The organism is Nocardia sp. CA-084685 (assembly GCF_050955785.1).
Lineage (GTDB): Bacteria > Actinomycetota > Actinomycetes > Mycobacteriales > Mycobacteriaceae > Nocardia.
The window spans coordinates 9017001-9478373 of record NZ_CP192094.1 but is presented as its reverse complement, the minus strand read 5'-3'; the positions used below and the strand labels follow the sequence as shown (position 1 = coordinate 9478373).

The window sequence follows — 461373 nt, the reverse complement described above, 5'->3', positions numbered from 1 at the left end:
GTGACCGTCACCATGAACAGCGCCCAGTGCGGGTCCTGGTAGAAATCCGGGACCTTGTCGACGCCGATCCGGTGCAGCACATCCTGGATCAGCCCGAAGCTCGGATCGAAGATGAACTGGAAGGCCACGCCGATGGCCGCGCCCGAAATGACGAACGGCGCGAAGATGGCCGAGCGAACCACATTGCGCCCGAATAGCTCGCGGTCCAGCAGCAGGGCTAGCACCAGGCCGAGCACCATGCTGCCGACCACCGCGGCCACGGTGAAAACCACTGTATTGGTGACGATCTGCCAGGAGTCGTCGCGGCCCCACCACTCCCGGTAGTTCGCGAACCCGATGTAGGTCACGAAGTTGTCGGAGATATTGAAGTCGGTGAACGAGAGCCGGATATTGTCGGCCAGCGGACGGTAGACGAACAGGGTCAGCAGTACCAGATTCGGGCCCAGCAACACCAGGAACAGCGCATAGTCCTGCCATGGCCGATTGCGCAGGCCACGCCCGCGCGGATGGGGCAGCACTCGTTCCGGCCTGGCTCGCACGGCCGAAACTTTACGGCGCGTAGCAAACAATCGGTTAACGTAGAACGCCGAAACGCTGAACTTCTTGCTGGGCGCACCCGACGAGTTACCCATGTGCTGGTCCGCCTCCCCGAGCCTTTTGCCGGTCGCGGGTGCCGTGGGAGTTTCGTCGCGGGCCGCCGGCAGTCGTGGTGGCTGGATTCTGGGCGTGCCCGGCGAATTACCCATGTGCTCCCGAAATCAGCTGTTGCGTTGCGCTATTCGGGAGGTTAGCTGGCAACTGGTCCGTCGTCCGGGAAATCCGGAAGACTCGGAATGAACAACGAACTCAGCCCAGGCTGATCGGGCCTGGGCTGAGTTGAGCTCGGGAGACTTCGACCGGATGTCTAGTCGTTCCAGTCGCCGTAGCCGTCGCGGGCGTTGAGGGTGCCGCCCTGGGTGTTCTGGACGATCACCGGGTCACCCTTCTTGGCGTTCTCGAAGAACCACTTCGCGTTCTCGGTACTGACGTTGAGGCAGCCGTGGCTGGCGTTCGAAACACCTTGCTGCGCAACCGACCACGGGGCCGCGTGCACGAAGATGCCGCTGTTGGAGATGCGGGTGGCGTACTCGACCTCGACCTTGTAGCCCTCGGGATCGGTGGTCGGCACACCGTAGGTGGACGAATCCATGGTCATCTTGCGCAGCTGCTCGCCGACGAAGTAGGTGCCGTTGGGGGTCTCGTGCTTGGTCTTACCCATCGAGGTCGGCATCGTCATGATCTCCTCGCCGTTGCGAGTGATCGTGATGGTGTGCGTGTCGTCGTCGGCGGTGGTGATAAAGGCGTCACCGATCCGGTATGCGGTGCGGGTGCCGCCCGCCTCCACGGTCACATCGGTGTTGGCCGGCCAGAACTCGTTCGGCCGCCAGCGCACCTGCTTGTCGCTGAACCAGTAGAAATGACCCGGCGCGGGATTCGAGGAGGTGATCTTGATGGCCTTCTCGGCGGTGGCGTGATCGGTCACCGGATCCTTGAAGTTGATGATGATCGGCTGCGCGACGCCGACGGTCTCGCCGTCGCCGGGGCTGATACTCGGCGGTGCGAAGTTCGCCGTGACGCCCGGATCGGTGGCGGGCGAGGCAGAGGAGCCGGTGCCGACACCCGGCAGTACCGGATCGGCCTGAGCCGGCGCGACGGCGGTGATGCCGACCGCGGCGATGGCCGCCGACAAGAGGACGCCCTGCCGGAGTCGGCGGGCTAGCGCTCCCCGACGAGGAGCAGTCGACGTCCTGGTGTGCAAAGCGGCATGCATAGGTTTCTCGTCCAATCCATCTCTCACTACGCCGGTGGCGCGGCGAGATCTCTCATCGGTGTGGAGCTGCAGGGCGGTTCCACGAAGACCCTTCGTGGATTCCGTGCGAACGCCCACGGAAAAACGGCGCGGGGAACACACAGCACCCCACGGGTATATGACGCACCCGACCCTGGCGTCCTTCCTACCGTCCAGGGCCATCCGTGGCCAGCGGCGTTTCGGATTGATTCGTGTTGACCACATGGTGTGTTGAGCAACACATATGCCGTTGGGGGTCATGATCTTTCGTGAAATCGGCCGGTCAGATCGGTGCGACTCGATTAATCCGGACGGTCGTCAAGCCCGACGATCCCGGCAATAGCCAAACTCCTTCGTGAGATAAATCACGAAATGACATCGAATGGGATCGACCGACGCGGCCCCGTCGCGATGTTGTGCGGCACCGACAGCGGCGTGCGCCCGCGCGCATAACGTGGCGGCAATCGCAGCTCCCGACGACCGAGGATCGTGGCGAGTACGACCCGCAATTCGTAATCGGCAAGTGAAGCTCCGACACAGCGTCGATGCCCGCCGCCGAAGGATGCGAATTCGTACGGTCGGTACTTACGCTCGAGGAACCGCTGCGGCTCGAATAGTTCGGGATCGGTCCATACCGCGGGATCGGAATGCAGCAGCGGTAGCGCGATGCCCATGGTGTCGCCCGCCGCGAGTTCGACACCGCGCAGCGTGAACGGGGCGGTCAACCTGCGCAGCACGATCGGCACCGCGGGATGCAGCCGCAGTGTTTCCTGGCAGACCGCATCCAGAAACGGCAGCCCGGCGAGATCTAGCGGGGAGGCATCGGGCCCGGCCGCGTGCAGTTCGGCGCGCAGGCGCGCCAGCACCTCGGGTTCCCGATGCAGATGGAACAGCGCCCACACCAGACTGGTGGCGGTGGTCTCGTGTCCGGCCACGAGCAGTGTGCGCAATTGTTCGCACAGATCGTCATCGGTGATCGAGGTGCCGTCGTCATAGCTGGTCGCGAGCAGTAGAGCGAGAATGTCGGCGCCGACCGAACCGGCGGCCCGACGCCGCGCGATATCGGTCAGGATCAGCTCGTCGAGCCGCTCGCGCGCGGCCACGAACCGGTCCCATGGCGCCCGACCGAACAGCCCATGGCGCAGTGCGGGCACCAGCATCAGCGGTCCGGAGTAGGCGGTGAGGAATTCCGCGACCGCGGCGGTGTATTCGGCGCGGCGCTGGTGGCTGTCCACCCCGAATACCGCCTGCAGGATCACCCGCAGCGTGATCGCCCTGGCCGCGGCGCGTGCGTCGATGCGCGTACCCGGTGTCCAGGCAGGCCGAGATTCACCTGTACTGCCAGACATTTCGGCAAGAGTGGACTCGCGGATGAGTTCGCCGTACGCGCGGATCCGCGCGCCATGGAATGCGGGCGCGAGCAATGCCCGATCGCGCCGGTGGCGTTCACCCGCGGCCAGGATGAGCGAGGCGGAGCCGACCAGTGGTTCGATCGGATTCGGTCGCGGCGGCTCGAGTAGATCGGCCGGCGCGCGGAAGAGTTCGCGGGCACCATCGGCCGAGCCGGTGAACAGCACCGCGCCGAAACCGGGAAACCGCACGTAGAAGGGGTCGCCCTCGCGTTCGCGGCGCCACCGGAAATACCGTTCGAAATCGATGCCCGCGGCTACCGCATGCGCAACAACCATTCGCGGTACGCGCGGCGTCGAGGACGCGGCGTCCACCGCCGTTTCGTCGGGTGCGCCCGCCTGCTCCATATCTATAGCTACGAACTCACGGTGGTCCCGGTTCGACCGGCCTCGCCGGTCGAACCCTGCGCACCGTAGTGCTGGCGAGGGCGGCCAAGCGGGCGAGGCGGGCGTCCCCGAGCGCGGTCACCGCGTTGCCGAGTCGATTGGTGACGAAGGCGATCGACATGCCGAGTTCGGGATCGGCATAGGCACCCGAACCGCCGAGTCCGTAGTGGCCGAAGGCGTTTCGCGGCTGCTGCTTGGACATCACCACCGGCCGGTGATAGCCGAGGGTGAATTTCAGCGGCACCCCGAGCACATAGTCGCGGCTGTCGGCGCGCTGGGTCTGATTGATGATCGCGATCGTCTCCGGCCGCAGGAACTGCGTCGCCTCGATGCGGTGACCGCCGCGTTCGGGATCCAGCGCCTCGACCCGACCCGCGTTCGCCAGGGCCCCATACATTCTGGCCAGTCCGCGCGCCGAAAAGACACCATTCCAGCCGGGCATCACCGCATCGTGCACGCGCGGATCGCGGACCAGTTCGTCGAAACTCTCCGGCATGCCCGCCTCGGCGAGGCCGCGGATGGGGCGCACCCACGAAAGCACCGATGACGCGGTATTCCAACGGATTCCGGGTGGATTCAGATGCGGAAAGATCTTGGCGATCCGGCGGCGCTCGGATTCCGGTACCCGGAACCAGAATTCGTCATAGCCGATTGGTTCCGCGATCTCGCGCCGCACCACATCGGTGAACGGTTCACCGGTGGCGCGCTGCACGATCTCGGCCACCAGCCAGCCGAAGGTGATCGCGTGATAGCCCGAGGTACGGATGCGCCGTGGATCGGCCGGACTCTCGGCCAGCGCCGCCACCACCGCGTCGTAGTCGAGGATGCCCTCCCGTCCCGGGACCAGGCCGCGCACCCGATGCAGTCCGGCGCGGTGCGAGAGCACATCGCGCACCGTGATGTCGTCCTTGCCGTGTGCGCCGAATTCCGGCCAGTAGGTCGCGACCGGGGCTTCGTATTCGATCAGCCCACGCTCGGCCAACCGGTGCACCACGGTCGCGGCGACACCCTTGCCGGTGGAGAAGGTGAGTGCCACGCTGTCGCCGTTCCAGCGCCGATCCTTGGCCGCCCAGCCCGCCCAGATATCGACGACGGGTCGACCGTCGAGATAGATCGCGAGCGCGCCGCCCCCGCGCGTCGGCTGGGCGAACATGCCGAAGAAATGGTCGGCCAGGCGGACGAACCTCGGATCGACGAGCATCTCGCGTGGCGCCGCTGGCCACCGATCCGGTGCGGGGAAGGCTGAAACCACGGGTCACACCTCCTGCTGGTTTGGGCCGAATTCTCAGCCTAGCTCGGATCGTGGCGTTTGCCAGCGACCGAAAGGCGTGGTCAGACAGGTCGCGCCGGTTGCCGAACTCCACGCGAAGGCCGCCGTGCCCAGGCACACCACCGTGCTGTCGGCGGTCGTGACCTGTGCGCGCGAGCCGTCCAGGGCGATCGATACCGCGAACAGCGTGGCGGACGGGTTCGGTTGGTCGGTCTCGGAATTCGCTGTCGGAGCGGCGATCGAGGTCAGCGCGACGGCATCGGCGCCGTAGCCGAGCGCGATCGGAACTCCGCCGACCCCGTCGCTGGCACCCACCCCGCCCGCGGCGCCGATACCGAGCGCGGCGGCATCGGAACCGGCATGGGCGTAGCCGACGCCGTCGTATCCGGCAGCCCGTGCCCGGCCCTGGGTTTCGGCGGTAGCTCGGCATGCGGTGCTTCCATCGATCACGGTGACATCCGTCCCGCCGTCGGAGGCGCAGTGCACATCGGTTGCCGAGGCCCCCGCTGGCAGCATCAGCGCGGCGCCGAATGCGGCGGTAGTGCAGGTGATTGCGCTGATCAGCTTCACGGACGAGCCCCTTTCACACCGGAAACCCCACCATACCCAGATGGGTTGCTGGTAAGCCGATTCCACTGGCGGGCCGCACTGCGGCAGTGATCGAATCAACACTTCGGCGGGCACTGTGCTGTCGCGATGGGGATGCTGTCGACTCGACGCGCGCGCGCCCGGTGGTGTATGCATGGCGTGGTATTTCACGTATTTGCTAGATCACTTCGGATTCCGACGGGGGTATGAGTTCGGAGCGTTACAGCCGGGAGGACTGTAAGTGTCTCGTCAACCGATCTCGGGTCGCCTCGCGACCGCGGCCATCGCCGCGGTCGCCGTTGTCGCCGCGCTCTCGCTAGCGGGCTGCGGCAATAAAATCAGCGGCAACGCCCAGCCCGCCATTGGTAACGGGACCATCGATGCGGTCTCGTCCACCAACACGCCGAAAACCTCAGGGGCCCGGCCCACCACCAGCGCCCGCCCGACCTCGGGTAAGCCGACGACGACCACCTCGGCGACCAAGGGTGGCAGCACCGACTTCCAGGCCAATGTCGGTGACTGCGTGACGCTCGGTGGCACCACCGATAACGCCACCATCGCCAAGGCCTCCTGCGGCAGCCGGGCCTCGAACTACAAGGTCATCGGCAAGGCGCCGACCAGTTCGCAGTGCGTCGCGGACCGCGACTCCGCCTACTTCGAAACCCTCAACGGCGCGCAGCAGGGCGCGATCTGCCTGGATATCGACTGGGTCGTCGGTGGCTGCATGGATATCGGCGGCGAGGATCCCAAGCGCATCGATTGCACCGAACGCGTCAGCCAGGGCGTGAAGGTAACCAATATCCAGCAGGGCGCCGACGATGCCAGCGTCTGCGGCAGCAGCAGTGGCTTCGAATACCCGACGCGGCACTTCGTGGTCTGCGTCCAGAATCTCTGACCGCCACGAAAACCCCGCTCTGAAGGCTACGTTGGGTCGGTGAGTTCTGAGCTACCCCGCCTGGGTTCGGCAACCGGCCGCTGGATCCTGCTTGCCACCATCCTCGGTTCGTCGGTGGCCTCGTTGGATGCCACCGTTGTCAATATCGCGCTGCCGCGCATCGGCGAATCCCTCGACACCGATGTCGCGGGTCTGCAGTGGACGCTCAACGGCTACACGCTGACCCTGGCCTCGTTCATCCTGCTCGGCGGCTCGCTCGGCGATCATCTCGGCCGCCGCAAGGTGTTCGTCTGGGGTGTCATCGGTTTCGCGCTGGCCTCGATACTCTGCGGCGCCGCGGTGAATATCGAGATGCTTGTCTTCGCCCGGATCCTGCAGGGTGTGGCGGGCGCGATGCTCACCCCCGGCAGCCTGGCCCTGATCTCCTCATCCATCGATCAACGCGATCAAGGTGCGGCGATCGGCCTGTGGTCCGGGTTCGGTGGTGTCGCGGGCGCACTCGGTCCGTTCCTCGGCGGCTGGCTGATCGAATTGGCCGGATGGCAGTCCATCTTCTTTATCAATGTGCCGCTCGCGGTGGTCGTCGTACTCGTCACGCTGCGACATGTGCCGGAAAGCCACGATCCGAATGCCTCGGCGCGACTGGATATTCCGGGTGCGATTGTGGTCGCGCTGGCGCTCGGCGCGCTGACCTTCGGTCTGATCGATGCGATGCCGCTGCTGGTGGTCGTCGGTCTGCTGCTGCTCACGGTCTTCGTGGTGATAGAAATGCGCAGCGATCATCCGCTGGTGCCGCCGTCGCTGTTCGCCGGGACATTTTCGCGGGGCGCGGGGCACTCCATGGTTACCCGAGCTGCCTCCTCCTCCGGGCCCGTCGCTTCCGGTGGTCGGGTCTTCACCGCCGCGAACCTCGTCACCCTCGCGGTCTACGCCGCGCTCGGCGGTGTCTTCTTCCTTCTGGTGATGCAGTTGCAACTCGTGGCGAAATACACGCCGTTGATGTCGGGGGTCGCCACCGTACCGGTCACATTGATCATGCTGGTGCTTTCCGCGCCCGCCGGTCGTTGGGCGCAGGCACACGGCGCGCGTATTCCGATGACGCTCGGTCCTTTGCTCGCCGCGCTCGGCCTGGTGTTGCTGCTGCGCATCGGACCCGACACCACCTATCTGACCGATGTATTGCCGGGCGTGCTGGTCTTCGGTCTCGGTCTTTCGGTATTGGTCGCCCCGCTCACCGGCGCGGTACTCGGCGCGGTGCCGCCCAGTGAGGCAGGTATCGCCTCCGGGGTGAACAATGCGGTCGCCCGTACCGCCCAGCTGCTGGCCGTCGCCGCGCTGCCCGGTCTCGCCGGACTCTCCGGATCGCTGGGCGACCCAGTCGAATTCGACCGTGGTTTCGGCGTCGCGATGTGGATCTGCGTCGGCCTGCTGGTCGCCGGTGCACTGATCGCGGCGGTACTACTGCGCACGCCGCGACGCGCGGCGACCCTGGACAACGTCGACTGCATGCCGCAGTGCGGGGTGGCTGGTCCGGCGCTGGCCCCGCTCCACAAAACAGAATGAGCGGGTCGATTCGACCCGCTCATTCGGTATTCGGATCGCGCCGGGCTAGATCGGGTTGAAGCCCGCTCCGATGCCGCCACGTGCGTTGATATCGCCCACGATGGAGCTCATATTGGTGCCGACCTCGGGTCCGAAGCAGGCGATGGCGAGATAGGCGTTCACCATCCCGACCAGCGTGGTGCCGACGACCACCGGTGCCCCGGAATCGCCTTCGACCACACACATCTGCGACCAGGTTTCCATATTGGTGCCGAAGATATCGCCATAGGCGAGGCCGCAGGTGTTACCGGTGGTGCGGCCTTCCTTGCAGACGATCATCGGGAACTGGGCCGGGCCACCGATCCCAGTGATGGTGACATTGCCGACCCGGTTGACCGGGATCATCTTGCTCGGATCGAATTGGATGATGGCGTAGTCGAGATCGTGGTTGGAGTAGACGAACCGGCCGATCACGCCTGCGCCGCGGTCGAGTTCGGCGTACACCTGAGCGCCCGGGTCGCCGCAGTGGCCCGCGGTCAGACCTACCAACCTGCCCGCGCCGTCGTAACCGACGGTGGTAACAGTGCATTCGAACTGGTTATCGATAATGATTCCCGACCCACCGCCGATGACGGGTGGCCCCGGCGCGGCGTCCGCGGTCCCGGCCCCCGTCGCGACCAGTGCCGCACCAAGAGCTACGGCGAAGGCGGCGTTGACCACCTTGGCGAGTTTGCTGAACATGTCCCTCCAGACGTCGGAAGTCCGCACGATATCAATCTGTCGCACCCATCGTGTCAGTATTCGGCTCCGGGCGCGTCCTGTGTCCGTAGCGAGCGCTTGCGGGGCGCTCGAGACGGTCGGCCCTTGGATGTCGAACGTGTCGGCAGGGCCACTCACTTTTCGACGTTTCAGATGCAGAGTCTCATTTTCTCAGCGATAGCTGAACTCTATTACTGTTATCGCCCCAATGTGCCCGATTGCCTTTCAGTTGTATGTTGATCGGTGTCGCAGAAGCTATTCGAATCGCGCCAAGATTTTGCAGGAATATTATCCGCGAAAATAGGGAACCGGCTATATGCGGGGCTGATGACCGTCGATACAACTGTAACTTGTCCTAGAAGTATCACCGTTAACTTTGGGACCGATACCAAGTCTCCGGCCACTGCTCATAGGCCTTTTCCCGACAGTGACTCCAATCTATGACTGCAATCACACGGTGATGGTGTGTTCCGCACTACTCCGTAGTAAGGTGCGTCAAGCAAACAAGTCGTCGGGGTTGGTTACCGGCGTCGAGAGGGGTTAGCCAGTGCAGTCGACCAAGAGTCCACCAGCGCAATCACGGATGAGTGATGCGGTCGATTGGACGAAGGCCTACTGGGAAGACCATCCGAAGCGTTCCCTGGAGACCTTCGGTAGACAGATCACGATGGGGTTCGCTGCGGTCGCGGAGTTGTTCATCGCGATATTCCGACGCCGCTTTCCCTATCGTGAGTTCATCCGGCAGTGCGCGTTCATGTCCAGTGTCGCCGCGGCGCCGACACTGCTGGTCGCCATCCCGATCGGCGTGATCGTTTCCATCCAGGTCGGCGCGGTCGCCAGCCAGGTCGGTGCGACCTCGTTCATCGGCGCGGCGAACGGTCTCGGCATCATTCAGCAGGGCGCGCCGCTGGTTACCTCGCTGATGATCGCGGGCGCGGTCGGTTCGGCGATCACCGCCGATCTCGGTTCGCGCACCATCCGCGAAGAGATCGATGCGATGCGGGTGATGGGTGTGGATCCGCTGCGTCGTCTGGTCGCGCCTCGGCTCGGTGCGGCCATGCTGGTCAGCGTATTGCTTTGCGGGTTTGTCGTATTCGTCGGATTTTTGACTGGCTACATTTTCAATATTTTCGCGCAGAACGGAACCCCGGGTTCCTATATCGGCACCTTCTCCTCGTTCGCGGTCACCATCGATCTGCTTGTCGCACTGGTGAAATCGTTGATCTTCGGGTTGCTCGCGGCGATCATCGCCTGTGATACCGGGCTCAATACCAGGGGTGGTCCGGGCGGCGTCGCCAACTCGGTGAACTCCGCGGTGGTCAGTTCCGCCATCATGTTGTTCGGCGTGAACTTGATCATCACCCAGATCTACAACGTTCTCCTCCCCCCACAGGTGGTCTGAGCCGGTGTCAACAACTTATGTACCGCCGCTGCTGCGGCCACTTCGGCATATAAAGAAGTCCGCGCAGGTCCCGGTGGATATGGTTGCGCGCCTGGGTCACCAGGTGTTCTTCTTCCTGCGGTCGGTGGGCTCGATCCCGTTGGCGCTGCGGCACTATCCGAAGGAAGTCTGGCGGCTGCTTTCGGATGTGACCTGGGGCAACGGCAGCCTGGTCGTCGGTGGCGGCACCATCGGCGTCATCCTCATCCTCAGTGCGTTCGGCGGGATGACGGTCGGCATTCAGGGCTATACCTCCCTGAACCTGCTCGGTCTGAGCCCGATCACCGGCGCCATCTCCGCCTTCGCGACCACCAGGGAGTTGGGGCCGCTGCTCGCGGCACTCGCCTTCGCCGCCCAGGCCGGCTGTCGATTCACCGCGCAACTCGGCGCGATGCGGATCTCCGAGGAGATCGACGCACTCGAGTCGATCGCGATCCGGCCGTTGCCGTATCTGGTGAGCACCAGGATGTTCGCGGCGATGATCGCCATCGTTCCGCTCTACTGCCTCGGCCTTGCCATGGCCTACCTTTCGTGCTCGCTCACGGTGCAGTTGATCGGCAACACCTCCAGCGGTACCTACGCGCACTACTTCTATCAGTTCCTGATACCAACAGACGTGTTCTACTCGCTGCTCAAGGCGATGGTGTTCGTCGCGATCACCACGTTCATCCAGTGCTACTACGGATTTTTCGCCTCGGGCGGTCCGGAGGGTGTGGGTGTCGCGGCCGGTCGAGCCATCAAGATGTGCATCATCATCGTGGTTTTCGCGGACCTGTTCATGACATTGGCGATCTGGGGAGTCAATCCCGGCATCCGGATCTCGGGATAGGACGAGATGATCATCGATCCCAGTGGGCGTGGCCCCACCATGCGACAACTGTTGGTCGCCGGCGTATGCGGGCTCCTCGTCTTCGCGCTGCTCCTCGGCTTCCTGATGGCGAGATACCGAGGCTATTTCGTGCCCAAGGTGCATGTGGTCGCCGATGTGAAGAGCACCGGTGACGGACTGCCCAGCGAGGCCGACGTGAAGTTCCGCGGCGTGCTGGTCGGCGCGGTCAAGGATGTCGAGGTCGTTGCCAAGGGTGAGCGGCAGAAGGTGCAGATCGACCTGAAACCGGAATTCGCCGGCGATATCCCGTCGAACGTGACCGCCCGGGTGGTGCCGAGCAACCTGTTCGCCGTCACCTCGGTGGAATTGGTCTTCAACGGTCCGGCGGATAAGTACCTGCACGAGGGTTCGGTCATCGAAGAGGACCAGAGCCAGGGCACCATCGCGCTGCAGGACACCCTCACCAAGGTCCGCACGGTCCTCACCAAACTCGACCCGGTGCAGTTCGGCCGGGTGCTCGGCACGCTGTCCCAGGCGCTGGACGGCAGCGGCCGGATGCCAGGATCCACCATCGAGCGGCTGGACAGGTGGCTGACCTCCGTGGACGAGTCCATCCCGAATCTCGGTGTGCTGCTCGATGATTTCTCGGCCTCGGCGCATGCGCTCAATGAGTCCGCACCCGAATTGCTCGACGTGTTCGGTAAGTCGGTGAAGACCGCGCAGACCATCGCCGATCACCGGTCCCAGCTGATCGCCCTGATCAGCGGTACGGCAGGCACGGTCGATTCGGTCAACTCGCTGTTCGCCCGCAACGGCGATATCGGCAAGCAGGTAACCGCGGGTACCAGCGATATGTTCGGCGCGCTCGCCGCGGATGCGAATTCGATCCCGGACACCATTGCCTCGCTGAACAATTCGCTGCGCAAGTTGAGCACGACCTTCCACTGGGGCCCGCAGCGGCAGATGGTCTGGAATGCCGGTGCGACGCTCACCCCGTACCGGCCCTACGAACAGGCGGACTGCCCGCGCTACGGCAATCTGGCCGGACCCAGCTGTGCCACCGCACCCGTGGTTTCCGATCCCGGCTACCTGCCCGAGTCGATGAAGCCGCGTTCGCTGGAGACGGCGCAGGGTTTGGCGAAACTGCCACTGCCCGCGGGTTTCCCGGAGATACCTGGTCTGACCTCGCCGGGTGATCCGCTCGCGGCGGCCTCGGCCGAGCCGAAGCCGGCCAGCCCGTTCGCGGGTACGCCGCTGGAGGGGTTGTTCCCGAATCCGACGCCGCCGGCGCCGAATGCACAGCCCTCCGCCGACCAGCCCGCGGCTCCGGCCGTACCCGTCCAGCCGGCGAGTGCGCCCGTAACCGCCGGTCCGATTTCGTACCAAGGAGATGCCGCCATTGTGGCCCTGCTCGGTCGTCGTCCGACGGCGGCAGAATATCTGCTGCTCAGTTCGGCAATGCGCGGGGGCACCCTGCAGGTCGGCGAAAGCGGTACCGCTAAATGAGCATTCGTAAACCACTCATCGGCTTCAGCCTCTTCGCGATCGTCTCGATCCTGGTCACCGTCGTCGTCTGGAATACGCTGGCGCGGGTTGTGGAGGGTACTACCAACACCTACACCGCGACCTTCAGCGATGTGCTCGGTCTGCGCGAGGGCGATGACGTCCGAATGGCGGGCGTGCGGGTCGGCAAGGTGGAAAAGATCGAAGTCACCCGCGATCCCAAGACCAAGAAGGCCCTCGCCGATGTGACGTTCATCGTGCAGCGCAACCAGACGGTGTACGACGACACCAAGGCGCTGGTGCGCTACCAGAACCTGATCGGCCAGCGCTATATCGCGCTGGCGCCCGGTAAGGCGGCGAGTCCGGCGGCGCTGAAGAATAAGGCCACTATTCCGCTCGAGCGCACCGAACCGTCCTTCGACGTCTCGGGTCTGCTCAACGGATTCCAGCCACTGTTCCAGGTGTTGCAGCCCGAACAGGTGAACCGGCTCTCGGAAACCTTCATCCAGGCATTGCAGGGTGACGGTGTTTCGTTGAGCTCGTTCATCACCCAGGCCGCGACCCTGGCCACGGATTTCCAGCGCAGGGACGCGATTCTCAGCGATGTGATCACCAACCTCAGCGGCGTGATGTCCGGGTTGGCCAAGCGAGGTGATGAATTGGAGACCCTGGTTACCCAGACCCGGGCACTGATCGGCGGCCTGTACGACCAGGGTCAGTCGCTACAAGCGTCCACGGTGCAGATCGCGGACGCGACCAGCGGTCTTGTCGACATGATGGGCAGGATCCAGCCGAAGCTGGTGACCGCACAGGATTCGACGAGTGCGGCGCTGACGATGCTGATCGCCAATGGCGCGAAGCTGGATCAGGCCGCGATCGACCTGCCCGCGGCGCTGTCCGCCCTCGGCAAGTTCACCCAGGACGGCGCCTACGCCAACGCGTACTTCTGCAAGCTGGACGTCTCGCTGTACGGCATCCTGCTCCCCCGCGGTCTGCTCCCACAGATCGGTGGCAACGGACAGTCGGCGGTGTGCCGCCCATGATGACCAAGATCAAGGACAGGTTCAACGGCAACCGCTACTTCTGGCTGGGTGTCATCGGTGGTGTCCTCATCATCGTGCTGCTGATCGGCTCGAGCGCGTACAAACTGATCGGCGTCGGTGAGAAGACGGTCAAGGCCGAATTCGTGCAGACGGCCGGGGTCAAGGTCGGCGACAAGGTCAATGTGGCCGGTGTCCCGAGCGGCCATGTGGCCGGTGCGAAGCTGGAGAACGGGCACATCCTGCTCACCCTGAGCGTGAACGACGATGTGAAGCTCGGACCGGATGCCAGGGCATCGATCAAGATGGCGACGCTACTCGGCGCGCGCTACGTCGATCTCGATCCGGGTGACGGGTCCGGGTTGAAGGGCGGCCGAATTCCGTTGTCCAACACTTCGGTTCCGTACAACCTGGCCGATGTGGTCGAGTACGGCACTCCGAAGTTCGAGGCGCTCGACACCAAGCAGTTGGCCACCTCGCTCGATCTGATCAATAAGCAGTTGGGCGATTCGCCCGCGCTGACCGCGCAGGCGCTGGACAGCATCGGCGCGCTCGCGAAGGTGATGGATTCGCGCAAGGCGGAGGTCGACAGCCTGCTCAAGGATCTCGACCGGGTCACCAGGATTCTCGGCGACAACCGCAACAGTGTGCTGCTGGTGATCACCCAGGGCGAGGCGATCGCCAACCGGGTGATGGAACGGCAGAGCCTGCTGCGCCAGCTGCTCGACAACGTGTCGACGCTGAGCCGTCAGCTGCAGGAGATCGGCGCGGCCAATAATAACCAGCTCGGCCCGACCATCGACCAGCTGAACATCATGGCGGAGGGCCTGCAGAAGAACAAGGACAACCTCGACCGGATGCTGCAGATCATGCCGGTGTCGGTGCGCACCTTCAACAACGCGTTCGGCAACGGTCCGTACGGTGAGGTCGGCCTGCCCTGGCTCTTCCCCGACAACTGGCTGTGCTTCGCCCACCTGATCGAGGGGTGCCAGGGATGAGACTGATGCGAATCAACCTGCGGACTTTGGCCAAACCACTGATGATCAGCGCGGCCGCCCTGGCTGTCGGCAGTTGCTCGCTGGTGCCGAGTTCGGTGGACCGCGCACTGGGCAACACGATGACGATCACCGCGGACTTCGAGAACATCGCGGGTGTCTTCGAGGGCAATCCGGTCACGGTGCTCGGGCTGGAAGTGGGCAAGATCGACAAGATCATTCCCAAGGGCACCATGGTCGAGGTGCACATGACGATCGACAAGGACGTCAAGATCCCGAAAGACGCGATGGCAGCGATCGTTTCGCCGTCCATCGTGACCGACCGGCATGTCGAACTCACCCCGGTTTACACCCAGGGCGAGACCATGTCCAATGGCGCGCATCTGCCGAAGGCGAAGACCAAGACACCGGTCGAGCTGGACACGATGCTCGAGACCATCGATCAGTTCGCCGCGGCGCTCAAGCCGGAGCCGGGTACCGAAGGCATCGGTCCGCTGTCGGGTCGGGTGCTCTATCCGATGCTGAACGGCAACGGCGAGAAGATGCGCGACACCCTCAACGCCCTCTCCGGTGCGTTGAAGGTCGGCGTCGACAACAAGGACGCGGTCTCCAGCATCATCGTCAAGTTGAACGAATTGACCACCATGCTGGCCGAAAACGACCAGTCGGTACGCGATTTCAGTAATCGGATGACACAGATGACTGGTCTGCTCAGCGATCAGGCACCCGGTTTGGAGGCCACGCTGCAGCAGCTCAACGACTTCCTGGCCAATACCAGTTCGACCTTGGTGCAGTACCAGGATCAGCTGGGCGGATCGCTCGAGGGACTGACCAAGGTGACCGATCAGCTGCGGGCCAACGCCCGCGGCCTCACCGAGGTCGTCGACCTCGCGCCGCTGCTCATGCAGAACCTGGACCGGTCGATGAACCGGCAGCTCGGGTACGTCCGGTTGCACGGCAACCTGCCGACCTTCCTCAACGGCGAACTGCTGAGTGTGTTCTGTGAACGGATTCAGATGCGCTCGGATGGTTGCCGTACCGGCAAACTGGAGGACCTCGGTCCGGACCTTGGTGTTACGGCGGCACTGCTGGGGATGACCAAATGAGCGACCGGTTCACAGTGAAAGCTCGCCGCGCGGTGATCGCGCTGGCCACGATATCCGGGGTGGCCATCACCTCCGGCTGTGGTCTCACGGTGGAGAGCCTGCCGCTGCCCAAACCGGGCATGGCCGGTGAGACCTACATCCTGCACGCGAAATTCGAGAACGCGCTGAACCTGCCGGATCAGGCCAAGGTGAAGATCGGTGGCTCCGATGTCGGCGTGGTCTCGAATATCCAGACCAAAAACTTCGAGGCCATTGTCGATCTGAAGATCAGCAAGGACATCGAGCTTCCGGTCGGCAGCACGGCCGAACTACGGCAAGCCACCCCGCTCGGCGATGTGTTCATCGCGGTGTCGAAGGTCAAGGCGGATCCGGGCACACCGATGCTGCACGACGGCGACACACTCGGCCGGGATAAGACCTCGGCGGGCGCCACCGTCGAGGAGTTGCTGATCTCGGTATCCATGTTGTTCAACGGCGGTGGCGTCGCGGCGCTCACCAAACTGACCTCGGAGCTGGACTCCATCGTCGGCGGCCGCGGTGACCAGATAGCGCATCTGATCACCGAAATGACCGGCGTCGTTGGCAGTTTGAACGACAACAGTGCTCGCATCGACAGTGTGCTCGCCGAGTTCGGCTCGCTGGCCACCACCATCGAGACGAGGCATTCGGAGTTGGGACAGGTCGCGAACACCCTGCCGCAGATGATCGGCGCTATCGCGGAGAACAACCGGGCCATCGGCGATCTGCTGCAGAAGATTTCGGTGACCAGCGCGGCGCTCGGCGACTATGCGAATACCTCCAGCGACCAGCTGAGCGATCTACTCGACAATGTGCACAAGCTGATGAACGCCCTGTCACAGACCGAGCAGAACTTCGGTCCCGCACTGGATGCGCTGCACGAGATCCGCGGTCCGATCGACGCGTCCTTCCGCGGTAACAGCCTCGCGGTCTACGCCACCGTCACCAATATCCACAACTTCAGCTTGTTGTCGGATCCGGCGCAGGGCAAGTTCTTCGACGGACGCGATCTCAGCGACTTCGCGGGCAGCCTGATCACCGTCCTGCAGGCCATTCAGGGACGACTGCAGGGGGGACACCGATGAGTGAGCGAAGCGAGCGAATCATGTGCGAGCGCGCGCAACGCATGCCGGAACCGAGCGCCAGCGAGGTGCAGGCATGAGCTGGCTCGGCAAACTGATGCGGCGCAAGATGCTGCTGTCCACCATCGGCCTGGTCCTGGTGTTTATTGTCGGCGCCAGCTACCTGCTGGTGAGCGTCATGCGGGTGAATCCGCTGAAGTCGACCTACGCCGTCACGGTGGACCTGGACCGCTCCGGCGGTCTGCAGCCGGGCAACGATGTGACCTTGCGCGGCTATCGCATCGGCAAGGTGACCTCCATCGAGTTGGTCGATCGCGGACAGTCCATCGCCGCGAAGGCCGAAATCGACTCGAAGTACAAGATTCCGGTCGATACCAAGGTCTCGGTGGGCGCGCTTTCCGGCGCCGGTGAGCAGTACATCGACTTCCGGCCGAATACCGAGCAGGCGCCGTTCCTGAAGGACGGCTCGGTCATCGAATTCGATGCGGAGAAGATCAAGACTCCGACCCCGATCTGGTCGGTGCTCGACAACGCCAGCGCGCTGATCGCCCAGGTCGATCCGGATAAGTTCAGTGTCATCCTGGCCAACCTGGATACCGCACTGAGCGGTGGCCCGGATCAGTTGCGCGGCATGGTCAATGGCATCAGCCTGGCCATGGCCGGATTCGACAATCTGCTGCCGCAGACCCAGAACCTGATTACCAACCTGCGCACCATCGCGAATACCACCTCGAATGCGCAGCCGGATCTGGGGACGCTGACCCGCAATTCGGGTCAGTTGTTCGATCAGTTCAACAATGCCAACGCCGAATTGCAGGCCGTGCTGGAGAAGGCACCTGGACAGCTGACCAGTCTCGGTGCGGTACTGGACAAGACGGCCGATCCGATCACCAGTCTCGCGGCCAACTTCGCGGCGATGACCAGGGCCGCGCAGCTGCGGATTCCGGCGCTGCAGGCGCTGTTCCCGTCGCTGAACATCGGGTTGTCCGCCGCTGGTGTGCCCGCGCACGACAATGAGTTCCACGCTGTCGCCGATATCTGGGTCAGGCCGATCTGCCAGTACAAGCATGTGCCGATCCGCAATGAGGTCGTCCAGGACGGCTCGCTGCCCAAGTGGAACTACTGCGAGAATCCGCCGCCCGGACTGCAGGTTCGCGGTTCGGCGAATGCGCCGCGGCCGAATATTCCGGACAATGGCGCACAAATGCCGCCGGGTGCGGATCCCAATGAAATGACCCCACCGCCGCTGCGGTGATCCGAACACTGCGGTGAGTTGACGCAGCGAGCGGTACGTATTCGATGGTGAGTTACCCCGGCCATGGCCTGCGATCCCGGGCCGGGAATACTCCCCCGCAGAGTGCGAACGGTTCGTCCGAAGCGGACCGAGAAGGCAATATCGGTGCGCTCACGTGCGCCGGGAAAGTGCAGGATTGTATCGATGGCCACTGATGATGTCGGCGCCGAGAACGAGAACCCGGATGCCCCGAAAGAGGACGCCAAGCCGGATGCGCCCGCCGAGGACAAGACGGTCGAAATCGGGAAGGCGGGCGATGCGGTAGCCGCGGAGCCGACCCCGAAGTCCGCACCGAAGCCAGCACAGGACAAGCTGGCCGAGGGCGCGGCGCAATCCCCGGCCCAGACCGTTGCCAAGGACCGGGGCGCACTGGTCCCGATCATCGCGGCGTTCGTCGCCGGTGTGCTGCTTGTCGCGGCGGTCACCGCCGTCGTGGTCTTCTACCGGCAGGCCAGCAATCGCGGCGACGAGCTGGACGCGCACGAAGCCGCCACCGCGGCCGCGTGCAATTACGGCAAGCTGATCTCCACTTACGATCCGCAGACTATCGACGAGTACCTGAAGAAGGTGGATGCCGCCTCGACCGGTGACTGGAAGGATCAGTTCACCAAGCTCGGCCAGGACCTCAAGGGTGTCGTGGTCGACGCAAAGGCCACCTCGTCCACCTACGACATGCAGTGCGGCTTCCAGTCCGGCGATACCGAGAACGCGAATGTGCTGGTGGTGATCGGTCAGACCACCACAAATGTGAATATCGCCGCCGCGAACAAGCCGCCGAGCAAGGTGGAACTCGTGGTGGTGGCCGGGCTGAAAAAGGTCGACGACAAGTGGCTGGTCAACAAGTTCGACCTGCCCATCCTGAAGCAGATGGGCAACTGATCGGATTATCTACTCCGAAAAGCGCCTCCGGGCGGGTGGGAATGGCACCACCCGCCCGGAGGTCTTTCCGGCGGTCTCGCACCCGGTCGCGCCCAGCGGACTCAGAACAGGGTCAATGCCTGAGGTGCTGGCGCGACCGGCTTCCCCGCTGACCGCGGCCGGGCGGATTTTTTGGTCTTATCGGAGGAGTCCTCGAGCACCGGCTGCAGCTCGGGGAGCTCGGCGGTCGAGACCTCACCGGCGGCTGCGGACGCCGCGGCCTGTCTGGCCGCCTCACCCGCGAGGGTGTCGGCCATTTCGTTGTAGTAGTTGCCGACATGTCCACGCACCCAACGGAACCGAACCGGTCCCGGCCGGGAGGCGATGGCCCGGTCGATCTGTTTGATGAGTTCGACGTTCTTCACCGCGCCGCCGCTGGCGGTGCGCCAGCCATTGGTGCGCCAGCCGAAGATCCACTCCGAGGCGCATTTGATCGCGTAGAGCGAATCGCTCTCGATGAACAGCGGTTCCTCGCCGGGATGTGCGAGTACCGCCTCCAATAGCGCGCGCAACTCTGCGACCTGATTGGTTCCGGTGGCGGCTCCCCCGCTGCGTGAACCGCCCTGGTGATTGACCCAAGCCCAGCCGATAGCGCCGCCGGGATTGCGGAGGCAGGATCCGTCGGTGCTCACGATGATCATGGGTGGCACCCTACGCAATCCGACCGACAAGATCGGTACCGTGGAATTGCTCTATCTCCCTTCGCAACTGGGATTCGGTGTGGCGCAATGCCGAGCGCACGGCGAAATCCACCGGACGCAGGCACGGCCGACCGAACAGCCCACCCGGTGGAGCGTACTCCGCTTCCGAGGTCAGCACCGAGCGCCCGTAGCCGAGCGGGTCGAAGCGCAGCGTCAAAGTCCCGGATAACCGGCCGCGCAATGTGTAGCCGATCACCACGTTGCGCCGGTATTCGGTAATCTCGCATTCGACGGTCGGCCGCCACAGTCCCAGCCTGATCCGAGTCGTGAAGACCGCGCCGAGACCCTGGTCGAGCTCGCCTTTCGGCTCGAACGCGGCGACGGCGAACATCCAATCCGGTACTAACAGATGGTTGTCGGTATAGGTGAAGGCCACCTCGACCGGGGCTCCGACGTCGCTCGCGTATTTGATGTGGCCCATCGGGCCCCTCCCTGTTGGCTGCCGCTAAAAGTACTACAGCTCTCCTCTTTATTCGAGGGTTTGCCGGAAATTTGGTTGGCGGGCTTACCACATTGATGACCGGGTGGTTGGTTGGTTTGCTGGAACGCGCAACCCAGCTAACTCGGCGCGGTCACAGTTGGTCGACGATGTATTCGGCGATCGGCATAGCGGAGGTCGCCGCGGGTGACGGAGCGTTCAGCACATGAATCGAGCGGGCAGTGCGCTCGATCAGGAAGTCGTGCACCAGGGTGCCGTCGCGCAGCACCGCCTGCGCGCGGATGCCCGCCTCCCGCGGTCGCAGGTCAGCGAGCGTCAGCTCCGGACAGTACCGTCGGCATTCGGCCAGGTAGCCGCGTTTGAACAGGGAGTTGCGCAATTCGCGCAGTCCGGTGCGCACATGCGCGCGGGCGACTCGGTGGAAGCCGGGAAACCCGAGCATCGCGCGGGCGTCACGGGCGTCGAAGCTGCCCTTGCGGTAGCCCTCCCTGGCCAGTCCGAGCACCGCATTGGGGCCGACGGTCAAGGTGCCGTCGATCATCGGGCTCAGATGCACCCCGAGGAAAGGCAGATTCGGATCGGGAATCGGATAGATCAGCGTGCGCACCAGTCCGGATCGGCTCGGCGGTAGCTGGTAATACTCACCGCGGAACGGCACGACGCGGAAGTCATTTCGCAGACCGGCGAGAGCGGCCATGCGGTCGGCCTGCAGACCCGCGCAGACAACCAGCGTGCGCGCGGTCCAGGAACCTGCGGGGCCCGCCGCGGTGACCGCCTCGGCGGTTTCGGTGAGTGCGGTGACCTCGGCATTCAACACGATTTCAGCGCCCGCGGCTCGAACCTCATCGGCGAGTGCGGTGGTGACGCGAGTGAAGTCGATGATGCCGGTGGCGGGTACGAATAGTGCGCCGACACCGGTCACATGCGGTTCGCGGCGCGTTAATTCGGCGGTGTCGATGAGTTCGACATCGACGCCGTTGGCGACCGAGCGTTCGTGCAGCGCGATCATCCGCCGGTACTCGGCGGCATCGGTGGCCACCAGCAGTTTTCCGCAGACCTCGAACGGAATATCGTGTGCGGCGGCGAATTCCTTCGTCCAGGCGGCGCCCTTGCGGCACAGGCGGGCCTTCAAACTGTCCGGCGGATAGTAGATGCCGGAATGAATAACGCCGCTGTTGTGCCCGGTCTGATGCGTCGCGAGTGCGTCGGCCTTGTCGACGAGCACCAGGCTCGCACCGGGATGACGGCGCAGAATCCGATGCGCCGTCGCGACTCCGACGATCCCGCCCCCGATGACACAGAAGTCGTACATGGGACGCAGCGTAGGCGGCTAGATCGCGATGGTGTCGTTCGCCGTCGTGACGGTCGGATTCGGGGTGGCGTCGACCGATGCCTCAGTGGCCGAACCTTCAACGCTCGCAGCGTGTTCGGTGCTGGGCGCTGGATTGCGGTTCAGTCGCACACCGTGTTCGCCGAGGGTCGGATCGGAGAAGGTGAGTATCACTTCGCCGCTGTGCGTATCGAGCTCGGTGCGCACCTGGGTGACGGCGGCCGGGTCGGCATGGATGCCGAGACGGTCCCGAACCGGTTCGGTGAGCAGGAAATCTGTCAGTACCGTCAGCGCATTGGTATCCACGGTGAAGGCGACGGAATTCGCACGCCCGGGTACCAGCTGTGCGCCGACATAGGCGCTGCCGAGGCGCAGTTTGCCACTGATTCCGGTGGCGGCAGGCGAATCGGTATGGGCTCGAGAGATTTTCATGGTGCCGTCACTGGGTTCGGCAGGAAAGCGGCCGAATAGTGCGGGCAGATCGCGACCTCCGCCGGTCAGCACGGCATCGGAGAGGACGGGTCCGCGGCCGGTGTCGACATCCGGAATCCGGACCACGGGTGGTGCGGCGATATCGTCGGTGGCGTGCTGGGCGTCGGCCATCTGATGGACGATGTAGGCACCGGAGGCGACAGTGAGAGTGAGGCTGGCGGTGCCGGCGAGCACGATGGCGGTATGCCGAGCGATCTGGGCAGGCTTACGTGATGCCACGATGCGTTCCTTTCCGTCCGCCCCTGAACCCCTCACCGCGCGGCCCGCATCGTTGAAAGCCGTACGCTTGTCCAGGTTACCGGGGCAGCCGCAGATAGCACCGCATGGAAGAGATCAGCATCACAAAGCCGGGTGACGCCCGCGATACCGAACTCGAGCGGATGGCGTCGTCGATGTTTCCACCAGCTGACAAGCGGGTAAATATACTTGGCTGGCGAGCGCCATTCTCGACTGCCACATCGAGACACCCGGCCAACGGCGTCCGGCCGACACGAACGGCGCACCCAAGTGTGGCGCTCGCCCGCACCTGCGTTCCGGTCGGACCCGATTCGGCGGGTCAGGCGAACTGGCCCGCCGACCGCCCGTCCCCCGTCGGTCCCGCGAAAGCCTGTGCGATGGTGAGCCATTCGGCGGCGTCCGCACCCACCGCGTCCAACGCCAGATCGTCACGGTGACGGCGCTGCGTCACCAGCAGGCAGAAGTCCAGTGCCGGACCGGTCACATACTGTGCGGCGTCCTCGGGACCCCAGGACCACACGCCGCCATCCGGTGCCGTGAGTTCGACCCGGAATTCCTCGGTGGGCACGGTCTTGCCGCGCACGGTGTAGGCGAAATCCCTGGTCCGCACGCCGATATGGGCGACCGTGCGCAGCCGGGTGGTCGGTGTCCTGCTCAGCCCGAGTGCGTCGGCGATGTCCTGGCCGTGTGCGAAGGTCTCCATCATCCGCGCGCTGACCATGGACGCCGGGCTCATCGGCGGTCCGAACCACGGCAGTTTGGTGCCGGAGGGCACCGTTCGCAGGGCCTCGATCAGAGCGGCACGGCCGCGACGCCATCGGGCGAGCAGTTCGGCGGCCGGTGCGGTGGACGCCTCGTCGGCGGCCTCGTCGACGAAGGTGAATGCCTTCGGGCCCACCTCCGCCACCAGCTCCGCGAAACCGTCCGGATCGGTGGCGGCCAGCGCGGCAACCTCATCGGTCCAGGCCAGATGGCCGATCTGATGGGCGATACTCCAGCCGGGGGCGGGTGTCGGCGTGGACCAATCCGCCAGCGGCGCGACGATCCGTTCCAGTTCCGTGCAGTCGTCGGCGAAATCGCGCAGGAGCGCGTTCAGGTCGGCCATCTGATCCCTGTCCCGTCCAGGTGTACTGCTTCGTACGCCGTCGCGGTTCAGCATCGCAGCGGTCCAGAAAAAATGCAAGCATGCGTGCTTGTATTTGGTGCAGCCTCGGTGTCGACCGGATTCCGGCCGGTTACCAGCCGAAAATCGTCAGGTGCGCGGCGCCGACCACCAAGCCGAGCAGTGCGCCGTGCAGGTACAGCAGCCACGCATCCTGTTCGACCGAGGCATAGAACATCTCCATGAACTCCCCCGGAGTGAGGTCCTGGAGCTTGCGCGCTGCGAACTCGTCGATCTTCTTGGCCTGTTCGAGGGTGAACTCCTCGTCCTCGACCAGGCTCGGGGCCAACCCGACTGCCGCGCCCGCGGCGCCGACCTTGAGATTGTCGAATTGGCGGCGGCCGAAGGCGACGCGCACGATCGACGTCGTAGGGCCGAGTTGGCGATGGATCTCATCGGAGACCAACCGCTCGATCAGCTGTCTGGTCTTATCGCCGTTCGGGCCGTCGAGCAACTCCTTGGACAGGTTCGGCAGCGTCAGCACCTGGTAGGCGAGGATATGCGCGAGATCGGTTGCCGCCTGCGGCTGCCGCTTGGCCAGCAGCGCCTGCTTCCACAAATACTTGTAACGCGGCTGCGGGTCACCCGGTTCGAAGACCATTTTGACCGCGATGACATTCACGATCACACCGATCGCCGCCGAGACAAGCAGCACGATCACCCAACCCGGCACCCAACCGAACACCGGAATGGTGTGGTGCACATGCATATACAGTGCCAGCAGCAGCCCGAACGGCGCACCGAGCAGACCGATGCGCACCATGAAACGCAATTCTGGGGCGGCGATGGTGGTCGTCAGATCCTTGAGGATGTACGGGTTTTCCTGCAGATACCGAATGACGAAGGATTTGATATCGATGAGCTGATCGACATTCTCGCCGAGCGATTCGAAGGCCCGCCTGGTCAATGCGGGCAATTCGCGGTCCACCCGCTGATAGATGACCTGCTTCATCGCCCTCGGCACGCCCCGCCACAGGTCCGGATTCTCGCGATACATCACCTGGTCGACGATCGGTTTGACCTGCTTGCTCGCCAGTAGCGCGAGATAGTCGGCAATACTTTCCAGATCCAGCTCGTGGATGAAATCCCGCGGACTGCCGATGCGCATCAGCGCCTTGTCGACACAAATACTGGCCATCTTCTCCGCGCGCGCCGGAATAAATCCCTGGAATCCCAACCGGCGGCCGTCGCCGGAGAACGTCGGCAGCACCTGGACCCGGCGCGGAAAGTATGGATACAACACCTGGAGGCCGGGAATCCGAATTCCGCGAAAGACGACCGGCCAGAACAGCATCAGCACACCGGTCCAGTTGGTGAGCCACCCGGCGAGCGCACTGAAGACCGGAAAGGTGATCAGATCGACGGAGAACTTCGACAGGCCGGTCAGCTCTTCCCAATCGATGAACACTCCGGATGTGAGTGTTGTCATCGTGGGATCCCCCTAAAAGCCGCCCAGGTGCTGAGATATCTAGCTGCCAACATTCTCATTGGCTCCGACGGGTGTCAATGAGACCGATCGCTGTGAGCGAACGTGGGCGGCGGTGTGGAACAAACGTGGAACGCCCGGGGTTGACTGGGCATCGCTCAACTTTTGGAAGGGTCGAACACGTGACTACACCACAGAACCTGCCGGTCCTGTTCCTGACCGATCCGATCGTGCTGCCGGGCATGGTCGTGCCCATCGAACTGGACGAATCGGCGCAGGCCGCCATCGACGCCGCGCGCGCCGCGGATACCGACGCGGTGCTGCTCGCGCCCCGGTTAACCGAGGGCTACGCCTCCTACGGCGTCGTCGCCACCATCGAACAGGTGGGCCGGATGCGCGGTGGCGCGCCCGCCGCGGTACTGAAGGCCGAACGGCGGGCCAAGATCGGTCACGGGGTCACCGGGCCGGGTGCCGCGCTGTGGGTCGAGGCCGAACCGGTGGAAACTCCCGCCGCCGACGGTCGCACCAAAGAGCTTGCCGCCGAGTACAAGAAGCTGGTCGTTTCGGTGCTGCAGCGTCGAGAGGCCTGGCAGATCATCGACGCGGTCAATCAGCTGACCGATCCGTCGGCGATCGCCGATACCGCGGGCTACGCGCCGTACCTGAGCGCCGACGAGAAGCGTGAACTGCTCGAAACCCCCGATACCGCACAGCGTTTGACCAAGCTGATCGAGTGGACCAAGGCACATATCGCCGAGGCCGAGGTCACCGAGAAGATCAGCGAAGATGTCCGCGCGGGCATGGAGAAGAGTCAACGCGAATTCCTGCTGCGCCAGCAGCTCAATGCCATTCGCAAGGAACTCGGCGAGGACGAACCCGACGGCGCCGACGACTACCGCACCCGGGTCGAGCAGGCCGACCTGCCCGATGACGTGCGCGCCGAGGCGCTGCGCGAGGTCGGTCGACTGGAGCGGGCCAGCGATCAGAGCCCGGAATCCGGCTGGATCCGGACCTGGCTCGATACCGTCCTAGACCTGCCGTGGACCGTGAAAACCACGGATAGCACCGATGTTTCGGCCGCCCGCGCGGTGCTGGACGCCGACCACCACGGCCTGGACGAGGTCAAGGATCGCATGGTCGAGTACCTGGCCGTGCGCTCCCGCCGCGCCGCGCGCGGACTCGAGGTCGTCGGCGGACGTGGTTCGGGCGCCGTGCTCGCGTTGGTCGGCCCGCCCGGTGTCGGCAAGACCTCGCTCGGTGAGTCGGTGGCGCGGGCCATGGGCCGCAAGTTCGTTCGCGTCGCCCTCGGTGGTGTGCGCGACGAGGCGGAGATCCGTGGTCACCGGCGCACCTACGTCGGCGCGCTGCCGGGCCGGATCGTGCGTGCCATCAAGGAGGCGGGATCGATGAATCCCGTTGTCCTGCTGGACGAAATCGATAAGGTCGGCTCGGACTTCCGCGGTGATCCGGCCGCGGCGCTGCTCGAGGTGCTGGATCCGGCGCAGAACCACACGTTCCGCGATCACTACCTGGATCTGGATCTGGACCTGTCCGATGTGCTGTTCATCGCGACCGCGAATGTCATGGAGACAATTCCCGGTCCGCTGCTGGACCGCATGGAAATGATCACCGTCGACGGTTACACCGAGGACGACAAGGTGGCCATCGCCCGCGACTTCCTGGTGCCACGGCAGCTGGAGCGCAATGCGCTTACCGCCGAGGAGGTTTCGATCACCGAGGCGGCACTGCGTGAGGTCGCGGCCAACTACACCCGGGAAGCCGGTGTGCGGCAGATGGAGCGATTGATCGCGAAGGCCTTGCGCAAGGCCGCGACTCGGCTTTCCGAGGACGGCGAAGCTTCGGCCGACAATGTGGTGTCGCTGGGTTACGACACCGAGCTGGGCTACGACTCGCTGATCATCGATCTGGACAACCTGAAGGACTACCTTGGCCGCCCGCGTTTCACCCCGGATTCGGTGGAACGCACCGCGGTCCCCGGTGTGGCAACGGGTCTGGCGGTCACCGGTCTCGGCGGCGATGTGCTCTACATCGAGGCCAATGGTGCCGAGGGCGAGCGTGCGCTCACCCTGACCGGTCAGCTGGGTGATGTTATGAAGGAGTCGGCGCAGATCGCCCTCACCTACGTGCGCTCGCACCTGGCGGAGATCGGCATCGAACCGTCGGTGCTGGATCGCAATATCCACATCCACTTCCCGGCGGGTGCGGTGCCGAAGGACGGGCCCTCGGCGGGTGTCACCATGGTCACCGCCCTGGTGTCGCTGGCACTCGGTCGGCAGGTGCGCGCGGATGTCGGCATGACCGGTGAGGTCACGCTGAACGGCCGGGTGCTGCCGATCGGCGGGGTGAAGCAGAAGTTGATGGCAGCGCAGCGCGCGGGTCTGAAGACGGTGTTCATCCCAGCCCGCAACGAGCCGGATCTGGATGACGTGCCCGCGGATGTGTTGGCCGCGTTGGATGTGCGCCCGGTCGCCGATGTGGCCGACATCCTGGCCTACGCCATCGAGCCGGTCGTCGAACCGGCGGCGGCGACTCCCGCCTTCGCGGCGAGCGCCTGATATTCGCCTCGGACGGGCCGTACCTGCGGGTACGGCCCGTTCCGTATGCATGGTCGCCGTGACCGCGACGCAAGGGCGATGCAAGCCCGCGCGCACATGATCCTGACATGACTTCTACGCAGCGGATTCCCGTTCTCGTTGTCGGCGGCGGCCTGGTCGGACTATCGGCCGCGCTGTTCCTCGAATATCACGATGTCCCCTATGTTCTCGTCGAGAAACGGACCAAGGTATCGGCCTTGCCCAAGGCCCGCGGCCTGCACACCAGGACCTCCGAGCTGTTCCGCCAGGTCGGCGTCGAGGGGCGGGTCGAGCAGGCCGCCGCGACCGCACTGCGGGCGGGCAGCTCCGGTGGCGCGAGCCGAGGCACCAGCCTGATCACCGCCGAGCCGCTCGACCTCGGTCACTTGCGGGCGGCAATGGCGGCGGCCGACCCCAGCTCGTCGCAGTTCTGCTTCCTGCCCCAGGTACTGCTCGAGCCGGTGCTCGCGGAGCAGGCCCGCGAACGCGGTGGTGACCTCCGATTCGGGGTCGAGCTCATCGACTTCGAAACCGATGACGCGGGTGTCACCACAACCCTGCGTGACGAGTCGGGCCACCGCTCGGTAATCCGGGCCGACTACCTCATCGCGGCCGACGGTGCGGCCAGCCCGATCCGTCGGGCACTGGGTATCGATGGCTGGGAGCTGCCGCCGACGCGCTACTACATCAATGCCTTTGTGCGGACGGATCTTACCGGGGTGCTGGGCGGTCGCACCTTCAGCCAGTGCGAGATCAGCAACGACACCATGCGCGGACTCGTCTTATCCAAGAACAACACCGACGAATGGTCCTTCCAGCTCGAATACGATCCGACCCGTGAGACGGCCGCGGACTATCCGGACGAACGCTGCGTCGAGCTGATCCGCGCCGCGATCGGCGTGCCTGATATCGAGGTCGAGGTGTTGGCGCGAAGTGCTTGGGACACCGGCAGTTTCGTGGCCGACGAGTATCGGCGCGGCCGGGTCTTCCTCGCCGGTGACGCCGCCCACCGGCACGCGCCGTGGGGTGGTTTCGGCGGCAATACCGGTGTCGCCGACGCACATAATCTGGCCTGGAAACTGGCCGCCGTGCTTTCGGGTACCGGCGGACCCGCACTGCTCGATTCCTATCAGGCCGAACGCTGGTCACGTGCGATCATCGCCGCCGAACAGGCCAATCTCGGAGACGACTTCGAAACCCGCTACGGCATCGAAACCCCTGACAACGCAGGGCTTTTGGCGCGGCGGTTGGATTTCGGGGCGGTTATGTCGCGCTTCCGGTACGCGTCGAGCGCGGTATCGCGTAAGCCAGCCGATTGCGTCGAATGGGTCGAACCGCACGTCGATCGGCTGACCGGACAGGTCGGAACGCGACTGCCGCACCTGTGGCTCGACGCCGAGCACACCACCTCGACCTTGGATCTCTGTGGACCCGGTTACGCGATACTGATCGCCGGGAACTCGGCTGCCTGGCGCGATGCCGCGGCCGATGCGCAGCGCGAGACCGGTATCGAGATCGCGGTGCACGGCTTGGGCACCGAATGGGGTGCCTGCACCGATCTGCCGGAGGGTGGGGCGCTGCTGGTGCGTCCGGACGGGCATGTGGCGGCACGTTCCGATCAGGGCCTGTACCCCAGGTCGCTGGTCGCGATGTTGCGGTCGCTCATGGGCTGGTCGGCGTCGGTGCTGGACACCAAGGCGACGGCTTGATCCTGAGAGGCGTTTCCGTTGTGCCGCGCAGTGATCCGCAATGGACCTCAGCTGCCGTCGGCCCCTAGTTCACGCTCGACGGAGCGTGCATTGCCCTGGGCGACCGCGCACAGCACTGGTTCGGCGTCCGCAGTCTCGGCATAGATTTCGCACGCGACGACGGCCTGCCGCCGCGTAGACCCGGTGACGGTGGCTTCGGCGCGCAGCCGGGTACCGGCGGCAGGCCGCAGGTAGGTGATAGTGAAGCCGCCGGTCAGCACATTGGCGCCGAGCACCGTGCCCGCGGCGAAGGTGAGGGCGTTGTCGGCCGCGTAGGACACCACACCGCCGTGTACGAAGCCGAATTGCTGGCCCAGCTCGGGACGGACGGGAATGATGAGGGTCGCCGCGCCGTCGCCGAATGCGGTGATCTCGGTGCCGACCAACTGCGCGAACGGCTGCGCGGCGAGCACCTGCTTCGCGAGATCCAGGTCGAGGGTGATCGTGGGCATGGATGACTCCGTTCAGTCGTTGGTTGTGCCCAGCGCCCGCCAGGCGGCATCGGCTAGGTCGCGCGCGATATCGGTTGGGGCGGTGCGGATTTCACCGCCGAGCCAGTGTCGCGAGTACTCCTGCGCCGGGCCGAGCCACAGTGCGTAGACAAGGTCGAACTCGAGATCGCGCACCGCGCCGTAGCGGGCGTGGGTACGCCACCAGCGCAATACATTGCGCAAGAATTCGCGGTTGCTGTCGCTATCGCGGACGCCGGGCGGCCGAGCCGAGGTGAGAACCTTTGCTCGGTACTGATTTTCGGTAACCCACCGCAGATGTTCGGTAACGCCCGCGGTGACCCCCGCGCGTGCATCGGTGCTTTCGCCGACAACCACCCAGAAGTGCTCCTGATAGTCGGCGAGCGCATGCGTCCACACCTCGCGATATAGCTCCGCCTTATCCGGAAAGTGGTGGTAGAGCGCACCGACACTGGCCCCCGCCGCATCGCGGATCTGGGTCAGCGTGGTCTCGAGCGTCCCCCGTTCCGCGAACTGTCGCTCGGCCGCCAACAGCAACCGATCTCGAATCTTCATGACCAGAATTTAGTTCTGTTTTGCAGGCGGCGCAATGCCCGGCCGGTCAGCGCGGAACGGTCAGACGGTCGGACGGGGCCGGCGCAGCAGCCAGGCCAGGAACGATCGCCGCGGCGGGCGCGGATACTTCGCCACCACGGCCCCAGAGCCGATCGCCCCGTCGACTCGGAGCAGCGGCGATCCGGGCAGACTGCCCTCGGTCGCCTTGTTCTTGACGGTGCCGCTGCTGGCCTGCACCCGATCGAGGTCGACCCGCCAGCCGCGCGGCACGATCAATTGGACCCTGCCGGAACCCACGGCGACATGCACCACGACCTCGCGATGCGGGCACAGTGCCTGTGTGAAGTCGATTTTGATGCTGCCGGAGCTGCATTCAGCTGTGATCTCGGTCGGGACGATCCACGCGCCGACCTTCGCCCGCGCCCCACTGCTGGTGCGCAGTTCGATGGGTTCGCGTGCGGCGGCGATCACCGGCAGATCGGCGGTGATGGCGACGAGTTCCTGTGCCGTCTGCGCCGAATAGACCGCTACCAGCCGTTTATCCAGTTCGAGCAGATCGAGTTGCCCCTCGTCGACAGCGAGTTGCAGCTGCTTCGCCGCGACCTCGCGATCGATATCGCCGACCCGAACCGCGGGCAGGTTGTCCGGTGCGTCGGTCATGCGGCATCTCCCCTTGCTCGTCCTGACGGAAATCGTACGGACGGCTCGTTTCGGAGTCGACCATGGACGTTCGTGGCCAATTTCCGCTGCTTGTCATGGTCATGCGGTAAGACCTATATATGCCCAGGTGGCTGCTGCACGTCGATCTCGACCAGTTCCAGGCGGCGGTGGAATTCCGCCGCCATCCGGAGCTGCGCGGCCTGCCGGTCATCGTCGGCGGCAATGGTGATCCCGACGAACCGCGCAAGGTGGTGACCTGCGCGTCGTATCCGGCCCGGGCATTCGGCGTGCGCGCCGGGATGGCTTTGCGCTCGGCCAAACGCAAATGTCGCGACGGGATCTTCCTGCCGCTGGATATGGCCACCTATGAGGAGGCCTCCGAAGAGGTCATGGCGCTGCTGCGGACCTTTCCCGGCCGCGTCGAGGTGTGGGGTTGGGACGAGGCCTTCCTCGCCGCCGATACCGACGATCCGGAGCAGCTCGCGCGCGATATCCGCAGCGCCATTGCGCAATTGGAGCTGACATGTGCGATCGGCATCGGTGACAACAAGCTCACCGCCAAGCTGGCGACCGGCTTCGCCAAATCCGCTGGCAAATCCTCGGCCGCACCCGCGGATACCGATGGTGCGGCGGCCGGCATCTTCCGGCTCACCGCCGCGAACTGGGTCGAGGTAATGGCGCATCGTCCGACGAACGCACTGTGGGGCATCGGAAACCGGATCGCCGCGCGAATGTCCGAACTCGGCATCGAAACCGTCGCCGACCTGATGGCCGCCGACCGCCAGCGCCTCGCCGCCGAATTCGGTCCGAATACCGGCCCGTACTTCTGGGTGCTCGGCCACGGTAAGGGCGATACCGATGTCACCACCGAACCTCGAGTTCCGGTGGGCCGCAGCAAATCCGAGACCTTCCCACACGACCTGACCGACCCCGAGGAGATCCGCACACAGGTGGCGAGACTGGCCACCGAGGTGGGCGAGGAGATGGCCGCCGCGGGCCGCATCCCGCTGCGCGTCTCGGTGACCGTCCGCAGCAATACCTTCTACACCCGCAGCAAACAGGAGAAACTCCCCGAGCCGACCACCGATATCGCGGCCATTGTGGAAACCGCTTTGCGCATCATCGACCGATTCGACATCGATCGGCCGGTCCGGCTGCTCGGCGTCCGCCTCGAACTCCTACCGCAATAGCCGAGGCCGAGGCGAAGATCCACCCCGGCGGCCGCCGACGCTCGTATGCTCGTCGGCATGGAGTTCTGGGCGATGGTGGCACAAGAATCGGACAGTGGGATCGTGCTCACGCGACGGCAGGTCAACGAGGACTTCCTCGGGCCGGGTGAGGTCACGATCAAGGTGCACTACTCGAGCGCGAACTACAAGGACGGGCTGGCGATCACCGCGGGCGGTGGCGTGGTCCGGAACTATCCGATCATCCCGGGCATAGATATCACCGGTGAGGTCGTCACGTCCGAGGTCGACGATTTCGCGCCCGGTGACCAGGTGGTGGCACACGGCTACGACATCGGCGTTTCGCATCACGGCGGCTTCGCCGAATACGCGAGGGTGCCCGCCGACTGGGTGGTCAAGCTCGACGGTCTGAGCACCCGTGACGCTGCCGCACTCGGCACCGCCGGTTTCACCGCCGCGCTCAGCGTGCAGGGTCTGCTCGATCACGAACTCACTCCGGAGACCGGCGCGGTGCTGGTCACCGGGGCGACGGGCGGTGTCGGCAGCGTGGCCATCGATATCCTGTCCGGCCTCGGCTTCGAGGTGATCGCCTCGACCGGGAAGACCGACGCGGGTGATCGACTGGCCGAACTCGGCGCGAACGAGGTGATCGGCCGGCTGCCCGAGGATCCGGATGCGAAACTGCGGCCACTGTCGAAAGCCACCTGGGCCGGTGCGGTGGACAGCGTCGGCGGCAAATCCCTCGCCTATATCCTCAGCGCGATCGGCTACGGCGGTGCGGTCGCGGTCAGCGGGCTTACCGGCGGCTCGGATCTGCCGACCACCGTCCTGCCGTTCATCCTCCGTGGCGTATCGCTGCTCGGCATCGACTCCGCGTACGTCCCGATCGACAAGCGGCGTGCGCTGTGGGCTCGACTCGCCGATGAGCTGCGACCCCAACACCTTTCGACCATCGAGAACTTCGCTCCGATCACCGAGGCCGAGAAGGTCTTGCACGCCATTCAGCATGGCGGTCACTCAGGTCGCACCGTATTCGGCGTCGCCGGGGAATTCTGACAGTACGCATCGAAGCCCGGCTCTAGCCGGGCTTCGATGCGTTCAGGCCGCGACTTCGACCGGTTCGTCCGCGAACTGCGTGCGGTACAGCTCGGCATAGCGTCCGTCGGCGGCGAGCAGTTGGGTGTGCGTGCCGCGTTCCACGATTCGGCCGTCCTCGAGCACCAGGATCTGGTCGGCGGCGCGGATGGTGGAGAGGCGATGTGCGATGACGAGGGCGGTTCGGCCATCCAGCGCCTCGGAAAGCGCCTCTTGGACAGCGGCTTCCGAGGTCGAGTCCAGTGAGGCGGTCGCTTCGTCGAGGATCACCACGCGTGGCTGCTTGAGCAGCAGCCTGGCAATAGTCAGTCGCTGGCGTTCACCGCCGGAGAGGCGGTAGCCGCGTTCGCCGACGACGGTATCCAGGCCGTCTTGCAGTGACGTCACCAGCTCACGTAACCGGGCCCGCTGCAACGCATCCCACAGCTCGGCCTCGGTCGCATCCGGTCGGGCCAGCAGCAGATTGGCGCGGATGGTGTCGTGGAACAGGTGGCCGTCCTGGGTGACCAGGCCGACGGTGTCTCGGATCGAGGTGGTGGTCAGGTCGCGCACGTCGGTACCGTTCAGCCGCACCGCTCCCCCATCTACGTCGTAGAGGCGGGAGACGAGTTGGGCCACAGTGGATTTCCCGGCACCCGAGGAACCCACCAGCGCGACGAGCTGACCGGGCTCGGCCCGTAGCGACACATTGTGCAGCACCTCGACCCCGCCGCGGGTATCCAGTGTCGCGACATCCTCCAGCGAGGCGAGCGACACTTTATCGGCCGACGGGTAGCCGAAGGTGACGTTATCCAGTTCCACGGCGACCGGGCCTTCGGGCACCGTGACGGCATCCGGTGCGTCCTCGATCAGTGGCTTCAGATCCAGTACCTCGAAGACCCGCTCGAAGCTCACCAGCGCGGACATGATTTCCATCCGAGCGCTGGCCAATGCGGTAAGCGGTGTGTAGAGGCGGGTCAGCAGCAGCGAAAGCGACACCACCGCACCGGCATCCAGCTGGTCCCGTAGTGCGTACCATCCGCCGAGGCCGTAGACCAGCGCCAGCGCCAGCGCCGAGACCAGGGTCAGCGAGGTGACGAAAACCGTCTGCAGCATCGCCGTGCGCACTCCGATATCGCGCACTCGACGCGCCCGCAGCGCGAATTCGTCCGACTCCTGCTGCGGTCGTCCGAACAGCTTCACCAGCGTCGCGCCGGGTGCGGAGAAGCGTTCGGTCATCTGGGTACTCATGGCCGCATTGAGGCCAGCGGCTTCCCGCTGCAATGCGGCCAGGCGATTGCCCATCCGTCGCACCGGGACCACGAAAACCGGCAGCAGCACCAGCGCGAGCAGTGTGATCTGCCAGGAGATGCGGACCATCACGGCAAGGGTGAGCGCGAGGGTGACCAGATTCGTGACGACACCGGAGAGCGTGTCGCTGAACGCGCGCTGCGCCCCGATCACATCGCTGTTCAGGCGGCTGACCAGTGCGCCGGTGCGGGTCCGGGTGAAGAACGCGACGGGCATTTTCTGCACATGATCGAACACGGCCGTGCGCAGATCCAGAATCAGCCCCTCACCGATCCGCGAGGACAGCCAGCGGATGATCACCCCGAGCGCGGCATCGATCACCGCGAGCCCGGCGATCAGAATAGCGAGGGTCACCACGACGCGTGGCGCCGCGCCGCCGACGATGTCGTTGACCACCCGACCGGCCAGCACCGGGGTCGCCACCGCGAGCAGTGCGGACACCACGCTGAACAGCAAGAACGCGCCGATTCGGCGACGGTGCGGCCGCGCGAACCGCAGAACGCGCCGCGCTGTCGCGAGCCGGAACGGCCGCTGCTCCTGCGGCGCGTTCGCCCGCCGATACATCTGGCTCCAGGCCACCGATTCGATACTCACCGTGCTGCTCCCTCTCGCTCCCCACCCATCGAACACCTGGCCACCGACACTAAGACCTCAACCATGGTTGAGTGCAAGCTGTTTCCGTCCGAATTCCGCGTACAGCGAAACCACCGCACCCGGTCCCCGGCACCCGCCACAGGGTGCGGATCCGGCAAGGGTGTCCGGATCCGGACATGAGTACCGATTCGGAGCAGAGTACGGCTCAGGACAAAGGGGCCGGATGCGGCGCGTGGTCGCCGATGTGCGTGCATAGGCTGGTGGGGTGAGTGAGGACCAGATGCCCGATGCGTTGCGTCGCAAGATCGCGGGTGAGGTCGACGCGTCATTGCGTCGGCGTGCCGAGTACTCCTCCGATGCGTCGAACTATCGGGTGCTCCCGGTCGCGGTCGTCTTTCCGCGGGGTGGCGAGGATGTGGCGCGCACGCTCGAATTCGCTCGCGGTAATGGTCTGACGGTTACCGCGCGGGGTGCGGGGACTTCGGTCGCGGGTAATGCTGTCGGGCCGGGGATCGTGGTGGATTTCAGTCGGTATATGAATGGCATCGGTGAGCTGGATCCGCAACAGCGCATCGCGCGCGTCCAGCCCGGTGTCGTCCTTGCCGAATTGCAGCGCAAGGCGGGGGTGCACGGGCTTCGGTTCGGGCCCGATCCGTCGACGCAGAATCGCTGCACGCTGGGCGGGATGATCGGCAACAATGCGTGCGGACCGCATGCGGTGGCGTGGGGGCGCACCTCGGATAATGTGCGTGAGCTGCGCATTCTCGATGGGACGGGAGCCGAGCGGACGCTTGCGGGCGACCTGTCCGAAATTCCGGGCCTACCCGAATTCACCAGGTCGAGTCTCGCGGTGATCCGCACCGAACTCGGCCGATTCGATCGGCAGGCCTCCGGCTATGGGCTGGAACATCTACTGCCGGAACGTGGTTCGGCGGTCGCGAAGTCATTCGTCGGCACCGAGGGGACCTGCGGTTTGCTGCTCGAAGCGACGGTAGATCTGGTCCCGCTACCGCGGGCAACCGTCCTCACCGTGCTCGGCTATCCCGATATCGCCACGGCCGCAGACGATGTCGCGGCGGTAATGGCCTGCGACCCGATTGCCGTGGAGGGCATCGATGCGCGACTCGTCGATATCGTGCGCGTACATCGCGGGGCCACCAGCGCTGTGCCGCAACTGCCGCGCGGTAGCGGTTGGCTGTTCATCGAGTCCGCCGGTGATACGCCCGCCGAGGCGTATGCCGCGGCCGAGAAGCTTTGCCGGACCGTCGATGCACTGGACTCCAAGATCGTCACCGATCCCGGTGTCGCCGCGGCACTGTGGCGAATCAGGGCGGAGGGCGCCGGACTGGCGGGTCGCACTCCGGCGGGTCATCCGGCCTGGCCGGGCTGGGAGGATGCGGCCGTCCCGCCGGAGCATCTCGGTGCGTATCTGCGTGACTTCGCCGCGCTGACAAAAGACCACGGCGTGGACGGACTGCTCTACGGTCACGTCGGCGACGGCTGTATCCACGTCCGCCTCGATCTGCCGATCGCGAATGCGCCGCAACGCTTTCGGAACTTCATTCACGATGCGGCCGAGCTCGTGGTCCGCTACGGCGGTTCGCTGTCCGGCGAGCACGGCGACGGCCGGGCCCGCTCGGAGTTGCTCTCGCTTATGTACTCCCAGGACGCACTCGACGTATTCGCGGGATACAAGGCGATTTTCGATCCGGACGATGCGCTGAACCCCGGCGTCCTGGTCGCTGCGCGGCCCATCGATTCCGATCTGCGGCTCGTCGGAGTGCGGCCGGTCGGTGGGCGTGGTTTCGCATTTCCGCACGACAACGCCGATATCGCCACCGCCGTGCATCGCTGCGTCGGTATCGGCAAATGCCGCGCCGACACCCGCGCGTCCGGTGGTTTCATGTGCCCGTCGTATCTGGCCACCGCCGACGAGAAGGACAGCACCCGCGGCCGCGCGCGCGTGCTGCAGGAGGTGGTGCGCGGCGCCCTCCCGTGGTCGTCGGATGCGGTCGCCGAATCGCTCGATCTGTGCCTGTCCTGCAAGGCATGTCGCTCCGACTGCCCGGCCGGGGTCGATATGGCGACCTATAAATCCGAGGTACTCCACCGCCGCTACCGGCACCGGCCGCGGCCCATCGATCACTACGCTCTGGGATGGCTGCCGCGCTGGCTCGGTGTCGCGGGTCGCATGCCGCGAGCCGCGAACGCGCTGGCCGAAATCGGATGGTTGCGTCGAATCGGCTTGCGCGTGGGCGGAATTGATCCGAGACGTGACCTACCGCGACTCGCCGACCGCAGTTTCCGCAGGATCTGGCAGGCCCGGGGCGAGTCGGGCGGGGCCCCCGACGTGCTGCTGTGGATCGACACCTTCACCGATGCCTTCGACCCCGAGGTCGCCCAGGCCGCAGTACAACTGATGGAATCCCTCGGCTACCGAGTCCGCATACCACGGCGACGCGTGTGCTGCGGCCTCACCTGGATCAGTACCGGACAACTCGATGGCGCTCGGGCCCGGCTGCGCGCGGCATTGGCCGAACTGGACGAGCATGTGCGCGGCGGCGGCATTATCGTCGGCCTCGAGCCGTCCTGCACCGCGGTGCTGCGCGTGGATCTGCCGGAACTGCTACCGGAGGACCCACGCGCTGCCGCGACCGCCGCCGCCGTGCGCACCCTCGCCGAATTCCTTGCCGAACAGCCGAACTGGCGGCCGCCAGCGCGACCGGGACAGTCGGTAGTCGTCCAACCGCATTGCCATCACCATGCCGTACTCGGCTTCGACGAAGATCGCCGACTATTAGCCAGCATGCGGATAAATGTGACAGAGGTCACCGGATGCTGCGGTCTGGCCGGAAACTTCGGAATGCAATCCGGCCATTACGACATTTCGGTCGCGGTTGCCGAGAATGGCTTGCTCCCGGCATTGCGGAATGCCGACGGCGATTCGATCTTGATAGCCGATGGGTTCTCGTGCCGAACCCAGGCCATGCAGCTGAGCGGCCGCCTAGGGCTACACCTCGCGCAATTCCTGCTCGGCGAATGAGACTCAGCTGCCGAACGGCAGCGTGCCGGGCGGAATCTGGTAGCCCGAGCTGCCCGCGGAAACCCCGCCCCAGGCATTGAGCAACCAGTTGAGCACGTTGGTGATCATTTCATACCTCCGTTATGGCGACTGCCATCTGTTTGCCGAACGCAACAATATCGCCGCACTTATTCGTCGTGTTACAAAATGGCGGGTATCTGCGGTTATGCCGAATCCGTATGGAAAATCGCACATTCGGGCCGAAACAATTGCGAGCCGGGCAACATTGCAGGCCGGCGTGCTCGCCGCACACCTTCCGGGGCACAATGAGGCGGTGCGCAATCAGACGGCCGCGCCGGACCTGAGCCCGACCAGCCTGACCAGGACGATCACGGCCGAACGGCCCATCGACCTCGCGTCCACTCTAGCGCCCCTTTCCCGCGGCCACGGCGACCCATGTCACCAGGTCACCCACGATGGCGCGCACTGGCATGCCTCCCGGATGCCCGCTGGCCCGGTCACCTACCGCCTGACCCAGGGCGATCGCCACACCGTCGACGCCCGCGCCTGGGGTCCGGGTGCGGCCGAATTCCTCGACGGTCTGGACCACATGCTGTGCCTGGACGAGGATGTCTCCGACTTCGCCCCCGAACATCCGAAGCTCGTCGACGCGCACCGCCGTTTCCCCGGACTGCGCATGCTGCGCACCGGCCTGGTATTCGAAGCCTTGGTACCTGCCGTGCTGGAACAGAAGGTGCACACCGTCTCCGCTCGCGCGTCCTGGCGAAAGCTGGTGCGACAGTTCGGATCTCCCGCGCCCGGCCCAGCACCCGCCGGACTGCTGTTGCCACCCGATGCCGACACCTGGCGCAGGATCCCGTCCTGGACCTGGCATCGCGCCAATGTCGGACCACAGCGCGCGCAGACGATCGTGCGCGCGGCCAGGGTGGCGGACGCGCTGGAACGTGCGGCGGCCGAAAGTCCGGCCGAAGCCGCCCGTCGCCTGCGCACGGTGCCCGGTATCGGGGTGTGGACCGCCGCCGAGATCGGGCAGCGCGCCTTCGGCGACGCGGATGCCCTCTCGGTCGGCGACTACCACTTGGCTGCCATCGTCGGCTGGACGCTGCTCGGCGAGCCCATCGACGACGACGCCATGATCGAATATCTGGAACCGCTACGGCCACATCGCTATCGGGCCGTCCGCCTGCTGGAGATCAGCGGTTACGCGCACAAGCCGAAGTTCGGCCCGCGCACCCCGTTCACCGATCACACCTGGCACTGAACGGATCCGCCGGACCACTCGTTTCGGCAGGGCGTATTTCGTCCGCGCGACAGTGTTACGTCGATGTGCCAGGGATTCGGCGGTCACCCAGCGCAGCACGCGAATGCAATCGGCAAGCACCTCGGGGACGCCCGGTGGCTCGGCAACGGGCCTCATAACGGCAGCGCGCGCTCGTCCAGCACACATCTGCCTGCCTCGACCAGCGTGGTCCGCGCCGCACGGCGGACCAGGCATCGGTCGACGGTGCAGTCGATATGTAACTGCATTGCGGCGTGGGCTTGTTGGTTGGTCAGCACGCCGGGGTCGTTTCCGCAGGCCAATAGAGATGCGACGGGCAGGTGCAGGTTGGTGAGTTGCATCAGGCGACCTCCGCCCGGCGGCGCACCGCCCGGACTTGTCGGGTGTACCGGGAGATCGGTCCCTGATCCCAGGGTGCCTGTCGAATCGCCATCCCCAACGCCTCGAGTACGGTCAGGCCGACCTCGTCCGCGAGATCGCCGACCGCGGCGAACAGCGATGGCACCACCTCAGCAACCTTCAGTGCGGCGACCGCCTGGTCGCAGGTCAGCGTGCGTCCGGGCAAATAGGAAACCACCCAGCTCTCGTGCCCGACGCTGCGGGCGCGATGTGGGGTCAAATCGCTGGTCATCAAGGACGACGCTATGACACTTACAGCCATGACTCCTCGTTCCTACGTGCGATTCCTTATGCGTGCCCGGAGGTTTCACAGGAGGAGGGAAAGGCGCCTGTTCCGCTCCGGGCACACTCCCAGCACACCATCGCGGCGGGTCGCGAACAGCGTCCTTCGTGGATATCCAAAGATTTGAGGCGAATTCCCAGCACAAAACCCAGCACGGCAGGGAGGATTCTCCATAGTGGACGAAAGAGCCCTCTGCCCAAGCGAAGTGACGGGGAACCGAGCTTGTGGGGTCACCCCGGAGCAACCGCTGGGTTTGCATCCGCGCCCGCGACGTGAGCGGCGGGCCAGGAGGCGGGAGCCTGCGTTACCACGCCAGGGACCCGAGTACGTCGCAGTTGTATACAGAACGGAGCGTGCTGTGTCAGCGAATTCGGCAAGAGCGTCGGAAACCCCGGATCGGCCAACCTCAGAGAACGCCGCCTCCACTCTACCCAGGCGCCAGCTCGGCAGGTACCTCCGAGACTGGCGCACCCAGTCGGGTCTCACCATCGCGGAGGCGTCCAGGCTGATGGAGTGGGGCGCAAGCACGTTGCAGCGCTTGGAAAAAGGCCAGGCCGACCGCATCCGAACCATCGATATCCAAGAACTGTGTCGCATCTACGGCATACCGGACGAATTGTCCGACGGTCTGAAGGGCCTGGCCCAGCAAGCCGCCGTCAAGAGCTGGTGGCATGCCTACGGCGATCTCATCCCCGAAAACTTCGACGTCTATGTCGGTTTGGAGGCGTCGGCGCAGAAACTCACCTCCTACCAGTCCGAACTCGTACTCGGCCTGCTGCAGATCGCCGACTACGCCAGAGCCCTCAATCGTCTTGGTTATCCCGATGACTCGGAAATCGAGATCGAGCGCCGGGTCCAATTGCGGATGCAGCGCCAGGCGTTGATCACCCGCAAGGTCGCACCGGCGACGGTGAATGTGATCCTGCACGAGTCGGTTTTGCATCGCGTGGTCGGTGGCGCCAAAGTGATGGCGGCGCAGCTACGTCATCTTGCCGATATCAGCACCCAACCCAATATCTCCCTGCGTATCCTGCCGTTCGCGGCCGGTGTTCCGCTCGGAGTGTCCACCGGACCGTTCACGATTCTCGAATTCGGTATCGATGGCAAGGGCCAGCCGATCGAGCCGCCGGTGGTGTACGCGGAGGGTTTTACGGGGGATCTCTACCTCGAAAGACATGCTGATGTTCGGCGGTACGATCGTGCGCACGAGTGCCTCCAGCGCTATGCGCTGGATATTCAACCCAGTAGACATCTGCTCCGGCAGATAGCGAAGGAGTATGTGGCATGAGTTCGGATTTGGTTGGCGCGCAGTGGTTCAAGAGCACCCGCAGCGGTGCCGGCAAGGACTGCGTCGAGGTCGCCTTTCTAGCGGGCGGCGGGGTCGGCGTGCGTGACAGCAAAAATCCCGGCGGACCTGCCCTGGTCTTCGACAGGGGCGCATGGGACGCTTTCACCGCAGGTGTTGCGGGCGGCGAGTTCTGAGGAGTTGCGGGCGTGAGCATCAATGAGGGCGCGAAAGTAGATTTGACCGGCGCGGTCTGGCGTAAGGCCGGGGAGGGCGCGGGTAAGGACAGCGTCGAGGTGGCGCTATTGGATGCCGGGCACGTCGCGCTGCGCGACGGTAAGGATCCGGACGGGCCGGTTCTGGTCTTCACTCCCGGTGAGTGGGCCGCCTTCACGGCGGGTGTGCACGATGGTGAGTTCGACCGGCCCAAGTCGTAGGGCGATCGACCCGGCGGTGCCCTGCCCGCCGGGTCCGGTCGTGTGACGGCGGACCGGGCCCCGCTGTATTTGAACGGATGTGCTCGCCGAAGATCACGAAATAGCGCAGATTCGACAACGAAATCGCGTTTGCCGAAGGCTATTACGGGTAGCCCAGTTCTTGTGGACCGTGGGCTCAAGAGTTCTCATCCGCGGTACAAGAAACTGCGGCCGGGCTATTGGATTGAATGGCTGATCGTGGCACTGCTTTTCGCGGTGTCCGCGGTCGGGGTATTCGTCCTGACCGGGTCGTTCCTGTCGGCACTTTTCGTCGGGGCGCTTGTGTGGGTCGTCGCCGTGGGTGTTGTCGCGTTGATATAAGGGTGCGCCGACCGGCCGGGTATTCCCACCCCGGCCGGTGGTCCGATATCGGTTGATCAGCGCCGGAAGAGCTTGTTGCCCAACCAGACCAGCGGATCGTACTTCTTGTCCGCCACCCGTTCCTTCATCGGAATCAGGGCATTATCGGTGATCTTGATATGTTCCGGGCAGACCTCGGTACAGCATTTGGTGATATTGCAGAGTCCGAGCCCCTGCTCTTCCTGCGCCAGCTCGCGACGGTCGGCCACATCGAGCGGATGCATTTCCAATTCGGCGATCCGCATCAGGAACCGCGGTCCGGCGAACGCCTCCTTGTTCTCCTCGTGGTCGCGGACCACGTGACAGGTGTTCTGGCACAGGAAACATTCGATGCACTTGCGGAACTCCTGAGAGCGCTCCACATCGACCTGCTGCATCCGGTAGTCGCCCGGCTTCAGATCCACCGGCGGCGTGAAAGACGGTATCTCCCTGGCCTTCTGGTAGTTGAATGACACATCGGTCACCAAATCCCGGATCACCGGGAAGGTGCGCATCGGCGTGACGGTGATCAACTCGTCCGGCTGGAAGGTCGACATCCGGGTCATGCACAGCAGCCGTGGCCGACCGTTCACCTCGGCCGAACACGAACCGCATTTACCCGCTTTACAATTCCAGCGCACCGCGAGATCCGGGGCCTGGGTGGCCTGCAGGCGGTGGATGATGTCGAGCACCACCTCACCCTCGTTCACCTGCACGGTGAAGTCTTGCAATTCCCCGCCGTCGATATCACCGCGCCACACGCGGAATTTGGCGTCGTAACCCATTCTTACGCCTCGCCTTCCGTGGCTGAAACCGAACCTGCCGGATGGGAGGCGAGTTCGGCTGGGTTGTAATACTTTTCGAGCTCACCCAGATCGAAGAGCGCGAGCAGATCGGCCCGCATCGGGATTTGGTCCTCCGGGGTGACCCGCACGCCGGGCACCGGTCCGTCCGCATCGGCGGGATCGATCGCGCACACCAGCAACCTGTTGCGCCACTCCGGATCCATTGCGGGGAAATCATCGCGGGTGTGTCCGCCGCGACTTTCGGTTCGCAAAAGTGCCGCCTGCGCGACACATTCGCTGATCAGCAGCATATTGCGCAGGTCGAGGGCGAGATGCCAGCCCGGATTGAACTGCCGATGGCCCTCCACCGTCACGCTGTTGAAGCGGGTCCGCAGTTCGGCGAGGCGCTCGATGGCCTCCTGCAACTCGTGTTCTTTGCGGATGATGCCGACCAGATCGTTCATGGCTTGCTGCAGATCGGTGTGCAGGGTGTAGGGGTTCTCCCCCGTCCCCTCGGCCGGCGGATCGAACGGCGCCACCGCGGCTTTCGCGGCCGCGTCGATATCGGCATCGGCCACCGCGGGGCGCGCGGACAGTTGTTCGACGTAGGTCGCGGCGCCGAGTCCGGCCCGCCGACCGAATACCAGCAGATCGGACAGCGAATTGCCGCCGAGTCGGTTCGAGCCGTGCATACCGCCGGAACACTCACCCGCCGCGAACAAGCCGGGCACGGTAGCCGCGCCGGTATCCGGATCGACCTCGATTCCACCCATCACGTAGTGGCACGTCGGGCCGACCTCCATCGGCTCCTTCGTAATGTCCACGTCCGCGAGTTCTTTGAACTGATGGTGCATCGAGGGCAGCCGCCGCCGGATCTCCTCGGCGGGCAGGCGCGAGGCGATATCCAGGTACACGCCACCGTGTTCGGTGCCGCGTCCCGCCTTGACCTCCGAGTTGATGGCCCGGGCCACTTCATCGCGTGGCAGCAGATCCGGTGTGCGGCGCGCGGAGTCGTTATCGCGCAACCACTGATCGGCCTCTTCCTCGGTCTCGGCGTACTGCCCCTTGAAGACCGGCGGAATGTACTCGAACATGAACCGCTTGCCTTCAGTGTTCTCGAGCACCCCGCCGTCACCGCGCACGCCCTCGGTGACCAGGATGCCCTTCACACTGGGCGGCCAGACCATTCCGGTCGGATGGAACTGCAGGAATTCCATATTGATCAGCGTCGCACCGGCCCGCAGTGCCAGCGCGTGGCCGTCACCGGTGTACTCCCACGAGTTCGAGGTGACCTTGTAGGACTTGCCGATGCCACCGGTCGCGACGACCACCGCCGGCGCCTCGAACAGCACGAACCGGCCGGACTCGCGCCAGTATCCGAACGCACCGGCGATCCGGTCGCCGTCTTTGAGCAATTCGGTGATGGTGCATTCGGCGAAAACCTTGATGCGCGACTCGTAGTCGCCGGTCTCCGCGAAATCCTCCTGCTGCAGCGAAACGATCTTCTGCTGCATGGTGCGGATGATCTCGAGTCCGGTGCGGTCGCCGACGTGGGCCAACCGCGGGTAGGTGTGGCCACCGAAGTTGCGCTGGCTGATCCGGCCGTCGGCGGTCCGATCGAACAGCGCCCCATAGGTTTCCAGTTCCCACACCCGGTCGGGCGCCTCCTGGGCATGCAATTCGGCCATGCGCCAGTTGTTGAGGAACTTGCCACCGCGCATGGTGTCCTTGAAATGGGTTTGCCAACTGTCTTTTTCATTGGCATTACCCATCGAGGCGGCGCATCCCCCCTCGGCCATCACGGTGTGTGCCTTACCGAACAACGACTTGCACACCACCGCGACGGAAAGACCGTGTTCGCGTGCTTCGATCACCGCGCGCAGTCCGGCGCCCCCGGCACCGATGACGACGACGTCGTACTTGTGCCGTTCCACTTCTGGCATGGCCGCGAAACTCCTGGTTTGTGAGGGCGGTTAGTTGATGAACCGCAGATCCGAAATCGTGTCGCTGGCAACCAACATGACGTAGAAGTCGGTCAGCACCAGCGTGCCGAGGGTGGTCCAGGCCAGCGCCATATGCCGAGTATTGAGCTTGGAGACCTGGGTCCAGAACCAGTACCGCACCGGGTGGGCGGAGAAGTGCTTGAGCTTGCCGCCCATGATGTGCCGGCAGGAATGGCACGACACCGTGTAGGCCCACAGCAGCACTACATTGCCGACCAGCACGATGTTGCCGAGACCGAAGCCGAAGCCGCCGGTCTTGCCATGGAACGCGGTGATCGCGTCATAGGTGTTGATCAGCGAAACCAGCACGGCCACATAGAAGAAGTAGCGGTGCACGTTCTGGATGATCAGTGGCAGTTTGGTCTCGCCGGTGTACTTGGCGTGCGGTTCGGCGACCGCGCACGCGGGCGGGGAGAACCACACCGCGCGGTAGTAGGCCTTGCGGTAGTAGTAGCAGGTGAGCCGGAAGCCGAGCAGGAACGGCAGCACCAGGAAGCCCAGCGGCAGGATGGCCGGGATGTGGCCGAACCATGCGCCGAAATGGCTGGAACCCTCGACGCAGTCGCTGCTCACACAAGGTGAGTAGAACGGGGTCAGGTAGTGGTACTCCGGGACCCAATATGCCGTTCGCACATACGATCTGATCGTCGCGTAGATGACGAACGCGGCTAGTCCGACGGCCGTCACCAGTGGTGGGACCCACCACCGGTCGGTACGCAGTGTGCGCGCGGAGATGGCGGCCCTGGTCTTGCTGAAGACGCCGGTGCCCGTTTCCGGGGCGGCGGTCGGTGCGGCACTCACAGGTGGATGCCTCGCTGATCTGCTGTGCGGATGGTCCCGCGACCTCCGCAGTCGAATGTGATGCTGAGCACCATACGACACCCCCGCTATCGCTCAACGGGGTCCTGACAAAGCCGGCCCGCCTAGCGGGCCGTGATTTGTGCCACATTCGATGCAGGTTTGGTCGCAACACCGAGTCGTCAACTCGACCTTTGCGCAGGTCAGGTCGGAACCGCGCTCGATGCAACAACTGATTTCACGAGGACATGGGTAATTCGGCGGGCACGCCCGAGGGGCACCGCGTACTCGACCGCCGGCCCCGGCGGCGAACTCCCACGCGCTTACGACCGACAAAGGCGCGGGAGCGTCGGGACCGCGAACCGAATTACTTTGTGCGCGGGCGGGAGTGGAAGCCGAGGCCCTCGTCCTGTGCGCCCATCCATGCCGCTTCGTCGGATTTGCTGTCCGGTACGTAGATGGTCTCCTGCGGGCGGCGCACGATCTCCTGCGGCGGCGACTGCTCGAGTTCATCGGCATCGATGACGAGTCGCTCGAGATCGTTTTCCAGTCGTCGCACCGAATTGGCGTCGCCGTAGTGGGAGCGCAGTGCGCCGATGGATTGCCGGAGCTGGCCGACCGCGTAACGCAGTTCCGCTATGTCGCTGCGTGTCATCGATACCTCCTGTATTCCTTGGCGGACAGACGAACTCGATGGCTGGTTGGTTCCGTGGTCTGCCCGGGAACGCGCTCTACCGAGTCGTGTGACTCACCACACAACGTGATCTTTCACACAGTACGTGAGAAATCACGTTTTGGCTCGTGGAGCCCACAATTTCGGTGGTTCGCCCGAATATCGCCCAGCGTTGGCTACCCGGCTGTTGTGAGTTTCGACGAACGCCGGTCAGCTGGCGGTGGCATACCCGGGGCCGTGACCGTCTATGGCGGCGATGACCCGATCGACCAGGGCGACGATGGACGACGCCACCTCCTCGGCCCGCTCCAGATGCACACTGTGCCCCGCGCCCTCGAGCCGGACCAACTGCGAGCCCGCCAGTTGCGAGGCGAGTACCACCGAATGCGCGAAGGGCACCACGATGTCGGCCGAACCGGCCAGCACCAGTGCCGGAATGCTGCCGAGTTGGTGCAGCGACGCGCTCTCGTCGAAGGCGATCATCGAGGTCAGAAAGCTCGACATGGTGAGCAGCGGGGTGTCGTTCATCATCGCCGCGGCCACCGCGACCATGCGCGGATTGGTCCGCCTGGTACCCATATTCGCCTCGCGGGTGATCGGCTCCAAGATCCGGCGCGACAGGCGCTTGGAGGCCTGCATGAGCCGGGGCGCCCGCAGCACCGCGAACTGCAACGAGTTCACCGCGCGCCGATTCAGGAAACGGCCGAGCCCGACCTCGGTGATGCCATTGGCAGCCCCGGCGATCAGGCAGAGTCCGACCACCCGGGTGCCGATGGTCGCCGGGAACAGGCGGGAGTAGGCGAGAGTGACCATCGCACCCATGGAATGTCCGATGAGCACGATCGGGCCGGTCGGCACGACCGAGCGAAGTACGGCATCGAGGTCGTGGCCGAGTTGATCGATGGTGTAAGTCGACGGGTGGGCGACGCCCGATTCACCATGCCCGCGGTGGTCGTAGAAGACCATCCGTACATCCGAACCGTGGTACTCACCCGCCCCGCCGATTGCCGTCCCCCAGTGTCGCTGCAGTTGATCGCGCAGGAAAGACCAGGACTCGGTGCGCAGGCAGTGACCGTGCGCGAAGACGACCGTCAGTTGCGCATCGTCGGCGCCGAAGGTGCGGACGGCGATCGGGGTGCCGTCGTCGGCCGATACCGTGATCCGGTGGCCGTCGTGGTCGGCGGCTCGGCGGGCAGTCGTCGTGGACATGACGATTCTCCTGTGTCTGGTAGGACACCCGGTTCGGAGCGTTCTTGCCCGGTTGTCGAGCGGAATTCCCGCCTCGTTAGCGCGCCATACCGTCCGTTATGTACGCGTTGTCCAAATGACGCCGCTGATCGACCTGATCCGGCACGTGGGCCCTTGGATCGGTGAATCTATGAAGGGATAGTTCAGGCGCTAGATTCCGGTAGACGTCCGTGATCGAACCCGCGGCATTGCCGTCTATCGGGCAATCGATCGGATCTCCTAGAGTCCGCTAGAAATTGTTATGTGACCGTAACCATACGTGGAGTATCGAGAGTATGTCTATATCTAGAAAATTTCGGAGATAGATAAATACTCGTCACGAAACGAGCCGCCACCCACTGATGGGTGACGGCTCGTCGCGGCTTCGCGCCTACGTACCCGCGTGGCTACCACGGGTCGATGGCAGGAACGGCCGTAGCAGGTTGGTCTCGGTCGACGGACCCACCTGCCATTCCGCGATCCACGGTCCGGTGCCCTCGCTCGGATCGAAGATGCCCTCCTCCAGCCAGTCGTAGCGGCCGTCGAGGACGTTGCGGGTGAGGGTGCGATCGTCGTCGTCGGTGTTGTCCCACAGCGCGTCGAACAACTGCTTCACCCGAATCCGCGACTGCCTGCTGAAGGCGTCGGCCAATTCCTCGGCGGCCTTGGCCTCCGGCGCGCCCGCGGAACCCAGCGCCTGCGCGCGCACGCAGGCGGCCGAGATCGCGAACAGTTCGGCGCCGATATCGACGATGCGGCCGAGGAAGTTCTGCCGGTACTCCAGGCCCGCCTGCCAGCGCGCCATCGCGTACATCAGCGATCTGGCCTGCTTGCGGGCACTGCGCTCAACGAAACGCAAATGCCTTGCCAGCGGCCCGAATTCGGCATAGGTCGCGGGCACCGTACCCGCGCCGACCGCAAGCTGCGGGAACCACTTGGCATAGAAACCACCCGCGCCGACCGCTGCTTTGGCCTTGTCCTTGAGCTCCGCATTCCGATCGACCAACGCACCGGCGGCGGCCATATGGGCATCGGCCATCTCCCTGGCGATCAGCAGCCGCATGATTTCGCTCGAACCTTCGAAGATCCGGTTGATCCGCAGATCACGGACCAGCTGTTCGGCACCGACCGCGCGTTCACCGCGGGCGCGCAGCGAGGCCGCCGTCTCGTAACCGCGCCCGCCGCGGATCTGCACGAGTTCGTCGGCGATCTGGCAGCTCATTTCGCTGGCCCAGAGCTTGGCCAGAGCCGCCTCGATGCGGATATCGTTGCGGGCCTCGTCGCACATGGTGGCCGAAAGGTCTAGTGCGGCCTCGAGTGCGTAGGTGGTGGCCGCGATGAAGGAGATCTTCTCCCCCACCGCGGCGTGCTCGCCGACCGGCCGACCCCACTGCACCCGCTGGGTGCACCACTGCCTGGCGATCTTCAGCGACCACTTCGAGGCGGCCGTACACAGCGCCGGGATGGCGAGGCGGCCAGCATTAAGCGTGGTCAGCGCGATTTTCAGGCCGTCGCCCTCGCGACCGACCAGATTGCGCTTCGGCACACGAACGTTGTGCAGTCGTGTGACCCCGTTCTCGATGCCGCGCAATCCCATGAACGAATTGCGCCGCTCGACCGTGATGCCGGGCGAGTCGGCCTCGACGATGAAGGCCGAGATGCCGCCCCGGTGCCCCTCGCTCTTGGGAATCCGTGCCATGACCACCAGCAATTCGGCGACCACGCCGTTGGTGGTCCACAGCTTCACGCCGTTGATCTCGTAGGCCTCGCCGTCCGCGGTGGGGGTGGCGGTGCTGGCCATGCGGGCCGGATCGGAGCCGACGTCGGGTTCGGTGAGCAGGAATGCGCTGACCGCGCCCGCCGCGCAGCGCGGCAGGAATTCGGCCTTCTGTTCCGGGGTGCCCGCCAGCTTGAGCGGTTCGGGCACGCCGATCGACTGGTGCGCCGAAAGCAGGACGCCGAGACTGGGGTGCGCGGAGCCGACCAGCATCAGGGCCCGGTTGTAACCGACCTGGGACAGGCCCTGGCCGCCGTACTCTTGTGGGATTTTCAGGCCGAAGCAGCCGAGTTCGGCCAGCCCCTTGACGTACTCGTCCGGAATCTTGGATTCCGCCTCGATGACGCTGCCGTCGAGCGATTCGCAGAACGGCCGCAGCCGGGCCAGATAAGCCTCGGTGCGCGCGGCGTCCTCGTCGCTGGGCTGGGGATAGGGGTGGATCAGATCGAGCCGGAATCGTCCTAGAAACATCTCCTTGGCGAACGATGGTTTCGCCCAACTGGTTTCGCGTGATTCCTCGACCAGTGCGCGGGCCTGTTCTTCGGTGGCGTCGACTTTCGCGGTAGTCGCCATGATGTCCTCCTCGGACGTGATCAGGATCACATAAGAGTGTAGGAGGGTTTGTTACCGACCGGTAGATGTTCAGGTAGAGCGTTATCTATCTAGCTCTAATGATCTTGATAGATAGGCAAATGCGCTGTGACGGTTGCCGGCAGATCGCTCGAAAGGTCAGCTGAGGCCTGCCGTGCGCCCGGGACGGGAGTTGTCTTGACACCGAGCTTCGGATGTGGGGTAGTGGGCTCGAACGCGCCAGAGAACGTGGTCCGAGTTCCCTTGGAGGGTGGGGATGTCATTGCGGCCCGGGCAGGTATTCGCAGGGTATTCGATTGTGCGGCCCCTCGGTTCCGGCGGGATGGGGGCGGTCTATCTGGCCGATGATCCGGCGCTGCCGAGGCAGGTTGCACTCAAGGTACTAGCCAAGAATCTCGGCGCCAATCATCGTTATCGCAGCATCTTCCGGCGTGAGGCCGATCTGGTCTGCCGCCTGGACCATCCGAATGTCGTTTCGGTCTACAACCGGGGCGAGGAGGGTGCGGCCCTGTGGATGGCGATGCAGTATGTGGATGGCACCGATGCGGGTGAGCTCATGCACTCGGAGCCCGGCGGATTGGAGCCGAAGCGGGCGGCGCGCATCGTGTGCGAGGCCGCGAAGGGGCTGCATCATGCGCATGAGCAGAATCTGCTGCACCGCGATGTCAAACCGTCGAACATCCTGGTCGCCGACGGTGTCGACAGTGAGCGTGTGCTGGTCGCCGATTTCGGACTGGCCCGCACCATCGAGGATGCCGCGACAGTCACCGAAACAGGTTGGCGCGCTTGCACTCCCGCTTTCGCCGCGCCGGAGGTGTTGCGCGGTCTAGCGGTCGATCGACGCGCGGATATCTATTCCCTCGGGGCGACCCTGTTGGCACTGCTCACCGGGGCGAATCCGAATGGGGGAACACCGTCGCCCGGCGGCACCGAGACGGTGCGCGACACCCTCGCGCCGACTCGGGTACGCCCGGATGTTCCGCCGCCGCTGGAGGAGGTCATCGCACGGGCCATGGCGGCGGCGCCGGAACTGCGGTATCGGACCTGTCTGGAATTCGCGCGGGCCGTCGAGTCGGCGGTCAGCGATACCGCGCGCTGGCCGCACCGGTGGGGGTTGGCGCGAGTGGTACGAGCGGCCCCGCGCGGTCGTCTTGCCGCTTCGACCGCGGTGGCGGCCTTGGCTATTGCGGCACTCGCGGTCGTATTCTGGCTCGTTCCGCAACGGTCGGATGGAGCGGTATCAGCGCATGTGCCGCAGACGACCAGTACTACCGCGACGCCACCGACACGGCGTTGCTATTGGCGTGCTCGGGTACCGCTCGGCACCGGAAGCTTCCTCGAATTACCCAGCGGCGCAGCCGATCACGACGATTCCCGCTGCATACTCAATGAAGGTGATCAGGGTGATTCGGTGACCGCGCTGCGCCAGGCGCTGACGCTGTGCCACGGCATCGAACTCGCACCGTCGGCCGCCTACGACCTGGCGATGAAGCGTGCGATCCGGCATCTGCAGGCCGATCACGATGCACTGGTCGACGGCATCTTCGGACCGGAGACCCGGGCAAAAGCCATGTTGTGGCCGGTATACCGGGTCGAGGACGGCAGCTACGACGGCCGATGCGCCCCGGCGCCGTGAATTCACGATGACGGCGTGGTCGGTCCCGCCACTTGGCCGTCGCTGCGGAATTCGCGCACGTCGCAGGGAAATTGCGACTACCGCTATCCTTTGCCGTTCTGAGCCTTGGGCTACACGCTGCGCAAATAGCGACCGAAGTGCGGCACCGTGAATCCGATGGTGCCGCGCTCGGCCGAATAGATCAGGCCCTTCTTGATCAAACCGTCGCGCGCCGGGGAGAGTGAAGCGGGTTTGCGGCCGAGTTCATTGGCCACCGCCGCGGTCGGCACCGGACCGTCATCGCCCGCCAAATCGGCCATGGCGCGCATATATTCGCGTTCGGCGGGGGTGGCGCGCTCATACCGGGAACCGAAGAATCCGACGGCAAGTTCCTCTTCGGCGCTCGGTGCCGCCACCTCGACATCCTCGGCGGTAATCGGGCTCTCCGGCGCCTGATCCCAGGCGGCCTTGCCGTAGGCCTGCACGAAGTAGGGATAGCCATCCGCCCGCTCGTACAGGGCATCCAGCGCTTCCTCGGTGAACTTCACCTCTTCGCGCTCGGCCGGTGCGATGAGGGCTTGATCGGCCGATTCGCGGTCCAGCCGGTCGATGCGGTGGTAGCTGAACAGTCGCTCGGAGTAGCTTTTCGAGGCGGACAGCACCGCGGGCAGGTGCGGCAGTCCGGCGCCGACCACGATCAAAGGCGCGGTGTCCTGGCTCAATTCGTGGCAGGCACCGCAGATCGCGGAGATATCGGCGGGACCGAGATCCTGCATCTCGTCGATGAAGACCGCGATGCCGACGCCGATATCGCTGGCGAGTGCGGCCGCCTCCTTGAACAGTTCGATCAGATCGATCTCGATATCGCCGGAATCGGCGCGACCGGTGACCGCTGGCACGTCGATACCGGGCTGCCAACGCTCGCGCATGCCCTTGTCCGCGGTGGAGCGCAGTGCGAAAGCCTTGAGTATGCCGAGGAAGTCGTCGACACGCTCCTGGTTGCGGTGCGCCATCGCGATGGCGCGCACGGCCATATGCAGTGCGGACGACAGCGGGCGGCGCAGTTCCTGATCCGGGCGGGCCTCGATTTTGCCGGTGCCCCAACCGCGTGAGCCAGCGGCGGAGCGAAGTTGATTGAGCAGAACGGTCTTTCCGACACCGCGCAATCCGGTGAGCATGACGCTGCGTTCCGGCCGACCACGCGCGATCCGCTCCAGCACAATGTCGAATGCCGTGAGTTGCTTATCGCGCCCGGCCAATTCGGGTGGGCGCTGTCCGGCTCCGGGAGCATACGGATTCCGCACGGGGTCCATGCCCACAAACCGTAGCGCGTTTCGTCAGCCGAATCTGGCTATATATACGGCGAGTCCTAGATATTGCTAGCAAACTGTCGCATGCTGAGGGCATGCCCACGGAACCACTTCCCACCCTCGCCGAGTTGGTCGAATCCTGGAAAGTTCCCGCCGAAGCCCCTGTGGCCGGCCACATTCGGTCCAACATCCTGGAGGCGATCGAGAGCGGTCTCGACGATCCGCAACTCGTCGCGGATATCGCGGTAGGGCCGCTGGTGGTGGCGCTCGGTCGGCTGGAGGTCGGCCTGGCAGATGCGCGGCGGCGGATCGACGAACTGGAGCGGGCACTCGGTCAGCGCGGTGCCGGATCCGACGGGTAGCGAATCCGGTGGACACAATGTCACTTTCCGGACCGGACCTCGGTTCGATAACGCGCGGCGTGCCATCGATACCGTGTCGTGACCAACCAGGCGTGTCGCAATTGCGCCGCTCGGCCTCGGATTTTTCGATCATCCACGAAGCGCCTGGTCTGTGCGCTGGACAACACCGCGTCCTGGCCGTAATCTCTTCGTGACCCAGTGGAGTCTGTCGGTTCGGAAGAGAAGCGGCGCCACTGAGTTACCGCCAAAACGGCTGTCGGGACCACCAATTCCGGCTGCCGTGCCGGGACCCAGAGATTCAACTGGGAGTTGGGGCCGTTCTGCCGGTCCGAACCGACAGCTGACCCGGTCGGCGGGAGAGCAGAAAGATCGGAGACTCGGCTCGGTGGGTAAACACAGCTTGCAGCGGGAATCGCGGCTACCGAATTCCGTCAAGGGTGCGCTCGTCATGGGCGCGGTCGCCGCAACTACGGGTGCGATGCCCGCGATCCCCGCGATGGCGGCCACTATCAACGTCCCGGGAATCGGCGATTTCGACGTCCCGGTTCCCCCGGAATTCGATCAGCAGGCCCAGGATCTGGGTAAGCAGCTCACCCAGGCACTCGCCTCGATGCCAGCCGCGCCTGCCCCGGAGGCCGCTGCCCCGCAGGCCGCGCCGTCGCTCCCCGGCTTGTTCGCCCCTGCCATGCCGCAGATGTTCCACCAGAACACCGCCAATGACATCGCACTGGACGCCGCTAAGAGCAAGATCGGCGCGCAGTACTCCTGGGGTGCCTCCGGACCGTTCAGCTTCGACTGCTCGGGTCTGGTCCAGTGGGCCTACAAACAGGCCGGAATCGAACTGCCGCGCACCAGCTTCGAGCAGTCGCACGTCGGCGCGCCGGTCGCGTTCGAGGACCTGCAGCCCGGCGATATCGTGGTGACCAACGGCGGCGGCCACGTCGGCCTGTACGCGGGCGACGGCAAGCTGCTCAATGCGGTCCAGTCCGGTCAGCCGGTCTCCTACACCACCCTGCGCCCCGACATGGTTGTGACGGCACGCCGTATGGTTTAAGGGTGGCACCCGCCCAACCGACGACCAAAGACACCGCCCCGACCCAGGCCCGCGTGGACTCCTGGACGTGGGCGGTGCGTCTTTTCAAGACCAGGTCCGCGGCTGCGGAAGCCTGCCGCGGCGGGCACGTCCGCGTGAATGGAGTTGCGGCCAAACCCGCCCAGCACGTTCGCCCCGGTGACGAGGTACGGGTCCGAGCCGGTGGCGTCGAACGCATCGTCATCGTGGAGCGCGTCATCACCAAGCGCGTCGGCCCTCCGATCGCGGCACAGTGCTTGATCGACCGCAGCCCGCCACCGCCGCCGCGCGAGCTTGTCCTATCCATGCCGCGGCGCGATCGCGGTTCCGGTCGACCCACCAAACGGGAACGTCGCGAGACCGATCGCCTACGCTCCCCAACTTCCCCGAATATTTTGCCGGTCGTCGGTGCCGAGCAGCCGCCGTCGCGGGCTGACCGTTGGGGTCCTGGCTGAATTCGGGCGTGCCCGCCGAGTCACCCCATGCACTTGCGAAGTCAATTGTCGCCCCGGCTAGTGCCGCGTCCAGCTAGCTCGCTGCGCCACCTGCTCCGGCTGCTCGCCGAGCATAGTGAAACGGCGGTCGATACAGACCTGCGCGACCACCATTCGACTGCGTTCGACGGAACCGTCCGAACCAATGCTCGATACGGCTGATCTGGCTGGGTGCTTATCGGGTGCGTGCGCTGACGGTTGCGATTCGACTGGCCGCGAGTGCGGCGGCGGCGATGGTGCACAGGGCGCCGAGCATCATCGCGGATGCTTCGCCGGGTACCAGGACGTGGAGTTGTGCGCCGACGGTGACGGCCGCGACCGGCACCCCGACTTGGGCCGCCGCGAGGGTGCCGAAGGCGATCGGCTGTCCCGTGACACGGGCGCTCAGGTGTACCAGCACCGCGCCGATCCCGAGTGCGAGACCGAGCCCGATCAGCCGCGGGTGGTCGCCGAATTCGCGCAGGTCTAGCCGGGCGCCCAGCCAGACGAAGAACAGTGGGCCGAGGAAGCCGTCATTGATGGCGAAGAGTTGGCGGGCCACTCGCCGCGGCTCCCCGATTCCGGCGACCGCGAGTCCGGCGGCGAATCCGGCGAGCATGATCGACACCGCGGAGCGCACGGCCGGATCACGCACCGGCACATGGGTGCCCGCGACGAACATGACGACCGCGAAACCCATATCGGCGAGAAAGGTGAAAATCGGGTCGGCGCTGTGCAGTATGTCGAATCCGCTGGTGCCGAAGACAATGCCCGCGAGTAGTTCACCCAGGATCACTGGTATGTGCAAGTTCTCGCGCAGAGCGAGCAGCGGTCCGCACAGTCCGAGCGCGATGACCAGGGCGAGGGTTGCGAAGCTCACTGCGGGATGCTCGCGGTCGCCATTGGCACATCATCGCGCCCGGTGCGGACGAGCAGGGGAGGTAGGCGGGCGTTTCCGCTATGGCTGGGTCAGGTGGCCCGCGCGGTAGAGCGCTCGGCATTCGCCGCGGCGCAGTTTGCCGCTGGAGGTCTTGGGGATCCGGCCCGGCTCGACCAGGACGACGGCTCCCGGTGTCACCTCGTGGGCGGCTGCGATGGCATTGCGGATGCGGCGGGCCAATTCCGCTGATCCGGTGGCCGCCGCGTCGGCGAGTTCGGCGACGACAACCAGATCCTCGCGGTGGCCGTCATCGTGGCCGAATGCGGTTACGTGGCCGACGCGTACTTCGGGCGCGCAGTCCGAGACCGTGGATTCGATATCGGCCGGGTAGTGGTTGCGGCCGTCGATGACGATGAGATCTTTGAGTCTGCCCGCGATGTAGAGCTGATCGTCGTGCCAGAAGCCGAGATCACCGGTGCGCAGCCAGGATTCTTCACTTCCGTCCAGGGTGGCCCGGAATGTCGCCGCGGTGGCGATTGGATTGTTGTAGTAGCCGGCGCAGACATTGGGACCGCATACCCAGATCTCGCCGACGGTGCCCGCTGCGACTTCGGTGTGCTCATCGGGCTCCACCACCGCAACCTGTTGACCTACGGGTATGCCGCAGCCGACGAGTGGAACACCTTGCGGTGCGGGCTGTGCGCGTCCCTGGGCCAAGGCCATACGGTCGAAGCGATGTGTGGCTGGCTCGTCTCGTACACCACAGACGGTGACCGAGAGTGTGGCCTCGGCCAGACCGAAGCCAGGTGTGTGGGCGCGGTGTCGGAATCGGTAGGGGGCGAAAGTTTCGGTGAAGGCGGTCAGGGCCTCGGCGCGGATCGGTTCGGCACCGTTGAGGAGTGCGTCGAGGGGGGATAGGTCCAGGCCGGCGCGTTCTTCGGGAGTGGTTGCCGAGACAGCCAGGGCCAGGCCGAAATTTGGGCTGCCGGTGGTCCCCGCGCGGTAGTCGCTGAGGGCGCGCAGCCAGCGAATGGGACGTTTTACGAATTCAGCTGGCGCCATGGTGATTCCGTGTACACCGGAGTAGAGCGGCAATGAAAGGGTCAGGATCAGGCCCATATCGTGGAAGAACGGGAGCCAGGAAACGATGGGTTCGGTGCGCACCGCTGGCACAGCAGTCCACAGTTGATCCAGTGCCGCAGCGAGGTTGGCGTGGGTTACTTCGACTCCTGCCGGGGTCTTGGTCGATCCGGAGGTGTACTGGAGATAGGCCGTCTCGGTTCGTTCGATGATCGGATCGGTTGCCGGGGTGGTGGTGTGCGATGCGAGTTTCAGCACTCGGCCCAGTTCCGGGCCGAGGATCTTGCCGGTAGTGGTGTCGGTCGGAGAGATCAGGCTCAACGCGGGTCGGGCGTCGGCGAGTACACCATCGAGCCGGGGACGATTTCTATTGCCCGTCGGGGGAAATAACGGGACTGCGATGCGATTGCTGTAGAGACAGGCGAGAAAGGCTATGACGTAGTCGATTCCGTGCGCGCATAGAATCGCCACACGGTCGCCCGGATCGGTTGTTGCCCTGAGTCTTTGGGCCTGTGCGCCTGCTGCGTGATGTAGTCGTTCATAGGTCAGCGTGACAGGAACGCAATCCCGTCCGTGATAACGCAACTCGGTGTACGCGCTGTCGTTGGGTTTGGTCTGCGCCCATTCGGCAACCCGCGCGGCCAGAACGTTGGTCCGCGGTGTCGTATTCGGCGAAGTCACAGCACTGCGTCGGGTCTGACGGCAGCGACTCGCTCGGCCAAGGCGGCGCCGAGTGCGGTGATGGTCGGGTGCTGGAACAGTTCGGTGGTCGAGATGCGGATATTGAGACGAGTTTCGAGGTAGCGCCGCATTTCTATACCGAGCAGTGAGCTCAGGCCCAATTCGTTGAAATCGGCTTCCGGATCGAGATGGTCGGAACTCAGGTCGAGGGTGGCGGCGAGGGCGGTGCGGATGGTCGTGGTGAGCGGCTCGGTCGGACCGTGCTGCTGGGGTGCCGGATTCGGCGGTGCGGGGTCTGCTGTCGCCCGTTGGTCGGTGAGCAGACTTCGCAGGCGGGTGGCGATCGGATCGGGATCAGTGGTCGGCGTGTAGTCCAAGACGAGCAGGTAGGGCTCGTGGTAATACATGGTCTGGGCCAGTAACTCGGTGCCGCGTGGGATATCGAATGCGGAGATTCCGGCGCGTCGTAGATGTTTCGGGCCGCCCGCGCCCTCGGCGAGGCCCGCATCCCAGACGCCCCAACCGATACTCGACACACGCCGCCCCGGGTGGGCGTGGGCAAGTGCGTCCATCGCGGCATTCGCGCTGGCGTAGGCGGCCTGTCCTGGTGCGCCGAGCGTGCCGGTGGCGGAGGAGAACAGCAGCACGAAGTCGGTTGGATCGGTGGCGGTGAGATCGATGAGATTGCCCGCGGCGATGACTTTCGGTGCGAACATGCGGGCGAGTTGGCGGGTGGTGACGGCTTCGAAGGCGGCGTCTTCGAGTGCGCCCGCGGCGTGCACGACACCGCGGATGGTGGAACCGCATTCGCGAACATCATCGAGCGCGTTGGCGAGATCGTCGCGGTCTGCGGCATCGCAACGCACTACGACTATGCGGTCTTCCAGTCCGTCCAGGAGTGCGGGAACTGGCCTCGGCGCACGGGTGAGCACAACGACGTCGTGTGCACCTGCATCGAGCAGCCAGCGCACCGCGACCGAGCCGAGCGCCCCCAGACCGCCGGTGACCACATAGGTGCCGTTGGGGTCGATCCGCGTCGGGGTGGTTGATCGGGGGTGACAGCGCACGAAACGGCGGGTGGTAGTGGTATCGGCGGAGATTCGCAACTCATCGGGGAGTGGGGTAGTGATGAGTTCTTGCAGTCGCGACACCACGGTCGGTGATGTATCGGTCCACACGAGTCGCACTTCGCGGCCCGATTCGAGCTGCATCGATCGCACCAGACCAGCGATTGCCATCGGTATTTCCTGTCGGCTCCTAGCGGACCGTTGGCGGTCGGTCGCGCTGGGGGATGGCAGGACGATCGTCAAGGAGGCTGTGGCTGCTTCGGATTGGACGCGTTGCAGCAGATCGAGCACACGTCCGGTGGTGGCGATGACACTATTCGCGGGCTCGGTCTCGTGGTGCGTCGCGCCGGATTCGGCGGGCCAGATCACGACGACTGCCGTATTCGCGGTGCCGGTGCGTCCGGCGAGTACGGCGGAGACGATCGGACCGGCGGCATCCGGTTCGCGGGCGACGCGTTCGGTAGGCAGCGTGCGGTCGAGTTCGCTGGCCAGCCGGACGGCGAGTTGGGATTCGCCGATAACCAACGCGCGCCGCAGGTGCGTGCTTCCGTTGCGCTGGGGACTGTGCCGGAACGGTATCCACGTTTCATGGCGGAAGGGGTCGAACTGCGTTGTGGATTCGACCGTGACGAAACGGATGCGGACACCCGACAGCGCCAGCACCGGGACGCCGTGCTGATCGGTGCCGATGATGTCACCGGTCAGTTCGGTCGTCGATCGATCACGCACCAGCGCATGGGCTTCCAGCAGCACCAGGTCCGGTTCCGTGGACAGCCAGGCCGATTCGATGCCGATCGGCAGGGGAATGGCATCGGCGGGCAGATGGTCCCAGCTCGCGGCGGCAAGCAGATGCAGACAGCCATCGAGGGTCGCCGAGCGCTGTAGCGGGGCCGAATCGAACAATCCGACCGCACAATCGGACCCGGCCTCGATATCGCGCAGCACGCGGAAACCGGGACCGTAGTCGAGTTGCCGTGCGCGCAACGAGTCGTAGAAAACACCTGGCGTGAGCACTCGCATCCGCCGACGCGCGGCCCGATTTGCATCGACCACCCGCATCCATGCGACGATATCCCCGGGTGTGGGGTCACCGGCCAACCGTGCCGAAGCCAGCGTCCCGGCGCCTGTGACCTCCGCCTGCAACCTTCCAGCACCATCGGTGTGATAGGTAACAGCGGACAGCGCGCCGAGCCCGGTCCGCTCGTGCACCACGAAATCCGCGATAGCCCGCCCGTTTTCAGCCAGACCGAGCAGCCTGAGCAGCCAGAAGACCGCGGGGACGGTCGGCACGCCCTGCACGACGTGATCATGGAGATCGTCGGCGGGGAACTCGGATTCGAAGACTCCAGATGCGCTCGTATCGGCGGCATCCCGTCCGCGGCTGATGCTGGGCCCGGTGGCTGTGTTCGTGTCCTGGGCGTTTCGGCCGCGACGGGTATCGAGCTGGGCGGTCTTATTCGGGTCGCGCGTATCTCGACCGTGAATGGCGTCGTGTCCGGTCGTGTCCGGGCCGTGGGCATTTCGACTGCGGACGCCATCAACTCCGATGCCCGCGCCGAAGTCGGAGACCGAGGAGTCGTCGATAGCGCGGCCGTTGATGGCGGGTTCGGTGGCACTGCGATGGCTGGTTCCGGGCGTTGTGACGTGGATTGTGGTGTCGGGGGTGGTGTCGGATTCGGTGACAGTGCTGCGGGTGGTGTCGGGGCCGAGGGTGGTGATCAGTGGGAACCGCCGGTGGAGCCATTGGCGGGGTGGGGGAGGGGTGGTGAAGCGGCCGTTGGCGGCCCAATTCAGTGGGCGCCCTTCGAGGTAGAGGTTGCCGAGGCAGGTCAGGAAGGTTTCGGCCTCGTTGTCGCGGGTGGTGACCGGGTGGGTGGCGTCGGCGAATTCGGGGAACTCGCGGATCGCGGGTGTCAGTACCGGATGGGGTGCGAGTTCCAGGACCGTCGTGAATCCATCGTCGGCGGCGTGTTGCAATGCGGCGGCCAGTTCGACGGGTTTCGAGGCATTTTCGGCCCAGTAGTCGGCGTCCATCGCGGCCGTGGTTATCGTTTCGCGGCGACGTGCCGTGGAGTACACCGGAACGCGCGGCACCTGGGGGGTGAGTCCGTCGAGCGTGTCGACGAATTCGGGGAGCAGTGCGCCGACCTGTGGGCTGTGTGCGGCGAAGTCGACGGCGATTCGCTGCGCGAATATCTGCCTGCGCTTGGCCCGGCGGACAAGCGCGTCGATGTAACGTGGCGCGCCGGAGATCACCACCGAACGCGGTCCATTGACAGCGGCGATCGCTACTGTCGCGTGCAGTGGCTCGACCAGCCGCGCGACCTCATCCGCTGTCGCCTCCAGCAGCGCCATCGCACCGTGCCCGTCGAGCCGCGCCAGAATGCGGCTGCGCTGCACCACGACTCGGCCCGCGTCCGAAAGTGATAACGCACCGCTCACCGCGGCCGCGGCCACTTCGCCGAGACTGTGGCCTACCACCGCATCCGGTTCGATGCCCCACGACGCGAGCAGTTCGGCAATGGCGACCTGGAATGCGAAGATCGAGGGTTGCACGAGCTCAGTTGCGCTGTTGCTCGCCGAACTGCTGAGTGCGAATCCATTGCGCGGCGTCCACACTCGTCCGCCACCGGCCGCCGCAATCGCATCCGCGGCAGCGGTCACCGCATTCGCGAAGACCGGATAGCGAGCCGCCAGACCCCGCCCCATCTTGGAATACTGCCCGCCCTGGCCAGAGAACAGGAACAGCACACCTCCCCGCCGCCGCACCGAACCAGCGCTGATCACCCCGCCCCCGGATTCCCCACGCGCTAACGCCCGCAACCGATCCACCGCATCATCCAGATCCCGCGCAACCACCGCCGCCCGGGCATTCTCGGGTATCAACCGCGCCGCGGCCGCCGCGAATTGCCGAAGGATTTCACGACTGCCACTCCCTGCGCCCAAGTAGCTCGCCACAATCGCCTCGGTCGTGCCCATGCCTTCGCGCGAGGGGCTGGTTGCGCGCTCGTGTGAGCCGCTGGTTGTGCGCTCGCTAGAGCCCTCACGTGACTGGCTGCTAGAGCCCTCGCGGGAACCACGGCTTGTGCCGTCGCGCGAGTCGCTCATGCGATTGTACAAAGTGCGACAAGTGCCTTCACCCCGGCGGTTACGGGCTTTGTCATGTGCGGAGCTGCTTGCGCTGATACCCAAAACGGTGTTCATGCGATCGTGCCCGGCGCTGCTGGGCCTGCTGCGTGAATCGTCGCTCGTGTCCTCACCCGCTTCGCTGATGCCCTCGCGCGAAATGCGGCTGATGCCCTCGCGCCCAGGGTTACTGGTGTCGTCGCCCGAGGGGCTGCTTGTGCCGTTGTGTGAAGTGCTGCCGAGGGTGTCGCGCGATGTCCAGCTGGTGTCGTTACCCGAAGCGGTGATCTTGCTGGCGGCGGAGGGGCCGTTGTAATTGTTGCGCGCGGCGCTACTCATGTCTTTGCATGCGGCGCTGTTGGGCGGCGCGGTGCTCATGCCTTGGTGTGCGTCGCTGTTGAGCTTGGTGTGCGGCGCGGTGCTCATGCCTTCGCGTGCGGCGCTGCTCGGCCTGTTGCTCGGGACGGTGCTCATGCTGTTTCGCGAATCGCCGCTCGACGACGTGCCGACGTTCTCGAGCAGCTCGGCCCACCGCAACGCGTGCGAACGCAGCTCCGCGATGTTGCGACCGGTGACCGGAAGCAGGACGGGCGGTTCATAACTCCGGTGACGTGCAGCTTCCAGACCGCGCAGCACCACGTGCGCATTCGTCCCGCCGAATCCGAATGAGCTGACACCGGCAAACCGCGCATCCACCGATGTGTCGGTCCAGTCGACAGATTCGGTCGGCACGCGCAGTCCATGTTCGGCGAGCTTCAGCAGCGGGTTCTCGGTGTGGAAATTGATGGTCGGCGGGATTACGCCGTGTCGGATGGACAGCGCGGCCTTGACCATTCCGGTGATTCCGGCGGCCGCCTCCAGATGTCCGATATTGGATTTGACCGAGCCGATCCAGGTCGGTTCGGTCTCGCTGCCGAGTACCGCGGCGAGCGCGCCCACCTCGACCGCGTCACCCAATGGTGTTCCGGTGCCGTGACATTCGACGTACCCGACCGCACGTGGATCGAGACCTGCCCAGGCGGTACGAATGACCACCTGCTGGGCCCGACCGTTCGGCGCGTGCAGGCCATTGGACCGCCCGTCCGAACCGACTGCGGTGCCGAGGATTTCGGCATACACCCGATGTCCGTCTCGCAGCGCATCGTCGGTGCGCCGCAGTACCACCACCGTGCACCCATCACTGCGGGTATATCCGTCGGCCGCGGCATCGAACGGTTTGCACTGTCCATCGGGCGCGAGGAACCCGGCCGCGGCCAGGTACTCCGAAGTATGCGGCAGCAGTGTCAGATTCACCCCGCCGACGATTGCGAACGGCACGGCGTCATCGGCCAGCAGGCGCACGGCGAAATCCACGGCAGCCAGCGAGGACGAGCACGCGCTGTCCACCACCAGACTCGGTCCGTGCAGGTCGAGGACATAGGACAGCCGGTTGGCGATGATGCTGAGCGCCGATCCGGTGACCGCGTACGGCGCATCGTGTCCCGCGCGGCCGAGCACCGCGATGCCGTGATCGTAGGCACACGCGCCGAATACCACCGCACCCCCGCAACCTCTGGTGCGATAGCCGATTCCGGCATCGTCGAGCGCCTCGATCGCGACCTCGAGTGCCAGCCGCTGCTGCGGATCCATCAGCGCGGCCTCGCGAGCGGAGATGGCGAACCAGTCGTTGTCGAATGCGTCGGCATCGGCGAGATATCCGGCGTGCCGTGTGCCGGGTCGACCGAGCGGCGGTGCTCCGGTGGCATCACGGCCATCGCACAGCATCCGCCAGAACTCGGGCACGCTCGACGCGCCCGGTACCCGGCAGCCGATGCCCACGATGGATACCGGCGGATACGGCCGGACGGAGGCAGGCTGGCCTTTCCGATTTGTGGGCGAGGTGCTCATCGCATCGCGAGATACTCGACAAGCTGCTCGATGTCCGGATTGTCATATAGCGCGGTGAGCGAAACCTCGACTCCCGTGGCATCTTCCAGATGCGCCGTCAGCCGCGCCAATTGCAGCGAGCTGAGGCCGAGGTCGCTGAACGGCGCATCGGTCGAGACCGTTGCGGCATCGACATTCAGCAGGTCGGCTATGGCGGCGGTGGCAGCGCTCAGTAGCGCGGCACGTCGTGAACCGAACCTGTACGAAACACCGTCGGCGACTGTTCGCAGGTCGCTCGAGACAAAACCCTGCCCGTCCGGAAGATCAGGCCCCATCCGTCCTCCTCCCGTCGCCGGAGGGCCCCTGCCCCCACGCCGGTACCCCTGCGATTATGCCGTAGATATCGGCGCGATCAAGGCGTCCTTCAGGCGGGTCGATTGTCCGGAATTGTCCTGTCTACCCGGCTCTTTCGCCGTCTACTGTGATCGCATACGGTGGCACTGTGCCCGAATCCGGAACCGAGCGGACGCCCACCCTGCTGACCGTGCTGCGCTGTTGTACCGCACTGGCGGCCACACCTGGTCGACTGCTGCGCCCGCGTCGCCCCGACACTGCACTGCTGGCCGGTCTGGAGCCGGTCCCGCTGCCGCAGACCAAGGCGAGCGTCGGGCTCACCGTCCTGATGCAGGCCCGTATGGCCGCCCCCACCATGATTGTCGCGGAGGGCGTGCGCAGCCTGCGCGAACTGCCGATGACCATGTCGGCCTATCTGATCGAACATCCGAAGGCGCGATTCCTGGTCGATCCGGCCCTGTGCGCGGGGGTGCACGATCGGGTGCTGCCCGAGCTGCCATTCCCGATTCCACTGCTGGTCGCACCCGATAAACCGGTGCTCGGCCTCGCGGACGCACTGGCCGCCCGCGATATCGCCGCCGATGCGATCGATTTCGTCCTGCCGACCCACCTGCACTGGGATCACATCTCCGGCCTGCTGGAACTACCCGATTCCGTGACCCTGCGACTACCCGCCGTCGAACGCGCCTGGGCACTCGACGGCCCGCATGCTCCCATCGGCGTTGCTCGAGGCCCCCTGCGTGGGCGCACCTTCGACACCTTCGAACTCGACGGCCCGCCGGTGCTCACCTTCCCGCGCAGTCTGGACCTATTCGGCGACGGCTCGGTGCTGCTCGTCGACCTTGCCGGACACACCCCAGGCAGTATCGGCGTCCTGCTGGCGGTCGACGACGGCACCCGGGTACTGCTTGCGGGCGACGCGGTGTGGAACAAACTCCAGGTCGAGCTGATCCGCGAAAAGGCACCGATGCCCGGCCAACTCTTCGATGCCGATCGCGACGCCACCTTCGCCACCATCCACCGCCTACACGCCCTACCCGACGGCATCGAAGTCGTCGCCGCTCATGACTACGCCGCGGTCGAGGCGCTGGCAGCACGGAAGAGGTAACCCGCCTTATCGGGATTCAGTCGATGCCCTCGTCGAGCTGCTGCCAAGTGGTGTGCACCTCGAACGGCACCAGCGAATCGATCGCACTCGCAGAGCGGTCCGATCGGGTGTGATGCCCCGCCGAGACGTACTCCCCGGCGGAGTTGAGCGTCAGCATCTCGATCGAAACAGCGGGGCCATCCTCATTGGCCATCCGGACGATCCAGTAGTGCTGGATCCCGAACCGGGCATACTCGGCACGCTTATCGACCAGGTCAGCGGTGATCGTGGTCGGCGAGACAACCTCGACCACCAGCACGGCGTCCGCGGCTGTCGGCTTCATTCGCCACTTCGGCCGAGGCTCATCGATGCACCGGTAGACGATGACATCCGGCCGCTTGTAGTGGAATGGGACTTCCGAGACCAACATGTCCACATCCCGGTTGACTCGCAAGCACGGTTCGGCCGAACCGCGTTTGGCGTGGCCGTCCAGCAGTGCCCGTTCGATATTTCGGGCTATCGCATTGTGATTCGGCCAGGCGGATTCGCAGTGGATGATCATCCCGTCTCTGATCTCGACATTGCGCGCCATGTCCTCGGGCATGGACAGGTAACCGTCTATGTCCACCGGCAGGATGTAGGTCTTCGGCAGAGACCAGTTGAACGCTTCCGACACGGATGACCGTCCTTTGATTGGTAGTCGACGTCATCGTAGGTCAGCGTCTCGACTGACCGGGCCGCGGTCACCCCTCGATGGACTGCGATCGACCTGGCTCGACTGCACCCTGGGCGCTCGCCCGGGGCGCGCAACGAGTCCTTAGGCGACGACCTTTTCCGCGAGTCGTGCGGTGATCAGTTCCTCCGCTTCGGCGACCATCCGGCTGATCAGTTCGGCGCAGGACGGGATGTCGTGGATCAGGCCCTGGGCCAGGCCTGCCGACCAGATGCCCGCATCGAGATCGCCCTCGTCGAAGACGCGGCGTCCGCGTGCACCCGCGACCAGATCGCGGACATCGTCGAAAGTGCCACCGGCCTTTTCGATTTCGACGACCTTGCGGCTGATTTCGTTATCAGCGACGCGCGCCGTATTGCGCATGGTGCGGAAGATCAGCTGGGTGTCGAGTTCGGAGTTGGCGACGATCTGTTCTTTGACCTTCTGGTCGATCGCCGACTCCTGGGTGCACAGGAAGCGCGTGCCCATGTTGACGCCGTCGGCACCGAGCGCGAGTGCGGCAACCAGACCGCGGGCATCGGCGATACCGCCGGAGGCGATCATCGGAATGTCGAGCACCCGTGCGGCGGCCGGGATCAGAATCAGCCCAGGAATATCGTCCTCGCCCGGATGTCCTGCACATTCGAAACCATCGATGCTGACGCCGTCGACGCCGATCTTCTGTGCCTTCAACGCATGCCGCACGCTGGTGCACTTGTGCAGCACCTTGATACCGGCCTCGCGGTAGTACGGCAGGAAGGGTTCCGGGTTGCTGCCCGCGGTCTCGACGATCTTGATTCCGCTTTCGATGACCGCCTGCACGTATTCCGCGTACGGCGGCGGGTTGATCGACGGCAGGATCGTGACGTTCACACCGAACGGCTTATCGGTCAACTCCCTGGTCCGCGCGATCTCCTCGCGCAGGTCGTCGGGGGTGGGCTGGGTCAGGGCGGTGATGAACCCGAGCCCACCCGCGTTGGCGACGGCCGCGACGAGGCCCGCGCGGCCGACATGCATCATGCCGCCCTGCACGATCGGGTGTTCGACGCCGAATGTCTCGGTGAACCTGGTACGCAGCATTGCGCTTCTCCTCTGCGTTGCGGGGCGTGCCAGTGGCGCCCTTACGCAGTGATGGTGACACGGCAATCGTCCGGTGTACAACTCGTAAGTGAGCCAGGATTCGCATTGTTTTGCCCTCTGAACGCGCGCGGAGGTGGGCAGCGTCTAGTGAGATAGGCGGTAAATATGCAGCTAGGAGCGATATTGCCACACCAAGCCCCTGCTCGAGACGATTAACAGCGGTTCGGGACCAAGCACCTTGCCGCTCGAATAAGTTAGTTGTTATTCTGCTCTCAGTTCAGCCCGTCGACGCCATCGGACACACCGACGCCCGTCGGCGGTCCGAGAGGAGTGGCATGACCACCGGTGCACAGGCGCTCGACGAGCCGATCAGGTCGCGGCGCAACCACTGGAACAACCAGATCGCATCGCATGCGCAGATGCGCCCGGACGCGGTCGCCGTGCGGTTCCGTGGTGTGGACACCACCTGGCGGCAGTTGCACGAGCGTTCGCTGAAGTTCGCCGACGCGCTCGCCCGTCGCGGCATCGGCTTCGGTGACCGGGTGCTGATCCTGGCGCTGAACTATCCCGAATACCTCGAGGCCGTCTTCGGCATCAACGCGCTCGGCGCCATCGCGGTCCCGGTGAACTTCCGGCTCACCCCGCCCGAGGTCGCCTATATCGTCAGCGATTCCGGCGCGAAGGCAATTGTCACCGACACCATGCTGCAGCCGTTGGCCACCGCGGTGCAGGGCCAGGCGTCCGAGCTCGCGACCTGCTTCGTGATCGGCGGCCAGAGCGCCGACGGGGTGCTCGGCTACGACGATGTGCTGGCCGAGGGCGGCCGAGCCCATACGCCTCTCGACATTCCCGAGGACACCCCCTCGCTGATCATGTACACCTCGGGCACCACCGGCAGCCCGAAGGGCGCGGTGCTCTCGCACGCGAATATGAATGGCCAAGCGCTCACCAGCATTCGGGCCACCGATATCGGACCCGATTCGATCGGCTTCTGCACCTCACCGCTGTTCCATATCGCCGGACTCGGCAGTCTCGCACCGTATTTCCTGCTCGGCGCCAAAGTCGTGCTGCACCCGCTCGGTGCCTTCGATCCCACCGAATTCCTCGACGCCGTCGAGCGCGAGCAGGCCACCACCGCATTCTGCGTGCCCGCGCAGTGGCAGATGATCTGCGAGGAGCCGACTGTCAAACAACGCAAGCTCGCACTGAAGGTGCTCAGCTGGGGTGCGGCTCCGGCCTCCGATACCGTGCTGCGGGCCATGGCCGACTGCTTCCCGGACGCGGTCAATGTCGCGGTCTTCGGTCAGACCGAGATGTCGCCGATCACCTGCGTGCTCGAGGGTAAGGACGCGATCCGCAAGCTCGGTTCGGTCGGCAAGCCCATTCCGACCATCCAGGCCCGCGTCGTCGACGACGAGATGAACGATGTCGCGCCCGGTGAGATCGGCGAAATCGTCTATCGCGGACCGACTCTCATGCAGGGCTACTGGAATAAGCCGGAGGCGACCGCGGACGCCTTCGCCGGTGGCTGGTTCCACTCCGGTGATCTGGTCCGCGCGGACGAGGAGGGCTTCCTCTGGGTGGTCGACCGTAAAAAGGACATGATCATCTCCGGCGGCGAGAACATCTACTGCGCCGAGGTGGAGAATGTGCTCTTCGCGCATCCGAAGATCCGCGAGGCCGCGGTGATCGGGCGGGCGCACGAGAAATGGGGTGAGGTGCCGGTTGCCGTTGTCGCCCTGGTAGATCCGGATGCCGAGCTCACCCTCGAAGAACTGGCACCGTTCCTCAACGAGAATCTGGCCCGTTACAAGCATCCCAAGGATCTGGTGCTCGTGGCCGAACTGCCGCGCAATGCCAGCGGCAAAGTGGTGAAAGTGCGACTGCGCAAGGACTATTCGGACTGAGCATTCGATCGCGGATCGCGTCACCGCCGTCGACCCGCAAGCGCGCCACATCGCTGGCGAATCTCGAATTGACCACCGCAGGGGCGGGCGCTCGAGCTGATCGGTGTGACAGGGATCTGTCTCGAGCGGTACCCGATCAGTGGCCTGCGCGGCTGACCTGCCTGGTGTGCGATACCCGGCTCGTCAGGCCGGGGCCTACCAGAACTTCGAGGCGACGGTAGGTTTCGGCCGCGGGCAGCGGCGGCTCCGCGTCCGCGATCGAACCGAGTAGGCCGACCACACCCCAGGACAGGAATGTCATCGTCACCGCGAATTCGTCGTCGTCCATGTCGAGTCGGCCCGAGAGTTGTTCGGTGAGAATCTCTTCCACCATGCGCCGCGTAGAGCGCAACAGCACTCCGGTCGCCCTGCGACCCAGTAGCGCTCGATAGACCTCGGGATTCGCCGACGCCAGCCGGAACAGCGTGTACAGCGGTGCGAGTGGTTCCGAGTGTTGCGGTACGTCAGGGTCATGCACGGCCGATTCGACATCGGCCACCGCCGCGCGCAGGTACTCGGTGCTGCTGACCAGCAGCAGGTCGTCTTTGTCCCGGAAGTGCGCATAGAAGGTGGAGCGTCCGACATCGGCGCGATTCAGGATGTCCTGCAATGTGATCCGGTCATAGCCGCATTCGATCATGAGCTCGATCAGCGCCCGATGCAGCAGGCTTTTGGTGCGCCGCACCCGGCGATCGGTCCTGGTCATCGGCATCCTCCGAACGCGAATACGGCGTTTCCGTACAAATAGTGCGAATCCGTTCGCAACGGCACGATATCCGCACTTTTGCTTCTGGTCGATCCGGTCACTTGGTCCGATTATGAACTCATGACCGGAAACGCACAACAGTCCACTAACGCACATGCTGACCGGAACTCCGAGATCGGCATTCTCATCACCAAACCGCGCGGCTACCTGGCCATGAAATCGGCCTTCTTGCTCGGTCGAGTCGGCAGCTTGAACGCTCGACTCGTCGAGCTGACCGGTGCCGCCGCGGGCGACCACGCTGTCGATATCGGTTGCGGTCCGGGCCAACTCGTTCGAGCCATGGCCGATCGAGTCGGATCCGCCGGTCGAGTGATCGGTATCGACCCGTCCCAGGAGATGATCGACTACGCGAGCGGCCGCGCCGCCCCCAACTGTCGTTTCGAAGTCGGCGCCGCCCAGTCGCTGACCCTGCCCGATGCGTCGGTCGATGTGGTCACCTCGACCTTCGTCATGCATCACATTCCGCAGGCACAGCGCACAGCGGCGCTGGGACAAATGTTCCGCGTGCTGCGCCCCGGCGGCCGATTGCTGCTCGCCGATACCCACCCGACCGGGAAAGTGCTGCCCGCGGCGGTTCGCATCATGTCGCGTTTCGCCGCGCGCCGCACCGACGATCCGCACGCGCCAGGACACCAGGCGGACCCGCTGACGGCCATCGATATTCGCCGCTACCGAGAAGCGTTGCGGGAAGTCGGATTCGGGACTGTGGACTTCACCGCGATCCCACCGACGACCGGCGTACTGGTGGCAACCAAGGACGTCTGATCAGATCAGGTCCTTCGATGTCATCCAGCGCATGCAGAACCAGCCGCAGAACACTGGCAGCCAGCACGTGAGCACGCGGTAGAGCAGCACCGACGGCACGGCGATGGTCGCGGGCAGGCCGAAGGCGGCAAGACCACCGATCAGTGCGGCCTCGACCGCGCCGACGCCACCGGGTGTTGGCGCGGCCGCGGCCAGGGTGCCGCCGACCATGGTGACGATGGTGAGGGTGATGAACGACGCGCCGCCACCGAACGCCTCGACGCTGGCCCACAGCGCGAGCGCAAGGCCGAGTGTGATCGCACCACAGCCGAGCACGATCACCGAGAACCGCTTCGGATCCCGGGCCAGATCACCGAGTTCACCGAGCACCTCCTGCAACTGCGGGCGCACCGAATTGCTCAGCCAGCGACGCAGTTTCGGCACGAACATGAAGGCGCCGATAATGCCGACGCCCACACCGGCCGCCAGATAGAGCACAGTCGCGTCGGGCACGAAATGCGACAGATTCGCCGAGGTGCCCGCCGCCACGCTGAACAGGATCAACAGACCGATGTGGGTGATCACCTGGACGGCCTGCTGCAATGCGACGGCGGCGGTAGCCCGCACCGCGCCGAGTCCGGCATGCTGCAGGAAGCGCACGCTCAAGGCCAGTCCACCGACACCCGCCGGGGTTGTCGTAGCGGCAAAGGTATTTGCGACCTGCATGATCACCAGATTGCGAAAGCTGACCAGGCGCGTTGCGCAGGCCCACAATGCCGCCGCCGCACCGATATACGTCAGCCCCGAGACCGCCAGCCCGAGCAGCGCCCACCACCAGTTGGCGGTCCACAACTGCGAGAAGAAGGTCGGCACCGCACTGATGAACGGATAGGCGACATAGACCAATCCGATCAGCAATACCAACTGGATGATCTGATTGCGGCTGAACCGGGTGATCTGCTCGGCCTCGATTTTGTCCTGGCCGGTCTGCTTGCGCACCTCGTCGCGGGCCGAGGAGACCACCTCGCCCCAGTCTGGAATCGACTTCTTGATTCCGGCGGGCATGGCGGACTTGGTGAGTCGGCTCGCCGCGGTCAGCACCGTCTGCTCGCCGAGCGTTTCGATGGCGGTGCGCACCGCGGCTTCCTTGCTGAAGACCGCTGTGGTCGAGACCAGCAACTGCGCGACATCGGACTGCCGCTGCTTATCGGACGCGCCGAACTCCGCATTGATGAATCCGCTGAACAGCGTGGCGCCGTTATCGATTCGGATCTCGGCGGGCCGCAGGTCGCCGTGCGAAATCTGGCCGCAGTGCAGTGCGTCGAGCGATCGCCATACCCCAGCGAGCTCGTCATCGGAGGTTTCGTCGAGCGGCTTACCTCGCGGCATGGTGTGCGCGTACAGCATCCAGCCGCGCTCGAGTGCCGCGACGGCAACCTGCTGCACGGCGGCCAGACCCATTTCACCGGCGGCGATGGCCACCAGCGCACGGTGCTCGACAGCGCGGTGCATCGAGCCGTGCAGCGCGGCGGTTTCGCTGCTGCGGAAGGTGAGCCAGCGCCACAATTGGCGCAGCGCACCGAAGCTGCGCTGATTCTTGCCGAACAGCTCGACGGTCAACTCGCGCTCGGGACCATCGATGGCCGCGGCGAGCACCAGCGGACCACGCCCGGCGGGATGCAGCACGGTGAACGCGGTGACGGTATGTCCGCGCCTGGCCAGCACCCGCACCGCCGCATCCAGCGGCACCTCCAGCGCCGGTGTGCCGACCACCAGCACGATCACCGCGCCGACCAACCAGCCGACCGCGAGTCCGAACATGGCTCGCGCGGGTACCACCGTGCTGACCACCAGATGGATCGGTGCGAATGCCAGCAGCAGGATCCACAACCAGCGCCGCGGCCGGGTCGGCAGCCATGGACTGGATACGGTCAGCACCGCGGCGAGCATGGCGATCCAGCGCGGATCGTCCAGGAACTGCGACAGGAAGGTGTCGAGCCGATCGGGCACCTGCAGATGCCATTGCGGCGCGGACAAGCCCGTTCCGGTGATCGAGAGGAGCAGGCCAGCGACCAATCCCGCGGCCGCGTAGCCCGCGAGCAGCTTCCACTGCCTGCCGATGATCAATTCGATGAGGATCGCGAACGGCAGCGCGATAATCGCCACGCCGTAGACCAGGTACACCAGATTGGACTGGTCCGGATTGAGGAATCCGACGATATTCGAGACCGAACGCTCCAGCGCCAGCCACTCCGGTCGGGTGATCAGTGAGGCGGCGACGACCATACCGACCCACAGTGCCGCGAGTACGACACGGATGATGTCACTGGTGCGCCGGATCAGCGGTTGCAGCAGGCTCCCCGTGACCGGGATATCCCGCCCGTCAACTCGCATCTCGTGGCCCTCCTCCGCCTCTCCGGGCCTTTTGCCGATCGTGGGTGGGCCCTAACCTACCGTTGTGGGCAGGCGGTTCCGGAGATGGCTGAGTTCTGGGCTGGGTTCGGCGAGTTACCCATGTTCGTACTAGATCAACTATTGCGTTCGCACGATACACAGCAGCCGACCGGCCGGTCAGTAGACGGTCTTGCCGAATCCGTCTGAGCCGATGAGGATCAGGACTGATCAGCCGAAGGAAGGCAGGACATGGCAGCACAGGATCTATCCGGGAAGACGGTGGTGGTTACCGGCGCCAGCTCCGGCATCGGCGCCGAGGCGGCGGCAAAGCTGGTCGCATGCGGCGCGACCGTCGCGGTGGTCGGGCGCTCGCCGGAGCGCACCGCCGAGGTGGCGGCGCGGATCGGCGCCGAGTCCTTCATCGCCGATTTCGCCCGCTTCGACGAGGTGCGCAAACTCGCCGATCAGCTGCTCGATCGCTATCCGCGCATCGATGTGCTCGCCAATAACGCCGGCGGCGCGTGGGCCGAACGCACTGTCACCGATGACGGCAATGAGCTGACCTTCCAGGTCAATCACCTGTCGCCGTTCCTGCTGACCGCCCTGCTGCTGGATCGGCTGGTGCAGTCGCAGGCCAGGGTCGTCAATACCGCGAGCATGACCTACCGGATGGCGAAGTTGGACCTCGACACCGTCAACGCATCGACCGGCTCGTTCAGTCAGCTCGGCGTCTACGGCACCTCCAAGCTCGCCAACATCATCTTCACCAGGGAGTTGGCCCGCCGCACCGAGGGCACCGGGCTGGTCACCGCCGCATTCCATCCGGGCGCGGTCGCCACCCACGTCTACGACAATGCCCCGCTCGGGCTCGGCGCGTTCATCCGCTCACCACTGTCACGGCCCTTCTTCATCCGGGCCGAGAAGGGCGCGGATCCGCTGGTGCACTTGGCGACTACGTCGGAGGAGATCAACGGCAAGTACTTCCACCGGCTCGAGGAGGAGCAGCCGAGGAACAGGCAGGCGGTGGATGCGGAACTCGCGCAACGGCTTTGGACCATGTCCGAGGAGATCACCGGAACGGCATAGGTCAATGGGCGTCCGCACCGACCGCGTGACGCCTACCCTCGGCTGCCACACCGACGGTGAATACTTCGCCGCTCATCTCGCCTCGATCGAGTTCGACAATGGCGCGCACCACCTGCTCGGTCGATACCATCGCGGGAAAATCATTGGGCGCGATGGCATTCGCCCGCACCCCGAACTCCTCGAATTCGGCCGCGATATGCCGGGTCAGGTGGTTGAGCGCCGCCTTGGACGAGGCGTAGAGGGCCTGCCCGCCGGGGTACACCCGCGAACCCGCAATGCTGGAGACATTCACGATATTGCGATTGCGGGTCCGGTTCTCGTCTCCGGCGTGTATCCAGCTCCGCTGCGCCAAACGCGCCGACAAACGCAGCGGCACACCGACATTGACCGCGAAATGCGGTTCGAATTCGTCGAGTGCGGCGTCGCCGTCGACGATGCCGCGTGGCTGGAATCGGCTGTGCGCGGCATTGTTGACCAGCAGGTCGATATGCCCGAAGCGGGCGAGTGCGATATCGACGACGCGCTCGACTTCCCCCGCGTCGGCCAGCTCGGCCTTGATCACGAAGATCCGCGAATCATTCTCCGGCACCGGCATTTCCGGCTCGAAGGGATCGACGAACCATTCGAGCTGTGACGGTGCCGCCGGAGTGCGATTCCGGCAGACCGCGATGATGTCGTAGTCGGTGTACAGACCGCGGCAGAAGGTGTCCCCCAGAACGCCACCCGCACCGGTCAGCAGACATACCCGGCGTTCATTACCACTGCGCAATGCTGTCCCCTCCCCAGCGCCGCAGCACATCTTCCTTCGGCCGGTGCAGCCACATCACCACGCTATCGCGCGCGGCGGCGTTATTGCCGAGGAACGTATGCCAGGAGCGCGGTGTGCACTCGAACAGCAGCAGCGAGTTGTCCAGTGGCGGAACCGTCAGCGCGGGAACGGGATTCGCGCCGACATGGGCATACAGGGCGGTCTCGCCGCCATCGCCGGGCTGCCAATCCGGATTTCCGAAATAGAACAGCACCGCGACGGCGCGCACCGTCTCCCGCGCGAAGCTCGCCTGGCTCCGCGGGCCGGTCTTCAGATCCACCTGCGGATCCACGGTCCTGATCTCGCTCGCTCCGGGCGCCGCCCCCTCGAACCAGGCCGGATTCAGATCATTGTGCGGTGACCCCGACGGACTCCCCGGCCGATGATGATGCACCGCTCCTTCGACATCACCGGTGGTAGTCACCCCCATGACGCGCGCGATCAGGTCATGCCATTCCCGTGAGAGAAACAGCGCCAACGGCCCATCCCGCAGCTCGGCCAGCGAGGCACCGACCGCACCGTAATCCGACGCCACCGCCCCGAACGCCTCCGGCCGCTCGCGGCGCACCCGCGCCAACTCATCGGCCAACCGCCCATAGAACTCGGGCACGAACACATCCTTGGCATAGATATGCGGAAACGGCTCGACCCGGCGAATCCAGCGCCGATGCGCGAACAAATCCGTGAACCACGGCGGTGCCGCGGTTACTGTGGATTCGGCTACCCCTGTCAACTTCAATCCCTCCCGAATGACCACAGCGATCCTAACGGGCACCACCGAAATCCGTGCCTCACCGGTAGCCGGGCCCCGGGTACGCGGCGACCAGTTGCGAAGATCGCCGGGTGTGGAACGACCTTCGCGTGTGCTTCATCGGTGATTCCTTCGTTGCGGGTGTCGGCGACCCGCGGTGCCTCGGGTGGGTCGGTCGGCTGGCCGCCCAGACCTACGCGAGCGGCCAGCCGCTCACCACGTACAACTTGGGTGTGCGGATGCAGACCTCGACCGAGATCCTCGGCCGCTGGCAATCCGAATGCGCACCTCGATTTCCCGACGGCTCCGATGCCCGACTCGTCGTCTCGTGCGGCGTCAACGACACCACGTTGATCGACGGACGACCCCGGGTGGCACCGGAGCAATCGGCGGTCAACCTGTCCGAGCTGCTCACACAGGCCGCCGAGCTTCCGGTCCTGGTCGTCGCGCCGCCGCCCATTGATGACGCTGAGCAGAATGCCAGGACCGCCACACTGGACGAACATTTCGCCGAGGTCTGCGCTGCCGCGGCCGTCCCCTACGTGCGCGTCCATCAACCGCTGTGCGACAGCGCGGTCTGGATGCGCGAGGTGCGCGCGGGTGACGGCGCGCATCCCGGCGCGGCCGGATACGATGAATTGGCCGCGCTCGTTCGGCCGCACTGGCGAGAGTGGTTGGCGCGCTGACCGATCCGGGGGCGTGTCGCTCAGTCTGGCGACGATGAGCCGATCGAGGTCCGCGATGGTCGGCATCCATCGCCGAAAAGTCGGAATCGGCGGTGGCGCACAGTCGGGCGGCGATAACTGGAAGTGCTTCGACGCTAGAATCGCCCAGCCTGCGCGGTTTCACTGTCTGAGACAAGCTATCGCATGTATCGTCCGGGCAGCTCAGCGCGGTTGTGCTCAGCCGAAAGACATGCGGCGCGCATCCGCTTCGGCCCGTTTGCGTTGGACCGTCGCCAGATCGACCGGCACCGCGCCTTCCTCGGGTCGAGTCACCAACTCGTGCAACGTCGGATGCCAGCGTCCGACTTCATCGCGGAACGGGCCCTCGGTCTCCAACTGACCGATCGCACCAACCAGCGTCAGCATCGATCGCGCGAACGGCGTGAAGCGCGCGGGCATGGTGCCCTGCCGCAGGGCATTCGTCAGCCGCGGATTCGTCACCCGCAGTACCTGTTTGCGCAGCCATCGCATGGTGAACCGGTAATTCGCGTGCCGGAAGGGTTCGACGCACGGCGCGACCACATGGAACAGATCCTCGGCATCGAGCACCCGGCCCGGTGCACAGAAGCCGTGCCGCCGTGCCGCCGCCTCCAATTCGGCGGGCCCGCCGTTGAACAGCGCATCGCAATAGTCGAAGGCGAATTCCTCGAAACCCTCGGTCGGCCATGGTGTGCAAGCCCCGAAGTCGACGACGCCGAGTCGCCCATCCGGCAGCACCCGGAAATTGCCCGGATGCGGATCGCCGTAGAGCAGACCACTGCGGATCCAACTCGATGCCATGAACCGAACCAACTGCATGCCGACCCGATCCCGCTCGGCGCGCGTACCGGCCGCGATGACGCGCGGCAGCGAGATGCCGTCCAGCCATTCGGTGATGAGCACGTCGCCGCGCTGTTCGATCACCCGCGGAATATAGAAATCCGGATCGTCGGCATAGGCCGCCGCGAATACACGTTGAGATTGCGCCTCGGCCGCATAGTCGAGTTCGTCGAGGACACAGGCACAGACCGCCTCGGTCACGCTCTTGACATCGGCACCGGGCAGGAAAACCGTTGCCAGTATGGAGATCCGGCGTAGCTGATCCAGATCGTTCGCGACCGCCTGCTTACCGCCGGGATACATGATCTTCACCGCGACGGGCGTACCGTCACGCCATACCGCGCGGTGCACCTGGCCGAGTGAGGCCGCGGCCGCGCGCCGATCGTCGAATTCCCGGAAATACCAACGCCAGTTCTCCCCCATACTGGCGGCCATCGCCGCGTGCACCGAATGCGGCAGCATCGTCGGCGCGGAATCCTGCAACCGGCTCAACGCGATTTTGTACGGCTCGGCGAGTTCCGGCGGCAGTGCGAGTTCGTAAATGGCAAGCAGCTGACCGAGTTTGGCGACACAGCCCTTCAGTTCGCCGAGCACCTCGAAGATGTGCTGTGCGGTGCGCATCTGGATTTCGCGATCGACCTCGGCGGCCGGTCGGCCCAGCGCGCGCTTACCCACACCCGCGGCATGACGGCCCGCGTACGCGATCGGCAGCGCAGCCAATTTCGCATTGCGAACCGCCGTGCGAACTGGAGGTTTACCCTTCGACGTCATCGCGAAAATGCGTGCAGGTCCAGTGGTGGAACTCTCGGTCGATCGACCCTGGCCACGCTCAATTGTCATGACTCACCTCACACTGCACGCTGACCACTGGTACACAGGTGCAGTCTCGCACAGCAGGGCATAGACTGTCTGGGACGTATTCGAACCGAGTCGAAAGGTGGCATCTCGATGGGATCCCAAACGGTAGTCGCCGACGTTGCCGATGAGCTGGCACGCCGGGTTGCCGCAGGGGAATATCAGCCGGGGGATTTGATGCCGTCGGTCCGTCAGGTCGCGGAGGAGTTCAATATGAACCGCGCGACCGCGCAGTTGACTCTCGGTCGGCTGGAATCGTACGGATTCGTCGAGGCGCGACGCGGCAAGGGGTTCACGATCCGCGATGTCCGCGAGGCGGGCGGCATCGATGTGTATCGGCACCTGTTCCGGTTCTCGGTTCCGATGCCGGATGTCGCCGTCGAGATGTTCCACGACATCGTCGAGGTGGAGCGCGGCATCGTCATGGAGGCGCTGCTCGCCTACACCAGCAGCGAACAGGAAATCGATCCGGCCGAACTCAAGGCGGAGATCGACGAACTGGAAAGGCTTGCCCGACAGGAGGTTCCCGACTTCCAGCAGATCCTCGCCATCGAGGTCGGCCTGGTCCGCCGACTGCTCACCGCACTCGGGCTGAGCATGCAGCGCGCGATCATCAACTCCATCGGCGAGATGGTGCTCGAGGTGCCCGAGGCCGTGGAGGCCTTCTTCGCGGGCGCTGCCGATCTGCATGTATTGGTATGGCGTGCACTGGTCGCGGTCTGGGATTCCGGATCCGGCCCGTCCGACGCGCAGCTCGCATTGTTCGAGGATCTGTTCGGGCTGTATCACGACAAGGTGATCGCCCGGTTCGAGGAATTGCTCGATGTCGGGGACGACGAGGATGTGGAGCACGCGGCGACCGCCTGATCACTTTCGATCCTGCCGGGTCAACTGTCTGGGTCGCACTGGCTTAGTGCTAGTCGGCGCCGTCCGGGCGATGCACGTTTGCTGCAATCGGGCGACTCCGCAACTGGTGATTAGCTGTCTGGGACTCAGCAGGTAACCGGTATGAGCTCGAGGACTGGCGTGGCTCGGTGTACGGGGGAACATACATGCGGCACTGATGTCGGATCTGCAGTGTCGCAGATGTTTTCGGGCGGCACTGGTTCCGCAGATGCGTGAGGAAGTCCGCATCTCGACAAACTCCCAGAATTGGTCATGCTCGGCCGGTTCTTCGATGGCATTCTCGAGGTCCGCGCGGCTCGAGGCGGAAGGTATCGAGTCGGTCGGCTTCGCGCGCGACGACGAAGCGGTTTGGATCAACCAGGAGTTCTCTGTGAAATCGGCCCCAATTCTGCCGCGCCGCTGGACCATTGCGGATATCGCGGACCAGTCCGGCAAGACCGCCGTGGTCACCGGCGCCAATAGCGGTCTCGGCCTGCGCACGGCCGAGGCATTGGCGAGTAAGGGTGCGCATGTGCTGCTGGCCTGCCGTAATCCGCAGAAGGCCACGACGGCACTCGATGCGGTCACCGCGGTGGCCACCGGTCCGAAACCCGAAGTGTTACAGCTGGATCTGGCCGAGCTAGCGTCGGTCCGACGGGCCGCCGCGCAGATCAACGACACCATCGGGCGGATCGATCTGCTGATCAATAATGCGGGTGTGATGGCGGTGCCGCGCTCACATACGGCCGACGGGTTCGATACCCAATTCGGTACGAATCACCTGGGGCACTTCGCATTCACCGGCGGTCTCCTGCCCGCTCTCCTGCGCGCCGACCAGCCTCGAGTGGTGACCGTATCTTCGGTGGCCGCATGGGTCGGGGTGATCAACTGGTTCGATCCGAATTGGCAGCGGATGTATCTGCGGTGGCCCGCCTACGGTCAGTCCAAATTGGCGAATTTACTGTTCACCGCCGAACTCGAACGCCGGGCCCGCGTGGCCGGATCCGAACTGCGCGCGGTGGCCGCCCATCCCGGAGTGTCGGCGACCCATCTCTACGACCGCAACGGTGAGCAGGGTGTGAATGCCATTCTGGCGGCGATCCCGCAAGCGATCCTGTTCGCGCTGGCCCAGTCCGACCGGATGGGCGCATTGCCGCAGTTGTATGCCGCCACGGTGCCGGAGCTACGCGGAAACTCCTATGTGGGACCGGGTTTCGAGCTGGCCGGATATCCGCGGCGGACACTGCGCAATCCGCTTGCCTACCGTCGCTCGACCGCGCGCAAACTGTGGGAGCTGAGCGAGCGGCTGACCGGCGTTCGCTACGACTTCTCGGGGATCTAGATCGACATCAATGCGGCGCCGCGGCGAAGGCGGCGAGCACGAGCGAGCTGACGATCGTGACGGCAAGTACGGCCAGCACCACCAGATTTCGCCGTTGCGGCAGATCGGCATGCATCAGATTCGGACACTCCGGGTCATTATGTCCGCGACTTCCGCACCGAGGGTTGGTGCAGGGATACATGCCTACCTCCCGAAACTGACGCGAGCGCTCGCACTGTAAGCAGTGCGAATCACTTGTATACCGCCTACGCCGACGGACGGCTACCCAGTCACGGGAGTACGACGCCGCCCCGAGCGGTCGGTCGAGGCGGCGTCGAAGAGTTTGCTACAGAGCGCTATTCAGTTTGTTCAGGCGATCGCACGCCTCCACGTATTCATTGATCAGCCGGGCGATCACATCGGCGGAGCGCTCCACCTTGTTCATCATGCCGACGACCTGACCGACCGGATTGAAGTTCACATCCTTGGCCGCCTCCGGATACCGATGTCCGCGCTTGACGCCGTCCAGGGCCACCATCATCTGCAGCGGCATGGGCAGCGGATCCGGATTCTCCGGCGCCTCCCATGCCTCGGTCCAGTCGTTCTTCAACATGCGGCACGGCTTACCGGTCCAGGACCGCGAGCGCACGGTGTCCTGGCTGGAGGCTTCGATATAGGTCTGCATCTGCGCGGGCGGCACATTCGCCTCCTCGACGGTCAGCCACAGCGAGCCGGTCCACGCACCGGCCGCACCCATCGCCATGGCCGCGGCGACCTGGCGACCATTGCCGATACCGCCGGCGGCCAGCAGCGGCATATCGCCGATGGCGTCGACCACCTGCGGCCACAGCACCATCGAGGAGATCTCACCGCAGTGCCCGCCGCCCTCGGTGCCCTGGCAGACCACGAAATCCAGGCCCGCGCGCTTGTGGTTGAGCGCATGCTTCACCGAACCGCACAGCGCACCGATGAGCCGTCCCGAGCTCTGAATCTGCTCGACCACATCCGGCGGCGGCGTGCCGAGGGCATTGGCGACCAGCTTGGCCTTGGGATGGCGCAGGATCACCTGGATCTGCGGCGCGACCGTGGTCGCGGTCCAGCCGAGCAACTGGTTGTGGCGCTCGCCGTCGGGCAGATGCGGGACATTGTGGTCGTTGAGCAGCTTCTCCGCGAAGTCTCGGTGGCCCTGTGGAACCAGTTCCGCCAGTTTGGCTTCCAGCTGTTCGGGGGTCAGGTCATCGATCCCCTTGCCCTCGTACTTCGACGGGATGACGAGGTCGACGCCGTACACACCGTGCACATGGTCGTCGAGCCAGGCCAGCTCGACCTCCAATTCCTCGGCGGTGAAGCCTACCGCACCGAGCACGCCGAGTCCGCCGGCATTGCTGACCGCGGCCGCCACATCGCGGCAATGGGTGAAGGCGAAGATGGGGAATTCGATCCCCAGCCGGTCACAGATTTCGGTACGCATGGCGTGCTGGTCTCCCTACTTGCTCAGCAGCCGGATCACAGCGGCTGACGAGTGCTGGAACGGGTTGCATATTTGGTCACCGGCCCGCGCTGCCGATTCGGCCGACTGCCGCAGATATCGCCATGACGCGGCGGTAGCTTCGTCGACAGGCGCGGACGCCTGACCTCGAATGTAACACGTTCTAGTTTTTCCGCGGTAGCCGTTCCTGTCGACTGAAATCACACTTCCGCGGTGAGGGGCCGGTAGCCCAGGTCGAGGTCGGATTTATCGAGTAGCTCCGCATGCCGTGCAGCCCACGTATCGGTGGCGAGATCGTCGCGGAGTCGGTTCAGTCCGTCCTCCAGTAGCGCGGCCGGGGTCATCGCCAGCATCGACATGCCCGCGCGCACGGTTTCGTCCAGGTACGCCTCGGGTCGCCGCCAGTACGCGCCGCAGAACCCGTCTACGCAATCGTGCGGGACCGGGATCGGGATGATTGATACGTCGCCGAGGAGAGCGGTGAGGCGCGGGAGTGCGATGGCCAGGCGCGCATCGGTTTCGGCCGCGGCGGGCAGATAGTCACGGACCAGCCAGAAATCCCGGAAGACGGTGTGGTCCCAGGTGCGGATGATGATCCGGCGGCGGGCGATCCGTTTTCAGTTCGGCGATGCCGCGATCGAGGTCGGTCCAGTGGTGCACGGTCAGGACGGCCAAGGCGGCATCGACCGCGTCTGTGCGGATCGGCAGCTGCTCGGCGACCGCCTTGACCGCCGGTGCGGCAGTCGGTGGGCGTTGGGCGATCATCACCTGGCTCGGCTCGACCGCGCGATCACGGTGCCCGTCGGTTCGTAGGATCCGCTGCCCGCGCCGACATCGGCGATCGATTCCATGCCGCGCACCGCGTCATCGACAACTGCGGCGAAACGCGGATCCGGTTGCCGGGTCCGCGTATACGTCCGCCCGGTGTGGTCGTAAAGAGTCATGGTCGCCAGCTTCAGCCTTAGCTACTGGCGACGTAGACGATTCGCCGGTTCAGGAGGCTGCTTGCTCCAGTTCGGCCAGCGAATTCTCCAGGTGGTCGAGCAGGCGGTGCAGTCGCGGCACACTGCGGCGGCAGCCGACTAGCCCGAAGTCCAGACTGTCCACATTGGTGGTGAGGGTGATGTTGACGGCTTGGCCGTCGAACGGAATCGACATCGGGTACGAGGCGTCCAGACGGGCCCCGTTCCAATACTGCGGTTCCTTCGGGCCCGGGACATTCGAGATGACGATATTGAACGGCGGGTTCGTGAACGACAGCAGGCCGGGCAGCAGAGTCAGGGCGAGCGGGCTGAGCATCAACCCGGATAGCGCCATGGTCTGGATGGGGGAGAGCGAGTTGTAGACCTCTTTGCTGCGGCGCATCGATTCGCTCACCACACGCAACCGTTCGATCGGATCGGCGATATCGGTGCCGAGATTGCACAGGATCGCGCCGACCTTTACGCCATCGACCTCGTCCTCATCGCCCCGCAGCGACACCGGAACCATGGCGATCAACGGCTTGTCGGGCAGGGCATGCTGTTCGATCAGATATGCGCGCAACGCACCGGCCGACATCGCCAGCACCACATCGTTGACGGTCGTGCCGGTGGCCTTCTTGACCTGTTTGACGCGCTCCAGCGGCCAGGACCGGACCGCGCACCTCCGAGCGCCGCCGATCGGCACATTGAACATCGAGCGCGGTGCCTCGAACGGCATCGTCAACTGCTGCTGCACCAGTGCCGCCCGTGCCACCCGCAGCGCGGCGGGCCCGGAATTGACCGCCGACCGGAGATTTCGCGCGAGCCCGCCGAGCAGCGAGCCAGACGGTTCGCTCTTGCGAGGCGAACGGGGCAGGTTCCACGGCACGCGCGTTTCGGTCGCGGTTGGATCGTTGGTGAGCGTTCGCTGCAGCACTCGCTGGGCGGTGACGCCATCGATCAGCGCGTGATGCATCTTCGAGTACAACGCGAAGCGGCCGTCGTTCAGCCCCTCCACCACGTGGATCTCCCACAGTGGGCGGTGCCGATCGAGTAGAGCGCCGTGCAGGTGGGAGGCCAGTGCTAGCAGTTGATCGAAGCTACCCGGACTCGGCAGCGCCGATCGGCGCAGGTGATAGGCGAGTTCTACCTCCTCGGCCTGGGTCCACGCCAGCTGCGGCGCGCCGAGCCAGGTCGCCGGGCGCTTGCGGAAGGTGGGGTGGAATGCGTTGTCGGCCAACAACTTCTCATGAGTCAGCCGAGCGAAATCAGGCCCGGCATCCTCAGGTGCCTCGAACAGTTGTAGTGAACCGACATGCATCGGATGCTCGCGCGATTCGGCGAGCAGGAATACGGCATCGATCGGAGAAATGAGCTCCATGGTCTGTCGCCCCCTGACGACGGTGTGGTGCTGAGTTCTTGGTGAAAGGAAACGACCACGATGTCGATAAGGGTTCGCACAGCCATGTCCCCTGTGCTGTCCCCAACCTTACTGAAAAGTACGGATTCGCGTTCGCCGAATCAGCGATCCTTGACCAGGAGCAGATAGGCCTGGCGGCCTCGCTCGCCGGGATCCGGTTCGCGGATCAACCGGGCGGTCGGCGTGAATCCGGCCTCTTCGGCCAGTGCGGCGAGCCGATCCGCTGACCATCGATAGGCGGTTATCACCTTGTGGTCGAATGGTTCCACATCCTGGACATCGGGTGCCTGGAAGAACGCGAGCAGTGCGCGCCCTCCTGACTCGAGTACCCGATGAAACTCCGCCAACACAGCGGGCATTCGTTCGGGCGGCAGATGGATGAACGAGTACCACACGACAATTCCCGCGAGAGTGGCGTCATCGATATCGAGGTGTTCGAGGGAGCCCTCGTCGAATTCGAGTGTCGGATACTGCGCTCGGGCCAATCCGAGCAGTTGGGGTGACAGGTCGATCCCGAAGGTGTCGAGTCCGAGCCCGGCCAGGTGTGCGGTCAGTCGGCCCTCACCGCAACCGAGATCGGCCACCCGACCGCCGGCCCGCACCAGTTCCGCGAATGTGGCGAGCATGGCGCGATCGTATGGCTGGGTCGCGAGGTGATCCTTGACTAATTCGGCATAGCGGAGGGCGACATCGTCATAGGCGGCACGAGTGTGCGCCACATCCGCTGGATCGGTTCGACTGTTCGCTGTCACCCGGACATCATGCCCTCCCGCGCCCCTCATCTAGTGGCGCCGCGACGTCGAGTTTGCTGGCCGAGCCCGGCGACAGGGATGTGGCGCAACAGTTTGTCGAGGTGCAGGGCGGTATCGCGGGTGCTGAGAATCGCAGCACCGCTTGCCACGACAAGGACACCGTACGAACACATTTCATCGAATCCCACCGAGGTCCACATGGCCGCCGCGAAGACGATCAACACCGCGGTGGCGGCGCGTGCGGTGAGTTTCGCGGCGACGCCGAAGATCAAGCCGATGGCCAGCAGGGTTTCCGTTCCGGTCGCGATGGCGGCGAGCGCAGGCACCGACCAATCCAAGATCTGTGGTGTGAGCGTGCGGGTGTATTCGGTGAACGCGGAGTAGTCACCCCAGGAGACACCGTCCGCACCCGGCGCGCCGAGCAGTCCGAACCGGTCCGCGACCGAACCGGCGAACAATGCGCCCAACAGGATTCGAACAGTCGTATCGACGACCACGAATCGGCCAGCGGTCACCGCGAGCACTCCGATGCTCGCGAGCACCACTGCGGTGATCGACCCGACCGATCCGTCGGCGAAGGCCAGCCAGCCGAGTTCGATCAGCAGGGCCAGCAGTGCGAGGCCTACGGCAATCATGTGCACCATCCAAAAGTAGTAAGGTTCCTGACTAAAGTTACGAAGGAGTTCCGAAATGGTCAAGAGCCTGACTAACCCGTTGGCCGATCGGCCGCCGCCGCTCGGGAATTTGCTCGGCGCCGCGGCGCGAACGCTTGCGGCCGAACTGGATGCGGGTCTGGCGACGGCCGGATTCACCGATCTGCGGGCCGCGCATGCGCCGGTATTCCAAGTGATCGATCCAGAAGGCACGCGGCTGATCGATCTCGCCGCGCGCGCGGGCATGACCAAACAAGCGATGGGTGAGCTCGTGCGACATCTGGATGCGCGCGGCTATGTCGAGGTGACGCCCGATCCGAGCGATCGACGGGCGCGGCTGGTTCGCCTCACACCGCAAGGCTGGTCCGTGGTCGAGGCGGGGCTCGAAGTGGTCGAGCGATTCGATGCACATCTCGACGCGATCATCGGTGCGGCCGAGGTGGATCGGCTGCGTGCGGTGTTGCTGAAGATCATCAGCGGCGCCGGTCTGACCTTCAGTGCGGCCGACTGAGGGCGCTCAGGACTGGGTGACGGGTGTCGCCGCGGGTTCCTCGGCGGCGCGGGCACGGGCGGTGCCGAGGATCGAACCGAGAATGACCAGCGGGAAGCCGATGCCCATCCCGATAGTCAGCGGCTCGTCCAGCATGGTGACGCCGAGCAGGATGGCCACCGCTGGATTGATGTAGGTGATGACCGTGGCGCGGGCCGGGCCGACCTCGCTGATCAGCGCGAAGAACACCAGGAATGCCGCGGCCGTGCAGATTACCGCCAGTCCGAGCACCGACCACGACGCGTCGGCGGTGAAATGGGTCGGCCGACGGAATGCGGCGAACGGTATGTAGATCACCGCCGCGAGAATCAGCGATCCGGTGACCACGCCGAGCGGTGGCAGATCGGCGAGTGCGCGATTGATGATGATCGGGCCGACGGCGTAACCGATTGTGGTCAGCCCGATGGCGCCGATCGCGGCGGGCTCGGTCAGATCGATATCGAAGCCGACCAGTGCCGCCACCCCCGCGAATCCGATGATCAGGCCGATGGTGCGGCGGGCGTCGAAGCGATCGTGGCCGAGTTTGGTCACGATGACCACGGCGATCAGCGGAACGGCGGCGATCAGCAGCCCGACCGTCGAACTGTTCAGCGTGGTCTCCGCGTAGCCGATCAGAAACCATGGCCCGGTGATCTCGACCAAGGTGTACAGCAGCAGCGGACGCCAACGCCGGAACACCGGTGCGAGGGTTTTGGTGTAGAGCGCGATCGGCAGCAGGATCAGTGCGCCGAGGAAGGTTCGGCCGAATGCCACCACGATCGGGTCGAAATCCTCGACCGCTATCCGGATCATCGCGTAGGGCACACCCCAGATGACACCCATCGCCAAGAACAGCACCCACCCGCGCTGCGTCATCGCTTCACCATCTCGCCCTGCTCGCTTCCGATCGAATCGGAGCCTATACGAATACATCCCATCACGGGATGGATGGCCGCAGGCCCGCGACGGCGCCAGCCGTACGGGCCTGCGTGCGCTAGCCGCGATGGCGCCGGGTCAGGGCTGAGTCGACTTGGTGGTGGTCGGTGTCGCGGATTGCGTTGTCGTGGGTTGCGTTGTCGTGGTGGTTGGTTCGGTGGTGGTCGGCTTCGGTGGCTGAGTGGTCGTGGTGGTCGAAGCCGGTGGTGTCGTGACCGCCGGTGTGCTCATCGGCGGCGCGGTGGTCGTGGGCGCCGCAGTGGTCGTCGGCTGGCCGCTGACTTCCGTCTTCGCCGGGGCGGCCGTGGTGGTCGTCGGTGCCGAGGTCGTGGTCTTGGTCGATTCGGGCGCCTTGGTCGTCGACGTCGCCGCCTGGTAGGCGGCAGCGAGATCGGCCGACTCCGGCTTGGCGGTCGTATCGACCGGCTGACCCGCCTGTGCCTGCTTCGCCAGATGGGTGAGCCAGGCGGCCGCGTACTCGGCCGATGTCAGCGGCTTGCCGTTGTTCGGGTCGGCATCGCGCCAGTAGTCGAAGTGATGACCACTCGCATTGGGGCCGAGCGTCTGCTGGTAGGGGTCGCTCAGAATCACCGGGATGGTGTTCTGATTGGTCACGATGAGGCCGATGATCTCGTTGAACACCTTCTGCGGCAGGTAGGCCAATGGTGACATCTCATTGGCCGAGATCGACTCGGCCTTGGTCGCAGTCTTCGGCGTCTGCCCCGGCTTGTATTCCGGGTCCGAAACCCTCAGCAGTACTTGGAGAAAGGTCTCATCGCTCTGCATCCAGTTCGGCTGCGACTGGATATCCGCGAATGCCGCCAATGCGATCCGGCCGAGGACAACGGCGACGTCCTGTCCGGTCGCGGGGGTCAGCCCGTCGCGTTCGAGCGCGTCGACATTCAACTGCCGCCCCACATTCACCGCCAGTTGCAGCAGCGAAATGTTCTGCGGCGCCGAGCACGTGAGGTCGCCATCGGAGCAGAACGACGCGATCTTGCCGTTCAGCGCACCGAAGTCACCGCTGGTACCGGGTAGTGCGCCCTGGCCGGACGCGGTTTTCGTGCCGTTCTGATACTTCTGGTCGAAGCCGTCCGGATTGCTGTACGGATCCTTCGCACCGGGGAACGGGCCGTCGCCTGCCGAACGTCCGGCATCGGCGAGGATCACGACTCCGACGACTTCGGCGGGATCGACGATGCCGTAGCCGCCATCTTGATCGGCGCTCTGATGTCCGATGGTCATGGCGACGCGGCGCACCACATCGGCGCCTTCGCTGTAGCCCACGATCGAGAACTTGGTGTCGGGGCAGGCCTGTGCGATTTCTCGCATCACCTGTTCGGTATTGGCGACACCCGCGTTGACGGCGTCCTCGTAGCTGTCCATATTCGCCGGGTAGGCGATGTAGACCGCGGCATACGAGCCGGGATCGACATCGTCGGCCGGTGCGTTGACCACCGGATCCACCCATTGGCTGTTGTAATCACCGGACAGCGCGGCGGGCAACTCTTCGCCATTGGCCCCGACCAGCAACTTCGTGGTGGCGGTATCCGGTGTGTCCCGACGCCCGGCGACCGAAATCGTCACCATGTCGTGGCACTCCGTAACCGATGCCCGCAGGCGGGTATCGACGGTTTCGTGCGTCGATGTCAGCGCCACCGAGGCGGCGACGATCGCCGCCACCCCCAGCGACGCGGGCGCCACGATTGCCGAAGCCATTCGATGGCGCGCGAAGAACTCCCGAAGAGCCATGTCCCGTTCCCCAATTTCATAACCGACAAGTGGACGGACAGGCCCCCCGACAGGCCGTGTGTCTTGAAGGACGTCGGGTTCGACGGCTGAATCGTTACCGCGGGCCGAGAAATGGTTACGCTCGAGTGGAGCTATCGTTGTGCAACGGCACGCTGGATATAGCTGCGCTAGCTAACGGCATGATCGATGTGGTGGCCCCCCAGGTGTCAGCGCCGATCGGTTCACTCATCGGGAATCTGCAGGTGAGCGATGCGTGTAGGCCTGAGGTGCCCGAGAACTGTCCGCCGGAATGGACGCCGCTGACGGCTGCAAGCCCGAAGCCCGGCCCATGTGGGGCGCCTATTCTTTGCCCGCTACGACATCGGCGCTGTACTGCGCGGTGAAATCCCGGCGTTCGAGCCGCGGCCGGTTCCGCTTTCCGCATTCGAACCCGAGACGTTGTACCCGGCCTGCTCTTCGTACTGACCGGCTACACCTGCGTGTCCGCCGGGCCGGGCGCCGCCGCCCGGCCGTCTCGGCCCGGCGGCGTGCAGGCCCTGCACGGCTGGGCTGGACAGCAGGGCATCCGGTCGGTGTGGTTCCGCTATTCGCGCGCTGGACCTCGACTGCCCTTTGGTTCGACGAGCTGACTCCGGCCATGGGCCCGCGCTTTTTCGGGAACCGCGGTGGCGCACTAGTGCTCCTTGCTCATGGCGTGACCATTCCGGCAATTGCACGCGCCAATTCGTCGGGATGTGTCAGTTGCGGATGATGAGCAGCTCCGCTGATTGTGCTGAATTCTATTCGGGGCGACAGTGATTCGAGCAGCGTGGGGCTGAGCGGGTCTTCGCTTCCGGTGATCACGTGGACCGGGCCGGGATATTGCACGAGCTTGGCAGTGAGTTCACGGCGCCAACTTGCCTTCGTCGTCGCCGCGAACAGCGTGGCGATATTGCCCGCGACATTCGCGCGACGCAGATCCTGCACGCTCGATTCCAGCACCGATGCGTGCTCGGGGGAGCCGGTTAGCTTGTGGGACAAGGCATTCGGGGTCAGTCGACGCAGATACCGCCGCGTCAGGGGTATGGCACGTGCCGAAAGCCCGGCGCTCGGCTGGAGAAAGAACGGCGCGACCAGAGTGATCGATCCGATCTTGTCCGGCCGCGCGGCCGCGGCCTCGACCACTGCGGCGGCGCCGATGGAGTGACCCACCAAGTGCGCGCCTGGTGTTCGTTCGAGCAGCGCCTCGAGCCAGGCCTGCCAGTCACCTCGACCGCCTGGGGACATCCCGAGGCCGGGCAGGTCCACAATCTGGGCGTGACCGATGGCTACCGCGACCGGAGCCCAGGTGTCGGCATTGACGGGCAGGCCGGGCAATATCACAGTGGACGCATCGGGCTCGCCGATCCGGAATGTTCGGACACCGGCGTGGTCGTCGAAAGCCCTTGCGACACTGTTCGTTTGCGCATTTCCGAAGCGCTGCGCGGCGAGGTAATCGGCCCATCGCAGGATTGTGCGTGTGGTGTCGGGCAGGTCGAGGCCATGTTTGCGGGCGAATTCGTGTGCGGACTCGGTGGGATAGCGGTCGGTGGACAGGAAGGTCAGGGTTTCCGGATCGGCCTTCGTCAACCACTGCGGTAGCCGCTCAACCAGCGCCACCGGGATGCGTGTGCGTGGCACCGGCACTCGATAATGCCGACCGACCTGCGAAAGCAGAGTCGGCAGTGCGGGCGTTGCGTCGTCGAGCACCCAGTACGCCGCACCAGCTGTGCTGGGATCCATCGGAAGCAGAGTCATGAAGCGGGTCAGATAGTCGACCGCGATCACTGGCACGAAGGTGCGGGAGTCGCCCGGCAACGCCGCCACCGTACCTTGCCAGATCTCTTTCAAGCTCGCCGCGAGGCCCAGTTGCTGATCGGATTCACCGGTACTGCTGAGCCCGATGACGGTGGGCGGGTTGACGATCGACCACGGCACGCCGAGTTCATCGGCGACGGCCTGGAATACCGCATCGCTCTCCACCTTGGACGCCTCATAAGCGCCCAGACGGCGATGAGTTCGTTCCACCCGTTCCTGGCTCCACGGAACTGTGCTCGGGTCCTGACCGCCGACCCGGTAGCCGGAGACGTAGACAAGCCGGGACAGCTGAGGCAGCTGCGCGGCAAAGGAAACCACCGAGCGGACGCTGTCGACATTGCCGTGCCGTGCCTGGTCCTTCGTCATACCGAATCGGTACGCCCCGGCGCAGTTGTACACCTCGGTGACATCGGTCCACGCCGCATCTTCGCCATGGACAATGGGATCGGCGTCGAAATCGACAATCAACTCCGCCGGAGCCGTCCGGCACCCGTGATCCGCCAACCATGCGGCCAGCCGCGCGAATGCTTCGCGGCTGCGGACCGCGGCGGTGACGCGGATTCCGGCTTGGTCCAAGGTGAGGATCAGATTGCGGCCGATAAAGCCGGTCGCTCCGAAGACGAGCGCATGCCGCGAGGTCATCAGACCACCGTCCCGGGCTGGTCGAGCAGACCCGCCAGCATCTGTGCCGTACTGCGCAACGGTTCCACATCACGTTTGGCGCGCGCCACGATCACCGCTCCTTCGACGGCACTGACCGTCGCCGTCGCCAGTGTGCGCGCCGCCGACTCCGAATGTCGTGCCGCGACCAGATATTCACGCACCGGCTCGATCCACGACTCGAACGCCGCCGCACACGCGACACGCAGGCGTTCGCTGTGCGCACCCATCTCCAACGTGACCACCGAAACCGGGCACCCGAGCTGAAAATCGCTGTCCGCGACCAACCCGGCCAGTACCTCCACAATCTGCCGAATCACCTCCCCGGGTGACGCCCCGGACCTCGCCATCTCACCGAGCAACGTCCGAAATCGCTCGGCCGCCAACTCGATCGCCTTCTCCCCGAGCTGTTCCTTCCCTTCCGGAAAGTGAAAGTACAGCGACCCTTTCGGCGCACCCGCGTGCTCAACGACCGTGTTCAACCCGGTACCGGCGTACCCCCGCGCCTGGATCAACTCCAGCATCGACTCCACCAACTGCCCACTCGTTTGAGCGCCCTTGGATGTAACCATGGCCTCAGAATAGACCGGTCTATAGATTTTGCAACCGTGCCCAAGTCTCGCCAGCCGCGGTGGCCGAACTAGCTACCTCGGGCGTAGACGACGTCGGGTCACGCTCGCGCGCTGTCGTTGGAGAGAACCGGCTCTTCATCCGACCGGACCGGCTCCCGCTCGGCTTGTCGCGGCAGCAGCAATGGCGTGGCGAGCAGGAGAACCCCGGCCAACGCGATAGCCACCCGCGGGCTGGTGAGTTGTGCCAGCAACCCCCATGTGACGGTAATCGCGGCGATGCTGATGCTGCTGGAGATCGACCACGCCGCGAGGACCCGGGCGTGGCGATCGGCATCGGTGTTGTTCAACCGATAAGCGGCGAAGACGGCGTTGAAGATACTTATGCAGATGATCAGCCCGAACTCGGTGACCATCACGATCGCAAGCCCGGCCAGGCCCGGGCGAATGAATGCCAGTCCGAGGGGCCAGCACGCACGCACTGTGCCGAACACCCGCAACACCGTCTGTTCGCCGAAACGGGAAACGACGCGGCGGGCAAGTCGTGACCCGATCAGACCGCCGATACACGGAACAGCGAATGCCAGTCCGTACTCCCAGACCGGGAACCGCAAATGGGCGAGCAGCAGCACCGACAACAGCGGCTCCGCGGCCATGATCAGCCCGTTGACCAGCATGGTGTTGACGAAGAACCAACGCAGCGTGGGGTGGGTGAGGATATAGCGCCACCCCTCGACGATGTCGCTCCAACGGCGGGCTCGGGCCTTCCGCAGGGGCGCGGGCTGTTCGGGTTCCCTGATCGCGAGGATGCCGAGCGCAGAGAGCAGGTAGCTCACCGCATCGACGACAACGGTGGTCACCGGCCCCAATAGCCCGATCGCGGCGCCACCGAGGGGCGGTCCGATGACCGTGGCCGACCAGGTGGTGGACTCGAAACGACTGGTGGCCATCAACAATCCGTTGGCGGGGACGATGGTCTTCAAGTAGGCGCCACTGGCAGCGGTGAACGCGATTTTCGCCGCGGCGGTGACGATGCAGACCGCCAAGAGTTGCGCGAAGGACAACCCCCCGAGGCAGTAGGCGAGCGGTATCGATGCCAGCGCCACGAAGCGGATCAGGTCCGTGGCGATCATGACCGGCCGCTTGGCGCGAAACTCCATCCACGGCCCGAGCGGAATCGCAAGCAGTGCCCCGATCGCCAGCCCGGATGCCGATAAGGTCGCCACTTGCGCCGAACTGGCGTTCAGAACGGTGATCGCGACAACCGAAAAGGCCCCGAACCCGAGCCCGGTCCCATAGGCGCTGACCGCGTAGGCGGCCCACAACCACCCGAACGCTCGACCCAGTTTCGCTCTCCGCCACATATTCGGCACTCCCTCTGTTGTCAGGGAGATTGAAGCCGGTCGACGGATGCTGACACCAACAACGAATCGAGCGGAGTGTCACAACTTTTCGTTGTGAGAGTAGCTTTTGCTCGTGGATCTGGATGCGGTTCGTACCTTCGTCGCGGTTGCCGAGACCGGCCAATTCCTAGCCGCTGCCGACGATCTGCGCATCACCCAGCAGGCCGCGTCGAAACGAGTAGCCACGCTCGAGCGAGAACTCGGAGTTCAGCTGTTCGCGCGAATCGCCAGAGGGGTTCGGCTGACCGTCGACGGGCAAGCGCTCCTACCGCATGCACGTGAACTCATCCGTGCCGCCGAACGCGCCACCGCGGCCGTGACACCGGGGCGTCGGGCCCTTCGGATCGATGTGGTGGCCCGCAGGATTGCGCCCTCCACCATCCTTCATGCCTTCTACCAGCAAAATCCAGAGATCGAGCTCGATGTCGTCACCCTGACCAACTTCGACGCGGAGTCGGCGCTGGCCGAGATCAGCGCGGGCACCATCGACGCCACCTTCAGATCCCTACGACACCGCGAGGTCCCGAGCGGACTGCGGGCATCGCGCGTCATCGATGACCGACACGAACTGCTCATCGGCCCGCGGCATCCACTGGCGAACGCCAAGTCGGTGACGCCAGCCGAACTCACCGATCACCCCATCTGGATGCCGGGCATGTCCGACGCCGAACCGATCGGCTACTACAACGATCTGGCGACGGCATTCGGACTCATCATCGACACGATCGGCCCGAGCTTCGGCATCGAAGCGCTCCTCGCCGAACTCGCCGATTCCACCCGACTCGCCACCTTCGTCGGTGAAGGCTCGCGATACCTCTGGCCGGAAAGCTACGACCTGCGCCGAATCCCCGTCGTCGACCCGACCCCGGTCTACCCGCTCTCCGTGATCTGGCGAGCAGACAATTCCCATCCTGTCCTCGCGAACTTCCTCGAGTACCTGCACGCCAGATATAACGCGATATCCAGCGACGACATGTGGACCCCGGACTGGGCGCCCTATCCGAAGAAGTCGCGCAGGCGAGTCGCGACGAGCTCGGGCTGTTCCTCGGCGAGATAGTGGCCGCTGTCGGGGATCTCGATGGCGAGCACGTCGGTTGCGCGCTCGGCGAGGCTGTCGGTGCGGCCCGAAAAATATAGTGCGGCCTCGGGTATCGTCAGTTCGGCACACTTTCGGCCGTCCTCGATGCCTGGGCGAAGCTTAGCGAGGGATCGGCCGGTCACCGTTGCGCCATATCAGCCCCGAATCAACGGTGGTCGGACCGAGAAAGCTGTCCCACCTAGCCGCGGGCCATATCCACGAACCGACTCAAATGCAGTTGGTGCGCAACGGTAATCGTGGCAGTCGGACCATTACGATGCTTACCGACAATCAAATCGGCCTCACCACCGCGCGGATCATCGCGCTCGAATGCGTCGGGGCGGTGCAAAAGAATCACCATGTCCGCATCTTGTTCTAGCGAATTGTGCGCCGAAATACCTTGTGCCAGAAAATTATGTGTCCCAGGAACCGTGCCATCGTAAACATCTTGCTCACCGAGGCTGGTGATTTCGACGACCTTATCCCAGAAGACGTCGTTCGTCGCGAGCATTTCGATGTCGGCATCGTCGAGGACGACGGCGACTCGGGCCAGGCGGGAGCGGCTGGGTGAGCGCTTCCACATGGCGGAACCGCAGAAGCGTGAGCCCATCGCGGCAGAGAATTCGCGGTGGGTCATATTCTTTGCCGACAGCAGATCGCGGACCTTGGTCCAGACCTCCTTGGGGACCGTGTCGACATTCGTGTTGCGTGCCATCGGTTCGAGTTCGGTCAGCGCCGATTCCGCGGCGTGTCCCCGGGCACCGTGGACGCCGATATCACGCAAGAAGATGGTTTGGTTGTCCGCGCCGTCTATGGACAAGTGCCAGCAGTCACGGTAACCCGCCTTGGGCACCCTCTTGATGCGTCCGTGCACACCCAGACGAAGCAGGAGTTGGGTCAGATCATCGACGAGGCGGCGGCTGGTTGATGCGTAGTACACGCGGGCCTGGCGCCCCTTGACGTCCCAGCGGACCGAGCCGTCGGTGGCCCACAGGTGGCGCACGAAAAGCGCGATCTGGTCGTTGGGGAGGGCGAAAACCTGCTGGGGAACGAACTTCTCGTAGCTGCGCAAGCCGAACAGTCCCAGTTCGTCCAGCCAGGCGGCGATGGGATTGCGCTTGCCGCGTGCCAGCCGCCCCGGAGCGCGCAGCCGCAATGTTGTCACGCGGGCTGCGGCATAGTCGTCACGGACCGCGGTCACCCCGAAATGCGTTGCCGCTTCGGTGACCACAGCGAGGTTCTCCTCATCGATACTGGCATAGCGGATCGGCTGCCGTTCGACGCAGGAGCCATCGCCGATCATGTGTGCCAACAGGATTACTTCGGCGTCCGCCATTCGGGTCGTGTGCACCGGCTCCGGGACCCGGCGCGGAGTCGCGATGCGATCGCCGATGGCCAACTTCTCCAGCGCGATCCAGCCGTCGACGGTCAGGAACGGGTGGTTGCTGGTTGCCTCGACTTCACGCCCGGAGGCGAGTCGCAGCCGGAACACTTCCTTGCGACCACTCGAGAACACCTTCACCATCGGACGCGCCACCATCCGCATTCGCTCGTCCAGTGACCAGACGAGCGGCTGCTCACCGCTGGCCAGCAACTCCCCGAGCGTGGTCTCACCGCCGGTGTCGGCGCGCAGAATTCGAGTCGAGGCAGGCATGCAACCAGATTCACGCAGGTCGGACACCATGGGGCGCTTATCGGTTCGCTGTTCGGGACCACGGTTGAGCTGACTGATCGCGATTACCGGGACCTCGAGTTCCTTGGCGAGGAGTTTCAGGTTTCGCGAGAAATCCGAGACTTCCTGCTGTCGTGATTCGACTTTTTTACCCGAGGTCATCAGCTGGAGGTAGTCCACCACAACGAGTTTCAGATCATGGCGTTGCTTCAACCGCCGCGCCTTGGCGCGAATCTCCATCATGGTGAGGTTCGGTGAGTCGTCGACGAACAGTGGCGCTTCGCTGATCTCACTCATTCGCCGCGCCAGCTTTGTCCAGTCGTCATCACTCATCCGACCGGATCGCATATCGCCGAGCTTGATCTTCGCCTCGGCGGAGAGCAGGCGCATCACGATCTCCGTGCGGCTCATCTCCAGCGAGAAGATAACGCTCGCGAGGCCGTGCTTGATCGAGCAGCTGCGCATGAAGTCCATGCCCAGCGTCGAATTGTGTGTCGGCAGCATCGTCGGGCCAGCCAAGTACAGGTGTTCCGCGTTGTCGACCTCGACGCAGCGCACCGCCACGCTATCGATCTTGCGCGCGTCCACGATGTGTCGGGGGCCCGATCGGGCGGTGCCCGGCACCGCATGGTTCAGGCTGCCGTCGAGACCGTACAGGGTATGGACGATCTCGCCGGTCGTGCGGACGGCCACGCGATTGCCCTCGTGCAGGTCGGATTCGGTGAGCCATTGGTGTTGTTCGTCCGCGACGATCACGGTGCCGTCGGAGAATTCGACCTCGTAGCAGGGCCGGTCGGTCATGACTTCGGTGGCGGCCAGGACGCGAGTGGGGCGGCCTTGGGCGTCGAGGAGGTGGTCGCCTGCGCGGATCTCGCCCATGGTGGTCCACCCGGATGGCGTGGGCAGGGGGGTGTCTAGGGCCAGAGCCTTGCCGACGCCGGGGCGGGCGGCGACGATGATCATTTGGCCGGGGTGCAGGCCGTTGGTGAGTTCGTCCAGTTCGGTGAAGCCGGTGGGGACGCCGAGGGAGATGCCGCCGCGCGATGCGATGGAGTCGATTTCGTCCATCGTCGGTTGCAGGAGTTCCTCGAGCGGAAGGAAGTCTTCGGTGGTGCGGCGTTCGGTCACCTCGTAGACCTCGGCCTGGGCGCGGTCGACGACCTCGGCGATGTCCTGGCCGTCGGCACCCGCGTAGCCGTACTGGACGATGCGGGTTCCCGCTTCGACGAGGCGGCGCAGAATCGCCTTCTCGGCAACGATTTCGGCGTAGTAGCCCGCATTGGCGGCGGTGGGGACGGTCTGGGTGAGGGTGACCAGATAGGGCGGGCCGCCGATGCGCTTGAGTTCGCCGCGTCGGTCCAGACCCGCGGCGACGGTGACCGGGTCGGCGGGTTCGCCGCGGCCGTAGAGATCGAGGATGGTGTCGTAGACCGCTTGGTGGGCCGGGCGGTAGAAATCGCCGGGGCGCAGTACTTCGACGACGTCGGCGATCGCATCCTTGCTCAGGAGCATGCCGCCGAGCACGGACTGTTCGGCCGCCATATCGTGCGGGGGCTGTCTGCCGAAGTCCTCACCGGGCGGTTCGGGCGGATAGTCCGTATGCCCGCGGTCATCGGTGGTGGTCACCAGACTCGACCGTCCTCTCTCGCCACTCGCAGGCCGCTCGAAAACGCCTACCCGCCGACCCTATTGATCATTCGTTGTACTCCCGGGCTACGACACATTCGGCAGCGCACCGCGGTTTAGCGACCGCACTACAGGTGCCTCACCTGGGGTTCCAGCAAACCGCCGCGGCAGGTGCCGAATCATGCCGTTCCGGGTGGTGCGCGCATGATGTTGCGACGAACCTAGGCGACGCGATGGTCAGTCACCAAACCGCAATGTGCACACACCTGTGGATAAGTTGGGGACTGTTTACCTGGTGTTGTGCACCCCCTGTGTACAACTTGGGGAAAACCCAGGTCACGTCGTTCAAACACGCTGATAGATATCGATTTCTTAAGCTATCCACGTGTGGATGAATGAAGTGTCGGCGTGTCGGTCTAGATGAACAGCCGGGCGTGTTGGGGGTAAACAGCACGTGCGATGGATATGGCGTAGATCACATCGAGCCCGGTTGGTTTTCTCGGCGATCCACAAGTCGAATAACCGGTGGTAGAGCCGATAGCAGTGGGTTGCCGAGAATGGTCCAGATCACCGCTCGGGTATCTCGCAAATATTTGGCTATTTCCCGAACGGCACTGCTCAACCAGCACATCGGATCGATGCCGCACAGCCGAAGGCCACCCTTGTGCCGAAACACAAGAGTGGCCTTCGAATGAACTCAGTTCGCGGCGACCTGCAGGTCGAACTTCGCGACCACATCGGGGTGCAGGTGCACCACGACGTTGTGCTTGCCGACCGTCTTGATGTGCGACTTCGGCAGCTCGATGCTGCGCTTGTCGACGATCGGGCCACCGGCCGACTTGATCGCGGTGGCGACGTCGGACTGGGTGACCGAACCGAAGAGCTTGCCGGTGCCAGCGGTCTTGACCGACAGCGAAACCGCCGCCAAGCCCTCGATGGCCTGCTTCAGCTCGTTGGCGTGATCCAGGTCGCGCACCTTGCGCGCGTCCTGGGCTCGACGGATGCCCTCGACCTGCTTCTGTGCGCCCCGGGTGGCAACGATCGCCAGACCGCGCGGCAGCAGGTAGTTGCGGCCGTAGCCGTCCTTGACCTCCACGGTGTCACCGGGGGCACCGAGGTTGTCCACATCAGCAGTAAGAATCAACTTCATTGCGATGTCTCCCTTCTCAGCGAGCCGTCGACACGTAGGGCAGCAGGGCCACCTCACGCGAGTTCTTCACGGCAACGGCGACGTCGCGCTGGTGCTGCACGCAGTTGCCGGTGACCCGGCGAGCGCGGATCTTGCCGCGATCACTGACGTACTTCCGCAGCAGGGCGGTGTCCTTGTAATCGATATTGACGGTGCCGGACTTGGCTTCCTTGCAGAAGGTGCAAGCCTTCTTCTTCAGCACCTTTTCGCGCGCGGGCGCTTTAGGCATGGTTACTCCGTAATCAATGATGGGCTGATCGTTTCGAGCGACCTGCAAGCAGTCGCTACGACAACATTCAGGCCGATGTGAGCCGTTCTCAGAACGGCGGTTCGTCGTCTACGCGGCCGCCCCCGAAGGAGCCTGCCGCGGGTGCGCTGCCCCACGGGTCGTCGTCGGCGCCGGAACGGCTGCCGCCACCACCACCGGCCGGAGCGAAGTTGCCCCCGCCGCCACTGGAACCGGAACCGAAGCCGCCGCCGCCCCCGCCGCCGCGGCTGGCCTTGGCGACTTTCGCGGTGGCGTAGCGCAGCGAGGGACCGACCTCGTCGACCTCGAGCTCAACGACTGTGCGCTTCTCACCCTCGCGGGTTTCGTAGGAGCGCTGCTTCAGTCGTCCGCTCACGATCACACGGGCGCCTCGGGTCAGGCTTTCGGCGACATTCTCCGCAGCTTCACGCCAGATGTTGCAGCGCAGGAAAAGCGCTTCGCCGTCTTTCCATTCGTTCGAATTACGGTCGAACACGCGGGGAGTCGATGCGACGGTGAAATTCGCCACCGCAGCGCCCGCGGGCGTGAATCGAAGTTCGGGATCGGCCGTCAAGTTTCCGATGACGGTGATGACCGTGTCGCCTGCCATGTGGTTCCTCCTGCTCGGTATGCAGTCCGCAGTGCACTCGCTTTTGCGCTAGAGCCTAGAGACAGGCACCGACGCAATCGAGAGTCACTTGCCGTGGCGCAGAACCTTGGTGCGCAGCACCGACTCATTGAGACCCAGCTGGCGGTCGAGCTCGCTCACCGTGGCGGGCTCGGCGGTCAGATCGACCACGGCGTAAATGCCTTCGGCCTGCTTGGCGATCTCGTAGGCGAGCCGGCGGCGGCCCCAGATGTCGACCTTGTCGACCTTGCCGCCATCGGTCTTGACGACGCTCAGCATGTTGTCCAGCGACGGACCAACGGTGCGCTCGTCCAGGCTCGGATCGAGGATAACCATCACTTCGTAATGACGCACGGACCAATCACCTCCTGTGGACTAGGAAACGGCCACGGACGGTCCGTGGCAGGAGGGTCGTTGCGTCAGCAACCCGACAAGGCTACATGAACGCCTGCTGAGCAGCGAAATCTCCCCCTCGATTACCGGAGGCGGGGGAGCGCGGGCGTTGTCTGCGTCGGCCACCTAGGCTGGTCGTCATGTCGACCGGACTGGCCGCCAGCGACTCGCTCGCGGGCCGCGTGCAGCGCAGCACAGCGCTGGCCGCGGTGGTGGTGTTGCTGTGCGGGCTCATGCTGGCGCTCGCCTATGCGAACAAGGCGCGGTGCGCGGGTGCGCCGTTCGCCGAGAACGGTCGCAGTGCGATCTTCGATGTGATCAAGGATTCGGATGTCTGTTATTCCGATATCCAATTCCTCTGGCTCGGCCGTGATATCGATCAGCACGTATTTCCGTATCTCGATGGCGGCATTACCAATGACGGCACGCTGACCGGTGGCGCGGTCGAATATCCGGTGCTCAGCGGTGTGCTGATGTGGCTCGGCGCGGTCGGCGCCGATAACGACGCGGAATTCCTGCTGCATTCGGCATTGCTGTTGGCGCCGTTCGCTTTGTTGACCGCCTGGCTGCTGGTCCGGCTGGCGGGGCGGGCGGCGCTGCTGTGGGCGGCCGGGCCGCCGCTGGTGCTCTACGCATTCCACAACTGGGAGCTACCGGTGGTCTGCATGGCGGTCGCCGCGGTGTACGTGGTGACCGCCCTGACCCGATATTCATTGCGTACCAGAGGAATTCTGGCCGCTGTGCTGCTCGGTCTCGGATTCTGCCTCAAGCTGTACCCGGGCATTTTCGTGCTGCCGCTGCTCGCTTATGTACTCACCGGTGGTCAACGCGAGATGGATGATCCGACGCCGACCCGGTTCGATGTGCGCGGTGCGCTGCTGACCGCGGCCGCGGCCGTCGGCACAGTGGTCGTGGTGAATCTGCCGTTCGCGCTCGCCGGTTACGACGGCTGGCGCGCATCGATCACTTTTCAGCAATTGCGCCAGGCCGATATCACCACCAATTCCATTTGGTACTGGGGGCTTCGGCAGCTGTTCGGTCAGGACGCCAATGGCGAGAGCGCATTTCAGCACGCGGTGTCCATCGCGTCGCCGACGTTGGTGCTGACCTCCTTCGTACTGGCGATGTGGTTGGGCTGGAAGCGATTCACGATGACCGGCACCTTTCCGTGGATCGGGGTCAGCGGCGCGATGCTGTGCGGATTCCTGCTGTTCCACAAGGTGCATTCGCCGCAATACACGCTGTGGTTGGTGCCGTTCATGGTCTTGCTCGAGGTGCCGTGGGCGGCGATCGGTGCCTATCTGATCGCTGATGCGGCGATCGGGATCGGCGTATTCCGGTATTTCTATTCGATCGGATCCGGCAACTCGGTGGATTCGATGGAGAACGTCGTGCAATTCGGTGTATGGGGACGAGCCGCGCTGTTGCTGGTGTTCTTCTTCCTGTTCGTGCGTGCGAGACCACGCGGAACCCGACTCGTGCCTCCGCCGATACCGCGGTTCGCCCCCGGCAGCCTCGTCCCGGTCGCCTAGTACATCACCGCTGTGCTGGTGCTGACCACCTGTGCGGATGCAGAGTCGATGGTCGATCTCCGAGGCGGCCGAGGCGACGATCAGCCGGATCAATCGGTATGTCTGGCACGGAATGCCGCGCTCTTGGCGCGGTTGCCGCAGATGGTCATATCGCACCAGCGTCGCGACTTCCCACGTGAGGTATCGAGATACAGCCGAGTGCACTCGTCGCGCCCGCATTCCTTGATCAACCCCCGCTCCGGCCCGCCGAGCATTTCGATCGCGGACCGGGCGATCGCGGCCAGTGCCGCATCCGGACCGCCGTGGCGCGTGATCGTAGCGTCGGATCGTAATGTCAGCCGGGGCAAGTCTCGGCTCGCCAGCTCGTTGACGATCTCGCGGTTCACATCCGCGAACGGTTCGCCGTGGACCGCCGCCGAGGCCAGTCGGTAGGCGGCCTCGCGCAGGCGCACGGCAAGGTCGAGTGTCGCGGCATCGCAGTGCGGGGTGGTGTCGAGTAGGTCGGCGGCGAGCAGCCACTCGTCCAGATCCGCCGCGGTGGTGAGCAAGTCGTCGAATGTCGTGGCACGGGCCTTGACCGTGCCTGCGAAGTCCAGGGCGAGGTTGCCGCTCACGAAGGTGAACACCCTTTCATAGTAACCGCCTTGACAGGTTACTTACTTCAATGCGACGGTAGTAACCGCCTTGGATGGTTATCCGGTGATCGAGGAGAGCACGTGAACTTGGACCCGCTGTTTCGAGCGACCGGCAAACCATCCCTGGCGGCGGGCATGCAACCACTGTTCGTCGTACTGTGGAGCAGCGCCTTCATCGCCGGAGTCATCGGCGTCGGCGCGGCACCGCCGATGATGGTGCTGTTCGCGCGCTTCGGCATCGCCGCGGTACTGCTCGCGGTGTACGCCAGCGTGATTCGCGCGAGTTGGCCGAGCGCCGCCCAACTCAAACATGTCGTCATCGCGGGTCTGCTGATGCAGATCGTGCAGTTCGGTGCGTTCTACACCGCGATGAGCCTGCACGTCTCGGCCGCCATCATCGCACTGGTGCAGGGACTCAATCCGGTCGTCATCGCCTTGCTGGCCGGGTTCATCGGCGAAACCGTCACCGCGCGACAGTGGTTCGGTTTCGGCATCGGTGGTGTCGGCGTCGGCTTGGCCGTACTCGACCAGTCGAGCATGTCACTGGTCGGTCTGCTGCTGTGCGTGGTCGGCTTGCTCGGCCTCAGTGTCGGCACAATTTATCAAAAACGTTTTGTGCCGCAGGTCGATTCGCGCGCCACCACGGCCATTCACATGGCCGTGAGCGCACCCGTCGCTGGCATATTGGCTTGGGGCACCGGCCAATTGCATATCTGGGATGCGGCGCGGTTCGCGCAATCGCTCACCTGGATGGTGCTGGTCAATTCGATGGTCGCATTCCTATTGTTGAATGCGATGCTGAAGCGTTGGGCGGCAACCCGAGTCGGGCGTTTATTCTTCGCGACGCCCGCGGTCACGGCCGTGCTGGCCTGGCTGTTCATCGATCAGCCGCTGCGGCCGCTGGCCGCCGCCGGACTCGGTGTCGGACTGATCGGTATGGTGTTCGCCTCGCGTCGCTCGACGCTTATCGAACAGCGACAGCCCGTGCTCGTGCGTTGAGTTGCCCAGTTGTCAAACCAGAAGCGGCAGCGGCCGGATGCCGCTGCCGCTCGAGTTCTCCGCCGGAATTCAGGCCACCGGGGTGGCCTCTCGCGCACTTTCCACTTCGTCGGTGTCCTCGCGCCGATTCCGGATGATGCTGGTAATGAACGCCGCGCCGATGAACGCCACGCCGACGAGGCCGGTGACGATGTCATTGATGTGCACGCCGATCGAGAAGAACAGGATGACCGCCAGCGCGCCGATCGCCCAGTGCGCGCCGTGCTCCAGGTACACGTACTCCGACAGCGTGCCCTTGCGCACCAGGTACACGGTGATCGAACGGACGAACATGGCGCCGATCAGACCGAGGCCGAGCGCGATGATGATCGGGTCGGAGGTGATGGCGAAGGCGCCGATGACACCGTCGAAGGAGAACGACGCGTCGAGCACCTCGAGGTACAGGAAGAGGAAGAACGCCGCCTTGCCCGCGGCCTTGACCAGCTGCGACGGTCCGCCGTCCGCGGATTCCTCGAACTCCTCGGTGTGGAACAGCGAACCGAGACCGTCGACCACGATGTAGGTGATCATGCCGAGCAAACCTGCGACCAGGACGGTGGCGCGCTCTTCGTCACCAGCGATCAATTCCGCGGTGAGAACCAGGCCGACGCTCGCGACGACGACCGAGAGCATGTCCAGCTTGCCGAGCTGGGCCAGCGGCTTCTCCAGCCAGGACAGCCAGGTGGTCTCGCGTTCCTCGAAGATGAAGTTCAGGAACAGCAGCAGCAGGAACATGCCGCCGAATGCGGCGATCTGCGGATGTGCGTCGGTGAGCAGCTTCTCGTAGCTGGGGCTGCCGTCCGGGAAGACCAGCGCGTCATCGGCGGGCGGGTTCAGTGCCAGGTCGAACGCCTTCACCGGGTTCAGGCCCGCGGTGATCCAGACGATCGCCAACGGGAAGACCAGCCGCATGCCGAATACGGCGATGATCACGCCGACGGTGAGGAAGATCCGTTGCCAGAACTCGTTCATCCGCTCGAGCACGGTGGCGTTGATAACCGCATTGTCGAACGACAGCGAGACCTCGAGGACGCCGAGGATGGCGGCCAAGGCCAGCGCGGTCGGCCCCCCATAGAGGAATGCCACGAGCAGTGATATCACCGTGACAACGATGGACATGCCGAATATGCGCAGGACCACGCGGAGACCCTTTCCGTGCGGCGGTCGAATGTCTGTCCGAGCGCGCCTTTGCCGATGTAACCCGAGGGCCGAACCAACCCGCGGTCGCGATGATGGTTCCAGCGTGGCCGCGGAACCGTCGATTGTCCAACGGAGCGGCGAGGCGAATCGTTCCGCGGACATGCGTACAGGGGGCCCGTCGCCGAGCCCCCTGTACAGATAAGTACGTCTTAGACGTTCACGCCGTAGTCACGGGCGATACCCGCCAGGCCCGAGGCGTAGCCCTGGCCGATGGCGCGGAACTTCCACTCGGCGCCGTTGCGGTACAGCTCGCCGAAGACCATGGCCGTCTCGGTCGAGGCGTCCTCGGACAGGTCGTAGCGGGCCAGCTCGGTGCCGTTGGCCTGGTCGACAACGCGGATGTAGGCGTTGCGCACCTGGCCGAAGGACTGCTGACGGGTGTCCGCGTCGTAGATCGAGACCGGGAAGAAGATGCTCTCGATGTTCGGCGGAGTGTTGGCCAGGTCGACCTTGATCACCTCGTCATCGCCTTCGCCCTCACCGGTCAGGTTGTCGCCGAGGTGCTCGATGGAGCCCTCGGGCGACTTGAGGTTGTTGAAGAAGATGAAGTGCTTGTCGGACACGACCTTCTTGTCCCCACCGGTCGCGATCGCACTGGCATCCAGATCGAAGTCGGTGCCGGTGGTCGTACGAATATCCCACCCGAGCCCGACGGAGACAGCGGTAAGGTTCGGCGCCGCCTTCGTCAACGAGACATTGCCGCCCTTGGACAAACTGACACCCATGCGGGGTTCCCTTTCAATAGACGTCTGTGGTTCCCAGCATTGTCCGAATCGCCGGGTACGCCTTACGACAGTAGTAGGTTTCGGCAATCTTGCGTAGGAACTGCTGCATCCCCGGCGGACCGGTCCACCGCCTAACATCGGGGCGTGGCAGGCCGTAGGCGCGGATGGTTCCGTTCGTCCGGGAACAATGAATGGATTGCACAGGCGCGGTCCGCACTGGCGGCCGCGTTCCTGGATATGGATCAGCGCCAGAGTGCGGCCGAGACTGCGGTGCACGCCTGCGAACAGGTCTTCCCGGAGCGACGGATGAGCGCGAAATGGGAACCCGTGCGCAGCAGATGCTATGACGCCGCGGGCGCATATCTGACGTTCACCGAGGAACTGGATAACGCAGAGCGCGACGACACGCCGGTGGCGCAGGGCCAGCCGCGGGTGGACATCCTGGTGCGGCAGCTGATCGACGCGGCCCGGGCGGTGGACGAGTTCTATCGCGGTAATCAGCCTCAGCTCGAAAATGCCGTCGCGGTGCTCGGCACGGTGCCGCAATTCGCGCGGCAGGTGAAGATCGCGGCGGCGGGTGTGCGCAGGCAGGCCGCCGAATCCGAATACGCTGGCTACCCCTCGCTGCGCCAGCATGCGGCGGCGGTCGATGAGGCGCTGCTCACACTAGAGGCGCTCGGTTCCGAGGTGCCCGCCGTGCGTATCCGGGAAGCCGCCAGCCGCCTGGAATCGGAGACGAAAGTGCTGGCAGAAGCATTGGCGCAGGCGCCATCTCGGGCCGCGGCGGCGGCCAATGCGATTACCTCGGTGGCCACCAGATTGTCCGCGGTGCGCACCCGCGGCGAGCGGGTGGCTCCGGCCTACTCGGAGATGCTGCGCGAATTCAATGCTGCGAGTTCGGCGGATCTGGCTAACAATGGGCCGGAAAGCAAGAAGGCCATCAATGCCGCGGATGCCGCCCTGGTACGGGCGCGTGCGGCGGCGGCCGAAAACAATCCGGAGTCTGCACTTGATCTGACCACATCCGCACGGGGATACCTCACCGAGGCCGAACATCTGATCGACGCCGTCATCAAACGGCTGACATTGCTGCGCGAGGTCCGTGAGAATCCGCAAGAGAAGGCCAAGGCCGTACGATTTCGGCTGCGGGACGCACAAATGCTCGCGGTGAGCCGCGGGCTCGTCGGCGAATGGGGATCTGTGCTCGACGCACAGGTGGACCGGATCGATCGAATCACCGAAAACCTGTCGGGGCGCCATCCCGACTACTGGGCCTATGTGGCCGAATTGGATACCGTCGCGGAGTTCGTAGCCGGGGTAGTGGATCGAATGAGAAAGCAAGCAGGACCACGACGAGAATGAGGCCAGAGTTTATGCGGCCACCGCCATCAGGGATGAGGACAGCGAAGCGATGACCGCGAGCATCGTCGTCCAGCAACGGGTTTCCCTGCGAAAGCAATTGCCGCTGCGCCATTTTCGCCAGCTGCACGGCCCGGAGGCGCGGCGCCTGTTCCATAGACAACCGGAACCGTTCGGCGAAGATGCCGATCGGGAAATTCTGGCGTTCGCGCTCGGCGCCACGCTGTATGCGCCGGCGACCCGCGCCGACCTCGCGCCGACGATAAGCAAGCGAGCCGCCCGCGGTGTGTGCTCGATGGTCATCGACCTAGAGGACGCCGTCGCCGACCACGAGGTGGAATTCGCCAAACGACAGACCGTCGAGACGCTGAATCTACTTGCCGACAGCCAGGATCCGAATCCGCTGCTGTTCGTCCGGGTCCGCGATGCCGACACCGTGACCGAAATCGTCGAACAGCTCGGTACCGGTGCGATGGCACTGACCGGCTTCGTCTTTCCGAAATTCGACAGTGCGAGCGGCCCGAAATATCTCGCCGCGCTCGAGGCGGCCGCCGAACGGTTGAACAGGCCGGTATACGGCATGCCCGTGCTCGAATCGCCCGCGCTGGTGCATCGCCAGACCCGGGATCAGGAGCTGACCCAGATCGCGTCGCTGTTGGGAGAGTATCGGGAGCGGATACTCGCGGTACGCATCGGTGCGACGGATATGTGCTCGACCTTCGGCATTCGGCGTGACCGGGATCTGACCATCTACGACGTGCGGGTGGTCGCGGATGTCATCGCCGATATCGTGAATTACCTGGGGCGTTCCGACGGTACGGGTTTCGTGATCACCGGGCCGGTCTGGGAATACTTCGCCGACCACGAGCGGATGTTCCGGCCGCTGCTGCGTACCGCGCCGTTCGAGGAGTCCGATGCGGTGCCGTTCCGGCGCTATCTGGTCAGTCGCGATCTGGACGGGCTACTACGGGAGATCACGCTCGACCGGGCCAATGGGATGCAGGGCAAGACGGTCATTCATCCGTCGCATGTCGCGGCCGTGCACGCGCTATCGGTGGTGACCCATGAGGAGTATTCGGATGCGCTCGACATTCTGCAGGTCGATGTCGGCGGGGTGGCGGCGTCCGGATATCGGAACAAGATGAACGAGATGCGGCCGCATCGCAGTTGGGCACGTCAGACGCTGCTGCGGGCGCGGGTTTTCGGTGTCGCGAATAAGGGTGTTTCGTTCGTGGATCTATTGACAGCGTTGGTAACTGAATGAGTATCGACCCCTGGGCGACAACGAATTTGGGTATCGAGTTGCGGCACGAGCGCTCGCATGGGGGCGGGTCGGTTGACGTGCTGCCCGCCGAATTGCCCATCGCCACCTTGATTCAGCCGGGGTTGCGGCGTAATCCACGGCGCGCGCACCTGCTGGTTTCGACGGTTCTGGGGAAACATCTGCCGACGGATCCGCGGGTTGTGCTCGGTGCGGGCAATCGACTGGGCGATCTGGTGCGTGACGTGCTGGCCGATCGCGAGGCGGTGGTGCTCGGATTCGCCGAGACCGCAACGGGTTTGGGGCATTGTGTGGCCGCGCGGATCGGCGCCGGATGCTATTTGCATTCGACCCGTCGCGAGGTGCCCGATGCGACTACTCTGACTGGCTTCGAGGAGGGCCATTCGCACGCCACCTCACATCTGCTGCAGCCCGCACCCGCGGATATCTTCGTCAACGATCTGCCACTGGTACTCGTCGACGACGAGATCTCCACCGGTGATACGGCGATCGATGCGGTTCGGGCATTGCACGCGTTTTCCCCGCGCGCGCACTATGTGCTTGCGTCGCTGGTGGATATGCGGACCGAGGGCGACCGGGCGCGGTTCGAGGCGGCGGCCGAGGAGTTGGGTGCGCGGATCGACACGGTGTGTCTGGCTTCCGGACGTACGTTGCTGCCGCAGGATCTGGTCGAGACGGTGTCATCCATGCCGGATCCGGCGTTGAATCCCACTGCAGCGCAACGCGGTTCATTCGATCGTATCGAGTTACCTTGGCCTGCTTCGGTTCCTGAGGGGGGTCGGCACGGCATTTTGCGTTCCGATAGTGATGCGTTCGAGGCGGCGCTGCTGCGCGCCGCCGAGGCGTTGCGGATTCGGCTCGCCGACGATTTCGCCGGTCGGCCCGCGATTGTGCTCGGACACGAAGAGCTGATGTATCTGCCGCTGCGGTTGGCGGCCGAACTTGCCGATGCCGGCATTCCGACGCGGTTTCAGACGACGACCCGCTCGCCCGCGTATGTGCTGGATGAGCCCGGGTATCCGCTGCGGCGCGGGTTTCGGTTCACCGCGCCCGAAGCCGGTGAGGCGGAACCGCGTTATCTGTACAACGCGCACTGGATCGAGGATGCGCTTTCCGAACTTGCGGCGCTGGGCGAGACCGTGGCGCTGGCTGGGGCCGTTGGTGTGCGGTCGGTCCGCGTCGATCCGGTGCTGGTTGTCGTCATAGATGCACCTGCCGACACCGATGAACTGCGCGCCGAAGGCGGGCTGATCGATGTGCTGACGGCATCCGGTGACGATGTCGTACTCGCGGTGCTTCCAGGTGCGGATCCGCGGATTTTGCGCGCGGAACGAACCGATCCCGAACAGAGGGTGTTATGAGGTCGAACGCTGTGCCGGAATCGAATATCTCACCGCAATCCGCCTTGGACCTGCCCGTTCCATTGCACGGACCGGCATTCGGATCGTATGCGGCCGAGGAGGTTTCCTGGCTGCTGAAGGATCTGTCCGAGGTCGACCTCGAGGCCGATGTGGCCGAGCGGGAACGTCGGATCCAGTCCGGTGCCGCGCATTATGCGGAATCGCTGCCGATCGAATATCAGCCCGATGCCACATATCGTTCGCTGTTCGACGAGGTATTGGCCGAAAGTGCCGAGCGGCTCGCGCTCGCCGTTGCGACGGTATCTGAACTCGTTGTCGCCGAACGCGGTACCGATATCGTGCTGGTTTCTCTGGCGCGAGCGGGTACGCCGATCGGAATTCTCATGCGCCGCTGGCTGCGGTCTCGAAGTCTCGAGGTGCCGCACTATGCGGTATCCATCGTGCGCGATCGCGGTATCGACGCGGTCGCATTGGACTATCTTGCCCGCCACCATGATCCGGCCTCGGTGGTGTTCATCGACGGCTGGACCGGTAAAGGTGCCATTACTCGGGAACTCACCGAAGCGCTCGACGCGTACCACGCCATGGGCGGCGCCCGCTTCAATGACGAGCTCGCCGTGCTCGCCGACCCGGGACATTGCGTGCGCACCTACGGCACTAGAGACGATTTTCTGATTGCCTCCGCCTGCCTGAATTCGACAGTGTCGGGGCTGATTTCGCGCACGGTGCTCAATGACACGCTGATCGGTCCCGGCGATTTCCACGGTGCGAAGTTCTACCGCGAACTGGCGGCCGACGATGTTTCCGGTCGCCTGCTCGACACCGTGAGCGCCGCCTTCGACGCGATCCGGGATCGCGTGCCCGCCGAACTGGCCGCCGTGCTCGCCGAGGACCGGACACCGACCTGGGCTGGCTGGGCCTCGGTCGACAAGGTCCGGGAGGAATACGGCGTAGCCAGCGTGAATTTCGTGAAACCCGGTGTCGGCGAGACGACTCGGGTGTTGCTGCGGCGGCTGCCGTGGCGGGTGCTGGTGCGTGCGGCGGACGCACCGGAGCACGCGCATATCCGTCTGCTCGCCGCGGCCCGCGGTGTTCCGGTCGAGGTCGTAGCGGACCTGGCCTATTCGTGCATGGGATTGATCAAGGACGTACAGCAATAATGCATTTGCGAAAACTACGAAGACGCGCTCTGATCGCCACCGATCTGGACCGAACGATGATCTACTCGCGCAACGCTTTCCACGCCACGGCCGACGTGCCGATGGTGTGTGTGGAACACCTCGAGGGCGCGCCGCTGTCGTTCATGACCACCACTGCCGCCCTGCGTATGCAGACCTTGACCGAACCCGCCGCCGTCATACCCACCACCACTCGGACCATCAAGCAGTTCGAACGTATCCAATTGCCCGGCGCACCCTGGCGATATGCGATCACGAGCAATGGCGGGAACATCCTGGTCGACGGTGTGCCGGATATGCGCTGGCGCATCGATATCGACGCGCAGGTGCGGGCAAGTGGCGCGACATTGTCGGAGGTGAATACCGAACTGCGTGCGCGGATCGACGATTCCTGGGTCACCAAATTCCGGGTCGCCGATCATCTGTTCACCTACCTGGTGGTGAAGCCCAAGGAAGTACCCGATGGCTTCCTCGCCGAATGGGATGCGTGGTGCCGCCCGCGCGGCTGGTCCGTTTCCCAGCAGGGCCGCAAGATCTACACGATGCCCCTGGCCGTCTGTAAGAGTCATGCGGTGCGGGAAGTCCGCCGTCGCCTGGTCGAAAACGGTGAACTCACCGATGCGTCCATGACTCTCGCCGCAGGTGACGGCGCCCTGGACGCCGAAATGCTGCGCACCGCGGATTCGGCCATCCGTCCGCGCCACGGCGAACTCGAACAACTCAACTGGACCCACCCCAACCTCACCGTCACCCGCGCCTCCGGAATTCTCGCGGGCGAGGAAATCATCAACTGGTTCATCAAGGCCGCACCGGAAGCCGCGTAGCCGACCCTTGCCTTGACACCGGCGACAAGGTTTAGCGTTGTCCCGACGGGTTGTGAAGGAGGTCGAATGCTGATCGGTGAGCTGGCCGAGCGGGTGGGGACGAGTACCAGGACGCTGCGCTACTACGAGGAGCACGGCTTGGTGCGGGCGCGGCGCTGCACCAATGGGTATCGCGTCTATGACGAGTCGGAACTGCAGGTCGTCCACAAGATCCGGAGGCTGCTCGACGTGGGCTTCGATCTCGACGATATCCGCCCGTTCGTCGCGTGCATCCGTGCCGGAAATACCTCAGGGGATGTCTGCCCGGATTCGGTGGCGACATTGCGGCGCAAACTCGACGAAGTCGAGGCCGCCATCGATCGGTTGCATGCGGTGCGAGCGCAACTGCGCGACCAGCTCGACGCGGCGGCGGTGTCCCGATGAAATTCGGAATCAATTACAGTACACCGTATTACGGTAGCGATCCGGATCGGCTGACGGCGTTCGCGCAACACGCCGAGGCATGCGGGTTCGAGTCGATCTACCTGCCGGATCATATCGCGCTCTATCCGGGTGCGGTGGTCGGCGAGTACGAAATGCCACCGACACTGCCGTTTCCCGATCCGCTCGATTGTCTGAGTTTCGTCGCCGCGGCAACGGACCGGATCCTGTTGGGCACCGGAGTGCTGCTGCTGCCGTATCGCCATCCGGTGGTACTCGCCAAGCGGCTGGCGACCATCGATGTGCTGTCCAAGGGACGAATGCGTTTGCTGACAGTCGGACTCGGCACCTTGCCGGGTGAGGCCGCTGCGGTGGGGGTGGACTTCGCATCCCGTGGTCGTCGAACCGAAGAGGCGATCGATGTACTGCGCCTGCTGTGGGGCGGCGGTGCGGATGGTGTCGACTTCCACGGCGAATTCTTTTCGTTCGACAAGCTGTGCGTATACCCGAAACCCCATGGTGGAGACCAATTGCCGATCCATATCGGCGGATCGAGTCGGGCGGCGGCGCGGCGGGTGGGACGACGCGGCGATGGATACTTCCCGGGCGGGATGCTGATGCCCGCCGAACGTGCGCACCAGTGGGATCTGGCGAAGTCCACCGCCGTTGCGGCGGGCCGAGATCCGGCCATACTGGAATACACCCGATGGGGATCGATCGATATGCCGCAGGATCGGGTCGACGGATTTGCCGCACAAGGCGTGACCCGAATCATTGTCGGCGCTACCGCCACTGACCAGGCCGTGCAGTTCGACGAAATGTCGGCGTTCGCAGAGCGTTTCGGGCTCACAGCGAAGGGCTGACGGGCAAGCCCGCCAGCGCCTTCCGGTCACGTGATGAGAACGAGGTCAGCGGTTTCGGGTGCGGTTGAGCCAATCGAGGGCTTCGCGGAGGGTCGGGGAGTGATCGAGGCGGGGCGGTTGGTAGGGGTGGTTTGAAGCGGACGGGTTGGCCGCGGCGTCGGGTTCGGGGTGAGACGGGTTGGGATACAGATGTTTCGGTGCCGGGGGATGGCCCTCCGTCGCGGGGCGGTCCGGGCGGCGGTAAGAGGGGTTCGTCGGGAAGGGGAGTTCCGGCGCGGATTTCGGCGTTGCCGGTGGCGCGAAGCGGCCGAGTAGGGAGCCGGACGAGGTCTTGTCGGGGGCGAACGGGACTCCGGTGGAGAAGGCGCGCACACCGAGGGTGAGCATTTCACCGACCATACTGATGCCGATGGACAGGGTGGTGGGGCGGGCGTCGTGGTGCATGCCCATGGTGGTGCCTAGGGCGCTGATGGCGAAGCCCGCGGTCATCGATACGGCCCAGACGATCACGGTGCGTACCGTGTAGCGCTGCCACAGGTGGCCGTCGCGGGTGAAGATGCCGATGGTGGTGCCGCGCAGGGCGCCGAAGGCGAGACCGACGGCGCCGCCGATAATCAGCCAGGTGATATCGGTACCGTTGAGGTCGGCGATCTTGGTGAGGCTGTATATGCCGATCGCCAAGAGGATGACCGGTGGTCCGAAAGTATCGCGGGCATTCATCGGTTCGCCGTAGAACCGCTTCACCACCAGCGCGATGACCGCGACGATCGCGATCACGAGTCCGATACCCATGAGTGCCTCCCAACACTATGCCTACTGTTGGGAAGCTATTCGCCGGTCCGGGCTTGCCGAGTCCGCCGAAGGAAGGACCCCGGGAATGATCCTCAGGTCATCCGGATCAGTAATTTTGCTGTTGAGCCCCCAACTGCTGGGCGATGATGCCCTGCAATCGCTGTAGGCCGCCGACGGTCACACCGCTCTGCAATTGCCCCTCGATGGTGCGGACCAGCGCGGAATCGCTGAGGATCTTCTCACTGGACTGGATGAGAACCGTTCCGGCACCAGTGAAGTCGAACTGGCGCTCCTCACCGGAGTTCACCCCGAACCGCGCCGCACCGGCGGCCAGGAAGCTGGAGACCCAGCGCTGGTCGTAGTGGTGGCTGGGGGACGGGCAATCCGCCCAGCCGACAAGGGCTTCCGGATCGACGCGCAGCGGCGGTTCGGCGAACATGACCGGGCCATTGGAGGAGGCAAGGAATTTGCCGGTGCCGATGAGGGTCAGAAATCCCGGGACGATGGACTGATTAAGGGACAGTCCGGGCTCGAAGGCGAGCAGATTCGCGGCGCGGATGGTCAGGTTGCCGTTGTCTTCGAGGTCATAGGAATTGATGTCGTAACCGCGGTCGCCGATGATCAGCTTGCCGTGGCCCTCCGCGATCACATAGTCGCCGGTGAACAGCGGGGCGGAGAACTGCTGCGAGACCATCTGCAGCAGCCCACCCTGCAATCCGTGGGTGAGCATCTGGAACCGCATATCGCCGTAGTAGGCGATCATCGCGCCCTTGCGCATGAACCACGGCTTGTTCAGGTCGATGCAGTAGGCGTAGCTGTTGCCCGGAAGATTGTCGCTCTCACCGAGATTCAGCGGATTCAAGATATCGGTCATGATTCACAACTTCTCTTCCGAGGCCTGCACGTAAACGACACCCTGTCCGACACAATGCAATTGCATCGCCTCACCGGAACCGCGACCCACCGCATCGCGCCAGCTCAATGCCGTCTTCAACTCGGTCTGTACATTGCCGTAGGCGGCTACGAAGGCCTGCGGGTCCACCACGATCGGATTCGGCCCGCCCACCGGCAACTCCAGGAATCCGCCGTGTGCCAGCAGCACCGCCGCGCCCTGTCCGGACAGCTGCGTGGTGAACATGCCCTGACCGGTCAGCGCACCACTGGCCGCGCCGCGCAACGCACCCATCAGCCCGCCGCCGCCACCGCCGCCCGAACTCATCACCGACACAATCGAACTCTGCAGCGCGGCGGTATTGGCCAGCAGCCGCGAGGCCTCGACGCGCAGCACCGCGCCCGGCTGCATCTGCACCACATGTACTTCCAGCCCGGCGAACCCGTAGTGCACCTCCCCATGACCGGTGGCCAACATGGTGCGCTCGTGCTCACCGGCCATCATCCGACCCGCCATCCGCATAATGCCGCCGCCGCCCATGCCGGGTGCGGCTCCTGGAATCTGATGCGGCGCAAAGGAAATATCGCCGGTGTAGAACAGCATCGCGCCGTTGCGCGCGACCACACCGCCCGCCATCCCGACATTGACCTTGACGACCTTGCCGTTCACCTTCTCGAACATCGCTGGCCCCTTACCGTTCCGCCGGTTGGATCAACACCAGGCCCTGACCGTCGAAGCGCAGCGAGAACGCCTCCCCGGCATCCTGGCCGACGAAGGTGCGCCACGAAACATCGGTCACGAACGACTGATTGAGATTGCCGCGGCAGGCCACGAAGGCATCCGGATCCACGATCAGCGGATACTGCGGCGAAACCTCCAGATGGATCAGCGGACCGCCCGCCGAGAGCAGTGCCACCTGTCCCTGTCCGGTCACCGTGGTGGTGAACAGACCAGCACCCGAGGACGCACCGCGCAGACCGGCGAAACGCACGTCGGTGCGCAGGTTTCCGGCGAAGCACAGCAACTGCTGCGATTCGACCTGCAGGGTCTCGTTATTCAGATTCACCACGGTCACGTGCTGACCGTTGACCGCGAAGAAGACCCGGCCGTTGCCGCTACATTCCATCAGTGACAGTTTCTCGCCGGTGGCGCGGCGCTTGAGCCCGGCGAGTACGCCGTCGCCGCCGCCGAAACCGGCCGATTTGAACTGCACATTTCCTTCGTAGGCGACCATCGAGCCGGAAATCGCCCGGATACTCGATCCGGCGAGGTGTGCCTCGATCACCTTTTTCGATTGCTCGAACAGTTGCGCCATAGGGAGTTTGCCTGCTGTCTGGTAGGGGAACACGGGTATATCGCCCGCCATTCCGACCGCGTTTCGCCACCCTAACCGATCTTGGAGTACCCGTACGGGCCACGGCGAGGAGTTACTTCGAATCGTGTGCGGCACGTTTCTCGTAGAGTGGCACCGTACGCACCGACAAGCGAAGGGTCGAACTTGTCCGCAACACTCGCCAAGGGTCAGAATGGCCCGCTGGCCGTCAATGACGTGGTGATCTCCGTCCAGCTGACCGCACCCGCGGATCTTTCCGCGCTATTGGTCACCGAGTCGGGGAAGGTCCGCTCCGATGCGGACTTCGTCTTCTTCAATCAGCCCAATGGCCCCGGGGTGAACCTACAGCCCGCGCCGGCCGGGCAGCCTGCGTCACTGGCGGTCTCGCTGAATGCGGTGCCCGCGGATATCGCGCAGATCCGCGCGGTGATCACCCTGGACGATGCAACCAGCAATTTCGGCCGGTTTCCCGCGCCGACCGCGATCGTGTCGGATTCGGCGGGTAATCAGCTGTACGAGTACCGCATCGACGGTTTGAACACCGAGTCGATCGTGATCGCGCTCGAGCTGTACCGGCGGCAGAGTGAGTGGAAAGTCCGCGCGGTCGGCCAGGGCTACGCGGGTGGTTTCGCGGCGCTGGTCACAGATCACGGTGTCACCGTCGACGAGTCTCCGGCCGCGACGCAGGTTCCGCCGCCTCCGTCCTACCAGCCCGCTCAGCCAGGACCGGGCTACCCGCCGCCGCCCCAGCCCGCGTATCCGACGCAGCAGCAGCCGCAGTCCCCGCCGACACAGCAGGGCTACCCGCAGGGCGGGCCCGGTTATCCGCCGCCCGGTCAGGGTTATCCGCCGCCGCCCGGACCCGGTGGTTACCCGCCGCCAGCTCAGCCCGGACCGGGCCAGGGCTATCCGCCGCCTGCCCAGCCCGCCGCGCAGCAGCAGCCGCCCAGCGAGGTCAGCCTGAGCAAGGATCGTCCGGTCAGCCTGGTCAAGGGGCAGCGGGTCACCCTGCGTAAGGAGGGCGGCGCCGCACTGACCTTCGTGAAGATGGGTCTGGGCTGGGATCCAGTGCGCAGCCGCGGCATGTTCGGCAACCGGACCGTCGATATCGACCTCGACGCGTCGGTGGTGATGTTCGCCGATATGAACGTGGTGGATGTCGCCTACTACGGCCAGCTGACCTCCAAGGACGGCTCGGTTCGGCACCAGGGTGACAACCTCACCGGTGAGGGCGAGGGTGACGACGAGGTGATCCTGGTCGACCTGACCCGCATCCCGGCGCATGTCAGCACCCTGGTGTTCATCGTGACCTCCTATAAGGGCCACACCTTCGAACAAGTCCAGAATGCGTTCTGCCGCTTGGTCGATGGCGCAAACAACGGCGAGCTGGCCAGGTACACCATGGCAGGCGGTATGCCGTTCACCGCGATGGCGATGGCCAAACTGTTCCGGGTCGGCAACGATTGGAAGTTGCAGGCACTCGGCGAGGGCTTCCAGGCCAAACATCCCGGTGAGGCGGTGCCACAGCTGGGCCGATTCCTGGGTAATTGAGCGATAACTGCACGAAATAACGGGGCGGACAACGTGATTCAGCTGAAGGCCGGTCAGAATATGCTGCTGACCGGCGATGTCGTTCGATTCAGCGCGAAGGCCAGGGCTGCCCTGGATGTTTCGGCGCTGGTGGTGGCGGAGAATTTAAGGGTCTTCGAGACCGGCGATTTCGTGTTCTACAACCAGACCGAGACCGCGGGGGTGACCCTGGCCGAGGACGGCGTGACCATCCGGCTCGCCGAGGTGCGATCCGATGCCAAAGCGGTACTGCTGGTGGTCAGCGCGGATCCGGCCGCGCCCGGGCAACCGGGTGGACTCGGCGAGGTCACCGCGGAACTAGCGGTAAACGATATCGCCACAGCGGAATTCGCGATCAATCCGTCCGCGGGCGAGACCGCGCTGATCTGCCTCGAGGTGTATCGGCGCGGCTCGGAGTGGAAGTTGCGTGCGGTTGGACAGGGCTATGCCGGTGGGCTCGCCGTACTGCTCACCGCGCACGGCGTCGAGATCGACGAACCGGCGACACCGCAGTCCGGGCAACACAGCCCCGCCGATCTGCGGGGCGCCGAACCGGTCGGAAATCCGGGCCGGGCCAGCGGCCAGGACACCATCAGCGGTCCCGGCGAGTCCCGGGCCGCCGACCCGGCGCCGCTCGAGGTCGCGCACGGACTCGAACGCCTGTGGATGATCTTCGAGGATGCCGCGCGCTCGGCCGCCGCGCTCATCTCCGCGCGCGACTACGCCATGCAGCGGCTGGATCAGGAACTGTCCGCGGCGGTTTCGGATCCGGCGACCAGGAACACCCCGGCCGCCGAGGAGGCCAGGCAGGCCGCACAGCGTCGCTGCGACGATCTGATCGCCACCGCGGAGGGGAACCACCTTCGCGATAGCGAGGCACTCATGCGCGAACTCGCCGACGCCGATCGGCAACTGCCGCCGTCACTCGCGTCCTGGGATTCGCCGGCCTGGGACGCAGCGCCGACGCCGAGCGACGGCATCCGACTCGGTGAGCTCTACGCGGATGAGCGTGGGTCGCTGCGCATTCCATACTGCGTGCCGGTGCCGCTGACCCGCCCGCTGTGGATCGATACCGAATCTTCGGCCGCGGCGACCCCGGTCGTCGGTGCGGTGCTCGCGCGGCTGCTCGCGGCCGATCCCGGTCGGCGCACCCTGGTCGACATGATCGATCTGACCGGCGCGTTCAGCCAACTCGTCGGTCCGCTGACCCCGGTGCTCAACGGTCCGCCGATCACCGATTTCGCCGATATCTCGGCGCGGCTGCAGACCCTGGTCGAGGCTGCTGATCTGGCCGAATTGGCTTATTCCAGTGGGAATTTCACGCCACCGACCGAGCACAGGGTATTGCTCGCCGCGGACTTCCCGCACGGATACCAGAGCGCGGATGCCCGCCGCATCGCGACGCTATTGGTGCGCGGCGATCTGATCGGACTGTCCACGGTGATCGTCGGCACCGACGAATCCGAGTCCAGCGACGGCACGGTCGCGATGCTGTCCCAGTCCTGCCGTCATCTGCCGACGGTGGACGGCACTCCGCTGTTCGATCCGTGGACCGGCAGCGCATGGCAGCTGGATCTGGATCTGCTGCCGCGGGAACCGGCAAGGCAGGCGCGCTTTCTGCGCACCAGCTGACCCTTTCGAGAGCGTCGCTAGCGGCCGAGCGCAGCCCTCGGCCGCAGCGCCTCCGGCAGCCACGGCAGTAGCGGGTCCGGTGCGCGGTCGAGGACGCCGCCGGCCGGATCGTCGACGAAATCGCGCCGAACCAGATCCTCCTCCGGTCGATAGATCTGCCGAATGATCAAGGCGCACAGCGCGAGCACCGCGATATCGCGCAGCGCCACCGTGCCGGTGAACCACTGCTCGGGCAGACCCTTGCGGTCCAGGCCGAGGTAGTAGAACATCCGCGGCACCCAGACCAGCGCATCGATGGTCATCCAGGCCAATAGAATTCGGCGATGCGGCAGCGCGAGCACGGCCAGCGGCACCAGCCACAGCGAATATTGCGGACTCCACACCTTATTGGTGATCAGGAAGGCGGCGACGACCAGGAAGCACAGCTGGGCCAGGCGCGGCCGGCGCGGGGCGGTGAGCGCGATATAGGCGATCGTCGCACAGGCGGCGACGAATACCAGCAGCGACACCAAATTCAGGATGGTCGGCTGTTCGGCATGCCCGATCTCACCGTCGAATCCGGCCCAGCCGGTGAATGACGTGATGACGTTGTAGATGGAATCCGGATCGGCGTGCCGAGTGGTGTTGAGCCGGAAGAACTCCCGCCAGCCATTGGGATAGAGCAGTGCGATCGGCAGATTCACCACCAGCCAGGTGCCCGCCGCGGCCGCGACGGTCAACGCGGCCGCACCGAGCGGTCGGGCGCTGAGAAACTGGGTGCGATACGGGGTTTCGCGCAGCCAGGTCAGTGCGGTGCGCCCGCTGTCGATATCGCTCAACCGGAGTCCGAGCCGTGCGCTCGGCACCCGCTGTAATGGGTCGGCGCGCAGGCACAACACCACGATCGGCCCCAGCAGCAGCAGCGGATAGAGCTTGGCCGCACCGCCGAGTCCGAGCAGCAGACCCGCGAGCAACGGTCGTCGACGAGCCCAGGCGAGCAGGCCGGTGGCGGCGAAAGCCGTTGCGAGCGCGTCGAAATTGGTGAACGCGTGCACGATCACCAGTGGTGAACAGGCGACCAGCGCGACATCCCAGACCCGCCGCCCCGCCAGTTGCGCCGAGGCCCACACGGTGACCAGCCAGGCGAGGGCCAGACCCACCGCGACCACATTGAAGTAAATGACCACCTGCAGCGCACCGGGCAGCGGTGCGGCATCCCAGGTCTTGGCGACCTGCATCGCCGCGTACTGATAGAGCCCGGACAACACCGGGTACTCCATATACCTGGTCTCCCGGCCGCCGTCCGGGGTCTGCTCGGTCCATTCCTTCTTGTATGGGAAGGCGCCCTCGTTCAGACGTTCCGCGCCGTAGAGCGGCACGGTGTCCGAGTAGCACATGGCGATGTACTGGCGGCCGTTGTTCCAGTCGAGGGTGAGCGAACCGTCGGACGCCTTCGTCTGCTGGATGCAGGGTGCCTTACTGGTCCAGCCGAGCGCGAGGAACACCAACGCGAAGGCGAGCAGCACCCGCATCGGTGTCCAGAACCGCACCCGGCCGATGAGCGCGTGGTCACCGACCGGGCCGCCGACGACCGTGCTCAGCTGCGCGGTCAGCGAATCATTGCGGCTGGGCCGATCCCGGCCGTCGGCCGAGCGCAGATCCGGTGCCAGCGGCGCGGGCGCGACATAGTGCGTCGCGCCGCCGGACGGCGTTGCACCGGACGGCATCCCGTCGGCCTGCGGCGCGCTTGCGTTCGTCCGCTTGTCCACGAGTTGCGGTTCGGTCACGGCACCCGAGGCTACCGGGTGCGTGTCGGCTGGCTGCCGTTGCCGTTCGCGGTACCACCGGATTGCGGTGATCCAGTGGCCGATGGCATCGATCCGTCGGGGTTGGCTGTCGGCTGCCCCGGTAGCGGTGTCGATTCCGGCTGTTGCTGTTGTTGTTGCGGCTGGCGCTGCTGGGTCTGCGGTTGCACGCCGGGGATCTGGATCGGTCCGAAGGGGGTGTCGATGGTATTCGGGACGATCTGGATCGGCGGAATCAGCGGCGACTCTGTGGTCGAGGGCGGGGTGAACGGCGCGGACCACGCGGGCACACCGGCCTGGCCCTTGATCGGGACCGGCTTCGGGAAGGTCTCTTTGGGGGTGCCGGCCAGGGCGCCGTCCATGGTGGCCTTCCAGATATCAGCGGACAGACCGGAACCGTAGATCATGCCGCCGCTGTAGTTGCGCAGTGGCGAGTTATCGATGGAGCCGACCCACACCGCGGTGGACAGCGACGGGGTGTAGCCGACCATCCAGGCGTCCTTGTTCTCGCCGGTGTCTCCGAGCTGGGCGGTACCGGTCTTGGTCGCCGACTCGCGGCCGTTGGCGAGGTTGTGATTGCGCGACCATGCGGCGATCGGCTTCATCGCGTCGGTGACATTGTCGGCGACCGCCGCCGAGACCCGCTGCTCACCGGCCACATCACCGCGGTCCAGCAGTACTTGCCCTTCGGCTGTCACCACCTTGGTGACGAAGTGCGGTGCGTGGTAGACGCCGGAGGCGGCCAGCGTCGCGTAGGCCGAGGCCATATCCAGCACCCGGGACTGGTACTGACCGAGCACGATGCCGTTGTTCGGCGGTGAACCGTCCGGCTCGACCAGGCTCTTGCCGACACCCGGAATGGTCTCCGGAATGCCGAGCTTGTGCGCCATATCGGCGATCTTCTGTGGACCATTCTGCATATCCAGCTCCATGCGGTAGAAGCTGGTGTTCAGCGAACGCTTGAGCGCCTCGGCGATGGTGCAGGTGCCGCACCCCTCACCTTCGACGTTCGTGATCTTGATGCCGTTCACGGTGATCGGCGAACTGTCGTACATCTCCGACAGCGGTTTGCCCAATTCCAAGTTCTCCGCGAGACCGAAGACCTTGAACGAGGATCCCGGTTGCAGACCGGCATTGGCGAAGTCGTAGCCCTGACCGTCGTCACCGCCGTAGTAGGCGCGCACCGCACCGGTCTTGGGATCCACCGAAACAACTGCGGACCGCAGCTTTTCCGGCTCGCCCTGCATGGTCTTCTGCGCGGCGTCGACGGCGGCCTGCTGGGTCTTCGGGTCGATCGTGGTGGTGATCGACAGACCGTCGGTATTGAGCTGCTGCTCGCTGATGCCCGCGGCCGCCAACTCCTTGAGCACCTGGTTCTTGATCAGGCCCTCGGGTCCGCTGTCCAGACCCTTGTCCTTGGCGGTCGCCACCGGGACGACCTGCGGGTACTGCTGGGCCTTGCGCTCGTCCGGCTTCAGATTGCCGCCGTCGACCATGCCGTCGAGCACGTAGTTCCAGCGGAACTTCGCACCCTCGGGGTTCTTCTCCGGGTCCAGGCCGGAAGGCTGCTGAATGGTGGCGGCGAGCACCGCACCCTCGGCCACGGTGAGCTCCGAGACCGGCTTGGCGAAGTAGGCCTTGGCGGCGGCGTCGATACCGTACGCACCGCGACCGAAGTAGATGGTGTTGAGATAGGCGGCGAGGATTTCCTCCTTGCTCCACTGGCGTGCCATCTTCGCCGAGATGACCAGCTCGTGCAGCTTGCGCGACAGCGAGTGTTCATCACCGACGAGCGCGTTCTTCACGTACTGCTGGGTAATGGTCGAGCCACCGCCCGCGCTCTCCTTGTTGAGGGCTTGATCCCGGGCGGCGCGCATGAAGCCGGAAACCGAGAAGCCCGGGTTGGTGTAGAAGTCCCGGTCCTCGGCGGCGATCACGGCATTGCGCACATGCGGCGGAATCTGGTCGATGGTGACGTCGGTGCGGTTGCCTTCCGGCGGCACGACCTTGCTGATCACCGTGGTGCCGTCGCTGGCGAGAATATTCGCGACCTGGTTGGTTTTGAGGTCGCCCGGCTGGGGTACCGAAACCGTGGTGTAGGCGACCAGGAAGATCACGCTCGGCAACACGATGGAAAGGGCTAGCAGGACGTAGATAACCCGGCGCACGATCCGCCACGGCGACTTCTTCTTCGCACTGGGACGACGACCGCCCGTCCCGCCCGAACCGCCATTACTACCGTTGCGGCGCGGCGGCGGTCCCGAGGGCGGCGCGCCCGCGGTCGCCCGGCGCTCTCCGGTGGTGGGGCCGGTGCCATTGGGGCGACGGGCCCCGGGCCGATCTTGGCCGGGACGATCCTGCCCTGGCCGCGGACTGGCCGGACGGGGACCGGTGGGCGGGGCAGTGCGGCGGTTGCGTTCGGCGTCGGTCGGCGAGCCGGGCTGCCGATTCGGACGCTCGATCTTCTGCGTGGACTGCGCGCCGGGCGGGGCGTTATCGGGTAGCGGCCTGCCTTGCGGCGGACGTCCCTGCGGCGGCGGAACCGGTCGACGCGGTGGCGGCTGCGGACCGCGCGGCTCACCGGGATACCCCCCTTGCGGCGGCCGCGGACCACCGGGACCGGGCCGACCGGGTGGGGGACCAGCCGGTCGCTGCCCGGGATACGGGTTCGGAGGCTGTGGTGAACTTCGCTGAGTCCGGCCGCCGTGCGGTTCATCGCCGTAGGGGGAAGTCTCGTAGGGCGAATTCACTGACAAGATCTCCATAACTCGTAACGGTCTGCGGGGTGCGGTGCGGCGATTATCGCCGCGGCGGACGCGTCGAGGCTCCGCATGTCACCCGACGGGCAGATGACCTGGCACATCATTCGGCTGCGGTGCGCCGGTTGGCCCTGGCGCCCGTGCGCCGCCGCGTCGGCGACGGAGCGGTACCGAGCACATAGGACTGCACCAGATGATTCCAGCTGCAGCTCCGGCATACCTCGACGACATGGACCGAGAACTCCTCGCGAGTCTCGGCGAGGCGTACCAATTCCTCTGGTGTGCGAGCCGATCCCGCCATCGGGCCGAGGCCGTCGCCGTAGACCCAGGATACGAGCGTCAACTGCTCTTTCCGGCAGATAGGGCATGTGACCTCGCTCCCCCGACCGTGGAACTTCGCCGCACGTAAAAGGTAGGGATTGGCATCACAAACCTCGGCGACATCGACACGGCCCGCATAGACGTCAGCGAGCAGCGACCGACGCTTGAGAGCGTAGTCGACCACCTGTCGCTGAATTCGCACGAGAACCAGAGTAGCGGGGCCGGGCGCGGGCCGCGCTGGGCTGTGCGGGATCGACCGACCGGTATTCATTGTTGAACTGGGGTGTTATCGAAGTCGACGGATTACGATTCTCCCGTGTCCCCCGCTACATCCGGGCGGTCGACGGCAGTATCCGGGCGTATGCGCGCGCGTGACCTCGACCGTGCCAATGCGTCCAGTGTGCTGGATGCGGCCTATGCGGAAGGGCAGCTCGGCGCCGATGAGTATCGCGACCGTACGGCCCAGGCCGAGACCGCGAGGACGGTCGGTGAGCTCGAACGCCTCGTCGATGATCTGCAAGTACCGTCCGCCGTAGCTGATCTGGTGTCGAGCGAATCGACGCCGCCCCGAAACCCGTTGCGTCGAGCCGGAACCGGTGGACGTTATCCCGATCACACCCGGGCACGCGATGTCGATCGCGACACCACCCGCCAACTGATCGACAATGCGCGCGGCGACGGTCAGCTGAGCGAGGACGAGCATCAGACCCTCACCGAACTGGCCGGCGAGGCGAAAACCCTTGGCGAACTGGCGCAATTGGTCGACGATCTGCAACGGCCGAGCGGTGCCGCGCCACCACCGCAGCCGCCGCGCTCGAATCGTCGGCGCTGGTATCGGATTGCGGTCGGGGCCGGCGCTGTCTGCGCCGCGGTCGCCGCCTTCGTACTGACCAGCGGTGTATCGGATACCGAACCCGCCCCAGCAACCGCACTGGTTGTCGTGGATCTGGGATCGGTGCAACCGCTCGTGATCGCGACGCCGAATCTGCTTACCCGAGAAGGGCTCACGCTGTTCCTGGGGAAATACCGCGACAAATTCGGCGATCTGCAGATCGATGACCTGACGTTGTATCCGGAATACGCCATCGTGTCGCGTGCGGTGCCGGGCGAGCCGAATCGGTTGATCGGCTACGACTACCGCGGCGGCTTCCAGCAGTCGAGCAGCGTGACCAGCCGCAAGGCCGATAAAGCCGCCGTTGATCTCGCACAGCTGAATGTCGCCGCGATCAGTGATGCGCTCGCGAGCGCGCCGAGTACCCTGCGAGTGGCCAACGGCGTTGTCACGCATATGGATGTCGAGATCAACGATGCCGGTGCGTACAGCACTTTCGGCATACCGAAGAACGGCCCGTACGTAACCATTTACGCGGGCAACAAGTTCAACGAGTCCGGATACCTACTGCTGACTCCAGCGGGCGCGGTCGCGCGCGCGGTGCCTTTCGAGAAGTGAGGCGTTGATGGCGACGACGCGCTATGGCGGTATCCGGCCCGCGACACCGACCGTGCCGACGTGTGCGGCCTGCTCGACGCGGCGCTGACCGATGGTCAGCTCACCGAGGACGAACACGCCGCGCGCACCGCAAAGGCCATGTCCGCCAAATCCTTCGGCGAACTCGATGCCGTCGTCGGCGATTTGCAGATCCCGGACAATCTGGTAGACGCGCCGGTGGTCCGCGTGGATCGCAGGCGGCCACGGCGTTGGCTCGCACCGGTGGCGGTCATCGGCGCGGCTGCCGTGCTCGGGGCCGGCCGTCGAGATCTACGCGAAAAACCCAGTGGGAGCCTCAGGCAACATGACGGCAACCTTCACCGGCGAACCCCTGAGAGTCTCCCCACCCAGCCCGTGATCCGATCTCGCATACTTTCGTGTTCGGCGCAGGGTGTTTCGCGCGGTGGGTCGGTGTGCGAGGTGGGACAAAGGTGTGCGGCCCTGGTAGTGGCGGTCCTTTTTCATAGGCGCGGTGGCCCGCGGTCGTCGTGCTCGGTGGGCCAGCCGTCGGTATCGATTTCGCAGACCGCACCATCGGCGCGCTCGCGCACTGGCGGCTATTCACCGGAGCCGCAGCGATTTGCGCGCGGTGTCTCGGTGGAAGGCGCGGACGGAATGGGGCGATTTCGGTTCTCTGACGTGCTTCAGTCATCTGGATTGCGCCCCAATAGGGTCGGGTGGTTCGTGGCCGACAGCAGGGCGGCTCATAAGTCATCGCGCAGTCCGTCCCAGCGATCCTCGTGCGCGCGAGGACGGGGCATGGTCAGCGTTCGCGACTCCAAGAATCCGACTGTTCCAGCGCCGGTCTCCACACCGAACGAGTGGTCAGCGTTCACCGCTGGCGTGCACACCGGTGAGTTCGATCCGTCCTGACGCCTCATCCGGACAGCTCGCCTTGCTAACGAGCAAGTGCTCCCCGCGCATCGTTTGTTACGCCGCGCACGAAATCGCCGGGCGAAACCATGCGTGGCGCGCAAATCGGTGCGCGGGACCATCCCGAGGCGAGCGCCGTTGGTGTGTACAGAGGTGACGGGGCTTCTGTTATGGCTGACGGTGGGGGAACCGATCTCTAGCTGCGTAGATAGCTCTATGTATCGCTGATGACTATGCACGTTTATATCGCTCCGATATAGTGGGAAGTCGCATCCATCGGTTAGGTCTGAACACACAGTCAGGGGGTGAAGCCCGATGCTCGAGCTGGCAATCCTCGGGCTGCTCCTCGAAGCGCCCATGCACGGATACGAGCTGCGCAAGCGGCTGACCGGATTGCTCGGGCCGTTTCGGGCCTTCTCCTACGGATCGCTCTATCCGACGCTGCGTCGCATGCAGACCGATGGGCTGATCGCCGAGGAGAACTTCGCGGGCGTCACCCGTCGTGCGCGACGGGTCTATCAACTGACTTCGGCCGGGCGGGAGCGGTTCACCGAACTGCTCGCCGATACCGGACCGCAGAACTACACCGACGACGGCTTCGGCGTCCACCTGGCGTTTTTCAGCCGCACCCCTGCGGAAGCGCGGATGCGGATTCTGGAGGGCAGGCGACGGCAGGTCGAGGAGCGCCGAGAGGGTCTGCGGGAGGCGATCAAGAAAGCCAGTGGCTCGCTGGATCGCTACACCCGCCAGCTCCACCAGCTCGGTCTGGAATCAAGCGAGCGCGAAGTGCGCTGGCTCAACGAGTTGATTGCGGCGGAGCAATCGACGAAGGCGGCACCACAGAAAGAGGGAAATATCGGCCATGAGTGAAGTCAACAAGGCGGAAAACGCCACCGAAGTCCGCGTCGCCATCGTAGGCGTCGGTAACTGCGCTTCCTCGCTGGTCCAGGGCGTGCAGTACTACAAGGACGCGGACGAGACGGCCACCGTTCCCGGCCTTATGCACGTCAAGTTCGGCCGGTACCACGTGCGCGATGTCAAATTCGTCGCCGCGTTCGACGTCGACGCCAAGAAGGTCGGCTTCGACCTGGCAGAGGCGATCTTCGCCAGCGAGAACAACACCATCAAGATCTCCGATGTGCCGCCGAGCGACGTTGTCGTGCAGCGCGGTCCGACGCTGGACGGCATCGGCAAGTACTACGCCGAGACCATCGAGCTGTCCGAGGCCGAGCCGGTCGACGTGGTGAAGGTGCTGAAGGACAACAAGGTCGACGTCCTGGTCTCCTACCTGCCCGTCGGCTCGGAAGAGGCGGACAAGTTCTACGCCCAGTGCGCCATCGATGCCGATGTCGCCTTCGTCAACGCGCTGCCGGTGTTCATCGCCTCCGATCCGGTGTGGGCCGAAAAGTTCACCAAGGCAGGCGTTCCCATCGTCGGTGACGACATCAAGAGCCAGGTCGGCGCGACCATCACCCACCGCGTGATGGCCAAGCTGTTCGAGGACCGCGGCGTGCAGCTCGACCGCACCATGCAGCTGAACGTCGGCGGCAATATGGACTTCAAGAACATGCTCGAGCGCGAGCGCCTGGAGTCGAAGAAGATCTCCAAGACCCAGGCCGTTACCAGCAACCTGAAGAAGGAGTTGGGCGCCAACGATGTGCACATCGGCCCGTCCGATCACGTCGGCTGGCTCGACGACCGCAAGTGGGCCTACGTGCGCCTCGAGGGTCGCGCCTTCGGTGATGTGCCTTTGAACCTGGAGTACAAGCTCGAGGTGTGGGATTCGCCGAACTCGGCGGGCATCATCATCGACGCGGTGCGCGCGGCGAAAATCGCCAAGGACCGCGGCATCGGCGGCCCCGTCCTCCCCGCCTCGGCCTACCTGATGAAGTCCCCGCCGAAGCAGCTGGCCGACGACATCGCACGTCAGCAGCTGGAAGCGTTCATCATAGGCGCTGAGTAGTCACCCGCCTCATCCGAGGTAAGCCGGGCCGGAGAACTCTTCGGCCCGGCTTTGCGGTATCCGGGCGCGGTTGAGTATCGAGGTCGCCAGGAAGATCGCGAAGGTTGCGTCGGAGTCCGCTGAGCCCGGCGAAGGCGGCGCGGGCGTTACGTCGGGCGCTGATCGGTTCGCCATCGCGGGTCTCGATCCGTACGTCGCCTCGATCGAACACCGCTTGCTGGTCCTGCTGTGGAAAGTCGTGAAAGACGGCGTGCTGTTGCGCCAACTGCATCCGCACGGTCACGTTGGCCATCCGGTTTCCGGGAAAGCGCGAGGGCAGGAGGCCGCCGAATCTCCCGTGGGCGGTCAGCGCGGTCGCGGCTCGCCATCGCGCGAGGCCGCCATGGGCGGTGAGGACCTCATCGATCAGCTCATTCATTTCGGCGCCCCGGTCAGCACCGCGCGGACGACGCGCGGATCGCCGTGGACGTTCGCCTGGCCTAGTGCTTCGTCGATGCCGATCGCATCAGCGGCGAGTCCCAGGATCACCTCCGGCTCTGCTTCCAGGATCGTGTCGGGGCGCCGGTCGGGTTGGATGGTCACGTGGGGACCGTGTTCGTCGATTCGCAAGGTCATGAATAAGTCGGCAACGTCGATGCCGAGCTCGGTCGGAGGCGCTGCCGTCCTGTCGCGGAGCAGCGCTGGGAGTGCTACCGCCAGCCAGCGAGGCTGAAAGGCGTCGTCGCCGCGGCCGCTCACCATCAAAGGGAAGCTCCAGCGGATGAGGGGCTCGATCGTTTCGCGGAGATTGCTACCCCAGGACGTCAGGGCATATACGACGCCGCTGGTCTGGCCCGGTCGCCGCTCGATCACTCCGCAGGTTTCCAAGCTCCGCAGACGGTCCGCGAGCAGATTGGTGGCTATTCCGCCCAGCGCGGCCACGAGCTCGCCGTAGCGCATCGGGCCGAGTAGGAGCTCGCGGACGATCAGCAGACTCCAGCGATCACCCACCACATCGAGCGTGCGCGCCAGACCGCAGTACTGCCCGTAGGAACGAGATGGCCTCGGCTTGACTTTCTCCATAACACTTGATTTTATCAAGTCGTTGCCCCGAATTGTCTCCCAGAGAGGGGTTCCAATGGCTGCCTCCGGTCCGCCGGCCCCTGCTACCTCGCCGGTTTCAGCGGCCCTCGCCGCCCTGCGCGCCGCCGGGGAAACCGGCGACGGCGATGCGGTCGCCGAACTGTTGGCACCCGACGTCGTCTTTCACCCCCCCGCTCACATCCCGCCTGCGGTTCGAGGGCAAGCAGGAGGTCACGGCACTGCATCGGGATATCTTCGCCGTCCTCGATGGCCTCACTACTACCGAACCGCTCGCGCTCGGCGATACGGGATCGTTCTCGTTTCGCGCTCGCGTTCGCGGGGTGGAACTCGAAGCCATGAATCTGGTGCGGTGCAACAAGCATGGACAGATCGTTGATTACACGGTCTTCGTCCGTCCGCTGCCAGCGCTGGCGACGCTATTCGCGGCGCTCCCACCGCGGGTGTCGGTGAGGCGCCGCGGACGCCTGAAGGGCACGCTCGCGGCGACCCTCGCCCGGCCTCTCGCCTTCGCGATACGCACCGCCGACCGTTTTGTACCCGCATTCCTCTAACCGATACCGCTGCCTCGATCGAGCAGGATCCGGGGCGGTCCGGATGTGACGACCCAGCAGCGCGAAAGGTCTACGCCCATCTTGGGTGGACGATAGCTTGTTTGCTTTCGAGAGCCGCTTCGTGGAACTGGACCGTCACGTCGTCCACTACACCTTGAAACTCAGTCCAGCGAGACGTAGACCTCGACCGAGGTTGGTCCTGTGTAGCGCTCGATTTCCGCGGTGTGCGAGCGGGTGATGGTGCCTGCGCTTTCGGCCTTGCGGACCTGCGCCCATGCGGTGCGCAACAGGTCGTAGGGCTTGTCGGAGACGACGAATTTCGCGTAGCGCCCGAACGGGACGCGGGTCAGCACATCACCGGCATCCATATCGTCCATGTCGGCGATCTCGTAGCCCAGAATCGCGACGGCGTGATCGTTCTGGCCGATGTAGGCCGCGACCCGGGGCACATTCTTCTCCCGCGCCAAATACCGGTCCCAGGTGAAGTTCACCAGGTCCAGGTCCCGGGCGGTCACCTCGCGTCCGGCCAGCGGGACGGTGAGTCCGGCGACCAGGCTTGCGTCCAATGTGACAATTTCGAAGTCCACAGCTGTTCCTAACCGTCGACCGGTTCGTCTGCCAGCGCCACGAATACCTCGGCCGTGCGCGCGTCCGGATAATGTTCCACGTCACCGGTATAGGCGCGCAGCAATCGTCCGGCGGCCTCGGCATCCCATACCGCGCGCCAGATGGTCACGATGGTGTCGCCGAGATTGTCGCCGCTGAGCGTGAATCGGGCGAACCGTCCCGCGGGTACTCGCGCCAAAACATCGCCCGGCAGCAGATCCCCGATGGTGTGGCAGCGGTATCCGACGATATGGGTGAGGTAGGAGTTGATCTCCGGCGCGTGGTCCACATACGCGGTCGTCGGTGGGCCGGGCAGCTTGCGGGCCAGATTGCGTTTCCACGCCTCCTCGACCTTGGCGCGGCGCGGTCCCTCGACCGCGAGCGCCGGGCTGCGCAGCACTGTGCCCGCCACGAGCGTCTCGGGACGGTCAACGACATTGAAATCCACCGGCGTGCCCCTATATGTCTAGTCTGTCTCCAATTGGCGGCGCTCCCGGGCCCCCGTGGACCGCGGAAGCTACTTCCGGGCCTGACGCTCGCGCCGCGTGTCGTCGCTCGAGCGCATATCCTTCCTCATCGATCTCACGACGTCGGCGTCGGCCTGGTTTGGTTCCGGCGCGCCGTGCTCACTTCACTCTGGCAAACGATGCTGCCACGTCATCCGTTCCCATGGCCCCGGTCGGCACACATTCGTAGCGAACCGAGCACAGCATGTTGTCAGCTCGACCCAGCCCCGACGGAGCGAGTTTTACGAGCGAGGAGTTCGTGGCGCGTCTGGCGTTTGAGTCGTTGACGGGGTGTGCTGCGGGCGTGGGGCTCGCCGTTGCCGCATGCGTGCATCAGGTGCTGAACGTCCCGCCATCACCAGCCACAACGGAGCGAGTTTTACGAGCGACCCGTTCGCGGCCCGTCTCGTGTCCGAGTCGTCGAAGCGCATGCGCCGCAGGCGCGAGTCTCGACGGCTCGGACGCGAGACCAAGGGGGCCGCGAACACGCAGCGCCGAAGGCGCTGCCAAAAATGCGGCCAAAGACTCAGGGCACCGGAATGCTGAATCCTGGGAAGATTTCGACTTCCTTTGTGGGCTCTGGAGCGGGCGGGATGATGATCACCGGTGCCGTGGAGGTGCTGGACGGCGGGTTCAGGATGTCGTAGCCGCCACCGGAGGGTTTGCTCGTACTCGGCTGGCTGCCTTGTGCCGCTTCTGCCGGAAACTGCTCGATCGGCGTGCCGTCGAGTGCGCCGTCCATCACCTGCTTCCAGATATCGGCGGGCAGGCCGGAGCCGTAGATGTCGCTGCCGCGGGCGGTCTCGATCGGCTGCGACTGTTCGGTACCGATCCACACCGCCGTGGACAGCGACGGGGTGAAGCCGATCATCCATGCGTCTTTATTCTCTTCGGACTCACCGAGTTGGGTGGTTCCGGTCTTGGCGGCCGAGGGCCGACCGCCGGACAGGCTGTGCCCGTTGGAATATGCGGCGATCGGGATCATCGCCGCAGCGGTGCTGTCGGCGATGCCGCGCGGGATGCGCTGCTGTCCGCGCGGGGGTTGCTTACCGACCTGGTGGCCGGGTTCGGCGCGATCCAGCAGGACGCGGCCATCGCCGGCGACCACTCGCTGCACGAAGTACGGCTGGTGGTAGACACCGGAATTGGCGATCGTCGCATAGGCCGATGCCATGTCGATGGGGCGAACCAGATACTGGCCCAACACGATTCCGTTGAGCGGCCGCCCACCGTCCTCGGTGAGCGTTTTACCGGCCACACCCGGAATCTCTTCGGGGATTCCAGCCTGATGGGCGGCTTCGGCGATTGCCTCGGGGCCGTCGGACATCGACATCGTCAGTCGATAGAAGCTGGTGTTCAGTGAGCGCTTCAGCGCCTCGGCCATAGTGCATTTACCGCACGATTCGCCCTCCACATTGGTGATCTTGGTGCCGTGATCGGTCACCGGTGAACTGTCGAGCATGCGGTTGAGCGGAATGCTCTGCTGCAGTGCCGCGATCACCGCGAAGACCTTGAAAGCCGAGCCGGTCTGCAATGGCGCCTGCGCGAAATCGAAGCCGATACCGTCGGCGCCGCCGTAGTAGGCGCGCACCGCGCCGGAACGCGGATCGATCGAAACGACCGCACCACGCAGTTCCGGCGGCTGGGGGTCGAGTCGATCGTGGATCGCATCGAGAGCGGCCTGCTGGGCCTTGGCGTCGATGGTGGTGGTGATCCGCAATGCCCCGGTATTGAGTTCGTGCTCGCTGATACCGGAATCGCGTAGTTCGCGCAGCACCAGGCTGCGGATCAGGCCCTCCGGACCACGTGCCGCATTGACGTCCGGGATTTCGGTGATCGGGACGATCTGCGGGAATACCGTCGCATCACGCGTGCCGGGCGCGAGCGCACCCATCTCGACCATGCCGTTGAGCACGTATTTCCAGCGCGTCGTCAGCTCGGGGAGATGGGTCTCCGGATCCAGGATCGACGGCGTGCGGATGACCGAGGCCAGCACCGCGCCTTCGGCTAGCGTCAGTTCCGGCACCGGTTTGTTGAAATAGGCTTTCGCGGCCGCTGAGATCCCGTACGCGCCGCGCCCGTAATAGATGGTGTTGAGATAGGCGGCAAGGATGTCTTCCTTACTCCACTGCCGCGCCATTTTGGACGCGATGATCAGCTCGCGCATCTTCCTCGTCAGAGTGCGTTCGGAGCCGAGGAAGGCATTCTTGACATACTGCTGAGTGATGGTGGAGCCGCCGCCCGCATCCTCTTTGCCGAGGACATTGTTGCGCGCGGCGCGCAGGAATCCGCTGATCGAGTAGCCGGGATTGGTATAGAAATTGCGGTCCTCGGCCGAAAGCACCGCATCGCGCACCGGCTTCGGCACATCCGACAGCGGTACCGGAATCCGATTGCCATCCGGCGGAACGACCTTCGCGATCACCGAAGTTCCGTCGGAGGCGAGGATGGTGGCGATTTGATTGGTCTGCACCGAATCGGGATCCGGGATTTCGGCGCTCCAGTAGACCAGTACGAACAGCAGCGACGGCACCGCGACGAAGATGATGAACAGGGCGAGCAGTAACCGGCGGAAGCGTTCGCCTCGCGTGCGTTGCGGTCGACTGGAGGGTGTCGGTTGCGGCCGAGGCGATTTCGTAGTGCCGGGCGGCCTCGGCTTGTCCTTGCGTCGTGACGCCCCGTTGTGCTCGCTGAACCCTGCCACGGAGGCATAGGGTGCCGGGATCGGTTTGCCCCGACGAACGCCCCCGCGTCGCCGCTTGCCGAACGAGCTCACGATCATCTCCTCCCGGAGCGTCGGTAAAACTCACCTGCACGGACACGATCGGAAATGACCCGAGATCGTACACCGAGTATTACCGCCGCAACGGGATTCGAGCCATGCGACAGGCGTATTAGCTCTTCACACCACCCGCGGTGAGACCGGAGATGATGCGGCGCTGGAACAGCAGCACCATGATGACCAGCGGAATCGTCACCATCGTGCCCGCGGCCATGATCGCGGCGTAGGGCTGCACGAGCGGATTGTTGCCGGAGAAGCGCGCGATCGCGACGGTCACCGGTTCGGTCTTATCGCTGGAGAGCAGCCGGGCCAGCAGATATTCGTTGACCGATGCGATGAACGCCAGGATCGCGGTGGTGAATACCGCTGGGGCGGCCAGCGGCAGCATGACCAGCCGGAAGGCCTGTGTCTTGGTCGCGCCGTCGATGCGGGCGGCTTCTTCGAGTTCCCATGGCAGTTCGGCGAAGAACGAGGCGAGGATGTAGACGGTCATCGGCAGCACGAACGAGATGTTCGGAATGATCATCGCCTGGTATTCGCCGATCCAGCCGAGGTTGGTGAACAGCTGGAACAGTGGGGTGACCAGCACGACCACCGGGAACATCGATGCGGACAGGATCAGCCCGGAGACCAGATACTTGCCTTTGAAGGTCAGCCGTGCCAGCGCGTAGGCGGCGAGCACGCCGAGCACCAGCGCGACCGCCGTGGTCACCGCGCCGATGATGACGCTGTTGAGCAGCGCCTTGCCGAAGTCGTTGCCGCGGCTGGTGTCGAAGGCGTTGCGGAAGTTCTCCAGGGTGACGTGGGTGGGCCACGGCGTGTTGTCGAAGGTGTAGACCGGATCGCGGAATGCGGTGACGGCCATCCAGTAGAACGGAGCCAGACCCCACACCAGCACGATCAGCGCACCCAGATACAGCCGAACCGAACCCAGCCGCTTGGTCCAAGGAGCCTGTGCCGCAGACTTTTTGGTGGTCACGGTGGTCATCAGTGCGCCTCCCGCTGTTCTTCCTGGGTCCGAACGGCATTGGCGCCAAGAACCTTTACCAGCAGGAACGCCACCGCGAAGATCAGCAGGAAGGTGATCGTCGACAGTGCCGCCGCGCTATTGGGACCTTGGCGGACCTGTTCGACCACCAGTGCCGAAATCGGGCGGGTGGACGGGTTGCCGAGCGTCATGATCGCGGGCAGGTCGTAGAGGCGCAGCCCGTCCATGGTGCGGAACAGCACCGCGACCAGCAGCGCGGGCTTGAGCAGCGGCAACGTGATCTGGGTGAAGCGTTGCCAGGCCGAGGCGCCGTCGACCTTCGCGGCCTCGTACACATCGGCCGGAATCACCTGCAGACCGGCCAGCAGCAGCAATGCCATGAACGGCGTGGTCTTCCAGACATCGGCGGCGATGACCGCGAACCGCGCGGGCCAAGCTTCCGAGGTCCACAGGATGTGCGTGCCGAAGATCCGATTCACCACGCCGTCGTACTGGAACATGAACTCCCACAGCCGGGCGGTCACGGCGGTCGGAATCGCCCACGGCACCAGCACCGCCGCGCGCAGCAGGGCCCGGCCCTTGAAGGTCTTACCCATGACCATGGCCATGCCGAGCCCGAGGCTGGCCTCCAGGGTCACCGTGATCACCGTGAAGAACAGCGTCACGCCGACGGCCAGCCAGAACTGCGAACCGAGGTTTCCGGTCGGGCAGGACACCGTCTCGCCCGCCGCCTGACACTGCTGCAGCAGCCAGTGCGTGTAGTTCGAGAAGCCCGCGCTACCGCCCTCGACGAACATGCCGGTCGACGGGTCGAGTCCAGGATCCTTCTGGAACGACATGTACAACGCGCGGAAGACCGGATAGCCAACGACCACCGCCAGGGTGATCAGCACCGGCGTGACGAATAACCACGCCCTACCGGAACGCCGCAACTCCAACGCCAAGGTGCCACCGAATCCGCGCTTGGTCGGCAGATCGCCGTCGCTCGACACGCGAGTGGCCGTTCCCGAAGGATCCGACACCGTTTCTCTCTCCTACGGGGTGGTCGGGTCCGCTCTTGTACTCGCTACGATCCGGCTGTCTCGATGCCCTTTTGCATACCGTTGATCGCGTCGTCGACGGACTTGGTTCCGTTCAACGCAGCATAAGCGTTGTCCTGGATGGCCTTCGACACCGCCGGGTAGAACGGGGTAACCGGACGCGGTACCGCGTTGGCGATCGAATCCTTCAGCGCGGGCAGGTACGGCATCTTCGCGATCAGCGCCGGATCGTCGTACATCGACGCGCGCACCGAGGGCAGCGCACCGGCCGCGACGATGTGCTGGGCATCCTCGCTGATCAGGTAGCGCAGGAAGTCCAGCGCGGTGGCCTTGTTCTTGGAGAACGCGCTGATAGCCGCGTTGTAGCCACCGAGGGTGGAGGCGCCGACGCCGTTCTCACCGGGCAGCGGCGCGACGGCGAACTTGTCCTTGACCGCGGAGGATTCCGCACCCGCGTCACCGAAGGTGGACGGCCAGTTGCGCATGAACAGCAGCTTGCCGGTGTTGAAGGCGTTGGCGCTCTCCGGCTCCTTGAAGGTGATGGCTTCCTTCGGGATATCGCCGTTGCGGTAGGCGTCGACGAGTTCCTTGAGTCCGGCGCGCGCCTGCGGCGTGTTCACGGTCGGGGTCTTGCCGTCGGCGCCGACGAAGGTGCCGCCGTAGGCGTTGATGGCCTCGGCCGCGTTCACCGTCAGGCCCTCGTACGGTGCCAGCTGGCCCGCGTAGCAACCCATATTGTTCTGCTTGGCGATCGGGCACTGCGCCAACATCTCGCTCCAGGTTTTGGGCGGATTCGGCACCAGATCCTTGCGGTAGAACAGCAAGCCGCCGTTGGTGTTTCGCGGTGCGGCGTAGAGGGTGTTGTTGTAGGTGGCGCTGGCGACCGTCGGGGACAGCAGTGCCGAGGTGTCGATGGAGAAGGTGTCCTTCAGCGGCTGGATCCAGCCCTTCGCGGCGAATTCCGCGGTCCACGGCACGTCCAGGGCGACCACGTCGTAGCTGGACTGCTTGGAGCGCATGTGCTCGACCAGATCGTCGTACTGCTGCGAGGCGTCGTTCGATTGCTCTTTGAAGGTGACCTGCTCATCCGGGTGCGAGGCGTTCCAGCGCTCGATCAGCTGCTTGACCGCGCCGGTCTCGGTGGTGTCCTTGCCCTCGACATAGGTGATCGGGCCGCGACCGGTGAGGTTCTGGCTGGATGGAGTGCCGCCGTTATCGCCGGAGCAGGCACTGGTGAACGTCGCCGTCAGCAGCGCAACGGAGGCGGCCGCCAACGCCGCTCGCGGTACGAGCGACGAACGTAGGGACGTCACCTTTTTCAAAGCCATCGCGAACACTCCAAGGTCGAGACGTGAGCAGCAGCACACCCTGCAGGTGCACAAGGCAAGATACATGGTTGTTATATGTGACGCAGCAGTTGCATGGCAGCGCCCGCGGCGGTGCGTGTTCGCGGCCCCCTTCTGTCTCGCGGCTGACCCTTTCGAGCGACCTGCAAGCAGTCGCTAGCGGCACCGTCGAGACTCGCGACTGCGTCGTCTGTGCTTCGACGACTCGGCCGCGAGACGGGCCGCGAACTCCTCGCTGGTAAGGCTCGCTCCGTGTGGGCTGGGTCAGGTGTCACAGTTCCGCGAATGCTGTCGCTCGTTAGGCTGTTTTCGATGACTTCGCCGAATGCGGTTCCGGACCGGATGCTCACCCGGATCGGTGGGTTGCTGCGCCAAGCCGAATCGACCGATAACGAGCACGAGGCCGAGGCGTTTCTGGCCGCGGCTCAACGGTTGGCGACCAGGTCCTCGATCGACCTGGCGATCGCCCGCGCGCATATCGCCGGACGTGAGCGCAGGCCGACGCCGGTGCAGCGAATGATTCCGATCGGCGAACCGGGCAAGAAGGGGCTGCGCACCTACGTGCAGTTGTTCGTGGCGATCGCCGCGGCCAATGATGTGCGCTGCGATGTTGCGCGCACGTCCACGCAGGTCTATGCGTATGGCTTCGACTCCGATATCGACACCTGTGAAGCCCTTTACGCCAGTCTGCTGGTGCAGATGGTGCGTGCGTCGGATCAGTACATCAAATCGGGGCAGTATCGCTCGGCCACCGTCGAGAAGATCGTCACGGAGCAACGCTGGGGGCGAAAGGTGCGGCGGCGTGTGCAAGCGCCGGTGGCAGCGGTTACCGCTCGGCTGAACTTTCAGATGGCGTTCGCCGCGCGAATCGGCCGCCGCCTGGCCGAGGTGAAGGCGGAGGTCGAGGCCGAGGTGGTGCCCGAAACCGTCGCGACAAGTACGGCATTGGCCCTGCGCAATAAGGAAATCGAGCTCACCGACTTCTATAAGAAGACCTCCGATGCTCGCGGTACCTGGCGCGGTCCACAGGCGTCTGCCGGACATTCCGCAGCCGCCCGGCGCGCGGGTGATCGGGCAGGGCGAGCCGCGCGGTTGGGTGCCACGCCCGAACTCGGCGCCGCGCGTGCGCAATTGCCCGGAGGCGGAGTGACGTGAGCGAGTCGGGTGAGTCGGCGGGGGTTTCGTCGCGCGTGTATTCGCGAGCTGAGCCGATGAAACTTTCGGCGCTCTCGGGTGGTATCGGGTCATCCGAGTCCGCGGGTACGGGCGAATGAGCTCGGTCCGGTGAGTGCGCGAGATGGCCAGCGCGCCAAGGTATATGACGCCGAGCAACTGGTGCGGAGGGTATTCGATCGAGCTGACGAAAACGGTAATCGCACAGTAGAGATCTACGGTTCGCACCTCACCCTGCCGATCGAGCGCCGCTTCGCCTCGGTCGAATCGGTGCAGACCTACACCGATAAGGTGCTGAGCCTCAATTGGGTTCGGGCGCAATGGGACCGCGCCGCGACACCCGTCCGGGTCCGCTCCCGCGCCGGAACCGCCGCCGCCCACTACGAGGCCGCGGACGCGGTGCTGGCCGTCCCCTTGCACACCGGCGCGACCGCATGGGCCCTGCGCGAATTGGTGATCCTGCACGAACTGGCACACCACCTCGAGCCCGCCGCCGCATCCGTGGCTCCACACGGCCCCGAATTCTGCAGTCGCTACTTGGAACTCGTCGACGGCATTGTCGGGCCGGAAGCCGGGCTGGTCCTGCGGTCGAGCATGCTCGGCTGTGGTGTCCGCTTGAACTGAGGCCGCTGCTTCGCCCGTCGTGTTTACGATTGCGCCCGCGGCTAATTGATCGTTGGGCAGCGAGCTCGCGGTATCTGTCTGACGGCACGCCTCGTCCTGTGGTCGCGCGTGTTCGGCTGTGGTGTCCGCTCGAGCTGAGGCCGCTGCTTCGCTCGTCGTGTTTACGATTGCGCCCGCGGCTAGTTGATCGTTGGGCAGCGAGCTCGCGGTATCTGTCTGACGGCACGCCTCGTCCTGTGGTCGCGCGTGTTCGGCTGTGGTGTCCGCTCGAGCTGAGGCCGCTGCGTCGCTCGACCGCGTCGTGTTTGCGGGTAGTTGACCGTTGGGCAGCCCGCCGTGTCCGGCTGATGTCTGATGTCTGGCCGAGTTCGTGCGTCGTGGCCGCGGCTGCGCTACGCCGACCCGTCGGGCCGATATGCCGAGTTCCTACTGGTTGCGTACTACTTTCGCGACTCGGTCACCGGGGCGGGAGCAGTGCGCGGACCCGGGTCAGGCGGCCTTCCCACCATCGGGTTCGTGCTGGGTCGGGGTGGCTGTACTGCTTCAGTAGTGCAGGGTCGGGTGTGGGCGGGGTCTTCGGGACCGGCATGAAGCCGTCGACCGGGCGCAGTGATTCGGATACCAGGTCGCCGTCGAGGAGTGACAAAGTGCCCAGGCCGCAGGCGAATTCGAGGTCAGGGAGGGCACTCGCGAGGGCGAGTTGGGCGGCCAGGCCGACGCTGGTTTCCAGGGCGGAGGAGACCACGCACGGCAGGCCGGCGGCCTCGGCGACCTGTAGTGCGCGGCGGACACCACCCAATGGGGTGCATTTGAGTACCGCGATATCCGCGGCTCCCGCTACCGCGACGCGCAGGGGATCCTCGGCGCGGCGAATGGATTCGTCGGCGGCGATTCGGACATCGACACGGCGGCGCACCGCGGCCAGTTCCTCGATGGTGCGGCACGGTTGCTCGACGTATTCCAAACCGCCTGCGGCACGGTCGATCTGCTTGATGTGTGTGACGGCGGTCTCGACATCCCAGACCGCATTGGCATCGACGCGCACCGATCCGTTCGGCCCCAGCGCATCCCGGACCGCCTCGACCCGTGCCAGATCCTCGTCCAGCGAATCGGGATGATCGGCGATCTTCACCTTCGCGGTACGGCATCCGGATCCGGCCACGATCGCATGCGCCCGCTCCGGACCCACCGCGGGCACCGTGCAATTGATCGGAATCCTGTCCCGCACCGGCTCCGGCCAGCCCACCGTCACCTGCTCCACCGCGGTCGCCAACCATCCGGCGGCTTCCCGATCGTCGTACTCGGGAAACGGGCAGAACTCCCCCCAGCCGAGCGGTCCGCTGATCAACATCCCCTCGCGCACCGTTATGCCACGGAACCGGGTCCGCATCGGAATGGCGTAGACGAAGGTTTCGGTCATCACATGCAGCCTAGCGAGGCCGGTGCCCACGCCCATGCTGTGCGCCGCCACAAGGGCCGAGGTGATCGGCTGCCGCGCCGCCACCGCTGGTCAGGCGCCCGCGGCACCTGGCAGGGCAACAAAACCCCCTCGGCGGCGAAACGGCCCACTCCCGCATACTCATTCACCATTGCGCAAAGGCTGTGCCCTCTGCGCGGCACTCACTAGGTGTGCGTCAGCCGGATCGTCGGCGCACGGAGTTGGGCCGCCCCCGCGGCCAACTTCGCGTCAGCCGCTCTCGGCTCCCGTCGGCCCGAGGTCGACCGTGTGGCCAGCCGTCTCCCGGGCACGGTGCCTCGAGGTTGGACAGACGATCGCCATGTACAGGCGCGGGTGAACATCGAGAAGGTCCGCCAGATCTGGCTGGCTGGTACGTGCGGCGCGGAGTCAGGAGATACCCGTCATGCTGGGGGGTATGGGGTCGGGTCGATGGGAGCCGCGGCTGGCGAGTGCGGTTCGGGCGGTGCTCGGATCTGTGCTCGCGGTCGGATTCGGCTCGGTGGCGGTCGCTGCAGTGCCGCTGTATGAATTTCTCGGGCGCGATGCCGATCCCGATGGTGGTGTGCGCTATTTGCCGGTCGCGTATTGCGTTGCGTGGGCGGGGATTGCGCTTTCCGTGGTTGCGGTGGGTATCAGGGTGGTGGAGAAGATTCGCCATCGACGGCGTATCGCTTGGACACCATTGGTGGCGGTGCCACTTATCGCCGAGTCGTGGTTGGTCGGCTTTTTGATTGCGGTAGTGCTGGTTTCGATCTGAGCCCGCCGGAGCCCGCCCGATCGAATGATCCGTGTCGACCTGCGACATCGCGGCACCGATCCGGGATCGGTGCCGCGACATCGCTGACTCAGAGTCGTTCGATAATGGTCGCGTTGGCCAAACCGCCCGCCTCACACATGGTCTGCAAACCGTAGCGCGCGCCGCGCTCCTGCATGGCATGCACCAGTGTGGTCATCAGACGTGCGCCGGAAGCGCCGAGCGGATGACCGATGGCGATGGCGCCGCCGTTGACATTCACCTTCGACATATCCGCATCGGTGTCGTGTGCCCAGGCCAGCACCACCGGCGAAAATGCCTCGTTGATCTCGACCAGATCGATATCGGACAGCTGAAGTCCGGCGCGCTGCAGCACCTTTCGCGTCGCCGGGATGACGGCGGTCAGCATGAGCAGCGGATCATCACCGGCCACCGCGAAGCTGTGCAACCGGGCCAGCGGCTTCAGTCCGAGTTGCTCGGCGCGTTCGCTGGTCATGATCAGCACCGCGGCACTGCCGTCGCTGACCTGGCTCGCGGTCGCGGCGGTGATCTGCCAGCCGATTTCCGGGAAGCGCGCGGCCATGGCCTCGTCGTAGTAGGCGGGACGCAGTTTGCCGAGGGTTTCCAGGGAGCTGCCGACCCGGATGCCCTCATCGGTTTCCAGTCCGGCTATGGATGCGAGCTGACCGGCGAACGAGCCGTTCTTCGTTGCCAGCGCGGCCTTTTCGTGGCTGCCGAGGGCGAATTCGTCGAGCTGGCTGCGGGTGAGTCCCCAGCGGGCGGCGATCAGTTCGGCGCTGATGCCCTGGGACACCAGACCCTCCGGATAACGCTCGGTGAAGCCGACACCGGAGAAGTCTTCGGATCCGATCATGTTCGCGCCCATGGGAATTCGTCCCATCGACTCGACACCCGCCGCGACCACGATGTCGTACGCACCGGCGATTACACCCTGTGCGGCGAAATGAATGGCCTGCTGGCTGCTGCCACACTGGCGATCGACCGTGGTCGCCGGTACCGATTCCGGATAGCCCGCGGCCAGCGCGGCACGCCGGGTCATATTGGCGCCTTGCTCGCCGATCTGGGTGACGATGCCGCCGATCACATCGTCGATGAGCGCCGGGTCGATGCCGCTGCGGTCGACTACCGCGCGCAGGCTGTGGGCCAGCAGGTCCACCGCGTTGACGTTGTGCAGTGCCCCGTTCGGCTTTCCCTTGCCGATCGGCGTGCGTACCGCTTCGACAATGACCGCGTCTCTCATGGTGGTCCCTTTCGAACCGTGAGCCGAGCTCCTGTGCCTGGCTCTATTGACTTATAGCCAGATTAACGCCTGGGTATAGCTAGCTCAAGCCAGATATCGCTATGATGTTCGTCATGGCAGCCGTAATGGAAGGACCGTTGGCAGATCTGAGCGCGTGGAAACCCACGGAATGCTCGATTGCGAAGGCGATGGATCTCATCGGTACCCGCTCGGCGGTCCTGATCCTGCGTGAGGCCTACTACGGCACCACACGCTTCGACGGTTTCGCCGCCCGGGTCGGCATCACCGACGCCGCGGCATCCGGCCAGCTCCGCAAGCTCACCGCGGCGGGGCTGCTCGTCAAACGGCCGTATCAGGATGAGGGCAAGCGGACCCGCCACGAGTACGTACTGACGGAAATGGGCCGTGGTCTACTGCCCGCGGTGCTCGCGCTCATGCAGTGGGGCGATACCTACCTGCAGTCGGGGCCCGCGCCGCTGCTGCTGGTCGAGGAGTCGAGTGGTGCACCGGTTCGAGTTCAGGTCCGCAGTGAAAAGGGGCGCGAGATCGACTTGGAAGAACTCGGGGTCAGGCTCAACCCCGACTATGTACGTGCCCGATCAGCGAAGTGATTGTGCGGAGGTCACCCGAGCGTTGGGGCCGGTCGATCGGCCCGTAGCGTCGCCACATGCTGGTGCTGTCGCGCTGACTTACGTTGTGCGCAGCGCTGAGCTGCGTTGGTGCTGAGACGCTGACTTGCGCTGGTGCCGCACAAACGATCCGGTTGGTGCCGCACCGCTGACGCCGACCTGGCTGGTGCCGCAGCGCTGACTTGCGCTGGTGCCGTACCGATGATCCGGTTAGTGCCGACCGCTGACGCCGCCTGCCTGGTGCCGCCGCGCTGACTTGCGCTGGTGCCGCGCTGACGACGACCTGGCTGGTGCCGCAGCGCTGACTTGCGTTGGTGCTGAGTGTTGATCTGCGTCGTGCCGTATCACGCGATCCGCGGTGGTGCGTGCCCGATAACTGTGCCGCTCTGGTGCCGCAGCGCTGACTTGCGCTGGTGCCGTACCGATGATCCGGTTAGTGCCGACGCCTGACGCCGACCTGGCTGGTGCCGCAGCGCTGACTTGCGCTGGTGCCGTACCGATGATCCGGTTAGTGCCGACCGCTGACGCCGCCTGCCTGGTGCCGCAGCGCTGACCTGCACTGATGCCGTACCGATGATCCGTTTAGTGCCGCACCGCTGACGCCGACTTGCCTGGTGCCGCAGCGCTTGCCCGCGCGGGCAGCTCAGCCGGTGACAACCGCGTAGTTGATGTCCTCGGTGCCGAACTTGTTGTAGAGGTGAACCCACAGCAGGACAAGGGGTTCGGTGCTGCGGGCGGTTACGACGCCGCCGAGATCGATGATTTGTTCATCGGTCCAGCCGAAAGATTTCAGCAGGTCGGCGACCTCGGATTTGGCCGATTCGTCATCGCCGCTGAGAAAGACGTTGTGCCGACCCGGAATTCGGGACGGGTCGACCATGAGCTGATTGTTCATGGTGTTGAGGGTCTTCACCACGCGCGCGTCCGGGAAGGACTGTTGGATCTGCTCGGCGACGCTGCCCGCCTGCGGCGTGGCCAACTTCGGTGGGAATCCGGCGGAGAAATCCAGTGCGTTCGACACGTCAACAATGACTTTCCCGCTCAGATTCGCCGCACCCGCGGCGGTGAGCGCGGCCAGCGAAACGGTGCCGGACGTCGCATTGATCACCAATTCGGCATCGGCGGCGGCGTCGGCGAAAGTGCCATGGGCACCACCGGTTTTGCGCGCCCAATCGGTCGCCGCAGCATTATCGGCGGTGCGCGAGCCGAGCGTCACCGCATGCCCGAGTTCGACCAACTTGCTCGCCAGCCTGAGTCCGACCTGCCCGGTCCCCAGCACCGCTACCTTCATCGTCCGCTCCTCGCACCGATCCCAGTTCGAGTGCCGAGTTTACGAACGCGCTGTGGCCTTCGGGTGGCCTTCCGCCGTGGGCGAACGCCATTGGCGTTGTCTAGGTGAGCGCGGCGACGCACGCGCAGCACCTAGACTCGTTCGAAAATCCGAGGGGGAGATATGTCGTCTGCATCGTCGCGCAAGTGGGGGTGCCTATTGCCATTGGCTGCTGTGGTTCTCATATTCGCGGGCTTGGGTCTCTATATGAAACTTCTGTCCACGTACGAGGAGTCGCATCCAGCCGCGGCCGCTCCGCCCGACTTGTGCGCGGCGATCGGTACCGGCCTTTTCGAGCATTTGGTGCCGGATGGCGTGCCCGAGCCCGAGGGGACCTACTCGTCGGATTCGGATGCGGCTTGCCAGTATCGCACCGCAAAAGACCGTCCCATCGACTCCGATACATATGGTTTCTCGCGAGTGCGGCTGCTGCGTCATGGCCAGGTCGGCTGGGACTCTGGTGCTGACCGCGCCGCTGACGCACTCGCCTCATCCTGTGCGAACACCAGCCTCGCCGGGCAGCTCCACACTACGAGCAGTCTCGGCGACGGGGCATGTACCGCCTACAACGATGAGGGCAAGGACGGTACCGCGACCGGTTCGGCCGTGATTCGACGTGGTGCCGATCTGCTCTGGGTGGACTATTACACGCACCCTGGCACCGCCGGACAGGCTCAGCAGGCGGTCACCGAAGTAACGCTCGCGACCCTGGCAGCAGTTCACTGATCGGACCACAGTGGTCGATCAATGCTTGAAATCTGTTCTGCGCGCGCACTTTTCGGATTCGGCGGAAAGTGCACGCGCAGCGTAGTTCAGGACAGGCGGTGGCCGTCTACAGCGGAGAAGAAGTAGGTGTGTTCCGGTGTGGCCGTCAACTGTACGCGAGTGCCCTTCTCCGGCGGATTACGCCAATCTGCGCGGGCCACAATGGTTTCGCCCGCGCCGTTCGTCGCGCCCTCGGCGATGGTGCGGCCATAGATGTACGCGTCGGAACCGAGCTCCTCCACCACGTCGACCTCCATCTGAATTCCCGACTTATCCTGCGCCGCACCGAATTCCAGGTGCTCGGGGCGGACGCCGACCACCACCGAACCTTCGGCGGCATCGGCGACCGATCGCGGCACCGACAGGGTGGCGCTGCCCAGCTGGACCGCGCCGTCGGCGACCGGCAGCGTGAACAGGTTCATCGCAGGCGAACCCATGAATCCGGCGACGAAGACATTCGCCGGATCCCGGTACAGATCGCGCGGTGTCGCGCACTGCTGCAGCAGTCCGTCCTTGAGCACCGCGACGCGGTCGCCCATGGTCATCGCCTCGACTTGGTCGTGCGTGACGTACACGGTGGTGGTGCCGAGGCGACGCTGCAGCTGGGCGATCTGGGTGCGGGTCTGCACCCGCAGCTTGGCGTCCAGGTTCGACAGCGGCTCGTCCATCAGGAATACCTGCGGCTGGCGCACGATCGCCCGGCCCATCGCGACGCGCTGACGCTGACCGCCGGACAGTGCCTTGGGCTTGCGATCCAGATACGGCTCGAGGTCGAGCAGTTTGGCCGCCTCCAGCACCCGGCGCTGCTTATCCGCCTTGGCGACCTTGGCGAGTTTGAGCGCGAAGCCCATATTCTCCGCGACGGTCATATGCGGGTAGAGCGCGTAGTTCTGGAACACCATGGCGATATCGCGTTCCTTGGGTTCGGCGTGGGTGACGTCGTTGGCGCCGATCAGAATGCGCCCGTCGTCGACATCCTCGAGTCCGGCGAGCATCCGCAGCGAGGTCGACTTACCACAGCCGGATGGACCGACCAGTACGAGGAATTCCCCGTCGGCGATCTCCAGATCCAGCTTGTCGACGGCGGGTTTGGACGAGCCGGGGTAGAGCCGGGTCGCACTATCGAAGGTCACGGTGGCCATGACAAATCACATCCCATCACCGGCAGGAACGTGCCGGACGATCCGAGTAAGGGTTGACCGGCGATATTACTGGATGTGCTCGCTTCGCAGGCGACAGCGCCACTCCCGGGCACAACAGTCTCTGCGAAGCGGAACCCGACGGCGATCTTGTGAATAGGGTTGCATTGGTTGAGGAGAACGGAACCAGACCGAGCGACGAGGAGCAGACGCATGACCCGACCGGTTCGCATCGGCGTACAGCTACAGCCCCAGCACGCCGCAGACTATGGACTCCTGCGCGATGCCGTACTGCGCGCGGAGGACGCGGGCGTCGATATCGCCTTCAACTGGGATCACTTCTATCCGCTCAGCGGCGACCACAACGGCGCGCATTTCGAATGCTGGACCATGCTCGGCGCCTGGGCCGAGCAGACCGAACGGATCGAGATCGGTGCGCTGGTCACCGGCGGCGGCTACCGCAATCCCGATCTGCTCGCCGATATGGCGCGCACGGTGGACCACATCAGCGATGGCCGACTTATTCTCGGCATCGGGGCTGGCTGGTTCCAGAAGGACTATGACGAATACGGCTACGAATTCGGCACGCCGGGAACCCGGCTCGCACTGCTGAAGGCGAATATGGCCCGGCTCACCGCACGGCTGAAGAAGCTGAATCCGCGGCCGACTCGCGATATCCCGATCCTGATCGGCGGCGGTGGCGAGAAGAAGACGCTGCGGCTGGTCGCGCAGTACGCCGATATCTGGCACACCTTCGCCGACCTCGACGCGCTCGCGCACAAGAACAAGGTGCTCACCGACCACTGCGCCGAAGTCGGCACCGATCAGGGGAAGATCGAGCGTTCGGTGCAATGGCCGGGTGCGGAGCGGGCGTCGACATTCGTCGGGGCCGGGGTCAGTCTGTTCACCATCGGGGTGAGTGGGCCGAAGTTCGATCTGAGTGAGGTCGAACAGGCGATTCGTTGGCGTGATGAAGTGAATCCGGAGCCGGTGAGAGGGCTGGCTTGATCCTGGTCCGATCTCCAGAATCGTGCTGCGTTGGATGCGTAACGCCGGTCGGCGATCGGGTTCGAATCATCGTGATCCGAATTCCGGGTGCGGGTCTTGGTGCCGCGTCCGCGCACGCCCGGCGGCTGTAGGGCGGGAATGCGCGGTTCCCCAGGGAGCGTGCGCTGCGGGGTAGCTGCCTATTAGCGTCGAATCGGACGCTATGGTCCTCACCATGGCTGGTCTGCTCGCTGTGCGGTCTCGTGCGTTGATCGCCGTGCTATTGCTTGCCGTCGGACTCGCAGCCACGGCCTGCGGTTCCGGCGATGGTTCCTCCGCTCGAGACCAATGCGCGCCGCCCGGACTGAACGCGGCCTCGGCCGCGCCGACGAACCTCGGCTCCGCGGCCGCGGCGGGCGCGGACAAGTACACCACCGCGAGTACACAGCCGGTATCGGCGATCGATACGAGCAAGCTGCGGCTGATCACGCCGGGCAAGCTCACCGTCGGTACGCTCTCGGATGCACCGCCGAGCATCTGCCTGAACTCGGCGGGCTCGTTCACCGGCTTCGACAATGAGCTGTTGCGGGCGATCGGTGCGAAACTCGGTCTCCAGGTGGAGTTCTCGGGCACCGAATTCGCGCCGCTGCTCTCGCAGGTCTCCGGCGGGCGCTTCGATGTCGGGTCGTCGAATATCACCACGACCGCGGAGCGTCGCGAACGCGTCGGATTCACCAACGGTTACGACTTCGGCTACTTTTCCCTCGTCGTCCCGAATGGCACTGCCATCAAGGGCTTTTCGGATCTGGGGCGTGGCAACCGGATAGCCGTGGTGCAGGGCACGGTGCAGGACGATTACGTGGTCAACCAACTGCATTTGGATCCGGTGAAGTTCCCGGATTACGCCACCGCGTACGCGAATCTGAAGTCGGGTCAGGTCGATGCCTGGGTCGCGCCGTCGGCGCAGGCCGAGGGGCAGGTGAAGTCGGGTGATGGCACCACGATCATCCAGAACACCTTCAGCCTGGACAATTTCGTCGGCTACGCGGTCGCCAAGAACAACCAGCCGCTGATCGACGCACTCAACAGCGGCCTCGACGCCGTGATCGCCGACGGCACGTACGCCGAGCTCTACGCCGACTGGGTGCCGAGGCAGTTGCCGCCCGGATGGAAGCCAGGATCGAAAGCCGCACCGGCGCCGCAACTTCCGGACTTCGCCGCCATCGCCGCGGAGAAGAAAACCACCGACAGCGGACCGGACGCGCCGAAATCGACGGCGCGACAGTTGAAGGAGACGTTCTTCGACTGGTCGCTGTACCGCACGGCATTTCCCGATCTGTTCAAGACCGGTCTGCCGAATACCCTGATCCTGGCGGTGGTTTCGGGTGTGCTCGGCACCATCATCGGCATGCTGCTGGCGGTCGCGGGTATTTCCCGGACGCGATGGTTGCGTTGGCCCGCAAGGGTTTATACCGACATCTTCCGTGGCCTGCCCGCGGTGGTGATCATCCTGATAATCGGACTCGGCATCGGTCCCGTCGTTCGTAATATCACCGGTAACAACCCGTATTGGCTCGGGGCGATCGCACTGGCGTTGCTGGCCTCGGCCTACATCGGTGAGATCTTCCGCTCCGGTATCCAATCGGTGGAGACGGGCCAGCTCGAGGCCGCGCGCGCCATCGGCTTCGGCTACCGCCAGGCCATGACGCTGGTGGTGATCCCGCAGGGCGTGCGCCGGGTACTGCCCGCGCTGATGAACCAGTTCATCGCGCTGATCAAGGATTCCTCGCTGATCTACTTCCTCGGACTGCTCGCGACCCAGCGCGAACTGTTCGCGGTCGGCCGAGATCTCAATGCGCAGACCGGGAATCTCTCCCCGCTGGTCGCCGCGGGTCTGGTCTACCTGCTGCTGACCATCCCGCTGACGCACCTGGTGAACTACATCGACCACCGGATGCGCACCGGTCGACCCGACCAGCCCATCGACCAGGTCGAGGCGGCCACGATCACCGAAGGGCGCGGATAGACCATGAGCGAGCGAATCGACAACGTGAGTGCCTCTCTCACCGGAACCGGTCTGCATCTGACGCTGGGCAACAACCATGTGCTGCGCGGCGTCGATATCCATGTCGACGCGGGTAAGACAACCACCGTCATCGGGCCGTCCGGGTCCGGCAAGTCGACGCTGTTGCGCGTGCTGAACCGGCTGCACGAACCCGATCAGGGTGATGTGCTTTTGGACGGCAAGTCGGTGCTCGCCGAAGATCCGGACAAGCTGCGCCAACGCATCGGCATGGTGTTCCAGCACTTCAACCTGTTCCCGCACAAGACGGTCGCGGAGAATGTGGCGCTCGGGCCGCGCAAGCTGCGCGGGCTGTCCAAGGATGCCGCCCGGGCGCTGGCCGTCGAACAGCTCGAGGTCGTCGGACTGGCCGAAAAGGCTGATTCGCGCCCGTCGAATCTGTCGGGTGGGCAGCAGCAGCGGGTGGCCATAGCCCGTGCGCTGGCCATGCGGCCGGAAATCATGTTCTTCGACGAGGCCACTTCGGCGCTGGATCCGGAGCTGGTGAAGGGCATTCTCGCGCTGATGGCCGAGCTGGCTACCCAGGGGATGTCGATGATCGTGGTGACTCATGAAATGGGTTTCGCGCGCAGCGTCTCCGACAGTGTGCTGTTCATGGACGCTGGTCAGGTGGTCGAAACGGGCACGCCCGACGCCCTGTTCGACAACCCGGGGACCCCGCGGCTGCAGCGCTTCCTCTCCGAGGTTCTGTGACCATCAGCACACCTCTAGTAAACTCGACAGATGCGCACCTGTTAATGTGTCGCCGCGCTTGGCGCCACATATCGAGCAATGGGAACGAGGAGTTCCGATGACCACAGCGCATGTCGAGCACACCGAACACCAGCACGTCCATGGCCCCGGCTGCGGCCACACCGAAGTCCCGCACGGTGACCACACCGACTACGCCCACGAGGGCCACCTGCACCGGGAGCACAACGGCCACTGGGACGAATGCGAACCCGCCGCCCACACCGAACACGCAGGCCACGACCACACCCACGGCCCCAATTGCGGCCACGAAGCCGTCCAGCACGGCGACCACGTCGACTACCTCCACGACGGTCACCGCCACGCCGCGCACAACGGCCACTACGACGACCACTGAGTCTTCCGCCCCGCCTCCGTGCAGGTGCAGTGGAAATCGACTCGCCGCTCCTCGGATTCGAGTAGAGATGGCGGGATGGGGATTGGTGATCCGCGGGTTCATGTGCGGCTGCTGAGGTGCGAGGACTGGGCAACATTTCGGAGCATCCGCCTGCGTGCCCTGGTGGATGCGCCACAGGCCTTCGGCGCGACGTTGGAGGAGGCGCGCAGTAGGTCCGACCAGGTCTGGTCGGACCTACTGACGCAACGTGTGCAGTTCGTGGCGAGTGTCGACGGCATCGATGTCGGGACCGTCGGCGCGCACGCTGATCCCGAACGACCTGGGGCGCACCTCATTTCGATGTGGGTCGCCGAGAAGTCGCGGGGCACTGGCATTTCGGATCGTTTAGTGCGATCGGTAGTCGACTGGGCCGTCGGTGCCGGGCATCGCAAGGTGTGGTTGGAGGTCGCCGAGGGCAATACGGCGGCCGAGCGGTTATATCTGCGGCACGGCTTTGTGCGGACGGGTGTGGGCGGGGCGGTCGCTCCCGACGATCCGCGGCCGGAATTCGAGATGCTCTCGAGCCTGTGCGGCGCAGCCCGCTGACCGCATACGTATAGGTCGGCGAAAAGTACTTATAGATGACTGATTCGGCACCCATGGCTCTGCCCATAACGTAGTTCCTGTCAGCGAGAACGACAGAGAAACCACAGATCAGAAGCCTAGGAGGCCATCATGAACGAGCTCGTCGCGCAGTACCTGGAAGTCTGGAACACCACCGACGCCGCCGCCCGCAAGGCCGGAATCGAAGCCGTGTTCACCCCGGAGGCAAGCTACATCGATCCGCTGGCGGCAGTCGCCGGACACGATCAACTGGATGCGGCCATCGCCGGTGTGCAGGCCCAGTTCCCGGGTTGGGTTTTCACCCTCGCCGGACCGGTCGACGCCCACCACAACCAGGTGCGCTTCACCTGGGAACTCGGTCCCGCCGATGCCCCTGCCCTGATCGTCGGCTTCGACGTCGCGGTCATCGAGGACGGACGTATCGCCAACGTCTACGGCTTCCTCGACAAGGTTCCGGCCGCCGCCTGACCCCGCCCCCGCCGCAGGTACCGCGCTTCCGGTGGCGGCCCCCAGTCATCCGAACTCGTTACCCCAGAAGGAAATACCAGTCATGACCACCACTGCGCCCAGCTACATGTCGACCCTGCTCGCCCCCGGCCAGAACCTGCTGCGCACCTCGCTGCGCCTGGATTCGGTCGTCACCACCGTCAACGGCCTTGCCTACCTGGCACTTTCGGGCCCACTGGAATCTCTGCTCGGCCTGGACAGCAAGATCGGCATCCCGATCGGAATCTTCCTGACGCTCTATGGCATCGGTGTCGCCCTGGTCGGCATGTCCAAGACCATCAATACCAAGGCCGCCGCCGTGGTCGCCGCGGGCAATGCCGTCTGGGTCGTGGTCAGCCTGGCCGCTCTCGTCGAGGGCGCACTCGAACTGAACCTGGTCGGCTCGATCTGGACCGTCATGCAGGCAGCCACCGTCGGCGGTTTCGCGGCCCTGCAATACCTCGGCATCCGCAAGGCCCGCTGAATTCGGATCCAATCGACCAACTCCGCAAAACGCGGCATCCGCAGCGCTTACCCACCCCGCTGCCCGATGCCGCGTTCGGCGTCTGTGGTCGGTGCCTGCCTCTAAAGTCGAGGCCGTGCTCGAGGCAACCAAGATCCCGACAGAATTCGGCACCTTCGACGCCCTGACCAGCGGCGAACCAGGTGGACGCGAAGTGATGCTGTTGCACGGCTTTCCGGAATCGGCCCTCGCATGGGAGTTCCAGCTGATCGCCCTCGGTGGCGGCGGCTGCCATGTCATCGCGCCCGATCAGCGCGGTTATTCGTCGGGCGTGCGTCCGGACAAGGTCACCGATTATCGCGTCGAGGAGTTGATCGCCGATGTCATCGCCATCGCCGACCAAGTGGGTTGGCAGCGTTTCGATCTCGTCGGGCACGATTTGGGCGCGCATGTCGCCTGGGCGGTAGCGGCCGAGCATCCGGCACGAATCCGAACCCTTGCCGCCGTATCACAGCCGCACCCGACCGCGTTGTTGCAGGCCATGACCGAGGACGAAGACCAGGCCCAACGAGCCCAACACTTCACCTACTTCCGCCAGCCCCGCACCCCCGAACGCGCCCTCTTAGCCGATGACGCCGCCGCTCTCCGCAAGATCTTCGACTGGAAGATTCCCGAGGAACGCATCGACGACTACGTCCACCGCCTCACCCGCCCCGATGCCCTCACCGCGGCCCTCAACTGGTACCGAGCCTTCTCGCTCGCCGGGCCGACCGCCCCGATCACCGTCCCCACCCTCTATGTCTGGGGCACCGAAGACCCCACCATCGCCTCCACCGCTGCCCTGGCCACCGCCGAGCACGTCAACGCCCCCTACCGCTTCGAAATGCTCGAAGACGCCTCCCACTGGCTCCCCGAAGAAGCTCCCGAATCCCTCACCCGCCTCCTGATGCAACACCTCCTGGCGCATCGGTCCTGAGCCCGAAAACCGCTGCCGATTCCCCCAGCCGGAGCGGATCGGAAGTCTCCGGTTGCATCCCGTACAGGCCTATTGCGGAGTCATGATGATCTCGCCATCACGGGGGAAGCGTCTGACGGCGAGGAGTCAGCTGAACAAGAGCACTCGTCTCCCTCGGCGGATGACCGGACTCAGCCGACGGCGCGGATCCGTGGCCCGACTATTCGGGCGGGCGCGGACTGCTGCCGGCGGCGCAACTCACGACCCGATGGGGAGTCGAATACCGCGATGGCGGCAAAATCCTGGGCCCGAACTCGCCCCCCGGCCGCATAGTGACCGATCCGGCACGCCACCTGGCCGAACGTGGCAAGGACTGGTCAGTCCTGCTGGGTGAGTTTGGCGTTGAGTTCGAGTGCTTCGCTGAGTTGGTCTTCGAGGATGATGATGCGGCACGCTGCTTCCAAGGGGGTGCCCTGGTCGATCAGTTCGCGGGCGCGTGCGGCGATACGCAGTTGGTAGCGGGAGTAGCGGCGGTGCCCGCCGGCGGAGCGTTGGGGGGTGATCAGTTTCGCTTCATCCAGGCTGCGCAGGAATGCTTGAGTGGTGCCGAGCAAATCCGCGGCCCTGCCCATGCTGTAAGCGGGGTAGTCGTCATCGTCGAACTTCTCGTTCGCGGTCGTTGGTTCAGAAATCGTGCGGCCTCCATACGCCGAAGTGCCCCGGCGCCTGCGGCGCCGGGGCACTGAAAGGGGGAATTACTTCGTCTTCCGACATGTAACCGAGACGTCGGCGATCACCCCAACTGCATATCTTCGCGGGTGACCCGACGGGCAATGCCTCCTCTCTCCTCACGGGGTTACTTCATCTTTCCGTGCAACTTCATCTTCCTGCCCGGCGGGCGACGGGACCGTCATACCTGCTGGTCCCATGGCCGCATCCGCCGTCTTACCATCACGGGCAGTTCATCATCTCCCGTGCCGTTTGGATACTTCCTTCTCTTCCGACGTCACAGAAATTACCGCACTCTGTGTCATATGTCTACAGTTGTCGCTATAGATTTTTTTGCGTGTCGGGGCCAGCTCATCGCCGATGAACTCCGGCTTCAAGTCCCTCGACGAGGGCCAGCAATGTCGAGTTCGGCGAAAGCCAGAAGGGCGTCTGCGTCGTGGCGAAGCGATCCGGTGCCTACCGCTGCCGAACGGTCAGGTGCGGACGGTGGCGAAGGCGGACCAGAGGAGGGGGGAGTGTTCGATGGCGTGAGTGGTGCGCCAGGCGGTAAGGCGAGATCGCTGCCAGGCGGCGAGGGCTGTTACCGGATCGGGGTGCTCGTGGGCGGTGTCGATGGCGCAGATGGCGTCTTGGAGCGGGCGGGCTTCGGGGGGTGCACCGGCCAGGCGTTGGAAGGCCAGGTCGGTAGGGAGGGGCCAGCGGCTGGCCGTGACCAGTTCGGCGCCGCCGTTGATCATGGCGGCGACCAGACCGAGTGCCTCACTGAAGCGCATATCGCCGCCGCTTTCGCAGGCGATCAGGGCGACTCGACTCGGAATGGGCCAGAGTTGGGGTCCGGCAACGGGTTCCGTGGTGAGGGTGTGGGTGCCCAGCAGTAGGTCCTTGGCCGAAAGGGGACGGTGGGCTCGGGTGGGGGTGGCGAAGCCGATGGAGTCGGAATCACAGGCGAGATGTAGTTCGGATGCTTCGCTTTGGCCGGATTCGGGGGCGGCCGCGGTTACATGCCCAACATAGGTCAGGCGGCTGGCGCCCCCGCGCAGCGCTTCGCTCAACCAGCTTCGATCGATATCCGTGCGGCGGAATGCGTCGATCGGATCATCGACGGCGGGCAGTAGTCTGCCTCGGCTGGAATACGAGGCAACCCGCTGAGCCAGTGGGGCTTTCGGGTCCATCCGGCCGAGAACGGACCCGAGTGCGGAATCCGCACGGAAGCCGGGCACGCGTGGGTCCAGTACCGCCACCACTGGCAGAGAACTCGTCTCGGACCAAGCGCGTGCCGAGCGGTCCGGACCGTGCACAATGCTGGCCGGAGCGAGCAGGCTGACATCGGCGATATCCACCAGGCGCAGCTCGGGATCGGGAGCGATGATCTCCCAGGGGACCTGAGCTACCCGGGGCGAGGGCTGCAGCCGAATATGTGGGCGCACACCGCGTACGTGCAGGTCGTACAACTGTGTGGCGAGGCCATAAGGCAGAAGTGCGCGCGAAAGTAACTGCGCGACAAGATATTCCTCGTCATACGAGGCGAATGCGCCGGTGGTCATGGCATGTTCGAGTCCGCCGGGCACCGACGGATTCGGCAGCGCCTGCGCGAACTGCTCGACCGCCTCGGTGATCGCATCCCCGGGCAGCATGCTCGCGCCCTGGGCGTATTCATTGCGTACCCAGCGCCACGACATGTACAGATCCTTAGCATCCGCCATCCGCACAATGACGGTCGGTTGTTCCGAGGCGGTCATGCGGGCAGCACCCGGCTATCGCGCACCGGATGTCCATACCGCCGCTCGGCGGCCTCGATAAACGCCGCTAATGCGATATGTCCGTCCGGCGCGACGGCCACCCGAGGCGGCGGTACCACCGGCAGTCCGACGCTCGCGGCGACCGAGGCCAGCGCCGTACCCAGCTGTGGTGCCGACCCACTCTGCGGCCCGGTCCCGACCTGCACCGCCGGTTGCGCCACCTCCACTGATGGATCGAATAGTTCGAGCGGTAGTCGCGGCGGCGCAGCGACCGCGGTTCGGGCGATATCCAATGTCGTACCCGCGCATTGTGTTTCGATGAGATCCACGATCAGCGGACCATTGCCCGACAGATAGGCGAACCGAAAGGCCATCCGCATTGCCGGATCGGCGATCTGGCGATTCCATTTCTCGCGTTGATGGCCATTGGGCAGGGTGTATCGCACGGCATCGATGGCCAGCGCCGACGCCACCGCGAGTTCGACCGCGCGCCCCAATAGCTCGGCATCCGGCGCTTCGGCCGCCTCGATGACCGGCTCCAACAGCGCCGCATGCCAGAAATCGATGTGGGCACAGTGCAATCCGAGACCGCGCTCGGCATAGGCGCCGAACGCTTCGCCGATGAGGGCTTCACCCTGGTCGTATTGCCCGTTCGAGTACGCCAGGGTCGCCAGGCGCACTCGTACATCGGCGGCATCGAGCACCGCACCGGTATCCTGGAAATAGTCGAGGCTGCGGCGATAGAGTTGATGCGCCGCAGCGATATCGCCACTGCCCTCGGCGAGAAATCCCATGGTCTTCAGCCCGACGCCCGCCCGATACCCGAGTTCAGCGCGCTCGAAGTACTCTTGGCTGGACCGTAGCGGCTGCTCCGCCTCATCGAACCGATCCAACCTGACGTACATGACGGCCAGATTCTGTTGCGTCTCGGCGACGGCATTGCGATCACCGGCGGCATCGAAGGCCGCCAGGGCTTGGCCCATGAAGTCGACGGCGAGTTCGCGCCGTCCGGTCTCGAAGTAGATACCGCCGAGCGTCGAGAGCGGATGTCCGGCCAGGTGCGGCGCGAAACGCACTGCCGCATCCAATGATTCGGTGGCGAGTTCGATGGCGTAGGCCCAGCTCTGGCGATGAAACGCCACCGCTGTCAGCGATAGCAGGCAGGCCACGCGCTGCATGCTCTCGTCATTGTGTTCGGTGAGTAGCGCCCGCGCCTGTTCCAGCGCCTGCTGTGCACCATCGAGATCGCCGATATGCTGCAACGCCTGCGAGAGGTTGATCAGTGCGGCGGCCCGCTTTTCGATCGCGTCCGCGGGCATTTGTGCGAGCGCCTCGCCGAACATGACGATCGCCCCGGCATGATCGCCGAGTTCATCGCTCATGCTGGCGGCATTGACCAGCGCACTGACCCGCAGTCCGTTGGCGCTCGTCCGGGCGATTTCCTCGAACAGCCGTCTCGCCTCGACGACATCGCCGCGCTGATAGGCGGCCGCTCCTTCGGCTAGTCGCTCGCGACCGTCATCGGCGGACATCAGAAGTCCGAATCCGAGGCGGCGGCGGCGATTTCGGCGAGCAGGGGCGCATCGACGGCATCGTCGGCGGCAGTGGCCCGGCGCAGTCGTGCGGTCGCGAGCTCACGTATCTGTTGCCGGATCTCGGGACCACCCAACTCGGGTGCGCCGGGCGCACCGACACCCGGCACATAGACATCCACCGCCGAAACGGAATCCGACGTGGTGATGGTCGCGCCGGTCCACAGATCGCCGACCAGATCCAACTCGGCCTCGGCAGTGCCGACCGGTGTGGTGATCAGTGCCCGCGGGTGCAGGTGTGCCGGTGCGGCCGAAGACAATTGGGGCGCGGCCACGGCGGTCACGCGGACCGTCGTGGTGCCCGAATCCCGTGTCGATTCCCAGGACACCGCACGCTCGGACGCATCGATGAGACCGGGCGGGCACCGTCGCCAATCCCATCCGACGGTGCCGCGTCCCAGCGAAAGCGCCCCGGCAGGACGGTGCGGGGCGCCACCGGCCGCTAGCGCGTAATCTTCGGCGCGGGCGGATATTTCGTCATCGGCGGCGATATCGGTCGAAATCGGCTCATCGTCCGGTGCCGGCTCGTCATCGCCGATGAGCGGTTCGCACTCCGCGCGCAGTGTCGTGATCTCCTGGTCCAGCAGCCGATCGTCGAGCGCGGTGATGCCATCTATCGTCGATGCGGGCCACCATCGCGCGGCCCAATACGCGAACCCGAGCCGCCACGCCGCGGCCACCAGATCCGGCACGGCGGGTTCGGCCACGTCGGTGAATTCGGTTTCGCCGCTCTCGGAGTCGGCAATGGCAACGGCAATCCGCTCGCCGTACACCGCCCACAACCAATCCTGGGCGAGTCCGACATCATCGATCACCGCGGCCGGAATCGTCTGCCCGGCAAGCAGACTCCAGGACAGGTGACCGCCGACCACCTCCAGCACCATCACATCTATCGCTGCGGCGTCGTCCAACACCGTCGGCGCCCCGTCGGGCGCGACGATCCAGATCCCACCTCCGGCCGGTCCGATCCGCACGGTCGCGCTCATCAGCTCGCCCTCGATTCCGCCGGGTCCGGCTCGGTGACCAGGGAACTCACACTCAACGCCTGTTTGACCCGCATGCGATGGTCCAGCATGACCGAGCGCGCCACACCATCGAGCAGATCCCACAGCTCATCCGGCTCGTAGACGCCGAACTCCCTGACATCGCGTCCGTGCAGGCGAACCCACAGTCGTCGCAGATAGGGCCGCCACGGTGTGCGCAGCTCGTTCGCGATCGCCGCCAATGGGCCAGTCGGCATTTCGATATCGGCGCGCACCGCGAGCCGCCGCGCCTGCAGGACGTAAGCCTCGCGCTGCCAGCGATTATTGATCACCCGATGCGCCGCCGTTTCGGTCGCCGCCGACTGCGCGCCGTGCAACGCGATCGGCCGCAACCCGAGCGCGAGCGCGGCCCCCGCCGTCGCGGCGACCCGCAGTGATTCATCCAAAAGTGCCCAGGGCGAACAACTTCGGGCGATCTCGGTAGTCACCAATTCCGGAATGGGCGGCAGTTCGGCCCGTTCACTCGACGCCTGGAGCACGGTGAATACGCGCTCGTAGATGGTGCGATCGAACGGTAGGCCGAGACTTGCCTTCGAGGCCGACCTGCCGAGCGCCGGTGGCTGCGGAACAGGGACCGCGGTGAGCCCGAGCTGATGTGCGGTCGGCTCGAAACTGGTGTTCCATAGTCGGATTCCCCCGTGCGTCCCGGCGTGGCCGGCGATCAGCTGATCGAATGTCTGCTGCCCCTCGGCGCTGCGACCGTCGCGAGCCGCGGCCGCATCGAGCAGCGCCGCGAACAGTTCGGCGTGCTCGCCGGTCGGCGCGCCCACCGGATGCCGGCTCCATGCGATATCGATCAACGACCCGAGTTCGGCGGTCCGCGCGCCCGCGGTGATGTACTCCTTGAGCGCTTGCGTCGTCCGTCCGGCCGCGAATTCGTGGACATCGCGCAGTGTCGCCTCGGCGCTGGCTCGGTCCCGGTCCGGATCCGGCATACCCGATGTGGTGGCGAGTTCGAAGGCACGCTGGAAATACAGATCCTGCGGATTGCCCTCGGTGATCCGCAGCGCCCGCCGGACCTGTTTCAGCAGCGAAAACCACGCCGCTGTCGCGCGGAGCACATCGGCGGCGGCATGGATGCGGGTGGCGAGCAGAACCGCACCGTCGGCGGTGAGGATCGGGCCCGCACACAGTGGATTCTGCACAGGGCGGATGACCAGCGGATCCAGGATGAGCTTCACGGTCCGTCGCAGCGGACCACCATGGGGTCCACTGAGCGGTTCGACGCCATCGAGCCGGCGCCAAACCTCGTCCAGCACCATCGCGCGCGGCCGTCGCATTCGACCAGGTTAACGGAACTTCGCGTGTTTCAGACTGCGAAAAACCTGGGATCGGTAGGGCGCGTTCGATTCCTACCTTTCTCGTATCGGCCCAACACTGGAGCCGAACGAAGCAAAAGGAACAGATCATGAACAGCAAGCCGGTCCGCATCTCCGCCGCCGCTCTCACCGCCTCGGCCGCCGTTCTGGCCCTCTTCGTCACCGGATGCAGCGACGACTCGGGCAGCTCGCCGACCACCTCGGCCAAGCCGGGCACCTCGGCCGCCACGGCGCCGGCATCGGGCAAGTCCAGCGCCTCGGTCGACGGCAGGGCGCTCGACGGCAAGTTCGAGACCACCTGCGCCAAGCAGGGTGACACCCTCGCTCTCGCGCTCAGCGACACCGGTAACGCCACCTACGGCACCCTGAGCGTGAGCGCCTCGATCACCGGCACCGACAACGTCCAAGCCGTCGCGGTCGCGGGCAGCAAGGGCGGCGCGAACGGCCTGCCCTACGCCCTCGGCTTCGGCAACGGTATGCCCGGCGGTTCGGCCAAGGTCGTCAAAGACGGCAACACCTACAAGGTCACCGGTGAAGGAGTCGGCGCACCCGACCTCACCAATCCGACCGCGAGCCCGAAGAGCTCGAAATTCGACATCACCTTCGCCTGCTCGACCGTGGTCGGCGGCTGACCCGCACCAGCATGACCCTTCCCGCTCACGCCCCTTCGATGTGGGGCGTGAGCGGGCCGAACTTCCGCACACACAAGGAAAACCATGAAAAACATCGCCCGCTCGCTCGCCGCCGCCTTCCTCGTCCTCTCCATCGGTTACTACCTCTGGCACGGTCTCACCTACACCAGCTACGGCCCCTTCGACGACGGCACGCTCGCCTGGGTCGGACCGCAGATGGCGCTCCCGATCATCGCCCTGACCATCGTCCCGATCGTCTTCGCCTTCACCGGCGAGGGCATCCTGGCCGCCTTCACCGGCAATAACAGCTCGGCCTTCCGCGATGGTCTGGTCGGCATCGGCACCATCAAGTCCTTCCGGCAGACCGGTCTGACCGTCAATGACCAGCCGCAGATCCGCATCGACTTCAGCGTCGAGGGCGTCGACGGCAAGATCTTCGACTCGCACGCCAAAATGATCGTTCCGCTCACCGAACTCGCCCTGCTGCAGCCCGGTGTCGTGCTGCCCGTGCGTTATCTGCCGGATCGCACCGACAAGGTCGAGGTCGATCGGTCCGGCGATATGTCGGCAGCTCAGCGCGCCATGAACGAATCCATGATCCGAAAGGGCTTCACCACCGAGGCCAAACTCGATATCGCCGCGCGCGGCATTACCGCGCAGGCCGTCGTGCGATCGCTGTCGGTGCCAGGCGAAATTCGCAACGGGTATTCCAAGATCGAGCTCGGCCTGGTGGTGACCCGGCCCGATGGAACGACTTTCACCACAAGTGTGGACAAATTCCTGCCACCCGCCAGCGTGGCTCAGGTGCAGGTCGGTCGCATCATCCAGGTCCACTATCTGCCGGAAAACGAACAAGAGGTCGTGATCGCACTGCAAGTCAATGCGTAGCCCCGGTGCCCAATGTTGCTCTCGTTCACAAGGAACGGGAGCGACATTTGTTTGTGCGTCAGAAGACGCGGTGGCTGAAGAAGCTGTGCTGGCAGGTGGGGCGCTTGCAGAGCCCGCCGCCGCCTGGGATGAAGCCGACACAGGTGGGATGGGTACACCTGTTGCAGCCACCGTCGCCCGGTTCACCCGTGCCGTCGTGGTCGACGAGTACGGCGCGGGCCTCGTCCACCGCGCCCGCGAGAATCGAATCGAGATAGTCCAGCGCCTGCGGGGTGAGCTGGGATCTTCCTCTGGATAAGGACATCGCACTACTCCTGAATCGGCACTCATGTCGCTAGTACCGATACTCCTCCTGGAAGGAGAGTTGCGCATGAGTAGCGCGATATGCGACTAGGGCGAAATGACGACTATTTAACCAGGTAAAAGCGGGTGATGCCCGGTCAGTACGCGGATAGCGGAGGCACGCTTTCCGGTCGTTTCGCATATGAGGGTGGCCTAATTGGTCGGACGTTCATCTGACTGTCTCCTGCGGATTGCCTGAGAGGCTTAGCGTGCGCCCGTCAGCAAAAGTCAGGAGTTCGTCGTGACATCGAAGCCCCTCGCCCTGTTCGTGAAGCGGGACGGCCAGCCGAAGCGCTCAGCCATCACCTGTCAGTACAAATGCGGTAACGCCTGCTTCCACGAGGTGCCGAACACCTCCGCGAACGAATACTTCGGCGATATGGTGCGTGCCGCGGTGACGCGGCGTGGCATGTTGAAGGGCGGTGCGGGGGTCGTGGTCGCGGTCGGCGCGGCCGGTGTGCTCGCAGCCTGCGGTGATGACGACAAGGTCGAATTGGCGGCGGGCGGCTCGCTGGTCGACGGTGTGCCGGTGGGCACCAACTTCGAACCGGTCGCGGCGAACTCCGATGACGCACTGGTCATTCCGGTGGGTTACGAACACAATGTCGTGATTCGCTGGGGTGATCCGCTATTCGCCGACGCGCCGAAGTTCGACGCGAACGCCCAGTCCGCGGCCGCACAGGCCAAGCAGTTCGGCTTCAACAACGACTTCGCCGCGATCCTGCCCATCGAAGGCCAGGCGAATACCTACCTGCTGGTGGTGAATCACGAGTACACCACCGAACCGCAGATGTTCAAGGGCTACAACAAGGAAGAGCCCGCACTCGAGCATTACCAGACCGCCATTGCCGCACACGGTCTTTCGGTGGTCCAGGTCAAGGGCGAATCCGGAACCGGCAAGCTGACACCGGAATTCGGCAAGTACAACCGTCGCATTACCGGCACCACCGAGTTCACGGTCACCGGCCCCGCCGCGGGCAGCGCCTTCCTGAAGACGAGCGCCGACCCGTCCGGTGCCAAGGTGCTCGGCACCCTGAACAACTGCTCGGGTGGCCTCACCCCGTGGGGCACAGTGCTTTCCGGTGAAGAAAACATCAACCAGTACTTCGCCAACGGCGATAAGGTCACCGACGAGGCCGCCAAGGTGAGATTCAAGCGTTACGGCTTTCCGAACGGTGCTTCCGAGCGCAAATGGGAGCGGCACGAGGCGCGCTTCGATCTGGCGAAGGAACCCAATGAGGCCAACCGATTCGGCTGGGTCATCGAGGTGAATCCGTGGGATGCCTCGGCCGCGCCGATCAAGCACACCGCGCTCGGCCGGTTCAAGCACGAGGCGGCGACCATTCATGTCGCCGAGGACGGCACCGTCGTCGCCTATATGGGTGATGACGAGCGCTTCGACTACATGTACAAGTTCGTCTCGTCGCGAAAGGTGCAGTCCGGCAACGGCCAGGCGAGCATGCGGCACAACCTGACGATTCTGGACGCGGGCACGCTCTACGTCGCGAAATTCACCGGCGATCACCCCGACAAGATCGACGGCAATGGCACAGTGCCCTCGGATAAGGGCTTCACCGGTACCGGCCATTGGATTCCGCTGCTGGTCACCGGTGAAGACGGCAAGGCCACCTCGAAGGTGGACGGCTTCACCGCCGAAGAGGTTTCGGTATTCACCCGGTTGGCCGCCGATAAGGTCGGCGCTACCAAGATGGACCGCCCCGAGGATTTCGAGGCGAATCCCAAGTCCGGCAAGGTCTATGTCGCGCTGACCTACAACGAGCAGCGCGGCGCGCCGGGCAAGCCCGCCATCGACGAGGCGAATCCCCGCAATATCAATAAATTCGGGCAGGTGCTCGAACTCGACGACGATCATGCGGGCACCACATTCACCTGGAATATCCTCATGCTGTGCGGTGATCCGAAGACCACCGACACCTACTTCGCCGGTTTCGACAAGGCCAAGGTCAGCCCGATCGCGGCACCGGATAATCTTGCCTTCGACGATTACGGCAATCTGTGGATCTCCACCGATGCCTCACGCGCCAACGGCGCCAATGACGGACTGTTCTCAGTGGTGCTCGACGGGCCGAATCGCGGTGCGACCAAACAGTTCCTCACCGTCCCGTTCGGTGCGGAGACCTGTGGTCCGACCGTATCGGAGCAGCGGGTCACCGTATGCGTCCAGCATCCGGGCGAGCGCGATGACGCGACCGCGGAAAAGCCCGCCTCGCATTGGCCCGATGGTGGCGATAGTCTGCCCAGACCCGCCGTTGTCTCGGTGTGGAAGAAGGGCGGCGGGCGAATCGGCACCTAGTCGATTCCTCCGCGCAACACACGAAACCGCTACTCGAACCTGCAGGGAGTAGCGGTTTCGTGCTGTTCAGCCCATATTGGCGTAACGCGCGAAATCACCTTGGGCGCCGCTGTACAGGTTGACATCGGTGCCGCCCGCGATACCGGGAATGCGGCCGCTGTCGGTGGTCTGCCAGAACGTCCAGGCCGGCCAGCCGCCGGGTACTTCGGGTTGCTCGTTGCCGCGATAGTCGGCGATCCACAGCGGATATCTGGTGAATTCATTCGTATTCGCCATGGCCGTCTTCCAGAAATTCGGATAGGTGTAGATGATCGGCACCCGTCCGGTCAGTGCCCGCACGGTATTCAGATACCGATGCGTCCAGTCGATCAGCCTGGCCGGATCGAGTCCGCCCGCATTCTCCAGATCCAGCACCGGCGGCAGATCCAGCGGCCCGTTCTGTCCGAGCACGACCGTCGCGTACAGCGCCGCCTGCGGCTCGGGCGGCAGGTTCGGTCGCGCGTAGTGATACGTCCCACGCGCGACCCCCGCCGCCCGCATCAGCAGGCTGTCCGGCACGAAATAGGGGTTGATGTAATTCACGCCCTCCGTCGCCTTCACCATGGCGAAAGCGTGACCTGCCGCACGTACCGCGAACCAGTCGATGAACCGGCCGTCGACATGCTGCCACGATGACACGTCGGGCCCGCTCGGCTCGGCCACCGAAGTGCCCGCCGAGGTAGCCGTCAGGATGCTGCCCACCGTGATCGCGGACAACGCCACAGCGCGAGTGGATCTCCAACGAGTGCTATCCATGCTTTTCGACGATAGCGACAACTATGCAATGTGACCAGAGTTACATCTGTGACAGTTGCGCAGTATTCACTCGTTGTCCGGCTTGGGTGCCCATATCAGCGGGATGTGTCAGCCGAGCCAGTCCAGGACCGAGGCCGCGGTCCAGGACTGCTGCATGCTGCCCAGGGGTTCGCCGGTGAAGGGTTCGTAGTATTCGGCGAAGCTGCCGTCGCTGGCTTGGCGCAGACCTTCGGCGCGCAGCATGAAGGAGCGTTCGGCCCAGCCACGGCGGGCGAAGACCCAGGAGAACAGCCAGCTCATCACCGGCCAGACCGGGCCCCGCCAGTATTCGCGGGAGCGGAAGTCCTTGGAGACCGGCGAGGTGGACGGCGGCAGGGCATAGCGCAGATCCGGGTGGCCACAGAAGCGCGGGCCCTCGAACAGGCGCAACAGGCTGCGTTCGGTATCGCGGGGCAGACCGCCGCACAGCAGTGGAGCGAACATCGAGAGGGTTTCGGTATTGATCCAGCGCTCGAGCCGCACGTCGAAATCCCTGGCCGCACCAGTGCGGGCATCGGTGGTCGCGACCACTCCCGCGCGGAAGCGCTCCGCCCATGAATACAGTTCACGGACGTCGGCATGGGGCTGCTTGTACTCCTCGCCGATATTGGCGAGAACCTCACACGCCAGCGCGAAGATGGCCGTGACGAAGACATCCTCCACCGCGAAGCTCATGGTCGATGCGAGCTGGTAGTCGTCGTATCCGGCGCGGCGCATCTGCTCGACCAGCCACAGATAGCGGTCGTATTCGCGATCGCTCGGCCGCTGCGAGGGATCGGAGACGACCAGCAGATCCTCACGCTCATACGGCGGCAGGTCGCCGGGCACCACATTCGCATAGGCCCGATCCCAGCGCGGCGAATTGTCCATCCCGGATTCCCAGCCGTGATACAGCGTGATCCGTCCGCTCTCCTTGGGATCGCGGGCATGGGCCAGCCAGCGATGCCAGCGCACCAGATCCGGCCAGCGCCGATTCAGGAACTCCTCGGCCACCGCCCTGGTGCTGCGACCGTGGCGGCGGGAATGGTCGAGGATGCGCTGCACCGCGATAGCGTGCACCGGCGGCTGGGTGATTCCGGAGGTGTCCGGACCGTCGGGGGCATTGGCGGCCAGCTTCTTGCACTCCCAGCGGGCCGGGCCGGGGAAGTAACCGTCCACACCATTGGCGAAGACGATGTGCGGGATCATCCCGTTCTTCCACTGCGCCGATAGCAAGGTATCCAGTTCGATGACCGCGCGCTCGACGCTCAACGGGGCGAGACCCACCGCGACGAAGGCGGCGTCCCAACTCCACATATGCGGATATAGCCGGGGCGCGGCACTGGTCATGGTGCCCAGATCATTACCCCGTAGCAGGTAGGCGGCGCGGGCCGCGAGCTGTGTTGGGGTGAAACCTGGGTGTGCCATCCCCCTATTTTGCGATGACACCCGCAAGTATGCCCGCTCAGTGACTCGTGTCTCGTCCTGGTGCGCCCCGGTGGCCAGCTGTTGTGCGCCGGATCTCACTCTGCATGCCCCGTCCGTGAATTCCATTTATTCGCTTTATGCATCCATCGCCGCGCGCGGGTGTCGCTACGGCCCGTTTCGGCGGCCGATACGGTGACTGCCATGACCTCCGCCGTGACCAGCACACCGAAGCCGACCGCGCTGATCACCGGCGCCAGCCGAGGGCTCGGCGCCGCGATCGCACGCGAACTGGCATCGACCCACGATCTGTTGCTCGGCGCCCGCTCGGCCGAGGCGCTGCGCGCGATATTAGGCGAACTGCCCGGCGCCACCGGATGGCCGGTCGAGTTGACCGACTATTCCGCAGTGGCGGAAGCGGTTTCATCAATTCAGCGCCTCGATGTATTGGTACACAACGCCGGTATCGCCGACCTTGGTTCGATCGCCGATTCCTCGGTGCAGCAGTGGCGAAATACTTTGGAAGCCAACGTAATTGCCGTCGCAGAGCTGACCAGACTGCTGCTGCCCGCGCTGCGTGCGGTCAATGGGCATGTGGTGCTGATCAATTCGGGTGCCGGATTGCGGGCGAATGCGGGTTGGGCCTCCTACGCGGCGAGCAAGTTCGGTTTGCGCGCATTCGGTGACGCGCTGCGGTTGGAGGAGCCGACACTGCGGGTCACCTCGATCCATCCCGGCCGCATCGATACCGATATGCAGCGCGAGATCATCGCGAGTGAGGGTCGCGAGTATCGCGCGCAGGAATTCCTCAGCCCGGAGACGGTCGCGGGAACCGTGCGCTCGGCCATCGACACACCGCGCGACGGCCATCCGACCGAGATCGTGCTGCGGCCGTTCTGACCCTGCATATCGCGGTATGTTGGGTCGTGTCGTCGACCCGGAGGATCACCGTGACCCTGCCAGCTGAGCAGGTGGCGGAGTCGCGTCAGCGGACCGACAACGTCTCCGGCTATATCGCGGCGGCGGTAGCGCGCCAACTCCGACACGAGCTACTCGCGGATGATCTGCGCGGGTATCAGGAGGAGCACGGTGCCTTCACCGACGAAGAGCTCGCCAAAGCTCGCGAGGAAATCTTCGGCGGCGACGCGGGGACCAGCGCTGCGTGATCGAACGCTTCGAGACCGTCGTATTCGACAGTCGAGGAATTGCCCTTTAGGTTCGGGGGGATCGCGGGATGCGGGCGAAGATGCAGGTTCTGCATCAGATGGGCGCGGATCTAGTGGTCGGAGCCAACACGATTGTCGAGGTCAGCCACGCGAAGGTGAACATGCCTCGATTGCGATGGACATTATCCCGAGTGCGAGTCGAGCCGGTAGACCAGGCCGCCGCCGCGGCGGCCGCCGCACTCCTGAAACAGGCGGGACTGCACGGCCACAAGCACGCCATAGATGCGACTGTCGCCGAAATGGCGCTGCGCCAACCCGGTCCGGTCGCCATGGTGACATCCGATATAGACGACATGCGGCGCCTGTGTGGTAACCGCGTCCGAATGATCGCGGTATAGCCACTACCCGCAGCCAATCATCATCGGCCCCGCCCCACGCCCCACGCCCCACGCCCGTGCCGCCGCGCACGACTTCGCCCGCCACGCACGAAATAACCCGGCGAATCGGTGCGTGGCGCGCGATGGGGTGCGTGGCGCGCGATGGGTGCGCGGCGTGCGAATCCGTGCGCGGGAGGTGCGTTAGGCGACGATGTTGACGAGTCGTCCTGGCACTACGATCAGTTTGCGCGGCGGATTTCCGGCGAGTGCGGCGGCGATCTTTTCATCGGCCAGCGCGGTTGCCTCGATGGTCGCGTTATCGGCGTCGGCGGGCACCTGAATTCGGCTGCGCACCTTGCCGTTCACCTGAATCGGGTACTCCACCGACTCATCGACCAGCAGTGCCGGATCCGCCACCGGGAACGGGCCGTGCGCCAGGGATTCCTTGTGCCCCAACCGTTCCCACAGTTCCTCGGCGATATGCGGTGCCATCGGCGCCAGCATCAGCACCAGCGGCTCCACCACCTCGCGCGGCGCACCGGCGGGATAGCTCTTGGTCAAATGGTTGGTCAGTTCGATCAGCTTGGCGCCCGCGGTGTTATCGCGCAGTGCGGCGTAATCGTCGTCCACACCCGCGATCGTCTTGTGCAGCAGACGCAGCGTCTCCTGCGACGGCGCCGCATCGGTGACCCGGATCGTGCCGGATTCCTCATCGACGACCAGTCGCCACACTCGCTGCAGGAACCGGTGCGCGCCGACGACATCCTTGGTCGCCCACGGCCGCGAGGTATCCAGCGGACCCATCGACATTTCGTAGAAGCGGAAAGTGTCGGCGCCGTACATATCGCACATCTCGTCCGGCGAGATGGCGTTCTTCAGCGACTTGCCGATCTTGCCGTACTCCTGGAACGCCTCGATCTCGATGCCGGTCGTGGGATCGGGGAAGTAGTGCTTGCCGTCGCGCTCGATGATCTCGGCGGCGGGCAGGTACGCACCGCGCGCGTCGGTGTAGGCATGCGCCTGGATGTAGCCCTGGTTGAACAGGCGACGGTACGGCTCGGAACTGCTCACATCACCGAGATCGAACAGCACCTTCTGCCAGAACCGCGAGTACAGCAGGTGCAGCACCGCATGTTCGACACCGCCGACGTACAGATCGACGCCGCCTGGATCGTGCACGCCGTGCTCCGCGGTGCGCGGTCCCAGCCAGTACTGCTCGTTCTCCTTGGCGCAGAACGCGTCGGCATTCGTCGGGTCCGCATACCGCAGCTGGTACCAGGAGCTGCCCGCCCAGTTCGGCATGACGTTGGTATCGCGACGGTACTGCTTGGGGCCATCGCCCAGATCCAGTTCGACATTCACCCAGTCGGTGGCCTTGGCCAGCGGGGGTGACGGTTCGGAGTCGGCGTCGTTCGGATCGAAGGTGACCGGTGCGAAATCGTCCAGCTCCGGAAGTTCGACCGGCAGCATGGATTCCGGCAGTGCGTGCGGTGCGCCGTCCTCGTCGTAGACGATCGGGAACGGTTCACCCCAGTAGCGCTGGCGGGCGAACAGCCAGTCGCGCAGCTTGTACTGGACCGTGCCCTTGCCGTGGCCGTCGGCCTCCAGCCGGGCGATCACCGTGGCCTTGGCCTCCTCGACGGACAGCCCGTTCAGATAATCGGAGTTCACCAGCGCGCCGTCACCGGTGTAGGCCGCAACCGAAATATCCCCGCCGGAAATGACTTCCACGATCGGCAGGCCGAAGACCGAGGCGAATTCCCAGTCGCGTTGATCGTGTCCGGGCACTGCCATGATCGCGCCGGTGCCGTAACCGGCCAACACGTAGTCGGCGATGAAGATCGGCACCTGCGCACCGTTCACCGGGTTCGTCGCATAGGAGCCCAAGAAGACGCCGGACTTCTCCTTGTTCTCCTGACGTTCCAGATCCGATTTGGCCGCGATCGCCTTGCGGTATCCGGCAACGGCTTCCCGAGGGTCACCGGCGTCCTCGAAGGTCCAGCGTGGATCGACGCCCGTGGGCCAGGCATCCGCGGTCAGCCGGTCTACCAGCTCGTGCTCGGGAGCCAGCACCACATACGTGGAGCCGAACAGGGTGTCCGGCCGGGTCGTGAAGACCTCGATCCGCTGACCGTCGGCGTCGAATTTCACCTGTGCGCCACGGGATCGTCCGATCCAGTTGCGCTGCATGGCCTTGACGTTTTCCGGCCAGTCCAGACGGTCCAGATCGTCGACCAGTCGGTCGGAATAGGCGGTGATACGCATCATCCACTGCCACAGCCGCTTCCGGAAGACCGGGAAGTTGCCGCGCTCACTGCGACCGTCGGCGGTAACCTCTTCATTGGACAGCACCGTGCCCAGACCCGGACACCAGTTGACCACTGAATCGGTTTGGTACACAAGGCGATACGAGTCCAGCACCTCGGCGCGTTCGGCCGCGGTCAGATCCTGCCAATCGCGGCCGTCGGGCGTCGGGCGCTCACCCGAATCGAACTGTGCCCGCAGTTGCGCGATCGGGCGGGCGCGTTCGCAATCCTGGTCGTACCAAGCGTTGTAAATGCGCAAGAAGATCCACTGCGTCCACTTGTAGTACTCCGGATCGGTGGTCGCGAACGAGCGCCGACGGTCGTGGCCGAGGCCCAACCGGTCCAGCTGACGCTGCATGGTGGCGATATTCGATTCAGTGGTCTGGCGCGGATGCGCGCCGGTCTGCACCGCGTATTGTTCGGCGGGCAGACCGAATGCGTCATAACCGAGCGCGTGCAGCACATTGCGGCCGTGCATCCGGTGATAGCGCGCGAAGACGTCGGTGGCGATGTAGCCCAGCGGATGCCCGACGTGCAGACCCGCGCCGGACGGGTACGGGAACATGTCCTGGACGAACAACTTGTCCACCGGGGTCGCACCCGCGAGCGGGCCAGCCGGGTTCGGCGCGTGGAAGGTCCCGCGCTCATCCCAGGCCCGCTGCCACCGGCGCTCGATGCGGCCGGCGAGACCAGCGCTGTACCTGTGCTCCGGTACATCGCTTTCGGTTGCACGAGTGTCCGCCACGGTCCTGCCTTCTTTTTCTCGCCGATCCCCGTCAAGATGTGCCTATCAGGGTAGAACGTCCGGGCTCATGCACCGAAAATCGGGCCGGGCTGGATTCGGCGTCGCGGCGGTGCGCTAGCCTCGTTGCGTGTTCGTCGTCGCTCTCGCCCTGTTCGTGCTGGCCATGGTCGCCATCGCAACCGGCGTGCTCGGACTGACCGGGCGGCTGCCACGCAACCGATTCGTCGGGGTGCACACCGAGGCGGCACTGCACGACGAGGAAACCTTCCGCATCGCCAACCGAGTCGCCGCCCCCACCTCCGTGGCCGCGGGCGCACTGCTCTTCGCGGGCGGTCTCGTCGCCCTCGCCGCAGGCGGCTTCCCAGCTTTGATCGTGGCGGTGGTGACAGCCACCGTGGCGCTGTTCACTCTCGGCGCGGGCGCGAATGCCGCAGCTCGCGCGGTCGAGCCGTTGGTTCCCGCCCAAGAGATCGGCGGCTGCGGTTCTTCCTGCGGTGCGTGCTCGTTGCGTGACGCCTGCGCTCCAACCAACTGACACGCGGTCTCGCGACCAGACCCCGTCGTGCGCGTCGCTATTCGGCCCATTTCCGGAGGTGCTCGGCGATCTCCGGCACGTCCATGTCCCCGACTGCGACGGCGATCATGATCGGCTCCTGTTCGTCCGGGAGGGCAGCCAGCATGACTCCGTTACGTTCGAGCATGAGGGCCGCCGCCAGGAACGCGGTGCGTTTGTCGCCATCGTTCAGGGCACGATTGCGAGCAAGCGAATGCAGCAATGCCGCGGCCTTTTCGAACAATTCCGGATACGGATCGACGCCGAACACCGTGGTGGACGGACGTGCGGCGGCAGAGGCGAGCAATCCGTAATCCCGGATCGCGTCGGTACCGCGGTTCACGGCCCGCGCGATCAGTAGGAGTTCGTGGACCGTCAGATATCGGATCACGCGAGCCGTTCCAGCAATTCGGCGTGCCGGTTCATGGTGCGGGCCAGCATCGCCTCGAACACTTCCCGATTCGCGGTGCGATGCCGATGTATCGCTTCCTTCGCGATCTCTTGCTTGGAGCGGCCGGTGCGCGCGGCTTCCTCGGTCAGCATGCGGTCGTCGTCATCATCGAGTCGCACGGTCATCGCCATAACCTGCATGATGCCTGTCAGATACCACGGCTTGGGCGTCGGCGCGGCCGAAACATATCGGTCCTGGGAACGCCGCTGCTACGTCGGGAAGCGGCTATCGGTCGGCGCACGCGGGCGGGTCTATGTGATGTGACAGCGGGCTGCCGACCGGGTTCAGGTACAGCGCGAACAGGGTCACCGGTGTCGTCCCGAGATTGCGTGCCACATGGGGATAGGAGGGGCCGCTGGGCTCCCGGAAGATTCGACCGCGCCGGTAGGTGACCGGAACGCAGTCGCCACCGGGGTGGTCGAGGGTGCCCTGGGCGACCAGAACGAACAGCGTGCCGTCATGGTAGTGCCAGCCACTGGTCCCACCGGGCTCGATGACAGTCTGGCGAACAACGACCTCGCGCCGCCCCCGCGTGAATCGGAACAGCACGCGACTCGCGGTGCCGCGCGCTGGTGCCGCATTCACTTGAAACTCCCGCCACCGCATCACCACCTCATCGAACCACCGCGCGATCACGGGAAGTTCGTGGACCGGCAGGTATCGGATCACTCGAGCCGCGCCAGCAATTCGGCGTGTTGTTCGGTGGTGCGGGCCAGTATTGCCTCGAACACTTCCTCGCTCGGCATTCGGTCGTCTTCGTCATCGAATCGTGAGGTCACCGCCATAACCTGGATGATGCTCAGGCACCTTGGGTGGGGCGACGACGCATCGGAACAGGTTCCGCGAACGCCGCCGCTCCAACCCCACCTAGCGCAGTGATTCCAGTGCCTTCAGGACCGCGTTGTCTGCGTCGGCATCTCCGACGGCGATGCGGGCGCTGCCGTCGGGGTAAGCCTTGGCCGCGATGCCGTCTCGGCGCAGCGCCGTTGCTACGCCGGGGCCCGGCAGGTACAGGAAGTTGGCGTAGCTGCGGGGCACGGCGATGTGTCGGCGTAGCAACGCACTGCGCAGGGTCTCTCGCGCGGTGGTGATGCGCAAAATGCGCGCGGCCAATTCGGGTTCGGCGGCGTAGGACGCGGCGACCGCGGCGACCGCCGCCGAACTCACTCCGAATGGCAGTTGCAGTCTGCGGACGCGGCTGACCAACTCGCTGCGCCCGAAGGTGTAGCCGATGCGCAGTCCGGCCAGTCCGTAGGCCTTCGAAAAAGTGCGCAGGACCAGCAGGTTCGGGTGCCGATTCAGCAGCGCGATGGTGTCGACCTGATCGGTGGGGCCGAGGAATTCGGCATACGCCTCGTCCAGGATGACCGGCACCCGGCGCGGCACCGAGCACAGGAACGCCTTCAGCTCGCTGGCCGCGATCACGGTGCCGGTCGGATTGTGCGGACGGCAGACCACCACCAAACCGGTCCGCCGGTCGATGGCCTTCGTCATCGCCCAGAGATCCTGATTGCCCGCGGCATCCAGCGGCACCGGGACGACCTCGAGATCGGCCATCTCCGCCATGATCGGATAACCGTCGAAAGTCGGTGCCCCGTAGACGATTCCATCGCCAGGCTTGGTCAGTGCCCGGATGATCTGCATGGCCACCCCGGTCGCACCGGAACCGACGACCACCTGATCCGAATGCACCCCGACGCGCCCCGCGATCAACCTCGGCAGCCGACGCGGCAGGAATTCCGGATAGCGATTGGCCTGCGCCAGTACGCTGTTCACCGCCACGAGTACCGAAGGCAATGGCGGAAACGGATTTTCGCTCAGGCTGAGATCGAACCGCGCCTGCGTCCGCTGACTTCGGTGCTGTTGCGAGGGCCGAGATTCATCGGCCACCCGCATGCTCATCCGGCCGCACCCCAGCGCACGGCCGCGGCACCGGCGAAATCACCGGCGTGCGCGAATGCCGACAACAGCACCACCGAGCCGTTGTGCAGCCGACCCGCCCGATTCTCGGTATCGAGTGTGACCGGAATGCCCGCGGCGAACAGATTTCCGCACTGGTCGAAGGTGTCCGGGTGCCGCTCCGGCGGCAATTCCAGTGCGTCGTGCCAGTTGCGCAGGAACAGCCGGTTCGGCTGATTGGTGACGAAGGTGTCGATATCGCGGCCCTTCACCCCGATCCGATCGCACACCGCCAATGCCACCTCCGGCACCAGCCGATTGCCGCGTGCGAACACCTTGGTGATCTTCGATTCGGTGAAGCTGACGCAGCCCTCGCCCTCGCCCGGCTCCCAATACTTGCGCTCGCCATTGGTCGAGAACTCCATATCCCCGGCGAATTCGGGATAGGTGCGGCATTCGATATCCAGGATCGGCGCGGAATCATCCTTGACGAGCAGTCCGACACCGCAGGCGTCACCGGGTACCGGGGCCTGGGCGAGCTTGCGGATTTCGGTCTGGGTGAACACCGGGCCCGCGCAGTTCTGGGTGGCCGCGATGAGCGCGGTGCGGGCGTCGGTGGTCTGCAGGATCATCCTGGCCATGGCCATCATGTGCACGAAGGCCGCACAGCCGCCATTGTGCACGTCGTAGACGAAGCCGGGTTTCATCCCGAGGCGACGGGCCACCTCGGGTCCGCAGCCCATCACCGGATTGTCCGGCAGCTGGGTGTGTGTGATCAGCACATCGATATCGGTGATCGTCTGTGCGCCATGGCGCTCGATCAGCGGCGCGACGGCGCGCTCGACCATATCCACCGCGGTCTCGTCCCTGGCCACATGGTGGCGCGCCTTGGGCGAGCGGAACATGACGTTCTTGGCCATCCGGTCGGATCGGCTGTACTGGGTGAAGTACTCGGTGCCGACCGGTTCACCCGGCAGATAGCTCGCCACATCGACAAGGCTGACTGTCGGCAGTCCAGGGGCTTCCGGATTGAAGAAGTTCATGGTGCGGCCTCACTTCATCCAGTCGGGTTTGATCGGAAGACCGTTTGCCGCACGGTATTCGCAGATCGCCTTGAGGTTGTCCATTTCCAGCTGATGCCCGGCGGAGAACATCTCCCAGAAGTCGCCCACCCACACCGGCCGCTTCTCGGGAGCCGTTTCGGGATAGGGGTTTTCGTCGTAGAACGGGTGATGGCAGTTCACCCACAGCACCACCGAACCCGGCTTGTTGAACACCACCTGGGCATCGATCACCCGCAGCAGGTAGATCATCCACAGGTGCTGACTCTGATCCCAGGCGCAGTGGTAGTCGACGGTCATACTCTCGCGGTGCGCGACGGTGCGGGTGAAGATCTTGGTCTCCGGGCCGAGCCGGTCCCAGGCCAGCCATAGACCCGGTTCCTCGGTCTCGACGAACCCGCGCAGACTGTAGGTCCACTCCTCCAGGCTGCGGGCATCGGCCAGGTATTCCCACACCTCATCCGGCGGCGCGGCGATATACGCCTGTACCGGACAGAATTCGCCGAAGATCTGGTCGTGCGGATACACCGATCGCAGCATGTCCATGATGATCGGTGTGGTTGCGTCCTTATCGGAGTTCTCGATCCGCAGCACACCGGGGACTACGTCTTCCGGAATGTCGCTGAGGGCAGGGAGGGCGCTTGTGGTCACGGCTTGTTCTCCAATGTCGCGAGAAACGGGATGAAGGGTGGAACTTCGTCGGGGTCGACGTCGATCGAGATGAACGCCGGCCCGTCGGATTCGACGCATCGCCCCAGTGCGATGGCCAGCTCTGCGGTAGTACGGACGGAGTAGGCGGACAGTTCAGGGAACATGGCATCGATGCCCGCGCCCAGGTTGCTGGGCCGAAACCGGTTGAAGCTGTAGCGGTCTCGGTAATAGAGCTGTTCGCGCGTGACGCACATGGCGTGTGCGTTGTTGTTGAGCACGATGAAGACGACCGGCAGCTGATGTTCGATCGCGGTGTGCAATTCCATGCCGTGCATGTAGAAAGCGCCGTCACCCGCGACGACGATGGTGTGTCTGATTCCGGATGGTCCGCGATGCCGTGCGAACGCCGAACCTATTGCGGCGCCGAACGCATAGCCCATCCCACCCATGCCGAGCGCGACCACGAATCGCCCGCCGCGCGGCACTCGCAAATGGTGCACCACCGCGGCCCCGGTATTGCCCGCGTCGGCGAAAACATCCGTGCCCTCGGGCAATAACGCCTCGATCGTCTCGACCAATTCGCGATAACGCAGGCCGGGACCGGTCGACTCGGGTACCCGCAAAGGTGTCAGTTCGTGCGGAGGATACGGATGACTCGAGTCTTCGACGCCGTCGGCGAGATCATCCGCGAGTTCGGCGAGATCCCGTGCGAGATCCGTACTGGTGGTGTGGACCGCGGACAGATGCGGCGCGGCGACACCGATATGCGCGACGGTGCGGTCGGCCAACAGTTCGTCCAACCCGGTGCGCGCGGTAATCGGCATCGGTGTGCCGACGATCAGGCACAGCGTGGCCGAGCGCAGTGCCGCCGACAGCTCGGGATGTCCCATGCTCCCGGCCACACCGCAGAAGGCCGGATCGGCATTGTCGTAGGTGTCCTTGGCATCCGGGGCGACACCTACCGACGCATCCAATGTGCGTGCCAGCCGAGCGAGTTCGGCGCGGGCATCGTCGCGCGCGACCTGGTCGCCCGCGATGATCACGATCTTGCCGACGGTGCGGGCCGCGGTCAGCGCCGCGCGTAGCCGGGCCAGGCCGCTTTCATCGCGTCGATGCGTCTGTGGTGCCGATCGGAATGGTGGGATATCACCGATATCGCTCTGTTGCACGTCCTTCGGCAGTAGCAGGACCGCGGGTCCGCCGCGTCGGGCGGCGTCGACCGCCCTGGACAACTTGTCGGGTAGATCGGCGGCGCTGTCCACCCGTGCGCAGTACTGGGTGATCTCGCCGAACATCCGTGCCGCATCGATGGTGCCCGCGAGTCCACTGGAGTCCTGGAATGCGCCTTTGCCCTCCTGCGCGGTCGGCGGCTGCCCGACCAGCGCCAAGACCGGCACTCGGGATGCGAACGATTCGGCGAGTCCGGCAACGAGATTCATCGCGCCCCCGCCAGAGGTGGCGGCGACGACACCGAGTCCGCCGGTCGAGCGGGCATAGCCGTCGGCCATGGTCGCGGCCGAAAACTCGTGCTTGGCAATGATGCCCGCGACGTCGTCGGGCGCATCGAAGAGCGCGTCGTATAGATCCTCGATATTCGCGCCGTCGACACCGAAGATGTGCCGCACTCCCAGGGTTGAAACCGCTCGAACCAGATAATCTACGACCCTGCTCGGCATCGGTTCTCCTCTCGCAGTGATCGGCTGTGCGCCCGAGGCGAAGCACGGGCGCGGTCACACATCGCGTACACATGAACTACGAGTTGGATTGCTCAGCGGTTCAATACCTCGCGCACGATGTACTCCGCGCACAATGCGCTCGGGAGATTCTTGTGAGCCGACACAGCTTGCGTGTACGTATACATCTACGTATAGTGAGTTCATGCCCAACAAGACGATCTACGTTGCCGATGACGATCTGCCTCTGTTCCAGCGGGCGCAGGAGCTGGTCGGCGGCAATCTTTCGGGGGCGGTGACCACCGCGCTGCGGCGGTTCATCGAGCTGGAAGAGGGCAGGCTGGAGGGCTACGACGAGGTGGTGCTACGGGTCGGCCACAACGGGGTACGCCAGGTTCGCTTCTCCGGCGCGCTGCTCGGCGAGCACCGCGACGTGAACGAAGAGCGCATGGAACACGTCCGGGTGTATCGCAGTCGGAAGGGCAAATTCGTCATGCACGCCCAGTACTCGAACTGGGACGAATACCCGCAGAGCACCAACTGGGTCAAGGATCTGACGAACTGGCGGCGCATGCTCGGCGTCGGTGACCAGGACTGGGGCGACTTCATTTTCGAGATCGTCGATTCGCTCGGTGAACTGAAGGGAAAGATTCCGGACAAGCTCTACGAGCGGGTGGCTCAGATCGCCGACCGCCCGCCGGTCGAGGAACTCGACATCTAGCCGAACCAGCCGAATACCACCTCCGACAAGCCGCACCGGTCTATGGGCGCGGTGCGGATAACTCATGCGGTCATTCGCATTCTTTTATGAAAATTCTGGAAAGGAAGACCATGACCAATGGTCATCGCACCCCCGCCATTTCGGCGCGGGGGGTGCGTAAATCGTTCGGTGAGCACACGGTGCTCGACGGCATCGACATCACGGTCCAGGAGGGCACGATCTACTCCCTGCTCGGCCCGAACGGTGCCGGCAAGACCACCACCGTGCAGATCCTCACCACGCTGCTGCGCCCCGATGCGGGTGAGGTCCGCGTGGACGGCCATGATCTGGTCACCGAACCCGATGCCGTGCGCACCGCGATCGGCGTCACCGGCCAGTTCTCCGCGGTCGACGAATTGCTGACCGGTCGCGAAAACCTGGTCCTGATGGGCGATCTGCATCATCTGCCGCGTCGCGAGAGCAAGCGCCTCGCGGCCGAACTGCTGGAGCGTTTCGACCTGGTCGAGGCCGGTGACAAGACCGCCGCCACCTATTCCGGCGGCATGGTGCGGCGGCTGGATCTGGCCATGACGCTGGTCGGCGATCCGCGCATCATCTTCCTGGACGAGCCGACCACCGGACTGGATCCGCGCAGTAGGCGGGCGATCTGGGAAATGATCCGCACGCTGGTCGACGACTACAGCGTGACCGTCTTCCTCACCACCCAGTACCTCGAGGAGGCCGATCAACTGGCCGACCGGATCGCGGTGCTCGACCACGGCCGGATCGTCGCCGAGGGCACGGCCGCCGAATTGAAGCGGCGGGTACCTGGCGGACATATCCGACTGGAATTCGCCGATCAGCTCGGACTCGCTGCCGCCGCGACGGCATTGGGGGCCGAGGCGCGGGTTGTCGATGACGCGGCCGAGGAGGAATTCACCCTCGCGGTCCCCAGCGATGGCGGCGTCAAATCGCTGCGCGCGGTGCTCGACCGGCTCGACTACGAGCAGATCGAGGTCGCCGGACTTTCGGTGCACACCCCCACCCTCGACGACGTATTCCTCACCCTCACCGGACATCCCACCGCCGAAAAGGAGACCGTGCGATGAGCTCGATGACATATGCGCTCAGCGACTCGAAGACGATGTTGCGGCGCAGCATGCTGCACGCGAAGCGGTACCCGAGCATGACGTTCAGCATCATCCTGATGCCGATCATCCTGCTGCTCACCTTCAACTTCGTTTTCGGTGGCGCACTGGAGAAGTCGTCCGGCGGTAACTATATCGACTACCTGACCCCTGGCATGCTGCTGATGATCCCGGCGTATATGACCGCGGGTGTGGCGGTCTCGGTCTGCACCGACACCACCAAGGGCATTGTGAATCGCTTCCGCACCATGGCGATTTCGCAGTCATCGATACTCGCCGGACATGTGATCGGCGCATTGATCCAGGCGCTGCTCGGCATCGCGGCCATGGTCGGTGTCGCGGTGCTCGTCGGGTTCCGGCCGTCGGCGAATGTCGTCGAGTGGATCGCCGCATTCGGACTGCTCGCCATGCTCGTCTTCGCACTCACCTGGCTCGCGGTCGGAATGGGACTGGTCGCGTCGAGCCCGGAGAGCGCGAGCAATATGCCCTTCCCGCTGATCATGCTGCCGTTCCTCGGCAGCGGCCTGGTCAGCACCGACACCATGCCGGTCGGCATGCGTCAGTTCGCCGAGTACCAGCCGTTCACCCCGCTCACCGAAACCATCCGCGGCCTGCTCATGGGCACCGAGATCGGCAATAACGGCATCATCTCGATTGCCTGGTGCGTCGGACTCGGGCTGGTCGGCTACTTCTGGTCGATGTCGGTCTTCCGCAAGCAAGCCAAGGGCTGAACCACCGACGACGATCCCCCGCCGAGTTCGGCGGGGGATCGAGGCAGGTCAGATCGTGCCGGACAGCAGCGTCTCGCCCGTCGACGCCTTCCGGATCTGCACCGCCTGGATCTGATCCGGCGTCTTGGCGATGGTCCGGTCGATCGTCAGCTCGGTGCCGGGTCCGGCGGGCCACCGGTCGAGTTTGGCCTGGCTGCCGTCGGTGCCGATGACGTACAGGTCGAGGTCCCAGTCGTACTTCTGGTCGCTCGGCCCATAGCTGCAGGTCATCACGATCCGGGTCTTGCCATCGGCCTGGAGGACCTTGAAGCTCGCGGTCACCGGATTCGGTGTGATCGGTTCCATACTGCGTTCGGCCACAACCTGTTCGGGGCTCGGCCTATCCACCGCGGTGACCGCGGTGACCACCGGAACCGCGATGGCCACCGCCGCGGCGGCCCCCGCGATCGCGGCACCTACGGTCGCCCACCGACTACGCCGCCTGCGCCGCTCGGCCGCGTCGGCGAGTCGGGGCAGCAGCTGAGCGGGGGGATCCGCCTCGCCCGCAGTCTTTTCCGGCGGCTCGATCATGGCGAACGCGGTGTCGGGATCGACCATGGAGAGCAGACCCGGGAGTCCGGCGAGATCGGCTATCGCCGCCCGGCAAACCGGGCAGCTCGCCAGATGCTCTTCGTACTCCCGCCGTTCGGCGCGGGACAGGGAGCCGAGAATGTACGGTGCATCCCACGTCGAGTAGTCGTCGGCGATGTCCGTCATTGATTCGTCACCCCCATCTCCTGTAATGCCAGCCGTAGCGCCCGCATGCCATAGTGCATGCGAGATTTCACCGTGCCCGCCGGGATATCGAGTTCCTCGGCGATCTGGTGGGTGGAAAGGCCTCGATAGTAGGCACGCACGATCACCTCGCGATGATCGCCGCTGAGTCTGCTCAACGCGTCCGCGACCAGCCAGCCGTCCAGGGCTCGATCGGACTGATCCGGTGCGGCCTGTTCCGGCGGATTGTCGGTGCGGAATTCGCGCCGATTGCGGGCGCTCCGGTGCTCATCCACGGCGAGATTGCGCGCGACCGTGAACAGCCACGCCCGTGCCGATGTCGTCGATTGATCGAGCACGTTCGGGCGCTGCCACGCCCGCAACAACGTCTCTTGCACGATGTCCTCGGCCCGACCTGGATCGCGGACCAAACCGAGCGTGTACCGCCATAGCACCGAAGCATGTTCCTGATACAGAACCCGCATGAGTTCGGCTTGTTCGTCGGGCATTAGTCACCTCCCGCTCATCCCACGAGTCAGGAGGGGTAAAAGGTTCAATGCGCGCCGACATGTCAATTGCGTTCTAGTTCGATCGGATGCGTGGCGAGCAGGGATAGCGGCAGTGGCTGGCGGCGGAGTACGTGGGCCCACAGGTCGGGGCGGCCGGTGCTGATCGGATCCGAGGGCAACGCCGACAGTACGATCCAATCGTTGTTCTGCAGTTCGCCTTCGAGTTGGCCGAAAGTCCAGCCCGCATAGCCCGCGAAGATCCGCAGTCCCTCGATCCGCGGGGTGATCTGGTCCGGGTCCGCGTCGAGATCGACGAGCACCACGCGGCCATCGATGCGACGCAGTCCACGCACGCCCGTGATCGACGCGCCGACCCTGATGGTGCCGAGACACAGCGCCGCGTCCCGCTTGACCGGTCCGCCGATGAAGAGCGTGCGCGGCGGGGCGGCCGCCTCGGACCAGCGCGGAAGCACGTCGTGCACCGCGGTATCGCTCGGGCGGTTGAGTACGACGCCGAGGCTGCCCGCCTCGTTGTGTTCGATGATGTATACGACGGTGCGCCGGAAGGTCGGCTCGACCAGTTCAGTCGCCGACACCAACAGGGTGCCTGCGCGAACCACCTGCTCGCCCTGCCGGAAGTCGCGTCGCCTGCGGTCACCGTGTCCGCCGCGAGTTTTCCGATCGTCCGGGTCATCTCCGCGTGCCACTCCGACATCATCGCACTGGCGCGGGCGGTTCGTCGGTCAAGCGGCGTGGCGGATTCCCGAGCCGAGCGCGGATGTGACCCCGACACGCCGAAAACAGACCGGTTAGGGTGTGGCAATGGAACGGCCCGAGGTCCTGCTCGACAACGCTGAAACTGTGTACGACTTCTATCGAGACCACCGGCAGAACAGGCTCGGGGCTTGGGGTGCCTACGCCCTTCTCGGGCGTCGATACCATCCGCGCGTCACCTACGCCGACGGTGCACGAAAGCTGCTGCACCAGGTGATTCGCCAGGGCAGGCCATTGCTTGTCGCGCTCAATCACCTCTCCGAATCCGACCCGTACACCGTTGCCGCCGCGGCCTGGCGCAGCGAATTGCGTTCAGTGATCGGGCGAGTCCGGGTGCTGGCCAAAGACGAGCTGTTCCTCGAGCCCGATCAGCGCCGCAAGATCGACATGATGGGCGGGATCCCGGTATTCCGCGGTAAGGACCACGGCCTGCGGGCAGTGAATGCGGCGGGGCAGCGGATGATGGATATCTGCGCGCAGCGGCTGGCCGACGGTGACGGCATCGCGGTTTTCCCGGAGGGCACCTGCAACGAGGTCGACCACACCGAGGTGCAGCCGGTGGGCAGCGGGATCGGGCACATCGCGTTCCGCGCGATGAAGCTGGGGGCGAAGCCGGTTCTGGTCAGCATGGGTTTGAGCTATGGGCCGCGACCCGATGCGAGCGTGCCGGTCACCAAGGAGGAGGCCAAGGCGGCCAGCTTCTATTTCGGGGCGCCGATCACCGAGTTGCCGACCAAACCCGCGGAAATCGCCCGACTGGTGCGCACCGACCTACAGCAGGCGCTCGACGGAGCCGTCGCCGCGTACTGACCTACAGCGGCAGGCCGAGCTTCTCGCGCGCCCACTGCGGAACCATCGCGATGTACTCCGGTCGCGACTCGACGACGTGACGCACCATCGGGCACATCGGCAGAATGCCGAAACCCTCCTGACGTGAGTCGTTCAATGCCGCGTGCACCAGCACCCGGCCGCATCCCCGGCCTTCGTGCCTCTGGTCGATTTCGGTATTGACGAAGGCGCGTTCGGCGCCGGTGTCCTGATATTCGGCGTAGCCAGCGATGGCACCGTCGACGTAGATCTCGAAGCGTTCCAGCGCGAAGTTATTGCGGACCTCAGTCGACATGGCTCGACGCTACTCCGGTGGGCGCGGATCGTTGTGCACCGCAATACCAATCGCGCCTCGACTTGTCCGCGCGTCCGCGGCTGACCAGAATGCTCATGGTCGCGTCGAATACCGCGATGGGCCCGGCGGAGGTACGAAAAATGACGAGGACGCCAGGTTTTCCGCGAGCAGTGGTCACGCTCGCGGCCGCGAGCCTGATCAGCGGCTCGATCGTGACGGGTTGGGCCGAGGCCGCACCCGTGGCATCCTTCGGCGCCTGCCCGGACGCGTCGGTGACCGAGGGGCGTGGTGTGCAGTGCGCGGTGGTCTCCGTCCCGATGAATTACGCGGACCCCCGAGGTGCGCGCATCGAACTCACCGTCAGCCGGATCGTCGCGGCAGGGCAGCGTCGCGGCGTCATCCTCGCGAACCCGGGCGGACCCGGCGCGGATGCCCTCGACTACTGGGCCCGTCGGATCGATTCGATGCCCGCCGAACTCAATGAGCATTACGACCGGGTCGCGGTGCAGCCGCGCGGACTGCGCTGGGCCACGCCGCTGCAATGCGATTCTCGAACGACGAGTGCGGCATCGAAATCCGCTGAGGGCGAGAAAGTGTCGCTGGGCGGCGGTAACCGCGACCTTCTCGAGAAGGCCTGCGATGCGGCGCGGCCCGGCTACCTCGACACCATCACCACCGAGAGCACCGCGCGCGATCTGGATGAGGTGCGCGCCGCGCTCGGTGTGGATCGGATCAGTTATCTCGGGACCTCCTACGGCACCTATCTCGGCGCGGTGTACGCGTCGTTGTTCCCGAGCGGGGTGGATCGAATGGTGTTGGACTCCAACGTCAATCCCGATTGGGTGTGGACCGAGGAATTCGCGCAACAGCAGGTCGCGGGCAAGCAGCGCCTCGACGATCTGTTCGCCTGGATCGCCGAACACAACGGCGACTACGGACTCGGTAATACCGCGCTGCAGGTTTACCAGAACTGGGTGCGGCTGGTCGCCGACCAAGGCGGCGGCTGGTACGCCAACCTGACTCCGCCACCCGCGAGTGTCGCCGACCTGCCCGGCGCGCTGCCCGAACCGCTCGCCGAAATCGCCCGCGATGGTTTCAACGACAGTGTGGAACAGGCGGGCAAGGTGCAGAATCTGGTGCGCCTGCTGGTCACTGGCGGCGGGTCGGCACAGGTGCCGCTGGTCGGCGCGACCGCGGTCGCCACCTACACCCGAACCTTCTGGCCGAGCTTCGCCAGGGCGATGGCCGAGGCCAATATCGATCCGAAGAATGTCCGCCAGCTGCTCGCCATCGAGGGCGCGACCAGCACCGATCCCACCGGCCGCTTCGTCTTCTCCGCCATCACCTGCAATGAGAACAATGTGCCCGGCCGTTCCGAACTGATCGGCTCGGCCATCGCCACCATCGCCACCGGCGGCAATGCCATGGACGCCCGCGCCGATCTGGTTCGCTCCGGAACCGCATGCGGCAGTTGGAAACCGGTGACCAAGCCGGTCCCGATCACCGGAATGGGTCTGCACACCCGGCCCCTGCTGCTGCAGAGCCGCTGGGATGCGCTGACCGCCTATGCGGGCGGGCCGGCCATGGCATCGGCGCTCGGCGGATCACTGATCACGGTCGAGGGCGGCGACCACGGCGCATTCGGGCGCGGCAACACCGCCGTCGACGACGCCGTGATGACCTATTTGCGCACCGGTCAGGTCACCATCGACCACGCCGAGCAGGCACCGTTGCGGTAGACATGGAGATGAGCTCCGCAGGTCCCTCATGTAGGTGCGCCTCAGGCGACCATCAGGCTGAGTCCCCGGCGGTGTTCGAGCAGTTCAGCGATCCGGCTAGAGCTACGCCAGCGGTGACGGCAGGGCTTCGCCGGTCTCCAGCAAGGTCTTGAGGCTCGACAAGATGCTCGGCCAACCGCCGCTGATTCCGGCCAGGACGGCACTGCCGGGTTCGAAGCCGTCGTGGATGACGGTCAGTTTCACGGTTTCGCCCTCGGGTTCGAGTTCGAAGGTCACCTTCGAACGGGGCTCGCGGGCCCAGGCCGCCACGTCTTCCGGGTTCATGTCGAAGGTGGTGGCGAAGGCGGGGTCGAAGGTGTGCCAACTGTAGGAGAGCCGGGTGTACGGATCCGACTCCAGGACAACCTGTTCCGGGTCCTTACTGGTCCAATCGCGTTGGTGCCACACCATTTCCGAGCCGGGCCGCCAATCGGTGTCGAAGCTGGCGCCCCAGTAGCGGTTGGTGAAGGCTGGGTCGGTCAGGGCCTGCCAGAGCCGCTCCGGCGTCGTCTTGATGTAGGTGGTGTAGACGAATGCGTTCTCGCTCATGGATTTTGCCTCCAATGCATGTTTGAGGTCGGCCAGCGTGTGGACGCGGGCGCGGTGGTAGCGGGTGATCCAGCGCTCGGCGATGGCGTTGATGGGCTCGGCATTGAGGTAGTGCAGTTTTTCGCGGCCGCTACGGCGCGTGGTGATCAAATTGGCGGCCTCCAGGATCGCGAGGTGCTTGCTCACCGATTGACGGGCCATATCCAGTTCGGCGCACAGTTCGCGCAGGGTCTGGCCGTTGCGCGCGTTGAGGCTGTCGAGCAGTCTTCTGCGGCTCGGATCGGCCAGCGCTCGGAATACCTCGTCCATATCACCTTCTTCGAGATATGCAGCCGCGCAGCTGCATATCTCCACTTTAGGCAGCCATTTGGATGCATGTCAACTAGGCTGCAGGCAAGAAATAGCATTGTCGTAGCGAGATATAGTAGATATGCTACGAGACATCCCGATCTCACAACGGGAGGATGAGATGACCTTGGGTGACGGCGTCGCGCTCGACGTCGAGAAATTGCGGATGCGCTACGGCACGACCGACGTCCTGCACGACGTAACGTTTCAAGCTCGGCCGGGCGAAGTGCTGGTGCTCCTCGGCCCGAATGGTGCGGGCAAAACGACCACCATCGAAATTCTGGAAGGTTTCCGCATGCGTTCCGCAGGGCGCGTCGAGGTACTCGGCGTGGATCCGGCGCACGGCAACGAAGCCTGGCGGGCGCGACTGGGCGTCGTCCTGCAATCATGGCGCGACCACGCCAAATGGCGTGTGTACGAGCTACTTTCACACCTAGGCTCCTATTACGCGCCGTACGGCACGGATAAGATCCATAGGCCCTGGGACACAGACGAACTCATTGCCGCCGTCGGACTCACCGAGCAGGCGAACAGCAAGATCGGATCGCTTTCGGGCGGGCAACGTCGCCGCATGGATGTCGCGATCGGCATCGTCGGCCGCCCCGAACTGCTGTTCCTCGACGAACCGACCGCGGGCTTCGACCCACAGGCCCGCCGCGAATTCCATGATCTGGTCCATCACCTCGCCGACGACCGGACCACCATCCTGCTCACCACCCACGATCTCGACGAGGCCGAGAAGCTCGCCGACCGGATCATGATCCTGGCGGGTGGCCGAATCATCGCCGACGGCTCGGCCGACGAACTGTCGCGCCGTATCGCGGGCGAGGCCGAAATCCGTTGGACTCACGATGGACAACGGTTCGTGCACACCACCGCCGAGTCGACCGAGTTCGTCTACGAGCTGTTCAAGCAGCACGGCGACGAGATCGGCGAACTCGAAGTGCGCCGCGCTTCACTGGAGGACACGTATATGGCGCTGGTGCGGCAATACGAGTCCGGTCGCCTCGAAACCGAGGTCCATTCACTGGAGGAGGTCGCGCGATGAATCCGATCGATGCCGCCGTGCGGGCCGGAGCCCGGCGCGGTCTGATCGAAATACGGCAATCGCTCACCAATGTGCAGGATCTGTGGGGGATGCTCTTCTGGCCGGTCGTCATGGTCGTCGTGCTGTTCTTCATGCGCGATGCGACCTTCGAGACGAGTGGCTTCGCCCTCGGTTCGCTGGCTCTGCCGAGTATTCTCGGCATGCTCGTCGCCTTCAACGGCATGTTCGGCATTGCCCAGATGCTGACCATGGAACGCGAAGACGGAACCCTGTTGCGCGCCAAGGCGACTCCGAACGGCATGGTCGGCTATCTGATCGGCAAGATCGTCACGACCGCGGGCTGGGTGATCATCCCGTTCGTGATCGTGCTGATTCCGGGGCTGTTCCTGGTCGACGGCACGGCAATGGGCGGCGTCGGTTCCTGGCTGGGCCTGATCGGCGTCGTCGCACTCGGCATGCTCGCGACGATGCCGGCCGGTGCGGTGCTCGGATCACTGTTCAGCAACCCGCGCAATATTGGCTTCCTCTCGCTGCCGATCATGGGCATCGTCGCGATCTCCGGCATCTTCTACCCGATCACCTCGATGCCGGGCTGGCTGCAGGGCATCGCGCAGGTATTTCCGGTCTACTGGGTCGGGCTCGGCATGCGTTCGGCGATGCTGCCCGGCGATGCGGTCGCCATCGAACTCGGCCATGCCTGGCGACATTGGGAAACCGTTGCCGTGCTCGGTGTCTGGGCGGTGGCCGGGCTGCTGCTCGCGCCGATCGTGCTGCGTAGGATGGCACGTCGCGAATCCGGGTCGAACGTGGCGGCGCGCCGCGAGAAGGCGATACAGCGTGCCTACTGAGGTCATTTACAACCGCATCGCCATGTTGCGGGCCGAGCGCGGTATCTCCCGGCGGGAGCTTGCCGAAGCGCTCGGCGTGCATTATCAGACGATCGGTTACCTCGAACGCGGCGAATACAGCCCGAGCCTGCATCTCGCATTGCGGATCGCGGCGTATTTCGAGGTCGCGGTGGAGGTGATCTTCTCGACCACCCCATTCCCGCGCCTCGGCTCCGTCGATTCGGCGCGTGCCGCAGGGGACTGAGACTTACCGCTTGGCGAACAACTGGTACACCGGAACCGGCTGGCCCGCCTCCGCACTGGCCGCGATCGCGCGCCGCCACAGCCCCTGTACCGCGTGCGACAGGGTCGCGTCGACGCCGACCTCCTCACTGGCATCGATGATGTGCTGCGCCCCGGCATCCATCATCTTCAGACTGGCCAGCGTGCCCCAGCCGCCCACCTTCGCGGCAGCTGCGAAATCCTCGATGAAATACGGGTACGCGCCGGCCGCACGCAGCGCGAAGGGCACGAACTGATCGATGCTGTGACCGGACTTCTCGATCACCGCGAGCGCCTGATCGAAGGCGAGCATCCAGGGATGGAAAATGATCAAACCGGCCTGGTAGAAGATCTGGGCGAGACCGTCATCCACACCGAGGTATTCCTGTGGACTCAGCGGACGCAGAAGTTCGGCGTGCGCGTCGAAGACCTCTTTCGGACCGCTGTAGAAGATGAACGAGGCCGGATGGGCGATATTGTCGCCCGCGGACATGACGCCGCCGGAAATAAATTCCGCACCGTGCGAGCGCACCCACTCGGCACCCTTGCGCGCCTTCTCCGGTGAATCCGAGGACAGATTCACGATCACCTTGTCCGGCAAATGGTCGGTGGCCTGGCCCAATACGTCGTACATGGCGGCGTAGTGGGTGAGGCTGAGCACGGTGACCGCATTGGCGTCCAGCGCCTCGGCGACCGTGGTGGCTCGCTTCGCGCCGAGTTCGACCATCGCGTCGACCTTTTCGGTGCTGCGATTCCAGACCGTCACCTCGATGCCGGCATCCAGGAAGGCCCGGACCATGGCCCGGCCCATCGGACCCAGGCCGACGATGGAAACGGAGCCAGCGGTGGTCTGCTCGGACATGTTGTGTCCCTTCGATTCTCGTTGCGATTGCTGGTCGACTGACCCTTTCGAGCGACCTGCGAGCAGTCGCTGCGGTCAGATACCCATGGTCGTTGTCGCAGGTAGCGTGGGGAAGACCGAACGTTCAGGTGTGGTTGCTTACCTCGAGGTTCGAATTCAGGTCAGAAGGAGTGCGGTGGGCATGAGTAGTGACGCGGATCACGATGTGTGCGGCATGTCGGTGGCGATCGACGTCGTCGGCGGCAAATGGAAGCTGCACCTGATGTGGGTGCTCGCTGCGGGTCCGCAGCGTTTCGGTCGGATCCGCAAGCTGCTCACCGGCGTCAGCGAGAAGGTGCTCGCGGAGAATCTGCGTCATCTGGAGGCCAGCGGCGTGGTGCACCGCGAGGTCTTCCCCGAAGTCCCTCCGCGCGTCGAATACTCGCTCACGCCGCTCGGCGAAGAACTCGAAATCGCCCTGCGCCCGCTCGAAGCCTGGGGCGATAAGCACCGCGACGAGTTACTCGGCAATCTGCTCGCCGCGGCGGGCTGATGCCCGGACAGCGGCGCGAACCATTGCCCGCGCCGCGCGCGAATTCCTTGGGCGAGCACCTGCGTGGCCGAAACCCGAGGTAGTTGCGCGCGACGCCGGGTGCTCGCGCAGGTCAATTTCGCAGGTTGTCGGTAGCTATTCGCTCCCCGATATGAATGAGCAAACGTGCCGCATCGGCGATGGAGCGGGCGGGGTCGGGCTCCAGATCGGCCAGCGCGTAGCAGGCGGTGAAACCCGCCGTCCGTATCTCCTCGAGCGTCAACTGCGTTCGGCCGACAGCCGCCACCACCGGGACGCCCGCCTTGCGCGCGATCTCGCAGACGCCGACCGGGGCCTTGCCGTGCAGGCTCTGGGCATCGAGGGCCCCCTCACCGGTGACGACCAGGGCGGCTCCGTCGAGAAGTGTCGGGAAATCAAGGAGATCGAGCACGACCTCGATGCCGCTGCGAACCTGCGCGCCGAGCACCGCTAGCGCGCCGAATCCGGTGCCGCCCGCCGCGCCCGCGCCGGGGGTCTCCGTGAATTCCGGTGCGACTACGGCGGCCCAATTCGTCAGTGCGGCTTCGAGAACTGATAGGTCCGACGGCGTCGCACCCTTCTGCGGCGCATACACCGCGACCGCGCCGGTCGTGCCGAGCAGCGGGTTGTCGACATCGCAGGCCAGGGTGAAGTTCGCCGTCGCGATCCGCGGATGCAATCCGGTGCGGTCCAATCGCGCCGCACGCGCCAAAGTTGCTCCGCCTGTCGGTAATTCAGTGCCATCGGCATCGAGGATTCGCGCGCCGAGCGCCTGCAGCATGCCCGCCCCACCGTCGGTGGAGGCGCTGCCGCCCAAGCCCAGGACGATATCGGTTACCCCTCGATCCAGCGCATGGGCGATGACGACGCCGAGCCCATAGGTGTGTGCTCCGAGCGGATCGAGTTCTCCCCTTGGGAGTTTCGTCAGTCCGACCGCTGCCGCCAATTCGATCACGGCCGTGTTTCCGTCCACCGCATAGGAGGCGGTGTCCGCTACGCCGGTCGGCCCGGGCGCATCGACCTCGATCCGTTCCCAGCCCGCGGCCACGAATGCGTCGACGGTTCCGTCACCGCCGTCGGCGACCGGCACCTGCCGGATCTCGGCATCCGGACGGGCGCGCGTGATGCCCGCGGCCAAGGCGGCCGCGACCTCGGGTGCGGTCAGCGAGCCCTTGAATTTGTCTGGGGCGAGCACTACCCGGGGCGCGGATGTCATTTCCACATTCTCGGTGGTGGTTCCGAAGGGCGCACGTTGCGCGGTGATTTCCGCCGTCCTGGCCGGACAAGGCCCGGCGGTGCGGCGCCGAAGATTTTGCGGTCGCCCAGCACGGTGTAGACGTTCGGCATTCGGCGCGGGGCGAGATCGGGTCGCGTGACGGCCGCGTCCATTGATCGCGACATCACTGGCTGTGAGCAGGCGCTAGTGGGCGTCCAAAAGGATAGAGAGCAGTGCTCTTGACGTGAAGCGAGTCAGTGTGGAACACTGATCGCAACAGAGAGCAGTGCTCACTAAGGAGTAGGAAATGAACGCCAGCACCCGCTACGTCGGCCCCACCGGCATGGACCCGATCATGAACAAGATTGCCAACTGGCTGCCTCGCCTCGGTATCAGCGTTATGGGGTCGCGGCTGTTGGCTGTGCGCGGACGTAAGAGTGGCGAGTGGCGCACCACCATGGTCAATGTGATGACCGATGCCGATGGCACGCGCTACCTGGTCGCGCCGCGCGGCCATACCCAGTGGGTGCGGAACCTGCGTGTCGCGGGCAATGGTGAACTGCGGCTGGGGCGCAAGGTCGAGGCATTCACGGCGACCGAAGTGGCCGATGCGGACAAGGTGCCGCTGCTTCGCCTCTACCTGCAGAAGTGGGGCTGGGAGGTCGGCAAATTCTTCGAGGGTGTCACCAAGGACGCCACCGACGCCGAGCTGGCCGAGATTGCCCCGGGCTTCCCGGTCTTCCGGCTCGCCTGATGCGACAAGCCGATCCGATCCTTTCGAGCGACCCGCGAGCAGTCGTTAGCGGTGGATCAGGAATTCGATGGCCGCGGCATAGCCGTGAATCCCCATCCCGGCCACCACCGCGGTGGCGATGGGGGAGATGTAGGAGTGATGCCGGAACTCCTCGCGCTCATGCACATTGCTGATGTGCACCTCCACGATTGGGAGTTCCGGAATCACCAGCGCATCACGCAGCGCGACCGAAGTGTGCGTGAGCCCACCGGGATTGATGACAATGCCCGATTCGACGCCGCGCGCCCGGTGGATCCGATCGATCAGCGCTCCTTCGGAATTCGACTGGAACGCGTCGATCTCGCGGCCGTACCGGGCGGCGGTCTGTCGGCACAATGCGACGACATCGTCGAGCGTGGCCGACCCGTAGACCTCCGGCTGGCGGGTGCCGAGCATATTGAGGTTCGGGCCGTTGAGAACCAGGATCGGACCAGGTGTCGACATGGCTTAGACCCTAGCTCGCGTGTTCAGAGCCCCTGCGGACCTTCCGATCGCAGGTCGTCCACCTTCCGCATGGCGGTGCGCAACTCCTCGAGCCAGGCCTCGGCATGCTTGCCCGCCAACTTGACCGTCCACGCCAGCGCATCCGCGCGCGAGCGCGCCACACCGGAATCGACGAGCGTGTCGAGCACCTTGCGCTCCGGCTGCCGCAGCCGTGTCATTACCGGAACCGCCAAGTGGGTGAACATTATCCGTTCACCGTCCACCGAGACGCCCCAGGCGACACTGCGTCCGTAGCGGCGCTGGGCCTCGTTCGCGATCTGCATACGGGCCGGCCTGGTGGTCTCGCGGAAGCGGGCGACGGCGCCCTCTTTCGTCGCGGCGGGGACCTCCTCGGCGGGGGCGTCTTTTTCCGATTTTTCCGATACCGGGGCCGGGAGCTCACCGATAACCACGATCTCGTCCCGGTCGATTTCGATGATGGGCGGCCCGGCGAACCAGTCGCTCGGCAATCGTCCAGCGAACCAGTCCCGGGCGTCCGCGGGATCCGGTAGATCGGCTTGCTGCCAGCCGCCGGGTCGCCCGAAGCCCCGTCCCCGATGCTCATGTCTCATTGGGATTCACCTACTTACTGTGGTGCCTGTATTTCATTGATTACAAGATTACGTCGCAAAGCGCAGTCGTGGTTCCGCTCTGTGCGAACGGTTTCGGTCAACGGGCGTGCGGGTACGCCAGATAAAGGTGTGTGCTGGTCAACGAGGCCCTGCGCGATCGAAACACGAATGCGGTACGCCGAAACGCCGACGAGGGCCGTTTTCTGACAAGTTCGTGTTCCGGCCGGTACGGTTGCGGCGCCGGATGTCGCAACGGGACCGGAGAACGTCCATGATCGACCTACCGAAGCGCGGGTTTCGGGCACGATCGGAGATACTGAGCATGGGTAACCTCCGTCCGGCGCGGCACGGTGGGCAGCTAATTTCAGGTACGGTGGTCTTGTTACTGGAGTGACAAGAGTAAAGAGTGGGCGACATGGATGTGTGGGGATCCCGCCGCCGTCGCGTCCGGGGCGCAATCGCACTCTCGGGGGTGGTGGCGCTGGCTATCGCAATCGGTGCGTGTGGTTCGGATGCGAAGCGCAATGAAGCCGAGTATGTCGTCGATCGCTTCACTCAACTGCTCGATGAGCAGAACTACGCCAAGGCCTCGGAGCTCACCTCTTATCCCACGGCCGCGTCCGCAACGCTGAAACAAATGTTCGCCGGATTGCAGCCGGGCAAGGTCGACTACCAGAAAACCCAATTCATCGATCTGGACCGCGAGGCGGGCCTGTTCAGCATGGATGTCGCCTGGAACTTCGGCGAGAACAAGACCTGGAAATACAGCCTGCAGGGCAATGTGCGGAAGTTGGCGATCGGCTGGCGCATCTCCTGGGATCCCGCCGTCGTCATGCCACAACTCGACCACAACCGCACGGTCCGGCTCGTGCGCACCACGCCGACCCCGCCGCCGCGGGTCAAGGACATCGTCGGCGACGCGCTGATGACCGAGCAGGTCATCAACGTGATCAAACTCGATCCCGCCAAAACGACCGATCCTGTGGCCTCGACCAATGCGCTGGCCAAGGCCATCGAACCGGTCGCGCCGCTGATCACCGGACCGTCGCTGATGCAGCAGCTGTCCACCGCGCAGGGCAAGCCGATCACCGCGGTCACTCTGCGCGAACCCGATTTCGCGATTCTGGAATCGGCGTTGGCTCGGGTGCCCGGCGTGGTCATGGAGAAGCAGCCGCGGCTGATCTCCGCCGACCGCCGGACCTGGTCGCCGATGTTGGACGCGCTGCAGAAGGTATGGCAGGACAGCCAGGACCAGCACTCCGGTTGGGGTGTCCAGATTTTCGAACAGGACGGACGTTTCGTCGGCCAGATCGCCGGTTACCAGGGACCGCCCGGCCCGGATATCGCGGCCACCATGGATCAGCGCCTGCAGCGCGCCGCCGAGGACGCGGTGGTGAGCGTCGCGACGCCCGCCTCGATCGTGGCGATCCAGCCCTCCAGCGGCTCGGTCGTGGCGGTCGCGCAGAATACCCAGGCCAGCGAGCACGGTTCGGTAGCGTTCACCGGGCTCTATCCGGTCGGCACCAATATCGATCTATTTCGCAATGTCGCCGCGGTATCGAAGAACAAGGCACCGCAGGACGTTTCGGTGTTGGATGCGGCCGAAGCCGCGCCGAATCTGGGCGTCGGCGTCGATTACAAGGTGCCGGGATTGGACGAGGTGACCGGCCGGGTCGCGGTCGCGGGCCGCAGTGCCGAGCAGGTACGCCAGGGCGGTGGTACGGATGCGGTGCTGGCCAGCCCATTCGGCATGGCGATCGCCGCGGCCGCCATCGCGCGCGGGCAGGTGCCGCCGCCGATGATCGAGGCCGGACACCCGAGCACCACGGACGCGCAGGTCCCCGAGATGTCTCCCCAACTCACCGAGCGGCTGCGTGCGATGTTGCGCGACGGCGCGGCCCGACCGGAATTCGCGCCACTGCGCCCGTACCGCGATGTCATCGGATTCATGGCCACCGCGGGCAATGACGCATGGCTCATCGTGAATGCGGGGGATCTGGCGCTGGCGATCCACATCAACGACGCCGACAGCGGCGATGCGACCGCGCGGATGGCAGCCAGGTTGTTCCAATCGCTGGCCCATCCGGAACCGTGATCAATTGATGGCCCGCAAGGCCGCGCGCCAGCCGAGCAGGAACAGGGCGAGCACACATGCCGCGACGATGATGAAACTGAATGCCGTGCCCTGACCGCTGATCACGCGCAGCACCATGCCGCCGCAGAGTGTGCAGAGCCAGACCAGAACTCCGGTCGACCACACGGTGGTTCCGTCGAATTGCGCAGCCTGCTCCTTTACCCGGCTGGCCACGACCGCCGCGACCACCCAACCGATCGCGAGTCCGATCGCGAACGGCCACACCGTCTTCAGCAGTCCGGTGAGTACCGCCTCCTCATGGCTGCGCCGCCCGATCGCGCAGAACAGGATCACCAGCAGTGCGTCCACCACCAACGGCACCAGTTTTCTCACGCGGCCAGCGTAGTACTGTCCGCATCTGTCGCTGGGATACGACGGCACTTACTCGATCGACCACGACGGAGCGAGCCGAACGAGTGACCGTTGGAGGTCTGTCTCGCGTTCGAGTTGTCGAAGCGCATGCGACGAAGACGCGGGTCTCGACGGCTCGGACGCCAGACACCAAGGGGCCGCGAACACGCAGTGCCGAAGGCGCTGCCGATGTCACAACCGGCGCTGTTCGAATTCCTTCTCGAATTCGGCATCGTCGGCCTGCGGGGTGCGGAAGAGGAAGGCCATGACGATCCAGCCGATGATCGCGACCAGGACGAAGCTCACCAGGCGGTAGACGAAGGCGGCGGCAACGGCCTGGGAGGCGGGCAGGGCCGCACCGGCGGTGAGGCCGTAGATGAGCGTCGCGTCGACGTAGACGATGCCGCCGGGCGCGAACGGGATCGAGCCGACGGCCTTACCCGCGGTGAAGGCGATCAGCAGCCCGGCCAGATTCGGATCGGCACCGACCGCGTAGCAAGCGGCTCCCAGACTGGCCACATCGGCGAAGCGGTGCACCAGCGCCCACCCCGCGACCATGGCTCCGTCGCGCTTGCCGAGATCCACCGACTCCAGCTGCGAGAGCATATCGGCGATCTTGCTCATGCCCTGCTTGACGGGGCGTTTGCGGATCCGGTTGAGCAGTGCGAGGCCGCGGCGCAGCACGGCCTCCAGCGCGCCGCGATTCTTCGATAGATGGTTGCCCGCCCACACCAGCGCGACCACACCGGCCAGCGACAATATGAGTTTGAACGGCCCGACCCGGTCGCCGACCAGCAGCGCACCACCGACACCGAGCAGTGCGAGTCCGGCGGTCGCGATCACCCCGGACATCACCAACTGCCAGGAGGCGACGATCGGATTCGCACCCCATCGGCGGGTTTGGCGGTAGGTGAAGGCGGTGGAGAACACCTGTCCGGCGGGCAGCGTCACCGACATGGCGGTGGCGCCGTAGACCACGGCGACGGATTTGTGCTGACGCACCTCGACGCCGCCGGCATGCAGCAATTGTTTCTGAACCCGGCTGAATCCGCTCATCGACAGTGCCTGCATCCAGATACAGGCCGCGACCCAGCCCCAGTGAATTTCGGTGAGCTTATTCCAGGAATCGTGCAACCGTGGCCAGAGGTAGTAGCCCTCGCCGATCAGCAATGCCAGCAGGGCGATGCCTGCGACCCATTTGAGCCACCAGAATTTGCTCCGGCGACCACGTTTCGCCGATCTATCGGGGTCGTCGGACGGCTGCGGCGCAGGATCGCCGGCTAGTTCCCCGTTGCCCGTCACCCGGTCAGCCTAACGACCCAGCTGTGCCGCGGTATGCATCGACCTGCGGAGCCAGTATTAATTGGCGCGGCCCTCGGTGGTTACGCACGCTGCCTCCTTCGGCCCCGACCGCTAGTGACTGCTCGCGGGTCGCTCGAAAAATCCGGGTCGCACCGTGGCCCCATCCTTCGGCCAGGCCAACCTGGTCTTTCGGCGTCGCCCGCGCAGCTGGACTTCCTCGCCCGTCAGCCAAAAGTCCTGCTCACTTTCGTCGGCGAAATACAGCGCGCTGCCCGAGGCGAGCACGCGGCCGGGTTGATCCTTGGCGAGTTCGGTCAGGCGCGACGCCTCGTTCACCGGATCGCCGATCACGGTGTATTCGAAACGGTTTGCGGCGCCGATATTTCCGGCGACAGCCAGGCCCGCCGAGACTCCGATACCGATATCGAGTCCGGGCACCTCGCGCAGGGCTTCGCGCAGTTCGCGGGCGGCGGCCAGGGCCGCGGTCGGCGCGTCCGGGCGGTCCAGCGGTGCGCCGAAAATCGCCAGCGCGGCATCGCCGACGAACTTATTGACGAAGCCGTGGTGTCGATCGATGACGTCGACCACGATCCGGAAGAACTCGTTGAGCAGGCTGACCACCTCGGTCGGTGGTCGCTCCGCGGCGGTCGCGGTGGAACCGACCATATCGACGAACAGCACGGCCACGAATCGGGTCTCGCCGCCGAGTTCGGTCCCGTAGTCGAGTGCCCGCTGCGCGACCTCCTCGCCGACATGCTGGCCGAAGAGTTCCTGCAGCTGGCGGCGCTTGGCGGCCTCTTCCATCATGCGGTTGAAGCCGACCTGCAGCAGTCCGATCTCGCTGCCGTCGAACACCTCCACCTGCACGTCGCGGGCGCCCTCCTGCACCCGGTCGATGGCCTGGCTGAGCTGGCGGATCGGGTCGGAGATGCTGGACCCGGTCAGCATCGACAGCGCCAGCGCCTGCATGATCACCACGCCGCACAGCAGCAGAATCGAAATGGCCAGCGACTGCGCGGAGAACTTCACATCCGAGGAGATCTGGGTGACGCAGAGCAGCACGATGGCGATGGTGGGCGCGAAGGTGCCCATACCCCAGGTCATCCCCATCCTGGTGCCGACGCCTGGGGTCAGCGTGTGGTCGAACGAGCCCTCGGTGAGTGCCTGCGCGGCGACCGGACGCAGAATCCGCTCGCCGAGCATGTAGGTGAAACCGAAGACGATCGTCGCGGCCATACATTCGGTGACGATGACCGCCCCCGCCAGCTCCGGCGCGTCCACGATGATGGTGGCCGCAAGAATGGCGCCGCCGACCAGCCACAGCACCAGATGCAGGAAAGCCTGGCGCAGCGGTGCGTGCAGTGCGGCCATCTGTTCTTGGTGGCTCGGCGGCCCACCACGCATCTGCCATCGCATCACCGGACGCAGCATGAGCGCCGAAGCGGCCAGGCTCAGCAAACCACCGGTGGTGAAAACCAGACCGGGAATCAGCAAGCCGGTGCGTCGCGAACCGGCCGCCTCACCCTCGGGAACCGGGAGCCCATATTGGATGAACGCCCACACCAGGACCGCGCCGAAGGCATTGGCCAACAGCATCGATGTCAGGTACAGCGGCCAGCGCGTTCGCATGGTCTGTTTGACCGCTTCCAGGGGCGCTGACACGATGACCAATCTAGCGTTCAGCTCAATCGAGCATGTTCGCGGCGCTCTGCGGCCATTAGGCTCGCGGAGGTGACCGACCAGAAGGTAAGTGCTCTCGGGAAAGCCACTGCTGCGCGGTCGGCTGCTGATTCTGTACACCCGTTCGTCCGGGTTTCCGCCGAGTGGGCGTGGCGGCTGCTGGTGATGTTCGCCGCGCTGATCGCGTTCTCGATGTTGGTGCAGAAATTGGCGACGGTGGTGATTCCGCTCGCCATCGGCCTGCTGGCCGCCGCATTGCTGGCGCCGCTGGTGGATTGGCTGCAGCGGCTGGGGTTACCGAGGTCGGTGGGGGTTTTCGTCGCGCTGGTCGGATCACTCGGGGTGGTCGCGGGGATCATGACCTTCGTCGTCGAGCAGTTCATCGAGGGCGTGCCGCAGCTGTCCGACGAAATCACCCACAGCATTCACCAAATCCAGGACTGGCTGATCAACGGTCCGCCGCATTTGAGCGATGAGCAGATCCGCAGTGCGGGCGATACGATCGTCAAGACGATCAGGGAGAATCAGGACAGTCTCACCAGCGGGGCACTGACCACCGCGACGGTGATCGGGCACGTTCTCACCGGCGCGTTCCTGACCCTGTTCATTCTCATTTTCTTCCTGTACGGCGGCGACCAGATCTGGCACTTCGTGACCAGGATCGTGCCGACCCCGCATCGGGAAAAAGTGCGCACCGCAGGGCAACTCGGCTTCGGCACACTGGTCGGATTCGTGCGCGCGACCGTGGTGGTGGCGCTCGTCGACGCCATTGGTATCGGTGCCGGGCTGGCCATTCTCGGGGTGCCGTTGGCATTGCCGTTGGCATCGCTGGTGTTCATCAGCGCGTTCATCCCGATTGTCGGTGCGTTCCTCGCGGGGACCATCGCGGTATTCATCGCATTGGTGACCAAGGGCTGGGTGACCGCGGTGATCGTGCTCGGCATCATCATCGCGGTGATGCAGCTGGAAAGCCATGTGCTGCAACCATTGCTGCTCGGGCGGGCGGTGAGCATCCATCCGCTCGCGGTGGTGCTGGCCATAGCCGCGGGCATTGTGCTCGGCGGCATCGCGGGCGGTCTGTTGGCGGTGCCGTTCGTCGCGGTAATGAATACCGCGATTCGGTCGTTGCTCTCGGAAGGTCCGGAGGAGGCTTTCGAGGAACTGCATACCGGCGACGGGGGTCGATTCGCGGTGGAGCCGGATAAACCTGAGCCCGGCCGGTTCGATGTCGATGCGACCCTGACCAGAGAGATGATCCGAAAGGACCGGTCGGATGACTCGGCCGGGGCCGACTGAGCTCAAAGCAGCCGAGCTGAGCGCGGCCGATGCGGCGACCGCGCCACTGTGGCGTGCGGTGCAGGCATTGCGGCTGGTCACGCTGCTCTATGCGGTCGGTCAGCAGATCGCCGCGGTGCGGCACTACCAGAATCAACAGCTGAGCTGGGTACTGATCGCGGTGATGGCGGTGTGGTCGGGTGCTTCGGCATTCATGTTGTCGCAGTGGCATTTTCCCGACGTGGCGCGGCTGCGGTCCTGGGTGGTGATCGGGGATCACGTGGTGGTGATCGCGCTGATCGCCGCGACGCGGTTGGTCGCCGATTACGGCTGGTATCACGAGCATCAGACGCTGCCGACCACGCTGTGGGTCGCCAATGCCGTTGTGTCCGCCGCGATTCTGCGTGGGCCGCTCGCCGGTGTGCTCTCCGGACTGCTGATAGCGGCGGTGATCGTGACGGTGCGCGAGCAGTGGGGTCAAGATGTGTGGGCCGATGCGACCGCACCGGTGCTCGTCTCCATCGGGCTGGCCCTCGGACTCGCGGCCGATACCGCGCGTCGGGCGCAGGGGCAGCTGGAACGGGCCGTTCGATTGACCGCGGCGGCCCAGGAGCGGGAGCGCCTGGCTCGTGAGGTGCATGACGGTGTGCTGCAGGTGCTCAGCTATATCAAGCGGCGCGGCAACGAGATCGGCGGCGCCACCGAGGAATTGGCGCAGCGGGCGGCGGAACAGGAAGTGGCGCTGCGGGTTTTGCTCTCCGAACAGGGCCGGCACGGTGACACCGGTGGTGCGGATGTCGACCTGCGGCCGCTGCTTACCGTGCATGCGACGCCGTCGGTCTTCGTTTCGACGCCGGGTGAGCCGGTGCGGGTCGGGCGGTGGATGGCGAGGGAGATTGCGGCGGCGGTGGCGAATGCGCTGTCCAACGTCGCGCTGCATGCCGGGCCGGATGCCAAAGCTTATGTGCTGCTGGAGGACACCGGCGATGAGCTGATCGTCAGTGTGCGCGATGACGGCGTCGGAATCGCGCCGGGACGATTGGAAGAGGCGGAAGCCGAAGGGCGCATGGGGGTTTCGCGATCCATCGTCGGTCGCATCGAGACGTTGGGGGGAACGGCGGTGTTGCTGACGGAGGAGGCCGGGGGAGTTGGCTTCGGTACGGAGTGGGAGTTTCGGGTGCCCTCGGCCGCCCAGCAGCGCGAGCGCGGAGGAGGGCCCTGTGACCAGTGATGATGCAGCCGAGGCGATTTCGGTGATGGTGGTGGACGACCATCCGATGTGGCGCGATGGAGTGTCTCGCGATCTGGCCGAGGCCGGGTTCGTGGTTGTCGCGACGGCGGACGGGGTGGGTTCGGCTACACGGCGGGCGGCGGCGGTACGGCCTGCGGTGGTGTTGATGGATATGCAGTTGCCCGACGGAAATGGAGCGCAGGCGACTGCGGAGGTGCTGCGGGTCTCGCCGGAGAGTCGGGTGCTGGTGTTATCGGCATCGGCCGAGCGCGGTGATGTGCTCGATGCGATCAAGGCGGGGGCCTCGGGTTATTTGGTGAAGAGTGCGTCGGCTAGCGAGTTGATCGAGGCTGTGCGCGCGACCGCCGCTGGGCAACCGGTATTTACGCCGGGGCTGGCAGGGCTGGTGCTCGGTGAGTATCGACGGATGGCGAGCGCACCAGTCGAGCCGGATGAACCGCATCGGCCCGCACTCACCGACCGGGAGACCGAGGTGCTGCGCATGGTGGCGAAAGGATTATCCGCCAAACAGATTGCGTCGCGTCTCGGGCTGAGCCATCGAACAGTGGAGAACCACGTGCAGGCGACTTTGCGGAAGTTGCAGTTGGCCAACCGGGTTGAACTGACCCGCTATGCGATTGAGCAGGGTCTCGAGTAGGTGAGCAACAGTTCTCGAGTAGATGCCTGACGATTTCGGCGTCTCGAGGCGCCGACTGCCGCCCGATCATTCTGTATGAGGACCCGAACATGTCTCGGGTGGCGCGTGGGAGTCATTGGCCGTGCCCGGTGTGGCACGGGATGGCCGATGCTGGAACGAGGCGGCTTGTGGTGGACCGGGATGCCCGGCGGCTCCAGTGATGTGTCACCTCGCTCGCCGATACACCAGGTGGTGCGAGGGGAAACGGTCTGGGATCCGCCCCGAAATCGGCGGGATCGGGGCGCAGCGGAGCGGGGAATCGGGGATTGCCCTGATGTGTCGGGTGGGTTGGGCTCGGTAATCTCGGATTCATGGGTGGCCCCGAATCGGTATCCAACGGTGTCGGCTCCGGTGACACGGTCGGCGATCGTGAGTTGCGCGTTTCCGATGCCGAGCGCGAACATGTCGGTCAACTGCTGCAGCGCGCTGTCGGGCTCGGCATGCTCTCCCTCGGGGAGTTCACCGAGCGAATGGACACGGCGCTGGCCGCCAAGACGCGTGGCGAACTCAATGCCGTACTTGTCGACCTGCCCGGCGTGCGGCTCATCGGTCAGCCCGCGGCACCGCCCTCGACCTTCGTGAACGCGTCGCCCGCCTTCACGAAGCGGATCTCACCGCCGCCGTCGGTGCCGACACAGGTCACACCGGGGAATGTGATCCGCAGCCGCCTTTCCGGCGTCAATCGCCGTGGTCCATGGCAGGTGGCGCCGGCCCTGCATCTGAACAACTGGCTCTCCGGCGTCACTCTCGATTTCACCGAGGCGATCATGTCCACCCAAGTTGTCGAGGTGCACGTCGACGACTATCTCAGCTCACTCACCCTGATCGTCCCCGCCGAGGCCACCGTCGACCTCAACGCCGTCGACCTCATCGGCTCCAGCGTCAACAACAAGGTCCGCACCGGCCCACCCCTCGGCCCCCTACACGTGGTGGTGCAAGGTCGAATCCGCTTCGGCTCGATCACCGCCAAACACTCTTTGCGCGCCCAGTGGCGCAAGTTGATGGGAAGCTAGCGTGCCCGTGGTGTGCGTCCCGAATGCCCACCAGACGGTAGCCTTCTAATATGACTGCCGCACAGCCCATCGACGAGCCCATCGAGGGCCATTTGGTGCTCGTGCCGACACCCCCTCGGGGTGGATTCACCGCCCGTGATCTGCCCCGTTTGATGAAGGTTGTCGATGTTCGGTTCGAGCTGCTGGACGGTGAAGTCGTCATGATGGCGCCGTCCACAGTGTGGCACAACGAAGTCATCGATATTCTCAAGTTCGCGCTTCGCCGCGTGGCTCCCGCGTGGGTCTCGATCGCCACCGAACAGCGGATTGATCTGGGGTGTACGGTTCCCGAGCCAGATCTACTCGCGGTCTCGCGGGATGCGGTCGCAGCTGATTCGCTGTCCTTCGCGCCGGGGGACGTCCATCTCGTGGTCGAAGTGGTATCGCCCGGAACAAAGACAAAGGATCGAGTCCTCCGACCTGCTCAGTATGCCGAGGCCGGGATCAAATGCTTCTGGCGAGTGGAGAATGAAGACAACGCGATCGTGATCTATACTTTCGAGCTACTGCCCGAAGGCGGATACGCGCCGACCGGGGTGCATCGGAGCCGGGTGCAGGTAGACCGCCCCTTTCCAATCGACATCGAATTGCCTGAAGTCACCTGGTAGACGGCGCATCTCGCGCCGAAACGGATCAGATGTTGACGCCGATGCGGCGGGCGAAGGTTCGCAAGGGAACTCGGCGGTCGTGGTCCAGTAGTTCGGAGACGATGTGCCGTGGCAGGGACTGGTATTTGAGCCAATCGGCGCCGCCGACGCGTTCGGCGTCGAGCAGGGCGGCGAGGGCGCGCTTGTGCTGGCCGGTGCGCGTCAGGGCGACGGCCGTATCGGTGAGGTGGCGAGCCCGCGAGGCCTGGGGCAGACCGCAATTCGCCGGCATGTCCCGTGCGGCGGTCAGCGCCTCCGGATAGCGTTCGGAGCTGATATTCACATCGACCGTCTGCATAACGACTTGTGAAGGGCCGAAATAGGTTTCGTAGTCGTGCCGATCGGCGCCGATGCGCAACGCGACCTCGCCCGCCGCTTGGACAAGCGACAATGCCTCGGGAACGTCCTGCGATCGACCGGCCGCGGTAGCGCCCTGCAAAATCAGCGATCCGTACGCGGACAGATGCGCCGGGGTCGGCTCACCCTCGGGCTCCAGATTCGCCGCCGCACGCAGCGCCACCTTGCGCGACTCCTCATAACGGCCCTGCACCAGCAACTGCCAGGCGACCGAGCCGCGAATGGTGGCCAACAGCAGCGGATCGTTGCCGAGCTCGGCGGCGGCAAGCGCCTGCCGGATCGCGAAGAACGCCGGATCGGTCTGCCCGAGATGAACCAGGGTACAGCCGGTGACCCAATACATCCGTGCGAGTAGTTCATTCGCGGATGCGACCACGCCGTTGCGGGCGGCGTGCACCGTTGCCCGCAGCTGGATGAGCCCGGTCGGCAGGATCGAGGTGAGCAATTCGTAGTGGCCGGTCCAGTAGGCGCCCCACGCGTAATCGACTGCGCGACTGCCCTCGTCGAGGCCGATCGCATCCTCATCCGGTATCTCACCGAGCAGATCGTCGACCGGGGTCAGTGCGCGCCGGATCGCGACGATACCGGCATCGGGATTGCCGGAGGGGATGCCGTGTCGCTTGCCCACCAGGTCGGAGATGTCGACATCCAATGCGCGCGCGAGTTTTTGCAGACTGGCGATCGAGGCGGTCTGGCGGCCACCCTGTTCCAGTTTGCGCACCAGGTCAACGCTGACACCGGCTTGGTCGGCGAGTTGGCGCTGGGTGAGCGCCTTGCCGCGGAACAGTCGTATCCGCACGCCGATCGACGAATCGTCCATTTAGCCAAGTCCTTTGTTACATCCTTGTTTCAGCGTACGACGTTAGGTGATCGCGCTCACTAGAAGTGGGACATTACGTACGACTCGTTCCCGCTTGGTTGGAATACCTTTGTCTTTCTGCAACTTTGAGAATGCAAAGGGCGGCGGCAATGAATATCATGCCGAATACCACCGTGCGAGCTCTCCGCGTCGACCGCGCGCGCGAGCCGGGTGTCCAGGCCAGTCGATTCGCGCGCCACACCCAGCGCGCACGCGAACAGCACGGTCCGCTACGCAGAGGGGACTGCCCGGTCTGTGGACGAGGGGAGGCGTAGGCCATGTTCGAGCGCTGTCACTCGCCTCACGAAATCGCGCATACACTGCGACATCGGTACGGACTGCCGGTCCAGCTGCTGGCCGGTCGCCCGATGATCACCACCGGCTCCATCCTCGGCGCCCTGGTGATGCCACCGGATCTAGGCCGCAAAGTCCTGGCCGCCCTGGACCGGACCTACGCGGCCCCGGTGGTCGCCGAACCCGGTGAACGCACCTGGACCTTCCTCGTCGCACCGCCGAGCCCGGCCGTCCCGGTCGAGATCAGCGTGCGCCGCTGCCTGGCCGGACACTACGTGACCGTCATCCCACCTGGCCGTCACGTCCTGCTCCCCACCACCGACTCCCCACTCGGCTGGCACTGGGCAGGCGAGCCAACCCCCGGCGTCCTGCGCATGCCACCGCGCTCCGCGGTGATCAATGCGGTCTACCAGGTCACCAACATGCGCTCCCACACCCTGTAGTCAGCGCCGACCCCCGCCCCGCCACGTCCGGGCGGGGGTTGATGGCCGGGTGACCCAGCGATCAGTTGTGTGTCATGACTACGTCTGCTCCGAGCAACGGCTGAGAGTGGTTCCGGGCGCAGTGGCCGCCGGTTTAGCGCTGCGAAGGCAGCTTCGTACCGGGTGGGCCGCGCGGCTGGAATTCGAGTAGATCCCGGATGAGTACCAGTGGTTTCTACTCATGTTCCGGCGCGCTCGGGAAATCAGCATTGGGGATATGACTACGTCTATCGATCCCGCGCTGATTTCGCGGTTGTCCGGGGAGTTCACTGCGTTGGGAACGCAGATGGGCATCCTCGGTCGGGATTTGGATCTGTTGCGGGCGCAGGTTGTCGCGGATCTGGTTGCGGCACAGTGGGTTTCGAAGGATTCGACCGGATTCTCGGTTCGCGGGGAGTATCCGCTGGGGCCGGTGCCACCCGGCGGCAGCGGTGAGACCGGGGCCGGAGCGCGGGGAGTGGTCGATGGCCAGACCGTATGGCCACAAGCTCCCTCAGTCGAGACGACCGGTGGCGCTGGGCATACCTCGGACGCGGCGGCCGCATCGACGGCCACGGGGGAGTCGGCGGCTGGTCGGACGTCACAGTCGGGAGCCGCGAATACACCGATGGCTCCGAAAACCGCAGTGATCTCTGGTGCTTCCACTGTGCCCGGGGCGGGTGCGGTGCCGTCGGCACCAGTTCCTGGTTGGGTGGGGCGGATTCCGATGCCACCGGTTGCGCCTTCGGGGTGGGCGCGGCCGGTGCCTGGGTATGGGCAGTCGGGCGGTGTCGGCATGTCCGGATGGGCTGCGGTGCCCGCTGGGGTAGTCGGGCCTCCCGGCGTGGGCGGTGGGTTTGTGCCGCCGCGGGCGGCTGGTGGAGCGGTTGCACCAGGTATGCCGCCGCGCCCGCCGGGGCGGGGTGCGGCGAAGACGCCATGGTGGCAGCAGGAGGGGATGATCAGTCGGGTGCTGGCGGTCGCCGGGGTGGGGGTGACTCTGATCGGGGTGGTGATGCTTTTGGTGCTTGCGGCGCAGGCTGGCTTCTTCGGGCCGGTGCCGAGAGTGGTGGCTGGAGCGGTCTTCTCGGCAGCACTGGTCGGGGCGGGAGCGAGGGTGTTCGGGCGGGCCGGTGGTCGCATCGGCGGAATTTCCTTGGCCGCCACCGGTATTGCCGGGGCTTATCTGGACGTGGTCGCGGTTACTGCGATCTACGATTGGCTGCATCCGGTCGTCGGGCTCGCGGTGGCATCAGGTGTTGCGGCGGGTGGGGTCGGGCTCGCGATGCGGTGGCAGTCGCAGCCGCTCGCGGTGCTCGTTGTCGCGGGGGCGGCGTTGTTGTCGCCGTTCGTCACTTCGGAATTGGTGTTGCTCGCATTCCTGATCGTGTTGCAGTTGATATGCGTGCCGGTGCAATTGATTCGCGATTGGCCGTTCTTGCATGTGGTGCGCACTGTGCCCGCGATATTGGCGACATTGCTCGCGATTGCCATTGCCGTCGTTGATGATGCGGCGCAAGGCCGGGTGTATTGGCTGCTCACGGCCGCGGTGACGATTGCCGCGATCGGGATGGTCGGTGGTTTTCTGGTGGTGCGCAGGCGATCCGACGATATCGTCGCCGCCTTGACTTCCGCACTGTCCATGGTTGCGCTCTTGGCCGCACCCGTGATGTTCGAGCGGCACGCGGCGACCTTGGTCGCGGCGGTCTGTGCGGCGGTGCCGCTGGCTGTGGCATCGCTGCACACCTTGCCGAAACTGCGTGAACTGGTGGGTATTCCGGGTTCGATCGCCTTTGTCGCCATGATCGCAGGCTCATTCGCGCTGCTCGAAGCATGCGTCGGTGTGACGCGAGTGCAGACCTTGCCGATCGCCCTGTTCCTGGTTGCGCTCTGCTATCTGGGTCTGGCCGGACAGCAGCGCTCCCGCATCACCGCCGCCATCGGCGCGGCGTTCACGCTGGCCGGCTCGGTAGCGTACTTCACCACCGTGACTCCGGAAGTACTTGCGACACAACGGCTTGCGCACCCGCGCTCGAGTATCGCGACCGCACTGGGCGCCGTCCTCGCGCTCGCGGTCATCGCCGTGGGCATCTGGTGCGCCAGGAGACTCCCCGGTATGACCAAGGGCGGAACCGACGAATCGACGCTGTTCGTCGTCGCGAGCATTGCGGGCCTGTATGCCGTAACCGCCGCCGCGGTCTCGATCGGCGTCGCGACCGGCAGCGCCGACGGGTTCATCGTCGGCCACAGCGCCGCCACGATTCTGTGGATGGCCGCTGCCACCGCCGCACTGTTCTACGGCCTGCGTAATCTGTCGCGCTCGGCCGCCGTCGCCAAACTGGCCCTCGGCTCCGGACTCCTCGTCACCGCAGCCGCTCTGGCCAAACTGTTCCTCTTCGACCTCGCCACCCTCGACGGCCTGGTGCGGGTAACAGCCTTCCTGGTAGTGGGCATCCTCCTGCTGGTGACAGGCACCCGCTACGCCCGTACTTTCGCCGAAGTCCGAGCCGGAGGAGTTCCTATCGCGAACCCTGTGGACCGGACCTGACGGGCACCAGCTGGCGACGCCACGAACGCTGGCTCACCGAACACCGTTTTCCCGCGCACCTCTTGTGCCGTCGCGTCCAGGATTCCGTGAGCAGGACTGGCGTGGTCGAGCCCACGCCACGGCCCAGCGGGCCACGCACGTCGCGGGTCTCTTCGCCGCACAAGGCCTAGTTGTTCCACAGAATGAATGCGCCACGACCTACGATATCCGCGACGAGAAATGCGACGCCAACCTGCTCTCGGAAAGTGCTGAAACGAAAGCCGCAGCCGCATAAGGCGTTACTCGCGATCCCGCCGCCGCAGCAACTCGTTCACACTGACCGTCCGCCCGTCCGCGCTGTGGTGGCGACCTTCGTCGGGCTGGCCGATGCGGCGACGGTTGGACCTCAGCTCGGCCATCCAGTTTTCGATGCTGCTGCGGTTCTCGTCCGGCGCATCATCATTCGACGTGCCGGGACGTGGAGGTGCCGCGTGGTGGGTCGGATGGTCCGCAGCCGGGATCGGCGTCGGCTGAACCGGCGGCGGGGGAGGCGTGGGCGTGCCTGTGGGCGGAATCGGACGAGTCGGCTCGGACGCCCCCGAAATCGTCGGAACCGGCCGCGGCCGAATGGGCTCGGGTGCGGGCGGCACCGATGGGCCGAGCGGCGCGGGCGGTGTCGACGGGCTGAGTGGTGCCGATAGGCCGAGTGGCGCGGGCGGTGCCGACTGGCCGAGCGGTGCCGGCGGTGTCGACGGGCCCAGCGGTGCGGGCGGTGTCGACGGGCCGAGCGGTCTCGACGGGGCGAATGGCGCGCCTTGCGCGGACGGCAAACCTGGCGCCGGTGGTCCGGACGCTCCCCGCCCGGGCGAAGCAGGCCCGGATGGCGCGGCAGGCGGTCCGGGCGGCGGCGTATGCAACGGCGGATTCGCGCGCGGTCGAGTCGGATCATGCGGCGCGACCGGCCGCGGCGGCACCGGCGGATCGGCCGGAATCTTCGCGAAATGCTGGGTCGGCGCCCCCGCCTCGATCTCCTCGACCGTGCGCTGCCGCCGCGGTGACCGCGTTCGAGTGGTGGCGTTATCGGTGAGCGCGGGCATCTGCATCGTCACCGGGTCGGTAATCGGCGTGGTCTTGACCAGGTCGACGACCTCGCCCCCGCCGGGACGCTCATCGTCCAGAATCGGTTCGCCCAGCCCGACCTTCTGCTGCACCTTCTTCATCCACGCCGGCGCCCACCAGCAGTCGTCGCCGAGCAGCTTCATGGTGGCCGGGACGAGCAGCATGCGCAGAATCGTGGCGTCGATGAACAGCGCCGCGATCATGCCGTAGGCCAGATACTGCATCATGACCAGATCGGAGAACGCGAATGCGCCGGTCACCACGAGCAGGATGAGCGCGGCGGCGGTGATGATGCGCCCGGTCTGCGCGGTGCCGATGCGCACCGCCTCGGTCGTGGAAGCACCCATCGTGCGCGCTTCGACCATGCGCGACAACAGGAATACCTCGTAGTCGGTCGAAAGACCGTAGATAACCGCGATGATCAGCACCAATACCGGCGACATGATCGGCTGCGGCGTGAAATTCAACAGGCTCGCGCCGTGTCCGTCGATGAAGATCCACGTCAAAATACCGAGCGTGGAACCCAATCCGAGCGCGCTCATCAACGCGGCCTTGATCGGCAGCACCAGTGAGCCGAAGGTGAGGAACATCAGCAGCGTGGTGACGAACAGCACCAGCGCGATCATCAGCGGCATCCGGTGCAGCAGCGCGTCGATGCTGTCCTTCTGGATCGCGGGCTGTCCGCCGACGTACATCTGCACGTCGTCCGGAATTTCCAGGGAGCGCAGGTAGTCGATGGTCGGATCCGCATTCTCCGAATCCGCGAGCGTCGCGCTGGTGCGGAAGACTTCCTTGTTTGTATTGGACTGGGCAGGTACGTCGAAGGTGCCGTTCAAGCCGGGTGCCTGCTTGGCCGCGGCCCACAGCTTGCCGACGTCACTACTGTTGGCGGAGACGAATACGAGCTGGATCGGATCGGACTTGCGTAGCGGGAAGATCGAGTCGAACTTCGCCTGGGCGAGCCGGGTCGCGTTATCCGGCGGCAGGTACCGCTCGTTGATGCCACCGAAGGCCAGATTCTTGACCGGAATGATCAACAGCAGCAACAGGATGCAGATCGGGATCGCGATCTTGAGCGGATGCTGCATCACCCAGCGGGTCGACTTGCCCCAGAAGCCGTTCTCGACTTCCTCGGCGGTCTTGGTCTTGCGGAATCGCTTGAACCCGAGCATATCCACCCGCGCCCCGAGGATGCTGAGCATCGCGGGCAGGATGGTGATGGCGGTCAGCGCGGCCAGCGAAACGGTCGCGATGGAGCCGTAGGCGATCGATTTCAGGAAGCCCTGCGGGAACAACAGCATGCCGCCGAGGCTGGCGATGATCATGGTCGCGGAGAACACCACGGTGCGCCCCGCGGTCATCACCGAACGGCGCACCGCCGCGCGCTTGTCGTAGCCCTCGGCCAGTTCCTCGCGGAACCGACTCACGATGAACAGGCCGTAGTCGATGGCCAGACCGAGGCCGATCATCGAAACGACCGGCGAGACAAACGAGTTGACCTCGGTGAACTCGGTCGCGAACCGCACGATGCCCCACGCGCCGATCACCGTGAGACCACCGACGATCAGCGGCAGCGCCGCCGCGACCACACCGCCGAAGATGAAGAACAGCAGCACCGCGACCGCAGGGATGGCCAGGATCTCCATCCGCTTCTGATCGGCGGCCATCGTGTCGTTCAGCGTGCCCGCCACCGCTTGCAGACCCGCGACCTGCACATCGATACCCGGAATTGCGAAGACATCCTTCACCTTCCGGAAGTTGCGCACCATATCGGTGTCGTTATTGCCCTGGATGGCGATGGAGGCGAAGGTGTACTTCTTATCCTTCGAACCGAACGTCAACGGTGACGCCGGACCGGTTTCGGTCTGCCAGTAGGCGCCGTTGATCTTGGCGATCTCATCCGGATGTTCGCGCGGCAGCCCGTTGAGGTTGTCGACGATCTTCTGCCGGAATTCGGGATCATCGATCGTCTTACCGTCCGGCGCGGTGTAGAGCACGATCACATCGCTGTTGTGATCACGTCCGAACGCATCGTCGGACAGCTTGGCCGCCTTGGCCGATTGCGATGTCGGGTCATCCCACCCGCTGGAGCTGAGATGGTCTTCCAAGCCGAGGCCGTAGCCGCCGAGTGCCAAGAGTGCGGCCGCGACAATGCCGATGACGGCGAAACGCAGCCGATAGACCAGATCGCCCCAGCGTGTGAACACTAAGCGACTCCTTGGGCAGGGCGAGAGGTGAGCAGCGCCGACAGCGGCCGGAACGGCTGCAGCCAGGCACCCTCGTCGGGCAGTGAGTCGAGGCTGACCCTGGGCAGTGGTTCACGGAACACGCCCGGGATGTCCTCGAGATCTACGAACTCGAGGGTATCGGATGTTACGGCCCAACTCGCATGCTCACGGAAGCCGAGTATCTGAACGGGGATTCCGTTGGCGGCCAATCGTTCGAGCGGTTCGCGGAATGCCTGGCCATCGGCGGAGGCGACCATGATGCCAGCCAGCCCAGCGCCGTGACTGCGTAGCTCGATGTGCGCGAGCATATCCGCGTCGACATCGGAGTCCTCATCGATCTTGGGCTTGGCGAACACCGCGTAGCCGACATTGCGCAGCGCCTCCACCCAGGGCCGCACCACATCGGCGGTGCCGGGCGCGATATTGGTGAAGACCGTCGCTTCCGGTTCGACCCGGGTCACGCTGCCGACCGATAATTCGGCGGTGCGCGCGAGCAGCCAGCGGCCGAGTGCGTCGAAGCGCGGTCGATAGGCGGCGGTCGGGCGACCGCCGAGGATCGCGCCGAGCCCCATATCGAGATTCGGGGCGTCCCAGACCAATAGCACTCGACGCACATCCGGCGTAACCGCGCCGATCACCTCGGATCCAGTGCCGTGCACCTCCCCGGCAACATCCACGACCTCATGGGCCATCTCACCGACACTCATCATCCGATCTTCCCCCATATGAACTCGTTGATGGCGCTTCCGGCGCGATGTGCCTTGCCTTCGAATTTGGTGACAGGCCTTTCGAACCCGATCGGCGCGCTGTCGCGATGTTCGGCGCTGACCCCGCCCGTGGTCTCGTTCAGGCCGATGAGCTGCGGTTCTGCCGCGCCGACTTCGGCGATGAATTCCGCGTAGTCGGCGTGGTCGGTCGCGACATGCAATACACCACCGGGGTGCAGGCGATCGGCGATCAATGCGAATGTCGCGGGCTGCAATAGTCGCCGCTTGTGGTGTCGCGCCTTCGGCCAAGGGTCAGGAAAGAAGACCCGCACGCCCGTGAGCGACTGTTCAGCAATCATGTTTTCCAGCACATCGACGGCATCCCCGCGCAGCAGGCGAATGTTGTCGATCTGCTCGCGCTCTATGCGTTGCACCAGTTGTGCGAGACCGGGCTGATAGACCTCGATGCCGATGAGATTCAGATGCGGTTCCGCCTGTGCCATCGCGGCGGTGGCGGTTCCTGTCCCACAACCGATCTCGATGACGAGCGGGGCGTCGCGGCCGAACCAGGCGGCGGCGTCGAGTGGTTCGTCGGCCACGTCGCGGCCGATCTTCGGCCAGGTGCGATCCCAGGATTGCTGCTGGGTCGCGGTGAGTGCGCCCCGGCGCGAGCGGAAGCTCGTCACTCGGGGGTACAGGCGTGAGCCCGAGCCCTTTCGGGATCCCCGGTCCGCCGGAGCCGCAGCTGTGGACGGCGGTCCGGGAACTGACTCGGCAGTGTGGTTCGCGGCGTCGTTCACGCGCTCCATTGTCCAGCATCGCAGGATGCGGGCAGCAAGCGGTCGTAGCGGATCGCTTGCGGGCATCCGAGACGAACGGTTATGCGGCGCGTACGCGGGGGATTCGAGTCTCGGGCTCGGTCTCTTGACGCAGCGGCTTGCCCAGCGCCACCTTGACCGCGGTGCCGAGCATCTCCCACAGCCCGCGCACGCCGGTCGGCGAGGCGGCGACCGACCACACCGTGCTGTCGCCGACATCGTGCACCGGTTTTCCGGCGAGCCGATCGCTGAGCCAGTCCAGGCTGATGGGGGTGGCCAGCGGAAGCAGCGAGAAATGCTCGCTGAGCCGGTCGCGCACATAGGTGACCTGGGCGCCGCCGCGGCGATACCGCTCGACCTGGCCGTCGACGCCGTCCATATGGATGATCTGGTCGTGTACCGGCTGCACCACCAGCAGCGGGCAGGTCGGCGTGGAGTGACCGAGGCGCAGCTCATCGAGCATGACCTGCATTTCGGGTGCGGCGAGCACCTCGGCCAGCGGTCGGCTCAGATGGTGGCCGACATCTCTATTGATGAGCCCGAGCACCGCCGCGACCGGTGTGGACCGTTCGGCGCGTGCGATGAGCCGGTGTCCCTCGGCATCGCATTCGCTGTCGAAGACCGCCGCCAGTGCCGGATAGAGCCTGCGCAGCGCGGCGACCACGATCGCGGGCAATCCGGCGTAGTGCCCGCCGTTGAGTCGGGTGAAGACCTGCCCGGGATCGCCGACCGGTGCGCCGAGCACAGCGCCGACGATATCGAGCTCCGGTGCGTAGGTCGGGGCCATCTCGACCAACCACGAACTGGCCATGCCGCCACCGGAATAACCCCAGACCGCGATCCGGGTATCGGGATGCAGACCCAGCGGTGCGAAGCGCAGCGCCGCGCGGATTCCGTCGAGTCCGCGGTAACCGGGCTCGCGTGGCGCGCCGAAATTACCGTGCGGGCCCTCGTGGTCGGCGATACTCACCGCCCAACCCCGGCGCAGTGCGTTGGCCACCAGCATCCATTCGAGTTGGGTGACCGAGCCGAGTGCGTGCGAACCGCGACGCAGTGCATAAGAGGGGGAACATCGCTCGGCGACCGCGTCCATGGCGGTCTGGAAGGCCAGCAGCGGACGGTCCTCGTCCGGGTCGGCGTCGAGCGGCAGGAGCACCGTGGTGACCGCCGCCTCCGGCATACCGTGCATATCGCAGCTGCGGTAGAGCAGCTGCCAGGCCGAGACCTGCTGCGGCACAACACCGAACAGTGCGAGCTCGACGCGACGGCTGCGCAGGATGGTCCCGGCCGGACGAGCCGCGAAGCCTTTGGGTGGTCGGAGGAAGGGATCGCTACTGGGTAGCAGTGGCTTCCTAGCGCCGGACGCGTCCGGCTCAGCACCGATGACATCGACGGTCACGGCAACCTCCTCATCGAGACCAGCGGAACGGATTCCGCCTGGTCGGCTTGCCGCCTTCGAAAAGCGAAGTTGCGCACCGACTATGGTGCCGACCATCCCGCCAGATTAAGTGACCATCGCATCTGTGGGAACCCCGAGGTAGAGGGCGTGCCCCCGCACTAGACTGCGCCCATGAGTAGACCGACTGTGTTCATCACCGGTGCGGCGGCGGGTATCGGCCGGGCCACGGCCCTACTTTTCGCTGCCCAGGGGTATCACGTCGGTGCATACGATATTGATGAGGTGGGGCTGACCAGGCTCGCGGCCGACATCCACGCCACCGGCGGCAGTGTACGCACCGGTGTGTTGGATGTGACGAACGACACTCACTGGACCGAGCGTCTGGCGGAGTTCAACGGTGACGAGAACCGGCTCGACATCCTCATCAACAATGCTGGCATCCTGCGCGCTGGTCCGTTCGAATCGATCGAGCTGGCCACGCACCAGACGATCATCGATGTCAATCTCGGCGGGGTGATAGCGGGTACGCATGCGGCGTTCAGCTATCTGCGCGATACGCCCGGCGCTCAGGTGGTGAATCTGTGCTCGGCATCGGCGATCTACGGTCAGCCGGAACTCGCCAGCTACGGCGCGACCAAGTCCGCGGTCAAAAGCCTCACCGAGGCGCTGGATCTCGAGTGGGGGCGCCACGATATCCGGGTGATCGCGGTGTGGCCGCTGTTCGTGTCCACCGCCATGGTGGACGGGATGGCGACCGGCACGATCAAATCGCTCGGCGTGCGTCTGAGTGCCGAGGATGTCGCACAAGGGATTTGGGATGCGACCCACAAGCGCGGACGGCTGCCGCGCGTGCACTATGAAATCGGCGCGCAGGCAAAAGTACTGGCGGCCGCCGCGAAATACGCGCCGAACTGGGCGGTGCGGACCGCGAACAAATACTTCAGCGGCAGCTGACCCTTTCCAGCGACCGGCAAGCCGTCGCCAGCGGCCCGTCGGCGCGGTAGGTCTGCAAGAATGGCGCACCGAAAAGGGGGTGTGCAGCTTTGCCGACAGCCACCGAATCCGACGGGCCCCGGATCCGACCGGGCGGACCCGCACGGGAACTGGACCAACTCGACCATCTGCTCGCGGCGCTGCGCTCGGGTGCGGATCCGCGGATTGTGGGCCAGGTGGGGACCGCTATCGCACGGTGGCGTCGGCCGCCGCGCATTCAGGTGACCGGGCGCGCGCATACCGGACGAACCACGGTGCTGCATGCGCTGGCGTTGATGTCGGCGGTGGAGACGGCGCCGATCGACGAACCGGGCGTGGCCGATCCTGAACTCGACGCCGACATCATCGTCTACGTCCTCTCCGGCGCGCCGCAGCCCGCGGACCGGCGGATTCTGTCGGAATTGCCGCCGGAGCGAACGGTCGCGGTCTTGAACAAGGCCGATGCGATCGGGTCGAGATGGGGTGATGCGGTCGTCGCCGCCGAGCAGTACAGCGGTCGCTTGGGCACCGTCACGCTGCCGGTGGTCGCCTCGCTTGCGGTGCGGACCAGGGCGGGTGCGGTGAGCGAAACCGATATGGTCACGCTGCGCCGCCTGGCCGAGACCGCGGATCCGGCGCTCACGCTCTCGCCCGACCTGTTCGTCGCGGCATCGGCGGGACCCGATGTCGCCGAGCGCGAAGAACTGCTGCAGCGCTGGGATCTGTACGGCGTGACCTGCGCGCTGTCCGCGCTGCGCCGGGACCCGGAACTCGGTCCGCACGCACTGCTGCAGATCATGCACGCGGCGAGCGGTATCGATCCACTGCACCGCCTACTGCACCGCCGCTACGAACAGGTCTGCGCCCTGCGCGGCGGCGAACTCCTCGACGAACTGACCCGCCTCGCGGCCCGCGCCGTGCCCGCCGACGGCGCGAAGACCCGGGACATGCTGGAGGACTACCTCTTCGGCGATGACGCCCGCTGGCTCGGCCTCTGCGCGGGCCTCGCCTATCCGGAGGTCGCCCATTTGGCCGCTGGATACCGCGCACCCGCCCCGTCCGATGCCGACGACGCCCTCGCCCGCGCCGACCGCTGGCGCGCCGTTGTCTCCAGCGATATGTCCCCCGCCGCTCGCCGCGCCGCCCTCCGCGTCCACAACGGGTACATCCGGCTATGGGAACGGATGAGCAGTGCCGGACTCTGAACAACCGGATTCCGTACGCACGGAGCCATCAGCCTCCGGTGCACCTGGGCGCGAAGGATCCGGTACTGCGCCACGCGAATCCTCGCGTGCTCCGACCGCTCCGACATCGCCACCGAACGGACCGCCGACAAGTGGCGGGGAATCCCATGGACCAGTGGTTGCCCCGCGCGGATCAACGGCTTCCTCCGACGGCTCGCCCGCTCCGCACGGCGCCACCACATCGCAAGGTATTGCCGATCCGGGGGGCGCCGCGGCGTCGCAGGGTGCTGCCGCGGGTACTCCCGCATCGGACGGTGCTCCTGCTGCGGACGCCACTGGTGCATCGCAGGGTGTCGCTGCCGCAAGTACCTCCACGGTCCCTCCGCGTGCTGCGGCCGCTCCGCACGGCACCTCCGCATCGCCGTTCGGACAAGATCCGGCGCCGACTGCCGAGCAGCGGTCGCTGACTCCGGAGGTCGAGGCGGTAATCGCGCGGTGGAACCCGCAGGGGATGGCGCTCCTGCGGGCGGTGCAGGGGACGGGAGTGGCGTCGGCGGTCACTTTGATCGGGCCCGATGACGCCAATACGAGCCTGTTGCGCACCGAGTTGGCTCGGTTCGAGCCGCGCATCCCGCTTTCGGATCCGGTGCCCGATGCGGGCGCCGTGGTGGAGACCACCTCGCCCTCGGGTAATGCGCCGTCGGCGGTCGCGCTCATGCTGTTGGACGCGGGTAGTGCCCTCGGCGCGGACGCCCTGCACGTGGTGCAGCGCCTGCGCGCCGACGGGACCAGGATCCTGCTCGCCATGAACGGCATCCACGCCTACCAGGATTGGCGTGCGGTGCAGGCACACAATCTCGACCTGCTCGCCGCGCAGGGCATCGACGACCTGGAGATCGTGCCGGTATCGGCGCGGCTCGCGGTGGCGGGCCGGTCGGCCGGAGATGCGGGCCTCATCGATCGGTCCGGCCTCGGTGCACTGCACGCCGAACTCGCGGCGGCCACGGCCAGCGCCGAATCCGATGACCGGGTAGCCGCGGTCACCACGCGCGTGCTGACCGATACCCGCCGACGGGTCGCCGAACAGGTCGCGGTGCTGCGTTCCGGAGCGGAACCGATCAAGTGGCGCGAAGAACGCGCCGTACTGCTCGCCGGCCGCGACGGCGGCCGCGCCACCGCCATGTCCGCCCTGCGCAGCCAATTGCATCTGGGAAGGGTGGATCTGATGACCGAGGTCGGGGCCAGGGTGCGCGCATTGCACGCTGCGGCCAGGGGCGAACTCGACCGGCTGCGCCGCGCCGAATTCGGTGGCTATCCCGAACGGTTACAGCAGGCCGTCAACGAACTGACCAATGCCGTGGACGGAACCATCGACCACCGGCTGTCCGAGCTCACCGATCGCGTCGGCGCAGTGCCGGAACACGACCGCGACACGCCACCGCGTTGGCGCGATCCGGCCCCGCGTGTCGGCCCGGATCCAGAGCCGAGACATCGGGGTGTCGAAGATCACCTCATGATCGCGCTCGGCGCCTCCGCCGGCGTCGGCATCGGCCGCCTACTGGTCGCCCCGTTCTCGCTTGTGCAGGCCCTCGATTTCGCGACCGTACCGGTGACGCTGCTGCTCGGAGCGGGTGCGGCGGCCTGGGTGGTGCGCGCCCGCGGCCAGGTCGCCGACCGCGCGCACCTCCGTCAATGGGTGGCGGACGCGCTGGTGAATGTGAAGGCCCAGTTGGAGCAGCGGGTCGCCACCGCACTGGTGGAATCGGAGACCGCGCTATCGGAGCGCGTCATGCGCGCGAGCACCGAGCGAATCGTCGAAATCGACCGTCAGGTGGCCGAATTGGAGGCCAGACTGCGCCGCGCCGCAGCCGAGCAACCAGGACAGCTGGCCGCCTGCGAACGCGATATCGCCATCCTCGATCGGTATCGCAGTTCTTTTGATTAGGTAACTTAGTGGGTACTCCTGCAGGAACCCGATTCCGTACTGGTCGTCACATCGCGTTAACCTCTTAAGCAGGAACCTGGGCGTCCGCTTCGTCCTTGTACGCGGTGCAGCCATGACGCGCTTTCGACTGGTCGTAGCGGGTGCCTTCCCGCCAACGGTGGCGCTCGGTGTGTTCGCGCTGGTCATGGGCCTTGCCGTAGCGACTGCTCGCAGGTCGCTCGAAATGGTCAGCCCAGGCGGCTACACCGTGAACCGCCCATCTCAGGAGAGTTTTCATGACCTCAGCGACCATTCCTGGTCTTCGCGATTCCGACGGCAAGCAGCCGACCGAGCACAGCGAACTACTCGCCTGGGTACAGGACGTCGCAGAGCTCACCCAGCCAGAGCGAGTGGTCTGGGCGGACGGTTCCGACGAAGAGTGGGATCGGCTGACCACCCAACTCGTTGCTGCGGGCACCTTCAAGAAGCTCAACGAGCACAAGAAGCCGAACTCCTTCCTCGCCCTCTCCGACCCCTCCGATGTGGCGCGTGTCGAATCCCGCACCTACATCTGTTCGAAGACCGAGGCCGACGCGGGCCCGACCAACAACTGGGTCGACCCCAACGAGATGCGCGCCACCATGACCGAGCTGTACCGAGGCTCGATGAAGGGCCGCACCATGTACGTGGTGCCGTTCTGCATGGGCCCGCTCGGTGCCGAGGACCCCAAGCTGGGCGTGGAGATCACCGACTCCGAATACGTCGTGGTCTCGATGCGCGTGATGACCCGCATGGGCGCCGCCGCGCTGGAGAAGCTCGGCTCCGACAAGCCGTTCGTGAAGGCACTGCACTCCGTCGGCGCGCCGCTGGCCGAAGGCGAGGCCGATGTGCCGTGGCCGTGCAACGACACCAAGTACATCACCCACTTCCCCGAGGACCGCGAGATCTGGAGCTACGGCTCCGGCTACGGCGGCAACGCGCTGCTCGGCAAGAAGTGCTACTCCCTACGCATCGCCTCGGCAATGGCCCACGACGAGGGCTGGCTGGCCGAGCACATGCTGATCCTCAAACTGATCTCCCCTGAGAACAAGGCGTACTACATCGCCGCGGCCTTCCCGAGCGCCTGCGGTAAGACCAACCTCGCGATGATCCAGCCGACGGTTCCCGGCTGGCGCGCGGAGACCCTCGGCGATGACATCGCCTGGATGCGTTTCGGCAAGGACGGCCGCCTGTACGCGGTGAACCCCGAATACGGCTTCTTCGGTGTCGCACCGGGCACGAACTACAGCTCCAACCCGAACGCCATGGCCACGATGGAGGCGGGAAACACCGTCTACACCAACGTCGCGCTGACCGACCACAATGACGTCTGGTGGGAGGGCCTGGAGGGCGAGCCCGATCACCTGATCGACTGGAAGGGTAACGACTGGTACCTGCGGGAGACCGAAACCCTTGCCGCGCACCCGAACTCGCGCTACTGCACGCCGATGTCGCAGTGCCCGATCCTGGCTCCCGAATGGGACGACCCGCAGGGTGTGCCGATCTCGGCCATTCTGTTCGGCGGCCGCCGCAAGACCACGGTTCCGCTGGTGACCGAATCCTTCGACTGGCAGCACGGCGTCTTCATGGGCGCGACCCTGTCGTCGGAGCAAACCGCCGCCGCCGAGGGCAAGGTCGGCACCGTGCGCCGCGACCCGATGGCGATGCTGCCGTTCATCGGCTACCACGTCGGTGACTACCTGAACCACTGGATCAATGTCGGCAAGAACGCCGATGCGAACAAGCTGCCGAAGATCTTCTACGTCAACTGGTTCCGTCGCGGTGACGACGGCCGGTTCCTGTGGCCCGGATTCGGTGAGAACTCCCGCGTGCTGGAGTGGATCGTCGGCCGCATCGAGGGTTCGGCGCAGGCCGAGCCGACCGCGATCGGCAATGTGCCCACCGCTGGCCAGTTGGACCTCGACGGTCTGAATGTCAACCCCGCCGATGTCGACGAGGCACTCGCCGTGGACGCCGACGAATGGCGCAAGGAGATCCCGCTCATCGAGGAGTGGTTCGAGTTCGTCGGCGACAAGCTGCCTTCGGGCGTGCGCGACGAGTTCGAGGCGCTGAAGGAGCGCTTGGGCTCTGTCTAATGGCAGCGCCTTCGGCGCTGCGTGTTCGCGGCCCCCTTCTGTCTCGCATCCGAGCGGCCGAGACTCGCGCCTGCGGCGCATGCGCTTCGGCCACTCGGATGCGAGACGGGCCGCGAACGGTCGCTCGTAAGGCTCGCTGCGTGGTGGCTGAGTAGTGGCGAACTCGTGGTACCGCTCGCACCATCTTTCACGATGGTGCGGGCGGTTTCGTTTGGGGCGGAGGTCTATTCGGAGAAGGGGGCGCGGCCGATCAGTTGACGGAAGCCCGCGGTGCGCATGAGCCATCGAGTGCGTCCGTCCGGCACCGCGGACGCCTCGTTCGTCAGTGCTTGCGTCATGTGCTTTTTGAAGTTGTGTCGCGGATGACGGCGCAGCAGTTCCTCGACCCAGCTCGGATCGAGATCGGACATTCGAGCTCCGAACACGTCCACGGCCGCACCGGCGGATACAAAGCCGAGATCGTCGACCGTATCGGCGACCCCGATGGTGAGATGCGCGGCGATCGCGGCGCCGACCGTCTCCGCCTGCTCCGGTGTCGCACCTGCGCCGAGGACGAACCCGACGGCGCGCTCCGCCCCGGCAACCGCGAAACACCTTCCGGGCGTGGGATGTTCGAGCTGCAAATCGTGTAGCAGGCAGGAGACGTAGGCCAGCTCGTCGTCGTATTTCGTGCCGTCGAATTCAGCGAGCGCGCGCCCGAAGAAATAACTCCGATACGAGTGCTCCAACACGTGCACCGAAAGGCATTCCCGCGCTTCGTCTTCGGCGGCCTCGGCCAGCTTCGAATCGGGCAGTCGGAGTTCCGCGAAATCCAGTCGCCCGCTCCCACTTCTCCCCAGTGCCAAGGCGGCCTGCCCGGCAACGAGCCGGGGCACGCCCGCAACGAGCTTGGCAGTCAGCTGCCTGCGCTGACTACTGGAAAGCGCCCCACCGGTACGCCTCGCCCATTCCCAATCCATCCCCACAGGCGCACCCACGCCGATCTCCTTCTCCTCGAACACGTCTCGCTCTCAGTGAAGCCCCCCAGCCTCCCACTAACCAGTGACGCAAATGCCACTAACCCTCGGATTCCCGCCAATCCGGCTCCCACCCACGCCAAAAGTTCGCACTGGACAGGTGATCACGGGGAAAGGGTGGTCCCAACCCCCGCCCCGACCAACTGCCAGAACCGGCGCACCACCGCCCGGCTCGAACCCGACGACTCCATCCAACAACCCCTTCGATCACCCGACGGTGCTGTTGCGATCACCCCTCGAGCCCAAGCGAGAAGCCTCCGCCACCATTTCCACCTGATCTTGATCGGTCAGCGGAAGTCGGGGGCGTGATCTTGTGCCCACTGGGTGAAGGTGTGGGCGGGGCGGTGGGTGATGTCTTCGATGATGGTGGATATCTGGGGTGGGTTGGATACTCCCGCCTTCCATCCGGCGAGGACGGCCTCCACGCCGATCTCGGGCATGCTCTTGCCCAACTCAACGCGGGCCTGCTCCTCGGAAATGAACTCGAAGGTGATTTCGCGATCGATAGCTGCGCCGATCTGCTGTACTTGCTCGCGCAGCGTCAGTGACTCGGGGCCCCAAACGGTGTAGGCCCGGCCTTCATGACCGGGTTCGGTCAGCGCTGTGACCGCGAGTGCCGCCAAATCCTTCTCATGGATGGGTGCGGTGCGGGCATCGGGATACGGCAGCCGGACGACACCCTCGTCACGGATGGAATGCTGCCACCACCACAATGCGTTCGTGGCGAACATCCCGGGGCGGATGAAGGTCCATGCCAGACCGGATTTCTCGATGGCCGCCTCGATGACGCTGTGCATCAAGGCAATTGGATTGTCCGACGCATTGTTCTGCAGCACCGCGCCCGACGACAGGAACACCACGTGCCGTACCCCGGCGGCCTCGGCAGCCGCCACGAAACCGTCGATTCCCTCGGGCTTGGCGTAGAGGAATACGCGCTGCGCGCCTTCGAGTGCGGCGGGCAGCGTTTCGGGCTGCTCTAGATCGGCCGCGACGACCTCCGTCCCCGGCGGGAAACCCGCGGTGCTGGGTTCGCGGCTCGTGGAACGAACCTGTTCTCCTCTCGAAATCAGACCCGCCACCACGTGGCGACCGACATTGCCTCTAGCTCCGAAAACGACTGTGACCATGGCGGCAGCGTAGGCCGGAGGCTTACCACTGGTAAGGACATACCTTCAGGTAAGCTCCAGAAATGGCGGTACGTTCGCAGGTCCAGCCCACTACCTGGCAGGGCATGAGTGACGCATTCAACAGCGAGTGTCCGGCGCGCGAGGTGCTCGACCACATCACCAGCCGCTGGGGCATGCTGATCCTGACCGCGTTGACCGATGGGCCACAACGGTTCTCGCAGCTGCACACCAAAATCGGTGGTATCAGCGAGAAGATGTTGTCGCAGACATTGCGCACACTCGGGCGCGACGGACTGATCGCCCGCACCGTCGAACCCACCACGCCGCCCCGGGTCAGCTATGAACTCACCGAACTCGGCCGAGGGCTTACCGAGTCGCTGCATCAGTTCCTCGGTTGGATCCGTGAGCACACAGCCGAAGTCATGTCCGCCCAGCGCCGCCACGACCGCCAGCGGATCGGCCCCACAACATAGAGCCGCCCCATTGGAACGCTCCACCTATGCCGCGATGAATCCGGGAGGTCCGCGCCAACAAGCTCGCCAGTGCTGTCCCAGCAAAGGCGTCGTATAGCCTTCGGCTACCGACACAGAGTGCGCGCTAGCCCGAGACTGTGGTTCAGCCCAAGGGTCGGGCATCTGATCAGTATGCCCAGTTGGGTGGCGGGGATTCCGGTGATGCTCGGATACATGTCAGACTCCGAGGTGTGAAGCAGGTAGTCGCGCTGGCGCTGGACGGCGTCATGGCCTATGACTTGGCTTGTGCCGTGCAGGCATTTCGCCACGGTCCGGGCAAGACCGGGGAGCCGGTGGGGTTCGAGATGCGGACCTGTGGTGTGCGGCCGGGGTCGGTGTGGACGCCGAATGGTTTCGACCTCCGGGTCGATGAGGGGCTCGAGGCACTGACGAGCGCCGACATAGTGGTGGTTCCGGGCATTGCCCTGCCCACATTGCCACCGGCTTACGAGGTACTCGACGCGCTCCGGTCCGCATCGGCGCGGGGCGCGACCATGGTGAGCATTTGCGTCGGCGCATTCGTCCTGGCGCGGGCCGGACTGCTGGACGGGCGGCCGGCCACCACCCATTGGGCGTATTGCGATGAATTCGCTGCGCTGTTCCCATCGGTCAAGCTCGATCCCGCCGCACTATATGTGGACGACGGCGATGTGCTCACCTCGGCGGGATTGTCCGCGGGAATGGATCTGTGTCTGCATATCGTGCGTCGTGAACTGGGCGCGGGTGTGGCGGCCGAGCTGGCCCGCTGGAATGTGACACCACCGCACCGGGAGGGTGGTCAGGCGCAATACATTCCGGATGCTCTGGGCGGCAATGACTTCCCCGGGGCCCTGGCCGCGACCATGGCCTGGGCGGCGGCGAATCCGGCCGCGGCCCCGGATATTTCAGCGCTTGCTGGACATGCGCTGATGAGCGAGCGCACCTTCATCCGTCGATTCAAAGCCGAGGTGGGCACGACGCCGCGGCGCTGGTTGGAGGCACAGCGCACGATGCGTGCCCGAGAGTTGCTGGAAACCACCGAACTGCCCGTCGAAGTTGTTGCGGCACAGTCCGGATTCGGCAGCGTCACCGCGCTGCGGGTGCATTTGCGCGCCGCTACCGGGACGACGCCCGCTGGTTATCGCCGGTCGCTGCGCCGCTAGCGGATCTCGTCGGCGCCTGAGCGTACCGTGCGGTATTGATCGGCCGATGTTCTCGGATTGCCGGATCCGCAGCTGCCGGTGCGCTACCGTTGATTTGCCCGGACGTGCTTCGTGCCGCAGGAGGGCATGTCCGGCAGGGGCTTATGCTTTGCGTGTTCTCCGTCCCATGACCGAACGTTTCGATTGCCAACTATTAACCGTATGACTTGGATCGACTGAACTACTTCCCTTTCGACCCGCGAATCCGCGCACCAGCGGCCAACGATGAGATCGACGCATGAGAGGTGGTTGGAGCATGACCGATCTGGAAATCGGCCGGTTGGCGTCACAGGTCACCGGTACCGACCTGGCGACCGCGAGCACCCCGCTGCGGCGCGCTGCCGGACGTTTGCAAGAGGCTCTGCCATCTGGTTGGCAAGTCGAAATCGTCGACGCCGGTGCGCCGAGCATCGTCGACGCACCGGACCGTCAGCCGGTAGTCCGGGTGGTTATGTCGGGGGCTTGACTACCCTGTCCACCCCATCGGCATGAGCAGGGACTTCTGCTCGCAGAATGCGTCCAGACCTTCCGGTCCGTTCTCTCGGCCGAGGCCGGAGTTCTTGTACCCGCCGAACGGCGAACTCGGGTCGAACGCATACCAATTGATCGCGTAGGTTCCGGTGCGCACCCGCGCCGCGATTTCCGCGCCGTGCTCGATATCCGCGGTCCAGACCGAGCCGGCCAGGCCGTATACCGAGTCATTCGCGATGGCCACCGCTTCGTCCTCGGTCTCGTATGGGATGACCGACAGGACCGGGCCGAAAATCTCCTCCTGCGCGATCGTCGACTTGTTGTCGACATCGGCGAAGATGGTCGGCTCGACGAACCAGCCGCGGTCCAGATCCGCCGGGCGACCGCCGCCGAGCACCAGCCGCGCGCCCTCTTCCTTGCCCTTGGCGATATAGCCCTCGACACGGTCGCGCTGACGTTCGGAGATCAGCGGGCCGAAGGTCGTCGCCGGATCGGTGGGATCGCCGGTCTTCAGCGTCTTCACGTGCTCGACCAGCGCGTCCAGTATCTCGTCGTAGCGGCTGCGCGGCGCGAGAATGCGGGTCTGCGCGACGCAACCCTGTCCGCTATTCATCAGGCCGGAGAACGCGAGCACCGGAATGTTGGCGATATCCATATCCGGCAACAGGATTGCCGCCGATTTGCCGCCGAGCTCGAGCGACACGCTCTTGAGTTGTCCGGTCGCGATCGCGCCGATCTTGCGGCCGACCGCGGTGCTGCCGGTGAAGGTGACCTTGTCGACGCCCGGATGCGAGACCAGATACTCCGCCGCATCCGCCTCGGCGGGCAGAATCGACAGCACGCCCTCGGGCAGGCCCGCCTCGGTGAAGATTTCCCCGATCTTATTGGCGGTCAATGGAGTCAGCGGTGCGGGCTTGAGCACCACCGTGCATCCGGCGAGCAATGCGGGCGCGAGCTTATTGGCCGCGAGGAACAGCGGGACATTCCATGCCGTGACGGCCGCGACCACCCCGCGCGGCTCCCGCGAGACCCGCGCGGTGCCGAACAAGCCGGTGCGGGTCTCGTTCCAGGGGAAGGATTCGGCCAGTCCGGCGTACGCGTCGAGCGCGGCAACCGCCGGAATCTGGTTGAGCGTCATGGCGATCATCTGCGGTGCGCCCATTTCGGCGGTGAGCGTGGCCAGCAGATCGGCCGAACGCTCCTCGATCAGGCGGGCGGCGCGCGTCAATACCTGGGCGCGCTCCGCGGGCGGTGTGGACGGCCACGGGCCGTTGTCGAAGGCGTGCCGGGCGGCGGCGACGGCGGCGTCGACATCGGCGCGACCGACCACCGGGACGCTGCCCACCGGCTCGACCGTCGCGGGCGAGATGACCTGGAGGCGCTCGGTGGCGGCGGGCGCGGTCCAGCGGCCGCCGATGAACAGGCTGTCGTAATGCATGAGAACACGTTACAGTTTTGTGGCCCGATTGTCTGTAACGTGTTCCAGTTTTTCGCGCCGTCATCCTTCTGAACAGCGCGAATTCCGACCTGTCGGTTCGCTTTTCAGAGAACGCACTATTGCGTTCTCTTGCTGCACCGGTCATGCTTTAGCTACTGATCAGCTCGCTCGATTCATGAACCGATTACGCAATTGGGAGTCAGAGCCATGGCGGTGCAAGTGATCGGCCGGTCGTTGATGACCAGCGACCAGACCGAGCATCAAGCTAAAAGCGTCGGCGCAGGTGGGTGGGTGGTTTCCTTCCTACCGGGCCGGACGCTGACCATCGAGCAGGCTACGGCGGCGATGCAGGCCGCCGAGGCGGTCGCCATGGTCGGGATGCTGGCTGATCAGGTCGGCCTAACCACCCTCGAGACGGTTGGTCTGGCCATTCAGGAATCGCCATGGGCGGCCACGCTCAACGCATGCGGGCGCCGGAGCTGGCGCCGGGGCTGGCTGGAGAAGTAGCGCTACGGCTTGGTGGCCACTACCACCAGATTGCTCACCAGTAACTCTCGCAATACGGGTACGCGAACCACCCACCAAGCCCAGCGTGGGTGGTAGCGGGGGAAAACGATGCGCACATCCGCGGAAGTGCTTGCCGCCCAACCCAACCCGTCGGCGGCGCCGACCGCGAACAGTGATTTGCCGAAGCGGTTCTTCGGTTCCCGGCCGGCCTTGCGACGGTATCGGCGCGCGGCGTACTCGCCGCCGAGGTAGTGCCACGGTCCCGTTTCGTGGCCACCGAAGGGGCCGTGCCACACCGTGTACGACAGCACGATCAAGCCACCCGGACGGGTCACGCGCACCATTTCGTCGGCCATGACCCACGGCTGCGGCACGTGCTCGGCAACATTCGAGGAGAAGCAGATGTCGACCGCGTTGTCACGGAACGGCAGTGCCATACCGGACCCGCGGACCGCACCGGTCACCGAGAGTCCGGCGGCATGCATCTCCGATGGGTCGGGCTCGACGGGAATGTAGCGTGCACCGGTCTTGACGAATTCGTCCGCGAAGTAGCCGGGGCCGCCGCCGACATCCAGAATGGTCGCGCCATCGAGGCCATGTCCGGTGACATCTGTGTAGAAATCGCCGATCATCGTCGCGCTGTCGGCGGCCAGACCGCCGTAGAACAATGCGGGATCGGTCTGCTCGAACCGGAAACTGCCGAGCAGCCGCAGCGACCGGCGCAAGGTCGCCCGCCGCGCGAACCGGAACATGGCTCCTCCGCGCCGTGCGGCCTGCGCCGCCACGGCCTCGGCTGGCTCGGTTTCAGCAGTCGGCACGGCGCAGAGTCTCGCATAGTGCGCGTGATGCGCCGCGGTCCCGCCTGCCTGGGGTGGGAATTCCCGCGCGGTGCGGACGGGCCGGTTGGTGGTGCGGGTTAGGGTGTACGGCGATATCCGTGACCCTGCTGACCGAGAGAAGCTCCACCGTGCGCGAAGTCCTCCTGCTGTGCTGGCGTGACACCGGGCACCCGCAGGGCGGCGGCAGCGAACGGTACCTGGAACAGGTCGGTGCGCAGCTCGCCGCGCGGGGTGTCAAGGTCACCCTGCGCACCGCGCGCTATCCGGGCGCGGCGAAGCGGGAGTGTATCGACGGCATCGATATCAGCCGGGCGGGCGGGCGCTTCTCTGTCTATCCGCGGGCGCTGGCCGCGATCGCACTCGGACGGCTCGGCCTCGGTCCGTTGCGGGGTGTGCGGCCCGATGCGGTGATCGATACGCAGAACGGGATCCCGTTCTTCGCGGGTGCGGCGACGAAGGCGCCGTCGGTGGTGCTGGTACACCACGGGCATCGGGAACAGTGGCCGGTCGCCGGACGGTTCGTCGGGCGGATCGGTTGGTGGATCGAATCGCGACTCTCGCCCCGGGTGCATCGGCACAACCAATATCTGACCGTTTCGCTGCCATCGGCGGAGGAACTGGCCACGCTGGGCGTGGACGGTTCCCGTATCGCGGTGGTCCGCAATGGCGCTGAACCCGTTCCTGTGGACGCGCCGACCGGCTGCGCCGAGACACGCACCGAAGAGCCGCGCATCGTGGTGCTCTCGCGACTGGTGCCGCACAAGCAGATCGAAGACGCATTGGCGGTTGTCGCCCGACTACGGAGTCGGATTCACGGCCTGCGGCTCGATGTGGTCGGTGACGGCTGGTGGGCGGACAACCTGAAGGCCAACGCCCGCGCCCTCGGCATCGCCGATGCGGTCACCTTCCACGGCCACGTCGACGAGCGGCGCAAACACGAATTGCTTGCGCGCGCTTGGGTGCACGTGCTGCCGTCGCGCAAGGAGGGCTGGGGCCTGGCGGTGATCGAGGCGGCACAACACGGGGTACCGACGATCGGTTACCGCAGTTCGCGCGGCCTCACCGATTCCATTGTCGACGGGGTGACCGGGGTACTCGTCGACGATGTGAGCCAGCTCTGCGAGTCCGTCGGTGAGCTCATCGATGACACCGAAGCGCGCGCTGTCATGGGTGAGAAGGCCCGTGCCCGTGCGCGTGAATTCTCTTGGGAGCAGACCGGGAACGGTGTGTACGCGGTGCTCGAGGCTGCGGCTCGCGGTGAGCACACTTCGGGGCTCATCCCGCCTGGGCCCTGATCGGTTGAGGCCTGCTATCGGGCGACGAATTCGTCGGTGGCGTTGCGATGTCGAGGCCTGTGCATCCGCTCTGGGAGGCGGCGTGGTGCGGTCAGCTCTAGCCCGGCCGCGGTCCAGCGACTGATTTATCGGTGATCCTTACGTGCTGTTGCGCTGTCGTGACCGGGGGGTCGGCGCGTGGTGCGGGTCGGATCCGGTCCGACCGCAGTCGCATGCGCGGGGAGTATCGCGTAACGGGCTCTGTGGCTTGTGTGAGATAGCATTTGGATTTGCGTGGTGAAGCTCAGGTATGAACGCCATCAACGGTTTTCACGCGGTGGGCGCAATATGACTGCTAGTAGCAGGCCGCCGACTAAAAGGCCGGCCCAAAGGATATGGGCGACGTAGGCGATCGTACGGTACGCGGAGTGTGCACCTTTATCTGTTGTGTCGGGGACTCGATACAGCGCCAGTTGGGCGTCGGTGTAGACCGAGTCCAGCTGGGCGAGTGTTGTTTTCGACGCGCCGAGCGGTCCGGGAGTGGTGCGTTCGACGAGCACCCAGCCGACTCCGAGCTGAGCCAACCGTCGCGCCGAATCACCATGCAACAGTGCGGTTTCCACCTCCCGCGCCCTGGCGCCCTCGCCGGCAACGGTGCGCCCGCGCACCGGGAGCTCACCGGTTTGCAGCACATCGCGCGGCAGCATCCGCGGCGCCGGATCCAACACCGCCACCTTGCCGCTGTACGGAAACTTCCGAAACATCCCGCCCGGCAGCACCGCGACATCCCCAGGCCCGTCGATCCGCTCCGCAACCCGCTGCCAGCCGACCGGATAATGCACCGGTTTCAGCGCCCCACCGATGCCCCAAGCCATATCGAACAGCGGCAGCACCAGCAGTGCGATGAATACCATTGCGGTCGATGCCATCCCGGGCGAGCGGGCAGGCTTCTTCGTCGCGGCGCTATTCGCCGCGAAGCGCATGGCGACCGCTCGACACCCAGCGGCGGCGCACAGCGCATACGCGGGCATGGCAAGCGCCACATACTTTTGCGTATCCCGCAACAACCCCGCCCCCGGCACATGAGCAACAAGCCACTCCATACCGCTCATACCCCACGACGTCGCCCCCAATGCAGGCAGCACGACGGCGAAAGCCGCCAGTATCAGCAGCCTGCGACGAACTCGCAAGCTCTCCCGATCGATGCGGTCGCCAGCGCGTGCGGCCTTGTCTCCGCTGGTCGCGACAGTGATTTTCCCGACCTCGGGATGCTTCGACGGGGTTGTCGCGGTGCCGGTGTCGGACTCATCGACACGTGCGGTGCTGGTCGGGGGTGTGGACTGAGCGGCGGCATGGCCGTTGGTGCTCGTCTTGATCCCGGCGGTGGTGCGGATACCAATGACTACGATGATCAGGAGTAGGGCGGTGGCGATCAGGGCGAGTGGGGTGGTGCGGGAGGCGGGAACCGAGTCGGCGTTCCAGATTCCGCCCAGTCCGGCCAGGGAGCCGAGTGTGCCGAGGGCGGGTTCGGCGCGGGCTGCGAAGGCGGCGATTCCGGCGGGGTCCGAGGATGCGGTCCCGGCACCCGACAAAGCCGCCGCCGCCAACCAGGGAGCGGACACCGCCGATAGTAGAACCAGCGTCCCGAGCACACTTCGACGCCCGACCAGCACCATCGCGGTGCCGCCCGCCAGCAGAGCGCCGGTCGGCGTCAGCCCCGCCGCCGCAAAACACCCGGCCAGGGCACCCCAGGCACCGACCGCGCCCCCGCGTGCCCCCGCGTCGGAGCCGCTCACCCATCGCCCCCGGATGCGAATGCGATAGGCGGCCAGTGCGGTCCACGGCAGTGCCGCGTATCCGGTCAGCAGGCTCCAATGCCCTTGGAGCACGCGTTCGGCCACGTATGGGTTCCAGAGCGCGACGGTCACGGCGACCAATTGCGGCCCGGTCGATACCCGAAGCAGTTCCCTGGCCAGCACCGCCGCTCCATACCCGGCAGCCCACAGCGCCACGAGCAGGATCGTTTTGACGATCAGCCCACCGTCGACGATCGGCGACAGGGTGGCCAGCATCGCATCCTGTGGAACCGCTCGCGGAGCGGCGTCGCCGAGCCCGAGCGCGGAGTCCGTCATATACGACCGGGGTGTGCTCACCGCATCTCGCAAAAGCAGGTAGCCCGGACCCAACAGTGGCCCAGCGATCAGCACCGCCAGCGATCCGCTGTAACCGGCGGGGACGAAGCTTGCCCACCGGTTGCGTCGAGTCAGGCCGCTGCCACTCACGCCTGTGCACCTTACGTACCGACGAGCAAACCACCACCTTCCGGTACCGAGCGCCTGTTATCGGCCATCGCCCACTAGGCGACCTCCATGCCGCTCTCGCAGAGCCGCACGACGTTCGACCGCCCGCACTGCGGGAAAGTCGGCGGCGAAGCCGCGCAACAGCTGCAGCGTCGCGTCGACGGATTGCCCCGCAGTCGCCGTGTCGATCGCGCCGTACAAGCGCTCCTCTACCCGCGCCACCTCCGCGGCGAGGTGGCGTCCGGCGGGTGTGAGGCCCAAGGTGATCTGGCGTCGGTCGGTGGAGCCGGTCTGCTTATCGATCAGCTCCATAGCGACGAGTCGGTCGACGAGTCGGCTCGGGCTGCCACCGGTCTCACAAACCAGCAGGTCGCCGAGCCCGGCCAAAGTCAGCGGCTGATGGTCGGCAAGTACGCGCAGGACCTCGGCCTGGGATGGGGTCAGTCCTAGTGGTCGTAACTCGGACGACAGTTTTCGGTTTCCCTCCCGCTGAATGGCGAGGATGAGATAGCGCAGTTCTTCAGCCGGCCGCACGGGTTCGCACCTGTCGAGCGCCATCGAATGAGCGGGTGGACGTCATGGGCTACCACTTTAGATGTCGTGTAACGGGCTGACGCGGGCTCATTGGCTGCTGAGCTCCTCGTCACGGAGGAACCCGGCGATGGTGTTCGCGTAGGTGTGCGGGTGGGAGAAGCGGAACATGTGGCCGGTGCGTTCCAGGACGACTTCCCTGGCGTCGGGGATGCCCTCACGTAGCACCGTCGCCGCCGCTTCGCCGATCAAGACGTCATGCGAGGGCGTAAGGATGAGCGTGGGCACCGCCACCTGCCCGAGTTTGCCGGTGTAGTCGGCGTTCAGCGCCGCGATCGCCCGGGCGCCGAAGGATTGGGCGGGGGTGTTGTCCAGGAACAGCTTCCGGCTGTCGGCCTTGCTCCACGGAATCTGTCCCTCGTGATCATGCGAAGAGGCCAGATTGTGGGCGTGAGCGCGCAGAGCTACCTGACGGTAGAGCGTTCCGCGCATCCGCCCCATGGCGCGCATCGCGGTTTTGAGGACTGGTGAAGAGATCGGATTGGCGGCGAATCCGCCCGACAGCACCAGTCCTTTCAGCCCGCGCGGTCGGCGGATGGCCAGCGCCAACGCGATATTCGCGCCGAAGGAATCGCCGATCAGCACGAACTCCTTCAGATCCGCGACCACTTGGGCGACGGCATCGGCGTAGGCCTCCATATCGGCGACGGCCTCGGGGAGACGCATCGTGCGCATGGGATGGGCAGCCAGTGGGGTGAGTTGCTCGATATTCCATGGGGCGCCGGAGAAGCAGGGAACAAGGACAAGAGTCGGTTCGGTCATATATTTAGATTACACGACATGCATGTCGTGTAATCTAAATGGTGACACAGGTCACGATGGTGGGCACTGCCGTGGCATGGGGTGCTGGGGTGGGACGATTGCCGCGTGCCTGTCCTCCGTCGTCTCCCCGCCGTGGCGGATCTGACATTGGTCACGGCCGGGGCGATGACGGCCAATGTGGCGGGATATCTGCTGCAGATGCTGGCCAGCCGTTGGCTGGGAGTCACCGGATACAGCGAATTCGCGAGCCTGCTCGCGGTGCAGCTGTTGTGCGCGGTACCCGCACTGGCGTTGCAGAATGTGGTGGCCAGGGAACGGGTGCGCGGTGCGGATGTCGCGGCGCTGCGCGGGTTGCAGTGGCGGTGTGCGGTGATCGTCGCGATAGTCGCCGCGGTGCTGGTACCGGTGGTGACGGCAGTGCTGAGCGTGGGCGTACTCGCCAGCGCGGCCGCCCTCGGCGCGGCCCCCGCGCTGGTCCTGCTATCCGGTGAACAGGGAATCCTGCAGGGCAGTAGACGCTTCCGAGCGTTGGCCGTAGTCCTTGGCGCGGCCGGAGTGGCACGCGTGGTCCCGGCGTTGGTGGTGCTCGCGGCGGGTGGTGGGACAGCTCCCGCCTTGTGGGCAGCCGCCGTAGGAATCGTGGTCGCCGCCGCATTCGCCCGCTTCACCGCAGGCTCACCCGCATCACGCGTTCGCGCCCCCGCGACGCAACGGTCGCCGGACGTTACCCCCGAAGGCCCGCCAGGTGGCGCGGCCGCCGCGGGAGCGATGCCCGGATTCACAGTCGAAGGGCCTACGCCTGCAACTGCGGCCGGAGCAGGAACTCGAGATGACGGTAGGCCCGGCGGCGATCGGCCGCCAGCTCAGGAACGCGATGTTTTCGAGGACGAGGCCGCGCGATCTCGGTGCGAAAACGCGGCTGAGCAACCGTGGCTCGGTGGTGCGGCCGATGGGAGCGCGGCAGGACGGCGAACTCGCGGGACATCGGGCCGGGCCGCACAGAGTGTGCGTTCGGTCGGAGTGTTACCGGTGTTGCGGGCGGCGCAGGTGCAGGCGGCGTTGATGGCATTGTCGTCGGCGGATTTGATCGTTGCGCGAATAGTTTTGGACGAGGCGGATGCCAGCCGGTACGCGCTGGGGGCGATCGCGGCGAAGATCGCGTTTTGGCTGCCGCAGGCCGTGGGAGTCGTGCTGTATCCGCGAATGGCACAGCCGACGCATTCGGCGCGCGCGATCCGGGATGCACTGGCTGTGCTGTCGGGCATCGGAATCATCGCGGTAGTGGGCGCTGCCCTGGCGGCACCGGTCGCGCCCTTGTTCGCGGGACAGGATTACGCGCCGATCGAAGGCTTGCTGTGGTTGTTCGCCCTCCAAGGAGCCCTACTCGCGGTGCTGCAGGGTGCACTGCTTTCGGCGATCGCGGTGGACCGCACCGCCCTTGCCGCGGCGACCTGGCTCGGCCTAGCGATCGAGGTGGTCCTCATGACCTGCTTCGCTCGCTCGGTACCGACGATGATCACCACCGCGGTCGGTGTCGCGTCCGCTACCACCATGTTCGTGGCGGTGATCGTATTGCGCACCGCCGACCGCTCCGGGACCGCCGAGCCGAGCGTATCCGGCTGAGCACGGCACAACCGACTCCGGCGAGCCGACAGAACTCCCGTCGCTGCGCCGCCCGCTCACCTAGCATCACCAGCATGATCACCGCTGTGCACACGCTGGTTTATGCGCAGGATCCAGACGCTGCCCGCGCCTTCTTCCGTGACGTTCTCCGCTGGCCGAATGTCGACGCCCACGAGGGCTGGCTCATATTCGGGACGGGGCCGAGTGAGCTCGGCGTGCATCCTGCGGATGGGCCACCGCGTCATGAGATTTCGTTGATGTGCGATGACATCGAGCAGACGATGGCGGAATTGGGCGGGCGCGGGGCGCGATTCGTGGGTGAGATCGCCGAGCGGAGTTTCGGGCGCTGCGTAGATATGGAGGTTCCCGGCGCGGGAGTAATGCTGCTGTATCAGCCGTCGCACCCCGTCGCGTACCCGCTCGGTTCGGCCACGCCTTAACTTAGGCTGAAACGAACTCGGCTCCCCGGCATAACGCCGGGGAGCCGAGTCGTCGGACTAACTATCAGAGATTCTTCTGGATCCTGATCTGCTCGGTCGGAGCATCATCTCCACGACGACCCGGCCCACGCCGACCCGCACCGACCGGAGCGGACTCGCCACGGATGCCCAGGAACACACCGGCGACCACGGCGGCGACACCGAGCACACCCAAGACGATCGGCATGATCCGGCCGTACAGCGACAGCTTGTCGATGTTCTCCTTGGCTACCGAGATCTGCGATTCGATGGTGTTCTCGTCGAAGACGAGGTGCGACTTCAGCGCGGTGACGTCCGGGTGGTCGCCGCTGCGCGCGTAGTACAGGTTGAGTTGCTCCCCGCCCTTGACCACGGTGCCGGTCCTCGGCTCGACCCACAGGTCGCGGGTGTTGGTGTAGAAGCGGGTCATGGTGACCGGGTCGTCACCCTCGAGGCCCCACTTCGAAGCGGGCAGGCTCAGCTTGTTGGACGGCGACTGGATCACGTCCCACAAGTTGGTCACCGGCACCGACATCTGGAAGTGGTAGACCTTCATGTCGTTGATCTCGGACTCTTCGACGAACGTGGCGTCGTAAGTCTTACGCGCGTTGGTATCGAAGTAGGGGTAGGTCTTCTTCTCGGTGCCGATCGGGAAGCGGTACTGCAGACCGGTGTGCTGGACCGGGTCGGCGATGCTCTGCATGTCCTTGTTCACCGTGACGGCGATGGAGCCGTTGGGGTCCTTGGCCACCGGCTCGCCGGACTTGCGGTCGATGGTGACCCGGTCGACGGTCGCGGTGAGCAGGCCGGTGTCGCCCTGCTTATCGATACGACGCAGGGTTTGACCGGCCTGTACGGTCATCTCGGTGGCGTCGGAGGGCTCCTCGACGGTGAGGAACCGCTGCGAGATCAGCGGCACGTTGGTGTCGATCTTGGCCGCGCCTTCCGGTGCGGTGAGCGACTTGGAGTCCAGGACCAGGCTGTCCTCGCCCGGCTGGTTCGTCGCGATCGTAGTGATCTCGAGATCGAGGGGAGTTTTCGCCAGTTTGCTGACAGTGTAGGTCGGGATCATCACCGCGGCGACGATCAACAACGCGCCCAGACCCACGAGCAGGCAGGCCACCGTCCTTCTGGTTCCGGCACTCAGTGCCATGCAAACTCTCCTCGTCGTAGAACACAGGTCTGTACGGCGAGCACTGCGGGCGCACCGCGGCACTCGTGAGCCCCGACACTAACAGCCCGATGTCGTACCATGCGGTGCCGAGGCCGGATTCGACTCAGAAATCGCCCGAGTCTAGCGCGAAATCTGAAACGTTGAGTTACCAGCTGGTAGGAGATATCCGTAGCGAGTGCTTGCAGGTCGCTCGAGAGGGCCTGCAGACTGGAGTTCGATGACCGCCACCCTACCCGCACAGGCCACCGTCGTACCCACGCGCGCACGCGGTTTCGTGCCCGCCTTGGAAGGTATGCGCGGCATGGCCGCACTCGGTGTGCTGCTGACCCACGTCGCATTCCAGACCGGCGCCGCGAGTACGCCTGTGCTCGGGCGGATGTGGGAGCGGTTCGATATGGCGGTCGCGGTGTTCTTCGCGCTGTCGGGCTTCCTGCTGTGGCGTCCGCACGCCCAGTTGGCGCGCGGACTCGGGGCCGCGCCGTCGGTCGGCTATTACCTGCGGCATCGGGCGGCGCGCATTCTGCCCGCGTATTGGGCCGTGGTGGCGGCGGTGCTGATCCTGGTACCGAGTGCGGCCGATACCGCTGGCCTGCGGGTATGGGTATCGAATCTGGCGTTGACACAGGTCTTCGTGCCGCTCACGCTCACCGACGGACTCACCCAGATGTGGAGTCTGTCCGTCGAGGTGGCCTTCTACGTTGTGCTGCCTCTGCTGGCATTCGCGGCGGTGCGGCTGCGTGGCGATGCCGCCCGCTGGCGCATCCCGGCGATCCTCGCCCTCGCGGTGGTGAGTCTGGCCTGGAACTTCATTCCGGTGCCGACTCCCGACGCCATTCATGCCGACAATTGGCTGCCCGGCTATCTGCCATGGTTCGCGGGCGGCATGTTGCTCGCCGAGCTCGTCGAAAATAGCGATCAGCTATCACCACGGCTTCGAATGCTCGCCAATCAGCCGGTGATGTGGGGTATCGCGCTGGTCGCCTTCCTGATCTCTGCCACCGATCTGGGCGGCCCCGCCGGACTTACGCGGGCCGAGCCATGGCAGTACGCGGCCAAGATGGGTTTCGGCGCGATCATCGGTTTCGCGTTGCTCGCCCCGCTGGTGCTGCGCCCGCCCGGCGCTCGTCCGCATCGCTGGTTGGAATCCGGGCTCGCCGCGATGATCGGCCGCTGGTCCTACGGCATCTTCCTCTGGCATCTCGCGGTGCTTTCGGTGGTATTCCCGATTTTCGGAATCCTGCCGTTCGGCGGCAATTTCGGGAAGGTGCTCATCCTGACGATCGCGATCACCCTGCCGATCGCCGCGGCCAGCTATGCCCTCATCGAGGAACCGGCGCGCCGGTTCGCGCGTGACCGAGATCGTGCCAAAACCGCCCGGCGGGCCGAAGTGAACTGAGCGTCAGCTCTCGTGCTGGCGTCGCGGGGGTAGCGCGGCAACGCCAACGGCGATCACGGCGATCAGAGCGGGCAGTTGGACCCACAGCGAGCCGCCCATATATCCGTTCGCGGCGCGCCATGGTCCGGTGGACAGGGCGGCCGCGGCCGCCACGGTACCGAGGCCGGCAATGGCCGCGAGGACTTTCGATGTCACCCGGGCGGCGAATCGGTTCGCCGCGAGAGCGGCCACCGTGAGGGCGGTGCCGACCGGTCCGGCGATAACCGTTGCGACAGCGGCGATTCCGAATGCGCCGAGGATGCGGATGCCCCAGGTTGTCGAGGGTGAGTCTGCCGCGCCAACCGGCGCGATGGCGTCGAAACCACCGCTTCGCGTGAGCATTAGTGGAATTCGGCGGGCACGGGCTGGGCGGGGGATGGCGAGTAGGGCCAAGGGAATGAGGAGAAGGAGCCCGCCGAAGATGCTGAGGCGGTACCAGCGGTCGATGGGGAATGAGACGGTGATGGGATTCGATCCGGCCGAGTAGTTGTCCGGCAGCAGCCAGCCTTGCTGCCAGCCGTTGACCACGACCGGCTCGAGTTCTTTGCCGTCGCCGGTGCGTGCCTGCCAGCCGACATTGGTGCTGAGCGGCAGGACTAGCAGCTGTCCCGATGTCGTCGTGGGCGCAGCCGCGGGGGCGAAATCAGCACGGTTCAAGCGAAGTCGGTCGACGAAGAACAGATCTGTCGGTGCGACTGTCACGTCCGCGCGCCCTGCTGCCACCGCGATCGTGTCGGTGGATTCGAGGCGGGCGCCAGGTGCATCCGGTGTGCCAGCCGCACTTGCGCCATTTGCGATGGCGCCGATCGAGCCCGCGGGCTCGGCTGTACCGAGGCCGGAATTCCCGGTGTCGGTCAGCTCGGGAGGAAGTTCCGAATCCGCGCACACGCGTGCGGGAACCGGTGCACCAGAGCGCAATTCATCGGCGGTCGCGGTGACTGACGTATGCACGAAACGTCCACCCAGCGCAATCGTCGGCCCCTGCGCACACGGGACGGTGATCGGTCGATCTCCTGGGGCGGGCGCGGGGTAATCGGGGCCGAGCACCGAAACTTCAGCGATACCGGGCGGCTGTGCCTGGGCGAAACCGAGGGCGGTGCGGTCGAGTACCGGCTTCCAGGTCTGGATGCTCAGTTCGATGCGGTCGGTCACGGTGGGTTGCAATGAGATTCGGGTCGATTCGTCGGGTTCGACTTCGCGGACCTGTGGGCCGTTGCCGAGGTTCACCGCCACCGAAGTGGGTGCGGCGGGCAGCCCGCCGAGCGACGGCCTCACGTCCAGACCCGTCACCAGCGCGGGCTCGGGCAATTCCAGCGTTAACGTCGGTTTGCCGCCCGCTAGATTTCGCACCGAATCCTCCGGCGCGGTCCAACTCGTCCGCGGATCCCCATCGGTTGCCGCGAAGGCGGATCCGCGCAGGTCACCGACATCGGCCTTACCCCGGGCAACGGGATGCGTGTGGTCGGTGAGCAGCGCCTCGAGCGCCGGACCCTGCCGAGTCCGCACCGTCAAACGCGGCGTCACACTCATCGCTTCCGGCACCGACAGCGTGCGTTCGAATGTGCCGGGTTCCTCGGGTGCCAGCGCGAGTCCCTTACTGCACCGCACCCGATCGGGTGCATCGAAACACGCACTGCGACCGGGAAATTCCTGCCCGAGATCCCAGGCCCGCAGCTGCGCGCCCGCCGGGGTGGGCGGCAGTACGGTCCGATGCCGGATATCGACCCGCACCGGCGCACTGCGGTCTGTGTAGTCGTCCAAAGTCAGCTCGCTGATCCCGAATTGCCCACCACGCGTGCCATCCTCGGTGCGAATGGCGGTGATGGTGAGCCAGTTCGTCTTGCCCGCTGGCAGCGAAATCGATACCGGCAAACCAGGTTCTGGGATTCGCGCGGACACGCTCCCGTTCGCGGTCCGCACCTCGACCCATTTCACCGGATCGCCGATCGCGGCCGCGCTGGTGGTCAACTGCAGTAGCCCGGAACTGATCGGATGGTCTAGATCGAGCCGAAGCCATTGTCCCAGTGAGTGTTCGGCGCCATTGCTGATCCACGCGGTCGATGCATCGCCATCGACAACCGCCGCGGTCGAACTGCCGGGCGCGGATCCACCCAACTGTGTGGCATCGGCGGACGAACTCGATGCGGTAACCGTCGCCCCCGACCATTCACCGCGCACCAATTCCGCCCCGGGAACCGGATAGTCGGGCACCAGGTTGTGCGTGCGGCGCGCATCGTCGGGCGCACGCAGTGCCGAATTGTGATTGTCCACCCGACCGAAGTCGGCCTCGCGGTCCATCGGCGTATCCGTCACGGTCAACGGCCCGATCGGGAGTCCGGCCGCCGCCGCATCGGATGCGAGAAGTGACGGCGCGGTGATGGAATCACGGCGCATCCGTTCGAGCACTTCGGGGCCGCCCTGAACCGTTCCGACGGAGGTCATGGGCACCGTATAAGCACCGGGAAATGCTGTCGGCGCTCCTGTGCCGCTGTGAATTTCGATCGGAGTGCCCACGCGACTCGCCTCGACGCGGTATATCTCGACCGCCGGATACACGGGCCGCAGATCACCATCGGCGACCAGACCATCGGGTCTGACAGTCTCGATCGGGTTGCCGAATTCGGCCACCTTGTGCAGTCCCGGCGACCCTTCGATCGCCTGATGTGCCAACATCGGGCGGGTCGAACGCGACGTCTCCGGGTCGAGATCGTTGCGCAACACCAGAATTCCGATGCCCTGTTCCGCCAGCGTCGCGGCCAAGCCGGTCGACGGTCTACCGTCGGCGATCAACCGCTGCACCGAATCCATGGCCCGGATGGTCCCCGGCGGATTCAGCGGCACCGCATCCCGGATCGCCCACGGCGTACTCGCGAGCGCCTGCAGCGGTTCGTCGCGGGTGAGCCCCCACACCTGACTACCGAAGGGCGCGCCGGGCACAACCAGCGCTCGGGTGTCAGCGGCATTGTGGGACAGCCATTGCGCCGTCTGCTTCCAGTACCTGGGCACCTCGTCGTAGGCGCCGCGCGGTGCGAGCTTGCCGGTCCAGGCCAATGAGGTGGATAGCGCGAGCGCGGTGAGGATCAAGGCGGCGACGGCTACCGACTTATCGCGTTCGGGATGTGCGAAGGCCTTGCGCCACACCGGCATGGGGACGGACCCGGGCAGGGGCACCCTGCTCAGCAGATGAGCCATGCCGAGTACCAAAGGGATTCGGATCAGCGGTTCCAGTTTGTGCACGTTGCGTAGCGGCGCGCCCCCGGCATCCAGGAACACCCGGACCGAATCCGCGAACGGCCCGCTCAATTCGCCGACGAATCCGGCACAGATCCCGACCAGTCCGACCAGCAGGATCAGTGCGAGCCGCCCGCGATAGGGCATGGATCGCATTGCCAATCCGGCCATACCCGCCGCCGCGAGCAGTCCAGTGGCCAGCACCGCGGCGGGCTGGGTCACCAGCACCGCGCCCGCGATCCGCTCGGGCGAGACGAACGGCGTCCAACTGTCGGTGCCGCGCAGCACTTCACCGAGGGAGGCCCACTGCGTGGTCACCCCCGAGGATTCGATGTAGTCCAGGAACGGCGGACTCACCTTGCCGAGCAACAGCAACGGCACCGCCCACCAGAAGGTGGCCAGCACCAGCAGCGGAATCCAGGCCAGGGTGAACCGCCACCACCGCCGGTTCGGCCGATACGACGCCCACCACAGCGCGGCGGGCAGAAATGCGGCGACCGTCGCCACCGCATTCACCGCACCCATCAAAGCCAATGCCAGCGCACTACCCGCGGGCGAGGCCGCTCCACCGCGCTGCTTTCGGTAGGCGGTGCCCAGTGCGGCGGGCGCGATCAGCACCCACGGTGCGAGCACCATCGGCAGCGTTTCCGAGGAGATCGAACCGAGCGTGGTCAGCACCCGAGGTGACAGTGCGAATGCGGCCGCCGCCACGATCCGCGAGCCGCGCGAGCCGATGCCGACCGTTTCGCACAGCCGCACGATGCCCCAGAACCCGGCGAGCAGCAGCAACGCCCACCAGATTCGCTGCGTCACCCACGCGGGCAGGCCGAGCACATGTCCCGCCGAGAAGAACGCACCGTGTGGAAAGAAGTATCCGTAGGCTTGGTTCTGCACCTGCCCCATCGGGGCCTGACTGCTCCACAGATGGGCGGCGCGTTCGAGGAAGCCCAGCGGATTCTGCGCCAGATCGTATTTGGTGTCCGCGACCGTCAAGCCGGGCGCTTGGAGAAAGGTGAGCAGGAACGCCGCGAGCACGGTCCCGACGAACCAGCCGCGCCCCAGCGGGGCGCTGTCATGCTGACGCACCACGCCGGAGGAACCGAACGAATCGGCGGATGAACCGGAGGGCGGTATGGAATCTGCGGCGCTCACCGGCCCTCCGTGGTTACGCAGGCTGGCGCCTGCGGGCCTGTCGCTCGCGCCGCGGGCGATCAGCGGCTGCCGTACTCAACGTTGTTGAGTAGCGAAGAGGTGGAGTCGCTGCGTTCGATATCGGGCCGCGTGTTCTGCTGCACTGCCATCGTGATGACGAACACCGCGATCGCGCCCAACACGGCGCCGGCGACCGCACTCGCAACACCAGGGACAGCAAACTTCATCGCGGCACTCCAATACATCGATGCAGGCACATTCTGGGCCAACCTAGCAGGGCCGCGCTCGATAACCTACGTTCAGGCCACCGATAGCGGAACCGAATGGCGGGTCGGCGGTTGGTCAGCTCGGAATGGCGCAGTGCAAACTGCCGAGCAAGGTGCGCAGCTTGGCGGTGGTCTCGTCCAACTCGGCATGCGGATCCGAAGCGGCCACAATGCCCCCGCCCGCGAAGGCGCGGATCGAGCGGCCGTCGGCGGCGATTTCCGCGCTGCGAATCGCGACCACCCATTCGCCGTCGCCGTACGCATCGCACCAGCCGACCGCGCCGCCGTAGAAGCCGCGCTCCTCTTCCATGTGTGCGATCGTGTCGAGCGCGAGATCGTTCGGTGTGCCACATACCGCGGGGGTCGGGTGCAGTCGGATCGCCAGATCGAGCGCGGTCGTCGCGGGATCGCGCAGACGGCCGGTGATCGGGGTGGCCAGATGCCAGACCTCATGGGTATTGATCAGCTGCGGGCTGTCCGGAATGGTGAGTTCCGCGCAGAGCGGCGCGAGCACCTCTCGAATCCAGTCGATGACGAACGCATGTTCATCGCGATTCTTGGTGCTGGCCAATAACTCTCGCGCCTGCGCGGCATCGGCGTCCGGGTCGGCGAGGCGCGGCAGTGTCCCCGCTAGCGGATGCAACGTGACGGTCGTGCCGTGCCGTGCGACAAGTACCTCCGGCGTGGCCCCGACCAGTGTCGCATCCGGTCGACCCGCCGCCGTCAGGTCGACCGCGAAAACATTCGCATGCGGATGTCTGGTCAGTAGATGTCCCGCCACCAACTCCGGTTCCAGCGCGGCATCGGCCTCGGCCAGCACCGATCGAGCGGCCACGACCTTGTGCAACGGCTGCGCCGGATCGTTCAGCTGCTCGACCAATTTCGTCACCCGCGCGACATGCTCTGCCGGACTCGGTATTTCGGTAATGACCCGAACGGCGGGCAGGTCAGGAAGTGCCGCGGGCCGCCACGGCCCGACCGTGCGTTGCGCCTGCTCAGGAACGCACAGCGCGGCCGAATTCCGGGGATCGAACGGCAGGGCCCCGACGATCAGCTCGGCGGTCCCGTCGCGCAGTGCCGCCACCGCCCGCGCCGCCTCGTCGAAGGCGACCCGGGTCCCCGACGCGCGGATCACCCCACCGGGCTGAGCGAGCAAGAAACCGTTCATGATCCCTCGACCCTAACCCCGCAAACCGGGAGCAGGGCCACCCGAGCGACCCAAATCTCAGCGACGCGGTTCCCTACCCGGCGGCACCATCAGCACCGGACGGTGGCAATGCTTGAGTACGGCGTCGGCGACGCTGCTGTGCATCAGCGCTCGAATACCGGTGGCGCCGCGCGTACCTGCCACGATGATGTCGACGTCCAGGTCGTCGGCGGTTTCGACAATGGCGTTCCAGATCGTCGACGTGCATTCCGCCGTGCGTGCCTCGGCATTCAGACCGGCGAGTTTGGCCAGGCGGACGCCCTCGATATTGGTATTGCGGGCGTCGACATAGGCGATGTCCTCGATCTCCTCGTCGGGCACCCATTCCGGCTGCATCACACCGGAGAGTCCGGACAGCCGAGCGGCCTGACGCACCATCGGTTCCCAGGCGGTGAGCACCACCGCTCTGTTGGCGGCGAGGAACCGACCGGCGTATTCGATGGCCCGCTTGGCATTTTCGGAACCGTCATAGGCAATGAGCATGAGATCGCACGGCACGATGACCTCCAGTTGGGAGTCATATGGCTACGCCACAAGATTACTCCGGACAACCCCGTTCCGAGGTATTGCCGCGCGCGGATATTCTGCTGCGGGAAGAATTGAACAGCGAAAACCGACTGGCGACACGGACCAGGAGCGGATATGCCCGATGCGAACGAACTGGTGTTCTTCGGCAGGCACGAGATGGACCCGCGGACGCTGCTGTTCTATGAATGGCTGCAGCGGCTCGAATCGGGCTATCCGGTAGCCGAGTTCGAGTCCGAGGTGCGCGCGTTGATTGCCGCCGATCATGCCGAACCGGCCGAATGCTGGGCGGTTTTCGATCGACTCGAAAGTATCGAACGCGATCTCGACTGGGGTTTCGACGAATCCGAAACCGCGGCACCGCGGTCGGTAATGCGGCCGGTCGCGCCGATACCCGAGCTGTTCGAGCATATCCACGGCGGCTGGCTCGGACGCTGCGTCGGCTGCACGCTCGGTAAGCCGCTGGAAAATGGATTCGTCTGGACGCCCGCGCGAATCCGCGCCTATCTCGAGCGGGCCTGTGCCTATCCGCTGACCGACTATGTACCCGTATTATCGCCCCCGTCGCCGGAATATCCGATGAATCCGACTTGGCCGGTATCGGCGAAGGGCCGAATCGACGGCGCTCCGCGCGATGACGATGTCGATTACACCGTGCTGGGATTGCACCTATTGGAAACGTGCGGAACGAATTTCACACAATCTGATGTCGCGGATGCCTGGTTGGCACATCTGCCATTTTTGCAGACCTACACCGCGGAGCGGGTCGCCTACCGAAATCTGATCGCTGGTCGGAAACCACCGCAAGTGGCCAGGTATCGAAATCCGTACCGTGAGTGGATAGGTGCGATGATCCGCGCGGATATCTACGGGTACGTCAACCCGGGTAATCCGGTACGTGCGGCTGAACTCGCCGCCCGCGATGCCGGGCTTTCCCATACCGGCAACGGCGTGTATGCGGCGATGTGGGCGGCCGCATTGGTGGCCGCGGCGTTCACCGCCGGCGAAATTTCGGATGCGCTTTCGGTTGCCCAGCAATGCGTTCCGGAACGTTCGAGGTTGCACGTCGCGGTTGCCGAAGTGATCACCGACCATGACAGCGGGATGCCATGGGAGCAGGCCCTCGCAGCCATCCATCGCCGCCACGACCACTACAACTGGGTGCACGCCATTCCGAACGCCTGCCTGGTTACTGCCGGATTGCTCTGGGGTGCAGGCGATTTCACCAGCACGATCGCGCTCACCGTGCAGGGCGGATGCGATACCGACTCCAACGGTGCCACCGCGGGGTCGGTGGCCGGAATCCGCGTCGGTGACCGTGGCATCCCGACCCACTGGACCGACCCGTTCCACGACGAACTGCACAGCGCGGTCTTCGGCCACGACGGCAGCAGAATCTCCGAGCTCGCCCGCCGAACGCAGCGACTGGCTACTAGCCATACCTGAGTCGGACCGGTCGCAGCGCGGCGATTACCGTTGACTCCCATGCGGAAGACGCCTCTCGTCCTGCTCGCAATCCTGGCCGCCGTCGCGACGGCGTGCTCGAACGGTGACTCCGGCCCCGCGCCGTCGAAGGCCGCGACTCCCGCCGCGACGACCGTTTCCGCGGCTCCCGCCACCACCACCGCCAAAGGCGACTGCGGGGCCGATTACCTAGCGAAACTCACCCTGCGCGAGAAACTGGGGCAACTGCTGACCGTCGGTGTCACCGGTGCCGACGACGCCACGAATGTGGTGCGCAATTCGCAGGTCGGCGGCATTTTCGTCGGCGGCTGGACCGATAAGTCGTTGCTGGCCGATGGGTTGATCAAACAGGTCGCCTCTGCCGCCAAGGTGTCGCTGATGGTGACCATCGATGAGGAAGGCGGCCGGGTCTCCCGGGTCAAGGATCTGATCGGTCCGGCTCCCTCGGCCCGGGTAACCGCCCAGACCATGACCGCCGAGCAGTTCCACGACGCCACCGTGACCCGCGGTCGGGCGCTGAAGGATCTGGGTGTCACGGTGGACTTCGCGCCGGATGTCGATGTGAGCAGCCAGCCCGATGACTCCGTTATCGGTGACCGGTCCTTCTCCGACGATCCCGCGGTGGTCACCGAATTCGCCGACGCCTATATCCGTGCCATGAACGAGATCGGCGTCGGCACGGTGATGAAGCACTTCCCGGGCCACGGCTCCGGATCGGGCGATTCGCATACCGGTGCCGTCCGCACGCCGCCGCTGACGCAGCTGCAGAGCGTCGACCTCGTGCCGTTCCGCAATCTGGTCGACTCCGGCGCCGCCGTGATGGTCGGCCACCTCGACGTACCCGGCCTGACCACTTCCGATGTGCCCGCCAGCATCAGCCCGCAGGCCATGGCGCTGCTGCGCGATGGCACCGGTTACGGCGCGTCCCCGTTCCAGGGACCGATCTTCACCGACGACCTCGGCGGCATGGCCGCGATCACCAGCCGGATGAGTATCGAGGACGCGGTCGAGGCGGCACTGGTCGCGGGTGCCGACAATGCCCTGTGGATCACCACCGATGCGGTGCCGCGGGTGCTGGATCGTCTCGAGCAGGCGGTATCGAGTGGACGCCTGCCCGCCGACCGGGTCGACGCATCGGTGCTGCGGATGGCTCGCTTCAAGGGTGCGCTGCCGTCCTGCTGACCGCTGGCTTTTCTAGTGACCCGCGAGCCGTCGTTAGCGGCTGTCTTATGTTGTACAGCTGCCTTGTCGCCGGACACCCGTAGTATTCCTCTGCTGGACAGCTGAACAGCTGCGCCCGCGAATCCAAGGACATCGCGGTCCGAAGGATGGGAGCCGAGTGCCGATAGTTCGCCGAACTTACGAACACGCAATCCAACCCGCCGAACTTACCTTGGAGTAATATAAGAGATCGACCATGCGGTAGGAGAGTGATGGCGGGCGGAACGAAGCGACTTCCTCGGGCGGTTCGTGAGCAGCAGATGCTCGACGCCGCGGTCGAGGTGTTCTCGCGTAAGGGGTTCCACGACACCTCGATGGACGCCATCGCCGCCGAGGCGAAAATCTCCAAGCCCATGCTGTACCTCTACTACGGCTCCAAGGATGAATTGTTCCGCGCCTGCATCCAGCGCGAGGGACTGCGCTTCATCGAATCGGTAGCTCCGGCGGGCAATCCGCAACTGTCCCCGCACGAACAGGTCCGCACGGCGCTCGAGGGTTTCCTCGGATTCGTCGACCGCAACCGCAACTCCTGGCAGGTGCTCTACCGCCAGGCGATCGGCCAGCAGGCCTTCGCCTCGGAAATCGAAAACGCCCGCGAACGCGTCATCGAACTGACCGCCAAACTCCTCGAATCCAGCGCCAAGCATGCCGACCCCGGTACCAACTTCGACGTCGTCGCGGTAGCCGTCATCGGCGCGGGCGAGGCCATTGCCGACCGTGTAGCCAGCGGCCGCATCGAAGTCTCCGAGGCAGTCGACCTCCTGGACGATCTCGCATGGCGTGGCCTCGCGGGCCGCAAGAAGGCGGAGTAGCACGCTGCGCGGCCGTCGGCTCGATACCGCGCATCAAACGGTCTCCCGTGCGTGTTCACGCGCAAAGTCCTGCGCCGCAGCCAAACTCATGGCCCGCTGACGGCTCTGGCTTGCGGTGGTCGGTTCGGTGTCGTGCGTCGAGCGTTTTGTGGTGGGGCGGGTGTTTGCGCGGTGATTGTTGTGCCGCAGGCAAGCTGGCGGTCTGCTGATGGGTCCGGCTTGTGGTGGTCAGCTTTGCGTCGCGCGTCGAGTGTTCTGTTGCGCGCGTGTTCGCGAGGTAATTCGTGCGTCGCGGGCGAATGCGTATGCGGCGGGCGGTCCCGTGGCGGCGAGCTAGTGTGCGGCGGGGTAGGTCTGGCTTGCGGGCGGGTTGACGGGGTGTCAGAGTGCGGGAGATCAAGAGAGTGGACCGGCACATTGGTCGGGGAACGGGGTGGAATTGTTCGGGATGTTGCGGCCGTGTTCGCATGGGGCCGAGAAGTACGGGATCGATGCGAGCACGTGGCGTACACATATGTGTGGGCTGTGTTTGGGGCTGCGGGACGGGCACGGGCAATTGGCGCGGGCGGCGACCAATACCGATGCGATCGTCTTGAGCGTGTTGACCGAGGCGCAGATGTCGGGCTCGGTGGGGCGGACCACGGCGGGGCCCTGCGCGCTGCGGGGGATGCGTCGCGCGGAGGTGGCCAGTGCGGATTCGCCGGGGGTGCTGCTGGCCGCCACCGCGTCACTATTGCTGGGATCGGCCAAGATTCGCGATCACGTCGACGATGGTGACAGTTCCGTACTCACCCGGCGTCCGATGACGAAGGTATCGAGCCGCTGGGCCGACCGCGCACGATCGCAGGCCGCCCTGATCGGTTTCGATGTGGAACCGCTTGTCGCCGCGATAAGTTCGCAGGCCCGGTTGGAAGCCCTCGCATCGGCGAGCGCGAGGCCCTCAGCTGCCGCCGAATCGACCGCCCGATCGCATGAGCCAAGTGCTGTCGATGCTTCCCCCGCTGGACCGAGCGATTTCGGGAGTGCCGAATCGACCGCCACCCCATCGCCCGCCTTCGGCGGTGTCGACTCGAGCCGCGCCGGATCGGCCGAATCGACGGGGCGCGCATTGCTCGGCAGTACGCGCAAAACATCGAAAAATGCGTCTCGCATAGTCTCTCTCGATGACCTGACCGCACCGACTCAGATCTGTGCGGCGGAATTCTTCGCACACACCGCTGTTCTGGCCGACCGGCCGGAAAACATTGCCGCTTTGCGTGAGGCGGGCAGGCATTTCGGACGGATCGCACATCTCGCCGATGCCGTCGAGGACTTCGACGCCGACCGAACCCGCGGCCGCTTCAACCCGCTCGCGGCCACCGGAACCACCATGCCCCAGGCCTACGACATACTGCGGCAATCGGATTCGCACCTGCGCAAGGCGGTCGCGCAGGTGGAGCTCGACCAGGTCCCCACCATCCGCTGGATGCTGCTCGACCCGCTGCACGCCCTGGTGCGCAGAGTCGGCCGCGGCGTCGGCGCGACCGCCCACGCCTGCAGTACATCTCGGCACACCGCGTCAATGCAGTACCCGATGCCGCCGGGAACGGGATTCGAGAAGCCGCCGCGTCGCCCCGGCATCGGCGAGGCCCTGGCATTGGTCCTCGGTGTCTACTGCACCGGCTACGCCTGCTGCGCCGACCACACCAACCCGTGCAGCGGCAAGCGCAAGGACGCCTGGATCAAGAACTGCGACTGCGGCGACTGCTGTGACTGCGGTGATTGCTGTAACTGCTGCGATTGTGACGGTTGCTGCTGCGATGGTTGCGGCTGCGACTGCTGAGCCCGCCCGTGTGGTCGCGGCGCCTACGAATTGACCCGGCGATTCCGTCCGTGGGAGGCGGACTCGTGCGCCGCAGTCCGGAAACAGCGAAGCCGCACCCCGGTCGAGGGTGCGGCTTCGACGGAAATCAACGCAGGGTGGCCGTCAGATGCGGATACCCCTTCTTCGGGTGCAATAGCGCCAGATCCCAACCACCGTCGACCTGGTCGGCGTATACATTCACGGTGGACGGCAGCAGAATCGGCTTACCGAATTTGACCGCGTAGCTGGTCTTTTCGGGAATCCGTCCCTCGACATTGGAGAGGACATTCGCGGCCGACCACATGCCGTGCGCGATCGCCTTCGGGAAGCCGAATGCCTTGGCACCCAATGCCGAGGTGTGGATCGGATTGTGGTCACCGGAGGCGGCCGCATAGCGGGTGATCGTCTTCTGATCCACCCGAACGGTGCGCATCGGCGGCGGCGGAACCTCTTCCGGCTTCGGCTCACCCTTCGGTTCACCCGACAGTGAGGTGCGCTGCTGGTGCAGGAATGTGGTGACCTGACGCCACACCAGCTCCCGGCCGACGTTCACCTCGGTGATCGCATCCACCAGCAGCCCCTTCGGGTGCTCGCGCAGATTCTCGATATGCGTGGTGAAGTCCAGCGGTTCGCTCACCGAGATTTCGCGACTGCGCTCGATCAGATTCTGCGCGTGCACCGCACCCACCGCGACGAACGGAAAGTCACGTGCCACAACGAGTTGCATCGCCAGCGGGAAGCTGAGGATGAACGGGTAGGTCAGCGGCAGTGAGTCGCCGAACCGCAGTCCGGTCGCCCGGCAGTACGCGGCCAGATGATCCGGATCCACGCGCAGGCCCGCCAGCCGTACCACGCGGTCGGGCAGTGTCGATTTGCGCGCCGAGACCAGCGGCACCGGTACCGCACCGAGCGCGGCCTTGACGAAAAGGCTGCTGTTCTTGGGAGGTTCGGTGAGCGTGATGGTTTCGGTCATCATGCTCCGATCAGGCTCTGCCCGCAGACCCGAACCACATTGCCGGTCACCGCATTCGACGCCGGGCTGGCGAAGTAGGCGATGGTCTCGGCGACGTCGATGGTCTGGCCGCCCTGCAGCAGCGAGCTCATCAGTCGACCTGCCTCGCGGGTGGCCAGCGGAATGGCCGCGGTCATGGCGGTTTCGATGAAACCGGGCGCGACGGCGTTGATGGTGATGCCCTTCTCGGCCAGCTTGGGCGCCTCGGCATCGACCATCCCGATGACACCGGCCTTGGATGCGCCGTAGTTGGTCTGGCCGCGGTTACCCGCGATGCCCGCGATGGAGGACACGTCGATCACCCGGCCGCCCTCCTTCAGCGCACCACGCGCCACCAGGCCCTCGGTAATGCGGTGCGGTGCGGCCAGATTCACATTGATGACCGAATTCCAACGGCCCTCGTCCATATTCGCGAGCAGCTTGTCGCGGGTGATACCGGCATTGTGCACGACGATATCGATGCCGCCGAAGCGCTCGGTGGCGAATTCGGCCAGCTTCTCGGCGGCGTCGGGTGCGGTCACATCGAGCGCGAGCGCGGTGCCGCCGACCTTGTTGGCGGTGGCCGAAAGGGCCTCACCGGCCGCGGGGATATCGGCGATGATCACGGTCGCGCCGTCGCGGGCGAAAACCTCGGCGATGGTCGCGCCGATACCGCGCGCGGCGCCGGTGACCACGGCGACCTTGCCGTCGAGCGGCTTATCCCAGGCGGCCGGGGCCACCGCGTCGGCGGCACCGACCCGGATGACCTGCCCGTCGACGAATGCCGACTTGGCCGAGAGCAGGAAGCGCAGTGTGGATTCCAGACCGGATGCGGTGGCGGAGGCCTGCGGGTGCAGGTAGACCAGCTGGGCGGTGGCGCCGCGCAACAGCTCCTTGGCGACGCTGCGGGTGAAGCCCTCGAGCGCGCGCTGGGCGATCTGCTCGTCCACGCCCGAAGCCAGCTCGGGAGTGGTGCCGATGACAACGATGCGGCCGGATGCCGCGACGCTGCGCATGGCGGGCTGGAAGAATTCGAACAGCTGCGACAGATCCTCGACCGTGCCGATACCGGTCGCGTCGAATACCAGCGCGCCGTACTTCTGGCCCGAGGCGGGCGCGTCGGCGAAGGTGTAGTCCGAAAGCAGGGTGCGCACCGGTTCGACGACGCGGCCCTTTCCGCCGAGTAGTACTGGACCGGGCAGCGGCGGCTCACCGGCCTGGTAACGGCGCAGGTGTTCCGGCTGCGGCAGGCCCAGCTTGCTCGCCAGGAACTGGCCGGGAGCGGAGTGTACGAACGAACCGTAGAGGTTGGGAGCACCCTTGCTCTTGCTTGCTGCCACTGTTTCTCCCTTTTCTGTGTCTCGTATGTCGTGGTTCGGCCCGCTGCGTTGCCGAATGGTCTGCTCGCGTACTAGATGCCCCGGCGCGAATTACGCACACTTGCGGGTACGGTGTCGACAATAAACTTACTCCAGAGTAAGTTTAAAGTAAACCAACCGCGACGGGGCGCCGATCTGCGCGGACACGTCCGTGTCGAACGGCCCACCGGGCACCCGACGAGACCTTGGAGACTCGAGTGACAACCAAAGCCCGTTCAGCGAAGAGCACGGCAAAGAAGGGCCCACGCCCGGTTGCGATCGTGGGCGGTAACCGGATTCCGTTCGCCCGCTCCGATAAGGCCTATGCCCACGCCTCCAACCAGGACATGTTCACCGCCGCACTGGACGGTCTGGTGAGTCGGTTCGGCCTGCAGGGCGAACGTCTCGGCATGGTCGTCGGCGGTGCGGTGCTCAAGCGCGTCGGCGAGCACGGCATGGTCCGCGAGAGCGTGCTCGGCAGCAAGCTCAGCCCCTACACCCCGGCCCACGACCTGCAATTGGCCTGCGGCACCGGCCTGCAGGCGATCGTCACCGTCGGTGACGCGATCGCCGCCGGTCGCATCGATGCCGGTGTCGGCGGTGGCACCGACACCACCAGCGATGCTCCGATCGGGGTCAGCGAGTCCATGCGCGAGTGGATGCTCGACGCCAACCGCGCCAAGACCAATAAGGACCGCCTCAAACTGGTCGGTCAACTGCGTCCGGCCATGCTGGGCATCGAAATCCCGCGCAATGCCGAACCGCGCACCGGTCTGTCCATGGGTGAGCACGCCGCCATTACCGCCAAGGAATTCGGTATCGCGCGCGAGGCCCAGGACGAATTGGCCTACCTGTCGCACAAGAATATGGCCGCCGCATACGACCGCGGTTTCTTCGACGATCTGATCACCCCATTCCTCGGCCTGACGCGCGACGACAATTTGCGTCCCGGTTCGACCATCGAGAAGCTGGCCACCCTGAAGCCGGTCTTCGGCACCACATTGGGCGATGCCACCATGACCGCGGGTAATTCCACCCCGCTCACCGACGGCGCCTCCGCGGTGCTGCTGTCCAGCGAGGAATGGGCCACCGAGCACAATCTGCCGGTGCTCGCGCATCTGGTCGATTCCGAGGTCGCCGCGGTCGATTACATCCATGGCCCCGATGGCCTGCTGATGGCGCCGACCTACGCGGTGCCGCGCCTGCTCGCCCGAAACGGCCTGACCCTGCAGGACTTCGACTACTACGAGATCCACGAGGCCTTCGCCTCGGTGGTGCTGGCCACCCTGCAGGCGTGGGAATCGGATCAGTACTGCAAGGAGCGTCTGGGCCTGGACGGCGCGCTCGGTTCGATCGATCGCGGCAAGCTGAACGTCAACGGGTCCTCGCTCGCCGCGGGGCACCCGTTCGCCGCGACCGGCGGCCGCATCGTCGCCTCCGCGGCGAAGATGTTGGCGGAGAAGGGATCCGGCCGCGCGCTGATCTCCATCTGTGCCGCGGGCGGTCAGGGCGTCGTCGCGATCCTGGAGCGCTGAGCTCCCCCGCCTCCCCGAATATTCAGGCGCCTGGCTCAACAGCCACGACGGTAGCGTTGGCGGCTGGCAGGTAGCCGGTGGCTGGGTTAGCCCGTGCCCGGTGAGTTACCCATGTGCTTACCGAGATCAGTTGTCGCCTAGGAGAGCTGATGTGAGCACTCGGCAGGGGTGGTATTCGGTTTGTTTCCTCGACCGCGTACCGCCTCTGTCGTTCAGTCGCGTGCCGCTGCGGTGCGGTCTTCGAGGAGTTCGCGCGAGATCTCCGCGATCCGATCCTCCAGAACCTCGACTGCGCCTTCGGAATTGATGACGACCACGGTCGGATAGATGCCGCGGGTGAGATCCGGGCCGCCGGTGGCGGTGTCGTCCTCGGCGGCATCGAAGAGCGATTCGACGGTGATGCGCAGCGCCTGATCCTCGTCGATGCCGCGGCTGTAGGTTTTCTTCAACGAGGACTTCGCGAACAGCGAACCGGAACCGACCGCGGTGTAGCCGAAGCGCTCCTCGCTGCGACCGCCGACGACATCGTAGGAGAAGATCCGCCCGACCTTCTCCGGGTCGGTGGCGCTCAGGTCGTAGCCGACCAGCACCGGGACAACCGCCATATCCTGCAGTGCGGCAGGCAGATTGTCGCGCACCATCTTCGACAGCTTGTTGGCCTTGCCCTCGAAGGTCAGCCCGACGCCCTCGATCTTCTCGTAGTGTTCGAGCTCGACCGCGAACAACCTGATCATCTCGATGGCCATGCCGACGGTGCCCGCGAAGCCCGCAGCCGAGTAGGTATCGGTGATGAACACCTTCTCCATATCCCGGCTGGCCAGCAGATTTCCCATGGTGCCGCGCCGGTCACCGGCGAGCAGCACCCCGCCGCGGTAGGCAACGGCCACGATCGTGGTGCCGTGCGGCGCAATGTCGTGCCCACGCACCGTCGCATTGCCGAAATCGCTGCCGGGCAGGAGTTCCGGGGCGTATCGGCGCAGGTTCTCGGAGAAGGAAGACGTCGCGTACTCCATATCTCTCACGGTAACGACTTCCGCCCCGGGCGTCAGCGCACCGAACTCCCAGCGGCGGCGGCGAATCCGATCAGGCTGGTCGCGGGGGCGGATAGTCCTACTTCGGGGGCAGCTCGATGTGACCGCCGAAGGCCTTGCGCATGGCCGAGAGCATCTTGTCCGCATAGAGCGCCTCGCCGCGTGAGGAGAACCGCGCGAACAGTGCCGCCGCGAGCACCGGCGCGGGGACGCCGGTATCGATCGCGGCGTCGAGGGTCCAGCGGCCCTCACCGGAGTCCGATACCCGTCCGTCGAAGGATGCCAGGGTTGGATCGGCGTAGAGCTCGCTCGCGGTGAGGTCCAGCAACCACGAGGCGACCACCGAACCACGCCGCCACACCTCGGTCACCTCGGGCACGTCGATGTCGTATCGGTACCACTCCGGATGTTCGAGCGGCGTTTCCTCGGCGGAGGCCACGGCATCGTGTGTCGCGCCGATATTGGCCTTGTGCAGGATGTTCAGGCCCTCGGCGTAGGCGGCCATCGCGCCGTATTCGATGCCGTTGTGCACCATCTTCACGAAATGGCCCGCACCGGCCGGTCCACAGTGCAGATAGCCCTGTTCGGCGGGCGACGGCTCGCCGGTGCGGCCCGGTGTCCGCTCTGCCGCCTCGACCCCGGGGGCGATGGACTTCAGCAGCGGATCCAGATGCGCCACCGCCTCGACCTCGCCGCCGATCATCAGACAGAAGCCGCGGTCGAGTCCGAATACCCCGCCCGAGGTGCCGATATCCACATAGTGGATGCCCTTGGGCTGCAGTGCCGCGGCGCGCGCGATGTCGTCGTGGTAGCGGCTGTTGCCGCCGTCGATGATGATATCGCCGGGTTCGAGCAGCTCGGCGACCTGGTCGATCACCTGACCGGTCACCGCTGCCGGGATCATCACCCAGACCACCCGCGGGGTCGCCAGTCTGGACACGAAGTCCTTCAGATCGGTGGAGCCCTGGAAACCATCGCTGCCCAGTTCGGCGACAAGCGTGTCGATGGTCTTGGGTCTGCGTTCGTAGCCGACGGCGGTGTGCCCGTCCTTGACGATCCGGCGCACGATATTGCCGCCCATCCGACCTAGGCCGATCATTCCCAGCTGCATTCCATCCATCTCCTCGTCGCGTGTGGAGCCCCGGGGGCAGGAGTTCACATCCGATTGTCCCGCGAGTGTGTAACGCGCGGTGCGACGCAGCGATAAACGGGATGGCTCCGCGTAGTTGCCAGACCCCCGACCCGGCAACTACGCGGGGCCCTTCCATGTGTGGCGCGGTCGTTGCACGGGATTCGCTGGTCGACCGTGCTGTTCTGACGATGTCGGTGCGGACGATTATCGTTGGCGGGGCTCGCACCGTGCGAGCTCCTGACAATCGAGCGGGGAGGACGGTTCGTGACGAGCGAATCGAGTACCGGGCGGCAAGGTCGACACGAAGGCGGCCAGGTCGGACTACGGCAGCTCCTCGACTCGGCGCGCTCCGCCGCACCGCAGCAGCCCCCGCGGCCGCGCACCGTTGCGGAGCAGGATCCGGGCGCGGATCAGCCGCCCCAGCCGCCAGGGCCTCGGACGGCCGAGCAGTCGAGGCCCTACCAGGCGGCGGTGCGGCATGAGTCAGCGGTACAGCCGCACGCGGCTGCGCAGACTCCGACTCCGTCGGGAGATCAGTCATCCGAGTGGGCCGGGAATTCCATGCCCACCGAGCCGCTGCGGACATCACGACGGCCGAAACCAGCCGAGACACCCGCACCCACCGGCGAGCGGCGTCGCGGACCCGAAAAGCCATCCAGACCGAGCGGGCTGAGATCGCCCATCGCCAAACGCATCGGTATCGGCGTCGGCGCACTGATCGCGCTGTGCGGACTGGCTTACGTGGCCGACCTTGTACTTTCCTCCGGTCACGTACCGCGCGGCGTCGTGGTCGCCGGAATCGATATCGGCGGCAAGGACACCGCCGACGCGGCCGCCCAGCTGCGTACCGCGGTGGATCCGCGCATCGACCAGGAACTGCCGCTGCAGATCGGCGACGTGCAGACAAGGATCACCCCTGGAACCGCTGGCCTTGGGGCGGATTGGGATGCCACGATGGCCCGCATCGGCGGCCAACCGCTCAATCCGATCACCCGGCTGACCTCGCTGTTCGTCACGCATACGGTGCCGGTCGCGAGCACCGTGGACGACAGCGCACTCGATGCCCAGCTCACCGCCCTGCGCGTACACGACCGCGCGACGGTCGAGGGCACGATCGCCTTCGACGGCGCCCGCGCGGTCGCCGTGCCACCGGTACCCGGCCGCATCCTCGATATCCCGGCCGCGCGCACCGCGCTCATCGAAAACTGGTATCTCGGTGCGCTGCTCGATCTTCCGGAGACGGCCGCGCCCGTTGCCGTGCGCGCGGAGGCGGTCGAGCAGGCCTTGCACACCATCGCCGAACCGGCGGTGAGTGCGCCGATTGTGTTCGCTGGCAAGAACAATGCGACCGGCAAGCTCGAGCCGGAGCAGATCGCGTCCATACTGTCGTTCACCCCCGATGGTCAGGGTGGTCTGGCCGCGACCTTCAAACAAGATGTCGCTCTCGGGGTGCTGGGTCCGCAACTCGCGCCGTCCGAGGTCGAGGCGAAGGATGCGACCTTCGCCGTGACCGGGTCGACCGCGTCGGTGGTTCCGGCCGTGATCGGCGACAAGATCAATTGGGCCAAGACGTTCGAGCAGTTGCCGAATCTCATCGTCGCACCGCAGGAGCGCACCGCCCAGGCCGTTTACGACAAGGTCGATCCCAAGCTCACCACCGAGGCCGCCAATGCACTCGGCGTCACCGAGGTGATGGGCCAATTCACCACCAGCGGCTTCAGCGGACCGTCCGGTGTGAATATCCGCGTGGTCGCCAAGAAGGTGAACGGCGCCATCGTCAAACCGGGAGAAACCTTCTCGCTCAACGACTTCACCGGACCACGCGGCATTGCCGAGGGCTACGTCGAATCCGGCATCATCGACCACGGCCGTCCGAGCACCGCGGTCGGCGGCGGTATCAGCCAGTTCGCGACCACCCTCTACAACGCCGCCTATTTCGCGGGTATGGAGGATGCCGGTCACACCGAGCACAGCTACTACATTTCCCGCTATCCGGCGGCCCGCGAGGCCACCGTCTTCGACGGTGCCATCGACCTCAAATTCCGCAATAACAGCCAATCCGGTGTCTACATCGAAACGTCGACCACCGACTCGGAAGTCACGGTCCGCCTCTGGGGCACCAAGACCGTCAATGTCGAATCCATCACCGGCGAGAAGACCAAGCCGACCGAGCCGACCGAGGTCAAACTCCCCAAGGGCAAGGACTGCATCGCCACTGAAGGCGCACCGGGGTTCACAATCTCCGATACGCGAGTCATCACCGATCGCAAAACCGGTCGGCAGATCTCACGCACCACGCGGACGGTGAAGTACGACCCGGTACCTGTCGTGAAATGCGAGTAGTCGACTCCTACAGCGGGGTTCGCATCAGCACGACGTTGTACTGGTTCCATACCGACAGCAAGAAGTACAGATCACTGCCGGTCTGATACGGGAAGATCATCGGCGCGTAGGCGCTCGGCAGCGCGGTGCCGTCGACGAGCACCTCCGACTCGCTCCACGGTCCCTCGGGCGCCGATGCGGTGCGCAGCACCACCGAATTCGTGGAATCGGTGGTGAGCATGATGAATTTGCCGAGATGTTCGTTCCTCATGACCGACAGCTCGCTGACATCACCGACGATCGGTGTGGCGTCCTTGGCCTCGGGTTTCCACTCCGCGCCGTCCCAGTATTCGTAGCGATCGAGATCGGCTATATCGGATTCCTTTGCCCGCGAGACGAATCCAGGATTCAGCCGACCGGCCGGGGTGCCGTAGCGGTAGATGTAACCGTCGTCTTTCAGGAAGGCGTTCTGCTGAAAGTTCTGGTGTCCGTCCACATTCGCGCGCCGGGTGGTGGTCAGCGGCGCCCAGGTCCGCCCGCCGTCACCGGAGGCGGCGAGAGTGGAGAAGTTGGTCGTCCACTTGCCGTGCTCACCCCATTCGCGTACCGACATCAGGCTCATGTACTGCACCCCGCCGACCGAAATGCCCGCTGTCGGAATGAGACTGATCTCGATGCCTGGAATCTTCGGGCTGGGCAGCGGATTGGTCACGGCGCTCTCGAAGGAGATCCCGTGCGAGGGATCCTTGGTCGAGCTGTGGAAAAGCACCTGGCTGCTCCATGCGAAGGCGCTGCCGACGAGCAGATTGGGCAAGCCGAGGCCCGCGCTGTCGCCGAAGGCGGTGATCATCCGGCCGTTGCCGTCGTCCCACATGACGCCGAGGTCGGTGCCGAGCACATTGACGTTCTGGGTGCGATTGGGGCTGTCCATCCCGGTCATCTGATAGACCGCCTGGGTCGATCCGGGTAAGCGCGGCAGGCCGCGTGGCTGTCCGTTGAGGCCGGGAATGGGGTTGATGCCGGGGATGGGAAGCACGAAATTCGAATCGGCGGCGGCCGGTCCGGCCAGCGCGACCGAGAGTGCGGCGGCGAGTACACCGGCTCTGGTGAGTGCGGACAGCGATCGGTTCATCCGGACGATCCCTTCTAGCGCGCAGTCTGCCCGGTCATTGTGCCCGGTTTCGTGATCTCTGTCCGGGTCCTGCGGTCTGGAGAGCGACATGTGACGATCGCTACACTGGGAGTATCAGGAGACGGGGCTCGGGCAGGTACTGACCTGTCACCGCTGGCTTAACAGTCGCTCGAAATGGCAAAGCTGTTCGGTACATCCAGCAGGATTTCGTGAACGCTAGGCGGTGGCTCCATGGGTGACAGTCGCGCGATACTTCGTAGTTGGTGGCGCGATCCGGCGCACTATCGCTGGTTCGTGCGTACTCTCGAATCCCATTCCGGGCTGCGTCTGATCAAGGCGATCATCGGTGCGGGTGGTGCGTTGATGCTCGTGATCAACATCCTGATCTGGATGTCGCCCGCCGGTCCGAGCGGCACCGCGGGCCGAACTATCTTCGCGGCGGCCGGTGCGACCGCCGCGGTCTGGACGATCCGCTGGTGGTTTTTCCCATGGCCACGTGCCATCACCTCACTGGCCATGTTGATCTGGGCGGATCTCGCGATCACGGCATCGTGCCTGGTGGACAGCGATCGGGTGTACGGCGCACTGAGCGCGATGCTGCTCGTGGTCACCGGTGCCTACATCACGTTCTTCCACAGTCCCAAGGCGCTTGCCGTGCACGCCGGATGGTCGCTGCTCACGGTGAGTGCGCTGGCCATATTGTCGGTGGCCGATGCGCGGAGCAGTGATCTAGCGCTGGCCGGTGCGATGGTCCTGATCATGGTCGCGGCCATTGTGGTCGTGCTGCCCGCGCTGCAGTTCTGCTATTGGGTACTGCGCATCGATGTGCTCTCCGACCCGTTGACCACACTGCTGAATCGCCGCGGACTCGACTACTACCTGCACCGCTCCCGGTACCAGCAACAATTGTGCGTCATCACTCTCGACCTCGACCATTTCAAGTCGGTCAACGACACCTTCGGCCACATCATCGGTGACGAGGTGTTGGTCTCGACGGCTGAGCGGTTGCGCGCCGCGGCCGATCCCGATGCCGTGGTCGCCCGCACCGGCGGGGAGGAGTTCGCGGTGGTCGATCAGTTGGATCGCGCGGCGGCGCTGGATTTGGGCGAGCGGTTGCGCCTTGCCGTGGCACAGGCGTCCGGCATACCCGTCACCGTCACGGTCAGTGTGGGAGTCGCGGTATGGGAGGGCGGGACCGACGACGGACGGCCGCGGTTGCTGTTGCGGTGCGCCGACGACGCGATGTATCGGGCGAAACGGCTGGGCGGCAATGCCGTTGTGCTGGCCGAAGATCCGCAACATGCGACGATACAGCTCGCCGAGCCCGCCCGAGAGATGGCGCACGGCACCGAATAACAACAGCGGCCCCGGACATTCCGGGGCCGCTGTGTGCGAAATCTCTTGGATCAGAACGCCGCTTCGTCCAGCTCCATGATGTCGTTGTCCAGGTTGGACAGGATGGCGCGGGTCGCGGTCAGCTCCGGCAGCACATTGCGTGCGAAGAACTGCGCGACGCCGACCTTGCCCTTGTAGAACGCCTCATCGGCACCGGTCGCGCCGTTGTCGAGGGCCTTGATGGCGACGTCGGCCTGCCGAAGCAGCTGCCAACCGATGAGCAGGTCGCCGACGGAGAGCAGGAAGCGCACCGAACCGAGACCGACCTTGTACAGCTCGCTCGGCTGCTCTTGGGCGCCCATCAGGTGCCCGGTCAGGGTGGCGGCCATGGCCTGCACATCCTCGAGCGCGGTGGCGAGCAGCTTGCGCTCGGCCTTCAGCCGACCGTTGCCCGCCTCGGACTCGATGAACTTTTGCACCTGGCCGGCCACGTGGGCCAGCGCGACGCCGCGGTCACGGGCGATCTTGCGGAAGAAGAAGTCCTGTGCCTGGATCGCGGTGGTGCCCTCGTAGAGCGAGTCGATCTTCGCGTCACGGATGTACTGCTCGATCGGGTAGTCCTGCAGGAAGCCGGAGCCACCGAAGGTCTGCAGCGATTCGGTCAGGTACTGGTAGGCCCGCTCGGAACCGACACCCTTGACGATCGGCAGCAGCAGATCGTTGACGCGGAAGGCGACATCCTTATCGGCGCCGGAGACCAGCTCGGCGATATCGGCGTCCTGGTGTGCGGCGGTGTAGAGGTAGATGGCGCGTAGACCCTCGGCGTAGGCCTTCTGCATGGCCAGGCTGCGGCGCACGTCCGGGTGGTGGGTGATGGTGACGCGCGGGGCGGCCTTATCGGTCATCTGGGTCAGGTCCGCACCCTGGACGCGCTGCTTGGCGTAGTCCAGTGCGTTCAGGTAACCGGTCGACAACGTCGCGATGGCCTTGGTGCCGACCATCATGCGCGCATTTTCGATTACGTCGAACATCTGCGCGATGCCGTTGTGTACCTCGCCGACCAGCCAGCCCTTGGCGGGCACGCCGTGGCCACCGAAGGTGACCTCACAGGTGGCCGAGACCTTGATGCCCATCTTGTGCTCGACGTTGGTGACGAAGACACCGTTGCGGTCGCCAAGGGTCTGGGTTTCGAAGTCGAAGTGCCACTTCGGCACGTAGAACAGCGACAGACCCTTGGTGCCCGGGCCGGCGCCTTCGGGGCGGGCCAGCACCAGGTGCATGATGTTCTCGAACAGGTCGTCGGAGTCGCCCGAGGTGATGAAGCGCTTGACGCCCTCGATGTGCCAGGAGCCGTCCTCCTGCTTGATCGCCTTGGTGCGGCCTGCGCCGACATCGGAACCGGCATCCGGTTCGGTCAGCACCATGGTGGCGCCCCAGTTGCGATCGGCGATGATCTGCGCCCACTTCTTCTGCTCATCGGTGCCGTTGTTGTAGAACACCTGCGCGAAACCCGCACCGGCGGCGTACATCTGAGCCGGCGGGTTGGCGCCGAGGATCATCTCGCCCAGCGCCCAGGAGACGGCGCTCGGGGCGCCGAGACCACCCAGCTCCTCGCGGACGGCGACCTTGGCCCAGCCCGCCTCTTCCAGCGCGCGGTAGGACTTCTTGAACGATTCGGGGAGAGTGACCGTGTGGGTCTCGGGATCGAAGGTCGGCGGGTTGCGGTCACCGTCGACGAACGAATCGGCCAGCGGCCCCTCGGCCAGGCGACGCACCTCGTTGAGCATCTCCTTGACGGTCTCGCTGTCGAGATCGCCGTAGGCGTCGCTGTCGAGGATGGTGCCGAGGCCGAGTACCTCGAAGAGGTTGAACTCCAGGTCGCGGACGTTGCTCTTGTAGTGGCCCATTTCTGTTACTCACTCTCCATTGAGTTGGTGCGGTCGGTTGCTCGCCGTTCCCGCCCGTTGTCCGTCCATCGGGTAGCCGTGCCTGCCTCCGTAGCGACTGCTTGCAGGTCGCTCGAAGGATCAGCCGCACGCTACTCGCGGGTAACTTATTCGCCATATTACCGGTCGGTAATGGGGCCGCAAAGGCTCGAGCGGGCAAATGTGATGTGAAAAACACTCGAATGCGTTGCCGTTCGTCTACGGCTCGCGTAGTAGACGACCGAGCCGGGTTTGCCGACGCGTGTTCAGCGTCCGACTGGCTGGGCGTCTCTGGATAGCTGGCGCCGACTACCGTGAAGATGTGCGAATCGAGACGAGCGCGGGCCCCGCGGAGATCGAGCTCGACAAACCGCGCAAGGCGGCGTTCCTACTGCTGCTCACGCACGGATCCGGCGGCGGTGTCGACGCGAAAGACCTGCTCACTGTGCGCGATCGCGCCTACGAACTGGGCGGCGCGGTCGCGCGGGTGGTGCAGCCGTATCGGGTCGCCGGACGACGCGCACCCGGCTCCGCGGTGAAGCAGGACGAGGCCTGGCTCGAGATCGTCGCCGCCCTGCGCAAGCGGGTGAAGAAGGTCCCGCTCATTTCGGGTGGGCGCAGCAATGGGGCGCGAGTGGCCTGCCGCACCGCCATTGCCGCCGATGCGCGCGGTGTGCTCGCGCTGTCGTTCCCGCTGCATCCTCCGGGTAAGCCGGAGAAGACGCGTCGCGACGAACTGTTGGCTCCGGGCGAGATCGAGGTCGTCGTGATCAATGGTGCCAATGACCCGTTTGGTGTGCCGGATCCCGCCGATGCCGCCGAAGTTCGCATTATCCCAGGTCAGACGCACTCCTTCCGGTCCGGGTTCGACATCATCGCCGAGACGGTCACACCTTGGCTGGCGCGGTGGAGTGCATAGCCTCTTCGCGGTCGCGCGTTCGTTACCTCGCTATATAACGAGAACTTCTCGCTATGAGAAGAACGATCTGTTGGACTTCTGATTGCGCGTCGACTTCGCTGGAAGAGGCTCGAGTCGATATGCCGGTGCCGCACCTGCCCACCGATCGACGCGGCGAAGCGACACCGGAGTGTGAATTGGCGACCTACGTTCTAATCCCAGGCATGTGCCACGGGGGCTGGTGCTTCGAATCGATCACCGACCAGTTGCGCCGGGCTGGTCATCGGGTCTACCCGCTGACCCTCACCGGACTCGCCGAGCGCAGCCATCTGCTGACCGCATCGGTGAACCTCGAGACGCATATCCAGGATGTGGTGCGGCTATTGGTGGCCGAGGATATCGAGGACGCGGTGCTGGTCGGTCACAGCTACGGCGGGATGGTGATCACCGGGGCCTCCGACCGGGTACCCGAGCGGATCGATTCGCTGGTCTACCTCGATGCCGTTGTGCCGCGCCACGGTGACTCCATGTGGCTGCTGGTCTCGGAAGAGGAGCGGCAGTGGTACCTGGACGTGGTGGAGACCGGTTATGTGGTGCCGCCGCTGCCCTTCTTCGATCCGCGCGCCACCGGACACCCGCTGGCCTCGCTGCTGCAGTCGGTTCAGCTCACCGGCGACCTCACCCGCTTCCGGCGCAGGGAATACGTCTACGCGGCTAGCTGGGACGGTGAATCTCCGTTCACCAGCATCTATGAGCGGCTTCGCGATGATCCACAGTGGCGCACGCATGCAGTCGACAGCAAGCACAATCTCATGCGTGATGCCCCTGATGAGTTGGTGGCGATTCTGCTCGCGGACCGGTGAATCCGGCTGGCAGGCGGTGCCGCTCGCCCTCAGCGCCGCGTCGGCGCTCGGGCTCGCCCCCGCAGGCCCCTGGCTTGCCGGACTCATTGCCGACCGGACCTCGACCGCCGCGACCCTCGCCTGGACCGCGGTTCTGTGCACCGCCGCCGCGGCGATCGCCGTAACCGAGGGCAATAGGTTACGGCGATCGGTTCTCTCGGCGCGGAGCCGATCCCGGTCAGGTTGGCGGGGTGGCCGCGGCCTGCGGATGACCAAAGGTCGGTGAGCCGAATTATCGGGGCGTCGTCAGGTTTCGCGCGGCTGCTCGATAGAGGTTTCGGACTCGACGTCGGGCGGGTCTGCTGGGGGTTTGGTGGCGATGACCAGGGCGTCGATGGCGTCGCGTTCCTCGGTGGGGCGATAGACGCGGTCGGCTATGCGGACGCGGATGCGGTGGGGGTCGGGGCCGAGGTCGGCGATGATGTCGTCGGGGGTGAACAGGACCGAGGGGTCCTTCGGGCCACCGAAGCCCTCGGTGAGATTGGTGGTGTCGTGGCCCAGGATCAGTAGGGTGCCCTCGGGGACGAGCAGATCGGCGAGTCGGCGGACCAGCGGGCGACGTTGTTCGGTGGGCAGGTGCAGGAAGACCATCAGCACGAGTTCGTACGGGCCGGTTATGCCCGCGGCGTCCAGATCGGTGACATCGGCGCACTGCCAATTGATCCGATGGCGGACCGAGCGGGAAAGCCGACTCGCGATGGTACGGCCCTTATCGATGCCCACCTGTGAATAGTCGACGGCATGCACCTGCCAGCCGTGCGTGGCCAACCACAGCGCATTACGACCTTCACCGCAGGCGAGATCGAGGGCACGCGGCAGTGCGGGCGGCTCGCCATCGGGAGTATCCGGGACTAACGGCGCGACCCGCTCCAGCCCGTAGACATGCTCCACGACGGTGCTATTCGGCGGTGCACCCCAGACCAGCTCACTCTGCGCATACCGCATATCCCATTCGGTCGCGTCCATACGCGCGAGTGTATTTGCCCGTACCCCGCCTTTGCGCCGTGCGCCCGTACTCCTGCGACGGCCGTGCGCCATGGACCCGCTGCCGTGCACTACGCGATGGCCGTGCACCGCGCGATGGCCGGGTCGCTCGCGACCGCCGTGCTCCGCGACGGTCGCGAAACCATCCGCTGTGTCCGCCGGGATGATCGTGGGTGGTCGGCCGGGCGCTAAGAACTCGCTTGGGGCAACCAGTGCACCGGTGAGGTCTCGCGGATGTGGACGAGTACGTCGTAAGCGTCCACGAGGGATCGCACGGTGGTGTGGGCGGTCGCGTCCTTGGCTGGATCGTAGATGCCGCTGATCGTGCGGAGTTTTGCCGGTTCGTGCAGCCACTGTTGCGCCGATTTCGGTGCGTCGCTGTGCAAGTCGATATAGAAGGCGGGCAGGTCCACCATGCCGAGCGTCGCGTCGACCAGGTCCGACAGCGGTTCCGGTGCCATCGCCATACCGAGATCGCCGTGATGGAAGCCGATGGCCACCGAGACGTACCGCGCACCGAAATGTTCGCGCAAATAGCTACCGGTACCGCGGAATTCGGAGTTCTCCGCCGGACCGTCACCGAGAGGTAGGGCCGCGGTGTGGGCTATGCCGTCCCAGTACGCGATTTTCGCGCCGGTATCGCGCTGCCATTCGATGACCCGCTGTGCGGCGGGGCGCTCGTCGCGTGCGAAACCACCCTGTCCGGCGACGCTCTTCTCGTGGAAATCGACGATGAGCCGCAGATGCGTCAGTGCATTCTCGGATTCTGTTGTCACCGGGAGCTTTTCGAATAATACCAAGGCATCGCGTGCGTCCTCGATGAAGGGGCGGCCGGGGTGAATTCCTTGATGGCGCTGTACATGTTCATCGATCTGATGTGCGGTGCGTATCGGGCCGAGATGGGATTCGATGGCGGCCAAACGATCCGGTGCATATTGTCGAACGTAATCCAGCACCACGTCGTAATCCGACGATTCCGCCCGCGGCGGCTCGACGCCGAGAATTCGCACGGGATCGTTCGGGTGTTCCCCATTGAATTCGCGAATCCACGCCAGTGCCGCCGCCATTTCGGCGGTTCGGGTCGGCCGCCACGCATCCGCGAGCGCCGATTCGGGACCACCCGTGCCGGTCCGCACATAGGCATCGAGTCGCTCACCGGAACGCGCGCTGTCCTGCACCGCGAGCGTGCGGAAACCGTATTGTTCAACAAGCACCCGGAATACCCGCTCACGCAGTCCGAAGGTCTGTCGAGAGAATCGGGTCGACTCACCCAACCCGACCACGGTGGCCGATCCCAGCCGCTCGGCTAACGCCGCGATATCGGATCCGATGCTATTCGAATGCGTATCGAAAATCGGCTGTGCACGCGCGCGCAACCATTCGCGCAAACCCGAAGTGCCGGTATTCGATTCGCTGGATGCGAGGGTGCTGCCCATGGTCTCTCCCGAAGCTCGACGACGCAACCTACCCAGCCTCATACCTAAAGCCCCATTGAGGTCAAGTCGGCGGAAACTGGCAACGGCACATGACCGCGGCCACGTGCCGTTGCGGAAGGGGCTAGAGGGTAGTGCGCATCAAGACCACGTTGTACTGGGTGTGCACCGTGGTGACGAAGTACAGGTCGCGTCCGGTTTGGTACGGAAAGATCGACGGAGCGTATGCCGCCGGGAGCTCGCGGGTGTCGATCAGCACCTCCGGATCGCTCCATGGACCCACCGGTGAGCTGGCCCGCCGCATGACCACCGAGTTGAAGGGATCGGTGGTGAGCGAGATGAACTGCCCGAGATACGCGTTGTACATCACCGACATCTCGCCGACGCCACCCATGATCGGCGCCGCGGCATTGACGTCACCCTTCTTGCTCCAGTGCTCGCCGTCCCAGTACTCGTACTCGCCTAGATTCGCGATATCGGCTTCCCTGACCCGCGCGACATACGCCGCCCGGTTGCGCCCGGACTGGGTGCCGTATTCGTAGACGTAACCGCCGTCCTTGACGAACGCGTTCATCTGGAAGTTGGCATTACCGCCTTCATTCGGCCGCCGGGTCTCGGGTAGCTCGGCCCAGGTCTCCCCGTTATCGCCGGAGACGGCGAGTCCGGAGAAATTCGTGGTCCACCGGCCGACATCGTCCCAGCTCTGCACCGACATCAGACTCATGTACTGAGCGCCACCGACCGAAATGCCTGCGGTGGGGATCCGGCTGATCTCGATGAATGGAATCTTCGGGCTCGGAATCAGATCACGGGCCTGGCCGAAGATATCGCGCACGACGCTGTCGAAGTAGATGCCGTTGGACGGATCGTGGGTGTGGCTGCGTACGAGAATATTGCTGCGCCACGCCCAGGTGCTGCCCGCGAGCAGATTCGGGAAGCCGAGTCCGGCGGTATCACCGAATGCGGTCAGCATCTCGCCGTCGCCGTTATCCCACATGATGCCCAGATCGGTGCCGAGCACGTTATAGGCCTGGGTATTGTTCGGGCTGGCCATCCCGGTGACCTGGAATACCGCCCTGGTTCGGCCGACCAGATTCGGTAATCCATTGGTGCCGTTCAGCACCGGGATCGGGTTGATCGCATTGGGGTTCGCTGTGGCTGGGGTAGTCGCTATGAGGAGCAATGCCGAAGCTCCTGCCAGTGCCGAGAGCAAGGCGGACGCGGTTTTGTGCAATCTCAAAGCCCTCCGGTTATGGCCGAAGTGGCACGATACGCAGGCCCCCACACCGTGTGTCGTGTCACATTTCGGCTGGCTGGCAAATCGTTCAAGATGCTAACAGCGAAACCCGGGAAATTGGTGGCTTGTGTGATTCGTCTGGAAACTTGTAAGCGTTGCGCTACCTGAATTGTTATCAGCGGGTACGGGATATGGCCTGCCGCACAATCAATGGCAGTTGGGTGGCCCGCTCGATGGCGAAGGTGCGCCGAGCCGAGGCATGCCAGGAGCGATCGAAGAGTTGTTTGGCGCCCGCGACGGCCTGCGGAGAGCGCATCGCGATGCGATCGGCGAGCTTTTCCGCCGCCGCGACCGGGTCCGGGATCACCTCGGTGACCAGGCCGACGCGCTCGGCGTATGCGGCGTCCACGATATCGGCGGTCATGGTCAGCAGCAGTGCCTTGTCGACGCCGATCAGCCGGGACAGCGTCGCCGCGCCGGTCATATCCGGGACCAGACCGTATTTGGCTTCCATTACCGAGAATTCCGCGTCGGGGCTGGCGAAGCGGACGTCGGCGGCCAGTGCGAGCTGTAGCCCGCCGCCGTAGCAGTGGCCGTGTACCGCTGCGATCACCGGCACCGCGAGTCGACGCCAGGCCCAGCAGGCCTCCTGAAAGGTATTGGTGCCGCGCCAGGGCAGCGGGATGAAGCCGCGGATGACGGCGAGCGGATCGCGGCTGGCTCCCGCGATGTCGAGGCCGCTGCTGAAACTCGGGCCGTTGCCGGCCAGGATGACCGCGCGGACCTGCTTGTGCTCGGCGACGGTATGCGCGGTCGTGACGAGATCGCGCAGCATCTCGATGGTCAGGCCGTTGTGCTTGTCCGGCCGGTCCAGGGTGACGTAGGCGCGGTCGTCAACGAACCGTAGCGCGATATTCGAGGCCATTCTCGGATGTTACCCGCGAGTCAGTTCGAGGGCCATTGCTCTTTGTGCACGTGCTTTGTTCTAATCGAACGCAAGTTACCGTCAATATTGCCGGTAAAGAGCGGAGGAACCATGCTGCCACCCGGATTGGATCCGCGCACCCCGGTACTTGTCGGCGTCGGCCAGATCGTGCACCGCACCGGCGAGCCCGGACTGCCCGGACCGGTCGCACTCGCCACCGAATCGCTGCGCCGCGCGGGCGCCGACAGCGGTACCGGGGATCGGCTATTGCGCGCGGCGGATCTCATCGCGGCCGCGGCCCCGGTCAGCAGGCCCTATCCGGATCTCGGCGCGTTGGTCGCGGCAGGACTGGGCGCCGCGCCGAAGCGAACGTGGCAATCCGCGCGATTCGGCGGTGATGCGCCGCAGCGCCTGGTCAATACCGTCGCGCAGGCCATCGTCGACGGGCGCTGCGAGATCGCGCTGATCACCGGTGCCGAGTCGGTCGCATCCTGGAATGCGGCCACCCGCACCGGCGGCGCACTCGATTGGCCCGAGCAGGGCGAGGATGTGCGACCGACCGAGCTCATCGGCACCGAACGTGGCCCCAACACCGAAATGGAGACGGCGGCGGGACTGTGGGGGCCGATCTATTTCTATGCGTTGATGGAGACCGCGCTGCGCGCGCGACTGGGCCTGAGCGAGGCCGCGCATCGCGAGCGGATCGGGGGACTGTGGTCGCGGCTCTCGGCAGTGGCGGCCCGGAACCCGTATGCATGGCAGCCCGCCGAACAGTCGATCGAAGATCTGGTGACGCCGACGCGCGCCAATCGCATGGTCTCCTCGCCTTATCCGAAGCTGCTCGTCGCGAACCTGTCCGTGGATCAGGGGGCGGGACTGATCCTGTGCAGTGCGGCGGCGGCCGATGCGGCGGGCGTGCCGAGGGACCGCTGGGTCTTTCCGCATGGCGGGGCCAGCGCCACCGACGAGTGGTTCGTCTCCGAACGTGCGGATATGTCCAGGTCACCGGCCATCGCGGCGGCTGGTCGGGTGGCATTGTCCGGCGCGGGTATCGGCATCGACGATGTCGCGCATATCGACCTGTATTCGTGCTTCCCGGTCGCGGTGCAGGTCGCGGCCGAGGCGCTCGAGCTGCCGATCGACGATCCGGCGCGGCCGCTGTCGGTCACCGGCGGACTCACCTTCGCGGGCGGGCCGGGCAACAACTACGCGACTCATTCGATCGCGACGCTGGCCGGTCGGCTGCGCGATGACCCGTCGGCCTACGGCCTGGCGAGCGCACTCGGCTGGTACATCACCAAGCATGCCCTCGGCGTCTACTCCGCCCGCCCACCCGCGTGGCTCTTCCATGCCGCCGACCCGGAAGTGCCTGTGGCACGGCGTGATACGGCACCCGGCTACACCGGGCCGGCCACCGTCGAGGCCTACACGATCGCCTATCGCAAGGGCCCCGCGCCCGAACACGCCGACGAACCCGAGGCCGTGGTGATCAGCGCGTTGACTCCGACCGGTGCCCGCATACTGGTTCGGGCGTCCGATTCGGAAACCGTCGCGGCGTTCACCGACGGCGACCCGATCGGCGCGCAGGCCGATGTGATCGCCGCCGATAAGCTCACTTTGCTCACCGAGAGGACTGTCAAATGAACGCAGCGTCGCACAGCGAGTCCGTGAGTGGTGGAGGCCGGGAGACGGATCGGGATGACTTGGTGCTGGTCGAAAAGCGCGATGCGATAACGCTATTGACCGTCAATCGCCCGGAAGCCCGCAATGCCATCAATTTGGCCACCGCGCAGGCCATCGAGGCGGCGATCGACGAGTTCGAGGCCGATGCTGACGCGCGCGTGCTCGTGCTCACCGGCGCGGGTGGAACCTTCAGTGCTGGAATGGATCTCGTCGCCGCGTCCAAGGGTGAAATGCCGATAACCCGCAACCGAGGTCCGCTGGGCATTGCCGCCAAACCGCCTACCAAACCGATGATTTCGGCCGTGGAAGGTTTCGCATTGGCCGGTGGTTTCGAACTCGCACTCTCCGGTGATCTCATTGTCGCCGCGAACAATGCCCAGTTCGGTATTCCGGAGGTCAAGCGCGGTCTGGTCGCCGCGGGCGGTGGTGTACTGCGGCTGACCCAGCGGTTGCCGCGTCCCATCGCCGCAGAGCTGGCGCTCACCGGTGGCCGCATCGATGCCGAACGGCTCTACCAGCTCGGTCTGGTCAACCGGGTCACCGAACCCGGTGCGGCGCTCGACGCCGCATTCGCACTGGCAGCCGAGATCGTCGCGGCCGCACCGCTTTCGGTGGCGGCGAGTAAGCGAATCATCGATGAATCGCCGGACTGGTCCGTCGCCGAGAGCTTCGCCAAACAAGGCGAAATCGCGCTGCCCGCGCTGTTCTCCAAAGATGCCGCCGAAGGTGCGCTCGCATTCGCGCAGAAGCGCGAACCCCAGTGGCAGGGGCGCTGATCCGATGCCCGAACGCGTCCGGGAGACGCAAGTGCAGCGGCGCTCGCGCATGCGCACGCGGCTCCTGGACGCGGCGGTGGAGAGTCTGGTCGAGGTCGGCTACGCCGGTACCACCACCCTCGGAGTGCAGAAGCGTGCGGGGGTGCCCCGCGGCACGCTGCAACATCACTTCCCGACCAAGGCCGATCTGCTCGCCGGTGCCGTCGAACATCTGGCCGAACGCCGATTCGCCCAGCTGACAAGGGAATTCGAGGCGATTCCGGTCGGTGCGGATCGCCTCGAAACCGCGGTCGAGCTGACCATGCACATGTTCACCGGGCCGTCATTCTGGGCGGCGCTGGAGATGTGGGTCGGCGCGCGCACCGATCCCGAACTGCTCGCGGCCTTTCTGCCGCTGGAGTATCGACTATTCGACCTGATGCACAACAGCATTCGCGATATCTTCCGCCAGGAATTCCCGGAGGACCCGCGCGTGCCCACCATTACCGAATTCACCATCGAGATCATGACCGGTCTCGCCATGCGTGTGCTGCTCACCGGCGATCTGGACCGCAATCGAGTCCTGCGACACCGCTGGGGAAACGCGGTGCGGATCCTGCTCGGCGAGGCGGATCCGACAAGCTTGACCCGACCGATCAGTGACGTGGGCTGATGGTGTCGAGCAGAACCCGCGCGCATCCAGCCGGATCATCGAAGAACGGCGTGTGGCCGCTGCCGTGCAGCGTGACGTGGCGGGCGTCCGGCAGCACGGCGCGAGCCTTCCTGCTCTGGGTGGCGTAGGTCAGCAGAATGTCCCGGTTGCCCCAAGCGATGGTGACCGGAATGTCGGCCAGTGCCCCGATTTCGGGCAATTTCGCATCGGTGAAGGAGGCAAGGGCGGGCTCGAAACCGGGCGCGTCGGCCGCATCGCTGGCGGTGTCGATGGCCACCTGTGGATCGATCGCCCATGGCTTGCCGAAGATCAATGACAGGAATACGGTGCGACCCGCGGCGGTGCCGAGCACGTCGGGCAGCCACCGGCGCAGCACCCGCGCGAGCTGGCGGGATTTGCCGAGTGATTGTTGGCACCACACGCGGCCGGGGGTGTCCCAGAATCCGATCGGCGAAAATGCCGTGACCGAGCGGGCCGCGCCCCGTGCGCCGAGGTTCAGGCAGATGAGTCCGCCCATCGAATTGCCCGCCAGATGCGGGCGCTCGATGCCCTGTTCGCTGAGGAAGTCGGTGAGCGCTTCGGTGAGGGTGTCGACGGTGGTGTGCTCGATCGGCGCCGACCCCGCGAAGCCGGGCAGATCGACGGCGATGACGTCGAAGGATTCGGCGAGGGTGTCGATGATCGGCTCCCACACCTGCCAGCGGCTACCTACGCCGTGCACCATGACCAGCGGTTCCCCCGCGCCAACCCGGTGATGGTTCAACGTAGTCATAGCTGTGACCGTACAGCGGTTCGCACCCGTTGGACCGAGATTTCCGGCCACCACCTCCGGCCGGATTTCCGCTGGCAGTCGACCGAAACGCCGGTACGATAAATGGTATGGCAACGCGTAAGGTCACCCTCTCACTGGACGAGGCATCCTGGGCCTTCGCCGAACAGGCGGCGGCCCGCGCTGGGATGTCGCCGTCGGCGTGGATATCGAAGGCGGCGCGTCGCGAAGCCGTGCGGACCGGCGTCGGCCCGATACCCGATGTGATGGCCCTGGCCACGACGGACGAGGCGGAGCTGGCCGCCGCCGAGGAGGCGATGCGTGCGCAGGGGTGAACTGTGGATCTATCACCCACACGGTTCGCCGCGGCGCCGTACCGTCGTGCTCATCAGCAGTGACGGCATCAATGAATCACCGAGGCAGTGGCTGATCGCCGCCGAGGTACTCGACGAGGATCCGCAGGACATTCTGGCTGTGCCCGTCGAACGGCACGGGTGGGTACATGCCGGGAATATCGGTCGCATCTATCGCGGATGGTTGGCCGAGCCCATCGATGAGATGGAAGCGGATGCGCTGGATCGGCTGGATACCGCATTGCGCGCGGCCATGGACCTGTAACCCACTTCCCGACTGGGAAGTCGATCGCTGCGCTACCGCGCGGCGCCGTACGGCATTATCGTTGCGGCGCCACCGCGGTGGCCGTGTATTCGAACTGAATCGAGAAGAGGAATCAGGTGCGGACCTTCCTGATCGCCGCAGCGCTCGTCGCGCTGCCGATACTGGCGGCGTGCGGTAACGACAAGGGCTCGGACCAGCCCGCGGTAACCCAAGCCGACCTCTCCAAGTCGCTCCAGGACAAGGGACTCAAGGACAAGAGCCTGGCCGACTGCGCCGCGAAGCTCTATGTGGACCAAGGTATTTCGCAGGAGGGCCTGCGCAAGATGATCAGCGACGAATACGACGCCAAGGCCGCCGACGCCAATAACTTCGGCATGAGCCAGTCCGATGCCGACAAGGCACGCGCGGCCAACACCAGGATCTTCACCGAATGTCGCGCGAAATAGCGGGTTGGCCAGGTTTATGCGCCCCGGACTCCTGGGTTCGGGGCGTGACCCGCTGAAGCCGTTGCCTCACTTCGACACTCAGCGGCTCGAGCAAGGAAGTTGACCGGCTCGGTGTCTGGTCTGATAAAGTCGCGGACGCGCACAGCGCACTGCCGATGTAGTTCAATGGTAGAACTTCTGCTTCCCAAGCAGACAGCGCGGGTTCGATTCCCGTCATCGGCTCAAAAGGGCCCTGACCAGCATATTTGTGGTCGGGCCTTTCCTTTTCCGGCAAGCTGTGCGGTTCAGTCGCGGCGGTGTTTGCGGTGGCTGGTGTCGCACAGCGGGTAATTCTTCGAGCGACGGCACAGGCAGATGGCCACCTGGAAACGGTCGCAATGCAGGGTCCGTCCGTCGGCCGTCACCAGCTCGACGGGGCCCTCCACCAATAGAGGTCCATCGGCGGTGAAGGACAGTCTGCGCACCGGATCAGATTCGGTCGGCACGGATCACCACCAGCTCTTCATGTCGTTGTCGTGGACCGATCAGACCGGTCGCCTCGAGCCAGGCAGCTCTGCGGCGCATAACCGGCCCGAACGGCAGGATGGCCCGGGCGACGACCGCCGCCTTCAGTCCGCCGCCGCGCAATTGGGTCAGGGTTCGATCCGGATCGCAGACCGCGGAATGCACGATCAGGCCGATACCGTTGTGTGCCAACAGTGCCGGCAACCGGTGGCACAACTGGTTCAATACGACACGTCCGTGGTGTCCGGCGTCCCAAGCGCGCGTGCGCCCCCGACCCGGGTGAGCACTCGGTACATAGGGCGGGTTGGCGACCACCACATCGAATCGACGATCGCCAAGTGCGGTGGCGACATCGCCACGCACGACCTCCACGCCGATGCCGCGGATGCGGCTGTTGAGCCAGGCCGTGGCGACCGCCGCCCGGGAGATATCCACGGCGGTGACCGACGCGGCTCCGGCCAGTGCCGCATGGATCGCGAGTACACCCGTTCCGGTGCAGGCATCCAGCGCGCGCCCACCGGGCGGCACCGGCGCATCCCGCATGGCACGGGCGAGCAACCAGGTATCTGCTTGCGGGCGATAAACGCCCGGCGGGCGAATCAACATCACATTCGCCGATTAACCCGAATAGTGCTGCGCAATCGGGTCGGCTGATATCGAATCGGGCGCGACGAGCCCCGGACTGCGCAGTGAACTGCGCCCGTATGCCCAGTTCTGGGCGAGAACATGATCGGCGAAGCGATCTTCGAGCAGATTGGTGGCCTGGATGCCCAGGATGATCGACGAGGTCAGCTCGGGTTGTCGAGTGATCAGGTCGCCGATCACATCGCGTCGCATCACCTGTTCGTGGACCGCGTCCGCCTCCACATGTTCGGCGTAGAACCGCACGCACTCCGGCGCCGCATCGAGTCTGCGCAGGGCTTCGACCATCCGTGCCGCCCCCGGCGGCGAGGTTGTCTCAACGGTTGCGAAATGCCCGACCAGCGCACCGCGCAAGTGCCGGTGCAGCCCGAATAGCGACATCATGTTGACCACCGCCAGCATCGGCGCGGGCACCACATCGAGGTAGTACAGATAGCCGGACTCGAGCCCGGCCGCCGCCATCAGGTCCGCATAGAGCTGTGCGTGCACACGCTCGCCGCGTCCGCCGCCGAATTCGTCGAACTCCACCGCGACCAGCGACGCCTTGGCCTGACCGCGCAGTCTGGGGATCACCCACGCATACGGATCGGCCTCCTTGTGGTGGTAGATCGATCGATGTACGAAATACTCACGCATCTGCCACCATTCACCAGCCTCGCGCAGGTGCGCGCCGATGTCGGTCGGCTCGGTGGGCTCGGTGACCAACTGCGCCAGCTCGGCGTCCAAGTCGACGCCGCCCGGCACGTCCCGCAGCAGCGCGTCGAGGAACCGTTTTTCACATGCGGCCCGCAATTCCAATAACCGCGGATTCCATTCCCACCCCGGATCGACTCCGCCGAAACCCTGGTAATGCAGCTCGTAACACAGCTGCAGAGCCAGTTGCAGATCCTCGCCGTACGGGTCCGCATCGATCATGGATGGGACGGAACGACCGATATCTGCGCGCAACGTCTCGATGATCCCCGCGGAGAGTTCCCCGCGCGGTCGAGGCAGAACGGGCGCCGAAGTGTCGACTGCTGTCATGGTTGCGCAATACCCGACCTCGGCGAATCTATCGCCGCGCATGCGGCCGAACTCGTGCCCGAATGGCGGCTGAGGAGCGGGATCGAGCAGGCGCTACGCTCGTCGGCGTGCTGCTTTCCGATCGTGACATCCGTGCGGAGATCGCCGCTGGGCGTCTCGGCGTCGAGCCGCTGCTGGAAAACCTGATCCAGCCGTCGAGTATCGATGTGCGCCTGGATGGATTGTTCCGGGTCTTCGACAACAGCCGCTACACCCATATCGATCCCGCGCAACGTCAGGATGAGCTGACCAGTCTGGTCGAGCCGGACGAGGGCGAGCCGTTCGTACTGCATCCCGGCGAATTCGTGCTCGGCTCCACATTGGAGGTATGCACGTTGCCGGACGATCTGGCCGGTAGGTTGGAGGGAAAGTCCAGTCTCGGACGGCTCGGCCTGCTGACCCATTCGACGGCGGGCTTCATCGATCCGGGTTTCAGTGGCCACATCACGCTGGAACTGTCGAATGTGGCGAATCTGCCGATCACCCTGTGGCCGGGTATGAAGATCGGGCAGCTCTGTCTATTGCGCCTGACCAGTCCGGCCGAGAACCCCTATGGCAGCACCAGCGCAGGCTCGAAGTACCAGGGCCAGCGCGGACCGACGCCGTCGCGGTCTTACTTGAACTTCCCGCTGCCCACCTAGGGCCTGTCTCGAAGTCGGTCTCCGAGGCCACCATCCGGCGTCGAGCCGAGTCGATAGACCGTTCCGGACAGTGGGCAGTACCACCATGCGACTCGGCTCGATGGAAGCCCCGCCACTACGTCGATTACTCGGCGGCAGAGCGGGTTTCGGCGGTTGCGACCAGCGGCGGGCATTGACGGCAGCAACCCGTACGCGGCGCTGATCCGAACGATCTTCCTCGTCTCGCTCGAAGCTTGCGCCTGCGTACGGGTTTCCGGCGCCGGCACGCAACTCCGGTGCCCTTTCACTGCCATTCGCGTGTGGAACCGGCTTGCGAACACCCGACCGAGTCCGCCCCTGTCGACTGCCATTAAGAGGGGCGGACTCGGTAGGCCCGGCGCCGAGCGGCGGCGGGGACCGACGACGCATTCAGTCCCCGCCACCCGCCCCCACCGCGAGTGCCGTCGTGATGATGACGGATAACGGTGGGAGCGTGTCGCCGAGACTCGGTGGGTTGACCCAGAAGCACCCTTCCCGGGTCCACCGCCCGAGCCCGGTCGGCAACATCACGGCACTGCCGATGGCAGGAATGCCTATATCCAGACGGTTCAGCACCTCCAATATTTGTGCGCCCGGCCGACTGTCCGGCTCGGCGAGGAAGCTCCAGCGGATCTGCCTGGCCAGCATGGGGCCCCTCGTCCCCTGCTTTTCCAATGCGGCCCTGACCTTTTCGGCCCGAGCCGTCGGTAGATGGACCACGCAGACCCGGCCGGTGATGGGTAGCATCACGAACCCGCCGCGCTCGGCGACCGGCAAACCGAACTCGCGCTGGTAGTAGGCCACCCAATCATCGACTGTTCTGAGTTTCTCCACATTCACGGCCAACTCCTTGCCTCCTCGAATCCAAGGGTCCTGTGCCGGACGGCGATTCGGGAATTGCCCACCCGCCCGCCTTCCACTGCCTTTCCGCTGCCTCGGTACCGGATTTGCGGTGTTTTCGGTGCCCTACGTGGTCATGCTTCGCTACCGCCTCCAGGACCCGTCGCTCACGCCGCCGATAGCGGAATGCTTTTGCCTGTGGCCGCACTCACAAACCGCTCGTACTCTGAGAAGGAGTTCGCTCGGAAGGGGTGACATCGTGGTCCGGCAATGGTCAGGTAAGGAGGCCCGAGCCCTTCGCGATGCCAGGCGGATGAGTATCCGGGAGTTCGCGGCGCATCTGGGAGTGCACGAGCGCCTCGTATCGAAGTGGGAGGCCGGCGGTGCGCGGGTCCATCCGCGTCCGGTCAATCAAGCCGCCCTCGATACCTCCCTGGCCAGGTCCGACGATGTTGTGCGGGCACGATTCGCGGCCATGATCGATCAACCCGCATTGGATCGACCGACCGCGCCCGGATTCGACAGGCGGGTCGAGGCATCGGCCCGCGCCAACTATTCCAGTGACGCGGACCTTTTGGCTCTCATAGACGCCGGTGCGATGAGAGGTGATGCGTTAGCGGCGATTTCGGAGAGGGATCTGATTATGGCGGCTGCCCATGAGGCGAGCGAGCACGCCGGCCGGGCCGAGAGCACCAATGTGGGTGCCACCACCTTGGAACAGCTAGATGCCGATGTCACGCGCATCGCGAACGATTATGTGCACATCCCGCCGGTACCGATGATGGTGGAGATGCTGCGGGTGCGACGCCGGGTCTACCGGCTGTTGGAGGGCCATCAGCGTCCCGCCGATACCAGCCACCTGTATCTGCTGGCGGGCACGCTGTCGGGATTGCTCGCCAATGCGAGCACCGACCTCGGCTATCTCGATGCCGCCGGCGAGCAGATCAGAGCGGCCTGGGCCTATTCGGAATTGTGTGGTCACAACGGGTTGCGCGCCTGGACCCGCGGCATGCACGCGCTGATCGAATACTGGTCGGATCGGCCGCGCCGGGGAGTGCTACTGGCGCAGAGCGGGCAGGAGTTCGCCGAATCGGCCACGGCCAAGATGCGACTATTGAATATCGAGGCCAGGATCTGGTCCCGGTTGGGCAGTGACACCGATGCCGATCGCTGCATTCGGGCCGCCGATGATGCCCGCGAGACGGCCGACACCGACTCACTGCACGACGAGGTCGGCGGCGTCTTCGGCTTCAACGAGGCCAAGGCCCACTACTACGCGGGTGCGACCTATATCCATCTCGGTCAGGCCGAACCCGCATTGGCCGCGACGCAGCAGGCCATCGAGTTGTATGCGAACGGGCCGTCCGAGCGGCGCTCCTATGGCACCGAGGCGATGGCCCGAGTCGACAGCGCCGCAGCGCATCTGATCAACGGCAGTCTGGACGGTGCGTCCGCCGCCCTGCTTCCGGTGCTGGGCCTTGCCGAGGACAAGCGAATCGCCCAACTCGAGGAACGGCTCATCGGCCTGCGGCATCGGATCGCCGGACCCCAGTTCCGCGACGCCGTCGAGGCGCGGTTACTCGATGAGAAAATCGAAGAGTTCTGCGAATCCACTGCGGCCAAAGGCATCCCGCCGGGCAAGTCCTCGTCTTGATTCGGCCCAGCAGTCGACATCAGGCCACTTCCGTGCGCTCTCCAGCCATGGCGGAGCGAGATGCTTACGAGTGAGGAGTTCGTGGTGCGTTCTGGCGTTCGAGTCGTTGACGCGGATGCTCTGCGGGCGCAGGGCTCGCCATTGCCGTATGCGTGCGTCAGGTGCTGAACGCCCCGCCACCACCAACCACCACGGAGAGTTTACGAGTGAGGAGTTCGTGGTGCGTTCTGGCGTTCGAGTGGTCGAAGCGCATCCGCTGCAGGCGAGGCGCTTGGCCTTCCGGTACGCGTGCAACAAGTGCTGAACGCCCCGCCACCACCAACCACCACGGAGAGTTTACGAGTGAGGAGTTCGTGGTGCGTTCTGGCGTTCGAGTGGTCGAAGCGCGTGCACCCCCAGGCGCGGGACTCGCCCGTCCCGCACGCGTGCATCGGGTGCCGAACGTCCCGCCACTACCGACCCCAACGGAGCTGTCTTACCAGCGAGGAGTTCGCGGCCCGTCTCGCGTCCGAGCCGTCGAAGCGCATGCGCCGCAGGCGCGAGTCTCGACGGCTCGGACGCGAGACACCAGGGGGCCGCGAACACGCCGCGCCCGCGCGGCCAAAAATACAGATGGCACCATAGGCAGGGTGAGTCCTAGCCATCTACCGCACCATCCGCCGCGCGTGCTGGAGCAATCCACGAAGCTGCAGAACGTCCTCTACGAAATTCGTGGACCGGTGGGCGCGCATGCGGCACGGCTGGAGGCGGAGGGGCATCGCATCCTCAAGCTGAATATCGGCAATCCCGCGCCGTTCGGATTCGAGGCGCCCGATGTGATCATGCGCGACATCATCGCCGCGCTGCCGTATGCCCAGGGCTACTCCGAATCCAAGGGCATTCTCTCGGCCCGGCGCGCCATCGTGACCCGCTATGAGCTGGTCCCGGGCTTTCCCGAACTCGATGTCGACGATGTCTACCTGGGCAACGGCGTCTCCGAGCTGATCACCATCACCATGCAGGCGCTGCTCGATAACGGTGACGAGGTGCTGATTCCGGCGCCGGACTATCCGCTGTGGACCGCTATGACCAGCCTGGCCGGGGGCACTCCGGTGCATTACCTGTGTGACGAATCCAACGGCTGGCAGCCCGATATCGCCGATATCGAATCCAAGATCACCGATAAGACCAAGGCGCTGTTGGTGATCAATCCGAACAACCCGACCGGCGCGGTGTACTCCACCGAGGTGCTGCAGCAACTGGTCGATCTCGCGCGCAAGCATCAGCTGCTGCTGCTCGCCGATGAGATCTACGACAAGATCCTCTACGACGACGCCAAGCACATTTCGCTGGCGACGCTGGCGCCCGATCTGCTCTGTCTGACTTTCAACGGACTCTCCAAGGCCTACCGGGTCGCGGGCTACCGTTCCGGCTGGTTGGCGATCACCGGGCCCAAGGAGCATGCGGCTGGTTTCCTCGAGGGTATCGATCTGCTGGCCTCGACCAGGCTTTGCCCGAATGTGCCTGCGCAGCATGCGATTCAGGTGGCGCTCGGCGGTCATCAGAGCATCGAGGATCTGATCCTGCCGGGTGGGCGACTGCTCGAGCAGCGCGATGTCGCGTGGGAGCGGCTGAATATGATTCCGGGCGTTTCCTGTGTGAAGCCGAAGGGTGCGCTCTACGCGTTCCCGAAGTTGGATCCGAACGTCTATGAAATCCGCGACGATGCGAAGCTGATCCTGGATCTGCTGCTGCAGGAGAAGATCTTGATGGTGCAGGGCACCGGGTTCAATTGGCCGAATCATGATCACCTGCGGATCGTCACGCTGCCGTGGGCGCGGGATCTCGCGGTTGCCATCGAGCGCTTCGGGAACTTCCTGTCGAGTTACCGGCAGTAGCGGGCTGGTCGGTCCGGTCTCCCGCGCCAGCGTGCGCTGGGCTACCGGATCGCCCTGCTTCTGGGGCCGAAACATACCCCGCGTACGGATATTTAGGAGTTTTAGTTACTAGCTAGCGCTAAACGAGACTTTTTGTGTACAGTGTCTCTTGGCACTTCGAGTGCCCGGTCAAGTTGTCTACCCCCCCTGGACAACCTGACCTCGGGTTAGGCTGCCTACCCCCCTGGGCGCCGACCTGCGGGCGGCGGAGACATCCCCCTGCTCTCCGCCGCCCCCTCCCGATTTTCCATTCGGAATCTTTTGATGACTGCCTGACAGTCGCTGTCGGTCGTGGATCCGATCTTGAAAATGAAATCCTTTAAGCTCGCACCCTGGACTACAGACGAAAAGGTAGGAGTCCGGTGAGCCATGAGTGATCATCACCATCACCACGACCATTCCGGCCCCATCGCGATCGGCGCGACCGCGGCCCGCGTTGTCGTCGGGTTGCTCGCCGCGATCGGTGTCGTGGTCGTAATCGCCGCGATCGTGCTGTGGCCGAGCAGCCAGCACATCGATATCCCGCTGCCGATGCAGAATGCGGGCGGTGGCGCGGTGCAGACCGAGGCCGGAACCGTGGTGATGCAGGACCTCGGCGCCTGCGGCAGCAGTTCGATCGGCAAGGTGTTCATCGATAAACCTGAGCAGCCGCGTGCTGCCGGATATACCTGTCAGCGCAGTCTGATCAGCATCGATTCCGGTCCGCACAAGGGCAATCACACCTTGTTCGAAATCGCGCCCGGCCCAGGACAACCCGATTTGCACGCCGGTGATCACATCCGCATCGTGCGGCAGACCGATCCGAGCGGGATGCCGCTGTACTCGTTCGAGGACTACTCGCGCGGGCTCCCGCTGACCCTGATCGTGCTGGCCTTCGTAGTCGTGGTGATCGTGGTGGCGCGCTGGCGCGGGTTGCGGGCGCTGCTCGGGCTGATCTTCGCCTTCGCGGTGCTGGTGCTGTTCATGCTGCCCGCGCTACTGGACGGTAAGCCCGCTATTCCGGTAGCGCTGGTCGCGGGTGCGATGATCCTGTATGCGGTGCTGTATCTGGCGCACGGTGTGAATCTGCGCACCAGTTCGGCGTTGCTCGGCACGCTGACCTCGATGATCGTCGCGGCGGTGCTGTCCTGGATCGCCATCGAGATCACCCATCTGACCGGGCTGTCCGAGGAACAGAACACCAACGTCGCCACCTACATTCAGCACGTCAGCATTACCGGCCTACTGTTGGCGGGCTTCATCATCGGTTCACTCGGTGTGCTCAACGACGTCACCATCACCCAGGCCTCGGCCGCCTTCGAACTTGCCGCCATCGACGAATCCGCCTCGCGTCGTGAGGTTTTCGCCGCCGCCATGCGCGTCGGCCGGGACCACATCGCGAGTACGGTCTACACCCTGGTGCTGGCCTACGCCGGTGGCGCGCTTCCCTTGCTGCTGCTGTTCAGCGTCGCGGGCCGTTCCATCCGCGACGTGCTGACCGGTGACGCGGTCGCCATCGAAATCGCTCGCTCCTGCGTCGGTGGTATCGCGCTGGCGCTTTCGGTCCCGTTGACCACGGCGATCGCCGTAATGCTCGCCCGTCCCTTCGGCCACAAGCCCGAACGCGTTGCCCCGGCCCGGCACTCACGGCATGCGAAGTCCGAGTCGTCCGTATCTTCCCGGCGCTCCGGCGGTCCGTCACGTCCGTCCAAGCCGTCCAGCGGCGGCGTCGCCACCGATACGAGAGATACCGGACGGCGGCGGATCTCGGATCAATCCTGGGACGACGAGCCGGGAACCGGCTCGAACAGGCAGGTCTCCGGAAACGATCAAGTGGCGAATCACCGTGCATACGACCGCGATCACGGCTACCGCAGCCCCGCTCCCCGGGAATACGAGCCCGAATTCGACACCGACCCGCGCGGCTACCGCCGTCCGGATCCTCGCGGATACGAGAGCACCTGGGGCGACGAGGGTCCCGCCCTTCGGTAACTGCCGCCGGATAATGCCTGAAGCCTGACCGGATCAGCGTGGCGCGGGTGGCGGGAAGGGGAGTATCACGGGCGGAATCGTCGGTACCACGATCGGCGGAAGTCCTGGCACAACAATGGTATTCGGGCCTGGCGTGGTCGAAGGCGGCTCCGTGGTCGTCGCACGATACGGTGGCGGGGCTGCCACCGACTCGCTGGACTCGGTGGTGCTGGCCGGGGCGACCGCGATCTGCGGGTCCAGGGTGGTAGTGCGCGGCGGGCTGGTCGGGGAGACCGAGGTTGGGCGGTCACTGCTCTGCGAATCGCGCGTGAGAACCTGTGGACCGTAACCGAGTCCGAGTCCGATCGCCGCCACGACGACTAGCGCGCTGACGGTCAGCACCGCGCCATTGATTTCCCGCTTGCCGCGGCGCCGCGTGGGCGATGCGGATAGCCAGGCGGGTGAGAGCTCATCGTCATCGAGCAGCGCATCCGCGGCGGGAGCGCGCTGTTGCGGAGTCTGCACGACGGTGCGCACCGGACGTGCCATCAGCGCGGCACCGCGGGTGACCACCGTTTCCGGGCTCTCGGGCACGATGACCGGCACACCCATCCAGCGTTCGAGCACCTTGGCGATCAGTGGAATTCGCGCGCAACCGCCGATCGCGAGCACACCGTGCACCGGGCGATCCGAGCGCACGATGACATCGCGCGCCATCCGTGCCGACGATTCGATCGCCAGCATGATCAGGGCTTCGAAATTCTCCTGGGCCAGCAGCACCAGACCTTGTTCGCTCGGCAGCGCCACCGCGGTATTCGAAGACAGTTGCTCCTTGGCCTCGCGGCACAGTGCGTCCAGCGCGGCCAGGCCGGCCGAATCCGGCGGATGTGCGATCCGGCCCGAGGCGATCTGCTGTTCGCGGATCAGCGAATCCAGGTAGTCACCGCTGATATCGCTGGTGCGTTCGCTGTGACGGATCTCACGGGTCTGGGTGTCGACGACGCTGACCGTGAGACCGGAGCTGCCGAGGTCGTACACGACGAGTGAGGAGATACCGCGAATGTCTCCGGTGGCCTGCGCGAATTCCACCGCTGCGACAATTTCGGGCACCAGTTCGTAATTGGTCAGCTGCTGACGCGCCATGGCCGCGCGCAGCGCCTTGGCATGCTGCTCACTGCGGTAGGCGATCGCGGTGGCCGCGATACCCGGCATGGATTCCAGCGTCACGCCGATCGCCTCGGCGGCGAGCTCCTCCACCTGGTGTTCGACGACCGGAATGGTCTGGAGATCGAAGGAATGCGGGGCGATGGGGCCGTGGGGGCTCGCGGTGTGTGGTCGCGCCATTCGGACGGCGCCGGCCCCCACCGAAACTCCCAGAACCGAACTCATCAGCTGCCCATCCCGTTTCACACATCACGACATGCGAGCTTGCGCCGCCCGCCGGTGGATCGGCCCGCTCTCGGGACCCTACCGTCGACGTACGACAGACCCGAAGGCAGGATCTGATCGTTCCGGCGTCGCCCCCGCGTCGCAGGCAACTCTACGGTGTGCCGAGTCCGGCGTACACCCATCCGGCGTCTCTCCAGATGGCACGATTGAGACAGTTCCGGCCGTCGATGATCGACCGTTTGCGAACCACCGGATCGAGGTCTTGCGGACGCAATGCGACGAATTCGTCCCACTCGGTCAGTACCAACACCACATCGGCGCGATCGCAGGCATCGGTCACCGAGGTCGCGTAATTCAAGGTGGGGAAGACCCGCCGCGAATTCTCCGCCGCCTTCGGGTCGTACACCGTCACCACCGCGCCGTGCAACTGGATCATCCCGGCCACATTCAGCGCGGGCGAGTCACGCACATCGTCGGATTCGGGTTTGAAGGCCGCGCCCAGCACCGCCACATTGGCGCCGAGCAGCGATCCGCCGCAGGCCCGCGCGGCCATATCGACCATCTTGGTGCGGCGGCGCATATTGATGTTGTCGACCTCGCGAAGGAAGGCAACCGCGTGATCGGCGCCGAGTTCGCCGGAGCGCGCCATGAACGCGCGGATGTCCTTGGGTAGGCAGCCGCCGCCGAAACCCAGTCCGGCATTGAGGAATCGACGACCGATGCGTGCGTCGTAGCCGAGTGCGTCGGCCAGCATGGTCACATCGGCGCCGGTCGCCTCGCAGACTTCGGAGACGGCATTGATGAAGGAAATCTTGGTCGCCAGAAAGGCATTCGCGGAGACCTTGACCAATTCGGCGGTGGCCAAGTCGGTCAGCAGGAACGGCACCTCGGCCGCGATCAGGTCGGCGTAGATTTCGCGAACCAATTCCTCGACCCAGGCCGTGCTTTCGCGTTCGCGATCCACACCGAGCACGAGTCGATCCGGGCGAAGCGTGTCCTTCACCGCGAAACCCTCACGCAGGAACTCCGGATTCCAGGCCACCTCGACCTCGGCATCGGTGAGCGAGCGAACCCGCGCACCCAATGCCGCTGCGGTGCCGACCGGCACCGTCGACTTTCCGACGATTACCGACGGTCGCTGCAGCAGTGGTGCGAGCGTATCGACCACGGCGTGCACATATTTCAAGTCCGCGGCGTATTCACCCTTCTTCTGCGGGGTCCCGACCCCGAGGAAATGCACCTGGGCATGATCGGCCGCTTCGGTGTACGAGGTGGTGAACCGCAGCCGACCGGCATCCAGATTCCGGCGCAGCACCTCCTCGAGCCCGGGTTCGTAGAACGGCACCACGCCATCGGACAGCTTCGCGACCTTGCCCGGATCGATATCCACGCCGATCACATCGTGTCCGAGTTCGGCCATGCACGCCGCGTGCGTGGCCCCGAGGTACCCGGTTCCGAAGACTGTGCATCGCATGATCGATTGATAGGTCTCGCCGATGGCCGCCCCACGTCAGCAAGGCAAGGCTCTGCGCAACAGCAGATGTACAGGTGGCGACATGAATTGCGGATACCATTGCTGACCTGCGCAAATCACTCCGGTGACGACCCGGTTACGATCGATCTTGTGCGACGCCGGCGCAGCATTCGGGTACGCAGCGCCTGGGTGGTACTCGGCGTTGCGGTGGTCGTATTGATCGCTGGTCTGTGGCCGGTTTACGTCCGCCCGCAGGTGGACGTGCCCATGAAAGCCGATGCGATTGTTGTGCTCGGCGGTGCGCACGATGGGCGCGAGAAGTTGGCACTGCGGCTGGCCAGCGAGGGGTACGCGCCCCGGGTGCTGGTGTCCGACCCATATGAAAATAGCGCGCTGGTGAATCGAATCTGCCACAGCCGCTATAGCTTTCACGTCACCTGCTTCGATCCTTCGCCGCGCACCACGCGCGGCGAAGGTCGGGAACTCGCCGAACTCGCCGCCGCGCAAGGTTGGCGTCGAGTCATTGTCATCACCTTCACACCGCATATTTCGCGGGCCCGCTACATCCTCGGGAAATGCTGGGACGGCGAGGTGCTGATGGTGGACCCGCGGCCGCATCTTTCGGTCGCCAGGTGGGCCTACGACTACGTCTACCAGTCCGTCGGGTACGTCAAGGCCTTCTTCGAAGACTGCTAGCGCCCGCAAGTGCAGGCGGGTGGCATCAGTTTGATTTTCCGGCTGGGACAGACGTACATTGCGTCTCATCGGGCCCGCAGGACGACCCGATGCAATAGACGCGGATCCCTCCGGGAGGTCAGATGGATTACGACTGGTCAGCGGCCGATCTGGCCTTTCGCGACGAGGTTCGCGCATTTCTCGACGAGAAGCTGACACCGCAGCTGCGGCGGGCCGGACGCTTGGCGACGAGCGTGTACCCGGATCACGAGGCGAGCATGCGGTGGCAGCACCTACTGCACGAGCGCGGCTGGGCCGCACCGGCCTGGCCGGTGGAGCACGGCGGTTGTGGTTGGACTCTCACCCAGCACTACATTTTCCATCGCGAATCGACGCTGGCCGGTGCGCCCTCGCTCTCGCCGATGGGCATCAGGATGGTCGCGCCCGCGATCGTCGCATTCGGTACGCCGGAGCAGAAAGCCTTCTATCTGCCGCGCATCCTGACCGGGGAAATCTTCTTCTGCCAGGGCTATTCGGAACCGGAGGCCGGTTCGGACTTGGCCGCGCTGAGCATGGCGGCCGTCGACGACGGCGCCGATTTCGTCTGCACCGGCAGCAAGATCTGGACGACCCACGCCACCGAGGCGAATTGGATCTTCTGCCTGGTCCGGACCTCGCGTGCGGGGAAGAAGCAGCAGGGCATAACGTTCCTGCTGATCGATATGACCACGCCGGGCATCGAGATCCGGCCGCTGGTGATGACCTCCGGTGAACAGGTGCAGAACCAGGTCTTCTTCGATAACGTCCGGGTGCCGAAGGCCAATGTGCTCGGTCGCATCGATGACGGCTGGACCGTCGCGAAATATCTGCTCGTGCACGAGCGCGGCGGTGCGGCCGCGCCGATGCTGCAGGTCATGGCCCAGGATGTGGCCACCGCGGCGGCCGGGCAGACCGGCCCCGACGGCAATCCGCTCATCGATGACGCGGCATTCGCGGCGAAGCTCGCCGAGGCTCGAATTCGCACCGAGGTGCTGGAAATCCTGGAGTACCGCGCGCTTTCGGCGATGGCGCAGGGCAAGAATCCGGGTCTCGCCTCCTCGATGCTCAAGATCCTGGCCACCGAATTGAGTCAGCGGCTCACCGAATTGGCGCTGGAGGCAGCCGGTTCACGTGGACGCGTCTATCAGCCGCATGCCACCGCGCCAGGCGGACCGATCGCCGAATTCACCCCGCCCGCGGACGGCTATCGCAGCGGCGCGGACTGGCAGGCCGTCGCGCCGCTGCGCTACTTCAACGACCGGGCGGGCTCGATCTATGCGGGCAGCAACGAAATTCAGCGAAATATCCTCGCCAAGGCAGCATTGGGGCTCTGATGGACTTCACCTTCACCGATGAGCAGGAACTGCTCCGCGACGCGGTGGCCGGATACCTCGGCGCCCGTTACGAATTGGACAAAAGCCGAGGCGCGGCGAAATCCGATGCCGGGTGGCAGCCGAGCATTTGGCGCGGATTCGCCGAGGAGCTGGACATTCTCGGCGCCACTTTGCCCGAGCGGGTCGACGGCATGGGCGGTGGTCCGGTCGAGTTGATGATCATCACCGAGGAACTCGGTCGTGCGTTGGTCGTCGAGCCTTATGTGGATACCGTGGTTGTCGGCGCTGGTCTGCTGAATCGTCTCGGTGGCGAACGCGCGGATTCGGTACTGCGACAGATTGTTTCCGGTGCGGCGCGGACCGCGTTCGCCGCGCTGGAGCCGAGCTCGGGGCAGACGCTGCACGATGTATCGACAACCGCGCGCCGCGACGGCGACGGGTGGGTGCTCGATGGCGTCAAGACCGTCGTGACAAGTGCGCCGCTGGCCACGCATCTGCTCATTACCGCACGCACCGGCGGTGATCGGCGCGCTGAGGACGGAATTTCGCTGTTTCTCGCCGAATTCGACGCCGCCGATCCACCCGCGGGTGTCGAGGTGCATTCGTATCGGACGATCGATGACCGGGTCGGCTCCGATATCACCTTCACCGGCTTCCGATTGCCCGCCGATGGATTGTTGGGCACCGAGGGGGCGGCGTGGGACGCGATCGATGCCACTGCGGACGAAGCCATCGCGGCGATCGCGTCCGAGGCGGTCGGCTGCATGCGAAAGGTATTGGCGGACACTGTCGAATACGCCAAACAGCGACATCAGTTCGGTCAGCCGATCGGCAGCTTCCAGGTGCTCCAGCATCGCATGGTCGATATGTACATCGAGCTCGAGCAGGCCATTGCCGCGGTATACCTGGCCGTCTACTCCTTGGGTGCGTCAGCGGCGGACCGGGCGCGAGCGGTCTCGGCCGCGAAGGTCACCATCGGCCGGGCCGCGCGCTTCATCGGCCAGAATGCCGTCCAGCTGCATGGTGCCATGGGTATGACCGAAGAGCTCGCGATCGGGCACTACTTCAAACGCCTGACCGCGATCGAATACGAATTCGGTTCCAGCGACCAGCATCTCGCTCGGTATGTGGCGTTGACGAGGCCGTAGTCATAGACGCCGCCGGTCGGCCGACTCCGGATGCGGACGCGGCCGACCGGAAGCCTGCGGTCAGCTTGTCTTCAGACGGTGATGTGGCTGTCCGGTTATGGCCGCAATCGTTTGATAGTCACTGTCCACATGGAGAACCGTTGCGCCGTGAATCTCGGCTGTCGCGGCGATGATCAAATCGGGGATCGGTTGACGATGCTCGCCCCGTTCGGCAAGCAGACCTTGAACCGCGAGCGCCCGATCCATCACTTCCTCGGTTACCGGCAGCCAGACCAATGACTTCTGGCCCGCCAGCTTGGCGACATAGTCGGTATGCGATCGCGCGGAGTACCCGATTTCCAACGCTGTGAGATGACAAGCGGCGACCAACGCACCTGGTTCGCCGGTCACGCGCATGAAGTCGGCCGAAGCGATCTCGTCTCGGAGCACCCACTCGAGCGCCGACTTGTCGGCCAACATGAACATCGTCCTCAGCGCCAGGCTCCCTTCATTGCCTCGGGCGACAGGTCGGTTGCGCTATCGCGAAGCTGTTGAATCATCTTCGAGACCGCTCGCCGGTTGGCTACCTCCCGCAATGCGGCATTGACAGTGGCCACCTTGGTCTTGGTGCCCAATTCCTCGGCGGCAAGCGCTAAAGCGTCGTCGTCGATGTCAATTAATGTTCGAGACATGGCGAACCTCCTGATATCAGATTCCCTGTAAGAATGATATCAGGATGCTGCGTCTGAGGACTTACTGAAAGCGATCGGCCCGGGTGCGATGTGCGCACCCGGGCCGATCTATCCCGTCAGTTCTTGCGGCCGGGGGCCTTGGCACCGGATTTGAAGCCGAGGCCGCCGGGCTTGGCGGGTGGCGGTGTCGCGGCGGGGGCGCCGTTGCCGTTGGCGGGCTGGTTCGGTTCGTCAGCTGGTTCGGTTGCGGCTTCCTGGGTGGGGGAGGTCGGTTCCGCGGGGGCCGATGGGGCCGGAGTGGCCGTGCCGGGGGCCTTGGGGCCGGGGCGCTTGAAGCCGGACTTCATGGCCAGGCCTTTGGCGGGGACGGACGGCTTGGTCTCGGTGGGCGTCGAGACCGGTTCGGTGGCAGGGGTTTCCGTCGCCGGGGTGGCTTCGGCTGTGGCCGACGCCTCCGGTGCCTTGGCTCCGGGCGCCTTTGCCGCGCCCTTCATCGCGAGCCCCTTGCCAGGTGCCTTCGCCGGGCCCTTCATTGCCAGCCCCTTGACCGGCGGTGCCTCAGCGGCAGCCTCAGGGGCCGGTGCCTCGGCGGCGGGTGCGGCAGCATCAGGAGTTGCCTTGGCTCCGGGCGCTTTCGCGACACCCTTCATGCCGAGGCCCTTACCCGGTGCTTTCGCGGGGCCCTTCATCGCGAGACCCCGGGCCGGCGCGGCTGGAGCAGCGGGCGCGGTGTCCTCGGCAGGAGCCGGAGTTGCCTTGGCCCCGGGCGCCTTCGCGGCCCCCTTCATGCCGAGACCACCACCGGGCGCCTTGGCCGCACCCTTCATACCCAGACCACCGGGCGCCTTGCCGCCCTTTATCGCCAGACCGCCACCGGCCGGAGCCGACTTCGGTTCGGCGGGTGCTTCTGCGGCGGGGGCCGGTTCGGGTTCGGCGGCAACCGGTTCCGGCTCGGGGGCCTGCTTCGGTTCCTGCACCACGGTCAGATTCTCGGAGAGCTTCGACGGGTCGACCCGGTCGATCGCATCGAGCATCAACTGCGCGACATCGACGACCTCGACGCCTTGGCCGACCTCGCCGCCATCCTTGCGGGCGGTGACGCCATCGGTGAGCATGACCCGGCAGAACGGGCAACCGGTCGCGATCTTGGACGGTTCGTTGCCACCGTTCAGGGTGGACAGCGCCTCGTCGACGCGATCGATATTGATGCGCTTACCGAGTTGCTCTTCCATCCACATCCGCGCGCCACCGGCGCCACAGCACATGGAACGTTCGCCGTGCCGCGGCATTTCGACCAGGGTGGAGCCGGAAGCCTCCATCAACTCACGCGGTGCGTTGTAGACCTTGTTGTGCCGACCCAGGTAGCACGGGTCGTGGTAGGTGACATTCTGCGATACCGAGGCGACCGGGATCAGCTGCTTGGTACGCACCAGCCGGTTCAACAGCTGGGTGTGGTGCACCACCTCGTAGACGCCGCCGACCTGCGGGTATTCATTGTTCAGCGCGTTGAAGCAGTGCGCACAGGTGACCACGATCTTCTTGCGCGACTGCTCGACACCATCGAACACCGAGTTCAACAGCTCGATGTTCTGCTGCGCGAGCTGCTGGAACAGGAATTCGTTGCCGGCCCGGCGCGCGGAGTCGCCGGTGCAGGTCTCATCGGCGCCGAGCACCATGAACTTCACGCCCGCGGTGGCCAACAGCTCCGCGACGGCCTTGGTGGTGCGCTTGGCGCGATCCTCGTACGCACCGGCACAGCCGACCCAGAACAGGTACTCGTATCCGTCGAAGGAGTCCGCGTCCTGCCCGAATACCGGGATCTGGAAGTCGAGTTCGTTGATCCAGTTCAGCCGGTCCTTGGCGTTCTGGCCCCAGGGGTTGCCCTTGTTCTCCAGGTTCTTGAACAAACCGGCCAGCTCGGAGGGGAACTCCGACTCGATCAACACCTGGTAGCGGCGCATATCGATAATGTGATCGACATGCTCGATATCGACCGGGCACTGCTCGACGCACGCACCACAGGTGGTGCAGCTCCACAGCACCTCGGGATCGATGATGCCGTTGACATCCTCGCCGCCGACCAGCGGACGCTCCGCCTCGGCCTTGGCGAGTTCGGAGATCTTGGCCAGCTTCGCCTCGTTGGGCTTGCCGTCGCCGTCGACCAGGCCGACCTCGTCGCCGCTCATATCCTTGCGGCCACCGGCCAGCAGATACGGCGCCTTGGCCACACCGTGGTCACGCAGCGACATGATCAGCAGCTTGGGCGATAGCGGCTTACCGGTATTCCAGGCCGGGCACTGCGACTGGCAGCGGCCGCATTCGGTGCAGGTGGTGAAGTCCAGCCAGCCCTTCCAGGAGAAGTCCTCGACCCGGCCCGCGCCGAAGGTGTCGACATCAGGGTCGGCGGTCTCCATATCGACCGGCTTGCCCCCGGACATCATCGGCTTCGCCGCGCCCAACGCGACGCCGCCGTCGTCCTCACGCTTGAAGTAGATATTGAAGAAGGCCGCGAACCGGTGCCAGGCCACACCCCAGTTGATGTTGCGACCGACCAGCAGCAGGAAGGTGCTGCCCGAAACCATCTTGATGAAGGCGAAGATGGCAACCATCGCCACGCTGGAGGGCAGCAACTTGGCGACCTGCATGGTGAAGAAGTCGGTCCACGCCTCGGAGTGGCCGTAGGTGGCGATCTTGCCCGCCTTCACCATGACCATGCCGATGCCTTCGATGAAGACGATCGCCTCGATGACATAGGCCGGAGCGAACCGGGAACCGCTGAATCGCGACAGCCGCGCGGGTATCCGCGGGTGGTTGAGCTGGCGAATGGCGATCAGCACCAGGATGCCGATCACGGTGCCGATGCCGAGCAGTTCGTCCCACAGGTGGTAGATGCCCCAGCCGCCGATGATCGGCCAGTGGAATTCGGGATCGAAGGTCTGCCCATACGCCTCGAAGTACAGGATGAAACCGCCGAGGAAGCCGATCATCACCAGCCAGTGCGCCCAGCCCACCGTGCGGAACTTGTTCATCCTGGTGTGGGCGAGGAATTCGACGACCATCGTCTTGAAGCGCGGGAAGAATGGTCGCCAACGATCCGGCGCGGGTTGGCCGATCATGATCGCGCGGGTCATTGTGCCGACGCCACCGACGAATGATGCCCAACCCAACAGGCTGAACGCCACACCAATCGTGCCCAGCGTCACTGTCAGGGCATTCATGTCGCGACCTTTCTTTGAGGCAACACGAGCGTGGGCGGCGGTCGCGCCACCCGGTTGGCTCGTATACTAACTGCAAGTAAGTTACCCATCGGTAACTTACTTGTCTATCGTAAGATCGCCGGTTGGCTACTGCCCCATCTTCCTGGGGCTTGACTCAGATTCGGCCTGTGAGGGATCTCACGAAGATCGTGCGGTCCGACTGGCGGTGGGGGCGACAACCACCGTAAACAGGACAAGTTGCGCGCACAGCGGTAAGGACAGGCTTAGTCACGCGGAGATCACAATGTGAAAAACCGATCTCGCATCTTCATGTCGGTTCGATTACGCTCACCACGTTCTGTTTGCTGCGCCTGTCTTTCACACTGCTCGGGGAGAATCCGGGGTCCGACCACCTCGGGTTGATGAGCGCTCTCGCGTGTACGGAAGCGGCGCGCGGACAACCTGATGATGGATTGGAAACTGAATGAATCTCCGCAGCACTACCGCGGCTGCCACGATGGTAATCGGCGCGATGACCATCGGATTCGGAGTTGCTCACGCCGAGCCCGCTCCCGCGGCCGCTCAACCGATCAGCTACTCCGTCAAGCTCGTGGACAAGACGGTCGTCGCCTCGCTCAAGGGGGGAACCTTCGAGCTGACGAAGTCCGACGAGGAATTGCAGGAACCGGACCTCTACACGGTCAAGGACGAGCTCGGCAACACCGTCGTCTCGGTGCCGCTCGACGTCAATGTCGACCAGACCCCGGTCGACGTCAAGCCGGTTGTGAAGGACGACGGCAAGGTCCTCGAACTGACCCCTGACCAGAGCGTCAAGGTCGAGCAAAAGGCGAATACGGTCAACGCTATCGCCAAGCCGATCGCCTCGCCGGATGAAGACCAGCGGGCAATGAACGAGTTCTCCACTCAGTTCGGCATTGCCACGGCGGTCGGCGGATTCGTCGGCACCGCCATCGGTGTCGTTGCCGGTGGTGTCATCGGCTGCATCCTCGGCCTGCCACTGCTCGGTGTCGGCTGCATTCCGGCCGCGATCGCGGGCGCGGGAATCGGTGGCATCCTCGGCACGCTCGCCGTCGGTGGTCCGATCCTGACCCTCGCTGGCATCGACCTGGTCAACACCCTGCAGGCGGCGCCCGGCACCACCAAGTTCGCCGAGAAGTCGGTGCCGGCTCAGCAGCCCGCGTCGGCACAGCAGCCCGTGCCGGCTGAGCAGCCGAACTGATCTCGATCGAACTCGACCGGCCCGCTCCCACCAGGAGCGGGCCGTTTGTGTTTCAGGCCTGGTGTTCGCGCAGATCCAAACTACCGCTGAAGGTTTCCTCGCCCCTGTGCCGTCCGAACCGCCCGAAGGAACGCTCGGCCATCTCGAACGAACCGTCCTCGCGCACCAGCAGGACCGTGCTCGCTCTGGTGCCGTGCAGTGCGTTGGCGATGAATCGGGCCGAGAGCGTGCGCTCGCGCCGCAGCGGAACTCCGGTGTGCGGCAACAGTTCATCGGGCGCCTCGGTGCGATCGGCCAGCACCTCGAAGTAGCGCGCCACATCGCCGGGATCCGACTCGATGACCGCACGCAGGTCGGTGAGACCGCCGCGTACCTTGGGCCAAATGGGTTGGGGCGCTTCGAATGCCGCCGCCGGTCCCGGGGCGGCCGAGGTGATGAACCTGCCGTTGGATACGCCGTGAAAGCCCGGCGTCAGTTCCTGGGGCGGCAGCGCGCTGCGGTTGGAATGCCACCACAGCGATTCCAGGTCCGAGACCAGCACGTTGTAGCCGTTGTAGTCGTCGGGGGCGGCGGCGACGTCGAGCACATACTTTTCCGGACCAGCCAGTTCACGGTTCTGCCTGGTGTCGCGCAGGAAATCCATCAGTAGCGCCCCGCGGGAACGGGCGTCGCCGCGTTCGTCTTTCGGATCGCGCACATTGGTTACGGTGGCGAATCGATTGCGGCCGTTGTCTTCCCGCGTCAACCCGAGCCAGGTGCCCGGCGGATCGCCCGCGACCTTGCGCAGCGCCCCGAGATCACGTCCGGCAAGCAGCCCGGGCACCTCGGGCCACCATCGCATCGACTCGGTCGGGCGGGAGTAGAACTCGTCGCGATTGGCCGCGACGATCAACCGATACTCCGGATGCACTCGCCAACCGATCAACACCAAACACATGCATTCCAGGATGCCGGAATGTCGCCGGGCCCCACAGGGCATTTACGCGTGCTCGGGCAACGCAAGTTCAGTGGCCCCGGGGTCCAGGGACGACAAAAAGGCCGACAGCGTCGCCGCTGTCGGCCTTTTCCAGGGGTCTGGCTAGTTGTTGACCTTCAGCCCCGGATTGTCCGAAAGAACCACACTGACCGGCTGCGCGAACAGCTGCGGCGCATTGCCGGTGAGGGCACCGATCAGATTCGGGATCTCGCAGATCGGGAAGTCGGCCACCGACGACGCGCTGGAGATGCCGAGCGCCAACCGGCCGGTGACGATCGCACCGCCACTGTCACCGGGCAGTGCGCAGATGTTCGCGGAGAAGGCCTGGGTGAGCTCCCGGTCGCCGACCTGCACGGTCTGGTCCACCGCGTTCACGATGCCGCAGCTGAAGCCGGTGCGCGCACCGGACTTGCAGACCGGCGCGCCGACCACCGGAACGGCAACGCCCTCGACCGCGACCGGCTGGCCGGGCTGGCGCACGAAGTTGTTGGTGAACCGGTCCCTGGCCTGATCGTTGATCCGGATGATCGAGTAGTCCTGGGAGCCGAGCACCGACTTCTGGAACGTGCCGACCTGCGCCCCCGGCCGATCGCCGGCCAGCTCGTAGACGCCCGCCGCGTTCCCCGAACCCGCCGACGCGATGTCCGGATTGCAGTGGCCCGCAGTGATATTCACGGCATTGCCGTTCCGGTCGGTGCCGTTGAAGCCCAGCGAGCAGCGCAGCGACGTCTTTCCCGCGATCGAGGCGAAGCCGTCGCCACCGGCCAGCGGACCGGTCTGCATCGCACCCGCGACCGGGGTGGTCTGCAACTGCTCACCAGCGACCGGCGGCGCGGTCACGATGACCCGCGATGGATCGACGAAGTTCGGCATCGGCAGACCGGCCTGCTCGACCCGCACCGCGATGCTGTTGTTGACGGGATCGACCACCACACCGCGCACCAGGGCGGAGACCGCCTCGGGCTGCCCCTCGAGCCAGCGCTCGAAGGCGCTCTTCTCCCCACGCAGCGCAGCCTCGCTCTTGGCGACATTGCGGACCTCGAATCCGGCCGACGTGGCCGCCTGGCGGGCCTCATCGGCACCAGGGCCCTGCGCAAGGGCAACCACGGCTTTGCCGCCGTCATCGAGCCACGAACCCGCGAAGACCTGCGGGAACTGACGCTGCGCCGTGGTGGCGAAGGCCGCGAGCTGCTGGGCCAGATCGGCGCGGTGCAGGTACTCCTCGGGGGAGATCTTCAGATCGCGCGCGACCGCGGCAATCAGGTCGGCGGGCAGGGCCGGCTGGTCCGGTTGTGCGTTCGCTACTGCCGCCGTTGGGCCGAACAGCAGAATCGCCGCCGAGGCGGCGATAACTGATTTTCGGACCCGGGTCTGTCGCGCAGCTGATCGGAACTGACCTATACGTGGCAGGAGCATGCCCATACCTTAAAGTGTCCGGCCGGTTATGCCTACTTATGTTGCGATGTTGTTCGGCCCACTAAGCGACCGGCCGCCGGTTTGTCGGAAAGACGGTGTCCGACAAGGCCTCTCACCCGGCGTTCGGACGGGTCCGCAGCGCGATACCGGAGCCGACGCCGCCGCCGGCCGATGCGTCGATATCGGCCAGGATCGACCGGATCGGAATGCCGAGCGTCGCGGTGCCGCCGTACTGCGCGAGGGCGATATTGGCCTCATTGCAGTCGGGCGCTTCGGCCGCATTGGAACCGCTGGTGATGCCGAGGGCCAGCGTGCCCGAGACGATCGCACCGCCACTGTCGCCGCCCAGCGTGCAGGCCGAGCTGGCGAAGCCGCGCACGGTCTTGCTCACACCTTCGGCGGTGTACAGCTGGGTTTCGACCCGATCGGCCACCACGAACCCGCAGGTGAAGGTGGAGGACTGGCCCGACTTGCAGACCGGCGCGCCGGTGACCGGCTCGGCGGTACCGGTGATGGTCAGCGTGGTGCCGTTGGAGCCGCGCACCGAAGGCTGGTCCATGCCCGCGTTGACCGAGCGCTCGTTGAGCTTGATGACGGAGTAGTCGAGTGCGGTCGGGCCGCCGAGGCGCGCCTTGACGAAGTTGCCGAGCTCGATGCTGTTCGGAATGTCCTTGATATTGGGCAGGTAGACCGCCGCGTGCTGGTCGTCCTTTTCCAGGTTCGGGTCGCAGTGGCCCGCGCTGATGTTGAGCGCGTTCCCCGCCGCGTCCACACTGTTGAAGCCGAACGAGCAAACATCGACGCCGCGCAGCGAGGTGTCCTTCAGCGAGGTCGGCGCGGTGATGTAGGTGTCGCCGCCCATCGGACGGCGCTCGATCGGACCGCCGCTATTGGGCGAGAGGATGACCTTGACGTTGGCGATCAGGGTCGGCAGGTTCAGCGCGTGGCCGACCGGGGTATTGGCGACCGACAGCACCAACTGGCTGTTGAGGAAGTCGACCGCGACGGAGTTGATCGACTGGGAGATGCCCTGGGGCAGCGTGTTGATCCACTGATTCAGCTGCATCAGCGAGGTCTCCAGGCTGTTCGCCGAGATCGGGGCCAGATGCGTCTGGTATCCGTCGGCCGCGGCGATCTTGGCGGCATCGACCGAGGTGACCGCGACGACCGGCTTGCCGTCGGTGCCGAGCCAGGCGCCCGCGTAGGTATCGGGGCGCTCGCTGCGGAACGATTCCGCGTATTCGCTGAGCTCTTGGGCCTTGGCGGAGCGTTCCAGGTACTCCGCGGGCGTCATCTTCAGATCGCGGGAAATGGCCTCGGCGAGTTCGGGCGGCAGGTTCTCGGCGGAAAGCTGCCCGGGTGCTGTCGGTTCGGCCGAAGCGGCGGTGGTGACGAGCAGGGGTGCGATGAAAACGGTCGCGGCCAATCCGATCGAGGCTGCCTTGACCGCGGCGCTGCGCGCCACCAACTTGCGCATGAAGTCCCTTCGTCGGCACGGGGTGTGCCAGCTTCTACACCGGTCAGCCGATCACTTTAAGGCACAAACCCGGGTAGGTCCCTACGAAATCAGCGAGGAGGTGCCATCTCGAACGGAAAAGGCTGCTGCCACGGCAACTGCGTCCACGTCGGAGGCGTGAACATGGGGAAGCCGGGGCGGGTGGTGGTGGTCCGGCTGGACCGGGTGGTGGTCGGCGGTGTCGTCATGGTCGGGGTGGTCGATGGTGTCGTGGTCGGCGGCTCGGTGGTCTCCGGTTCGCTGCTGGTGATGACGACCGGCGGTTCGGTGGTCGCCGGCGGCGTGGTTTCCGGCACGGTCGGTAGGTTCACCGGCGGCTGCGGGGTCGGGCTCGTCGAGACCAGATCGGATTTGGCGTCGCGCACCGGCGGCACCGGGGTGGAGCCGGGATCACGGAACAGCACGGCGATGCCGATGCCGCCGAGTATCAGGCCGACGCCGACCGCGACCGCGATCAGCAGTGGTGTGCCGCGATCTTTCTTGGGCTTCGCGGGCGGGGGCGGCTCCGTGGTCGCCTCGACCGCGGTCGCCGCGACCAGCGGTGCCGCGACCGGCATCGCCGCCGAATAGGCCTGCGGCTGCGCCTCGGGCGTCGGCACCGCCGGGATGACGTCGGTGACCACGGTCGAGTTCTCGGCATTGCTCGGATCCGGCGGGGTCACGCCCGCCGGGGTCGCCAGCACCGCGGCCAGCGCCGCGCGCGCGGCGTCGTAGGCGTAGGCCAATTCCGGTGCGACGGTAGCGCTGCCGGGGAGGTCGCCCTCGCTGACCAGCAATACCGACTTCAGGCCCAGGTAGTCCAGTGCGTCGCGGAGCGAGAGCACGTACTCCGAGGGCCAGCCCGCGGGGTAGGTCGCGTAGAACTCGGCGGCGCCGTTGAGATGTTCAGCGGTCAGATTGATCAGGCAGAACAGTGCGGTCGCGACCAGATCCTCGGCCCGATAGGCCTCGCCGTCGTCGACCGAGATACCGGCCGGATCGCCGACCGCGGACGCGAAACCGGTGATCGAATGCGTATGACCGGCCGGGGCCGGTCCGCCGAGCACAGTGTCGCCGTCATCGGCCATGTGCAGGATCGACTCGCGGACGACGAACGTCGGTTCGTCGTTATCGGTGACGATGGCCGCTGTGCAGTTGTCCTCGGCGATGCGCAGGCCCACCCCAGTGGCCATCCTCAATACCTCGCTTCGGCGTCACGGATCGGGCCGCGCCCCGATCACACCAGCAGCGAGCCGTGTCCCATGGCGCGGAGCATCGACAATAACTCTGAACGGGAACGAGCACCGATCCGGCGTCGGATACGGGCGACATGATGCTCCACCGTCTTGGCGGAAATGTACAGGCGAGCGCCGATTTCCCGATACGTCAGACCGAGCAGGACGAGTTCGGCGACCTCGCGTTCACGTTCGCTGAGAATCGCCGCGTCGGCGACCGGTTCCGGGGCCGCGGCCGGTCCGTCGCCCGAGGCCGCGGCTGGTGCGCTCGGACGGACCACGGGTTCCTGCGGACGGGAGTCGGCACGCACGGTTCTGGCCAGTTTCAGCAGGGCGGTCGCGGTCGCGGAATCGGCGGCGCTCAGCGCGGCCTCGCTCGCGAGCCGGGCGGCATCCCAGGTCAGTCCGATCTCACTGAGTCCGGCCACCGCTGCCTGCACCGGAGCCGCGGCGACCTGACCGCGCAGCACCAGCACCCAGGTGCGGCCGGCGTCGGCGAGGATCGCGGCATGCCGGTCACCGGATTCGGCCGCGGCCTTGAGCAGCCGGGCGTGCGGAATCAGTTCCTCCGGACTCTCGTGTGCGATCGCGGCCTGTACGCCGTACCAGTGGAAGGCATTGGCCCAGGCGGGTGGCTGGTCGAGTCGCCGCAGCAGTGCCAGGCAGGCATCGACCAGCGGCGCGATGCGGCGCTCATCGCGCAATCGGATGCCCGCCAGCCACAGTTCGCCGATCGGCAAGAGGGTGAGCAGGTCGGCGTCGACATCGTCGAAGAGCGGATAGGCCGCCTGCCAGGCGCGGGTGAGTGCGGCGTGGTCACCGCCGCGGCGGGCCAGACCGACCGCGACACCGTGCGCGAGCAGGCGGTCGCGGATATCCAGGGAGTCCATGTGCAGCGCGGCGACGGTGGTCGCGGCGGCCTGTTCATCGCCGCCGAGCATCGCGGCCCAAGCGGTGAGCACCTGCAACTGATGGCAGCGCAGGCCGCTGGTGGTGGCCCGGCGCAGCGCCTCACCGGCGCGACGGGGTTCGCCGGTGCTCAAGCACAGCAGCGTCGCGATGGAGACCGCGGTGCACGGCAGGAACCGATCGGTGCCAGCATCGGCCTGCGCGGCCTGGATGAGTGCGGATACTGCTGCGGCGGTGCTGGTTTCGTGTTCGACGATGGTGCGCGCGAGTGCGGTCGCGATCAGCCGGGCGTGCGCATTGGCTTCGGTGGGCGGCCATTGCGTCGCCGATTCGGACAGCTGCGCGGCCGCGGCCACATCACCGGCGAGATACTGAATGGTCGCGCCGACCGCCCAATCCGCGCCGACCCGATGTGCGCCGAGCCAGGAATACAGCTGAGCGGCGCGTCCGACCAGACCGCGGCGGGTCAGCACCGCCGCGCAGATCCGCACGGCCGCAGCGAGTTCCGTGCTGGTGACACCCGGACGGGCCAGCACCGGCTCGGCAAGTCGCATGGCCGTATCGCCGTCACCGGTGCATGCGGCCGCCTCCGCCCAGCGCAGCGCGATGACGTCCGGATCCGCCCCGGCCGCTGCTGCGGCGGCGTAATAGCGCACGGCCACCCGCCCCGCCTTTTCGGCTGCGGCACACAGGAATTCGGCGAGGCGATGGTCGCGGACGCCGGATTCGGCGAGCAGTAGCGCGGTGTGGTCGCGCAGCAGACCCGCATCCAGGCGCGCATTGAGCAGGCGACGCTGCACGGCCACGAATCGGCGGTCCCCGAGCAGGGTGCGCAGCGGTGCGACCGCGGGTTCCAGCAGCAAATCGGCATCGGTTACCAGCGCGCTTGCCCTGGCCCGATCGATCAGGTCTTGGGCTGCGGCGGTGTCCACGCCGAGCACCTCGGTGAGTTCGGTGGAGTCCAGGCCGGTGCCGGTGGTGGCGACGACCAGGGTCTCCAGCAGATCCGGTTCGAGATCGTCCAGCAGGGCGCGGGCCCAGGCGGCGACGGCGTCGTCGACGGTGCGGATTCCGGCATCGAGTCGGGCCGAGCAGGCGGCGGTCAGCGCGGCGACCACGCCACCGCGGCTGCCCCCGGTCTGGCGATGGATGTGCTGGGCGACCGGGCGTGGCACCGCCATGCCCAATTCGCGGGCGAACGGTGCGATATCGGAGACGCCGAGCGCGCGCAGATCGGCTACCCGTCCGCGGCGCGCGACGGTGTCGGCGAGTGTGCGCAGTTGCGGATCGTGCGGGCGCGGCTGGGTTGCGACAATGACCGTGAAGCGGCCGGATTCGATTGTCGCGCAGAGCAATGCGAGGTCTGATTGGCTCAGAGTGTGGGCATTGTCGATGATCAGAGCCGGACGCGGCATGCGTGGGCCCGCGCCGTCGGTGCGCTGGATCGGATGTGATCCGTTATCGGAGGGCTGGATGATCTTGGGTCTTTCGGCGGTTCGGGTCGCGTGTCCGTCGCCCGTGGCGTGGGCCGCGCCGTTGCCGGTGAGCACATCGTCGTGGTTGAGGCGCCGTCCGTCGGCGCGGGGGACATCCGCCACCGCATGCGCGCCATTCACTTGCGCCGCAAGGTGTTCGGGCATTACGGGATCGTCTCGGAACGGGACGCCGTGAGCGCGCAGGCGAGCCCGGATCACCGAGAGGAGGGTGGATTTGCCGGAGCCGGAGCGGCCCCTGATCAGATAGACGACCGGTTCCCGGTCCGCGGAGTCCAATTCGCGGAAGATCTCGCGTGCGCAGGGCAGCGTGTCGAAGGCGATATCACCCATCATCTGCCTCCGGGGATCTTGGGAAGTGCGGATACGACGCCGCCGACGGTGTCGCCGACCGCATCGCCCAAGGTGTTCGTCGGCAGGGACGGCACGGGCGGGATCTGCACCTGCGTCTGCGTCTGCGGCGCCGGCTGCGGTTGTGGCGCGGGTTGGTTTTGCGTTGCCGGAGCTTGCGCCGAGGGCTCGGCGGCCGGTGCCGGTTGGGCGGGAGCCGGTTGGCTCTGGGTGGACTGGCCTTCGGTGGACTCGACTGCGGCAGGTTGGCTACCCGTGCCAGTGACGGTGCTCGTTGCGGCGGACCCCTGTTGTCCCGAAGCTGGTTTCGGATTCGGACTGCCGACGGGCGAATCCTTTGCGGAGGTCGTCACCGAGCCGGTGGAAGTGCCGCCATTGGTTGCCGCGACGACGGATCCACCCGGTGTTGTTGTCGGATCGGAGTTCGTCGGTGGCGTCGGGCCGGACTGCGCGCCGATTGCGACGGTGCCCGTCGCGAGTGCGCCGAGCACCAGGGCCGCGCCCGCGATGATGGCGGCGCGCTGGCGGCCGCTGAGCCTGCGGCGTCGTTCGCTCGCGCTGGGCAGCGTCTTTTTGGGCGAAGTGTCATCGCGTGAAGCGCCACCACCGACCACCGGGCTGGTGGCGGGCTTTTCGACCGGCCGGGGCACGGTGGGCAGTTCCTCGGTTCGCGCGTTGCTGCCCATGGCCGCCATCGGGGTGCGATCCACGGTGACCGTCAACAGGTCCGCGGCGAGTTCGGCGGCGCCGAGCGCGCTGGTGAGCCGCGGCTGCGGCGCCGCGACCACGGGGAGTCCGAATTCGGTGGAGATCAACTCGGCCACCAGCGGAATCGCACCACCGCCGCCGGTGAGCAGCACCCGGCCGATATCGCCGATATCGAGGCCGGCGCGATGTACCGCATCGCGGATGAGATCGAGCGAAGTCAGTAAAGGCCCGCGCAGTAGGTCCTCTAGTTCGTCGCGGACGAGTCGGATGTTTTCGGCGTCATGATCGGCCGGGTTCAAACGGACCGGGACAACTGTCGCGGTATTTGTGGAAAGCTCTTCTTTCGCATATCGGCAGCGATCGCGCAATGCCGACAATTCCCGTTCCACCACCGGATCGAACGGATCGAAATCATTTCCACGTAAGGCATTAGCCAAGACATAGCGCATGGTCAACAGATCGAATTCGGCGCCGGCGACATCGGTAGTGCGTAATGGCGCACCGCGCACGGCGGCCTGCGCGCCGGTGCGCACCACCGAGACGGTGAGGCCGGACGCGCCCAGGTCGTATACGACAACTGTGCCTTCGCCGAGCGGGCCGTGTGCGGTCTCCAACCAGCGCACCGACGCGGTCGGCTCCGGAACCAAGGTCACCTCGCGCAGGCCCGCGCGATCCAGCGCGGCCCGCTGCACATCGACGGTATGTCGCGACCACCACGCCGGATGGCAGGCGACCATGGAATGCGCGGCGGCGGCACCGATCTCATCGATCAGACAGCTGACGGCGGTGGCCACGAGATCCGCTGCGGAGTGGGCGGTTCCGTCCTCGGCGAGGATATCCACCGGATCACCGACCCGGGCGAGGAAACCTTCGAGTACTACGTCACTCGAGTGCCTGCCGGTGGCTCGGGCACCGCTCCCGAATGCGGGCGCCGCATGTGGGGCGAGGCGCAGCACACTCGGATGGGTAATGACGGTGTCGCCGGAGTGGCCCCGGTCATAGTCGCTGCCGTCCCCCGGGGTCGCCACGGCGACCGAATTCGACGCTCCGACAGTGATGCCGAGCGCCAGACGCTCTGTCATTCGAGAACCCCGTTCGAAACTGTGTGGCCCGGTAATCGCTGTTGTGTGGACAGGAAGGCGGAGTTGACCTGCCAGCCGCACCACTTCTGTCGGTTGCTGGGGGTCAGCCGTTACTTAGTCGGGGAAGTTGCGGGGGAATTCCCCTAACTGTTCGGGTGCCCCTAACCGGAACGTGCGGTGCGTAGTAGGGGTGCGCCCCGTTTCGAAGTAACGCCGGGCGTCCCTAGCGTGAAAAGCATTCCAACGACTGCGGATCGCGAGGGTCCGCTCATCCAGGAGATGATTTCGATGACACCCAACGCGATTCTGGAGTTCATTCTCAACCTGCTCCGTGACCACGAGGCGGCGGTGGGTTATTGCGCCAACCCCGGCCAGGCGCTGGCAGCTGCCGGTTTGCCCGCCGTTACGCCGGAGGATATCGCCGCTGTCGCCCCCATGGTCGCCGAATCGGCCCTGATCGCGGGCGGCTCGCAGCTGTCCGCGATTGTGGCGGCCGGTGGTGCCGGGGCCGCGGATGCGAGTGCCGCCGCCGGAGCCAATACCGCCGCCGCGGTCGGACTCGGTGCGGCCGCCGACGCGGGCGTGGACCTGGGCACCGATATCGACCTCGGCGCGGACCTCGGCCTCGGTGTTGGTACCGGGCTCGACCTGGGTGCCGGGCTCAACGGCGCGCTCGGAGCCGGGCTGCAGGCCGGAGCCGATCTCGGCGCCGGTCTGGGCAGCATTGTCGGCGCGGGCGCGGATCTGACCGCCGGTCTCGGCGGCGCCATCGGCGCCGGTGTGCAGGCCGTGACAGGTCTCGGTGGCGCGCTGGGTGGTGCGCTCGGCGCGGGTGCGGAGGCTGGTGCGGATCTGGGCGCTGGTCTGGAGGGCGCGCTCGGTGCCGGAGCGCAGCTCGGCACGGGTCTGGAGGGAGCTCTCGGTGTGGGCCTGAATGGCGGTGCACAGGTGATTTCCGGCCTGGAGACGGGTCTCGGTGGCACTCTCGGCGGGGGTGCCGACCTCGGCGCCGGGCTGAGCGGTGTCATCGGAGCGGGCACTCAACTGGGAGCCGACCTCGGTGCTGGCCTCGGCGGTGCCATTGGCGGCGGTGCCCAAGCAGGCGCTGAGCTGGGCGCTGGCCTCGAAGCGGGCCTCGCCACCGGCCTCGGCGGCGCACTCGGTGGCGGAGCGCAGCTGGGTTCCGAACTCGGTGGCAATCTGTCGACGGGTCTCGGCGGCGCGGTGAACGCCGGAACCCAGGCGGGTGTCGATCTGTCCACAGGCGTGAGTGGCGCGGTCGGCAGCGGCGCGGAGCTGGGCACCAATCTTGGCGGCAGCCTGGCCACTGGCCTCGGCGGTGCTGTTGATGCCGGTGCGCAGACGGGCGCCGATCTGGGCGGCAGCTTGACCACAGGCCTGGGTGGCGCTGTTGGTGCCGGCACACAGGCTGGCGGCGGTTTGGAATCCGGCCTGTCCACCGGCATTGGTGGCGCGTTCGATAGTGGTGTGCAGCTGGGTTCTGAGTTCGGTGGCAATCTGTCGACGGGGCTCGAGGGGGCGGCTGGTGCTGGTGCACAGGCCGGTGCTGATCTGGGTGGCGGTTTGTCCACAGGTCTGGGCGGTGCTGTCGATGCTGGGGCGCATGCTGGCGGTGGTTTTGAGTCCGGCTTGTCCACCGGAATCGGCGGTGCGCTCGGTGGTGGTGCGCAGTTGGGTTCTGAGTTCGGTGGCGATTTGTCGACGGGTCTCGAAGGTGCGGCTGGTGCCGGTGCTGATCTGGGTGGCGTTTTATCGACTGGCCTGGAGGGTGCGGCGGGTGCTGGTGCACAGGCGGGCGCGGGTCTGGGTGGCGGTTTGTCCACGGGGCTCGGCGGTGCTGTTGATGCAGGTGCTCAGGCGACGAGCGGTCTGGAAGTGGGGGTGTCCAATGGGATTGGTGGGACTGCGGGAGTTGGGGGTGGTTTGTCCACAGGGTTGAGCGGTGCTGTTGATGCTGGGGCGCAGGCGACTTCCGGGATCGAGGGCGCTTTCGATGCGGGGGCGCATGCGGGTAGTGGGCTCGGTGGTGGGCTGGAGGCCGGTCTAGGTGGGGCGCTGGACGCCGGTGCTGGGCTCGGTGGTGGGGTGTCGAGTGGGGTTTCGTCGGCGATCGGTACCGGTGCTCAGGTGACGTCGGGGCTCGAGTCGAGTTTGGCTACCGGTGCGGCGCTCGGTGCGGGTGCTGACCTCGGTGGCGGGTTGTCGAGCACGCTGGGTGGTGCGCTCAACGGCGGTGCGCAGGTCGGATCGGAGCTGGGTGACGCTGGGACGCACGCTACCTCCGGGTTCTCCAGCGCTATCGGTGGCGCGGCTGATCTGGGTGGCGGTTTGTCCACAGGTCTGGGGGGTGCCGTCGGCGCCGGGACACAAGCCGGTGGGAGTCTGTCTACGGGCCTCGGCGCTGGTGCACAGGCTGGTGCTGATCTGGGTGGCAGCCTGGCGTCCGGTCTGAGTGGTGCGGTCGGCACGGGTGCACAGGCTGGTGCCGGTCTCGGTGCGGGTCTGTCCTCGGGTCTGAACGGTGCGATTGGTGCTGGTGCGCACGCTGGTTCGGAGCTCGGTGCTGGCCTGAATGGCGCGGTCGGCACTGGTGCGCACGCGGGTTCGGAGCTCGGTGCGGGTCTGTCGTCGGGTCTGAATGGTGCGGTTGGTGCTGGTGCGCATGCAGGTTCGGAGCTCGGTGCGGGTGTGAATGGCGCGGTCGGTGCTGGTGCGCACGCGGGTTCTGAGCTCGGTGCGGGTCTGTCAGTGAGCGGTGCGGCTGATGCCGGGGGCCATGCGGCTACCGGTCTGGAGACGGGGCTGTCCAGCGGAGTCGGTGCGGCTACCGGTCTCGGTGGCAGTGTGTCTACCGGAGCGCAGATTGCAGTCGACGCGGGTACGCATGTGGGGACAGGGCTGGAGACCGGTCTTTCCAGCGGAATCAGCAGCGGCGTGCATGCCGGTAGCGGTCTGGAAACCAGTCTCGGCGGTGGCATCGATAGTGGTGCGCACGCCGGATCAGGTTTGGCGACAGGGCTTTCCAACACGACGGATGCGGGCCTCGGTCTCTCATCGAGTGTCGACTCCACGGCGCACTCCGGTGCCGCGGCACAGACCAGCGGCGCCGCGGATCTGGGCGGCCACGCCGGTTCCACACTGACCGGCGGCGCCTCCTCGACCGTCGGGTCCACTGCGAATACCTGGTCGTCGCTGGATGTTTCGAATGCCTTCGGTTCCGGACTCGACAGTTCGGCCGGTTCGCATCTGGATACCTCGGTTACCGGCCACAGCGATTCCGGCCTCTTCACCGATACTCATGCCGGTACCGATCTGGCCGGACATGCTGGCGGCGATCTCGGCGGCGACGCCTTCCTGCACTGAGAGTGATTCGTACGAAAGAGGTTCGATGGGGACACCGGCAGTGAATGCTCAACCGCCCGCGGTACCGCTGCTGACGGTATTGGGTGAAACCATCGCCGCGGCGCGCGCCGCGGGTCGCAATGATCTGGTCGGTCGCCTGGAAATGGCGGCCGACCGGGTCCGCGATCCGCGGCGGCGCATCGTCATCGTCGGACACCTCGGTCAGGGCAAGAGCTGTTTCGTCAATGCCCTGTTGAATCTGGAGATCTGTCCGGTCGGCGATGACGCGACCACCGCGGTACCCACCTTGCTCTCCCACAGTCCCGAACCGTATGCCGAACTGGTGCTGGCCGGGCCGAGTGGAACCGAGGAGGCGCGAGTTCCGGTGCCGGTCGATGAGATCGGCATGATCACCGTTCATACTCCGCAGGCCCACGGCCGCCGGGTGCAGCGCATCGATGTGCGACTCCCGAATCCGCTGCTCGCCGATGGCATCGTCCTGGTGGACACCCCCGGCGTCGGCGGCCACGGAAGTGGCTACGCGGCAGGCGTACTCGGCCTGGTCGCGACCGCTGACGCGGTCCTGGTGCTTTCGGATGCCTCCACCGAACTCACCGAGCCGGAACTGGCCTTTCTCCGGCAGGTCCGCGAACTGTGCCCGACCACCGCACTGCTGCTCACCAAGATCGATCTGTATCCGCATTGGCGTCAAGTGCATGAGGCCGATCAGGGGCATTTGAGCCGAGCACGAGTCGAGGTGCCGATCATTCCGGTTTCCGCGGTACTGCGCAGGCACGCGATGCTGCTGCAGGACCAGCAACTCGGTGTCGAATCGGGCTTCGGTGTGTTGTATCAGTTCCTCCGTGAACAGGTGGTCGCGCGCGACCAGGCCGCGACGCTGGTCGCGGTCGCGCATGACATCCGGTCGGCGGCAGAGCATTTGGCCCTCGCGCTCGGCAGTGAACTGGTCGCGCTGCGCGATCCCCGCCAGGGTGCGATGGCGGTGCGCGAGCTGCAGTTGGCGAAGACCAGCGCCGAGGATCTGCACCGGCGCACCTCGGCCTGGCAGCTGACGCTCTCCGATGGCATCACTGATCTGGCCGGCGATGTCGATCACGATCTGCGTGAGCGCCTGCGCGAGATCGCCAGAACGGGTGAGGAATGGATCGATAAACATGATCCGGGCCGCCATTGGGACCGGATTGCCGAATGGCTCACCGGCGATATCGACACCGCGCTCGGCGACAATCTGTTGTGGACGCATACTCGCGCCGTGGAACTCGCCGAGCGGGTCGCCGAGCACTTCACCGAACTCGGCATGGTCGAGCTGCCCGATGTCAGCTCCGGCCTGCACACCGACGACAGCCGCGCCGGTGGGGGCACCCTCGCCGATCTGGAGCCCGATATCAGCTTCGGCAGCAAAATCCTGGTTGGCATGCGCGGCTCGTACGGCGGTGTGCTGATGGTCGGGCTCGCGACCACCTTCGCGGGGCTCGCGATGCTGAATCCGATCTCCATCGGCGCCGGTGTCCTGGTGGGCGGCAAGGCATTCCGCGATGACAAGCAGGCCAGACTGGCCCGCCGCCGTAATGAGGCCAAGGTCGCCATCCGGCGTTTCATCGATGACGTCGCGTTCCAGGCGGGCAAGGAATCCAAGGACCGACTGCACCGCATCCATCGGGCTTTGCGCGATCACTACACCGGCGTCGCCGAACGCAGCCTGCGCTCCATCGATGATTCGCTGCGGGCCGCGCAGGAGGCGGCGAATATGGAAACGGCCCGCCGGACCGAGCGCTGTGCGGTGCTCGATCGGCAGCTGCACATGGTCGCCGAGCTGCGACGCTATGCCGATGCTATGCAACCTGCCATCGCCGCGCCGCGGAAAGGGGCCGCCGGTACGGTAACCCCGTGAGAAGAGACGTGACCCGGCATGATGTTCGGCGCTCGCCCGGCATTGTCGCCGAGGCGCATCAGCTGGTCGCCGCGGCCAGACAGGCATTTCCTCGCGAGCCGCGACCGCGTGCGCTGCTGGCCGACTGTGCCCGCCGCCTGGATCAACCGCTGCGGGTGGCGCTGGCGGGTTCGCTGAAGGCGGGCAAGTCGACCCTGCTCAACTCCCTGGTCGGTCAGGATATCGCTCCGACCGACGCGACCGAATGCACGCGCGTGGTCACCTGGTACCGCAACGGCTCGACCCCGAGCGTGACGGCTTATGCACCGGACGGCTCGACGGCGAATGTGGTGGTGCGCCGCGGCAGCGGCACGCACGGGCTCACCTTCGATCTGGAGCGACTGAACTGGAATGCGCCGGGACCGCGCGAGGTCGACCATCTCGAGGTCGAGTGGCCCGCCGCCGCGCTGGCGAACACCACCATCATCGACACTCCGGGGACATCGTCGCTGTCGCGGGAGGTGTCACTGCGCACCGCGCGACTGCTCACCCCTGGTGATGCCGACGGCGAGCGCGGCGCGGCGGCCATTTCGATTCCGGGCGCGGACGCCGTGGTCTATCTGCTGCGTCGCCTCGATGATGCCGATGTCCGTTTCCTCGAGCAGGTCGGTGCAGGAACCGCTGGCGCGCAGGGCATTTCGGGTCCGCTGGGTGTTATCGGTGTGGTCTCGCGTGCCGACGAGATCGGCGCGGGCCGGATCGATGCGCTGCACTCCGCCCGCGATGTCGCGACACGTTTCGCTGCCGAGTTGGAGCGAACGGGACTGTGTCAGGCGGTAATCCCGGTCGCCGGTCTGCTCGCATTCGCCGCGGCAACGCTGCGTCAGCAGGAATTCACCGCCTTCGAGGCGCTGGCCCGGGTCCCGGTCGAGGAGTTGAGCGCCGCTTTGCTCTCGGCAGATCGTTTCGCGCGCCCTGATATTCCACTCCCGGTCCCGCCCGAACTCCGCGCCCAGCTCGCGGCACGTTTCGGCCTCTTCGGAATTCGCATGGCGGTCACACTGATCCGCCTCGGCGTGCGCGACTCCGCCGCGCTGGCAGCGGAATTGACCAACCGCAGCGGCGTGGACGAACTCCGCTCGGTCCTCGACGTCCAATTCGGACAGCGCGCCGATCAACTCAAGGCTCACTCGGCCCTCACCGCGCTGGCGCGAGTGCTCACCGCATACCCCGGCACCCCCGCCGACCAGCTGCTTCCCAGAGTTCGCACCCTGCTCGCCGACGTGCACGGTTTCGCCGAACTCCGTCTGCTCGGTCGCCTACGTACCGATGAATTGGCCTTGCCCGCAGCGGATCTCGCCGAACTGCACCGCCTGATCGGCGGCTCCGGCGTCGCTCCGCATCTGCGACTCGGCCTGCCCTTCGGCACCGACCCCGCCATCCAGCGCTCGGAGGCCATGGCCGCCGTGCGCAAATGGCGGGCCCGTGCCCGCCACCCCTTGGCCGACCAGTTCACGACAACCGCCTGCCTCACCGCGGCTCGCAGCGCCGAAGGAACTTTGAGCCTGCTGCCGGAATAGTCCCGCACCGAGCTGAGTCGAATGGCGGTTCGGTTCATCGAGGCGGCGGCTAGGGGATGTCGGTGCCCGACCACAGGACCTACCGCAGCCCGTCAGGGCTGGTCAGCCGGTGATTCGGCGCAAGGCGGCTGCCAGGTCCTTTCCTGACGGCGCGTGGTCCGGATCTATCAGCACCTGGGCGGCAAGCCCCGTCAGTAGCGCCTGGTAAAAGGACCCGATGGCGCGCCCACCTCTGGTGTCGGATTCATCGATGCCCTCGAAGAGCCGGGCCAACCCGCGCCGAGCTTCGTCGAGACTTGCCGCCAACTGTTCGCGGGTCGCCTCGTCCTGACCCGATTGGGCGAGGATGTCGAAGGTCGCCGACCAGAGTCCGCGATGGTCCGCGATCGAGTCGAGCACCGCGGTCCAGTTCGCTTCGAAACGTCGCAGCGCAGTCGAATTCGGTTGCGCGGCCGCACTCAGTGTCCGTTCGAGTTCATCGCCCCACTCCCGATTCAGCTACAGCGCACGTCGGAACACCGAAGCCAAGGCGGTTTTCGCCTTCGAATCCGAACAACTCGACTACGACTACCGCGATATCGAACAGCAGAAAAAGATCGTCGCCGACCGATTCGACGGGCAGGGCTGGGAGGTGCCGAAACTGCTGGCGCACCTCGATACCGCCGAGGATTTCTATTTCGACGCCATGGCACAGATCCACATGGACGACTGGTCGAAGGGCCGCGTCGCACTGGTGGGCGATGCGGGCTACTGCGCATCACCATTGTCCGGTCAGGGCGCGGACTTGTCGCTGGTCGGCGCATACATCCTGGCCGGTGAACTCGCCGCCGCGGGTGGTGATCACACCATCGCGTTCGCCCGCTACCGCGCCGAGATGCTGCCGATGGTGCGGGCCTGCCAGAACATCGCCGAGGGCGTCGGCAAATGGTATGCGCCGCCGAGCAATTCGATGATCCGCATGCGCAATCTCAATGTCCGCCTGCTGCCATATTTGCCGTGGCGGGGGCTGATCGGCGGTGCGCCGTAGAAGGTTGCCCGCACGGTCGTCGCCAAGGATTACGCGGCGTAGCCCCGGTGTGTGGACCCGCGACCCGGGGGTACGCCCCGGATATCCGAACCCAGGAGCATGCGATGACTCAAAAAGATGTGGTGAACGCTTTGCTGGACCGGGCGGGCACGGGCTACGCGGCCGAGGCCGGTATCAAGTTGGCCGATAAACCCGCACCGCTATTCCAATTGCTCATGCTCGCCGAACTGCTCAGCACCCGGATCTCCGCCGATATCGCCGTCGCGGCGACCAAGGAGTTGGTGAGCAGCGGATATCGCACGCCGAGCCGGGTCAGGGACGCCGACTGGCAAGAGCTCGTCGACGCTCTCGGCCGCGCCCACTACAAGCGCTATGACGAGAGTACGGCGTCGCGCTTGGGCGCCACTGCGTCGCGCGTGCTGGACCGCTACGGCGGCGATCTGCGCAAACTCGCCGATGAAGCCGAGCACGACCCGTCCCGCGCCGCCGAACTGCTGCAACAGTTCAAGGGCATCGGCCCGACCGGCAGCGATATCTTCCTGCGGGAAGTCCAGGACGTATGGACCTGGGTTCGACCGCATTTCGACGAACGTGCGCTGCGCGGCGCCGAACGCGTCCGACTTCCGAAAGATCCGGACCGCTTGGCCGGTCTCGCGCCGGAAAACCACACCGCCGATCTGGCCGCGGCGCTGGTCCGGGTCACATTGGACCGCCAGATCGCCGATGAGGTACTCGCCGCCAGCTGAGGCTCAGGTGATCAGCACCTGCACCCGCAGTCCGGCCGCGGCGATCATATTGACCAGCGCGTCCAGGCTGAACAGCTGTGTTCGGCCGCCGAGCAGATCGGAGATCCGCGCGGCGGTGACGCCCAGGTGCTCGGCGGCGACTTCCGGGGACCATCCCTCGGCCGCGATCCGGTCGGTCAGTTCGAATATCAACTGCGACCGCAGCCGCATATTCTCGACGTCGCCGCGGATGTCATCGATCGCATCCCACACGATGTCGAAGATCTTCTCGGCCATGCTTAGCCCACCTTCTCGAGCTGTTCGAGGACGTATGTGCGCTGCTGGTGTACAAGTGGAGAGACCGTGCCCATCGTCGCAGCAGGGGCGGCCGAACGGCGGCAACTCCGCCGAACCCGCGTATTTCCGGACCCGGCGAAGGAAGGTCGTGAGGTGATGTCGGATCGCGACACGAAACCATTCGCCCAGGTGAGACTGGCCGCGGGAGCCTTATTCGTGCGCGGCGAGGAGGTGCTGCTTGTCCATCCGGTCGATCGGGACGGTTGGGACATTCCGGGCGGCATTGTCGCGCCCGGCGAATCACCGGCAGCGGCCTGTCGCCGTGCGATCCGCGAAGAACTCGGCCTGGACCGCCCGCCGTGCCGATTGCTCGTGCACGACTGGGTGCGCAAACCCGCGGGTGACAAAATCCGCTATATCTTCGACTGCGGTGAGCTCGGCGACGCCTCGGCCATCCAGCTGCGGGCGAGCGAACTCGACCGCTGGCAGTGGGTCCGCGTCGACACCGTGGACACCTTCGCCGGACCCGAGCCGTCCCGTCGCATCTGGCAGGCCTTCCGTGCCCGGATGGAGGGCCACGCCGCCTATCTCGAACACGGTGAACCCGCGCTCAGCTATCCGGACACCGCCGCGCCCTCGTGGCTCGACCGGCAGCCCGACCGCGACCGCCACCTCGGCTGAGCGTCAGGGCGCCGTCGCCGTACTGGCCGGGTCGATCAGGATCTTCGCGTGCTGCTCCGGATCGGCCAGCGCGGTGAACGCATTGTCGATACCGTCGAGCCCGACGGTGCCGGTGATCAAGCGGGCAGGGGCGACCTTCCCGTCGGCGATCATATGCAATGTGTCGCGGAATTCACCCGGGTCGTAGCCGAAGGCGAAGCGAAGTTCGATTTCCTTGTTGATCGCCATCGCCGGTTGGAAGCGGTCGGTCTCCATACACACGCCGACCACGACAACGCGCGAAAGTGGCGGCGCGGCCGTGAGGATCTGATCGATGATGCCCGGCACACCAACGCATTCGAAGATCACCGGACCGGTCGGACCCGCATTGAGCGCATGCACCAGCCGGAAGACGTACCACCAGGGCAGATTCGGGATGCGCCGCAGCCGTTCCATGGTGTCGAAACCGAGGCTGAGAACGTCGGTGACACCTTTGATGCGCCCGCGCTGAGGTGCTGCCGCCCAGGGGGATTCGGTCGCGGCATCGACCACGATATCGGCTCCGCAACCGACGGCGAGTTCGCGGCGACGTGGCGAGAAATCACTGGCGACAACGGTGCGCACGCCCGCCGCCTTCAGCATGCTGATAACCGCCAAACCGATAGGTCCGCAGCCGATTACGAAAGCCGTCTGCCCCTTGCTTACCCGCCCCTTGCGCACCGCGTGCCAGGCGACGGCCATCGGTTCGGTGAGTGCGGCGTGCTCGGCCGAGAGCCCGTTCGGGATCGGCATCGTCATCGATTCCTGCACCACCACCTGCTCGGCATACGCGCCGGGCGCGGCTGTCGAGAGCCCGGTCAGCTGCGGTGCGCCGTCGTGCCGCACGATCGGCAGTGCCACCACGGGTGTACCCGTGCGCCAGCGTTTGCGACAGCCCGGCCCGTACTCGACTATCTCGCCACTGAATTCGTGTCCGAGCACCACACTCTGCTCCGCACGCATGAAGTGGTCGTATCCGGTGCGTGTGGCCAACTCGGCCATCTCATCGGCATGGGTACGGGCATGCAGATCGGACCCGCAGATGCCACACCGCGATACATTGATCAGCACCTGCCCATGCCCGGGCGTCGGTGTCGGCAACTCCTCCACCGAAAACTTGGTATTGGTGACGACGGCGGCCCTCATGAACGAACTCCTCGGATCGGCGGCGCGCGGTGCTTCGGCGAAAGCCTGCTCTTGCGGCCACCCTACTGCCGTGTTCGTCGGGCACACCGGAAATCGCGGGTCTGGATCAGACAGTCGCGTCTGGCGAGGGCTTTCGCGAATCCGAAGCCGCATGTACGTCTGATGGATGCCCTGGTCTCAGGTGATCCGTGGTGGCGATCCTGCGGGGTTGGACGCCAGCTGACGGGCAAACGATGGCGGCTCCCGCGTGCATGCGGGAACCGCCTCGGTATTACCGACGCTTCAGTGTCGGGATCACCACGTCGGTCAGATAGTCCTCGATGCCGCGGCCGCCGCGCTGGGCTTCGTGCACGATGACCTGCTGTGCGGCCGCCTTCCGCTGCAATGCCGCACGCGAATCCGGTTCCACCCCACCACCGATGATCAGATCGGTGACTTCGCCGGTATCGAGCACGCGTAGCGCCTCGGCATCGGCGATGGTCCCCACGGCAGCGAATCCGTTGGCCCGCAGGAGCTCGGCGGCGGTGTCCACGATGTCTTGTGCGCGTCCGATGGCAAGTATTTTCAACTCAAACTCCTGTCGATACCAGTTCCAGAGGACCGTCGATTTCGTGCTGCTCGAGCCGTGCGTCCTTGGGGAGCATGAGGAAGCCGAGGCACATGACGGCCAGCAGGCCGATGCCGTACCACAGTGTGTAGCGGAAGGTGTTGGCGAAATTCACCGCATTGGCCCGTTCGCCCGCACCGGTGAGCACCTGTGCCACAGCGTAATCGGCCGCGTCGGAGCTCTGGCAACTGTCCGGGATCGCGGTCGGGTCGACCTGGGCGGATCGATCACGAACGCAGGCAAGGAAATTCGTGACTATCTGGTCCTGTGCCGGTTCCGGAAGGCCGATCGTCGAGAGTTCGGTGCGCACCTGCGGTGTGACCGCCTCGACCCCGCGCGCCGAATCATGGTCCAGCTGACCGAAGAACACCACGCCGACCAGCGCGACGCCGAGTGCGGTGCCGAGCTGCTGTCCGGTATTGAGTAGTCCGGACGCCGCCCCAGCCTCACGCGCCGGCACCTGACCGAGCAGCAGGTCGATGGTCGGCGCGACCACCATGCCGAATCCGACACCGGTGATGATCAGCGGAATCACCATCTGCCACGACGTGATCGACGCACCGTAATGTGCGGCCAGCCATCCATAGAGCGCGAATCCACCGGCATTCACCACACCACCGGTGACCAGCACGATGCGTCCGAACTGCGGCGCGAGCACGCTCACCGAAACCCCGGCCCCAATGCCCGCGCCGACGGCGAAGAAAACCGCCGTGAGCCCGGCCCGCATCGCCGACCAGCCCAGGCCAGCCTGCATGAAAAGCGTCCAGATCAGGAAGAACCCGCCGAGCCCGATCCAGAACAGCAGCCAACTCGCTAGGCCGACCGTGAACGGTCGGGACCGGAAAAGTTCCAGATCGATCAGCGGTGATCCGACGGTCCGCGCCCGGCGCCGCTCGAAGGCGACGAATGCCCCGAAGACCACTGCCGCGCTTGCGATCATGATGAAAGTCCATGCGGGCCAACCCAATCGGCGCCCCTCGGTGAGCGGATAGGCCAGCAGGAGTACCGCGGATATCGCCAGCACCATGCCGATGGGATCCAGTCGCGGCGCGGCTGCCGAGCGCGAATCTCGCATAACGATGGTCGCGGCGATGAGTGCCGCGATCCCGACCGGCACATTGACCAGGAAGATCGGCCGCCAGTCCAGATCGAACAGATTCCATTGCACCAGCAGTCCGCCGAGTGACAGTCCGACCGCCGAAGCGGAGCCGCCGACACCGCTGTAGATCGCGATGGCCTTGGCGCGCTCTTGCTGCGGGAAGGTGGCCCGGATGATGGCGAGGATCTGCGGCACCATCAGCGCCGCCATCGCGCCCTGGATGAACCGTGAGGTGATCAGCATGGTCGGATCGGCGCTGACGCCGCACGCTGCCGAGGCCAGTGTGAATCCGGTCATGCCGATCAGGAAGATCCGCTTGCGGCCGTAGATGTCACCGAGGCGGCCGCCGGTGATGAGCACTGCGGCGAAGGCGAGCACATAGGCCGCGATGATCCATTCGATCTGCGAATACTGGGCCCCCAGATCTGTCTGAATGCTCGGGACCGCGACGTTGACGATGGTGACGTCGAGCAGATCCATGAAGCCCGCGGCGAGTACGACCGCGAAGGCGATCCAGCGGCGGGGGTCGAGTTGGAGGGGCGCGTCCGCGCCGGGGGAGATGTCGGTATCCACGAGGAGGCTCTTTTCGAATCGGTGGAGTAGGACGACCCCTCAAACTATGCACATGAAGTGATTATCAATCAAGTGTGCAATCACTAATAGTGCATTGACCGGGGTATGCTCGGTGCGTGACCGATCCGACCTTCGTGCCGCTGTCAGAGCACCCCGCGTTCCTTTTCGGACAACTCGGATTCCACGTCGCTCAGCGCTTCGCCGACCTGCTCGCGCCGCTGGGCATCAGCCCACGTCACTACGGCACGCTGCGGATATTGCGTGCCAACGACGGCCAATCGCAGCAGCAGTTGTGCGAGGCGCAGCGGATTCACCGCAATGTGATGGTCGGGCTGGTGGACGAACTGGAGAAGCGTGGACTCGTCGAGCGGCGCAAACATCCGACGGACCGGCGCGCGCACGCCGTCTATCTACTTCCGGCGGCGCATGAGCTGCTCATCCAGGCCGAGGAGATCGTGACCGGATTGAATGCGGACATCACGGCAGCGCTCGATCCCGACGAGCGCGCCACCCTGGTCGACCTACTACAGCGCACCGCGGCGGCGAACGGACTGATCCCTGGCATCCATCCGGGCTTGGCCCGCCCGGCGGATAAGTGCTGAGTTCAGATCAGCACGCCGGGATTGAGGATTCCGGCCGGATCCAGCGCGGATTTGGCGGCCCGCAGCGCGTTCGCGAACGGGTCGGGGCGCTGGCGGTCGTACCAGGTTCGGTGGTCTCGGCCCACCGCGTGATGGTGCGTGATGGTGCCGCCCGCGGCTGAGAGCGCCTCGGAGACAGCGGCTTTGATGTCATCCCACTGCGCGAGCGTACTGCCCCAGCGACCGGCGGCGTAGATGCCGAAATAGGGTGCCGGACCGTCCGGATATACATGGGTGAAGCGGCAGGTCACCACGCCCGTGGCACCGACTGATCGGATGGCCGCGTTCGCGGCCTCGGTCACCGTTGCCTTCAGATTGTCGAATTTATCCCAGGTGCAGGCGGTTTCGAAGGTTTCGGTGATCATCGACTGGGCGGCGAGGGCATCGCGTTGATAAGGCATCCGCAGAAAGGACGAACGCCAGGTGTCGCCTGCGCCCGAACTACGTTGGGGTTCATTGGATTCGGTGTAGCGCGCGGGTTCGGGAAGGATGCCGCCGTGGTCGGCGACCAGCTCGAGCGCGCGTTCCAGCCAGGTGCGTGTCGGGTGATCGGCGGATTCGAATCCGAGTACCAGCACACCGCCGCTCGTCGCGGCACCGGCATTGAGAAATGCCTCGGCCGGATCGAGCAGTCGGCAGTTGGTCGGGTAAAGGCCGGACTGCGCGATGGCCCTGGTCGCGGCGACCGCTTGGGTGTAGTCGTCGAAGTGCGCGGAAGCCGTTGCGCGCCAACGCGGTCGGTCCTGTAAGCGCATCCATGCCTCGGTGATTACGCCGAGTGCGCCCTCGGACCCGAGGAACATCCGGTCCGGTGACGGCCCCGCCCCCGATCCGGGCAGCCGCATCGATTCGCTTGTACCCGTTGGCGTCACCACCCGCATCGACTCGACCAGGTCATCGATATGGGTGTACAGCGTCGCGAAATGTCCACCGGCCCTGGTGGCCAGCCAGCCACCGAGCGTCGAGAATTCGAACGACTGCGGAAAATGCCGCAGCGTCAGATTCGCACCGCGCAGTTGATCCTCGAGTGCGGGACCGAGGACTCCGGCCTGAATTCGCGCCGCCCGGCTGGTGCGATCGAGCTCGAGTATCCGATCGAGACGACCGAGGTCCAGACTGATCGCCCCCGCGAATTCGTCTGCTCCGGCGCCGGCAGCGCTCGGCCCGGCGGATGCGGCTCGGACGGGTAATCTCGGCTCGACCCCGCCCACCACGGAAGTGCCACCACCGAACGGGATTACCGCGATATTCGCCGCGGCCGCCCAGTCGAGCACATCGATGATCGCGCTTTCCGTGCGCGGCCGAACGACCAGATCCGGCGCATTGCGCACCTCGCCGAGCAGATTGCGCACCACATCGCGAAATGCCTGACCGTGCGCATGCGCGGCTCGATCGGCCGGGGCCGCCGACACCGACTCGGCGAGCGAATCCGGCGCGGTCACTCGCGGTTCGGGAAGCCCGAGCGATTCGATCGAGGGCGGTTCGTGTGGTGTGAGATCGGCACCGGGCAGCATCGCCGCGACCCGCGCCGTAAGCGCCGCCCGCTCCGCGCCGACGACCGCATCCTCGACATTCCCCCAGCCCCACCACGACCGCGTCTTCGTCGACACTTTCACTCCTCTCGGGGATCGGCACCGCCATCCTCGTGGACCGCCGGACGGACGGGCAACCTCTACGGGGCGGATCCAGCGACTGTCGATCAGAAGTGTCGACTGGCTCGCAATCTCGGGCCTGACGAGAATGGCGCCCCGTTCTCCCCGAATCGGGAATAGACCGCGTGGGTGGTCGGTTGAGCTGTTCGACAATGTTGAGTGTGTTCGGCTCAAGTTTCAGTTGACGCCCGGTGGCGAATGGGTGCAGGATTGAGCCGACCACGCTCAGCGTTGCTGGGACCGTGCTCCGTGAGGTGCTGGGGCGAGGTCTCGCGGCAGTCGACTCGGTAGTCCCGAGCGGATGTCGCAGAGCGGGTAGAGCGCCCGAAAACCGCGAATACCCAGCACCGACACAAGAAGTTACGTCAACTAGGAGGAACCACCATGGCTCGTGCGGTCGGAATCGACCTCGGGACCACGAACTCGGTCGTCGCCGTTCTCGAAGGCGGCGAGCCGGTCGTCGTCGCGAACTCTGAAGGATCGCGCACCACCCCATCGATCGTCGCGTTCGCCAAGAACGGAGAGGTTCTGACGGGCCAGCCCGCCAAGAACCAGGCGGTCACCAACGTCGACCGCACCATCCGCTCGGTCAAGCGCCACATCGGCACCGACTGGTCGGTGGCCATCGACGACAAGAAGTACACCGCGCAGGAGATCAGCGCGCGCGTGCTGATGAAGCTGAAGCGCGACGCCGAGGCCTACCTGGGTGAGGAGATCACCGACGCGGTGATCACCGTGCCCGCGTACTTCGAGGACTCACAGCGCCAGGCCACCAAGGAGGCCGGTCAGATCGCCGGTCTGAACGTGCTGCGCATCGTCAACGAGCCCACCGCGGCCGCACTCGCGTACGGCCTGGACAAGGGCGATAAGGAACAGACCATCCTGGTCTTCGACCTCGGTGGCGGCACCTTCGACGTCTCGCTGCTGGAAATCGGGGAGGGCGTCGTCGAGGTCCGTGCCACCTCCGGCGACAACCACCTCGGTGGTGACGACTGGGATGAGCGCGTCGTGAGCTGGCTGGTCGACAAGTTCAAGGCCAGTGCGGGCATCGACCTGACCAAGGACAAGATGGCCATGCAGCGCCTGCGTGAGGCGGCTGAGAAGGCCAAGATCGAGCTGAGCTCCTCGCAGAGCACTTCGATCAACCTGCCCTACATCACCGTCGACGCCGACAAGAACCCGCTGTTCCTTGACGAGCAGCTGACCCGCGCCGAATTCCAGAAGATCACCTCGGACCTGCTCGACCGCACCCGCGCGCCGTTCCAGTCCGTGATCAAGGACGCCGGTATCAACGTCGCCGATATCGACCACGTCGTGCTCGTGGGCGGCTCGACCCGTATGCCCGCCGTCTCGGACCTGGTCCGTGAGCTGACCGGCGGCAAGGAGCCCAACAAGGGCGTGAACCCGGACGAGGTCGTCGCGGTCGGCGCCGCACTGCAGGCCGGTGTGCTCAAGGGTGAGGTCAAGGACGTCCTGCTGCTCGATGTCACCCCGCTGTCGCTGGGTATCGAGACCAAGGGCGGCGTGATGACCAAGCTCATCGAGCGCAACACCACCATCCCGACCAAGCGCTCGGAGACCTTCACCACCGCCGATGACAACCAGCCGTCGGTACAGATCCAGGTGTTCCAGGGTGAGCGCGAGATCGCCTCGCACAACAAGCTGCTCGGCTCCTTCGAGCTGACCGGCATCCCGCCGGCCCCGCGCGGTGTGCCGCAGATCGAGGTCACCTTCGATATCGACGCCAACGGCATCGTGCACGTGACCGCGAAGGACAAGGGCACCGGCAAGGAGAACACGATCAAGATCCAGGACGGCTCCGGCCTGTCCAAGGAGGAGATCGACCGGATGGTCAAGGACGCCGAGGCGCACGCCGCCGAGGACAAGGCCCGCCGCGAGGAGGCCGAGACCCGCAACCAGGCCGAGTCGCTGGTGCACCAGACCGAGAAGTTCATCAAGGAGAACGAGGACAAGGTCCCCGCGGACGTCAAGACCAAGGTCGAGGCGGCCATCGCCGAGGCGAACGAGGCGCTCAAGGGCACTGATATCGCGGCCGTGAAGTCCGCGGTGGAGAAGCTCGCGACCGAATCGCAGGCGCTGGGTCAGGCGATCTACGAGGCATCTGCCGCCGAGCAGGCCGCGTCCGGCAACGGCGCGTCGAGCTCCGCGAGCGATGACCAGGTCGTGGATGCCGAGGTCGTGGACGAGCCGGTCGACACGGAGAAGAAGTGAGCGAGGGCAACTCCGAACAGGAGCCGATCACCTTCGTCGACAACCGCAAGATCGATCCGGAGACAGGAGAAATCCGGGAACCGGCGGCGGAACAACCCGCCGCCGGGCCCGGCCCGGAAGCCGGGAACGGCACCGAACCTGTCATCGGTTCCGATGCGGGCGCCGAGATCATGGCCGAGGCCATCACCAAGGAGCTGGCCGAGCGCACCGCCGATCTGCAGCGGCTGACCGCCGAATACGCCAACTACCGGCGTCGGGTCGAGCGGGACCGGCAGGCAACCATCGATTCCGCGAAGTCGGCCGTGGTCTCCGAATTGCTCGGCGTACTCGACGATCTCGATCGTGCGCGGGCGCACGGCGATCTCGATGCCGGACCGCTCAAGTCGGTCGCGGATAAGCTCGCCGACGCGCTGCACAAGCAGGGGCTGCAGGAATTCGGTGCGGAGGGTGAACCTTTCGACCCGACCCTGCACGAGGCCGTGCAGCACGAGGGCTCCGGCCACGACCCGGTGATCGGCCTTGTCATGCGCAAGGGCTATCGGTTCGGCGATCGAGTGCTTCGGCACGCGCTCGTCGGGGTAACCGATGGCGTGGCCGATCTGGTCGAAGAAGAGGCATCGGATGCTGATGCCAATGCGAACAACCAATAAGAACCCGAGAGGAGGAGATGCCCAGTGAGCCAACGGGAGTGGATCGAAAAGGACTTCTACAAGGAGCTGGGTGTCTCCTCCAGCGCCTCGCAGGACGAGATCAAGAAGGCGTACCGCAAGCTCGCGCGTGACCTGCATCCGGATGCCAATCCCGGCGATACCAGGGCCGAGGAACGGTTCAAATCCGTCAGTGAGGCGCATGCCGTGCTGTCGGATCCGGCCAAGCGCAAGGAATACGACGAGACCCGAAAGCTGTTCGCCGGTGGCGGATACGGACGCGGCGGCTTCACTCCCGGTGCGGGTGGCGGCTTCTCGCAGGACTTCAATATCGGGGACATCTTCGGCCAGGCGAATGCCGGCGACGGTGGCCTCGGAGACCTGCTCGGCGGCCTGTTCAACCGAGGCGGCACGCGCACCGCGAGCCGCCCGCGCCGCGGCGCCGATGTGGAGACCGAGACGACCCTCGGCTTCCGCGAGGCCGCACAGGGTGTCACGGTTCCGCTGCGGATGACGAGTCCGTCGCCGTGTACGACCTGTCACGGCAGCGGCGCCAAGCCGGGGACCAGTCCGCGAGTCTGTCCCGTCTGCAACGGAAACGGCGTGATCAGCCGCAACCAGGGCGCATTCGGCTTCAGCGAGCCGTGCGACGAATGCCGTGGTACCGGTTCGATCATCGACGATCCGTGCGTCGACTGCCGCGGCAGCGGCATCCAGAATCGGACCCGCACTATCACGGTGCGGATTCCCCCTGGTGTCAGCGATGGGCAGAAGATCCGGCTGGCCGGACAGGGCGAGGCCGGACTGCGTGGTGCGCCCTCGGGTGATCTCTACGTGACCGTGCATGTCAGCCAGGACAAGGTCTTCGGCCGCAACGGCGACGATCTGACCCTGGTGCTGCCGGTCAGTTACAGTGAATTGGTGCTGGGCACAACGGTTTCCGTGCCGACGCTGGAAGGGCGCGTCGGTGTCAAGGTGCCTGCGGGCACCGCGGACGGTCGGATCCTGCGGGTGCGTGGCCGTGGCGTGCCCAAGCGCGGTCCCGGCGGCGGGGCGGGCGATCTGCTCGTCACCGTCAAGGTGGCCGTGCCGCAGAAGCTGGACGACAATGCCGCCGAGGCGCTCAAGCGCTACGCGGAGGCGGAGAAGGCCAGCGGGTTCGATCCACGTGCGGGATGGGCAGGTTCGTGATGTCCGATAATCCGAAGCAGGCATCCGGCGCGGCGTCGCGGGCGGAGTTCTTCATGATCTCCGTGGCGGCCCAGTTGGCGGGCATGCACGCGCAGACACTGCGCACGTATGACCGCCTCGGCCTGGTTACCCCGCAACGGACTTCGGGTGGCGGTCGACGTTATTCGGCACGGGACGTCGAACTGCTCCGCGAGGTGCAGCGGCTGTCCCAGGACGAGGGCGTCAACCTGGCGGGCATCAAGCGCATCATCGAACTGACCAATCAGGTCGAGGAACTGCAACAGCGCGTCGCCGAAATGTCGGCGGAGCTGGACCGGCTGCGCGCGGGGTATCGTCCCGATCTCACGCCGCCGCAACGCAGTACCGCACTGGTGGTGTGGAAGCCGCGCAATAGGCGCTGATAAGCGCGAAAGGCTCCGGGATTCGGTTTCGGCCGAGCCCGGAGCCTTTTGTCATTTCGTGCCGATAAGTGAATGCCTTCTCTTGCAACGCCGTATCGGGTTATGGCCTCGAATACTGCTGGCAGTGCTCGAGTAAAACTCCCGACCCGGGTTTCATTACCGGGCAGTCGGTTCAGCACCGCGTATGTGTCGGCATGTGCTTCTGACAGATTGCCAATGATGTGCCGAGCTGCGAAGTTTGCTGTGGCTCGTGCTTCGGCAAACTATATGCCGGGTCGGGTCGTCGGTTCCGTCGATCGCCAGGCCGGTGGGTGCTCGCGGTGTGACCGAGTCGGATGGGCGGTACCGTACCGCGGGTTGCCGTGCGATCGCTCCATGACCTCGTGTGGGATGAAACTTGCAAATCGGGCCTTCCGAATCCGGTGGTTATATGACGGATTTCGCCGTCGTGTTCGTTCTTTCGGTTTGTTTTCAAGGGTTTTCGTGGCGCGAATCCTCGTTTCGACGGAATTACACGCTTGATGTTTATGCGACTGATTCCGAAGCTGGCAAACCTCGCATACACTCGTTCGCATCGGCTGCTGTCGAGTGTCCCGCAGCACTTCACTCGTCGGCACAGGTTTGTGTTCGAGTGCAAAAGGGGTTGTGACACAAATGGACTCGCGGACGGTCGCTTTGATAAGAACGACGTTCAAGGCGGTTGCTGCGGAGGAGGGGGGCCAGGCCAAGCTAGCCAGTTCGTTCTACGCAATCCTGTTCACGAACTATCCCGCCGTCCGGGATTTCTTCCCCGCAGCGATGGATTCCCAGCGTGACAGATTGGTCAAGGCGATCTCCTATGCGCTGGATCGGCTGGAAGAGCCGAATAAGTTATTGCCATTCCTCGCCCAACTCGGGCGCGATCACCGCAAGTACGGGGTGCAGGCCGCGCATTACAACGCCGTCGCGACCTCGTTGAAGTCCGCGATGCGGATCTTCGCGGGCACCGAGATGTGGACCGATGAGGTCGACCGGGCCTGGGACGAGGGCCTGAAAATCATCGGCGACACCATGATCGGCGCGGCCGAACAGGAATCGACGCCTCCGGTCTGGAGTGGAACCGTCGTCGAGCGGCGCGAGGTGCTGCGCAATCTCGCCGTGGTGCGGCTGCAATTGGATCAGCCGATGCAATACGCCGCGGGCCAGTACATCAGCGTGCAGATCCCGGCGCGGCCGCGCATGTGGCGCTATCTGTCCCCGGCGGTGCCCGCGAATGCCAACGGCGAGATCGAATTCCACATCCGCGGGGTGCTCGGCGGTTGGGTCAGTCCGGCCATCGTCGGCCACACCAATATCGGTGACCAGTGGCTGCTCGGTTCACCGCTCGGCGGACTCGGCATACCGCGCAATGTGAAACGCAAAATGCTGATGGTCGGTTGCGGTACCGGCATCGCACCCCTGCGCGCCCAGCTCATGGCGATGGCACAGCGGCGCGTCAATCCACGGGTGCACCTGTTCGTCGGCGGCCATCACCCGTGTGACCTCTACGATCTGGAGATCCTGAGCCAACTGGCCACCGCCAATAAATGGCTCACCGTAACGCCGGTCACCGAGACCGATGAAAACCCTTGGTGGTACCTGGATTCCGGCGAACCGGAGCGCACCTGGCCCGGGTTGGAAGCCAGGGTGACCGGCCAGATCGGCAAGGTCGTCGCGAGCTACGGCTCCTGGTCCGACCGGGATGTGCAGATAGTCGGATCACCCTCGATGGTGCAGACCACCAAGTTCCGGTTGATGGCCGCCGGAACACAAACCAAGAACATCCGCCACGATCCGCTCTTGTGAATTTTTGGCCGCGAACACCTCGCTCGTAAGGCTCGCTCCGTTGGGGTTGCGTCTGCTGGTTACAGTCCCTCGAATTGGATATTCGCGGCGGGGGTTCCGGTCTCGACGAGTCGATCCAGAGTCACGCGGACCATATTGGGTGACCCGCAGACCAGCACCTGATGGTGGTCGAACGCACCGTGTGAACCGACGACATCGGCGAGCGTGCCGAAGAGCATATCGTCGAGCGGGAATCCGATATCCACGCGCGATTGCTCGTACCATTCGTCGACCCAACCCGGATCCTCCGGGCTCTCGACCACGGGAATCACCGTGAGCCAAGGCAATTCGTTCGCCAGCAGGAACAGCATGTCATCGGCGTACAGGTCGCGCGGGGAGCGCCCGCCCACGAACAGGTAGGTGGGCGGTGGATCCTCGTGCCTGGCGAGGTCGAGAATCTGGGAGCGCATCGGGGCCAGGCCGGTGCCGCCCGCGATCATCAGGACCTCGTCGCCGTAGGGGTCGACGGCGAGAGTGCCGAGGGGAGTACTGATCTGCCATTCGTCGCCGGGGCGGGTATCGGCGACGATACTGCCGCTGCACCAGCCGCCCGGCACGGTGCGGACGTGGAATTCCAACTTGCCGTCCAGCGACGGCGGCAGTGCGGGGGAGAGCCGACGGCGCATCCCCGGATGCTGCGGCACCCGGACCTCGACCGACTGTCCCGCGAGAAACGGGACGTACTCGCCGATGAGGCGGATCACCGCGATGTCGTGGCGCAGCCGGTGATGACCGACAACGGTCGACTTCCATTCGGGCGCCGCACCATTGCCGTGCGGGCTCGGATCAATTGTCATTACTTCTCTCATACGGGGTCTGAGCTGATAACCGACTCGGGGGTGCCCACCGCCATGAGGGCGCGGCGGGTGTCGGCGATCATGCGGGCCGAACCGGCGATCTGGATCTGTCGGTCGGCCCATGAACCGAAGCTGGCCACGACCGCGCCCAGATTTCCGATCAGGCGGCGGTGCATGCCGTACGGCTCGTCCTGCGGTGGATGCGGATACCACCACGGGTTCGTCTTCTGTTCGCAGACCGGGACCACGGTGAGCCACGGATTGCTCTGCGAGAGCTGCCACATATTCTCCACGTCGTACAGATCGCAGGGATAGCGGCCGCCGATGAAGAAGTGCACACGCGGATTGATGCCGCGCTGACCCATCTCGATCAACTGGGCGCGCAGCGGGGCGATGCCGGTGCCAGCACCGATCAGCAGCACGTCACGGCCGCTGTCGCGATCGATGTGCAGACCACCGAGCGGACCGGCGATCATCCACCGATCGCCCACCCTGGTCTCGTTGACGACGGCCGGGCTCACCCAACCGCCGCGAATCTTGCGGACGTGGAATTCGATTTCGCCGTAGGGATTCGCGGGAATCGCCGGCGATAGATAGCGCCACATCTTGGGGCGCTGCGGCAGCGAGACCGGCACGTACTGTCCAGCCTGATACGGAATCGGACTGTCGGACTGCAGCCGCACGATGGCCAGATCCTCGAGCACGCGGCGATGGCCGACCACGGTCGCATCCCAGTACGGCTGCGATTTATCGGAATTAGCGCCGATGGCCATGGAGGCGGAGATGAGGATGGTGATATCGCGCCAGCCCTCCTCGAGCGCGCGATTCCACATCGGCCCGTTGAAGACCCGGAAGGCGGCGAGCAGCGCCCGCCCGGCGATGTCGTAGTGCGCGGCGATGACGCCGTATTTGCGGTGATCACGCGCCAGCTGTTCCAGGAACTTCTGCGCCCGTTCCCAGTCCTCGAGATTGTCGAGCACGTAATGGATGGCGGTCACCACCCGCTTGGCCTGCATCTCCATCGCGGGCGGGAACAATTCCCGCAACTGCGGCTTCTCCGCAAACAGGTGACCATAAAACGCACTGATCAACCGCTCGGGTCCGTTCGGCGACTCGATCACCGATCGGAAGTTGGCGCGGACCAGCGCTGCCGAACGCGCATCCACGACGTGGAGCTTCCTTTCCCTCAAAATCTGCCCAGGGACATGTCCGTAACCGGCGGTCCTCCGCCGTCAAGTATCCCTGAAAATCACGTGGTCGTGTAGGTATGGCCGATCACGTCCGCGCCGACGGTAATCCGACGGCAAATCGGGGCTGCTCTGGGCCGGACATGCAGGATATCGCGACCGAGTCCGCTCCGGGTTACCGCCGGGTCAACTCGCGACGTTGGCGCGCACCGCGGGCGCGACCAATTCGGCGTAGCGATGCACTTGGTCGACGGGGTCGCCCTCGGTCGGCCAGAAGATGAAGCCGTCGATGCGCTGGTCGCGATGTAGCGCGGAAAGATCGTCCACCCAGCGCTCGGGCGGCCCCTCCAGGAAGCCCTGGTCGGTGCCGTCGGTGGTGATGGTGCCGGAGAGGTTGTATACCCGACGGATGGCGCGCGGATCGCGCTGTGCCGCCGCGGCCGCATCGTCGATGCGCTTACCCGCCTCGGCCAGGAATTCCGGCGGCGCCCATGCAGCCGAGGGGAGCCAGCCGTCGGCGCGCTGTCCGGTCAGGGCGAGCATGCGCGGGCCCTTCGCGCCGAGCCAGATGCCGGGATCGTGTTGCGGCCGCGGACCGGGGTGGGCACCGTCGAGCAGATGGTAGGTGCCGGGCACCCGGACCGAACGCTCGTCGCTCCACATGGCCCGGATGACCGCGATGCCCTCGGCCAGCGCCCGAACCGATTCGCCTGGGCTCAGGTGGTAACCGCCCATGGCGGCGATGGCGGCCCAGAACGCGCCGGCACCGAGTCCGAGGTGGATCCGGCCGCCGGTCATGATGTCGAGGGAGGCAACGGATTTCGCGAGTACGGCGGGATTGCGCAGCGGCAGGTTGGCGACGTCGGGGAAGAAGGTGAGTCGCTCGGTGCGCATGGCCAAGCCGGTGATCAGGGTCCAGGTGTCGAGGAAGCGGCGCTGGTAGGGGTGGTCCTGAACGCCGATCAGGTCGAGCCCGGCGGTCTCCGCATATGTCGTCAACTCGGTGAGCTGCTGGTAGTTATCGGCCTCCGGAATCAGGAAGAGGCCGAACTCGGGCGGGCGTGATGAGCCCTTTTTGCGGCCAGTCACTCGATCTCAGATGGCCAGTACGGTTTTGCCCCGCGCGCCGATCGCGCCGATGACCGAAGGGCCGAGGTCCAGTGGGACGGTCACGTCGATCGGCACGACCACGTCACCGGCGGCGACTCGATCGAGCAGGCGGGCCAATTCCGGTGCACGGCCGGAGGATTCGATATTGCCGCCCTTGATGCCGCGATCGCGCAGTGCGTCCGGATCGGCGGACCAGATGGTGGAGTAGACCGTGCCGCCGTCGCGGACCAACGTGGTCAGTTCGGCGAGCACCTCGGGTGGACTCACCAGATCGAACAGCGCATCGACGCCGTCGGGATGCGCGGCGGCGACCAGTTCGACGACCGGACCCAGGGTGTAATCGACGGTCTCGGCCGCGCCGAGCCTGGTCATCTGATCGGCGACCGCCCCCCGCGCCGTCGCGATGACATGTGCCCCGGCGATATTCGACAACTGCACCAGAAATGAGCCGACGCCGCCGGTCGCGCCGACGATCAGTACCGTCTGGCCCGGTTCGATCTTGGTGGCATCCACGATGTCCTGTGCGGTTATGCCCGCGGTCGGCAGGGCCGCCGCCGCGACGGTGGGCACCCGGTCTGGGATCGGGACCAGGGTGGCGTTCTCGGGCAGTACCGAATATTCCGCGAAACTGCCGTGGCCCGCGGGCGGGAACAGGAATTTGCCGACGACGCGGTCGCCGACGCCGAATTTGGTGACGCCGGGGCCGACCGCGGCCACCGTGCCCGCACCGTCGACGCCGAGGATCATCGGGAAATCATGCGGCAGCTTGCCATCCAGGATGCCCCCGGCCATCTTCTGGTCGAAGGGGTTCACCCCGGCCGCCTCGACCTGGATTCTGACCGCGCCCGCGCCGGGTTCGGGGGTCGGCATTTCGGCCAGTTCGGGCGTTGCTCCAAAGCTTCGTACCACGATCGCGCGCATCCATCGCTCCTCGGGTCGGGCTGGATTGTGCTGCATCAACCAACGGCCAAGGCCATCGTAGGCATCGCGGTGCCCTGGACCCTGCGATTGAGGCCATTCGGCAGTGTCGCGGCGTAGCGTTGCGCCCGAGTCTGTTCGGTGGCGAAAAAATTAAAGTTGAGTGGAACAGACTCAACCTTTCCGACGTTGGATAGTGCGAATCGACTAGTAGGAAGGTGAGTTGTGGACTCGTTCAATCCCACCACCAAGACCCAGGCGGCCCTGACCGCCGCCCTGCAGGCCGCCTCGGCCGCGGGCAATCCGGAGATTCGTCCGGCGCACTTGCTGGTGGCGTTGCTGGATCAAACCGATGGCATCGCCGCCCCCTTGCTCAAGGCCGTCGCGGTGGATCCGGCGACGATTCGACGCGAGGCACAGGACATCGTGGACAGGCTGCCACGGGCGACCGGTGCGACCACTACTCCGCAACTCGGCCGCGAGGCCCTGGCCGCGATCACCGCCGCCCAGCGCCTGGCTACCGAACTCGGCGACGAATACGTCTCCACCGAACACGTCATGGTCGGCCTGGCCGAGGGCGATTCGGATGTGACCATGCTGCTGAAGAAGTACGGCGCGACCCCCGAGGCGCTGCGCGAGGCGTTCACCGCCGTGCGCGGCAGTGCGCGCGTCACCAGTGCCGATCCGGAGGGCAGTTACCAAGCGCTGGAGAAGTATTCGACCGATCTCACGGCGCAGGCTCGCTCCGGCAAGCTCGACCCGGTCATCGGGCGCGATACCGAAATCCGCCGCGTCGTACAAGTTTTGAGCCGCCGCACCAAGAACAATCCGGTGCTGATCGGTGAACCCGGTGTCGGCAAGACCGCGATCGTGGAGGGCCTTGCCCAGCGCATCGTGGCCGGTGACGTGCCGGAATCGTTGCGCGGCAAGTCCGTCGTCTCGCTCGACCTGGGTGCGATGGTGGCCGGTGCGAAGTACCGCGGCGAATTCGAGGAACGGCTCAAGGCCGTACTCGAGGAGATCAAAAGCAGTGCGGGACAGATCATCACATTCATCGATGAGCTGCACACCATTGTCGGTGCGGGCGCGACCGGCGAATCGGCCATGGATGCTGGAAATATGATCAAGCCGATGCTCGCCCGCGGTGAGCTGCGCCTGGTCGGCGCCACCACGCTGGATGAGTATCGCCAGCACATCGAAAAGGACGCCGCCCTCGAGCGTCGCTTCCAGCAGGTGCTGGTCGGCGAGCCGTCGGTGGAGGACACCATCGGCATCCTGCGCGGCATCAAGGAGCGCTACGAGGTGCACCATGGTGTGCGCATCACCGACTCCGCACTGGTCGCCGCCGCCACGCTCAGCGACCGCTACATCACCTCCCGGTTCCTACCGGATAAGGCGATCGACCTGGTCGACGAGTCGGCATCGCGGCTGCGTATGGAAATCGATTCGCGCCCAGTGGAAATCGATGAGGTCGAGCGTGCGGTGCGCAGGCTCGAGATCGAAGAGGTCGCGCTGGAGAAGGAGACCGACGCGGCCTCCAAGCAGCGCCTGGACAAGTTGCGCCAGGAACTCGCCGACGACCGCGAAAAGCTCAATCAGCTGATGACTCGCTGGCAGAACGAGAAGAGCGCCATCGATCAGGTCCGCGTCCTCAAGGAGGAGTTGGAATCCCTGCGCGGTGCATCCGAGCGCGCCGAGCGCGACGGCGATCTGGGCAAGGCCGCCGAGCTGCGCTACGGGCGTATCCCGGCGTTGGAGAAGCAGCTCGCCGAGGCCGAAAAGGTCTCCGCCACAGCCGCTGACGGCGAAGTGATGCTCAAGGAGGAGGTCGGCCCCGACGATATCGCCGAGGTGGTCTCGTCCTGGACCGGTATTCCGGTCGGCCGGATGATGGAGGGTGAAACCCAGAAGCTGTTGCGCATGGAGCAGGAGCTGGGTAAGCGCGTGGTCGGTCAGCCCGAGGCGGTGCAGGCGGTTTCGGATGCGGTGCGCCGGGCGCGCGCCGGAGTCGCGGATCCGAACCGGCCGACGGGTTCGTTCATGTTCGTCGGCCCCACCGGTGTCGGTAAGACCGAGCTGGCAAAGGCGTTGGCCGACTTCCTCTTCGATGACGAACGCGCCATGGTCCGCATCGATATGAGCGAGTACAGCGAGAAGCATTCGGTCGCTCGGCTCGTTGGCGCCCCGCCCGGCTATGTCGGTTACGACCAGGGCGGTCAGCTGACCGAGGCGGTGCGGCGTCGCCCGTACACCGTGGTGCTCTTCGACGAGATCGAAAAGGCGCATCCGGATGTCTTCGACATCCTGCTCGCGGTTCTCGACGAGGGTCGCCTGACCGACGGCCAGGGCCGCACGGTCGATTTCCGCAACACCATCCTCATCCTCACTTCGAATCTGGGTGCGGGTGGCAATCGGGATTTCGTCATGAACGCGGTCCGCTCGGCCTTCAAACCGGAGTTCCTGAACCGCCTCGACGATGTGGTCATGTTCCATGCTCTCAACGAGGAGCAGCTGGAATCCATCGTCGATATCCAGCTCGACCAGCTGCAGAAACGACTGTCGCAACGCAGGCTGAAGCTGGACGTCAGCAATTCGGCCCGCTTCTGGCTCGCCGTGCGCGGCTACGACCCGCTGTACGGCGCCCGCCCGCTGCGCAGGCTGATCCAGCAGGCCATCGGCGACACCCTCGCCAAGGAACTGCTCGCCGGTGAGGTCGCCGACGGCGACACCGTCGCGGTCAACGTGAGCCCGAACGGCGATGGCCTCATCGTCGGACGGGGCTGACAACGCGACCCAGCTTGCGATCAATCGCAAGCTGGGTCACCCGGTGACAACGACGGAGCAGGTCCCGAGCGACGAGTTCGCGGCCCGTCTCGCGTCCGAGTCGTCGAAGCGCATGCGACGAAGTCGCGAGTCTCGACGGCTCGGACGCGAGACACAGGGGGCCGCGAACACGCCGCGCCGAAGGCGCGGCCAAACCAACACAGCCTACCCTTGAGGGCATGAGTAGTCCCAACGATCCCTGGGCTCAGCGACCGGAGGATGCGCCGACGGAACATTTCGGTCCGTCGGGTAAGTCGGGATTTCAGCCGTCCGCGCCTACCAGCGAATACATCGAACCGTATGGCCATGGCGATGCGACCTCGGTCTACCCGTCTACCGAACAATTCGAGCCGTGGGCGCCGCCACCGGTCAATGCCACCAAGGAGTTCCCGCCGTACGACAGCCAGGTCCAATGGGGCCAGGACAGTGGCGCGTGGCAGGAGCCGACCCAGGTGGGTCCATACGGCCAGCCCGGCGTCCAGTATCCGCCCGGACCGCAGGGCGCGCCGCTACCCCCGGATCAGGGACCGCCGCCGCGCAAGCGCAATACCGGCCTGTGGATCGCCCTCGGACTGGGGGTGATCCTGCTGATCGGCGCGGTCAGTGCGGTCGCGGGGATGCTGCTCGGCGGTAAGGACACTTCGTCGAGTTCGGCCGCGAGCACCTCGGCCTTCCCGACCGCGGGCCGAGCCACTGGTACCGCGCCCTCGCGCGGTCCGTCATCCACCCAGGTCCTGCCGAGCATTCCGGGACTCGGCGGCATCGATAGCCTCGGCGCGACCATGGGCACCATCAAAGCCAATGCCGGTGGCCAATTGACCCTCGACACCCTCGGCGGCGGATCCCCTGTGACGGTACGTACCACCGATAAGACCCAGGTGATCTCGCTGGCGGGGTCCAAGGCGTCCGATCTTCCGGTCGGCGACATGGTCGTGGTGCAGGGCGATAAGGCCGCGGATGGTTCGATCGACGCGAAGATCATCATCAGCACCGCACTGCCCGGAGGCACGCGGTGAAATATCGGCGGGCAGTGATGCGCAATAGCTCTGTCGGCTCTATAGGGTAGGCGACGATGACGGCAATGTGGTTCGGGTTGGCGGCGATCGCGCTCGTTGGTGCGATCGTGCTGCTGTATTTCGATCGGGTTCAGCGACAGCGGACCGGTCATGCGCGCCAAGTGTGGGCGAAGGCCCAGGGCTATACGTATGTGTCGGTGGAGCCGGCGCTGGCCTCCACTTGGCGCCGCGGTGCGTTGGCCAAGCTCGGCTACCTGTCCGCGGTGGATGTGGTGTCCGGCATCCGCAAGGGCGAGAAATTCGTCCTCTTCGATCTGGAAGATGCCGCGACGCTGGTCGCGGTGCGCAGGCAGATCGGCTCCGATATCGATGTGGATATGCGGCTCAAGACCGCATCCCCGCCCAAGGATGCCGATCTGGAACTGCTCGGCGCGATCGGTGACCGGGTGGTGTTCGCGACCAATCCGGAGATCGCCAGGCACGCCGTCGACCAGCGCATGGTCGCCTTCATCGAATCGCTGCCCGATTCCGTGCAGATGCTGTGGAGTGAGGGCAACTGGACCCTCGGCATGCTGAATGTCGGTACGGCGGCCAAGGATTGGGAGACCGCGATCGATGCGGTGCTTCGCCTGTCCGGTCTATTGCATGTGCTGCCTCCGGTGAGCGATGTGCGGGGGGTGGATTCCGGTGGTCACGATCCGGGACGGCCGCATCCACGTAAGCGCTCGGGTGCGCGGGATGAGGCGGAAAGTCCGGTGGCCGGGCGGGTCGCGTCGGCGGATCTGCGTAAGCGCGAGGACTTCGACGACGAGGACTACAACGAATCGTCGTATGGCGAAGACGATTTCGACCGTCCGAAGTACCGCGAGTACTCCGACGACGACTACTACGACGAGGAGGCGGTCGCCGACCCGGAGCCGCCGCGCCGCCCCAGTCTCGCCGTGGTCCCCGACTCCCGTTCGCGGGCCCGCGACGAGCGCTGGGCAGCGGAGCCGGACGACGACTGGTCGCCGCAGGATCGCTCGGCCGAGCGCAAGCCCGCGAAATCCGAGTCGGGTGAGGACGAATGGCCCTCGGGCGAGCATAAGCCGCAACAGCCCGGCGGTCCGTTCCATCCGGGGTTCCGCCCATATCAGGGACCTGTGCCGCAGTGAGCGGGCATAGCGCCCCGATGACCTGGATTGTGCAATGAATGCGGGATCGCGCAGCGATTCGATGAGCGGTGCTGGCCGGGAAACGGATGGGCTGGTCAGCCCAACGCGCTTGCCCGGCGCCATCCGCCCCGTCGCGCTGATCACCGGACCCGCCTCCGGTATCGGGCGCGGCTTCGCCGTGCGCTTGGCCACACTCGGCTATGACCTGGTGCTCGTCGCCCGCGACAAGGACCGGCTGGACGGACTCGCCGCGGAATTGGAGCGGAAGTTCGCGACCCGCTCGGAGGTGCTCGTCGCCGATCTGGCCGATACCGAAGATCGGGATCGGGTGTTGGCCCGTGCCGCCGACGGCGTCGAATTCCTGGTCAACAATGCGGGATTCGGCCAATCGGGGGAGTTCTGGACGCAGCCGCCCGCTGCGGTCCAGGCTCAGCTCGACGTCAATGTCACCGCGGTGGTGCAGCTCACCAGGGCCGCGCTGCCATCGATGATCGCGGCCGCGAAGGGGTCGATCGTCAATGTGGCCAGCGTCGCGGGTCTGATTCCCGGACGGGGCTCGACCTATTCGGCCTCCAAGGCTTACGTCGTATCCTTCACCGAGGGGCTGGCGGGTGGACTGGCCGGAACTGGAGTCCGGGTCCAAGCCCTATGCCCCGGATTCGTGCATACCGAATTCCATGAGCGGGCCGGCATCGAGATGTCCTCGCTGCCGAAACAGCTGTGGCTGAGCGTCGACCAGGTGGTCGCCGGTTCGCTACGTGATCTGGAGAAGGACCGGGTGCTCAGCGTGCCCGGTCTGCAGTACAAAGTGCTCACCACCGCCGCCGGGATGATCCCGCGAGCCCTGGCGGCCCGACTGAATCGCGGCATATTCAACGCACGCGGAAGGACTTGACAGACATGATCGACCAGGTGAACAAGGCCGCCGTTTCGACCGACGACCGCGACAGATTGGCCGCACTCGTGCGCGAGCTCGCCGTCGTGCACGGCCGGGTCACACTGTCTTCGGGCAAAGAGGCCGACTACTACGTGGACTTGCGCCGCGCCACCCTGCACCACGGTGCCGGACCGTTGATCGGCAAGCTACTGCGCGAACTCGTCGCGGACTGGGATTTCGAGGCCGTCGGCGGGCTCACCATGGGCGCGGATCCGGTCGCGCTGGCCGTCATGCACGCGCCCGGCCGACCGATCGACGCCTTCGTGGTGCGTAAAGCCGCCAAGACCCATGGCATGCAGCGCCAGATCGAGGGGCCGGACATCGTCGGCAAGCGGGTGCTCGTCGTCGAGGACACCACGACCACCGGAAATTCGCCCCTGACCGCCGTGCGCGCCCTGCGCGAGGCCGGCGCGACGGTCGTCGGCGTCGCGACCGTGGTCGATCGGGAGACCGGTGCCGATCAGGTCATCGCCGCCGAGGGGCTGGAGTACCGGTCGATTCTCGGTTTGAAGGATCTCGCCCTCGGCTGAGCTTTTCTTTTAACCTCTGCCTGTCGCAGCCGAAGTGATCGGCTGCGACAGGCAGAAGTTGTTTAGGCGAGAATTGTTGGTGCCGTGGAGATTTCGTTCTCGTTCGGCAGCGTGTCGGCGTGACTCTGGGCGGCCACCGCATCATCATCGTCGGGTTCTGTCCAAAGAGCCTGAAAAGAGACGCGGTGGCCGTGGGTGCCAGTGTGCCTCAAGCGATGAGTTCGGTCGAGTCAACGCGCTCGTTCGATCTGGATTGTCTTGCGGTGTTTCGTAATTCGTTCTATGACTGCCTCGAGCGGCGGTCCGACGCACTGTTCGAGCTGACCGAGGCGGTGCTGTGCAGCGATGGTCCCGTGCATACCTTGGTCGGATTGTCGTTGGCCGCCGAGCACCGCCGCGGACATGGCGCGCTATATGACGGTCTGGGTAGTGGCCGTATCGACTTCGCAAGGCTGCGGCGATCCGTGGCTGGGCTGCCGGTGCCGCGTGACGGCGACGGCCGGATCTTGCTGGCCGTCGATGTCAGTCCGTGGCTGCGCCCGGACGCCGCGACCAGTCCCGATCGGGCGTTCTGCCACGTCTACGGACGCGGAAAAGGCCAAGCGCAAATGATTCCTGGGTGGCCCTACTCGTTCGTGGCGGCGCTCGAGCCCGGCCGCACATCATGGACCGCGATGCTTGACGCGGTGCGCATCGATCCCGACGACGACCTGACCACGGTGACCTCCACACAAATTCGTGAGGTTGTCGACAGACTCCGTCTGGCCGGGCAGCACCAGCCCCACGACCCGGCGATCCTGATCGTATTCGACGCCGGCTACGACATCACCCGCCTGGCATATTTGCTGGTTGACCTGCCCGTGGAACTGGTCGGCAGAATCCGCAGCGACCGGGTCCTGGCGTTGCCTGCCGCGGCCCGTCCAGCGGCCAGGACCGGACGTCCAGCCAAACACGGACCCGAATTCGTGCTCGCCGACGCCACCACCTACCCCAAACCGCAAGTGTCGACCCACACCGACACCGACCGTTACGGCTTGGCCGAAGCCAGCGCCTGGCACCGACTGCACCCCATGCTCAAGCATCGCGGCAACTGGGCCGACCACGCCGGCCCGCTGCCGACGATCGAGGGCACCCTGCTGCGGCTGCGGGTGCAGTACCTGCCCGGCGACCGCAACCCGAAACCGGTCTGGCTGTGGTGTTCCAACCCTGACGCCACCGCTACAGAGGTGGACCGATACTGGCGAACGTTCCTGCGCCGCTTCGACATTGAGCACACGTTCAGATTCTTCAAACAAACCCTCGGCTGGACCCGCCCCCATCTGCGCGATCCCCACGCCGCCGACCGCTGGACCTGGCTGGTAATCGCTGCCCACACCCAACTACGGCTGGCCCGCAACCTCACCCACGACCTGCGTCGCCCCTGGGAGAAACCAGCCTCCCGACCCGACCGGCTCACCCCCGCACGAGTCCGCCGAGGGTTTCGGAACCTCCGCCCGACAACAGCCCTACCCGCCAGAGCACCGAAACCCTCCCGCCCCGGCCCGGGACGCCCACCCGGCTCCAAAAACAAGCAACCCGCCCCACACCAACCAGTAGGCAAAAACGCCACAACCCCCACCAGCACAGCTGGTGGGGGTTAAAAGACAAGCTTAGCGAGCGTCCGGAAACTCGGGTCTCCTGGCGGTGGTGCGGGCCAGTCAGCGAACACAAGCGTGACGGTGGCGAAGCGGGCGCGTAGCGCGGTCAGCAGCCGGTGCGCCGCGTCGCGGTCCTGGATCGAAGCGGCGGTCACCACGACCGCCAGCAGCAGGCCGCTGGTATCGGTGGCGATGTGGCGTTTGCGGCGCCGCCAGCGACTGCTTGCAGGTTCCTCGAAATGGTCGGACGCGAGACAGTGGGGGGCCGCGAACACGCGGTGCCGTAGGCGCTGCAAAATGTCTCCAGTGACCGATCCGCTACAGCCCCTCGTCGATCTGCCCGGTGTACGCGAAGCCGCCGATAAGGCGCGTGACGCGCTCGCCGCGGTGCATCGGCACAAGGCGAACCGGCGTGGCTGGCCGACCACGGCCGCCGAGGCGGCGGTGCGGGCCGCGCGCTCATCTGCCGCGATCGACGGCGGCAGTACCGAGCTGCCCGCCGATGGTCGGGTCGCGGATCCGATCCTGGCCGGCTCGCTGCGAGTCGGCCAGGCGCTCGACGGCGACGCCCTGCGGAATCTGGTCGGCACCTGGCAGCGCGCGCCGCTGCAGGCGCTGGCTCGGCTGCATCTGCTGGCCGCGGCCGATCTGGTCAACGACGAGGAGCTACTCGGGCGCCCGCGCGGTGACGGCGGCGTGGCCGAACGGCTCGACCTGCTGGTGCAGACAGTGCTCGGATCCAAGGCGCCGGCGCCGGTCATCGCGGCGGTCGTGCACGGTGAGCTACTGACCTTGCGGCCATTCGGTACGGCCGACGGCATAGTGGCGCGGGCGGCCTCGCGACTGGTGGCCGCGTCCAGTGGGCTGGATCCGCACAGTCTCGGCGTGCCGGAGGTGTTCTGGCTGCGGCGGCGTCAGCAGTATCTGGACGCGGCGGCCGGATTCGGCTCGGGTGCTCCGGATGCGGTGGGCGGCTGGGTGATCCTGTGTTGCGGCGCCTTCGAAGACGGTGCGCGGGAGGCGACATCGATCGCCGACGCGGCATCCGGATAGGGGCCCACACATCAAAGCGGGCGGCGTTGTCGTTGACGACCTCACCGCCCGCTAGCACGGATACCCGGTTACCAAGCGTGCTGGGTGGGTTGTGTTCTGCGGCCTCGGCGATTATCCGGACTCCGGCGGTTCATCCCCGCAACCTGTGCGAGGCGTTCGCCGTCGAAAACCCGGATCTCGCAGGCCCACAACGCTTTTGCCCTTGTCGCGGCGCGCTCCGCGTGGGTGCCTGGTGTCCGTGCTGGGAAGGGTGGGTCGGGGAGCTGAGCCTTCTCTTCCGGCTCCGCTCAGGCCTTCCGTCCTTCCGTAGTTACATTTCTACACTGTGACTGCCCTCACATCAAGGCTTGAAAAAACATTCAATAAGCTGCGTGTCTACCGGCGTTTCGTGGTTGGATCCCTGGTCCCGGCGGCCTCTGTGTTACGTCGGCAAGCCCTCCGCAGCGCGCCTCAACAGGGCCGCCGCGCGGCCCGGGTCCGGTAGCAATGACTCAGCGCCGCCGGCGCAGCAACCGGTAGCTGATCGCCCCGGCCAGTACCGCACTCAACCCCACTGCGGCTGTCGCGGCAAGGGTGGTCGACGACGGACTCTGGAACCGCGACCACAGCGAGACCGGGTTGGAGAACGTGAGAATCGGCCAGCCCTTGGCCACCGCTTCACGGCGCAGATTGCGATCCGGGTTCACCGCGGTCGGATGCCCCACCGCGCTCAGCATCGGGAGATCGGTCACGGAATCGGAGTAGGCATAACACCGCGAAAGGTCGTAACCCTCAGCGGCGGCGAGCTTTTCGATCGCGGTCACCTTACCGGCACCGTAGCAATAGAATTCGACCTCACCGGTGTAGCGACCGTCCTCGACGACCATCCTGGTCGCCGCGGTATGTGAGGCGCCCAACACCTCGGCGATCGGGCCGACGATCTCCTCGCCCGAGGCCGAAACGATCACCACGTCGTGGCCCCGGATCTTGTGGTCGGCAATGAGATCCGCGGCCTCGGCATAGATCAGCGGATCGACGAGTTCGTGAAGTGTCTCGGCCACAATGGATTTCACCTGCTCGACATCCCAGCCGGCGACCATATTGGTCAGATTGGCGCGCATGCGCTCCATCTGGTCGTGGTCGGCGCCCGAGAGCATGAACAGGAAGTGGGCGTAACTGCTCTCCAGCACCGCGCGCCGGTTCAGCAGGCCCTGCGCGTAGAAGGGCTTACTGAACACGTAGGTGCTCGATTTTGCGATCACTGTCTTGTCGAGATCGAAAAAGGCGGCCACGCGCTCGCCCCCGGCGCTCGGTCGCTTCGTTGCTGTCGCGTCCCGTGCCGTCTGGTCATCGAGCTCTGTTTGGTCGCCATCGGCCCTCACCCGTTCAGAATATGCATGCCGCGGCGATGGTGCCCGACGGGTCGGGAGTCCGGTTGGTTCGATGGGTTTGCCCCGCAGACGCCGGGCCGGTCGTGGCCACAAAGTTCTCCGACTACAGACTTGCGTAGTGGCCCCGGCTTGGGTGTAGTATTGCTGGCACCTGGACATAGTCCAGGTGCGTTCAGCCCGACCCCCCGGGGCTGAACCCGACGGCCCCAGCCTCCTCCCCCCCCGGCTGGGGCCGTCCTCTATTTCGGGCAAGGTTCCCGCGGACTCGGCTCCCCGGATTTATCCACAACCCCCGAGTTATCCACATTCGGCATATTGCATCTTCTGCTGGGCTTCGTCTTCGAGCACGCTGACCTGCATGAATCTCGAAGCCGCTCCGGCACTCACACCGCCGCCCGCGCTCGTGCTGATCCAGGACATCCGGCTGCGCGATGAGGTACGCCGGGTCGCGGCGGCCGCGGAACGCGAGCTCGACGAGCACGCGCTCGCTGTCGGTCGCCACGCCTGGGTGGCGGCACCACTGGTGGTCCTCGACACAGAGGCGGCGCAGAGCTGTGCACGCGCCGGTTATCTCCGGCGGATCGGCATCGTGCTGGTGACCGATGGGGAGCCCGGATTGGCCGATTGGAAGGCCGCCGCAGCCGTCGGTGCCGAGCGCGTCATCGCGCTGCCCGGTGCCGCGGTCGGGCTTATCGAGAAGTTTGCTGAGCACGGCGAATATCGCATGGGCGACGGTGTTGTGGTCGCGATCGCGGGTGCCAGCGGCGGTGCGGGGGCCTCCACATTGGCCGCGGCGACCGGACTGCGATCCGCCGCCGAGCGGTTCCGCCGCGACACCGTGCTCGTCGACGGCGCACCCCTCGGCGGCGGCCTCGACCTGCTGCTCGGCATCGAAACCGGGGCGGGATTGCGCTGGCCGGACCTGGTGATCGAGGACGGTCGGGTCTCCGCCGCCGCACTGCACGGCGCACTACCGGCCGCCGCGCCGGGACTGGCGGTACTGTCCTGTGGTCGCGGCGGTGCCGGACGCTTGCCCGCCGAAATCGGCTCCGCTGCTGTCCGCGCCGTCATCGAAGCGGGTCGTGCCGCAGGCGATTTGGTGATATGCGACATCTCGGGCGAACGCGGCCCACACGCCGACCAGATACTCGACGCGGCCGACCTCGTCGTCCTGGTCGTCCCGGCTCGCCTACGCGCCGTAGCCGCCGCCGAATCGGTCGCGGCCCACATCGCCCAACGAAATCCGAACCAGGGCGTGATAGTCCGCGGCCCAGCCCCCGGCGGCCTTCGCGGTGCCGAAGTCGCCGAGGTCCTCGATCTGCCCCTCTTAGCCGCCGTCCGAGCCCAACCAGGACTGGCCGCGCGCCTGGAACGCGGCGGGCTCACCCTCGGCCGCGGGCCGCTCCGTGACGCCGCGGACGCTGTACTCAGGGTGCTCAGCGCTCCTGCCGGACAGGGGCTGGGATGAGTGCGTCTACGGCCGAGTCGGCTCGAGTCCGTGCGGCGCGGCGCAATATCCCAGTGCGCCGTCACGGGGCGCAGGTGCCGGTGAAATACGAGCTGCAGCAGCGCTATCGGACTGTCGCGTGTGCTGTTGCGACAGTGTTCGGGATCCGACGATCTGCGCCGTCGGATGCGGTGCTCGGTGTTGGTCGACCTGCGGCTTCGAGTGCTCGGGCGATGCGTTGGATGCTGCGGTGGGGCCTTGCCGCTTCGGTGGGGAGGAGTTCGTGATGAGCGCGTTGGTGACGTCGGATTTGTTGGATCGGGTGCGGGAGCGGTTGTCCGGTGCGTCGGGGGATCCGGATCCGGCGCAGGTGGCGGCGGCCATTCGGGCCGAGGCGGGTGGGGTGCTGGGGGATACCGATCTGCTGCGGGCGCTACGGCTGTTACAGACCGAGATGACCGGTGCGGGGTTATTGGAGCCGCTGCTGCAGGACGCCCGGGTCGCCGATGTGCTGGTGACCGCGCCGGATGCGGTGTGGATCGACCGGGGGCGTGGACTGGAACGCACCTCGGTTGTCTTCCCTGATGAGGCGTCGGTGCGTCGGTTGGCACAGCGGTTGGCGCTGTCGGCCGGGCGGCGGCTCGACGATGCGCAGCCGTGGGTCGATGGCAGGTTGTCCGGAAGGGAAGCGGCGCTGGGGGATTCGTTCGGAGTCCGGCTGCACGCGGTCTTGGCGCCGGTGGCGCACGGCGGCACCTGCCTGTCGCTACGTGTGCTACGTCCGGCGACCCAGGGACTGGATGCGCTCGCTGCGGCGGGCGCGGTACCTGCCGACGCGAAACTCCTACTGGAGCAGATCATCCGGGCCCGACTCGCCTTCCTCGTGGTCGGCGGAACCGGCGCGGGCAAGACAACACTGCTGTCCGGCCTACTGGCCGAGGTCGCCGCCGACGAGCGCATCATCTGCGTCGAAGACGCCGCCGAACTGGCACCCCCACACCCGCACGTCGTGCGCCTGGTCGCGCGCACCGCGAACGTCGAGGGCGTCGGCGCGGTAACCGTCCGCGACCTCGTCAGGCAGGCCCTGCGAATGCGGCCCGACCGAATCGTCGTCGGCGAAGTCCGTGGCGCCGAGGTAGTCGACCTCCTGACCGCCCTGAACACCGGCCACGACGGCGGCGCTGGCACAGTCCACGCCAACTCACCCCGCGAGGTCCCTGCCCGCCTGGAAGCCCTTGCCGCGCTGGGCGGTATGGACCGCGCCGCCCTCCACAGTCAACTAGCCGCAGCCGTTCAGGTAGTACTGCACGTTCATCGCCGAGCCGACGGCTCCCGCGGCCTCCGCGAAATCGGCATAGTAGATCGCGACTCCCAAGGCCACGTCACCATAACCGCAGCCTGGCACGCTGACCAGGCCCCCACCCCCGCCGCCGCCACCCTCACCCGCCTACTCGCCGAACGGCTCGACCGGTGATCGCGGCAATGGCGCGCGCGGCCCTCGCAGCTCGAATGGATTCGGCGCGAGGCTTGTTCGTGTCTATGTCGTTCGGGGCGGTGGATTTTGCTCTGGAGGGTGATGATCCCCGCAGTGCGGGGATTCGCTCTGATCGCGGTACCGATCGGTCCGCCGTTTGCGGCTTCAGCGGCATTGTCGCCGTGCTTGGTTCGTTGGTGGGACGACCGGTGATCATGGCAGCGGTGCGCTCCGGAATTGCAGGTCGGATGGCGTCGTCGCGGTGGTTACTTGGCGAACGGTGCGGTCGATGATTGCGGGATTGATGTGTCTGGCACTGGGGGTTTTGCTGGCACCGACGCCCGGTTCGCGGCGACGGTTCGTCAGGCTGTTCACGGCGTCAGCAGATGCTCGAAAGTTCGGGCGGGGCAGTGGGTTACGGGTGGCGTTCGGTTTTGTCATCGTCGGGGCGTTGGCAGTTGGTGTCGGTCCGCTGGTAGCGGCGGTGTTGGTTGGGGGAACGGTCGGTATTCGGGTGCGGCGGGCGGGCCGGGAACGGCAGCGCAGCGCGGAGTGCGCCTATCTGTTGGACGCGCTCGAGGCCGTAATCGGGGAACTGCGGGTCGGTGCACATCCGAGTGCGGCGGCGGAGGTTGCCGCGCAGGAGTCGCGTGGCGAGGCCGCACGTGCCTTCGCGGTCAGCGCGGCGCGCAGCAGACTTGGTGGGTCGGGCGCGGATGGGTTGCGCGATCCCGATTCCATCGTCGATGCCGAACTCGCCCGGATTGCCGACGCCTGGCGGGTCGCCGAGCACCACGGTCTCGCTCTCGCGGAATTACTCGTCGCGGCCCGCACGGACCTGCTGGGGCGCATTCGCTTTCGCACGCGCACTACTGCGGCACTGGCCGGGGCTCGCGCCACTGCGGCGGTTCTCGCGGGCCTCCCGCTCCTGGGTATCGGCCTCGGCCAATTGATGGGCGCTGCCCCGCTGCACGTGCTGCTGAGTCCTGGTGCCGGAACTGTTCTGCTGCCACTCGGTGCAGCACTGGCGTGCATCGGCTTGCTGTGGACCGACGCGATCACGCGAAAGGTCTTCGTATGAAACAAATCTGCTGGTCGCGCACACGTATGGAGGGGTATGGAATGCACGGAATTGCCAGTGCACCAGTCGTTTTGCTCGCGATGGCATTGGTAGTCCTGCCTGGGCGAGTTGCGGTGAATCGGCGATTGCGGGCGTTGCGAGAGAGGGGTGCGCCGCCGGTAGCTCTGGCATCTCGGCGGGGCGCCAATAGCGACCCACTGGCCGTAGCCTCGGTATTCGACCTGCTCGCCGCCTGCCTACGAGCCGGGCTGCCGATGGCGTCAGCAGCTCGAGCGGTGGCACCCAGCGCGCCGCCCGCCCTCGGTGCGGGGTTGCGTAAGACGGCCGACCTGCTGGCACTCGGCGCAGATGCGGCAGCTGCCTGGGACCAGGTGGCCCGCGACGGCAGAGGCCAACCAGGCGCCGAGGAGGTCGACTCGCTGGCACGCCTGGCCCGTCGCTCGGCCCGCTCGGGCGCCTCACTCGCCGCCGCAATCGGTGAACTGGCCGAACAGCGCCGCAGCGGAGTCGAAGACGCAGCCGCAGCCCGCGCCGAACGCGCCGGAGTCCTGATAGGCGGCCCTCTGGGGCTCTGCTTCCTCCCAGCCTTCGTCTGCCTCGGCATCGTCCCTGTAGTCATCGGCCTCGCCAGCAGCGTCCTAGGAGGTGGACTGCTGTGAAAACCGCATGGCGCGGAAGTGCCGCATCACGAGCGACAGGTTCGGGAACGAGGGGGAGATGGACTGCTGCGAGAACCGCATGGCGCGGAAGTGCCACATCACGAGCGACAGGTTCGGGAACGAGAGGGAGGTGGACTGCTGCGAGAACGCCGCAGCCGGGAACGGTCGAACATAAAAACGCCGCGCGAAACAAAGCCGATCCGAGGACATGTCAGCACGGCATTGTCGGGTCGGTGACGGCTGCGCAGACCGGTGTTGGGCTCGGGGTGGCCGCGCTGCACATTGGCGGGCCGCGGACGCGCATGCGGAGCAGCACCGACCCGGGCAGGACCGTGCCGGACCTTGTTGGGCTTGCGGCGATCGCCCGAAGCGATGTCGATCACGGCGCTGTCCAACGCACCGTTGCTCGGCTGCCGAGTGCTGCGCTCGGAAGCGTTGGGCTGTGTGGCGTGGTGCCGGAACATGCGTGGACCACAAGAGCGTGTCGGTGCGGAGTAACTACGCGCGACATTGCCGAGGTGGGGAAGGGCGTGCTCGATGCTGCCGCGCGCGGCGTTGTGCGGCGTGGCCTCGAACTGCTGAGCGCTGCGCTCGGGAGGGTCAAGCGGTCGGGTCGTGCGCGGCGAGGACGAGCGTGTGGGCGTGGAGTAATTACGCGCGACATTGCCGAGGTGGGGAAGAGCGTGCTCGGTGCTGCCGCGCGCGGCGTTGGCGAGCTGCTGAGTGCTGCGTTCGGGACGGTGACGGGGTCGGGTCGTGCGCGGCGAGGACGAGCGTGTCGGCGCGGAGTGGCCGCGCGGGCGGGAATGAGAGGGGAAGACGGTGCGAATGGGAACGATGCGGGATCGGGTGATGCGGCGGCTTGGGGCCGTTGGTATGGAGGTGCGGGCTCGGACGCTGGGGGTGCTGGTCGCGGACGACGGGATGAGTACGGCGGAGTACGCGATCGGAACTATTGCGGCTGCGGCGTTCGGGGCCGTGCTCTATGGGGTGGTGACCGGGGACAGCATTGTGAACGCGCTGACGAAGATCATCGACAAAGCGTTGAACACCGCGGTGTAGCGCACAGTAGTTGTCGATTAAACTACTGCGGTACAACGCATCTCGGTGACGATCGGGGTGCGGTGACGGTTGAGGCGGCGATCGCACTCGCTGCCATCGTGGTTGCGGTGGTGCTGTGCGTCGGTGTCTTGCTCGCGGCGTCGACGCAGGTGCGCTGCGTCGACGCCGCACGCGAAGCGGCCCGGCTGGCCGCCCGCGGTGATCAAGCGAATGCGGTGTCGGCGGCGCGGCGGGTAGCTCCGCCGGCCGCCGACATCTCGCTGCGCAGTGAGGACGACCGGGTAGTCGCGGCGGTCTCCGCCCGCGCACCCCTGTTGCCCTTGCTGGTCCTGCATGCCGAGGCCGTCTCCACCCGCGAGCCGGGAGCTGAGCCGTGATCCCCAACGGCCGCCCGACGGCCCACGACGTGCCACCGGGCACAACACACATGAAGGACAGCGGCGTGCTGCGCTACCGATGCGCGGCAGTAAGGAAGCACAGTGCACGGGGGCGAGGTCGGGACGAGGGCGTTGCGACGGTCTTCGCATGTCTGACGCTGGTCGCCCTGATCGGTGCGACGTTACTGATCGCTCAGGTCGGGGTGGCGGTTGCGGCACGGCATCGGGCGCAGGCCGCGGCGGATTTGGCGGCATTGGCGGCAGCGGGAGAACTGACGCGCGGGGCCGATGTCGGATGTGCGCAAGCCGAGGAGATCGCGCAACGGATGGGAGTGCGGATTCAGCAGTGTGAAGTCGTGGAGTGGGATGCCACTGTCACTGTTGAAACGAATGTACCAATGGGTCTGTTAGGAAAGCGGACTGTTCGAGCGGTAGCGCGCGCGGGACCCATAGAAGACGGAGTGTGACCGGTACGTACATGCACTCGCCAGTGGTACTTCACGATGCCGGAATTCGGTAATTGTGATGCTCGAATAAATGCGTCATTGCCTATATTTACTTAGTGCCAAGAAGGCGCTCGAATGAATCCGCACGTCGGACGCTAATGCTCATTGGCAATACCTCAGTTAACATGAACCTAATCCTCTTTATTCGGCGGTCCTGCGCACCCGGCGCCGCCTGGCGGAGCACGCGGACCCGCGCCGGTAATCCCTGGTGACCACCCCGAAAGGTGGACAAGTGATCACAGTGGAAGGTCGGTGCTGTCACGAATCGACTGCGGCACCTGAACGGGCTGTTCAGTCGCCTCTACCGGTGCCCAATTCGCCCAGAACCGCGGCCAGCAGGCGGGCCGCACCGGCCTTGTCCAGCGGATGGTTGCCATTGCCGCACTTGGGCGACTGCACACAGGACGGGCACCCGACCGCGCAGGTACACGTCTCGATCACCGCGAGGGTGGCCGATAACCAGCGACGTAGCTGCGCGAACCCACGTTCGGCGAAGCCCGCGCCACCGGGCTGCCCGTCATAGACGAACACCGTCGGCAGTCCGGTATCGGGATGCTCGGCGGTCGAAACGCCGCCGATGTCCCACCGGTCACATGTCGCGACCAGCGGCAATAGGCCGATCGCCGCATGTTCTGCGGCATGCAGCGCACCCGGCACCCGTGGCGAATCCAGGCCTGCCGCGGCCAGTAATTCGGGCGTCACTGTGTACAGCACCGCGCGGGTCGGCAGCGTCTGCTCCGGCATATCCAGCTCGACCAGGTCCAACACCTCGCCCGTCCGCAGTGTGCGTAGATAGCCGATCACCTGGCTGGTCACGCTGACCTGCGCTAATGCCGTAGTCACCCGCCCGTGGCTGCGCTGTTCGGTCACCGTGTCGACAGCGATCGAGGTGATCTGTCTGGCGCTCGTGCTCCAGCCCGGATCGGTGCCACGCACGAACGCCACTCCGCCCTCGAGATCCAGCTCATCCACCAGGTAGATATCGCCTTGATGCAGGTGAACTGCCCCTGCGTGCAGCGTCGCCCGCGCTCGCCCGGCATCGGCGGTGCCGAGCAATCTGCCGGTCTCGCTGTCGACGATGGCAATGGGTGTGCCGATGCCGCCGCGCACGTCGACGGCATCGTGCGGCTGCGCCTCGGCCGTCGCGAACCAGCGCGCGCTGCCGTCGCGCACCGCGCCGTTCCGGCGTCGAATCAACCCCTGGCCTGCGAGATCGGTGAGCACCTCGCGCGCGCCGAAGGCGTCGACCTCATCGTCGGTGAGTGGAAGTTCCTGCGCCGCGCACAGCAATTGCGGGCCCAATACATAGGGATTGTGTGGATCGGTGATGGTCGCCTCGATCGGCTTGTCCAGCAGCGCCTCCGGGTGGTGGACAAGGAAGGTGTCCAGCGGATCGTCCCGCGCCACCAGCAGCACCAACGATCCCTGTGTGCGCCGCCCCGCGCGCCCGGCCTGCTGCCAGAACGAGGCGACTGTACCCGGAAAACCCGAGATCACGACCGCATCCAACCCCGCGATATCGACCCCGAGCTCCAGCGCATTGGTTGTGGCTGCTCCCAGGAGCGTTCCAGCGGACAGCGCTGCCTCCAGCTCCCGCCGATCCTCCGCGAGATACCCCGCCCGATAAGCGGCAACCCGTTCACTGAGCTCCGGATCGACGTCGGCGAGCAGCCTGCGCGCCTCGATCGCGGTCAGCTCAGCGGCCCGCCGCGACCTGACGAATGCGAGCGTCCGGGCGCCCTCGGCCACCAGATCGGCCATGATCCTGGCCGTCTCCGAGGTCGCCGATCGCCGAACCGGCGCACCGTTTTCGCCGGTCAGAGTCGTCAACAGCGGCGGCTCCCACAGTGCGATGGTGCGCGAGCCCTGCGGCGATCCGTCCTCGGTGACCGCGACGCATGGCGCGCCGATCAGCCGGGATGCTGCGGCCGCGGGCTCGGCCGTGGTCGCCGAGCACAGGATAAAAACGGGGTCCGCGCCGTAATGGGCCGCGATGCGCCGCAACCTGCGCAGCACCAGCGCCACGTGCGAGCCGAATACGCCCCGGTAGGCATGGCCTTCGTCGACCACCACATAGCGCAGTCGGCGCAGCACTCTGGCCCAGCGCTGATGGGAGCGCAGCATGCCGACATGCAGCATGTCGGGATTGGTGAGGATGAAGCGGGCATTCGCGCGCACCCATTGCCTGACCTCGGCCGGTGTGTCGCCGTCGTATGTGGCCGGATGGACATCGCGCAACGGGCCCTCATGCGTCAATTCCGCTATTGCCCGCAGTTGGTCGGCGCCCAATGCCTTGGTCGGCGCTAGATAAAGGGCGGTGGCGAGGGGATCTTCACGCAATGCGGTCAGCACCGGCAGTTGGTAGCCGAGCGATTTCCCGGATGCTGTGCCAGTGCTGACGACCACATGTCGGCCGCTCGCGGCGAGGTCTGCGGTGCACCTCTGATGAGTCCACGGTGCCTCGACTCCAGCGGCCCGCAGCGCGGTGACGACATCGGGGGCAGCCCAATCCGGCCAGGTAGTGGTGGCCGCAGGGCGGGCGGCGAGTTCGACCACATGGGTCAGGCGGGCGTCGTCATCGGGACTCCCATTCAGGACACGATTCAGCAACGATCGCCCGTAACTTCGGCCGTTGCTAGCCCGTGGCTGGCTTGCCGGCTCGGTCGGATTCACGACTCGAACTCCACAACGCGCGCAGAAAGTGTGAAACGTGTGCGCTTGGGAAGAGCAACCGGCCATTTCGATACCAAATAGCGACCTGGGTCACAGCCTGTTTGCCAGACGCTGGCTCGGTTATCCCTAAGCAAACGAACCACAAGTCTGGATTCCGGCATTGTGTCCCTTACCTGCGCATTCGCAAGATCAACTTTTTTGCAAATTGTCGGTAACTCGACTGTTGAATTGCTCGAAGACATGGTTCACTAGTTCCTGGTCGCAAGCTTCTGTGTTCGAGGGACGGATCCAAAGTCCAAACCGTCAGCAGGATCGATGTTGCGAACGGTGTGCTTGGTGCTTTCCTGCAGGGGGAACCAACAGTACAGCGGTCGGAACGGACCCGGTGGGCGAACCTACTTGTCCGCCGTTCCGGTAAGAAAAGAGAAGGAACAGAATGGCACAGGGAACTGTGAAGTGGTTCAACGCGGAGAAGGGGTTCGGCTTCATCGCGCCCGAGGACGGCTCCGCTGACGTCTTCGTCCACTACTCCGAGATCCAAGGGTCGGGCTTCCGCACCCTCGAGGAGAACCAGAAGGTCGAGTTCGAGGTTGGCCAGGGCACCAAGGGCCCGCAGGCCACCGGAGTTCGCGCGCTCAGCTGAGCGTCACAACAATCCACTCGTCCCTCACCCCCGGTAACGGAGGTGAGGGACGAGCTATATCTGGGGTAGGAACAAACCGACGCGGACCTGCGGTGCGGCCGTACCGCGACAGGCACTGCATACTGATCACCAGCGACGCAGGTACGCTCTGTGGTTCGAGTCGCAAGCGCTCGGCCACACGTCGCGTCAAGGTATAAACGTGTCTGGTGGCAACGTCGTCCTCGTCGCCGCCGCTTGCCCCAGCCGCGTACAGCGCGAAAAAGCGTCGCGCGGGTCGATAAGGAAAGGTGTATTCGCCGGTGGCAACACGAGACCGCGGTGCAGCCGACCAGGGCCGTCCCCTGCGTCGTCTCGTGATCGTCGAGTCCCCGACCAAGGCCCGCAAAATAGCGCCCTATCTGGGCCGCAATTACATGGTCGAGGCCTCGGTCGGTCATATACGGGACCTGCCGCGCGGTGCGGCCGACGTGCCCGCCAAGTACAAGGGGCAGTCCTGGGCGCGCCTCGGCGTCGACGTCGACAATGACTTCGAGCCCATCTATGTAGTGAGTCCGGATAAGAAGGCCAAGGTCTCCGAGCTCAAGAGTCTGCTGGCCGATGCCGACGAGCTCTACCTCGCCACCGACCCCGACCGTGAGGGCGAAGCCATCGCCTGGCACCTGTTGGAGACGTTGAAGCCCAAGGTGCCGGTGCGACGCATGGTGTTCCATGAGATCACCGAGCCCGCCATTCTGGCCGCTGCGGCCGATACCCGCGATCTGGACAACGATCTGGTCGACGCGCAGGAAACCCGGCGCATCCTGGATCGGTTGTACGGCTACGAGGTCAGTCCGGTGCTGTGGAAGAAGGTCATGCCGCGGTTGTCGGCGGGCCGGGTGCAGTCCGTCGCGACCAGGGTGATCGTGCAGCGCGAGCGCGAGCGGATGGCATTCCGCTCGGCCGAGTACTGGGATATCGCGGCGAAGCTGGATGCGGGCGGGGGCAATGGCGACGCCACCAATCCGCGCACCTTCGGGGCGCGACTGGTCAGCGTCGACGGGACCAGGGTTGCCACCGGCCGGGACTTCGGGCCGGATGGGCAGCTCAAGGGCAATGGCGTAGTCGTCCTCGACGAGCCCTATGCCCGCCGCCTCGCCGAGGCGCTCGAGGGCGCCGATCTGGTGGTTTCCTCCGCCGAGGCCAAGCCGTATTCGCGCAAGCCTTACGCGCCGTTCATGACCTCGACGCTGCAGCAGGAGGCAGGCCGCAAACTGCGGTTCAATGCCGAGCGCACCATGCGGGTGGCGCAACGGTTGTACGAGAACGGCTACATCACCTATATGCGTACCGACTCGACCACACTGTCGGAGTCGGCGATCGCCGCGGCCAGATCACAGGCGACCCAGCTGTACGGCGCGGAGTATGTGCATCCGACGCCGCGGCAGTACACCCGCAAGGTGAAGAACGCGCAGGAGGCGCACGAGGCGATTCGTCCGGCCGGCGATACCTTCGCGACCCCGGGCCAGTTGCACGCGCGCTTGGATAACGACGAGTTCCGGCTCTACGAGCTGATCTGGCAGCGCACGGTCGCCTCGCAGATGGCCGATGCCAGGGGCACCACGCTGACGCTGCGGATCACCGGTGTCGCGGGTACCGGCGAGGAATGCGTGTTCTCCGCCTCCGGCCGGACCATCACCTTCCCTGGCTTCCTCAAGGCCTACGTCGAGAGTGTCGACGAAGAGGCAGGCGGTCAGTCCGATGACGCCGAATCCCGGCTGCCCGCACTCGACGAGGGTGAGCGCGTCACAGCGGTGGAGCTGAATCCCGATGGGCACAGCACGAATCCGCCCGCGCGGTATACCGAGGCGTCGTTGATCAAGACGCTCGAAGACCTCGGTATCGGTCGGCCCTCGACGTATTCGTCGATCATCAAGACGATTCTCGACCGCGGATATGTGTACAAGCGCGGTAGTGCGCTGGTGCCGTCGTGGGTCGCCTTCGCGGTCGTCGGTCTGCTGGAGGCCTACTTCGGTCGGCTGGTCGACTTCGACTTCACCGCCGCCATGGAGGACGACCTCGATGCCATCGCGGGCGGACGTGAGCAGCGCGGAAATTGGTTGTCCAGCTTCTATTTCGGTGGCGATCACGGTGTCGAAGGGTCGGTCGCGCGCTCCGGCGGCCTGAAGCGGATGGTTGGTGAGCGGCTCGACGATATTGATGCGCGCGAGGTCAATTCGATCAAGCTGTTCGTCGACGACGAGGGTCGCGACGTTGTGGTTCGGGTCGGTCGGTTCGGGCCGTATCTGGAGCGGATGGTCGCCAATCCTGATGACCCCGAAGGGGATTCGATTTCGCAGCGGGCGAATCTGCCCGATGATCTGCCGCCGGACGAGCTGACCGCGGAGGTCGCCGAGAAGCTGTTCTCGACCCCGCAGGAGGGCCGGCTGCTGGGGAAGGATCCGGCGACCGGACACGAAATCGTCGCCAAGGAAGGACGTTTCGGTCCGTACGTCACCGAGATCCTGCCGGAGCCCGCTCCTGAGGACGGGACCACGCCCGCGAAGAAGACCGCGAAAAAGGCTGCGGCGCCTAAGCCACGGACCGGATCGCTGTTCAAAGATATGGATCTGGCGACGATTACGCTCGACGATGCGCTGAAGTTGTTGTCGCTGCCGCGCGTTGTCGGCGCCGACCCGGCCTCCGGCGAGGAGATCACCGCGCAGAACGGGCGCTACGGCCCATATCTGAAGAAGGGCACCGATTCCCGTTCGCTGGCCAATGAAGATCAGATCTTCACCGTGACGCTGGACGAGGCGCTCAAGATCTACGCCGAGCCCAAGCGGCGCGGACGCCAAGCCGCCAGTGCCGCGGCGCTGCGCGAACTCGGAAACGACGCGGCCACCGGTAAGCCGATGGTGATCAAGGACGGGCGCTTCGGTCCGTATGTCACCGACGGTGAGACCAATGCCAGCCTGCGCAAGGGCGATGAAGTCGATTCGATCACCGACGAGCGGGCCTCGGAACTGCTCGCCGATCGGCGCGCGCGTGGTCCGGTGAAGAAGGCGGCCAAGAAGGCGGCGGCGAAGAAGACTCCGGCCAAGAAGGCGACGGCGGCGAAGAAGACCGCCACAAAGAAAACCGCCAAGAAGACGGCCGCGAAGAAGGCCTGACGGATTCGTCGGTGCCTTGCCGTAGCCTCGCCCCGTTATCGGAGTTCGACCGGGAAGGGGACCGCCATGGCGATCGATCAGGAGCGCGAAGATCTCATCCTCGCGCTCGATAGTCAGCGCGAGCTTTTCCGAATCACCCTGCGAGGTATCGATGAGGAGCAGGCGCGCCAGCGCACCACCGTCAGCGAGTTGACTCTTGGCGGACTGCTGCACCATGTCGTCAACTGCGAGCGGCACTGGACAAAGGTCATCGTCGAGCGGGATGAGGCGGCAAAGCAGGAACTGGCCGAATTCGAGGGCGAGTATCTGATGGCGCCCGACGATACGGTTGCGGGACTGCTGGCCACCTGGGACGAGGTCGCGCAGGCGTCCGCGCAGCTGATTCGCACCGAGCCGGATCTGAGTACGTCCATCCCGACCCCGACGACACCATGGACGCCCGATCGCGTGTGGTGGACAGTGCGCTTCACGCTGTTGCACGTGCTGCGTGAGATCTCCCACCACAGTGGGCACGCCGACATCATTCGGGAGGCGCTCGACGGTGCCAACACCACTTATCAGCGAGCGTGATCGATGGCATCGTGGATGCCATGAATGTCAGCGACCTCGAGTGGATTCACATCGCTGGCTACGAGAACCTCTCGGGTAGTCCGAGTCCGTTGGCGGCCGTGCCCGCTTGACCGCGGCGTCGACTGGATGCCGTCTTGCCGCCGACGAGATCCGCTGCGGTGTCGGGCCGATGGTCATTGGCACGGTTGGGTCGATATTCGGATGTCGGCTGCGGCGCTGTGTCGGCTCGGATTTGCCTCCCGATCGGCCGACCGCGCGGATGCTCGGAGCGTCGCCGCCGGATGGTGGCATGCCGCCGCAGAACGCCGGTTCGATACGGCCCGACGCTCGGACGGCGCGAGGACAAGGGTGTCGGTGGGGGCGGTTAGGGTGTACGGCGTGGCAGGTGTCTTCGATCGGTTGGTCGGCCAGGATGCGGTCGAGTCCGAGTTGACTGCTGCCGCGGTCGCCGCGCGCGGGGGGACCGGCAATGGTGCGATGACGCATTCGTGGCTGTTCACCGGGCCACCCGGATCGGGGAGATCCGTTGCGGCGCTGTGTTTTGCGGCCGCGCTGCAATGCACAGACGAGGGTGCCCCCGGGTGCGGTCGGTGCCATGCGTGCACGACCACGATGGCCGGAACGCACGGTGATGTGCGGCGGGTCATTCCGGAGGGGCTGAGCATCAGCACAAAGGAGATGCGTGCGATCGTGCAGATCGCCTCGCGGCGGCCGAGCACCGGTCGATGGCAGGTGGTGCTGATCGAGGACGCCGACCGATTGACCGAAGCGGCGGGCAATGTGCTGTTGAAGGTGGTCGAAGAGCCGCCGGATCGGACGGTATTCCTGCTGTGCGCGCCTTCGGTGGATCCAGAGGACATCTCCGTGACGCTGCGGTCGCGCTGTCGGCATGTGCATCTGGTGACGCCCTCGGTGCCCGCCATCGCGCAGGTGCTGCGCGAGCGCGACAAGCTCGACGAGAAGACCGCCACCTGGGCGGCATCGGTCAGCGGCGGTCACGTCGGACGAGCCCGACGGTTGGCCACCGATGAGGACGCGCGTGCTCGTCGGCAGCGGGCGCTGGCGTTGGTAGGTGCGGTTTCCCGGCCCGGTGCCGCCTATGCGGCCGCGGATGAATTGGTGAAGTCCGCCGACGATGAGGCCAAGCAGATGAGTGCGGCGCGTGACGAGCGCGAGCGCGACGAGTTGGCGACCGCACTCGGTGCGGGCGGCACCGGCAAAGGCGCCGCGGGCGCGACCCGAGGTTCGGCCGGTGTCCTCAAAGACCTGGAGCGCAGGCAGAAGTCCCGTGCGACCCGCACCGGCCGCGATGCACTCGACCGCGCGCTCATCGACGTCGCGGGCGTCTACCGCGACGCTCTCGCCGTTCGCTTCGGCGCCGCCCGCAACGGTTCCGGCGTCACCCTCACCCACCCCGATATGTCAGATCAGATCGACGACCTGGCCGACCGTGTCCGTCCCGAGGGCCTGCTGCGCTCCATCGAAGCCGTCCTGGCCTGCCGCGAGGCCCTAGACCTCAATGTCAAACCCCGCTTCGCCCTCGCCGCCATGGTCGCAACCCTCATCTCCGCCCAATCCGTATAGCACCCGGTCGCGCGCTTCGCGCATAGAGAGTCGGCGGCTCGATTCGCCCCGACGTTCCCGGCGGGTCATGCAGCCGATCTGGACCGTTCTGACCCCATAGGGTCCGCCGATCGCGCTGCGATGACCTCCCGTTTTCGCGATCCGACCGCCGAGACGATAGACTCGCCACGCCGAAAGGCACGCCGCCTTAGCTCAGTCGGTAGAGCGCTTCACTCGTAATGAAAAGGTCGGGGGTTCGATTCCCCCAGGCGGCTCCATTTTCCCTGGTAGAGGCTGCTGTGAATAAGCGTCTCGGCATACTCGCCGACTGGCTCGGCCTCGAAGCCACCGTCTTATCCGGACTCCTGGCTGCCCACTGGATCACTCCGAGCCGACTGCGCTGTAAATCCGGCATGTGTCCGTGTGGTGGCGCGTACTGGTCCGGGGAACCACCCACGCGAGGCTTGCATCCGGTACCTGGGTACAGGCTTACCGTGACGGTATGACGATCACACCTTCCGGGGACTGGGTACCGGACTCGTGCACCTTGCCTACCGCCGAACAACCCATGCGGGTCGCGGAGTTCGAGCTGTTCTTCGCCGAATCCGTGCGGCGTATGGATCGGCCCGCAAGCACACGGCTGGAGCTGCTGCTGAACCGCGACGCGGAAGTTGTCGGCCGCGACCTCGCCGCCCGCGAGTCGGGCTGCTGCTCGTTCTTCGCGTTCACCTTCGATGCCACCGACACCGGGCCGGTCATGCGTATCGAGGTTCCCGACACCCAGGTCGCGGTACTCGACGCACTCGCCGCGCGGGTGGACGAATCCCGCGGCGGAGGTCGGGAATGACTGTGTTACGCACCGGCGAGCTGGCCGTCGCCGCAGGAGTGAACACCCAGACGCCGCGCTACTACGAGCGACGCGGCTTGCTGGCCGAACCGCAACGCTCCCTGGGCGGGCACCGTCTGTATCCGCAGCAATCGGTCACGGTGCTGCGGGTGATCAAAGCCGCCCAGCGGCCGGGATTCACCCTCGACGAGGTTGCCGAGCTGCTGGCCGCCACCCAGTTCGGCCGCCGCCGCACCGACTCCGGGTTACAGGCGCGCGCCGCGGCGAAGCTGGCCGAGATCGACAGCAAGCTCGCCGAACTGACCGTGGTACGCGACACTCTGCGCGCGGCGCTCGCGGCCGGATGCGACGACCTGATCGCCTGCAGCGAAAACCCCTGCTGCCCAGTACCGTTCACCACCAGCGACAGCCACACCATAGGCGCGGGAGGCGACTGTGGCTGCTGAACACACCAGTCGCCGGCGCTGGTGGGCGCCGATTGGGCTCGGTGCGGTGATCTGCCTGGGATGCTGTATGGCCCCGATCCTCATCGCCGCTGGAATCCTGGGCGGCGGGATCACCCTGGTGAGCTTGTCGTGGCTGGAACCCCTTGGTATCGCCCTCATCGCCGCTGGTGCGATCGGGTTCTTCTGGTCGCGCACCCGCACCCGGTGCGCCAGCACCTCAGGTGTGTGCACGGATTCGGGATGCGGCTGTACCACGTCGACGACTACCGCATCGTGAATCCTGGTTCGTAGGCTCGATGGCCATGACCGTGTTGCGTTCGATTCTGTTGTTCGTGCTGGCCGCCGTCGCCGAGATCGGCGGAGCCTGGTTGGTCTGGCAGGGGGTGCGCGAACATCGCGGCTGGGCGTGGATCGGCGCCGGTGTCATCGCCCTCGGGATCTACGGGTTCGTCGCCACCGCACAACCCGACGCCCACTTCGGGCGTATTCTCGCCGCCTACGGTGGCGTCTTCGTCGCGGGCTCGCTGGCCTGGGGCATGGCATTGGATGGGTTCCGCCCCGACCGCTGGGACCTCACCCGCGCCGTCATCTGCCTGCTCGGCGTCGCCATCATCATGTACGCGCCGCGCAACGCCTGACATACCGGCAACACACATAAATTCCGTCGCCGTCGCGGCGATGGTCGAGGTCGGCACAGACATCGGACCCCGAATGTCCGCACCAGTGCCGCCGACGTCCTTATTACCAAGGGCTTCAGAGACGCCTGCCACTTCTTCCCTGAAATACCTGGACTGGAACGCCGGACACGGGACCGACGCCGTCCGCGATCTGGCGGCGCGTCATCACCTGCTCCACGAACTCGGCATCTGAGCAGGACAGTACATATTTCAATGAATACAGAAAATTATGTACTATCTAGAAATGGAAGCCGCGCTGCACAGCGATGCACTGGCCCGGTTCGGGCACGCACTGTCCGATCCGACCCGCACCCAGATCCTGCTGAACCTGCGCACCGCTGCGGCCTACCCTTCAGAGCTCGCCGACCGGATCGGGGTGACCCGGCAGATCTTGTCCAATCATCTGGCCTGCCTGCGCGGATGCGGCCTTGTCGTCGCGGTCCCCGAGGGACGCCGCAGCCGCTATGAACTCGCCGACGCTCGCATCGGGCACGCGCTCGACGATCTTCTCGGCCTTGTGCTGGCCGTCGATCCCGCCTGCTGCCCGGCTGCTGCAACCGAGGAGTGCTGCTGATGTCGCAGTCGTTGGGAATGCCATCGCTGCCTTCGGTGACGACGCCTGGGCGGTCGCCGCAGCGCCGGGCGGTGCTGGCCCGTCGTATCCGCTGGTTCGTCGCGGCGACGATCACCTACAACGTGCTCGAAGCGATTATCGCCCTCGCCGAGGGCAACCGGGTGTCGTCCACCGCGCTGATCGGCTTCGGTTTGGACTCCGTGATCGAGGTGTCCTCGGCGGCGGCGGTTGCGTGGCAGTTCGCCGGACATGACCCGGAAAAACGGGAGAAGGTCGCGCTGCGGATCATCGCGTTCTCGTTTTTCGCGCTGGCCGCGTATGTCACCGTGGATGCGATTCGCGGGCTGCTGGGAATCGGGGAGGCCGAACACTCTCCGGTCGGGATTGCCCTGGCCGCAGTGAGTTCGGCGGTCATGCCGGTGCTGTCACGGGCACAGCGGCGCGCGGGCCGCGAGTTCGGATCGGCCTCGGCGGTGGCCGATTCCAAACAGACCCTGCTGTGCACCTACCTCTCAGTGGTGCTGCTGGTCGGACTGCTGCTCAACAGCCTGTTCGGCTGGACGTGGGCAGACCCCATCGCCGCCCTTGTCATCGCGGGTATCGCGGTCAAGGAAGGTATCAACGTCTCGCGTGGCGACACCTGCTGCCCTGCGCCAGTCGCGCTGGGCGTAAATGGACGGGACGCTGCTCACGATTGCGAGTGCTGCGACTGAATCCTCGAGGCTTCAACGGTGATGGCACAACGAAACCCGTGCACTCGAGACCACGATCATCGATCACACGCGTTCTTGATCTCGGTCGACTCGGCCGGGTTCTGCGCTATTGCACTGCGGGGCTCCGGCGTTCGATGAGGAGGACATCGCGCCAACGGCCGTGGTGGCGGCCGATGCGTTCGCGGGTGCCGATGATGCGGAATCCGGCTTTGGTGTGCAGGGCGAGGCTGGCGGTGTTCTCAGGGAAGATGCCGGATTGGACGGTCCATATCCCGGCCACGTCGGTGGATTCGAGTAGCGCGGTGAGTAGTGCTAAGCCGATACGACGGCCGCGCGCGTCGGGGTGCACGTAGACGGAGTGCTCGATGACTCCGGCATAGGCGCAGCGGTCGGAGACGGGTACTGCGGCGACCCAGCCGAGGACGTGGTCGTGTTCGTCGATGGCGACGAAGCGGTGGTCGCTGAGTCTATTGCTGTCGAAGTATTCCCAGGTGGGGGCGGTGGTTTCGAAGGTGGCGTTGCCCTCGTCGATGCCGAGTTGGTAGATGGTCAGGACTTGGTTGGCGTGCTCGGGGCGCATCGCGGTGAGGCGTATTCCGGTGGTCATGTGGTGAGTGTGACGCCGAGTTCGGTGATCAGATTGCGGACGTGGTGTTCGATCTGGTCGCGGATGCGGCGAACGGTGTCGATGTCTTTGCCTGCGGGATCGTCGAGTTTCCAGTCGCGGTAGGTGACGCCCGGAAAGTAGGGGCACGCGTCGCCGCAGCCCATGGTGATCACCACATCGGAGGTTTCAACGGTGCTGGGGGTGAGGACTTTCGGTGTTCGGTCGGCGATGTCGATACCGACTTCGGCCATGGCGGCGACGGCGACAGGGTTGACCGCGTCGGCCGGTGTGCTCCCGGCGGAGCGGACCTCGATGGCGTCGCCTGCGATATGGTCGAGGAATCCGGCCGCCATTTGGGAGCGTCCGGCGTTGTGCACGCAGACGAACAAGACGCTGGGTTTCGAGGTCATCGCGTCGGTGATCCTTTCAGCGGACGGTATGAAGTCGATGCGTAGGCGACGGTCGGAGTTTCGATCACGATGAACTCGGTTGTACTGCAAGCTGATCGGCGTTCGGCATGGCAGCGTCTTGCGGTGTGGTGATATCGGCGGCGACCTCCGAGACATCGGGGTAGAGCCAGACGATCAAGGCGAGTCCCAGTGCGCCGCCCAGTATCTGAGCGGCGATGTAGCCGGGCACGGAGCCCGGGGCGATTCCCGCGAAGGTGTCGGAGAAGATACGGCCCACGGTGACGGCAGGGTTGGCGAAGCTGGTGGAGCTGGTGAACCAGTACGCCGCCCCGATGAACGCACCTACCGTCGCCGCGGACAACGCGGCGCGGCCGGTGCGGGCAAGAGCGACGATCACCGCGATCAGCCCGGCCGTGGCCACGACCTCCCCGACCAGGTGCCCGCCGGTGATCCGGTCATGGGTGGATATCTGGACGACGGCCAGATCGAACATGCCGTTGGCCAGCATCGATCCCGCGACGGCCCCTGCTGTCTGCGCCAGCGGATATCCAGCGAGTTCGGGGTATCCGATTCCGGTGCCGTTGCGTCGGCCGAGTAGCCAATCCGCTACCGAGACAACAGGATTGAAGTGCGCTCCGGAGATCGGGCCGAACACCAGAATCAGCACACCGAGGCCGAGCACCGTAGCGGTCGAGTTCTCGAGCAACTGCAACCCGGTGTTGCCGGGCGATAGTTGCTGGGCCGCGATGCCGGACCCGACCACCACACAGACCAACAGCGCCGTACCGACGAATTCGGCCACCAACCGCCGTCGCAGCTGACCGCTCACCGCGCCACCGCTGATACGCCGCCATCGAGCAGACGGGAAAGTTGCTGCAACGCAGTGGGCTCGACGCGGTAGTACACCCATGACCCGCGCCGTTCCGATGACAGCAAACCGGCCTCCCGCAACACTCTCAGATGGTGCGAGACGGTGGGCTGACTGATGTCGAACCCGTCCGACAACTCACACACGCACACTTCCTGCCCGCCGTGGCTGGCCACCACCGACATCAGCCGCAATCGCACCGGGTCTGCCAGCGCCTTGAATACCCCCGCCAACGCGGCCGCCTCGTCGGCGCTCAATGGCTGATGGACCATGGGCGTGACCGCACACGACGACGCGGCCACGCCTACCAGCGGCAATTCCGATATAGACACCCATCGATATTGATGAGTATCGAATCCAAGAGCAAGCGAACATCCGGTGAACTCGCTCACCGCGCTGGTCGGTCAGCAGCAGCCGGCCCCGGACGCTTGCGCTTGCTGCTTGGCCGCGCTGCCACAGCACGCGCCATCGGCGGCGGCTTCCTCCGGCGTCCCACAGCACGCTTGCACCGCCTCCGCCTCGGCGTCACTCGATTGCGGTGCGACACCGAAGGTTTCGCTATCGGCGAGCACGGTGTAAACCTCCCACCGCTCGGTATCCGGAGCGGTGACCCACACCTTGTCCTGGGTGGCGAAACAACACGTGGTCGCGATCTGCTCCTCGGTGAACATTCCAGCGTCCGATAGCCGGGCGATCTCGGCATGTACCTGATCGGAGGACTCCACCTCGACACCGAGGTGATTGACGCTGCCGCCCTGGCCGGGGTTCTCGATCAACACCAGCTTCAGCGGCGGCTCGGCGATCGCGAAATTCGCGTATCCCGGCTTGCGCTTGGCCGGTTCGGTGGCGAACAGAGACGAGTAGAACTGCACCGCCCGATCGATGTTGTCGACATTGAGGGCGAGTTGAACACGGGACATGGGATACCTCCAGGAATTCGATATATGTCGAAGAGCTGACGAGGTCGAGTCTGCCGACCTTTTCGACATATGTCAACAGAGTCGGTAGATTCGAAGTATGCCCAAAGCGTTGCCCGTGATCGACATGTCCGCCCCGGTCTGCTGCGCGCCCGTCGCCGCTGCCCCGGTGGACGAGAAGGCCGCCCTCGAGGTCGCCTTGCGACTCAAGGCGATCGCCGATCCGGCCCGCGTCCGGCTGATGTCTCTGCTGCTCACCAGCCCTCTCGGCGAGGAAAACGGCGGCGATCTCGCGACGGCGGTCGGGTTGTCGGAGTCAACCGTCAGCCACCACCTCGCCCAACTTCGCACCGCCGGACTGGTCGAATCCGAGCGCCGAGGTATGAATACCTTCCATCGCGCCCGCCGCGATGCCCTCGCTGCACTGTGTGTTGTTCTCGATCCGAACTGCTGCACCTGACTGCGATACCGCACCGGGCCGCCTGCTGGGAGCCCGCCCTCCTGGCGAAGCAACCGAACCTGACCCGGAGTTTCCCGTGGCCGACATATCGACCGGCCTGGTCCCACGGCTTGCTGATCACCACCTGGTCATTCGACGGGCTGGCCAGATAAGGAAGCCGGAGGTGTCGGCGGATCGCACGAATCGAACTCGGCGCACCGACAATACCGATGTCTGTCCTCTACCTATTCGATCAGGATCACGTTTGTCGTCTGATCGTCAGCGCAGGGCCATGTCCAACCGGCGGGTGCGCTAGAGGTCGTCCGCAGGCCGGCCATTCGCCCGGTCAGAGCGCAGGAGTTCGATGTCGGCCGCATTCAGCTACGAGATCTGCCTTCCACAGATGAGGAGAACCGGTATGGGACGAGTTGTCCCTCGCTCGTTGATCGCCGCGGTGTGCGTGGGATTGGGTGGTATCGGTGTGGCCGGCCTCGCGCCGACCGCCACGGCCGCGCCCTCGATCTACGAACCGAGCATCACCCCGTGCAGTCACCTGTTCACGACCCCCTTCGAACCCGCCCGCCCGGGTACGAGCACCTATTGGAGCCCGTTCGGCACCGCCGACATCGTCTGCTACGACGTCGGTTGGCCGTCGGTGAGCTACTACCAGCGCGATCCGGCAGGACAGTGGCACGCGATGAACCAACTGATCCCGCGCAACTACTTCATCAACATCGTCGGCTACGGCCACTTGCCCGCATAGCGGCGGACACGACGCGGATCAAGGAAGACAGCAATCCGAGCCGAGGTGTGCACTTGCGTCCGGCCGGAGGAGTTCCGTCAACAAAGGCCCTGACGTGGTTTCCACGCCGGGGCCTCTTCGGTTGAATCGCTCATTCACATTGGGGTCGGACCTGTCACCTCACGAGGGCCTGACCCGAGCGGTACCAGGGTGCCGGTAGGGGGCGATGCCGATGTGGGCGTCGGATAGTAGTTCGGCCAGGCCGACTCGCAAGTGTTCGGCGGTCTTGCGCAGACCGATGGCTACTGTCCGCGCGGGGGTGTCCGCGCTGCTTTCTAGTCGGATCGGGGCGATGGCCATCCCGTCGATATCGATGCGACAGATGTATGCCGAATCCTGCGCCGACTGGTCTGGGCAGGGCCTCCCGATCGTGACGAGGACCCGCTTGCCACCCACGGCGAGGGTTCTGGTGGCCAAGACCGAACCGCTCCCGGAAGTCATAGCGCCACACTATGGCGGTCCGATGGATTGCCAGCTATTCGATAGCGTGGCGACACGCCCGGGCAGTGCCTAGCGGTTGGCCTCGTCCACGATCCAGGTGGCTATCTGGGTGCGGGAGGTGAAGCCGAGTTTGCTCAGGATGTGTTCGACGTGGTGCTGTGCGGTGCGTTGGGAGAGCACGAGTTTCGCGGCGATCTGTTTATTGGTGAGTCCTTGTGCGACCAGGTGCGCGACCTCGAGTTCGCGTTTGGTCAATGTCATGCCGGAATCGTGTGGTGCGGTGGCGGGTGGCGGTTCCCCCAGGGCGTAAGACACCGCGGCGCTCAACCCCATGGTCTGGCCGCGCCGGTAGGCGGCATCGAATCGTCGGTCACCGAGTGCGCGGCGTACCTTGCGCTCGCATTCGTCGTGATAGTGGGATAGCTCGTTGAAAAAGGTCGTGACACCGGTGGCGGAGCGCAACAGCGCTTCCGCGGCACCCATCAGAACGGCCGCGCGTTCACCGTTGTCGGCGGTCCAGGCCAATGCCTCGATATCGGGCGCCACGACGATGGGGCTGGGTATGTGTCGGCTGACTCGCAGCGATTCCAGCAGCACTTCTTCCGCGTGCGAACGCTCGCCCCGCTGCCATGCGGACATGCCGATCCCCCACAGCGTGCTCGACCGGAACAGCGATTCGCCGCACGCTTCGGTGATGGAAAGTATCCGCTCGCGATACTCGATCGATCGATGTGAATCCCCCCGGAGCCCGTGTGCCCAACCGAGCATGGTCAACGCGGAGATATACAGATGTCCTCTCGTATTCGATTCGAAGACCGCGAGGGCGGGCTCGACCAGGGATATCGCCCGATCGTGTTCTTGCCGATACAGCGCAAGGGCCGCCTCGGCGAACGCGGCCAGCGCCTTGGTGGCGGGAGCGGAATCCTGTTCGGCCAGTGTGCATGCCTGCTCCACGAAGTCGGCGGCGCGCTCCAGATTCCCCTGTACCGCCGCCATAATCGTGCTCGTCTGTAGTGCTTTGACGCGATCGGGTATCGAGTGTGCTTCGGGGTGGGACAGGGCGCGTTCGAGCCAGCGTCGGCCTTCGCCGTACTGGCCCCGGAAGCTCCAGAACAGGTATAGGGCGGCGGCGGTGCGTAATCCGGCCTCGGCCGACTCCGCATCCCTGTCGGATACACAGAACTCGAGGGCTTCCCGCAGATTGGGTTGTTCACGTTCGATCCGAGCGAGCAAGTCGAGTTGCCGGTCGCTGATCCACCGGGCCTCGGTGTCCACGGCCAATCGCTCGTACCAGTCGCGGTGGCCTCTGCGCAGATCCCGGTATTCGCCGGTCTCCTGCAGCTTCTCCCGCCCGTAGTCGCGCATCGTCTCGAGCATCCGGAAGCGCACGACGCCGTCCAGTTCGTCCCTGATCACAATCGACTTGTCCACCAGGGAGGACAGCACATCGAGCAGCGTCGCGGGGGCGAGGTCGGCACCGCACACCTGCTCGGCGGCGTCGAGTTCGAAGCCGCCCGCGAAGACCGATAACCGGGCCCACATCCGCTGCTCGGACGGTGTGCACAGCTGGTAGCTCCAGTCGATGCACCATCGCAGCGTCTGCTGTCGGGTCGGCGCGGTGCGGCTACCGCGGGTGAGCAGCGCGTACCGGTCGGTGAGCCGCTGCAGGATCTGTTCCGGCGACATCGCGCGCATCCGTGCCGCCGCGAGTTCGATCGCCAGTGGCAATCCTCCAGCCGGGAACAGATTCGGGCCACGGTGATCTTGTTGCCCTCGGAGACTTCGAATCCCGGAACCACGGCCGCGGCGCGATCGGCGAACAGGGTCACCGCGTCGTATTTGGGCAGTCCACGGACCGTCGGCTCATGCTCGGGATCCGGGACGGCCAGCGGCGGCACGCGCACCGTGGCTTCCCCGGCGATATCCAGCGGCTCGCGGCTGGTGACGAGAATCCGCAGATTCGGACAGGCCAGCAATAACGTCTCGACGAGCTCCGCCGAGGCCGCGACCACTTGCTCGCAGTTGTCGAGCACCAGCAGCGTGTCCCGCGAGCTCAGGAAATGGATCAGCACGTCGAGCAATGGCTGATCGGACTGGTCGACCAGGCCGAGGGTGGCCGCCACGATCTCGACCAGCATCGAGGGGGCGTGCACATCGGCCAGCTCGACAATCCAGACGCCATCGACGAAATCGCGTCGAGCGTTCGCCGCCGCGCGCAGCGCCAGCCGGGTCTTGCCGACGCCACCGGTCCCGGCCAATGTCACGAGTCGGCAGGTGGCCAACAGATTCTTCACCTCAGCCGTCTCGGCGCGGCGGTCGATGAAACTAGTCAGCTCCAGCGGCAGCTCGCCGGTGCGGCCGCCCGGCTGGGCCCATACCCGGACCGGTGCGGTGTCCGCGAACCCGGACGCGCTCGAATCAGCCGTGACGGGTGTGATCGCGTCGCGGCGGGTCCGGAGTGGATCATCCATTGTCATCAGCGGCGGGCAATCCACTCGGCATATGCGCGAGCATCGGGCGCCATGCGCTCACCTTTCGACAATGCTCAGCGTATCGCCAACGAAGGTGAACGGATCGTGAGTTGTGGCTACCTCAGTCGCGACCGGCCGGGAGCGCTGCCGGACTCATCTGCCACGCCTGTGCGAGGGCGTCTTTCAATTGGCGCTTGAGCCCGCGCACTTTGACGCTATCGGTCCGTCTCGGGTCCAGCGCCTCTTCCAGCATCTGCAGAAACCGTCGACGGGTCACACCGAAGGTCACCAGCAGCTCCCCGGCCGAGGCCCCGCCGAACGGCGCCCAGCGGATCGCAAAGCTGATCAGGGATTTCGCTGCCGTATCGAGGGCCTTCGCGCCCTCCATCAGCTCGCACTGGCGCAGCGATGTCCGCACCCACCACGCGTCGAAGCGATGCTCGACCTCGCGACGATGCGTCGACCGCACATCGATGGAAGCATTTCCACGCTGTGACGCGGGTCGAACGCCATCCGAATGGGACTCCGCCGGGCAGACAGTGAAGACCGGAAAACGATCCACCCGGGGATGGGGCTCGAATCGCACCCGGACCGGCAGCTCCGAAACCGGCGCGACCTCGCCTTCGATCGTCGCGTACACCCACGGGCCCTCGTCGAGTTCCACAATGGCGATCGTCAACGGCACCTCTTGGGCGTGCGGGCGGCTCCCACTTCGGTGTACGAGCCGCCACGACACGATCGAGCCGAGACCCGACGATGGCGACCATTCGAGATCCCACGACCGACACGACGAACATTCGGCGGTCAGCGGTGCGAATAGCTTGTTACAGGAACCGCAGCGCCGAATCATCATGGTGGTTGCGGTGCCGACGGACTTGCTGGACTCGTAACTGTGCTCGGACATGGATGGAAACCTCGGTGTGTGATAGCCATGAATGCTGTCCTCACCAAGCGTCTCGACCGCGACGGCTGAATACCACGGTGAAATTACCCTGGGTATACCCATTTTTGTGGCGTGGCCCACATCGACCGAACTCGTTTGCCCAGGTCGAGCGCTATTGCACTCGGTGCGAGTGCGCGGTCCATGCGGCTATCTGTGCCCGGGACGAGTAGCCGAGTTTACAGAGGATGTTTTCCAGATGCCGGTCGACGGTGCGCGGTGAAAGCACCAGCCGTGCGGCGATCTGTCGGTTGCTCAAACCCTGAGCGACGAACTCGGCCACTTGCCGCTCACGGGTTGTGAGCTTGCTGTCCTGCTGCTCGTCCGGCTCCTGGGCGGTCTGGCTGGGATCGAGTGCGTAGCGGATCGCCTGGGCGTGGTCCAGCGCCGCACCGCGCGCTGTTTCCGCGCGCTGCTCCGCCTGCCGCAGCGACTGTGTGAGGGTGCGCTCGCAGGCCGAATGCTGGGCGTCCAGCTTTGGTCCGAACACCGTAATCGAGGTGCCGATGCGTCGCCAGACCGATCCGACCGCGCCCATAAGTCGCGCCGCATGACGGTATTCGCCGCGGGCGGCGGCGATCCAAGCCAGCAACTCCATCATCAGCGCCGCGCCCACGTGGTCATTGAATTCGCGCTGGATCTTCAGGGCGGCGCGCGTCGACTCGACCGCCATGTCGTAGTCGCCACGCACGTACTGGTCGTAGCCGAGGGCCCAGAGTGAATAGGATTTGGTCCACCGCTCACCATGCTGGTCGGCCAGTTCGATGCCGCGGCGGACCGTCGCGCCCGCCCTGCGGTCACCGGCGTGTGCCTGTGCCATGGCGAGTTGGAACAGGGTCATACAGACCACGTCGTCATCGTCGGAGTAGTCCGCGACGGTCTGCTCGAAGGCCGCGATGGCCGGTGCGACACGTCCGGGGAACGCCTCCGCCGTGCCGCGCAGACAGCTCACCCAGCCCATCGAGTGGCGGTCGCCTATCGCTGCCGCACCCGCCGCGCATTGGTCGAGCGCCTCGGTCGCCCCTTCGATGTCGCCGAGCAGCAGCCGCACCCATCCCGTCACCCACAGCGCCGAGACCAACTCAGGGCAGATGTCATCGGCGCCGCGCAGCGCTCTATCGGTCCACCGGCGTCCCTCACCGAGGAACCCGTCGGCGCACCAGTGATAGCGCAGTGCGGTGACCAGCGCCAGTGCCTCGCGGGCTGCGGTCGGTGTGCTGGTAGCCCAGTCCAGCGCCGCTTGGAGATTGTCGAACTCGGCGCGCAACTCGGCCAGACCGGCCGCTTGGCCCGGCCCGTTCCAGGCTCCGGCGATCCGCTCGGCGAGCGCGAGGTAATGGTCGCAATGCCGCTTGCACATGGCGTCGGTCTCGTCCCGCTCGGTCAGCCGGTGCCAGCCGTATTCACGGATTGTTTCCAGCATCCGATACCGCTGCGGGCCGTCGGTCGGCACCGGCGCGAGGATCGACTGCGCGACCAGATGATCGATCAGGTCCAGAATGCGTTCACGTGGCAGGTCGGGACCAGCGCAGACGCCCTCGGCCGCGGCGAGGGTGAATCCGCCGCTGAAGACCGACAGCCGCTCCCACAGCAGCTGTTCGGTCGGGCGGCACAGCTCATAGCTCCAGTCGATCAGGGCCCGCAGCGTTCGCTGCCGCGGCACAGCGGCTCGGATAGAGCCGGCCAACAGCATGAACCGGTCCTCGAGTCGGTCCAGTACCGCCGACAGCGACAGCGACCGCAGCCGGGACGCGGCGAGCTCGATGGCGAGCGGAATGCCGTCCAGACGTTCGCAAACCCGCACCAACACATCCGCATCGCGTTCAGTCAGGGTCAAGTCGGGGCGCACTGCTCGAGCGCGCTCTACCAGCATGGTCGGCGCATCGTAGGCGGCGAGGGCTCCGAGTGTCACGGGATCGTACGGGCTCGGCATCGATAGCGTCGGAACCGTGTACACATGTTCGCCCGCTAGGCCGAGCAACTCGCGACTGGTGGTCAGAATCCGCAGTCCGGCACAGGATCGAAGCAGCAGATTGCAGAGCGCGCTGCACGCGTCGATCAGGTGTTCGCAGTTGTCCAGCACTATCAACGCCTGCAGATCGGCCAGGTGCTCGATGAGCTGTTCCTCGATGGACCGGTTCGATACGTCCACAATCGCCAGGCTGGTCAGCACCGTTTGCGCCACCAGATCGTCATCGCCGACGCCGGACAGGTCCACCAGCCATACCCCATCCGGGAACGACCGGCCAGAAGCGGCTGCGACCTCGTTGGCGAGTCTTGTTTTCCCAACTCCGCCCACACCGGTGAGCGTGACCAACCGTGCCGACGCGAGCAGTTCCCGGACCTCGCGGATCTCCCGTTGCCGTCCGACGAAACTTGTCACCGCGAATGGCAGGTTACCGACCACGCGAGTGGGCCTACTTCGCCCCATGAGACCCAATCTAGCCGTGCCGGGGGCCGCGTGATGGTCCGCTTTGCGAAGGTCGTCTCCGAAGCGGTTGCTACCTGATCGACCAGGAGCACGGGCTCCGGTTTGCGTACCGAGCAGGCGCGAACTGCGGATATGGGTGGCGAAGTGGGTGTTTCTACCCATGTCCGTGCGCGGTAGATCTGTGACGCTCAGGAAAGCAGTTGCGAGCAGGAGGTCGACCTTGACATCTCACCGAGTGTGCCCGATCGATCAGGGTCGCCAAAGGCACGAGCTACACCCAAGACAACCGGGGGTCGGCGATGGATAGCGTATGCCGCACCGAAGTCGACGGACTGCGGGTGACGTGGCGGTTGATCCAGAGTCGGCTGATCTCGATCGTCGCCGTGCACGACGCGTACGATGCATCGCCGGTGCTGTCGTTCGGCCCCGTCACTTATCCGGACCTCGCACAAGCACGAGAACTTCATCCGGGACTGGCCCAGCTGTGGGACGCGGTGCGCCGCGACTTCTGGAACACCCTTATTCCGCCACGCCGGAATAGGGGCAGACAGTGGCAATGGTCGTGACGGCTGCTGCGCTGCCCGAAGTCTCGTCACCGATTGTTGAAACAACCAACCAGGCCAGTTTCGGAACTCGGATCGCCCATCCGCTGCTGCGCGGCACGGTCGGGTTCGGGTTGGCGACCCTGGCGCTGCTGGGTGGCAACGGCCGGTTCGAGCAGATGCTCTGGCTCAGCCGCCTCATCGAGCGACCGGCTGCCGCGCTCGTCCCGCCGCACGGCACCCAACGCTGGACCGTTCGCTTGGGAAACTTCCGCGGCGAATGGTTGTGGCACCACGATCTGCCCGCCCCGTGGCAGCGACAAGATTCCGCGCTGCTGTACTTCCACGGCGGCGGGTACATCAGCGGCGGCATGAATACCCATCGGCGCCTCGTCGCGAAAATCGCACACGCCAGCGGGATGCCCGCATTCAATGTCGATTACCGACACTTGCCGGGCGCCCATTTCACCGAGACTCTGGACGACGCCGTCGAGTCCTATGAGTATCTGCTCGAACACGGCTTCCAAGCCGAACGCATCATCGTCTCCGGTGACTCGGCGGGCGGCGGGCTCGCCTTCCGGCTGGTGCTGGCCATCCGGGAACGCGGGTTGCCGATGCCGGGCGGTCTCTCCGCGATCGCACCGTGGGCCGACTTCGATCCGACGACCCGCAATGCCCACCCCAACCGGCACCGCGATTCCTACATCCCCACTCGGATCTTGGAAACAATCGCGCGGTTCGGCCTCGCCCTCGGCGGCGAACTCGATCCGATGTGGTCGCCGGTCAACCACGACTTCACCGGTCTACCGCCGGCGCTGATCCAGGTCGGTTCGACCGAATGTCTGCTGCCCGACGCACAGCTGCTGGCCCAACGCTGCGCCGAAGCGAACGTCCCGGTACAGCTGCAGATCTGGGACCGTGCACCGCACGTCCATCACGTCGCCGCGGATCTGCTCTCCGACGCCCGCGCCGCGATCAACGACCTGGGGCAATTCCACCGCCAGACTGTGGCTTGAGGCGCAGACACGGCCCGGCGATCACGCCCATGTAGCTCGGTCCGGGAATTACGGTGCTGTCATGACCAACCCGGAAGAGGCGAGTCCTCGTCGATCGCGTGTGCGTGTCTGGCTCGCACCAGCGGTTGTGGTGTCGTTGCTCATGGCCCTGCTGGCCACGATGTATCTCGCGTATGTGGTCGATCCGTCGAAGCATCTGCACGGCTTTCCGATCGCGGTGGTCGATCAGGACAGCGGGGATGTGCTCGGTGGCAAGCCGACCAATGTGGGCAAGCAGATCAGCGATGCGCTGGTACAGCAGACCCCGAGCGACAAGATCGATCTGCGGGTACTCGGCATCAACGAGGCGCAGCAGCAGTTGAATTCGGGCAATGTGTACGGGGCGATCGTCATTCCGAGCGATTTCACCAAGCGGCTCGGCATTTTCGCCACCGCCAGCGTGGTGCCCGGCGATGTCACTCAGCCGATCATCACCGTCTATACCAATCCGCGGTCCGGGGCATTCTCGTCGCAGGTTGTGCAGATGATCGCCGGAAACGCACTAACGCAGGCGAATCAGACGGTCGGCAAGCAGCTCACCGAGACCGTGCAGACCCAGCTGCGATCTTCCGGATCGGCGCCGGAACTGGCAGGTCTGACTCGGCTGATGCTGGCCAAGCCGATCGATGTGGTCGTCACCCCGTTCCATCCACTGCCCTCGGGCACGGGCGGCGGTCTGACGGCCTTCTTCTACACGATGATGGTGCTGCTGGCCGGATTCACCGGCGCCATGGTGATCAATGGAATGGTCGATTCCTCGCTCGGCTTCGCACCGACCGAATTCGGTCCCTGGTATGTGCACTATCCGCCGACGCCGATTTCCCGATTGGGAACGCTGCTGCTGAAGTGGGGCGTGATCACCGGTACCGCGCCGGTCGTGGCCGGGATATTCATGGCGGTCGGACGTTGGCTCGGTATGCCGATCGAGCGGCCGCTGCTGTTGTTCCTCTACAGCACCTTCGCGATCATCGCGGTCGGCGTCACGGCGCTGTCGATCGTATCGGCGCTCGGCACTGCCGGCCTGCTGGTCAACCTGATCCTGTTCATCGTGCTCGGGCTGCCGTCCTCCGGCGGCACCATTCCGATCGAGGCGATTCCGAAAACCGTTGCCTGGCTCGCCGATTTCGAACCGATGCATCAGGTGTACCTCGGCATCAGGGCAATCCTGTACTTCAATGCCGAGGGCTCGGCCGGACTGAGCCGCGCGATCTGGATGACGCTGCTCGGCCTGGTCATCGGACTCGTGCTCGGCGGCGTCGTCACTCGTTACTACGATCGGAAAGAGCTGCACCGCGCACCGGCGAAGAGCTGATGGTCAGTACCAGTGGTGCTGCTGCCAGAACGCCCAGGCGCCGTCGGGACTGCCGTAGCGCGCGTTCATGTAGTCGTAGGTCCAGCGGATCTGGGTGAGTGGGTTGAAGCGCCAGTCCACGCCGTGGGTCTGCATTTTTTCGGCGGGCAGTGCCTGGCCGAGGCCGTAGGCGCCGCTTTGCGGATTGATGGCGAAGACGTCCCAACCGCTTTCGTGGGTAACCTGAGTTTGTTCAGGTCAATGGATTTCAGTTGAGTGCACCACGCTGACCAGGCACGACGGTCGCGGGGATGGTGGATTTCACGCACTAATCGGCCGGTAGAGTCGCAGGTTGTGGCGTTCATCCGGCGGGTCCGCACAGCATCCGGGGCAACCGCGGTCCAGGTCGCCGAATACACCAGCGGCCGCCAACGCATCATCGCCCACGTCGGATCCGCCCACACCGAAGCCGAACTCGGCATCCTGCTCGCCCGAGCCCGTGACCTCGTCGAAGACCGTGACCAGGGCCAGCTCGATCTCGGCCTGGAACCCGTCCAGCAACGCACCGCCCTGCTCGGCGAACCAGCGGTCCCGCCGGAGACGTTGTTCGAGACCGCGCCGGCCACCCCATCACCGGCCGGTCCGGTCAGCTCCGGCCGGGTTACCGGCACCAGCTCGAGGCTGCTGTTCGATTCTCTGGCAACGGTTTACGACTCCCTCGGCTTCACCACCGCCCTCGGAGACGACGTGTTCCGCGACCTGGTCGTCGCGCGGCTGGTCGAACCGACCTCGTTGGCCGACATCGGCCGGGTCCTCGCCGAGATGGGCCGTGAGCCCGCCTCCTACTCCACCCTGCGCCGCACCCTCGGCCGCGCCGCCGGTGCCGAGGGCGGCGGCTACCGCGACCGGATCGCCGAAGCCTGCTTCGCCCACGCCATCACCAGCGGTGACGTGTCGCTCTGCCTATACGACGTCACGACCTTGTATTTCGAAGCGGAGAAAGAAGACGGCCTCCGCAAGGTCGGCTATAGCAAGGAACGCCGCGTCGACCCACAAATTGTGGTCGGGCTGTTGGTCGACCGGCACGGATTCCCTTTGGAGATAGGCTGTTTCGAGGGTAACAAGGCTGAGAAGCACACGATCGTTCCGATCATCCGGCAGTTCCAGGCCCGGCACCGGCTCGAGTCGTTCGTGATCGTCGCCGACGCCGGCATGCTGTCGGCGGAGAACCTGACCGCCCTCGACGACGCCGACCTGCGGTTCATCGTCGGTTTCCGTGTCACCAAGGCACCGATCGATCTGGAGTCCCATTTCCGTTGGCACGGTGAGACATTCGCTGACGGGCAGGTCATCGACACCGTCACCCCGAAGCGCGGAGCGAACGTCGACAACAACTCCGCGGTCCGCGCTGAACCGGTCTGGGACCCCGACACCCACCAGGGATCGTGGCGGGCGGTCTGGGCTTACTCGACGAAACGCTACGTCCGCGACAACCGCACCCTCAACGCCCAAGAAGCCAAGGCCCGCGCGGTCATCGCGGGCGAGAAAGCCGACAGGGCACCACGTTTCGTGAAGAACGGCAAGGCCGGCAAGACCCTGGACGAGGCCGCGCTCGCGCGGGCCCGCCGCCTCGCGGGCTTGAAGGGATATGTCACGAACCTGCCCGCCGACATGATGACCGCCAGTGAGGTGATCGGTTCCTACCACGACCTTTGGCATGTCGAGCAGTCGTTTCGCATGTCGAAGACCGACCTCGCCGCCAGGCCGATGTTCGCCCGCACCCGCGATGCGATCGAAGCGCATCTGACGCTCGTGTTCACCGCGCTGGCGGTCGCCCGCACCGCCCAAGACCGCACCAGCGAGAGCATCCGGGCGATCGTGCGCCGGTTGCGGGTGCTGCGGTCGGCGACGATCGCGATCAACGGCGCGCAGCAGACGTTCGCCCCGCACATCCCGGCCGATGAACAGGCACTTCTGGCGGCGTTGCGGGGCTGACGTCACGCACTAACCTAAATGAACAAACTCGGGCGGCTTCCAAGCCGAACGCATCATCGTCTCCGGTGACTCGGCGGGCGGCGGGCTCGCCTTCCGGCTGGTGCTGGCCATCCGGGAACGCGGGTTGCCGATGCCGGGCGGTCTCTCCGCGATCGCACCGTGGGCCGACTTCGATCCGACGACCCGCAATGCCCACCCCAACCGGCACCGCGATTCCTACATCCCCACTCGGATCTTGGAAACAATCGCGCGGTTCGGCCTCGCCCTCGGCGGCGAACTCGATCCGATGTGGTCGCCGGTCAACCACGACTTCACCGGTCTACCGCCGGCGCTGATCCAGGTCGGTTCGACCGAATGTCTGCTGCCCGACGCACAGCTGCTGGCCCAACGCTGCGCCGAAGCGAACGTCCCGGTACAGCTGCAGATCTGGGACCGTGCACCGCACGTCCATCACGTCGCCGCGGATCTGCTCTCCGACGCCCGCGCCGCGATCAACGACCTGGGGCAATTCCACCGCCAGACTGTGGCTTGAGGCGCAGACACGGCCCGGCGATCACGCCCATGTAGCTCGGTCCGGGAATTACGGTGCTGTCATGACCAACCCGGAAGAGGCGAGTCCTCGTCGATCGCGTGTGCGTGTCTGGCTCGCACCAGCGGTTGTGGTGTCGTTGCTCATGGCCCTGCTGGCCACGATGTATCTCGCGTATGTGGTCGATCCGTCGAAGCATCTGCACGGCTTTCCGATCGCGGTGGTCGATCAGGACAGCGGGGATGTGCTCGGTGGCAAGCCGACCAATGTGGGCAAGCAGATCAGCGATGCGCTGGTACAGCAGACCCCGAGCGACAAGATCGATCTGCGGGTACTCGGCATCAACGAGGCGCAGCAGCAGTTGAATTCGGGCAATGTGTACGGGGCGATCGTCATTCCGAGCGATTTCACCAAGCGGCTCGGCATTTTCGCCACCGCCAGCGTGGTGCCCGGCGATGTCACTCAGCCGATCATCACCGTCTATACCAATCCGCGGTCCGGGGCATTCTCGTCGCAGGTTGTGCAGATGATCGCCGGAAACGCACTAACGCAGGCGAATCAGACGGTCGGCAAGCAGCTCACCGAGACCGTGCAGACCCAGCTGCGATCTTCCGGATCGGCGCCGGAACTGGCAGGTCTGACTCGGCTGATGCTGGCCAAGCCGATCGATGTGGTCGTCACCCCGTTCCATCCACTGCCCTCGGGCACGGGCGGCGGTCTGACGGCCTTCTTCTACACGATGATGGTGCTGCTGGCCGGATTCACCGGCGCCATGGTGATCAATGGAATGGTCGATTCCTCGCTCGGCTTCGCACCGACCGAATTCGGTCCCTGGTATGTGCACTATCCGCCGACGCCGATTTCCCGATTGGGAACGCTGCTGCTGAAGTGGGGCGTGATCACCGGTACCGCGCCGGTCGTGGCCGGGATATTCATGGCGGTCGGACGTTGGCTCGGTATGCCGATCGAGCGGCCGCTGCTGTTGTTCCTCTACAGCACCTTCGCGATCATCGCGGTCGGCGTCACGGCGCTGTCGATCGTATCGGCGCTCGGCACTGCCGGCCTGCTGGTCAACCTGATCCTGTTCATCGTGCTCGGGCTGCCGTCCTCCGGCGGCACCATTCCGATCGAGGCGATTCCGAAAACCGTTGCCTGGCTCGCCGATTTCGAACCGATGCATCAGGTGTACCTCGGCATCAGGGCAATCCTGTACTTCAATGCCGAGGGCTCGGCCGGACTGAGCCGCGCGATCTGGATGACGCTGCTCGGCCTGGTCATCGGACTCGTGCTCGGCGGCGTCGTCACTCGTTACTACGATCGGAAAGAGCTGCACCGCGCACCGGCGAAGAGCTGATGGTCAGTACCAGTGGTGCTGCTGCCAGAACGCCCAGGCGCCGTCGGGACTGCCGTAGCGCGCGTTCATGTAGTCGTAGGTCCAGCGGATCTGGGTGAGTGGGTTGAAGCGCCAGTCCACGCCGTGGGTCTGCATTTTTTCGGCGGGCAGTGCCTGGCCGAGGCCGTAGGCGCCGCTTTGCGGATTGATGGCGAAGACGTCCCAACCGCTTTCGTGGGTAATGACGGCGTCGAAGGCTGGAAATTGGTGCAGTGGGACGACTGTCAGGGCGAGAGCTCTGGTGCCCAAGCGGATCAGTGAGGCGGCGAGTCCGGCAGAAGTCGTGAGACCGTCGTGTGGGCTGGCGGCGGACGTGACGGCGTCGTCGGTCTCTTCGGCGGCAAGGCTGTCGTCCAAGCCGTTGGTGGATGGGGTGACGCTCTCGTCCTGCGAGTCGACGGAAGTGATGACGGTCTCGTCCTGACTGTCTGCGGACGTGGTGGCATTGCGGTCAGGGGCGTTGGCTGGTGTGCCGGTGTTGTCGTTCGGCCCGTCGGCGGGTGCAGTGCCGCTCTCACCCTGACCGTCTGCAGATGTGGCGGCCGTGATGGCGCTGTAGTTCAGTCCGTCGGCGGACATAGGAACTTTCTCGCCCCGACCGTCGGCGGACGTCGCGGCACCGTTAGGAGCATTGGCGAATGTGGTGACGCTGTCGCCCAAACCCTCGGCAACCGCTGGACTGGCACAAATTATGAGGGCACCGGCCGCGACGGCGGCCGCGAGAACGCGCAGCATCGATTTCGCTCCTTAGATGTGTTTGCCTTCCGTATCGATGGGTGTCATGGGCTCGCGTGGATCAGCTCGTCCGAATGGTCAAACCTGGATCGTCTTGCGGCACAGTGCTGATCGGCTGGCCGAGTAAACAGCGGGACATGGCCGCAGCCGGGTCGTCATTCATTCGGACTCCGGCGAATATGTCCGGGTACGCGGCACGCGCCTGCTGTGCGAATTCGGCCAGCCGCCGGGCGTTTTCGGCACGCGCGAGATATTCGTGTGCATCGATCCCCAGGTCGCTCTCGACGGCCGCGGTCAATCCGGCCGGTAGCGAGGGCGGGATGCGCGATCGAACCCGCCATTGCCAATGCCGCACAGCAGCCGAGCGCTGATCGCCGTCTGCGAGTCCCCGACCTCACCGAGCCGCCTCCTGACTAAAGCGCCGAAGTATCCGATGACGCTATGTCACATGCGTCACAAAACGGACTATTTACATAGCGTGTCGGTGTCCACGCCGGTCAATGCCCGATGCCTACGCCGGGTCTGGACGGGGAAACTAGGGCGTTCTCGGACCGGTGATCGGCGCATTGCTCGGGTTGATCTTCGCCGTTGTTCAGTCATAAGAACCGAACGCGGGTCGGATGCCGAAAGGCCGCCGACCCACGTTCGGATTTGAACGCACTATGTCAAGCCGAGCCCGTGCGCCAGGACCGGCCACGATCGCTTCAATTCATCTTCCCAATAACCCCAGGAATGGGTTCCCTCATCGAAGTTGTAGGTAGCCGGAATGCCGAGTGATATAAGCTTCGCCTGCAGATTCTTCATGCAGTAATTGGCGGCTGCTTCGATCACGCCACCGAACAGGATCTGATTCGTCAGTCCGTCGAGGCCGGGTTCGGCATGTGCTCCGTCCAGCGTGTCATATTTTCCGGGCAGGCCATTGCCCGACGAAAGATAGAGATCGATGCCCCGCAATTTGTCCGCGTGCAGGTATGGATCATTTTCTGTCCATTCGGGCGAATCGACCGGACCCCACATGTTTTCGGCGTTTCCGCCACCCCAGGCGATCACGGCCTCGAGGAACTTCGAACCGATCGGATCGCTTGTCTGCGCGCAGCCGCTATATGCGGCAGCTGCTCGGTAGAGGTCGGGCCTGGCAATGGGCAATGCCAACACCGTGGCGGTGGAAGCGGAAATTCCCGCGATCGCATTGACTCCGTTGGTACCGAGTGCGGCATTGATCAGCGGTGGCAATTCATCGGTCAGATAGGTCTTCCATTTATTGCGGCCGAGTACCGGATCGTCCTCGCGCCAGTCGGTGTAGTAACTGAACCTGCCGCCGATCGGCTGCACCAGGTTGATATTCTTATCCGCCATGAACTGACGCGCGTCGCTCCGTGCCTGCCACGATGCATCGTCCTGGCCGCCGCCCGCACCATTCAAGAGATATAAAGTCGGCCGGGGAACCGAGACGTCCGCGGGACGTTCGACCTCCACCGGGAATTCGGCATCCATCGCCGCGGAATAAACCTGAAGTCGGATATTTCGGTCATCGATGTACTCGACGTCGGTTATGTGCGAGCCGTCCTCCGACACCGTATCCGTGGAAATCTTGGTGACCTCATCGGCAAATGCCGTCGGCGAGCCTAGTGCGGTACCGACGAGCGTCCCCACCAACACGATGCCGACTATCGATCTGGATACCCCTCTGATTTCGCCCCTGTTCATACCCAAGCTTTTAGCATCGAGGTTCCCTCCGACCCCGCACCGACACGTCGCCGACGAGGCCGAAACGAAGTACGGCTGCGGTGTACCAGCGTTAATATGGCAAACGCGCCACATCACCCGGATGACTGGTCGTGTGCGCGGCATTGGGATAGCACCACCTCTGGGTCGGTGCCGCAGCAAGAGTCGGCGACGCGGACCGCGTGACCTGCTCTTCCACGAGTGGTCGGGGACCCGGTGGCTGGAGAAATGCCATGACCCAAACAATGAATTCCGACTTCAGAGCACTGCGATCCGCGATGGGCGGGCCGGTATTCGCTCCTGCCGACGCGGGTTATGACCACGCCCGATCCATCTGGAACGGCGCCATCGATCGGCGTCCCGCGGTGATCGCACAGTGCCTGTCCCCCGAGGATGTGGCCGCGGCCCTGACTTTTGCCAGGGACCACGATCTCGAGGTATCCGTGCGCGGCGGTGCCCACGCCTACAGTGGCACGGCGGTCTGCGACGGCGGCATCATGATCAATCTCGGCGTAATGAACAGCGTCACGGTGGATCCGGCGACCAATAGTGCCCGGGTCGGTGGCGGCGCGACCATGGCGGATATGGATGCCGCGACCCAGGCGTTCGGTCTTGCCGTGCCCGGCGGGGTGATCAGCGATACCGGCGTCGGAGGCCTCACCCTCGGTGGCGGCATGGGGTGGCTGACCCGCGTGGCCGGACTCTCGATCGACAATCTCATCTCGGCGCGGGTGGTCCTTGCCGATAGCCGGATCGTGCGGGCATCCGACAGCGAGAATTCGGACCTGTTCTGGGCGCTGCGCGGTGGTGGTGGGAACTTCGGCGTCGTCACCGAATTCGAATACCGCACTCATCGAATCGGGCCCGAAGTGCACGTCGGGATCTTCTTCTGGCCGCTGACCGATGGGCCCGCGGCACTACGTCTGATTCGTGAGTTCATTCCCACGATGCCGCCCAGGTCGGGCGTCCTGGTCGGCGTCGGTTTGTCCGCGCCGCCGGAGCCTTTCGTGCCGGATCAGTACCACTTCGTGCCGGGCCATGCCCTTATTACCGCCGGTTACGGTACTGCCGAGGAACACGCCGAAATGGTGGCGCCGATCCGCGATGCGCTCACCCCGCTCTTCGAATTCATTACCCCGATGCCCTTCACCGGCTTGCAGTCGATGCTCGATGCGGCGCTGCCATGGGGCATCCACGGATATGAGAAGGCGCTCGATCTCGATGACTTCTCCGACGAAGTGATCGCGGTGCTGGCCGAGCGGGCCGGGCAGAAGACATCGCCGCTGTCGTTCATGCCGATCTTCGCACTCGACGGCGCCTTTACCGCCGTCGGCGAGGAGGACACCGCGTTCGGCGGTGCGCGCTCAGCACACTACGTCTGCAATATCGAAGCCGCCGCCCCCGACGACGAGATATTGGCCGTCGACCGGGCCTGGGTGCGCTCGACCTGGGAAGCGCTGTGCCCCTTCGCCGCCAACCAGGGTGGATACGTCAATTTCATGGCGGAGGCGGGCGAGGACCGGGTTCGCGCATCCTACGGACCTGCTAAATACGCGAAATTGGCCGATATCAAGACCGAATACGACCCGGGGAACGTCTTCCATCGCAACGCCAATATCACGCCGGGCTGACCCGAAAGGGGAAGTTTGGCCCGGGATGCTCGGGCAATTACCGGTGATGTCACCGCTGCCGACCGGTGACCTTCATGGGCGACGGGAAGGGAGCCGGACGATGGGTTTTGCCGAGCAACAGCAGGACGTCCCAGGTGCGCAGACGCTGATGAAACCGGTGCCGGACTGCGGTGAACGCAGTTATCGCGGCAGTGGCAAGCTGACCGGGAAGGCAGCGGTCATCACCGGCGCGGACAGCGGAATCGGCCGAGCGGTGGCCATCGCATTCGCTCGCGAAGGCGCCGACGTGGTGATTTCCTACCTCAACGAGCACGATGACGCGCGCGAGGTCGCCGAATTCGTCCGCGAGGCCGGGCGCCGCGTCGTCACGATCGCGGGCGATGTATCCGAGCCCGAACACTGCCGAGCGGTGATCAATGCCGCGGTCGCCGAATTCGGGAAGGTGGACGTCCTGGTGAGCAACGCCGCCTACCAGATGACCCATGAGACCGTGGAGGAAGTCAGCGACGAGGAATTCGACTACACCTTTCGGGTGAACGTGAACGCCTACTTCGCTCTGGTGAAGGCTGCCCTGCCGCATATGGCGCCGGGATCGTCGATCATCGGCAGTTCCTCGGTGAATTCCGATATGCCTTCGCCGACGCTGGCACCTTATGCCGCGACCAAGGCCGCCATCGCGAATCTGTCGGCCAGTCTGGCGCAACTATTGGGCCCCAAGGGGATTCGGGTCAACAGTGTGGCGCCCGGCCCGATCTGGACCCCATTGATCCCCTCGACGATGCCGCCGGAGAAGGTGGCGAACTTCGGTGACGACACCCCGCTGGGCCGCGCCGGACAACCAGCCGAGCTCGCCCCGACGTATGTGCTGCTGGCCAGCGACGACGGAAGCTACATTTCCGGAGCGCGTGTCGCGGTCACCGGTGGTCGGCCGATTCTGTGAGTTCGATGCGGGCGGCGGCGGTTTTGAACAGCGGTTGTTTGGAGGCGGGATCCCATTCGGTGCGGGTCAATTCGTTTGCGGCGCGGGCGTGTTCGTCGTCGGAGGTATCCCAGTATCCGTAGTGGAACGGAACGAATATGACCCCAGGCCGGATTCCGGTTCGGCGGGCGCGGGCCACGATGCTTCCGCGTGGCGTGGTAATGCGCACCAGGTCCGAGTCATCGATGTCGGCGTCCTTGGCATCGGCGGCGGAGATTTCGACCCAGACCTCGGGTGCGGCTTGCTGCAACTGCGGTGTGCGGCCGGTCTTGGTTCGGGTGTGGAAGTGATAGATGGTGCGACCGGTGATCAGGGCGAGCGGATATTCGGGTGCAGGCTCTTCCGGGGGCGGCAGATACGGGGCCGGTTTGATCATGGCCTTGCCGTCGGGGTTGAAGTCCCGGTACCGGTCTTCGTCCCACGGATCACCGGTGACCAGGTCTTTGCCGTAGTTCTCGCAATAATCCGGTGCCGCGTAGAAGCGCCCATCCTGGTAAAGGCGTTCGGTGCCGTCGGGTCGATCGGGTGGGCACGGCCATTGGATGCCGCCGTCGCGTAGCCGTTGGTAGGTGATGCCGCGGTAGTCGCAAGGGCGGTCCGCGCTGCACTGCTGCCAGGCGCGGAATGCCGATTCCGGATCGTGCCATGGCGGCAGGGGTGCGTTGTCGCGGTCGTGCAGGTCCATGCGGCGCGCGAAATCGAGGAAGATCTCCAGATCGGATTTGGCCGTTCCGGGCGGCTGGACCGCTTGCTCGCTGATGTGGACGGTGCGGTCGGCATTGGTGAACGTCCCGGTCTTCTCACCCCATGCCGCCGCGGGCAGCACCACGTCGGCGAGTTCGGTTGTCTCGGTCGCGAAGATATCCTGGACGACGAGAAAAAGACTGTCCTGTGCGAGGATTCGTCGGATGCGGGCCAGTTCCGGCAGGGACACTGCGGGATTCGTCGCCGAGACCCACAACATCCGCAGGTCGCCGGATTCGGCGAGTTGGATCATCTGCATCGCATCGGTCGGCGGACTGTCGTGGGACAGCCGGTCGGTATCGACATTCCACAGCCGGGCGAGTTCGGCGACGTGGGTTTCATTGGACCAGTTGCGGAATCCGGCGATATCGCCGTCCGCGCCGCATTCGCGGGTGTTCTGGGCTGTCGGCTGCCCGTTCATCTGCAGCACACCGCAGCCCGGTCGGCCCAGCATGCCGCGCAGCAGATGAACGTTGTTGACCTGCACCGCGGCCGCGGTGGCCTGGTGGGCTTGGTAGAAGCCCTGCAGCACGGTCGAGACCAGGTGTTCGGCTGTGCCGAGCAGGTGTGCCGCGTGCCGCAGATCGTCGGCGTGGATGCCGCACACCTCGGCGGCGCGCTGCGGGGTCCAGTCGGATACGGCCGCGGCGAGATCTTCGAAACCGACCGTATGTGCCGCGATGTAGTCGCGGTCGATCCAATCGTTGGCGATGAGTTCGTGTAGCAGCGCATTCATCACCGCGACGTTGGTGCCGGGCAGCGGTGCGAGATGGACGGTGGCATGCTGGGCGACAGGAGTCGGTCGGGGATCGACGCAGATCAGCGCGGGTGGTTGCGGACCGGCGAGGCGGTCCAGCATTCTCGACCACAGCACGCCCTGCGTTTCGGCGACATTGTGGCCGTAGAGGGCGATTACATCGGCGTGGTCGATATCGGTGTAGGAACCGGGCTGACCATCACAGCCGAAGGATTGCTTGAGGCTCTCGGCGGCCGTCGCGGTGCACAGCCGGGTATTGCCGTCGAGGTGATTGGTGCCGATGCCGCCGCGGGCGACCACCGCGAGCGTGTAGTACTCCTCCAGGAACAATTGGCCACTGGTATAGAAGCCGATCGATTCCGGGCCGTGCGCGTCGAGCAATTCCCTTGTGCGCGAGACGATCCGGTTCATCGCGGTGTCCCAATCACATGGCCGCAATCGGTCCCCGTCCCGAATCAGCGGGGTAGTGAGCCGATCCGGGGCAGCGGTAGCCTGCCAGCCGTACAGATCTTTCGGATCGAGCCGACCGTGGTTGACACGATCCCCGATGCGGCCGCGCACACCGACGATCCGGTCATCGCGCACCGCGATATCGAAAGCGTCGCCGTTGGAATGTAAGACCGAGGCCGAAGGCACCCACCGGTCCACATCTGCGGCCTCGACTCCCTCGGCCAGTTGCATGTCCAGCCGCGGCGGCCACACACCGCCGCGCCGATACGGCGTGCGCGCTCCCCACGGATCCGTGATCCGATCCGGCTCTGATTCGGTCGTCATGTGGCGCGAATACCCCGGGGCCGCGCACTAAACCGGGGCCTACCAGCTGCTCGGTAGTCGGTACCCATCGTGGCGCGGACTTCGTCGAGGGTTGGCGATTTCGTTCGCGCGTTCGTTTCCGGCGCGGATGACGGTGCGGACGGATTCCGGGTCGCGGGCGAGGTTTGCACGGCGTCGGCGGCGAGCGCGTCACCGCGGTCGCGGGTGGCGGAATTTCTGCTGAGGCTGGGCGCCGTTGACCAGCCCAGCAGAGGGTCAGCCCGCGGCGGCCGTGCGCGGGTTGGCGCGCTGGACCACGTCGGCGAGCAGGGTATTGAAGCGGTCGGCGGCCTCGATATTGCCGAGGTGGCCGGTGGGCCAGACCTGGTAGTCGGCGAGATGACCCGCTTCGGACAGGGCCGCGACGATCGGGCGGGACATGCGCTCGGGCAGCAGGTGATCCTGCGCGCCCGCGATGACCGTGGTCGGCACCGTCAGGTGCTTCGCGGCATCGCCGAGGTCCAGGCCCGCGAGGGCGGCGGCGTGCAAGCCGCGGGTGAGCGGACGACAGGAGCGGATGATGCCGAGCGCGAAGTCCACCTCGTCCCGGGTGGCAGGCTTGGACATCACCCTGGCCTTGAAGACCGCGCTGACCGGCCAGCCGCCCGGCAGCGGAATCGGCGCGCTGAGTGCGGTTTCCGCGATGACGAGCGGCAAACGGACGCTGGCCCCGAGTACGGTCAGCGGTCGATTGGCCACCATGAGCGGCTTGTTGAACAGTGGCAGCAGATCGGTTTCGTACCGGATATCGCTGGCCGCGGTGTTGGCCATGACCACGGCGCAGGCACGCCGTGCGACCTGCTCCGGATAGCGAGACGCCCACGCCTGCAAGGTGATTCCGCCCATACTGTGCCCGACGAGGACGGCGCGCTTGCCGGGCGGGAGCGCGGCCTCCAGCACGGTTTCGAGGTCGTCGGCCAGCGTCTGCGCGCCCGGGCCGGTGCTGCCCAGGGTGCTCTCGCCGTGGCCGCGCTGATCGTAGGCGAGCACACGGTAGCGGTCGGTGAAGGCGTTGATCTGCGGATTCCAGTACTCGATGCAGCAGCTCCAGCCGTGGATCAAGACGATGACATCGCCGTCGGCGGGACCGTAGACATGGACCCTGAGCTTGGCCCCGTCCCCGGCGGTGACCGGGATGATTTCGGGTGTGACGGCGGGCTTGTTGAGCGACGCGGTCCGGTATGTCCGGGACCGGAGTCCGGCACGGTAGGCGGCGGTCAACGGTTCGTCTCCGCGCACTTCAGCCAGCGTCCTCATCGACTTGACCAGCATTTGAGCACTCCTTTGTGTCTGCCGCCACAGTACAGTGCAAGCTGAGTGCTTGCTACTGCTAGCGCTCCCAGTGGCGGTAATCCTGGCTCTATCGGGTGGATACCCGAAATTAGGTCGGCCAATAGTCCGTCGTGAGGAAACATGAGCACGAGCCGCTTCTACTTGGATATCGCCCGTGCCAGAGTCGCCCGTTACCCGGCGCACACCGAATAGCGGTGCCGAGCTGTGGCGGGGGTGTGGCGGGTGCGGCTACCGTTGATGCTTGTGGAGATGAGGCAAGCGGTATCGGTCGCACCCTTAGGACCGGAACAGCCGAGGGGTACCGGTCTGCGCGCCATGGGGTGGCCGCTGGTGGCGGCGGGCGTCGGTATCGGAGTGGCGACCCTGCTGCATTTCCGAGATCCGCACGCCGAGGGCTCGTACGGAATCTGCCCGGTCTACGCGCTGACCGGGTTGTATTGCCCCGGCTGCGGCGGCATGCGCGGCATGCACGATCTGACCGACGGCCGAATTCTCGATGCGATACACAGCAATCTGCTCGTGCTACCGCTGGTGCTGGCCTTCGTGCTGTGGATCGGTGACTGGTCGATCCGGGCCTGGCGCGGTCAGCGGATGCGACTACCCCGGATCAGTCGCACCACGATGTGGGTGTTCTTCGCGCTGCTCATCGGCTATTCGGTGCTGCGAAATACGCCGTGGGGCACCTGGCTCACGCCGGTCTAGCAGTTTTTCAGGCAGGCTTCATATATGCGTGATTCGTTGAAGGAACGCGTGCGGGCGAAACTAGTGCGCCAGCTCGAAGAGGACGGCATCCGGGACCAAGAGCAGGACGATCCGCGCGAGATCTCGGTGGGGGCCGATCTGGACGCACTGGACAGCGTCGCCGAAGACCACCCGCTGGTCGAAGAGCTCGCGGCGCGCTACTTGGTTTTCTAACGCGACGTCGAATTCGCCTGCCCACCGTACGGCGGCAATTGCGGCAGCGGTTCGGAAAGCAACCACGCGTCCCACAGCGAGCGCAGCGGCACCAGACTGTAATGTCCGGCCAGGTCGGTGAACTCCTCGGTGCTCACGGATGCGTGACGATAGCGAATCGTCCACTCGCGCAATAGATCCCAGAAGGACAGCTCGCCGAGCTCCAATCGCAACGCATGCAGGGTGAGTGCGCCGCGCTTGTAGACGCGATCGTCGAACATGCGCCGCGGTCCCGGATCACCGACGACGATGTCCTGCGGTTGCCGGGACAGATTGTGTCGGGCGGCGCGCGCCAGCTGATCGGCGGTCGGCCCACCCGCGGCCTCCGACCAGATCCACTCGGCATAGCAGGCGAAGCCTTCGTGCAGCCAGATATCGCGCCACTGCCGGATGGTGAGGCTATTGCCGAACCACTGGTGCGCGAGTTCATGGGCGACAAGGCGTTCGGCGCCGCGGCGGCCGTCGCAGTGGTTGGCGCCGAAGATGGAAATGCCCTGGGCCTCGATCGGGATCTCGAGGTCGTCATCGGTGATCACGACGGTGTAGCCCTCGAACGGATACGGGCCGAATTTCTCGGTGAACAGTTCCATCATCTTCGGCTGGCGCGCGAAGTCGTATTCGAAATTCGCGCGCAGTCGCGGCGGCACCACGGCCTGCATCGGCACCGAGCTGCGCTGGCTGGCGATGCGGTGTTTGCGGTACGGGCCGATCTGGATGGTGGCCAGATAGCTCGACATCGGTTCGGACTGTTCGTAGACCCAGGTGGTCTGGCTGGCCTTGGTCTGCTTGCGCAGCAGGGTGCCATTGGCCAGCGCGTAGTACGGGGTGTCGGTGGTGATCGAAATCCGGTAGCTGGCTTTGGAACTCGGGTGATCGTCACAGGGGAACCAGGACGCGGCGCCGTTGGGCTGACTGGCGACCAGCGCGCCCTCGGTCAGTTCCTCCCAGCCGACCTCCCCCCACGGCCCGCGCACCGGCTTCGGAATCCCGGCGTATTGGATGACCAGGCCGAGCACCCCGCCCGCCGGAATCCGCTGCTGCGGGGTGATCACGAGTTTGCCGTGCTGATGGGTGTATTTCGCGGCCTTGCTCCCATTGACGAAGACCTTGGCGACGGTGAGCGACTGGGACAGGTCGAATGCGAAATGCTCCCGGACGGTGGTGGTCACCGCGGTTATCTCGGCTCGGCCCGCCAGCCGGTTGCTGGCGACCTTGTAGGTCAGCTCCAGTTCGTACCGCGAGACCCGATAGCCGCGATTTCCGTTCTGCGGTAGGTATTCGTCGATGGGCTCTTCGTAGAACTTGCCCCGCATCAGTTGGCCGCTCCGGCCTCGCTCGGACTCGGTGCCGCACCGGACCACGGCGCGATCGGATTGCCCCACCAGCGGGTGGACGGGGGCACGGTGTCACCGCGCATGACCAGCGAGGCAGGGCCGATGGTCGCGCCAGCGCCGATGCTCGCGGCGGGCAGGGCGACGCAATGCGGCCCGAGGGTGGCGCCCGCGTCGAGGGTCACGGTGTCCATGGCCATGATTCGATCGTGGAATAGGTGGGTTTGCACTACACAGCCGCGTTCCACGGTCGCGCCGTCGCCGAGTGTCACCAGGTCCGCCTCCGGTAGCCAATAGGATTCGCACCATACCCCGCGGCCGATCTTCGCGCCGAGTCCACGAAGCCACAGATTCAGTACGGGGGTACCGGTCGCGGCGCGGGCGAACCATGGCGCGGCAACGGTTTCGACAAAGGTGTCGGCAACCTCGTTGCGCCATACGAACGAACTCCACAGCGGATGCTCCTCGGCGCGAATTCGCCCGACCAGCAACCACTTCGCGGTGACCGCACTCGCGCCAGCGATCGCACCTGCGGCCATCAGCACCACACCGCAGAGCAGCCCGGCGACCAGGTATCCGGCCGATTCCGCGATCCAAGCCAGGGTGAACAGCACGCCGAGCCCGATGGCGAAGGTCACCAGCACCGGGAGAAGTCGGCAGGTTTCCACGATGCCGCGGAATACCTTCAGCCGCAGCGGCGGATCGAAGGTGCGTTCAGTATCCGCGGTGCCGGAGGCGCGGCGCAGTCGCACCGGTGGGCTGCCGAGCCACGACGAACCGGCCTTGGCCTTGGACGGTGCGGCCGAGAGCACCGCGACCAGCCCGTTTTTCGGCACCCGACGACCGGGTGCGGTCATACCGGAATTGCCGAGGAAGGCGCGCTTGCCGACCTTCGCATCGGCGATGTGCAGCCAGCCGCCGCCGAGTTCGTAGCTGGCGATCATGGTGTCGTCGGCGAGGAACGCGCCGTCGGCGACCGTGGTGAATTTCGGCAGCAGCAGCACCGTGGACGCCTCGACGCTCTTACCGACCTTCGCGCCGAGCAGGCGCAGCCACATCGGGGTCAGCAGGCTGGCGTAGAGCGGGAACAGGAAGGTGCGCGCCGAATCCAGCAGCCGCTCGGTGGCCCAGGCCTGCCAGCCGACCCGGCTGCGGACCGGATGGTGGCCTTCGGTGAGTCCGATGCTGAGCAGCCGGACCGCGATGACCGTGGCCACCGCGTACACGGCAAGGCTGAGCAGCGTTGCGACGGGCAGGATGGCGAAACCCTCGCCGAGCGCACCCGCGAGTGTGCGGGCATCGCGGATGAACCAGGCGATGAAAGCGCCGCCCGCGGCCAGACCGAGAATGGGCATGGCGGCCAATGCCATCGAGGTCACGCCGAAAATCGCGACCCAGTGCGCGGCGCGCGGGGGCGTGTGATCCGGCCAACGATGCTGGGCCTTACCGACTTTCGCGGCGGGCGAACCGGCCCACTCCTGTTCGGCCTTCACCTTGCCCGATACCGACGAACCGGCCGCGATCTCGGCACTCCTACCGATTTTGCTGCCAGGCAACAGGATCGAGCGCGCACCCACCACCGCGCCAGCACCGATGGCGATCGGGCCGATATGCACCACATCGCCATCGATCCAGTAGCCGGACAGGTCGACCTCGGGTTCAACACTGCAGCCGTCGCCGAGTTCGAGCATGCCGGTGACCGGCGGCAGGGTGTGCAGATCGACGCCCTTGCCGATCTTCGCGCCGAGTGCCCGTGCGAACGGCACCATCCACGGTGCACCGGAGAGACTCTCCGCGCCGCTGGCCTCCGAGAGCCGGACCGCCGCCCACAGTCGCAGGTGCTCCGGTCCGCCGCGTGGGTAACTGCCGGGACGCACGCCGCGCAGCAGAATCCGAGCGCCCGATGCGCAGATCACCATACGACCGGGCGGTGAGATGAAGATCAGGAAGGCGGCCAGCGTCCACCACCAGGACAGTTGCGGCAGCCAGGGCAGCGATCCGGACCAGCCCGCGATATTGCCGACAACGGCCAACCAGGTGAGCCACTGCAGTCCGGTGAGCGTGGTGAGCGGGATGGTGGCCAGCACCTGCGCCCACTGGGCGCCAAGCGGTGTCGGGCGCACGATGCGTTTCTCGACGGCTGCGCTCGGCGCGGTCTCGTCGAGCAATTCGGCCAGCGCGCCGAGGCGCGGATGATCGTAGAGATCGGCGACGGTGATGCGCGGATAACGTTCGCGCAGTGCGGTTACCAGTTGCGCCGCCGAGAGCGAGGCACCGCCGAGATCGAAGAAGTCGGTATCCGGGCCGGTTGCCTCGGCACCCAGAATCGAATCCCACAGTCCGGCAATCCATTGCTCGGTTTCGGTGAGTTCGCCGCTCGCGGTGTCGGTTTCGGGGGTGTTCGGCAGCGGCCACGGTAGGGCGTCGCGGTCGACTTTGCCCGAGGTGCGGGTCGGCAGATCGGGGACGATGGCGAGCCGGGGGACCAGCGGCGCTGGAAGCTGTTCGGCGAGTTGGGCTCTGGCGGCCTTCGGGTCGAAGTCGGGTGCGGTGCCGGTCAGGTAGCCGACGAGGATCTTATTGCCCGCCTTGGTGGTTCGGATGGCGGCTGCGGCGCCGGTGACGCCGGGTAGGTGCTGCAGGGCATTGTCGAGTTCGCCGAGTTCGATGCGTCGGCCGCCGATTTTGATCTGATCGTCGGCGCGGCCTAGGAAGATCAGACCAGCGCCGTCCTTGCGCACCAGATCACCGCTGCGGTAGGCGCGCTCCCAGCCGAGTGACGGGAGGGCAGCGTATTTTTCGGCGTCTTTGGCCGGATCCAGGTAGCGGGCCAGGCCGACGCCGCCGATGACGAGTTCACCGGATTCGCCCTCGTCCACCGGATTTCCAGTGGCATCGATGACCGCCAGATCCCAGCCGTCCAGCGGCAGCCCGATCCGGACCGGGAAGCTGCCGTCGAGCAGCGCCGCACAGGCGACCACCGTCGCCTCGGTGGGGCCGTAGGTATTCCAGACCTCGCGTTCGGTATCTGATTCGCGGCGTTCGCGGGGCCCTACGTGGTCACGCTCCGCTACCTCCTCCGGGCCCGTCGCTCGCGCCGCGGGGCTTCCGGCAAGCCGTTCGGCGAGCTCGGGCGGTACCGCCTCGCCGCCGAAGATCAGCAGCCGGACCGGCTCCAGCGCCTCGGCGGGCCAGGTCGCGGCCAGTGTGGGAACCGTCGAGACGATGCTGATTTCGTGACGGACCAGCCAGGGGCCGAGATCCGCGCCGGTGCGGACCAGGGCACGCGGTGCGGGCACCAGACAGGCACCGTTGCGCCAAGCCAGCCACATTTCCTCGCAGGAGGCGTCGAAGGCGACCGAGAGTCCGGCCAGGACCCGGTCACCCGGCCCGATCGGGGCATCCGGCAGGAACAGGCGCGCTTCCGCGTCGACGAAGGCGGCCGCATTGCGGTGGGTGACGGCGACGCCCTTCGGGGTGCCGGTGGATCCGGAGGTGAAGATGATCCACGCGTCGTCGGCCGGGGTGGGCCGAACGGTCGAGGCCTCGGCGGACTCGGTCCGTTCGACGGCCGTCGGTTCGATGCCTGCCGCGGTCACGATCGCGGTGACGCGAGCCTCATCGAAGACGAGTCGAGCGCGCTCCTCCGGATCGTCGGCGTCTACCGGGACGTAGGCCGCACCGGCGAAAAGAATGGCCAGAATAGTGACGTAAAGCTCATGTGTGCCGGACGGCATGCGCACGCCGACCCGGTCGCCGGGGCGCACACCCGCCGCGGTCAAGCGCACGACTCCGGCGTCGATTTCGGTCAGCAATTCGGTGTAGCCGAGCACCACGCGACCGTCGTCGATCGCGGGTGCCTCCGGATGGGCCGCCGCGGTGCTGTTCAGGATGTCGACAAGGGTCCTGACCTGCGGTGCGAGGGCGCCGCGCAGCAAGGGATCGGGTGTGCGGAGCCCGTTCACCGGGTCCGCGGTGTCGACCTGCGGCCGCAGCATCACGTCCTGCCCACCTCTCATCGACCTGCCAAGCGCTTCCTCGTTGTTGTTTCACAGCAGGGTTACCAGTGGGCAAACGCCATGGTGACCAACTGTCCACGGTACCTGCGGTTTCGCCTCAGACCTCTTCGCCGAGCGCCTTCAGCGCTAGGCGGTGCAGGGTGCGCCGCTCGTCCTCGTCGAGGCGGTACAGCACCCGCTCGGCGGCCTTTTCGATGAGCTCATCGGTCTTGCGGCGCTCGGTGCGTCCGGACTGGGTAATGGACAGCCGGTATTTGCGTCGGTCGGTTGAATCGCGGGTGCGGATGACGAATCCGGCCTCCTCCAGGCCATCGATCAGCCGGACCACTTCGCTGCGGTCGATGCCGAGCGCGGTGGAGACCTGCTGCTGGGACAGATCGTCGAACTCCTCCAGACAGACCAGCACCCAGTGTTCGCGCAATGACGTGCCCATCTCGGCGTGTACGGCCTTGTGCAGCTTGCCGAGCGCGTAGGTCGGGAAGCGGAGCAGGCCGCGAGGGTGAATGTGGTCAGCGGGCATTCGGTAATTGTATCTATTGTTGACTTACTAGATTGTTGATAATCTCCGCAATCTAGGTTGTTCTACAAATAGCGGAGGATCCCATGTCGGATACTCGAACGGCCGTCGCCGCCACCGCGCCTGTACTCGAACCCATTCCCGCGCGGGTATGGCGGGTGGCCGGTGTGGTGGTCTTCGGCGCCGTCATGAGCATGTTGGACACGTCGCTGGTGAATATCGGACTGAACACCATCGCGACGGATCTCGGTGCGGCACTCGACAGTGCCCAGTGGATCGCGAGCGGCTATCTGCTCGCACTCGCCGTCACCCTGCCGCTGTGCGGTTGGCTGGGGCGGCAATTCGGGATGGACCGGATCTGGTTGACCGCGCTCGCCGGGTTCACGGTGACGTCCGGACTGTGTGCGCTGGCTCCGAATATCGGCTGGCTCATTGGTTTTCGGATCGCGCAGGGGCTGACCGCCGGGCTATTGGTGCCCGCGGGGCAGACGCTGCTGGGTCAGGTCGCGGGGCCGCAGCGGCTTGGTCGGGTGATGAGTGTGGTCGGCATCGCGGTGGTCGCCGCGCCCGCGATCGGGCCGACCATCGGCGGTGTCATGCTGGCTAATCTGGATTGGGAGTGGTTGTTCCTGATCAATATCCCGTTCGGACTGGTGGCGTTCGTTCTCGGCCGTCGGGTATTGCCGCGGGCGGATGCGACGGGTAACGGGGGCCGATTCGATGCCACCGGGTTCGCATTGATCGGCGTCGGGCTATCGGCCTTGGTCTATGGGCTTGGGGAATTCGGCAGTCGCGGTAGCGTTTCCGCGCCGACGGTGTGGGTGTCGGTGGTGGTCGGGATGCTGGCGCTCGTACTGTTCGTGGCACGGTCGGTGCGCGGTGGGGGACTGCTCGACGTAGGACTGTTCCGGCATCCGGTATTCGCGACGGCGAATGTGGCGAACATCTTCGCCGGTGCGTCGCTGTTCGGGTCGATGCTATTGCTGCCGTTGTACTTTCAGGTACTTCATGGGGACCGTCTCATCGCGACGGGCTTGCTTCTCATGTCCTTCGGGATCGGTGGCATCATCGCGCTGCCCGTCGGCGGCCGGTTGACGGATCGATACGGCGGGGGTGTGGTCGCGGTGGTCGGCAGTGCGGTGACGGTCGCCGTCACCGTGCCGTTCGCGCTCGGCGACGCTTCGATGAATCCTGTTGTCGTACAGGTGCTTCTGTTGATCCGCGGCGTGGCGACCGGGTTGACCGGGGTGCCGATCGTTGCCGCCGCCTACGCCTCGGTGCGGCCCGAGCTGCTGCCCGATGCGGCATCGTTCGTGAATATTCTGCAGCGCGTCGGCGGGGCGATCGGAGCGGCCTTGCTCGCGGTGGTGCTGTACCGTGCGGCGGCTGCTGGATTGCCGGTGGATGCCGGATTCCGGCAGGCCTTCTGGTGGCTCACCGCCGCCTCCATCGTCTCGTTGGTCGCGTCGGTATTGCTGTGGCGCAAGGAGATTCAGTCGCAGCTGTAATGCTGGGCGCCGGGTCGGCGGTTACCGACCCGGCGCGTTATGTGGCCGAGGCCGCGGTGCCGATGCCGAGCGCGGCGAGGATGGCCGCGCTGATCTGCTCGAGCCGATCGCGAACCCTGGGGCGGCGCAACATCGCAACCGCCCGGGACGCCAGCACGGCGAGCAGGATCATCTCGACGGCGGCGATGAAGCATTCGATGGCTCCGAGCGCGAGGGTGTTCGAAAAGGTGACATCGGTGAGGAATTGGGGCAGCACCGCCAGGTAGAACAGTCCGACCTTAGGGTTGAACATGCACGACACGACGCCTGCGCCGAATGCCGAGCGAATCGAGGGTGTGGCCTGCGTGTCCGACTGTTCGGACGCCGTGGCGGTGCCCTGTTTGCGCTGCTCGACGAGTGCTCGAATTCCCAAGTACACCAAATAGATTCCACCGATGATCTTGAGCGTCCGGTAGGCGGTCGCGGATTGTTCCAGCAGTGCGGCGACGCCAGCCGCGACAACTACCGCCCACACGATCCCGCCCAATGCCGAGCCGATCGCCGCGGCGATGCCGGGGCGCGCGTCCACGATCGAGAATCGCAGCACCAGGAACGAATCCGGGCCGGGTGTAATCGACAGCAGAATGCACAGGCCGACAAAGCTGAGCAGCAGGGAAAGCGTCACCGCTCGATCAGACCGCACATCACTCGGCAATGCAACCTTATTTACCGGTGTGCATCGGTATGCATCTTTAAGTCCGGTTGACAGGGCGGTGGGGCATCTGTCAGTCTCGGTTCAGGTCATGAGTACCAGCGTCAAGCCCCGGCTAGCTGGTCGGCAACCCTCCTCCGCGGTGGGGTGCTCCGGGTGACGACCGGGCCGCAGCCCGACTGGGTGCGGCAAGCGCGGACTCGGATGATCACCTGATTTCGGGTCCCATAGCCGATGGGATTTCGTGATGCCTGCTGTCATCGATCAGAGTTGTGCCGCCCTCGCCCGAGTCTCCGGCGACGACCTTCAGGTGCCGCTCGTACAGGGCGGAACGACCAGCTACGCGAACTTCGACTACGCCGCTAGCACACCGGCATTGGCGCAGGTCACCGATCGGCTTCAGCAGTTGCTGCCGTACTACGCGAGTGTGCACCGCGGCGCCGGTTACGCCTCGCGGATCTCCACCGAGTGCTACGAGGCCGCACGCGGGTCGGTCACCCGCTTCCTCGCGGCCGCGGACAACCAGGTCGTGGTGTTCACCCGCAACACCACCGATGCACTGAACCTGCTCGCCGCCTGTGTGCCCGGCGACACCGTTGTGCTGGATATCGAACATCATGCGAACTTCCTGCCTTGGACCCGCCACGGCCGTCGCGTCGTCAAGGCCGCGGCGACCGTCGAGGAGACGATCCGTCAGCTGATCGCCGAATTGTGCAGTAAGCCTGCCGCATTGCTCGCGGTGACCGGCGCGTCGAATGTGACCGGTGAGGTGCTGCCGCTCGAGCGGCTGACCACCATCGCGCATCAGTGCGGTGCCCGCATCCTGGTAGATGCCGCGCAGCTGGCACCGCATCGTCGAATCAGCTTGCGCGCCACCGGAATCGACTACCTCGCGTTCTCTGGCCATAAGCTCTACGCACCGTTCGGTGCGGGAGTGCTTGTCGGACGTCGGGATTGGCTCGATGCGGCCGAACCGTATCTGGCGGGCGGCGGTGCGGTCCGCGAAGTCACCACCACGAAGGCGGAATGGGCTTCCGCACCGCAGCGCCACGAGGCCGGTTCGCCGAATGTCCTCGGCGCGGCCGCACTCGCCGCCGCATGTGATGCGCTGTGCGCGATCGATCCAGAAACCCTTGCCGCGCATGAGCGACGGCTCGCCGATCGGCTGCGCGCGGGGCTGTCCGCGATTCCCGGCATCAACCTGCTGCGCATCTGGGACGACAGCCCGGATACCGTCGGCATTGTCGCTTTCACCCTGGACGGATTCGTCCCCGGCCACGTCGCGGCGTACCTTTCCGCCGAACACGGCATCGGCATCCGGGACGGCCGATTCTGCGCCCACCCGCTGCTCGAGCGCCTCGGCCTGGACGGCGCGCTGCGCGCCAGCATCGGCCTCGGCACCAGCTCCGACGATGTGGACCGACTGATCGAGGCCATCGCCACCCTGGCCGACAAGGGTACATCGTGGAATTACGCCAGCACCGACGGCCTTTGGAATCCGACACCCGAGACCCGGCCCTTCGCCCGCCCCGGCTCTACCGACGGTGCAGCACCCTGCTCGATCGGCTGATCGGACCCGCTCGCTGAGTCGAAGCCGCCGCGCGGCATTGGTTGACCCACGAGCAGTGGATGAAATCCGCGACCTCGCCGGCGGATTCGGCCAGGTCGGCATGATCCGCCTGTGTGTGCGGACTTAACTCTGAAGAATTCACCGAACAACTTGCGGTCCTGCGGAACCGACGCTCTTGCCCTTGCGTCTAGGAATGTGATGGCACTCGTCCGGTCGGGGCGGGAAACGGGGAAGGCGGCTGAATGAATTCGGCAGAGCGGGACGCGCTTCAGTCCTGGACGGACGGGATGCGCGGCCGGGTCGACCAGATGACCGATGTCTACGAGCGGCAGTTGGAGCAGTTCGGCGCGGCGAAATCGGAGCTTGCGAACCTGACCGTGCAGGGCTGGTCACAGGATCAGCTGGTTCGGGTGACGGCGAATGCGGCGGGCATTCCGCTGGATGTGTGGGTGGCGCCGGAGGCGTTCAAGCGCTCGACTCCGGAGCGGCTCGGCGCGGCGATGACCGAGGCGGCGCAGGCCGCGGCTCGAGCCGCCAAGGAACAGCTCGACGCGCGCCTGGCGCCGGTACTCGCGGCGGTATCCGAGGTCGGATTGCCCGAGGATCCGTTCGGCGAACTACCGACGCTCGCCCGACCCGACGGAAATGTCCTGCCTCCGCCTCCGCCCGAATCCGGGCCAGTGCCGCAGATCGAGCTTCCCCGACGGCTGGACGAGGATCCGGATGACGAGGGCCCGCACTGGAAGGGCTGGTAGGTCATGGGCGACGGCGACTTCCGGCTCGATCCGGAGCAGTTCCGTTCCATCGCGACCGAAATCGGGTCGCTCGGCACCGAATTCGCCGCCGAGGTGGCCGAATTCACCAGCGCACTACGCGCGGACGGCGACGGTATCGGCGATGACGAATTCGGACAGGCCTTCCTGCAGAATTTCCTCGGCCCGACCGAGGATGCGAGCGAGATGCTGGACGGTGTGATCGGCCTGCTCGATTCGCTGCGAACACGGTTCACCGCTGTCGCGGACGCCGTGACGACGACCGATGGGGACTTCGAGTCGGCCGTCGAGAAGATCACCGGCCTGCTCGACGAGAACGGTAAAGGGTAGCCGCATGGGGTTGCAGATACCATCGGCGCTGGAGCCGGTGGCGGCCGTCGTCGTCTATCGCTGGCCGAAGGCCGATGAGACCAAGCTGTTCAGTTTGGGCAATAAGGCCGAGAAGATGGCGAACACGCTGGAAAAGTACTCCGGCAGGATCGATACCAAATTCCAAGAGGCCCTTGGCCATATCGCGGGCGAGACCCACGACGCGATCGAACGCTACCGGCAGCAGACGATGCGGGCGATCGAGACGCTCACCGATCTGCTCCGCGATATCGCACTTGCGCTGCGGATCTACGCATCGCTGATTCTGGCCATCAAGCTGTACATCATCTCGATGCTGATCTACACCGCCATTCAGTTGGCCGCGGCCGCCGCGGCGGCGGTGCCGACCCTCGGCGCGAGTACGGCCGAGGCTGCGGCGATGCAGGTCGCGATCCGCACCGCCATCACGCAGGCGCTGCGCAAACTGATCCAGCAGATCCTCACCCAGACCGTCATCAAGGCCGCCACCGGCGCATCGACCAGCACCGCGATGGAATTCCTGCGCCAGACCATGGCCATCGAAGCCGGAACCCGCGACGGCTATGACATCGACCGACTGGTCACCTCGGGCGAGCGCGGCGCACTCAGCGGAGCAATCCAGGGTGCGCTCAACAAACTCGGCTTCGATGCCAAGGATACGAAGAAGCTGGCCGAGCAGCTCACCACCACGGCTTTCGGACCGGCGCGCAATTACAAGGCGTTATACGACGGTTCACAACAGACCGAAACATCGGGCAGCAACGATCAGTCGCAGACCACAACCACGCAGCACGCGCCATATGTGAGTCCGTGGTCCGGGGGTACGACTTTCACCGCCGGTACAACGACCGACGATTCCTCGCCGCAGCATGCGCCGTATGTGGCACCGTCCGCGACGCCGATTTCGATCCACGACACGACCGCGCCGACGTCGACGCATGGTCCGTACACCACGAGCACCTCGCCCGTGAGTCCAGCCGATACGACCACTGATCCACCATCCGAGGAATCCAGCCGAGACGAGCCGAGCCCGGACTCGACCACGTCGTCCTCGCTGGATATGGGCGCGGGCGACACCTTCCACATCGAGGTCCGCAGCGGCTCATCGCTCGAGCTATAGCGTTGCCGCGCAGGCGAATACGCCCGGCCGTGCTCAGTCTTCGAGCGAGGTCGGGCGGTAGTAGCGGCCGCGGTAGTAGAGCAGTGGAGCGGCGCTCGGCTGTTCGTCGGTTCTGTCGTGGACCCGGGTGACCAGGCCGACGACGAAGGTGTGATCGCCGATGGGGATCAGCTGTTGGATGGTGGCTCGGATCCAGATGGGCGTGCCGTGCAGCACGGGCTCGCCGGTGTCCAGCGTGGTCCATAGGGAGCGATCGGTGAAGCGTTGATCGGCGGTGCGGGCGAAGCGCTTGGCCAGCTCGTGCTGATGTTCGCCGAGGAAATGGACCACCACGGAGTCGGCTGCCCGCAACGCCGTCAGGCTCGACGAAGTGTGGGCGATATTGAAGGAGACCAGCGGAGGCTCGAGGGATAGCGATGCGAAGGAGGTCGCGGTGAAGCCGACCGGGCCGTTCGCGGAGCCCAGCGTGACAACAGTGACGCCCGCCGGATAGTGCCGCATGGAGGCGCGGTACAGCTCGGCGGTGATACCGCTCAGATCATCGGGAATCTGGATGTCCGTGGCGGGGGGTTGAGCATCGGTCACAACTGCGCCTCGCTAGCGCTCGGCTCCGCTGCGACCGTTGGTGCTGTGTTGATGGTTCTCTCGCTCCACTCGCTCACATCACGAAACTACGCCGGGTTTCGGTGTGGCGTTCAATCCACATCGATCGGAAGCCCGGCGGTGATGCGTACGAGTTCGCGAAACGAGGTGCGGAACAGGGTATTCGGATGTCCGCCCGCGGCCCAGACCTCCTGGTGCGTGGACAGCGCGTTATCCACCCAGGTCGGCAGGTTGGTGGGATGGCCGACCGGTGCGATGCCGCCGATGGCCTGACCGGTCACCTGCTGCACCATCTCGGCGGGTGCGCGGGTGAGTCTGCCTTCCAGCCGCTCGCCGGTGCGCCCGAGATCGACTTGGTGTGCGCCGGAAACCAGCAGCAGCACCGGATCGTCGTCCAAGAGGAACACCAGTGATTTCGTGATGGCGCCCACATCGACGCCGAGTGCCCGTGCGGCATCGGCGGCGGTGGGCGTGGGGGCGGGCTGAGTGACGATGACACCGTGGTGGCCGCGGGCGATCAGGGTATCTGCGACCCGGCATGCGACTGGTGGAAGCGACCTGCGCATGGAACCAGAGTAGAGCGATTGCGGGCAGTGTGCCGGTTTACTTCTCAGTCAGTGGTCGGATAGCCGGACGGGAGAACCACTGCGGCGCACCGGCTTTGCACAGCATTTGCGCGCGGCACGGACTGGTCTGCTGGCCTGGGCACTTCTGCTTTACGCTATACGAATGACTGATTGGCAGGCTTTCACCGTTGAAACCAAGGATCACATCGCGCAGGTCACGCTGACCGGCCCCGGCAAGGGCAATGCCATGGGTCCGGATTTCTGGCGGGAGCTGCCGGAGATCTTCGGGGAACTGGATGTCGATCCCGAGGTTCGTGCGATTGTGCTCACCGGTTCCGGGAAACATTTCTCCTACGGACTCGACCTGCCAGCGATGGCCGGGACCTTCGGACCGCTGATGGCGGATCGGGCACTGGCCGCGCCGCGTACCGACTTCCTCTACGAGGTGCGCCGGCTGCAGGCCTCGGTGACCGCCGTGGCCGATTGCCGTAAGCCGGTCATCGCCGCGGTCTCCGGCTGGTGCATCGGTGGCGGGCTGGACCTGATCGCCGCCGCGGATATCCGCTACGCGAGTGCGGATGCGAAGTTCAGTCTGCGCGAGGCGAAGGTCGCGATCGTCGCGGATATCGGCTCGCTGCACCGGCTGCCCGGCATTATCGGCGAGGGGCATCTGCGCGAACTCGCCTACACCGGTAAGGACATCGACGCGGCGCGTGCGGAGAAGATCGGCCTGGTCAACGATGTATTCGCCGATCAGGAGGCAACGCTGGAAGCGGCGCACGCCATCGCGCGCGAGATCGCCGCGAATCCGCCGCTGGTGGTGCAGGGCGCGAAGGATGTGCTCGAACAGCGCACCAAGGATCAGGTTGCCGCCGGGCTGCGCTACGTCTCGGCGTGGAACTCCGCATTCCTGCCGTCCGAGGATTTGACCGAGGCCATCCAGTCGGTGTTCGAGAAGCGAGCCCCGGAGTTCAAGGGCCGGTAAAGGCCGGTTATTCACTTGCCCTAACGGTTGGCCCGCGCACATACTTGTATCACGCAACTAATTGATTGACGCAAGTAAAGGTGAGGGGTCGAGTGGACGAGGACGAGCGATCGGTCGACGCGATCGCGATACAGCTCACCCGGCTGCAACGGATCCGCGAGCGGACCGCCGCGCAAATGCGGAGTAAGGACGGCGTGGATCCAGCGGCCTTCGCGGTCCTGTTCCGGCTGCTCTGCGACGGACCGATGCGCTCGGGCGCACTCGCGGAGGCGGTGCATTCGGATGCGTCGACCGTCAGTCGGCACGTCGCCCACCTCGTCGACCGACATTTGGTGGAACGGCAGGCCGATCGCAACGACGGCCGCGCCACCGTGCTCGTCGTCACCGAGCGGGGCCGCGAGACCGCCGAGCGGATACGCAGGCGCAGGCGCGAGAACCTGACCAGGGTGATGGCGGCCTGGGCGCCGCAGGACCGTGCCGCATTCGCCGACCTGCTGCGTCAGTTCGTCGACGACTTCGAGCGGGCCAAGCCCGCGATGATCGCGGCCATCCGCCAGGACCAGCACCAATTCGACCTCGAGACGGAGAACGATTCGTGACCGCACCGGCCACCGTGGCGGAGCCCACGGGTTTCACCCACAGACAGATCCTGACCATCATGAGTGGTCTGCTGCTCGGCATGCTGCTCGCGGCATTGGACCAGACGATCGTCTCCACCGCGATCCGCACCATCGCCGACGATCTCGACGGCTATTCGATGCAGGCCTGGGCGACCACCGCCTACCTGATCACCGCGACGCTGGCGACACCGCTGTACGGCAAGTTGTCCGATATGTTCGGCCGCAAGCCCTTCTTCATGGCGGCGATTTCGATCTTCGTGGTCGGTTCGCTGCTGTGCACGATGGCGCAGTCGATGTACGAGCTCGCGGCGTTCCGCGCATTCCAGGGACTCGGTGCGGGCGGTCTGATGTCGTTGGCGCTGACCATCCTCGGCGATATCGTCAGCCCCCGCGAACGCGCCAAGTACCAGGGCTACTTCCTCGCGGTATTCGGCACTTCCAGCGTGATCGGCCCGGTGCTCGGCGGCGTGCTGGCCGGACAGGACAGCATCCTCGGGATCAGCGGATGGCGCTGGGTCTTCCTCGTCAACGTGCCGATCGGCCTGATCGCGCTCGGCGTCGTGTCCAAGGTGCTCAAGCTGCCGAAGCGGCCGCATTCGACCGACCGGGTCGACTGGTGGGGTGTGCTGGTGCTGGCGATCGGACTGGTACCGCTGCTCGTCGTTGCCGAGCAGGGGCGCGAATGGGGTTGGGGCAGTGGACGATCCATCCTCTGCTATGTGATCGGACTGCTCGGTGTCATCGGGTTCGTGCTGGTCGAGAAGTCGATGAAAGATAAGGCGCTGATTCCGCTGCGGATGTTCGCCAATAAGACCTTCGCGCTCGGCGTGGTGATCTCGGTCGTGGTCGGCTCGGCGATGTTCGGCGGCATTTCGCTGCTGCCGCAGTACCTGCAGGTGGTGCGCGGATCCAGCCCGACGCTGGCCGGTCTGCAGATGCTGCCGATGGTGCTCGGGATGATGACCGGCTCGGTCGTATCCGGCCAGCTGATCTCGCGTACCGGTCGTTACCGGATCTTCCCGCTCATCGGCGCGAGCATGTTGACGCTCGGCCTGTTCCTACTGCACTTCGTGAATGCCGACAGCCCACTGTGGGTCGCGATGATCTTCATGGCCTGCACCGGATTCGGACTCGGCAATCTCATGCAGCCGCTCACCATCGCGGTGCAGAATGCGTTGCCGCCCAAGGATATGGGCGTCTCCACCGCTGCGGCCACGTTCTTCCGCCAGATCGGCGGCACGATGGGTGTCGCGGTATTCCTGTCGATCCTTTTCGCGCAGTTGACGCCGAACATCTCCACCGAGATGAAGTCCGCGGCCACGGATCCGGCGTTCCAGCACGCCGTGGTCGAGGCCGCGCACAGCAGCAATCCCGCTGATGCCGCGCTCGCGAAAGGTCTGCTCGCGCAGGATACGTCGGCCGCCGGTGGGGTGCTGAAGGACAGTTCGATTGTGCAGCAGCTCAGTCCGGAGCTGGCGCGGCCGTTCAAGGTCGGTTTCGCGGAATCGATGTCGACGGTATTCCTTTCGGTGACCGGTATGGCGCTGCTCGCGCTGATCCTGGTGCTGTTCTGGAAGGAAGTGCCGCTGCGCACGGTCGGCGGTATCGAGGCGGCCAGGGACGGGGCGACGAAGTCGGCCGACGGTGACGGGCCGGATGTCGTGGAGCGCGCGGGCTTGTTGACCGCGGGTGGCGAGGCGGTGAGCCCGTCCCAGGATGTGCTGGCCAACTCCGCGAATGGCACGGTCGGTTCGACCAACGGTGCCGGACCGAGGTCTGGCGGTGCCGGTTCCGCGTGAACCTGCCCGAATCGCGCCCGGTACTGGCACTTGCCGGGCGCGATCCGTTTCACGGACCGCGGCAAAGGCTTTCGCTGGGCGGCCAGGGGTGGTGTCGCCCTGGATGGTGCCGCGCCGAGTTCGCTGCGATCGGTCGATGCTGGACCGGGTGACGACCTGACGGTCTGCTGGAATCGCCGTGCCCATCGAGTCGAGGTTAGAGTCGAATTCGTGAACTCGCTCGACACGACGGCTCTGCGCAAAGCATTCCTGGACGAGACCGATCAGCTCGCCGACCTGTACCGGTCCGCCGACCCGAAGACGCCGATACCGACCTGCCCGGACTGGACCCTGTCGAATCTGATCGCGCACGTCGGCGGTGGAAACCGTTGGGCCGCAGCGATGATCGCCAACCGGGCCACCGAATTCCTGGAATTCCAGCAGGTTCCCGATTACCGTCGGCCACGTGACCTGGACGAGGTCGACGGGTGGCTGCGAGCCGGTGCCCGAGCGGTGATCGACAACATCGACACAGTGGGTTCCGATGTCCTGGTCTGGACGCCGTTCGGTTCCCCGCGCCCGGCCGAATGGTGGGTGCGCCGCCGCCTGCACGAGGCGACCGCGCACCGCGCCGATGCCCTGCTCGCCTTGAACCACGAGGTGGCCATCGCTTCCGAACTCGGCGCAGATGGACTGTCGGAGTTTCTCGAGATCGTCGAGTTGGGCCCACGCTTCGAGACCCCGCTCGACGAGGGTGCCAGCCTGCGCCTGCACGCCACCGATACCGATGACACCTGGACAGTTCTCCGATCCGGCGACACGATCACCACGACCGACAACCAGACACCGGCCTCGTTGACAGTCCACGGCACCGCCGTGGATCTGTACCTGCTGTTGCTGCGTCGGCTCCCAGCCGACAGCCCGACGCTGGCGACCTCCGGAGACCTGGAGGTACTCGCGACCTGGCTGGAGCGCATCAGATTCTGAACCTGCGGCGGCGGTTTCGATTCGTCGGGATTGCGCTGGCGTTGTAGCGGTCGAAGTGGGGCGGTCTCCCGCCGGTGCGCCCGTGCCGCTTCCGGTTGGCGATCTGATCGGATCTCCGGCGTAACCGCCTGTATCCGTTTCTGCGCAGCAATTTCCGATTCGCGGCAGATGAATACGCCTTGTCTGCGATCAGTAGCTCCGGATTTGTGCGTGGTGCGCCGCCGTGGAGGCGGGGCACCACGACACCGTTGAGCACCTCCGGCAGCATCGGACTGTCGCCGGCCTGCCCGGGAGTGATCAACACTGCCAGGCCACGGCCATTTCCGTCGACGGCCAGATGTGCTTTGGTGGTCAGTCCTCCGCGGGAGCGGCCGATCGCGTGGTCGGCGGGTTCAATGCCCTCCACCACGAGGCGGTTGTTGGCGAAGTTGCGACCCGCGCACCCTACGGACTTCGGGAGCAGCAACTCCAGCAGCTCCCACTGCGATCGGTGAGCACGTGATACCGAGCATTTACTGCTGCAACCACAGCGAGGTTTACCTGTCGAACGAATCAGCAGATGAGGGGAAGTAATAGGGAGGCGAAGGCACGGGCGGTCGGGTTCTCGATGGTCCGCTCAGCCGGGGTAGTGGACACCCGTCAGCTTCTCGGAGACCTCCCAGAGGCGGCGCTGTCTGTCAGGGTCCATCGAGCGGGAGCTGGATTTCACCCGATCCGGATAGCCTCGGATCTCGAAAAGCCCTGAAGGACCGTAGTATCCGCCGCCCTCGGCAGTCGGATCGGTTGCGGCACGGAGGGTGGGTAGCGCACCCATGGCGGCGGTGCGCCCGAACAAACGCGCGATGGCCAGGTTCGGCAGCCGGAAAGCCGCGGGAGAGTAGCGGAAGACCTCGGTGCTCGCGCCGCCGGGATGTGCAGCCAAAGCATGCGCCGACGTTCCGGCGAGACGGCGATCGAGTTCGTAGGTGAACATCAGGTTCGCCAATTTCGACTTGCCGTAAGCGTTTCCGGCGGAGGCAGCCGGATCGTCCGGCGCGATACGACCGAAACGATGCCCGATGCTGCTGACGGTCACCACCCGCCCGGCGCCGGATGCGACGATGTGATCCAGCAGCAGTCCGGTCAAGGCGAAATGACCGAGATGGTTGATTCCGAATTGGATTTCGAAACCATCCTCGGTTGTGCCGGAGAGTCCGGTGACGCCGGCGTTGTTGATCAGCAGATCAACCTGGTCGTAGCGGCTGCGGACGACTTCGGCCGCGGCGCGAATCGATGCGAGGGACGCCAAGTCGAGGGCGACGGTGTCCACCGTCGCATGGGCCGCCCGAATCGCGATGCGGGCGGCAGCGTCTGTCGCCTTGCCGGGATCGCGGCAGGCGAGCATCACGGTGGCGCCGTGCTCGGCCAACGCTCGCGCGGTTTCGAATCCGAGTCCGGTATTGGCACCCGTGACGAGCGCGATTCGCCCGGTCAGATCGGGGATGTCGACTTCGGACCACTTGCTCACGAGATCACTCCTAACATGAATGGTGCGTTCACATTAAAGTGAACCAGTAGTTCATGTTGTAGGCAAGATGGCCCAGGAGGGTGACAGTGAGATGACCGATCGACCCAGGCGCGCAGACGCGCTGCGCAATCGTGAGGCGATCGTCACCGCCGCACGCGAACTCGTCGTCGTCCAGGGGCCCGACATCGGCATGGACGAGATCGCTGCCGCAGCCGGTGTCGCTGTCGGCACGCTGTACAGGCATTTTCCCGCCAAGCAGGATCTGATCGAGGGCATTGTGACCGACCTGGCCGAGGCGCTCGGCCGGTCGCTGGATTCGGCGCTGGACAGGGTCAGGCACGGCACCAGCTCGGCTGTTGACGAGCTGATCGCGCTGCTACAGCACGTGGTGATCGACATGCGGCAGGAACGTCTGCTCCGGTTCGCCGTCGCTGGAGTCGCCAAGGATTCACTACGGGGGATCCAGAGACGCGGACATGCCGCCGTCGAGCAGTTGGTCGCCGCCGCGCACAGAGCCGGCTCGCTCTACTCGGACATCACCACCGACGATGTGGTCCTGCTGCTGTCCACTGCGCCCGCCGACGCCATGTCCGAGGTGGAGCAATTGCGATGGTTGACACTGGCACGTCGAGCGCTCACACCGGACCCCTCACCGGAATGCAGGCCATGATCCTTCCGAGACGCCACAACCATCCCAGCCACGAAACCTATTGGGAGACATAACTTAGGGCCGAAAGGTGCGCAGGTTCGATGTGGCGGGTCAGTGGCGGGTGCGGAGGTATTCGTCGTGTTCGAGGTCTTCGCGGTGGTAGCGCTGGGTGAGGGTGGTGAGGCGGTGGATTTCGGCGGCCATGGCATGGGGTTCGACGGGTTTGGCGATGATGGGGTCGCCGGTTTTCACGTAGTAGCGGCCGTCGGGATAGTCCATCCACCAGAAACCGCGTGCCGGGGTGGGGCGCGCGTCGAGGGCTGGGCCGGGGCAGATGGTTATTTCGCCGAAGGCGGAGCGGGGGCGCTGGAAGATGCGGTCCAGTTGTTCGATGGGGCCGATGTCGTGGGCACGACGGATGTGACGGTCACGCTCGGCGGCGATTTCCGCGCGGCGGATCTCCAGCGGTGGGTGGGTGCCGGGTCCGCACGCCGGTAGCGCGGCCACCGCGAGCCGGGCGACTTGCTCTGCGGCACAATAGGTTACGAGAATATCGCCGCCGGTGTCCGGACTCGAGCCGGGGAATTGTTGCAGCGCTGCCCCGGCCTGAGCGCGGACCGCGCCGTGGAACCGGTAGGCATGCGAAACATCGGCACCTCCGAAACCCTTCGACTCGACACGGACATCCGGCTCGAGCAGAACCTCGATGGCACGTTCGAGCTCGGGCGAGTACTTGGCCAGCAGGGAATCGACGGCGGCCTCGCGGTGCCGCTTCAGCTCATCGAAGTCGGCGATGTCGGTGCGATAGTGCAGCGGATAGGGCAAGCGGTCGCGACCGTATGCGGCCCAGAGGATTTCGAACTCCAGACCCGTGAGCCTGTGTCTGCCCGCCCCGTCCCCACTGCCGCCCGCCGCTCCGCCGTCCATACTCACTGCGCCGCCTCCACCGATTGCCATTCTCTGCACTCACCCCTCCGCTGCTCAGCCTCGCTCACGCTATCGCGTGCATCGGTTCGTTTACCGCGTATGTTGTCTGGCTCGGGGTGCTGCCGCGCATCGGTTCGTTTGTCGCGTGTGTTGTCTTGCCGGGTGCTGCCGTGCATCGGTTCGTTTACCGCGTATGTTGCCTGGCTCGGGGTGCGGCGCGCATCGGTTCGTTTGCCGCGTATGTTGCCTGGCTCCGGGTGCGGCGCGCATCGATTCGTTTGCTGCGCATGTTGTCTTGCCGGGGTGCTGCCGCGCACCGATTCGTTTGCCGCACAGGTGGTCTGGGTGCGGTCAACTGCGATCTCGACGGCGCTGACCACGCATTGCTGCACCAGTGGGCGGCGTCGGAGCGCCGTTGCGAAGTCATCGCATTGGATTCGGGCACATTGTGGCTCGCCGTCGCGCACGAGCCAGCGTTGGCCGGGGACACCGCGCTGCAATAGGCGTTCGACGCACACCTGTACTGGCCCGGATGCGGCCCACCAGGAGCGCGATTGGTCGGGTCGCTGCCGCGGGCCGCGTGCGTTGCGCCGCTTGGCCTGCTGCCGGGCGCTGAATCGTGTGCCGCGCGTGCTGTGCTGAGCACTGATCCGTGTGCTGGGCGCGCCGTGCTGTGTATCGATTCGAGTGTCGTGCATCTTGTTTCGCTCGGGCCGCTGCTGCACATGGACGCGTGCGGCGTGCGTGTTGTCTGGGTTGGGCTGCGGGTGCGCACCGGTTTGCGTGGCGCGCATTGGATGGGTCTGGTTATTGCGGGCATTGGTTTGTGTTCCGTGTGCTTTGTTTCGCTGGGGCTGTCGCGCGTGGGGTGGCGTGGCGTGTGTGTTGTTTGGGTTGGGCTGCTGGTGCCGTGCCGAGCGTCGCGTTGGCCTGGTTGCTTCAGGGCATCGATCCGTGCGCCGCGTGCGCTGCCTCGCTCGAGCTGCTGCCACGCGCAGACTCACGAGCCGCGCGTGTTGGCTCGGTTGGGCTGCTGCGCAGCGGTTTGTGTGGCGCGCATGTTTTTGTCCGGCGAATTCGTGCGTGGCGTGTGAATTGGTGCGCGGCGGTGGGGTATTGGGTGCGTTGTTGGTGGGGTGGGATGGTGGGGGCGGGGTTAGTAGGCGGGGTCACTGGTGGGGGGTTCGCCGATTACTGGGGGGACGGTTTTGGGGTGGGAGTTCAGGCCGGTGAGTTCTTCGCCGTGTTCGGCGGTGATGAGGTAGTCGGGGACGGCTTTTTTGCGGTCGTCGTCGCTGGACTTGTTCTGGCCGGGGGCGCCCATGCCGGACATGCCGGAGCGGCCTGATGTTGCGGTGCTCTGGCGGGTGGTTGCGGCGGCTGTGGTCGTTGTCGTTGCTGGTGTGCCGGCGATACTGCGGCCGGGGCTGCCCTGGGTGGCGCCGGGGGTGCCGGTGCTGGTTGGGCGGCCAGTGGTGGTTCCGATGCCGGGGGTGTTGAGGCTCGGGGTGGATGTGCTCGGGTTCGCGGTGGTGGTGGAAGCGGATGGCGTTGTCGCGGTTGAGCTTTGCGGGGTGGTGCTGGCGGCGGTGGTGGCATTCGGTGTTGTCGTCGACGGGGTCGTGGATTGTTCGGTGCCTGTCGGTTTGCCCGAATCCTGGCCCTGGTTGCCCGAGCCGTCCGAACCATCGCCACCGGTACCCGCGGAGCCGTCGTCGGAACCCGAAGATCCTTGCGTACCACCGGCATCGCGGCCTGGCGTGACGGGGCCGGGGCCGTCGACGATCGTCGGTGCGGTGGGCATGTAGGGGACGCCGACATCGGTCTGCCCCGCGACCTGGCCGTAGACCGTGCGCAAGATTCTGCGCCCCTCCTGCTCGGCCTCGGTGCTGGTGTATTCGTCGGTCTTCATGACGCCGTCTTTGGGCAGCGTCTTTCCCGCGATATCCGGGCGTTCGGACAGACCCGGCATCAACGCCTGGGTCTGCTCCAAGCCGGTCTTCATTTCCGCGAGCTTGAGACTGGTCAGCGTGGCCGCCTGCGCCAGCGGAACGGACTTTTCGTAATAGTTGTTCACCGCAGTCACGGCGGCGTGCGCGGCCACGCCGGTCCATCCGGGGCGGTCGTTCTGCCCGTTGATGGTGCGATCGAATTCGCGCTTGAAGACCTCGAAGGTGCCGGTCAGGTCCGCGCCGATATTCGCCCACATGGTGACCGCGTCATCGACAAGTTTCGGTTTCATCGCTGAGACGGCGGTCTGCATCTGCTCGAGGGTGAGATGGTCGTAGCTGTCCGGAGTCGTGATGTGCGGCGGTTGCGTCTCACCATCGAAACCGTGGTAGCCCGACTCGGTTTTGTAGATCCAGTCGCGGTCTCGATTCCACTGCTCTTGGGCCTCGATGACGCGGCGCTGGTAGTCCTCGTAGGTCATTCTGGAGTCACCTGCCTGACCTGGGAGGCGCTGTATTGGTCTTGGGCACCGAAGTTCGCGATCGCTTTGGCCACAACCTGTTTCAGGTTCTTGACGGCATCGATATGCTGCTCGATCACAGTGCTCAGAGAGCGGTCGGTTCCGGAGGCGGTTTCGGAGAACTTCTTCTCCAGGATCTTGCCCGAGTTGAAGGTGCCGAACCCCGTTATGTTGCTAATTCTGTCGATGCTTTCGAGCACCGAGTTCAGCCCGTCGATCTGGTCGTCGCAGACCTTGTCCAAGCCGCTCCCAACCTCCGGATCCAGTGATAGCTCACCAGCGTTGGCTCGGTCGAGCAATCGCGTCCATTCGCCGGGATCGATGCCTTCGATCATCCGTCCCCCTCAACGTCCAGGTAAATACTCGGCCAAGGCTTCGCTGAGACGATGCACCTCGGCACATGGCTCACCAGCCCCGTCGACTCCGTATCGATTGATCACATTGAATTCGACAATCCCGTGCGGCAGTTCAACGGCAAGCCAGCAGGTCAGGTCGTGCCTAGTACCAGGTTGGCGGAACTGGAGTGCCGGACGGGAACCGACGGTCGATGGGGTGTGTTCTACATAATCGGTCCGTTGCCTGATTTCCTCGAGCGTGTGATCCGACGACAGGACTCCGAAGTTGTAGGTCTTCGCCTGGGATAGCCAACTGCACACTTTCCACCCCGTGGGGTCGACTCCGGCAACGGTAGTGTCTTTGCTGGCAGTGTTCAGCCCGAGCGCGGATATTGCGGAATCTGGTATGTCGCAGGGATTCCAGATCGCTGCTTCGGGGTCTTTCGACGTCGTGGCCGCTACAGTCGTTGCCGATGCTTTCGTGCTGCTCGGCGCCGGAGCGCTCTCCCCTGAGTTGTCATTGCATCCGACAAGCACTAGCGCCGCGCCGAGGATCAGCGCCGTAGCGCGCGGCATCTTCGCTGTACCAACCATCCGCGAACCCCTTCGCTGCCACCCGTCCCTAGGGGCCACACGCAATCCCCCATTGCTCCGCAACCCTACCGTCTGGCGTGGGAGACCGGCAACGAGACGAGGCCATGATCAGACACCGAAAGCCTCCCGCGCTCATGTGGTGCGGGAGGCTTTCGTATCAATCACTCAGGACTGGCTGAACTTCCCATCGGCGATAGCCGTGGTGAAGGCATCCCACTGAGTAGGGCTGAACACCAGCGCCGGTCCGCTTGGGTTCTTCGAATCCCGCACACCGACAAAGTCGCTGGACAGGAACGCGACCTCGACGCAATCCCTGCTGGCCGAGCTGCGGTTGCTTTTGAACCAGCGGGCTCCGGAGAGATCGAGATCATGTTCGACGGTCACGTTGCGTACTCCCTAGCTAGCTGTCGGAGCAGACTCCTACTTGCCACCTCATCCAGTGCGGCGCGCTGAAGTGTCTCGTGTCCCTCATGGTAGCGCCGAATATCAGGCTGCGACTCCAAGTACAGACTGCCGGTGAAGTTTTCGAGGTAAACAACCGACGGCTCGAGCGGCTCACCCTTCTTGTCCAGCCCGAAGTCGACGAGAGTAAAGAGTCCGATCGGGTCGCCTAACGGGATACCGGCCGAGTATGGGAGCACCCGCAGCGTGACATTGGGCAGTGTCGACATGTCGGCTAGATGTCGCATCTGCGCGCACATGACCCGGTTGCTACCGACCACCCGGCGCAGTGCGCACTCGAGGAGTACGACATTCAATTCGACTGGCCGCCGCTTCCTCGTGAGGATCTTCTGACGGCGCTGTTTCATCTCGACCCGCCGCTCGATTTCCGCGCTGGAACTCCCAGGAAATGCCGAACGCAGGAGTGCTCGGGTGTAGTCCGGCGCTTGCAGCAACCCCAACACAACATCCGGCGCATACGAAGTCAACCGCCGCGCCGAAGCTTCCAGCCCCACGTACACATCGAAGTCTTCAGGGATCAACTTCCCATACTCATGCCACCAACACTTCCCCGACGCCTGCTGCGCCAACCCCAGCAACCCCGCCGTCACAACCTCCTCCGCGTCATACACCGCACACAACTCTCGAATATCGAGCAGCCGTATCCGATTCGCCTGCCCGGTCTCCAACCGCTGCAGGGTCGTCTTACCGCGTTCTATCAACTGCGCCGCCTCGGGCATCGTCATCCCGGCCTGTAAGCGCAGGTCACGCAGATGGCGCCCCAGTTGTCGTCGCGGCACCGTACTTCCTGAATCCGTCATGGCCCCCTACCTCAGTTTTCGGAAACGATTGTGATGTGTCCGCGGACGTACCGATCCCCGGACACGGAACTTGTCCTCGCCTTTCGGCGCGATTCGAATGCAGACCCCATGTAGACGCTGGCTCCTCCGCTTGTCGCGTGCTGTGCTGTTGCCGCGCCCGGTCGGAGAGCCGTAGGAAACTCGAGAAACCTATTGGATCACAACGGATTGCCGCGTATCCGCAGTTTCGGCCGGGCGCTTCGAATTCACCGAGACGAATCGAGGCAATCGATGGATCACCCGGGATTGCGATGCGTCCCGAGCTTCGGCTGGGCGCATCCGAAAACACCTATGTCTTGCCTCGAAGTGGCGGGTGTACATCGAGCCGAGTCGAATGGTGGTACCGCTCCGGAACCGCCTTTCGACTCGGCTCGACGCCGGATGGTGGCCTGGGAGCGGGACTTCGAGACCGGCACTGGGCGAATCGGAAATTTCATGGACCACATCGCGTTCGCCGACGCGGCCAAGCTGTGTACGCGACCTTGCTGATCGAACCACTGCCGACGAAGGGTGAGGTGCTGCGCGCCTGCCGTGGCGTCGAACACGCCGCGCATCCGTTGCTGCGCGCCGCGTATGAACTGACCTGTCTGCACGAGAGTCTGCTCGCCGACGGCTGCCGAACCACTGAGATCGACAGCCGGAGAGCGAAATTGGTGCGCGATATCAATCATTGGGCCCATGCGCACCTGCCGCCCGCACGCGGCAGCGCCTCTGTGCACACCGAAACGCTGGGCGCTGTGCTCGACCGGCTCGCCCAATACACCGCCACCGCCTACGCCGCCCTGGCGAGCGCAGCGGACGACGCGCTCGGCGACGCCTGGGAGTCGCTGGCCGAATTGGCCATCGGTTACGAGGATTTGGCAGCCGAGCTCACTGCGGGCCGTCGCCGACTCCCCGGCGGCCCGTGACCATACCCGCCACTTCGAACGCCGCAGGCCGCGAGATTGCGGGATCGCCGAAATCCAGCCGCGAAGACGCCGGGTTACTAACCGCTCGGGGCACGTCGTCGGGCGACCGGTTCCCGTACTCCCATGGTGTTTCGGCTGTCGAGGAGCGCGCGCGGGGTCGACTCCGACCGATCCGTGTTACTTCCCTGGTGGGCCCGAATGCCGTGCCCTGGTGGTGTTTTGGCTGTCGGGGCGCGGTGCGCGTTGGGCTCGGACCGATTTGTGCTACTTCCCCGGTGAGCCTTGCCACTCCCGGATGTCGTGTCCTGGGGGTTTTGCGGCTTCCGGATGTCGTGCCTCGGTGGTGTTTGGGCTGTCGGGGGGCGCTACTGGTTGGGCTCGGACCGGTTTGTGCTCCCTGGTGGGCCTTACGGCTCCCGGATGTCGTGCCTTGGTGGTGTTTGGCTGTCGAGGGGCGCTGTGGGTTCGACTCGGACCGATCTGTGCTACTTCGCTGGTGGGCCTTGCGGCTCCCGAATGCCGTGCCCCTGGTGGGATTTGGCTGTCGAGTGGCGCGTGCGAGCTCGACTGTGGCCGGTGCGCGCTTCTTCGCCGGTGGGCCGTGAATCGGCTACGCATTCCCGGATTCCGCGTCCTGATGGGTTCGGCTGTCGAGGGGGCGCGCGGTATCGATGGCGAGTCGATCGTGCCACCCTCGCTGACTGGCATTCCGGTATCGATCGCCGAATGACGGATTCGCCCGAAACCCCCTCGGGCACACCGTCGTACGGCTGCAAGGTGAGGGAGGTGGAATCGCCCAAGGGGGCGGTTGTTCGAGCCCTAGGGTTGGCTGTTCATGGCGCGAATCGTCCTTAACGTAAGCGAGGTAATCAATCAACCTCGCTTTCAGGAGCAGTGAAATGCGAATCAAGTCCCTTATCGCGGCCGGTCTTCTCGCCACCGCCGCCGTCGCCGGGGTGTCGACGGCAGCAACCGCGTCCGCGGCCACGGGCTACTACTACGGCACCTATGCCACCTCCGCGGCCTGTGCCGCGGACGGCGCCTCGCCCACCACCGGCGGCTACTACTACGAGTGCGTCGAAACCTACAGCGGTTGGGACCTCTACATCTACTACTGACCCGATCCGCCGATAACCGAAATCGGCGGCACCGCACCGTAATCGAAAAGCGGGAAGTCCGAACAGCCGGACTTCCCGCTTTTCGTTTTGGGGCGAATCATCCACCGCCCCAACAAAACTCAGTGACCGCCGTTTTCCTGCAGCCGCTTGAGCGAGGCCTCCACCTCGGCCTCGGCCTCGGCGCGACCGACCCACTCCGAGCCCTTGACGAACTTGCCCGGCTCCAGATCCTTGTAGCGCTCGAAGAAGTGCTTGATCGCGGCCAGTTCGAATTCCGGCACATCGGCCAGATCCTGGATGTGGTCCCAGCGCTTGTCGCCCGCGGGCACGCACAGCACCTTGTCGTCGCCGCCAGCCTCGTCGACCATCTTGTACATGGCGACCGGACGGACCTCGATCAGGCAGCCCGGAAACACCGGCTCCGGCAGCAGGACCAGCGCGTCCAGCGGGTCGCCGTCCTCACCGAGGGTGTTCTCGATGTAGCCGTAGTCGGCCGGGTAGACCATGGACGTGTAAAGGAAGCGGTCGAGCCGGACCCGACCGGTCTCGTGATCGACCTCGTACTTGTTCCGAGAACCCTTGGGTATCTCGATGGTGACGTCGAACTCCACGCCATCTCCTTACTGATGCCTTTGTGTGACTGTCGCCGTGCGGTCGTCGGAACGCCGACTCGACAGGTGTTCGGGGGGAACGGTGCCGGAACGAGGATAGTGTGGTCCGCGGGCACTCGGGTGCGGTAGGTGGGTGGACCCGGCGACGGTGCGACGGTCGGGCGATACGAGACGGAGAGACGGCGGGCACGTGGTGGGTGGCAGCAATAGCAATTACGGTGGCTCGGCCACCAAGCGACGCCGCGGTATCTGGATCGGCGTCGCGTTCGTGCTGGCCTTGCTGCTCGGTGCCGGGGCAGGCGTGGTGATCGCGGTCAAGCCGTGGACCGAGGAATTCCGGCACGGCGGGCTCACCGTCGCCGCAGCGCCCGCGCCGGTCGAACCGGATCCGCAGGTCGATCCCGCGCCATCGAACGCGCCCGCGCCGACTCCGGCTGGTGTCGCCGCCGCGCTCGCGCAGGTGGTCGCCAATCCCGACCTCGGTGCATTCGCCGGTGAGGTCACCGATGCGGGCTCCGCGACCGTGCTGTGGAGCGCCGAATCCGATAAGCCGATGATTCCGTCATCCACCGCCAAGGTCCTCACCACCGCGGCCGCGCTGCTCACACTGCCCGCGGACCATCGGGTGAGCACCCGGGTCGTGACCGGATCCGCGCCCAATGAACTGGTGCTGGTCGGCGGTGGTGATCCGACGCTGACGGCCCAGCCCGACGGCAAGGGGTACTACCCGAATGGGCCGCGCCTTTCGGATCTGGTGTCGCAGATCAAGGCGTCCGGACATCAGGTCGACACCATCGTGGTCGACACCTCGGCATATTCCGGCGCGCCCATGGCACCCGGCTGGGATCCGGTCGATATCGGCGAGGGTTCGATCGCGCCGATGGATCCGGTAATGCTCGATGGCGGCCGCCTCGATCCGCTGGTCGAGTACTCGCCGCGCACTCCGACTCCGGCGCTGGCCACCGGACAGCGCCTGGCCACCGAACTCGGACTCGATCCCGCCAAGGTGCGGATCGGCAACGCCCCCGCCGGTGCGACGGAGGTGGCGAGCGTGCAATCCGCGCCGCTGCGGGATCGGCTGCGCGACACCATGGTCTATTCCGACAATGTGCTCGCCGAGGCCATCGGCCGCGAGATCGCGATCGCATCCGGTAACGAGGCATCGTTCACCGGGGCGGTCGCCGCCCTGCAAACCGCGCTCGGCAAGGGCGGATTCGATCTCAACGGACTTTCGATGCGCGACAACAGCGGCCTGTCGACCGAGGACCGGGTGCCTCCCCGGTTGCTCGACAAGATCATCTCGACCGCGGCGAAGCCGAGCGGCGCCAATGCCGTGCAGCCGAGCAATACCAAGGCCAAGCCGGAATCCGACCGCATCGCGACCACCCTGGCCCCACTGCTCGACGATCTGCCTATCGCGGGTGCGACCGGTTCGCTGAGCAGCCGTTATGTCACGCAGAACCGGGGCGGTGCGGGATGGGTGCGGGCGAAGACCGGAACTCTCTCGGTGGCGAGCACGTTGGTCGGGTATGTGCTGGATAGCGACGGGCGGGTATTGACCTTCGCATTGATGTCGAACGATCGGCCACCGGAGTTGAGCCGGCCCGCATTGGACGCCATCGCCGGCACCCTGCGCAACTGTGGATGCTCGTGACGGGTGGTTGACCATGATCGAAGGCATTGATGGATCGGGCCGCGTGCCGGCCGTGGATTCGGATGCGGACCCTGCGACCGAGCGCAGACGCTCCGGATTTTCCGGTGCCGTCGATTGGCGCCTTGCCGCGCGCACCGGTGCCGCGCTGGTGCCGTCCGGCCCGCGGACTTCGCGATATTCGGCCGAGCAGGTAGTGAGCGAGTTGGCCGAGGCGTCGGTGCGGGCGGAGGGGCCGGTTCGCGAGGTGAGCGGTCTGCTCGATGACCAACCGGTGCCATCGGCGCTGATCGTCGATCGTCCCGGTTGGATCAATGCGGCGGCCGATTCCATGGCCCAGTTGACCGGCACCGGACCGGCATCGGACAAGGGCATGCTCGTGGGCAAACCCGCTGGTGTGCAGGCGGGCGCGATGCTGGCGTTCCTGTCCACCGCGATCCTCGGCCAGTACGACCCGTTCACCGGACCCGATGGGACGCTGCTGCTCGTCGCGCCGAACATCATGGCGGTGGAGCGCGCACTGGGCGTCTCGCCGACCGACTTCCGCTTCTGGGTCTGCCTGCATGAGGTGACCCACCGGGTGCAGTTCTCCTCCGCGCCGTGGCTGGCCGATTACATGCGCACCAATGTCGACGTCCTCGGCGAGGTCGGCGACGAACCGCTCGCCGACATGCTCGGCCGCCTCGTCGAAGAGGTGCGCGACCGTCGCCGCGGTACCGGCCCCGAGGACCCCAATTCCCGCGGCATCGTCGGTCTACTGCGCGCCACCCAGGCTCCACCGCAACGCGAGGCCCTCGACCGCCTGCTGATGCTCGGCACCCTGCTGGAAGGCCACGCGGACCACGTCATGGATGCCGTCGGCCCCACCGTCATCCCCACCGTCGAACAAATCCGCGCCGCCTTCGACAAACGCCGCAAACGCCCCACCAACCCCCTTCAGCGCCTGCTGCGCGCCCTTCTCGGCGTGGACGCCAAGGTTGCTCAGTACGTCCGCGGCAAGAAATTCGTCGACGCGGTAGTGGCCCAAGTCGGCATGGCCCAGTTCAACACCATCTGGACCAATGCCGAAACCCTGCCTCGCTCAACGGAAATCGAGGCCCCTGAGCGCTGGGTGGCCCGCGTTCTCGGATAGTTCGCGCCGGGTTCTCGATCGTCTGTACGGCGCCCCACACTCCATTTCGGTCTGGGTCGGACCACATCGTGTTCCTCACCGTCCCAGGCAGCAGCAAGCCTCGCAACCTGCGCCGCGGCCCGCGGGTCGCGCTCTCCATGACACCGGCCGACAACCCGTTCCAGTCGGTCATCGACCGCTGGCGTAAGGCGATGTGGCCGGCCGATCATCGACCAGCTGGCCCACAGGTACGTCGGTCAGCCGTACTCGCGAGGAAGAGCGCGTCGTCGCGGTCATCGAAACCAGAGCGTCAGACGGTAGGCGTCTCGTGAGCAGCAGTGTGCGTCCTCGGTAGTCTCCGGATATGAGCCGTACGGCGGGAGCGATGCCCGGGGATGCGCGGCGGCTGCCCGAAACCGACGCGGTGCTCGAGGTGCGGCGGGCGGTGCGGGGATGGCTGGCCGATTACGCGACGGGTGATGTGGCGGTCGCGCTGTCCGGAGGCGCGGATTCGCTGGCGTTGACCGCCGCTGCCGCTGTGGAGGCGGATCGGGTCGAAGCGCTGATTGTCGATCATCAGTTGCAAAAGGGATCGGACAGGGTGGCGGCCGAGGCGGCCGCTACAGCGCTGGCACTCGGGTGTCGGTCGGCGCACGTGCTGCCGGTCGAGGTCGGCAACGACGGAGGAATGGAGGCGGCGGCGCGGGCCGCTCGGTACATGGCGCTCGACGGGGCGAGGGGTGGATTGCCGGTGCTGCTCGGGCACACGCTCGATGATCAGGCCGAGACCGTGTTGTTGGGGTTGGGGCGCGGGTCGGGCGGACGGTCGATTCAGGGAATGGCCGCGTTCGCGGATCCGTGGGGACGACCGCTTTTGCGGGTGCGACGGGCGGTGACCAGACAAGTATGTGTCGATATCGGGCTGACGCCATTCGAGGATCCACACAATTCGGCGGCGGAGTTCACCAGGGTGCGGTTGCGGAACGAGGTTCTTCCGCTGCTCGAGGACGTGCTCGGGGGAGGTGTTGCGGGGGCATTGGCGCGCACGGCCGAGCAGTTGCGCGATGACGGTGCGGTACTGGATGCGCTGGCCGATGAGCTGTTGCGAGCCGCGAGTTCGGGTCCGGCGAGTAATGGCTCGACCCTCTCGATAGAGACCCTCGCCACTGCTCCCGCGGCTTTACGTCGCCGCGCAATCCGTGCCTGGTTGCTGGCCGGTGGCGCTAAAGCCCTGACCAACAAGCATTTACAGGCGGTTGACGAGCTGGTTACCGGATGGCGCGGGCAGGGCGGCGTCGCGGTGGGCGGCGGGTCACTGGGACGCAGGTTGGTCGCTGGGCGCGAACATGGCAGGCTGACTCTGCGTCTGCAAGGGACCCGATGACACATAATGGGTCGGCCGGGGAGACACCAGGGAAGGGAAACCAACTGACGTGTACGAGGGCGATATCGCGTCGGTGCTGATCACCGAGGAACAGATCGCGGCCAAGACCCAAGAGCTGGCCGAGCTGATTGCCAAGCGTTATCCGGCCGGTGCCCCCGAGGGTGATCTGTTGCTGGTCGGGGTGCTCAAGGGCGCCATCTTCTTCATGACCGATCTCGCCAAGGCGCTGCCGATTCCCACCCAGATGGAATTCATGGCGGTCTCCTCCTACGGCTCGTCCACCTCGTCCTCCGGTGTCGTGCGCATCATGAAGGACCTGGACAAGGACATCGCGGGCCGCAATGTGCTGATCGTCGAGGACATCATCGACTCCGGACTCACGCTGTCGTGGCTCAAGCGCAATCTGTCCACCCGTAATCCGGCCTCGCTCGAGGTCGTCACCTTGCTACGCAAGCCGGACGCGCTGCGCACCCACGTGGAAGTCGCGCACGTCGGCTTCGATATTCCGAACGAATTCGTCGTCGGCTACGGCCTCGATTACGCCGAGCGCTACCGCGACCTGCCCTATATCGGCACCCTCGAACCGAAGGTCTACGGCGGCGCGTAATCAGGGCAGCATCGCGAATATCGTTGCGGGCGAACCGGATCCGCCGCTGTAGAGCGCACCGCCGACCAGCACCCAGGCGCCGGTGGCTGGCAGTTCGGCGAGATTGGCCAGACACTCCAAGCTGATCCGATGTTCGCGATACAGCAGCTTGGACACCTCATAGCTGTTGTCGGTCCCGAGATCGGGTCCGAACGTATCGATACCGAGCGCGCCACGGCGCCCGAGCCGCCCGGTCCGCAATAGCCATTTCACCGTCTCGACCGCGAATCCCGGTTGATGATCGGCACTTTCGCCGGTTCCGATGAATTCCGGCGTCCCCCATTTCTCGTCCCACCCGGTCCAGGCCACTACCGCCGACCCGTCGGGTATCCGCCCGTGCCGACCCTCCCACTCGCGCAGATCCGCGATATCGATCGCGTAATCGCGATCGTTCGCGCATTGGTCGCGCACGTCGATCTTCACTGCGGGCAGCAGCAGATCGTCGAGGTCCAATTCGTTGGCGGCCAGTCCGTCGGCATGGAAGTGGATCGGTGCGCCCCAATGGGTTCCGGTGTGCTCGCCCTGCTGGATATAGCGCAGGTAATAGCCGTCGTTCGCGACGGTCGCGACAATATCGGTCCGGAATTCGGGATCACCAGGAAATAGCGGCGCCGTCGCCGGATCGTGGACGTGGGAAAGGCTGATCAGCCGTCCGAACGGGCGCGGACCGGTCATCGCGTCCGCTGTGGAATCGCGCGCGCTAAGGCCAGCAGATCGGCCTCGAGCATCCGGAACAACCGATAGGTGAGCACGAATGCCAGGATGCCACCCACGCTGAGCACCCGCACCGAAACGATCACCAAATCCAGATCGGCGGCCTCGACGAAGGTCGCACTGGCCACGCCGAGCAGCGGAACCGAGGCGGCCACGCCAAGATAGAAGTTCCCGCGCTTGGCTAGTTTGCGCAGCTGCTCCTCGTCCTCGGCGCCGATATCGCCGCGCACAAGCAGCTGTGGATAAATCGAACGCACCGCGTAAACCATGATCGGGAAGAACGGATACGCCAGTGCGATCGCGGCGCACACCACCTGTGCGGCATAGAAATGCAGAAAGGTCGCGCGCGGTAGATCGACCCCGAAAAAAACCGGCGCCAACGGCCACACCAGCCCGGCGATCAGCCAGAAGCCGAATGGCACCCAGACCGCCCAGTCACCCATCTGCAGTGTGTCGCGCCGCGCGGCGGCCAGCGTGCGCGGGGAGTATTCGCGACCGCGGGCCAGGCGGAATCCGATTGTCAGCGGGCGGCGGGTGAGGAAAAGCAGCAGCAATCCGGCGATCGGGAAGGCGATGAGGTTGGTGACCAGGCCGCCCGCGGCGAACCGTTGCTGATCGGCCGCCGACATCCGATCGATGATCAGCGAGTTGTTGAGGTTGATGTTGTAGACGCTGGCCAGCAGATTCGGCACGCCGACGCACAGCGTGAGGATCGGTATGAGCCAGCCACGCGACCGATTCGCAAAACTGGTCGGGGCCGGATCGACCAGCTCTCTGGCGCGCTCGTCGAGACACAGGTCCAGCTGCGCGGCGAGTTCGGCGCCATTGCGCCAGCGCCGTTGCGGATCGGGCCGCAGACATTCCAGCAGCACTCGCCGCAATGCGCTCGGGGTGTCCGCGGGCAACTCTCGCAGCGTTTCCGCGGTGACGCCGCGCTCGCGCAGGGCCACCATGGTCGCGATGGTTTCGACGCGGTCGTCGGGATCGGCGGGCATCGGCGGATCCTCGAACGGCATCGCGCCGGTGAGCAGTTCCCACAGCAGCACGCCGAGGGCGTAGATATCGCTACTCGGGCCGGGGGGCGGTGCGTCGGGATCGAGCAGTTCGGCGAGTTGTTCCGGGGAGCGGTACGGCAGCGAATCCGGGTCGGCGGCAGTTGGATTCGCCACTGAACGAGGTGCCGCGGTTCGCGCGGCGAAATCGGCGAACTTAGGAATGCCCTCCGCGGTGAACAGCACATTCGCCGGTTTGATATCACGGTGCGCTACCCCGTGCTGTTCGGCGTAATCGAGTGCGTCGGCCAGTCGCCGCCCGATCCAGGCCACCGTCTCGGGCCAGCTCAGTGCCGAGATTTCGGCGCGCACACTCGAATCCGACGGCCGGATCTCACCCTTGACCTCCATCGCGGCATCGATGGCACGCAGCAGCAGGGCCCCGCCTTCGGATTCCGGGCCGCGCCGCCGCTCGGCGAGCACCCCGGCCGCCGTGCCGCCGGGCAGGTACTGCATGTAGACCAGACGGGTCGATGCCGGGGCCTCCGGTGTCGCGGCAGTGACCAGACGCTGATCGAAAACCCGTACCAGATGCGGATGATCCAGCTGCGCCATGCTGTGCCCGCCCGCCCTGCGACCAGCCGAAAGCCGCACAGCCACCAGGCGCTGCATCGAGCGCTGCCTGGCGAGGAAGACTCGGCCGAGGGCGCCGGCGCCCAGATCGGTGAGCAGATCGAAGTCATCGATCCGATTACCCGGCCGCAGACCGGCGACCAGCGCGGCGGCGCGTTCGGTATCGGCGGCGGTGTCGTCATCGTCGGCGTAGACCGCCAGCCGGGCGCGCACCTCCCGCGCCAGCGCCGGATATTCAGCGAGGAAATCCGTCAGTTCCAGCGGGCCGTACCGGCGACGGGCAAGGAACTCCTCGCAGAGCAGATCGACCAGCTCCGCACTGTGCTCCACCTCTGGAAATTCCTTGCGGTACTCGGCGATGCGTTTGCCGAGGCCTTGACGATCCCAGCGGTGGCGCAGATCGATGCGGACCAGATCGATGAGCACCGCGAGACGCACCTGGGCGCCGTCGGGGATATAGTCCGCGATCGGGGGCGGTTCGGTCCGTTCGCCACGCAGGCAGCGCTGCCAATCTTCGGTGAATATGGATATGGGGTCGGTCTCGCTTCGATCAGCGAAATCGGCAGCTGTCACGATCGCGGCTCCAGCGCGGCGGGCTCAGCGCGCTTCCATCCAGTCGAAATCAGTTCCCGGTCCAGGGATTCCTCGGGCGCGACGACCCGCTCCAGCGCACGCAGATCGGCCTCCAGTGCGCGGAAGAGCAGGTAGGAGCCGATGAACGCGATGATGCCGCCCACGCAGAGCACGCGCACCGCGCCGATCACCCTCGAAATATCCTCGGGCGGCAGGAAGGTCACGCCCGCCACCGCGAGCAGCGGCACCGAGGCCGCGACCGCCAGATATCCGTTGGCGCGGCGATCCAGACCGCGCAGCCACACCGCGTCCTCGGTACTGATCTCCCCGTGTCGCAGGAAGATCGGATAGATGCAGCGGACCATGAAGAAGCACACCAGGAAGAACGGGTACGCCATCGCGATAGCACCGCACACCACGATCGAGGTGAGGAAGTGCACCACCGCGCGGGCGGGTACATCCCCGGCCGCCAATTGCAGCGCGATCGGGAAGGTGAATCCGGCGATCACCCACAGCGAGAAGACCACCCACACCGCCCGGTCACCGAACAGCAGGGAGTCAGCCCTGGCCAGCCGCAGCATCTCGGCATCGTAGCGGCGGTTGCGGCGCAGTCCGTGCGGCACCGTGATCATTCTTCGGGACATATAGAGAATCAGTGCCGCGCCGAGCGGGAAGAAGATTCCGTTGACCGCAGTGGTAATGATCATGAAGGTGCGCCCGGCATCCTCGGGGAGCCGGTCCACGATCAGATGCTGGTTGTGCTGGATGTTGTATGCCGAGGCGAGGATATTCGGGACGCCGATGGCCAACGACACGATCACCAGCCGCCACGCCCGCAACTTCAGCCGCCAACTGCCTGGCGGCGGGTCGACCAGATCCCGCGCCCTTGGATCCATGCACAAGTCGAACTGCTTGGCCAGCACCCCACCATTGGCCCAGCGCCGCGTGCGATCCGATTCCAAACAGGTCAGCAGCACCCGCCGCAGCGCGGCCGGACAGTTCTCCGGAAGGCGTTGCAGCGCAACGTCGTTCACCCCGGCGGTGCGGCGTTCCAGCATGCCTTCCAGCGCTGTATCGTCGCCGTGTTCGGTCGCGGTGGAATCGTCGAACGGTTTCGCGCCGGTGAGCAATTCCCACAGCACCACGCCGAGGGAGTAGATATCAGAGCGGGTGTCCAGATCCTCGGCCGTGCGCTCGCGGCCGGGATGGCAGGCCTCCAACTGTTCGGGCGACATGTACGACAGTGAGCCGCCGAAATAGGCCACCGGGCTGGTGCCCGCCACATTGCGGCTGAAGCTGATATTGAAATCGGCCAGCTTCGGCACCGCCTCGGCGGTGAGCAGGATATTGGCGGGTTTCACATCGCGGTGCAGTACACCGTGCGCGGAGGCGTATTCCAGCGCCTCGGCCACTCTGCGGCCCAGCCAGGCCACGGTTTCCGGCCAGCTCAGTCGCGCGATCTCGGCGCGCACGCTGGAATCGGTCGGGCGGATTTCGCCCTTCTCCTCCATGGCCGCGTCGACCGCGTCGAGCAGTAGTTGTCCGCTGCGCTCGGCGGGCCGGGTGGAGCGCACCCAACGCAGTACGCCGAGCAGGGTGCCCCCCGGCAGGAACTGCATGTACAGCAGCCGCAGTCGGCGCATGGCCGGATCGCGGGCGTCATCGGAGCCGAGCAGCCGTTGATCGAAGACGCGCACGATGTAGTCGTGGTCGAGCTGGGCCAAGGTCTGCGGTTCGGTGCCGTGGTCGGCGGAAATCTTCACCGCGACCAATCGCTGCAATGACCGCTGCCTGGCCAGGAAGACGCGGGCGAAGGCCCCACTGCCCAGCCCCGTGAGCAGATCGAAGTCGTCGATGCTCTGGCCGATCTGGATGCGGTCGAGCGCGTCGAAGCGCCCCGGGCCGGTTCCGGCGGTGGTTCGAGTGGCGGCGGTTGGAGCGACGGCTGCCGTCGCGCTCGGATCGGCGATCACCGTCGCGGTTGGATCGACGCTTGCGCGGGTCATCTCAGTAATACGAAAAGAGCCAATGGTTTGGTTCAGTCGGGTCGATTCGTTCAACTCGGTATTTTCGTCGTTCTGGGCGGTCGGACTCCGCTCAGCGGCCGCACGAGTTCTGGCGAACTCGGTCAGCACCGAATCCTCGAGCGCCGCTCGGCGGGTGCTCTGGTCCATGTCGTCGGCATTGAGCAGCGCGCGCAATTCCGCCGCCTGTTCCGGATATTCCCGCAGACAATCCTTCGGATCGACCCGTTCACCGCTGTGTCGTCGGATGACGAACTCTTCGTACACCAAACCGGCCGGAATGCCGCCCGGTTCGAGTTCCGGAAACTCGGCGCAGTAGTCGAAAAGCCGTTTACGCGGGTCTGGAGCAGTATTGGATTCACGGCGCTCCTGGCGATCATCGTGGTCACGCTCCGCCGCGTCCGCGTCCGTCGTGCGCGCCGCAGGGACCCGGCGGATCCAGCGATGTCGCAGGTCCACGCGGATCAATCCGATCAGGGCCGCCCGGCGCAGGGATTCGGCATCGGGCAGAAAGTCGCCGATCTCCGGTGGTCGGCGCGATGATTCCCACGCGATCGAGAAGGCCTCGACCACCTCGTTCTCGGTACGCGACAACGGTCCGCCCCAGTCTCTGGTCGGTTCGGCATCGAGATCGGTTCGGTGCGTATTTTCGGGATCAGCACTCATTTTCGGACCTACCTGCTGAGCGGATGTCGAGTATCCGCAGTGGCCGTTCGGTGGATGTGTCCGTGAATTTCCGCCACACCCGACGACATCGTCCCCCGAGCAGTAATCGAAATGATAACTTGCGCCACAACAGCGGATCACCCGAATTCGACAACCATGCGATGGGGGAGAACCAGCACATGAACAAGACGGCGCGAGTAGCGGGCGCTGAAGTAGCCGAGCGCGACCACGGAACTACCCGGGAGCCGCGCCGTAAATCGAATACTGCGACGACCGCGGCGAGTGGCGTCGCGGCGATGGAGCCGACGGTGACGGATTCCACCGCTCCGGAGGCTGTTGAAGCCTCGGAGGTGCAGGCCGCCCATGGGGTCGCGGTGGGCGAGACCGATGCCGTGCATGCTTCGATGGATTCCAGCATGCCACGCGAATCCGGCCTGTCACGAGGTCCGGCGGCGGCAATTGCGGCGAGTGTCCGCGACGGCTCGCTGACGCCGATCGAATCCGTCGATAACGCCCTGGAGCTGATTGCCGCCGGGAACCGAAAAACGAATGCTTTCACGGTCGTTCGCTCTGCTAAGGCACGGGCCGAGGCGCTCGCCCTCGAACAGCGTCCCGACCTGGACATGCTGCCGCTGGCGGGCGTGCCCATCGCGATAAAACACAACATCGCGGTCGAGGGTGAAGCGCCGCTGGCCGGTTCCACCGCCACCGATCCCCGCCCGGCAACCGCGGACCATCCGGCGGTGTGCAGGCTGCGGGCCGCGGGTGCGGTGGTGGTAGGGCTGACCGCGGTCCCCGAACTGGGCCTGTGGGGCACGACCGAGAGCGAAGGCCGCATCACCCGGAACCCGTGGAATCCCGCGCGCAGCGCTGGTGGCTCGTCCGGCGGTTCGGCCGCGGCCGTGGCGGCTGGATTGGTACCGGTAGCGCACGGCGACGACGGTCTCGGTTCGGTACGTGTTCCCGCGGCCTGCTGCGGGGTCTTCGGGATCAAGCCAGGGCGGTATACGGTGCCCGCCGAGGTAGGCGTCGATTCCTGGTCCGGGATGGTCGAAAACGGTGTGCTCGCAACGACAGTCGGCGATGCAGCGCTCGCGTTATCGGTGCTGGCCGCGCGCCCGGACCTAGCCGAATTGGAACCGCCGGGCCGACTACGCATCGGGCTGGCCGTGGCGCCACCGTCCCGGTTGTTCCGGGTCGATCGGCACTGGACCGCGGCGGCCCGCACCGCTGCTTCGGCCGCCGCCGCGGCCGGGCACCTGGTGGAATCGGTGACGCTGCCCTACGGCGAATCACTCGTCTCGGTCGGCCTGCGCTGGTTGGCATTCGCTGCGCGCGAAGCCTCGAATCTCGTGCGCCCCGAACGGCTGCAACGGCGCACCCGCCGCCACGTCGCACTCGGTCGGCTCGTCCAGCGGTTTCGGCTGGTGCGCCCGGCCCAGGTGGACCGGGTCGAGGCTCGCCTACTGGACTTCTTCGAGCGCTACCACGTGGTGATCACCCCGACACTCGCCGCGCCACCACCGCGGGCCAGGGCCTGGCACATGCTGGGTTGGCTCGCGAATGTTGTTACCAGCGCTCGGTATTCACCGTTCACACCGCTGTGGAATCTGGTCGGCTGGCCCGCCGCGTCGATCCCGATGGGCATGCATCCCAGATCGAAAACGCCGGTCGCCGCCCAGCTCGCGGCACCCCCCGGCAGTGAATCGATCGTGCTGCGCCTCGCGGCGCAACTCGAGTCGACCCACCCCTGGAAGCGAACCGTGTTTGATGGCGGCGCGGGCGCCGCGTGTTCGCGGCCCCCTGGTGTCTCGCGTCCGAGCCGTCGAGGCTAGCGGCTTCGTCGCATGCGCTTCGACGGCTCGGACGCGAGACGGGCCGCGAACGGTGTTTGATTGCAGCGACTCCGGCGCTGCGTTTCCCTTGATGTCTCGCATCCGAGCCGTCGAGACTCGCGCCTGCGGGCGCAGCGCTTCGACAACTCGGACGTGAGACGGGCCCACAAACCTCGCTCTAAGACTCGCTCCGTCGGGCTGAGAGAGGCTTTGAAAGGGGCGAGCGTTCAACCGGCGATCGCGGGCTGGTGCTGTACCGCGAAACCACCCTCTACCGCGCGTGCGGCGAATTCGAGGATGGTCGGTCGGTTGTCGTCGGCGCGCCAGGCCACCGCGAGTTCGCATGGGGCGAGTCCGGCGAGTGGGCGGGCGGTCAGACCGGGCCAGCGGTACATCGGCACATTGTTCTCGGCCAGCAGGCAGACGCCGAGGCCGAGGCTCACGGCCTCGAGCTTGTCCTCTGGGGTCGCCGCCTCGGCGCCGATCTTGGGCTGACGGCCATTGCGGGCATCGTTGCCGAGCCAGAAGTCGCGCACCGCACCGGCCTCGGTGGGCAGTGCGATGAACGCCTCGTCCAGCAGGTCGGCGAAGTCGATGGTCTGGTTTTCGGCCAGCGGATGGTTCTCCGGCAGCAGTACCCAGCGCGGCTCGGTGCGCAGTACCTGCCAGCGGTACCGATTCGGATCGGGTAGCGGAAGCCAGACCAGTGCGAGGTCGGCCTGCCGCCCGGCCAGACCGCTGGACGGGTCGGTCCAGGAGGCGGCGTGCAGTGCGAGGCGGTGCCCGCTCGCGCTCTCCAGATCGTTGAGCAGCCCGCGGCCGAGCGCGGATTGGATGCCGACGCGCAGCACCTCACCCGCCTCCTGCAGGGAGACGTTCGTGACCTCCCAGAGCTCCAGGATCTTGCGGGCTCCTTCGAGCAACTCCTTACCCGCGACGGTCAGCGCGACACTGCGCTGGTTGCGGTCGAACAGGACCACGTCGAGCTGGCGTTCCAGCTGACGAATCTGACGCGAGAGGGTGGGTTGAGCGATGTGCAACCGCTGAGCGGCGTTGGTGAAGTGCAGTTCCTCAGCGACGGCGACGAAATACCGCAGGTCGCGCAAATGCGGGTCCATAGCCCCTTGCTATCAGAATCGGTCCTGAATTTCCAGCCTATTGAGGCCTGAAAGTCTGGATACGGCAGCCGAAACAGTCGGCAGGTTTGTTAGAGACAGCATATGGCTTGTCATGGTCATTTGCATCATCGACTCGGCGAATCTCCGGCACTCGTGCGCCTCGACGTCGCATGCAAGTTAATTGGGCGTATGACCAGCAATGATGCGGTGTGCGACAGATTCGTGGGCCATGTTGCGGGAGTGTCGGAGTGTGGCCGGTCGCGGTCGAGAAACCGCCCCGCAACGGGAGTGATGCCGATACCGGCGGCTGAAGTGATGTTCATCACAATTGTGTTTGCTATCTCGGCCGAATCGTTCGGAAGCCGCCGTCGCGAGGACGTTCCGACGCGCGAAGGCGCCGTGGTCGACGACCCGACCACGGCGCCTTCAGCGATCGCTCAGAGGCTGCGTGCCCGATCCTCATAGGCCTTTCGCTCGGCCACATCCACATCGTCGAGGAAGGCATTGCTCGAACCCAGCGCCCTGGCCAATCCATCAGCCACCGGCTCGGGCAGCAGATTCACCAGCCGCGACAGGAATCCGGCCACCGCGGTGACCCGCACCTTGGACTTCGGCTCGGCGATCAGCGCGACGATCGCATCGGCGATCTCCTCCGGCTCGGCCGGACGCAGCAGCTTCGGGCCACTCACACCGGAGCCGAGTTCGGTATTCGTCAGCGTCGGCAGCACCGAGGAGAATGCGACACCCGAACCCCGGTACTCCTCGCGCAGGGTGTCGGTAAAGCCGAGCACAGCATGCTTGCTGGCGTTATAGGTCGCCAGGCCCGGGATATGCGTCTCGCCCGCGAGCGAGGCGATATTGATGATGTGGCCCCGCTTGCGGGTCAGCATGCGCGTCAGGCCCAGTTTGGAGCCGAGGATTACGCCGTAGACGTTGATATCCAGGATCCGGCGGGTGATCTGATCCGGCTCATCGGCGAATTTGCCGGTCGGCATGATGCCCGCATTGTTGATCAGCACGTCGATCGGGCCGACGGTGCGCTCGACCTCGTCGAGGAAGCTCTCGAACGAGGTGGCATCGGTGACATCGAGGCGCCCGTACAGCTCGAAATCGCGGGCGGCGCCGGACTCCTTGACCGTGGTCTCGTCGATATCGCCGATCGCGATCTTGGCGCCGAGTGCCTGCAGTGCGGTCGCCGTGGCCAATCCGATGCCGCGCGCGCCGCCGGTGATGACGACGACCTTGCCGCGAATCTTCGCCGTGCTCACTTGTTGTCTCCCTTGAGTTTCAGAATCGCCGCGATATCGATGCGCCGCAGTCCGCGAGCCCCCGCGGCACGCATCGCCGCGAGCCCGAACAGCACCTTCGGCATCTGATACGGGAACCAGAGCAATTCCTTCTGCTGGGTCGGCAGGATCGGCGAGGTGATCGCCTTCTGCCTGCAGTACTTGCGGACCCCATTCGGACCGCCCCAGCGCGCGCCCACACCGGACTGTCCCCAGCCGCCCATCGGCAACGCGAAGCTGAACAGGTTGACGAAGACGTCATTGATGTTCACCGCCCCCGCCTCCAGCGCACGGGCCACGCGCTCGCCGCGCTCCTTATCGCCGGTCCACACCGAGGCAGACAAGCCATAGATCGAATCATTGGCCAGCCGAACGGCTTCGGCTTCATCAGCGACCTTGATCACCGGCAGGGTCGGGCCGAAGGTCTCCTCGGTAATGCAGGACATGGTGTGGTCGACATCGACGAGCACAGTGGGTTCGAACAGGGTGCCGACACCAGTGCGCTTGCCGCCGGTGGTCACCCTCGCGCCCGCGGCCACCGCCTCCTCGACATGGCGCTGCACGATCTGGGCCTGGTTCTCATTGGCCAGCGCGCCAACGTCGTATCGGGGCTCGCGACCGTCGAGGCCCTGGCGCAGATTCTTGACCGCATCGGTGAGCTTGACGACGAATTCGTCGTAGACCGGAGCCTCCACATACACCCGCTCCACCGAAATGCAGACCTGGCCCGAGTTGAACATGCCGCCGAAGGCGATGCCGTGCGCGGCCCGATCCAGATCCGCATCGGCCAGCACAATCGCCGGATCCTTACCGCCCAACTCCAGGCTGTAGGGGATCAACCGCTCGACACAGGCCGCGGCGATCTTGCGCCCGGTCGCGGTCGAACCGGTGAACTGGATGTAGTCGGCATGCTCGACTACCGCCGCACCCGTCGCACCTGCCCCGGTGACCACGGCGAATACCGGCGGCGCGCCGATTTCGGCCCAGCCCCTTGCCAATTCGACAGCCGAAAGCGGAGTCACCTCCGAAGGCTTGAGAATCACCGCGGCACCGGCGGCCAGCGCCGGGATCACATCGATGACCGGCATGGCCAGCGGGAAGTTCCACGGCGTGATCACACCGACCACCGGATACGGCTTGTACACCGTGGTCAACTTCTTGACCCGGGCAAGCGGGCTGTGTGGCGAGGGGTGGTCGTCGGCGAGGAACTTGCCCGCCCGGCGCGCGTAGTAGCCGATCAGATCGGTGGAGAAGGCCGGGTCGATCAGCGCGTCCACCCGAGGCTTGCCCGCCTCGGCCTGCAGCACATCGGCCAGGTGCTCGGTGTTGTCGATGATCCAGTCCTGCAGCTTCAGCAGCCATTCCTTGCGTCCCTCGGGGCCGATGGCCTCCCACTCCGGCTGATACAGGCGCAATTCGCGAATCTTGGCCGCGACCGCGTCGGGGCTCTCGCTCGGCACGGTGCCGACCACCGCGCCGGTACCCGGATTGCGGACCTCGATCAGTTCCGGATCCGCTTTCTCGGCCGTGGTCTTGCGCGCGGTTTTCTGCTCGGCCGGGCCGGGCACGGTATCGGTCACACTGTTCTCCCACTACGTTGTGCTGTGCACCGCCGGTGCTGTGAATCAGTTCACTGACCTATGATCGTGGCACAAGGTTGGCGGACTTTCTTGGCCCGATTTGTCAACGAATGAGGTCGTTTTTGTTCTCGAAGCACAATTCGGACCCTGGATGAGCACTGGCCGGATCAGTCCCAATAGCGCGGTGGTCCGCGACTGGCTCGCCGAATACGTCTACGAGACCATGCGCACCCAGGCTCTGGAACAGGTCGTCGACCGCCTCGACACTGCGATCATCGCGCACATCCCGGAACTCGCCGATCGCGATATGCGCCGCGACCTGGCCGCGAGCACCCGCGCGCACGCCAGAGTGGTGCTCGCCAATCTCACCAGCGACACCATCGAATTCGCCCTGCCGGAGGAGGCGCACGCCTTCGCCCGAACCCTCGCCCGGCGCGGTTACGACCTGCGGCTGCTGCTGCGGACCTATCACGTCGGGCAGGAGGCGGTCCTCGACTACATGACCGACGCCGTCGACGAACGCCGGCCGCCACCCGAAATCGAGCGGGCGGTAATGCTGCGACTATTCGAGCGTTCCACGCGATGGGTCAGCATTTCGGTGGAGACGCTCACCGACACGTATATGGAGGAGCGCGAGCGCGTAATGCGGGCCGCCCTCAACCGCCGCACCGAAATCGTGCGCGCTTTGCTCGCCGGAGACGAACTCGATATCGACCAGGCCTCGGTCCGGCTCGGCTACCGGCTCACCAAGCAGCACTTGGCCTTTGTGCTGTGGACCGATGAGGCCACCGGCGAGCCGGACAGCGAGTCGAGCGGCTTGCTGGATCGGGTGGCGACACGATTGGCCACCGTGCTCGGCAGCAACCACGTGCTCACTGTCGCTTCCGGTGCGAGCGGCATGTGGGCCTGGGCGAGTTTGTATGACGAGACCCATGCCGCCGAATTGACGGTCCCGGGTGAGATCGAGCGAATGGTGCTCGGACAGGTGGAGCCGCCGGTGCGGGTCGCGTTCGGGGTGCCCGCGCCGCAGGCCGCCGGGTTCCGGCAGAGCCATCACGAGGCGGTCGCGGCCAGGCACGTCGCCGAGCGCGCTCCGGCGGATCGTGGGCGGGTCACCGCATATCGCGAGGTGGAGATCGCCTATTTGGCGGGCGCCGACGACGCCGCCATGCGCGGTCTGATCGGGCGCGAATTGCACGCGCTGGCGGGCCGTGATGTCAACGCGATCCGACTGCGCGAAACCTTGCATGCATATCTGAAAAGCCAGCGCAGCCCGGAGGCCACGGCGAAATTACTCGGTGTGCACAAAAACACGGTCCGCTATCGAATCCAGCGGATCGAGGAACTGCTCGGCCATCCGATCCAAGCGCGCAGTCTGCCGCTGGAAATCGCACTGGCCTGCGTCGCCACCTACGGCGCGGACGCCCTACCGTGAAACGTCGAGAACTACTCCGCCTCCGCGACCTCGCGTTCGTGGCGTAGCGGCGGCTCGGTGACCGGTGCGACCCGCACATCCGGTAGATCCGCGAGCAATTGCGTGGTCGCTGCCGCGATGGCGTTCACCGCCTTGTCCACGGCCGCCTTGGTTGTGGTGCTCAGGCCGGACACGCCACCGACCGTACGCACGTACTGCAGTGCGGCAGCATAGATTTCCTGCTCGGTAGGCGCAGGTTCCAGGCCACGAAGGAGGGTGATGTTGCTACTCATGGGAGCACACTACTGCCCTTTGTCGGGGTAAGGCAGGACAAGAAACAGATCCGACGAAGCCAAGCCATTACACAGGTTTATCCAAGATCGATGGTGAAGAATCGGGGTATGCCTGCCCGCGGTGTCCCCACCTTGACAACATTCCCCTACGACGAACTCGACAAGCGGGAAGAGGACCACTGGTCCGGCGCGGCGGTATCGGATAACGAGTTACGCGCGCTCGCTCTCGGCGCGTTCTATTCGGCACGCTGGGATGCCTTCCATGATGCCCTGCTGCTCGGCCCCGAGCGCGACCATCCGCTCGGTGACCGGCGCGAGCTCGCCATCGATACGCTTACCGGCGCGTGGGGCATCACCGACAGCACCGAGGCGCAGGCCTCCATGGAGCAGTTGCTCGAAGGTATGCACGCGCCGCTGTACGCGATGGTGCATCCGTTGGTGATGGCATCGATCAATGCCAGTGAACGCGACCGGTTCGGTGAGCGGGCCGATCGGCACCGGGCCTTCCTGCGCCAGGTGGGCTCGTTCCGGGGGATGGACAATCCGGAGGCGCTGGTTCGCGATTACGACATCTGGTCACAGGCGATCAAAATCGGTTTCACCGATCATCTGGCCCGTCCGCTGCCGAGTGATATCCATGCCTGGGATCTGGCCCGCGTGGTCGCGGTGGCCCGGATGGCCTTCACCGCGGGCTATCTCGACGCCGAGGTGGCCTGGAGCTACCTGATGCGGGCACTGCCGCTGGCCCAGCGCAAATACCAGAATTGGCGCCAATTCGGCGATGCCTACCTGACCGGCTGGACCTACTGGCAGGCCTGTGAGGATCTGGCCGAACTCAAGAACGGCGGCGTGGATCGGCGCATGGAACTGCTGCGCCTGTGGTTGCGTCCGACCAGCCCGTGGCGGCGGATCACGCTGCAATCAGTGCCCGTCGGGGAGTGAGCGCAGAATCCCGCGCCCGTAGCGCTGGAACTGTCCGTCGTCGACCATGCCCAGGGAATGCCGCTCCACCAGCAATTCCCACTCGGAATAAAGCTGGGAGACACCCGGATCGGCAGGACCGGCCGCACCGTCGGCCGAATCGCGCCGGACGGCGAAATTCACCGCGCAGGTGACGCGCTCGGTATCGGCCCGATCGGTGCCGGTGAAATGCAACGTGACATTTCCGTCGTGCACATCGATGCCGGTCTCGCCGCGCGCCGAGCCGACCTCACCGGGAGCGGTCATCGGGCCGTCGGTGGTGCGCGCCCACATGACGACCGGGATCGGAAGCTCGTGCGCGTACCTGTCACCGGGTCCGATGGAGATGAACAGCAGCCGTCCGGTGGTCGCGGCCAGCAGACCGGGACCGCTGCCCGCCGGTGGATGCGCGACCACGATGGCAGTCTCCAGCACATATTCGTCGATGGTGACGTAGCGATGGAGCGCGGCTATCGCCGCCTTGGCTTCGCGCTTGGGGGTCATCCGCCGCACGGCTCGATCGACATCGGCTCGGGTCGGCCCGCTCTTACCCCATTGCGGGGCGGGCGGCTGCAGATCAGGTGCGGCCACATCCATGCGCTGGCTGGCCAGGATCTGATCGTTGATGCGCTCGACGATTTCGGCGGCCGCGGGGAAATCGTGGTCGGCTATCAATACCGGTAGCGGTGTGCGGTCGGCGGGCACACCGGTGAGCACCGGCGTGGGATAACGCAGATAGATCTCGATGACGACCGCGTCATCGGCGCGGCGGTTCAGCCGAACCTTGAGCAGATCGGTGACCGGCACATCCAGTACACGTTCGCCATCGCTGCCCGGGCGTAGCACGATCAGTCGTCCCCGGCCGTGCCGGAGTATCGCTGTGGGTGTCCGTAGCTCAACTATGTCCATACCCCCTGCGCTCTGTTTGTTCTGCGGTGCTGCCGGGGCCTACGTGGTTAAGCAAGCTACCGCCTTCGGCCCCGTCGCTCGCACCGCGGCTATGTGTCGTCGCTCACGATAGGCCGAACATGACATGATTGTGACCACTTGGCGTAACCCGACCGGAGACTTCGGGAACCACGGACGTTCCCCGACCGTTTACCTGTCGAACTACACCAGCTGCCGAACTGCGCGATGTATCGACTAGACCGTACGCGGTAACGTGGCATGTCCGCATCCGAACCACCGGACGGGACGCGCCCAACGCCACGCTAGGCATGCACCGGAGACACCCGGAAAGGACTGGCCGCCCGGCCTACGCTCTATGAACCGCAAGACTGTGTTTCGCACCCTGGCCATAGTCTCGGGCATCTTGCTCGTGATCTATGCGTTCAGCTATTTCGGCAATGACACGCGGGGCTGGAAGAGCGTCGATACCTCGGTGGCGTTGAGTCAGCTGAACGACAAAAGCAACGTCAAGAACGTCCAGATCGACGACCGCGAGCAGCAGCTGCGCATCGAGCTGAACAACGGGAACGACGCCACCTCCGGCTCGAAGAAGGTCATCGCCAAGTATCCAGGTGGTAGTGAGACCTCCAACCAGGTCTTCGATGCCGTGCAGAAGTCCGGCGCACCGTTCAACACCGTGGTCAAACAGGACAGCTGGTTCACCCAGATCCTGCTGTTCGTCCTTCCGATGGTGATCTTGTTGGGCCTGTTCATCTTTGTGATGTCGCGCATGCAGGGCGGTGGTCGCGGCGGCATGATGGGCTTCGGCAAGTCCAAGGCCAAACAGCTGTCCAAGGACATGCCCAAGACCACCTTCGCGGATGTGGCCGGCGCCGACGAGGCCGTCGAAGAGCTCTACGAAATCAAGGACTTCCTGCAGAACCCGGTGCGCTACCAGGCGCTGGGCGCGAAAATCCCGAAGGGCGTGCTGCTCTACGGCCCGCCCGGTACCGGTAAGACCCTGCTGGCGCGTGCCGTCGCGGGTGAGGCCGGGGTGCCGTTCTTCACCATCTCCGGTTCGGACTTCGTCGAGATGTTCGTCGGTGTCGGCGCCTCCCGCGTGCGCGACCTGTTCGAGCAGGCCAAGCAGAACAGCCCGTGCATCATCTTCGTCGACGAGATCGACGCGGTCGGCCGCCAACGCGGCGCCGGCCTCGGCGGTGGTCACGACGAGCGTGAGCAGACGCTGAACCAGTTGCTCGTCGAGATGGACGGCTTCGGCGATCGCACCGGCGTCATCCTGATCGCCGCGACCAATCGCCCCGACATCCTCGATCCGGCCCTGCTGCGTCCGGGCCGGTTCGACCGGCAGATCCCGGTCAGCAATCCGGACCTGGCCGGGCGTCGTGCCATCCTGCGGGTGCATTCGCAGGGCAAGCCGATCTCGCCGGAGGCCGATCTCGACGGTCTGGCCAAGCGCACCGTCGGCATGTCCGGCGCGGATCTGGCCAATGTCGTCAACGAGGCCGCACTGCTCACCGCCCGCGAGAACGGCGCGGTGATCACCGGCGAGCAACTCGAGGAGTCGGTGGACCGCGTGGTCGGTGGTCCGCGCCGTAAGAGCCGCATCATCAGCGAGCACGAGAAGAAGATCACCGCCTACCACGAGGGCGGCCACACCCTGGCCGCTTGGGCGATGCCGGATATCGAGCCGGTCTACAAGGTGACCATCCTGGCCCGCGGCCGCACCGGCGGCCACGCCATGACGGTGCCCGAGGATGACAAGGGCCTGATGACCCGTTCGGAGATGATCGCCCGCCTGGTCATGGCGATGGGTGGTCGCGCGGCCGAGGAACTGGTATTCCACGAGCCGACCACCGGTGCGTCCTCGGATATCGATCAGGCCACCAAGATCGCGCGCGCGATGGTCACCGAATACGGCATGAGCGCACGTCTGGGCGCGGTGCGTTACGGCGAGGAGCAGGGCGATCCGTTCCTGGGTCGGTCGATGGGCGTGGGTTCGGGCTTCTCGCATGAGGTCGCCGGCGCCATCGACGAGGAGGTGCGCAACCTGATCGAGGCCGCGCACACCGAGGCGTGGGCCATCCTCAACGAGTACCGCGATGTGCTCGATGTGCTCGCCACGGCGCTGCTCGAGCGGGAGACCTTGCACCGCAAGGATCTCGAGGAGATCCTCGCCGCGGTGCAGAAGCGGCCGCGCATAACCGCGTTCAACGATTTCGGCGAGCGGGTGCCATCGGATAAGCCACCGGTGAAGACTCCGGGTGAACTGGCCGCCGAACGCGGCGAGCCGTGGCCCCCGCAGGAGCCGCTGCTGCCGAAGCTGCCGCAGCGCGAAGCCGCGACCGCGAATGGCTATCCGGACGCCGGTTACCAGGAGGAACCGCGCTACGGCGGCTACGCCCAGCCGCACCCGTTGCCGCAGGCGCCCACCCCGGCCTACCCGCGACAGGGCGCGACGCATGGTTCGCGGCCGGATTACGGCGCCCCGGCCGGTTGGTCGGCACCGGGCTGGCCGCCGCGCGACGAGCCGCAGCAGCAGTCGGGTCAGCCCGGCTACGGCGGCTGGCAGGGTGAGCCGCAGCCCCGCCACGGCTATCCGCAGCCGCAGCAGCCATGGGGTCAGCCGGGCCGCGGCAGCGACGGCTATGACGAGCCCGCAAGTGGCACTGGGAATAACGAGGGCGAGAACCGCGATTGGGATGGACCGAACGGTCGGCACTGACACGTGCCGATTAGGCTCGACCATCTGGGTGCGGGGTGATTGCTCGCACCCGAGATTTTGGAGGTGTCCTCGATTGTCGGCCAACAATCACGTCGGTGGCCCCGGGCATGTGAACGGCGGTGCCGTTGCGAATGCCAGCGCTTTCGACGAATTCGACGAACCGGTCAAGTACAACGGTGCGGGCCCGGCCGAGCCGGACTTGATCGCATTGGAGACCGGCAGTCCCTTCGATCAGCCCCGAGCCGAGGCCGCGATCCGAGAATTGCTGATCGCGGTCGGTGAGAATCCGGACCGGCCCGGCCTGATCGATACGCCCGCGCGGGTGGCCCGCGCCTATCGAGAGATGTTCGCCGGGCTCTTCACCGAGCCGGATGCGGTGCTGAACACCACTTTCGACGAGGGGCACCAGGAATTGGTGCTGGTTCGCGATATCCCGCTGTACTCCACCTGTGAACACCATCTGGTGTCCTTTCACGGCGTCGCGCACGTCGGCTACATTCCCGGCCCGCACGGCCGGGTGACCGGACTGTCCAAACTGGCCAGACTGGTCGATCTGTATGCCAAGCGTCCGCAGGTACAGGAGCGGCTGACCAGCCAGATCGCCGATGCCGTCATGCGCAAGCTGGATCCGCGTGGTGCCATTGTCGTGATCGAGGCCGAGCATCTGTGCATGGCCATGCGCGGTATCCGCAAGCCCGGCGCCAGCACCACCACCTCCGCTGTGCGCGGTCTGCTGCAGTCCAACGCCGCCTCGCGGGCCGAGGCCCTCGATCTGATCCTGCGGAAGTGAGGCCCCGCGCGGTGTCGACGCACGCCCCCGATCCCCTCCGGAGCAGTGTCGCGCCGCGCGATAATCGTTCCTGTGTGGTGATGGGGGTCGTGAACGTCACCAGCGATTCGTTCTCCGACGGCGGCCGCTATCTGGATCCGAGCCTGGCGATCGCGCACGGCATCGAGCTGTACGAGGCGGGCGCCGACATCATCGATATCGGTGGCGAGTCGACCCGGCCCGGTGCGGTGCGCATCGACCCGGAAACCGAGGCGGCGCGGGTGGTTCCGGTCATTCGCGGTTTGGTTGCCGCGGGTGTGCCGACGAGTGTGGACACCATGCGGGCCGGTGTCGCCGAGGCGGCGATCGCGGCCGGAGTTTCGGTCGTCAACGATGTCTCCGGTGGCCGCGCCGACCCGGATATGGTGAAAGTCGTTGCGGCGGCTGAGGTTCCGTGGATCCTCATGCACTGGCGGGCGGGTGCGGACTATCGACACACCGGCCCGGCCGATCACTACGACGATGTGGTCGCCGAGGTGCTCGCCGAATTGACCGCGCAGGTTGAGTTGGCCGTCACGGCCGGTGTCGACCGGTCCCGACTGGTACTCGATCCCGGCCTCGGATTCGCCAAGAATGCTGAACACAACTGGGCGTTGCTCGGCGCGCTGCCCGAATTGGTCGGCCACGGGCTGCCGATACTCATCGGCGCCTCTCGTAAACGTTTCCTCGGCGCCCTGCTCGCCGATGCCGCTGGTCCGCGCCCGCCCGACGGCCGGGAGACCGCCACCGCGACGGTGTCGGCGCTGGCCGCGCTGCACGGGGCATGGGGTGTCCGCGTCCACGATGTGCGTGCCTCGCTCGATGCCATTGCCGTGACCGATGCCTGGCAGCGCGCTGCCGGGCACAGCCCCCGAGGAGCCGTTCTATGACCGCAGCACCGCGCAGTGATTCGATGACCGGTGGCGGGCGGGAGGCGGGTGGGCGCCGGCCTGACCGGATCGAACTGCGCGGCCTGCGCGCGTATGGCTATCACGGCTGCTTCGACTACGAACGCCGCGACGGCCAGGAATTCCTGGTCGATCTGACGGTATGGACCGATTTCGCCGCGGCCGCGGCCACCGATGACCTCGCCAACACCATCGACTACGGCGCTCTAGCCGAGCGCGCCGTGCGGATCATCCAGGGGCCGCCGCGCAATCTCATCGAAAAGGTGGTCGCCGATATCGCCGACGATGTGATGACCGATCCGCGCATCCAATCGGTCGAGGTCGTCGTGCACAAACCAGCCGCGCCGATTCCGCATACCTTCGCCGATGTCCGCGTGGTCACCTCGCGGCAGCGGGGAGTGGTGGCATGAGCGAGCGCCGCGCCAGCGAGGTGGAGCGATGAGTCGCGCCGTCTTGTCGATCGGCTCCAATCTGGGCGATCGGCTCGCGCATCTGCGCAGTGTCGTCGACGGACTGGGGGATCGGGTGGTGGCGGTGTCGCCGGTGTACACGACCGCGCCGTGGGGCGGTGTCGAACAGGACGACTATCTCAATGCCATTGTGCTGGTCGATGACCCGCGATTCGGCCCGAACGATTGGCTGCGCTTCGGCCAGCAGTTGGAGCGGGCCGCCGGTCGGGTGCGCGAAGTGCGTTGGGGCGCGCGCACTCTCGATGTCGATGTGGTGTTGTGTGTCGAGGAAGGCGCGGTCTACCGCAGTGACGATCCCGATTTGACCCTGCCGCATCCGCAGGCACACAACCGGGCCTTCGTACTTATCCCGTGGCTGGATGTGCAGCCGGACGCGGAACTCGAGGTCGATGGCACCGCGCGGCCGGTGCGCGATTGGCTCGCCGAACTCGACGCGGTCGAACGCGCGGGTGTCCGGCCGACCGAATTCGTGCTGTCGGCGGCCACGGAGGGTTCGGCGTCGTGAAACTGAAGCCGACCCGGATCTTCGATCTCATCGCGAATGTCGTTGTCGCGGCCCTTATCGCCTGGCTGCTCACGCGGATGGCCTATGGCAGTTTCCCGCCGATCTCGATTTATGCGGGCGCATCGCTTTATCCGGTGGCCGCGATTGAAGTGGCACTCGCTTTCGTAATCCGCGCGCGAGTCAATGAACATCAGATCGGCGACGGCAGCCATCAGCTGCATCCGATCACCGCGGCCCGCGCGGTCGCATTGGCGAAGGCGTCCGCGCAGGTCGGCTCGCTTGCCGCGGGGGTATGGCTGGGTTTCCTTTTGTGGGTTTATCCACAACGCGACACCTTGAACGCGGCCGGGGCGGATAGTCCCGGCGCAATTGTCGGGATGCTGGCGGGGGTGGCTTTGGTAGCTGCGGCACTGTGGTTGGAGTATTGCTGTCGGGCACCCGAGGACCCTTCAGACGATCCAGCAACGACTTAGCAAATAATCTCGACTGAATCACCGCGCGAGAATCTGGGCGCGGCTGGCCGATCAAGCTACCCTGGCGTGCATGGTTTCACCCTCCCGTAGCAGCACCTCTCGTCGACGGCGGGACGACGCGGGAAAATTGTTCATCGGCGTATTGATTCTGCTCGGTCTGGTTGCCAGCGTTTTCCTGGTTTTCAGCGACCGTCTGCAGTTTGTTCGGATCGGCTTGGTAGCGGCGCTGTGGGCAGCCGTGATCGGCGCTTTGGCCGCGACGCGGTACCGCAAGGAAGCCACGATCGATAAGGCCAAGGTCCGTGACCTGCAAACGGTGTATGAGCTCCAGTTGGAGCGCGAGGTGACTGCCCGGCGCGAATACGAGCTCGGAGTCGAGGCGCGGGTGCGCGCGGAGGTGGGTGCCGATGCGGCCGAAATGGCCGCCCTGCGCGCCGAACTCACCGTGCTCCGGCAGAGTCTGCAGCGGCTCTTCGACGGTGATCTGCCGATGGATCGACCCGCGTTGCGGGCCGATGCGACCCGTATTCAGGAGTTGCCGAGCGCATCCGGAAATTCGACCAACAATAGCTCGGCGAATGCCGACAGCTGGCTGGACATGGCGTTTCAGCAATCTCCTAGCACCTTCACTCCGGTCTTCGACTCGGATCATCCGGAGCCGCCGCGCTTCGCCAGTCCCTTCGACGATCCGGTGACCGCGGAGACCGCTGTCGTCTCCCTCGACGATTTCGACGACTCCGAGATCCCCGAAGCCGAGGTCGACGATGTTTACGACACCGGCCCGCTGGCCACCGCGGCCGGCGGCTGGGCCGACGCGTTCACCGAGGATCCGGAAAAGACCGGTGTTCCACCGCGGTTGCAGCCGCTCGAGTACACCGTGCCGCCGCGTCCGTCGGAACCGGAGCCGACCGCGTCCGAACCCGAGCAGGACGTCTCGGCACCGGAGCCGACCGCACATCCGGAGCCCGCTCCACGTCCGACGACCGCGGTCCCGCCGCTGGGCACCGCCACCTCCCGCCGCCGTCGCCGCGTCGATCCGAACGCCGACTCCGGCAATTCGTCGCGCCGACTTTCAGTGGCCGAGATCATGGCCAACCTGCAGTCGGAAGAAAACGGACGCACCGGCCGCTGACCCAACCCGATCGGCCACGGCGACACACTCCCCACCCCGACCGAGCGGGGAGTCCGTGGCCGGTCTCGTGTCCGTGCGAAGGCGCGGCCATGGGCTCAGCCGAGTGGTCGAAGCACATGCGACGAAGTCGTAGGGTCTCGACCATCGGGCATGCGTGCACGTGGTGCCGTACGCCCGCGCCACCACGGATTCCGATGGAGAGGGTCTTACGAGTGGGAAGTCCGTGGCCGGTCTCGTGTCCGTGCGTAGTCGCGGCCATGGGCTCAGCCGAGTAGTCGAAGCACATGCGACGAAGTCTCGGGTCGAGCCCCTCGGCATGCGTGCACCGGGTGCCGAACGTCCCGCCCTCACGAATCACCACGGAGCTGTCTTACGAGCGACCCGTTCGCGGCCCGTCTCGCGTCCGAGCCGTCGAAGCGCATGCGCCGCAGGCGCGAGTCTCGACGGCTCGGACGCGAGACACCAGGGGGCCGCGAACACCGCGGCGCCCGCGCCGCCAAAAACACTGCGGTGTAAATCACGGTGGTGCCCCGTGGCATCGGCGAAGGATGGGCCGATATTCTCGGTGCGTAACGTCTGGTACCCGGCTGTCCGGGACTGGAACGACATCGAGAGGACAACGTTGACCTCGAGAAGCGTCAACCCTGATAACGCTGCTTCGGGTGACCCCGCGCCTGCACGCTTGACGGTGGGAATCGTCTCGGCGGGACGCGTCGGCTCCGCACTCGGCGCGGCGCTCGAGCGCGCCGGACACGTGGTGTTCGGAGTGGCCGCCATCTCGGATGCCTCGGTGCATCGGGCTCGCACCCGGCTACCCGAATCCGAGATCCTGCCGGTCGAGGATGTGGCCGCACGCAGCGAATTGCTGCTGCTTGCCGTACCCGATGCCGAACTGGCCGGGCTGGTGCGCGGTCTGGCATCCGCCGGTGTGGTCCGCCCCGGCACGATCGTCGCGCACACCTCCGGCGCCAATGGCGTCGCTGTGCTGACGCCGCTGGCCGAGCGCGGCGCACTGCCGCTGGCCGTCCATCCGGCCATGACCTTCACCGGTCACGACGAGGATGTCGCCCGCATCGGCAATGCCTGCTTCGGCATTACCGCCGCCGACGAAATCGGCTTCGCCATCGCGCAATCGCTGGTGATCGAAATGGGCGGCGAGCCGGTTCGGGTGCAGGAAGAAAATCGCCAGCTCTATCACGCCGCACTCGCGCACGGCAGTAATCACCTGGTCACGCTGGTCTTGGACGCGGTCGAAGCACTGCGCGCCGCACTCGCGGGCCCCGGCCTGCTCGGCCAGCAGATCGTCGACGATCAACCCAACGGTCTGGCCGAACGTCTGCTCGCCCCCTTGGCCTCCGCTGCTCTCGACAATGCCCTGCGCCGTGGTCAGTCCGCGCTGACCGGGCCGGTGGCACGCGGTGACGCGGATGCCGTCGCCGCACATCTGAGCGCTATGGCAGCCGTCGATACCCGCCTGGCCGCGGGCTATCGCGCCATGTCGCTGCGCACGGCCGAGCGTGCCAAGACCAATCCGGCGCTGATCGAGCTGCTGGAGGGCGGCCGGTGATGGATCCGAAGTTTGCCCGGCGCGATCGACAGGACCGGAGGAGCCAGCGTGCCTAACCACGGAGGGCCCCGAGAGCGCCGTATCGAGCAGAGCGCGTATCGCCGCGGCGAGCTGACCGTGCACCACGATCCCGAGGCGATCGCCGCTGTCTCCAAGGCTCTGCGCGGCGTCGGTCGTACCGTCGGGCTGGTGCCGACCATGGGCGCACTGCACGAGGGGCACCTCGAGATCGTGCGCCGGGCCAAGCGGACCAATCAGGTGGTCATCGTCTCGATTTTCGTGAATCCGCTGCAGTTCGGTGCGAACGAAGATCTGGACAAATACCCGCGCACCCTCGACGCCGACGTCGAATTGCTGCGCGAGGAGGGTGTGGAGCTGGTATTCGCGCCGAGCGCCTCGGATATGTATCCGGACGGCCCACGCACCACCGTGCATCCGGGCCCGATCGGGGCCGAGCTGGAAGGCGCGAGTCGACCGACGCATTTCGCGGGCATGCTGACCGTGGTCGCCAAACTGCTGAATATCGCGCGTCCGACCGAGGCTTTCTTCGGTGAGAAGGACTATCAGCAGCTCACCCTGATCCGCCAGATGGTGCGCGATCTGAATATGGACGTCAAGATCGTGCCGCTGCCGACGGTTCGCGAACACGACGGACTCGCGCTGTCCTCCCGCAATCGGTATCTCGATGCGGCACAGCGGGAATCGGCACTGGCCTTGTCGGCGGCGCTGGCCGCAGGGCGGCATGCGGGCGCGCTCGGCGCGGATGCTGTGCTGGCCGCCGCCCGCGCGGTGCTCGAAGCGACCCCCGGTGTCGATGTCGACTATCTCGAATTGCGCTCGTCCACGCTCGGCCCCGCCCCCGCGAACGGCAATGCGCGCCTGCTGGTCGCAGCCAAGGTCGGCTCGACCCGCCTGATCGACAACACAGCCGTCGCACTCGGCGCACCTGTCGACGGTGGCCATCCCACACTTCCCGATTCGCGCACCGCCGCGACCGACTCCCAGCCTGCCCAGGCCGATATTTAGGAAGGCGACAGCGATGTTGCGCACCATGATGAAATCGAAGATCCACCGTGCCACGGTGACCCATGCCGATCTGCACTATGTCGGCTCGGTGACCGTCGACCAGGATCTGCTCGATGCCGCCGATCTGCTCGAGGGTGAGCAGGTCTGCATTGTCGATATAGATAACGGCGCCCGCCTGGAGACCTATGTGATCGCCGGTGAGCGCGGTTCGGGTGTGATCGGAATCAATGGCGCCGCAGCCCATCTCGTGCATCCCGGTGATCTGGTCATTCTTATCGCCTACGGCATGATGGACAAGGCGGAGTTGAAGGAATACGCCCCGAAGGTCGTCTTCGTCGACGAGCACAATCGTGCGACCGATCTCGGTTCCGATCCGGCGCATGCCCCGGAGGGTTCCGGTCTGGTCACCCCGCGCTCATTGACCGCTGTGCCGGATGCGGCGTTCCCGGGTCCCTCCGTGGCTACCCGGGCTGGCGCCTCCGTGCCCGTCGCTCACGTCTGAGCCGATGCTGCTCACCATCGATGTCCGGAATACGAGCATCGAGCTCGGATTGTTCTCGGGCAGTGGTAATCACGCGAAGTTGGTGCGGCACTGGCGGATGCATACCAATCCGCTGCTGACCGCGGACGAATTCGCCATGCAGGTGCGCGGATTGGTCGGTGCGCAGGTGGAGGAGATCGTCGGAGTTTCGGCATTGTCCACGGTGCCGCCGGTACTGCGCGAGATCAGATCGATGCTCACTCGCTATTGGGATCATGTGCCGCATGTGGTGGTGGAACCCGGTGTGCGAACCGGTATTCCGCTGCTTGTGGACAATCCCAAGGAAATCGGCGCGGACCGCATCGTGAACACCCTTGCGGCCCATCATCGTTTCGGTACGGCCGCGATTGTGGTGGATTTCGGGACGGCCACGACCGTCGATCTGGTATCGGCCAAGGGCGAGTTTCTCGGTGGTGTGCTCGCGCCGGGTGTGGAGATCTCCAGCGAGGCGCTCATCGAGCGTGCCGCATTGCGCCGGGTGGAGTTGGCGCGGCCGCGTTCGGTGGTCGGCAAGAACACCGTGGAGGCCATCCAATCCGGCGCGATATTCGGTTTCGCCGGTTTGGTGGACGGCCTGATCGATCGGATTCGCGATGAATTCGACGCATTCGCCGGTGACGATGTCGCGGTTGTCGCGACCGGGCACACCGCGCCGTTGATCGTGCCGGAATCGGAGACCATCGACCACCACGAGCCGCATCTCACATTGACCGGATTGCGCCTGGTCTACGAGCGCAATCAGCGCCGTAAGGGTGCCTGATATGCCGACCCGGGGTGCTCGCGCATGACCAGCCACTTTGCCGCCGGTTTCTGCGCTGCTACACTCGCACCCGTGTATTCCCGCGTGAGCACCCAGGAGTGTTGTCGAGGCTGACCTGCCTCGACCGATCGAGGCTGAGCAAGTCCCTCGACCGTTGACATACTTCTGGAGATTCGCTGATGCGTTCTTCTGTTCTTTCCCTCGATTCCGCGCGTAATGCCCTTTCGGCCACCCCGCCGCTTGATCGCGCCGTCTCTTCCGCACTACCCACCCGCCTGCGTCCGGCCGATCTGCTGCGGCTGACCGACGAGGGCGCCGAAGACGTACTCGCTGGGCGCTACGACCATCTGTTGCCGGCCAACGGAATTTGGCCGACCGATGAGCGCTGGGCCACCCGGCTGCTTTCCGACGACGAGGTCGATGTCTGGCTGATCAGCTGGACTCCCGGCAAATCCACCGAATTGCACGATCACGCCGGCTCGCTCGGCGCGTTGACCGTGCTCAGCGGTGCGCTGTCGGAATTCCGCTGGAACGGAACGGAACTGCGCCGACGCACCCTGATCGCGGGTGATCAGGCCTCGTTCCCCATCGGCTGGGTGCACGATGTGATGCGCGCACCAGCTGCGGTGGAATCGGCCGGGCCGCTCGATCCGACGCTCAGCGTGCATGCTTATTCACCGCCGCTCACCGCCATGTCCTATTACGAGGTGACCGGCCACGGCACCCTGCGGCGCTCCCGAACCGTCCTCACCGACCAGCCCGAAGGTGACATGTGATGACCCGTTTGACCATCGATCAGATGCTCGACAACGCGCGGGCCCGCTTGAATCGGATCTATGCCTTCGAAACGCCGCGGGCGCTGGATCGGGGCGCGATGCTGGTCGATATCCGGCCGCAGGCGCAGCGCGCGCGTGAGGGCGCACTGCCGGGCGCTCTGGTGATCGAACGCAATGTTCTGGAATGGCGTTTGGACCCGTCGAGTTCGGCCCGGCTGGCGCTGGCCACCGATCACGATGTGGAATGGATCGTCGTCTGCTCGGAGGGCTATACCTCCAGTCTCGCCGCGGCGGCGCTGCAGGAACTCGGTCTGCATCGGGCTACCGATGTGATCGGTGGCTATCAGGCATTGAAGGCGGCCAGTCTGCTCAGTGTCGGGGTTCGTGCGCCGCACTTCGCCCGCGAGGTCGAGGCGCTGGCAACACTGTAAATTCGGGCCGAACCACTTCCATCTCGAAACATACGGGCGCGCAATGGTTTTCGTAGGATTGCCGGAGCGCGCCCGCTATTCGTGATGCCGAACAAGGCCGCGAAACAGGACATGAAGGACTGTTTCGGGCGCGACTGATTCGTTAGCGGTCGGTCGTGCCCGGGCGGCCCGCAAATCGATTTCCGGTGCCCGCTAGTGTTGTCGAACGTGAGCAACCCGAACACGCCTTCATCCGGTCGCTCCGCGGGTTCGGTTCCTGCGGGGCAAGCCAACCGTTCCGCGCCCGCCGCGGACGACGTTCCGGAGCAGATGCGGATTCGGCGCGAGAAGCGCGAACGGATGATCGCCGATGGTGGTGAGGCCTATCCGGTGGTGGTGCCGCGCACACATACTCTCGGCGAAATTCGGGCCGCCTATCCGGAGCTCGAGCCCGACACCCAGACCGGTCTGCGGGTCGGTGTGGTCGGACGCGTCATTTTCCTGCGCAATACCGGCAAGCTGTGTTTCGCGACGCTGCAGGAGGGCGACGGCACCAAACTGCAGGCGATGATCAGCCTCAACGGTGTGGGAGCCGACGCACTGGCGGCCTGGAAGGCCGATGTGGACCTCGGAGACTTCGTTTTCGTGCGCGGCGAGGTGATCTCCTCGCGGACCGGTGAATTGAGCGTCATGGCCGATTCCTGGGCCATGTCGGCCAAGGCACTGCGGCCGCTGCCGGTGGCGCACAAGGAGATGAACGAGGAGTCGCGGGTACGGCAGCGCTATGTGGATCTGATCGTGCGTCCCGAGGCCAGGGAAATGGCCAGGACCAGGGTCGCGGTGGTGCGCGCGATGCGCAACGCGCTCGAGCGCCGCGGCTTCCTCGAGGTGGAGACGCCGATGCTGCAGACGCTGCACGGCGGTGCGGCGGCGCGCCCGTTCGTCACCCATTCCAATGCCCTCGATATCGATCTCTACCTGCGAATTGCGCCCGAACTGTTCCTCAAGCGGTGTGTGGTCGGGGGGCTGGAACAGGTCTTCGAGATCAACCGGAACTTCCGTAACGAGGGGTCGGACTCCACGCATTCCCCGGAGTTCGCAATGTTGGAAACCTATGAGGCATACGGCACCTATGATGACTCCGCGCGGATGATTCGGGAATTGGTGCAGGAAGTTGCCGAGGAGGTCTTCGGCACGCAGGTGGTAACCCTCGCCGATGGCACCGAATACGATCTCCGTGGCGAGTGGACCACGGTCGAGATGTACCCGTCACTGTCCGATGCACTTGGTGTATCGGTGACTCCGGAAACTTCGATCGAGGAATTGCGTGCACTCGCCGATCGGGTCGGACTGGAAATTCCCGAGGACAAGGGCTATGGCCACGGCAAACTTGTCGAAGAACTCTGGGAGCACCAGTATGGTGACAAGCTCTACGCCCCGACTTTTGTGCGCGACTTCCCGGTGGAGACATCACCGCTGACCCGACAGCATCGCAGCAAGCCCGGAGTTACCGAGAAGTGGGACCTCTATGTGCGCGGCTTCGAGTTGGCAACTGGCTATTCGGAGTTGGTCGATCCGGTGATCCAACGCGACCGGTTCGTGGATCAAGCGCGCCTTGCCGCACAAGGTGATGACGAGGCCATGGCACTCGACGAAGACTTCCTCGCTGCGATGGAGCACGGCATGCCTCCGACCACGGGTACCGGTATGGGAATCGATCGGTTGTTGATGGCACTCACGGGATTGGGAATCCGGGAAACGATACTGTTCCCAATTGTGCGTCCAGTCACTCGCTGACGATCGGATTGCATAGCTCAGCCCTCGTCTTGGAATTTTTCGAATTCGGGGTATTCTTGCCTCGGGTAATCGGCCTAGTATGCGGGTCGCACGATTTCGAGAGGACGTTCATCTCATGGCAAAGAAGGTCACCGTTAGCCTGATCGACGATGTCGATGGTGAGTCCATCGCGGACGAGACCATTGAGTTTGCGATCGACGGTGTGTCGTACGAGATCGACCTGTCGTCGGCAAATGCGGCGAAGCTGCGCGACGGCTTGGAAGAGTGGGTTTCGAGTGCTCGGCGGGTGAGCGGTCGGCGGCGGGTCAAGGCGGCGGTTGCTGCTCCTGGAGCCGCAAAGAGCCGGGTCTCGATCGATCGTGAACAAAGCGCGGCAATTCGCGAGTGGGCGCGCCGGAATGGACACAAGGTGTCCGCGCGGGGTCGTATCTCGGCCGACATCACCGATGCGTACAACAAGGCCGCGAAGGGCTGAGTTCTTATTTATTTGGGCCGCCGCCCGGGCAAATCGTGCGACGCCCGGGCGGCGGTCGTTTGTGATAGGCCTTCGATATGGGGAAGGTCAGCAGTCGAATCGATCTTGCTCGCGGTACCAGGACGCGGCACCATGGAACTGTGCGAAGGGCGTCACTGGCGGTATGGAGAGATGAGGTATCGGCGCAGTGACTGGTTTCGTCGGATCGCTGTTGCGATTCACTGATGACTCGGGTCGGCAGCAGGAGTTCATGCTCACCCCGGACCAGCAGCGCGTCACCATCGGGCGTTCCCCGCAGGCCGATCTGGCGCTGTGCTGGGACGCGGAGGTCTCGCGCCTGCATGCGGCGGTCGAATATCTCGGTGCGCACTGGACGATCGTCGATGACGGCCTGTCCCGCAACGGCACCTTCGTCAACGGGGAACGGCTGGTCGGGCGGCGGCGGCTGATGGCGGGCGATCGGATCCGGGTCGGTACCTCGCTGGTGTCGTTCCACGATTTCGGTGGCGTTGTCGATGATGCGACACGGACCTCGACCGGCACTATTCCCACGCTGCGCTCGCTGACCGATACCCAGCGCGCGGTGCTGGTGGCGCTGTGCCGTCCATATAAGAACGGTGCCGGTTTCGCGACGCCGGCTTCGAATCAACAGATCGCCGAGGAATTATTCCTGAGCGTCGATGCGATCAAGACTCATCTGCGGGCACTGTTCGCCAAGTTCGGTGTGGAAAATCTGCCGCAGAATCAGAAAAGAGTCCGACTGGCCGGTTTGGCCATGCAGAGTGGATTGATCTCCGACCGAGACTTGTGAAGCCGTAGGGCGTGGACGCTCGCTTAGGTGGCCGAGCGCTTGAACCATGGCTGGTCGCGACGGTTGCCGATGTACTTGAAACATCACCGGACGAAGTAAATCGGACCAGGTCCGGGTTTCTAGGCAGGAGAAATTCATGTTCGCGCTACGACTCGCCGCGCTGGTGGCGGCCACTCTCGCGACCGGCTTGATCGCGGGCGTTTTCTACGCTTATGCGATATCGGTGATGCCCGCGCTGAACCGCACCGATGATCGCGCGATGATCGATGTGATGCAGAAGATCAATGTGGTCATCATCAACCCGTGGTTCATGCTCGGATTCCTCGGTACCGTCGGTTTCACCCTCCTCGCGGCGGCACTGCACCTGGGCAAAGAACACCGCACTACCTTGATCTGGCTCGCTGTCGCGTTGGCGCTGAATGTGATCGCCTTCGCGGTCACCTCCGGATTGAATGTTCCACTGAACGATCAACTGGCGGCCGCGGGCGATCCGGCGCAGATCGGCGATCTGGCAAAGGTGCGTGCCGATTTCGAATCAGCTTGGGTCCGTTGGAATATTCTCCGTGCGATTCTGCACACGCTGGCCTTTTTGGTGCTCACCGGGGCGCTGTTCGTGGCCGGTATCCAGCACGGCCGCGCGCATGCTGCGGGTTCGGTTGGTGCACAGCAAGTTTCGCGAGTTCAGTCGATGCCCGGCGTCGGTCCGCAGACCGCCGGTCAGCACTACCGGGCACCGATCATGGCCCAGCAGTACGGATTCGGGCCCTCTGGTGCGCAGCGAACTGGTGCGCATTCCCTCGCATAGGAATTGACCGAGGTACCTGCTAGTTCTATGCCGCCGTCGGCGGGTCGATCAGCGATCGGCTCGCCGACGGCGGTTTCGGTATGCGAACTGCGAATCCGTCAGATCGGACTACATTCTCGCGGGCGATTACGCGGCAGACACATCCAATTCCGCGATGCGGGCCACCATCGGGCGCGAGGCCGCGGGAATGCGCCTGACGGGCCGTCTGGGGGCCGAAAACGGTCAGCTACCGGACGCTGGCCGGGCCTGTCCTGCCGCGCAACCCGGACGGCAATCGTGCACTGTTGCGCGGTCTTTCCTGCGGCGGCCAGCACGCCGGCGCACTGGCCAGCGCGGACCGGTCGCGGCAATTGCGCGAGCGCGGGGCCGGCACGCCGCGAGCCGCTGTCAACGTCGGCTCGCCCGCCGATACGACAACGTGTTCCAGTAGGCCCTCTACAAAGCGAGGGCCGTACGTCTCCCGAATCGACGCCGGTAAGTCGCATCCTGCGGACGGTCGAAACACTGTCGGCCGCATTACCGGTGAGTATTGCGAGGGGAACTGGATTCGTAGCGGACTTGCTCGAACTGCCCTCCGGGTGGCGATAAGTTGCGCTACGTTCTGGAACACGTTCCAGACTCGGAGGTCTTCATGCGGCGTGTTTCCGGGTCCGCGCTCGTCGTTGCCGTGCTGGCTGTGCTGTGGATTGGTGCGGGTGGTAGTGCGCAGGCCGAGTATCCGGTCGACTACAACTTCTTTGCCGGAATTCCGAACGAGCTGGTGAATCACGGTGGCTCGCTGCCGGGGGCGAATGATTGGGGGTGTCGGCCCAGTGCGGAGCATCCGAATCCGGTGGTGCTCGCGCACGGTACCGGTGGTGGGGCGCAGACGAATTGGGGGCTCTACGCGCCGCTGCTCGCGAACGAAGGTTACTGCGTCTTCTCGCTGACCTATGGCGCCTACGATCTCCCGTGGCCGATCTCGGCGGTGGGCGGGATGCTGCCGATCGAGCAGAGCGCGGTGCAGTTCGGTGCGTTCGTGGATCGGGTGCTCGCGGTGACCGGGGCGAGCAAGGTGGATGTGGTCGGGCATTCGCAGGGCACCGTAATGCCGAACTACTACGCCAAGCGGCTCGGCGGTGCGGACAAGATCGATAAATACGTATCGATCGCACCGGCCTGGCGCGGTACCAATGCGGGTGGCGGTGCGGATGTGGCCGCGTTCGCCGACCGGCTCGGCGCCGGGCCCTACTTCCAGGCGGCGGCGGGTTCGCTGTGCCAGGCCTGCACCGAGCTGTTGCGCGATTCGGCCTTCCTGCGGGATCTCAACAGCGACGGCGTCTACGTTCCCGGCATCACCTACACCAACATCATGGGCAGCCTCGACGAGATCGTCGTCCCGTACGACTCGGGCTTCGTGCCGGGGCCGAACACCACGAATATCGTCGTCCAGGACGGCTGCGCGTCCGATTTCTCCGAACATCTGGCCATCGCGGGCAGTCCCCGCACCGCCCGCTTCGTGCTCAATGCCCTCGATCCGGGGCATGCGCGCGAGGTGCCGTGCGAGTTCGTCCCGCCGTTCACCGGCTGACACCCACGACTGGGAAGCGGCAACCGGCGATTTCGCTGAGGGCAAAACCCGAGCGGAAACGTATCCCGCAACAAGCACGTTATGAGTGAATGACCATGCTGTCGCTGGTCCCCAATAGGGTGGACTGGAGGCGGCGTAATCCCCGGCCAACTAGAGTGGAGTCCGGGGCCGCAACCCCCGGGCTTCATGGCAGGCTGACGCCACAGAAGCGTCGGACGCCAGAATGTCGGAGCAGGAGAGTGAGGGAGCGATGTTCGAGAGGTTCACCGACCGCGCGAGGCGCGTCGTTGTCCTGGCCCAAGAAGAGGCCCGGATGCTTAACCACAACTACATCGGCACCGAGCACATCCTGCTTGGGTTGATCCACGAGGGCGAGGGCGTAGCGGCGAAGTCGCTGGAATCCCTTGGTATTTCGCTGGAGGGTGTGCGCAGCCAGGTGGAGGAGATCATCGGCCAGGGCCAGCAGGCTCCGTCCGGTCACATCCCGTTCACCCCGCGAGCCAAGAAGGTGCTGGAGCTGAGCCTGCGCGAGGCGCTGCAGCTCGGCCACAACTACATCGGCACCGAGCACATTCTGCTCGGCCTGATCCGTGAGGGTGAGGGTGTCGCGGCGCAGGTGCTGGTGAAACTGGGTGCGGACCTCAACCGGGTGCGCCAGCAGGTCATCCAGCTGCTGTCCGGATACCAGGGCAAGGAGCCGGTGGAATCCGGTTCGCGCAGCGAGGCGGGCACCCCGTCCACCTCGCTGGTGCTCGACCAGTTCGGCCGCAACCTCACCCAGGCCGCCCTCGAGGGCAAGCTCGACCCGGTCATCGGCCGCTCGAAGGAAATCGAGCGCGTCATGCAGGTGCTGAGCCGCCGCACCAAGAACAACCCGGTCCTCATCGGCGAGCCCGGTGTCGGTAAGACCGCCGTGGTCGAGGGTCTGGCCCAGGCCATCGTCAACGGTGAGGTCCCGGAGACGCTGAAGGATAAGCAGCTCTACACCCTCGACCTGGGTTCCCTGGTCGCGGGCAGCCGCTACCGCGGTGACTTCGAAGAGCGCCTGAAGAAGGTGCTCAAGGAGATCAACACCCGCGGCGACATCATCCTGTTCATCGACGAGCTGCACACGCTCGTCGGCGCGGGTGCCGCCGAGGGCGCGATCGACGCCGCTTCCATCCTGAAGCCGAAGCTGGCCCGCGGTGAGCTGCAGACCATCGGTGCCACCACCCTCGACGAGTACCGCAAGTACATCGAGAAGGATGCCGCCCTGGAGCGACGCTTCCAGCCGGTGCAGGTCGGCGAGCCGACGGTCGAGCACACCATCAATATCCTCAAGGGTCTGCGCGACCGCTACGAGGCGCATCACCGGGTCTCCATCACCGATGGCGCGCTGGTGGCCGCCGCGACGCTGGCCGACCGCTACATCAACGACCGGTTCCTGCCGGACAAGGCGATCGACCTGATCGACGAGGCCGGTGCTCGCATGCGCATCCGTCGCATGACCGCCCCGCCGGACCTGCGCGAATTCGACGACAAGATCGCCGATGCGCGCCGGGAGAAGGAAAGCGCCATCGACGCGCAGGACTTCGAGAAGGCGGCGCGACTGCGCGATAAGGAAAAGCAGCTGGTCGCCAAGCGCGCCGAGCGCGAGAAGCAGTGGCGCTCCGGTGACCTGGACGTCGTGGCCGAGGTCGACGACGAGCAGATCGCAGAGGTGCTGGCCAACTGGACCGGTATCCCGGTGTTCAAGCTCACCGAGGAGGAGACCACCCGTCTGCTCCGCATGGAGGACGAGCTGCACAAGCGGATCATCGGCCAGGAGGATGCGGTCAAGGCCGTCTCCAAGGCGATCCGCCGTACCCGCGCCGGTCTGAAGGATCCGAAGCGTCCCTCGGGCTCGTTCATCTTCGCCGGTCCGTCCGGTGTCGGTAAGACCGAGCTGTCCAAGGCGCTGGCGAACTTCCTGTTCGGCGACGATGACGCGCTCATCCAGATCGACATGGGCGAGTTCCACGACCGCTTCACCGCATCGCGGCTCTTCGGTGCCCCGCCCGGGTACGTGGGCTACGAAGAGGGCGGCCAGCTCACCGAAAAGGTGCGCCGCAAGCCGTTCTCGGTCGTTTTGTTCGACGAGATCGAAAAGGCACATCAGGAGATCTACAACACCCTGTTGCAGGTCCTCGAGGACGGTCGTCTCACCGACGGCCAGGGACGTACGGTCGACTTCAAGAACACCGTGCTGATCTTCACCTCGAACCTGGGTACCTCGGACATCTCCAAGGCGGTCGGCCTGGGCTTCACCCAGTCCAACGCCGAGGGGTCGAACTACGAGCGGATGAAGCTCAAGGTCAACGACGAGCTGAAGAAGCACTTCCGGCCCGAGTTCCTCAACCGCATCGACGACGTGATCGTCTTCCACCAGCTCACCACGGATCAGATCGTGGAGATGGTGGATCTGATGATCGGCCGCGTCGCCACGCAGCTGAGGAACAAGGACATGGAGATCGAGCTGTCCCCGCAGGGCAAGGCGCTGCTTGCCAAGCGCGGCTTCGATCCGGTGCTCGGTGCTCGGCCGCTGCGCCGGACCATCCAGCGCGAGATCGAGGACCAGCTGTCGGAGAAGATCCTCTTCGGCGAGATCGGTGCGGGACAGACCATCGTGGTCGATGTCGAGGGCTGGGACGGCGAGGGCTCCGGCGAGAACGCCAAGTTCACCTTCACCGGCAAGGCGAAGCTGACCAAGGCGGCAGCGACCGAGGAGAAGCCGGAGGTCGTGCTCACGGGTGCGGGCGAAGGCACCGCCGAGGCAGCTGGCGAGTAAGTCGCAACGGCTAGAAGATGCCGCCCACCGGAAATCCGGTGGGCGGCATTTTTCGTATCAGCTTGTGAACCGGGCGAGTGCCGGAGCGAAGGCTTCGGCCAGTTCGCCGGGGACGATCAGTTCATCTATGCCGTACTTCTCCCTGCGATATTCGAGCACCTCGGCCACGGCCGCCGGATCAGCGTCGAGCACACCCGCCGATCCGGCTGCACGCAGTCCGTCCGCGGTGAGTCCGAGCCGCTTGCTCAACCAGAACGGCAGTTCGTCACCGATGCCGACCAGTTGATGGGTGAAGCGCACATCGCGATCGGTATTGTCCCGCACGATCCGGACCATCTCGGCGAGATCGGATTCGGTGGCGTCCGGTCCGGCGGCCAGCAGCACGCGATCGGCGAAATCCGCTGCAACGGTGAGCATTCGAGGACCGTTCGCGGCGACGACGATCGGCGGCGCCGGATTCACCTGTTCGCGAACGGCATGCGCGGTGGCGATGAGTTGCTCGCGCCGCTGGGCCGCCGAACCCCAAGGCATACCGAGCCGCTCGGCCTCGGCACTCGCATCGGGACGCCCCGACCCGATGCCGAGTTCGAATCGTCCGTCCGAGAGCAGTTGCAATGCGGTGGTTTCGCGTACGGTGGCGGCCGGATTGCGCAGGGGCGCGGCTAGGACGTTCGGGCGCAGTCGGATGGTGGTGGTCACCGCGGCGGCAGCCGCGAGTGCCGGGAATGGGGAAGCGGTGTTCAGGGTGTCCGGCAGCAGGATCGTCCGGTAGCCCTGTTGTTCAGCGCTTTGTACCGCGCGAACCCATTCGGCTCCCGATCGCGGGGTGATGACGATGCCGAAGGTCATGCTCATGTGTGTTCTCCCGTGACTCGGGTCGAAGAATCATTGGTCGGAATGAGGCCGTGTGTTGACCGGCGATTTTTCGGGCAGACATGCCGTTGCGGTGCCCGCTGCTCAAAAGAGGGCGGGACTATCCGCCTCAGGTGGTGGGAGTTTTACCGCTGCGCGGCTTGCCGTCGCGTTCGCGCAGCACCGCCAAGCGACTCCGATATTGATCCTCGGTGATCTCGCCGCGCGCGAATGCGATACGCAGCGCGCCGATTCCGCTCTGACGGCCCCAGAACCGTCGTCGCGCGAATATGAAGACGACGATGATGGTGGCCCCGAACAGCAATGGGAAGATCCAGAAGAACGGCCAGGGATGCCATCCTCCGTCATAGTGATCGGCCAAGAAGGTCATGGCCTCGGGTTGGGTAAAAAATGTTCATGCCCTAACCCTGCGCCCGACACTCCCACCGGGACATCGGCCTGCCGACGACATTCGCCCTACGTCTGCGCGCGTATTCCCCAGCGCAGTCCTGCGCCTCGTATCGGTAGTGCTACAGCAGTGTTGGAAGAGTTGGTAAGGATGCGCGCCGCCTCGCATAACCACTGGGCTCCTCGCACACGCCTGTGCGAGGAGCCGGGAAGTCAGGCGAGAGCGGCGTCGAGGGTGATGTTGTCGACCCCGGCCAGGGCCTTGCTGACCGGGCAGCCCGCCTTGGCCGCGGCCGCGGCGGCGGCGAAGCCATCGGCGTCCAGACCGGAGACCCGGCCGCGGACGGTGAGTTTGATGGCGCTGATGCGGAAGCCGCCGTCCGGATCCGGGCCGAGGGTCACATCGGCAGTGACGTCCAGGCTCTCGGTCGTGCCGCCGGCATTGCCGATCTGGGCCGAGAGGGCCATGGCGAAGCAGGAGGAGTGCGCCGCCGCGATCAGTTCCTCGGGGCTGGTGGTGCCGTCGGCATCGTCGGCGGCACGTTTGGGGAAGGAGACGTCGTACTTGCCGACACCGGAACTGGCCAGCTCGACTTGGCCGGAGCCGTCCTGCAGGCCTCCGGTCCAAGCGGTGCGCGCGGTACGTGTGGGCATCACGATCCTTTCGAAGATGTGTGAATCACAATTCGCAGTCGAACCTACCCCCGCCGCCCCAGCGGCGCGTGCGAAGGCCAGCCCGAATCGAGCGCCGCGCTGGACAAGTGGTCAGGCGGGCTCGCCGGTGTGCTGATCGAGTTGCTCGAGTACCAGCGGCCAGGCCTGTGAGTGCCGGTCGCGGGCCGCTTCATCGGCAAACCCCGCGTGCGCCAGGCGAAGTCGAGTGCCGGAGTCGATCGGCATGAGCTCGACCGTCACCATGGTTTCCGCGCCCTCGGTGCCACCGGCCCCGGTCACCCAGGTCAGCTCGACGATCTGGTCCGGAATCAGACGAATGAACCGTCCGTAGTGCGGGCTGCGCATGCCCTGGTAGTCGGTTTCGAAGAAGAACGGCGTGTTCACGACTGGGCGCATGAGGACCGAGCCGGGGGCCGCGAACCAGTGGTCGAACCGCTCGGTCCAGGCCAGGTACAGCGCCGATGGCGGCGCGGTCATCGTGCGCTCGACCTCGAGCCCGAAGGGACGCGACGATAGATCGGGTACCCGCACTGGTTCGAACATGCTTCGGACTGTACCGCCGGACCTGCTCACTCCGGATTGGTGACGCGCGCCAGCACGATGCCGCCGAGGATCAGCGACAGCGCCAGCAGCCGTCCGGCGCTCATCGGATCTTTGTTGATCACCACACCTAGGCTGATCGCCCCGACTGCGCCGATTCCGGTGAATACCGCGTACGCCGTGCCGACCGGCAGCGTCTGCATGGCCCGCGAGAGCAGGTACACCGCGACCGCGCCGAGCACGAAGCAGATGAGGGTCGGGACCGGGCGGGTGAAGTTCTGCGTCGGTTTGATGCTCTGCGACCAGATGATCTCCACCAGTCCGGCGATGCCGAGAATGATCCAGTTCATCAGTGGACCTTGGCCAGCTCACGCATGGATTCCATTGCGGCCGAATAGGACTCGTCATGCTTGCCGCGCAGATGTGCCAATGCCGGGTCCTGCCTCGAGTTGGCGAGTTCCGCATTGACGAAAACGGTATCGGTGACGGCGAAATGGCCCGCGAAGAAATCGCGCAGGTAGCGCTCTTGGTGGTCGAACGCGGCCTTCGGGGCGCCGGGCGCGTAGGCGCCCCCACGTGCCGAGACGACGACAAAACGCTTGTCGCCCAATGACATCCGCGGGAAGGTGACCTGATCGAGCCAAGCCTTGAGTGCGGCCGGGATCGAGTAGTTGTACATCGGGGTGCCGATGAGAATCACCTCGGCGGCCAGCATCTCGGTCAGCAGCGGCTCCACGATCGCCCAAGCGGCGCTCTGTCCCGGCGTGCGGATCAGTTCGGCGAGGCGATGTAGGTCGGTGCTGGGTTGGGCGAGGACGGCATCGCATAGTTCGGTCCATGCCTCGTCGATGAACGGCACGGGCTCGGCAGCCAAATCGCGATAGATGTAGCTGCCGTCCGGATTCTCGACGCGCCATGCCTTGGCGAATGCCGCGCTCAGTTCCCGGCTGATGGAACGACGTCGGGCGCTGGCATCGAGATGCAACAACGTGCTCATGATTTCTCCCGTAAATTTAACTGGACACTTTGTCCGGTTGATACGGTACGGACAACCGGACGCAATGTCCAGTTACTGGGAATATCGAGTACAGTCGGGATCATGAACAGTGATATAGACCTGCTCAGCGGGCATGCGGCGGCGCCGACCGAGCGCGCGGACGCGGCCCGCAACCGGGCCAAGGTGCTCGCCGCGGCCGCCGAACTGTTCGCAACGCGGGATCCGCGCACCGTCACGATGGACGACATCGCCAAGGCGGCGGGGGTCGGGCGCGGCACGCTGTATCGCCGTTATCCGGATACGAATTCGATCGCCGTCGCACTGCTCGACGAACACGAACGCGCTCTGCAGGAGCAGTTGTTGCGCGGTGCGCCGCCGCTGGGTCCCGGCGCGCCACCCGCCGAACGACTCGCTGCGTTCTATGCCGCCATGGTCGAATTATTGGACCAGCACGCGGATTTGGTGCTCGGTGCCGAGACTGGCGGCGCACGGTTCGCGACAGGCGCCTACGGCTTCTGGTTCGCGCACGTCCGGTCGCTCTTGGTGGCAGCCGGTGTCGGTGAACCGGACGCCATGGTCGATTCGCTGCTCGCGCCGTTGGCTGCCGAGGTCTATCAGCAGCAGCGGACACGGGGGCTCACCTCCGCGCAGATCGCGGCGGCGCTGGCCGAATTGGCCCGTTCCGTACTGTCGGAGAATGCGCCGAACCGTTGACGAACTGCTGTCCGCCAACGGTTTTCGGCTACTGAAACGTCAGGCCATATCGCGTCGCCGCACCAGCCACATCGTGCCCGCCGCGAACAGTGCCACGTACACCAACAGCGCGATGAGCGACTGAGCCCGCGGCAGGATATCGAGCACACCCGGCGTCGAAGGCCCGTCGACGGTCCGCATCGCACCGGCCATCGAACCCGCCGCCGTACCCGGCAGATGATCGGTGAGCACCTTGATCGGACTGAAGATCGCCGCCACGCCGCGCAGCAGATTCTCCACCACCAGCACCCAAACCAGCCCGAGCCCGACGGCCAGTGCCGGACCGCGCGCGATCGCGCCGATCATCGCACCGGCGAGCGTCCACATGCCGAGAATCGCTGTGCCGGTGATGATTCCGTTCACCGCCTGCCCCAGGCCGGGCAGTGCGAGCGACTGCGACTGGGTCATCGCGATTATCGACGCGACCCCGACATCCGCCACGAATGCGACGCACACCAGCCCGATTACCGTGACCGCCAGGCTGACCAGCGCACCGCCGATGGCATTGTTTCGCGACGGACCCTGGGTGAGCACGGTTTTCCAAGTGCCCCAGCCGTAACCGCTACCGATGGTCAATGCGCCGAGAATGAGCATCAGCGCGCCACCGAACATTGCCATGCCCTGGGTGAAGACCTCCGGCACCGCGGCGGGCAACATCTGGTGCAGCAGCACGTCTTTGGGCACGCCGTTCGACATCGTCTTCATATCGCCGGAGGAGTAGGCGAGGTAGTTGAAGAGGTAGGAAAAGGTGAGATTCAGCAGGATCCAGGTGCCGAGAATGATCCAGAATGCGGGCCACTTGCGCAGTCGCAGCATTTCCGCTTTCGTGCTTGCCATCAGGTCTTTCCCGATCATTTCACCGGCTCCAATCGGGTCATTTCGAAGAACACTTCTTCAAGGGACTTTTCGTCGGTCCGCAGTTCCAGCAGGTCCGCGCCCGATTCGACGACCGCACGCGCGACCACCGGGGCGCTGGCAGCACCCGCCTCGATTCGAATTCCACCCGCGGTCAACATGGCCGAGCGCTCGCCGACCACGCGGCGTACCGCGGGAAATGCCACCTCCAGCGGTTCGGCGCGCAGCAAAAGCGAAGAGGCGCCGCGCAATTCGGCGACGGTGGATTCGGTGAGCAGTTGTCCGCCGGAGATCACCCCGACGCGGTCGCAGATCTCCTGGACCTCGCTGAGCATGTGGCTGGACAACAGCACCGTGTGACCATCACCGGCGAGAGTCGTGATGAGCTCCCGCATTTCGGCCATGCCCTGTGGGTCGAGGCCATTGGTCGGCTCGTCCAGAATCAGCAGATCGGGACGGCCGAGCAGGGCCGCCCCGACGCCGAGGCGCTGCTTCATGCCGAGGGAGTAGCTGCGGAATTTATCGTCGGCGCGATTGGCGAGGCCGACGAGGTCGAGTGCGTGCTCTACCTCGACGGGCTCGATGCCGCGGTATTTCGCGAGTACCCGCAGGTTGTCGCGGCCGGTGAGGTACGGGTAGAAGCCGGGGCCCTCGATGAGGACGCCGATGCGGCGCACCACAGCCGGATCGCCGGGGGTATGCCCGAGCACGGTGGCGGTGCCCTCGGTAGGACGGATCAAACCGACGAGCATCCGCAGCGTGGTCGTCTTACCCGCACCGTTCGGGCCGAGGAAGCCGTAGATCTCGCCGGGCGCGACATTCATATGCACGCCGTCGACGGCTGTATGCGTGCCGAAGCGTTTGGTCAGCCCTGCGGTGACCACGATGGAATCTGTCATGCACCGAGAATCCGCCCCCGACCAGGGGGGACACATCCGTCGCGCGGCGATGCTCGGCGTACGTAAAGCGGCCTACGAAAGACCGTGAAAGCGGCCGTGAGGACTGATGTCGCCCAGCATATGCTCCGGTCACCGCAGCGGTGCCGACGATGTGCATCAGCGCGGCGTATGCGCCGCCACCGTCGCGGAGCGAGGGTGTTCGGGAATGCCCAAATCCTGGACGTCACCTCGACTGACGGCCCGTGACGCGACCATGTGAGGCCGCGATCGGAAATATATTCGGGGGAGGAGGGCGGGCATACGTAGCGCGGCGGACGTCGTGACGCGTCCGGGCTAATAGGCTGCACATGTGACAGCGCCAGGGGAATCGAAACGTGGCCCGGTCGTTCAGGACTGGGTGCTCGCGCTCGTCGTCGCGGTGATACAGATCGGTGGGGGACGCAATGCCAACCTGCGCCAGACCGGAGTGCACTCACTCGACGCGCTCGGCTATGTGCTGTTGCTCATCGGACCGGTGGCGCTCTTGCTACGCCGTTCCTACCCGCTGCCCGCGCTGCTCGTGACGATCGCGACCTGCGCGGTGTATCTGCTGCGCGGCTACGGCTACGGCCCGATTTTCGTTTCCCTGGTGATCGCATTCATCAGCGCCGCGATCGTCGGATCACGCTGGTGGACATATCCGCTCGCGCCGATCGGCTATCTCGTGCTGCTGTGGCCGCTGCCCGCGCTGGTCGGGCATCCGGCCGACCCGTGGCTGGCCTTCGGCATGATCGCCTGGCTGGGGATACTGGTCGCGATCGCCGAGGGTATCCGTCAGCGCAAGGCAGTGCTTGTCGCCCGAAGGCAGCGGGCCGAGGCGGCGCGTCGCGATGAGGAGGCGCAGCGGGAACGGCGAGCCAGTGAAGAGCGGCTTGCGATCGCGCGTGAGCTGCACGATGTCCTGGCGCACAGTCTTTCGCTGATCAATGTTCAGTCCTCGGTGGCGTTGGAGCTTTTCGCCAAGAAACCGGAACAGGCCCAATCTGCGCTCGCGGCGATCAAGACGGCGAGCAAGGATGCGTTGGTCGAGGTGCATACGTTGCTGCACGCGATCCGCAACGGTAGCGCGGCCGAAGTGCGCGACTCCGATGTCGAGCTCGAGACCGAATCAGCGCCTGCGCAATCGCAACGGGCCCAAGGCAATTCTGTTGCTCGCAGCGTCGAGGATCGGCCGTCCGCGCCGCGGAGCCCGGCTCCGAGCATCCAAGACTTGGACGCACTGCTGCAGCGCACTCGCGCGGCTGGTCTCACGGTCGACACCCGCATAATCGGCACCGCACACAAGCTGCCAAGCGTCGTCGATGTGGCGGCGGCCCGCATCATCCAGGAATCGCTGACCAATGTGGTCCGCCACGCACCCGGCGCGCCGGCCGCGGTGACCATCCGCTACGCCGCCGATTCGGTCGAGATCACCATCGACAATGCTCGCGCCACCGGCACACAATCGAAGTCCGGGGCCAGCGGCGGCAATGGCATTCTCGGCATGCGCGAGCGCGCCCACGCCCTCGGCGGCCAGCTCATCGCCGGTCCCCGGCCGAGTGGCGGATACCGCGTGGTGGCTCGGCTACCGTCCCAGGTGGGGGCTCAGGAGGAGGCGCGATGAACGCGGGATCCCGTGGCAATTCGACAGGTGGGCCGGTTCGGGTGCTTGTTGCAGACGATCAGGCGCTTGTGCGCGGCGGTTTCGTCGCGCTGCTCGACGCGCAGGACGGCATCGAGGTGGTGGGCGAGGCCGACAACGGTGAACAAGCCGTCCGCATGACCCGCAGTCTGACCCCGGACGTGGTCCTGATGGATATCAGAATGCCCGTTCTGGACGGACTTGCCGCCACCCGAATGATCGCTGAGGATCCGAAACTCGCCGAGGTGCGGGTAGTTGTTCTGACCACCTTCGAACTCGACGAATACGTCTTCGAAGCGATGCGCGCGGGGGCAACGGGGTTCCTGGTCAAACACACCGAGCCCGCTGATCTCGTCCGCGCTGTCCGAGTCGTCGCCGCGGGTGATGCCCTGCTCTCGCCCGGCGTTACGCGCCGCCTCATCGCCGAGTTCTCGGCCCACGCCAAACAACCCCCGCCCGCCGCCTTCACCGAGTTGACCGACCGCGAGCGCCAGGTGATGACCCTGGTAGCCGAGGGCCTCACCAATGCCGAAATCGGCGAGCGCCTGTTCATGAGCCCCGCCACCGCCCGCACCCATGTCAGCCGCATTCTCATGAAACTGGACGCGCGAGACCGCACCCAACTCGTAGTCATGGCCTACGAATCCGGCATGGTCCGACCCCGCTGGCAATAATGCTGTCGCGCACCCGGTGACTACCGCGCTACCAAATAGCCTGTGCGAGCGTGTCACTACCGTTGCGACACCAATGCCCGGAAGTAGCGGCGGGCACTCGGGTGGTACATGGCGGGGATGGCAATCAGGACGGCGACGATGTGGCCGGTGCGCAAGGTTCCGATGATCACCGCTGACGCGGTGAGGTTGTCGAATAGGTCGCTGATCTGCTTGGCGGACAACGTGGCTGCCAGTGGTTCGATTATCAGCGAGGCCAGGCCGATCACGCCGATGCCAACGGTGAGCACCGTCCTGGCCCAGCGGGCACCGCGCGCCATCCGGACGGCCACGCCGAGAACCGCCAGATAGATTCCGCCGCGAATAGCCAGACCTGTTGCAAGCGAGCCGATATCGGCGTTCGGACGGTCCAATTGCACGGCAGTGTAGGCGATGGCCTCGCCGACGCCGCATAGCAGCGCGATGACAAGTCCGGTGAATGCCACGGCAACCGAGCGTGGTCGGTCGTTTCGTAGCCGTACGGAAAAGGCAGTGCCGGTCATAAGACCAACACTGCCTTTCGCGGTCCGGACTATGGATCAGCCCGCGGTAGCAACTGAGGCTCGTACCGGAGTGCTATCGCGCATGGCGAATTCGGTGAGTGCCGCGAAGCCGAGGCCGAGGCAGGCCCACAGAGTGGCCGTCTCGCCGAGCGATGTCGCACGGAATTGCCACAGCAGCACAGCCGGGAAATCGTCGTTCACCTCGTTGACGCCGGGCAACAGGACGTACCCGAGCACGACAATGAGCACGAACGCCGCGACCCCGGCGATCAGCCGGACCGTACCCAGTTGCGCGGCAAGCAGTTTGTAGACGAACAGCCCGATGCCGACCGCAGCCAGGCCGAGTAGCACCGCTGCGACCCACAGCAGAGTGCGCTGGTTGATGGTGTCCGGTTCACCAACGGCGGGTGGATTGGCCGGGTATTTGAAGAACGGCACCGCGACAATCGCGGTCCAACCGGCCAATGCCAATCCGAGTGCGAGCTTGGGCCCCGACAAGCTGGTGTACCGCCGGGCGAAATAAGCGACCGAAGCGAAGATCGCCCCGAGCGCGAGCCCGGCAAGCCCGAGAGCAAGGAACTGCCCGAACTTCTGTCCGGAACGGCTGACCAGCGCTTCTTCCTCGTCGCCGTGCGTATGCGCGGCTGGTTCGTTGACGTGCTCGGCCGCGTGTTCTCCAGCGGAATCGGCTTCTTCGATGGAGATGGCGGCATCGATCTTGGGTTCGCCGACGAAGTAGCCCACTGTCGCAGCCAGCAGACCGGCGATGAGGCCGGCCAGCAGGCCACGGAGCAGCAGGGTCTTGAGGGATCCGATCAATGGCACGGCACACCGAGCAGGTGACGTCCGTCGTGCATGAGCTCATGCAGGTACATCCCGCTGCGCGAGATGACGCCCTGGTCGAAGCCGACCAGGTACAGCGTGAGCAATGCGAGAAGAACGACGCCCACCGCGATGAGCAGCGTGCCGAGTGAATCAGTTGCCCGACTCGGTGAATGCGCGATAGCCATTCGAGTCCTCCTAGGGATGCGCGTCCCGTGAGTTGTTCGGTGCGAAGGTGCCGGTGTCTGGCTTTCCGGCACCAAGGACTCGGTGCAAGAACACAGTGGCGCGACCGCTTCGGAATTTCACCGAATTACCGCGTCACCCTCGCGTTTGTCATTTCGAACTGTGACATCCGTTCGCACCCGCCGTCAACACGGCGGGCAACTTGCCCAGGCCGGGATGGGCGAGTCGCGCGCCGCGTCTGTGTCCAGCGGTTTCAGGAAGCGGACTTGGCCGCGACGTCCAGCACGACCTCGAACTCCAGCAGCGAGGCACCCGTGGAAACCGGCTTCTGCCGCTCGCCGGCGTGCGCCTCGCGCGCGGGTCCGTCCCGCCACGCCGCGAACGACTCCTCCGAATCCCACTGGGTGACAACGAAGTACCGGTTCTCCCCGGCCACCGGACGCAACAACTGGAAGCCGAGGAAACCCGGCGAGCCCTCGACCGCATGCGCGCGATGGGCGAATCGCTTCTCCAACTCGGGGCCAGCGCCCTCCGGAACCTCGATCGCATTGATCTTCACAACAGCCATGGCTCCGACGATACGTCCGTGCCAACCGGGCACCCCGCGGCGCATGCGGGGTAGACCATCGGAGGTGAGTCGATTGCGAGACTCTGCGATGACGGCTCTTACGAGCGAGGAGCTCGCGTGCGAGTCGTCGAAGCGCCTGTGACGAAGTCACGGGACTCGCCTTCCCGCATGCGGGCAGTAGGTGCCGAACGTCCCGTTCCAGCAACCACCACGGAGCTGTCTTACGTGCGATGTTCGCGGCCCGTCTCGCGTCCGAGCCGTCGAAGCGCCTGTGACGAAGTCACGGGACTCGCCTTCCCGCATGCGGGCAGTAGGTGCCGAACGTCCCGTTCCAGCAACCACCACGGAGCGAGTCTTACGTGCGATGTTCGCGGCCAGTCTCGCGTGCGAGTCGTCGAAGCGCATGCGCCGCAGGCGCGAGTCTCGACGGCTCGGACGCGAGACACCAGGGGGCCGCGAACCCGCCGCGCCGAAGGCGCGGCAAGATAACACAGTGTTGTACGACGAAGGCGGAGCGGGAGTGCCGATCCTGCTGCTGCACGGACTGATGGGCAGTGCCCGCACCTGGCGCGATCAACTGGGCTGGCTGCGGAAGTTCGGCCACATCTACACCTTCGACGCCGCTGGTCACGGTCGCCCCGCACCCGTGGAGCCGACCACCGAGGCCTTCATCGATGACCTCGCTTCGGCGACCGCCGAAATTTCCGAACCCATGGTGGTCATCGGACATTCGATGGGTGGCCTGCACGGCTGGGTATTCGCGGCGCAGTATCCGCAGCGGGTGCGCGCGCTGGTGGTCGAGGATATCGCCCCCGACTTCCGCGGCCGCACCGCCGCGAACTGGGCGGCCAT

General features: G+C 65.4%; 421 protein-coding genes, 2 tRNA genes, 4 pseudogenes and 2 riboswitches (2 of these 429 running past the window's edge). Of the genes and pseudogenes, 217 read left to right on the top strand and 210 right to left on the bottom strand.

What is annotated here, in order from left to right:
- From ACQP2U_RS41885 to ACQP2U_RS41865, 5 genes are all read right to left on the bottom strand, one after another.
- Positions 1-539, bottom strand: partial view of a carbohydrate ABC transporter permease gene (locus ACQP2U_RS41885; protein WP_433712693.1) — the 5' portion only. Its footprint begins 391 nt before the window's first position; only the first 539 of its 930 coding nucleotides appear in the window; it begins with the start codon at positions 537-539; the stop codon falls past the left edge of the window.
- A 365-nt stretch (positions 540-904) separates the two neighbouring features.
- Positions 905-1810 (bottom strand): L,D-transpeptidase, encoded by a 906-nt coding sequence (locus ACQP2U_RS41880; RefSeq protein WP_433712692.1) that lies wholly within the window; start codon positions 1808-1810, stop codon positions 905-907.
- A gap of 383 nt (positions 1811-2193) precedes the next feature.
- On the bottom strand, positions 2194-3585 hold the full coding sequence (locus tag ACQP2U_RS41875) for a cytochrome P450 (protein WP_433712691.1): 1392 nt from the start codon (positions 3583-3585) through the stop codon (positions 2194-2196).
- A gap of 16 nt (positions 3586-3601) precedes the next feature.
- Positions 3602-4825, bottom strand: a complete 1224-nt coding sequence (locus ACQP2U_RS41870; RefSeq protein ID WP_433716780.1) for a serine hydrolase domain-containing protein — start codon at positions 4823-4825, stop codon at positions 3602-3604.
- Between the two features lie 84 nt (positions 4826-4909).
- Entirely contained in the window at positions 4910-5464 is a 555-nt protein-coding gene (locus ACQP2U_RS41865; protein ID WP_433712690.1) for a DUF6764 family protein, read from the bottom strand.
- A gap of 274 nt (positions 5465-5738) precedes the next feature.
- Here ACQP2U_RS41865 and lppU point away from each other — a divergent pair, with 274 nt between their 5' ends.
- Together lppU and ACQP2U_RS41855 are read left to right on the top strand one after the other, a co-directional pair.
- Positions 5739-6377: an LppU family putative lipoprotein gene (lppU, locus tag ACQP2U_RS41860; protein WP_433716779.1), complete on the top strand. Its 639-nt coding sequence runs from the start codon at positions 5739-5741 to the stop codon at positions 6375-6377.
- Positions 6378-6416: 39 nt separating this feature from the next.
- A complete protein-coding gene (locus tag ACQP2U_RS41855) occupies positions 6417-7940 on the top strand; it encodes an MFS transporter (protein ID WP_433712689.1) in 1524 nt (507 codons plus the stop codon).
- A 45-nt stretch (positions 7941-7985) separates the two neighbouring features.
- Here the strand turns inward: ACQP2U_RS41855 and ACQP2U_RS41850 are convergent, their stop codons facing one another.
- Positions 7986-8660, bottom strand: a complete 675-nt coding sequence (locus tag ACQP2U_RS41850) for a S1 family peptidase (protein ID WP_433712687.1) — start codon at positions 8658-8660, stop codon at positions 7986-7988.
- 601 nt (positions 8661-9261) lie between these two features.
- Between ACQP2U_RS41850 and ACQP2U_RS41845 the strand changes: the two genes are divergently transcribed.
- The 9 genes from ACQP2U_RS41845 to ACQP2U_RS41805 all read left to right on the top strand — a co-directional run bounded on the left by ACQP2U_RS41845 (position 9262) and on the right by ACQP2U_RS41805 (position 18865).
- On the top strand, positions 9262-10080 hold the full coding sequence (locus ACQP2U_RS41845; protein ID WP_174566228.1) for an MlaE family ABC transporter permease: 819 nt from the start codon (positions 9262-9264) through the stop codon (positions 10078-10080).
- A 4-nt stretch (positions 10081-10084) separates the two neighbouring features.
- Positions 10085-10948, top strand: a complete 864-nt coding sequence (locus ACQP2U_RS41840) for an ABC transporter permease (protein ID WP_433712686.1) — start codon at positions 10085-10087, stop codon at positions 10946-10948.
- A 6-nt stretch (positions 10949-10954) separates the two neighbouring features.
- On the top strand, positions 10955-12454 hold the full coding sequence (locus tag ACQP2U_RS41835) for an MCE family protein (RefSeq protein ID WP_433712684.1): 1500 nt from the start codon (positions 10955-10957) through the stop codon (positions 12452-12454).
- Positions 12451-13494 (top strand): MCE family protein, encoded by a 1044-nt coding sequence (locus ACQP2U_RS41830; protein WP_433712683.1) that lies wholly within the window; start codon positions 12451-12453, stop codon positions 13492-13494. Before ACQP2U_RS41835 ends, ACQP2U_RS41830 begins: the two co-directional genes overlap by 4 nt.
- Entirely contained in the window at positions 13494-14489 is a 996-nt protein-coding gene (locus tag ACQP2U_RS41825) for an MCE family protein (protein ID WP_433716778.1), read from the top strand. Before ACQP2U_RS41830 ends, ACQP2U_RS41825 begins: the two co-directional genes overlap by 1 nt.
- Positions 14486-15592, top strand: a complete 1107-nt coding sequence (locus tag ACQP2U_RS41820; RefSeq protein ID WP_433712681.1) for an MCE family protein — start codon at positions 14486-14488, stop codon at positions 15590-15592. Before ACQP2U_RS41825 ends, ACQP2U_RS41820 begins: the two co-directional genes overlap by 4 nt.
- A complete protein-coding gene (locus ACQP2U_RS41815) occupies positions 15589-16695 on the top strand; it encodes an MCE family protein (protein WP_433712679.1) in 1107 nt (368 codons plus the stop codon). Before ACQP2U_RS41820 ends, ACQP2U_RS41815 begins: the two co-directional genes overlap by 4 nt.
- 73 nt (positions 16696-16768) lie before the next feature.
- Complete coding sequence (locus ACQP2U_RS41810; RefSeq protein ID WP_433712677.1) at positions 16769-17947, top strand: MlaD family protein; 1179 nt, start codon at positions 16769-16771, stop codon at positions 17945-17947.
- 183 nt (positions 17948-18130) lie between these two features.
- Positions 18131-18865, top strand: coding sequence for a hypothetical protein (locus tag ACQP2U_RS41805; protein ID WP_433712676.1), 735 nt, complete (start codon positions 18131-18133; stop codon positions 18863-18865).
- A gap of 101 nt (positions 18866-18966) precedes the next feature.
- Here ACQP2U_RS41805 and ACQP2U_RS41800 read toward each other — a convergent pair whose 3' ends face one another.
- The 6 genes from ACQP2U_RS41800 to ACQP2U_RS41775 all read right to left on the bottom strand — a co-directional run bounded on the left by ACQP2U_RS41800 (position 18967) and on the right by ACQP2U_RS41775 (position 24694).
- On the bottom strand, positions 18967-19545 hold the full coding sequence (locus tag ACQP2U_RS41800; protein ID WP_433712674.1) for a ribonuclease H family protein: 579 nt from the start codon (positions 19543-19545) through the stop codon (positions 18967-18969).
- 10 nt (positions 19546-19555) lie between these two features.
- On the bottom strand, positions 19556-20026 hold the full coding sequence (locus tag ACQP2U_RS41795; RefSeq protein WP_433712673.1) for an SRPBCC family protein: 471 nt from the start codon (positions 20024-20026) through the stop codon (positions 19556-19558).
- Between the two features lie 151 nt (positions 20027-20177).
- Positions 20178-21356: an L-2-hydroxyglutarate oxidase gene (gene lhgO, locus ACQP2U_RS41790; protein ID WP_433712672.1), complete on the bottom strand. Its 1179-nt coding sequence runs from the start codon at positions 21354-21356 to the stop codon at positions 20178-20180.
- An 18-nt stretch (positions 21357-21374) separates the two neighbouring features.
- Positions 21375-22085, bottom strand: coding sequence for a hypothetical protein (locus ACQP2U_RS41785; RefSeq protein WP_433712671.1), 711 nt, complete (start codon positions 22083-22085; stop codon positions 21375-21377).
- 337 nt (positions 22086-22422) lie between these two features.
- Positions 22423-23208, bottom strand: a complete 786-nt coding sequence (locus ACQP2U_RS41780; RefSeq protein WP_433712670.1) for a TIGR03084 family metal-binding protein — start codon at positions 23206-23208, stop codon at positions 22423-22425.
- A gap of 130 nt (positions 23209-23338) precedes the next feature.
- Positions 23339-24694, bottom strand: coding sequence for a hypothetical protein (locus ACQP2U_RS41775; RefSeq protein WP_433712669.1), 1356 nt, complete (start codon positions 24692-24694; stop codon positions 23339-23341).
- 239 nt (positions 24695-24933) lie between these two features.
- Here ACQP2U_RS41775 and lon point away from each other — a divergent pair, with 239 nt between their 5' ends.
- Positions 24934-27267, top strand: a complete 2334-nt coding sequence (lon, locus tag ACQP2U_RS41770) for an endopeptidase La (RefSeq protein ID WP_433716777.1) — start codon at positions 24934-24936, stop codon at positions 27265-27267.
- Between the two features lie 107 nt (positions 27268-27374).
- Positions 27375-28994, top strand: a complete 1620-nt coding sequence (locus tag ACQP2U_RS41765) for an FAD-dependent monooxygenase (RefSeq protein WP_433712668.1) — start codon at positions 27375-27377, stop codon at positions 28992-28994.
- A gap of 47 nt (positions 28995-29041) precedes the next feature.
- Here ACQP2U_RS41765 and ACQP2U_RS41760 read toward each other — a convergent pair whose 3' ends face one another.
- From ACQP2U_RS41760 to ACQP2U_RS41750, 3 genes are read right to left on the bottom strand one after another with little or no spacing between them, the layout of a single operon-like run.
- Positions 29042-29485, bottom strand: a complete 444-nt coding sequence (locus tag ACQP2U_RS41760; protein ID WP_433712667.1) for a PaaI family thioesterase — start codon at positions 29483-29485, stop codon at positions 29042-29044.
- A 12-nt stretch (positions 29486-29497) separates the two neighbouring features.
- Positions 29498-30058 carry a TetR/AcrR family transcriptional regulator gene (locus ACQP2U_RS41755; protein WP_433712666.1) on the bottom strand — a complete coding sequence of 187 codons (561 nt, stop codon included), beginning with the start codon at positions 30056-30058 and terminating at the stop codon, positions 29498-29500.
- 60 nt (positions 30059-30118) lie between these two features.
- Positions 30119-30718, bottom strand: coding sequence for a DUF1707 SHOCT-like domain-containing protein (locus ACQP2U_RS41750; RefSeq protein ID WP_433712665.1), 600 nt, complete (start codon positions 30716-30718; stop codon positions 30119-30121).
- A 119-nt stretch (positions 30719-30837) separates the two neighbouring features.
- Between ACQP2U_RS41750 and ACQP2U_RS41745 the strand changes: the two genes are divergently transcribed.
- Together ACQP2U_RS41745 and ACQP2U_RS41740 are read left to right on the top strand one after the other, a co-directional pair.
- Positions 30838-31908 (top strand): DNA polymerase IV, encoded by a 1071-nt coding sequence (locus tag ACQP2U_RS41745; protein ID WP_433712664.1) that lies wholly within the window; start codon positions 30838-30840, stop codon positions 31906-31908.
- Between the two features lie 57 nt (positions 31909-31965).
- A complete protein-coding gene (locus tag ACQP2U_RS41740) occupies positions 31966-32961 on the top strand; it encodes an oxidoreductase (RefSeq protein WP_397031027.1) in 996 nt (331 codons plus the stop codon).
- A 42-nt stretch (positions 32962-33003) separates the two neighbouring features.
- Here ACQP2U_RS41740 and ACQP2U_RS41735 read toward each other — a convergent pair whose 3' ends face one another.
- Entirely contained in the window at positions 33004-34884 is a 1881-nt protein-coding gene (locus ACQP2U_RS41735) for an ABC transporter ATP-binding protein (RefSeq protein ID WP_433712663.1), read from the bottom strand.
- A gap of 280 nt (positions 34885-35164) precedes the next feature.
- On the opposite strand from ACQP2U_RS41735, the gene ACQP2U_RS41730 reads away from it, so the two are divergent.
- Positions 35165-37927 (top strand): FAD-binding and (Fe-S)-binding domain-containing protein, encoded by a 2763-nt coding sequence (locus ACQP2U_RS41730; RefSeq protein ID WP_433716776.1) that lies wholly within the window; start codon positions 35165-35167, stop codon positions 37925-37927.
- 313 nt (positions 37928-38240) lie between these two features.
- Positions 38241-39188, top strand: coding sequence for a DNA-3-methyladenine glycosylase family protein (locus tag ACQP2U_RS41725; RefSeq protein ID WP_433712661.1), 948 nt, complete (start codon positions 38241-38243; stop codon positions 39186-39188).
- Between the two features lie 152 nt (positions 39189-39340).
- On the opposite strand, the gene ACQP2U_RS41720 is transcribed toward ACQP2U_RS41725, so the two are convergent.
- A complete protein-coding gene (locus ACQP2U_RS41720) occupies positions 39341-39547 on the bottom strand; it encodes a hypothetical protein (RefSeq protein ID WP_397031021.1) in 207 nt (68 codons plus the stop codon).
- The gene (locus tag ACQP2U_RS41715; RefSeq protein ID WP_397031019.1) at positions 39547-39837 is read right to left on the bottom strand and encodes a hypothetical protein; all 291 of its coding nucleotides are present in this window, start codon (positions 39835-39837) and stop codon (positions 39547-39549) included. The genes ACQP2U_RS41720 and ACQP2U_RS41715 overlap by 1 nt, the downstream gene beginning before the upstream one ends.
- Positions 39838-40246: 409 nt before the next feature.
- Here ACQP2U_RS41715 and ACQP2U_RS41710 point away from each other — a divergent pair, with 409 nt between their 5' ends.
- The 4 genes from ACQP2U_RS41710 to ACQP2U_RS41695 all read left to right on the top strand — a co-directional run bounded on the left by ACQP2U_RS41710 (position 40247) and on the right by ACQP2U_RS41695 (position 41970).
- Positions 40247-41176 carry a helix-turn-helix domain-containing protein gene (locus ACQP2U_RS41710; protein WP_433712659.1) on the top strand — a complete coding sequence of 310 codons (930 nt, stop codon included), beginning with the start codon at positions 40247-40249 and terminating at the stop codon, positions 41174-41176.
- Positions 41173-41370 carry a DUF397 domain-containing protein gene (locus ACQP2U_RS41705; RefSeq protein WP_397031016.1) on the top strand — a complete coding sequence of 66 codons (198 nt, stop codon included), beginning with the start codon at positions 41173-41175 and terminating at the stop codon, positions 41368-41370. The genes ACQP2U_RS41710 and ACQP2U_RS41705 overlap by 4 nt, the downstream gene beginning before the upstream one ends.
- Before the next feature lie 12 nt (positions 41371-41382).
- A complete protein-coding gene (locus tag ACQP2U_RS41700; protein WP_397031014.1) occupies positions 41383-41610 on the top strand; it encodes a DUF397 domain-containing protein in 228 nt (75 codons plus the stop codon).
- A 237-nt stretch (positions 41611-41847) separates the two neighbouring features.
- Positions 41848-41970 (top strand): hypothetical protein, encoded by a 123-nt coding sequence (locus ACQP2U_RS41695; protein WP_433712658.1) that lies wholly within the window; start codon positions 41848-41850, stop codon positions 41968-41970.
- Between the two features lie 56 nt (positions 41971-42026).
- Here ACQP2U_RS41695 and ACQP2U_RS41690 read toward each other — a convergent pair whose 3' ends face one another.
- The 6 genes from ACQP2U_RS41690 to ACQP2U_RS41665 form a co-directional block, all read right to left on the bottom strand.
- Positions 42027-42773 carry a succinate dehydrogenase/fumarate reductase iron-sulfur subunit gene (locus ACQP2U_RS41690; RefSeq protein WP_397031012.1) on the bottom strand — a complete coding sequence of 249 codons (747 nt, stop codon included), beginning with the start codon at positions 42771-42773 and terminating at the stop codon, positions 42027-42029.
- A gap of 2 nt (positions 42774-42775) precedes the next feature.
- On the bottom strand, positions 42776-44716 hold the full coding sequence (locus tag ACQP2U_RS41685; protein WP_433712657.1) for a fumarate reductase/succinate dehydrogenase flavoprotein subunit: 1941 nt from the start codon (positions 44714-44716) through the stop codon (positions 42776-42778).
- A gap of 30 nt (positions 44717-44746) precedes the next feature.
- Positions 44747-45577 carry a hypothetical protein gene (locus ACQP2U_RS41680; RefSeq protein ID WP_433712656.1) on the bottom strand — a complete coding sequence of 277 codons (831 nt, stop codon included), beginning with the start codon at positions 45575-45577 and terminating at the stop codon, positions 44747-44749.
- Between the two features lie 364 nt (positions 45578-45941).
- Positions 45942-46229: a hypothetical protein gene (locus ACQP2U_RS41675; protein WP_397031007.1), complete on the bottom strand. Its 288-nt coding sequence runs from the start codon at positions 46227-46229 to the stop codon at positions 45942-45944.
- Between the two features lie 228 nt (positions 46230-46457).
- The gene (locus ACQP2U_RS41670) at positions 46458-47456 is read right to left on the bottom strand and encodes an alpha/beta fold hydrolase (RefSeq protein ID WP_433712654.1); all 999 of its coding nucleotides are present in this window, start codon (positions 47454-47456) and stop codon (positions 46458-46460) included.
- A 409-nt stretch (positions 47457-47865) separates the two neighbouring features.
- Complete coding sequence (locus tag ACQP2U_RS41665) at positions 47866-49824, bottom strand: acyl-CoA dehydrogenase family protein (RefSeq protein WP_433716775.1); 1959 nt, start codon at positions 49822-49824, stop codon at positions 47866-47868.
- A gap of 274 nt (positions 49825-50098) precedes the next feature.
- On the opposite strand from ACQP2U_RS41665, the gene ACQP2U_RS41660 reads away from it, so the two are divergent.
- Positions 50099-51478 carry a protein kinase domain-containing protein gene (locus ACQP2U_RS41660; RefSeq protein WP_433712653.1) on the top strand — a complete coding sequence of 460 codons (1380 nt, stop codon included), beginning with the start codon at positions 50099-50101 and terminating at the stop codon, positions 51476-51478.
- Positions 51479-51588: 110 nt separating this feature from the next.
- Here the strand turns inward: ACQP2U_RS41660 and ACQP2U_RS41655 are convergent, their stop codons facing one another.
- On the bottom strand, positions 51589-52770 hold the full coding sequence (locus tag ACQP2U_RS41655; RefSeq protein ID WP_433712652.1) for an AAA family ATPase: 1182 nt from the start codon (positions 52768-52770) through the stop codon (positions 51589-51591).
- A 92-nt stretch (positions 52771-52862) separates the two neighbouring features.
- Here ACQP2U_RS41655 and ACQP2U_RS41650 point away from each other — a divergent pair, with 92 nt between their 5' ends.
- From ACQP2U_RS41650 to ACQP2U_RS41640, 3 genes are all read left to right on the top strand, one after another.
- Positions 52863-53129, top strand: a complete 267-nt coding sequence (locus tag ACQP2U_RS41650) for a hypothetical protein (protein WP_397030997.1) — start codon at positions 52863-52865, stop codon at positions 53127-53129.
- A 385-nt stretch (positions 53130-53514) separates the two neighbouring features.
- Positions 53515-54183 (top strand): C40 family peptidase, encoded by a 669-nt coding sequence (locus tag ACQP2U_RS41645; protein WP_433712650.1) that lies wholly within the window; start codon positions 53515-53517, stop codon positions 54181-54183.
- 53 nt (positions 54184-54236) lie between these two features.
- On the top strand, positions 54237-54656 hold the full coding sequence (locus ACQP2U_RS41640; RefSeq protein WP_433716774.1) for an RNA-binding S4 domain-containing protein: 420 nt from the start codon (positions 54237-54239) through the stop codon (positions 54654-54656).
- A 214-nt stretch (positions 54657-54870) separates the two neighbouring features.
- Here the strand turns inward: ACQP2U_RS41640 and ACQP2U_RS41635 are convergent, their stop codons facing one another.
- The 4 genes from ACQP2U_RS41635 to ACQP2U_RS41620 form a co-directional block, all read right to left on the bottom strand.
- On the bottom strand, positions 54871-55554 hold the full coding sequence (locus ACQP2U_RS41635; protein WP_433712648.1) for a cation:proton antiporter domain-containing protein: 684 nt from the start codon (positions 55552-55554) through the stop codon (positions 54871-54873).
- A gap of 78 nt (positions 55555-55632) precedes the next feature.
- Complete coding sequence (locus ACQP2U_RS41630) at positions 55633-57315, bottom strand: fatty acyl-AMP ligase (protein ID WP_433712647.1); 1683 nt, start codon at positions 57313-57315, stop codon at positions 55633-55635.
- A complete protein-coding gene (locus ACQP2U_RS41625; protein WP_433712646.1) occupies positions 57312-63395 on the bottom strand; it encodes an SDR family NAD(P)-dependent oxidoreductase in 6084 nt (2027 codons plus the stop codon). Before ACQP2U_RS41625 ends, ACQP2U_RS41630 begins: the two co-directional genes overlap by 4 nt.
- Positions 63392-63709, bottom strand: a complete 318-nt coding sequence (locus ACQP2U_RS41620) for an acyl carrier protein (protein ID WP_397030983.1) — start codon at positions 63707-63709, stop codon at positions 63392-63394. Before ACQP2U_RS41620 ends, ACQP2U_RS41625 begins: the two co-directional genes overlap by 4 nt.
- A 167-nt stretch (positions 63710-63876) precedes the next feature.
- Here ACQP2U_RS41620 and ACQP2U_RS41615 point away from each other — a divergent pair, with 167 nt between their 5' ends.
- Positions 63877-64836: an MBL fold metallo-hydrolase gene (locus ACQP2U_RS41615; RefSeq protein ID WP_433712644.1), complete on the top strand. Its 960-nt coding sequence runs from the start codon at positions 63877-63879 to the stop codon at positions 64834-64836.
- A 16-nt stretch (positions 64837-64852) separates the two neighbouring features.
- Here the strand turns inward: ACQP2U_RS41615 and ACQP2U_RS41610 are convergent, their stop codons facing one another.
- Both ACQP2U_RS41610 and ACQP2U_RS41605 read right to left on the bottom strand, forming a co-directional pair.
- Positions 64853-65491 (bottom strand): Uma2 family endonuclease, encoded by a 639-nt coding sequence (locus tag ACQP2U_RS41610; protein ID WP_433712642.1) that lies wholly within the window; start codon positions 65489-65491, stop codon positions 64853-64855.
- A 141-nt stretch (positions 65492-65632) separates the two neighbouring features.
- Positions 65633-66607 carry an NAD(P)H-dependent flavin oxidoreductase gene (locus ACQP2U_RS41605; RefSeq protein ID WP_433712641.1) on the bottom strand — a complete coding sequence of 325 codons (975 nt, stop codon included), beginning with the start codon at positions 66605-66607 and terminating at the stop codon, positions 65633-65635.
- A gap of 335 nt (positions 66608-66942) precedes the next feature.
- Here ACQP2U_RS41605 and fadD5 point away from each other — a divergent pair, with 335 nt between their 5' ends.
- Positions 66943-68514 (top strand): fatty-acid--CoA ligase FadD5, encoded by a 1572-nt coding sequence (fadD5, locus tag ACQP2U_RS41600; RefSeq protein WP_433712640.1) that lies wholly within the window; start codon positions 66943-66945, stop codon positions 68512-68514.
- A 136-nt stretch (positions 68515-68650) separates the two neighbouring features.
- Here the strand turns inward: fadD5 and ACQP2U_RS41595 are convergent, their stop codons facing one another.
- On the bottom strand, positions 68651-69259 hold the full coding sequence (locus ACQP2U_RS41595) for a TetR/AcrR family transcriptional regulator (RefSeq protein WP_433712638.1): 609 nt from the start codon (positions 69257-69259) through the stop codon (positions 68651-68653).
- Between the two features lie 120 nt (positions 69260-69379).
- On the opposite strand from ACQP2U_RS41595, the gene ACQP2U_RS41590 reads away from it, so the two are divergent.
- Entirely contained in the window at positions 69380-70084 is a 705-nt protein-coding gene (locus ACQP2U_RS41590) for a methyltransferase domain-containing protein (protein ID WP_433712636.1), read from the top strand.
- On the opposite strand, the gene ACQP2U_RS41585 is transcribed toward ACQP2U_RS41590, so the two are convergent.
- Entirely contained in the window at positions 70085-72457 is a 2373-nt protein-coding gene (locus tag ACQP2U_RS41585) for a lysylphosphatidylglycerol synthase transmembrane domain-containing protein (protein ID WP_433712635.1), read from the bottom strand.
- A gap of 249 nt (positions 72458-72706) precedes the next feature.
- On the opposite strand from ACQP2U_RS41585, the gene ACQP2U_RS41580 reads away from it, so the two are divergent.
- The gene (locus ACQP2U_RS41580; protein WP_433712633.1) at positions 72707-73543 is read left to right on the top strand and encodes an SDR family NAD(P)-dependent oxidoreductase; all 837 of its coding nucleotides are present in this window, start codon (positions 72707-72709) and stop codon (positions 73541-73543) included.
- Between the two features lies 1 nt (position 73544).
- Here ACQP2U_RS41580 and ACQP2U_RS41575 read toward each other — a convergent pair whose 3' ends face one another.
- Both ACQP2U_RS41575 and ACQP2U_RS41570 read right to left on the bottom strand, forming a co-directional pair.
- A complete protein-coding gene (locus ACQP2U_RS41575) occupies positions 73545-74312 on the bottom strand; it encodes an SDR family NAD(P)-dependent oxidoreductase (protein ID WP_433712632.1) in 768 nt (255 codons plus the stop codon).
- Positions 74299-75084 carry a 2OG-Fe(II) oxygenase gene (locus ACQP2U_RS41570; RefSeq protein WP_433712631.1) on the bottom strand — a complete coding sequence of 262 codons (786 nt, stop codon included), beginning with the start codon at positions 75082-75084 and terminating at the stop codon, positions 74299-74301. Before ACQP2U_RS41570 ends, ACQP2U_RS41575 begins: the two co-directional genes overlap by 14 nt.
- A 110-nt stretch (positions 75085-75194) precedes the next feature.
- On the opposite strand from ACQP2U_RS41570, the gene ACQP2U_RS41565 reads away from it, so the two are divergent.
- Positions 75195-75788 carry a GDSL-type esterase/lipase family protein gene (locus ACQP2U_RS41565; protein ID WP_433712630.1) on the top strand — a complete coding sequence of 198 codons (594 nt, stop codon included), beginning with the start codon at positions 75195-75197 and terminating at the stop codon, positions 75786-75788.
- Positions 75789-76004: 216 nt separating this feature from the next.
- Here the strand turns inward: ACQP2U_RS41565 and ACQP2U_RS41560 are convergent, their stop codons facing one another.
- Entirely contained in the window at positions 76005-77486 is a 1482-nt protein-coding gene (locus tag ACQP2U_RS41560; protein ID WP_433712629.1) for an ABC1 kinase family protein, read from the bottom strand.
- Positions 77487-77594: 108 nt separating this feature from the next.
- Here ACQP2U_RS41560 and ACQP2U_RS41555 point away from each other — a divergent pair, with 108 nt between their 5' ends.
- Together ACQP2U_RS41555 and ACQP2U_RS41550 are read left to right on the top strand one after the other, a co-directional pair.
- On the top strand, positions 77595-78368 hold the full coding sequence (locus tag ACQP2U_RS41555) for a GntR family transcriptional regulator (RefSeq protein ID WP_433712627.1): 774 nt from the start codon (positions 77595-77597) through the stop codon (positions 78366-78368).
- A 409-nt stretch (positions 78369-78777) separates the two neighbouring features.
- Entirely contained in the window at positions 78778-79728 is a 951-nt protein-coding gene (locus ACQP2U_RS41550; protein WP_433712626.1) for an oxidoreductase, read from the top strand.
- Positions 79729-80053: 325 nt separating this feature from the next.
- Here the strand turns inward: ACQP2U_RS41550 and ACQP2U_RS41545 are convergent, their stop codons facing one another.
- From ACQP2U_RS41545 to ACQP2U_RS41515, 7 genes are all read right to left on the bottom strand, one after another.
- A complete protein-coding gene (locus ACQP2U_RS41545) occupies positions 80054-81178 on the bottom strand; it encodes an NAD(P)H-dependent flavin oxidoreductase (protein WP_433712625.1) in 1125 nt (374 codons plus the stop codon).
- A gap of 218 nt (positions 81179-81396) precedes the next feature.
- Complete coding sequence (locus ACQP2U_RS41540) at positions 81397-81555, bottom strand: hypothetical protein (protein ID WP_433712624.1); 159 nt, start codon at positions 81553-81555, stop codon at positions 81397-81399.
- 181 nt (positions 81556-81736) lie between these two features.
- The gene (locus tag ACQP2U_RS41535; protein WP_433712623.1) at positions 81737-81961 is read right to left on the bottom strand and encodes a methyltransferase domain-containing protein; all 225 of its coding nucleotides are present in this window, start codon (positions 81959-81961) and stop codon (positions 81737-81739) included.
- Complete coding sequence (locus ACQP2U_RS41530) at positions 81961-82140, bottom strand: hypothetical protein (RefSeq protein ID WP_433712621.1); 180 nt, start codon at positions 82138-82140, stop codon at positions 81961-81963. Before ACQP2U_RS41530 ends, ACQP2U_RS41535 begins: the two co-directional genes overlap by 1 nt.
- Before the next feature lie 49 nt (positions 82141-82189).
- Positions 82190-83539 (bottom strand): WS/DGAT/MGAT family O-acyltransferase, encoded by a 1350-nt coding sequence (locus ACQP2U_RS41525; protein ID WP_433712620.1) that lies wholly within the window; start codon positions 83537-83539, stop codon positions 82190-82192.
- A 140-nt stretch (positions 83540-83679) separates the two neighbouring features.
- A complete protein-coding gene (locus ACQP2U_RS41520) occupies positions 83680-84330 on the bottom strand; it encodes a methyltransferase domain-containing protein (RefSeq protein WP_433712619.1) in 651 nt (216 codons plus the stop codon).
- Positions 84331-84356: 26 nt separating this feature from the next.
- Positions 84357-84974 (bottom strand): hypothetical protein, encoded by a 618-nt coding sequence (locus ACQP2U_RS41515; RefSeq protein ID WP_433712617.1) that lies wholly within the window; start codon positions 84972-84974, stop codon positions 84357-84359.
- 46 nt (positions 84975-85020) lie between these two features.
- Between ACQP2U_RS41515 and ACQP2U_RS41510 the strand changes: the two genes are divergently transcribed.
- On the top strand, positions 85021-85494 hold the full coding sequence (locus ACQP2U_RS41510; RefSeq protein ID WP_433712615.1) for a MarR family winged helix-turn-helix transcriptional regulator: 474 nt from the start codon (positions 85021-85023) through the stop codon (positions 85492-85494).
- A 6-nt stretch (positions 85495-85500) separates the two neighbouring features.
- On the opposite strand, the gene ACQP2U_RS41505 is transcribed toward ACQP2U_RS41510, so the two are convergent.
- The 5 genes from ACQP2U_RS41505 to ACQP2U_RS41485 form a co-directional block, all read right to left on the bottom strand.
- Positions 85501-86388: a DMT family transporter gene (locus ACQP2U_RS41505; RefSeq protein ID WP_433712614.1), complete on the bottom strand. Its 888-nt coding sequence runs from the start codon at positions 86386-86388 to the stop codon at positions 85501-85503.
- Between the two features lie 138 nt (positions 86389-86526).
- On the bottom strand, positions 86527-88200 hold the full coding sequence (locus ACQP2U_RS41500; protein ID WP_433712613.1) for a cutinase family protein: 1674 nt from the start codon (positions 88198-88200) through the stop codon (positions 86527-86529).
- A 687-nt stretch (positions 88201-88887) separates the two neighbouring features.
- Positions 88888-90678 (bottom strand): alpha/beta fold hydrolase, encoded by a 1791-nt coding sequence (locus ACQP2U_RS41495; protein ID WP_433712611.1) that lies wholly within the window; start codon positions 90676-90678, stop codon positions 88888-88890.
- On the bottom strand, positions 90678-91268 hold the full coding sequence (locus ACQP2U_RS41490) for a TetR/AcrR family transcriptional regulator (RefSeq protein ID WP_433712610.1): 591 nt from the start codon (positions 91266-91268) through the stop codon (positions 90678-90680). The genes ACQP2U_RS41495 and ACQP2U_RS41490 overlap by 1 nt, the downstream gene beginning before the upstream one ends.
- Positions 91269-91366: 98 nt before the next feature.
- Positions 91367-92629: an MFS transporter gene (locus tag ACQP2U_RS41485; RefSeq protein ID WP_433712609.1), complete on the bottom strand. Its 1263-nt coding sequence runs from the start codon at positions 92627-92629 to the stop codon at positions 91367-91369.
- A gap of 112 nt (positions 92630-92741) precedes the next feature.
- On the opposite strand from ACQP2U_RS41485, the gene ACQP2U_RS41480 reads away from it, so the two are divergent.
- A complete protein-coding gene (locus ACQP2U_RS41480; protein WP_433712608.1) occupies positions 92742-93725 on the top strand; it encodes a LysR family transcriptional regulator in 984 nt (327 codons plus the stop codon).
- Positions 93726-93945: 220 nt separating this feature from the next.
- Here the strand turns inward: ACQP2U_RS41480 and ACQP2U_RS41475 are convergent, their stop codons facing one another.
- From ACQP2U_RS41475 to rpsF, 5 genes are all read right to left on the bottom strand, one after another.
- Entirely contained in the window at positions 93946-97044 is a 3099-nt protein-coding gene (locus ACQP2U_RS41475) for a replicative DNA helicase (RefSeq protein WP_433712607.1), read from the bottom strand.
- Positions 97045-97741: 697 nt separating this feature from the next.
- Positions 97742-98194, bottom strand: a complete 453-nt coding sequence (rplI, locus tag ACQP2U_RS41470) for a 50S ribosomal protein L9 (protein ID WP_433712606.1) — start codon at positions 98192-98194, stop codon at positions 97742-97744.
- 16 nt (positions 98195-98210) lie between these two features.
- Positions 98211-98462, bottom strand: coding sequence for a 30S ribosomal protein S18 (gene rpsR, locus ACQP2U_RS41465; protein ID WP_040697505.1), 252 nt, complete (start codon positions 98460-98462; stop codon positions 98211-98213).
- An 88-nt stretch (positions 98463-98550) separates the two neighbouring features.
- Positions 98551-99090 carry a single-stranded DNA-binding protein gene (locus tag ACQP2U_RS41460; RefSeq protein WP_397030926.1) on the bottom strand — a complete coding sequence of 180 codons (540 nt, stop codon included), beginning with the start codon at positions 99088-99090 and terminating at the stop codon, positions 98551-98553.
- A gap of 84 nt (positions 99091-99174) precedes the next feature.
- Positions 99175-99462 carry a 30S ribosomal protein S6 gene (rpsF, locus tag ACQP2U_RS41455; RefSeq protein ID WP_040697500.1) on the bottom strand — a complete coding sequence of 96 codons (288 nt, stop codon included), beginning with the start codon at positions 99460-99462 and terminating at the stop codon, positions 99175-99177.
- Between the two features lie 179 nt (positions 99463-99641).
- Here rpsF and ACQP2U_RS41450 point away from each other — a divergent pair, with 179 nt between their 5' ends.
- Positions 99642-101033 carry a hypothetical protein gene (locus ACQP2U_RS41450; protein WP_433712605.1) on the top strand — a complete coding sequence of 464 codons (1392 nt, stop codon included), beginning with the start codon at positions 99642-99644 and terminating at the stop codon, positions 101031-101033.
- Between the two features lie 89 nt (positions 101034-101122).
- On the opposite strand, the gene ACQP2U_RS41445 is transcribed toward ACQP2U_RS41450, so the two are convergent.
- Positions 101123-101659 (bottom strand): CGNR zinc finger domain-containing protein, encoded by a 537-nt coding sequence (locus tag ACQP2U_RS41445; RefSeq protein ID WP_433712603.1) that lies wholly within the window; start codon positions 101657-101659, stop codon positions 101123-101125.
- A 90-nt stretch (positions 101660-101749) separates the two neighbouring features.
- On the opposite strand from ACQP2U_RS41445, the gene ACQP2U_RS41440 reads away from it, so the two are divergent.
- On the top strand, positions 101750-102667 hold the full coding sequence (locus ACQP2U_RS41440; RefSeq protein ID WP_433712602.1) for a DMT family transporter: 918 nt from the start codon (positions 101750-101752) through the stop codon (positions 102665-102667).
- A gap of 69 nt (positions 102668-102736) precedes the next feature.
- Here ACQP2U_RS41440 and ACQP2U_RS41435 read toward each other — a convergent pair whose 3' ends face one another.
- Entirely contained in the window at positions 102737-103846 is a 1110-nt protein-coding gene (locus tag ACQP2U_RS41435) for a DUF475 domain-containing protein (RefSeq protein ID WP_433712601.1), read from the bottom strand.
- 209 nt (positions 103847-104055) lie between these two features.
- Complete coding sequence (locus tag ACQP2U_RS41430; protein WP_397030917.1) at positions 104056-104631, bottom strand: TerD family protein; 576 nt, start codon at positions 104629-104631, stop codon at positions 104056-104058.
- A gap of 144 nt (positions 104632-104775) precedes the next feature.
- On the opposite strand from ACQP2U_RS41430, the gene ACQP2U_RS41425 reads away from it, so the two are divergent.
- The 7 genes from ACQP2U_RS41425 to ACQP2U_RS41395 all read left to right on the top strand — a co-directional run bounded on the left by ACQP2U_RS41425 (position 104776) and on the right by ACQP2U_RS41395 (position 111918).
- Positions 104776-105993: a hypothetical protein gene (locus ACQP2U_RS41425; RefSeq protein WP_433712600.1), complete on the top strand. Its 1218-nt coding sequence runs from the start codon at positions 104776-104778 to the stop codon at positions 105991-105993.
- Positions 105994-106042: 49 nt separating this feature from the next.
- Positions 106043-107254, top strand: a complete 1212-nt coding sequence (locus ACQP2U_RS41420; RefSeq protein ID WP_433712599.1) for an HpcH/HpaI aldolase/citrate lyase family protein — start codon at positions 106043-106045, stop codon at positions 107252-107254.
- Positions 107251-108633, top strand: a complete 1383-nt coding sequence (locus tag ACQP2U_RS41415; protein WP_433712598.1) for a phosphoribosyltransferase family protein — start codon at positions 107251-107253, stop codon at positions 108631-108633. The genes ACQP2U_RS41420 and ACQP2U_RS41415 overlap by 4 nt, the downstream gene beginning before the upstream one ends.
- A 50-nt stretch (positions 108634-108683) precedes the next feature.
- Positions 108684-109793 carry a cysteine protease StiP family protein gene (locus ACQP2U_RS41410; protein ID WP_433716773.1) on the top strand — a complete coding sequence of 370 codons (1110 nt, stop codon included), beginning with the start codon at positions 108684-108686 and terminating at the stop codon, positions 109791-109793.
- Complete coding sequence (locus ACQP2U_RS41405; protein WP_433712597.1) at positions 109793-110635, top strand: HAD family hydrolase; 843 nt, start codon at positions 109793-109795, stop codon at positions 110633-110635. The genes ACQP2U_RS41410 and ACQP2U_RS41405 overlap by 1 nt, the downstream gene beginning before the upstream one ends.
- Positions 110636-110701: 66 nt before the next feature.
- Positions 110702-111058, top strand: a complete 357-nt coding sequence (locus ACQP2U_RS41400) for a MerR family transcriptional regulator (protein ID WP_397030909.1) — start codon at positions 110702-110704, stop codon at positions 111056-111058.
- Entirely contained in the window at positions 111055-111918 is an 864-nt protein-coding gene (locus ACQP2U_RS41395) for an LLM class F420-dependent oxidoreductase (protein ID WP_433712596.1), read from the top strand. Before ACQP2U_RS41400 ends, ACQP2U_RS41395 begins: the two co-directional genes overlap by 4 nt.
- Before the next feature lie 45 nt (positions 111919-111963).
- Here ACQP2U_RS41395 and ACQP2U_RS41390 read toward each other — a convergent pair whose 3' ends face one another.
- The 4 genes from ACQP2U_RS41390 to ACQP2U_RS41375 form a co-directional block, all read right to left on the bottom strand.
- Positions 111964-112710: a hypothetical protein gene (locus tag ACQP2U_RS41390; RefSeq protein WP_433712595.1), complete on the bottom strand. Its 747-nt coding sequence runs from the start codon at positions 112708-112710 to the stop codon at positions 111964-111966.
- Between the two features lie 106 nt (positions 112711-112816).
- A complete protein-coding gene (locus ACQP2U_RS41385; RefSeq protein WP_433712594.1) occupies positions 112817-113584 on the bottom strand; it encodes an AIM24 family protein in 768 nt (255 codons plus the stop codon).
- 3 nt (positions 113585-113587) lie between these two features.
- Complete coding sequence (locus ACQP2U_RS41380) at positions 113588-114283, bottom strand: AIM24 family protein (RefSeq protein ID WP_433712593.1); 696 nt, start codon at positions 114281-114283, stop codon at positions 113588-113590.
- Between the two features lie 10 nt (positions 114284-114293).
- Entirely contained in the window at positions 114294-114917 is a 624-nt protein-coding gene (locus tag ACQP2U_RS41375) for an AIM24 family protein (RefSeq protein ID WP_062981783.1), read from the bottom strand.
- Positions 114918-115100: 183 nt separating this feature from the next.
- Between ACQP2U_RS41375 and ACQP2U_RS41370 the strand changes: the two genes are divergently transcribed.
- The gene (locus ACQP2U_RS41370) at positions 115101-116486 is read left to right on the top strand and encodes a TerD family protein (RefSeq protein ID WP_433712592.1); all 1386 of its coding nucleotides are present in this window, start codon (positions 115101-115103) and stop codon (positions 116484-116486) included.
- Positions 116487-116519: 33 nt separating this feature from the next.
- On the top strand, positions 116520-118136 hold the full coding sequence (locus ACQP2U_RS41365; protein WP_433712591.1) for a TerD family protein: 1617 nt from the start codon (positions 116520-116522) through the stop codon (positions 118134-118136).
- 17 nt (positions 118137-118153) lie between these two features.
- Here ACQP2U_RS41365 and ACQP2U_RS41360 read toward each other — a convergent pair whose 3' ends face one another.
- The 3 genes from ACQP2U_RS41360 to ACQP2U_RS41350 form a co-directional block, all read right to left on the bottom strand.
- Positions 118154-119842, bottom strand: coding sequence for a glycosyltransferase family 87 protein (locus ACQP2U_RS41360; RefSeq protein ID WP_433716772.1), 1689 nt, complete (start codon positions 119840-119842; stop codon positions 118154-118156).
- Between the two features lie 71 nt (positions 119843-119913).
- Complete coding sequence (locus ACQP2U_RS41355; protein ID WP_433716771.1) at positions 119914-122382, bottom strand: transglycosylase domain-containing protein; 2469 nt, start codon at positions 122380-122382, stop codon at positions 119914-119916.
- A gap of 400 nt (positions 122383-122782) precedes the next feature.
- Complete coding sequence (locus ACQP2U_RS41350) at positions 122783-123202, bottom strand: DUF5318 domain-containing protein (protein ID WP_433712590.1); 420 nt, start codon at positions 123200-123202, stop codon at positions 122783-122785.
- 159 nt (positions 123203-123361) lie between these two features.
- On the opposite strand from ACQP2U_RS41350, the gene ACQP2U_RS41345 reads away from it, so the two are divergent.
- The 4 genes from ACQP2U_RS41345 (at position 123362) to ACQP2U_RS41330 (ending at position 127325) form a co-directional block, all read left to right on the top strand.
- Positions 123362-124450 (top strand): DUF1707 SHOCT-like domain-containing protein, encoded by a 1089-nt coding sequence (locus ACQP2U_RS41345; RefSeq protein ID WP_433712589.1) that lies wholly within the window; start codon positions 123362-123364, stop codon positions 124448-124450.
- Positions 124451-124534: 84 nt separating this feature from the next.
- On the top strand, positions 124535-125362 hold the full coding sequence (locus ACQP2U_RS41340; RefSeq protein ID WP_433716770.1) for a DUF397 domain-containing protein: 828 nt from the start codon (positions 124535-124537) through the stop codon (positions 125360-125362).
- A gap of 315 nt (positions 125363-125677) precedes the next feature.
- On the top strand, positions 125678-126232 hold the full coding sequence (locus tag ACQP2U_RS41335; protein WP_433712588.1) for a PadR family transcriptional regulator: 555 nt from the start codon (positions 125678-125680) through the stop codon (positions 126230-126232).
- A complete protein-coding gene (locus tag ACQP2U_RS41330; protein WP_397030889.1) occupies positions 126225-127325 on the top strand; it encodes an inositol-3-phosphate synthase in 1101 nt (366 codons plus the stop codon). The genes ACQP2U_RS41335 and ACQP2U_RS41330 overlap by 8 nt, the downstream gene beginning before the upstream one ends.
- On the opposite strand, the gene ACQP2U_RS41325 is transcribed toward ACQP2U_RS41330, so the two are convergent.
- Both ACQP2U_RS41325 and ACQP2U_RS41320 read right to left on the bottom strand, forming a co-directional pair.
- Positions 127309-127743, bottom strand: a complete 435-nt coding sequence (locus ACQP2U_RS41325; protein ID WP_433712587.1) for a hypothetical protein — start codon at positions 127741-127743, stop codon at positions 127309-127311. The two genes, ACQP2U_RS41330 and ACQP2U_RS41325, sit on opposite strands and share 17 nt — an antisense overlap.
- Positions 127740-128387, bottom strand: a complete 648-nt coding sequence (locus ACQP2U_RS41320; RefSeq protein ID WP_433712586.1) for a winged helix-turn-helix transcriptional regulator — start codon at positions 128385-128387, stop codon at positions 127740-127742. Before ACQP2U_RS41320 ends, ACQP2U_RS41325 begins: the two co-directional genes overlap by 4 nt.
- A gap of 146 nt (positions 128388-128533) precedes the next feature.
- On the opposite strand from ACQP2U_RS41320, the gene ACQP2U_RS41315 reads away from it, so the two are divergent.
- The gene (locus tag ACQP2U_RS41315; RefSeq protein ID WP_433712585.1) at positions 128534-128959 is read left to right on the top strand and encodes a hypothetical protein; all 426 of its coding nucleotides are present in this window, start codon (positions 128534-128536) and stop codon (positions 128957-128959) included.
- 161 nt (positions 128960-129120) lie between these two features.
- Here ACQP2U_RS41315 and ACQP2U_RS41310 read toward each other — a convergent pair whose 3' ends face one another.
- From ACQP2U_RS41310 to ACQP2U_RS41285, 6 genes are all read right to left on the bottom strand, one after another.
- Positions 129121-129546, bottom strand: a complete 426-nt coding sequence (locus ACQP2U_RS41310) for a GyrI-like domain-containing protein (RefSeq protein WP_433712584.1) — start codon at positions 129544-129546, stop codon at positions 129121-129123.
- Positions 129547-129554: 8 nt separating this feature from the next.
- The gene (locus ACQP2U_RS41305; RefSeq protein ID WP_397030881.1) at positions 129555-130013 is read right to left on the bottom strand and encodes a GyrI-like domain-containing protein; all 459 of its coding nucleotides are present in this window, start codon (positions 130011-130013) and stop codon (positions 129555-129557) included.
- A gap of 584 nt (positions 130014-130597) precedes the next feature.
- Positions 130598-132853 carry a transglycosylase domain-containing protein gene (locus tag ACQP2U_RS41300; RefSeq protein WP_433712583.1) on the bottom strand — a complete coding sequence of 752 codons (2256 nt, stop codon included), beginning with the start codon at positions 132851-132853 and terminating at the stop codon, positions 130598-130600.
- 112 nt (positions 132854-132965) lie between these two features.
- Positions 132966-133841, bottom strand: a complete 876-nt coding sequence (locus ACQP2U_RS41295; protein WP_397030877.1) for a carbohydrate ABC transporter permease — start codon at positions 133839-133841, stop codon at positions 132966-132968.
- On the bottom strand, positions 133841-134815 hold the full coding sequence (locus tag ACQP2U_RS41290) for a carbohydrate ABC transporter permease (RefSeq protein ID WP_433716769.1): 975 nt from the start codon (positions 134813-134815) through the stop codon (positions 133841-133843). Before ACQP2U_RS41290 ends, ACQP2U_RS41295 begins: the two co-directional genes overlap by 1 nt.
- A 92-nt stretch (positions 134816-134907) precedes the next feature.
- Positions 134908-136209 (bottom strand): ABC transporter substrate-binding protein, encoded by a 1302-nt coding sequence (locus tag ACQP2U_RS41285; protein WP_433712582.1) that lies wholly within the window; start codon positions 136207-136209, stop codon positions 134908-134910.
- A 330-nt stretch (positions 136210-136539) separates the two neighbouring features.
- Between ACQP2U_RS41285 and ACQP2U_RS41280 the strand changes: the two genes are divergently transcribed.
- Positions 136540-137382: a DUF2786 domain-containing protein gene (locus tag ACQP2U_RS41280; RefSeq protein WP_433712580.1), complete on the top strand. Its 843-nt coding sequence runs from the start codon at positions 136540-136542 to the stop codon at positions 137380-137382.
- A 129-nt stretch (positions 137383-137511) separates the two neighbouring features.
- Positions 137512-138024 carry a TIGR04338 family metallohydrolase gene (locus tag ACQP2U_RS41275; RefSeq protein ID WP_433712579.1) on the top strand — a complete coding sequence of 171 codons (513 nt, stop codon included), beginning with the start codon at positions 137512-137514 and terminating at the stop codon, positions 138022-138024.
- Between the two features lie 457 nt (positions 138025-138481).
- On the opposite strand, the gene ACQP2U_RS41270 is transcribed toward ACQP2U_RS41275, so the two are convergent.
- Positions 138482-139444, bottom strand: a complete 963-nt coding sequence (locus ACQP2U_RS41270) for an o-succinylbenzoate synthase (RefSeq protein ID WP_433712578.1) — start codon at positions 139442-139444, stop codon at positions 138482-138484.
- 514 nt (positions 139445-139958) lie between these two features.
- On the opposite strand from ACQP2U_RS41270, the gene ACQP2U_RS41265 reads away from it, so the two are divergent.
- Complete coding sequence (locus tag ACQP2U_RS41265) at positions 139959-140240, top strand: hypothetical protein (RefSeq protein WP_433712576.1); 282 nt, start codon at positions 139959-139961, stop codon at positions 140238-140240.
- A gap of 88 nt (positions 140241-140328) precedes the next feature.
- Here the strand turns inward: ACQP2U_RS41265 and ACQP2U_RS41260 are convergent, their stop codons facing one another.
- Entirely contained in the window at positions 140329-141498 is a 1170-nt protein-coding gene (locus tag ACQP2U_RS41260) for a thiolase family protein (protein WP_433712575.1), read from the bottom strand.
- 101 nt (positions 141499-141599) lie between these two features.
- Here ACQP2U_RS41260 and ACQP2U_RS41255 point away from each other — a divergent pair, with 101 nt between their 5' ends.
- Positions 141600-142109, top strand: a complete 510-nt coding sequence (locus tag ACQP2U_RS41255; RefSeq protein WP_433712574.1) for a winged helix-turn-helix transcriptional regulator — start codon at positions 141600-141602, stop codon at positions 142107-142109.
- Positions 142110-142770: 661 nt separating this feature from the next.
- Here the strand turns inward: ACQP2U_RS41255 and ACQP2U_RS41250 are convergent.
- Positions 142771-143418 (bottom strand): NADPH-dependent F420 reductase, encoded by a 648-nt coding sequence (locus ACQP2U_RS41250; RefSeq protein WP_433712573.1) that lies wholly within the window; start codon positions 143416-143418, stop codon positions 142771-142773.
- Positions 143419-143664: 246 nt separating this feature from the next.
- Between ACQP2U_RS41250 and ACQP2U_RS41245 the strand changes: the two genes are divergently transcribed.
- The gene (locus tag ACQP2U_RS41245; protein WP_433712572.1) at positions 143665-144183 is read left to right on the top strand and encodes a hypothetical protein; all 519 of its coding nucleotides are present in this window, start codon (positions 143665-143667) and stop codon (positions 144181-144183) included.
- 86 nt (positions 144184-144269) lie between these two features.
- Here the strand turns inward: ACQP2U_RS41245 and ACQP2U_RS41240 are convergent, their stop codons facing one another.
- On the bottom strand, positions 144270-145364 hold the full coding sequence (locus ACQP2U_RS41240) for an ABC transporter ATP-binding protein (RefSeq protein ID WP_433712571.1): 1095 nt from the start codon (positions 145362-145364) through the stop codon (positions 144270-144272).
- Positions 145365-145574: 210 nt separating this feature from the next.
- On the opposite strand from ACQP2U_RS41240, the gene ACQP2U_RS41235 reads away from it, so the two are divergent.
- The 8 genes from ACQP2U_RS41235 to ACQP2U_RS41200 all read left to right on the top strand — a co-directional run bounded on the left by ACQP2U_RS41235 (position 145575) and on the right by ACQP2U_RS41200 (position 152046).
- Entirely contained in the window at positions 145575-146369 is a 795-nt protein-coding gene (locus ACQP2U_RS41235; protein ID WP_433712570.1) for an LLM class F420-dependent oxidoreductase, read from the top strand.
- A 214-nt stretch (positions 146370-146583) separates the two neighbouring features.
- Entirely contained in the window at positions 146584-148374 is a 1791-nt protein-coding gene (locus ACQP2U_RS41230; RefSeq protein ID WP_433712569.1) for an ABC transporter substrate-binding protein/permease, read from the top strand.
- A 3-nt stretch (positions 148375-148377) separates the two neighbouring features.
- Positions 148378-149124 (top strand): amino acid ABC transporter ATP-binding protein, encoded by a 747-nt coding sequence (locus ACQP2U_RS41225; protein WP_433712568.1) that lies wholly within the window; start codon positions 148378-148380, stop codon positions 149122-149124.
- Between the two features lie 97 nt (positions 149125-149221).
- Complete coding sequence (locus ACQP2U_RS41220; protein WP_433712566.1) at positions 149222-149518, top strand: hypothetical protein; 297 nt, start codon at positions 149222-149224, stop codon at positions 149516-149518.
- Positions 149519-149593: 75 nt separating this feature from the next.
- Positions 149594-150103 carry an N-acetyltransferase family protein gene (locus ACQP2U_RS41215; protein ID WP_433712565.1) on the top strand — a complete coding sequence of 170 codons (510 nt, stop codon included), beginning with the start codon at positions 149594-149596 and terminating at the stop codon, positions 150101-150103.
- A 129-nt stretch (positions 150104-150232) separates the two neighbouring features.
- On the top strand, positions 150233-150589 hold the full coding sequence (locus tag ACQP2U_RS41210) for a nuclear transport factor 2 family protein (RefSeq protein ID WP_433712564.1): 357 nt from the start codon (positions 150233-150235) through the stop codon (positions 150587-150589).
- 82 nt (positions 150590-150671) lie between these two features.
- On the top strand, positions 150672-151091 hold the full coding sequence (locus ACQP2U_RS41205; protein WP_433712563.1) for a hypothetical protein: 420 nt from the start codon (positions 150672-150674) through the stop codon (positions 151089-151091).
- 115 nt (positions 151092-151206) lie between these two features.
- Positions 151207-152046 (top strand): alpha/beta fold hydrolase, encoded by an 840-nt coding sequence (locus tag ACQP2U_RS41200; RefSeq protein WP_433712562.1) that lies wholly within the window; start codon positions 151207-151209, stop codon positions 152044-152046.
- 356 nt (positions 152047-152402) lie between these two features.
- On the opposite strand, the gene ACQP2U_RS41195 is transcribed toward ACQP2U_RS41200, so the two are convergent.
- From ACQP2U_RS41195 to ACQP2U_RS41175, 5 genes are all read right to left on the bottom strand, one after another.
- A complete protein-coding gene (locus ACQP2U_RS41195) occupies positions 152403-152657 on the bottom strand; it encodes a MerR family transcriptional regulator (RefSeq protein ID WP_397030842.1) in 255 nt (84 codons plus the stop codon).
- Between the two features lie 570 nt (positions 152658-153227).
- Positions 153228-154493 carry a CHAT domain-containing protein gene (locus ACQP2U_RS41190; protein ID WP_433712560.1) on the bottom strand — a complete coding sequence of 422 codons (1266 nt, stop codon included), beginning with the start codon at positions 154491-154493 and terminating at the stop codon, positions 153228-153230.
- The gene (locus ACQP2U_RS41185; RefSeq protein ID WP_433712559.1) at positions 154490-156025 is read right to left on the bottom strand and encodes a tetratricopeptide repeat protein; all 1536 of its coding nucleotides are present in this window, start codon (positions 156023-156025) and stop codon (positions 154490-154492) included. The genes ACQP2U_RS41190 and ACQP2U_RS41185 overlap by 4 nt, the downstream gene beginning before the upstream one ends.
- Positions 156025-157071: a hypothetical protein gene (locus tag ACQP2U_RS41180; protein WP_433712558.1), complete on the bottom strand. Its 1047-nt coding sequence runs from the start codon at positions 157069-157071 to the stop codon at positions 156025-156027. The genes ACQP2U_RS41185 and ACQP2U_RS41180 overlap by 1 nt, the downstream gene beginning before the upstream one ends.
- Positions 157071-158390 carry a hypothetical protein gene (locus ACQP2U_RS41175; protein WP_433716768.1) on the bottom strand — a complete coding sequence of 440 codons (1320 nt, stop codon included), beginning with the start codon at positions 158388-158390 and terminating at the stop codon, positions 157071-157073. Before ACQP2U_RS41175 ends, ACQP2U_RS41180 begins: the two co-directional genes overlap by 1 nt.
- A 146-nt stretch (positions 158391-158536) precedes the next feature.
- Here ACQP2U_RS41175 and ACQP2U_RS41170 point away from each other — a divergent pair, with 146 nt between their 5' ends.
- Entirely contained in the window at positions 158537-159079 is a 543-nt protein-coding gene (locus ACQP2U_RS41170; protein ID WP_433712557.1) for a lipoprotein LpqH, read from the top strand.
- Positions 159080-159163: 84 nt separating this feature from the next.
- A complete protein-coding gene (locus ACQP2U_RS41165) occupies positions 159164-159967 on the top strand; it encodes a hypothetical protein (protein ID WP_433712556.1) in 804 nt (267 codons plus the stop codon).
- Positions 159968-160025: 58 nt separating this feature from the next.
- Here the strand turns inward: ACQP2U_RS41165 and ACQP2U_RS41160 are convergent, their stop codons facing one another.
- Positions 160026-160271: a hypothetical protein gene (locus tag ACQP2U_RS41160; RefSeq protein ID WP_397030832.1), complete on the bottom strand. Its 246-nt coding sequence runs from the start codon at positions 160269-160271 to the stop codon at positions 160026-160028.
- Positions 160272-160550: 279 nt separating this feature from the next.
- On the opposite strand from ACQP2U_RS41160, the gene ACQP2U_RS41155 reads away from it, so the two are divergent.
- Positions 160551-162623: a PhoX family protein gene (locus ACQP2U_RS41155; RefSeq protein ID WP_433712555.1), complete on the top strand. Its 2073-nt coding sequence runs from the start codon at positions 160551-160553 to the stop codon at positions 162621-162623.
- Positions 162624-162689: 66 nt separating this feature from the next.
- On the opposite strand, the gene ACQP2U_RS41150 is transcribed toward ACQP2U_RS41155, so the two are convergent.
- Positions 162690-163418 (bottom strand): glycoside hydrolase family 25 protein, encoded by a 729-nt coding sequence (locus ACQP2U_RS41150; RefSeq protein WP_433712554.1) that lies wholly within the window; start codon positions 163416-163418, stop codon positions 162690-162692.
- Positions 163419-163526: 108 nt separating this feature from the next.
- On the bottom strand, positions 163527-164864 hold the full coding sequence (gene ggh / locus ACQP2U_RS41145) for a glucosylglycerate hydrolase (protein ID WP_433712552.1): 1338 nt from the start codon (positions 164862-164864) through the stop codon (positions 163527-163529).
- Positions 164865-165065: 201 nt separating this feature from the next.
- Here ggh and ACQP2U_RS41140 point away from each other — a divergent pair, with 201 nt between their 5' ends.
- From ACQP2U_RS41140 to ACQP2U_RS41130, 3 genes are all read left to right on the top strand, one after another.
- Positions 165066-165761 carry an SDR family oxidoreductase gene (locus ACQP2U_RS41140; protein ID WP_433712551.1) on the top strand — a complete coding sequence of 232 codons (696 nt, stop codon included), beginning with the start codon at positions 165066-165068 and terminating at the stop codon, positions 165759-165761.
- Positions 165762-165811: 50 nt separating this feature from the next.
- A complete protein-coding gene (locus tag ACQP2U_RS41135; RefSeq protein ID WP_433712550.1) occupies positions 165812-166027 on the top strand; it encodes a hypothetical protein in 216 nt (71 codons plus the stop codon).
- Positions 166028-166095: 68 nt separating this feature from the next.
- Positions 166096-166425 (top strand): DNA-binding protein, encoded by a 330-nt coding sequence (locus ACQP2U_RS41130; RefSeq protein WP_433712549.1) that lies wholly within the window; start codon positions 166096-166098, stop codon positions 166423-166425.
- Positions 166426-166605: 180 nt separating this feature from the next.
- Here the strand turns inward: ACQP2U_RS41130 and leuS are convergent, their stop codons facing one another.
- Positions 166606-169455 (bottom strand): leucine--tRNA ligase, encoded by a 2850-nt coding sequence (gene leuS, locus ACQP2U_RS41125; protein WP_433712548.1) that lies wholly within the window; start codon positions 169453-169455, stop codon positions 166606-166608.
- Between the two features lie 127 nt (positions 169456-169582).
- Here leuS and ACQP2U_RS41120 point away from each other — a divergent pair, with 127 nt between their 5' ends.
- The gene (locus ACQP2U_RS41120) at positions 169583-169990 is read left to right on the top strand and encodes an SdpI family protein (protein ID WP_433712547.1); all 408 of its coding nucleotides are present in this window, start codon (positions 169583-169585) and stop codon (positions 169988-169990) included.
- A gap of 37 nt (positions 169991-170027) precedes the next feature.
- Here the strand turns inward: ACQP2U_RS41120 and ACQP2U_RS41115 are convergent, their stop codons facing one another.
- The 7 genes from ACQP2U_RS41115 to ACQP2U_RS41085 all read right to left on the bottom strand — a co-directional run bounded on the left by ACQP2U_RS41115 (position 170028) and on the right by ACQP2U_RS41085 (position 175746).
- Positions 170028-170399, bottom strand: a complete 372-nt coding sequence (locus ACQP2U_RS41115; protein WP_433712546.1) for a type II toxin-antitoxin system death-on-curing family toxin — start codon at positions 170397-170399, stop codon at positions 170028-170030.
- On the bottom strand, positions 170396-170584 hold the full coding sequence (locus ACQP2U_RS41110; RefSeq protein WP_433712545.1) for a ribbon-helix-helix protein, CopG family: 189 nt from the start codon (positions 170582-170584) through the stop codon (positions 170396-170398). The genes ACQP2U_RS41115 and ACQP2U_RS41110 overlap by 4 nt, the downstream gene beginning before the upstream one ends.
- Before the next feature lie 100 nt (positions 170585-170684).
- Positions 170685-171095 carry a cupin domain-containing protein gene (locus ACQP2U_RS41105; RefSeq protein WP_433712544.1) on the bottom strand — a complete coding sequence of 137 codons (411 nt, stop codon included), beginning with the start codon at positions 171093-171095 and terminating at the stop codon, positions 170685-170687.
- A 231-nt stretch (positions 171096-171326) separates the two neighbouring features.
- On the bottom strand, positions 171327-172361 hold the full coding sequence (locus ACQP2U_RS41100) for an aminotransferase class I/II-fold pyridoxal phosphate-dependent enzyme (RefSeq protein WP_433712543.1): 1035 nt from the start codon (positions 172359-172361) through the stop codon (positions 171327-171329).
- Positions 172358-173401: a 3-oxoacyl-ACP synthase III family protein gene (locus tag ACQP2U_RS41095; RefSeq protein WP_433712542.1), complete on the bottom strand. Its 1044-nt coding sequence runs from the start codon at positions 173399-173401 to the stop codon at positions 172358-172360. Before ACQP2U_RS41095 ends, ACQP2U_RS41100 begins: the two co-directional genes overlap by 4 nt.
- A 9-nt stretch (positions 173402-173410) precedes the next feature.
- Positions 173411-174070 carry an SRPBCC family protein gene (locus tag ACQP2U_RS41090; RefSeq protein WP_433712541.1) on the bottom strand — a complete coding sequence of 220 codons (660 nt, stop codon included), beginning with the start codon at positions 174068-174070 and terminating at the stop codon, positions 173411-173413.
- The gene (locus ACQP2U_RS41085) at positions 174067-175746 is read right to left on the bottom strand and encodes a thiamine pyrophosphate-binding protein (RefSeq protein WP_433712539.1); all 1680 of its coding nucleotides are present in this window, start codon (positions 175744-175746) and stop codon (positions 174067-174069) included. Before ACQP2U_RS41085 ends, ACQP2U_RS41090 begins: the two co-directional genes overlap by 4 nt.
- A gap of 202 nt (positions 175747-175948) precedes the next feature.
- Between ACQP2U_RS41085 and ACQP2U_RS41080 the strand changes: the two genes are divergently transcribed.
- The 3 genes from ACQP2U_RS41080 to ACQP2U_RS41070 all read left to right on the top strand — a co-directional run bounded on the left by ACQP2U_RS41080 (position 175949) and on the right by ACQP2U_RS41070 (position 178322).
- Entirely contained in the window at positions 175949-176464 is a 516-nt protein-coding gene (locus ACQP2U_RS41080) for an EXLDI protein (protein ID WP_040697293.1), read from the top strand.
- Positions 176465-176574: 110 nt separating this feature from the next.
- Positions 176575-177552, top strand: coding sequence for an ATP-binding cassette domain-containing protein (locus ACQP2U_RS41075; RefSeq protein WP_433712538.1), 978 nt, complete (start codon positions 176575-176577; stop codon positions 177550-177552).
- Complete coding sequence (locus ACQP2U_RS41070) at positions 177549-178322, top strand: ABC transporter permease (RefSeq protein WP_433712537.1); 774 nt, start codon at positions 177549-177551, stop codon at positions 178320-178322. Before ACQP2U_RS41075 ends, ACQP2U_RS41070 begins: the two co-directional genes overlap by 4 nt.
- 48 nt (positions 178323-178370) lie before the next feature.
- On the opposite strand, the gene ACQP2U_RS41065 is transcribed toward ACQP2U_RS41070, so the two are convergent.
- The 3 genes from ACQP2U_RS41065 to ACQP2U_RS41055 all read right to left on the bottom strand — a co-directional run bounded on the left by ACQP2U_RS41065 (position 178371) and on the right by ACQP2U_RS41055 (position 180291).
- A complete protein-coding gene (locus ACQP2U_RS41065; protein WP_433712536.1) occupies positions 178371-179078 on the bottom strand; it encodes an anti-sigma factor family protein in 708 nt (235 codons plus the stop codon).
- The gene (locus ACQP2U_RS41060; RefSeq protein ID WP_433712534.1) at positions 179075-179584 is read right to left on the bottom strand and encodes a sigma-70 family RNA polymerase sigma factor; all 510 of its coding nucleotides are present in this window, start codon (positions 179582-179584) and stop codon (positions 179075-179077) included. Before ACQP2U_RS41060 ends, ACQP2U_RS41065 begins: the two co-directional genes overlap by 4 nt.
- 62 nt (positions 179585-179646) lie before the next feature.
- Positions 179647-180291, bottom strand: coding sequence for a YqgE/AlgH family protein (locus ACQP2U_RS41055; protein WP_397030799.1), 645 nt, complete (start codon positions 180289-180291; stop codon positions 179647-179649).
- Positions 180292-180406: 115 nt separating this feature from the next.
- Between ACQP2U_RS41055 and ACQP2U_RS41050 the strand changes: the two genes are divergently transcribed.
- The gene (locus ACQP2U_RS41050) at positions 180407-181168 is read left to right on the top strand and encodes a lysophospholipid acyltransferase family protein (protein WP_433712533.1); all 762 of its coding nucleotides are present in this window, start codon (positions 180407-180409) and stop codon (positions 181166-181168) included.
- A gap of 1 nt (position 181169) precedes the next feature.
- Here the strand turns inward: ACQP2U_RS41050 and ACQP2U_RS41045 are convergent, their stop codons facing one another.
- Complete coding sequence (locus ACQP2U_RS41045) at positions 181170-181481, bottom strand: GNAT family N-acetyltransferase (RefSeq protein WP_433712532.1); 312 nt, start codon at positions 181479-181481, stop codon at positions 181170-181172.
- Between the two features lie 140 nt (positions 181482-181621).
- Here ACQP2U_RS41045 and ACQP2U_RS41040 point away from each other — a divergent pair, with 140 nt between their 5' ends.
- The gene (locus ACQP2U_RS41040; protein ID WP_433712531.1) at positions 181622-183220 is read left to right on the top strand and encodes an alpha/beta hydrolase; all 1599 of its coding nucleotides are present in this window, start codon (positions 181622-181624) and stop codon (positions 183218-183220) included.
- Between the two features lie 102 nt (positions 183221-183322).
- On the opposite strand, the gene ACQP2U_RS41035 is transcribed toward ACQP2U_RS41040, so the two are convergent.
- Complete coding sequence (locus tag ACQP2U_RS41035; RefSeq protein ID WP_433712530.1) at positions 183323-184117, bottom strand: ArsR/SmtB family transcription factor; 795 nt, start codon at positions 184115-184117, stop codon at positions 183323-183325.
- A gap of 160 nt (positions 184118-184277) precedes the next feature.
- On the opposite strand from ACQP2U_RS41035, the gene ACQP2U_RS41030 reads away from it, so the two are divergent.
- From ACQP2U_RS41030 to ACQP2U_RS41020, 3 genes are read left to right on the top strand one after another with little or no spacing between them, the layout of a single operon-like run.
- A complete protein-coding gene (locus ACQP2U_RS41030) occupies positions 184278-185204 on the top strand; it encodes an ABC transporter ATP-binding protein (RefSeq protein WP_433712529.1) in 927 nt (308 codons plus the stop codon).
- Positions 185201-186052 (top strand): ABC transporter permease, encoded by an 852-nt coding sequence (locus ACQP2U_RS41025; RefSeq protein WP_433712528.1) that lies wholly within the window; start codon positions 185201-185203, stop codon positions 186050-186052. The genes ACQP2U_RS41030 and ACQP2U_RS41025 overlap by 4 nt, the downstream gene beginning before the upstream one ends.
- On the top strand, positions 186042-186296 hold the full coding sequence (locus tag ACQP2U_RS41020) for a helix-turn-helix transcriptional regulator (RefSeq protein WP_084509363.1): 255 nt from the start codon (positions 186042-186044) through the stop codon (positions 186294-186296). The genes ACQP2U_RS41025 and ACQP2U_RS41020 overlap by 11 nt, the downstream gene beginning before the upstream one ends.
- A 3-nt stretch (positions 186297-186299) precedes the next feature.
- Here the strand turns inward: ACQP2U_RS41020 and ACQP2U_RS41015 are convergent, their stop codons facing one another.
- A complete protein-coding gene (locus ACQP2U_RS41015) occupies positions 186300-187241 on the bottom strand; it encodes an NAD(P)-dependent oxidoreductase (protein ID WP_433716767.1) in 942 nt (313 codons plus the stop codon).
- A 115-nt stretch (positions 187242-187356) separates the two neighbouring features.
- On the opposite strand from ACQP2U_RS41015, the gene ACQP2U_RS41010 reads away from it, so the two are divergent.
- Positions 187357-187707, top strand: coding sequence for a winged helix-turn-helix transcriptional regulator (locus tag ACQP2U_RS41010; protein WP_063045767.1), 351 nt, complete (start codon positions 187357-187359; stop codon positions 187705-187707).
- A 112-nt stretch (positions 187708-187819) separates the two neighbouring features.
- Here the strand turns inward: ACQP2U_RS41010 and ACQP2U_RS41005 are convergent, their stop codons facing one another.
- A complete protein-coding gene (locus ACQP2U_RS41005; protein ID WP_433712527.1) occupies positions 187820-188941 on the bottom strand; it encodes a glycerate kinase in 1122 nt (373 codons plus the stop codon).
- A gap of 307 nt (positions 188942-189248) precedes the next feature.
- Between ACQP2U_RS41005 and ACQP2U_RS41000 the strand changes: the two genes are divergently transcribed.
- Entirely contained in the window at positions 189249-189695 is a 447-nt protein-coding gene (locus ACQP2U_RS41000; protein WP_433712525.1) for a nitroreductase family deazaflavin-dependent oxidoreductase, read from the top strand.
- A gap of 45 nt (positions 189696-189740) precedes the next feature.
- Here ACQP2U_RS41000 and aroQ read toward each other — a convergent pair whose 3' ends face one another.
- Both aroQ and ACQP2U_RS40990 read right to left on the bottom strand, forming a co-directional pair.
- Positions 189741-190178, bottom strand: coding sequence for a type II 3-dehydroquinate dehydratase (gene aroQ / locus ACQP2U_RS40995; RefSeq protein WP_433712524.1), 438 nt, complete (start codon positions 190176-190178; stop codon positions 189741-189743).
- 23 nt (positions 190179-190201) lie between these two features.
- Positions 190202-190789: a hypothetical protein gene (locus tag ACQP2U_RS40990; RefSeq protein ID WP_433712522.1), complete on the bottom strand. Its 588-nt coding sequence runs from the start codon at positions 190787-190789 to the stop codon at positions 190202-190204.
- A 415-nt stretch (positions 190790-191204) separates the two neighbouring features.
- Between ACQP2U_RS40990 and ACQP2U_RS40985 the strand changes: the two genes are divergently transcribed.
- Positions 191205-192884, top strand: coding sequence for an NTF2-like N-terminal transpeptidase domain-containing protein (locus ACQP2U_RS40985; protein WP_433712521.1), 1680 nt, complete (start codon positions 191205-191207; stop codon positions 192882-192884).
- On the opposite strand, the gene ACQP2U_RS40980 is transcribed toward ACQP2U_RS40985, so the two are convergent.
- From ACQP2U_RS40980 to ACQP2U_RS40970, 3 genes are all read right to left on the bottom strand, one after another.
- Positions 192885-193256, bottom strand: coding sequence for a DUF3054 domain-containing protein (locus ACQP2U_RS40980; protein WP_433712520.1), 372 nt, complete (start codon positions 193254-193256; stop codon positions 192885-192887).
- A gap of 210 nt (positions 193257-193466) precedes the next feature.
- Complete coding sequence (locus tag ACQP2U_RS40975) at positions 193467-194576, bottom strand: lysylphosphatidylglycerol synthase transmembrane domain-containing protein (RefSeq protein WP_433712518.1); 1110 nt, start codon at positions 194574-194576, stop codon at positions 193467-193469.
- Positions 194577-194687: 111 nt separating this feature from the next.
- A complete protein-coding gene (locus tag ACQP2U_RS40970; protein ID WP_433716766.1) occupies positions 194688-196205 on the bottom strand; it encodes an adenylate/guanylate cyclase domain-containing protein in 1518 nt (505 codons plus the stop codon).
- Positions 196206-196307: 102 nt separating this feature from the next.
- Here ACQP2U_RS40970 and ACQP2U_RS40965 point away from each other — a divergent pair, with 102 nt between their 5' ends.
- From ACQP2U_RS40965 to ACQP2U_RS40945, 5 genes are all read left to right on the top strand, one after another.
- Complete coding sequence (locus ACQP2U_RS40965; protein ID WP_433712516.1) at positions 196308-197552, top strand: AI-2E family transporter; 1245 nt, start codon at positions 196308-196310, stop codon at positions 197550-197552.
- Positions 197530-198762 (top strand): MacS family sensor histidine kinase, encoded by a 1233-nt coding sequence (gene macS, locus ACQP2U_RS40960; RefSeq protein ID WP_433712514.1) that lies wholly within the window; start codon positions 197530-197532, stop codon positions 198760-198762. The genes ACQP2U_RS40965 and macS overlap by 23 nt, the downstream gene beginning before the upstream one ends.
- 25 nt (positions 198763-198787) lie before the next feature.
- On the top strand, positions 198788-199420 hold the full coding sequence (locus tag ACQP2U_RS40955) for a response regulator (protein ID WP_433716765.1): 633 nt from the start codon (positions 198788-198790) through the stop codon (positions 199418-199420).
- Between the two features lie 350 nt (positions 199421-199770).
- Positions 199771-200472, top strand: a complete 702-nt coding sequence (locus ACQP2U_RS40950; RefSeq protein WP_433712512.1) for a DUF1707 SHOCT-like domain-containing protein — start codon at positions 199771-199773, stop codon at positions 200470-200472.
- A 95-nt stretch (positions 200473-200567) separates the two neighbouring features.
- Complete coding sequence (locus tag ACQP2U_RS40945; RefSeq protein ID WP_433712510.1) at positions 200568-201119, top strand: Uma2 family endonuclease; 552 nt, start codon at positions 200568-200570, stop codon at positions 201117-201119.
- Between the two features lie 25 nt (positions 201120-201144).
- Here the strand turns inward: ACQP2U_RS40945 and ACQP2U_RS40940 are convergent, their stop codons facing one another.
- On the bottom strand, positions 201145-202335 hold the full coding sequence (locus ACQP2U_RS40940; RefSeq protein ID WP_433712509.1) for a helix-turn-helix domain-containing protein: 1191 nt from the start codon (positions 202333-202335) through the stop codon (positions 201145-201147).
- Between the two features lie 317 nt (positions 202336-202652).
- Between ACQP2U_RS40940 and ACQP2U_RS40935 the strand changes: the two genes are divergently transcribed.
- Together ACQP2U_RS40935 and ACQP2U_RS40930 are read left to right on the top strand one after the other, a co-directional pair.
- Positions 202653-203111, top strand: a complete 459-nt coding sequence (locus ACQP2U_RS40935; RefSeq protein WP_433712507.1) for a hypothetical protein — start codon at positions 202653-202655, stop codon at positions 203109-203111.
- Between the two features lie 256 nt (positions 203112-203367).
- The gene (locus tag ACQP2U_RS40930) at positions 203368-205677 is read left to right on the top strand and encodes a DUF2339 domain-containing protein (RefSeq protein ID WP_433712506.1); all 2310 of its coding nucleotides are present in this window, start codon (positions 203368-203370) and stop codon (positions 205675-205677) included.
- A 278-nt stretch (positions 205678-205955) separates the two neighbouring features.
- Here the strand turns inward: ACQP2U_RS40930 and ACQP2U_RS40925 are convergent, their stop codons facing one another.
- The 4 genes from ACQP2U_RS40925 to ACQP2U_RS40910 form a co-directional block, all read right to left on the bottom strand.
- A complete protein-coding gene (locus ACQP2U_RS40925) occupies positions 205956-208982 on the bottom strand; it encodes an MMPL family transporter (protein ID WP_433712504.1) in 3027 nt (1008 codons plus the stop codon).
- Positions 208982-209710, bottom strand: a complete 729-nt coding sequence (locus ACQP2U_RS40920) for an NYN domain-containing protein (RefSeq protein ID WP_433716764.1) — start codon at positions 209708-209710, stop codon at positions 208982-208984. The genes ACQP2U_RS40925 and ACQP2U_RS40920 overlap by 1 nt, the downstream gene beginning before the upstream one ends.
- Positions 209710-210519, bottom strand: coding sequence for a tRNA (guanosine(46)-N7)-methyltransferase TrmB (trmB, locus tag ACQP2U_RS40915; protein ID WP_433712503.1), 810 nt, complete (start codon positions 210517-210519; stop codon positions 209710-209712). The genes ACQP2U_RS40920 and trmB overlap by 1 nt, the downstream gene beginning before the upstream one ends.
- Positions 210520-210589: 70 nt before the next feature.
- Complete coding sequence (locus ACQP2U_RS40910; RefSeq protein WP_433712502.1) at positions 210590-211927, bottom strand: lipase family protein; 1338 nt, start codon at positions 211925-211927, stop codon at positions 210590-210592.
- A 171-nt stretch (positions 211928-212098) separates the two neighbouring features.
- On the opposite strand from ACQP2U_RS40910, the gene ACQP2U_RS40905 reads away from it, so the two are divergent.
- The 4 genes from ACQP2U_RS40905 (at position 212099) to ACQP2U_RS40890 (ending at position 218142) form a co-directional block, all read left to right on the top strand.
- Positions 212099-212881 carry an SDR family oxidoreductase gene (locus ACQP2U_RS40905; RefSeq protein ID WP_433712501.1) on the top strand — a complete coding sequence of 261 codons (783 nt, stop codon included), beginning with the start codon at positions 212099-212101 and terminating at the stop codon, positions 212879-212881.
- An 89-nt stretch (positions 212882-212970) separates the two neighbouring features.
- The gene (locus ACQP2U_RS40900; RefSeq protein WP_433712500.1) at positions 212971-214104 is read left to right on the top strand and encodes a hypothetical protein; all 1134 of its coding nucleotides are present in this window, start codon (positions 212971-212973) and stop codon (positions 214102-214104) included.
- A gap of 154 nt (positions 214105-214258) precedes the next feature.
- Positions 214259-216028, top strand: coding sequence for a hypothetical protein (locus tag ACQP2U_RS40895; protein ID WP_433712499.1), 1770 nt, complete (start codon positions 214259-214261; stop codon positions 216026-216028).
- A 275-nt stretch (positions 216029-216303) separates the two neighbouring features.
- Positions 216304-218142, top strand: a complete 1839-nt coding sequence (locus tag ACQP2U_RS40890; RefSeq protein ID WP_433712498.1) for a phosphoenolpyruvate carboxykinase (GTP) — start codon at positions 216304-216306, stop codon at positions 218140-218142.
- Positions 218143-218366: 224 nt separating this feature from the next.
- Here the strand turns inward: ACQP2U_RS40890 and ACQP2U_RS40885 are convergent, their stop codons facing one another.
- Both ACQP2U_RS40885 and ACQP2U_RS40880 read right to left on the bottom strand, forming a co-directional pair.
- Positions 218367-219101, bottom strand: coding sequence for a phosphohydrolase (locus tag ACQP2U_RS40885; RefSeq protein WP_433716763.1), 735 nt, complete (start codon positions 219099-219101; stop codon positions 218367-218369).
- Positions 219102-219445: 344 nt separating this feature from the next.
- On the bottom strand, positions 219446-220285 hold the full coding sequence (locus ACQP2U_RS40880) for an SDR family oxidoreductase (protein ID WP_433712497.1): 840 nt from the start codon (positions 220283-220285) through the stop codon (positions 219446-219448).
- Positions 220286-220347: 62 nt separating this feature from the next.
- Between ACQP2U_RS40880 and ACQP2U_RS40875 the strand changes: the two genes are divergently transcribed.
- From ACQP2U_RS40875 to ACQP2U_RS40865, 3 genes are all read left to right on the top strand, one after another.
- Positions 220348-220758 carry a winged helix-turn-helix transcriptional regulator gene (locus ACQP2U_RS40875; RefSeq protein WP_433712496.1) on the top strand — a complete coding sequence of 137 codons (411 nt, stop codon included), beginning with the start codon at positions 220348-220350 and terminating at the stop codon, positions 220756-220758.
- A 230-nt stretch (positions 220759-220988) separates the two neighbouring features.
- Positions 220989-221939, top strand: coding sequence for a GlxA family transcriptional regulator (locus tag ACQP2U_RS40870; RefSeq protein WP_433712495.1), 951 nt, complete (start codon positions 220989-220991; stop codon positions 221937-221939).
- A gap of 295 nt (positions 221940-222234) precedes the next feature.
- Complete coding sequence (locus tag ACQP2U_RS40865; RefSeq protein WP_433712494.1) at positions 222235-222444, top strand: hypothetical protein; 210 nt, start codon at positions 222235-222237, stop codon at positions 222442-222444.
- Here ACQP2U_RS40865 and ACQP2U_RS40860 read toward each other — a convergent pair whose 3' ends face one another.
- Complete coding sequence (locus ACQP2U_RS40860) at positions 222445-223887, bottom strand: aldehyde dehydrogenase (RefSeq protein ID WP_433712493.1); 1443 nt, start codon at positions 223885-223887, stop codon at positions 222445-222447.
- Positions 223888-224094: 207 nt separating this feature from the next.
- On the opposite strand from ACQP2U_RS40860, the gene ACQP2U_RS40855 reads away from it, so the two are divergent.
- A complete protein-coding gene (locus tag ACQP2U_RS40855) occupies positions 224095-224394 on the top strand; it encodes a hypothetical protein (protein WP_397030733.1) in 300 nt (99 codons plus the stop codon).
- Between the two features lie 2 nt (positions 224395-224396).
- Here ACQP2U_RS40855 and ACQP2U_RS40850 read toward each other — a convergent pair whose 3' ends face one another.
- Positions 224397-225146 (bottom strand): class I SAM-dependent methyltransferase, encoded by a 750-nt coding sequence (locus ACQP2U_RS40850; RefSeq protein WP_433716762.1) that lies wholly within the window; start codon positions 225144-225146, stop codon positions 224397-224399.
- Between the two features lie 215 nt (positions 225147-225361).
- Between ACQP2U_RS40850 and ACQP2U_RS40845 the strand changes: the two genes are divergently transcribed.
- Positions 225362-226528, top strand: a complete 1167-nt coding sequence (locus ACQP2U_RS40845; RefSeq protein WP_433712492.1) for a glycosyltransferase family 4 protein — start codon at positions 225362-225364, stop codon at positions 226526-226528.
- A gap of 299 nt (positions 226529-226827) precedes the next feature.
- Here ACQP2U_RS40845 and ACQP2U_RS40840 read toward each other — a convergent pair whose 3' ends face one another.
- The 3 genes from ACQP2U_RS40840 to ACQP2U_RS40830 form a co-directional block, all read right to left on the bottom strand.
- Positions 226828-228774, bottom strand: a complete 1947-nt coding sequence (locus tag ACQP2U_RS40840) for a hypothetical protein (RefSeq protein WP_433716761.1) — start codon at positions 228772-228774, stop codon at positions 226828-226830.
- Positions 228775-228846: 72 nt separating this feature from the next.
- On the bottom strand, positions 228847-229341 hold the full coding sequence (locus tag ACQP2U_RS40835; protein WP_433712491.1) for a MarR family winged helix-turn-helix transcriptional regulator: 495 nt from the start codon (positions 229339-229341) through the stop codon (positions 228847-228849).
- An 87-nt stretch (positions 229342-229428) separates the two neighbouring features.
- Complete coding sequence (locus ACQP2U_RS40830; protein WP_433712490.1) at positions 229429-230160, bottom strand: alpha/beta fold hydrolase; 732 nt, start codon at positions 230158-230160, stop codon at positions 229429-229431.
- 105 nt (positions 230161-230265) lie between these two features.
- Between ACQP2U_RS40830 and ACQP2U_RS40825 the strand changes: the two genes are divergently transcribed.
- A complete protein-coding gene (locus tag ACQP2U_RS40825) occupies positions 230266-231783 on the top strand; it encodes a polysaccharide biosynthesis protein (protein ID WP_433712489.1) in 1518 nt (505 codons plus the stop codon).
- A 74-nt stretch (positions 231784-231857) separates the two neighbouring features.
- Positions 231858-232223, top strand: coding sequence for a VOC family protein (locus ACQP2U_RS40820; protein WP_433712488.1), 366 nt, complete (start codon positions 231858-231860; stop codon positions 232221-232223).
- 64 nt (positions 232224-232287) lie between these two features.
- Here the strand turns inward: ACQP2U_RS40820 and ACQP2U_RS40815 are convergent, their stop codons facing one another.
- Positions 232288-233394: a DUF3068 domain-containing protein gene (locus tag ACQP2U_RS40815; protein ID WP_433712486.1), complete on the bottom strand. Its 1107-nt coding sequence runs from the start codon at positions 233392-233394 to the stop codon at positions 232288-232290.
- 238 nt (positions 233395-233632) lie between these two features.
- Between ACQP2U_RS40815 and ACQP2U_RS40810 the strand changes: the two genes are divergently transcribed.
- The gene (locus ACQP2U_RS40810) at positions 233633-234811 is read left to right on the top strand and encodes an acyltransferase family protein (RefSeq protein ID WP_433712484.1); all 1179 of its coding nucleotides are present in this window, start codon (positions 233633-233635) and stop codon (positions 234809-234811) included.
- Between the two features lie 3 nt (positions 234812-234814).
- On the opposite strand, the gene ACQP2U_RS40805 is transcribed toward ACQP2U_RS40810, so the two are convergent.
- The 4 genes from ACQP2U_RS40805 to ACQP2U_RS40790 all read right to left on the bottom strand — a co-directional run bounded on the left by ACQP2U_RS40805 (position 234815) and on the right by ACQP2U_RS40790 (position 241204).
- Complete coding sequence (locus tag ACQP2U_RS40805; protein ID WP_433716760.1) at positions 234815-239170, bottom strand: alpha-(1->3)-arabinofuranosyltransferase domain-containing protein; 4356 nt, start codon at positions 239168-239170, stop codon at positions 234815-234817.
- A 122-nt stretch (positions 239171-239292) separates the two neighbouring features.
- Complete coding sequence (locus ACQP2U_RS40800) at positions 239293-239460, bottom strand: DUF2613 domain-containing protein (protein WP_364356109.1); 168 nt, start codon at positions 239458-239460, stop codon at positions 239293-239295.
- A 115-nt stretch (positions 239461-239575) separates the two neighbouring features.
- Positions 239576-240667 carry an isochorismate synthase gene (locus tag ACQP2U_RS40795; protein ID WP_433712483.1) on the bottom strand — a complete coding sequence of 364 codons (1092 nt, stop codon included), beginning with the start codon at positions 240665-240667 and terminating at the stop codon, positions 239576-239578.
- A 57-nt stretch (positions 240668-240724) separates the two neighbouring features.
- The gene (locus ACQP2U_RS40790; protein WP_397030720.1) at positions 240725-241204 is read right to left on the bottom strand and encodes a universal stress protein; all 480 of its coding nucleotides are present in this window, start codon (positions 241202-241204) and stop codon (positions 240725-240727) included.
- Between the two features lie 144 nt (positions 241205-241348).
- On the opposite strand from ACQP2U_RS40790, the gene ACQP2U_RS40785 reads away from it, so the two are divergent.
- From ACQP2U_RS40785 to ACQP2U_RS40770, 4 genes are all read left to right on the top strand, one after another.
- On the top strand, positions 241349-242677 hold the full coding sequence (locus ACQP2U_RS40785) for an ADP-ribosylglycohydrolase family protein (RefSeq protein WP_433712482.1): 1329 nt from the start codon (positions 241349-241351) through the stop codon (positions 242675-242677).
- Between the two features lie 39 nt (positions 242678-242716).
- On the top strand, positions 242717-243877 hold the full coding sequence (locus ACQP2U_RS40780) for a glycoside hydrolase family 3 N-terminal domain-containing protein (RefSeq protein WP_433712481.1): 1161 nt from the start codon (positions 242717-242719) through the stop codon (positions 243875-243877).
- Positions 243878-244128: 251 nt separating this feature from the next.
- Complete coding sequence (locus tag ACQP2U_RS40775; protein ID WP_397030714.1) at positions 244129-244728, top strand: TetR/AcrR family transcriptional regulator; 600 nt, start codon at positions 244129-244131, stop codon at positions 244726-244728.
- 439 nt (positions 244729-245167) lie between these two features.
- Entirely contained in the window at positions 245168-246550 is a 1383-nt protein-coding gene (locus ACQP2U_RS40770) for a DUF5685 family protein (protein ID WP_433716759.1), read from the top strand.
- A 127-nt stretch (positions 246551-246677) separates the two neighbouring features.
- Here ACQP2U_RS40770 and ACQP2U_RS40765 read toward each other — a convergent pair whose 3' ends face one another.
- Positions 246678-247544 carry a MaoC/PaaZ C-terminal domain-containing protein gene (locus ACQP2U_RS40765; protein WP_433716758.1) on the bottom strand — a complete coding sequence of 289 codons (867 nt, stop codon included), beginning with the start codon at positions 247542-247544 and terminating at the stop codon, positions 246678-246680.
- Complete coding sequence (locus tag ACQP2U_RS40760) at positions 247544-248902, bottom strand: 3-oxoacyl-ACP reductase (RefSeq protein WP_433712480.1); 1359 nt, start codon at positions 248900-248902, stop codon at positions 247544-247546. The genes ACQP2U_RS40765 and ACQP2U_RS40760 overlap by 1 nt, the downstream gene beginning before the upstream one ends.
- A 236-nt stretch (positions 248903-249138) precedes the next feature.
- Between ACQP2U_RS40760 and ACQP2U_RS40755 the strand changes: the two genes are divergently transcribed.
- Positions 249139-250455 carry an acetyl-CoA C-acetyltransferase gene (locus ACQP2U_RS40755; protein WP_433712479.1) on the top strand — a complete coding sequence of 439 codons (1317 nt, stop codon included), beginning with the start codon at positions 249139-249141 and terminating at the stop codon, positions 250453-250455.
- Positions 250456-250667: 212 nt separating this feature from the next.
- Here the strand turns inward: ACQP2U_RS40755 and prcB are convergent, their stop codons facing one another.
- Positions 250668-251468, bottom strand: a complete 801-nt coding sequence (prcB, locus tag ACQP2U_RS40750) for a proteasome subunit beta (RefSeq protein WP_433712478.1) — start codon at positions 251466-251468, stop codon at positions 250668-250670.
- A gap of 97 nt (positions 251469-251565) precedes the next feature.
- Complete coding sequence (gnd, locus tag ACQP2U_RS40745) at positions 251566-252597, bottom strand: phosphogluconate dehydrogenase (NAD(+)-dependent, decarboxylating) (protein WP_433712477.1); 1032 nt, start codon at positions 252595-252597, stop codon at positions 251566-251568.
- A gap of 285 nt (positions 252598-252882) precedes the next feature.
- Here gnd and ACQP2U_RS40740 point away from each other — a divergent pair, with 285 nt between their 5' ends.
- Complete coding sequence (locus tag ACQP2U_RS40740; RefSeq protein ID WP_433712476.1) at positions 252883-254961, top strand: VanW family protein; 2079 nt, start codon at positions 252883-252885, stop codon at positions 254959-254961.
- A 7-nt stretch (positions 254962-254968) separates the two neighbouring features.
- Here the strand turns inward: ACQP2U_RS40740 and ACQP2U_RS40735 are convergent, their stop codons facing one another.
- A complete protein-coding gene (locus ACQP2U_RS40735) occupies positions 254969-256072 on the bottom strand; it encodes a DUF4185 domain-containing protein (RefSeq protein ID WP_433712475.1) in 1104 nt (367 codons plus the stop codon).
- A gap of 231 nt (positions 256073-256303) precedes the next feature.
- Between ACQP2U_RS40735 and ACQP2U_RS40730 the strand changes: the two genes are divergently transcribed.
- Complete coding sequence (locus ACQP2U_RS40730) at positions 256304-257428, top strand: GGDEF domain-containing protein (protein ID WP_433712474.1); 1125 nt, start codon at positions 256304-256306, stop codon at positions 257426-257428.
- A gap of 50 nt (positions 257429-257478) precedes the next feature.
- On the opposite strand, the gene ACQP2U_RS40725 is transcribed toward ACQP2U_RS40730, so the two are convergent.
- Positions 257479-259314 (bottom strand): acyl-CoA dehydrogenase, encoded by a 1836-nt coding sequence (locus ACQP2U_RS40725; protein WP_433712473.1) that lies wholly within the window; start codon positions 259312-259314, stop codon positions 257479-257481.
- Between the two features lie 340 nt (positions 259315-259654).
- On the opposite strand from ACQP2U_RS40725, the gene ACQP2U_RS40720 reads away from it, so the two are divergent.
- From ACQP2U_RS40720 to ACQP2U_RS40710, 3 genes are all read left to right on the top strand, one after another.
- Positions 259655-260251, top strand: a complete 597-nt coding sequence (locus tag ACQP2U_RS40720; protein WP_433712472.1) for an alpha/beta hydrolase family protein — start codon at positions 259655-259657, stop codon at positions 260249-260251.
- Positions 260252-260427: 176 nt separating this feature from the next.
- On the top strand, positions 260428-261093 hold the full coding sequence (locus tag ACQP2U_RS40715; protein ID WP_433716757.1) for an alpha/beta fold hydrolase: 666 nt from the start codon (positions 260428-260430) through the stop codon (positions 261091-261093).
- Complete coding sequence (locus ACQP2U_RS40710; RefSeq protein WP_433712470.1) at positions 261059-261358, top strand: hypothetical protein; 300 nt, start codon at positions 261059-261061, stop codon at positions 261356-261358. The genes ACQP2U_RS40715 and ACQP2U_RS40710 overlap by 35 nt, the downstream gene beginning before the upstream one ends.
- A 20-nt stretch (positions 261359-261378) precedes the next feature.
- Here ACQP2U_RS40710 and ACQP2U_RS40705 read toward each other — a convergent pair whose 3' ends face one another.
- From ACQP2U_RS40705 to ACQP2U_RS40690, 4 genes are all read right to left on the bottom strand, one after another.
- Complete coding sequence (locus tag ACQP2U_RS40705) at positions 261379-262098, bottom strand: class I SAM-dependent methyltransferase (RefSeq protein WP_433712468.1); 720 nt, start codon at positions 262096-262098, stop codon at positions 261379-261381.
- 206 nt (positions 262099-262304) lie between these two features.
- Positions 262305-263552 carry an erythromycin esterase family protein gene (locus ACQP2U_RS40700; protein ID WP_433712467.1) on the bottom strand — a complete coding sequence of 416 codons (1248 nt, stop codon included), beginning with the start codon at positions 263550-263552 and terminating at the stop codon, positions 262305-262307.
- 121 nt (positions 263553-263673) lie between these two features.
- The gene (locus tag ACQP2U_RS40695; protein ID WP_397031197.1) at positions 263674-264783 is read right to left on the bottom strand and encodes a DUF4185 domain-containing protein; all 1110 of its coding nucleotides are present in this window, start codon (positions 264781-264783) and stop codon (positions 263674-263676) included.
- A gap of 178 nt (positions 264784-264961) precedes the next feature.
- A complete protein-coding gene (locus ACQP2U_RS40690; protein WP_433712466.1) occupies positions 264962-265711 on the bottom strand; it encodes a crotonase/enoyl-CoA hydratase family protein in 750 nt (249 codons plus the stop codon).
- Between the two features lie 111 nt (positions 265712-265822).
- Here ACQP2U_RS40690 and ACQP2U_RS40685 point away from each other — a divergent pair, with 111 nt between their 5' ends.
- From ACQP2U_RS40685 to ACQP2U_RS40675, 3 genes are read left to right on the top strand one after another with little or no spacing between them, the layout of a single operon-like run.
- Positions 265823-267355 (top strand): acetyl-CoA acetyltransferase, encoded by a 1533-nt coding sequence (locus ACQP2U_RS40685; protein ID WP_433712465.1) that lies wholly within the window; start codon positions 265823-265825, stop codon positions 267353-267355.
- Positions 267352-268170 (top strand): crotonase/enoyl-CoA hydratase family protein, encoded by an 819-nt coding sequence (locus ACQP2U_RS40680; RefSeq protein ID WP_433712464.1) that lies wholly within the window; start codon positions 267352-267354, stop codon positions 268168-268170. The genes ACQP2U_RS40685 and ACQP2U_RS40680 overlap by 4 nt, the downstream gene beginning before the upstream one ends.
- A 49-nt stretch (positions 268171-268219) precedes the next feature.
- Positions 268220-268822 carry a TetR/AcrR family transcriptional regulator gene (locus tag ACQP2U_RS40675; RefSeq protein ID WP_433712463.1) on the top strand — a complete coding sequence of 201 codons (603 nt, stop codon included), beginning with the start codon at positions 268220-268222 and terminating at the stop codon, positions 268820-268822.
- Here the strand turns inward: ACQP2U_RS40675 and ACQP2U_RS40670 are convergent.
- A complete protein-coding gene (locus ACQP2U_RS40670; protein WP_433712462.1) occupies positions 268806-269594 on the bottom strand; it encodes an alpha/beta fold hydrolase in 789 nt (262 codons plus the stop codon). The genes ACQP2U_RS40675 and ACQP2U_RS40670 overlap by 17 nt on opposite strands.
- A 107-nt stretch (positions 269595-269701) precedes the next feature.
- Between ACQP2U_RS40670 and ACQP2U_RS40665 the strand changes: the two genes are divergently transcribed.
- The 4 genes from ACQP2U_RS40665 to ACQP2U_RS40650 all read left to right on the top strand — a co-directional run bounded on the left by ACQP2U_RS40665 (position 269702) and on the right by ACQP2U_RS40650 (position 270877).
- Positions 269702-269926, top strand: a complete 225-nt coding sequence (locus ACQP2U_RS40665; RefSeq protein WP_433712461.1) for a hypothetical protein — start codon at positions 269702-269704, stop codon at positions 269924-269926.
- On the top strand, positions 269913-270209 hold the full coding sequence (locus ACQP2U_RS40660) for a hypothetical protein (protein ID WP_397030681.1): 297 nt from the start codon (positions 269913-269915) through the stop codon (positions 270207-270209). Before ACQP2U_RS40665 ends, ACQP2U_RS40660 begins: the two co-directional genes overlap by 14 nt.
- Positions 270210-270325: 116 nt before the next feature.
- Positions 270326-270655 carry a hypothetical protein gene (locus tag ACQP2U_RS40655; protein ID WP_397030679.1) on the top strand — a complete coding sequence of 110 codons (330 nt, stop codon included), beginning with the start codon at positions 270326-270328 and terminating at the stop codon, positions 270653-270655.
- Between the two features lie 151 nt (positions 270656-270806).
- Positions 270807-270877: transfer RNA gene (locus tag ACQP2U_RS40650), tRNA-Gly, on the top strand.
- Between the two features lie 62 nt (positions 270878-270939).
- Here ACQP2U_RS40650 and ACQP2U_RS40645 read toward each other — a convergent pair.
- The 3 genes from ACQP2U_RS40645 to ACQP2U_RS40635 are packed head-to-tail and all read right to left on the bottom strand — an operon-like array spanning position 270940 to position 272824.
- Positions 270940-271140, bottom strand: a complete 201-nt coding sequence (locus ACQP2U_RS40645) for a CDGSH iron-sulfur domain-containing protein (RefSeq protein WP_397030677.1) — start codon at positions 271138-271140, stop codon at positions 270940-270942.
- The gene (locus ACQP2U_RS40640) at positions 271124-271765 is read right to left on the bottom strand and encodes a HemK2/MTQ2 family protein methyltransferase (RefSeq protein WP_433712460.1); all 642 of its coding nucleotides are present in this window, start codon (positions 271763-271765) and stop codon (positions 271124-271126) included. Before ACQP2U_RS40640 ends, ACQP2U_RS40645 begins: the two co-directional genes overlap by 17 nt.
- 12 nt (positions 271766-271777) lie before the next feature.
- Positions 271778-272824, bottom strand: a complete 1047-nt coding sequence (locus ACQP2U_RS40635) for an iron-containing redox enzyme family protein (RefSeq protein ID WP_433712459.1) — start codon at positions 272822-272824, stop codon at positions 271778-271780.
- A gap of 107 nt (positions 272825-272931) precedes the next feature.
- Between ACQP2U_RS40635 and dcd the strand changes: the two genes are divergently transcribed.
- A complete protein-coding gene (gene dcd / locus ACQP2U_RS40630) occupies positions 272932-273504 on the top strand; it encodes a dCTP deaminase (protein ID WP_397030674.1) in 573 nt (190 codons plus the stop codon).
- Between the two features lie 408 nt (positions 273505-273912).
- Here dcd and ACQP2U_RS40625 read toward each other — a convergent pair whose 3' ends face one another.
- Positions 273913-274362, bottom strand: coding sequence for a hypothetical protein (locus ACQP2U_RS40625; protein WP_433712458.1), 450 nt, complete (start codon positions 274360-274362; stop codon positions 273913-273915).
- Positions 274363-274675: 313 nt separating this feature from the next.
- Between ACQP2U_RS40625 and ACQP2U_RS40620 the strand changes: the two genes are divergently transcribed.
- The 3 genes and pseudogenes from ACQP2U_RS40620 to ACQP2U_RS40610 form a co-directional block, all read left to right on the top strand.
- Entirely contained in the window at positions 274676-276016 is a 1341-nt protein-coding gene (locus tag ACQP2U_RS40620) for a helix-turn-helix domain-containing protein (protein WP_433712457.1), read from the top strand.
- A gap of 620 nt (positions 276017-276636) precedes the next feature.
- The gene (locus ACQP2U_RS40615; RefSeq protein WP_397031193.1) at positions 276637-277893 is read left to right on the top strand and encodes a pyridoxal phosphate-dependent aminotransferase; all 1257 of its coding nucleotides are present in this window, start codon (positions 276637-276639) and stop codon (positions 277891-277893) included.
- A 408-nt stretch (positions 277894-278301) separates the two neighbouring features.
- Positions 278302-279570 (top strand): annotated as a pseudogene (locus ACQP2U_RS40610) (YibE/F family protein); the annotation flags it as partial.
- Between the two features lie 366 nt (positions 279571-279936).
- On the opposite strand, the gene ACQP2U_RS40605 reads toward ACQP2U_RS40610, so the two are convergent.
- The gene (locus ACQP2U_RS40605; RefSeq protein ID WP_433712456.1) at positions 279937-281271 is read right to left on the bottom strand and encodes an Hsp70 family protein; all 1335 of its coding nucleotides are present in this window, start codon (positions 281269-281271) and stop codon (positions 279937-279939) included.
- Between the two features lie 151 nt (positions 281272-281422).
- The gene (locus ACQP2U_RS40600) at positions 281423-282745 is read right to left on the bottom strand and encodes a UDP-glucose dehydrogenase family protein (RefSeq protein WP_433712455.1); all 1323 of its coding nucleotides are present in this window, start codon (positions 282743-282745) and stop codon (positions 281423-281425) included.
- 150 nt (positions 282746-282895) lie between these two features.
- Here ACQP2U_RS40600 and ACQP2U_RS40595 point away from each other — a divergent pair, with 150 nt between their 5' ends.
- From ACQP2U_RS40595 to ACQP2U_RS40585, 3 genes are all read left to right on the top strand, one after another.
- Positions 282896-283441 (top strand): YdcF family protein, encoded by a 546-nt coding sequence (locus ACQP2U_RS40595; RefSeq protein ID WP_433712454.1) that lies wholly within the window; start codon positions 282896-282898, stop codon positions 283439-283441.
- A 122-nt stretch (positions 283442-283563) separates the two neighbouring features.
- A complete protein-coding gene (locus ACQP2U_RS40590; RefSeq protein WP_433712453.1) occupies positions 283564-284793 on the top strand; it encodes an acyl-CoA dehydrogenase family protein in 1230 nt (409 codons plus the stop codon).
- On the top strand, positions 284793-285941 hold the full coding sequence (locus ACQP2U_RS40585; protein ID WP_433712452.1) for an acyl-CoA dehydrogenase family protein: 1149 nt from the start codon (positions 284793-284795) through the stop codon (positions 285939-285941). Before ACQP2U_RS40590 ends, ACQP2U_RS40585 begins: the two co-directional genes overlap by 1 nt.
- A 60-nt stretch (positions 285942-286001) precedes the next feature.
- Here the strand turns inward: ACQP2U_RS40585 and ACQP2U_RS40580 are convergent, their stop codons facing one another.
- The 3 genes from ACQP2U_RS40580 to ACQP2U_RS40570 all read right to left on the bottom strand — a co-directional run bounded on the left by ACQP2U_RS40580 (position 286002) and on the right by ACQP2U_RS40570 (position 289830).
- Positions 286002-286400 (bottom strand): PIN domain nuclease, encoded by a 399-nt coding sequence (locus ACQP2U_RS40580; protein ID WP_433712451.1) that lies wholly within the window; start codon positions 286398-286400, stop codon positions 286002-286004.
- 11 nt (positions 286401-286411) lie between these two features.
- The gene (locus tag ACQP2U_RS40575) at positions 286412-286612 is read right to left on the bottom strand and encodes a type II toxin-antitoxin system VapB family antitoxin (RefSeq protein ID WP_433712450.1); all 201 of its coding nucleotides are present in this window, start codon (positions 286610-286612) and stop codon (positions 286412-286414) included.
- 116 nt (positions 286613-286728) lie between these two features.
- On the bottom strand, positions 286729-289830 hold the full coding sequence (locus tag ACQP2U_RS40570; RefSeq protein ID WP_433712449.1) for a heterodisulfide reductase-related iron-sulfur binding cluster: 3102 nt from the start codon (positions 289828-289830) through the stop codon (positions 286729-286731).
- Between the two features lie 463 nt (positions 289831-290293).
- Between ACQP2U_RS40570 and ACQP2U_RS40565 the strand changes: the two genes are divergently transcribed.
- Positions 290294-291049, top strand: a complete 756-nt coding sequence (locus ACQP2U_RS40565; RefSeq protein WP_433712448.1) for a hypothetical protein — start codon at positions 290294-290296, stop codon at positions 291047-291049.
- A gap of 52 nt (positions 291050-291101) precedes the next feature.
- Here the strand turns inward: ACQP2U_RS40565 and ACQP2U_RS40560 are convergent, their stop codons facing one another.
- From ACQP2U_RS40560 to ACQP2U_RS40535, 6 genes are all read right to left on the bottom strand, one after another.
- A complete protein-coding gene (locus tag ACQP2U_RS40560) occupies positions 291102-291986 on the bottom strand; it encodes an NRDE family protein (RefSeq protein WP_433712447.1) in 885 nt (294 codons plus the stop codon).
- A 141-nt stretch (positions 291987-292127) separates the two neighbouring features.
- Positions 292128-293441, bottom strand: a complete 1314-nt coding sequence (locus tag ACQP2U_RS40555; RefSeq protein ID WP_397030655.1) for a S1 family peptidase — start codon at positions 293439-293441, stop codon at positions 292128-292130.
- 112 nt (positions 293442-293553) lie between these two features.
- Complete coding sequence (locus ACQP2U_RS40550) at positions 293554-294918, bottom strand: S1 family peptidase (protein WP_433712446.1); 1365 nt, start codon at positions 294916-294918, stop codon at positions 293554-293556.
- A gap of 89 nt (positions 294919-295007) precedes the next feature.
- Positions 295008-296129 (bottom strand): hypothetical protein, encoded by a 1122-nt coding sequence (locus ACQP2U_RS40545; protein WP_433712445.1) that lies wholly within the window; start codon positions 296127-296129, stop codon positions 295008-295010.
- Positions 296130-296173: 44 nt separating this feature from the next.
- Positions 296174-298906: a LuxR C-terminal-related transcriptional regulator gene (locus tag ACQP2U_RS40540; RefSeq protein ID WP_433716756.1), complete on the bottom strand. Its 2733-nt coding sequence runs from the start codon at positions 298904-298906 to the stop codon at positions 296174-296176.
- Positions 298906-300714, bottom strand: coding sequence for an Hsp70 family protein (locus tag ACQP2U_RS40535; protein ID WP_433712444.1), 1809 nt, complete (start codon positions 300712-300714; stop codon positions 298906-298908). Before ACQP2U_RS40535 ends, ACQP2U_RS40540 begins: the two co-directional genes overlap by 1 nt.
- Positions 300715-301002: 288 nt before the next feature.
- Here ACQP2U_RS40535 and ACQP2U_RS40530 point away from each other — a divergent pair, with 288 nt between their 5' ends.
- From ACQP2U_RS40530 to ACQP2U_RS40520, 3 genes are read left to right on the top strand one after another with little or no spacing between them, the layout of a single operon-like run.
- On the top strand, positions 301003-304098 hold the full coding sequence (locus tag ACQP2U_RS40530; protein WP_433712443.1) for an IniB N-terminal domain-containing protein: 3096 nt from the start codon (positions 301003-301005) through the stop codon (positions 304096-304098).
- A gap of 25 nt (positions 304099-304123) precedes the next feature.
- On the top strand, positions 304124-305989 hold the full coding sequence (locus ACQP2U_RS40525; protein WP_433712442.1) for a dynamin family protein: 1866 nt from the start codon (positions 304124-304126) through the stop codon (positions 305987-305989).
- Entirely contained in the window at positions 305986-307548 is a 1563-nt protein-coding gene (locus tag ACQP2U_RS40520) for a dynamin family protein (protein ID WP_433712440.1), read from the top strand. Before ACQP2U_RS40525 ends, ACQP2U_RS40520 begins: the two co-directional genes overlap by 4 nt.
- 102 nt (positions 307549-307650) lie before the next feature.
- On the opposite strand, the gene ACQP2U_RS40515 is transcribed toward ACQP2U_RS40520, so the two are convergent.
- Complete coding sequence (locus tag ACQP2U_RS40515; protein ID WP_433712438.1) at positions 307651-307947, bottom strand: TetR family transcriptional regulator C-terminal domain-containing protein; 297 nt, start codon at positions 307945-307947, stop codon at positions 307651-307653.
- Here ACQP2U_RS40515 and ACQP2U_RS40510 point away from each other — a divergent pair.
- Together ACQP2U_RS40510 and ACQP2U_RS40505 are read left to right on the top strand one after the other, a co-directional pair.
- On the top strand, positions 307895-308575 hold the full coding sequence (locus tag ACQP2U_RS40510) for an FAD-dependent monooxygenase (protein ID WP_433712437.1): 681 nt from the start codon (positions 307895-307897) through the stop codon (positions 308573-308575). The genes ACQP2U_RS40515 and ACQP2U_RS40510 overlap by 53 nt on opposite strands.
- Positions 308576-308679: 104 nt before the next feature.
- Entirely contained in the window at positions 308680-309321 is a 642-nt protein-coding gene (locus tag ACQP2U_RS40505) for an endonuclease (RefSeq protein ID WP_433712436.1), read from the top strand.
- 3 nt (positions 309322-309324) lie between these two features.
- Here the strand turns inward: ACQP2U_RS40505 and ACQP2U_RS40500 are convergent, their stop codons facing one another.
- On the bottom strand, positions 309325-309597 hold the full coding sequence (locus ACQP2U_RS40500; protein WP_397030638.1) for a helix-turn-helix domain-containing protein: 273 nt from the start codon (positions 309595-309597) through the stop codon (positions 309325-309327).
- A gap of 66 nt (positions 309598-309663) precedes the next feature.
- Between ACQP2U_RS40500 and ACQP2U_RS40495 the strand changes: the two genes are divergently transcribed.
- The gene (locus tag ACQP2U_RS40495; protein WP_433712435.1) at positions 309664-310278 is read left to right on the top strand and encodes an NUDIX domain-containing protein; all 615 of its coding nucleotides are present in this window, start codon (positions 309664-309666) and stop codon (positions 310276-310278) included.
- Between the two features lie 3 nt (positions 310279-310281).
- Here ACQP2U_RS40495 and ACQP2U_RS40490 read toward each other — a convergent pair whose 3' ends face one another.
- The 3 genes from ACQP2U_RS40490 to ACQP2U_RS40480 all read right to left on the bottom strand — a co-directional run bounded on the left by ACQP2U_RS40490 (position 310282) and on the right by ACQP2U_RS40480 (position 313721).
- Positions 310282-311442, bottom strand: a complete 1161-nt coding sequence (locus ACQP2U_RS40490) for a zinc-binding dehydrogenase (RefSeq protein WP_433712434.1) — start codon at positions 311440-311442, stop codon at positions 310282-310284.
- A gap of 271 nt (positions 311443-311713) precedes the next feature.
- Positions 311714-312010, bottom strand: coding sequence for a hypothetical protein (locus ACQP2U_RS40485; RefSeq protein ID WP_433712433.1), 297 nt, complete (start codon positions 312008-312010; stop codon positions 311714-311716).
- 1 nt (position 312011) lies between these two features.
- Complete coding sequence (locus ACQP2U_RS40480; protein WP_433712432.1) at positions 312012-313721, bottom strand: MFS transporter; 1710 nt, start codon at positions 313719-313721, stop codon at positions 312012-312014.
- A 116-nt stretch (positions 313722-313837) separates the two neighbouring features.
- Between ACQP2U_RS40480 and ACQP2U_RS40475 the strand changes: the two genes are divergently transcribed.
- Entirely contained in the window at positions 313838-314323 is a 486-nt protein-coding gene (locus tag ACQP2U_RS40475) for a MarR family winged helix-turn-helix transcriptional regulator (RefSeq protein WP_433712431.1), read from the top strand.
- Between the two features lie 2 nt (positions 314324-314325).
- Here the strand turns inward: ACQP2U_RS40475 and ACQP2U_RS40470 are convergent, their stop codons facing one another.
- Positions 314326-315972, bottom strand: coding sequence for an FAD-binding oxidoreductase (locus tag ACQP2U_RS40470; protein WP_433712430.1), 1647 nt, complete (start codon positions 315970-315972; stop codon positions 314326-314328).
- A 426-nt stretch (positions 315973-316398) separates the two neighbouring features.
- Here ACQP2U_RS40470 and dnaK point away from each other — a divergent pair, with 426 nt between their 5' ends.
- The 5 genes from dnaK (at position 316399) to ACQP2U_RS40445 (ending at position 322309) form a co-directional block, all read left to right on the top strand.
- Positions 316399-318246 carry a molecular chaperone DnaK gene (gene dnaK / locus ACQP2U_RS40465; protein WP_397030629.1) on the top strand — a complete coding sequence of 616 codons (1848 nt, stop codon included), beginning with the start codon at positions 316399-316401 and terminating at the stop codon, positions 318244-318246.
- Positions 318243-318896 carry a nucleotide exchange factor GrpE gene (gene grpE, locus ACQP2U_RS40460; RefSeq protein ID WP_433712429.1) on the top strand — a complete coding sequence of 218 codons (654 nt, stop codon included), beginning with the start codon at positions 318243-318245 and terminating at the stop codon, positions 318894-318896. The genes dnaK and grpE overlap by 4 nt, the downstream gene beginning before the upstream one ends.
- Positions 318897-318920: 24 nt before the next feature.
- Positions 318921-320084: a molecular chaperone DnaJ gene (dnaJ, locus tag ACQP2U_RS40455; RefSeq protein ID WP_433712428.1), complete on the top strand. Its 1164-nt coding sequence runs from the start codon at positions 318921-318923 to the stop codon at positions 320082-320084.
- Positions 320084-320485, top strand: coding sequence for a heat shock protein transcriptional repressor HspR (locus ACQP2U_RS40450; RefSeq protein WP_433712426.1), 402 nt, complete (start codon positions 320084-320086; stop codon positions 320483-320485). The genes dnaJ and ACQP2U_RS40450 overlap by 1 nt, the downstream gene beginning before the upstream one ends.
- 654 nt (positions 320486-321139) lie before the next feature.
- A complete protein-coding gene (locus tag ACQP2U_RS40445) occupies positions 321140-322309 on the top strand; it encodes an FAD-binding oxidoreductase (protein ID WP_433712425.1) in 1170 nt (389 codons plus the stop codon).
- Between the two features lie 59 nt (positions 322310-322368).
- On the opposite strand, the gene ACQP2U_RS40440 is transcribed toward ACQP2U_RS40445, so the two are convergent.
- The 4 genes from ACQP2U_RS40440 to ACQP2U_RS40425 all read right to left on the bottom strand — a co-directional run bounded on the left by ACQP2U_RS40440 (position 322369) and on the right by ACQP2U_RS40425 (position 326363).
- Complete coding sequence (locus tag ACQP2U_RS40440; protein WP_433712424.1) at positions 322369-323145, bottom strand: FAD-binding oxidoreductase; 777 nt, start codon at positions 323143-323145, stop codon at positions 322369-322371.
- An 8-nt stretch (positions 323146-323153) separates the two neighbouring features.
- Entirely contained in the window at positions 323154-324311 is a 1158-nt protein-coding gene (locus ACQP2U_RS40435) for an FAD-binding oxidoreductase (protein WP_397030619.1), read from the bottom strand.
- A gap of 207 nt (positions 324312-324518) precedes the next feature.
- Positions 324519-325421, bottom strand: a complete 903-nt coding sequence (locus ACQP2U_RS40430) for an LLM class flavin-dependent oxidoreductase (protein ID WP_433712423.1) — start codon at positions 325419-325421, stop codon at positions 324519-324521.
- Positions 325422-325427: 6 nt separating this feature from the next.
- Positions 325428-326363 (bottom strand): NADP-dependent oxidoreductase, encoded by a 936-nt coding sequence (locus ACQP2U_RS40425; protein WP_433712422.1) that lies wholly within the window; start codon positions 326361-326363, stop codon positions 325428-325430.
- A gap of 222 nt (positions 326364-326585) precedes the next feature.
- Here ACQP2U_RS40425 and clpB point away from each other — a divergent pair, with 222 nt between their 5' ends.
- The 6 genes from clpB to ACQP2U_RS40395 all read left to right on the top strand — a co-directional run bounded on the left by clpB (position 326586) and on the right by ACQP2U_RS40395 (position 334460).
- Positions 326586-329144 (top strand): ATP-dependent chaperone ClpB, encoded by a 2559-nt coding sequence (gene clpB, locus ACQP2U_RS40420; RefSeq protein WP_433712421.1) that lies wholly within the window; start codon positions 326586-326588, stop codon positions 329142-329144.
- Positions 329145-329362: 218 nt separating this feature from the next.
- Positions 329363-330199 carry a DUF5666 domain-containing protein gene (locus tag ACQP2U_RS40415; protein WP_433712420.1) on the top strand — a complete coding sequence of 279 codons (837 nt, stop codon included), beginning with the start codon at positions 329363-329365 and terminating at the stop codon, positions 330197-330199.
- A gap of 56 nt (positions 330200-330255) precedes the next feature.
- Positions 330256-331353: a hypothetical protein gene (locus ACQP2U_RS40410; RefSeq protein ID WP_433712419.1), complete on the top strand. Its 1098-nt coding sequence runs from the start codon at positions 330256-330258 to the stop codon at positions 331351-331353.
- A 61-nt stretch (positions 331354-331414) separates the two neighbouring features.
- Positions 331415-332248, top strand: coding sequence for an SDR family NAD(P)-dependent oxidoreductase (locus ACQP2U_RS40405; RefSeq protein ID WP_433716755.1), 834 nt, complete (start codon positions 331415-331417; stop codon positions 332246-332248).
- 5 nt (positions 332249-332253) lie between these two features.
- Entirely contained in the window at positions 332254-332820 is a 567-nt protein-coding gene (pyrE, locus tag ACQP2U_RS40400) for an orotate phosphoribosyltransferase (protein ID WP_364397182.1), read from the top strand.
- Between the two features lie 215 nt (positions 332821-333035).
- Positions 333036-334460 (top strand): NF041680 family putative transposase, encoded by a 1425-nt coding sequence (locus ACQP2U_RS40395; protein ID WP_433712418.1) that lies wholly within the window; start codon positions 333036-333038, stop codon positions 334458-334460.
- Positions 334461-334572: 112 nt separating this feature from the next.
- Here ACQP2U_RS40395 and ACQP2U_RS40390 read toward each other — a convergent pair.
- Positions 334573-334666, bottom strand: a pseudogene (locus ACQP2U_RS40390) (transposase); the annotation flags it as partial.
- A 97-nt stretch (positions 334667-334763) separates the two neighbouring features.
- On the opposite strand from ACQP2U_RS40390, the gene ACQP2U_RS40385 reads away from it, so the two are divergent.
- Entirely contained in the window at positions 334764-335510 is a 747-nt protein-coding gene (locus ACQP2U_RS40385) for an oxidoreductase (protein ID WP_433712417.1), read from the top strand.
- 491 nt (positions 335511-336001) lie between these two features.
- Here ACQP2U_RS40385 and ACQP2U_RS40380 read toward each other — a convergent pair whose 3' ends face one another.
- Positions 336002-336781: an HAD family hydrolase gene (locus ACQP2U_RS40380; protein ID WP_433716754.1), complete on the bottom strand. Its 780-nt coding sequence runs from the start codon at positions 336779-336781 to the stop codon at positions 336002-336004.
- A gap of 457 nt (positions 336782-337238) precedes the next feature.
- On the opposite strand from ACQP2U_RS40380, the gene ssd reads away from it, so the two are divergent.
- The 4 genes from ssd to ACQP2U_RS40360 all read left to right on the top strand — a co-directional run bounded on the left by ssd (position 337239) and on the right by ACQP2U_RS40360 (position 341541).
- Positions 337239-338348, top strand: a complete 1110-nt coding sequence (gene ssd, locus ACQP2U_RS40375) for a septum site-determining protein Ssd (RefSeq protein ID WP_433712416.1) — start codon at positions 337239-337241, stop codon at positions 338346-338348.
- Positions 338349-338613: 265 nt separating this feature from the next.
- Entirely contained in the window at positions 338614-339801 is a 1188-nt protein-coding gene (locus ACQP2U_RS40370; RefSeq protein ID WP_433712414.1) for a TadA family conjugal transfer-associated ATPase, read from the top strand.
- Positions 339802-340090: 289 nt separating this feature from the next.
- Positions 340091-340882, top strand: a complete 792-nt coding sequence (locus tag ACQP2U_RS40365; RefSeq protein WP_433712413.1) for a type II secretion system F family protein — start codon at positions 340091-340093, stop codon at positions 340880-340882.
- 80 nt (positions 340883-340962) lie between these two features.
- Positions 340963-341541, top strand: a complete 579-nt coding sequence (locus ACQP2U_RS40360; protein ID WP_433712412.1) for a type II secretion system F family protein — start codon at positions 340963-340965, stop codon at positions 341539-341541.
- Here the strand turns inward: ACQP2U_RS40360 and ACQP2U_RS40355 are convergent.
- On the bottom strand, positions 341521-341751 hold the full coding sequence (locus tag ACQP2U_RS40355) for a hypothetical protein (protein WP_433712411.1): 231 nt from the start codon (positions 341749-341751) through the stop codon (positions 341521-341523). The genes ACQP2U_RS40360 and ACQP2U_RS40355 overlap by 21 nt on opposite strands.
- A 666-nt stretch (positions 341752-342417) precedes the next feature.
- On the opposite strand from ACQP2U_RS40355, the gene ACQP2U_RS40350 reads away from it, so the two are divergent.
- From ACQP2U_RS40350 to ACQP2U_RS40340, 3 genes are all read left to right on the top strand, one after another.
- Entirely contained in the window at positions 342418-342603 is a 186-nt protein-coding gene (locus ACQP2U_RS40350; RefSeq protein WP_433716753.1) for a DUF4244 domain-containing protein, read from the top strand.
- A 62-nt stretch (positions 342604-342665) separates the two neighbouring features.
- Complete coding sequence (locus tag ACQP2U_RS40345) at positions 342666-342980, top strand: TadE family type IV pilus minor pilin (protein ID WP_433712409.1); 315 nt, start codon at positions 342666-342668, stop codon at positions 342978-342980.
- Positions 342977-343447, top strand: a complete 471-nt coding sequence (locus ACQP2U_RS40340; RefSeq protein WP_433712408.1) for an Rv3654c family TadE-like protein — start codon at positions 342977-342979, stop codon at positions 343445-343447. The genes ACQP2U_RS40345 and ACQP2U_RS40340 overlap by 4 nt, the downstream gene beginning before the upstream one ends.
- A 330-nt stretch (positions 343448-343777) precedes the next feature.
- Here the strand turns inward: ACQP2U_RS40340 and ACQP2U_RS40335 are convergent, their stop codons facing one another.
- Positions 343778-346096 carry a DEAD/DEAH box helicase gene (locus ACQP2U_RS40335; protein ID WP_433712407.1) on the bottom strand — a complete coding sequence of 773 codons (2319 nt, stop codon included), beginning with the start codon at positions 346094-346096 and terminating at the stop codon, positions 343778-343780.
- A 499-nt stretch (positions 346097-346595) separates the two neighbouring features.
- Between ACQP2U_RS40335 and ACQP2U_RS40330 the strand changes: the two genes are divergently transcribed.
- The 11 genes from ACQP2U_RS40330 (at position 346596) to ACQP2U_RS40280 (ending at position 355341) form a co-directional block, all read left to right on the top strand.
- Positions 346596-346802, top strand: a complete 207-nt coding sequence (locus ACQP2U_RS40330; protein WP_011206895.1) for a cold-shock protein — start codon at positions 346596-346598, stop codon at positions 346800-346802.
- Between the two features lie 353 nt (positions 346803-347155).
- The gene (gene topA / locus ACQP2U_RS40325; RefSeq protein WP_433716752.1) at positions 347156-349951 is read left to right on the top strand and encodes a type I DNA topoisomerase; all 2796 of its coding nucleotides are present in this window, start codon (positions 347156-347158) and stop codon (positions 349949-349951) included.
- A 66-nt stretch (positions 349952-350017) separates the two neighbouring features.
- On the top strand, positions 350018-350521 hold the full coding sequence (locus ACQP2U_RS40320; RefSeq protein WP_433712406.1) for a DUF664 domain-containing protein: 504 nt from the start codon (positions 350018-350020) through the stop codon (positions 350519-350521).
- Positions 350522-350899: 378 nt separating this feature from the next.
- Entirely contained in the window at positions 350900-352105 is a 1206-nt protein-coding gene (locus ACQP2U_RS40315) for a DNA polymerase III subunit delta' (protein WP_433712405.1), read from the top strand.
- A 181-nt stretch (positions 352106-352286) separates the two neighbouring features.
- Positions 352287-352362 (top strand) — tRNA-Thr (locus ACQP2U_RS40310).
- 224 nt (positions 352363-352586) lie between these two features.
- Entirely contained in the window at positions 352587-352931 is a 345-nt protein-coding gene (locus ACQP2U_RS40305; RefSeq protein ID WP_433712403.1) for a hypothetical protein, read from the top strand.
- Positions 352928-353377 (top strand): MerR family transcriptional regulator, encoded by a 450-nt coding sequence (locus ACQP2U_RS40300; protein ID WP_433712402.1) that lies wholly within the window; start codon positions 352928-352930, stop codon positions 353375-353377. The genes ACQP2U_RS40305 and ACQP2U_RS40300 overlap by 4 nt, the downstream gene beginning before the upstream one ends.
- 67 nt (positions 353378-353444) lie before the next feature.
- Complete coding sequence (locus tag ACQP2U_RS40295; protein ID WP_433712401.1) at positions 353445-353654, top strand: hypothetical protein; 210 nt, start codon at positions 353445-353447, stop codon at positions 353652-353654.
- A gap of 25 nt (positions 353655-353679) precedes the next feature.
- Entirely contained in the window at positions 353680-354015 is a 336-nt protein-coding gene (locus ACQP2U_RS40290; protein WP_433712400.1) for a YnfA family protein, read from the top strand.
- A gap of 283 nt (positions 354016-354298) precedes the next feature.
- On the top strand, positions 354299-354628 hold the full coding sequence (locus ACQP2U_RS40285; protein WP_433712399.1) for an ArsR/SmtB family transcription factor: 330 nt from the start codon (positions 354299-354301) through the stop codon (positions 354626-354628).
- The gene (locus ACQP2U_RS40280) at positions 354628-355341 is read left to right on the top strand and encodes a cation transporter (RefSeq protein WP_433712398.1); all 714 of its coding nucleotides are present in this window, start codon (positions 354628-354630) and stop codon (positions 355339-355341) included. Before ACQP2U_RS40285 ends, ACQP2U_RS40280 begins: the two co-directional genes overlap by 1 nt.
- Positions 355342-355447: 106 nt before the next feature.
- Here the strand turns inward: ACQP2U_RS40280 and ACQP2U_RS40275 are convergent, their stop codons facing one another.
- The 5 genes from ACQP2U_RS40275 to ACQP2U_RS40255 all read right to left on the bottom strand — a co-directional run bounded on the left by ACQP2U_RS40275 (position 355448) and on the right by ACQP2U_RS40255 (position 358146).
- Entirely contained in the window at positions 355448-355948 is a 501-nt protein-coding gene (locus tag ACQP2U_RS40275) for an N-acetyltransferase family protein (protein ID WP_433712397.1), read from the bottom strand.
- Positions 355945-356358 carry an arsenate reductase ArsC gene (locus tag ACQP2U_RS40270; RefSeq protein WP_433712396.1) on the bottom strand — a complete coding sequence of 138 codons (414 nt, stop codon included), beginning with the start codon at positions 356356-356358 and terminating at the stop codon, positions 355945-355947. The genes ACQP2U_RS40275 and ACQP2U_RS40270 overlap by 4 nt, the downstream gene beginning before the upstream one ends.
- 64 nt (positions 356359-356422) lie before the next feature.
- Positions 356423-357187 (bottom strand): aquaporin, encoded by a 765-nt coding sequence (locus tag ACQP2U_RS40265; protein ID WP_433712395.1) that lies wholly within the window; start codon positions 357185-357187, stop codon positions 356423-356425.
- Complete coding sequence (locus ACQP2U_RS40260; RefSeq protein WP_433712394.1) at positions 357184-357558, bottom strand: metalloregulator ArsR/SmtB family transcription factor; 375 nt, start codon at positions 357556-357558, stop codon at positions 357184-357186. The genes ACQP2U_RS40265 and ACQP2U_RS40260 overlap by 4 nt, the downstream gene beginning before the upstream one ends.
- 72 nt (positions 357559-357630) lie before the next feature.
- Positions 357631-358146: an ArsI/CadI family heavy metal resistance metalloenzyme gene (locus tag ACQP2U_RS40255; protein WP_433712393.1), complete on the bottom strand. Its 516-nt coding sequence runs from the start codon at positions 358144-358146 to the stop codon at positions 357631-357633.
- A 97-nt stretch (positions 358147-358243) separates the two neighbouring features.
- Between ACQP2U_RS40255 and ACQP2U_RS40250 the strand changes: the two genes are divergently transcribed.
- Positions 358244-358603: an Rv2640c family ArsR-like transcriptional regulator gene (locus tag ACQP2U_RS40250; RefSeq protein ID WP_397037707.1), complete on the top strand. Its 360-nt coding sequence runs from the start codon at positions 358244-358246 to the stop codon at positions 358601-358603.
- 397 nt (positions 358604-359000) lie between these two features.
- Positions 359001-359345: a hypothetical protein gene (locus ACQP2U_RS40245; protein ID WP_433712392.1), complete on the top strand. Its 345-nt coding sequence runs from the start codon at positions 359001-359003 to the stop codon at positions 359343-359345.
- Between the two features lie 159 nt (positions 359346-359504).
- Here the strand turns inward: ACQP2U_RS40245 and ACQP2U_RS40240 are convergent, their stop codons facing one another.
- From ACQP2U_RS40240 to ACQP2U_RS40220, 5 genes are all read right to left on the bottom strand, one after another.
- Positions 359505-359825: a hypothetical protein gene (locus ACQP2U_RS40240; protein WP_433712391.1), complete on the bottom strand. Its 321-nt coding sequence runs from the start codon at positions 359823-359825 to the stop codon at positions 359505-359507.
- Positions 359826-359894: 69 nt separating this feature from the next.
- The gene (locus tag ACQP2U_RS40235; RefSeq protein WP_433716751.1) at positions 359895-360086 is read right to left on the bottom strand and encodes a response regulator transcription factor; all 192 of its coding nucleotides are present in this window, start codon (positions 360084-360086) and stop codon (positions 359895-359897) included.
- A gap of 1151 nt (positions 360087-361237) precedes the next feature.
- On the bottom strand, positions 361238-362296 hold the full coding sequence (locus ACQP2U_RS40230; protein WP_433712390.1) for an ATP-binding protein: 1059 nt from the start codon (positions 362294-362296) through the stop codon (positions 361238-361240).
- 121 nt (positions 362297-362417) lie between these two features.
- Positions 362418-363200, bottom strand: a complete 783-nt coding sequence (locus ACQP2U_RS40225) for a Zn-ribbon domain-containing OB-fold protein (protein WP_433712389.1) — start codon at positions 363198-363200, stop codon at positions 362418-362420.
- A gap of 151 nt (positions 363201-363351) precedes the next feature.
- Entirely contained in the window at positions 363352-365619 is a 2268-nt protein-coding gene (locus ACQP2U_RS40220) for an ATP-binding protein (protein ID WP_433712388.1), read from the bottom strand.
- A gap of 347 nt (positions 365620-365966) precedes the next feature.
- Here ACQP2U_RS40220 and ACQP2U_RS40215 point away from each other — a divergent pair, with 347 nt between their 5' ends.
- The 3 genes from ACQP2U_RS40215 to ACQP2U_RS40205 all read left to right on the top strand — a co-directional run bounded on the left by ACQP2U_RS40215 (position 365967) and on the right by ACQP2U_RS40205 (position 368576).
- Entirely contained in the window at positions 365967-366233 is a 267-nt protein-coding gene (locus ACQP2U_RS40215) for a hypothetical protein (protein ID WP_397037717.1), read from the top strand.
- Positions 366224-367225, top strand: coding sequence for an alpha/beta hydrolase (locus tag ACQP2U_RS40210; RefSeq protein ID WP_433716750.1), 1002 nt, complete (start codon positions 366224-366226; stop codon positions 367223-367225). The genes ACQP2U_RS40215 and ACQP2U_RS40210 overlap by 10 nt, the downstream gene beginning before the upstream one ends.
- A gap of 61 nt (positions 367226-367286) precedes the next feature.
- Entirely contained in the window at positions 367287-368576 is a 1290-nt protein-coding gene (locus tag ACQP2U_RS40205) for a YhgE/Pip domain-containing protein (protein ID WP_433712385.1), read from the top strand.
- A 3-nt stretch (positions 368577-368579) separates the two neighbouring features.
- Here the strand turns inward: ACQP2U_RS40205 and ACQP2U_RS40200 are convergent.
- Positions 368580-368783, bottom strand: a pseudogene (locus ACQP2U_RS40200) (lytic transglycosylase domain-containing protein); the annotation flags it as partial.
- Positions 368784-368909: 126 nt separating this feature from the next.
- On the opposite strand from ACQP2U_RS40200, the gene ACQP2U_RS40195 reads away from it, so the two are divergent.
- From ACQP2U_RS40195 to ACQP2U_RS40185, 3 genes and pseudogenes are all read left to right on the top strand, one after another.
- The gene (locus tag ACQP2U_RS40195) at positions 368910-370550 is read left to right on the top strand and encodes an IS1634 family transposase (RefSeq protein ID WP_433712386.1); all 1641 of its coding nucleotides are present in this window, start codon (positions 368910-368912) and stop codon (positions 370548-370550) included.
- Positions 370551-370596: 46 nt separating this feature from the next.
- Positions 370597-371082: pseudogene (locus ACQP2U_RS40190) on the top strand (alpha/beta hydrolase); the annotation flags it as partial.
- 61 nt (positions 371083-371143) lie between these two features.
- Positions 371144-372433, top strand: coding sequence for a YhgE/Pip domain-containing protein (locus ACQP2U_RS40185; protein WP_433712385.1), 1290 nt, complete (start codon positions 371144-371146; stop codon positions 372431-372433).
- 3 nt (positions 372434-372436) lie between these two features.
- Here the strand turns inward: ACQP2U_RS40185 and ACQP2U_RS40180 are convergent, their stop codons facing one another.
- Both ACQP2U_RS40180 and ACQP2U_RS40175 read right to left on the bottom strand, forming a co-directional pair.
- Positions 372437-373207: a transglycosylase SLT domain-containing protein gene (locus ACQP2U_RS40180; RefSeq protein ID WP_433712384.1), complete on the bottom strand. Its 771-nt coding sequence runs from the start codon at positions 373205-373207 to the stop codon at positions 372437-372439.
- Positions 373208-373867: 660 nt separating this feature from the next.
- Positions 373868-374914, bottom strand: coding sequence for an alpha/beta hydrolase (locus ACQP2U_RS40175; protein WP_433716749.1), 1047 nt, complete (start codon positions 374912-374914; stop codon positions 373868-373870).
- A 251-nt stretch (positions 374915-375165) separates the two neighbouring features.
- Between ACQP2U_RS40175 and ACQP2U_RS40170 the strand changes: the two genes are divergently transcribed.
- Complete coding sequence (locus tag ACQP2U_RS40170) at positions 375166-376563, top strand: FAD-binding oxidoreductase (protein WP_433712383.1); 1398 nt, start codon at positions 375166-375168, stop codon at positions 376561-376563.
- 100 nt (positions 376564-376663) lie between these two features.
- Positions 376664-377503 carry a glucose 1-dehydrogenase gene (locus tag ACQP2U_RS40165; RefSeq protein WP_433712382.1) on the top strand — a complete coding sequence of 280 codons (840 nt, stop codon included), beginning with the start codon at positions 376664-376666 and terminating at the stop codon, positions 377501-377503.
- Here the strand turns inward: ACQP2U_RS40165 and ACQP2U_RS40160 are convergent.
- Positions 377478-379817, bottom strand: a complete 2340-nt coding sequence (locus tag ACQP2U_RS40160; RefSeq protein WP_433712381.1) for a molybdopterin oxidoreductase family protein — start codon at positions 379815-379817, stop codon at positions 377478-377480. The genes ACQP2U_RS40165 and ACQP2U_RS40160 overlap by 26 nt on opposite strands.
- A gap of 255 nt (positions 379818-380072) precedes the next feature.
- On the bottom strand, positions 380073-381128 hold the full coding sequence (locus tag ACQP2U_RS40155; RefSeq protein ID WP_433712380.1) for an alpha/beta fold hydrolase: 1056 nt from the start codon (positions 381126-381128) through the stop codon (positions 380073-380075).
- 270 nt (positions 381129-381398) lie between these two features.
- On the opposite strand from ACQP2U_RS40155, the gene ACQP2U_RS40150 reads away from it, so the two are divergent.
- A complete protein-coding gene (locus tag ACQP2U_RS40150; protein WP_433712379.1) occupies positions 381399-381851 on the top strand; it encodes a DUF2752 domain-containing protein in 453 nt (150 codons plus the stop codon).
- A gap of 24 nt (positions 381852-381875) precedes the next feature.
- Positions 381876-382064, top strand: coding sequence for a hypothetical protein (locus ACQP2U_RS40145; RefSeq protein WP_433712378.1), 189 nt, complete (start codon positions 381876-381878; stop codon positions 382062-382064).
- Here the strand turns inward: ACQP2U_RS40145 and ACQP2U_RS40140 are convergent.
- The 3 genes from ACQP2U_RS40140 to ACQP2U_RS40130 all read right to left on the bottom strand — a co-directional run bounded on the left by ACQP2U_RS40140 (position 382061) and on the right by ACQP2U_RS40130 (position 387973).
- On the bottom strand, positions 382061-383416 hold the full coding sequence (locus ACQP2U_RS40140; RefSeq protein ID WP_433712377.1) for a M1 family metallopeptidase: 1356 nt from the start codon (positions 383414-383416) through the stop codon (positions 382061-382063). The genes ACQP2U_RS40145 and ACQP2U_RS40140 overlap by 4 nt on opposite strands.
- Positions 383416-387432, bottom strand: coding sequence for a Pls/PosA family non-ribosomal peptide synthetase (locus ACQP2U_RS40135; RefSeq protein WP_433716748.1), 4017 nt, complete (start codon positions 387430-387432; stop codon positions 383416-383418). The genes ACQP2U_RS40140 and ACQP2U_RS40135 overlap by 1 nt, the downstream gene beginning before the upstream one ends.
- A 118-nt stretch (positions 387433-387550) precedes the next feature.
- A complete protein-coding gene (locus ACQP2U_RS40130) occupies positions 387551-387973 on the bottom strand; it encodes a MarR family winged helix-turn-helix transcriptional regulator (protein ID WP_397037743.1) in 423 nt (140 codons plus the stop codon).
- An 83-nt stretch (positions 387974-388056) separates the two neighbouring features.
- Here ACQP2U_RS40130 and ACQP2U_RS40125 point away from each other — a divergent pair, with 83 nt between their 5' ends.
- The gene (locus ACQP2U_RS40125) at positions 388057-389478 is read left to right on the top strand and encodes a DHA2 family efflux MFS transporter permease subunit (RefSeq protein WP_433712376.1); all 1422 of its coding nucleotides are present in this window, start codon (positions 388057-388059) and stop codon (positions 389476-389478) included.
- A 37-nt stretch (positions 389479-389515) separates the two neighbouring features.
- Here ACQP2U_RS40125 and ACQP2U_RS40120 read toward each other — a convergent pair whose 3' ends face one another.
- Positions 389516-390142 (bottom strand): LysE family translocator, encoded by a 627-nt coding sequence (locus tag ACQP2U_RS40120; protein WP_433712375.1) that lies wholly within the window; start codon positions 390140-390142, stop codon positions 389516-389518.
- Between the two features lie 114 nt (positions 390143-390256).
- A riboswitch (SAM riboswitch) is annotated at positions 390257-390370 on the top strand.
- A 46-nt stretch (positions 390371-390416) separates the two neighbouring features.
- Here ACQP2U_RS40120 and ACQP2U_RS40115 point away from each other — a divergent pair.
- The 4 genes from ACQP2U_RS40115 (at position 390417) to ACQP2U_RS40100 (ending at position 393980) form a co-directional block, all read left to right on the top strand.
- Positions 390417-391739 carry an aminotransferase class V-fold PLP-dependent enzyme gene (locus ACQP2U_RS40115; protein ID WP_433712374.1) on the top strand — a complete coding sequence of 441 codons (1323 nt, stop codon included), beginning with the start codon at positions 390417-390419 and terminating at the stop codon, positions 391737-391739.
- Positions 391740-391981: 242 nt separating this feature from the next.
- Positions 391982-392494 (top strand): YbaB/EbfC family nucleoid-associated protein, encoded by a 513-nt coding sequence (locus ACQP2U_RS40110; RefSeq protein ID WP_433712373.1) that lies wholly within the window; start codon positions 391982-391984, stop codon positions 392492-392494.
- A 3-nt stretch (positions 392495-392497) separates the two neighbouring features.
- Positions 392498-392842, top strand: coding sequence for a hypothetical protein (locus ACQP2U_RS40105; protein ID WP_433712372.1), 345 nt, complete (start codon positions 392498-392500; stop codon positions 392840-392842).
- A 4-nt stretch (positions 392843-392846) separates the two neighbouring features.
- Complete coding sequence (locus ACQP2U_RS40100; RefSeq protein WP_433712371.1) at positions 392847-393980, top strand: hypothetical protein; 1134 nt, start codon at positions 392847-392849, stop codon at positions 393978-393980.
- A gap of 33 nt (positions 393981-394013) precedes the next feature.
- On the opposite strand, the gene ACQP2U_RS40095 is transcribed toward ACQP2U_RS40100, so the two are convergent.
- Entirely contained in the window at positions 394014-394481 is a 468-nt protein-coding gene (locus tag ACQP2U_RS40095) for a flavin reductase family protein (protein WP_397037790.1), read from the bottom strand.
- A 194-nt stretch (positions 394482-394675) separates the two neighbouring features.
- Complete coding sequence (locus ACQP2U_RS40090; RefSeq protein WP_397037754.1) at positions 394676-395149, bottom strand: YbaK/EbsC family protein; 474 nt, start codon at positions 395147-395149, stop codon at positions 394676-394678.
- Between the two features lie 163 nt (positions 395150-395312).
- Between ACQP2U_RS40090 and ACQP2U_RS40085 the strand changes: the two genes are divergently transcribed.
- The 4 genes from ACQP2U_RS40085 to ACQP2U_RS40070 all read left to right on the top strand — a co-directional run bounded on the left by ACQP2U_RS40085 (position 395313) and on the right by ACQP2U_RS40070 (position 399519).
- Positions 395313-396134, top strand: coding sequence for a crotonase/enoyl-CoA hydratase family protein (locus tag ACQP2U_RS40085; RefSeq protein ID WP_433712370.1), 822 nt, complete (start codon positions 395313-395315; stop codon positions 396132-396134).
- A gap of 92 nt (positions 396135-396226) precedes the next feature.
- Complete coding sequence (locus ACQP2U_RS40080; protein WP_433712369.1) at positions 396227-396733, top strand: MarR family winged helix-turn-helix transcriptional regulator; 507 nt, start codon at positions 396227-396229, stop codon at positions 396731-396733.
- A 59-nt stretch (positions 396734-396792) separates the two neighbouring features.
- The gene (locus ACQP2U_RS40075; RefSeq protein ID WP_433716747.1) at positions 396793-398553 is read left to right on the top strand and encodes an MDR family MFS transporter; all 1761 of its coding nucleotides are present in this window, start codon (positions 396793-396795) and stop codon (positions 398551-398553) included.
- 210 nt (positions 398554-398763) lie between these two features.
- Entirely contained in the window at positions 398764-399519 is a 756-nt protein-coding gene (locus tag ACQP2U_RS40070; protein ID WP_433712368.1) for a maleylpyruvate isomerase family mycothiol-dependent enzyme, read from the top strand.
- On the opposite strand, the gene ACQP2U_RS40065 is transcribed toward ACQP2U_RS40070, so the two are convergent.
- Both ACQP2U_RS40065 and ACQP2U_RS40060 read right to left on the bottom strand, forming a co-directional pair.
- A complete protein-coding gene (locus ACQP2U_RS40065; RefSeq protein WP_433716746.1) occupies positions 399509-399925 on the bottom strand; it encodes a transposase in 417 nt (138 codons plus the stop codon). The genes ACQP2U_RS40070 and ACQP2U_RS40065 overlap by 11 nt on opposite strands.
- A 210-nt stretch (positions 399926-400135) precedes the next feature.
- Positions 400136-401026 carry an oxidoreductase gene (locus ACQP2U_RS40060; RefSeq protein ID WP_433712367.1) on the bottom strand — a complete coding sequence of 297 codons (891 nt, stop codon included), beginning with the start codon at positions 401024-401026 and terminating at the stop codon, positions 400136-400138.
- 91 nt (positions 401027-401117) lie between these two features.
- Here ACQP2U_RS40060 and ACQP2U_RS40055 point away from each other — a divergent pair, with 91 nt between their 5' ends.
- Positions 401118-401696: a TetR/AcrR family transcriptional regulator gene (locus ACQP2U_RS40055; protein WP_433712366.1), complete on the top strand. Its 579-nt coding sequence runs from the start codon at positions 401118-401120 to the stop codon at positions 401694-401696.
- 90 nt (positions 401697-401786) lie between these two features.
- Here the strand turns inward: ACQP2U_RS40055 and ACQP2U_RS40050 are convergent, their stop codons facing one another.
- The 6 genes from ACQP2U_RS40050 to ACQP2U_RS40025 all read right to left on the bottom strand — a co-directional run bounded on the left by ACQP2U_RS40050 (position 401787) and on the right by ACQP2U_RS40025 (position 407263).
- The gene (locus ACQP2U_RS40050; RefSeq protein ID WP_433716745.1) at positions 401787-402602 is read right to left on the bottom strand and encodes an ESX secretion-associated protein EspG; all 816 of its coding nucleotides are present in this window, start codon (positions 402600-402602) and stop codon (positions 401787-401789) included.
- 1156 nt (positions 402603-403758) lie between these two features.
- Entirely contained in the window at positions 403759-405033 is a 1275-nt protein-coding gene (locus ACQP2U_RS40045) for a hypothetical protein (RefSeq protein WP_433712365.1), read from the bottom strand.
- Positions 405030-405407 (bottom strand): hypothetical protein, encoded by a 378-nt coding sequence (locus ACQP2U_RS40040; RefSeq protein WP_433712364.1) that lies wholly within the window; start codon positions 405405-405407, stop codon positions 405030-405032. Before ACQP2U_RS40040 ends, ACQP2U_RS40045 begins: the two co-directional genes overlap by 4 nt.
- Positions 405408-405416: 9 nt before the next feature.
- Positions 405417-406001 (bottom strand): DUF3558 domain-containing protein, encoded by a 585-nt coding sequence (locus ACQP2U_RS40035; protein ID WP_433712362.1) that lies wholly within the window; start codon positions 405999-406001, stop codon positions 405417-405419.
- A gap of 165 nt (positions 406002-406166) precedes the next feature.
- On the bottom strand, positions 406167-406385 hold the full coding sequence (locus tag ACQP2U_RS40030; RefSeq protein WP_433712361.1) for a DUF397 domain-containing protein: 219 nt from the start codon (positions 406383-406385) through the stop codon (positions 406167-406169).
- Positions 406382-407263, bottom strand: a complete 882-nt coding sequence (locus ACQP2U_RS40025; RefSeq protein ID WP_433712360.1) for a helix-turn-helix domain-containing protein — start codon at positions 407261-407263, stop codon at positions 406382-406384. Before ACQP2U_RS40025 ends, ACQP2U_RS40030 begins: the two co-directional genes overlap by 4 nt.
- A gap of 509 nt (positions 407264-407772) precedes the next feature.
- Between ACQP2U_RS40025 and ACQP2U_RS40020 the strand changes: the two genes are divergently transcribed.
- The 3 genes from ACQP2U_RS40020 to ACQP2U_RS40010 all read left to right on the top strand — a co-directional run bounded on the left by ACQP2U_RS40020 (position 407773) and on the right by ACQP2U_RS40010 (position 409328).
- Entirely contained in the window at positions 407773-408210 is a 438-nt protein-coding gene (locus ACQP2U_RS40020; protein WP_433712359.1) for a DUF4254 domain-containing protein, read from the top strand.
- A gap of 601 nt (positions 408211-408811) precedes the next feature.
- Entirely contained in the window at positions 408812-408940 is a 129-nt protein-coding gene (locus ACQP2U_RS40015) for a hypothetical protein (protein ID WP_433712358.1), read from the top strand.
- 169 nt (positions 408941-409109) lie between these two features.
- Entirely contained in the window at positions 409110-409328 is a 219-nt protein-coding gene (locus tag ACQP2U_RS40010) for a hypothetical protein (RefSeq protein ID WP_433712357.1), read from the top strand.
- Between the two features lie 119 nt (positions 409329-409447).
- Here the strand turns inward: ACQP2U_RS40010 and ACQP2U_RS40005 are convergent, their stop codons facing one another.
- Complete coding sequence (locus ACQP2U_RS40005; protein ID WP_397034043.1) at positions 409448-409939, bottom strand: inorganic diphosphatase; 492 nt, start codon at positions 409937-409939, stop codon at positions 409448-409450.
- Between the two features lie 190 nt (positions 409940-410129).
- On the opposite strand from ACQP2U_RS40005, the gene dacB reads away from it, so the two are divergent.
- From dacB to hpt, 4 genes are all read left to right on the top strand, one after another.
- Positions 410130-411593: a D-alanyl-D-alanine carboxypeptidase/D-alanyl-D-alanine endopeptidase gene (gene dacB, locus ACQP2U_RS40000; protein ID WP_433712356.1), complete on the top strand. Its 1464-nt coding sequence runs from the start codon at positions 410130-410132 to the stop codon at positions 411591-411593.
- 13 nt (positions 411594-411606) lie between these two features.
- On the top strand, positions 411607-412722 hold the full coding sequence (locus tag ACQP2U_RS39995; protein WP_433712354.1) for a zinc-dependent metalloprotease: 1116 nt from the start codon (positions 411607-411609) through the stop codon (positions 412720-412722).
- 343 nt (positions 412723-413065) lie between these two features.
- Positions 413066-414085 (top strand): tRNA lysidine(34) synthetase TilS, encoded by a 1020-nt coding sequence (gene tilS, locus ACQP2U_RS39990; protein ID WP_433712353.1) that lies wholly within the window; start codon positions 413066-413068, stop codon positions 414083-414085.
- Between the two features lie 49 nt (positions 414086-414134).
- On the top strand, positions 414135-414692 hold the full coding sequence (gene hpt / locus ACQP2U_RS39985) for a hypoxanthine phosphoribosyltransferase (RefSeq protein WP_433712352.1): 558 nt from the start codon (positions 414135-414137) through the stop codon (positions 414690-414692).
- Here the strand turns inward: hpt and ACQP2U_RS39980 are convergent, their stop codons facing one another.
- The 3 genes from ACQP2U_RS39980 to ACQP2U_RS39970 are packed head-to-tail and all read right to left on the bottom strand — an operon-like array spanning position 414693 to position 420333.
- Positions 414693-415406 (bottom strand): cyclase family protein, encoded by a 714-nt coding sequence (locus ACQP2U_RS39980; protein WP_433712351.1) that lies wholly within the window; start codon positions 415404-415406, stop codon positions 414693-414695.
- Entirely contained in the window at positions 415403-417643 is a 2241-nt protein-coding gene (locus ACQP2U_RS39975; protein WP_433712349.1) for a protein kinase domain-containing protein, read from the bottom strand. Before ACQP2U_RS39975 ends, ACQP2U_RS39980 begins: the two co-directional genes overlap by 4 nt.
- Positions 417640-420333: a serine/threonine-protein kinase gene (locus tag ACQP2U_RS39970; protein WP_433712347.1), complete on the bottom strand. Its 2694-nt coding sequence runs from the start codon at positions 420331-420333 to the stop codon at positions 417640-417642. Before ACQP2U_RS39970 ends, ACQP2U_RS39975 begins: the two co-directional genes overlap by 4 nt.
- Positions 420334-420737: 404 nt before the next feature.
- Here ACQP2U_RS39970 and ACQP2U_RS39965 point away from each other — a divergent pair, with 404 nt between their 5' ends.
- Positions 420738-422168, top strand: a complete 1431-nt coding sequence (locus ACQP2U_RS39965) for an amidase (RefSeq protein WP_433716744.1) — start codon at positions 420738-420740, stop codon at positions 422166-422168.
- Between the two features lie 227 nt (positions 422169-422395).
- On the opposite strand, the gene ACQP2U_RS39960 is transcribed toward ACQP2U_RS39965, so the two are convergent.
- The 3 genes from ACQP2U_RS39960 to ACQP2U_RS39950 all read right to left on the bottom strand — a co-directional run bounded on the left by ACQP2U_RS39960 (position 422396) and on the right by ACQP2U_RS39950 (position 426074).
- Positions 422396-423286, bottom strand: a complete 891-nt coding sequence (locus ACQP2U_RS39960) for a LysR family transcriptional regulator (RefSeq protein WP_397034027.1) — start codon at positions 423284-423286, stop codon at positions 422396-422398.
- A 437-nt stretch (positions 423287-423723) separates the two neighbouring features.
- The gene (locus ACQP2U_RS39955) at positions 423724-424554 is read right to left on the bottom strand and encodes an SDR family oxidoreductase (protein WP_433712345.1); all 831 of its coding nucleotides are present in this window, start codon (positions 424552-424554) and stop codon (positions 423724-423726) included.
- Positions 424551-426074, bottom strand: coding sequence for an aldehyde dehydrogenase family protein (locus tag ACQP2U_RS39950; protein ID WP_433716743.1), 1524 nt, complete (start codon positions 426072-426074; stop codon positions 424551-424553). Before ACQP2U_RS39950 ends, ACQP2U_RS39955 begins: the two co-directional genes overlap by 4 nt.
- Before the next feature lie 229 nt (positions 426075-426303).
- Between ACQP2U_RS39950 and ACQP2U_RS39945 the strand changes: the two genes are divergently transcribed.
- The gene (locus ACQP2U_RS39945; protein WP_433712343.1) at positions 426304-427587 is read left to right on the top strand and encodes a PucR family transcriptional regulator; all 1284 of its coding nucleotides are present in this window, start codon (positions 426304-426306) and stop codon (positions 427585-427587) included.
- 11 nt (positions 427588-427598) lie between these two features.
- On the opposite strand, the gene ACQP2U_RS39940 is transcribed toward ACQP2U_RS39945, so the two are convergent.
- Positions 427599-427859, bottom strand: coding sequence for a DUF2277 domain-containing protein (locus ACQP2U_RS39940; protein WP_397034023.1), 261 nt, complete (start codon positions 427857-427859; stop codon positions 427599-427601).
- A gap of 90 nt (positions 427860-427949) precedes the next feature.
- Between ACQP2U_RS39940 and ACQP2U_RS39935 the strand changes: the two genes are divergently transcribed.
- Positions 427950-428801: a DUF1266 domain-containing protein gene (locus ACQP2U_RS39935; protein ID WP_433712341.1), complete on the top strand. Its 852-nt coding sequence runs from the start codon at positions 427950-427952 to the stop codon at positions 428799-428801.
- On the opposite strand, the gene ACQP2U_RS39930 is transcribed toward ACQP2U_RS39935, so the two are convergent.
- On the bottom strand, positions 428781-429728 hold the full coding sequence (locus ACQP2U_RS39930) for a hypothetical protein (protein ID WP_433712339.1): 948 nt from the start codon (positions 429726-429728) through the stop codon (positions 428781-428783). The genes ACQP2U_RS39935 and ACQP2U_RS39930 overlap by 21 nt on opposite strands.
- Positions 429729-430083: 355 nt before the next feature.
- Here ACQP2U_RS39930 and ftsH point away from each other — a divergent pair, with 355 nt between their 5' ends.
- The 19 genes from ftsH to ACQP2U_RS39835 all read left to right on the top strand — a co-directional run bounded on the left by ftsH (position 430084) and on the right by ACQP2U_RS39835 (position 450093).
- A complete protein-coding gene (gene ftsH / locus ACQP2U_RS39925) occupies positions 430084-432453 on the top strand; it encodes an ATP-dependent zinc metalloprotease FtsH (protein WP_433712337.1) in 2370 nt (789 codons plus the stop codon).
- Between the two features lie 199 nt (positions 432454-432652).
- Entirely contained in the window at positions 432653-433243 is a 591-nt protein-coding gene (folE, locus tag ACQP2U_RS39920) for a GTP cyclohydrolase I FolE (RefSeq protein ID WP_040686186.1), read from the top strand.
- An 80-nt stretch (positions 433244-433323) separates the two neighbouring features.
- Positions 433324-434151 carry a dihydropteroate synthase gene (folP, locus tag ACQP2U_RS39915; RefSeq protein ID WP_397034015.1) on the top strand — a complete coding sequence of 276 codons (828 nt, stop codon included), beginning with the start codon at positions 433324-433326 and terminating at the stop codon, positions 434149-434151.
- Positions 434152-434174: 23 nt separating this feature from the next.
- Positions 434175-434579, top strand: coding sequence for a dihydroneopterin aldolase (gene folB / locus ACQP2U_RS39910; RefSeq protein ID WP_433716742.1), 405 nt, complete (start codon positions 434175-434177; stop codon positions 434577-434579).
- A 28-nt stretch (positions 434580-434607) separates the two neighbouring features.
- Positions 434608-435144, top strand: a complete 537-nt coding sequence (folK, locus tag ACQP2U_RS39905) for a 2-amino-4-hydroxy-6-hydroxymethyldihydropteridine diphosphokinase (protein ID WP_433712336.1) — start codon at positions 434608-434610, stop codon at positions 435142-435144.
- Between the two features lie 2 nt (positions 435145-435146).
- A complete protein-coding gene (locus ACQP2U_RS39900; protein ID WP_433716741.1) occupies positions 435147-435617 on the top strand; it encodes a DUF3180 domain-containing protein in 471 nt (156 codons plus the stop codon).
- Positions 435618-435687: 70 nt separating this feature from the next.
- On the top strand, positions 435688-436749 hold the full coding sequence (locus tag ACQP2U_RS39895; RefSeq protein WP_433712335.1) for a DUF6779 domain-containing protein: 1062 nt from the start codon (positions 435688-435690) through the stop codon (positions 436747-436749).
- A gap of 622 nt (positions 436750-437371) precedes the next feature.
- A complete protein-coding gene (locus ACQP2U_RS39890; protein WP_433712334.1) occupies positions 437372-438316 on the top strand; it encodes a Rossmann-like and DUF2520 domain-containing protein in 945 nt (314 codons plus the stop codon).
- 48 nt (positions 438317-438364) lie between these two features.
- Positions 438365-439342, top strand: coding sequence for a pantoate--beta-alanine ligase (panC, locus tag ACQP2U_RS39885; protein ID WP_433712333.1), 978 nt, complete (start codon positions 438365-438367; stop codon positions 439340-439342).
- Between the two features lie 13 nt (positions 439343-439355).
- Positions 439356-439844: an aspartate 1-decarboxylase gene (gene panD, locus ACQP2U_RS39880; protein WP_433712332.1), complete on the top strand. Its 489-nt coding sequence runs from the start codon at positions 439356-439358 to the stop codon at positions 439842-439844.
- Between the two features lie 4 nt (positions 439845-439848).
- Positions 439849-440643 carry a type III pantothenate kinase gene (locus ACQP2U_RS39875; RefSeq protein ID WP_433712331.1) on the top strand — a complete coding sequence of 265 codons (795 nt, stop codon included), beginning with the start codon at positions 439849-439851 and terminating at the stop codon, positions 440641-440643.
- Between the two features lie 179 nt (positions 440644-440822).
- Positions 440823-441419: a cysteine dioxygenase gene (locus ACQP2U_RS39870; protein ID WP_433712330.1), complete on the top strand. Its 597-nt coding sequence runs from the start codon at positions 440823-440825 to the stop codon at positions 441417-441419.
- Complete coding sequence (locus ACQP2U_RS39865) at positions 441419-441850, top strand: rhodanese-like domain-containing protein (RefSeq protein WP_433712329.1); 432 nt, start codon at positions 441419-441421, stop codon at positions 441848-441850. Before ACQP2U_RS39870 ends, ACQP2U_RS39865 begins: the two co-directional genes overlap by 1 nt.
- 309 nt (positions 441851-442159) lie before the next feature.
- Complete coding sequence (gene lysS / locus ACQP2U_RS39860) at positions 442160-443626, top strand: lysine--tRNA ligase (protein WP_433716740.1); 1467 nt, start codon at positions 442160-442162, stop codon at positions 443624-443626.
- A gap of 115 nt (positions 443627-443741) precedes the next feature.
- Entirely contained in the window at positions 443742-444101 is a 360-nt protein-coding gene (locus ACQP2U_RS39855) for a histone-like nucleoid-structuring protein Lsr2 (RefSeq protein ID WP_040686163.1), read from the top strand.
- 250 nt (positions 444102-444351) lie between these two features.
- Complete coding sequence (locus ACQP2U_RS39850) at positions 444352-444912, top strand: FHA domain-containing protein (protein ID WP_397034095.1); 561 nt, start codon at positions 444352-444354, stop codon at positions 444910-444912.
- 136 nt (positions 444913-445048) lie between these two features.
- The gene (locus tag ACQP2U_RS39845; RefSeq protein ID WP_433712327.1) at positions 445049-445717 is read left to right on the top strand and encodes a DUF1772 domain-containing protein; all 669 of its coding nucleotides are present in this window, start codon (positions 445049-445051) and stop codon (positions 445715-445717) included.
- 631 nt (positions 445718-446348) lie between these two features.
- On the top strand, positions 446349-447287 hold the full coding sequence (locus ACQP2U_RS39840; RefSeq protein WP_433712326.1) for an esterase/lipase family protein: 939 nt from the start codon (positions 446349-446351) through the stop codon (positions 447285-447287).
- Positions 447288-447537: 250 nt separating this feature from the next.
- Positions 447538-450093, top strand: a complete 2556-nt coding sequence (locus ACQP2U_RS39835) for an ATP-dependent Clp protease ATP-binding subunit (RefSeq protein ID WP_397033998.1) — start codon at positions 447538-447540, stop codon at positions 450091-450093.
- A 57-nt stretch (positions 450094-450150) separates the two neighbouring features.
- Here ACQP2U_RS39835 and ACQP2U_RS39830 read toward each other — a convergent pair whose 3' ends face one another.
- From ACQP2U_RS39830 to ACQP2U_RS39805, 6 genes are all read right to left on the bottom strand, one after another.
- A complete protein-coding gene (locus tag ACQP2U_RS39830) occupies positions 450151-450948 on the bottom strand; it encodes an LLM class flavin-dependent oxidoreductase (protein WP_433712325.1) in 798 nt (265 codons plus the stop codon).
- 127 nt (positions 450949-451075) lie between these two features.
- Positions 451076-451336, bottom strand: coding sequence for a hypothetical protein (locus ACQP2U_RS39825; RefSeq protein WP_433712324.1), 261 nt, complete (start codon positions 451334-451336; stop codon positions 451076-451078).
- A 230-nt stretch (positions 451337-451566) separates the two neighbouring features.
- Complete coding sequence (locus ACQP2U_RS39820; RefSeq protein ID WP_433712323.1) at positions 451567-452007, bottom strand: OsmC family peroxiredoxin; 441 nt, start codon at positions 452005-452007, stop codon at positions 451567-451569.
- Between the two features lie 111 nt (positions 452008-452118).
- Positions 452119-452571: an SRPBCC family protein gene (locus ACQP2U_RS39815; RefSeq protein WP_433712322.1), complete on the bottom strand. Its 453-nt coding sequence runs from the start codon at positions 452569-452571 to the stop codon at positions 452119-452121.
- A 26-nt stretch (positions 452572-452597) separates the two neighbouring features.
- A complete protein-coding gene (locus ACQP2U_RS39810; RefSeq protein WP_433712321.1) occupies positions 452598-452918 on the bottom strand; it encodes a DMT family transporter in 321 nt (106 codons plus the stop codon).
- The gene (locus ACQP2U_RS39805; RefSeq protein WP_433712320.1) at positions 452918-453565 is read right to left on the bottom strand and encodes an FMN-dependent NADH-azoreductase; all 648 of its coding nucleotides are present in this window, start codon (positions 453563-453565) and stop codon (positions 452918-452920) included. The genes ACQP2U_RS39810 and ACQP2U_RS39805 overlap by 1 nt, the downstream gene beginning before the upstream one ends.
- A 102-nt stretch (positions 453566-453667) precedes the next feature.
- Here ACQP2U_RS39805 and ACQP2U_RS39800 point away from each other — a divergent pair, with 102 nt between their 5' ends.
- Complete coding sequence (locus ACQP2U_RS39800) at positions 453668-454279, top strand: TetR/AcrR family transcriptional regulator (protein ID WP_433712318.1); 612 nt, start codon at positions 453668-453670, stop codon at positions 454277-454279.
- Between the two features lie 39 nt (positions 454280-454318).
- On the opposite strand, the gene ACQP2U_RS39795 is transcribed toward ACQP2U_RS39800, so the two are convergent.
- Complete coding sequence (locus tag ACQP2U_RS39795) at positions 454319-455155, bottom strand: ABC transporter permease subunit (RefSeq protein WP_433712317.1); 837 nt, start codon at positions 455153-455155, stop codon at positions 454319-454321.
- A gap of 14 nt (positions 455156-455169) precedes the next feature.
- On the bottom strand, positions 455170-456072 hold the full coding sequence (locus tag ACQP2U_RS39790) for an ABC transporter ATP-binding protein (RefSeq protein ID WP_433712316.1): 903 nt from the start codon (positions 456070-456072) through the stop codon (positions 455170-455172).
- 349 nt (positions 456073-456421) lie between these two features.
- Here ACQP2U_RS39790 and ACQP2U_RS39785 point away from each other — a divergent pair, with 349 nt between their 5' ends.
- Together ACQP2U_RS39785 and ACQP2U_RS39780 are read left to right on the top strand one after the other, a co-directional pair.
- Positions 456422-457714: a sensor histidine kinase gene (locus ACQP2U_RS39785; protein WP_433712315.1), complete on the top strand. Its 1293-nt coding sequence runs from the start codon at positions 456422-456424 to the stop codon at positions 457712-457714.
- Positions 457711-458406: a response regulator transcription factor gene (locus ACQP2U_RS39780; RefSeq protein ID WP_433712314.1), complete on the top strand. Its 696-nt coding sequence runs from the start codon at positions 457711-457713 to the stop codon at positions 458404-458406. The genes ACQP2U_RS39785 and ACQP2U_RS39780 overlap by 4 nt, the downstream gene beginning before the upstream one ends.
- A gap of 56 nt (positions 458407-458462) precedes the next feature.
- Here the strand turns inward: ACQP2U_RS39780 and ACQP2U_RS39775 are convergent, their stop codons facing one another.
- The 4 genes from ACQP2U_RS39775 to mhuD all read right to left on the bottom strand — a co-directional run bounded on the left by ACQP2U_RS39775 (position 458463) and on the right by mhuD (position 460521).
- Positions 458463-458888: a hypothetical protein gene (locus ACQP2U_RS39775; RefSeq protein ID WP_433712313.1), complete on the bottom strand. Its 426-nt coding sequence runs from the start codon at positions 458886-458888 to the stop codon at positions 458463-458465.
- Positions 458889-458981: 93 nt separating this feature from the next.
- The gene (locus ACQP2U_RS39770) at positions 458982-459770 is read right to left on the bottom strand and encodes a CbtA family protein (RefSeq protein WP_433712312.1); all 789 of its coding nucleotides are present in this window, start codon (positions 459768-459770) and stop codon (positions 458982-458984) included.
- Entirely contained in the window at positions 459761-459955 is a 195-nt protein-coding gene (locus ACQP2U_RS39765; protein WP_040686176.1) for a CbtB domain-containing protein, read from the bottom strand. Before ACQP2U_RS39765 ends, ACQP2U_RS39770 begins: the two co-directional genes overlap by 10 nt.
- A gap of 31 nt (positions 459956-459986) precedes the next feature.
- Positions 459987-460141, bottom strand: a riboswitch (cobalamin riboswitch).
- A gap of 65 nt (positions 460142-460206) precedes the next feature.
- The gene (mhuD, locus tag ACQP2U_RS39760) at positions 460207-460521 is read right to left on the bottom strand and encodes a mycobilin-forming heme oxygenase MhuD (RefSeq protein ID WP_040686177.1); all 315 of its coding nucleotides are present in this window, start codon (positions 460519-460521) and stop codon (positions 460207-460209) included.
- A gap of 493 nt (positions 460522-461014) precedes the next feature.
- Between mhuD and ACQP2U_RS39755 the strand changes: the two genes are divergently transcribed.
- Positions 461015-461373 carry the beginning of an alpha/beta fold hydrolase gene (locus ACQP2U_RS39755; protein WP_433712311.1) on the top strand. 400 nt of this gene lie beyond the right edge of the window, so only the first 359 of its 759 coding nucleotides appear in the window; the start codon lies at positions 461015-461017; its stop codon lies beyond the right edge, outside the window.

Excerpts from the sequence above, each read along its gene's own strand:
- ACQP2U_RS39960 (WP_397034027.1), bottom strand. The coding sequence starts at position 423,286 with ATGGACCCGCATTTGCGCGACCTGCGGTATTTCGTCGCCGTCGCTGAG.
- ACQP2U_RS40865 (WP_433712494.1), top strand. The coding sequence starts at position 222,235 with ATGACCGATCTGGAAATCGGCCGGTTGGCGTCACAGGTCACCGGTACC.
- ACQP2U_RS41335 (WP_433712588.1), top strand. The coding sequence starts at position 125,678 with ATGCTCGAGCTGGCAATCCTCGGGCTGCTCCTCGAAGCGCCCATGCAC.
- ACQP2U_RS41560 (WP_433712629.1), bottom strand. The coding sequence starts at position 77,486 with ATGACAATTGAGCGTGGCCAGGGTCGATCGACCGAGAGTTCCACCACT.
- ACQP2U_RS40270 (WP_433712396.1), bottom strand. The coding sequence starts at position 356,358 with ATGACCTCGAAACCCAGCGTCTTGTTCGTCTGCGTGCACAACGCCGGA.
- ACQP2U_RS41140 (WP_433712551.1), top strand. The coding sequence starts at position 165,066 with ATGACCTCCGCCGTGACCAGCACACCGAAGCCGACCGCGCTGATCACC.
- ACQP2U_RS41580 (WP_433712633.1), top strand. The coding sequence starts at position 72,707 with ATGGCAGCACAGGATCTATCCGGGAAGACGGTGGTGGTTACCGGCGCC.
- ACQP2U_RS41065 (WP_433712536.1), bottom strand. The coding sequence starts at position 179,078 with ATGACGGACATCGCCGACGACTACTCGACGTGGGATGCACCGTACATT.
- ACQP2U_RS39840 (WP_433712326.1), top strand. The coding sequence starts at position 446,349 with ATGCGGCGTGTTTCCGGGTCCGCGCTCGTCGTTGCCGTGCTGGCTGTG.
- ACQP2U_RS40025 (WP_433712360.1), bottom strand. The coding sequence starts at position 407,263 with ATGACGGATTCAGGAAGTACGGTGCCGCGACGACAACTGGGGCGCCAT.
- ACQP2U_RS40730 (WP_433712474.1), top strand. The coding sequence starts at position 256,304 with ATGGGTGACAGTCGCGCGATACTTCGTAGTTGGTGGCGCGATCCGGCG.
- ACQP2U_RS40055 (WP_433712366.1), top strand. The coding sequence starts at position 401,118 with ATGACCGATCGACCCAGGCGCGCAGACGCGCTGCGCAATCGTGAGGCG.
- ACQP2U_RS39800 (WP_433712318.1), top strand. The coding sequence starts at position 453,668 with ATGAACAGTGATATAGACCTGCTCAGCGGGCATGCGGCGGCGCCGACC.
- ACQP2U_RS40510 (WP_433712437.1), top strand. The coding sequence starts at position 307,895 with ATGTCGAAGGTCGCCGACCAGAGTCCGCGATGGTCCGCGATCGAGTCG.
- ACQP2U_RS40135 (WP_433716748.1), bottom strand. The coding sequence starts at position 387,432 with ATGCTGCGGCCGCAGGTCGACACCGCGGACCCGGTGAACGGGCTCCGC.
- ACQP2U_RS39850 (WP_397034095.1), top strand. The coding sequence starts at position 444,352 with ATGCTCACCCCGGACCAGCAGCGCGTCACCATCGGGCGTTCCCCGCAG.
- ACQP2U_RS40360 (WP_433712412.1), top strand. The coding sequence starts at position 340,963 with ATGGCATTGGTAGTCCTGCCTGGGCGAGTTGCGGTGAATCGGCGATTG.
- ACQP2U_RS41260 (WP_433712575.1), bottom strand. The coding sequence starts at position 141,498 with ATGAGAGACGCGGTCATTGTCGAAGCGGTACGCACGCCGATCGGCAAG.
- ACQP2U_RS40160 (WP_433712381.1), bottom strand. The coding sequence starts at position 379,817 with ATGACGACCGAATCAGAGCCGGATCGGATCACGGATCCGTGGGGAGCG.
- ACQP2U_RS40540 (WP_433716756.1), bottom strand. The coding sequence starts at position 298,906 with ATGGGTGATATCGCCTTCGACACGCTGCCCTGCGCACGCGAGATCTTC.
- ACQP2U_RS41420 (WP_433712599.1), top strand. The coding sequence starts at position 106,043 with ATGACCGCGAGCATCGTCGTCCAGCAACGGGTTTCCCTGCGAAAGCAA.
- ACQP2U_RS41230 (WP_433712569.1), top strand. The coding sequence starts at position 146,584 with ATGGCTGGTCTGCTCGCTGTGCGGTCTCGTGCGTTGATCGCCGTGCTA.
- ACQP2U_RS41190 (WP_433712560.1), bottom strand. The coding sequence starts at position 154,493 with ATGACCGCCTCGGAACAACCGACCGTCATTGTGCGGATGGCGGATGCT.
- ACQP2U_RS40505 (WP_433712436.1), top strand. The coding sequence starts at position 308,680 with ATGACTCAAAAAGATGTGGTGAACGCTTTGCTGGACCGGGCGGGCACG.
- ACQP2U_RS41400 (WP_397030909.1), top strand. The coding sequence starts at position 110,702 with ATGCTGATCGGTGAGCTGGCCGAGCGGGTGGGGACGAGTACCAGGACG.
- ACQP2U_RS41045 (WP_433712532.1), bottom strand. The coding sequence starts at position 181,481 with ATGTCGACTGAGGTCCGCAATAACTTCGCGCTGGAACGCTTCGAGATC.
- ACQP2U_RS40205 (WP_433712385.1), top strand. The coding sequence starts at position 367,287 with ATGACCAACCCGGAAGAGGCGAGTCCTCGTCGATCGCGTGTGCGTGTC.
- ACQP2U_RS40285 (WP_433712399.1), top strand. The coding sequence starts at position 354,299 with ATGGAAGCCGCGCTGCACAGCGATGCACTGGCCCGGTTCGGGCACGCA.
- ACQP2U_RS41690 (WP_397031012.1), bottom strand. The coding sequence starts at position 42,773 with ATGGGTTACGACGCCAAATTCCGCGTGTGGCGCGGTGATATCGACGGC.
- ACQP2U_RS41285 (WP_433712582.1), bottom strand. The coding sequence starts at position 136,209 with ATGGCTTTGAAAAAGGTGACGTCCCTACGTTCGTCGCTCGTACCGCGA.
- ACQP2U_RS41210 (WP_433712564.1), top strand. The coding sequence starts at position 150,233 with ATGAACGAGCTCGTCGCGCAGTACCTGGAAGTCTGGAACACCACCGAC.
- ACQP2U_RS40800 (WP_364356109.1), bottom strand. The coding sequence starts at position 239,460 with ATGAAGTTTGCTGTCCCTGGTGTTGCGAGTGCGGTCGCCGGCGCCGTG.
- ACQP2U_RS41085 (WP_433712539.1), bottom strand. The coding sequence starts at position 175,746 with ATGCCGAGCAGGGTCGTAGATTATCTGGTTCGAGCGGTTTCAACCCTG.
- ACQP2U_RS41060 (WP_433712534.1), bottom strand. The coding sequence starts at position 179,584 with ATGCCCGACGAACAAGCCGAACTCATGCGGGTTCTGTATCAGGAACAT.
- ACQP2U_RS41430 (WP_397030917.1), bottom strand. The coding sequence starts at position 104,631 with ATGGGTGTCAGTTTGTCCAAGGGCGGCAATGTCTCGTTGACGAAGGCG.
- ACQP2U_RS41765 (WP_433712668.1), top strand. The coding sequence starts at position 27,375 with ATGACTTCTACGCAGCGGATTCCCGTTCTCGTTGTCGGCGGCGGCCTG.
- ACQP2U_RS39865 (WP_433712329.1), top strand. The coding sequence starts at position 441,419 with ATGACCCGTTTGACCATCGATCAGATGCTCGACAACGCGCGGGCCCGC.
- ACQP2U_RS39795 (WP_433712317.1), bottom strand. The coding sequence starts at position 455,155 with ATGGCAAGCACGAAAGCGGAAATGCTGCGACTGCGCAAGTGGCCCGCA.
- ACQP2U_RS40565 (WP_433712448.1), top strand. The coding sequence starts at position 290,294 with ATGAATCTCCGCAGCACTACCGCGGCTGCCACGATGGTAATCGGCGCG.
- ACQP2U_RS41820 (WP_433712681.1), top strand. The coding sequence starts at position 14,486 with ATGAGACTGATGCGAATCAACCTGCGGACTTTGGCCAAACCACTGATG.
- tilS (WP_433712353.1), top strand. The coding sequence starts at position 413,066 with ATGAGCCGTACGGCGGGAGCGATGCCCGGGGATGCGCGGCGGCTGCCC.
- ACQP2U_RS41590 (WP_433712636.1), top strand. The coding sequence starts at position 69,380 with ATGACCGGAAACGCACAACAGTCCACTAACGCACATGCTGACCGGAAC.
- ACQP2U_RS40105 (WP_433712372.1), top strand. The coding sequence starts at position 392,498 with ATGGGCGACGGCGACTTCCGGCTCGATCCGGAGCAGTTCCGTTCCATC.
- ACQP2U_RS41555 (WP_433712627.1), top strand. The coding sequence starts at position 77,595 with ATGGGATCCCAAACGGTAGTCGCCGACGTTGCCGATGAGCTGGCACGC.
- ACQP2U_RS41675 (WP_397031007.1), bottom strand. The coding sequence starts at position 46,229 with ATGACACGCAGCGACATAGCGGAACTGCGTTACGCGGTCGGCCAGCTC.
- ACQP2U_RS40100 (WP_433712371.1), top strand. The coding sequence starts at position 392,847 with ATGGGGTTGCAGATACCATCGGCGCTGGAGCCGGTGGCGGCCGTCGTC.
- ACQP2U_RS40450 (WP_433712426.1), top strand. The coding sequence starts at position 320,084 with ATGTCCGATAATCCGAAGCAGGCATCCGGCGCGGCGTCGCGGGCGGAG.
- ACQP2U_RS41830 (WP_433712683.1), top strand. The coding sequence starts at position 12,451 with ATGAGCATTCGTAAACCACTCATCGGCTTCAGCCTCTTCGCGATCGTC.
- ACQP2U_RS41280 (WP_433712580.1), top strand. The coding sequence starts at position 136,540 with ATGACTTCGCCGAATGCGGTTCCGGACCGGATGCTCACCCGGATCGGT.
- ACQP2U_RS41030 (WP_433712529.1), top strand. The coding sequence starts at position 184,278 with ATGACCTTGGGTGACGGCGTCGCGCTCGACGTCGAGAAATTGCGGATG.
- ACQP2U_RS41870 (WP_433716780.1), bottom strand. The coding sequence starts at position 4,825 with ATGCTCGTCGATCCGAGGTTCGTCCGCCTGGCCGACCATTTCTTCGGC.
- ACQP2U_RS39810 (WP_433712321.1), bottom strand. The coding sequence starts at position 452,918 with ATGAACTGGATCATTCTCGGCATCGCCGGACTGGTGGAGATCATCTGG.
- ACQP2U_RS41220 (WP_433712566.1), top strand. The coding sequence starts at position 149,222 with ATGACCACAGCGCATGTCGAGCACACCGAACACCAGCACGTCCATGGC.
- ACQP2U_RS41100 (WP_433712543.1), bottom strand. The coding sequence starts at position 172,361 with ATGAGCATGCGGGTGGCCGATGAATCTCGGCCCTCGCAACAGCACCGA.
- ACQP2U_RS40570 (WP_433712449.1), bottom strand. The coding sequence starts at position 289,830 with ATGAATGCCCTGACAGTGACGCTGGGCACGATTGGTGTGGCGTTCAGC.
- ACQP2U_RS40600 (WP_433712455.1), bottom strand. The coding sequence starts at position 282,745 with ATGCGATGCACAGTCTTCGGAACCGGGTACCTCGGGGCCACGCACGCG.
- ACQP2U_RS41165 (WP_433712556.1), top strand. The coding sequence starts at position 159,164 with ATGAAAAACATCGCCCGCTCGCTCGCCGCCGCCTTCCTCGTCCTCTCC.
- ACQP2U_RS41810 (WP_433712677.1), top strand. The coding sequence starts at position 16,769 with ATGAGCTGGCTCGGCAAACTGATGCGGCGCAAGATGCTGCTGTCCACC.
- ACQP2U_RS40970 (WP_433716766.1), bottom strand. The coding sequence starts at position 196,205 with ATGCGAACGCGCTGGCCGCTGTACCTGACATCGATGCTGTTGGCCAAT.
- folP (WP_397034015.1), top strand. The coding sequence starts at position 433,324 with ATGGGGGTCGTGAACGTCACCAGCGATTCGTTCTCCGACGGCGGCCGC.
- ggh (WP_433712552.1), bottom strand. The coding sequence starts at position 164,864 with ATGGCACACCCAGGTTTCACCCCAACACAGCTCGCGGCCCGCGCCGCC.
- ACQP2U_RS41515 (WP_433712617.1), bottom strand. The coding sequence starts at position 84,974 with ATGGTGCACATGATTGCCGTAGGCCTCGCACTGCTGGCCCTGCTGATC.
- ACQP2U_RS41360 (WP_433716772.1), bottom strand. The coding sequence starts at position 119,842 with ATGCCGTCCGGTGCAACGCCGTCCGGCGGCGCGACGCACTATGTCGCG.
- panD (WP_433712332.1), top strand. The coding sequence starts at position 439,356 with ATGTTGCGCACCATGATGAAATCGAAGATCCACCGTGCCACGGTGACC.
- ACQP2U_RS41625 (WP_433712646.1), bottom strand. The coding sequence starts at position 63,395 with ATGAGCACCTCGCCCACAAATCGGAAAGGCCAGCCTGCCTCCGTCCGG.
- ACQP2U_RS41170 (WP_433712557.1), top strand. The coding sequence starts at position 158,537 with ATGAACAGCAAGCCGGTCCGCATCTCCGCCGCCGCTCTCACCGCCTCG.
- ACQP2U_RS40035 (WP_433712362.1), bottom strand. The coding sequence starts at position 406,001 with ATGGTTGGTACAGCGAAGATGCCGCGCGCTACGGCGCTGATCCTCGGC.
- ACQP2U_RS40810 (WP_433712484.1), top strand. The coding sequence starts at position 233,633 with ATGACCGCCACCCTACCCGCACAGGCCACCGTCGTACCCACGCGCGCA.
- ACQP2U_RS41495 (WP_433712611.1), bottom strand. The coding sequence starts at position 90,678 with ATGACCTCGCGGCATGCGCTCGTCTTCGGAGCGACCGGCTTTATCGGC.
- ACQP2U_RS41620 (WP_397030983.1), bottom strand. The coding sequence starts at position 63,709 with ATGGGGCCTGATCTTCCGGACGGGCAGGGTTTTGTCTCGAGCGACCTG.
- ACQP2U_RS40560 (WP_433712447.1), bottom strand. The coding sequence starts at position 291,986 with ATGTGTTTGGTGTTGATCGGTTGGCGAGTGCATCCGGAGTATCGGTTG.
- ACQP2U_RS41050 (WP_433712533.1), top strand. The coding sequence starts at position 180,407 with ATGGAACGGCCCGAGGTCCTGCTCGACAACGCTGAAACTGTGTACGAC.
- ACQP2U_RS40935 (WP_433712507.1), top strand. The coding sequence starts at position 202,653 with ATGTTCGAGCGCTGTCACTCGCCTCACGAAATCGCGCATACACTGCGA.
- ACQP2U_RS41320 (WP_433712586.1), bottom strand. The coding sequence starts at position 128,387 with ATGGAGAAAGTCAAGCCGAGGCCATCTCGTTCCTACGGGCAGTACTGC.
- ACQP2U_RS40940 (WP_433712509.1), bottom strand. The coding sequence starts at position 202,335 with ATGGACGATTCGTCGATCGGCGTGCGGATACGACTGTTCCGCGGCAAG.
- ACQP2U_RS40950 (WP_433712512.1), top strand. The coding sequence starts at position 199,771 with ATGGGTGGCCCCGAATCGGTATCCAACGGTGTCGGCTCCGGTGACACG.
- ACQP2U_RS40920 (WP_433716764.1), bottom strand. The coding sequence starts at position 209,710 with ATGAGTGTCGGTGAGATGGCCCATGAGGTCGTGGATGTTGCCGGGGAG.
- ACQP2U_RS39965 (WP_433716744.1), top strand. The coding sequence starts at position 420,738 with ATGGATTCCAGCATGCCACGCGAATCCGGCCTGTCACGAGGTCCGGCG.
- ACQP2U_RS40115 (WP_433712374.1), top strand. The coding sequence starts at position 390,417 with ATGCCTGCTGTCATCGATCAGAGTTGTGCCGCCCTCGCCCGAGTCTCC.
- ACQP2U_RS41315 (WP_433712585.1), top strand. The coding sequence starts at position 128,534 with ATGCGGTCGCCGAACTGTTGGCACCCGACGTCGTCTTTCACCCCCCCG.
- ACQP2U_RS40665 (WP_433712461.1), top strand. The coding sequence starts at position 269,702 with ATGGCAACGCGTAAGGTCACCCTCTCACTGGACGAGGCATCCTGGGCC.
- ACQP2U_RS39845 (WP_433712327.1), top strand. The coding sequence starts at position 445,049 with ATGTTCGCGCTACGACTCGCCGCGCTGGTGGCGGCCACTCTCGCGACC.
- ACQP2U_RS40155 (WP_433712380.1), bottom strand. The coding sequence starts at position 381,128 with ATGCTGGTCAAGTCGATGAGGACGCTGGCTGAAGTGCGCGGAGACGAA.
- ACQP2U_RS41780 (WP_433712670.1), bottom strand. The coding sequence starts at position 23,208 with ATGGCCGACCTGAACGCGCTCCTGCGCGATTTCGCCGACGACTGCACG.
- gnd (WP_433712477.1), bottom strand. The coding sequence starts at position 252,597 with ATGCAGCTGGGAATGATCGGCCTAGGTCGGATGGGCGGCAATATCGTG.
- ACQP2U_RS40110 (WP_433712373.1), top strand. The coding sequence starts at position 391,982 with ATGAATTCGGCAGAGCGGGACGCGCTTCAGTCCTGGACGGACGGGATG.
- ACQP2U_RS40425 (WP_433712422.1), bottom strand. The coding sequence starts at position 326,363 with ATGCGCGCGATCGTGGTACGAAGCTTTGGAGCAACGCCCGAACTGGCC.
- ACQP2U_RS40440 (WP_433712424.1), bottom strand. The coding sequence starts at position 323,145 with ATGACAATTGATCCGAGCCCGCACGGCAATGGTGCGGCGCCCGAATGG.
- ACQP2U_RS40290 (WP_433712400.1), top strand. The coding sequence starts at position 353,680 with ATGACCGTGTTGCGTTCGATTCTGTTGTTCGTGCTGGCCGCCGTCGCC.
- ACQP2U_RS40820 (WP_433712488.1), top strand. The coding sequence starts at position 231,858 with ATGATCACCGCTGTGCACACGCTGGTTTATGCGCAGGATCCAGACGCT.
- ACQP2U_RS41005 (WP_433712527.1), bottom strand. The coding sequence starts at position 188,941 with ATGACATCCGCGCCCCGGGTAGTGCTCGCCCCAGACAAATTCAAGGGC.
- ACQP2U_RS40090 (WP_397037754.1), bottom strand. The coding sequence starts at position 395,149 with ATGCGCAGGTCGCTTCCACCAGTCGCATGCCGGGTCGCAGATACCCTG.
- ACQP2U_RS41545 (WP_433712625.1), bottom strand. The coding sequence starts at position 81,178 with ATGCGTACCGAAATCTGTGACCGGCTGGGGATCGAATTCCCCATCTTC.
- ACQP2U_RS40415 (WP_433712420.1), top strand. The coding sequence starts at position 329,363 with ATGAGTAGTCCCAACGATCCCTGGGCTCAGCGACCGGAGGATGCGCCG.
- ACQP2U_RS41670 (WP_433712654.1), bottom strand. The coding sequence starts at position 47,456 with ATGTCCACGACGACTGCCCGCCGAGCCGCCGACCACGACGGCCACCGG.
- ACQP2U_RS40795 (WP_433712483.1), bottom strand. The coding sequence starts at position 240,667 with ATGAACGGTTTCTTGCTCGCTCAGCCCGGTGGGGTGATCCGCGCGTCG.
- prcB (WP_433712478.1), bottom strand. The coding sequence starts at position 251,468 with ATGGAGTACGCGACGTCTTCCTTCTCCGAGAACCTGCGCCGATACGCC.
- ACQP2U_RS41080 (WP_040697293.1), top strand. The coding sequence starts at position 175,949 with ATGCCCAACAAGACGATCTACGTTGCCGATGACGATCTGCCTCTGTTC.
- ACQP2U_RS41395 (WP_433712596.1), top strand. The coding sequence starts at position 111,055 with ATGAAATTCGGAATCAATTACAGTACACCGTATTACGGTAGCGATCCG.
- ACQP2U_RS41605 (WP_433712641.1), bottom strand. The coding sequence starts at position 66,607 with ATGCTGCGTACCAGGTTCACCGAGACATTCGGCGTCGAACACCCGATC.
- ACQP2U_RS40010 (WP_433712357.1), top strand. The coding sequence starts at position 409,110 with ATGCGAATCAAGTCCCTTATCGCGGCCGGTCTTCTCGCCACCGCCGCC.
- ACQP2U_RS41730 (WP_433716776.1), top strand. The coding sequence starts at position 35,165 with ATGCCCGATGCGTTGCGTCGCAAGATCGCGGGTGAGGTCGACGCGTCA.
- ACQP2U_RS41075 (WP_433712538.1), top strand. The coding sequence starts at position 176,575 with ATGACCAATGGTCATCGCACCCCCGCCATTTCGGCGCGGGGGGTGCGT.
- ACQP2U_RS41685 (WP_433712657.1), bottom strand. The coding sequence starts at position 44,716 with ATGCCAGAAGTGGAACGGCACAAGTACGACGTCGTCGTCATCGGTGCC.
- ACQP2U_RS40210 (WP_433716750.1), top strand. The coding sequence starts at position 366,224 with ATGGTCGTGACGGCTGCTGCGCTGCCCGAAGTCTCGTCACCGATTGTT.
- ACQP2U_RS40930 (WP_433712506.1), top strand. The coding sequence starts at position 203,368 with ATGACTACGTCTATCGATCCCGCGCTGATTTCGCGGTTGTCCGGGGAG.
- ACQP2U_RS41300 (WP_433712583.1), bottom strand. The coding sequence starts at position 132,853 with ATGATCGTGAGCTCGTTCGGCAAGCGGCGACGCGGGGGCGTTCGTCGG.
- ssd (WP_433712416.1), top strand. The coding sequence starts at position 337,239 with ATGAATCTCGAAGCCGCTCCGGCACTCACACCGCCGCCCGCGCTCGTG.
- ACQP2U_RS39830 (WP_433712325.1), bottom strand. The coding sequence starts at position 450,948 with ATGAGCATGACCTTCGGCATCGTCATCACCCCGCGATCGGGAGCCGAA.
- ACQP2U_RS40780 (WP_433712481.1), top strand. The coding sequence starts at position 242,717 with ATGCGGAAGACGCCTCTCGTCCTGCTCGCAATCCTGGCCGCCGTCGCG.
- ACQP2U_RS41795 (WP_433712673.1), bottom strand. The coding sequence starts at position 20,026 with ATGGGCCACATCAAATACGCGAGCGACGTCGGAGCCCCGGTCGAGGTG.
- ACQP2U_RS41375 (WP_062981783.1), bottom strand. The coding sequence starts at position 114,917 with ATGGCGCAACTGTTCGAGCAATCGAAAAAGGTGATCGAGGCACACCTC.
- ACQP2U_RS40150 (WP_433712379.1), top strand. The coding sequence starts at position 381,399 with ATGAGGCAAGCGGTATCGGTCGCACCCTTAGGACCGGAACAGCCGAGG.
- ACQP2U_RS41245 (WP_433712572.1), top strand. The coding sequence starts at position 143,665 with ATGAAACTTCTGTCCACGTACGAGGAGTCGCATCCAGCCGCGGCCGCT.
- ACQP2U_RS40725 (WP_433712473.1), bottom strand. The coding sequence starts at position 259,314 with ATGGGCCACTACAAGAGCAACGTCCGCGACCTGGAGTTCAACCTCTTC.
- ACQP2U_RS41150 (WP_433712554.1), bottom strand. The coding sequence starts at position 163,418 with ATGGATAGCACTCGTTGGAGATCCACTCGCGCTGTGGCGTTGTCCGCG.
- ACQP2U_RS40640 (WP_433712460.1), bottom strand. The coding sequence starts at position 271,765 with ATGTTGATTCGCCCGCCGGGCGTTTATCGCCCGCAAGCAGATACCTGG.
- ACQP2U_RS39945 (WP_433712343.1), top strand. The coding sequence starts at position 426,304 with ATGAGCACTGGCCGGATCAGTCCCAATAGCGCGGTGGTCCGCGACTGG.
- ACQP2U_RS41240 (WP_433712571.1), bottom strand. The coding sequence starts at position 145,364 with ATGGCCACCGTGACCTTCGATAGTGCGACCCGGCTCTACCCCGGCTCG.
- ftsH (WP_433712337.1), top strand. The coding sequence starts at position 430,084 with ATGAACCGCAAGACTGTGTTTCGCACCCTGGCCATAGTCTCGGGCATC.
- ACQP2U_RS39930 (WP_433712339.1), bottom strand. The coding sequence starts at position 429,728 with ATGGACATAGTTGAGCTACGGACACCCACAGCGATACTCCGGCACGGC.
- dnaK (WP_397030629.1), top strand. The coding sequence starts at position 316,399 with ATGGCTCGTGCGGTCGGAATCGACCTCGGGACCACGAACTCGGTCGTC.
- ACQP2U_RS40525 (WP_433712442.1), top strand. The coding sequence starts at position 304,124 with ATGGGGACACCGGCAGTGAATGCTCAACCGCCCGCGGTACCGCTGCTG.
- ACQP2U_RS41525 (WP_433712620.1), bottom strand. The coding sequence starts at position 83,539 with ATGGAGCTCATTTCTCCGATCGATGCCGTATTCCTGCTCGCCGAATCG.
- ACQP2U_RS40365 (WP_433712413.1), top strand. The coding sequence starts at position 340,091 with ATGATTGCGGGATTGATGTGTCTGGCACTGGGGGTTTTGCTGGCACCG.
- ACQP2U_RS41825 (WP_433716778.1), top strand. The coding sequence starts at position 13,494 with ATGACCAAGATCAAGGACAGGTTCAACGGCAACCGCTACTTCTGGCTG.
- ACQP2U_RS39765 (WP_040686176.1), bottom strand. The coding sequence starts at position 459,955 with ATGGCTATCGCGCATTCACCGAGTCGGGCAACTGATTCACTCGGCACG.
- ACQP2U_RS41715 (WP_397031019.1), bottom strand. The coding sequence starts at position 39,837 with ATGACCAGCGATTTGACCCCACATCGCGCCCGCAGCGTCGGGCACGAG.
- ACQP2U_RS41655 (WP_433712652.1), bottom strand. The coding sequence starts at position 52,770 with ATGGACCCCGTGCGGAATCCGTATGCTCCCGGAGCCGGACAGCGCCCA.
- ACQP2U_RS40590 (WP_433712453.1), top strand. The coding sequence starts at position 283,564 with ATGGATTACGACTGGTCAGCGGCCGATCTGGCCTTTCGCGACGAGGTT.
- ACQP2U_RS40815 (WP_433712486.1), bottom strand. The coding sequence starts at position 233,394 with ATGGCACTGAGTGCCGGAACCAGAAGGACGGTGGCCTGCCTGCTCGTG.
- ACQP2U_RS40445 (WP_433712425.1), top strand. The coding sequence starts at position 321,140 with ATGGACTCGCGGACGGTCGCTTTGATAAGAACGACGTTCAAGGCGGTT.
- ACQP2U_RS41215 (WP_433712565.1), top strand. The coding sequence starts at position 149,594 with ATGGGGATTGGTGATCCGCGGGTTCATGTGCGGCTGCTGAGGTGCGAG.
- ACQP2U_RS41255 (WP_433712574.1), top strand. The coding sequence starts at position 141,600 with ATGATGTTCGTCATGGCAGCCGTAATGGAAGGACCGTTGGCAGATCTG.
- ACQP2U_RS40280 (WP_433712398.1), top strand. The coding sequence starts at position 354,628 with ATGTCGCAGTCGTTGGGAATGCCATCGCTGCCTTCGGTGACGACGCCT.
- ACQP2U_RS40500 (WP_397030638.1), bottom strand. The coding sequence starts at position 309,597 with ATGGCCGAGAAGATCTTCGACATCGTGTGGGATGCGATCGATGACATC.
- lon (WP_433716777.1), top strand. The coding sequence starts at position 24,934 with ATGGTCGTGCCCATCGAACTGGACGAATCGGCGCAGGCCGCCATCGAC.
- ACQP2U_RS41665 (WP_433716775.1), bottom strand. The coding sequence starts at position 49,824 with ATGGCGACTACCGCGAAAGTCGACGCCACCGAAGAACAGGCCCGCGCA.
- ACQP2U_RS40985 (WP_433712521.1), top strand. The coding sequence starts at position 191,205 with ATGGATGTGTGGGGATCCCGCCGCCGTCGCGTCCGGGGCGCAATCGCA.
- ACQP2U_RS39835 (WP_397033998.1), top strand. The coding sequence starts at position 447,538 with ATGTTCGAGAGGTTCACCGACCGCGCGAGGCGCGTCGTTGTCCTGGCC.
- ACQP2U_RS39935 (WP_433712341.1), top strand. The coding sequence starts at position 427,950 with ATGGTGAAGAATCGGGGTATGCCTGCCCGCGGTGTCCCCACCTTGACA.
- ACQP2U_RS41195 (WP_397030842.1), bottom strand. The coding sequence starts at position 152,657 with ATGGGCAGGGCCGCGGATTTGCTCGGCACCACTCAAGCATTCCTGCGC.
- ACQP2U_RS40045 (WP_433712365.1), bottom strand. The coding sequence starts at position 405,033 with ATGACCTACGAGGACTACCAGCGCCGCGTCATCGAGGCCCAAGAGCAG.
- ACQP2U_RS40275 (WP_433712397.1), bottom strand. The coding sequence starts at position 355,948 with ATGACCACCGGAATACGCCTCACCGCGATGCGCCCCGAGCACGCCAAC.
- ACQP2U_RS41205 (WP_433712563.1), top strand. The coding sequence starts at position 150,672 with ATGACCACCACTGCGCCCAGCTACATGTCGACCCTGCTCGCCCCCGGC.
- ACQP2U_RS40710 (WP_433712470.1), top strand. The coding sequence starts at position 261,059 with ATGAGTTGGTGGCGATTCTGCTCGCGGACCGGTGAATCCGGCTGGCAG.
- ACQP2U_RS41160 (WP_397030832.1), bottom strand. The coding sequence starts at position 160,271 with ATGTCCTTATCCAGAGGAAGATCCCAGCTCACCCCGCAGGCGCTGGAC.
- ACQP2U_RS41875 (WP_433712691.1), bottom strand. The coding sequence starts at position 3,585 with ATGGAGCAGGCGGGCGCACCCGACGAAACGGCGGTGGACGCCGCGTCC.
- ACQP2U_RS40885 (WP_433716763.1), bottom strand. The coding sequence starts at position 219,101 with ATGGATTGGGAATGGGCGAGGCGTACCGGTGGGGCGCTTTCCAGTAGT.
- ACQP2U_RS40530 (WP_433712443.1), top strand. The coding sequence starts at position 301,003 with ATGACACCCAACGCGATTCTGGAGTTCATTCTCAACCTGCTCCGTGAC.
- ACQP2U_RS41755 (WP_433712666.1), bottom strand. The coding sequence starts at position 30,058 with ATGAAGATTCGAGATCGGTTGCTGTTGGCGGCCGAGCGACAGTTCGCG.
- ACQP2U_RS40765 (WP_433716758.1), bottom strand. The coding sequence starts at position 247,544 with ATGACCGAAACCATCACGCTCACCGAACCTCCCAAGAACAGCAGCCTT.
- ACQP2U_RS41095 (WP_433712542.1), bottom strand. The coding sequence starts at position 173,401 with ATGAACTTCTTCAATCCGGAAGCCCCTGGACTGCCGACAGTCAGCCTT.
- ACQP2U_RS41345 (WP_433712589.1), top strand. The coding sequence starts at position 123,362 with ATGCGCGCGCGTGACCTCGACCGTGCCAATGCGTCCAGTGTGCTGGAT.
- macS (WP_433712514.1), top strand. The coding sequence starts at position 197,530 with ATGACTCGGCCGGGGCCGACTGAGCTCAAAGCAGCCGAGCTGAGCGCG.
- ACQP2U_RS40240 (WP_433712391.1), bottom strand. The coding sequence starts at position 359,825 with ATGACTTCCGGGAGCGGTTCGGTCTTGGCCACCAGAACCCTCGCCGTG.
- ACQP2U_RS40405 (WP_433716755.1), top strand. The coding sequence starts at position 331,415 with ATGAGCGGTGCTGGCCGGGAAACGGATGGGCTGGTCAGCCCAACGCGC.
- ACQP2U_RS40830 (WP_433712490.1), bottom strand. The coding sequence starts at position 230,160 with ATGACCGAACCGACTCTTGTCCTTGTTCCCTGCTTCTCCGGCGCCCCA.
- ACQP2U_RS41040 (WP_433712531.1), top strand. The coding sequence starts at position 181,622 with ATGACGAGGACGCCAGGTTTTCCGCGAGCAGTGGTCACGCTCGCGGCC.
- ACQP2U_RS40705 (WP_433712468.1), bottom strand. The coding sequence starts at position 262,098 with ATGGACGCGACCGAATGGGATATGCGGTATGCGCAGAGTGAGCTGGTC.
- ACQP2U_RS40130 (WP_397037743.1), bottom strand. The coding sequence starts at position 387,973 with ATGCCCGCTGACCACATTCACCCTCGCGGCCTGCTCCGCTTCCCGACC.
- ACQP2U_RS41110 (WP_433712545.1), bottom strand. The coding sequence starts at position 170,584 with ATGACCGTGCGACTCGATGATGACGACGACCGCATGCTGACCGAGGAA.
- ACQP2U_RS41530 (WP_433712621.1), bottom strand. The coding sequence starts at position 82,140 with ATGACTCTTTACGACCACACCGGGCGGACGTATACGCGGACCCGGCAA.
- ACQP2U_RS41815 (WP_433712679.1), top strand. The coding sequence starts at position 15,589 with ATGAGCGACCGGTTCACAGTGAAAGCTCGCCGCGCGGTGATCGCGCTG.
- ACQP2U_RS39980 (WP_433712351.1), bottom strand. The coding sequence starts at position 415,406 with ATGACCGGTCCGCGCCCGTTCGGACGGCTGATCAGCCTTTCCCACGTC.
- ACQP2U_RS41660 (WP_433712653.1), top strand. The coding sequence starts at position 50,099 with ATGTCATTGCGGCCCGGGCAGGTATTCGCAGGGTATTCGATTGTGCGG.
- ACQP2U_RS41460 (WP_397030926.1), bottom strand. The coding sequence starts at position 99,090 with ATGGCAGGCGACACGGTCATCACCGTCATCGGAAACTTGACGGCCGAT.
- ACQP2U_RS41850 (WP_433712687.1), bottom strand. The coding sequence starts at position 8,660 with ATGTTCAGCAAACTCGCCAAGGTGGTCAACGCCGCCTTCGCCGTAGCT.
- ACQP2U_RS40550 (WP_433712446.1), bottom strand. The coding sequence starts at position 294,918 with ATGCGCAAGTTGGTGGCGCGCAGCGCCGCGGTCAAGGCAGCCTCGATC.
- ACQP2U_RS41775 (WP_433712669.1), bottom strand. The coding sequence starts at position 24,694 with ATGACAACACTCACATCCGGAGTGTTCATCGATTGGGAAGAGCTGACC.
- ACQP2U_RS41025 (WP_433712528.1), top strand. The coding sequence starts at position 185,201 with ATGAATCCGATCGATGCCGCCGTGCGGGCCGGAGCCCGGCGCGGTCTG.
- ACQP2U_RS39825 (WP_433712324.1), bottom strand. The coding sequence starts at position 451,336 with ATGACCTTCTTGGCCGATCACTATGACGGAGGATGGCATCCCTGGCCG.
- ACQP2U_RS41325 (WP_433712587.1), bottom strand. The coding sequence starts at position 127,743 with ATGAATGAGCTGATCGATGAGGTCCTCACCGCCCATGGCGGCCTCGCG.
- ACQP2U_RS40300 (WP_433712402.1), top strand. The coding sequence starts at position 352,928 with ATGACTGTGTTACGCACCGGCGAGCTGGCCGTCGCCGCAGGAGTGAAC.
- ACQP2U_RS41405 (WP_433712597.1), top strand. The coding sequence starts at position 109,793 with ATGCATTTGCGAAAACTACGAAGACGCGCTCTGATCGCCACCGATCTG.
- ACQP2U_RS40235 (WP_433716751.1), bottom strand. The coding sequence starts at position 360,086 with ATGACATTGACCAAACGCGAACTCGAGGTCGCGCACCTGGTCGCACAA.
- ACQP2U_RS40125 (WP_433712376.1), top strand. The coding sequence starts at position 388,057 with ATGTCGGATACTCGAACGGCCGTCGCCGCCACCGCGCCTGTACTCGAA.
- ACQP2U_RS40490 (WP_433712434.1), bottom strand. The coding sequence starts at position 311,442 with ATGAGGGCCGCCGTCGTCACCAATACCAAGTTTTCGGTGGAGGAGTTG.
- ACQP2U_RS40880 (WP_433712497.1), bottom strand. The coding sequence starts at position 220,285 with ATGGTCACAGTCGTTTTCGGAGCTAGAGGCAATGTCGGTCGCCACGTG.
- ACQP2U_RS39995 (WP_433712354.1), top strand. The coding sequence starts at position 411,607 with ATGATCGAAGGCATTGATGGATCGGGCCGCGTGCCGGCCGTGGATTCG.
- ACQP2U_RS40245 (WP_433712392.1), top strand. The coding sequence starts at position 359,001 with ATGGGACGAGTTGTCCCTCGCTCGTTGATCGCCGCGGTGTGCGTGGGA.
- rpsR (WP_040697505.1), bottom strand. The coding sequence starts at position 98,462 with ATGCCTAAAGCGCCCGCGCGCGAAAAGGTGCTGAAGAAGAAGGCTTGC.
- folB (WP_433716742.1), top strand. The coding sequence starts at position 434,175 with ATGACCGGTGGCGGGCGGGAGGCGGGTGGGCGCCGGCCTGACCGGATC.
- pyrE (WP_364397182.1), top strand. The coding sequence starts at position 332,254 with ATGATCGACCAGGTGAACAAGGCCGCCGTTTCGACCGACGACCGCGAC.
- ACQP2U_RS40690 (WP_433712466.1), bottom strand. The coding sequence starts at position 265,711 with ATGGCCTCGAATATCGCGCTACGGTTCGTTGACGACCGCGCCTACGTC.
- ACQP2U_RS39970 (WP_433712347.1), bottom strand. The coding sequence starts at position 420,333 with ATGAGTGCTGATCCCGAAAATACGCACCGAACCGATCTCGATGCCGAA.
- ACQP2U_RS41490 (WP_433712610.1), bottom strand. The coding sequence starts at position 91,268 with ATGGTTACATCCAAGGGCGCTCAAACGAGTGGGCAGTTGGTGGAGTCG.
- ACQP2U_RS41595 (WP_433712638.1), bottom strand. The coding sequence starts at position 69,259 with ATGACCAGGACCGATCGCCGGGTGCGGCGCACCAAAAGCCTGCTGCAT.
- ACQP2U_RS41650 (WP_397030997.1), top strand. The coding sequence starts at position 52,863 with ATGCCCACGGAACCACTTCCCACCCTCGCCGAGTTGGTCGAATCCTGG.
- ACQP2U_RS41250 (WP_433712573.1), bottom strand. The coding sequence starts at position 143,418 with ATGAAGGTAGCGGTGCTGGGGACCGGGCAGGTCGGACTCAGGCTGGCG.
- ACQP2U_RS40215 (WP_397037717.1), top strand. The coding sequence starts at position 365,967 with ATGGATAGCGTATGCCGCACCGAAGTCGACGGACTGCGGGTGACGTGG.
- folK (WP_433712336.1), top strand. The coding sequence starts at position 434,608 with ATGAGTCGCGCCGTCTTGTCGATCGGCTCCAATCTGGGCGATCGGCTC.
- ACQP2U_RS40355 (WP_433712411.1), bottom strand. The coding sequence starts at position 341,751 with ATGTCCTCGGATCGGCTTTGTTTCGCGCGGCGTTTTTATGTTCGACCG.
- ACQP2U_RS40580 (WP_433712451.1), bottom strand. The coding sequence starts at position 286,400 with ATGTTGGCCGACAAGTCGGCGCTCGAGTGGGTGCTCCGAGACGAGATC.
- ACQP2U_RS39815 (WP_433712322.1), bottom strand. The coding sequence starts at position 452,571 with ATGTTCGAACCAGTGCGGGTACCCGATCTATCGTCGCGTCCCTTCGGG.
- ACQP2U_RS40305 (WP_433712403.1), top strand. The coding sequence starts at position 352,587 with ATGACGATCACACCTTCCGGGGACTGGGTACCGGACTCGTGCACCTTG.
- ACQP2U_RS40085 (WP_433712370.1), top strand. The coding sequence starts at position 395,313 with ATGACTGATTGGCAGGCTTTCACCGTTGAAACCAAGGATCACATCGCG.
- ACQP2U_RS40075 (WP_433716747.1), top strand. The coding sequence starts at position 396,793 with ATGAGTGGTCTGCTGCTCGGCATGCTGCTCGCGGCATTGGACCAGACG.
- ACQP2U_RS41880 (WP_433712692.1), bottom strand. The coding sequence starts at position 1,810 with ATGCATGCCGCTTTGCACACCAGGACGTCGACTGCTCCTCGTCGGGGA.
- ACQP2U_RS41010 (WP_063045767.1), top strand. The coding sequence starts at position 187,357 with ATGAGTAGTGACGCGGATCACGATGTGTGCGGCATGTCGGTGGCGATC.
- ACQP2U_RS40295 (WP_433712401.1), top strand. The coding sequence starts at position 353,445 with ATGGCCCCGATCCTCATCGCCGCTGGAATCCTGGGCGGCGGGATCACC.
- ACQP2U_RS39790 (WP_433712316.1), bottom strand. The coding sequence starts at position 456,072 with ATGACAGATTCCATCGTGGTCACCGCAGGGCTGACCAAACGCTTCGGC.
- ACQP2U_RS41845 (WP_174566228.1), top strand. The coding sequence starts at position 9,262 with ATGAGTGATGCGGTCGATTGGACGAAGGCCTACTGGGAAGACCATCCG.
- ACQP2U_RS40050 (WP_433716745.1), bottom strand. The coding sequence starts at position 402,602 with ATGGACGGCGGAGCGGCGGGCGGCAGTGGGGACGGGGCGGGCAGACAC.
- ACQP2U_RS40850 (WP_433716762.1), bottom strand. The coding sequence starts at position 225,146 with ATGTTCCGGTTCGCGCGGCGGGCGACCTTGCGCCGGTCGCTGCGGCTG.
- ACQP2U_RS40180 (WP_433712384.1), bottom strand. The coding sequence starts at position 373,207 with ATGCTGCGCGTTCTCGCGGCCGCCGTCGCGGCCGGTGCCCTCATAATT.
- ACQP2U_RS40680 (WP_433712464.1), top strand. The coding sequence starts at position 267,352 with ATGAACGCAGCGTCGCACAGCGAGTCCGTGAGTGGTGGAGGCCGGGAG.
- ACQP2U_RS41330 (WP_397030889.1), top strand. The coding sequence starts at position 126,225 with ATGAGTGAAGTCAACAAGGCGGAAAACGCCACCGAAGTCCGCGTCGCC.
- ACQP2U_RS39870 (WP_433712330.1), top strand. The coding sequence starts at position 440,823 with ATGCGTTCTTCTGTTCTTTCCCTCGATTCCGCGCGTAATGCCCTTTCG.
- ACQP2U_RS41800 (WP_433712674.1), bottom strand. The coding sequence starts at position 19,545 with ATGATCATCGTGAGCACCGACGGATCCTGCCTCCGCAATCCCGGCGGC.
- ACQP2U_RS41540 (WP_433712624.1), bottom strand. The coding sequence starts at position 81,555 with ATGTCGATGCTGGCGATGACCCCGGCCGCGCTACTGGAGGACGGACTG.
- ACQP2U_RS40140 (WP_433712377.1), bottom strand. The coding sequence starts at position 383,416 with ATGCGGGGCAAGTTCTACGAAGAGCCCATCGACGAATACCTACCGCAG.
- ACQP2U_RS40670 (WP_433712462.1), bottom strand. The coding sequence starts at position 269,594 with ATGACTACGTTGAACCATCACCGGGTTGGCGCGGGGGAACCGCTGGTC.
- ACQP2U_RS41225 (WP_433712568.1), top strand. The coding sequence starts at position 148,378 with ATGAGCGAGCGAATCGACAACGTGAGTGCCTCTCTCACCGGAACCGGT.
- ACQP2U_RS40585 (WP_433712452.1), top strand. The coding sequence starts at position 284,793 with ATGGACTTCACCTTCACCGATGAGCAGGAACTGCTCCGCGACGCGGTG.
- ACQP2U_RS41415 (WP_433712598.1), top strand. The coding sequence starts at position 107,251 with ATGAGTATCGACCCCTGGGCGACAACGAATTTGGGTATCGAGTTGCGG.
- rplI (WP_433712606.1), bottom strand. The coding sequence starts at position 98,194 with ATGAAGTTGATTCTTACTGCTGATGTGGACAACCTCGGTGCCCCCGGT.
- ACQP2U_RS40855 (WP_397030733.1), top strand. The coding sequence starts at position 224,095 with ATGGCGGTGCAAGTGATCGGCCGGTCGTTGATGACCAGCGACCAGACC.
- ACQP2U_RS40875 (WP_433712496.1), top strand. The coding sequence starts at position 220,348 with ATGGCGGTACGTTCGCAGGTCCAGCCCACTACCTGGCAGGGCATGAGT.
- ACQP2U_RS40955 (WP_433716765.1), top strand. The coding sequence starts at position 198,788 with ATGGTGGTGGACGACCATCCGATGTGGCGCGATGGAGTGTCTCGCGAT.
- ACQP2U_RS40350 (WP_433716753.1), top strand. The coding sequence starts at position 342,418 with ATGGAGGTGCGGGCTCGGACGCTGGGGGTGCTGGTCGCGGACGACGGG.
- ACQP2U_RS40635 (WP_433712459.1), bottom strand. The coding sequence starts at position 272,824 with ATGACAGCAGTCGACACTTCGGCGCCCGTTCTGCCTCGACCGCGCGGG.
- ACQP2U_RS39820 (WP_433712323.1), bottom strand. The coding sequence starts at position 452,007 with ATGCCCACACGTACCGCGCGCACCGCTTGGACCGGAGGCCTGCAGGAC.
- fadD5 (WP_433712640.1), top strand. The coding sequence starts at position 66,943 with ATGACCACCGGTGCACAGGCGCTCGACGAGCCGATCAGGTCGCGGCGC.
- ACQP2U_RS39855 (WP_040686163.1), top strand. The coding sequence starts at position 443,742 with ATGGCAAAGAAGGTCACCGTTAGCCTGATCGACGATGTCGATGGTGAG.
- ACQP2U_RS40175 (WP_433716749.1), bottom strand. The coding sequence starts at position 374,914 with ATGAACAGGGGCGAAATCAGAGGGGTATCCAGATCGATAGTCGGCATC.
- ACQP2U_RS41390 (WP_433712595.1), bottom strand. The coding sequence starts at position 112,710 with ATGGGTATCGGACTCGTGATCGCGATCGTCGCGGTCATCGCGCTGGTG.
- ACQP2U_RS40410 (WP_433712419.1), top strand. The coding sequence starts at position 330,256 with ATGACGGCAATGTGGTTCGGGTTGGCGGCGATCGCGCTCGTTGGTGCG.
- ACQP2U_RS40370 (WP_433712414.1), top strand. The coding sequence starts at position 338,614 with ATGAGCGCGTTGGTGACGTCGGATTTGTTGGATCGGGTGCGGGAGCGG.
- ACQP2U_RS40990 (WP_433712522.1), bottom strand. The coding sequence starts at position 190,789 with ATGAGACATGAGCATCGGGGACGGGGCTTCGGGCGACCCGGCGGCTGG.
- ACQP2U_RS41760 (WP_433712667.1), bottom strand. The coding sequence starts at position 29,485 with ATGCCCACGATCACCCTCGACCTGGATCTCGCGAAGCAGGTGCTCGCC.
- ACQP2U_RS40890 (WP_433712498.1), top strand. The coding sequence starts at position 216,304 with ATGACCTCAGCGACCATTCCTGGTCTTCGCGATTCCGACGGCAAGCAG.
- ACQP2U_RS41295 (WP_397030877.1), bottom strand. The coding sequence starts at position 133,841 with ATGACCACCGTGACCACCAAAAAGTCTGCGGCACAGGCTCCTTGGACC.
- ACQP2U_RS41270 (WP_433712578.1), bottom strand. The coding sequence starts at position 139,444 with ATGACCGAAACCTTCGTCTACGCCATTCCGATGCGGACCCGGTTCCGT.
- lysS (WP_433716740.1), top strand. The coding sequence starts at position 442,160 with ATGCGGATTCGGCGCGAGAAGCGCGAACGGATGATCGCCGATGGTGGT.
- ACQP2U_RS40700 (WP_433712467.1), bottom strand. The coding sequence starts at position 263,552 with ATGGGCAGCACCCTCGCATCCAGCGAATCGAATACCGGCACTTCGGGT.
- ACQP2U_RS40555 (WP_397030655.1), bottom strand. The coding sequence starts at position 293,441 with ATGCTCCTGCCACGTATAGGTCAGTTCCGATCAGCTGCGCGACAGACC.
- ACQP2U_RS40860 (WP_433712493.1), bottom strand. The coding sequence starts at position 223,887 with ATGCATTACGACAGCCTGTTCATCGGCGGCCGCTGGACCGCGCCCGCC.
- ACQP2U_RS40735 (WP_433712475.1), bottom strand. The coding sequence starts at position 256,072 with ATGAACCGATCGCTGTCCGCACTCACCAGAGCCGGTGTACTCGCCGCC.
- ACQP2U_RS41740 (WP_397031027.1), top strand. The coding sequence starts at position 31,966 with ATGGAGTTCTGGGCGATGGTGGCACAAGAATCGGACAGTGGGATCGTG.
- ACQP2U_RS41585 (WP_433712635.1), bottom strand. The coding sequence starts at position 72,457 with ATGCGAGTTGACGGGCGGGATATCCCGGTCACGGGGAGCCTGCTGCAA.
- ACQP2U_RS41750 (WP_433712665.1), bottom strand. The coding sequence starts at position 30,718 with ATGACCGACGCACCGGACAACCTGCCCGCGGTTCGGGTCGGCGATATC.
- ACQP2U_RS41000 (WP_433712525.1), top strand. The coding sequence starts at position 189,249 with ATGAACGCCAGCACCCGCTACGTCGGCCCCACCGGCATGGACCCGATC.
- ACQP2U_RS41485 (WP_433712609.1), bottom strand. The coding sequence starts at position 92,629 with ATGTGGCGGAGAGCGAAACTGGGTCGAGCGTTCGGGTGGTTGTGGGCC.
- ACQP2U_RS39875 (WP_433712331.1), top strand. The coding sequence starts at position 439,849 with ATGCTGCTCACCATCGATGTCCGGAATACGAGCATCGAGCTCGGATTG.
- ACQP2U_RS41835 (WP_433712684.1), top strand. The coding sequence starts at position 10,955 with ATGATCATCGATCCCAGTGGGCGTGGCCCCACCATGCGACAACTGTTG.
- ACQP2U_RS41705 (WP_397031016.1), top strand. The coding sequence starts at position 41,173 with ATGAGTTCGGATTTGGTTGGCGCGCAGTGGTTCAAGAGCACCCGCAGC.
- ACQP2U_RS41035 (WP_433712530.1), bottom strand. The coding sequence starts at position 184,117 with ATGGACGAGGTATTCCGAGCGCTGGCCGATCCGAGCCGCAGAAGACTG.
- ACQP2U_RS40255 (WP_433712393.1), bottom strand. The coding sequence starts at position 358,146 with ATGTCCCGTGTTCAACTCGCCCTCAATGTCGACAACATCGATCGGGCG.
- ACQP2U_RS40185 (WP_433712385.1), top strand. The coding sequence starts at position 371,144 with ATGACCAACCCGGAAGAGGCGAGTCCTCGTCGATCGCGTGTGCGTGTC.
- ACQP2U_RS41380 (WP_433712593.1), bottom strand. The coding sequence starts at position 114,283 with ATGTTCGAGAAGGTGAACGGCAAGGTCGTCAAGGTCAATGTCGGGATG.
- ACQP2U_RS41510 (WP_433712615.1), top strand. The coding sequence starts at position 85,021 with ATGGTCAAGAGCCTGACTAACCCGTTGGCCGATCGGCCGCCGCCGCTC.
- ACQP2U_RS40395 (WP_433712418.1), top strand. The coding sequence starts at position 333,036 with ATGAGTTCGGTCGAGTCAACGCGCTCGTTCGATCTGGATTGTCTTGCG.
- aroQ (WP_433712524.1), bottom strand. The coding sequence starts at position 190,178 with ATGTCGACACCTGGTCCGATCCTGGTTCTCAACGGCCCGAACCTCAAT.
- ACQP2U_RS40605 (WP_433712456.1), bottom strand. The coding sequence starts at position 281,271 with ATGAGTTCGGTTCTGGGAGTTTCGGTGGGGGCCGGCGCCGTCCGAATG.
- ACQP2U_RS41500 (WP_433712613.1), bottom strand. The coding sequence starts at position 88,200 with ATGGCTCTTCGGGAGTTCTTCGCGCGCCATCGAATGGCTTCGGCAATC.
- ACQP2U_RS41805 (WP_433712676.1), top strand. The coding sequence starts at position 18,131 with ATGGCCACTGATGATGTCGGCGCCGAGAACGAGAACCCGGATGCCCCG.
- ACQP2U_RS41745 (WP_433712664.1), top strand. The coding sequence starts at position 30,838 with ATGCCCAGGTGGCTGCTGCACGTCGATCTCGACCAGTTCCAGGCGGCG.
- ACQP2U_RS40165 (WP_433712382.1), top strand. The coding sequence starts at position 376,664 with ATGGGTTTTGCCGAGCAACAGCAGGACGTCCCAGGTGCGCAGACGCTG.
- ACQP2U_RS41235 (WP_433712570.1), top strand. The coding sequence starts at position 145,575 with ATGACCCGACCGGTTCGCATCGGCGTACAGCTACAGCCCCAGCACGCC.
- ACQP2U_RS40225 (WP_433712389.1), bottom strand. The coding sequence starts at position 363,200 with ATGTCCGAGCACAGTTACGAGTCCAGCAAGTCCGTCGGCACCGCAACC.
- ACQP2U_RS40040 (WP_433712364.1), bottom strand. The coding sequence starts at position 405,407 with ATGATCGAAGGCATCGATCCCGGCGAATGGACGCGATTGCTCGACCGA.
- ACQP2U_RS40785 (WP_433712482.1), top strand. The coding sequence starts at position 241,349 with ATGCCCGATGCGAACGAACTGGTGTTCTTCGGCAGGCACGAGATGGAC.
- ACQP2U_RS40685 (WP_433712465.1), top strand. The coding sequence starts at position 265,823 with ATGCTGCCACCCGGATTGGATCCGCGCACCCCGGTACTTGTCGGCGTC.
- ACQP2U_RS40535 (WP_433712444.1), bottom strand. The coding sequence starts at position 300,714 with ATGACAGAGCGTCTGGCGCTCGGCATCACTGTCGGAGCGTCGAATTCG.
- ACQP2U_RS39895 (WP_433712335.1), top strand. The coding sequence starts at position 435,688 with ATGGTTTCACCCTCCCGTAGCAGCACCTCTCGTCGACGGCGGGACGAC.
- ACQP2U_RS40575 (WP_433712450.1), bottom strand. The coding sequence starts at position 286,612 with ATGTCTCGAACATTAATTGACATCGACGACGACGCTTTAGCGCTTGCC.
- ACQP2U_RS40620 (WP_433712457.1), top strand. The coding sequence starts at position 274,676 with ATGAGTATCCGGGAGTTCGCGGCGCATCTGGGAGTGCACGAGCGCCTC.
- ACQP2U_RS40095 (WP_397037790.1), bottom strand. The coding sequence starts at position 394,481 with ATGCGGCACTATCCGGCGGGCGTCACTGTTGTCACGCTGGGCTCCGCG.
- ACQP2U_RS40250 (WP_397037707.1), top strand. The coding sequence starts at position 358,244 with ATGCCCAAAGCGTTGCCCGTGATCGACATGTCCGCCCCGGTCTGCTGC.
- ACQP2U_RS39805 (WP_433712320.1), bottom strand. The coding sequence starts at position 453,565 with ATGAGCACGTTGTTGCATCTCGATGCCAGCGCCCGACGTCGTTCCATC.
- ACQP2U_RS39940 (WP_397034023.1), bottom strand. The coding sequence starts at position 427,859 with ATGAGTAGCAACATCACCCTCCTTCGTGGCCTGGAACCTGCGCCTACC.
- ACQP2U_RS40775 (WP_397030714.1), top strand. The coding sequence starts at position 244,129 with ATGGCGGGCGGAACGAAGCGACTTCCTCGGGCGGTTCGTGAGCAGCAG.
- ACQP2U_RS40330 (WP_011206895.1), top strand. The coding sequence starts at position 346,596 with ATGGCACAGGGAACTGTGAAGTGGTTCAACGCGGAGAAGGGGTTCGGC.
- ACQP2U_RS39780 (WP_433712314.1), top strand. The coding sequence starts at position 457,711 with ATGAACGCGGGATCCCGTGGCAATTCGACAGGTGGGCCGGTTCGGGTG.
- ACQP2U_RS41185 (WP_433712559.1), bottom strand. The coding sequence starts at position 156,025 with ATGTCCGCCGATGACGGTCGCGAGCGACTAGCCGAAGGAGCGGCCGCC.
- lhgO (WP_433712672.1), bottom strand. The coding sequence starts at position 21,356 with ATGTACGACTTCTGTGTCATCGGGGGCGGGATCGTCGGAGTCGCGACG.
- ACQP2U_RS40675 (WP_433712463.1), top strand. The coding sequence starts at position 268,220 with ATGCGCACGCGGCTCCTGGACGCGGCGGTGGAGAGTCTGGTCGAGGTC.
- ACQP2U_RS40545 (WP_433712445.1), bottom strand. The coding sequence starts at position 296,129 with ATGGCCACTGGGGTGGGCCTGCGCATCGCCGAGGACAACTGCACAGCG.
- ACQP2U_RS41130 (WP_433712549.1), top strand. The coding sequence starts at position 166,096 with ATGCGGGCGAAGATGCAGGTTCTGCATCAGATGGGCGCGGATCTAGTG.
- ACQP2U_RS41180 (WP_433712558.1), bottom strand. The coding sequence starts at position 157,071 with ATGAGCGCGACCGTGCGGATCGGACCGGCCGGAGGTGGGATCTGGATC.
- ACQP2U_RS41070 (WP_433712537.1), top strand. The coding sequence starts at position 177,549 with ATGAGCTCGATGACATATGCGCTCAGCGACTCGAAGACGATGTTGCGG.
- ACQP2U_RS40170 (WP_433712383.1), top strand. The coding sequence starts at position 375,166 with ATGACCCAAACAATGAATTCCGACTTCAGAGCACTGCGATCCGCGATG.
- ACQP2U_RS41505 (WP_433712614.1), bottom strand. The coding sequence starts at position 86,388 with ATGACGCAGCGCGGGTGGGTGCTGTTCTTGGCGATGGGTGTCATCTGG.
- ACQP2U_RS40905 (WP_433712501.1), top strand. The coding sequence starts at position 212,099 with ATGAGTAGACCGACTGTGTTCATCACCGGTGCGGCGGCGGGTATCGGC.
- ACQP2U_RS40320 (WP_433712406.1), top strand. The coding sequence starts at position 350,018 with ATGGCGATCGATCAGGAGCGCGAAGATCTCATCCTCGCGCTCGATAGT.
- ACQP2U_RS40145 (WP_433712378.1), top strand. The coding sequence starts at position 381,876 with ATGCGTGATTCGTTGAAGGAACGCGTGCGGGCGAAACTAGTGCGCCAG.
- mhuD (WP_040686177.1), bottom strand. The coding sequence starts at position 460,521 with ATGGCTGTTGTGAAGATCAATGCGATCGAGGTTCCGGAGGGCGCTGGC.
- ACQP2U_RS41385 (WP_433712594.1), bottom strand. The coding sequence starts at position 113,584 with ATGACCGATATCTTGAATCCGCTGAATCTCGGTGAGAGCGACAATCTT.
- ACQP2U_RS41175 (WP_433716768.1), bottom strand. The coding sequence starts at position 158,390 with ATGGTGCTGGACGAGGTTTGGCGCCGGCTCGATGGCGTCGAACCGCTC.
- ACQP2U_RS41720 (WP_397031021.1), bottom strand. The coding sequence starts at position 39,547 with ATGCAACTCACCAACCTGCACCTGCCCGTCGCATCTCTATTGGCCTGC.
- ACQP2U_RS41535 (WP_433712623.1), bottom strand. The coding sequence starts at position 81,961 with ATGATCGCCCAACGCCCACCGACTGCCGCACCGGCGGTCAAGGCGGTC.
- ACQP2U_RS41450 (WP_433712605.1), top strand. The coding sequence starts at position 99,642 with ATGTCGACCGGACTGGCCGCCAGCGACTCGCTCGCGGGCCGCGTGCAG.
- trmB (WP_433712503.1), bottom strand. The coding sequence starts at position 210,519 with ATGGAGCGCGTGAACGACGCCGCGAACCACACTGCCGAGTCAGTTCCC.
- ACQP2U_RS40230 (WP_433712390.1), bottom strand. The coding sequence starts at position 362,296 with ATGGATGATCCACTCCGGACCCGCCGCGACGCGATCACACCCGTCACG.